This is a genomic window from Pedobacter sp. AC402 (assembly GCF_979252805.1).
Genome location: NZ_CEEDAI010000009.1, coordinates 746,111 through 1,207,483 on the forward strand (window position 1 = coordinate 746,111; position 461,373 = coordinate 1,207,483).

Consider the following 461,373-nt stretch of genomic DNA (forward strand, 5'->3'; position numbering starts at 1 on the left):
TTTGTTTCAATATGGCTTCAAGAAACCGGAAACCCAGCCATTGAGAAATTAACGGAAATGAACCTTGAACTGGCTGCTAAAACATTGGAGCTTTTAACTGAAAAAGGTTTATCGGAGCATGATCTTGCTGCCTTGCTTGATATCAATCCTGATGAAATTAAAAGATGGTTGATTGGCAAACATCCTTTTAGCGCAAAGGTTTTAAATGAAATTTCTGCTGCTTTAAATACTGTTCCAAAGGCGCAATTTTCATAAAAGCGGTTTAAGGTTTGCTTAAATTTTGATTGTAAAGAGCATCAAACACGCCTGATTAAAAAATATTTTCGGCTGAGATCATACTGTTCTGCCCGCAGCAATGCGAAGCCACAAAATACTATAAAACAATAATTTAAGCGTATACCAATCCATTATAAGGTTTCATTTTTCTCCTCTTAAATCCTCAATTGATGGCAATAAATGAAAACCATCCGTGCATAAACTTGTTGTAAAAACAGGCACAATAATTAATTGGCCTTTTAAAAAAAGCAACTTATGGATTCAGGAACTATTGTATACAGCAATTTAGAAGAGCTCTCAAAAAGTGTTTATCAGTTAACAGATGGCGAGGCGGATATTAAAGACTGGCCAGTGAGAAATGAAGCTGGTAACCAGGTAGGAAAAGTGCGTGACCTGTTATTTGATCCGGAGCAGAATACGGTGAGGTATGTTATTGTAGAACTTGCCGATATGGGTGAAGATCTTGATGAAAAGGCGGTATTGATCCCTATCGGGCTTGCAAACTTAGGCGAAGATAAAAAAGAAGTTATCCTGCCAGATATTCACCACGATCAGTTTAGGGCTATGCCTAGATATATTATCAATGAGGTTACGCCACAGATGGAAGATGAGATCAGGGCTGTTATCGGAAGTCCGGCAGCATTGCGGATTGAAGATGAAATTGTTGAAATTTACAGGGCAAATTTTAACCGCCATCAAATATAATCCAAAACAATTATGGTTTATTTAATCGTGATCTTCTGATCATTAATAACTCATAACCATTTATCGTAAATTACAATTTTAAGAAAACGGGAAATAGCCATTGGTTATTTCCCGTTTCTTTTTAATGTTTAAAAGTTCAGCAAAACTTAAGCTGATGAGTTAGTTAAATATTTGTCCTTCGCGATAGTCGTGATCCATGCTTTCAAGTTTACCTGCCTTAAAATGCAGGGTTACTGTTGAAGAACCGGTAACGCTTGCGCTCACAAATTCTGAAAAGCCAAACTGCCATTCATCGTGGTTGGCCATATCCGGATCGTAAGGTTTATTTAATGGTTTGGCAGAAAGTATAAATCCGTAAGCCGCATATGCAGGCAACTGGTGAATTTTAATCAGTTTTGCGGCCAGGCCTGAAACTGGATCATCAAACTCTAATTGCAGTATCATCGGGCGCGTTTTCAGGCCATTTGTTTACGCCGGTGGTAAGCCCGGCACCGGTGGCAATCTGCTGTATCTTATCTCCGCTAAAAAGCAATACCACCCGATCTAAAGTTCCGGTATTGTTGTAAATGGTAAGCGCGTAATAATAAGGAAGGAGCTTGCCTAAGTTTTCGGGCGAACTGTAAGGCTTATGCCCAAAAATTGATACGTCGTTAAAGTGTAAGTCTAATCCTGCTTTTTGCAGCTGGCCATATACTTCTGCTTGTGAGCTACCAATGCGGATTCCCCATCTTTCGCCCTTGGTAATGGTTTCGGAATAATTTCCATGTCTATCTTTTTTACAGCTCCCAAAACAGCATAACAGAAGCATTATTGGTAATAGTTTTTTCATTTTTGGTTAGTGTTAATTTAAAGCATAAACGCCAGGCATTAACGCTACCGCTACACCCGGTATTAAAAATAAGCTACAATATTAATTCTATTTAAATCTGCAGCTTTTGCCAAGCCAATATTGAGATGAAAATTAATATCTTGTGGAACTAAATTAACCCTATGGTTCATTTTAACAATGGTTTAATAATCCCTAGCGTAAATGCGGTTTCTTGCTTAGCTGTAAACAGTTGTACCAGCTTTCAATATAAAATAAACGAATAGCCACCTGTTTAAATAACAGCTAATTATTATAAAAAATGATTCTCCAATCCCTTAAATCCACGCCATCTATATTAGACAACGATTTTTATAAGTTTACCATGCAGCAGGCGGTGGTTCGCCTTTTCCCGTCGGCTATGGCCCGTTATAGTTTTATTAACCGCGGGAAACACCGTTTTCCGGCCGGTTTTGGTAATGCATTACAGAAAAGGATAAGTGAAATGGCAAAACTGCGGCTCACCAATGAAGAAAAGAGTTTCCTTAAAATAAACTGCCCTTACCTTGATCCGCTTTACCTCGATTTTCTGGCTGGTTACCGTTACGATCCTAATGAGGTAAGTGTTAAACAGGACGGGGAAGATATTGATATTGAAATTGAGGGGCATTGGTACCGCAGTATCCTTTGGGAAGTGCCGATTATGGCCTTGATTTGCGAACTTTATTACGAAATGACGGACGGAAAGCGGATATCGGATGAGATACTGATTGACCAAACGGCGGTTAAAGCAAAACAGTTTCAATCGCTTGGTGTAAATATTGCAGAGTTTGGTACCCGCCGCCGCCACAGTTACCATGTACAGAAACTGGTAATTGATGCTTTTAACCGCGAAGGGGGAAAAACCTTTGTAGGCACAAGCAATGTGCATTTTGCCATGCTCCACCAAACCAAACCTATAGGCACCCACGCACACGAATGGTTTATGTACCATGCGGCTGTATATGGTTTTCCGCAGGCAAATGCCACTTCGTTACAACACTGGGTAGATGTTTTTCGTGGCGACCTGGGTATAGCACTTTCAGATACTTACACTACGGATGTTTTTTTGACACAGTTTGATAAAATGTTTTCGAAACTTTTTGATGGGGTGCGCCAGGACAGCGGCAAACCTATTGAGTTTGCAGATAAAATAATCGCACACTATAACCAGCTCGGTATTGATCCCTTAACGAAAACCATTATTTTTTCTGATGGACTTGATTACGAAAAGGTTGCCCGAATTACTGAGCATTGCCGCGGCAAAATTGGCTTTTCTTTCGGTATTGGCACCAACCTGAGCAACGATGTAGGACTGGAAGCGATGAATATTGTGATTAAAATGACCCAAACCAGGCAGGAAAACGGCAAATGGACACCCGTGGTTAAACTCTCGGATAGTCCGGATAAAAACACAGGTAATGCTGATATGATTGCCGCATCGAAAACCATACTTAATATTGAACAATAAAAACGTGTGTTTGGTAAAAGTGTATAATTTGTTGTTATAGTAAGCTTATTGAATGTTCTTTGGACGGTAAAACAATAGTTTAGATTGCCCGGTTAAACTGCTTTTACCATCATAATATATTTTATCAAGCATATTCTGAAATGGTTGCAATGGCTTCTTTATCACTAATTCCAAGCCTGATCAGTGCGAAGATCCAGAGGTCGGTATTTAGCAGTTCAGGTATTTATAAAAAACCTATTGCAGATAACCATACAGAAATCTTTTCTCTGGGAAGTCATATCCTGAATTCTAATTCGAAATTGAAGCAGAATCCTGGAAACAATTAGTCATTATGTTAGTTAGTTGGGGTTTCCGGTAAAATGGAAGTACCTTTTTTACCAGCCATTTGTTTAATCACCTCCATTTATTAACTTTAACTATCTAAATATCAACTATGAAACGTATATTAATTCTTTTGTTTGTGGTAATCAGTATATCGGGCTGCAAAAAGGACGCAGATAATACCACTAATGAAACTTTAAACGGAAAATGGGTCACCGGTGGTTATGATCTTCAACTGTACAATTCTTCGGATGTTGAAGTTAGCCATATTATTGCTGATGCAATAAAAACGTACTGGACATTTGACAACAAGCAAGTGAAAATTTCAACTGATGTGAATACAAATGTAATTGTATCGGATTATACCCTTAAACGAAATGTGGATACAAGGATACTCTCATTCAGCAACCCCGATGTTGCCGTTAAACAAGCCGACTGGAGGATAGAGGAACAGACAGAAAAATCCATGCGGATTACCTCAAGAGTGACCAATAAAAATTCGTTGGTTTATGGAGATAACAAAACTGCAGCTTATGGGATTATAAGTATTTATTTGAGTAAAGAGTAAGATTTGGTGTTTTAAGGTTTGGCATAGATTCCATGAGGCAGGGAATTCGTTAATTCGCCATTACAAGAAGGCTTTTCAGGCGATTAAAGAATCTTTGTTAAAGAGTTTTACTACGGCCGTCATTGCCGCGCATGAGGGAACCACGTAGTGCTCAGCGTAGCTAATCTTAATGTTTTCGCTATGTTTTCGCTCCGCTCGGGCTTGCCTCGGTTCACCGCCACCGAGGGGGCTCTTACCTTTTTCTTGATAAAAAGGTAACCAAAAATCAAGGCTTGGAACTGATGTCGGATAAATTCGTTAAAGCTTTTTGGTCGTCAGCACAAGTTCCGCCGAAGGGGGCGGAAAGTGTGTGCTGCCTCAATTCAGTGATGAATGAAAAAGGTAACGATAAAGCTTTAACGTTTTCTCCTTCCATCATTTCCTATGCCGAATAGCAGGGAGGAGATAGCATAATTCAAATAGCGAGGTGCAAATAGCATGATGCAGGGAATGCGTTAAATCCGTCATTGCGAGGCTGGAGAGAGCGAGCCGAAGCAATCTTTCTAATAATGTTTCTAAACGGTCGTCATTCTCGCGCATGCGGGAATCGTAATGCTTTCGCTCCGGAGCTCATGCTTGCCTCGGCTCACCGCCGCCGAGGGGGCTCTTACTTTTGGCTTGGCCCAAAAGTAACGAAAACCCAAGGCTTGGAACTGATGTCGGATAAATTCGTTAAAGCTTTTTGGTCGTCAGCACAAGTTCCGCCGAAGGGGGCGGAAAGTGTGTGCTGCCTCAATGCAGTGATGGAGGGGAAGGTAACGATAAAGCTTTAACGCTTTCTCCTTCCATCATTTCCTATGCCAGATAGCAGGGCGCAAATAGCGAAGTGCAGATACAGGCATATGTAAATTGATTATTCTAAAACTATGAGGGAACGCATAAATTCGTCATCTCGACCGTAGTGGAGAGATCTTTGGATTTACTATCTATATAAATATGTCATTGCGAGGCTGGGAGAGAGCGAGCTGAAGCAATCTTTTTAGTCGTGTTTCTAACACGGTCGTCATTCTCGCGCATGCGGGAATCGTAATGCGGTCGCTATGTTTTACAGATATGTTTGCCATATGCCTAAGGCGATCGTCATGCTGATCCGATAGCTATCGGATTTATTTCAACACATTTCCTTGTGTTTAAAACGTTGAGGGGGCGCGTAAATTCGTCATTGCGAAGCTGGGAGAGAGCGAGCTGAAGCAATCTTTTTAATCGTGTTTCTAACACTGTCGTCATTCCCGCGCATGCGGGAATCGTAATGCGGTTGCTATTTTGGCCACTTTGCTATATTTTCGCTCCTCTCGGGCTTGCCTCGGTTGGCCGCCGAGGGGGCTCTTACCTTTTTCTTGATAAAAAGGTAACCAACCTGAGCACAGCGAAAGCATGACTACCTATAAAAACAACAAACACAAAGGCATAACTGAAAGGCTTGGAACTGATGTCGGATAAATTCGTTAAAGCTTTTGGTCGTCAGCACAAGTTCCGCCGAAGGGGGCGGAAAGTGTGTGCTGCCTCAATGCAACGATGGAAGGAAAGGTATTGATAAAGCTTTAACGTTTTCTCCTTCCATCATTTCCTATGCCGGAAAGCAGGGAGCAGATAACGAAGTGCAAGTAGCGAAGTGCAGATACAGGCATATGTAAATTGATTATTCTAAAACTATGAGGGAAAGCATAAAATCGTCATCTCGACCGTAGTGGAGAGATCTTTGGATTAGCTATCACCAAGTTTCTACAACGGCCGCAGTAGATAGTTCTGAAGTCGCAGTAGATAGTTCTATAGTCGCAGTAGATAGTTCTATAGTCGCAGTTGATAGTTCTGAAGTCGCAGTAGATAGTTCTGAAGTCGCAGTTGATAGTTCTATACTCGCAGTAGATAGTTCTGAAGTCGCAGTAGATAGTTCTGAAGTCGCAGTAGATAGTTCTGAAGTCGCAGTTGATAGTTCTGAAGTCGCAGTAGGTAGTTCTGAAGTCGCAGTAGATAGTTCTGAAGTCGCAGTAGATAGTTCTGAAGTCGCAGTAGATAGTTCTGAAGTCGCAGTAGGTAGTTCTGAAGTCGCAGTAGATAGTTCTATACTCGCAGTAGGTAGTTCTGAAGTCGCAGTAGATAGTTCTGAAGTCGAAGTAGGTGGTTCTATACTCGCAGTAGATAGTTCTATACTCGCAGTTGATAGTTCGTAGAGATAAAAAACAAAAAAACCCAAAACAAAGCAAAAACTCTGTTTTGGGTTTAACCCGATTCAAGGTTCTTTTGATGATCCTACTTTAATCTTGTTGACGGAATGGTATCGGTACGGACATATTCTCCTGTTACACCATTCAAAATTTTAATTAAAGAGGTACCCTCAATATCTTCTATGGTTGATGAGGTGTTTAAATCAATATTCGACTGGCTCCTTGCTTTCATCCACTTTCCTAAAACAGGATTGTATATTCCGCCTAGCTTGTTCCAGAAACCTTGATCGGCAGGTAACTGGTAATTAAAGCTCAGGGTATTTTCTCCGCTTCGGTAATAAGGCTGCGATGCCAGCGTGATCGGATTGATCTTATCATAAAAATCAGTATTGGCAATTTTATAGCCAACTGAAGGGGCATTGTATAAACTTCCGCCACTACCGATAAAAATTACATCAATTGGTGCACTGTTTACATCAATCGTTGTGCCCTCGAAAATGGCAAAACCTGAAGCATTGCCACTATTGGCAAATAAACCTGCTGTGTACAAACCAAAACCATCTCCGTTTCCTGCCGGGGCACCTGCCGGAGTCGCAACGGTATAATCTTTTGATCTGATCCATTTTGATGAGGCTATGGATTTGGATTTTGAACCATTAATCATTTTAGCAGAACCTCCAACATAAAAGAACTCACCTTTGGAAACCTTGCCTGAGGTTAAATTGAATTTGTAAGTTCTGGCTACCAGTCCGGCCGGGGTAATTAATGCATCGGCACCTGTTGCCCAACCTTTGATGGGAAAAACTCCTGTTGGCGTAGAGGCACCCGCATTATTGGTTACCACCACAGAAAATGGGGTTACGGAAAAATCAATATCCCTGGTGGCCATAAACTGCATGTATTCATAGTTTCCATCGCCACCTTCTGCATCGGCCATATAACCGGTAATGATAGCCGAGGCAATATCAGGTACAGAACTTAAAGCTACTGCATCTTTAATGGTACGCATTCTCTGGTGCGGTTTTAACTGTCCATTTGTACCTACCGTGTTAAAGATAATACCGTAATAATTGCCATTAAAGTTAAGCCCTCCGTTGGATGCGAAAGTTGCATTTTTCTCGGTATGCAGGGTAAAATTATCGAAACCATCGTTTATTATTTTATCGCCGCCATAGGTCGCATCTGAACTAAGTGCGGGCTCAAAGCCTGCTTTTACAATGGCTACCAAGGTGCTTTCATAATCATTTGGCTTGGCTAAAATAAAACTGCTCCCTACGCGGTTAGGCGGAATAGCCACTTTAGATGCAAGTTTGGTAACTGCACTCGGCGAAACGCCTGTAATTTGCAAAATCCCATCTACTCTTTTCAACACCGATCCGGCTACTTTTATGCCTACTGAATCTCCCGGCACATATTTGGCGGCTTCTGGTCCGATTGGAATAGAGATACCGCGGATTAAACCCAAACGGCGTCTATCCTGAATGATCAGCAAACCTGCGGGCAGGTTATTACCAGAATGATCTGAAATTACCACTCCGGTTATGCTGCCTGAGCCGAACATATTCTCATCAGTAAGGGTAACATCGGTACCTTTATATAAATTTCTTAAATCATATAAAGGCACATAATCGCCTATTACTCCGCCCGGATAATTCGATTTTTTACACCCGATCCACACCAGGGACATGCAAAGGAAAATTATGCTATAATATATTATCTTTTTCATTTTTATAATTTTAATGGTGATCATTTAGGGTTTTTGCCACCATACGTTTGTATTGATTGCATCTGGTCCCTGTGCTGCCACAGCGAGCTGATAACTTGTTGGGTTTGCAGATTGTACATATACCGGGTAGGTCATACGTGCCGGCATTACGCCACCATTTCTTAAACCGGCACCTTTTGGCAAAACAGGATGACCGGTTCGGCGGTACTCGAACCATTGCTGCATATCGACAAGGAATAACGAAAAATACTTCTGCAGGTGGATTTGTTCCATTTTACCTTCAGTAGATTGTGTATTATCCCAATCTATATCGGCTGCTGTAACATAATTGGTAAAAGCTGCGGCTGTTGTTGTGGTTGAAAATGCGGGAACCCAGTAATTAATGGCATTGGCAATCCCTGCATTGTAATAACTCGCTGCTGATCCATTAATCCAGCCTTTTACCGCAGCTTCGGCCAAAATAAACTGCAATTCTGCATAGTTCATCAAGATACCTGTTTTGGCCGATTGTTGCAGGGATTTGGCTCCGTAAGTACTGCTTCCCAACGCTTGATCGTAAGAATAAAAATAAGCTTGTTTTACCACGCCCGCACCTATTGCATAACCACTTGGCACACCGGAATAACCTTGCGATCCTTGCGCAATGCCTAGCCTGTTTACCCCTCCATCGCCATTGGGCGCATTGGCATCAATTCTGGGATCGGCCCAATCTCTTAAATGTTCGATAAAAAAGCTCCCGATGGCCGGTGCCCTGAAATCCTGCACCCTTACGCCATTTACATAAGGGTTAACAAAAGGATCAGTTCCGGTTAAACCTGTCCACTTTAAAGTAGCCGACTCACTGTTATTTTTCATGGTGGGATAACCGGTAGGATTGGTATCTACAATTTCTTTGATCTTTGCGATAACCTGGGCAGAGATTTCAGATTTGCCCGACACCCTTAACAACAACCTAAGGTATAATGTGTTGCAGAACTTGCGCCATTTGGCGATGTCGCCTTTAAATACCGGATCGCTTGAGGGGGTAATTGCCATGCCGGCACTAAGCAGTGTATTGGCCTCTTCGAGCTGCTTAAACATATCCAGATAAATATCTTTCTGTTTATCAAAATGTGCTTCTAAAATACCCGTGCTGCCCTGGTTGGAATTGAAATAAGGAATATCGCCATAGGTATCGGATAACATGGAATAAACCCACGATTGGCAGACTAAAGAAATGCCCTGGTAAGATTTATTGGCCATAGCTGGCTGGCCTGCAAGTTTATAGATATCTTTAAAATTGGTTAGCTGTACATACCAGGCGTTCCACAGGTAATCAGAAAAGGTACTTCTGTATTCGTATCTAAAAACTGTTCCATCGCCATCACTGATACTGACGGTAACCTGCATCAGTTCGTTGTTAAAGTTGCGGTTACGGGTCATCCCTGCTGTAAGCGTGTTTACCAGGGCGGGTGCCAGTAATTTATCTGGTGTTGTATTGAGAATATTGATCGGATCGATATTGATCTCTTCAAAGTTTTTATCGCATGATGAAAGCGTTGTAACTGACAGCATTAAAATGCCGATAGTTTTATATAGGTTCTTTTTCATTTTTTAAAAGATTATATGCCTATTGATAAATTGAAACCATAGGTTCTGGTTGAAGGAAATTGACCGATTTCAAACCCGGTAACAATATCAGAACCGCTGAGTGTACCAAATTCGGGATCGAACATTGGCCAAGGCGACCAGATAAACAGGTTACGGCCGTAAAGCCCGAAGGTTACTGATGATAGACCTAGTTTTTTAACAAAACGCGGATTGAACTTATAATTTAAAGCGGCTTCTCTGAATTTGATAAAATCGGTACTAAAAGTACTTCCTTCTGCATTATCAGCGCCCATATGTGAACGGTAATACTCATCTATATCATAGGCAACAGTGGTATTTTTCACATAAGATCCATCAGCCAGCTGCACAACGCCTTCGCCAACAATGCCGTTGTACCTGCCTGGCAAGGTACTGGTAAGCTTGCCCTGTTCTACCATTTTGTAGTTCAATAAAGAATGTGCAACCGCGCCAACCTGTGCATCAAAAAGAACGTTCAAACTCAGGTTTTTATAGGCAAAAGTACTGCCGATGCTAAATTTGTATTTTGCCATGGTATTGCCGAGGTAAACCACATCATTGGTAATTTTTGCAAAACCTGTTGTGGCATCGTACACCACATTTCCCTGCGGATCGCGAACATAGCCCCTGCCGTATAAATCGCCCATACTGCCACCAACTTTGGCCACAATCTGGCCACCTGCAACGGGTCCTGTTCTTAAGATGATGGAACTATCCGTTAATGCTTTAATTACGTTTGAGTTGGATGCAAATGTTGCATTAACTGTCCATTTGAAGCCACCTTTGGTAGTAACAGGTGTTCCGTTCAGTGCAATTTCGACACCAGTATTGTTTACTTGCCCTGCATTAATCAGTGCCTGGTTATAACCAGAAGAACGGTCTACTATCCGCGTTAAAATCTGGTTTTTGGTATTTCCGGCATAAACAGCAACATCAAGTCCTAATCTCCCTTTAAACAAGCTAATCTCTGTACCCACCTCATAGGTGGTTGTTTTAAGTGGTTTTAGGTTTTCGTTAGGTAAAATGGTAGGGTTTACCAATGAGCTATCGGGATAGGTACCGTTTGCAGCCAATGAATAAGTATATGCTGTGCGATAAGGAGTTGTACCACCGCTGCCTACCTGAGAAACTGAAGCCCGGAGTTTGGCAAAGCTGATTACTTTTGGAAGTTTAAAAAACTCAGACAATACGAAACTGGAACTGATTGCGGGATAGAAAAAGCCCACGTTGTCTTTTCTGGTCGCTGTTGCCAGTACGCTACTCCAATCTTTACGTCCGGTAAGCTCTACATAGAAATAATTTTTATAGTTGGTAGATAAAACCCCGTAAAAACTGTTGATGCGGTACCTACTTGTATCTGGAATGGAAATTAACGGGTATAAATTATTCTCTAGCTCGTACACATTCGGAATTGCCAAACCATCGGCCCGCAGATCGGATTTATTGTATTTATTCCTTAATTCACTTCCGCCCAATGTGGCATTGATACTGAAATTTTTACTGATCTTTTTATCATACCTTAACAGGAAATCGATATTGGTTTCTTGTGCATTGATGTGCTGTTTACGGACTGAGCCTTGTGGCAAACGGCTTCCTGCATCATATGGGCGTTCCTGCGCGCGGCGTTCTTCTGAATAATCGATGCTTGATCGCAGCAAAAGACTTAATTCTTTATTAAACTGATAGCTGGCCTGGATATTTGCGGTTACATTGTTACGGCCTGTTTTATTGATAAATTCGTTTACCACAGCATAAGGGTTTTCGGGAAAAGAACTGAAGGGGTACTTAATGGATAAGTTTTCTTTTCCAATTGCCCAATAATTTCTGATCATATCCAGACTGGCGTTTGGCTGCCAAAAAATGAACCAATACATTAACGATTGGTTACCATAACCTGCGCCCGGCAGGTTATCGCTATACCTGTTACCGTAATTAACTTTTGTTGTTATTTTAAGCTTTTTTGTAACATCGGTATTGGTTGATAAGGTAATTGTGGTGCGCTCTACGCCTGTTTTAGGGATGATCCAGGTATTGTTCTGATTGGTGATTGAAAAACGGGCGGTGGTATTTTTATACCTGCCATCCAAACTCAAAGAGTTGGTTAAGTTTTCGCCTGTACTGAAGAAATCCCTGATCTCATTTTTGTACGGTACCCATGGTGTTCGGGTTTTACCTGCGGCTTGTGTAACCGGATCGTATTGAAAGAACATTTGTCCATCAAAACGGGGTCCGTAAGCAGAACTGGTTCCGCTGGTACTTGCCCCATCGGCACTTGCGCCGTAAGAATAATAAGATGCACCATCTAACCCCTGCCCATACTCATATTGCAGATCGGGCCAGCGGTTAACCTCTTCGAATGATCCGTTGGAAGTAAACCTTATATTTACTTTTTTATGTTTGGCATTTCCCGATTTAGTGGTTACAATTACAGCTCCGTTTGCGCCTCGCTGCCCATACAATGCCGCTGCACCAGGACCTTTTAACACGGTTACACTTTCAATATCTTCGGGGTTGATATCGTTAATGGTACTGCCGTAATCGGCAGGCATGTTGTCGCTTCCTGTTCCGTACACACCGTCGGATCCATTTGCGGTTCTTCTGCCTCCGCTGTTGTTAATTACTACTCCATCCAGTACAATCAGTGCTTCGTTATCGCCTGTAAGGTTATTTTCGCCGCGCAAAATAATTTTATTGGAACCTGCTGGCCCACTGTTTGATCTTACCAGGTTAAGCCCGGCTACCTTACCCGAAAGTGCATCCGTCCAGTTGGTAGAAACCGCATCTGTTAACTGGTTGCTATCAATCTTTGTTACCGCATAACCAAGGGCTTTTTCCTGCCTTTTAATGCCCAGGGCTGTTACCACTACATCATCGAGCGAATTATCTGCTGCTACGAGTTTAAAATTAACACTTGTTGTAGCGGCATTGCTTACTTTAACCTGTTGGCGTTTTGCAACCTGGTAAGAAATAAACCTGGCTTCAACGGTGTAAGTTCCCTGTACAAGGTTAAAATTATACTCGCCATTGTTATTGGTTTGCCCAACAATGTTCAACTCTACAATTTTAATGGTTGCTGCTGGAATGGGCTGGTTATTTTCATCCAAAACGGTTCCTTTTAGTTTACCTGTTGATGTGCTTTTTGCAATGATGAGGATATTGCCAGTACCATTTGCTTTATAAGTAAATGGCAGTCCTTTTAAAAGCAGATCCAGTATTTCGTTTACGGGCCTGAGTCCGCGGGATACATAAACCTTTCTTTGGTCATCAAGCTGGTTGTTATTATAGGCGATATTGTTCCCGCTGAGCTTTTCTAAAGTTTCGAAAGCCTTTTTGAGGGTTACCCCGTTGGCTTCGAATAAAATTTTCTTTTCACTTTGTGCATTTGCATCTTGCTGGAAAGCGAGCAGGGTTGTTATAATTATGGCCATTAACGCCATAACTTTTAAGGAATACTGATGGATGTTTTTCATCCACCGGTTATTAATTTTCATATCTTTACTAAGTTTTGCTTTGTCAAATGAGTTTAAACAGTTTTTAGGGCTCGGAATGTGTCCAGCATTTCGGGCCATTTTTCGTTTTTAGTAGTTTTACTTCATATCTATCTTATCGTTTATTGTTCATAAATGATTACTTTGTTTTCATAGATTTTGTATTTTGAGCCGGTCAGTTTAGCTATGGTTTCCATAATCTGTTTTGCCGAGCATTTATCAAATTTTGCAGTGAGCTTAATTTCTTTTAAGGCTTCTGTCTTGATTGAAATATCAAGGTCGTACTCGCGGCCAATTACCTCCGCAATTTCACTCAGGGGTTTGTCGTAAAAAAAGAGTTTATATTCTCTCCAACTGTCGAAGTCGATGGCGTTAACATTTTGTTTTGATGCCATTCCGGTAAATTTATTCACGGTAAGCTGCTCATTCGGTAAAAGAAACTGAGCCGGTGCTGTTGTATTTTTACGCTTTACTACTACGCCTACCTTACCACTATGCACGGTGATAGTGATATTTTTTAATGATTGATAGGCATTAATGTTGAAGGATGTGCCCAAAACCGTGGTGCTTACTTTTCCGGTGTATACAATAAAAGACTGCTTGCTGCGATGCTGAACATCGAAAAAAGCTTCTCCTTCGAGGTAAACAATTCTTTTGCCGGTATTAAAATTTTGAGCATAGCGGATTTTACTGTCGCCGTTAAGGTAAATATTCGACCCATCGGGCATGGTTACCAGCCTTTTCTGACCGCTTGGATTATAGATTTCATTATAGGTAACGGCGCTTTTTGCAGGATGGAAATTATTGAAATATACGATCGGCAATAGGGCTACGATAATTATAGCGGCTGCTATTTTAAGGTAATAGAGCAGTTTGTTTTTTTTGGCAAGGGGTAAATTAACCTCTTTTGTTTTTTCGATATGCTGCTGAATGGCCGACCAGCTTTTTTGCTGGTTTACAGGTTTATTTAAGTAGTAATCGGCGGTTTCGAATGCCTGTAGGGTATCTCTAAAAATTTGCTGATTTTGCAAACTGCTGTCAACCCATATTAGTAAATCCGTTAAATCTTCACTACGGATGGTTTTTTTGCTGTAATCTTCTATTAATTTATAGTAACGTTCGTTCATTTAATCGCTGTTCTACCGGTAAGACAGCATAAACGGATATTATACGTAGCGAAAAACATTAAGTTACCATTAACAAAATGTTAAGTGGGGGGATATACCTTTAGTATGGAATAGAGCGATTAAATGGTGGGCCGGTTGGTGGTATATGAACGGAAATTTCTCAGTGCCTGGTATAGTAAGGTTTCTACCGTTCGTACTGAAATGCCTAAAAGATCGGCAATGGTATCTTTTCCAAGCAGATCTATCCGGCTCATTAAAAGTACTTCACGCTGCCTAGATGGTAAAAGATCTATCAGGGCTATAATTTCGGTATAGGATTCTCTACTGGTTAATAATTCTTGCGGATTTAAATGGCTATCGGGATACTCAAGTGTATTTTGATGATCGTTTAAGCTCAGTAACGTTAGCTTTGCCCGCTGAATTGCATTAAAAGACAGGTTTTTGGCAGATGTAAACAGATAATTTTTAACCGATTTTACCTCGAGATGGTTCCGTTTATCCCATAAGCGCATAAAAAGATCGGCGATTAATTCTTCTGCCTTATTGTAATCTTTAACATAAATGGAACTAAACTTACATAAAGGGGCGTAGTAGCGGTGAAAAAGTATTTCGAGTGCAAGGCGGTCTTCATTCATTAATAAAGACATTAAATCTTCATCACTTTTGCTTAAATATACATCCCTCATCTTACAGGCAAAATTAGTCTGCCTTCGTTAGCTTAATATTAACGCAGTTTTGCCTTTAAGTTAGCTATGTATTAATTTGATTATATAAGGGTGCAGTTTGAGCGTATTGAATGCTACTCCGTAAAAACCGTCATTGGGTCTATTTCTTTAAACAGGTAGGGTTTGTGTTTGCGCATTGTGCCATAACTCAATTCAGAGGGCATATTTTCTTTCATCGTATTGATATCTTCAGTAGTTATCTTCCTGTTTAGTATATCATATTCTACTCTTGTTTGTTGGCCGGCACCTACATTGTAGGTTTCCATATAGGTAAATACCAACTCATTATCAATAAAGCGGTACCTGGTTTCGCGGTTGCCTACGGGGCCACTACCAAAGGTTGAAATGATTAAATTTCTTTGTTCATCTATTTTGATGTCTTCACTATCATATTGCTGATAATCGCCATTGATGTACGCGGCACCAATGGCCTGCCAGGAAGCAGCATATAAACGGTAACCGCCCGCGGGCTGCTTAAACAAAACCAGGGTAGGCCGCAAATCGGTACTGTCTGTTTTGTTTTGAAGCACCAAAACCACATCTTCAAGGTTATCGTTATCGAGTAGCCCTTTCGCATCCATCGTAATTTGGTACGGTTCGGTTACAAAATCTTCAACAGTGTTTCCCTGCTGTGGAAATTCGACAGCTGCTATTGGTTTTGCATCGCTATTTTTTGCCTGAAGAATTACTTTTTGAGTATCGACAACAGCCTGTACGGCACTATCGGGATTAGTGGTTGCTGCTGCCTGCTGTGGTTTCATGCCCGCACCAAACCAATGTAATTTATAAACAAACACCACTACAAGTAAAAATATAACGGCTATAATGGCAACGATAATTTTTGTCTGTTTTTTCATGAGCGATCTTCTAATTTTGAATGGCAATAAGGTTGTAAACCACCAAAGGCGATAAATGTTGATTAAAATTAAACGATTTCTGTTCAAATGAACATTAGTTTGTTAAATACTTTATCAATTATTCAATTCGTTGTTATAGCCAGGGGCATTATCTATAAAATCAATTCAAATCGTTATTTTTGACCCTACATTCCTGCAAAAAAAGATATTCAATACTTTTAAAACCCAATGATAACAAGAAATTCTTTCTCCATAGCTATCCGAAACTTTTTGCCTATACTTTTCATCTTATTTTTTACGGGCGAAACATTTGCACAAAAAGGTAAACCTGTAGATAAGAGCCAGGATGTATCTCTCCTTTCAGATTCTGCTACCCTTACCAAAGGCGATTACCTTGCCCATTTGGAGAAAGTTTTCGAGGTGGTAAATAAAGTACCTGTAACGGTTTCTTCCTTTAAAAAATTAAGACCAATAGAAGCGCATTTAACGCAGGATGAAGCTGCACTTGCCTTGCTTAAAAGTAGACTGACGCAAAGCGACCGCACAATGAACCTGCAGAATTTGCAGATGGACGAAACCTTGCTAAAAGAGCTGAGAAGCAATAATAAAGATTGCTTGGCAGACCTTGATGAATATGAAAAGGAACTGCGGGCGCTTAAAACTGAAATTCTTAACCTGCGAAAGGATACTGTACTGATTAAGGTATTTACGCAACCTGCCATGCGCATCATGTTTAAAGATCAGTTTGCGGAGCTAAAGAAGAAACATGTTGTGATGGATAGTTTACTTAAAACCACCACCTTAACAATAAATAATTTACAGGCCAGAACCTCTTCGAACCTGATTAACATTAAGGAGTTGATGTACCTTACCGATAACCAGCTTGATGCTGTGAGTATAAAAGCTTTTGGCAAAGAGCGACGTTACCTTTGGGAATCGGTAAACCGACCGGCCAATAGAAGCATGGGTTTCCGGAGGTTTATTAAGGGTGAACAGGAAATTTCGGGTTATTATTTTGTATACACCAGGAGCAGTAGAGCGTTGCTGCTCTTTACCTGCGCGGTATTTTTCTTTTGGGTATTTTTTAATTTCAGAAGCGTAAAACAGCGCGGCCGTTTAGAAACCCTTGATGGTTTTTCGTTAATCAGTCCGCAGCCCTACCTCATTACCTTTATTATGCTTTTTGCACTGGCCCCCATTTTCGATCTGCGGGCCCCTGCGCTTTACATAGAAGCGGTACAGGTGATATTGGCCATATTGCTCACGGTATTTTTCCGTAAAAAATTAGACGCAAAGCTATTTTATTATTGGTGCATATTTGTGGTATTGCTCCTTGCCCCGGTTTTTCTGCGCTTACTGGGTATGCCACCAAGATACCAACGCTGGTTATTGCTTTTTTTAACCATTAGTTCGGTTATTTATGGCTTAAACGTGTGGAAAATGCTTGATGAGAAAACCAAAAGGTATAAAATGATTCTGACCACAGGCTTTATCTATACCGCTTTTGCCATAATCGCTATCTTTTGTAACCTTTTCGGCCGTTTTACACTTACACAAATTTTCTATTCTACCGGTGTAAGCTCGCTGTTGAATGCCATTTCACTTACCATACTGGCGAAAGTATTGGTGGAGGCTTTCTTGCTGCAAATGAAGAGCAGCAGGATTAGAAAGGGGTTTCCGGAACACTTCGACTGGCAGCCTGTAATTAACGGGCTTAAAAGACTAACAGGAATTGGTGCCACCATTATCTGGTTTGTAATTTTTACCACCAACCTTAATATTTTTAACGGACTTTACGAGTCGGTAATGGAAATCCTGACGGAGAAAAGAGTCATCGGAAGTTTCTCTTTTACCTTCGGCGGCATTGTACTTTTTCTGGGCATTATCTGGATTGCCAACTTCTTGCAAAAATATATTGCCTACTTTTTCGGCGATACCGGAGATGATAGTTTTGATGACAATAAAGGCGAACGTTCAAAATTATTGGTTACGCGTTTGGTATTGCTGATTGGCGGATTTATGATTGCCGTTGCTGCATCGGGTTTACCGATTGATAAAATAACGGTTATTCTTGGTGCACTGGGTGTGGGAATTGGATTAGGCCTGCAAAACATTGTGAGCAATTTCGTTTCGGGCATTATCCTCATTTTTGATAAGACGATACGTATAGGCGATATTGTTGAATTGAGCAATAAAAAAGGCAGGGTAAAAGAAATCGGTGTACGCGCAAGTACACTCCTGAGCGATGAAGGTGCAGAAATTATTATCCCCAACGGCTCTATATTATCGAATAACATCATCAACTGGACGCTGAGCAACAACCAGATGCGTGTAGATATTTCACTTTTAATTGCTAAACCTTTTAACTCTACAGAAGTTGTTGGCTTAATTAGGGAGATCATTACTGCAAACAATAATGTATTTATAAGCAAAGAACCAATTATTATGATCAGTCCGGTAAGTAAGCTGAACAGCACCATTAATATTTATTTTTGGTGTAAGGATATTTCGAAGGCTGATTTAACCCGAAGTATGGTAAATGAACAGATTTTTGAAGCGTTTGAACAGAAGGGTATAGAAATTTTGTAAAGCCGTTAGTCGGCACTACTATTTGAGCGTAACGTTCTAAACGATTTACGATTAAACGCCCGTTTGAAACGAGCGTTAGCATGAAAGATAGATTGATTACCATTGGATTTTTCGGCTACGGTGCACGCTGCCCGAAATAACGAAGCATATGGTCTTGTTTCTTAAATGGGCACATAAATAGCTTAACGATTGTATCGTTGTACAAAAAATTACGCTTAAACTTTTTTTAAAAATGTTAGCACAAACATTTGACAGATAATTCGGCATGTGTTTTTTATATTTAAAGCATGAATCATTTTGTGCTTTCCGAAATCAACATTTATCCCATTAAATCACTGGGAGGCATAAGCCTAAAAAAAGCACAGCTGGAAGACAAAGGCCTGCAATACGACAGAAGGTGGATGCTGGTTGATGAAGAAGGCATGTTTATTACCCAACGCAAGCATTTTGAACTGGCTCTGCTAAAAGTAAACATCACTGATGACAGGTTGATTGTATCGCATAAAACTTTAAATGAAAAAGAAATTTCTTTTGCCTTGGATGAAGATACGGGTGAACAGATTTCGGTGGTTATCTGGGATGATGCCTCAACAGGGCTCGAAGTAAGCAAGGCTGTAAGCAAATGGTTTTCTGATTTCTTGAAATTCAAAGTGAAGCTGGTCAAAATGCCCCAGGGAGCAAAGCGACTGGTAGACCCGAAATATGCTTCCGATAACCAGGTAGTAAGCTTTGCAGATGGGTATCCATGCCTGCTTATCGGGCAATCATCGCTCGATGGCTTGAATGAAAAACTTGATGATCCTATTCGTATGGACCGTTTCCGTCCAAATTTGGTATTTACCGGTGGAAGCCCTCACATTGAAGATACTTTTAAAACATTTTATATTGGAGATACTTTATTTTCTGCCGTAAAACCATGCGCAAGGTGCGTACTTATAACTATCGATCAGCAAACAGGCGAGAAAGGACAGGAACCACTTAGAACATTGGCTGGTTACCGCACCATAAATAAAAAGATAATGTTCGGGCAGAACCTGTTGCACCAAAACCCGGGTATTATCTCCGTTGGAGATGAATTAAAGGTAATCGATTGGAAAGATTAACTTCCATTTGCTGAATATAAGAGGAAGTTAAACCATTTCAATAAAAAAAGCTGGATGGTTTGCACCAGTCCAGCTTTTTTTAAAATTTGATGAGAAATTATTTTTTCACAGGTACGCTGATCTGATACAGTTTATCGTGCAAAGCTTTCATTTGTGTTTCTGAAAATTTGATGTCTTTCCTGTCATAAGTCATCAAGCCATTTGTTTCTACTTCCACATCAGTAGTTTGAGTATAAACACCTGCCGAAAGTCCCAATGGAATTAATTGTTCCAAACGTTTGGTAAACTCCGCATATTTATTAAAAAGATCGGTTTTGTTTTTAAAGCTCTGGTAACCCCAGTTGTTTTTTTGTTGCCACACATGGCCATCAATTGGTAGGCCCAAGCCTCCAAATTCACCCAGTACAAGTGCATAATCTTTTCCGAAATAATCTGGACTAGGCATTGCCGGATGTGGATAGTTATGTAAATCGATAATATCGCCTACCGGATGGAAGTTACCTCCACTGGCTGTATTTACCAACCTCGAAGGATCTTTCTCTTTTGTCCATTTTGCAATTTCTACCGTTTTGAACTGACCCCATGCTTCGTTAAAAGGAGTCCAAACTACAATAGAGGGTACATTGTAAAGGGCATCAATAATGGCATTCCATTCTTTTTTATAATACCCCTCAGAGGCTGCGCTTCTATTCTGGTCCGATCCGTGGTCTAAAACACCAGGGCGGTTTTCCCAACCGTTACCCAGGTCGCCACTCGGCATATCCTGCCAAACCAGCATCCCTGCTTTATCGCAATAGTAATACCAACGTGCAGGCTCTACCTTAATGTGCTTTCTGATCATGTTGAAACCCATTTCTTTGGTTTTATCCACATCAAATTTTAATGCAGCATCTGTTGGTGCGGTATAAAGCCCATCGGGCCACCATCCCTGATCCAAAGGGCCGTATTGAAAAACAAATTCATTGTTTAACAATATCCGCTGAATGCCTTTTTCATCTTTACCCATCGAGGTTTTGCGCATGGCGAAGTAACTTTTAACTTCATCCACTTTTTTATTCTTCGCAATCAACTCAACCTTAAGGTCGTATAAGAATGGGTTTTTCGGGTTCCAAAGTTTAGGATTGGCAATTTTTAAACTTATTGCATCTGTTCCGTTACCGGTTTGTTCTGCAACTTTTGTAGTCCCATCCCATGCAGAAACTTTAACCTGATCACCTGTAACTGCGCCACTTAAAACAGGGGTTACAGCTACCGACTGCTGATCAATATCGGGTGTAATTTTTATGTGATCGATGTGCGCTTTATTTACGGCCTCAATCCACACGGTTTGCCAGATACCCGTAACAGGCGTGTACCAGATCCCTTCGGGCTTTTTAACCTGTTTACCTCTTGGCTGAGGGCCATCATCTGTAGGGTCCCAAACTTCGACAGTAAGCGTTTGATTGCCACTTTTATTTAAAAACGGCGTAATATTGAAACTAAAAGGATCAAAACCACCTTCGTGCTTACCCACTTCTTTACCGTTTATGGTTACCGTACTTCTCCAGTCTACCGCGCCAAAATGAAGCAAAATTTCTTTGCCTTTCATGTTAGATGGTACTGTAAAGCTGGTTTTATACCAAAGCAAACTGTCTTTACCTACTGTTTTACCAACACCAGAGAGTGAAGATTCTACGGCAAAGGGAACCAAAATTTTGCCTTGGTTGATGGCTGGTTTCTGTGATTTTTCAGAAATGGCATAATCCCAGAGTCCGTTTAGGTTTTTCCAGTTGCCAGTGCGCTCGAACTGAGGGCGTGGATAATCGGGAAGAACATTTTTCGGATTTACATCCTGTGCCCATGGTGAAGAGATTTTGCCTTTTACCATAGACCATGATTTATCTTGTTGCTGAGCGGAAAGTGTAAGCGAAAGCCCTAGCAGCGAGAAAAGGATGGATACTTTTTTATTCATTGGTTTAAATTTGTGTGTAAAGGCCGGCTTACGCCGACCTGGAATCGGGTTTATTTGTTGTTGAGTTTTTTAATCAGGTTAACTTCATCCTGGCGGTATGGTGTTCCATCTGGCTGGAAGATTTCATGAAACCATTCAATTGGCTCAGAACCATCGGCCAATGGGGTATCCCAAGCATATTTAGTATTGGTTTTACCGGCAGCAAAGCCCCAGTTAATGGCTCCAACATTTTCATTTTTAAGCATTGGCAAAATGTTGGCAAAGCGGCTATTGCGTGAGCGCGCCATGTATTCGGTGCAGATTAATGGCCTTCCACTGGCTTTTAACAAATCTATCGTACGCTGGTGCCAATCTGGTGCTTCATAGTTGTGGTAGGTAACAATATCAGAGTTGGCCAACTGTATTTCATTAAGCTTTTCGAAACCCCAGCTCCACAAGCCGATAGTAATTGGCTGATCGGGATTTACGGAACGTGCCCAGCTGATGGTTTTAGTTAACAAAGGAATGGTTGCATCGAGTTTGCCATTATTACCCGGCTCATTGTACAAATCCCAAAGCAGGATTCTTTTATCATGTGCAAAATGGCCAAGCACATCTTTTACATATTTTTCGAGTTCAGGAAAGTTGGCTTCTTCTTTAAAAGCAGGGTCGCCCGGATCTTGCAACCAACCCGAATTGTGGATACCTGTTTTGGGCTCTGGCTGTTTGCCGATAGCCGAAGTTTTGTTCCAGCAATCATCAAAGAAAACAAACATTGGTTTAATGCCGTGTTTTTGGGTAATGGTTAAAAACTGGTCCATTCGTTTTTTAAAACCTTCAGGGTCCTGGCTCCAGGCTTTACTGAACAAAAATACACGCAGCGTATTAAAACCAATCCCTTCTGCCCATCCGAGCTCTTTATCTATTAAATCGGGAGAGAAGGTATCGGCCTGCCACATTTCCAACTGATTAATGGCATTAGATGGGATATAGTTTGCTCCGGTTAGCCATTTATTTTCCTTATACCAGGCATTGGCTTTTTCTACCGGCCATACTTTTGCGGGCTCTGTGTTTTTTTTGGCTTTTTGTGCAAATCCTGTACTTACGCTCAAACTCAGTGCAGCCAGGAGAACATAATTTTTTAAACTCATATCGGTTTTATCTGGTTTAGTTTTTATTTTGTTTTTGATGGTGAGGCTAAGCGTTCACCAGGTTTTAGGGGTGTACCAAAATTGGGTGTTCCATCGGCATTCCAGCTAAATTTTTGTGCCCTTGGCGAACGGAAGCCACCGCAGCCTTGCCCTGGTTTATCATTGGCATGGTATAAAATCCAATCTTCTTTGCCATCGGGTGATTTAAAAAATGAATTATGACCCGGAGCGTAAACTCCATCCTTTGGCGATTGTTGAAAAACAGGCTTTTCGGATTTTGTCCATGATTTTGGATCAAGCAAATTACTTTTTACCGATGCTGATAGCATGCCCAGCGCATAAAAATCCGTCCAGCAGCCACTGGCAGAATAAATGATGAATATTTTGTCGCCATGTACCAGAAACTGAGGCCCTTCATTTACATCTACGTGTGCACCACCACCTAAATCACCAATCTTTTCCCAATCGAATTTTGGTGTCGAGATTTTAACGCGTTGGCCATCTACCGTCCATGGGTTTTTAAGTTTAGCGATATAGATTTCCTGTTTTCCGTTCCGGTCTCCTTCCCAACCCGACCAAATCATGTACAACTGACCTTTAAAATCGATTACATCTCCATCAATGGCCCATTTATCTGTAGGGTCGGCTATTTTTCCTTTAAATACCCATTCTCCCTTCATAGGATCCGCAGCTGCATTTTCTAAAACATACATGCGGTGGTTATCATTATTGCCATCATCGGCAGCGAAATAAGCATACCACTTGCCTCTTAAAAACATTACTTCCGGTGCCCAGATTTCTTTGCTGTATGCTGTACCGGCCGGGGCTTTCCAAATGGTTTTACGTTCGGCGGTTTTCAATCCTTCCAAACTTTTAGCCTTCCAAAGGTCTACCCTGTTGCCCAATGAATTTGTATAGTAATAATAGCCATCTTTATAATAACTATAAGGATCGGCACCTGATGGAAGCAACGGATTTGTGAAGGTTTGCGCGATTGATCTGCCTACAAAAAACAGGCTCAGCATTACAAAAAGGCATTTAAGGTTTAGTTTTTTCATTGATTGTATTTTACTGCCATTTTTTACCGGGTTTTGTATTTTCTGTAATCTTTAAAATAAGCGATTTCTTTTCGTAAACCGATTTAGTTTTGTTTCAATATTTCTACAAATGCATTCAATTTAACATTAAGGAGAACCATTTAAGCTTTCTTTTAAAAACCGGAAACTTTTTTGATCGATCTGCATTTGATAGATCCCTTTTTTATCTTTTACAAAGGCAGCCTTTACAATAGCTGTGGCCCTTGGCGATACTTTCTGATTTGCATAATGCGTGTGAAATACATATTGTAACCGGCCGTTTTTATCGTTAAAGAAATCGCCATGACCCGTTCCATTAATATTAACCCATTTTTTACTGATGATTGGATTTCCATCATACTTTAACCATGGCCCGGTTGGCGATTTTGATGTTGCATAACCCACGGCATAATCCGGGTTTCTGAAATCATTTGCAGCATAAAAAAGGTAATACACATTGTCTTTCTTCAAAACCGTTGGTCCTTCGGTTACCGGCCAATCTGTTTTAGCGGTATTTTCCCAGGTTTCAGTTCCCGATAAACAGGGCTTGGTGGTTTCCTGGATCACATCTGATAAATCACTCTTCAGTTCGGTTACAAATATCCTGTTGCCATGATCTAGCTTAACATGGTAAAGGTAGTTTTTGCCATTGCTATCGGTAAATATAAATGGATCAATCTGTTTCCCTATGCCAGAAAGGGCTTTTACTTTTTCTTGTATAAATGGGCCTAGGGGGCTTTGGCTATGGGCAATGGCAATCTGCATCATCGGCGGTGTAAGCCATAAAATAAGTATTGCCCCTTTTAAAAACCTGCGGTGCCCAAAAACCTTTACTGCCAAAAGCATCACCTTTTGTTAAGGCGAAACCATTGTTTTTGCCGGCAGGCTTGCCCCAGTTTTTAAGATCTGTAGAGCGATAAACCAAAAAACCTTTATCGCTGCTGGTGCCGTAGAGGTAATAAACGCCCTTATCTACAAAAATTGTTGGGTCTGCAAGGTGAATGGTATCGCTTACCAGGTACCCGGCGGGATGAGCACTTACTGAACGACTTATTGAAAATATCGATAAGTATACTAAAATACCAATAAAAGTTTTCATCCGATAATAATGGTTAGCAAACCTTAAGATATGATAATTTAAGTGATGTAGACGTTAAATCATACAACACGTCGTCCTGAGCCTGCCGAAAGATTTGCTTATCATTATTATTAAAGCGTTTCGGCAGGCTCAACGTGACAATCTTTTTTAGAAACTTATTTTCGCCACAGGGGTAAAAATCATATCTTCCACTCCTGCTATTTTAACACCAATCCGTGCAAAAACATAATTTTGCGTGGGCGTCATTGATGGAATCGTAACCGATAAATTCAGATTGTTTAAATCGGCAATTGCTGCCCGGAAATGTTCTGCACAGCACCATCACCAAGGTTATTTCCGCCATCTACAAACTGTGTTTTATTGATGTACAGCGATACCCTTTCGATATCTTTTGCATTTGCATCGGTAATAATTTTTTCCAGTCTGCAAAAACCATTTACTTTACCCGCAGTTGCAGTAAGTGTTGCGCCGCGGATCATGTAATAAGGCATCACTTCGATATCGAGTGTTTTGCTTCCGTTGATGTTTACGGCAATGCTATCTTGCTTTCCGGCTGCATTCTTTTTCCAAAGAAACGGCCCTTGGTTGGGTGAGAAAACAAGTTTATAATTACCATCGAACAATTTAGCTGAATAGTTACCATCCTGATTTACATTAACATTTAAAGCGGAATAGTTACCAAAGCCTGATTGCCAGAGTTCGAAATTTACCTGACCGTACTCTACATTAATGGCTTCCCCTTTATATACAATTCTGCCTGTAAAATCAGCTTCGGGTGCATCGTAATTATCTTTTTTACATGATGAAAAAAGTACCGCAATTGCGGCTATGATGTAATAAAATCTATTTTTCATGTTAATTTACTGATTAGGGTTTCTAACAATTTTCGGATTTCCGTTTAACACATCCTGCCCGATTGATGAATAGTAATTGCCGATACGGAAACGGTGTGCAGCGGTTACTCTGCTTGGTTTAACCACTTTAAATAGGTATTTCAAGTGGTTTGGATTACCCGGATTATAGTACTTGTATGGCCATATACCAAACACTTGTGTGCTGGTGCGTGTGGCACTACCGATATTGGTTGCATTGATAAAATCTGCAGCAGACATGTTGCTGCCGTTCCATACTTTATCCGCAAGTCTCCAACGTTTCATATCCCAAAGCTCGTGCCCTTCAAAAGCGAACTCTACTTTACGCTCATGTACAATCCTGTCGAAAGTAATTTCAGCAGGGGTTAAGGCGGTGGTTAGGCCTGCACGGTCTCTTACGGGTTTAATGTAATTGGCTGCTGTAGCGGCATCACCCAGTTCGAAAGCTGCTTCTGCGGCATTTAATAATACTTCGGCATAGCGGTAACGCACCCACCAAACATCGCTACGGGTACCTATTTGCCCCGAGCCCGTTGCTGGATCTAAATATTTACGTACATAAAAACCTGATTGCGCACTGAATTCTAATCCATCTACAGGACCATCGCCACCCACTACCTGCACCGTACCGGGGTTGCCTGGCAATACATTTGTTTTGCTTTGTGCAAAATTATCTCCGGTTACAATTGTACCATTGGCCAATTGATAACCTGCCCAAATATCTACAGTTTTGCCTTTAAACTGTGTTCCGGGAAGGATAACAGTACCGGCCAAACGCGCGTCGCGGCCTGCAAAAATATCGGTAACATTGGTATAATAAACCGGGTTTCCGCCTGCATCTACCGAGGCAAGGGAAGCATAGGTATTGTCTAACTTTTCGAACGACTGCACCAGGTTCAATGATGGGTTTAAGCGCCCTCCCTGTGCCTCTTCGGCCGAAGAACGGGGCTGGTTATCGATGGTAAAGCCATGTACCTTATTGGTTTTCAATTTAAAATCTTTGGCAAAAATTACTTCCGGGTTACTGCCTTTATCGGTAAAAAGTGCTGCAAAGTTTTCGGATAGATTTGGATTCTTTTTATAAAGGGAATACTTACCGCCATTGATAATTTCTTTGGCGGCATTTAGTGCTTTGGTATAATAACCATTTGCCAAAGCGGATGAAATGCCAACTTCGCCACCTGGCAGCGTCAACTGCGAATTGCTGTATTTGGCGATAGCACCGGCATACAAGGCTGCTCTGGACTCCATAGCCAAAGCTGCTGCTTTTGTAGCCCTGCTTTGGACGGTTGCATTATCGGGCAAAATATTTTTTACGGCTTCGAGCTCAGCAATTACAAAATCGTAAACTTCTGCTTCTTTTGCCCTTGGGTATTGCAGGTAGGTTGGATCGCCACTGTAATCGTATACCAAGGGGATGGTAATTAACGGCACACCGCCCATTCTTTTTACCATTTCGAAGTAAACGCCGGCCCTGATAAATCTTGCTTCGGCCAGGAAACGGTCGCGGTCTTCAGCTTTCAATTGTGTAGATTCCTGCCCGCGTTTTATAAACAGGTTTAGGTTATTAACCAGTTTATAAACATCCATATCCCAGTACCGCCATGCGTCGTAGCCGTATTCCAAATTCTGGTGGCGGAAATAATCGCCTCCGGCTGAAGCAAAGCCTTCATCAAAATCGGCATATAACCACCATGATTCGATGCGTTGAAAATCTGGATAACTATCGTATAAATCGCCAAGAACAGTTAATACCAGGTTCGGATCTTTCCATACCGCATCGATAGGTAAGGTACTGGTGGGTTTCTTATCTAGAAATTCAGAATCTTTTTTACACGACTGCGCAAAACTTAAACATGCAATGGCAGCAAATGCGTATATTATTTTTTTCATTTGATTAGTCTTTTTCATGTTACAGTGTTAGTTTAAGACCGATATTAAAGAACTTATTTTGTGGGTACTGTAATCCATTGTCATCGGCAATTTCAGGGTCAACGCCATAATCTTTTAAGTTATCAATAGAGAATAAGTTGTATCCGTTTACATATACCCTGGCATTCTGGATCTTGATTTTTTCAGCCCAGCTTTTAGGGATGGTATAACCAATTTCGAGTGTACGGGCACGCAGATAACGTACATTATGCATCCAGAAGGTAGAATTTTTGTTGTAATCGCTATGTGTTGCATCATTAAACCTAAGCGCAGGGTATTTACCTGCCACCCAAGGGCTGTTCAGGTTAAAAGGATCGGTACGGTGCCAGCTGTCATCAGCAAAATTCTGTAATAAAGCACCTGTATTTTGGAATGCCCAGCGTTGTTCCCAGTTTTGGTTCCATGAGTACAATGCACCGCCTGAGAAATCTGCTGTAAAATCGAAGTTTTTGTAAGAACCGCCTATAGTAAAACCGAAACCGATATTGGGCTGACCTTGCGTGGTATAACCGATAGGTCTTTCATCAAATCCGTCAATCCTGCCATCACCATTCTGATCTTTGTAAATTAAATCACCAGGTAGTAAAGAGCGGTTACCTTTACCATCAATGTTCACTTTGTAATTGTTAATTTCATCAATGCTCTGAAACTGGCCGGTTACTTCATAACCCCAGAAGATATCGGTGTATCTATTGGTGCTATTGTTCCTGTAATTTTCCCATGAGTTACCAAAGCGTGGTTTATAAACATCGATCATCTTTTTTCTGCTGATGGAAAAATTTCCGCCAACGTTGTAGTTAAATTCGCCGATTTTATCTCTGTAGTTTAAGGCAAACTCACCTCCAAACTGCGCATCGCTGTTCAGGTTTTCAGGGTTTTGAGGATACCCCAGTTCTACAGGTACCTGAACATCATTTTTAATGGCAAATAACCCTGTACGTTTTCTATAAAAATAATCTGCCGTACCGGAAAGCTTGCTTCCGAACATCGAAAAGTCTAATCCGATATCGGTTATTTTGCTTTTAAACCAGCTCAGGTTATTTATAATCGGGCCTAAATCACGTGAGGTGGTAATGTTTTTGCCATCCAGAATAACTGTTCCCTGGTTGTACCTGTAACCTGGAATATAGGCAAACGGATCAATAGGAAGATCATCATCACCCAATACACCGTAAGATGCACGGAGTTTTAAATCGTTTAAGATGTTGCTTTCACCCAAAAGTGATTTGATAAATTTCTCCTGCGTAATTCTCCATCCGATGGAAGCAGATGGAAAATAGCCAACCCGTCTGTCAGGTGCAAATTTCCATGAGGCATCTCTACGGCCTGAAAGTTCCAGGTAATATTTGTTATCATAGTTATAGTTTAACCTGGCTACATAACCTATTCGGGCCTGCTCTTCCTGTACATCTGCAAAATCCTGTCCATCCATATCGGCAAACTGCAATACCGGTAAAATATTGGTCTGCGGTACGGCATGCTGAAAAGTGTATGTTCTAAAACGATCTAAACGCTCGGCTACCAAAACCCCACCTACGGTATGTTTGCCAAATGTGCGGTTATAGTTGGCCTGTATCTGATAGGTGTTGGTATATATTTTCTCGTTTCTACGCTCACGGTACGGATTGGAGCTGCCCACTTTTTCTTCGTAAACACCTGTTTCGGGATGGTAGGTATATACATTATAGGTATACTCATGCCCGTTAATTACGTTATCGGCTATGTAATAAGAATACAATCCTTTAATTTCCAACCCTTTTATTGGTGTATCGTAACTTGCTGATAAATTGGTTTGGAGTACCCGCCAATCTGATCTCCAGTATCCGGTAAGTGCTTTACTCTGCACGGCAAACTGTTCGGTATTGTGGCCGATATCGTTAGGGTAATTTGGGTTGCCATTGGCATAAGCCTGCTCTGTTGGTCTGTTTCTTAATAAAGCGAAACGGGCGGCGAAATAATCATCTCCACCTGGTACACCTGGCTGGTCGCGACTTTCGATACGGCCGTTAATGAGCATACCAACTTTAAAACGGTCGGTTATTTTAGCTTCGATATTACTCTGAATATTGGTTCTGTTAAAATCGAATTCGCGTGCGGTTCCATAAACACCTTTTTGATCTAATCGGGTGGCAGAAAAATAATAATTTACTTTATCGGTACCTCCTGATGCACTTAAATTAACGGAGCTTTGTGGTGCATTTGGTGCAATAATAATATCTTTCCAGTTTTGACTCTGGTAGCCGTATTCCGTACCGGCTTTCCATTTATCCAGTTCTGCCTGGGTAATGTCAGTTTTGCCATTGGCATTTAATTCGGCGGTGGCTTTGCCTAACATCCAGGTATAAGCATCGGTGGTTTCAGGAAAACGTACCCAATTTTGCCATCCTGTGTAAGCATCTACACTAAAGGTATTACGCGTACTGTTTTTACCCCTCTTGGTGGTTACCAATATTACGCCATTTGCTGCCCTGCTACCATAAATAGCTGCCGAGGCATCTTTAAGCACGCTAATGGTTTCAATATCGTTTGGTGATATGTTATTAAACTGGCCTGCATCCTGCTGTATTCCATCAATAACATATAACGGGTTGCCCATGTTACGGATCTGGATATTGGCACTTGATCCTGGCCTGCCATCGGGCATTCTGAAAGAAACCCCAGGCAATTTGCCGGCGAGGCCTGTACTTACTGTAGAGCCTCCATGCACTTTTTCGAGATCTTTACTGCTAATGGAAGAAATGGCCCCCGTAATGGCTTCCTTTTTCTGCGTGTTGTAACCTACAACAACAACTTCCGAAAGGTCGTTATCAGAAGGTTTAAGTTTAACGTTGATTTGCGTGCGACCAGCAATTGCAACTTCCTGATTGGCGTAGCCGACGTAAATAAAAATCAGTGTGGCGTTTTTATCGCTTACCTGGATTTTAAATTTTCCATCTCCATCTGTAGTAGCACCCGTGCTTGTACCTTTAATTTTAATACTGGCACCAACAACGGTCTCCCCTTTTTCATCGGTAACTGTTCCGGTAACGGTAGTTTGCGCTTGTGCACTGAGCTGAAATGAAAGCAAGATTAAGGTAATTGAAGTAAAAATAGCAGTGAGGACCTTGTGTTTCAAAAATATTTTTTGAAGCAGGTACCTATCCAGGCGTACAAAGCCGCCGTAAGAGAATAAACTTCTTTTCATATGGGTTAGATATTTGGTTAGTTACTAGAAGTAAATGGTTTTAGTTCGATTTAATTCTTGTCAAAGATTCGGTTTTTCGCTGTAGCACGGGATACGCATTTGTATCAATATTTCTTCATTTTGTCTCGTTTTGCTGTTGGAGGAAGCACGGTATTTCTTTAGTTTTTTACCACAGATGGGTAGAGATAAACACAGATAATGTTTTGTGTAGTGTCATATTGCGCGGAGTTGAAGGAGGTTTTTCTTTGTTTTTTTACCACAGATGGGTAGGGATAAACACGGATAATGTTTTGTGTTGTGTAATATTGCGTGGAGTTGAAGGAGGTTTTCTTTGGTTTTTACCACAGATGGGGATAGATAAACACGCATAATGTTTGTGTCATATTACGCGGAGTTGAAGAGGGTTTTTTTGGTTTTTTACCACAGATGGGGATAGATAGACACAGATAATATTTTGTGTTGTGTTATAGTGTGCGAAATGCAACGTAGCGGAGAAATCTAAGCGAATCTCAACTAAGGGCAAAAATAGCGAGTGCATTACGATTCCCGCATACGCGGGAATGACGACAGTATTAGAGACATTACTAGAAAGATTGCTTCGGCTCGCTCAATCCCAGCCTCGCAATGACGAATTTATATAGATAGTAAATCCAAAGATCTCTCCACTACGGTCGAGATGACGGATGAATGCGCCCCCTCAAAGTTGACGAATAATCCATTTACGGATGCCAGAATCTGCGCTTCGCTATTTGTGCCCTGCTATATGCTCCATGCTATCCGGCATAGGAAATGATGGAAGGAGAAAACGTTAAAGCTTTATCAATAGCTTTTCCTCTATCGCTGCATTGAGGCAGCACACACTTTCCGCCCCCTTCGGCGGAACTTGTGCTGACGACCAAAAAGCTTTAACGAATTTATCCGACATCAGTTCCAAGCCTTTCAGTTATGCCTGGGTGTTTGTTGTTTTTATAGGTAGTCATGCTTTCGCTGCGCTCAGGTTTGTTACTTTTGGGCCAAGCCAAAAGTAAGAGCCCCCTCGGCGGCTGACCTGTACCGATTTTACATCGGTAACCGAGGCAAGCCGGAGCGGAGCGAAAGCATAGCAACCGCATTACGATTCCCGCATGCGCGGGAATGACGACAGTATTAAAAACATTACTAAAAGGATTGCTTCGGCTCGCTCAAACCCAGCATCACAGTAATGACGGATTTATATAGATAGCAAATCCAAAGATCTCTCCACTACGGTCGAGATGACGGATGAATGCGTCCCCTCATAGTTTAAGAATAATCAATTTACAAACGCCTGTATCTGCACCTCGCTATTTGCTTCATGCTATATACACCTTGCAATCCGGCATAGGAAATGATGGATGGAGAAAACGTTAAAGCTTTATCAATAGCTTTTCCTCCATCACTAAATTAAGGCAGCACACACTTTCCGCCCCCTTCGGCGGAACTTGTGCTGACGACCAAAAAGCTTTAACGAATTTATCCGACATCAGTTCCAAGCCTTTCAGTTATGCCTTGGTGGTTGTTGTTTTTATAGGTAGTCATGCTTTCGCTGCGCTCAGGTTTGTTACTTTTGGGCCAAGCCAAAAGTAAGAGCCCTTCGGTGGCTGACCTGTACCGATTTTACATCGGTAACCGAGGCAAGACTGAGCGTAGCGAAAGCATAGCAACCGCATTACGATTCCCGCATGCGCGGGAATGACGACAGTATTAGAGACATTTCTAAAAAGATTGCTTCGGCTCGCTCTCCCCAGCCTCGCAATGACGAATTTTATGCATTTTACTTTGAAACCCTCCTGCCGTTGGCAGCGACCAATCAAAGTTACTTTGAAACCTTCCTGCCGTGGGCAGCGACAAATCAAAGTTACTTTGAAACTCTCCTGCCGTGGGCAGCGGCAAAGCAAAGTTACTTTGAAACCTTCCTGCCGTTGGCAGCAGCAAATCAAAGTAGTAATCTTCAAAAAAACTCATTTTGCAGATACCTCTTGGGTAGGAAGGTAATATTTAAGGCTGGCTCAGGTAAAAATCAAAAGGTTTATCCCGGTCGCATACCAGCGTTCCATCTTTAAACTCCAGTTCTGCAACGTGGATAGATGTGCGTTTATTTGAATATGAAAAGGTGTAATCCTGATCTAAACTGCCTTCGAAATGGGTTTTGCGTCCGGGATGGGTAAAGTAAAAAATATAGGCTTTACCCCCAACCACCTGTACATCGGCATGGGCACCAGTTGGGGTATCTTCAGGCCGGTGCCCGGGCACATCCAAAACCATCCCCTGCTTCTCCCAGCTTTTGCCATCTTTTGAGCGGTAAATCCGTTGGCCGTGCCATTCATCGGTAATCATCCAATAAAAGTTGTTAAAGAAAAAAGCTTTTGCACCCTCGTGCGGGGCACCACCTATGGCCGGCTTTGCCTGCGCTACCCAATGTTGAAGATCCTTGCTTTCGGCTGTCATGGTTATGCTCCCTTTAGAACTGTCTTTATACCACATGTGCCATTTCCCGTCGGGCATTTTTAATAAGGTTGGATCAATCACATGGTCTGAATTTAAGGTAATGAAACCTTTATATTTCCATTTAAATAAATCCTTGCTAGTGTAATGCGCAATTTTTGCCGTGCCTCCCCAATGGTTGCGTACGCCTTTAATATAGGCGAGGTACATATGGTAAATGCCTTTTTCGTAAATTACATCGGGTGCCCAAAAGGTATTTACACCGGGTTCAAAATTTAAATCGAGTGCACCTTTATACACAAAACTTTGCCCGTTATCCGTAGTAGTGGCCACACCGATGTTGGTACCATAGCAGTAGGCTACATCATTGGTTTTTGCATTTGCCCTGCGCTGCGTGTAAAGCATCCACCAACTTTTTTCGGCATGGTTGTATACCATAACAGGGTCTGCAGCGCCATCATAGATCGGATCGCGGTATAGGGGCGATGGTGCAAGCCGCAGTTGTTGTGCAAAAGCGTTGACAGTTAACAATAGCAGAATTGATAAAATTATTAGCCTAAGATTTTTCACGATTGGTTTATACGGGTTAGTAAGGTACAAATAATAGAATTTGCTTTGCAGCACAAAATTCATCTGTCTCAATCTTTCCACTTATCCTCTCAAATTCAATTTGAGTTAAAAGCAAAGCATTTCTTTAATATATTTGAAGCTGCTGACCAATATAAATTGAAAAAACTCCTCATCCTTTTATGTTTAACTTTCTCAGCCCACTTGCTGCTGGCTCAGCCTTATTATTTCAGGCATTACCAGGTAGAAAACGGACTTTCTAACAATACTGCATTTTGCAGTGTACAGGATGGAGATGGTTTTATGTGGTTCGGTACGAAGGATGGCCTTAACCGCTTTGATGGTTACGCTTTTAAAACTTACCGCCACGATCCGGATAAAGCAGGCAGTTTGGGCAACGATCTGATTTATGCCCTGCATTACGACCAGCATAAAACGCTGTGGGTTGGCACAAACAATGGTGTATACAGGTATAATCCATCCAAAGAGAGTTTCAGCATAATTAAAGGCACCGAAGGGATGCGTATTATCGATTTGAACAGCGATATGAAGGGAAATTTATGGATTTTATCTTCATTTAAAATCTACCTGTATCAAAAAAGCACTAAAAAAATGCAGGTTTTTGGCAACAATGCCCGTTTTGATGCTTCGCTGGTTACTGTGTTAAAAAATGGCAGTGTGTGGATCAGTACCGGGAAGGGAACGGTAGAAAAATACAATCCTGAAGAAAATAATTTCCAGAGTTTCAATATTAATGGGTTAAACAAAAAGCCGGAATATGGTTGGGTATCACGACTTGCCGAAACCGGGAACGGCAAACTGCTAATCGGCACCACCAACCAGGGCGTAAAACTATTTGACCCTGTTACACGGCAATCAAAAAACATTTTAAAACTGAACGACGACCAGACGCCGATCTTTGTGAGGGATATTAAAAAAACAGGTTTAAATGAATTCTGGATTGCAACAGAATCAGGGATTTACATTTATAACGATTCGACCGAAAAAATTACACACATCCAGAAACAATATAACAATGATTACTCCTTAAGCGACAATGCCATTTATTCGATCTGCCAGGATCGTGAGGGGGGCGTTTGGACGGGTACTTATTTTGGTGGCGTAAATTATTACTCGAGCCATACCTCGTTGTTTACCAAATACTTTCCGCAAAAAGGTACGAATTCCATTAGCGGAAGTGATGTAAGGGAAATTACCAGAGACCTGGCTGGCAATTTCTGGATCGGGACTGAAGATGCAGGCCTGAACAAACTCGATATTAAAACCGGGCAGTTTAAACACTTCCTGCCAGATGGCAGGCCCGGAAGCATTGCCTATTCGAACATCCATGGTTTACTGGTTGATGGGGATAGGCTTTGGATCGGTACTTTCGAACATGGGCTGGATGTGTTAGATCTGAAAACTGAAAAAGTAATTAAACATTACCAGGCGGGGGTGGGAAATGCTTTACGCACCAACTTTATTGTAACCTTTTGCAAAACACGTTCGGGAGAGATTTTAATAGGTACCATAAATGGAATTTACCGCTATAACCGTAAACGCGATGATTTTGATCCTATAGCTGGTCTTCCTTTTATTTTTTACGATTCGGTTATTGAAGATAGCCAGGGCAATATTTGGGCAGGAAGCTTTAACGATGGGGTTTTCCGCTTTAATTTATCCAAACCTGGATATGTAAACTTCCGGAATAGCAGGGATGATGCAAAAAGTTTAAGTCACAATACGATAAACAGCATTTTTGAAGATAAGCAACATCAAATCTGGATAACTACAGATGGTGGCGGACTGAGCAGGTTCGACAAAAAAACGCAGCAGTTTAAAAGGTATGGTGTTAAAAATGGCTTCCCCAGCAATTACCTTTTCAGGATTGAACAAGATGCATCAAATAAGTTCTGGATCAGCAGTACCCGCGGGCTAATCCACTTTGATCCTGCATCGGGGCTAAGCAAAACATACTCCAAAGCCAACGGATTGCTAACCGATCAGTTTAATTACAACTCGGCCTACCAGGGTAAAGATGGCCGCATTTATTTTGGAAGTGTAAAAGGTTTGATCAGTTTTAATCCGGCTGACCTCACTGCTACCACTTATGAAACCGCTGTTTTTTTAACCGGTTTTCAGGTGAACAGCACCGAAATTGGCTTAAATGGGGCAAATGCCATATCGGATAAATCAATCGTTTATGCAGACACTATTGAACTTAACTATAACCAGTCATCTTTCAGTATCGATTTTGCCGCCCTGAGCTACCGTTCTCCGGAAATGACTGAATACGCTTACAAAATGAGCGGACTTTATAAAGATTGGGAATACCTAAAAACCAACAGAAAGGTTTACTTTACCAAACTTGCGCCGGGCAAATATACTTTTGAGGTAAAGGCACTGGTAGAAGGGAGCAATACCTGGAGCAACAAAAACGTAAAATTACTGATCAGGATCAGTCCGCCCTTTTATTTAAGTCCGTTTGCCTATTTTATTTATTTCATCAGTGCAGGTGCAATTATTTTCTTTTTGGTATCCCGTTACCATCAAAAAATTGCGTTGAAAAACAGCAGGCGCATGGAGGTTTTTGAACATGAGAAGCAGAAGGAAGTTTACCAGGCGAAGATTGAGTTTTTTACCAATGTTGCGCACGAAATCAGAACGCCGTTAACGTTGATTATCGGCCCGATGGAAAAATTGATTAAACAGGCAGATGCCATTCCTGCGATTGAAAAAAACCTCCGCATTATGGGGCGTAACACCGACAGGTTATTAAAGCTGACCAATCAGTTATTGGATTTCAGGAAAACAGAAACCAGCGATTTCTCTTTGAATTTTGTTAAGGCGGACATTACTGAGATTTTGAAGGATGTATATTTACAGTTTCAACCAGCTGCCGAACAGCGCACAATCAATTACCTGATAAACTTACCTGAAAAAGCATTTTCAGCCTATATTGATGTGGAAGCTTTTTATAAAATTATCAGCAATTTGATTGATAATGCCATTAAATATGGCAAAACAACTGTAGAAATTAAGCTTGAACAAGCCGCCGAGGAAGATAAATTCAGGGTGACTGTTATGAACGATGGCCATAAGATTCCAAAAGAAAATACAGAACAAAATTTTCGAACCGTTTTTCAGGGCCAAGGAAACTGAAATCACCAGGGGTACTGGTATCGGATTATCGATTTCAAAATCACTCGCGCAGCTCCACAGTGGTGAACTTTACCTGGATTTTAATCACAACGATTTTAATATATTTGTATTGGAACTGCCCATCCATCAACTTATTGAATTTAATCTGAACGGAAAATGGAAGAAATTGTAGGTATGCACGCGATAAAATATCCTCAGGAAGCAGATAAAGCTGTAGTGCTTTTAGTAGATGACAATGAGGACATTCTTGATTTTATATCGGATGACCTGGAAGAAAAATACCATGTATTGCAGGCCCGAAACGGCGTGGAAGCTTTGAAAGTTTTGGAGCACGAGATTGTTCAGCTTATTATCAGCGATGTAATGATGCCGGAGATGGATGGTTTTGAGTTCTGCGCAAAAATTAAATCGACGTTAGAATTTAGCCATATCCCTGTGATTTTACTTACGGCAAAAAACTCATTGCAATCAAAAATTGAGGGTTTGGAACTGGGTGCTGATGCTTATGTTGAGAAACCTTTTTCACCAGCATTTCTGCAGGTTCAGATTTCCAGTCTGATTAAAAACAGGAACAAGATTAAAGAATATTTCTCGAGTTCTCCGCTATTGCACATCAAAAGTATTGCTTACTCCAAGGCTGATGAGGTATTTTTGGAGAAGCTTCAGGATACGATCAATAAGAACATCAGCAACCAGAGTTTGGATGTTGAGCACCTGGCCGAAAAGATGAACATGAGCCGCCCTACGTTGTACCGTAAAATTAAATCCATCTCCAACTTAAGTCCTAACGAACTGATTAACCTTGCCCGTTTAAAAAAAGCCGCAGCATATTTAAATGAGGGATTATTGAAAATATATGAGATCTCGGAAATAGTTGGTTATAGCTCTCAATCACATTTCGGCAGAAACTTTGCCAAACAGTTTGGAATGTCGCCTACTGATTATTTACACAGCAAAACGGCAGAGAAAAAAAAGCCTTAAAAATCAAATAGTTAACCATTGTTATTCTATTAATTTTTATGTAAATTGTCATAACCAAAATATAGAAGTTATGAACATGCTTAAGAAAATCCAAATCTGGGGTGATCAGCATCACCCAAAATGGTTAGACTATTTTAGAATCTTACTAGGCCTTATATTAATGTGGAAGGGTATTGATTTTTACATCAATATGCAAGCTTTCAGCAATTTAATGAGGGGAGCCTTTTTAGGTACCGCTGTGAGCATTAGTTTACTGGCGCACCTCATTATTGTGCTGCATATTATAGGTGGCCTTGCCATTACTTTAGGTACACATACCCGCACATTCTGTTTGGTTAATTTACCGATACTCATTGGCGCAGTTTTCTTTATCAATATTTCTGGTGGTATTTTTAAGCCTTATTCAGAATTCTGGTTTTCGGTTTCGGTATTGGTGGGTTTAGTTTGTTTCGTTATAGAAGGAAACGGCATATTATCTGTAGATCGCGATAAAATTTACCCAAATCAGGCGCTTTAACATAATTTCACACGCATTAAAAAGCAGATAATTGGCATATTTAAGCTATTTATCTGCTTTTTTTTATTTTCTTTCATGCGCTAACTTAATGATAAACAACATTTAGCATATCTTTTAAAATATTTCTTTGGAAATCATTTGCAGATTTGCTTCAAGTTTGTACTTTTGCGGCGGAGAGTTGGCAGAGTGGTCGATTGCGGCAGTCTTGAAAACTGTTGACTTGTCAAAGGGTCTGTGGGTTCGAATCCCCCACTCTCCGCTGAGGTATCAAAACCTAGATCAAGCCTGGAATCGCAAGATTTCAGGCTTTTTTTTGTTTCAGGGGATAGCATTATTAACCAGATATTTTAAACCGCCTGGTTTTGTTATGTAACTTACATTTTGCTCTTAGCGAAATGCTAAGACTAGTAAAAGTGGTTTACTTTATATTATACTTTTTCCTCCATTCCACTAAAAAAATTAATCGAGATAAAATATCTTCGCAAGCCTCATCTTCATTATCAAATTTCTTCAAGTCATGCATACTCCCTCGTTCATCATATTCAAATGTTACCCATTGATTTTTTGAAAAGAAAGAATTGTCCTCATGGGCAATAAAGTACCATCTAGTGAATAATCTTTAGGATTTATATTCAAGGCGTCCAATTTCGCTTTTAAAATTTTTCTATCCATAGCAATTTATAAACACAAAGAAACTAAGGTATAATTATTTCTAGTAATGGCTCAATATATCCTCCAGTCGAGGTTACTTAAACTTGAGTTACTACAGAAATAACAAAGCCCGGCAGTTTTTAAACTGCTGGACTATCTATTTTTATTTAGCGATAGAATCGTTTTTCTAATTCATCCTCGTTAAAAACGAGGACGATGGGGGGCTATTCATCTTTATTTGAGATTATTTAATAGTTAATCTTTACTACCGACTTGGCTACACCAACCATAAGCTAGTAAGCATCATCCTTTTTAACTTTCACTTCCTTAATTACCGCACCATAAGTGATTTCACCACCTAGCGACTTAGCAAAATCTTCCATCGCTGTGAATGCCTTTTTGAATATGCTGCCACTCATCCCTTTGTTGACGATTTTCATTGCATCATCTTTGGCAGCAATCCCCAAGCCCCAATTCATTTCAATTCCAGTAGTGAATTTACCAGTGATTGCAATCGATTTTTCCTTGCAAAAAATAATATATTGATAGTTTGCGCCAGATTTAGCTGGGATATTTCCTGTTACAATTTGAAAAATATCTTTATCCTGAGAAGCAATAGCAATCGAATTTTCAGCTAATTGTTGTTTTACAGCTAAAAAATTATCCGATGCTGATTTGGAATTGTTAACTATAATCTTATCTGTTCCTTTTGGTGCTTGTGCATATATGACCAGAGAAAATATTGATAACGTTAGAGTAAGCGCAAACTTTTTCATTTTTCTATAAAATTATAGTTTTTTAAGACATTTAATTTGCTCCTGCCTTTACTTCTTAATCTCGTTCCTTACGGATCTGATTAGGAGCAGCTGGCAACCGGCACCAGGTTAATGTTCGTTTTTTGAGGCTGGTATTCTATACCTTCTTTCCGAAATTATATCAACTCCTTTTAATATCATTAACGGAATCGCTATCATCATAAAGTGTCCAAGCTTTAGGGGTCACTGATTCAATCTGATCTCTAGTCATGTCTAATTTTCCATTCATAGCATAGTAAAAAAGACAAACGCCATAAAAATTAACTGTTGTCGCTCCAAAGTTTCCATTATTCAAAATAACCAGCCCTGATGATAATAACATTGAGCTATAGGGTTTTTGTAAAAGGTGAGCTTCTTTAAAAGACTCATCAGAAGCTGCAAGTTCGCTCAGCATATTAAAGACTTTTAGCTGCGAATTTTCCAGAATTAAAGACATTTCGATAAATTCATCATAACTTATGTGACTTCTGATATGAGCTCCAAGTAAGTTTGCGAAGTAAATAGACTTCCGATCCTCTATGAAACGATCATTCAATATCATTATGTGATTAGTAACTTTTTTTCTATAATCACTGTCCTCATCAAATTTTTTTGAAAATAATATAAGATCGGAATCCAATACTGTGCCGGAGTGTAGTTGCTTAAAAAAAATTAATATCTTTTTGATAAAATGTGATTCTCTTATGCCAAGGCTTCCTTTGTAAAACGCAACTAACGATTTTATTATTGGAAGTTCCTTTACTACTCCTTCCATAAAGGTGTCAATTGTAATTTCTAATATGTCCACAGCCAAATCTGAATTTGTTTTAATTCCTTCTTGAACAATATTTTCTAATTCCGAATAGCTATGATCCATCGTTTTGTGAGATTACTTAAACTTATAAAATTTTAACGGATCATATTCTTCCCTTTCCGACCACACTTTTTACATACTGTTTCATGATTTCTATTATTTCCCCAAGAATGGTTACATAATTCTCTTCGAATCCAAATAACAACTCTTAATAATATGAGCCCACCAATTATATATAATACTATTTCCATATTTTTTTCATAGTCAATCGTTTTTTGAGATTAATTATCCTGTTATGTAATATTGTTTACCACTATTTCGCTCATGAACAAGAATTGAAATTTTACCCTGTTTATTTACCTCCACATAAAATGCAGATCCGCTAGGTAGAGTATCTAAAATATGATTGCTAATTATTAGTGCGACTTGATTGCTGATGCTATCTATATACTCTGGATATGTATCTACATTGATAGTAAAGACCTTAATTCCATGTGATAAGGTATAGACATAACTTACCTGTTCATCAATATCTCTTTTATTTTTAAAGTATTTGTAGATTAGTTCAATAGCTTTTAAAGCCATACCATCTATTACAGCATCTCTTAGATGACCAACAAGGCTATAATCTGAAAAAATAATCTTAATTATTTCATCAATTTCAGCTTTATTTAAAGTTTTATCAACCGTTAGCCCTAAAGGAGCCAATTCATTGTTCAAATCGATTAGCTCACTCTTGGATACAGGGCCTTGCAGTAAAATTGTATTCATGTTTAAATATCGTTTTACGAGATTAATTAATAATAGTGCTACTTGAATTAATATCAAGTTCTTGAATATTTTCCGCAGGAATACAAACTCTTGTTGTTCCATCCTGATGTACTTCAAGATAAGGGTAATTTAGCGGTTTTAGATAATTCTTTGGGAAAGGATATTGAGGCAAGGCCTTTTGAAGTTGGTAGAATATTTCAGCTCCTTGAAACAAACCCATACGTGATTTATGGAAGATATTCATGATCAATTTTCTGAAAGCCTTACCTTCAATTTGAGAATTTGATGTTGACCGAAAATAAATCAAATCAGTTTGCCCATATAGTTCTGATTCCTCCTCCAAAGGTGCCTTATAATCAGTCTCAATTGCATATTCCAAAGAATGAAGCCAAGCTAAAGATTTAAAAATATTATGTAATGGTGGTTGGAAATTATTAAGGTTAGTATTTTTGTAATATACTATAACAACATTAACTCTAAATTTTTTCATAGTATCGCTTATTATTTTTTCTGTAGTTTTTTTATTTCATCATTTGTGTGCGTGTCGAGAATTTTGGCATACCGATCGTTTTTTGAGAATTTGACTTGATTTTATAAAATTATAAAACTTAATATTTAGAGAATTTATTCCCAAGGCATTTTTTGAAAATACCCTTCTTCGATACCTTCTCCAATTGTTAAATCTCTAGTAGCTCTTAAGCTCATAAAAGTTTTTAATCCTGGATAGGGATATATTATTCTTTCATCTCCTCGATATTCGACCCGATATGTCTTATAACCCAAAAAATCACCTCTACTTATTAATATTGCCCCCTCTTCCAGTCTGAACCCTTCGAAGATAAATTCCCTGATCTGATCGCATATATAATTAGCCGCCTGAGTTAGTTCAATAATCAAATCCTCTAAGAGCGCTAGATGATATTGATATCTCTCCAGTGCCTTTTCTTCTTCTTCCCAACTGTAATCTTTATCGTCAGGAAAATTTTCACGATAATAATTTTTGTAGAATTTTTCTACCATGTAGCCATTTGCACCTTCTTTTGGATAAACATAATAAACTTTCATTAAGTCGTTAACTATGTTTTTAAAATTTAAAAGGGAAGATTCGAGTAAATCATATCTCTTAGGCCATATACGGGAGATAATATAATTTGGAATCTCCTTTAGAGAGTCAAATTGTTCTTTAGGGAAAGCTTCGGTTGCACCAAGCATCCATAAAGTCCAATTGTGCCAATTATTTAGATCAGTTAAATGAATAAATTTCTCTATATATGTTGCATAAATTTCATCATCTTTAATTTTTCTATTATCAAGGATAAGATTTTCTGTCACCCAGCCTTCATGCTTTTTTTTGAATTCATGTAGTTTTTCGACTGTATATTCATGCTCCTGATCATCAATATTTTTATGATGAATGCTGCACAGTAAAATTAGATTATCATATTTATCTCGCTGTTCAATGGATAAAGAGCTATTCCCTCGCGGACCGTCTTCTTTTTGTGCTACGATATGAGCTTCCTCACCTATAACAGATGGATCATCAGTTGCTGTTTCATCAATCACGAGTACTTTTTTACAACCAGGGAAAGAACACATATTGCCTGAACGACCCCAAATCATTTTGTGAGTTTTAAGACTTATACCCATTTAGTTTTTTGTTTATTAAATAATATTTCGGTTAGAATTAATCAATTATTTAGATTTTATTTATTTCCGCCTATTTTATTCCCTGATATCTAAGATATCTGTATAATGTTCGTTTTGTGAGACACTTAACTAAAGATAATATGCATTAGCTTTAATAATCTAAAAACGTTAGATGAATACCTTAATAATCAAGATCTAATTGTTGTAGATTTTGTATTCTATCAATTCTAAAACTTCTTTTGTCATGCCGTAGCATACAGTAACCAACTAAATAAGTGATGTCTAACGGTCCTTCTTTCACATTAATTACATCATATGCTTTAATTGTTCGGTGTGATATCTTTTCATTGCGGTTTTTGTATTTGATTCTGATAAACGATTTGGCAGCTTTAGATAGATTAAGAAGCGTTATAATTTCTTCCTCAATAAATTTTGTCGTTGCTGCTACAGGATTACTGGCAATGTCAAATTTCGGAGGCAGTAGCTAGGATTGGTTTTTTGATGGACTTTATCAAGATTTTTTCATCTAGGCTAAATTCCTCGATTTTATTGGAAAGCAGGTCATAACCGCGCAAAAAATAATGCCCAGATCGATAGGCTAAATTTCTAGGTTTTAAGATAGTTTTTTTATCGGTGTGGCTGATGATTAGGTGTCTGCCAATTTTTATGGCCACTTCAAGCAATTTAAGCTGTTTTTCGTCAAATGCTGGGAGTAACTCCAATAGTTCTAAGGGTAATGTGGCATCTTGGAACTTTTCTTCGCTTGGGTCATAAAACCCTAACTTAACGTCTACAGCTACAACTTTACGGATCTCCAAATGAGATTTATCGGTTAGTTTATGTTTGGTTTGGTGGGGATTGTAGTCGATAATTTGAAGTACTGGTGGTAAAAAAGTTAACAGGCTATTAATAGTTGAACTGCCTGAATTCTCAGCATGTGAGGTATCATCATAACTCAAAGAAGATTTTTTTTTGCCAAGTTCCAGTCCCATCGTTTTAAAGGCAATCTTTTGTCCACGAACCAGTTGATTTTTATTGATCGTTGCTGTAAAGCTCTTAACTAGTTTTAAATCTGATTCTTCAAATTCCTTCCGAATAAATTTGTATGTCTTTGTCGAAAACCAAGTGCATTGATATTTATAAGTATTTACTTTTTTGCCATTATAAGTATAAGATGACTTGTGAACCTCACTAATTACCAATAAAGGTGAAAGCATTAGATGATCTGCACTAAGAATAACAGTTGTACCTGAAGCGAAATAAGGATGTGATTGTAAGGCGACAATATCACCAATGTTGAAGAGCTTGGATTCCATATGTAAAACTAATAAGAATATTGTTATATTTGTATAAAGCCCTTACGGTGTGAGGATAATAGACGCTTAGTCGGGTCTTAAAATTTTTCAGGACGGTGTTACTTTCTCGCCCTAATGGAAGATTCACTGCTACATGAAGAGGGTAGCAGGTAGAGTATTGTCATGTAATGTATCTATTTGACCAGATAGAGCCGTCACGCATTCCACGCATAAGTGAGAATCGCTGTCAGACGAAGCATCTATACAGTTAATAGTACTGTTACAACAGACTAACAATATACTAATAAATAATTGGATTAGGAAATTCTTCATTGATTTAATTGCTGTTAAGTATATAATATTGGACTTTTAGTGTGACTCAGTTATTGGGTACTGACCCTAACTTTTTAGTAAGTATGTTTATTGAATATTTCCGATACACCACACCGTAGGCTTTTTTATGATTCCACCATTTGACCAGAGACCTAGTTGGGTAAAGAGCCGAGGCTATCTCCACATTACTCCAAAAATTGATGTTTATAAACGATATAATGAAATATTCACCAAGGTAACAGATGACAACTTTATTGCTCGACATGCTTTTTTTCCTCTAATACATTCTGTCATTAAGGAACGGAAATATAAAAAGATCCCAGATGAAAATCGCCGTGCGCACTCTTTTATAAAAGACTATAAGCCAAAAAAAACTGAAAAATTACGCCCATTGCATTATGCTACTCACATTGATGCACTAATCTACGGGAGGTATGCGGAAAAGCTACTGGCGTTATACGAGGATAAGCTCAAAGAATACGAAAGTTTGGGTGATTGTATCATTGCCTACAGGAAGATTCCGGAAGATTCGGAAATCGTTTCTGAGCCCATTATAGAAAAACTTCCCGGTAAGAGTACCATACATTTTGCGCATGAGGCATTTCAAGAGATTAAAGCTCGATCGAAGGAAGGGTGTACGGTGTTGATGTTTGACATCAAGAGTTTTTTCAGTGAATTGGATCACCAAAGAATCAAACAAATTTGGTGCGATCTTCTCGGGTTGGACAGCTTGCCTGAGGCAGATTTTAATGTATATAATTCTGCAACTGACTTTCGATATATCTTAAAGGATGAACTTCGGGTTCGAAAGGTACTTAAAGGTAAACGAGCAGGTTTTGACGAAAAAAAACTGGCCCTAATCCGCAAAACACATGGAATAGAGGCTTTTTTTGAATCAACTGACGATTTTAAGATTGCCATGAAGGAGAAAAAAGTTAAAGTTTATAAACATCCTTTCATGAAGAATGGCCGTCCCGTGGGAATCCCTCAAGGTCTACCGATTAGCGCGGTTATTGCAAATTTGTACCTTTTGGAATTTGATATTTCTCTTCTTGAAAATCTGGTTGATGCGCGTGGTGGTTTTTACAGAAGATACTCGGATGATATCATGATTATTTGTAAGCCCAATGAAGCTAAAGATGTTGAAGAGTTTGTTTTGGAAGAAATCAAAAAAAGCAAACTGGTCATCAGCGATGAGAAGACAGAAACGTTCTTTTTTAAAACAACAGCAGTAAGTCCTAAAATTAATAGAGTCACAGCACATTCGGTTAAGGATGGCCAAATGACCATAGGAAAACCCCTAACTTATCTAGGTTTCGAATTTTATGGATACCGTACACTAATAAAGTCTTCAAATCTTTCAAAGTATTACCGCAGGATGATTACTTCCGTTAAAAGAAAATCTCATCGTTCGGCTAATGAATCGAATAAGATTTTGTTTCCCCGTCAGTTGAAAAGGGTTTATGAACAGTCTAATCTAGACAAACAGAAAATATTTAGAAAGCGTAAATGGTTGGTTAAAAATGCTGACGGATTTTATTCGTTCAGGTTTAAGGAAAAACCAGTTGTTTCCAAAGGATCATATTTATCGTATGCGAGACGAGCTAGTATCGCTATGGGAGATGAACGGATCTTGAAGCAGGTTAGAAAAAATAAGGCTATTTTCAGGCAAGCAATGGCCCGAAGTCTGAAAAAACGATAATAGAAAATTGACCATTTTTTTGATAAGCATAAACCTGTTAATGCTCACAAAAACATTTAACTCAAATGGATTCACAATTTTAAAAGCAACTTTATTTGAAGTTCACAAATTTATTTCCTACATTGGGGTATACAAGGAAATGCGTTTTTGTTTGGTTTTACTGGTGCCCCAAACAGGTGCCCTATAAGCGAAAAAGATAAAATATAAAGCGTGGATAGTGTTAAAGTGGATTTATTCGAATCCCCACGCTCCGCCGAGGTATCAAAACCTAAAAAAGCCTGGAATCGCAAGATTTCAGGCTTTTTTTTATTGGTAAGAGCTTTTATACTGCAAATAATTTACTGTTACAGTACACCTGTTATTCGATATACTTTGGTAAACCGAAACTTGCCATCAACCGAAACCGGTATCATTAATTTATCCTTATCTTGTGTAAAATCCGTTTTCTTATCGCTTCCCAAAGCCTGTACAGTAATTACCCTGTGCTCATCAGCGTTAGCTTTTAAGCCCAATGAAGGAATTTCTATCTTGCCATTTACTGGGTTTAACACAAAAACATACAAGTTTTTGCCTTTGGTTGTAAAGCGGACCTCATTATGTGTATAAGGCTGACTGGCGATGGTACGCTCATTAAAATCATCGCTTTCCTGCTTTTTATTGGCTTCTAAATCTGCATTGGTTATATTTTTTTCTTGTTTACCACCATGCAGGTTATCGCCATACATTTTCCACGGTTTGCTTGCATAAATGGCTTCTTGGTTTATGTTAATCCATTTGCCAATGGTGTCCAATATCAATTTATGATCAGCCGGGATACGCCCATCGGGAAGCAATTCTACATTGAGGAGTAAATTGCCATTTTTACTAATAATATCACTTAAAGATTCGATTACCGTACGGGCATTGTGCCTTATCGGCTCATCGCTTTTGTAAAACCAACTGCCAAAAGTAATGGTTCCCTGCCACGGGTAAGGCAAAATTTCTTTCGCGCCCCCCCGCTCAATATCTTTTACGGTAGAGGGTTCATTGGTAAATTTACCGGCAACAATGGAGGTTACTTTACCATGCTCGCGCAAACTTTGGTTAAAATAATAAGTACACACCTCTTTACCATAATCGCCATACGGAAAGCCATAGCCATCAAACCAAAGGAAATCGGGCTTATACTTGGTAACCAGTTCTTCGGTACGTTTTACATAAGTTTCTTTAGCGTTTTTAATCCATTCAGGTGTACGTTTTTCTGGCGGCAATCCATATAAATCTGCCGGATCAAGCCCTTCCCACCATTTACCTTTTCCATCAGCCTTAGTCATCCAGCCATCGTATTTTACACCTTTTTTTGCGCCTGAGGTATCGGCACCAAAAGCAGTTTTCCACCAATCCAGGTACCTGTCATCGTGAGAACTTACGCCAAATGGAATACCGTACTTTACTGCCGATTTTTGAAACATACCAATCAGGTCTTTTTTAGGACCAACGTTAACCGAATTCCATGGCTGATAGGTTGAAGCAAAATTATCAAAATGATCATGGTGATTGGCCAATGCCACAAAGAACCTGGCACCAATACCTTTAAAGTATTTAAGCAGCTCATCGGTATTTAATTTATCGGCTTTCCATTCGTGAATTACATCTTTAAAGCCTTTTTCTGTTGGATGTCCGTAGGTTTTAACCTGGTAAGCATACGCTTTTTTCCCCCAGGTCTCTTTACCTACATTTTGCATGTACATGTGCCTGGCATACCAGCCTCCGCCTTCGGCCGGTTGAGTTTGAGCGCCCCAGTGCACCCAAATACCAAAGCGTGCCTCCTTGTACCATTGCGGAAACTCGTAATCTTTACGAAGCTCCTCCCAGGTTAGGTTTTTCTGTTGCGCAAATGCAATGGTTTGCATTAATAACAGGCAAAAAAGTAAATAAAATTTAGTTTTTGGTTTCATTTGTGGTTTGGTTATAGTTAATGTGCATTTAATATGCTTTTGCTTTAAAGTTCTGCCATGTATTTTTGGGCGTGCCCCCAAGCTGCGCAAGGGGTCGGGCTATGCGCTGCAAGTCCTCGTTCGTGCCTCACTGTGGGCTTTATGCTGCTATCCCTCACGCTTAAAAAGCATTAGCATTAAATATTTATGGACAGAAAAATGTTTACTTCTCAGTGAGCAGCTTCTTAACCAATGGATATAAAGCATTAGCCCAGGCATTGTATCCATCAAGTAGTAAATGAATGCCATCCGGTCGGTATTTTAAAGGATCTAAATCGCCATTGGGCAACATAAAAGGAGCAGAAATCGACTGGTAGGTATAGTGTTTGCGGGGCAGTTTGGCAAGTAACCGATGAACTTCCTCATATCTCCTTCTCCGTTCATCGTCTTTTTTTAAGCCTACAGGTAAAGGCCCCAACAAAAGCACTTTAGTTGAAGGCATATTTTTGCTTGTCCATTCTGTAACTTTTTTTATTCCTTCTACGATCTCCACAGGGCTATCGCCTGCCGAAATATTGTTTACACCAAGCATCACCACCATTACCTTTGGTTTGGCTTTGGCATAGTTGCCATTTTGTAACCGCCAAAGAATATTCTGTGTTTTATCGCCAGAAATGCCGGCACTTTCCCATTTTAAGTTCACAAAAACACTATCAAAAACTTTAAAGCCAGGTTTATAGGTTACCGAAGTTCTATGTCCGCCGGTACCCTGCGTAATCGAGTTGCCTAAAAAAAGAATATCAAGATCTTTTTCTACCTCAAGCAAACTGTCTATATTCTGAAATTGAGCCCACCAGTCTTTGCCCGGAATCCATCCCGCACCCGATCTATATTCTGCCCCAGGTGCAGCAATGGCCGCAAAATTTACCTTTTGGCCTGTTGCTTTTAATATAAAATTGGTAATCGGCGTTGGGTTTTGCAAACTATGCGGATGATGGTTAACACCCGGTTTATGGATCACTACAATATCGCCGCCATTTGCTTTTATTTCCTGTTCAAACGGCGTGGTATTTTCGGCAATTGGCACTACATCATCAGCATCACCAACAACATGCAGCATCGGAAAGCCAAGCCTGGCAATTTCTGCGGCATGATCTAAGGGGCTGTTTTTAAAATTGTTCGCCTGCTCTTCGGTAAGGTTATAATCTTTCTTAAAATCTTCCCAAGGTTCACGTGCGCCTGCATTTCTTTTTTTGCCGGGCCAGCTTTTCAAATCAAGCACTGGTGCATCGGCATATATACAGGCCACTTTATCTGGGTTGGCCAATGCCCAGTTGTATACATACACACCGCCACGGCTCATCCCTTCTAAAGCTACTTTTTTAGCAAGGCCGTAACTTTGCATGCGGCTGTAAAATTTATCCCATAAACTTACTGCTGCTGTATTTCCAAAAAGTTCTGCCACATCGCAGTAAGCAATATGGAAACCGCGTTCCAGTAAAGAAATATCGGCCTGAGGCTCATGCCCCCAAAAACGTGCACGCCACACCCACGGATGGCCTTTGGCCACTACCCTTGGCTTAACTACTTTACATTTCCTACCGTTTAAAGTAAAATCGGAGCATTCGTACCCATAAAAATTACTGAGGCTGGTTACCTCTTTTATTTTGGCTGATATGTCGAACTTTTGATCAGCATTGAATTTAACGGTTTCGTAAAGCCTTGAAGCAATTACTGTTGCCCCTAACGATGTTGGATGTATTTTATCGGATAAAAGATCGGGCCGCTCAATAAACAGTGGAAACAGATTAACCACTTCCAATTTTTCTTCAAAGGCCACATGCTGAATCATCGGGATGATATTCTTTTGCAGTACCGCATTGTAAATGTGGTTGGTATCTGCCAAAAAGCAGGGTAGCGGCAACAACAGGATAATACGGGGTTTTGTAGGTAAATTTCTAAAACTGCTGATCAGTTCTTTATAGGTACTTTCAAATTCGCTGTAACGGCCCCTGTGTGCGGCTTTACTATCATTTGTACCCAATTTAATCAGCACTATATCCGGTTTGCTTACCAGCGCATCTGCATACTCTTTTGTTTTCCAATATGGGTTAACGGTGTTTTTTAACAGGGTTGCACCGCTATGCCCAAAGTTATTTACTTCGTAACCATTGCCCAGCATATATTGAAGCTGCGCGGGATATGAATTTTTTTCGCGGTTTACGATATCCATTCCATAGGTAATACTATTGCCTACACAGGCAATTCTGATTTTCTTCTGGGCAGCCAGGTTAAGGCTGAACGTAAATAAGAGGATTACGGTAAAGATGTTTTTTTTCTTCATTTTCAAATTCATATTCTAGTTGGCTTTTGGCCATGCTACAGGTTTATTATTGGTTTTATATATAGGCATTGGGGCTTTCCATATTCTTAACTGGTTGCCCAGCGCATTTATTAATTCATTGGTTTTTATGGGGTTATTAACCGATAAATCCCTGGTTTCACCAATGTCATCAGCCAGGTTATACAGTTCTGCTTTACTGTTGCGCAGGTTATAAACCAGTTTCCAGTTGCCCTGGCGTATGGCGCTAAAATAGTTTATACCGATTTCGGATAGCTTTTGCCATTTGTTGGGATAATGCCAGATGAGGTTTCGGGTATTATCAGTGAGGCCTGGGTTGTTTAACAAATGCACAAAACTCTTACCATCTACCTGTTGTACCGTTTTATATGTTTTTATGCCGGCCAGCTCCAACAGGGTTGGAAAAAAATCTTCAATAATCACATATTGATTACATACCGAACCAGGTTTAACAACCATTGGGTATTTTACAATCATCGGCTCGCGTATGCCGCCTTCGTAAACAGAACCTTTGCCGGCTTTTAAAGGCAGGTTCTGAATGTGGCTGTCGTTCCCGCCCCTTTCCCCTTTATCGGCAATGCTTAAGCCACCGTTATCGCTCATAAATACAATAACTGTATTTTTTTCGACACCGCGTTTTTTCAGGTAATCCATAATATCGCCCAGGCTTTTGTCCATTCCTTCAACTAAACTGGCGTATTTGGCTTCCACACTATCTATTCCTTTATCCAAATATTTTTGTAAAAATCTTTTATCACCCTGTATGGGTACATGTACTGCATAATGTGCCATGTTTAAGAAAAAAGGTTGTTTATTTTTAATGGGCGCATCGAGTGTTTTTAACGCTTCCAATGTGAGTGCTTCTGTTAAAAAGGTATCACTGCCAAAATATTCCTCCATATCGGGTACTGCTCTTGCAGTGGTTTTGCCGGGAATGTTGCCATAATTCTCCTGAGGCAAATAACTTTGCGGATTACCCGCCGCATGGCCTGCTACGTTTACCATAAAGCCCAAATTATATGGATTAGCACCTGGCGTACCTGCAGCAGCCCAATGTGCCTTACCTACATGAATGGTAAAATATCCGGCATTTTTTAGCAATTGTGGAAACGGCGTGGCATGCAAAGTATGGGCTATCCCTGCAACAGGACTTAAGCCGTTAAAATTCCATTTTGCAGGTAAAAACTGGTCATCAGTGGGATCGGTGTTTTTATCCCGCTCGGTGTTGGTCCAATTGGTAATGCCTGCATGGGCCGGATTTATTCCGGTGAGCATGGCTACCCTACTAGGCGTACAAACAGGTGCGGCATAAGCATTGGTAAACTTCATTCCTTCTTTAGCCAAACGTTCCATATTGGGTGTATGGTAAAGTTTATTTAAGGGTGTTGTTTTATTCCAAAATGGCAGCGAGGTATCCTGCCAGCCCATATCATCAACCAAAAACACAATAATATTGGGACGTTGTGTTTGAGCGCGGACACCCGCTATGCATACGATAAAAATTAATAGGGTTAAAATTGGTTTCATTTTATGCTTATTATATAGGGTACTAATGATGATGGTATTTTTCTTGAAATTAATCTTATTTATTCAATAACCTGTATGGCAACCATTTACAGTGCAACTGATTATTTATAATTCTTGTTGACTTGCTACATATCCGTTTGGCCTTACTACTGTAATTATTGCTTTCCCATCATAATCTTTTTCGAGTTTCATCTTGATTTCTTGTCCAGGGTATAACGTTGGCAAGTTTTGGGGTTTTTGGTCGCTCCAATTATCGGTTCGGCTCGATACATATATTTTATAGCCTTTTACAATGTGTTGCGGCAAACCAATGCTGCCAAAAACAATTACGGGTATAGGTGCTTTTTTATCTGTATTTAATACATTGTTTACCTGTACTTCAACCGGAGATGACAATTCTCTTAAAACTTTCATAGATGGTTTGGCTTTGCCATACATATCATACACACCGTGGATTCGTCTTTTAAATTTGGTAGTATCGCTGGTACCGGGGTAATGGGTTCGATAATCGGTTAAGTCGAAATAAATTGCCCCGTTTACATAGGGTTTACTTTCAAAAACGGCCATATGGTAAATCAAATCTTTAATCCTGCGTTCATCGCCACCTTTAAAATTAGGTTCGCATAAACCAAACTCTGAAATAATAAGGGATTTATCAGGATAACTCATGTGAATGCTATCGAGGTAATTACCAATTTTGGCCACAGGCACCGCCCACCAACTGCCTCCATATTCATTCATCATCAGGTAATCTCCCTGACTGGCACCATCAGGCACGAAATTTTTATGGTTAATAAAACTACTGGTTAGGGTATTGCTTACATAAGCTTTCATTCTTGTTTTATCCAAGTGAGCAGCTTGTTTCATCAACCCGTCAATCATTTCTTTAACATCTGCATCTCTACCTCTTAATTCGTTACCAACCGCCCATGAAAATATACTGGTGTGGTTATAAAAATTATCTACCATATGTTCGAGTTGTTTTAGTGCTATTGCACTAACATCTTTACTGGCAGGAGTTTCAGGGCCCCACAACGGTATTTCCTGCTGTATCAGGATGCCATTCCTATCGCAGAAATCGTAAAACAATTCATCCTGCTGAAAGTGCATGCGTGTAAAAATGGTATTTACGGCTTTTAGCATTTTGCAATGTTTTAAAATTATAGAATCGGGTTCTGCGAAGCCATAATTAGGATCTGAACCTGCCGTCCATTCTGTACCCATTAATTTTATTGCTTCACCGTTTAAAAGTATTTGCCCTTCTTTTATCTGTAAATCTTTAAAGCCAATGCTTGTGCTAAGCTCATCTACCACTTTATTAGCCTGCATCACTTTTACCTGTACTTTGTAGAGGTTTGGAAAATCAAAATGCCAGGGGTTCACTTTTGCGAGATCTACTTCGGCTATAGCCTCATTGTTTTGCCAGGTTGGTTTTAAAACTTTACTAAAAACCGTATTATTGGTATTTTGATTATCCTCGGTAATTTTTAATTCGTACCGTAAATTATCATTTGGTTTATCAAAACCGAGTTTTATTTTTAAGTGTGCACTGCTATCAGTTGTATTAAATTGAGGTTCGGCATGAATGTAATTCGTACTTGGTTTTCCGCTTACAATAAGGGCCACTTTTCTAATGATACCACCATCATTTGGCCAATCGAAAGAGCTTGTGAATGGCACTTTTTTTTCACTATAAGCATTATTTACAGCTACCGTAATTACATTAGGCTTGCCATAAATAATTTTACCGCCCAGGTTTACCTTGATCTGGTTAAAACCATCACCAATGTTTTCGGCAATCTGTTTGCCATTGATGTAAATTTTCGATGTATGGTTAATGGCACCAAACTGCAACATTACATTTTTATTTTTCCAACTGTTTGGTACATCCAAAGTATAACTATACCAGCCCCAGCCATAATGGTTTTGCGTGGCCACATCTACATTCCAGGTGTGCGGTAGGTTAACCGCAATGGCCTGGGGTAAAACTTTGGTGTTCCAGTTTTGTGCAAGGCCAACACCTTTTAAATCTACAGCGAATTTCCAATTGGCATTAATGGGAATGGTATCCCGTTGTGCAAAAAGTTTAAGGCTAAAAAAAATAGCGATAAAAAGTAAACTAAATTTTATTTTCATATGTGTTTAAATATCCGTTTTGCATCAGCAATAATAATTTCAGAATAGCGCAATTAAGGATTTTTGAATCGGCAAACTCCTGTTTATAAATAATTGAAAAGAATATGAATTTCAATATTTTAAAAGTTGAATAATTTATAGTTTCAACAGCTCGCAGGGTTAGGTAGCCAACTTTCTGAAGGCTACCTCCTGCTGAGAGCGTCTGGCTAATTGCCAAACTGTTTCTTGTTATTAAACGGGTTGATTTTTGATTTTTTACAACAGCCGCTTTAAACGAAATAAGATGTAAGGCCACTGCTACAATAACTAAATGGACTTTAATTGAATAAAATGCGCTTGTTTTCATACTAGTGAAATTTTGCCTGCAAGCCGAACCTTAAGGTATTGGCCAGTGGATTTTTGCTCTGATTACCAATTAAATAGCCAAAATCAAGTGAAAGTGAACTGAATTTGATACCTGTACCAAGTGTGAAGTAAGAATTATTGCCCTTTTCAGGATCCTGATAGTTGTAACCGGCCCTAAAAGCAATTTTTTCTTTAAAGGAAAACTCAAGCCCGGTCGAAATACCAATTTCTTTTAATTCCTCATTAAAACCACCCGGTGCATCAGTAAATGAGCCAAAAATGCCCGAAGGAACAGACCTGTTTGGATCTCGCCCGGCAACGATCTCACCGTTTGCACCATATACAGGCTGTGTTGGAGCCAACATTTTGTAAGTGTCAAAAGCGAAAGTCAGCTTTTTTTCAGTTCCTCCGATACTAAGGGCTGTACCAACCTTAAAATTGGCAGGTAAAAAGTAAGGCTTACTATCTGTACTGTACGAAATTTTTGTACCTATGTTGGTTATAGCTGTTCCAAATGACAGAACAGCAGGATTATCAAACAAATAGATTTCTTTTTTATAAAGCCCGGATACATCCACTGCAATTGCCTTTCCTGCTTCCCTATCTGCAACCCCTTGCCCAAAAAGATTGCTGTTAATAAACCTGATATTGCTACCGAGTGAAAATTCATTACCAAAACTTCTTGCGTAACCCAAATCAACAGCAAACTCATTCGGGTTGGAAATCCCGGAGTTCTGCATATTATTGTCGCTAAACTGTACCTCACCAATCGCGAAATAACGCAAAGAAGCAGTTATGGTGTTCCGTTCATTTATTCTGTAATATCCGCTTAAGTAGGACAGTGAAATGCCCGAGGCAATACTTTTTAACCACGGACTGTAAGAGAGGGCTACTCCCAATTGCCGATCGGGGAGAAATGCTATGGCAGCTGTATTGATTGAAGGTGAATTTGCATCGCCATCCATGGCTACACCTGAATTTCCCATACCACCAGATCGGGTTTGAGGGGTAATTAAAAGAAACGGCACCGCAACAACTACATTGTTTTGCCGGCTTCCATCGGGTTGAACACTGTTAATGGCTTGCGCACATAAATTATGATGAACAAACATCAGCACCACAATGAATACAGCAAAGTTGAGGTTATTCTTTGCGGTGTATAAAAACTTTGCAAATAAGCCACGAAAGCACCTTACATTCTGATTTTTCATTTATATAAAATTTAATCAATCACCTATCGAATAAACAGTTAAATAGCGGTTCCATCTATTAAGAGGAACCGCTAGGTATGGCTTTTATTTTTTTATAATCTTCAATTGCTTTTCACCATTCGCATCCTTTACGCGGAGGATGTAGAGTCCAGGAGTTTGATTGGCAAAATCTATGGCAACTTCATTTGCTCCCTTTGCCAACTGTTTCTTAGTTTGATAGATTTTTTGGCCTTCACTGTTGAAAACTAAAATGGTACTGCTGCTCTCCGCGTTTTTGTAGATGTAAACATTCAATTGGCCATCAACAGGATTAGGATAGGCAGTAATTTTTTCTGTTCCTTCACTAATTTCGCTTAATTCTGAAATTTGCTTTTTATCAACGCTCATCAACGCTGTGGTACAGCCGCTTAAATTATTTGCTTGTCCATCGGTAACAAAAGCCCCACTGGTTACTGTACCGGCATATGTAGTACCTAAACCTGCACTGGCTACTAAAGCAGGGTTATTATCGCTCATTGCCCAATAGAGCTGCAAATTGGCAAAATCAGGATGGCAGCTGCCAAGAACTTTATCTTTCCAGGCCACAATTGTAGCAGCACTAAGGGTGCTATTCCACACGCGAACCTCATCTGCAATACCATCCAGTGCTGAGCCAACAATAAAAGGCGCACTGTTTGAGTTGGTAACCGCAGGGATGGTAGCCCCAAATGTTAATGAAGTTTGTACACCATTAATGTACAGTTTTAAGCGATTGGCATTTCCGGTTTGCGTGCCATCATATGTCATTGCAAAATGATACCATTGGTTAGCTACGATTGTACTGTTAGGTGTAAAGCCATAACTATTTCCTCCGTTTGATACGTTGGCATAAATCTCATTGTTTGGCCCAGCTTGTAAAACAATTCGGTTGTTCACATCCAGCATCTTAAGAAAGATATTACTCCATTTATTTACAGAACCAAATTTTACCCAGGTTTCTACACTAAATTTATTTACGGTATTTAATTGGGTTAAATTGCCAGTAGAAACATTTCCATTCGAAAGCTGTAAACCCTTACCAGCGGCCAGCGTTGGCAATCCTTGGTTTTTCCAGTAAAAAAGATCAGCTACGCCTCCGTCTAAAGTATCTAACAGGGTGTATTTTGACCCCGACACTGGCGTTAGTTTTATCATTTCTGCAATACCGGTGTTCTTACTTACCCGATATAAAGTATCCTTTGGATTGGATCCAAAATCGATACTTAAAGCAATTTCTTGTCTTACTAAATTTGCTTTACCTTGCACCGTATCTACGCTGTTGTTACCAGGGCCGTTTGGCTTAGAAAGGCCATTTAAAATCATAAAATACTTTGTATTCTTATTCAGTACAGGGGCCATGGTAATGCCTGGTGTGTTGGCTATGCCAGCTACAGGTTTAAAATAACCGATTAAAACATCACCTTTTAAACCATTGTTAAACGTACCAAGATTGGTTGCAGTGATGCCAGTTACATATGGATCTGCAGTGGCCGACCATGCTGCAATATTATTTGGTTTAACATTTGTACCAGAGGTATTTTGCCCCTGAATAAACCGCACATCGCTAGTGCGTAAACGAGATAAGTGTGGCGAAAGTTTACTCAACTGTTTACCTAACTTCGCAAATTGATAATAAATTGGAGTTGGACTAGAAGTTGCGCTGTTCCAAAACAGGGGGTGATAAATCCATACATTTACCCATTTTGCACCTAAAGTTAAGTATGCAAATGTATTGAGGTTAACCTCTGACTCCGATGGTCTGTAGGCTGCAAAAGTACCTTGCGTATCGCCTGAAAAAGCTTGCACATAGCCTCCAAAAGGTATCGGTGCATTTCCTGTACCATCATAACCACCCAATGCCCAGGAACGGTACATTGCCATATCTTGAAAAAGACGCGTATAAGTGTTACCAGCTTTGGGTGCCGGACCAAAAAGATAATGAAAGTAGTACATGTCAAAGGTAAGCATATCAGGTTGGGCCGTTTGCATGTAAGTTTTCGTCTGGTCATATGTCCATTGGAAGAAAGACTGGTTGGTATGAAAAAGCACATTAGGGTATTTTGCCCTGATAACATCAAACCAGCCTTTTGCATATCCAGTATTTGTAGTACTATAAGGCTCTTCATCTCCAATGCAAAAGCTATATGCCTTATCAATATTTGCGGTTTGCAAAGTATTTAAAAAGCCATTGCTTTGCTCAAAGGCCGATGGGCCTCTATCAACTACCTTTGCAGGATAAGGTGGTTTAGCGCCTTTAGCCATCCCCCACCACAGGTTTGGATCCTGTTTATGAACTTCATAATTATAAGTGGGAACTTCGAAATAGGTGGGTGTAATATATGCATTGCTCAATTCTGTAGCAGAGGGAATATGTGTTGGCCCTGTTGTTGGCTGCACGTAATGTGATACTCCGGCTTGTGCCATAGCACTTGCCAGCGTGGTACCGGCAAATGCCGCATCCGTAACAAAGAGGTAGTAGCCTTTCATTCTAGAGCCACAGCAATCGGTTCGATTCCAGATTACTATAGAATCTATCGCCACCGTAGCATTTAAATCTACCTGCCACCAAGGTTCCATTTGTGCATAACCCTCTATAGTTTGAGTTACAGAGTTGGCGGCAAAATTTCCATTCGTATTGCCATCAACTGCCAATCCACTCAAACCTCCCGCTGCCCCGTTAGAAGATTGTTGCGTTACTTTACCAAGTGCAACGTTTACACCGCCACTAAAAACCTGTAATTCGGCAAGAGATAAAACCTGGGTGTTCGACAATTGAATGCGCACATATTGCCCTGTTCTGCCAATATTTATTTTCTGCCTGACAGGTACTTGTATGCCTTCACTGGCATGGTCATTTCGAACCCAGCTGGGATATTGTATCCCCTTTTGGATAAAGAGTTTTTCTTGCCTGGACATGGTTTGTGCATTAGCAAAAACCGATAACATACACAGGTACACTGAAATGCATATTGCAATTGTGCCTGACTGGTTACTTTTAAATTTCTTTTTCATTGTTAAAGGATTGAAAAGCATTATAATAGCTTCACCTTTTTCACATTTCTTTTTAACTATTAATACACTTAAAATTTAAATTTATTGATTTGGTTAGTTGAACGATTAGCAATAAAAGCGGCCAAAGCACGCTAAAAAAAACTGGCAGAAATAAAATTAAGTTCAACAGCCAGGCTGTATAATACAACCCGACTGTTATGAACTTATTGAGGCATCGTAATTAAACCTGATAATTTTGCAAATTATAAACAACTAAAATAATAGCATCTTACCAAGTCAACTATCCTACCTTTATGTATACTTAGAAATTTGGTCCTCCTTTATCCCACCACACCCGGGTTCCGCCGTTATCAGGGCCACCAAGTAATGCCAAACCGCTTTTAACACCATCAGGATTACCCAATAGTTCTGATTGTGCATAAGGCAATCGCCTGATCTGAATTTGTGTATCAATGGTTCCATTACTAAAATTGCGGGCAACAGGGAAAATTTTTGGATAACCTGTACGGCGATAATCAGCCCAGGCTTCATATCCGTCAGGGAAAACGGCCAGCCATTTTTGAACAATGATGCGCTCTAATTTTTCTTCCTGGCTGGCGGCATCATCCCATTTTATGGTAATTGCCGACATTGCAGGGATGTTGTTAGCAGTATTAATCGGATCTACATAATCCTCCTGTTTAGCAGTTGCATCATTTAAATACCCACCGATAGCTACTCCCCATTGCTCCATTGAAATTTGAATCCCATTTTCATAATTGGTTTTGGCATCACCTGCACCAGTCCAACCCCTTAAGGCTGCTTCTGCTTTGAGGAACCACATTTCTGCGGCATTCATTTCCATGTGCGGAGCATACTGGGTATAGGTATCGATGTAATTATATGCGGTAAAAGTTCTATAATCACCTTTACTAACATCTGCCCCTAAACGGATACCCGTATACTTACCAGCAATAGCGGCCTGTGTAGCAGGTAATACCATTTTGGGTGCTCTTGGATCGTTATAACCACTTAAATAGGTACCAAATGAGGCATTTAGCATATTATCGCGGTTATAAGCAAAGGTAACCAGCCAATAATCGTTCTGTTTTCCGCTTGTTAAAACTGCATTATCAGTATTTGCAGCTATAATACCTTCTGGTGCACTTAAGGCAATTTCTCCCTGCGTTTTTGCTAAAGCCGGATCTATTTTGGCCAATCGCATGGCTAAACGAAAACGTAAAGAATTACCGAATTTTATCCATTTAGCCAAATCGCCACGGTAAATAAAATCGTTATTGCCTATTCTGTTTTTAACCGGGGCGTTACTCGTCAGGTAGGTACGCATGTTATTCAAAGCAGTATCAATTTGCTTAAAAAATGCACCATAAACCGTTTTTTGGTCATCGTATGGAATTGTTTTGAATGAGGTACCCGTTTTTGTGTAAGGAATTGGCCCAAATTTATCGGTTACCCTTTGCATAGCCTGTACCTGCATTAGCAAAGCCACTCCCCAAACATCAGGTAAAGTTGTACGCGCCCCTGCATCGGCTATCTTTTTTATTGGTGCCATTACCTGCACGTACTGTTCGGTAAAAGGCCTGTCGTTCCAACCGCTTACCAGCGAATAGTTTAAATTATTGAAACCACCGGCGAAGTTTGTTGGCGACATCATGTAACCCGCATAAGCATCGGCACTTAAATTTTGGGTAACCTGAAAACTAGATAGTAAGCCAACCTGTATAGGCCCAATTGCACTTGGCACCAAGCGTAATGATTGTTCATCACTTAGTGTCAATGGAGGTGTGTTAAAATCTTCGAATTTTTTGGTACAGCTAAACAGCATGCAGAGCAGTACAATACTGCATAAGATGTATTTTATTGAATTATTTTTCATCTTCTTATTCTTAAAAAGTTACATTTAAATTAAAACCAAGGTCGCGGGTGGCTGGCATGTTAAAAGCATCAACACCAGATAAACCATTACCGGTAGACATGGTTAACTCCGGATCATACGGTGCCTTTTTATAGAAATAGAAAAGATTTCTGCCCGTTAACGATAACCTTACACTTTTGAAAGCACTATTTTTAATGGGAAGGTTATAGCCTAAAGCAGCTTCGCGCATGCGCACAACGGTAGCACTGTACATATAAGCGCCAGACATGGCACCTCTGGCACCAATGGTAGAATAATACGTTTTTGGATCTAAAGTGGTAATGGCCTGCCCGGCACTGTTTACCGCATTTACCGTAACGCCGCCATTATCTCGCGCTTTACCACTTTCTTCAGATACGCCCAATAAATCCATATAAGATTGTGTGATAGACATTACCTGCCCACCGAATTTTCCATCAACCAATACGCTTAAACTGAAATTTTTATAATTAAAGGTATTGTTCCAGCCAGCCTGAAATTTTGGATTTGGATTACCAACGTATACTGTTTGTGGAGATTTTAAAGGCCGATAAGGTTCTGTAGTGCCATTGCCTGATAACTTTATCCGGCCTTGTTCGTCGTAAACAAAGGTTTGGGCATAAATATCGCCATATGAGCCACCTTTTCTAACTACTGAGCTATAACCATAAGTATCGCCGGTTAAAGCAAACTTAGTGTCATCGTCAGGACCATTAACTTCCAGGATTTTATTTTTATTAGCTGATCCGTTGATGGAAGTCGTCCAGCTAAAATCTGGTGTTAGCGAAGCATTATAACCTAAGATAAACTGATAACCAGCATTTTGGATTTTCCCTGCATTGTAATAAGCGGTACCATAAAGTGTTGGTCCTACTGGTTTATAGGCAAAATATTGATTAACGGTATTGGTTTTATAATACGTAAAACTGACACTCAACTTATCTTTAAAAAACCGTAATTCGGCACCGGTTTCAAAAGTTTTGGTACGCTCAGGTTTTAAGGTAAACTCTGCGCTGTTGGTATTAAATTTAAGTGCCCCTTGTGCGTTAATGGTGTTTAAGAAACGGGTAAGGTAGGATGGTAAAGTATTACCCACCTCAGTATAAGACCCTCTAACTTTTGCAAAAGAAATAAAATCAGGCATTTTAGTCATCTGTGATGGCACAAGAGACAAGCCTATAGAAGGATAATTATAATATTTATTGGCGGTAAAAGCCAGCGTAGAAGACCAATCCTGCCTAAAAGTTGCCGTTAAAAAGGCCCAGTCTTTATAGGCTAAATCTAAATTGGCAAATGCAGCCTGTAATTGTGTGTGGCTTAAAGATGTAGTACCAGGATTAAGTACCGGTAATGTGCTCGTTGCACCTGGAGCAATATTTTGCGATGGCTGCGCTACAATGTTGCTGGCTATAAAATAATCAGGAATAAGCAAATTTCCGCCCATAGACATTCCTGTACTCGCATTGTCGGTGATACTGGTACCAATTAATCCACCGATCTTAAAATCCTGTAAGTTTAGCGGGATTTTAAAATTAGCAATCGCATCGGCATATTTTTGAATCTGTGTGCTGTTACTAATCGAGTAACTTCCGTTACCTAAGGTATTGAGGCCTAAATCACTACCCTGGTATTTTTTACTTTCAGCATCATCAGTAGTACGGTCTATATTCCCTCTTACCTGCAGGTTTAACCAATTGGTAAAAGTATATTTTACACTACCGGTAAGTAAATATCGGTTCCGCTTTACTACATTAGGCTCATTATTGAGAACCCACCAAGGGTTTCCTGGTGAAAATCGCCACCTTTAGTTAGCCAATATTGTCTGTTTATTCCCTGTAGCGCAGTATTATAGTAATTTTCCCGGTATGGCGTAATGTCTATATTCCGTGGAAATAAATAGAGCGCCAATAACGGGCTTGGGTATACCCCGATTGGCGGCTTGTTATTAATAATCTGATTGATGTAATTTAAACTGGCATCAACTGTTAACTTACCATCAAAAAAATTTGCTGTTTCGCGCAGATTTAAATTGTGGCGGCTCAGTTTATTGGTTGGTGTAATGCCGTTTGCAGTAGTATTTGCATACGAAATATAGGTTTGTGCTAAATTATTACCCGCAGAAAAATTTAGCGCATTGTTAAAATTATTTCCAGTCTGAAAATACTGATCCACGTGGTCGTAACTGGTAGTTGTAGCCGCCCCCCAACTGGTAATATCGCCACTTGTTTGCGTGGTTAGCGCACCATAATTATTTTGAAATTTTGGTCTGTAAGCTGTTTGGCTCAACTGATAAGAGGAATTAAAGTTAATTTCGGCCTTACCAACTTTTCCCTTTTTAGTTGTAATTAAAATTACGCCGTTTTGTGCCTGGCTACCATAAAGTGCCGAAGCAGATGCACCCTCCAGGATAGAAATACTGGCTATATCTTCAGGATTAAGGTTTGAAATACCATCGCCACCATCGCTTACACCGCCGCCATAAAGATCAACCGGTTGGCCGCCACTGGCATTTAACAATGGTACACCATCAATTACATATAAAGGCTGGTTATTGCCATTTACAGAGCGATTACCCCGCAAAGAAACCTTTGCAGAACCACCTACTCCTGATGTACTCGAAGAAATGGTAACACCCGCAGCCTTACCACTTAATGAATTGATAAAATTATTTTGCTTAACGGTGGTTAAGTCTTCTGCTTTTAAGGTTTGTACATTATAAGAAAGCGACTTGGATGCGCGCTCCACCCCTAAGGCGGTAACCACTACATCATCCAGCTTTTGTGCTGATGGTACCAATGCAATTGCAGTAGAGCCAACATCGCCAGCTGCTATTTCTTTAGTTTGATAACCAATATAGCTAAAAACTAAAACCGCAGCATTATCTTTAACCTTAATGTTAAAATCGCCGTTGGCTGTAGTTGATGTTATATTTTTTGTGCCTTTTTCGGCTATGGTTACCCCTGGAATGGTTTGGCCTTTCTCGTCAACCACTTTCCCTTTAACTGGAATGTCAAACATTTCACCAGCCAATTTATTAACGGTCACATTTTCCTTTACTTTTAAAAGAACGGCGCGGTCTTCTACCTTATAGGTAATGGGCTGATTAACAAAACAGATTGCAAGAACATCTTCTATGCTCGCATTTTTCACATTAATGGTTACAGGATGTGCACCCTTTAAAACTTTATTATTGTATAAAAAATCATAACCACTTTGTGCGCTAATTGCAGCCATAATTTGGCGTAGCGAAGCTTGATTTTTGTTTAAGGTAATTTTTTGCGCAAAGGTAGATGCACTAACCTGCATTATTAAGGTGATGAGCAAAAAAGCAGTTAATTTCATAACCAGCAAAAATTTTTGATGGAAAAGGCGATAACATCCATGCCTAGATTGTAAGTTTAAATTCATAAATTTGAATTGTTGGGTTTAGTTAATAAATGGTTCAAGTCATTTTATTCCGGTTTTCCGGAAAGGGTAAACCCTCCATCCGGTTGAAGGTGTTAGCGCACTTTCAACCATTTTTTGGCTTACCGCGAAATATTATTTGGTCACAGTAATCCTCCTTCCTTCTACTTTAAAGTGTACATCTCCATTATATTCCAGCATTTTTAAAATCGCAGATAAATTGCGCAACCTGGAAATTTTACCAGAAAAAGTAAGATCATTGGCGGGTTTGGTCTGGTAGAGCACTTCAACATCATACCACCTCGCAATTTTGCTCATTATGTCTTCAAGGTTTTCGTTAAACTGAAAATCTCCATTTTTCCACGCCACTACTTCATCTACATCTACATGATCTGACAATGTGATTCCTGTTGTACCCACCTGGGCCTGCTGTCCAGGCTTTAAAAGTTCAGAATGCCCTTTATTAAAAACCTTAACCGAACCTTTTAGCAAAGTCGTTTTGATCAGCGCATCATCGGCATAGGCCATAATATTGAAATGGGTTCCCAATACTTCTACAACCTGTACACCACTTTCTACCCTGAAAGGCCGTTTTTGATCATGCGAAACTTCAAAATATGCCTCGCCAGTTATATTAACCCTTCTATCATTGCGGGCAAATTTGGTTGGGTAGGTTATGCTCGATTGGGCATTTAACCAAACTTTAGTTTGATCGGGCAAAATAACCTGCCACTGGCCACCCGACGGAACCTGGATGGTATTGTAACCAATATGATTGCTTTGCGTATCGGCATCAGACAGGTCATAAACGAGTTGGCCATCAGCCTTTTTTACTATTTTAACACCAGCTTCGGAAGCCAGCTGACCGTTTAAAGCCTGATTGAGATTAATTTTTGTGCCATTGGCCAGGGTAAGCGTAGCTTTATTACCGCCGGGCGAAATATCTTTAGTAACCACTTTAACTGAAGTTTTGCTATCGTTGCGGTGACTATTTACATAAAACAACGCTGCGCCTACAATGAAAACCAGCGAAGCCGCAACGGCATATTTTGTAATGCGATTAAACCAGGCAAACCTTACAACATCACCTTTGACTGAAATGCGATTCTCCAATTTAACAAACTGTATTTCAGCTTCTTGTGCCGATAAAGTATTACCCAATAGCAGTACCATTGTTTTCAGCTCATTTACATCATCCTGAAGCTCCGGATGGGATTGTAACCATTGTTCCCAATATCGAATATCTTCAGGATTTCTCTTAAAGCAATAGTTTAAAAAACCTTCATCTTCCAGTAGTTCTCTAATATTGTGGTGTTGCATTATACTTGGTTTTATGCAATAGAGCAACCTACACTAGATTTTCACTACTGTTTTATAAAAAAAAAGTAAAAAAAAGCAGAAATGATTATTAGTGCGAGTGAAAGTGCCTTTCCCTGGTCTTCACCTATTAAAACTTTGAGTTTATCAACCGCATTATAAATGGTATTGTAAACGGTATTTACGGAGATATGATTTGAGAGGGCAATTTCTTTATAACTCAAGCCAAGATAAAATTTCTGGTAAATCAATGATTTTTGTCGCTGAGGCAACTTTTCTAAAAAGCCGTTTAAAATCCTGCTCAAATCCTGTTGTGAGCCCCTGGCAATATAATCAGCTTCTACAGAGCTGGTTACCCATAAATCAGAAATATCATCATTTAGCAGGTAATCCTCATCAGATTTTGTCTTTTTATAAAGTTTTCGCAGAAATGCCGTAACCAAATAATTGTGGTGATCGATTATGTGCGTCAGTTTATCTTGATTTTCCCACACGTAAAGAAAAAGTTCGTTAAAAACATCTTTAGTTTTACTTGTAGAGAAACCTTTTTTTAAAGAAATAAAAGTTAAATAATGGTAATAGTGCAGATATATTTTTTTAAAAGCCACATTGTCTCCATTGGAAATAAACAGACACCAGTATGGTTTTAATTTACTGCCATGCACAATATGTGGTTGCTCATCCATTTGGTTGACTTAACATTTTTAATGCTTTATTTGAAAAACACAGGTATTACTTTCTCAAAACCCACACAGGCCATAACAAACCAATACGGTATAACATTAGTCGATGATTTTTCAGCATACGTGTTTAATCCGGCTATCAGATTGGCATCCCAAAAAGTATAGTGAAGCTTCATAAAAATTAGTTGTTTGGCACTGCAATTCACGATCGGTTAGAAATCGATTTTATAAATATAGCTAAATGTTTAATAATACTAAACAAATGTTTATAAAAATAATTGGCCGCACGCAGCAATTGAATAGGCTGCATCAAAGAAAAGTTGTTATTATAGGAACTTTAGAAAAACTAAATTAATCTCTTGAAAAGCTTAGTTTAATAATTTGAAGGGAAAAATAGAATGCTGAGCTTATTCTCCAGGTATTTTATAAAACTTCTTGTTTATACCTGATTGGATAACACAATGAGCGTTTGGCTTCGTTAACTACAAACGTACTGTTAAGCGCACCTACATTTTCCAGTTTGGAAAGTTTTTCCATAATAAAGCGGTTATACTTAGGCATATCGCCCACCACGATTTTGATTAGAAAATCAAATTCTCCGGTGGTATGGTAACATTCCAGTACTTCGGGATATTTAATTACCTGGTTTTGAAAGTTGGATAAGGCCTCTGCACTATGAACAGTAAGTTTAATGTGCGAAAACGCAATCCAAAGATCGGTAAATTTATTGCGGATCATTACCGTTACCGTTTCTCCTATAAATTCTTCACGCCTCAACCTGGCTCACCCTTTCGAAAATTGTACTGCCTGACCGTTTAAGTTTAGCAGCAATTTCCTTATTGGTCAGCCGTCCATCAGATTGAATGATCCGTAAAATGTCCAGATCAAGCTGATCCAGTGTGCTGTTGTGCATGCGTACTTGCTGTTTTATAGTAATTGCACCGGATAAAAATACAGAAAACCGTTAATCGCTTATTTATATCGGGTAAATTGAAGCAAACTTAATGAGTTTCTTTGAAATGCACCAAATTACATCCAATAATATTTGGATTTTAACTAAAATGATGGCTAACAAGCAAAATTTAATTCCGCCATTTTGTTTCCATTAGAATAATTTCCGGATTTGGACAACACCTGAGGAATTATGATTTCCAGCACCGAATTTCGTGGCTATAAAATCACTTTTTAACCAGTTAAAAAGGAGAAACAGACGTAAAAGAAATGGATCAGGAAAAAATATTAGTGATTGGTGCCTGTGGGCAAATCGGCAGAGAGCTTACAGCTGCACTGCGTTTTAAAGTTTGGGCAAATGCAAGTGCTGGCATCCGATATTCAGGCGAAGAATAATTTGTCTACAGAGGTTTTTCCCTATCAGCAACTGGATGTAACTGATGCCGATGCATTGGAAAAACTGATTGCAGATGAGCAAATTACACAGATTTACCATTTGGCCGCAATGTTATCAGCCAATGGCGAAAAAAACCCTAAAAAAGCCTGGGACCTGAACATGAACAGTTTGCTCAGCGTGTTGGATCTTTCAGTAAAATATGGCGTAAAAAAAGTATTCTGGCCAAGCAGCATCGCTGTTTTCGGACCAGATTCTGAAAAAATAAATACCCCTCAACAAGGAATAACCGAACCATCAACCGTTTATGGCATCAGCAAGGCAGCAGGAGAATACTGGTGTAAATATTATTTCGAAAAATTCGGACTTGATGTGCGCAGTATCCGTTACCCAGGATTGATCAGCTATACGGGCGCACCTGGCGGCGGTACCACTGATTATGCGGTTGATATTTTTCATCATGCGGTAGAAGCTAAACCTTTTACGTGCTTCCTTAAAAAAGAAACAGTACTTCCGATGATGTATATGAAAGATGCTATAAGGGCCACGCTCCAGTTGATGGATGCGCCGGTGGATAACATAAAAGTACGTACTTCGTACAACCTGAGCGGGCTGAGCTTTAGCCCTGAGGAACTTGCAACAGAAATCGAAAAACTGGTAGCAGGTTTTAAAGTGGATTATATACCCGATTTCAGACAGCAAATTGCTGATAGCTGGCCGGGAAGCATCGATGATAGCGCAGCACAAACAGATTGGAACTGGAAACCAGCTTACAACCTAGAAAATATGGTTAGCGATATGTTGTTAAACCTAAGGGCATTACAAGAAATTTAAGTAGATACTGTGCATCAGTAGAAAAAATATTTAGTTAATGATTGAGCAGGTGGCCGCGATGGTTCCCTGCTTTTTATATTTTGCACATCCCAACTTTTTACATACCTTAATCTATCTTATCACGCCCTGGCAAACTTTGCTGTTCTTAATGAGTAACCATTAACCAAATTTTAATGATGAAGTACATTCTTTTACTGAGCTTATTTTTAAATAATTTAGTTGATTTACAAGCGCAGAACAAAATCCCGCTCCAAAATATAACAATCACCAATAACGCTCAAAAAACCGAGGTTATTGTTGATGATAAAGGTGAGTTGCATTTAAACGTATCTCCTACTCATGCATTAAAGTTTAAAACCGCAAAGTTGGTTCATTATAGCGATTTCGGGGCAAAGGGTGATGGAAAAACGGATGATATAGATGCCATCGCAGCAACCCATGCCTTTGCCAATCAACATGGCCTTATGGTAAAGGCTGATGCAGGCGCTACTTATTACATTGGCGGAAAGGAGCGCACGGCAATTATTCAAACGGATACCGATTTTGGTACGGCCAACTTTATTATTGATGATACGGAAGTAAAAAACCGTAATGCATCTGTTTTCACCGTAAGTTCAGCCCTGAAATCATTTAAACTCAAAAATATTAACTCACTAAAAAAAAATCAGCAAAAAATCGATGTTAGCTTACCAAAACCGTGTTTAATTACAGCAACAAATGCCAGAGTAAAACAATATATCCGATTGGGCCTAAACCAAAACAATGGCTCATCGCAAACTGATATTTTTCTGGTAAATAAAAACGGTAATCTGGACAGGAAAGCACCGATTATCTGGGATTTTGAACAGATTACTGATATTACTGCACTGCCGATTGATGAGCAACCCCTGGAGATTACCGGGGGCCGTTTTACTACAATTGCCAATAAAGAAGAATCTAAATACAACTATTACAGCCGCAATATTTCAATAAAAAGATCGCATGTTATTGTGGATGGGCTGCAACATTTCATAATAGGTGAAGGCGACCATGGCGCACCTTACGGCGGCTTTATCAACATCAGTGATTGTGCCTATGTAACGGTAAAAAACAGCATTTTGACCGGCCACCTTGCCTATAGCACTGTTGGGGCGGCCGGCAAGCCTGTTACCATGGGCACTTACGACCTTTCTGTAAACCGTGCAGTTAATATATCATTTATAAATTGCAGTCAAACAAATAGCATTGATGACAATAAATATTGGGGCATTTTAGGATCAAATTTTTGCAAAAATCTGCTTTATGATGGTTGTACCCTCTCCAGGTTTGATGCTCACCAAGGAGTTGCCAATGCCACCATAAAAAACTCTACCCTAGGCCATATGGGCATTAATGCTATCGGTAGTGGAATCTTGAGCATAGAAAATTCTACCGTACATGCACGGAGCTTTATTAACCTGCGCCCTGATTACGGCAGTACCTGGCAGGGAAGAATTGATGATTAAAAACTGTGTGTTTTTACCAGCCGCAGGTAAACCTATCAGTGCTTCCATTATAAACGGCTCCAATTCTGGTGAGCATGATTTTGGGTATACCTGTTATATGCCGGCAAAGATTACCATCGAAAATTTACGGATTGAGGATGTCAATCATCCAGAAAATTACCAGGGCCCGGCTATTTTCGCTGATTTTAATCCAAAAATGAATGATAGCACCTACAAGGAAAAGTTTCCATATATAAAACCCAATGAGGTTGTTTTAAAGAACGTAACCACAGCCAGTAAGAAAACATTGAGGATCAGCGATAATCTTTTCATGTTCAAAGATGTAAAGGTTAAAACGAACAATTAATTTTATTCCTTATCCGGTAAATCTTATTTCAATACTCCCTCTCTAATTACTTAGTAAAAGATTTTTTCACCTTGCCAGCCTGTTGTGCGTAAAAATTGTTCCCAGCTGAGCGTGCCAGTATTTATTTTACGGCTCCATGAAAGATCTTTATCTTTTTGAAAATAACCAAACTCAACTGCATAGGCTGCCATGCCTAAAACTTCGTTTAATAAGCTTTCATTGGAAGCAAAACCAGGGAAATGACGGAGAAAATCTTCCCTTGTGAAAGCAGAACTGTATACGGCTTCTTTTCCGGTAACCTTAACAAAGGCATCAACCATTTCCTGGGGAGAAATAAATTCGCCAATTACAGGTAGCGATTTGCCTGCATATTCTGTCGGATTGGTAAATATTTCCAAAACAGCTGGCCCTGTAGCGGTAAGCGGATCAACAAATGGTGCACGAAAATCTTTAGGCAGGTAAATCGGAAATACAAATTGACCATCCTTCAAATATGGCGTATAAAATTCCATAAGATTCGTATAAAAAAAGGCCATGTATATAAAGGAACTCACTATTGGTAATGTTCGGATATATTCTTCCACAAGGGCCTTATCAGTAAAATGAGGTGCAAATTTTTCTCCTTTGGTAATCCGGTCTACATTTTCCAGACTGCTAAATAAAATGTGTTTTACTCCTGCTTCAACTGCAGCATCAGCAAGTTCCTTACCCAATTCCATTTCGTGTGTATGTGGAGGAGCAATGCTGGGCGTAACCATAAATACACCGTACGATCCAAGGAACGCCGCTACAAATTGTGCTTTATGTCCCAAATCCAATGGTACATTTATCAATTCGGCACCTTGTTTAATCAATTCAACCGCTTCGGCTGAATTCGCCCGTCGGGTAATGCCGCGTACACGAAACTGCTTGCTTTCTAACAGGGTTCTTGCAACGCTAAGGCCCTGCTTACCCATAATGCCTACAACTGTAATTAGCGGCTTATCGTTCTGATTTGATTTTTCAATAAAATATGATGACATGTTTTAAAAATTAGCAAAATTTTATACTATAATAATTATAGTTGCAAAACTAATTTTAGTGCATTACTTTTGCAATAACTATCCATTTAGATAGGTTTAAATAAATAAATTGTGAAAACTGAATGCATTGGTGAAAACGTAAAACTGAACGGTAAAACTTACCCTTGTACGGTTAGCTTGGCCATGGATCTGATTGGTGGGAAATGGAAAACTGTTATTTTATACCACTTAAAAACAGAACCTAAGCGTTATAGTGAGTTATTAAAAGAAATGCATACCGTAACAGAAATGACCTTGAGTATCCAACTGAAAAAACTGGAACAGGATGGCCTGATCTCCCGAAAAGTATACGGCAAAAAACCTCCGGTTAAGGTGGTTTATAGTTTAACCGATTTTGGAAAAACATTAATCCCTACCCTGGAAGCGATTACTGCATGGGGAAACCAGATTACTGAACAAAGCGCAGAATTTGTAAATTTTACTCCATTGCCAAAAATGTAGCATTGGGTTATCATCTGATAAGGTTGAGCATTTAACTGTAACGTGTCGCAAATACACCGTCAGAAAGTCGCTTTACTCCCTGCTGATTTTGTTTTTTTACGTCCATATTTGTTAAAAGTAATTGTGGAGTAGCAACCACATCAAAAAAACGGGCAGACTAAAAAGCCATAAGATTGTGAGTAAAAAATTAAAAGTTATGTCAGATAATAAGGTTTCATTACACAGAATAATTAAAGCATCACCAGAAAAACTATTCCGAGCCTTTACCAGTAATACTGCAATTGCCGCATGGCTACCTCCTTATGGGTTTCTCTGCACGGTACACGAACGGAATGTGCAGGAGGGCGCAACGTACAAAATGTCGTTCGAGAATTTTACTACAGGAAACAGTCACAGCTGGACTGGAGAGATTTCTGGAAATAAAGCCAAACGAATTTTTAAAATATACCGATAAATTCGACGATCCAAACCTTCCCGGTGCAATGGTTACTTCTGTATGGTTTAACCAAACCATGGTGGGCACTGAATTGAAAGTTTTACAGGAAAATATTCCCTCGGTAATACCTGCCGAAATGTGTTATCTGGGCTGGCAGGAATCGATAGAAAAATTAATAAAATTAGTAGAGCCTCAGATACCGGATGCCTGATTAAGTGCAAATATTGTTTTGGATCATTAATGGCCATGCAAAATGCATGGCCATATTTGTTTAACCGGATTTACTGATATCGTATTAATTTGAAAAAATGTTATTTAAAATCTGGTATTGGAAATATATGGCCACCAAATAAGATGTAAGACCACAGCAGTGTCCAAAAGATGTTAAAAATCTGAGCAGTTACAAAGGTAAATGCTGGCCGCCCACCTTGTAATTTCACTAAAGATGAAAATTTAGCTTCCATACCGATAGAAATAAATGCGATAGCGAACCACACCGTGCGCAGGCCATTTAATGTTGGAGCAACGCTTTTTGCTGTAGCAGGCGATAAAAGGAAAGAAAATACCAATGACGTAGCAACAAAACCCAGTACAAATTTCGGGAAACGCTCCCAAACAATTTTTAAACCAGGGCTTTCCGCTTTAACCAAAACTTCTCCGTTTTCGCCTTTTGGTTTTTTGTAGGCCCACCATATGGCGATAAAAAAGGCTGCAACCCCAATGAATACATTTTGCGAAAATTTAGCAATTACCCCTGCTTTAACCGCTATCGGGCCAACTAAATCGCCGGCAGCAGTAACTGTAGCAGTGGTATCTAAAGTGCCACCCAACCAGGCACCGCCAATTACATCAGGAATATGAAAATACCTTACGGCCCATGGCTGAATAACCATCATCGGGATGGCCATAATCAATACCAAAGTGGTTACATAGGATAATTTACGTTTATCGCCATTAATTGCACCTGCAGCAACAATTGCGGCTGAAACACCACAAATGGATACCGCAGAGGCCAAAATTACACCGAATTCATCATCAACCTTCAATTTACGGCTTAACCATAAAGAGAAAAACCAAACAGCGGTTACCACAATTATGGCCTGAACAATGCCCGGTAAACCAGCTTTAATTAAATCGGCAGATAAAATAGTGGTACCTAAAATTACCAAGCCTGTTTTGATATAAAATTCAGACCTTACCGCCTCCTTTAACCAGTTTGGCAATTTAACCAGGTTACCCAACAGGATCCCGATCAACAGGGCGAATACAACATATTCTAAACCGAAATAGGAAATACTTTTATTACCACCGATTATAAAAGAGACAATTGCCAAAAAATAAATCAGTGTAAAACCCGCTGCAAACCTGGCTACGTTACCTCCCGATAGCGCAATTGCAATGGCTGCCAGCACGAGAAAAACTGCACCAGTTTCTACAATCAGCCACAGATTTTGAGGCGATAATATTTTACCAAACAAATCATCAGTAGTAGCCCATTTAAATGCGGGTAAAGTTATGGTTGTGCCGTTATTGGTTAAGTAAAGCACGGTTGCAATAATGATTGTTCCTAGAATTACAGCCCACCAATCTTCTGTAAGCGATTGTAAAAATGTTTTTTTGTCGGGCGTTATCCCGGCGTCTGTTAAAGCTCCCGTAGTTCCTGAAGCATTGTTCTGTGTTGACATAGTGTTTATTTGTGGTTATCTAATTTGATGTTAAAAATATCTTTCAGTGCTTTTTTTGCGGCATTGTAACCGCACATTCCATGTACACCACCGCCTGGAGGCGTAGATGATGAACAGATGTACAGCCCTTTGGCAGAAGTTTTATAAGGCGACCACCTTAAAGCCGGGCGGGTAAACAGTTGGCCAATATCCAGTATACCCTCCGTTAATATCGCCACCAATGTAGTTTCGGTTGTGTGCTTCCATCTGCTCGGTATTCATGGTGTGTTTGGCCAAGATGCGATCTTTAAATCCAGGGGCAAAACGTTCTACCTGGTTTTCTATAATTGCTGTCAAATCCTGTTTCGATCCATTTGGCACATGGCAATAGGCCCAGGCGGTCTGTTTTCCTTCAGGCGCACGTGATGGATCGAACAAACTCTGTTGTGCAAGTAATACAAATGGTTTTTCGGCCTGCTGCCCTTTGCTGGTTTTTAGTTCCCCATCGGCTATTTCTTCAAATGTATTGCCCAGGTGTATCGTGCCGGCACTCTTACATGCTTCAGCTTTAAAAGGGATAGGTCCGTCCAGTGCCCAATCTACCTTAAATACACCCATACCATAGCGGTAACGTTCGAGCTGCCATTTATAAATATTGGAGAATTTATGTCCTGCTATTTGCAATAATTGTTTTGGCGTAACATCAAAAAGCACTGCATGGGCGGATGGTAGTTGATTTAGTGATGAAATAAAATTTCCCGTTTCAATTTTCCCGCCAAGTGATTTAAAGTAAGCAGCCAATGCCTCTGCAATAAATTTTGATCCGCCTTTGGGTATTGGCCAACCTTTAAGATGCCCGGTAGCCATTAATACCAAACCAATTGCGGTGGTACTTAAATTACTTAAAGGCTGTATGGCATGTGCGGCCATTCCGGCAAAAAGCCCGCGCGCATGTTGTGCTTTGAAGCGGTTAACAAAACCCGTTGCGCTTCTTAATGCTTTCAGGCCAAAACCGGCCATTGCCAATGGGTGTTTGGGAAAACGCAAGGGCCCTAAAGCATCTTCAGCTATCAATGGCCAGGCTGATGTAACATTTTCCATTAAGAAAGTATACGTTTCTGCATCCCTGCCGAGATATCCGGCGGTTTTCTGGATAGAATGATCTAATATAGCAGCGGTTCCGTCATCAAAAGGATGTGCTGCGGCCAAAGGAGGTTGCAGGTATTCCAGGCCAAATTCGGCCAAAGGCAATGTTTTAAAAAATGGCGAAGCCAATGCCATCGGATGGATCGCTGAGCATACATCATGTGTAAAACCGGGCAAAGTAATTTCAGCAGAAGTTAAGCCGCCCCCGATCAAGTTTTTACCTTCTATAATTAAAACGGAAAGTCCCTGTTGCTGCATAAGAATTGCTGCGGCCAATCCATTTGGCCCCGAACCTACAACTACTGCATCATAATCCCGTTTTTCTAATTTCATCTGGTTATTTTATTGTTTCCGGTTTAAATAAAACTCTTCCATCGGCACCAATCTGCCAAGCCGTAATGGGATTCATGTGGTAACCCCCTAAATTTACGCCACGTGCCGCAACCAATTGTGCCAATGTTGGCTGTAAATAGCCTGTTTCATCGGTAACGCGACTCAAAATTTCAGTTGCTTTGCCATCCCATTCCCATAAATGCCTGAAATAAGTATGTGCTTTGCTAAGCACCGGTTCCTGTAAATTGGCCAGTTGCCACGTTTTGCCTGCATCGGTACTTACTTCTACTTTTTCTACCTTACCCCTTCCGCTCCAGGCAATTCCGCGGATCTCCACCCAACCTTTATTTACCTTTTGAGGGTAAGCAGGATAGGTGATGATGGAGCGTGCATCCAACTCAAAGCTAAACATTCTGATTTTATCTTTTACAGGGTAAGTATATTTTGAGGTTTCTTCCCGGGTCATATATGGTTCTTCTGAAAGTTCAATCCGACGGAGCCATTTGATATTCATATTGCCTTCAAAACCTGGCAAAAGTAGCCTCATGGGGTATCCCTGTTCGGGGCGAATGGCCTCTCCATTCTGCGCATAAACAATCATGGCATCATCCCAGGCTTTTGCAATCGGGATGGTACGTGTCATAACAGCAGCATCCGAGCCTTCGGCCAAAAACCATTTCGCTTTATTGCTGATGCCGACTTCTTTAAATATGGTAGAGAGCATAACGCCCGTCCACTCGCTTTGGCTGGTAAGGCCAAGAATATCCTGCGGAGTCATTTCGGTTTTGCCAGTGCGGAAATTACCTGCACATTCAATGAAACATGTGCGCGTTATGGATGGAAACCTTTTGATATCGGCCAGGGTAAACTTCATCGGCTGATCTACCAGGCCATGAATTAGCAGCTTCGTGTTTTGCAGGATCAATTGCTGGAACACCTGCATGATGACGTTCGAAATGAAGATCAGCAGGCGTAATAGTGCTGTGCATATCCTGCAATGGTGTACGCGAAGAGATATCAGAAGGTTTGCGTACAGGCTGTTCAAATAAGGAGCGTTTGCCGAGCGGACTTGGCCCCGGACCAATAATTTTGGTCGGATCATCTACAATATCTGTAAGAACCGGAGTTTCACCTTTTTCTTCACTTGCAAATAACGATTGTACCGGTAAAACTGCAGCAGCAATTACACCACCCAATAAAGTACGTCTGCTCATTTTACCGGCAACTACTTTCCGATTGGTTTTATCTTGCTTCTTCATTACTTTATTTCAGGTCCTCCTTTACGATCGTCCATAATAAATAGCTTTTTAGCAGGCATTTTCACTTTATACAGGTTTTTGGCATCGAGCACTACATCAGCCTTGATAATTTTATTCGCATTGAGCAGATAAGCGGTTATGCTGTACACTTCATTATTACTTAAGGAACCAGGAAGATTATAGGGCATGGCCCGGCGCATATAATCGAACAGAGTTGTGGCATATGGCCAGTAATTACCGATTGTTTTCGGTTTACTATTAGCCGAGGTATCACCAACTAAAGCACTTCCGGGAAGTTTTACACCCGGCTTTTCGGTACCATCCTCACCATGGCACATTGCACATTTTTGCGCATACAACAGTTTCCCTTTTTTAACATCACCCTGGCCTGCTGGTAAGCCTTTACCATCGGGCCGGATATCAATATTCCAAGCTGCAATTTCCTGAGCGTTGGCCGGGCGACCGAAACCAAATTTTGCCGGGCGTTTTAAGCTATCCGTTAATGGCGATTGCGCCTGCATTGGAGTAAACGCTGTTTTTAGCGACATTAAGAACAACATTACAGGAAATGCAAGTATGTATACCGTCTTTCTGTTCATCCTCTTATTCATATTTACCAGCACTTAAAGAACTTTTAGGCAATACATATTGTCGGTTATAACGATCGAGAACGATGTAAATAGAATCTTTATGTTCATCAATACCGGAAAGTATAACCCTCGAACCATCTGTGGTATCGTATTTCAGTACCATACGGTGGCGTTTCACTTCTCTTGGTTTTTCTTCAAACTCACGGTCTCTGCGGGTAGACCAGGCTGCTTTATCTATCATTTTATTTTCATCGCCGATATGTTGCCATGCGGTTTTACTGATCCAGTTATCTCCATTTGGTGCTGTTTCTCTTGTTTTACCTGCAGCTTTACGCCCAGCCCTTAAAGCCATTACATTTTTATCCTGGAGGTACAGTACTTTATCTACGGTATCGGCAAAATAATGAAAGGCCCTTTGGCCTCCTGCAACACCACTGATTTCGAAAGTACGTTGAATATCACGCATCGGGCTGCCCCCTCCATTTGATGGATCGATTAAAACCGGGCGGTTGATTTTAAAAGTGAGGGTAGTCCAGTTTTCGAAGGTAGCTTCCTGCCACCTGGTAGAATCCAATGGATTAAATGGAATAACCTCCCCATTCAATTTAAACTCGCTCACATGGTAATTTCCCCTTAACTTTTTAACACCTGCAGTTGCGGGTTGTTTATAAGGATCGTATTTAAAATTGATGATTTCAGTATAAGTGAGTACACCGAAAAAGATGACAAAAGTGAGCACTTTCAGGGTAATGCGGGTGTATTTTAACCAAGGTTTATTAAAATCGGGGTAAATCCTAAAAGGTATGGTATAACGCTCTAAAATGAGCAGGTTGTATAATTTAGGAAAATCATCTGCGGTAATAAATAGCGCGAGCAGCACAAAATAAAACGCATATACATGTACACCGCCATCGTAAGCATAATTTACAAAAGTAATATCGCCCAGTGCCGCAGCCAGTAAAATGGCACCAAAAGTGGTTGTTTTACGAAAAAAAAGCATTACTCCGGCGGCTATTTCCACCACACCACCAAAAACCTGGTACCAGGGCACTACACCAACGGAAAGCCAGTATATTTTTTGCGCGGTAAAATCGCCAAAATTGCTATTTAAAAGACCTAACGATGGATAGGGCATTTGTGTAGGGAGAAGTTTGGTAAAACCGAAACCGATAATCCCAATCCCGGCACGATAACGGACAACAACCCTGATCCAGTAATGAAGGATATGATAGGATTTACGCTTACGATCGAAGGCCGACCAGATTAAAGCACCAACAAGGGCTAAGAGTAATGCTATGCCCCAATCTACATAATCAGCCAGAAAACTTCTTTTTGGAGGCAAAGCAGCATTACTTTCGTTTTTTTGTTCGGTTTGCTTAAGGCTACTTTTTTCCAATTTCTTTTTCCTGTTGCCATCCTTTTTAGCCGATTCATCTGCAGATGGCGAATCGGTAATATCACGTGATCGCTGCCCGCCAAAAAGTGACAAAAAGCTGGGTTGAAACCTGGCGATATCGTAGAGATCGCGGTAATGCGGTCGCGACCAATCCAGGGTGAAAACATTTTTATACCAATTGGCAGAAAATGGAATACACATGGCCAGAAAGAAAATAAACAGCACGCGGAAGCCAAATTTCTTTTGCCACGACCATGGCTTTTTAGCTGGTATTTGCTGATCTGTTAAATTTTTATCTATCTCCTGTTGTTTTATTTCAGACATAACATTAAGCTTTTATAGTTTAAGTGCTTTGCGGCGGCTAAGCTTTAATGGATATTTTTTATCGATTTTATTCAATACGACGTAAATGGAATCACGTTGTTGATTGATCCCTGAAAGAATGATGCTTACGCTATCCGGACGCGAATAATTTAACCTTAAACTTTCGCCTTTGTAGTGTGGATTTTTATTAGCCAACAGCAGAACACGGTTTACCGAATCGATTGTGTAACTGTAATAATGCCTTCCTGCGGTACCGGCTAGTTCATAATCGCGGTCTTTATCGTTTTTAAATACCTGTTCGTAATTTGAAGAATCAACAATTACTTTTCGATCGGAACGCACGCTGATGGTGGCCCATTTCTCGAACACCACATCTTTCCAACGGGTAGAATCTGTAGCAGCATAAGGCAATACCCGACCGTTGATTTTAAACTCACTAACATTATAAATTCCTGCAGCCCTGGCCAAGCCCTTCTTGCGTGGAAACTGGTAAGGATCATCGTGAAAACCTGAATACGTTTTAAATCCGTAAAGAAAAACAAAAAAGAAAATAACCAGTGTTTTAAATGCTAAACGCAAGGATTTAATTCTCCCCACAAAAATTGGCTTAAAGCTGTTTGGTGCTGTTGGCCGCTCGAGCGATATGAGATTATAAATCCGCGTTGCATCGAACCACAACACAAATAATGCAAAAGTGATTAAGTAGGTGGCATATACAAATTCGCCGCCCTCGTAAGCCAGGTTTGAAATGAATACGTTCCCTGTAAATACGAGAATAATTGCTGCGCCAATGGTTGCGGTTTTCCGGAAGAACAATAACAAACCTGCGAGGATTTCTATCGCGCCTAAAAATGTTTCGTAAGAAGGCACAATGCCTAAACTCATCGAAAATATTTTCCAGTCGGTAAAATCGCCATAACTGGTGTTTAAATTACTAATGGAAGGAAAAGGTGCCTGCAATGGGAAAAACTTGATGAACCCATAACCGATAATACCAATAGCCAAACGGTAGCGGACCACAACCCTTAACCAATAATAAAATTGATTGTAATCGACTTCCTTGTATTTGGTTTTGCCCCATACCACTGCGCCGATAACCGAAATTCCTGCAATAATGATCCAGTTGATAAAACTATCGGCACCGGAAAGAAATTTTGCAGATAAACGTGTAAGGTTAAAAATATCGCCATAACTGATATGAAGCCAGTTAAAACCAAAAACAATTTTAAAGAAATCGACGCTTAAAGGAATAGCCTGCAGCATGAAAAACAAGAAGAAGAACCTGAATATCAGCTTTTCCCTATCCGTCCATACAAGCGGTGATGGTATATTTGTGTTACTCATTGCTTTATAAATAAGATTATTGATCGTCATCAGCCTTTGCGGGCTTGCGTGGCGCTGCAATTACCTTTCTTTTGGCAAGATCATATTTTTGCCCTGCGCTTAAAAAGAAAAAAGGTCCGTTTGAAGCAGTGAAATCTTCACGATTGTTGACCACATGTTTTTCGCCACTGTTTACGATGGTGTTGTAATCGTAAATTGCCACGAAAGAATGTCCAAGCACTTGAAGTGTATCCCGCTGTACCAGGACTGCTGTGGCCTCATTTAAACCAATGCCGATAAAATCTGGTGCATTACGGATAAAGTTGACCAGATCGAACTGGCGGTTCCGTACCAATAAATGCTGATCGATAGCGGAATTTTTAAGAAAACCCAATCCCTGTGTATGATCGCCAACTAAAATTTGTGCGCCTTTCGTATCACCCCTCCATAAAAAAGAACCAATAATACTTGCTCCGGCCGAGCTGCCTGCAATAACGCCTCCCCTATTCAAAACATCAATAAAAGCCTGGTGGGTAAGGGTATTGAGGTAAGAATCGGCAATTCGCCATTGGCGGCCACCTTCGAAATAAACAGCTGTTGCATTTTTTAAAGGGGCAATAAATTTTTCACTATTGGCTTCCTTCAAATCGCTCGTATGGAAAAGGGTTACATTTTTGATCCCTGTTTGCTTTTTTACCTCTTCTACTCCTTTTTTATCATACGCGGCAGAATCGCCCGAGGCAGTGGTAACCACAACCAATACGGCTTTATCCTTACCTCCTGCCAATTCGGTAAATTTCTCCCAGATATCGCGCTGCGGGCCTACATTGCCACCGATGATTAGCAAACTGCCTTTTTCAGGTCCATGTTTGGTATCAGATTTTTTAACTGTTATTGGCGATGGCTGAGCAAAGGCCGGGTAAGCAAATGCAATTAGGGCCAAAAACAGCACACTTAATTTTTTCATAATTAATATTTTTAATAACCTGGATTACGGTTAGCACCCGCCAATTGCGGATCTACCAATGTTTCGTTATATGGAATTGGAAAAAGATAAAGGTGTTTATCAGGCAGGCCCAGCACAGTTTGGGCACGGTCGGTTCTTACCAGGTTAAACCAGCGGTCGGCTTCGAAAGGGAACTCCACCTGGCGTTCTTTTTCCAAGGCCAGCAAAATATCACTTAATGTTGCAGCAGTGGTGGCTCCAAGTCCTGCACGGCTCCTTACCAGGTTTAAATCGCTTTGTGCACTGTTTGCACCAACTAAATTACCCTGTTGTGCCCTGGCTTCTGAACGGATAAAATACAACTCAGCCATGCGGATTATATAAGCCGGATCGGTACCCAATGGATTACGGTAATATAATTTGCCATACCATAAATTACCCGGAGGCGCGGTTTTAGCAATCAAAGTGCTGCGGTTGCCGCCAATGGTTGGGTTATTTAACAAAGCAACCAGGGCATCATTCGGCGACCACTCCCTACGGCCGCCCAAAACCGGTGGCAACCACCAGTTGCTATGGCCATTGGTATTGGATGTGGTATAAGCCAGCTCAAGCACCGACTCGGGAGTAGCCGCAGCATTATTGGCGAAAAAAGCACTATATGGGGCCACCAGGAAATAATTTTCATTATCGTTAATTACCGAAGTAGCAAATTGCTCGGCCAATGCCCAGTTTTTTTGATACAGGTAAAATCTCGCTTTAAGGGCTTGTACCGTGCGCAAGCTTACCCGGTTTCTGCTTACTGATGCGGGCACCAACGTTTCAGCAGCATTTAAATCTTTTAACACCTGTGCGTATGTATCAGCCAAGGTACTGCGTGGGATATCGCTGTTATCTGAAGGAATATTGGTAGGTTTTAAAACCAATTGCACACCGCCCCAACCTCGTGCAAGATCGAAATAGGCCAAAGCACGCACAAAGTAAGCTTCACCAAGGTATTGGTTTTTTAGCGTTGTGGTAAGCAGTGGATCATTAACTGCCGGAACCCTATCAAGTATAAGATTAGCCTGCAAAATGGTTTTATAAATGGCCGTCCATGCAGATTGAACATAACCGTTTGTAGCCGAAGTAAGGTGTTTGGTAATTTCGTTAGGATCTGACTGTGAACCCGACCATTGAATGTCGCCGGCAGATAAGTAAGAAAGTGCCGGGAAATTTGAACCATAATAACTGTTTGCAGCCAACAGATTAAATAAACCGTTTGCCGCTGTTGCTGCACTGCCGGCATTGATGATCGCCTGATCCTGATCTACCTGCGACTGGGGCTGTACCTCCAGAAACTTCTTGCAGGAAGTAAACAAGGATAAAATGGCGAATATGTAGATAACTTTTTTCATGATTGATTATTCGGTTTAAAAAGTAATGTTTGCACCTATCTGGAAAGTACGTGGTACGGGTGGCGTACCTAAATCGTAACCGAGCACGGTAGCCGATGAAGAAACGTTGATCTCCGGATCCGGGCCTTTATATTTCGTCCACAACCAAAGGTTTGAGCTACTGGCGTATATCCTAGCAGAATTCATCCTGGCTTTTTTAATAAATTCTTTCGGCAGGTTATAACCAAGGGTAACATTACTGAGGCGTAAGAAAGATCCATCTTCGATATTGCGGCTGGTTGGACTTAAAGTGTAATTCTGCCCATAAGCGGTTAACCTTGGCATATTTGTTATATCGCCCGGTTTCTGCCAGCGATCTAACTGGTAAACATCCATCGCCCTGTTGGCATCGCGGGTACCGCCACCTTCAAGAAAAAAATTGTTATTGTTATACACCTTATTGCCGTATACAAAATTGAAAAACACCGATAAATCGAAGCCTTTATAACTGAGGTTATTGGTTAAACCGCCATTAAATTTCGGCAGTGCATTCCCTACCGGAACAATATCATTGGCGTTGATTACGCCATTATGATCGGCATCTTCATAAACTGCATTGCCTGTTTGCGGATCAACATAAAGCTGGTTATACACATAAAAAGTATACATCGATAAACCCTGAACCATCCGTTCGGCGGCATAAGCGGCAACAACAGGTGTAGGTAATTTTTCTATTTTATTGATATTGCGCGAAATATTGAAATTGGTACTCCATTTAAATGCACCATCCAGATTAACACTGCTGATGTTCAGCTCCAAACCCTTATTGCTCATTTCACCGGCATTGGTGAGGATGGAAGAAAAACCTTTACTTGATGCCAATGGCAGGTTAAGCAACAGGTTACTGGTATATTTATCGTAAACGTCTCCGCTTAAAGTCAACCTATCTTTAAAGAAACTTAAATCAAAACCGATATTGGCCTGGCGGGTGCTTTCCCATTTCAGATCAGGGTTGGCAAGCTGTGAAGGTGTAGTACCTGGATTATTTAGATAGTTGGCACCAGCACCCCATAAACCACGCGAGGCAAAATCGTTGATCCCGTTCTGGTTTCCGGTTACACCAATACTTCCACGAAGTTTTAAGTCGGATATTACCGCAACATCCTTTAAGAAATTTTCTTGTTTAACGCGCCATGCCAAACCTGCTGAAGGGAAATATCCCCACTGGTGGTTTGCACCAAAACGCGAAGATCCATCGGCCCTTACACTGAAAACCGCATAATATTTCCCACCATAGTTATAGTTTATACGGGCAAAGAATGATGAAAGTGTATATTTTGATTCAGAAGCAGATGAAGTGGTGGTAGCAGCCGAAATAATCTGCTGGAATGAATCGTTTGGAAAATTGGTACCCTGGGCCAGAGTTTGGTTAGAAACCGATCCCTGCAATGAATTACCGATTAATGCCCCAAAAGTATGCTTACCGGTAACATGGTTATAATTTAAGGTCTGTTCATTTGTCCAGATGGTGTTATTGCTTATACTTGAAGTACCGAGGTTTTTATTTGCCAAACCCAGGTTGGTTAAACTGTTCCAGTACTGATATTCATTGTATTGATTATAATCAACACTCCAGCTCGTTTTAAATGTTAAATCTTTGGTAATGTTTACCTCTGCATACAAATTACTAATTAACCTGTTACTTGTGCTGTTCATGTTTGTGTTGTTCAGCAGCACATCCAGGTTATCAAAACCTGCCCATTTACCAGGTGTTCCATCGGCATTAAATTCAGGCAGATAGGTTGGGGTGTGCAGGGCCGATTGTAAGATACCTCCTTGCGGCCCATCGCCTACACGTGCATTGGTACGGTAAGTTTGTGTGAGGATGTTGCTGGTTCCTATTTTAACATAATCATTAATTTTCTGATCGAGGTTGAGCTTAAAACTTCCCCTTCTGAAATCGTTCGTTTTAAGGGTAGCTTCCTGTTTGTTTAGTCCGCCACCGATGTAATAGGTCGTTTTATCGTTTCCTCCTGAAACTGAAAGATCATAATTCTGCAACAGTCCGGTACGAAAAGCTTTGTTCAAACGATCGTAAGTATTTTGATCCTTTGGTAAACCACGTGGCGCCGGGGAGGCTGCAGGATTATCGGTTAATGCCCTGAAAGGCTGGACAACATAGGTTGTAGCAGGCGTAGTTCCATTTGCAGCAGCAGTTGCAATGGCATCTGCATTTGAATTGCGGTAAAATTCGTTAACCAGTTCTGCATGCTGTGGCCCCGTTACCAGATCCCACAGTTTAGGTGCTTTTGCCACACCAACATAAGCACTTAAACTTACTTTTGGTGCAGTATTGTATTTACCGCGTTTGGTGGTGATCAAAATTACCCCATTGGCTGCACGTGCACCGTAAATGGCAGTAGCATCAGCATCTTTTAGAACGGTTACGCTTTCAATATCATCAGGACTAATATCCGATAAAGGATTATTTGCCTGCCCTTGTGTGGTAATTTTTTGTAAAGATCCGCTGTTTACATACACACCATCAATTACATATAAAGGATCATTACTGGCATTAATTGAGGTGGTACCCCGGATCCGGATAAACATTCCATCTCCCGGAACCCCTGTAGATGTACTCACTTGCAAACCCGGAGCCTTGCCTTGTAACTGCCTAGGCAAATGTAGCGGTCGGCTTTGCCCTTACCTCATCAACCGCGATGGTAGAAACAGAACCGGTTAACGATTTTCTCGTCTGTGTGCCATAACCCACAACCACTACGTCATTTAACTGACTGTTAAGTTCTTTCAGTTTAATGGTTACCGGACTTGTACCCACTACAATTTCTTTGGTTTCATAACCTACGGAAGAAAGTATCAACGTATATGGCAATTTTTGACCGGTTACAAAAACAAATTTTCCATCTCCATCGGTAGAAACTACGTGTGTAACGCCTTTAATGCGTACAACAACGCCTGGCAGTGCTTGCTTGGTAAGGGAATCGATCACCGTTCCGGCCAATTTGGAATTGATTAGCGGCGGCGGCTCTACCTGTGCAAAAATTTTAAATGGGATGGCCAGCACTGTAAGGAGCAAAAAAAGGCTGACCAATAAGAATGGTTTTTTCTTATGGAGAAATATTTCCATATTTAACGGGTTTTATGTTAATGATTAAATTCATTGGATAAGACTGGAAATGGATATCAGTGCGTGATTGGCGTTACAGAACTGATATTCCATGAAAACCGGCGAGGCTTCCTTGCCGGTTTTTTTATATAAGGTTTTCAACACATATTTAAGGGATTGGGGGTCAGTTTAATGGAAAATAAGCATCAGACTATGGTTTTCAAGAGAAATCAAAAATCAACAACACCATATTTTGCCATAGATATAAATGTTTAAAACAACATCTTTATAAACTATATCAGGGATAGAAGACACTTTAGGGCTTATTGTTGCATTCATGATCAGCGCAAACATATTGATAAATATTTAATCTACAAAATCGGTAGACTAACTATTAATAATGTTACATGATCGCTTTTTCCTCTGGTGAAGCCTAATCTGTAACAACCGTTAGAAATACATTTACGTAATTTTTAAATTACAAATTTGTATTCTTTGTTTTAAAACACTAACTTAATTTATATGTCCACCGTTGCAGTGGATTAATTTTTAAACCAGTTACTAAAACGTTTTAAATAAACATACTAGTAGCTTTTTAGTGTAACGGCAGAAAAGATGAAACGGGAGATGGCCGGATATTATTTGAGCAATCAACTCAACCTAAATATAAAAAACCATTATGAAAAACAGATTAATCCTCATCCCGGGCATGCTGATCTTTCTTGCCTTCGCTTGTAAAAAGAAAGCATTGGAAGATGTTCAGCAGCTTTCTAAAAGCCCAGTTTCACTAAAAAATAATGCTTTACTGGCAGAACCACCCCTTACCTGGCAGGAACATTGGTTCGATCATGTACAAGTTTTACAGCGTTTCTATCACGATACGAGTATTGTGGTATACCATGATAATGAGGTGAGCAATACGGTTACCTGGCCTAATACTTACCTGGCGCAGGTTTGGAACTACACCAAAAACAAATATGGTTCTTTTGGTTCCGACTCACGTTTATGGGCAATATTCCATACCGGGAAATATAGTGGTGGGCATCCCAGCACCTATATGGATGCAAGCCACGATTATAGAAACGTAATTGACGTAGGCTCATCAAGTACAAGTGCATGGCTATCGGGCACAGGCAACGATCTAGACCTTACTACACATGAAGTTGGGCATATTGTTGAAGGCGCATCACGAAATGTGCTGAATTCGCCTGCATTTGGCATCTGGCACGATAGCAAATGGATGGAAATATACATTTATGATGTTTATAAAGGCCTCAACCGCCCCGCTGATGTTCAGCGTTGGTATAATCTTGTAGCCAATGGTGCCGAAAACTATCCACGCGCACAAACTTACTGGTTTAAAGATTGGTTCTTCCCAATTTACAGTCAGCAGGGCGATGCAAGTTCTTTAAACAAGTATTTTAGCTTATTGGCACAATACTTCCCAAAAGAAACTGTAAATAATGGCCAGTCCAATATTATGCGTTTCTCCAGATCAATGAATTATGGTGAATTTATCCATTTTTGGAGTGGTGCAACTGGTATTGACCTTAAGCCGCTTGCTTTAAGTGCTTTCGGCAGCCTGGATGAACAAGGCAATGATTGGACGGCTCAACTGAGCACAGCAAAAACTGCTTTCCCAAATGTAAGCTACCTTAAAGATATTACCAGCCAGGCTACCTTGAGCGTAAGTAACGAAAATTCGGGTGGCACATCAGCTGCAGAGGGCTCATCAAAACTTGCGGATAGTTATTATAATACCAAATTCTTTTTGGGCAGTTACCCAACATCTTTTTGGGCACAGTTTAGCTTCCCATCAAGTCAGGTTGTTAAAGGATACACCATTACCGCAGGCAATGATGCCCCTGATCGCGATCCGAAGGCTTGGAAACTGATGGGCTCCAATGATAATGTAAACTTTACGCAACTGGATATCCGCAGCAACCAAACTTTTGATCTTAGAAAACAGACTAAAAAAATAGTGATCATCAACACAACGGCCTATAAATATTATAAGCTTTTTATTACGTCTAACAATGGCAGTGTAGATCTTCAGTTTAGCGAATGGAGGTTATTGCAGTAAAATATTGATGATCGGAAATTTAAGAGTTGAGCAATTTCCGGTCATTGTTTCAATCGTCCTCTTCGAAGCTTTGTAGTTTGCTATAAATCAGCTTAATATACTAAAACCAGGCATTTTTTTCCAAAAATTTGATCCAGTTGCATGCATCAAATTTCTACATCTATTTTGCTGTAGCCACGTTTTTAAAATAGAAGGAGAATTTTGTTCAAATCGACAAGCAAGCGCTCTAAGTTATGGTTAAGGCATGCAGTATATTAAGATGCAAATAGGAATTATTTTCCGTCCTGTTTCAGAAAGATTTTATGTGTAAAGTATTTCGTCTATAAAATTATTCAGCTGTACACTACAATTATAATGTAGCGGTACAGTACTGATTATAAAAAGTTAAAAATCAATATTAAATGGGCAGATTGTAAAAATTATTGATCGAGACGTTCCAATCGGCATCTTTTTTGTTACATCCACCGCATGAAAACGAAAGATATAATCAGTGCGCTCTTAGGTATATTGATTATGGCCATAACGTATTGGCTGCTGTTTTACCAGCTCTCCCCTAAAGAGCACAAAGAGGTTAAAACATTTTCATCATTGCCAAAATCCAAAAGTTTAGAATAGTTATTTCAGTTATTTCTTCTGGATGTAATTGGCTTGATTCACTTCGGATAGCAGTGCTATTTTGCCCAAAAATTAGCATCAATCGCCAGAAAATTTTATACAAACTGGTTTAACACCAATACCCCAACAAGGCCCAAAATGGAAACCAGGCTTTCCATAACCGTCCATGTGGTAAAAGTTTCTTTAAGACTGATATTAAAATATTCTTTAAACATCCAGAAACCGGTATCATTTACGTGTGAAAACATCAAACTTCCGGCACCAACGGATAATACCATCAATTCTGGTGGTGCTCCGGGTCCGATTAACGGGAGTACCATACCCGATGCGGTTAATGCTGCAACCGTTGCCGAACCTAAAGTTACCCGTAACGAAGCAGTAATTAACCAGGCGAGCAGCAGTGGCGATAAATTTAAACCTCCTGTAAGTTGTTTAACGGTTTCGCCCATTCCACTATCAATTAAAATTTGCTTAAAAGCTCCACCCGCAGCAATAATCAGAATAATCATGGCAATGCTCTTAACGCCTTCCGCACAAGATTCCATAGCCTTGGCGATGCTGGTTTTTTGAACGGCCAAAGCAATGATAACCGAAATTAATAGTGCCGCGGTAGGATCTGCCAGAAATACAAACAGTGGTTTACCAATATAAGCGAACTTGATACTGCTTCCTATAGTTCCGGCAATGATTAGAAATACTGGTAATAAGGCTGTAACAAAACTTCTTGCGGCAGAAGGGAGATTTTCTTCTTCACTGATGTTAAAATCTTGAATATTGGCGGTTTGATCACGTTTAATAATCATTCTTGGAAAGTAAATTCCGGCAATAATTGCTATTGGTACACTTAATATTAACCCATAAATTAATGTTTTACCAATATCTGCATGAAAAATTCCTGCCAAAGCAACCGGTCCCGGATGAGGGGGTAAAAAGCCGTGAGTTACCGAAAGTGCGGTGGCCATTGGAATGCCAATATATAATTTAGAAAGACCAGTAGCAGCAGAAATCGCAAATACCAAAGGGATGAGCACTACAAAACCTGCATTGTAAAATAGTGGAATCCCAACTAAAAGGCCTGTTAACAATACGGCCCATTGGATGTTCTTTTTACCAAAAGCTCCAATGAGAATGAAAACAATCTTCTTCGCCGAGCCGCTATCCTCAATCAATTTACCCATCATGGCGCCGAGTGCCAATACCATAACCATACTCCCAAGTGTACTACCTATACCATTACTGATGGCACTCATTACCTTTGTGGCTGGCATACCCAATAACAAACCGGTAATAATGGCCACTGCAATTAATGCAATCATCGGGTTGATCTTTTTAAGAATCAGCACGAAAAGCAACAAAATTCCGAAGAGTAATATGAATAATGACATTTGGTTAGGGTTTAGGCAATGTACTTTGCCACAGGTGCACTTGATGGAACAGGTTATTTCATACCTGTACTTTTCTAATTAACTGTGGCTAATTTCTCATTCAATTTAGGTTTAATTTATTTCTTAATAATAATGGTTCTGCCCGTAACGAGATTAAACTCGTAAATCCGATACAAACCATCATCGCTGATTTCTATGGTTTCTACCAAACCTGTTTTGCTAAAGGTATCGGTTACCATATCGCCGATTTTTACATCTTGAAGAATATCGCTGGGTGTATCGCTATTTAATCTGATCATAAAAGTAAAAGTATCGATTATTAATAAAATCTCCACCAATTGTGTTGAGCAATGTTTTAAATTTAAAAGCAATCAGATTTTAATTTGCTTTGAAATCTCTTGGCTGGTTAAAATCATAAAAGGGTCTAACTTCGCACATGCGGCCAGAAAAACACATTATCCAGCATTAAATAACTGTTAGCCGGACTGTATGCACACCTAACTCTCCGTCCTTAAAATTTTTAAAGGCGGCTGATTAAGGATACTTCTTGTGCTCAGCACTCCTGTAATAACCACCAGTAATACAATCGAGCCAAATAACAATACAGTTGGCAGCAGTGGTGGTATAAATGCCGCATCGAAGGCAAATTTAGCCAAAGCCCAACTACCCCCAATGGCTAAAATTAATCCTGTAGCTGCAGCAAAAGCACCTAAAAATAAATATTCGATGGCATTTATGGCTAAAATCTGCTTTCTACTCGCTCCCATCGTACGCAATAAAATACTTTCTTTTATCCTTTGGTTTTTACTGGTAAGTACCGACGATATTAAAACAATCCATCCGGTAACCATGCTAAAACCGGCCATAAATTGAATTACAAAACCAATTTTACTTAACAACTCATCAAGCAGCTTTAAAACCAGATCTAAATCGATTACCGATACATTAGGAAATTTTTGCACCACTTCTCCCTGGAATCGGGCAGAAACTTCACCTGATGGTACCCTTGTCATCAATACATGAAACTGTGGTGCTTCTTCTAACACCCCGGCCGGAAAAACCACCCTAAAATTGGTTTGCATCCTGCTCCAGTTTACCTCACGCAAACTTCCTACAACCGTCGGAATCATCATGCCCTGCACATTAAAAAGTATTTTGTCGTTCAGTTCAACATTAATCGATTGTGCATAACGCTGATCCAGTGATATATAAACGGTTTCATTGGGTTTAATTTTTCCAATCCATTTACCTGAAGTGATTTTCTCAGCTGCCGTTAAAGTATCCTGATAAGTAGCCCTGATCTCGTTGCGATAAGCCCTCCTGTTATTGGTGTCGGCATTGGCTTTTTTTCCATTAATTTCTTCAATGCGCATCGTTATCACCGGAACCTGGTTCATCAATGGCAATTTAAAAGCTTTCGTTAAACTATCTAATCCTTCTTTTTGCGTATTCTGAATATCGAACATCACCATATTTGGCTGATTGGCACCCGATGAAAGTGTTACCCGGCTCATTAATATACCTTGCACGAAGAATAATGTACAGATAAATGCGGTTGATAAACCTATGGAAACGGTTAACATTAATGTTTGGTTATTGGGCCTGTAAAGATTGGCAAAGCCCTGTCGCCATAAGTAGCTCGATGAATTTGGCAACAGTTTGCGCACCATATACATCAATAATTTAGATAGTATGATCAATAGCAGAAAAGCAATGGCTATACTTAAGGTAAATGCCAGGGTTTGCACCCATGTTTTCATTTGCAAATGCGTAAAACCTGTAATAAAGGCGGCCATAAGCAGGTATACCAGCCAGGTTAAAGGGTCTCTTTTCCCCCCGTTTTTTCGAAAGATAACCTGATGGCGTTTAAAGGTGAGATACGCCTCACAGACAATAATGATGGAAGGGCAAAAAGAATTGAAATGATGAGGCCAAGCAAAATTCCTTGCGCAACAGCAAACCACGACACTTGCATGGTAATTTCTACTGGCAAAAAATCTTTTAAAACCAATGGAAGCAGAAACTGGATACCCGTACCTAAAATTGCGCCTAAAACCGAAGCAATTAAACCTATAAAAAAAACCTGAATGAGATAAATTATAAAAGCATGCCGTGATTTTAAGCCCAAACACCTTAAAGTAGCAATGGCACTCAATTTTTCCTGAATGTATACATGTATGGCACTGCCTACACCCACACAACCTAATAATAGAGCAATAAATCCAGATAGGGCCAGAAAACGGTTTACATCTTTAAAAGATCTTCCGGTTTGTTCCTTTCTCGATTCTACCGTGTCGGCATCAAAACCTTCTTTTTCCAGTTTTGCATCTTGTTTTTTAACCCATTCATCAATACCAGACGGATCGTTATATTTAAAGTAAAATTTATTGTTGATCCGGCTTCCGGTTTTGATCAGATTTGTTTTATCAAGCGTTTGCAGCGGAATGTAAACCGTTGGCGCAATACTCGAACCAATTCCTGTTTGGCCTGGAGCCTTTGTTAAGGTACCAAGTATATTAAAGTTTAAATCGCCGATTTTTACCGAATCGCCAACCTTGGCCTTAAACTGCAACATCAGTGTTTGATCTACCAGTGCATTTCTTCCCGATTGAAAGTTTTTTGCAGCAGCAAGCGGGATGGTTTCTATTATACCGTAATAGGGATAATTACCTTCAAGTGCTTTCATTTGTACCAAGCGGCTGCCCCCACCCTTCTGAAAGTAAATCATCGAGGCAAATGTTTTCTCCTGCGACCTTTCATCGCCAAGCGTATCGAGCATTTTTTGCATCGCTTTGCTTACACCTTTACGACTATCCAAAACCAGATCGGCACCGGTAAGCTCTTTTGCCTGCCCATCAATATCTTTTTGCAGGTTATCTTTAAATGAGTATACAGCCACAAGCGCCGCAATACCCAACACAATTGATGATATAAAAAGAAGTAAACGCGCACGGTTTTTCCGGCTATCGCGCCAGGCCATTTTAAACAGCCACGAAAGTTTAACGCTTTGCTTTGGAAGGGTATTAGGCATAAGTAGGATTTTCGTCTGAAATGATTACGCCACCTTTAATTTTAATGCTTCTTGCTGTTTTTGCTGCCAGTTCTAAATCGTGTGTTACAATTACCAATGTGGTTCCGGCATCTTTATTCAGGTCGAAAAGCAGTTTAATTACTTTCTCACTTGTTTCTGCATCTAAGTTCCCGGTAGGTTCATCAGCAAAAAGAATGGCAGGCTGATTGGAAAATGCACGGGCCAATGAAACCCTTTGTTGTTCTCCGCCAGATAATTGAACCGGATAATGGTGCGCCCGGTTAGCCAGCCCCACTTTATCAAGCAGATCTAAAGCATGCGCCCGGATATTTTTTGCGCCCCTTAATTCTAAAGGAACCATTACATTTTCGAGTGCAGTTAAGGTAGGCAAAAGCTGAAAATTTTGAAAGATGAAGCCTACATACTGGTTTCTAACCGCAGCACGCTCATCTTCATTTAATTTCTCCAACGCAATACCATTCAATTCAACGGTTCCATTGCTCGCACGGTCTAAACCTGCGCATAAACCCAGTAGAGTTGTTTTTCCGCTTCCGGAAGGTCCGGTAATGGCCACTGTTGAACCAGCAGCGATAGAAAAATTAATGTTATCCAGAACGGTAAGTTCTCGTCCGGCGCTTTGGTAAATTTTGCTTACATTTCGGATATTCAATATGCTTTCCAATAGCTGATATTTTTAGGGTTTGTGTATCTACATTTACCAAACATAACGGCTTGATGCCTGTTAAGATATTGGTTTAAACGAAAATTAGATTTAGATTTATTAGATATGTTACGAAAACGATTAATAGGCCTATTTGTTTTGTGTTTTGCGCTGCTAAGCTGTGGAAATCAACAAAGTAAAAGCAATACCAATAAAACTTTAGATTCGGCTGACCAAAAAGCAGCAACTGTAGCGCAGAAAAAGAAAAACATTCTTTTTTTTGGCACCAGTTTAACTGCAGGATACGGACTCGACCCTACGGAAGCTTACCCGGCATTGATTCAAAATAGAATCGACTCCTTAAAAATGCCCTATAAGGTAATTAATGGTGGTTTAAGTGGCGAAACATCTGCCGGTGGCAAAGGCAGAATCGATTGGTTGCTTAAACAACGCGTGGATATTTTTGTGCTCGAACTAGGAGCAAATGATGGCTTGCGGGGTTTACCGGTTGCGCAAACCATAAAAAACCTACAGGCAATTATTGATCGGGTTAAAGCTAAATATCCGGATGCTAAAATGGTGTTGGCTGGTATGCAGGTACCACCAAATATGGGCGCAAAATATGCATCCGACTTTAAAAACATCTTTCCTGATTTAGCCAAGAAGAATCAAATGGCTTTAATTCCATTTTTATTAGATAAGGTTGGCGGTATTCCTAAATTAAACCAGGCTGATGGTATTCACCCTACCGCTGAAGGAGATAAAATTCTTGCAGAAAATGTTTGGGTAGTGCTAAAGGATTTATTGTAAAACCCATCAATTTCAAATAAAAAGATTGCCGATAATAAATACAAACAGAAAGAATATTAAAAATCAGTTAACACAACTCCTAAATATAATCATGTACTAGTGAGCACCCAAAATGTAAACAATATTGTTTACATTTGTATTATGTTCAAAAAGCTATCAATATTAAAAGGACTCCATCCAGGCTTTTTTCTGGAGCATGAGCTTAAGAAAAAAAAGCTTTCTAAACGGAGTTTCGCTCTTTCCTTAGCAGAGCATCCACAAACCATTGGGGCAATTACCAAAGGAAACAGAGATATGAACACCAATCTTTCATTGCGGATTGAAAATGCACTTGATTTGGAAGAAGGTTTTTTAATGACACTTCAGGCCTTTTATGATATCAAAAAAGAAAAGGAAAAGCAAAAATTAACACCTAATCTCTCTGTTTTTAGCCCAACGTTGTTTTGGGATACCAAAATTGAAAATATTGATTGGAATCTTCATAAAAAATCTATTGTAAGCCGAATATTTGAATATGGCAATGAAAATGAAAAACAAGAGATTTTGAGTTTTTATGGAAAAGATACGGTGGAAAAATTACTTTCTACACCATCAAATAGTCGTCCGAAAAGCTTAAATGGAATTAACATAATTTAGTTTAATGATTCATTGGCATACTGTAAATAATCGATTAAAGGATTGCCTGCAACTTCTAATGCATGAGCCATTATTTAATCGGTTCAGATTAGTTGGCGGCACAGCATTGAGTTTACAATTGGGTAACCGCATTTCAATAGACATCGATTTATTTACAGATGCAACTTACGGATCAGTAAACTTTAAAGAAATTGATTCTTTTCTAACTAATCACTTTGATTTTATTTTTGGTGTATCTAATATGCCAGTAGCAATGGGAAAATCATACAGGGTAGGAAAAGATGAAAGTACGCTTGTTAAACTCGACTTTTACTATACTGATAACTTTATATTTGAGCCGCTTATTGTTGATGGTATTCGAATGGCCACAATAGCGGAAATTTTGGCTATGAAAGTAGATGTGATTCAGAGGGGCGGTAGGAAAAAAGATTTTTGGGATATTCATGAACTAATGGAATCTTTCTCATTACAACAAATGTTGACACTTCATCAAAAACGATACCCTTACAACCACGATCCTTTACTTATTACAAGAAACATGATCGATTTTGGGCCTGCCGATCATGAACCCGATCCAATCTGCCTGAGGGGAAAACACTGGGAACTGATCAAGTATGATTTGATAACTCTTTTAGAGAATTAGAATAATAAATCATATTATTTAATTGAAATAGGGTGAAATTGCTCATATTTTTCCTCATAAACTTTTTTATGTTCCATCATTGTTAACTGAGTTAACTGAACATCATTCGAACTCTGCCACGCTTACAATTGAGGTAAACCGAAGTCAAATAAGCTTCGCATCCTGAAAATAAACCCTAATTCTTTACCCTATTTTTCTCTGCATCTGCACTAGAAGATTCATGCTTGGCTGGCAACGAAAATGCCTTTCCAAAACGGTAACTGTAACTCAGCACCACCGCACGAGAATCTTGTTTGTTTACCCAATTGGCCTCTGTGGCTGCAAGGTTATTAATTACGCCTCTGTAAATACGGTTTCTAAATATATCGCTTGCTGTTAACTTGAGTGTGCTTTTTGGGGAAAGCTTTTTCTGCACAGCCGCTCCAAATTCATGCACAGAACCCAGGAAAAACTGAACATTAGAAAATTTACTTTGATAACGCATGCTCATCTCAGCATTCCATGTGTTACTTATTTTAAACTGCAACGTAGGATTTGCCCTGAAATAACTTCCATTGGTAACCAAAAACCCCGTATAGAAATCGGTTTTAGAAACCATTTTCGCAACCTCCAGGTAAGCATTCAGCTTAACCCACTTGGCCAGGTCTATTTCAGCATCAACCGAAACATTAGCCACTGTTGTTTTGCCCACATTTGCAGGTCGGCTGTAATACGTACCCTCCACTATTTCGATGGTTTCATTTACTTCATCCCTAACCCAACTGTACCCAAATGTGGTGGTAATTTTGTTTTTAAAAGTATGCGAAAGTTCGATGCTTTGTGTAAATGATGGCTTTAGGAAAGGATTTCCTACATAGTAGGTAAATTTATCCAGCGGAGAGAAAAATGGATTCAAATCCTGGTAATAAGGACGATCGATCCGCCTGCCGTAATTTAAACCTAGTTGGTTGTTGCCGGCAGTATCTAATTTGTAAGAAAAATAAAGTGTTGGAAACAAACTGTTGTAAGTTCGCTTAAAACTCGAATCAGGTTTAATCAGATTGCCAAGCTGATGACCATTTGACACTGTATTTTCATAGCGCAATCCTGCCTGTAAGGAAAAACGCTTTCCTTCACGACTCATATTTAAATAAACCGCATTAATATTTTCTTCATATAAAAAGTGGTTGCTCTTTTCGTAATCGGCATTGGTTTTATTATTGGCAGTATTAAAATAGTCGGCAATATTATCTGTTTTGGTGTAAGCAGTTTTAACACCTGCATCAATCTTCCATTTGTTTTCGAGTGGATGGGAATAATCCATTTTAGCCGTATAAATATCAATATCAGCAGGCAAATTACCTGTTAAAATATCCTGATACTTTAAAGTTCCAGCAGGCAGATAACTGAAATTATAATAGGTTTGATCAGTTTGATTACGGTACAAAAGGTAATCGGCATCAAAAGTAATCTCCCGGCCAGCCTGGTTAAATTTATGCCGGTAATTTAAATTTACCCCTGCATTTTTGTATTTAATCTGATCGATATTTTCAGCCCTTATAACAGAATCCAACTGAACAGAAGCATTGGATAAATTACTGGTATTGTTATTAACCTGCTTAGAAATCCGGTTCATTCCGGTAAGCACAATACCCCAGGTGGTTTTATCAGATGCATAATAATCTAAACCGGTTTTTAAATTAAATGTGTTGCCATGCCTACGGAAATATGAATTTTGATTGAAGTAGGATTTGGCACTACCATCATCATTTTTGTATTTCCTGTTAAGGTCAAGATCTGTAAAACTATTGTTCAGGTTGTAACTTAGGTTTCCGAAAACATTAATTTTATCCTTTCGGTAATTAAAATTAAAACTATTGTTCGATCGGCTTAATTCTCCCTGGTTCAAACTCAGATTAATCCCTCCATTAAAACCAGCGGTTTTGGTTTTTTTAGTTTTTATATTAATAACCCCTCCATTTCCTGCAGCATCATACTTGGCAGGCGGGTTGGTCATCAGTTCAATCTGATCAAGTGAAGAAGACGGCAACGAACGCAGGTAATTTTCGAGGTCGCCCCCCGATAAATAGGTCGGTTTATCATCAATAAATACAGCTACACCACCTTTTCCCTTGAGCGAGATTGCACCATTTTGATCTACATTTACTCCGGGCGATTTACTTAATACATCCAGTGCAGTTGTACCAGCATTGGAAATTAAAGCATCAACATTAACCACTGTACGGTCTATTTTACGCTCTACAAATGCTTTCTGGCCCGAAACGTTGATTTCCTTTAAATTAGTTGCTCCCGTTTTGATCTTAATTTCGGTTAAATTAATAACGGTATGATCAGGTGTTAAAACCAAAGTATCGGTTTGATAAATGGGCGAACCCACAACCGATACTTTGATGATGTACTTGCCATAAGCGAGCTTATCAAAACTAAACAGGCCGTCCTTTTCTGTAAAAGTAGTTTTTAGCAGCAGCGAATCTTTAATCAGGGCAATAGTGGCAAATTCTATTTTTTTTTCATCGGCATCCAATACACGACCATAAATTCGGCTTTGTTGGGGTTGAGCTTGGGCAAAAGTAAGGGCAATATTTATCCATGAGGCTAAAAAAGCCACGAGCTTAAATTTCATGATGTGTTATTGGATTAGCGCTTTTAGAAAATTAGTTCTTGTTGTTTTCGATCAGAAAATTATACATCAGCGAATGGTTATCGTTTTTTAAAAACTTTTGCTTGTACTTTTTCTGAACGTCGGCACTTTGTTTTTCGCCATTTACAATCAGTTCATCCTTATTAAGCTTGTACGATAATTTATTGGTACTGCTGATGATTCCGTCTTTCATCAATTGTTGATTGATTTGGTTGGTATAATCATGTCCGTCACCATTGGTAACGCTTTTGGAAGTAACCGTGCGCTGAGTACCCGTTTTGGTAACCGTTTTACCATTATTTAATGGCGGCGTAGGCGGAGTTGGTGGATTTACCTGATTTGGTGGCAATGCAGGAGCTGCTGGCACGGCAGGCATTGCAGGAACGGCGATAGACGATCTCGGCGTTCGTGGTGCTCTCTGGCGGGCGCGGCGGGCGGGGTGCCCTTGGTGAACGAGGACCATCACCAAGCTTATCATCCTGAGCCCATTTAGCATCTTCTTTTGCCCACTTAGCATCTTCTTTAGCCCATTTGGCATCTTCTTTAGCCCATTTTTCGTCAACTTTTCTTAACATCTCGTCTTCAATTCTTGCCTTAGCGTCCTCTATTCTTGCTCTGGCATCCTCCTTAGCATGATCTGCATCTTGCTGCCTTGCTTTTAAATCTTCAGCTCTGGCTTTTACATCTTCATCTGTTTCGGCTTTTTTACGCTTTTCATCCAACTGTTTAAGTTGTCGTTCCATTTTCACATTGATTTCCTTCTCCAGTTGATCAGTCGGTTTGCTTTGTGTCGATTTAGTTTTTCTGGTGCTATCCTGTTTAATCTGCATTAAACTGGACACTTCTTTTTTGGTAGTTGTTTTTGCATTGCCTACACTTTTAAAAGCGGCAGTACAAACCACTACCGATACCAGGGCGATGGTTAATATTGTTTTTTCCATTTTGTTTAAAGTTGAATTGGTGTTAAATAACATCCTGCTGGCTCTATGCAGCAGGCTACCGTTCTTACCTGTAATCGCCATGGCATAAGCAGGTGCACGCTGCTTAAATTCCTGACAGACTATAAGGGCTTGAACATAGTTTTTGCGATCATCCACGCATGCGATGGCCAAATCATCACAGCAATTTTCGCGTTCTGTTTTTATTAATTGTGATACCCAAAGTACCGCTGGGTTAAAGAAGAAAACAATTTCAATAAAGCTTTGCAACAGGTTAACCAAATAATCTTTACGCTTGATATGCGCAAGTTCATGCGCAAGAATAGCCTCAACTTCGGCATTGGAAAGCCCATTTAGCAAACCTAGCGGAATCAGTATGAGCGGTTTTAAGTGCCCTACCACCATGGGTGCATGCGCAATGCCCGATTGCATTATCTTAACAGGTTGGGTTAAACCCATCTTTGCGGTAAGTTCAGTTAATTTTTCATCCCATTTTATTCCCGCAGCATAAGTTTTATGCCTGCGTAAATGATATACACCATTTAAACCTACCATTAACTGGATACTTTTGCCACAAATAATTAAAAACCAAATCAATACAATCTGATAAGAATAGGCATTCCAGGCCGAAAGGATTCTGTTTATTCCGGAATACATGTTATGTTGTAATGCCGCTACTGTTTGTTGATCTGCCAGCGCAGTTGGCACATTAATTCCGCTTTGATGAATAATTTGGTTCTCGTAAGCACTGGGTTTTTGAAGCTCGTTAAAAAAGGTAATGCCGATGGACAAAACAAAAAGCCCCAAACAAATGGTTAGCAGGTTGTACCTCAGGGTAGCACTTGCTTTGCGGGTTGTAAACATCACCAGGCCTGCAATAAGAGACAGGATTACACCAAGCCATAATGAGTGGAACAAGGTAGTCCCTAAGGCATGCAGCCAATTTTCGGGTAAAAGCTTAATTAATTTAAAATCCATGATTGTGGTTCTTTTAGATTCTGTTAATCCATGCTATCCAATAGCCGCTTTATCTCTTCAATTTCTTGTTTAGATGTTTTTTCATTACCCAATAACTGCATCATCAACTGCGAAGCTGAACCTTTGTACAAAGTATTAACGAAACGATCTAACAGTTGAACTTTTGTTTTTCTTCTGCCTCAACCGGAATATAAATGTGTTTCATTTGGCTTTCATCACGTTTTAAGATCCCTTTTTCGGTCAGAATTTGCATCTGCTTTAAAGTTGAAGTATAGTTTACCTCTTTTTGAATGTTCAATTTATCGTTTACAAACCGAACTGTAGATGGTCCGAACTCCCACAATACCTGAAGAATTTCCAATTCGGCTTTAGTAGGTTCGGGCAGATTATTTCCAGCTTGATTACTTTTCATAATTTAAAGGTACGATAAATATCGTACGTTACAAATATTAGGTTAATTATTTTATTTTTTTCAAATAATTGGCCTTATACGCTATATAAACAGGCATTACTGAAAATAAAAAATCGAATTTTAATTTTATAGGTGTTTAAAAATCAACTTTACGAAGGAAGATGTAAATAAATTTTACTTAAAACAGGTTGATTTACCAGATTGGTTAAGCGGAAGGAAACTATAAGATGCTGTTTATCAAGTTTCCCCTTAGGATAAACCAGATAAACAGCATAGAAGAACAAAATTTACTATAAAGCGTCTGCCCCGGCAGTAGCCACGGCATGATCATCATCAACAGTGCTGCCCGAAACACCAATTGCACCAATAATCTCACCTGCCTCATTTTTAATTACCACACCACCCGGAAAGGTAATTAACCCACCGTTTGAGTGCTCAATATTAAATAATGGTTCTCCGGGTTGAACAAGTGGTGTTAAGGCTTTTGTATCCATCAAAAACCAATTGGCTGTTTTGGCTTTCTTTTGTGCAATATCAGCCGAGCCTAGCCAGGCACCATCCATACGCGCAAAAGCAAGCAGGTTACTGCCTGTATCTACTACTGCAACATTCATTTTAGTATTAATTTCAATGGCTTTAGCCTTAGCCGCAGCAATTACCTGTTCAGCCTGTTCTAATGTGATGTTCATATTTATTTTGAGTTAGAAGGAAATAACATATGCTAACAGGTAAAGTTTTAAAAATCAATAAATAAGCACACTCCAATAAATAAAAATATTGAACCGTCAGCGAAAAATGAAAATATGAAGACACAAAACATCTGATGTTTAAAATAAACATCGTATGTTTGTATTATTAATTGAAAATTATGAAACAGGAAATCAGACTATTTGAGCAGGTATCCGCTAAAATCCGGAGTGATATTAAAGACGGAAAATTTAAAGTTGGTGAAAAAATCCCATCAGAGCCTGCATTAATGGAAATTTATAATGTAGGTCGTTCTACAGTTAGAGAGGCAATTAAATCGCTTACCCTATCTGGAATCCTCACCGTTCAGCAAGGTTTTGGAACAAAAGTTAATGCCGTGCCTACCGAACCGATTGAACAACGCCTGCGGAGTTCGAATTTCGAAGAGATTAATCAGGTAAGGGCCCTTCTCGAACAGGAAATTGTACGTTTAGCTACCCAAAACCGCACAGATTCAGATCTTCAAATAATTCATGATGCACTTGAAAATAGAAAAAAAGCAATTGAGCATGAATTAAGAGCTGAATGTACCAATGCCGATATCGAATTTCACCTCGCCATTGCCCGCGCCTCAGGGAACCGCGTTCTGGCCGACCTTTATGAAAGCTTCACAATCATTATCCGCGATTTCTTTGCCAAAAGAGCTCCTTCAGGGATTAGCCATTTTGCAATGAGCCATCACTTGCACCAGGCGCTTTTTAACGCAATACAGCAAAGCGATACCGAAACCGCAAGTGCGACAATTACAACAATTTTGAACAATAATCATTAATATCATGTCAATTTTAACTTTTACCCTGATCCTCATCCTCGGTGCTTATCTCACAGGGCTCGTTGGATCATTAACCGGTCTTGGCGGAGGCGTAGTTGTAATCCCCTTACTTACCCTTGTTTTTCACGTCGATATCCGCTACGCAATCGGTGCCGCTTTACTGGCTTCCATCGCCAATTCATCAGGTGCTGCAAGCGCGTACATTAAAGAGGGAATTACCAATATCCGTTTGGGTATGTTTTTAGAAATCGCCACAACAGTTGGTGCAGTAATTGGTGCTTTAATTGCAGTTTATACTCCAACAAATACCATTGCGATTCTTTTCGGGAGTGTATTGCTTTTTTCGGCAGCAATGACTTTAAGGAAAAAAAACCAGGTGGCCTTAACTGAGGGCAGTAAACTTTCTGCAATACTCAAGCTTAACAGCAGCTATCCTACCCCAACAGGAACGGTAGATTATAAATTAAAAAACGTTGGTGCAGGTTTTTCCATCATGACGGTAGCCGGTCTAATGTCGGGCTTATTGGGTATCGGCTCTGGTGCACTAAAAGTACTGGCAATGGATACAGCAATGAAAATTCCTTTTAAAGTGAGTACTACCACCAGTAATTTTATGATTGGTGTTACCGCAGCAGCCAGTGCTGTAGTTTATTTGCAACGTGGATACATGGATCCTGGAATTGCATTTCCGGTTGTACTTGGTGTATTGGGCGGAGCTTTTACCGGAGCAAAATTATTAACAAGCATCAATCCATCAACATTGAGAATTATCTTTTGTATCGCCATTACATTTGTTGCCTTCGAAATGATCTACAATGGCTATCAACATAAATTTTAATAAAAGATTATGAAAAATATCTCCACACATCTTATACAAGATCGCGACGTAGAAAAAATTGTTGGAAAATTATTACGGTTTGGTGTAATTACAGCCAGTATAGTGGTGTTAGCAGGCGGCATACTCTTTCTCATCCAATATGGAACAGCGGCCAGGCCGGATTATCATGTCTTTAAAGGCGAAGAAAACAGTTATATTACCTTTAGAGGGATTTTTATGGGAATTTTCACATTAAAACCCATGGCCATTATCCAGTTTGGAGTGTTACTCTTAATCATTACGCCCATAATGCGAATTGTATTTTCGCTATTTGCCTTCGTAATTGAGAAGGATAAAATGTATGTTATAATTACATTAATTGTCCTCGCAATTATTTTAGGCAGTACTTTTGGCGGACTAAAAATCTAACTTTCTTAAACGTTTTTTATACGATATACATGAAACTTTTTATGATTTACTTATAAGTTTACGATATACATGAAACTTTTATTAATTACGTAAGGTTCAGCGCTCTGAAGTGGGTGGGCTAAAAATATTCGAAATAGGAGAAAAATATTATTTTGAGGATTTAGGCCTTAGAAACGCAATTATAGGTTTTAACCAAGTTGCTGATCTACATAAATTAATGGAAAACGCAGTTTATCTACATTTAAAACAGCAAAATTTTAACGTTTTTGTTGGTAAACTGGGCGAAAATGAAATTGATTTTGTAGCCGATAAAAATGGCAATAAAACGTATATACAAGTTTGCCTAACTATACAGAGCGAAATCACTGCTAACCGTGAATTTGGAAACCTTTTAAAAATAGAGGATAACTATCCAAAATATGTTATTACATTAAATGATATAATGATAGGACAAAATAAAGAAGGCATTATACAAAAAAATCTGCTCGAATTTTTATCCGAACAGACTGATAATTAACAATTAACAAATTATTACAATTATGCTTTAAGCTGCTTAATTACTGCAATCAAATCTTCTTCTCCATAATTTGCAGCTGCAGCCTCAAAGGTATTCCGTGCTGTTTTCGCTAAAGGCAAATCAAGGCCGATGGCTTTAGCTAGATTTAAATCCTTTACAATGTGTTTAAGTGCAAAAGCGGGCTTATAGTTATCAGCAACAATTACATCGCCTTTAATTTTGGTGAATACATTAGCAATAGCCCCGTTGTTGATCAAATTAAGTAAATCTTCGGTTTTAATGCCTTGTTGATTGGCAAACACAACAGTTTCTGCCAAACCCTGGGTATATAACGCCAATAATGAATTTATGGCGAGTTTTGCCACATTGCCAACACCTGCTTCGCCGAGGCGCACTGCCATTTTACCCATTTTTTCGAGAATTGGTTTTACCTCGTTGAAAGCAGTTTCATCGCCTCCTACCATAATTACCAACTGACCTGTTTCTGCCTGTTTTACACTTCCAGAAACTGGCGCATCTAAATATATACTTCCTTTATCTTGGCATAACGCAGCCATTTCTTTTGAAATTGAAGGAGAAACTGTACTCATATTAATGATGATTTTGCCAGCATTTTCTGCGCTAAAAAGTCCATCATCTCCTTTAAAAATCTGTTCTATTGCCACATCATCGGTAACCATAACAATTACCACATCGCTAGCTGCAATCAAATCTTTTGGCGTTTCAGCAATTGAAGCACCCATTTCTTTCAAAACAGCTTCTTTATCCTTGCTCCTGTTATAAACCGTAACGGCGTAATCAGCTTTTATTAATTGTTCTGCCATTGGGATCCCCATATTACCTAGCCCAATCCAACCTATTTTTTGTGTATTCATTTCTTCGTTTTTATGATAAACAAATGTGCCAAAGAAAAAGCTTAAATTATTTACTAAGCGTAAAAATTACATCATTAATAATTTTTTGTTTATGATATAAAATATTTCCAGTCTACAACATATTTTGATGATTATCAATGGTGCAGGAAAGGAAATTTCTCATTTTGGATTAGCTACTTAGTTTCAATGTAAGTTCATCGAGTAAAGCAATCTGTTTTTCATTAATGTGTTTAACGGCATCGTTATAATTAAACCACCCAGCCTTATCCACTTCAGCAAAATTTTGCTTTTTCCCTGATCGTGGAGGCCATTCGATTTCAAAAGTATTGCTCACAATGCTAGAAGGATCCAATTCCCCTTCAATGGCCCAGCATAAAACCTTTTTACCTCCTTTTTGCACAATTGCACTTAACGCTATAAAATCACCTGATAATGTTTTGCCTGTTTCTTCGGCAAACTCTCTGATGGCGGCATTTAATGGCTCTTCATTTGCATTTAATTCCCCTTTGGGTATTGTCCAAAATCCTAAATCTTTCTTAACAAAGAAAGGACCGCCGGGATGTACAAGAAAAAATTCGAGATGCTGATCTTTCTTTCGGAAGAGTAAAATACCTGCGCTTTGTTTCATAGCAACAAGATAGGGCTTTATGATCCAAGAAGTCAAGTTTTAAAAACTTGACTTCTTTTTTGATTAACCACCAGTAAAGTTAATTGTTTGGTAGATTTGACTTCATCGGTATATTTTTATAAATTCAATTATGCCTATTAATGAAAAATTTATTGAAGATTTTACCGAGGATGAATTTATGCATATCATCTGCAAATCTATTAGTGGCTCAATATTATTTAAAGACGAAGAAAATAAATCATACTTTCTTAAAAAATTCGCGCAATATTCTGCCGGTTATTTAAATACCTATTCTTATATCCTGTTGGATAATCACTCACATTTCTTGGTAAAATGCACAAATCGAATTTACCTTAAATCTCATTTAAAATCTTTAAATAAGGATTCATTGAAAACACATCAGAAGAAATACATTGCAGATGAAATTAATTATAGTCAAGCTATTGAATTTCAAATGAAGGATTTTTTTATAGCCTATGCAATGGCTTTTAATAAGAAAAACGACAGATCAGGATCCTTATTTGTAAATCCTTTCAGAAGAGTGAGAATCAGTGATGAAGTACACTTGCAACAGGTAATTATTTATATTCATGCGAATGCATTAAAACATAACATCTGTTCTCAATTTCAAAATTATAAATGGTCATCTTATCTGTCTATACTCTCTGATAAAAAAACTGTATTAAAAAAAGAGAGGAAATCTTAGACTTTTTCGGTGGAAAAGACAATTTTATACACCAACATCAAACTCAAAGCAAATACTTTTATAATTGTGGTTTCCAAATTGAATAAGCTTATAATTAAAGAAGTCAAGTTTTAAAAACTTGACTTCTTTGTACAAACAAAAAAGCAGTTAAGTTTTATACTTAACTGCTTTATATAATCTGGTATGATGAGATTTTATTGGAGGCGTTTACAACAACCCGTACAAACCGTGGGCGTAGTTCCTTAATGAAGATGATACTGTTTTCATCTTATCCGGAGATGGGCCTTTTACTTTATAGGCTTCTGGATGAAGTTCTAAAGGTTGATCGTCAATTTGTTCTAATGTGTTCTTGTTGCTTAATGTAGCATGCTGTTCTTCGCTTAATTTTAAAGGTGCCATGATCTTGAAATTTATACTAGAACAACAGGAATTATTGAAATAAGTTTGCGGGGTAAGTTATTTTTTTTAAATTATTTTTCGAGGCTGGAAATCCAGTTTTCTGTATCCGAAATCTTTACCGGAACCGCCGAAGCTACAATTTTAAGTACCCCTCCAGCATTAATTTCATCTTGGGTGATGTAATTCCTTTTAAAGGGCTTCCCGTTTAGAAAAACAGCTTTGATGTATTTATTTTTGAGGTTAAAATTTTCTGTTTCGATGGTAAAAGTTTTCCCTTTCGGTAGGTTATAGCTAAGTGATGGAAACAAAGGCACATTTAAGTAGTATACCGGCCAACCTACACAGGCAGGAGAAAAGCCACTTGCTGCAAATATATACCATGCACTCATTGCCCCTGCATCATCATCCATGGTACGGAGATAAGCATGTGGTTGATTTCGGTAGATTTTGCCGATATAACTGCCAATTCCCCTACTGTTATCGTTAAAATAATTCTGAATTACTGTATCAGCAGCCAATTGGTGCATCCAATATTGCGATTTATAGCCCAATTTGGTGGCATTATACATCAATGGTACCTGAAGATCAGGCTCGTTGGCATGATTATATAAATCGCGGGCAAAAAACTCGTCAAGCTTAGCAAGGTAAGATTCTTCTCCACCATCAAGCGCTATCAATCCTTTGAAATCGTATGGAACAAACCACCGGTATTGCCAGATCGTGCCCTGGTACAATCCTCTGGCCTGCATCCTGTCTACATCATTTTTGCTCATATCTTTAAAATCCCTGTTCCAATATTTTTTATAATCCAGTGCCTTATTGAGGTAAAAAGTTGATTTTTCCTGGTTATTTAAAATCTTGAAAATTTCAGATAATGCCCAATTATCATAACTCGATTCAAGTGCTTTATCTGGCGATTTATAATCTAAACCATCAACTTCTTTCACCAATGAATCGGCAATTTTATTAAAATCTACGGGATAACCTTTTCGGTAAGCATCGAGCAATACCACAATGGCATGTTCAGAACGGACCGTATTTGATGGCTCATTTTGCCCTGCATAATCTTTTTTTCCTGAGTTATATAAATCAGCAATAGAATTCACCATTCCTGAATAGCGGTTTTGTGCTATTAAAGAAAGTAAAGGTAACTGGGTGCGGTAGTTGTCCCATATGGCCCAGCCATTGTAACGGATTTCTTTATCCTTTTGAATTTCACCTTTTGTATTGCGGTAGGTGCCATCAGTTTCAGAAATTACATAAGGCGATTGCATGGTACGGTATAATAGTGAATAGAACAGTTTTGCGCTTTCCAGATCGCCGTTTACTGCAATTTTGGAAAGATTCGTATTCCATTCAGCCTTGCTTTGTTCTTTAACTTTGTTAAAAGGGTTTTTATTGATAGCGGCTTTTGCATATTCCACACTTACCGATGAAAGTGCGATATTGATACCTGATGAAGTTACATCTTCTTTTAAAGTGGCAATCATTTTATGATCATCAATTATTTTCCATGAAACATTATTTCCGATTTCCATGTAATAGAACAGCTTGTATTTACCTACCCCACAAGTGGTTTTAGCAGTAATCCATCCACTTACACTGTTGCCGTTTATAACGTGAGATTCTGCCACAAAAGCGCCGTTAAAGGCGTAACTTAAATCAATATAAAAACCTTTTGCCCCTTTCGGAAATTGATAAGCATGTTTCCCTGCTTTACCAAACACCGTAAAACTTGCTTTAATTTTATTTTCAAAGCCCACTTCGTAATACCCAGGATTTGCTTTTTCTGAAACTTTAATCAGCTCAGTTTGCGCCGGATCGGTGCCTAAAAAGGGTTTAATGAAAATATCCCCACCAGAACCCTGGCAACCTACCCCCTCAAAACGATTATGGGTAAAACCCTCAAATTTTTTGGCCAGGAATTCGTAACCTGTATGTGTTTTAGGATACGTTTGCGGACCGATGCTTAACATACTAAACGGTGCAGATGCGGCTGGCGACATTTGTCCGTGATCTGCAGAGGAGCCCAGGAAAACATTTACCTGATCTACAGGTTTTGCAGTTTCGACTGTGAATAGCTGAGACTTGTGTTGTGCTAAAACGTTTAATGAAATGAGCGGCAAAAAGGCCAGGAGTTTAATATAAAACTTCATTATGTAGTACTGTTTTTAAATCGGCCTAAAATAACATTTTAACATGAAGTAGATATTATGTTTTAGCTTCTTTACAGAAGTTCTTGGTCTTGCTATTAGAAGCCCTAATTACGGGCGAACGTAATCTCACCACAGATAAAAAGGATGCACACAGATAGGAAAATCCGTGTTTATCTATGCCATCTGTGGTTAAAATGCTTAATTAACGGTTTGGGATGATTATTCTTGGCGGCTTTATGATCAAGTCCTTTAATATATATCTAACTACAGATAAAAAGGATGCACACACATACTAAAATCCGTGTTTATCTGTGCTCATCTGTGGTTAAAATGCTTAATTAACGGTATTGGGATGATTATTCTTGGCTGATTGGTTATCCAGGCTGATAGTGGTAACAAGAGATAACATCACAAGATCAGGATGATAATAAAACAAAAAAAGCCGTCTAAATATAAAATCAAGACGGCTTTAAATAAGATTATTGTTATTATTTGATGGTAACCGGGACTGAAATTTTATCCCAATCCAAAGAGAAACCACTTTTAGTAATTTTATATACCAAACGCTCTTGTGTAGCTTTTAATGCTTTTGTTTTAACATCAACGCGTAAAGCATCTTTAGCTTCTTCGTATTTGTAAGCACCCCATTGTTTTGGCTCCTTGTTAAAAATTGCTGTCCAGGTTCCACTTTCTTTAGGTATTAAAAAGAAGCTATATTTCCCTGCGGCCAAAGCTTTACCTTCTACCATGATATCTTTATCGGTTTCAAAAGTAGTTGCCTCATTAGCACCCGCACGCCATACTTTATCAAAAGCCTCAAGGCCTCCCCAAATTTTACGTCCTTTAACTGCCGGACTGCTGTAGTTAATGGTAATGGTTGCACCCTTTACTTTTCCTGTTGCAGTAGCCGCAGGACTTGGCTTAGGCTGAGCATCTTGTGCCATTGCACTTACAGAAATGGTAATTGCCGTAAATAGCAAAGCGATTGATTTAATCATCGTTTTCATAGTATTATATTTATCTGTTTTTGTTGTTTTTAATTTTACGAATTTATGGCTTTCAGTTGATAAAAACTATAATCCCAGTGTCTTAAAACGAAGAAACGTTTTTATTATTTCATTAGTAATTTTCTACCTTTTTCGTCTTACCCAATGTACTATGCTTTAGCTGTATTATTGGCTTTAACATGCGGGTTATAAAATATCATCCCAAGTAATGAGAATATAATTACCGCAGCAGCACCAATTACGTTAAGCCATAGGAATGAAACAATATCAAACTCATAAACAGCAATAACTGCGATTTCGGAAAGGATTGCAGCAAAAAACACCAACGGACCGTTTATCTTTTTAAAATAAAATGCCACGAGGAAAATACCAAGTATGGGCCCATAAAATAAGGAACCCAATACATTAACCGCTTCAATTAACGAACCCATTTGTGTGGCAAACATGGCAACCGCTATCGAAAAAATGCCCCAGGCCAATGTATGCAGCCTGCTGTATCTTAGCTCTGTTTCATCGTTTACTGCACTTTTTTTAAAAATGAGGTGCACATCTTTTAACGAACAGGCGGCCAATGAATTTAATGCCGCAGATATTGATCCCCAACTGGCTAAAAATATGACGGCGAAAAGCAAACCGATCATTCCCACCGGAAGTGTATTTTTAACAAAATATAAAAATATATAATTGGTATCTGTTTTTTCTGCATTGTAATTCGCTTTGTTGATTGCTTCCTCTACCCTACCATGAAGTTCTTTCACTCGTTTTTGGGTTGACTTAAAATTTTCAATAGCAACATTTAACAATGGTGATTGCTGTTCCTTTTCTACAAGTATGGTTTTTGATTGCTCATTAAATTTCTGCGCCAAGGCATTGTGTTCTTTTTCGAAAACAGCAGCCTGCTGTGGCTGCGTTTCTTTTAAATATTGATAGGAACGCTCATTGAAATAGATCGGTGCAGGTTTTAAGGAGAAAAACGCGAAAAGTAAAGCACCGATTAATAAGATTGCAAACTGCATTGGTATTTTCACCAATCCGTTTAAGAGCAGTCCCATTTTTGCATTGGTATTGTCTTTTGCGGTGATGTACCTTCCAACCTGACTCTGATCAGTGCCAAAATAAGAAAGTGCGAGAAAGAAACCACCAATTAAACCACTCCAGATATTGTATTTATCCTTCCAATCAAATTCTGTGGTTATTACATTTAATTTTCCGGATTTACCGGCAAGATACAGCGCATCTTTAAAACCGATGCCATTGGGCATATTTTGCACCAAAAGATATCCGGCAAAGGCCATTGTTCCTAAAATTATCAGAAATTGCAGCTTCTGTGTATGCGCAATGGCCTTTGCACCGCCAACGTATGTATAAATCAGTAGTATTCCACCGGTTAAAATATTTGTTAAATAGATGTTCCAGTTTAAAACACTAGAAAGGATAATACTTGGGGCGTAAATACTGATCCCTGTCGACAATCCACGGGAAAACAGGAACAAAAGTGAGGTTAAAACTCTTGTTTTTTTATCAAAACGGTTTTCAAGATACTCGTAAGCAGTATAAACATTTAATTTTTGAAAAATCGGGATGAATGTGATGCATATAACGATCATTGCCAGCGGCAAGCCGAAATAATATTGAACGAAACGCATACCATCTGTATAGGCCTGTCCTGGTGCCGATAAAAAAGTAATGGCACTGGCCTGGGTAGCCATAATCCCCAGTAACACAATGTACCAGGGCATTTTATTATCTGCCTTTAAGTATGAAGCATTGCTTTTTTGTCCACGGCCGATAAAAACGCCATACGTTACCACCGCAAGCAATGTAAATATCAATACTGCCCAATCGATATTACTCATGCCCAGAATTTAGTAAACAAATAGTAAAATACAATCTGAAATACCAGTGCCAAAGCGAGTAGCACGTACCAGGTATTCCAGTTTTTGAATTGATTTTTCATCATTTACCGGCAGACAAAAAGTTGAAGAAAAGCCTTGCTGCGCCCACATTGCCAGCTGGCAATTGCCTAAAAAAGGCTAAGGGAGTATAAATAAAGTTTCCTTTTCCGTATTTAGCATATAATGTTGATCCCTGAAGCGGTTCTTCGCCGGTATCGTGCATTTCAAAAAGCGGCTCATATTTAGCATCCCATTGATCGGGGAAATAAGCTCCGCGCTCCTGCACCCAACCTTTAAAATCATCTGAAGTAATTTTATTAGGAGAGTTAAGGAGTTTGTGATTGGGATTTAAGAATTTAACCTCAGCGTTTTCTTCAGTTACCCTCTTACCACTGATGGAGAATGGATAAATGCCGAAATCTTGCAATGCCATATCCTGAGTGGTATTGTATTGCATTACGATAGTGCCACCGTTTTCTACATAGCTACGCAGTGCAGTTTGCCAGTTTTTAATTCGTTTTTCGGTATTGATAACCCTCACACCTGTTACCACAGCATCATAACTTGCCAGTTTTGTGGTATTTAGAATATCTGCTTCGGTTAAAACATCAACCTGTAAACCTGCCTGCCTTAAAAACTCAGGAATCAGATCTCCCGCACCTTCAATGTAACCTATTTTTTTGGCCAGCACTTTTACGTCGCCTTTAATTAACCATGTTGTAGCCGGAACAAAATACTGTAATGTTGGCAAATGTGGATATTGAATAAGTACCTGCCCCCTTGAATATTCGTTTGCTTCTGATGAAAAAACAGCTTCGAGCTTATTTTGACTGGTTTTAATTTTGGCCAAATCTTCAACCGGGATTAAGAAATCTTTGTTGGTAATGGTGTTTTCGGCTAGATTAATGCCTTGAAATGTCTTCACTATCTGGTTTCCAATCTTGAAACTTACCTTACCATAATTGATGTTCTTATTGGCTTTTAAGCGGAGATTAACGTTTAACGCTTCTTTTTCTTTAGCAAAGTAAACAGGTTCGCTAAAACTTAAATCCAGCAGAGGTATAATGCGCAACGGCTCTACTACATCACCTTTAACAGGATCCAGCTTTTTATAAGATAAAGGCAATCTGATGTCAAATTTCTCATTTTCTATTTTTAAAGATACCAATACATTCAGTGGCGACTGCATTTCGGGCAATCCGATCAGCGTATCGTTTGCTACACTGAAAGTTGCTGCATTTTTAGCTGGTTTGGACAGCCAATACGGCTCTGTGGGCGAAGCATCTGCAGGAATCTGTATTTTTCGTTCAATGGTAATCAACGAGTCGTTATCAAGTTTTCGGTTCAAATTATCTGTTTGATTCAACCAGTTTACATTTTCTACAGTAATCGGAGTAGCTGATCTCGAAATTAAATTTAAACGGAAATTATAGCCATTACCAGCAATGGCTTCAGGTTGGTTGGTTACAACTTCACCCATAAAACCTACACAACTTAAAATAATATTGTCAATAGCTGCCAGCTTATCTTTTCTAAGGGCTACATCCTGTAATTCGGCAATCTTCTTTTTCAACATCAATAAACCGTGCAAACTCTTATCTGGTTGGTTGTAATTAAAAGATAGCAGGATAATATCAATCAGTTCGTCAATATCGCCAATTCCTTTGTCAGACCAGTTAAGACTTAAACCATCAAAAAGAGTTCTTTTTGCAGGCTCGCCCAAAACATTTGTAAAATATTCAGCACGTACACCGGCAACTGATTGTGTACCTGCCCCCTGACTTTTGTGCAAACTCCTGCTTAAACCTGCCAATTCACCATAACCCATCCCTAACTGTGCATCGTACTGGCCAACTGTGGCTTTTAATTGATTTTCGGAAGTAGTATTTACAGAACCAAACCTAAAAGTATTCCATAACAATCTTTTTGGCTGCCAAACGGAAACATACTTGAGCTGATTTGGAAACATATCTTTATCGGCCGCAGCTTTAAAAGCTTTTTCGGCTACAACAGCCGATGCTGCATGTTGACCATGACCTGCAGCAGCTGTAGGTGGAAAACGGCAAATAATTACATCCGGTCTGAATTTTCTAATTACCCATACCACATCTGCCGTAATGCTATCGGCATCCCACTGTTTAAAAGTGTCGTTTGTATTTTTAGAAAAACCGAAATCAATCGCCCTGGTAAAAAATTGCTGTGCACCATCCAATCTCCGAGCTTCTAAAAGTTCATGCGTTCTGATCAGGCCTAAGGCCGCACCTTGTTCGGTACCCAAAAGGTTTTGTCCGCCATCACCCCTGGTAAGTGATAAATAACCGGTTTCTACATTTTGCTCGTTAATTAACCACGATAGTAAACCTGTATTTTCATCATCCGGATGGGCCGCCAGATATAAAACCTTTGGCAAGTGCTTTAAAGTTTTGATTTCTCTATAAATTTCCGAAGATTTTGCCGGGCGCACCTGTTGGGCAGCACAAAAAATTACCGGAAAGCAAAGTATAATTATTGCGATTAGTTTCTTAAACATAGAATTTGTTTTGCAAAAATCAAATATGCTTAAAAAGCTTTTACTTTAAGGCCTCGGAAACGAAAAAGGTACAATTTAGTTTGGAATAGGGAGTTTTAGGTCGTGAGTTTAGTGTTTAAGCTCGTGTAAACATGTATTTGTCAGTATAAGCTTATTTAGTTTTTAGAACTCTTTAAATATAAACCCATGGTCAGTGGCTACACAGACCGCTTTATTTTAATATCAAACTAAAATATTCCTGTTTCGGTCTGCGGGGACACAGACCGAGGAATGAAATCTTATATGCAAACACAGACCGAGGAAAAATCATTTAATCTTTCGGTATTTTTATACTTAATATTGCAGCATAAATTTTACCTATGAATGGCATGGTGCATCATCATTGATGATGAAAAAAAAATCTGCAGTTTACTTTCCAGGATTATAGAACTCGAAGGCTTTAAAACCTTGCAAGCAAATACAGGAAAAGATGGACTTAAACTACTAAAAAACAACGATGTAAGCATTGTAATCAGCGATGTAAAACTGCCTGATGTTAACGGCGTTGCTATGGTTAAAGATATTAAAGCCATTAAGCCATATGTAGAAATCATTAACCTTACGGCTTATGGTACTATAGCCGATGGCGTTTTAGCAATAAAAAACGGAGCTTTCGATTACCTTGTAAAAGGCGACGATAATGATAAAATTATACCACTTTTGTACAGGGCGATGGATAAATCAAATTTACAGCGAAGGGTTTCTGACCTGGAAAATAAAATTGCAAAAAAACATAGCTTCGAAACGATTATTGGTCAGTCAAAAGCATTAAAAGAAGCCATTGACCTGGCAAAAAAAGTTAGTGCCACCGATACCACTGTTTTACTATTGGGCGAAACCGGAACAGGTAAAGAAGTTTTTGCACAATCCATTCATTACGAAAGTCCGCGGGCAGCAAAACCCTTTGTTGCATTAAACTGCAGTGGTTTTAGTCCTGATTTACTGGAAAGCGAACTGTTTGGTTATAAGGCAGGAGCTTTTACAGGGGCGAATAAAGATAAAAAAGGCTTACTTGAAGAAGCCAACGGCGGAACATTATTGTTGGATGAAATCGGTGAAATGAACCTTGATCTCCAGGCCAAATTATTACGTGTGCTGGAAAGCCAGACTTTTATTAAAGTAGGCGACACGCAAACACAACAGGCAAACGTACGGATTTTAGCAGCAACAAATAAAGATTTAAAGGCTGATGCCGCTTCTGGGAAATTCCGCTCAGATCTTTATTACCGGCTTTCAGTTTTCACCATCATTTTACCTCCACTGCGTGAGCGAAAATCAGATATACCTGCATTGGCGAAACACTACTTAAAGGAATTTGCTGATAAGGTTAACCGTGCTACCCCAAAAATGGATGATAAAATACTTTCCATTTTAAGTGATCATAGCTGGAAAGGAAATATCCGTGAGCTTAAAAACGTTATTGAGCGTTTAGTCATTTTATCAGATGGAGATCAACTAAGTGCCACTGCGCTTCCTCCAGAATTTTTTGAATTTGCACCGGTAGCAAACGATTATAACCTACAACAGGTAGAAAAACAGCATATCCAAAAAGTGCTCGTTCATACCAAGGGCAATAAAACAGAAACATCACGTTTACTGGGGATAGGCTTAACCACCCTTTACCGTAAAATTGAAGAATACCAGATTAAGGAAATTTAGGTGAATTGTACTTGTGCTGCCAGAGCTACTATCTAGCAGAAACATTTTTAAAGGTGATAAATTAACTTGCCATTGAAGCAAACAATTTTAAGCACCAAACCTAATCCATTTATCACCTTCGTGGCCGAAAATGAAAGAACCAGGATGCAGCATTTCTGCAATATCTTCTACAAGTGCTACCGCATTTTCGGCAGTTTTTTCGCGGTTTACATCATCATTTAATAAAATGATGCGGTTGTTTTGTACGGCTTGCCAATCTGTATTTAGTGCCGCAGGAACTTCTCTCATTAAATCGGTCAGGGTTTTGCCCGGTTGGTAATAAATGATAAAAACAGCACTTAAAATATCAGTTTCTACCATTCCGCCTGCTACTGAAATTTCTTCTGACAGGAAATAAACCGGATTATTATCTGTATCGAGACAGGCAACAGGCGTTTTATCCATAAATTTAATCTTGTGTTCCACTAAATCTAAACGTTCCTGTAATTCTTCTTGTTGAGCCGCATCAAGGCCAATAAATAAATCGTTTAAAAAAGACATCTGCATTAAATTTATTAATTTGTGCAAAAATAACATTCCTTACCGCATGCGAGGCTCAATTAAGTATATATTTTGGATTTTTTGTTTAACTATCATCTTTTCCTGCAAGGAAAACACAGCACATAACGACAAAAAAATCTTTAATATTAATCTCGATCAGGGTTTAACTTCTATAGATCCTGCTTTTGCGCGTAACCAGAACGCCATCTGGATGACGAACCAGATATTTAACGGTTTAGTGCAGATTGATTCTTCATTACAAACCGTTCCATGTATCGCAAAAAGCTGGCAGATTTCTGAAGACGCACTCACCTACACTTTTAATCTGCGTAATGATGTTTACTTTCATAACGACCCTATATTTAAGAATGGTAAGGGAAGAAAAGTTATTGCCAGCGACTTTGTATATAGTTTTTATCGCTTAATCGATCCTAAAGTGGCCTCATCTGGTGGATGGATTTTTAGCGATAAGGTAAAAGATGAACATAATTTTATTGCTTTAAATGATTCTACATTTCAAATTAAACTGGTGCGCCCTTTCCCACCGTTTATGAGTTTGCTTACTACACAATATTGTTCTGTAGTACCGAAAGAAATTGTGGAACATTATGGCAAAGATTTTAGAAGTCACCCGGTGGGCACGGGCCCTTTCAGGTTTAAATATTGGAAAGAAGGTGAGATTTTGGTCTTACTCAAAAATGACCATTATTTTGAGAAAGACGCCAACGGAAAGCCTTTGCCTTATCTTGATGCCGTAAAAGCCAGCTTTATTACCGATAAACAAAGTGGATTTATGAGTTTTTTAAAAAAAGACCTGGATTTCTATTACAACGTAGACGGGAGTTATCGAGATGACATTTTAACGAAAAGCGGAAAAATGACTTCAAAATACAAGGGAAAATTTACGCTCACTAAAAGCCCGTACTTATGCACAGAATATGTAGGAATACTGGTTGATACCAACCTTTCTATTGTTAAAAATTCACCACTGCGCTTAAAAAAAATCCGACAGGCGATAAACTATTCAATTGATCGCGATCGACTGATTAAATACCTAAGAAACGGAATCGGTGTTGCAGCAACATCTGGTTTTATCCCTAAAGGAATGCCTGGTTTCGATAGTGCGGCTGTTCATGGTTATGCTTACAACCCAAAACTTGCCGCTAAACTTTTAGAGGAAGCTGGTTATCCTGAGGGTAAAGGCCTTGCTGAAGTAAAACTGAATACCACCACTACTTATAAAGATCTCATCGAATTTATTCAGGGCGAACTTACTGCGATTGGCATTAAAACTAAAATTGATGTAAGTCCGAGTGCCAGCCTGAGAGATTTAATGTCGAAAAATAATGTGAACTTTTTCCGAGGCTCGTGGCTGGCTGATTATGGCGATGGCGAAAATTTCCTTTCCATGTTTTACTCAAAAAACAAAGTGCCTAACGGACCAAACTACACCGCTTTTTACAACAAGGAATTCGATCAGCTCTTTGAAAAAAGCTATTATGAAACTGATAACGAAAAAAGATTTGAACTCTATCGTAAAATGGATCAGATGGTAATGGATTATTCACCGGTGGTACCATTATTTTACGACCAATCTGTGGTGATGCTACAAAATAACATATCTGGTTACTCATTTAACCCTTTAAGTTTGATGATTTTAAAACGGATTAAAAAGAAATAGAAACTAGGCACCTTAAACGCTAAAGCATTCACAATTGATACTGGAAGGAGAGAAATCTTCGGTTAAAACATGTGTCTTGAAAAAGCATTTAAGCAAAACGCCCATAAATGCACGTACCATAGGTGTTATTCACACCGTAAATTTAAATCACGTCAAAACCTCTGGCTAAAAAAAACTGCTCAGCCATGCGGATGCTCTTGATTGTTTATGTCAGTAAGCAGATTTACTTCTTATCCATTAATTTCCTTTTCAAAAAATCGGCCGTAGCCTCACTCACCTTTAAGCCATTCGAAAATTTCATCCAGTGGTGGGTATCATCGGGAATGACCAAAAACTCAAAATCGAATTTTTTATCTTCAAACCGTTTCGCAAGATCCACACTTTGATTAAATGCCACATTGCGGTCATCATCTGCATGTATAATCAGTGTAGGAGAAGTCCACGTTGCAATATAACTTACCGGCGATGATTCTTCGGCTACCTTTGCGGCGAGTTGCGCATCGGGAGCTGGCTTTTTACCTTCCGCATCCTGATTGGAAAATCTATTGTTTACACCATGAATATCCACACCTGCGGCAAATAATTCCGAATCTTTTCCCAATGCAAGTGCAGTTAAGTACCCACCGTAAGAACCACCATAAATTCCGATTTTGTTTTTATCAACATACGCTTGCTGAGCCAGCCATTCGCCTGCTGCTTTAATGTCTTGATATTCTGATGCACCTTGCGCGCCTGCATTTAAAGGTTTGTGAAATTCGTAGCCGTAACCTATGCCCAAACGATAATTTACTGAAAGCACTGTAAAACCAATGTTAACCAGATATTGGTTTAAAGCATAATCAATTGAATAATAATCCATCGGATTCCAGCCTAAAAACATCTGCCTTTGCGGTCCGCCATGTACATAAACAATTGCAGGATGGTTTTTAATCACCTTTTTTGGTGTAAACAATTGCCCGTAAACTGTTTTTCCATCGGGAGCTTTAAAACTAACATGTTTCGGTGCAACCATTTCTTTAAGCGGAAAATCAGTTGGCAAAAGCGATTCGCCAATCAGATTTAAGCGCTGTTTATCCCCGATAATTGCAGGCAACAATGGTCGTTCGGCAGTAGAACTTAAGCAGAAAACTGTTTTGTTATCCCCGCCAATTACCGGGTAAGCCTCTATGCCTTTTCCGGGTGTTAAAATTTGCATATCGGGCTTATCAACCGAAACTTTATAAATATGCCTCCTATCAAGATCATCAGCATTGCTTCCCTTATTGGCCGCAAAAACCAAAGTTTTTTTATCGGCACTTAATTTCACGTTTTCTACAGTAAATTCTCCTGGGGTAAGCAATAAACGGTTGGTTCCATCGGCATTTATAGCATAAAGGTGTGGCCAGCCATCTTCATAGGAAGTAAAAATGATCTTCCCCTCAGCCCACAATAAATTTGCTCCACCATCAACTGAAGGGAAAGAGCCTCTTAATGTTTCTGGTGCTTTCCAGATTTGTTTTCCAGCTCCGGTAATTACATTAACTGTAAAGATGGCCCAGGGCTGATGCTTTTTTGTTAAAATCGAATCTGTTTCACCACCTGTACCTGGTGTTCTGATAAAGGCAATATCATTTCCGTCAGGCGACCATACCGGCGCACTGTCTTTGGAAAAAGAAGGCAACAACCATTGAACCGGACTTTGCTGATCGGTATAAATACCCAGGAAAGCATGATCAGTGCGGTTGGAAATGAACGCTATTTTCTTCCCATCAGGCGACCATTTATAAGCCCCATTAATGCCTTTTGCATAAAATAAACTTTTCGATGCAGACGTACCATCCAATGTACTAATCATTACCTGACCGGCTTTGGAAAAAAGCACTTGCTCGCTATTGGGTGAAATTACAGGGTTATCGCCTTCGCCAATGGTAATTAATTTGCCTCCACCGAAAGGAATAGCAAACACCTGTACTTTGGGTGCTATCGGAGATGAGTTTGCGTTAACCGGGCTCGCATCGCGACCACCGTGATCTCCACCGCGCACAAATACAATCCATTTTCCATCGGGAGAGATAGATAAACTGCTAATTTCCTGCCCGTCATCATCATTGTAACCGGTAATTTTTATTGCTTTATAATCGGGTGCCTCTGCTGTATAAATGTTTCTTTTTCCTTGCTCATTTGCAGCCCAGGCAATTTTAGCACCTACAGGAGCTGCCACCAATTGTGTTGGAAAAGGATAAGATAAAACAGATTTTAAGCTAAAAGACTGTGCAAATATTTTTGAGGCTGATAGTAATAGAAAAATTATAAACAGTGATTTTTTCATTGTCGGTGATTTTGAGATAAATTATAAAAAAAAGCCCTAACCATTAGATGATTAGGGCTTGAAAAACTATTTTTTATAAGATTGTTACTGATCCCACCACAGTTTGGTTGTTCTTAACACATCTACCGGAACGTTTGCTCCGTTTTTGCTTCTTTCTCCTTGCGGATAATCCAATCGGCGGATGTAGGTGGTAAGCGAATTATTAACTGGCGGAGTAAAATCCTTGTATTTGTAATCGAAACGGCGGGCATCATTCCACGCTTCAGGATTTAAGTAGGTTGCAATGTATTTTTCTTTAAAAATGAGGTCTTTTGTTAAAGCATTAGCACCCACATTAACTGCAGGATCGGCTAAATAAGCATCTCTTGCCGCGGTAGATACTGTAAATTTATCCATATTGGCACTAATACCAGCTAAATAAGCTGCGTAAGCTTTGGTTTTATCAGTATCGAAATACGCTTCTGCTTCGATAAATTTAAGTTCTGCATAAGTTACAATAAGTATTGGTGCGGTGTTGCTTGTCCACGGTGAATTGGCCGAAATGTAACATTCATCTTTAGTTGTGTTGGCACCTGGGAGCCTGTTGCCTGCGCCATTAATGGTACCGATGTAGGTATTGTTTATCGTTTTATCTGTAATCTTTTCTATACGCGGGTCAAAAACGCCAAAAGTTTTACCATTTAAAGCATCAATCAACTGCTCAGAAAGCCATCCACCTAATGATTGTTGTGTATTTAACAAAGCCACATTAGCCCATGGGTTTCGCTCTTTAAAAGTGGCCATACCAGCATCATCCGCATTAGCGGTAAACGAATTGCTTAATGCTGCAATAACCGCTGCCGGGTTATACGAACTGGTTTTACTTACTTTAATTAATAACCTTGCTTTTAGTGCATAAGCCATTTTTAACCAGTTTGCCCGCTCAGCAGTAGATTTTCCGTAAATTAAATCGCTGGTGGGTGCCAGCTTTATTGTTGCATTGGTTTTGGAAAGTTCAACAATGGCTTCGTCTAAAAGCGCAAGGGCTTGTGTATAAACTTCCTGTTGTTTATCATATTTAGGTTTAAGGTTGTTGATGTCGAATGCCTGCGAAAATGGTGCATCTCCCCATAAATCATTAACCAAACTAAGGTTGTAAGCAATAATTACATCCGCCACACCTTTATATTCACTTGATCCCTGTGCTATGGCAAGTTTTTTAAGCTCATTGGCATCGGCCATGGCAAAATAGAGTGCATCCCAGGTACCTGTAAAATCAATTGATTGGTAGGTATCTGCTGCACCATTTGCTGACGGACTGGCAATATACTGCACGTAAGGGGCCACAACACTTCCAATAAAATAATTGTTATTTCCAATTTTATACGTTGATGTAGCCAACAAGGTACTCAATGTAGCTGTAGGTACCTGATTCGGATTATCAGACAACTTATCGAAATAACTGTCTTTACAGCTTTGCAAACCTAGTGTTGCAATTAAAGCTGCGCACAATGTATATTTTATATTTTTTTGCATCGTAATTCTTTTTAAAAACCAACATTAAGGGTGAACATGATTGTACGGGCCGATGGATAAGTAAATCCGGCAGAACCATCATTATTGCTACCCGAATCGTAAGAGCTTGATTCTGGATCTACACCGTAATATTTTGTCCACAACCATAAATTATTTCCGGTAACGGATAATGAAGCATTTTTGATTGATTTTGCCGGCAACCAGTTTTCAGGTAAGTTATAGGTTAAACTTGCCGAACGTAAACGTACCCATGAGGCATCGCTTACAAAAGGCTCAGAAACATTACGGTAATAAATGCGGTAATATCCTTCACCATAATCAACCATGTCAGGCCCAATTCTCTGCCCCATATATACTGGTTTAGTATTCGGTTGCCCATTGGCCAAAACGCCATCAAACACTTTTACCGTTCTTCTGTCTGTAGTGTAATCAGGTAAACCGAAAGCGGTATAAAAATCTTCTAACCAGTTGTATTTTTCAAATCCTAAACGGGCATCAAACAATACATTTAAGCTGAAATTTTTGTATTTGAAGGTATTGCCCATACCAATAATATAGTTCGGTTGCGAATTACCCAACAGTTTTTGCTTTCCGCCAGAAATACTCGGAAATCCGTTTGCACCAATTAACAAGGGCAAATTTTTATCAAGAACGATCGGATCTTCGGGCGTAGTTCCATAATAACGGTTAAAATAACTTCCGTAAATATTGCCATATGGTTGTCCTTGGATCAGTTTCATGGATACCCCGGCATTTCCATATCCTCTTGCGGCACCATACACAATTTCTGATATCCCGTTAGGCATAGTCAGCACCCTGTTCCTGTTTGCCGAAAAGTTTACATTTACATCCCACCTGAAATCTTTTGATACGATTGGTTTACCGTTCAGCACCAGCTCAACTCCCCTGTTTCTTATATCGCCTGCATTGATTGATTTGGTTACATAACCCACGGCCGACGAGATCTGCGTTTGAATAATCTGATCTTTACTTAAGGAGTAATAATAAGTGAAATCAAAGCCTAAGCGGTTTTTAAGAAACGACATTTCTAACCCAGCCTCATAAGTATTGGTAAACTCTGGCCGAAGATCGGGATTACCCAGATTTGGTGCTATTGTTAAGCCGCCTGTTCCTGTTGGTAGCTGAATATAGGGCGAATACCCGGTAAAGGTAGAATATTCTGAAGCGTCCTTTCCGATTCTTGCATAAGATAAACGCAACTTGGCCTGACTGATTACCGCAGGCAATTTAAACTGATCAGAAAACACATAACTTAAACTTGCTGAGGGATAGAAAAATGACCTGCTTGCTTTTGGCAGCGTTGAAGTGATATCATTCCGGCCTGTTAAGGTTAAGAAAAGGTAATTTTTGTAATCAAAAGTAGCTTCTCCAAAATAACCGATCAATCTTTTTTGTTTCAGGGTTTGCGATGGTGTAAGTACACCTGCATTGGCTAAATTAAAGAAATTGTAAACACCTAGGATACTGCCCAAAGTACCAATTTCCTTGGATTTACGATCGTAAAGTTCTTGTCCGAGTCTTAACGTACCGGTAATATCATCGGTTAATTTCGAGGTTAACGTAGCAACAAAAGTACTGTTGATCGTTCTAAACTTGGTATTGTACTCGCCATAAAAACCCTGTAAATTATCGTACATGGCTTCGGTGGCATACATTGGGCCACGGGCGGTGCGCACACGGTTATCGGTATAAGTATCAATCCCTAAACGGTAAGAAAAATTAAGCCACTTTGTTGGTTCATAACTCAGACTGGTACCACCGATAAACCGGTTTACATCACCTTTAAGCCTGTTATTTGCTGTTCCCCATATTGGATTGTTTGTACCAATATATTTTTGCGAACCATCTGGATTCTGATAATCTGCTACATCGTAACGTGGTGACCAATAGGCCAAAGTTTCACCAAAACGGTCAGCACTGTAGGTATAGCCACCAGAATTGGTAAAATTCATATTTACGGAGGCCTTAAATTTAGGACTAATGGTAAAATCTGTATTTAAGCGGCCCGAAAAGTTTTTGTTATCGGTATTTGGCATCATCCCTTTTTGGTACAGCTGCGAAATTGAAGAGAAAAATTTAATGGCATCACTTCCTCCGGTAACCGAAATTGAGTTTTTAACCTGCTGTCCTGTACCAAATGCACGGTCGTAATTGTTAAATAACTGATCTGGGTGTGTGGGGTCAATCAGTTTAGCTTCGGCAATGGTTGGGCCCCATGCCGGGCCAATACCTCCTGGTGGGTTTGTGTATACGCCTAAAACGCCCTGGGTATATTCTGTTTGTACATCTGGCGATTTCAAGACTTCATCAAAACCATAACTGCTGTTAAAATTAACGCTGACGCCATTCTGCTTGCCTCTTTTGGTAGTAATTACCACCACGCCATTTGCACCCCGCAAACCATAAAGGGCAGTTGCGGCGCCTCCCTTTAATATATTAATGGTTTCTATATCTTCAGGATTTACATCTGAAGCCCTGTTGGTTACGCCCCTTGATCCATAAGCGGTTCCATCAGGATTTGCACCAACTGTAGAGGTAGAATTGTCAATCTGTACCCCATCAATAACATACAAAGGATCGCCAGAAATATTAGGATCAATGGAGTTTACTCCCCTGATCCGGATACTGGCTCCCTGGCCCGGGCCACCGCCTGTACTCGATATGGTTGCCCCTGCAATTTTACCTTGCAATGCATTTACCAAGTTGGACTGATGGTTGTAATTAAGATCTTCGGATTTTACAGACTGCGCGGCATAACCAAGTGATTTGGCCTGACGTGTAATGCCTAGAGCGGTTGAAATGGTAACTTCTTGTAGATCCTGAGCATCTGAAGCCAAAACTGCGTTAATTGTTGTTTTACTGCCAACAGTAATTTCTTGCGTTTTATATCCCAAAAGGCTAATTACAAGTACTGCATTTGGAGCCGGCACCTGAATGGTAAAACCACCGTTACCATCGGTTGAGGTACCTGTGGAGGTTCCCTTGATTTTAATACTTGCACCAGGTAACGGACCCCGGTCATCAGCGGAAGTTATTTTCCCTGTTACTGTTTTTACCTGTGCCAGTGCGGAAAGACCAGTAAGTAGTATGCACAGAAAAAAAAGTGAGGTAAAGATTTTTCTCATATCTAGATTATTTAGGTTAAGGATGTGTTAGCAATTGCAATATAAGATTTTTAGAAACAAGAACACGCAACAAAACGCGAGCAATAAAGCTATTTTTAGTACAATTTTTGATACAAAAAAGCAATCTCCCGCAAAAACGCGCATAAATTAACGGTTAATGACGCAAATAACCATTTGAATTTAATTCTTGTAGTAAAAATTAGGAAGATATTTAATTGCTTATTTAATTTATTATCGTTTAAGTGAAATAACCACCTCATGTTAAACAAAAAAGTCTTCCCAGGTTACCGGAAAGACTTATAATATATATGTTGATTGGGTTTTTACTGTTGAACACCGCCCATACCACCACCTTGCTGCTGTTGATCTTGCTTCACATCGTCGTTTTTAATCTTTTTCTTCTCTGTAAACTTAAGTTTACCGAATGAATAACTAAAGTTAACACCGAATGAACGTAGAGGATAATAAATATTAGCACTTTGGTAAATCTTACCTGTTGCATTTATCGCATTGTTTACTGTTTTTATATGTAAATCTTTTGTGAACGGATTTAGCACGTTAAGACCAATACTTCCCTTTTTCTTCAAAATATCTTTCTTGATAGATCCCCCATAGATATAGAATGGATCTGTTGAACCTTGATAGGTACGTCTTTTCGAGGTGATCACATTAAAAAGCTCAAAATTGTAGCCTTTGCCAAAACCATAAGCAGAGCGTATAAACCAGTTGAAATTAAAATATGTACCGGTATTGATATTGGTTTGGGTATTAGTTACTGAATAAGTATTTCCAGCAAAATTAGTCATCAGGGTCCATTTCGGTTTAATGTTGTACGATGCGAAAAGATTGAAGCCATAGGTTTCTGCTGTACCAACATTGATATATGAGGTTAAGGTTTTGTCAACCAATTGATTTGTTGTCGGATTTAACTCTTGAATTGGAGAGATAGAACTTTCGATAACTCCACCTGTACGGCGATAAAAAACTGATGCGTTGATAACAGAACCCTTGATAAATGTTGAATATCCAAGCTCTAGATTATCACTCAACTCTGGGCTTAACTGCGGATTTCCCTGTTGAACATTAAACAAATCACTCGTATTTCTGAATGGGTTTAAATAAGATTGAGTAGGCCTCTGTACCCTGCGGTTATAGCTCAATTTAAGGGTTGTACTACCTTTTAGGGTTCTAGATACAATTACACTGGGAAACAGATTGAAGTAATCATTTTTTTGAATTCCACTGCTTTGGGTATTGAAATCTATTTGAGTGTATTCGGCTCTTAAACCACCCTTAACTTGTAGTTTCTTGGTTAAATTGAAGCTGATTACACCATAACCTGCTCCAACATTTTGGTTATATTCGAAATCTTGTGCAGAAACATCAAACTGGCTTTTAATATCTCTGAAAATACCTTTAGCCCCAACCTCTAAAACTACAGCCTTACTAAATGGATAAGTGTAATCGGTTTGAGCTGTGTATTCATTATTCTTACCTGTATTATTACTAGTCAGCGTTTGCCCGGTTATGGCACCCTCAGGAATGAATGTATTACTAAAACTTGTTGGGGTACGGCCTGTTGAAAGCTGTGCAGAAATTGAAAACTCCTCTCCTTCCTTTTTGCTGGTTTTACGATAATCTACGTTCCAATCCATATTACTAAACGTCATATCCATGTCGCTAATATTGGTTGCTTTCAAATTATTGATAGTATATTCAGATGAACCTGGACCACCATTAGAAAAGTTATTTAATTTAACTGTTGTACTAATGTTATTGTAAGCGTTAAAGTCATAATCTAAACCTAAACTTCCATTGTAACCATTGCGACTCCATTTAGAAACACCATTCTGTACTCGATTGTCGGTAGTTCCATCCTTGAATATAGTATTGGTTACAAACGATGTTCTTGAATCCTGGGCGTAAGCCAAGTTTGTACCTAAACTGGTATTTACACTCAAACGACCTGTTTTTGCGGTTAGGTTAAATGCTCCGTTATTTTGACGTGTTCCTGCCGCAGCACTTACACTTCCTGAAACGCCTTGAGCACTAGATTTTTTAGTGATAATATTAATAATACCGCCAGAACCTTCCGCATCGTATTTAGCAGATGGGCTTGTAATTACCTCTACGCTTTTAATTTGTTCAGCAGGAATCATCTTTAATGCATCAGCTACACTACTTGCCATCGTACCAGATGGTTTACCATTAATTAAAACCCTTACTGCTGCACCACGAAGTTGAATGTTTCCAGTAGGATCTACTGAAAGCATGGGCACTTTACGCATTACATCTGTAGCATCGCCACCTGCATTTGTACCATCAGCTTCTGCATTGTAAACCATTCTATCGATTTTATTTTCAATAACCGCTTTTGTTCCTTCAATCTGAACATCGGCCAAAGTATTTTCCGATCCTGAAATATAAATTGTACCAATGTTGTTATCAGGTTTTGCCGGAGTTGTGGTAACCAGAACAGATTTTGTTTTGTAACCCATAAAACCGATCATTAGTTTATAAGAATCCGGCGATACGTTTTGCAAGCTTAGTTTACCTTTTTCATCGGTTACACCACCATTTACAGATTTATTATCTTTTGCAGTAACCAAAGAAACTGTGGCATAGTCAATTGGTTTTTTGGTTAATGAATCAAGTATGGTGGCAGTAATACGTCCGGTAACTGTAGATTTTTTTGGTCCTCCACCAAAGCCGCCCGGAAATTGGGCCTGCGCAGTGAAAAATAGTCCAAGGATAAAGGTTAATAGTAGAAGTCTTTTCATGTTAAAAGTTAGTCTTTTGTAATTAGTCTACGCAAATTGCATTTTGTTACAATTATACGCTATACTTTTTACACCAACCCTATCAATTAGTCGGCAAACAATGCCGATTAGTCGGTAAATGAAATTTTTCCATTTAATCCTTAACAATCTAGGAGCATGAAGATACAATTTATTGTGATTCAAACCTCGCAGGTTTTCGAAACCTGCGAGGTTTATGTGCTTAAACGACAGACATTAATCCTTAACTCAATTACGGAATATGAATAGTAATTACTATAAATTAAGATTTTAAACTAAAAACATCCTGCTAAGCACTTCAAATTTTCTTACCTGGCAATATTGTTCGGGCGGGAATAAACCATTTGCATTACATTAATATTCCTCATGGCAAATGCTGCTTCACAATAGTTAAGGTAATAATTCCATTTGCGGATAAAAGTATCATCAAAACCTAAGGCCTTTACTTTATCAATGTTTTTATTGAATTCAAGAAACCACAAATGTAATGTACGGGCATAATCCAAACCCATATCTTTTAAATCAACAAGGGTTAAGTCGCCTGTTTCATTAATGGCTTTATTCATGGCTGCAACAGAAGGTAAAAGTGAGCCAGGGAAAATATGTTTTTGAATCCAGTCTACACCGTTCCGCAACTTATCGTATCTGCAATCGGGCGAAGTGATTACCTGAAAAGCAAATATCCCATCGGGCTTTAAAAGATCCTGACATTTTTCGAAATAGGTTTCCAAATATTGGTGACCAACAGCCTCAAGCATTTCTATGGAAACAATTTTATCAAATGTGCCTTCAATTTTACGGTAATCCTGAATAATAATGGAAACTTTATCGGCCAGGCCTTCGGCATTTACACGTGCTATGGCCAATTTTTGTTGCTCTTTAGAGATGGTTACCGAAGTAACTTTACAACCATAATTTTTAGCTAAAAAAATTGCATTTCCACCCCAACCGCTTCCTATTTCCAAAACATGATCAGTAGCTTTAATTTTGAGCTGTTTTGCCAAACGGTCATATTTGGCATATTGAGATTCTTCTAAACTTAAATCTTCAGGATTAAAATAACCACTGGAGTAAGTCATGGTTTTATCCAGGAAAGTGGCAAAAAAATCATTGTTCAGGTCGTAATGCTCTGAAATATTTTTTTGCGATCCGGCCAGGGTATTTGCCCGGCGTACATGGTAAATTTTATTAACCCATTTAAAAAGATTCAGCGCAACCGATTTTACTTTACTTCCGGTAATGGAAGGTGCGTTTTCGATGTTCAGGATTACCCATTTAATCACATTGGTAATGTTTGTGGTATCCCATAAACCAGCGGTATACCCTTCGCCAAAACCGATGTCGCCGTAAAGTGCGATAGATTTAAAAAAATCAGCATGATTAACCTGAATATGTGCTTCAATTTTATGTTCGCCGTTTCCAAAAACCAAAGTTTCGCCGCCTGGCATCGAAAGTTCTAATTTCCCCAATGTCATTTTAGAAAGTGCATTGAGCACAACTCTTTCAAAAAAGCCTGTTGATGTTCTGGTAGCGGTAAGCGTATTCATAATCTTCGATCTATTTAATTTGAGGTTTATAGGGTTTATATACGTTGCGTTGCAGCTCAGGGTTTTCGGCTTTTGGATGAAATGGTATTTTTTTTAACCAGAGTTTGAAAGCCTGCCAATGAATCATACCCATAATCTGCAGCGGAATAAAGGGTATGGAGAAAAAATACCGCAACATATTGGCGTTGGTTAATGCTTTCTTTTCTCCCTTTAAGGTACTGATAAAAAATAGATTGCCGTTCTTATCCAGATCATCAATTTTAATATCGAGGGTATTGGATGGTACTTTTAGTTTAAAATCGAAAGCATCATCATGATCTATAAAGGGCGAAACATAAAAATATTTTGTTGTAATTTTTTTAAAAGTATTTTCATTCAATTCATCTTTTCCAAAGAAAAAAAGTTTCATTTCGCGGTAAGTATTGCTTATTTCGGCTACGCAACAAACCGGATTTTCTTCCTTATCAAAACAATAATAGAAAGAAACAGGATTAAAATTATAACCTAGAACATTAAGATTGGTTAATAATTTAATGTTAAGCCGGGTACCATCTACACCGTTTTCTTTTAAATAATCTTCCAGGTGCTGGCGGGTGTTTTTGCTCCGGTCGGGATTTTCTTTTGGCAACTGGAGATGTTCGGCATCCCTGAAAGAAAACAAGTTAAATCTGTTCCTGCTGAACCAGCGCAATTTTTGGCTAAGCAAATCCAATTCATCCAAATCAATGTAAAACATATATACACTATACCAAAAAGAATGTTTTTTGGGTGCCAGGCGATGGTGCATTACCTTTGCGGTGTAGATGTTTGAGTTGATTTGCATTAATATTACAATTTACATTTTTTTTTGGTTGTTATTCTATAGATTCATCATCTTGACTGCAACGCAGCAGAATGGAGAGATCGATCTTAACAGATTTATAGACTACATTGCGCTGAGCTAAAAAATAACTGCGACGTTAAAAGAGATCTGCAATTAAAGCCCCATACATAAATCAACTGCGCTTTTATAGGCATCCTCGTGGAAACCGTACTTAAAATAACTGCCGCAATAATATACAGGCCCTGTTTCGTTCAGCTTTTGTAATTGCTCCTGCGCCTGCATGGCCGCAACATCAAATAAGGGATGGTGGTAATCGATTTCCTTAATAATTTTCTCAGCATTTAATGTTGATGTAGGATTGATAGAGACAAAATAATTCTGTTTTTTAGATACACCCTGTAAACTGTTCATCCAATAAATAGTACTTGGCAACAGCTTTTCTCCCTGTTTTTCTACGCGATAATTCCAGCTGCTCCAGGCCAGCCTGGCTGCGGGCATTTGCTTTTCATCGGTATGCACTACAGCTTTGTTCATCTGGTATTTAAATTTAGAAAGCAGTTCTGTTTCTAAAGCTGTTTTATCTTTTACCATTTCAAACGTTTCATCGGCATGGCTTGCCATAATTACCTTATCAAATTCGAACCGCTCGCCATCATTATTTATTACTTCAACTTTCCCATTATCCAAACGTTTTACAGAAACGATTTTATTATTGATTTTGATTCTATCCCGAAAAGGGGCAATCAGTTTTTCGCGGTAGGCCTGACTTCCATTTTGGAGCGTATACCATTGATGCTGCGTATCTAAGCCTAAAAAGCCATGATTTTTAAAAAAGCGAATCAGCGTAATTGCAGGGAAATCAAGAATCTGTTCCATCGGGGCACTCCAAACCGCAGCACTCATCGGAATGAGGTATTGCCAGAGCATATCATCACTATAGCCAAATTCTTTAAAAAATCTGCCTATAGAATAATCCTGATATTCGGGTTTATCCAATATTTCTACACTTTGTTTATTGAAACGGTTAATCTGCATCAGCATTTTCAGGTAGGAAATATTAAAAATATTCTTCCGCTGGGCAAAAAGATGGTTTAAACTTGAGCCACTATATTCTAACTTTTTTGGCAGGAACTGCACACTGAACGACATATTTGTTTTTATAACAGGGGCACCGATCTCTGCAAACATTTCGGTTAAATTTGGATAGGTTTGATAGTTAAAAACCATAAAACCGCTATCCAGGTAAATGGGCTTACCATCTTCTTCAAGTGTGATGGTATTGGTATGCCCTCCAATATAATCGGCTTCTTCGAAAAGGGTAATATCGTATTTATGTTGCAGCTTATGGGCACAACCCATGCCAGCTATCCCTGAGCCTATAATGGCAAGTTTTTGCATTTTGATGAAATTGGATTAATCGTCATGCTGAATTTAGTTCAGCATCTGTTATAAAGCCCCTGCATTAAGTTCAGGGGCGACGCAGCTCGTTAAACTTTATTGAATAAATAATGGCACACCATCCATTCGTTACCTTTATTGTAATTAAACAATTCGGCGCACGACATATAAAATAACCTCCAGTACACCCACCACCTCACGGCCTGATCTTTGCCATAAGTATCTTCTAATATGGGCATAATTTCTTTTTTATGTTTGTCCATATTGCTTAACCAGGCTTCAGAAGTTTTGCCGTAATTGGTTCCATTTACCACCCAATGTTTATCTATTTTTAAATCATCATTGAAGTAAAAAAACAAATGGTTAGATGGCATAATCCCACCCGTAAAAAAGTATTTACTCATCCAGTCGGTTTCATCAATTACCTCAAATTTATAGGCCAAAGTTTTGTGCGTAAAAATGTGCACGAACAATTTCCCATCTGGTTTTAGAAATGAAGCCACTTTGTTGAGCAAAAATTTATAATTGCGCATATGTTCAAACATCTCTACTGAAACTATCCTGTCAAATGTATCAGCAATGGTAAAGGTGTTCATATCGGCCGTCAAAACCGTTAGGTTCTGAATGCCACGCTGCTTTGCCGTTTCATCGATAAAAATCTTTTGCGTAGCTGAATTTGATACCACGGTAAACGTGCTTTCGGGAAATTTTGCCGACATATAAAGGGAGAGTGATCCCCAGCCACAGCCTAGTTCCAAAACGTTTTGCCCATGCTGTAAATCGGCTCTTTTGCAGGTTAAAGCCAACATGTCGTCTTCTGAGGTATCAATATCTTTTACCCCAGGTTTCCAATAACCACTGCTGTATTTTAGGTTTTTGCCCAAACAATACTGAAAAAATTTGGTAGGCAATTCATAGTGCTGCTCATTTGCATCGGCTGTGTTTACTGCAATTGGCGATTGTTTTAGCTCTGCAACCAGATCCATAAATTTTTCCTGTTGCAATTCTTCATCACCCAGGGTTTCATCATCCAAGCGCTGTTTACATAATTTTCTAATGCCGATACGCAATGCTGTATCCGGAAGTTTGTCGTTTTCTAAAAGTTTGTCGTACCACATAATAAGGTAGAGGGTTGTAAGGTAAAGGGTTTTGAGTCGTCAGTCCGAAAGCCGGATTACGATGCTATTGGTTATACGCAATTTGCTCGTGAGCAGATTGGTTGTTATTTTACTTTAATGACGTCGGAAGATTAATTAGCTTTACAACTTAGGTTTTTCCACTTCTAACTATTCCTTTTTAAACCAAGGAAAAAAAGCACTTGTTGTTTGTTGGTATTTTTTATAAGCTATAGGTTTGCTCCGCAAATTTTGTTCTTCGTTATTGGGAACACCGGTAACTTTGGTTAATAAATATAAAATAATTGCCGGACTGATGATGGCCAAGATGCCCCAAGGGGAAACCATTGCAAAAATAAAATAGGCCATCCAGGTTAACCATTCAAAGAAATAGTTGGGATGGCGGCTATAATACCAGAGCCCTGTATCGCAAACTTTGCCTTTATTGCCCGGATCTTTTTTGAAGGCAGCAAGTTGCCTGTCGGCGATCATTTCACCAAAGAAACCAACAGCCCAAACTACTGCGCCAGCAAATTCTAAGACGGAAATTCCTTGCGATGTATTTGCGGTAATGATAAAGAAGGGAATAGCCAGAATAACATTTGAAATGGCCTGAAACTGGAAAAACACAAAGAAATTCCGGTCTGCTTTATCGCCCCATTCTTTACGGAGTTGCTCGTATCGGCCTTCCTCTTCATCCAAATGGCCGATAACACGTTGCCAAAGGTGAATGCCAAGTCTGAGTTCTGCAAGTAAAAACATTCCGCAGATTAAAATTTTGCGTGGATCAAATCCGTCTGACATGAAAAAAGTAATCAACGTAATTAAAGGGAAATTCAACGCCCAAAACACATCCACTACTCCGGCATTTTTGATCTTCTTCGCCCATAACCAAACCATGGCCATAATAAAACAGCAGGCAATTAAAGAAATGAGCGCGATGAAAAGTAGATGTTTGTAATCCATAAAAAGGTTTAGGGTTTAGGGCATAAGGTTTAAGGAAATGGATGCTGCTTTAGATTTTACCTTCAGCCATACACCTTTGCCTTCTACCTTTTTACCAGCAATTCTTTAACACCTTCGCCATCCTTTAATTTAAACAAATAAACTAAAACATAAGCTAAAGTTGCAATACTGCCTAAACATACGAACAAAATTGTGATAGAGATTTTAAGAATAATGCTTTTTTCTTTGTAAAACATCCAAAGGGTGATAATGAAGATGTTGGCATAAAAATCCCATAAGGTGGCGCGCATCCATGGAATACTGCCTAAAAAATCCCATTGATCAAAAAGGTTGCTTTCTAACGAAGTGCTAATCACCTTATAACACATAAAAACAAACAGTGCCGAGAAAATAATTTTAAGAAAGTTGATCATAAAGGGGACTTTAATTTTATATATAATTTGGCATATATACGGTAAGGTAGTTAAAAAAGATTTATTTTAATTTGCTAAAAGCTGTCTGCAGGGTGCGAGAGGGAAAGGCGGATAACAGTAAGGTGAAGTTCAGATGTTGATGGTTCAAGAGTTGTCAACTTTAATAACACGTTTGCTAGAAAGTTGACAACTCTGAAATGAATAATTGTTTCTGGTGGTAAAAATAAGTGGCGTTTAATAATAAAAAATAAATGGTCTGTGGGGACACAGACCATGGAGATTTTACTATTTATTTCTTGGTGGTAAAAAATATGTGGCGCTAAGAGTTGTCAACTTTAATGACACGGTTGCTAGAAAGTTGACAACTCTGAAAGAAAATAACTATAGATATATTTTGTAAAGGATTTGGGCATGCCCCAAGCTGCGCAAGGGTCGGGCTATACGTTGCAATCTTTTTTGATGAAGAATCAAAAAAGGATTTCCACTGCTATCCCTCATGCGAAAAAAGGAAACCTTTGTTCCTTTATTTCTTGGTGGTAAAAAATATGTGGCGCTAAGAGTTGTCAACTTTAATAACACGGTTGCTAGAAAGTTGACAACTCTGAAATGAATAATTGTTTCTGGTGGTAAAAATAAGTGGCGTTTAATAATAAAAAACAAATGGTCTGTGGGGACACAGACCATGGAGATTTTTACTATTTATTTCTTGGTGGTAAAAAATATGTGGCACTAGGAGTTGTCAACTTTAATGACACGGTTGCTAGAAAGTTGACAACTCAGAAAGAAAATAATTATAGATATATTTTGTAAAGGATTTGGCATGCCCAAGCTGCGCAAGGTCGGGCTATACGTTGCAATCTTTTTGATTAAGGATCAAAAAAGGATTTCCACTGCTATCCCTCATGCGGGAAAAAGGAAACCTGTGCCTTTGTTTCTTGGTGGTAAAAAACAAATGGTCTGTGGAGACACAGACCATGGAGATTTACTAAAAGAGTTGACAAAGGAATGTTTTTTTGCTGAGATTTTTCTTTAGCTTTTGCATTAAACTTTTCTAATCTTAATGATCCTCATCCAATGCAATACTTTCATAACTGGATAGGTTGGGTCGAACTCCCACCATTTTGTAGCGAAATTAGGGCTATTTGGTTTTTTGTGGTGATTATTTTGAAAAAGCTCACCCATTAATAAGAAATCCCATGGCAATGAGTTTTTACTATGGTCGTCGTTATCGTGGTTAGAATAGCCGTATTTATGCCCACACCAGTTTACAATCGCACCATGTAACGGCCCCATTAAAAAGTGAACCGGCAATAAGATATACATCCACCAATAATTGGCAAAAGCAACATAAAAACCGATATAAAACAAGCCACAAGCAATTCTCCAGGCCCATGAGTTCCCGATTCTATCAACAACCGGCCATTCTGGATAATTGCCCTGAAAAGCTGGCTCCGGTTGTATTTTAAATTGCAAATAATTCATATACATGTTCTTCGTTGCGATCATCATCCCGAAAACATCCTTAAAAAAATGTGGTGAATGCGGATCTTTTTCAGTGTCGCTATACGCATGGTGCATTCTATGCAGAATGGCATATGCGCGTGGGTTTAAAAATGAAGAACCTTGCGAAATCAGTAATATCAGGTAGAAAAACCGCTCCCAGAAAAAGCTCCATCTTAAACATCTTATGAGATGAGTAACGGTGAAGAAAAAAGGTTTGGCTAAATAAGGATAAAAACCAATGGCAAAGAAAAAATATGAGGATAATCATGTATAATGTGTATGCTGTATAAACGGAATTTGAGGGCGTTTAGTTTCTGAATGTGGAGAAAACCACTTTAAGTTGAGCATTTAGATAAAAAGAAGAGGCCATATTATAACATAGTTTTATTATGTTGAGCTGTGGAAAAACCTGTTTTAATACGCTTTAACGCATTTAGACAATCTGTTCCGAGTTATCTTATCAAACAATGTGAAGCAATTGGTTTAAAATTGCCTTTTATGCTACAACCTCTTCTTTTTTTAATTATTTATTATCTACCGAAATCATCTTGAACGCGAACAATATCACTTTCATCTGATGGGTTGGAAGCATCTGTATGTTGCCAAATTTCTGCTACTACTCCCCAATCTTCCAAACCAATTAAACGGTGGCGTTCGCCTTGTTGTAATTTAATCTGATCTTTTGGCGCATATTTTTTTACTTCGCCTTCTTCATCAGTTTGGCTGGTTTTAATGCCAACAGTACCGGTTACTACCTGCCATATTTCGGCTCTACGGTGGTGATATTGCCACGAAAGGCGTGTATTTGGCGCAACAATTAAAATTTTCGGACTTAATTTACCACCAATTTTAAGGTCTTCTACATTTAATCCATCAAAATAAGTATCGGCAAATTGTTGTGCCTGAGCTTCGTCTATTACAAAGAAACCACCCCAAGGACGGGTTTCATCGCGGTTTACTACATTGAAACCTTCAATTTTTAAACGTTGTGCAACGCTTTCGAATATTTCTTTTTTGTCGTTTGTCATTGATAAAATATTTGTTTTCTAATGATTGTCGAGGTGCATAGGCATTATTAAATGGCCTATGTGGTTCTATAATTGCCGCAAAAATAAGCCTAATAAATTAAAAAAGCCCCTTCGGGCTCTTTATTTTTTTGATCAGAAATTTTAAGCTGCATATTACTCATCGTACAAAGCATAAGGATCTGTACTTAACTGCAAACTGAACCTATAAATGTGTTATAGCTAAACTATCAAATCAATTGATTATTCTACCGATGAAGTAAATGTCATTGTTGCAAATTGTCCCGTTAAGGTGATGCGTTTGTTCTTAGGCACATTTACTTCAATATATTTTTCAGTACTACCATATCTGATCCGTAAGCCAACGGGAACATGTGTTCTTATGATGTAGAAACTGATAGGTCCGTTTTGACTATACCTGATTGCTGATCCAAAATCATTTTCCATTGGATTATAGGCCGTTTGGGTATCAATCTTATATGCCGTGTAATCATTTTGCAGGTCGACAAGGTAATTGGGCAAATCGGTTACCACAACATTTAACAAGCCTACAATTCTTTCCATTATCATTTCCATGGTCTGGTTATTATTTATAGTAACCCCCACCTTTTTCGCAAAAAAGGTATCTGATGTTTTATAGAATTTATCCAAAAAGAATTGGGTTGGCTGCCAATATTGAAAATTAGCATCAGCATAGTGCAAATAAACAGGCTTATCCTTATCTGCATCATAAAATTGGTTGATACCAAACTCGCTATTGGATCCTATTGCCACAAAATTATAAGTTCCGTTAGGCAAATCAAGAGTAATTTGCCCAAAGGTTGGGCTCGAAGAAAGTTGCGTTTGTCTGGTTATTTCAGCTCCATCTTCAGTGTTATAGGCAATAATTGTTAATTGTACAATAAAATTTTTAATCGGCTCTGTCGGAAATCCAACATTTGGATCGCCGACATTGTGGTTTAACCCGCCAATTTTAAACGCTATTTTACTTTTTTTCACAGATTCCACATGCCCGCCAAAATCTTTTATACATGCCGACAGCATCACCGCTACCGCACATATTGTTAACATACTCTTTTTCATAAGGCTTTTTTATAATAAATTTAACCTAATCAAAATCCAATATGAATCTACTTTTAAATCTGTATCAAAAATTGTTACCAGTGATAGCAAAAATGCACACCTTTTAGAGTAATCATGTAAAAATTAAAATACAAGCATAATAAATAACAGCAATACGTTTAATATAACTTATTATGCTCTGGTGCTTTTACTATGTTTGATTAACAAAAAATCCCTTTCATGATCCAAAAACTAAGTATCTGCATCTTATTCTCGCTAATTTTTATTCAAAATATAACGGCAAAAGTTTACCACATCAGTACTGAGCAAGAATTTAAAGCCATTGAATCTGTTTTGCTTGCGGGGGATGAAGTGATCATCAAAAGCGGAAATTATACTAACTGGGCCTTAACAATAAGTGCTAAAGGAACTTCAGCCAAGCCAATTTTAATTTCTGCTGAGAAGCTTGGAATGGTTGTTTTTTCAGGAGATGTAGCAAAACCAATATTTGAGATTTCAGGAGAATACATATTCATTAGAGGCATTAGCTTTAAAAACTGCATATTGAGCAAAAATGCTACGCTGATTGAACTCAAGGCAACCAAGTATTGCAAAGTATCTGGCTGCAGTTTTTCTGGCAATAAAGTGAGCGCACAGTTTACGCCTTTGGTTGTTATCTCTGGTAAGGGCAGCGGCAATAGCATTAACCATTCAAGCTTTATTTCCAACATCGATAATCAGGATGTACAAGTGAAAATCACCAAAGATGCTTACCCTAAATTTACACTTATAGAAAACAACCTTTTCAAAGATAAAAACAAAGTGAGCTGGCCAAACGGCAACGGGGGCGAATGCATTCAGGTTGGTCAGGATCCTGTGTTATTGGGAAACCAACGTCCGGAAACACTGGTACAAAAAAACAGATTTATCCATTGCAACGCAGAAAATGAGGTAATTAGCAATAAAAGTAGCGGCAATAAATACCTTAATAATTATTTTGAAGATAACGATGGCGAACTGGTAATGCGTGGGGGACATGATTGTACCATTGCCCATAACACATTTAAAGGTGGTACAGGTGGCATCCGGGTTAATGGTACCGGCCATCAGATTATCAATAATAAATTGGATGGCATTCAAACGGCTATTAGACTAATGTATGGCATGGCAAAAGGCAAGGATGAAATTGGTTTTTACATCGCGGCGAGTGATTGTAAGATTAAGGGCAATATGATAACTAATGCGACAACCGGAATATTAATTGGCGATAGCAAGGGTACAGACTGGACAGGTAAATTTGATACGAAAAGGTATCCTTCTCCTGTGATGCAAAATATTGCTCCTTTTGATAATGATATAAGGGCAAATGACTTTAAAAATGTAAAGAATAAGGTGGTGAAAATGTAAAGTTTAGCACCGTTACAGTGAATTTATTTCATTGCTAGGATAGCAGGAAAAGATGCAAAAATAAAGGAGTTAATCTATACAATCTGCAAAAAACTATCATCTCAAGTGAAGTGCAACGTAGCCGGAAAATCTAAAAGATAGAACTCAGCATTCCGCTATGCTTCAATCGAGATGACAGCCATACATCAAGATTCTGTAGCTTTTAATGCGGTATCACTACTGAATCTTATTTACCACTAAATCATCAAAGTAAATGTAGCTGGTTTGGCTTGAACCCCATACCGCAACATCTTTTCCTCCTCTAAAGTTATGAAAGGATAACCTGTTGATCAGTCGCTGAGCATCGTTTGTGGTCCAACGGATAGCCTGATCCAATACAGTTGTTCCATTGATGATTACCTGTACCTGACCATTTTTATTGGATCCGGTGTTGCTTTTTACATAAAGGTGAACGGTGTAGGTATCGCCTTTAACCAAACTGCCTGAAGATGGGTAAGATTTGCCAAAGGTATCGCCGCAAGGGCCCGCCATATCTCTATGGTAAACATATGGTTGAAAAAACACACGGCTACCGGTATTGTACCACATTAAACGCAAACTGCCGCCGTTACCATCGCTGGCAATATCGCATCCTGTATTTCCCTCTCCAATGAGGAAACCGAAGCCAACTTTCCCTCCCCTGCTCCAATCGAACTGGCTATGGAAACGTACTTTAAATGTTGCTTCGTAGGCCGAACCATCTGATATATCTGCACCAGCGATTAAACCGTTAGAAACTGAATTAGGAGCAAGAGTAGCCCTGGCCCAGTTACCTGAAATATAAGCGCGGCTCTCGTTCCAGCCTGTTAAGCTTGCACCACCAAAATCGGCACTGGCCTCGCCGTAGGTATAAGCACCATCGGCATGGGTAAAACTCGTATTAATGTTGCTTGGGTAAGCCGCAGCAGCTACTAATGTATTGTTGGCTGCACTTATTTTTTCAGGCGAGATAATACTTTCTGAAGTGGCTTTAGCAGATTCATCTTTTTGGCAACTGTAAATGGTTAGCGAAAATATAAGCAATACAGACGCAATAAAATGCGTATAATTCATTTTTTGACTCATGTTAGTTTTAGTTAAGATTTAAATTTGGTTAGATTTTTTGCGAGCGCAACTTACTATCCTTGATAGCATGTTACAGGTTTGATAGTAATTCTTTTTTATTTTTTTGGTTAGCTATTATCTGATACACTAACTTAGTCAAAAAGGTATTTTCAAACAGACTTGCCTTATCTTAAAAACGGTAAAACCTATTTCTCTACTTGTTACAACGATTGAAATAATGCTGGTTAGGTGCTATTTTTTACACATTTACTGTGTTACTCAACTGCGTGAATTTTAAGGTTACAATTCACAATTACCTTTTTGTAATCGTTCACTTCAATTTCTCCATTAATGAGTTTAACCAATAAAGTAACAGCCTGCTCGCCAAGTGATTCAGGATTTTCTTCTATAGATGCAATTGGAGGAGAACTGAGGTAAGCAATTATGGGATCGTTGCCAAAGCCGATACATTCGAGTTTTTTGTAATGAGGATGCGCTATTGAACGCAGAAATTTAATGGTATCAAACAGCAGCTTTTCTTTAAAAGCAACTAATGCAGTTGGTCCGTTTTCTAAATTACTAAAAAGGTTTTTAATGGCCAAAAGGGTGTTTTCATCATCAAAATCAGTATATGCTACATGCTCAGCATTAAAAGGAATGGAATTATCTTTAAGTGCATTGATGTATCCGGAAAAACGATCGTGACTGAAATTAACCATCTTCGGACCACCGAGATAGGCCACTTTTTTATGCCCTCTGTTAATTAAGTATTCGGTAGCCATATAACAGCCTTGATGGGTATTGCCCAATACCTTGTGGCAATTGAGATTAAAACTTGGGTTTTGGGTGTAATAAACAACAGGAATACCAATTTTCTCAAATTGATCAAGATGTGAAAAATCTGAGGTTTGTTTAGAAATGGCAACGATTAATCCATCTACCCTTGAGCCTAAAAGCGTTGCCGCAGCCCTTACTTCCATCTCAAAATTATCATGCGATTGGCTGATGATAATGTTATATCCATTGGCGGTGGCCAGCTGCTCCATGCCATAAATGCTCCGGGTAAAAAAGTGGTCGGACAGATTGGGCAATATGATGCCGATAATACGCGATTTCCTATCTCTTAGTCTTAGAGCAGAAATATCAGGAGTAAAATTTAATCTTGCTGCCAGTTCTTTTACACGCAGTTTGGTACTCTCCTTAATCCTCGGATAATCTTTTAACGATTTAGAAACGGTAGAGATGGATAACTTTAATTCTTTTGCAATTAATTTTAATGTAACAGGTTTATTTTCCATAGGTGAGGGAGCTTAAGCGTTACAAGGTATTGAGCGGTTAGCGTTAAATGAAGCGATTAATGGCCGGAGCAGCGAGCAACTGCCCCGGTACATCAATTAAACAACACTAAGCGGATATCATAACATGAAATTGCTGTTATATAATTCATAAAATAAATCACGTTTCATGATGACATTTTATTTATTTAATTTTTTACACTATTGGATTTTATCTAAAGCGGGCACGTTATTTTCATAACCAGTGTAACCTTTATTTTGATTAATCCGGCCTCCGGTATTAAAGCGTTGTGCCGCCGCCGGTACAGGCCAAAGTACATGGTAAGGAGATATTTTAAAGTTTACCCCCAATACGGTTGGCACTTTGTTGCGGTAAAAATCATTTTTCTCCATAATTCTGTCGTAAAAGAAATTATTATCCGAAAATGCTGCCATAGTATACGTTTTACCATTGTATGCCGCTTTTCCTGTTTGCGCAAAAATATAGGCAATGCGTGTTAACTCGGTTTTACGGGGTTCTTCATAGTATAATTCCCGCGCGCGTTCATCGAGTATTGTCCCGATGTTAATCGCCGAAGCATCGGTTAATAACGCGGCATTGGCCCTTGATCTTACCTGGTTTATATCAGCCATAGCCAAAGCCAAATTACCCTTCCAATAGTAAGCCTCGGCCCTCAACAGATAGGTTTCGGCCAAACGGAAAATATACCAGTCTGTATTGGTACCACGCGGTGGGGTCCAGTATTTATCAACGGCAAGTGCATTTGTAGAGTTGATAAAGGTTTTATAATGCGGCCAGCCAAAAAAGTGGCGGATGGTATCTAAACCTTTGTTTAAAAACATGTTGTTTACATTTGCAGGCGTTACATCAACCAGTGGTTTACCGTATAATGCCTTTTCGGATGGATTATTTGATGATTTAAGTGCGGGATTGTTGTAAACTAGATCGGTCATGTTCATCCACATGCCTGGTGCATGGCGATAATCAGTATTGTCTGTCCAGATATTTTTAGTGCTGTAAGCGGTGCCACGGTAACGGCCAATTCCTCTACCATACATTAAGGTAAGTGGTATTTCTACATTAACTCCATCAACAATGGCTTGTGTAATGCCAGATGGTGTTTTTAAATTGGCAAAATGCCATGCGGGTACACAGTTACGCATTACCTGCGATCCAAGATCGGTAGCACCGGCAAGGGTTTCTCTATCAATGGTTAAAAAAAGTGCTTCCCGATTTGCAGGTATGGCTTTGTTATCCATGCGGTGCAAATCCCAAACAACATTTTTAGTGGCATCGTTAGCGGTGCTTCCGAAACGGTTACGCATTAAACTGTAGGTACCGCTATTGATTACGTTATTGGCAGAAGTAATGGCAGCATCAAAATCGCCCAGTGCAAGGTTTACCTTGGTTAATAAATGGCTACAGGCACCTTTGGTTACGTCTCCTCTATCTACGTTGTCTTTTAACCACTTTTCGGCAAACAACAGGTCTTCCTGCATTTTTTTAAGGATTACTTCGCGTTTGGTTGAATAATAATCAAGCTTTGCTGCTGTAATATCTTTCAAGTTCAGGGGCACATCGCCAAACTGGTGTACCAAGCGGTAATAATAATAGGCCCGGTAAAAATAGGCCGCACTGAGAATGGCATTTCTTTCGGCCTCATCTTTATAGGTTACATTATCGATATAGGTAATTACTGTATTTGCCATGCGTACGCCTCTAAAACCCTCTGTCCAGTAAAATCCAATTCGGTTAAAATCCGGATTATCGAGATTGGCATCCGGCGTAATGCGGGTATCCATATCCTGGGCTTGAGTAGTTTTATCAGTTGTTCCATCTACGGCCACTTCTGAGAAAATTGATTCGGTAACAATTGGCGCCATATCTCCAGTAAACTCTCGCCTTACATTGGCTCCTATGCCTGCTATAGCAGCTTTCATGGCCGCCACACTGGTTAGGGCAGTTTGAGGTTCCAGTTGTGATAATAACTCTGAATCAAGTCTTGATTTTTTACATCCATTTGCCGATAACAGAATGGCCAGGGCAACAAATGGAATTATTTTTTTATATGTGATTTTCATCTTCGTCGTTTTTAAAGGGTAACATTCAATCCGAAAGTATAAACTCTGGGTGTTGGAACAGGATTTCCATTACCATCTGCAGTTTGCGGGTCCCACTGGTTCCAGTTTGGTGCATATACACCTGCATTGCTTACATTGGCATATATTTTTGCGCTTTGGATTTTGAGTTTACCAAGGAAATCTTTTGGCAGGCTATAGGCAAGGGCAATGGTATTTAACCTGATGAATGAGCTTTTACGGTAAGCATTAAAACTCACGCCACTTAAACCAGAATTTAAGCGTGCATAATCGTTAATCGGGTTGCTTGGTGTCCAATAAGGTACCACATAAGAACTCGACCGGCCAAAACCCACACTTCCGGGCTGGTTTTTAGTTTGGTTATCGGCTCTCAGCTGACCCCAGCTTGAGATGAGCTGAAAAGAAAAATCGAAGTTTTTATAAATATTAAAATCATTACGGAACGACCAGTTGAACCTTGGGCTTTTGTAACCTATAAACTGTTTATCCAGATCGTTATATACATAATTGCCATCTACATCCAATAATTTAAAATCGCCAGGCTTAATGCCTTTATTAAATTTATTTGCTTCGGCCACTTCATTTTCCTGCCAAACGCCTAAAATTTTATACTCCCATATCACGTCGATGTCTTTGCCGATAAACCATCCGTTTCCAGGGTCATCATTGGGTGTGGCCAAAGCCACAATTTTATTGCGGTTAAACGAAAAGTTTGCTGTACTGCTCCAGGTAATGTTCCCGCCGGTAAAATTTTTAGTGGTTAAACTCAGTTCAAAGCCTTTGTTGTTAACGCGGCCCAAATTGGCAATGACGTTTGCGTAACCACTCACTGATGATAGGCTTTGGCCGATTAAAAGATCTGAAGTTTTCTTATCGTAAAGCTCCAATGATCCGCTGATTCTGTTATTTAAAAAACCGAAATCCAAGCCAAGGTTTAAAGATTTTGTTTTCTCCCATTCTAAATTTGGATTGCCCAAACGCGGACTGTTTACTACCGTATTTACCTCACCCGCGGTACCGCTTCCATTAACCGACTGATACTTGCCACCAACCAAAGTTTGGATGGCCACATACGGATCAATTACGTTATTGACATCCCTGATTTCCCTGTTGCCATTTATACCATATGATAAACGTAGTTTTAAAAAGTCGATCCATTTGGCTGATTTCAAAAAGCTTTCTTCACTTACCGTCCATGCTACAGCTGCTGCAGGAAAATTAGCCCGTTTTTTAGCTGCTCCAAATGCAGAATATCCATCTCTACGGATAGAACCCGTAAAAGCATACCTTCCTTTGTACGAATAATTTACCCGGGCCAATAATGCATCGCCGGTGTAAACTTTATCATCACTGCTAACCGTAGGTTTGTTACCGCTTTGTATGTTGTGGTAACCCAATACATCGGTTGGTGCAAAACCCTCGTTGCTGGCAATGGTATACCAGGTAGAATATTTTTCGCCGTTTACCAGTAGGGTTACATCTACATTATGGTCGGTTGCAAAGGTTTTGTTCCATTTTAACAAGTTATCCAATTGCCAATTATACCTTGTTTCCTGCGCCCTTGAGGCTGAACCTCCGGGTACCACAACATTGGGGTTTTTGGAAGAAAGGTGGTTAAATGTACGGTACTGATCTAAACCCGGACTAAAATTAGCTTGATAAGTAATACCAAAAGGCAATTGCACTTTTGCATAAATGCTTCCAAATAATGTGCTTTGTTTTTGCAACCTCGAATTATAATTTTGATCGAGAAATGGATTACGGGCATTGAGACCATTATCATCGGTAGGAATCCTCCGCAAAGAACCATCGGCATTGTAAAAATCGCCGTAAGGAGATAAATCAGGCAATTGTGAAAACTGTGCTTCTATTGCACCTTCATCGCGGTCGGCAAATTGCAGGTTCATCCCCAGGGTTAAAAATTTTGCTGCCTTACCTTCGAGATTTAAACGGGTACGGAAGGTGCTGAACCCACCGCCAGCAATAATACTTTCGTTTTTAAGGTAACCTAAAGACATGTAATAGGAAACTTCTTCTTTTTTTCCGCTAAGGCTTAAAGTGTGATCCTGACGCTGGCCGGTTACAAAAAGCATATCATACCAATCGGTTGTTTTGTCAGCAAGATAATTGGCTTTTTCATTGGCCAACAAACCTAAACGGCTTAACCAAAGATCAGTAGGATTTGCAGTTGTTTGTCCGTTTAACCATTGCGCAAGTGTTACCCCTGCTGGTAAATTATTCGGATCGTTATAAATATATGGTGGGTTTACGCCACCACTGCGCTGTACATCGGCCCGCCAGTTTAGAAAACCAGGCCCATCATATACAGGTTGATTTTCGGCCAATGTAGCCATCCCGAAGTTTGTATTTACGGTGATGGTTGGTGCACCACTTTTTCCTTTTTTTGTGGTAATGGCCACCACTCCTGTTGCGGCTTTTGCACCATAAACAGCAAGTGAGCTGGCATCTTTTAAAACATCAACTGATTCGATATCATTTGGATTGATATCGGATAGCTGCCCGATAAAAATCACCCCATCCAGTACAATAAGTGGTGTGGTGGTACCAGTAAGCGTGGTTTTGCCACGCACCAGAAGATCTCCACCACCTTTTGCACTATTGTTAAAACCTACGCTCAAACCCGGTATATTACCACGAAGAATATCGGTAACACTATTGGGATTTTCGTTTTCCAACTGGGTAGCCTTAATGCTGGAAACCGCACCGGTAACATCTTTTTTCTGCGCGGTACCATATCCGATTACCACAACATCATTAAGGCCTTGCGAGCCATCTTCCATTGTAATGTTAACGGTTGTACGGCCATTTACAGCAGTTTCTTGTGTGGTAAAACCAACAAAGGTAAAAATCAGCGTTTGATTGGCTTCGGTAGTTTTGATGCTGTATTTACCGGAAGCATCTGTTAAAGTTCCAATCTGCGTATTTTTTACCCTAACGCTTACTCCCGGAAGTGTAATTCCTTTATTATCTTTAATTGTACCCACAACAGTGGTTTGGGCATAAGCGCTAAAACTCCATATGATGGCCAGGAATGAAAAGGCGAAAATTTTAGCCTTCTCTATGCAGGTGCGCTTGAGGAATGGAAATATCCCTCTTTGTTTGTAAATTTTAGTCATAATTGTAGTTTAAGTAGTGATTATATGTTCCTTATCAAGAAATGGAATATCAGCCAGAGAAAAAATGAATAATACCTGTATAGGGGTACATTTGTGAACTCTTGAACATAGGTGATTTGGTTAGACTTATTTTATCTAATATAAAAATCAGCTGTGTGAGTTGTAAAAACTATAATTGGAATAAGGCTAAAATATGCCTCAGATTGAATTTACAACGATGTAATTAATTTTATTGGTTAGTCTGCGCTGGCTACGTTGAGATAAAAATTATTTATCTGGGAATGCTCGAGCTAGAGTTTTACGTCCTGCTGAACTGTTTCAGCATCTATTGTGGTATAGAATCCTTTAATAAACATAGGATAACAATTGTTAATTAAGAGACTAAACAGCTAAATCTATTAAAGTCTGTGAGGACACAGACCTTGGGTGTTTTTTTACCGCGATTTACATCATGCTGAACTTGGTTCAGCATCTATCATGGTATAGAATCCTTCGATAGACATAGGATAACAATTGTTAAATAAGAGACTAAACAGCTAAAATCTATTAAAGGTCTGTGAGGACACAGACCTTGGGTGTTTTTTTACCGCGATTTACATCATGCTGAACTTGGTTCAGCATATATATTGTTATCGATCCTTCAATAAACTTAGGATAACAATTGTTAAATAAGAGATTAAACAGCTAAAATTTATTAAAGGTCTGTGAGGACACAGACCTTGGATTATTTTTTAAACACGATTTACGTCCAGCTGAACTTGGTTCAGCATCTATTATACTTTAGATCCTTTGATATATCCATGATGACAATTATAGTTATCTGATTTTTAAATCTGTCACGTTGAGCCTGTCGAAACGCTTAAACCGTAATTCAAACAGGTGCTTCGACAGGCTCACAATGACAATATTATTTTGATAATTTAACCCTTAACAGGCGGTATTAATAACCAGGATTTTGTGTTAAATTAGGATTGTTCTTGATTTCTGGTGTAGGTATCGGAAACAGCAAATGTTTGGTTTTGCAAAGGTTGGTTAACGCTTTTATTGATGTGGCCAACAAAATTATCAAAACTATTCGTGCTTTCATTGTAAACCTTGCGCAAACGCAACATATCAAACCAGGTAACGCCTTCGTAACATAGCTCGTGCCAACGTTCTCTCCAAACTGCCTCTTCGAACTGGGTTTGACCCAAGCCTGCCAAATCTGCTAATTGTGCCCTCTTTCTTACTGCATTTACCGCAGCATATGCTGCCGCATTCGGACTACCATCGGCCCTGTTTTGTGCTTCAGCATAAATCAACAAGGTTTCAGCATACCTAATCTGCGGAATATTTAAATCGCTCCTACTGGTTCCTTCTACCCCTAAAGTTCCATTGGCAATTACATCGAAATGTTTAAAAATATAGGGTTTGCCACGGTTAATCAAAGGAAGTTTAAAACCATCAGTATAATAATCGGTAAAGAAATAACCTTCTCTATTTTTTGCCCTTAAATCTCCCGCTTCGTATGATGCGTAAAAACTTGCTGTAGGAATAGAAGTTCCAATTCCATCAATTTTAGAAACCAGGGGCTGGTGCAAGGGCAGATAAGACGATTGCAGCGGGTTTCCGGTTCCGGCGGCATCATTATACTGAATTTCAAACAAATGCTCTGTTTTATTGTCATTTTTAGCATCGTGTAAAGCAGCATAAGTTGGAAACAGGCCAAGCGCCGTTGGATTTGATGTAGCATAATCAATCACTTCTTTTGCCTTATCGGCAGCAAGTTTGTAATAAGCTGCACCTTTATTTAAGGGCTGCCCGGCCATGGTTAAATAAACTTTTGCCAATTCGGTTTTAATGGCAGCAGTAGAAACACGTCCACTTGCATCCATATAAGGTAAACCCGCAGCTTCTGCCAAAACGAGGTCATCCACAATCTGTTTATAAACCTGCTCCTGAGGGGCACGCGAAGGCGAAAAATTAGGATCGTTAGGGCTGGCAATAGGTTTGGTAATCAATGGCACATCACCCCATAAACGCACCAAGTAGAAATAGGCCCAAGCCCTGATAAATGACGCCTCGCCCAAAATCCTTTTTTTCTGTGCAGCATCCATTGGGTTAATACCCGGAACTTTATCCAACACCAGGTTGGTTTGGGCAATCACTTTGTAAAAACCATTCCAATTTTGATTAACATGAAGATTTGTTCCATCATAAATAAGTGAATACAAATTATTTAAATCAGAATTTTGTGCCGTTTCAGTAGATTGTATTCCCGTTGGTGCATCAAGCATCTGCCAGTTGTTAGAGAAAATTCCGGCACCGTTTCCAATAAACCTGATCTCCGAATAAACAGCGGCAATACCTGCTTCGGCATGCTCTGGCAAAGTGTAAAAACTGTTTGGCGAAAGATTGGTGGGATCGGTTTCATCCAAAAATTTCTTACATCCCGAATTTCCGATGATAGCACCACCCAGCAACAACAGGGCAGCGATATTTTTTATATTTATTTTCATTTTGATATCCTTTCTTTAATTAATGTTTACAATCCAATATTTAAGCCTACCATAAATGTTGTTGGCTTTGGATAATCGAAAAACGTTTGGCCTTGTGCAAATACGTTACCGTAAGTGGTTACTTCCGGATCGTTACCAGTGTATTTGGTGGCCAAGAAGAAATTCTGAACAGATGCGTAAACACGGAGCTTGTTTAAGCGCAGTTTTTCTACAAGCGATTTATTAAAGGTATAACCCAGCAAAAGGTTTTTCCCACGGATGAACGAGCCATCTTCTAACCAGTGCGTATCAACATTGGTAACATAGCCGGCAGATTGATCTCTGATTGCTGCAATCGGTGTGTTCTGATTTTGAGGTGTCCAGGCATCCAATACGCTGGCGAAACTGTTGGCCTGTACCTGTCTGTCTTCACCAGAATGATGCGTCATATTTAACACATCGTTGCCATAAGAATACTGAAGTTCTACAATCAGATCTAAATTTTTATAGCGGAAAGAGTTTGAAAATGATCCCCAGCCTTTTGGCGATCCGTTACCGATAATCTGGCGGTCGGCATCTGTAATGGCATGGTCGCCGTTTACATCCAAGTACTTAATATCGCCCGGCAGCAAAGTTTTACCACCTCGGTAGCTTACATATTTAGCGGCTTCAGCCCTTTCTGCCTCGCTCCAGGTACCTAAACGCACAAGCCCCCAAAACGAGCCTACAGGTTCACCAACCCTGATAATACCCGTTTGATTGGTGAAATTAGGATTGCCTACACCAAAAATATCATCAGGCGTGGCCAAAGAAAGTACTTTGTTGCGGTTAAGGGAAATGTTAAAACTGGTTTTCCAGGTAAAATCTTCACTTTGTATATTAACGGTATTAATACCTAAGTCCAATCCTTTATTTTGCATCGAACCTACATTTTTTCTGATAACCGAATAACCAGAGGTGCGTGGCACAGGGGCATCCAATAACATATCAGTTGTTTTTCTGTAATACAGATCGGCCTCTAAATTAATCCTGTTGTTAAACAAACCCAGTTCCAAACCGGCATCAACTTGTGCTGTTTTTTCCCAAACAAGATCGGGATTGGCCAGCCTTCCGATACCGATACCGGTTACTTTACTATCGTTAATAATGGCTGAATTGTTTACAAGGGTGGCTAATGATTGATAAGCAGGAAGCTCGGAATTACCGCTTAAACCATAACTGGTTCTTAATTTTAAGTTAGAGATTGTTTTGTTTCCTTTAAGAAACTCTTCATCGGAAGCTTTCCATGCCAAGGCCGCAGAAGGGAAAAAGGCGAATTTATGGTTATCTCCGAATTTCGACGATCCATCTACCCTGCCCGTAAAGGTTACCAGGTATTTGTCCTTAAATGCATAATTTAACCTTCCAAAATAGGAGTTGAAAGCAGATCTGTTCCGGTTAGAACCAACAGTGATGGATTTACTGCCAGAACCCATGTTGTTGTTACCATAAAAATCGGTTACAAAATTTTCTGCATGACTGGTGTTGCTAAAGAAATTGGTGGCTTGCCACGAAATACCCAATAACGCATTAATGGCATGCGAGTCGGCGAAACGTTTGTTGTAGGTTAAATAATTTTCCAACGACCAGAATGTTTCCCTATCGTTGGTTACGTTTGCCGTACCATTCTGCCCATCAGATATACCATAGAGCTGTTTTGCATTGTATTCATTAATGTTGCGGCTAACTACATTGGCGCCAAGTTGGGTGCGGAATTCGAGGTCTTTACTGAAACTGATTGTAGAATAAATGCTTCCTAAGGCAGTTTGTGTAATCATGCCATATCTTTGATCGGTTAAAATGTGTACCGGATTAGAACCACCTTCTGCCCATGGAATTAACTTATTATCGCCCCATTTGCCATCTGCCAGCTTAATCGGGAAGAAAAGGAAATGCTTCGGTAATCATACGTACAGAGTTTAAACCGCCTGTTCCCTGATCTACAATGTTTTCATCCTGGTTATTATAACTCAAATTACCACCAACTTTTAACCAGGGCTTAATTTTACTATCGAAGTTAAATCTTCCCGAATAACGTTTTAAATAGGAGTTTTTTAATAGTCCTTCATCATCGCGGTAACCTGCAAAAACACCGTAAGTACTGTTTTCATTCCCTCCGGTAAAACCTAGCTGGTGATTTTGTGAGAGTTTGTTCTGTGTAGATTCTTTTAACCAATCAGTATTGTACAATGGGTTACCATTGCTATCAAAAAACTGTGGTAGGGCAATTCTTGCAGCTTTCGGAACTGGTGTGGAAGCATAGTTTCCTGCCGCCCAACCCACCGGATCGTAAACTTTGATATTATCGTAAGCCAGATCCTGAACCTTTACATATTCGTAAGCATCGAGCATTTTAACATGGTGTGCAGCCAGGGTATTAATTCCAAAATCGGCATCGTAGGTAATCCGTTGCGCATTTGCCGTTCCTTTTTTAGTGGTAATTAAAATTACTCCATTTGCTCCCCTTGCACCATATATAGCTGTGGATGAAGCATCTTTTAATACTTCTACTGATGCAATATCGCTAGGGTTGATGTAATCTATAGCATTACTGTTCTGAGTTTGAGAGCCCACAGGTAAAGCCACACCATCTACCACATAAAGTGGATTATTACTGGTATTGATGGAACTGAAACCACGGATTTTGATATTGGTTTGCCCACCTGGCCTACCCCAGTTGGTATTGACCTGAACACCAGAAATACGCCCGGCTAAGGCCTGGTTTAGGGATGCTGCTGGTCGTTCTTGCAGTTCACTGGCCTTTACCACACCAACTGAGTTCCCGTTAGATCTGTCTTTTTCACACTACCATAACCAATTACCACAACTTCATCAAGTTTATTGGCTTCGGCAGGTGATAGTTTAATGTTCAGGTTTGCGTCGTTACCTACCGTAACATCTTTATTCTGATAGCCAACGTAGGAGAAACGGATTACTTCGCCGGCATTGGCATCGATGCTAAACTTACCGGCCTCGTTAGTTACCGCAGTTTTACCCGAAGTGATGTTTTTAATGCCAACCCCCGGTATGGGCATGTTCTTTTCATCCAATACGGTTCCGGTAATAACTTTTCGATTCTGGATTGTGCGCGGTAAGCACATGAAGGCCAGAAAATCCCCTGGATTTTTCGGCACCGGATTCATGGAAAAAGCAGGACTATTGAGCAAAAAAAGCACAGAAAGCCCTGAAATCTTGAGTAGATTCATTTTCATTAGTTTAGGTTTAGTAAATGGTTAGTTAATAATATTTAATTCAACTGCTGGCAGCTAAAACGTTTTATCGATTATTCATCACAAATAACTGACTTGCAAATAATTATTTTAATCGGAAAGGCTTTTGATGTAAACAGAACAGTAATGCGATAAATTACCGGGATTGGCTAAATATACACCAGCGTAAATCACAAAGATATACACTGCACAATACAGGAAGGACTCCTAAGCTCATCATCATATTTGGTTGTGGATAAAACGATTTATCTACCCAATATTAAATATTTTACTACAAAATCAAGAATATAATTTTGACAAGGAATGTCAGTTTTACCACAGCAGGTAGATTACAGTATGATTACTTTTACAGGGATTATTTTTTTTGAATAAGTCGCTTAAATCTGAACTAAAACGTTTATCTCCTAAACTTTATTCCTGAGCTGTTTGTAAAAGCATATTTTCTTATTATCGTTAAGAAATCTATTTAAATTACTGAATTAAGATTTTTTTTTGCGGATTTAGTATTGTGCAGCTTAAAATAACAGCGGCTTTTGTTGCAACCAGTTGCCAATAATAGGGTGAACATGAGTTGGAATAGCATTGGAAGAGCCGTAGTAAAGCTTTCTATATAAAAAGGGCTGTACCATCAATTAAATTGATCATACAGCCCCTTGCACTTATTATTTTAAAGTTATTTCAAATCAAAACGATCTAAATTCATCACTTTGTTCCAGGTGGCCGACAAAGTCTTTTATAAATTTACCCTGTGCATCCGAACTTGCATACACTTCGGCAATTGCCCTCAGTTCGGCATTAGATCCAAATACAAGATCGGCACGGGTTGCTGTCCATTTAGGCTGACCAGTTGAACGGCTGCTCCCGATATAAAGTTCTTTGTCTTCGGCAATGGCTTTCCATGCGGTTTCCATATCCAATAGGTTTACAAAGAAATCGTTTGTCAATTTACCTGGTGTAGTGGTTAAAACACCATTTTTGGAACCATCAAAATTGGTATCCAAGGCGCGCAAACCACCCACCAATACGGTTAACTCGGGTGCAGTTAAAGTTAATAACTGGGCTTTATCAATCAAAAATTCTTCTGTTGGAACTGGTGATTTTGAGTTGCGGTAATTGCGGAAACCATCAACAACGGGCTCTAAATAACTGAAAGATTCTATATCGGTTTGTGCTTGGGAGGCATCCATCCGACCTGGAGTAAATGGCACTGAAATTGAATATCCGGCAGCTTTTTCTACCGCAGCAGCACCCGCCAATACGATTAAATCGGCTAATGAAACTTTTTTACCATCAACTTGTACATCATTAAATTCTTTTTGAATACCCTCCAATACATTTAACACCTTTTGCAATTGAACCGGATTATTTACTTTCCAATCTTTTTTGAGGCAATAAACGGAGACGCGCGCCATTGGCTCCACCACGTTTATCAGAACCACGGAAGGTTGAAGCCGAAGCCCTCGTGGCCGGAACCAGCTCAAGCTGTACTCAAGCCAGCATCCAGCACCTTTGTTTTTAAAACTCGCGAATATCACTGTCATTGATCAACGCGTGGTTAACTGCCGGAATGGGATCTTGCCAAAGCAATTCTTCCTGCGGCACATCCGGACTCAAGATAACGGGCTATCGGCCCCATATCGCGGTGTGTTAATTTAAACCAGGCCCTTGCAAAAGCATCAGCAAACTGATCGGGATTTTCTAAAAACCGTCTGGACTATCTTCTCATACGCCGGATCGATTCTTAACGCAAGATCGGTGGTAAGCATAGTCGGTAAATGTTTCTTTGTACCGTCAAATGCATCAGGGATAATGGCTTCTGCATTTTTAGCCACCCATTGGTGAGCACCAGCAGGGCTTTTTGTTAATTCCCATTCAAATTCAAAAAGGTTTTCGAAGAAATTATTGCTCCATTGCGTAGGTGTGGTGGTCCAGGTTACTTCAAGTCCGCTGGTAATCGTATCACTACCTTTACCAGATGCATAGCTGTTGTGCCAGCCAAAGCCCTGGCTTTCTATACCTGCAGCCTCAGCGTTCTTTACCTACATGATCTGCTGAGGCAGCACCATGTGTTTTACCAAAAGTATGGCCTCCTGCAATAAGTGCAACTGTTTCTTCATCATCCATAGCCATGCGGCCAAAGGTATCGCGGATATCTTTAGCGGCAAGCACTCGATCAGGATTTCCATCAGGTCCTTCAGGGTTTACATAAATTAATCCCATCTGCACCGCAGCAAGTGGTTTTTCTAAATTGCGTGAGTGGATATCGCCATCGGCATCATCATCTGTTACCACTACACCATGTGCTTTACCTGCACCATCTGAACCATGGGCATAACGAAGATCGCCACCTAACCAGGTGGTTTCTGATCCCCAATAAACTGATTCATCTGCTTCCCAAACATCCTCACGTCCACCGGCAAAACCAAAGGTTTTAAAACCCATTGATTCCAAGGCAATATTACCGGTTAAAATCATCAGATCGGCCCATGAAATTTTGTTTCCATATTTCTGTTTAATTGGCCAAAGTAACCTGCGTGCTTTATCAAGACTCACATTATCGGGCCAACTGTTCAAAGGTGCAAAACGTTGTAATCCGGCACCTGCCCCTCCGCGGCCATCACCTACACGGTACGTGCCGGCGCTATGCCAGGCCATCCGGATAAACAAACCTCCATAGTGCCCAAAATCTGCCGGCCACCAATCTTGTGAATCGGTCATAAGTGCATGAAGATCTGCTTTTAAGGCATCCAAATCAAGGCTTTTAAAGGCTTCGGCATAGTTAAAACTTCCCATAGGATTGGATAAATTAGAATGTTGGCGTAAAATGCTCAATTTTAACTGTTTTGGCCACCAGTCGTTATTCCTGGTGCCGCCACCACCTACATTGCTTTTCATGCTGCCGTTGTGAAAAGGGCACTTACTGATATCGTTTGCTTCGTTTTCCATTTATATAATTTGTTTAGTGAAATATTGAACCCATAAAAGAATTATTCGGGATTATATAAATTTAGATAATTGGAATAACTAATCACAATCATTTAATTCTATAACGGAATAGCTAGAATCTATTAGGGTTAAATATCAGGCATTTAAGCTGCTTCAACAATCCATATCAACGAAAATTATACTTCACATTAAACTTTGGAAATAAAAAATTCACAGATTACTCCACCTTTAAGAATGTTTATCATAGGTTACCCTAATCGATATGTAAAATTAATGCAGCCCCCAGTAGCATACCTATTAAAAAGGTTATCAACAACATTAAGGGGATTGAAATATAATAAATGCTATTTTTCTTTTTCAATTTAATAAACAATAGTGATTGGGATGGATTTATAGGTGCTCATATTATAAGTGGTATTTTTATAAAGAATAACCAGGTTATACTGGCCGGATTCCCATGCTTTTTCGCCGATTATGGGATTTGCATTAGGTTCATTGCCATCTTTTTCTGCACCGATAATTATACTTTCGCCACCATAAATGCCATTAATCTGTTTTAATGTTGACACTTTTGAAGCACTTGGCAAGCCATTATGTACAACTTTAGCAATCACAATCGCTTTATTTAAATCGAGCTTATCAATTGATTCGGGAAAATAGCTGGCTTTTCTCTTAATTAATACGGTATACAATATTCCATCACCTTTTATACCGCTTACCTGTGCATGGGCTGTAAATTCGTCTCCTTTTTTTAAAATGAGTTCTTGCTCAACGAAGGTATCCATGTAATAAATGATGGCGCCATTCCTAGAAAAAATGTCGCGGCCAATTTTTGGATCAACTTCAATACTGGTGGCATCTATAATGGTAAAATCTTCTTTTATTTCCAGCTTGGTCCCATTTTCATCGTACACAGTAAAATAGAAATCATACTTACCTTCAGGTGCCTCGGCGGGGATAGTAAAATGTTTGTGCACATTGGTGTTTTTTACGCCATTGTACTGCTCCCACGCCAGTTCAAACTTCCAGTTTGCGGTATATTTTTGTCCTGCTTTTTGAAGTATTTTAATTTCTACGCCTTTAATTTTATCACCAGCAATTACATCTGCATTTAAATGGAAATCTCTTCCCCTTATGGCTTGCCTATTATTGGCCGTACCTATTTCAATGTTGGTAGCGGTTGGTGCAGTTATTTCAGGGATTTTATCTTTTTTACAACTTGTTGCAAAAACCACCAACAAGATGAGTAAAGTGGTTAGTTTATGGATTGGATTTTTCATTTGAAATGGGTTAAAAAGGCTGTATCATATTTATTGGCTGAGAAAGCTTTTTCAGCTTGCAGCGGGTTCTAAATTTGTGGAAGACAATTTTATAACAATTGCGACCACGTACGCTTTAAGATGGCTTCTTGCCTCAGCAATGGCGACCGCTCTACGAAACTCAACCCACGACCGCATAATCGATTTGCTTGAAAATTCAACGTTAAAAATCAAGACGGGTTTATAAATATGATACAGCTTTATATGAAAATATTAATGTTCTGCGCTACTTTCGAAACCAAGCAGGGTTAACCTTACCGGGCGTGCAGTAACCTTATGTTTTTTAACTTTTGTAAAATCGGTCAGATCGATTTGGTGAACCTCGCCACTAGCCGGCATAGCTACATAAGCAAATCTTGCTGTAGCTTCTAATACAGGTTTATACGTTTCAGCAGCTGCAACAGAGGTAATCACTGTACCCTCTTTTTTCAAACCGCCTGTTTGCAAATCATAAATTCTTAATTTACCATCGAGTGTTAACACCAATAAGTTTTTACCTGCATAATCTACCTTACATTGAAAAGCATCGGCACCTGCATAAATTGGAGTGATCTTGTTTGTTGTTAAATCAATTAAATAAGCACCTTTTGCAGCAACATAGCCAATGAATTTTTTGGCACTTTCAGCATATAGAATAGTAGCCAACCGAAATGTACCAAAACCATCAGGATTCGTAATTATACGTTGCGTACCATTTTGTGCCACAACCAAAACACCTCCTGCAGTTGCTGCCGATGTGGTATAAGCACCGAATACAGCATTTTGGCCATCGCTCGCATTACCATGTATTGCACCCACTTCTAAAGTAGACGGATGTATCAACGTACCATTTTTATCGGTTATAATTACCCTTGTAGGCGATACACCCGAAGTTGCGGTTGAAGTAATGGCATAGTTGCCATTGCTAAACTGTGCCATTGCACCATGATGAGGCAGTAAACCAGCATTTACCGTTTTAAACTTTGCGTTTGCCGTATTAAAATCTGCATCATTAGCAACGCTTAAAGTTCCATCGCCATCGTTAAAAATTAAAGATTCGTTGTTTTTGCTTTTAAAGTGGGTTGGCTTGGTTCCATTTGCAGTGATGGCTGCCCATTTGGCGATTCCGTCTACATCGATATGGTCATCGTGCGATTGCAAGCCACTGTCAAATACCTCTACCAAATTCTGCGCTCCGTAAAGTACTGCTGCATATCTTCCAGATGCTGTTCCATAAATATTGGCTAAAGGATATTTACCAGTAAAAGCAGTTATTTTAGCCGTAGAGGGTTCTATTTGCGTAAGTACAGGAGAGGTTTCATCAGCCACTAAAACCCTTAAAAATTTATGCTCCTTTAAAAGGGATTCGGGTACCGGTTCTGTAGTATTGTTATCTTTTTTACAAGCGGCAAAACCTGTTGCCAACAGTGCAAATAATAATGCAGTTTTAAGTTTGTTCTGAATTTTCATTTTTTGTATTTTAAATAATTGGATTTTTTATTAATTGATTTTGATGCTTATGCCTTTAAGCGTTTGCCATCCGGTTTTATCGGTTAGCCGAATTAAGAAGTGGTAATCTCCGGCATCTATATTTGCAGGCACAATTATTTCCTGGGCAATATCATAGGTTTTCAAGCCTGATGGAACAGGAAAATCCTTAATAAGCAGAAATGGGTTTACGGGTTGTTTTACAGCGCCCAAATTGCAATCATTTACTTCGGTACTATGACTATGGTGATCGAAATTGTGATGCACATCTACACTCACCGAACCCAATTCAACATTATCATTCAGCCTGGCTTTAAAAATAAATTTTTCTCCTTTTTTAATAATGGCGCATTGTTGCGGAAAAGCTGATCCTGTTAAATCAATTGATGGATATTCGGTATCGATTTCTTCGGTTTCTTTTTTACAGGCAGAAAATACTGTTGCTACAGTGAGCAGTGCGATAAGCAATTGTTTTGTTTTCATTGATTTTTTATTGATGATTAAAATTGAAAGGCAGTTTAACAGAAAGCACCAGGTTACGGCCTTGTTCCGGCAAGACGATTAAGCGATAAAAGCTGGTATGGTTAAGGTATTTTGTATTGAATACATTTTGCAATTGTGCACTGATGTGAAGCGGACGATTGCTGATCTGAATTTTCGTTCCTGCCTGAAAATTGAACAAACTGTAACCTGCTGTTTTTCGCTCTGGCGGAACAATGTTGAGCTGTTCGGCGGTGATTCGATAATCCAAGGAAAAGTATGTAGCTGATGAGCCAACTAGTTTTTGCGGCGCATAAGTCAAATTAAATAAAGCAGACGCTGGCGGAGAAAAGGGCAGTGTATAGTCTTTTTTATCTCCGGATAATTGCTGTGCATATAAATATTCTGCCAAAACTTCGGCACTCCATTGATTTGCAAACTGATACTTAACCTGTATTTCGCCACCATAACGCAACACTTTGCTCTGCGCATACTCGAAAACCTGATTGCCTGCGCCGTAGAAATAATCGTGGGCTGAAGTTGGATTCAGATAAATATAGTTGGGAAAATAATTAAAGAAAGGGCTTAACTTAACTATCCACTTCTCAGTATTTAAACCAATAGCGAAATCTGCTTGATAAGACTGCTCCGGATTGAGATTCGGATTTCCCTTTTCGTAGCTGAAATAATGGTAATTTACACCATTTGCGCCAAGTTCTTTTGCTATCGGAATGCGGAAGCTTTTTCCAATATTCGCCTTAAATTCAAACTGATCAACATTGTAATTAATCCCTGCTGACCATACGAAACTATTAAAGTTCCGGATTAAATTATTGGCCCTAACCAGTTTTTCCTTCGAACCGTTTGCCGTTTCAGAAAAGAACCAATCGGTGTACCTCAACAAATTTATTTGTGCCACATCATACCTAATGGCAGCGTGGAGCAACACTTTGTCATTTAGCTTCAACTTATCGTAAGCATAGGCACCTAACGCTTTTTGCTTAAACGCAGGTACTAAAAAAACTCCAGCCGTTTATCACATTATTTTGTAACTCACCGTTTATTCCGATTTGCAATTGATGCTTGCCTAAAGTGATCTGATCTTTTGCATTTAAAGCATAAACCTTTTTATTAAATTCTCTTTCCAAATCAATTGGAATATTCATCGCATTCGGATAAACAGGCGGCATATAGCCATGATTTACATAATGATTGTATTCCTGGCGGAAATTATGTTGATAACCCAACTCCAGTTCAATGTTGTGGCGGTTAACAATCCAGCTGTTTTTATTAATCAGTTTAAAATGATTCACCTGTTGATATGGCATCAAAATATCGCGTGAGCTGGCGTCGTGAACTTCCGCATTAACCCTTCTTGGTTCCAGGCCATGTGCATTGGCAAAAAAACCACTTTTGCTATAGGTATTGCTCAAATAAAATAGGGTTTTGAATTTCGAGGTAATATATCCGGTATTGAAATGAATTCCCGTTTCTCTACCAGCAGTATTCCTTAAATGGTTTTTGTGCAAGCCCACCGCAAAATCGTATACATAAAGGCTATCTGTAGGCACACGGTAATCACCATAATTTTGATAAGTAAAGCGACCATCGAAAAACAGCCTTTCTTTCCTTTTGAATAACCGTACTGAAGTGCCGTATAAAGCATTATTTGTTTTACCGATTAAATTTAACTCACCACCAAAACTGTTTGGGGCAGGCAAAACCGGTGCTTTAATATTAATGGCACCGCCAATGGCATCAGAACCGTAAACAAATGACGCAGCACCTTTAATCAGTTCCACTTCCTCTGCCGCAAACTGGTCAATTTCCAATCCATGATCGGCACCCCATTGCTGCCCTTCGTGTTTTATGCCCTTATCAACCACCACCACACGGTTAAAGCCCAAACCCCGTATTAGAGGTTTAGACTGGCCCGAGCCAATTCCGATTGTTTTAATACCTGGCAACCTTTGGAGCGTATTCATTAAACTGCCCCCTAAATGTTGCTGAATAAAATCAGTCCTAACCACTTCAACATTTAACGATTCTTGCCGTCTGCGTTCATCAATGGTTTTACTTTTTACAGTAACCTCGTTCAACAACTGTGAATGGATTGCTAATTTTAAAACCAGATAAACAGCCTTTCCATCAATAACAATGTTTCTTTTAACGGATTGAAAACCTATGGCATTTACCAGTAATTCATATTTTCCGTTCGGAAGCTGAAAATTAAACTTACCCGAAGAATCGCTTACTGCAAAAAAACCAGTATTGATTAATTTAACATTCAGGCCCGCAAGCGGATGCTGAAAATCATCTGTAATTACACCGTTTAGAGGGTGGGTTTGAGCCATTAAACCGCAGCAAAAAAATGTGCTAACCAATAGCAGCATAATTTTCTTCATAGGAAAAATATACGCTTACGCGAATTTTTTTAGGCAAACCGAATACATTCGGCTAACCGGTAATAAAATTGGAATGTGTGATTAAATTGCCCTGAAAGGGCTTAGGACCTGGTATGAAACCAGGTTTTAAGAATTGATACTTGGTGGCCCTTTGTTGGTAAAGCCTTGTAAAGTAAATTTATAAAAACCAATATAATACCTACCTGCAAATTCAGCGGTAGATTTTAACGGGGGTACTAACTCGAAATGATGTGCATTTAAAATGGGTACAGCGTGATGATGTACCAGGTAATCGCAAACTTGGCAACTTTTAACCCATTTTTGTATGGATGTTTGGCTGTATTGTTTATGATTTGCAAGATGTTCGTGGTGGTGATAAATCTGAAATAATGAGGTGCCAACAAAAAGCATTATTAACCAGATGGCCAAAATGTTTTTTATTTGTTGCTGATATGTAGCTTCCCTTTTCAAATCGCAACAAAATTGCATTAAATAATTCAAGTAACCAAAATAAGGTTAAATTTGAATATAAAAAAACACGCAAGCAACTGATAATCAGCCAAAAATTCTACTGTTTTATTACAGCATTAAAGATTGTCTTTAGCGATTATGCTCCAATCGTTTCCACCATAACCATTAGCAATCCACCTATCCATTTCCGAAATAACGGCTGGTAACACATTTAGTTTTACACCTTCTTCATTTGCTGCCTGCAACATTAAACCAGCATCTTTACGTGCCATATCCAGCTCCCAGGATGGCTTAGTAAAATCGCCCGTAAGTATTTTATTAAACCTGGCCGGTACACCTGCTTCCGGATTCCATGATTCAAATAGCGATGCGATATCAGTAGCAGGTATTGCAAGTGCTTTAGCAAGGGCGAGCACATCAGCCAGGCCTGCGTTTAGTGAAATAAGAAAAAGATTACCCACCAATTTTATGGCTGCTGCTTTTCCCTCTTCTGGTCCGAAATTGATTACTTTGCCGGTCATTTTTGATAATTCGGGCAACCATTTTTCAATTACTTCCTGATTGCCCGATACCAGCATATTACCTGTACTTTCGAGCGCATTTGGTGGCCCCATAAAAACAGGCGCATGCAGGTAAGTAAATCCTTTTGCCTTCCAGGATGCTGTTCTTTCAATAGCACCTTTGGCAGAGGTAGTGGTATGATCAATAATTGTTACACCTGGTTTAAAGCCGGAGCTTGCAGCTTCCAGAACTTCATCAACCGTACTGTCATCCTTTAACGTAAGGTGAATTACATCTGCATTTTTCACGGCATCAACACTATTGCCGAAAGCTTTCGCCCCGTCATTTTCAAGTGCTTTAGCCTTTGATGAAGTCCTGTTCCATACTTGTACCTGATCTCCTTTTTGGAGCATGGCTTTTACAAAATTCGCGCCCAATAGGCCCGTCCCTAAAAATGCTTTCATATACAGGTTTTTTGATAAAGATAATCAATTACAAGTTTTTAAATTAAATTGATGGAAAAATCAATAATTGGAATAATGGACTTAGATGATCTTGATTGAGTATTAAGCCCCCCTTTAAACACCAAACAGCTGCCAGAAATATTTCCAGACAGCTGTTTGCCTCATATTTTAGCCAGGCTTTCTGGCCTAAAACTACATTAGGTTTTGATTACAATCCCCAACCATAACGGATTCGGGAAACTCCTGATGCGTTTGTTGTGGTTAAGGTAATATTCGTTCCGCTTCCACCTCGCCTTTGAATACTGTAGGTATCATTATCTCTAAGTCCTGGCCAGTATACGCTTGCAACGCGATCATTTCTGAAAACATTGGTTGCACCAACGATGTATGCAATCTCATTATCATTGCCAGCAGCACCTGTATAATTTTTACCGGTAGTCATGGTTGCACCAAATTCGGTAACTACGGTTCGGCTTGCAAAATTACCATAGCGGCTTCTCCAATCTGCCTCCCAACCCGATTGAGTTCTGTTGGCCCAATAAGCATAGTTGTGCAAGGCCAGTAAACAGCTTGAAAAACGGCTATCAGAACCAATCGCAGTAACATTTTCAGAGTATCCTGTGCCGCCCAAAATAATTCTTCCTTTGGTTACATTGGGATACCGAGAAAGCCATTCGGCATAAATACTGGTTAGTTGGGCAAGTGTATATCCATGAGGCTCATTCATGGGTTCGAAATATACATTTCCGTTGCTTCCGTATTTGTTAACAACTGTTTGCCACATGCTCCAAAATTGATTTACATCATCTATGATACCATTACGTGATGAGGCACTTTCCCAATAAGATAAAATTACTTTCATGTTTTTACCCAACGCCTTATCAATCGCACCTGTATACGCAGCCCACCATGATTCGGATACCGAAGGCGGATTAATTGGAAGCCTTAAGGTATTAACACCAGGCATATTGTTTTGGAAACCGGTTAATATGGCATTCGCCTTAGCAGATACTGTTGAATAATTATCTCCAGCCTCAAGACCTGATGGGATTACCCATCCATCAACAAAATTGTCGCGGCCATCTGCCCAGTTCACTCCAGAAATGCCTGCAGCTCCAACAGATTCTACTTCTGCTTTTTGATTTACAGCTGTTTTATCTGCACTTGCAGATAAAACAGTAGTTTGTTCATCTTTTTTACAGCCGATTAAGCATGCGCTTAACATAACGGCCATCACGATTGACGTTTTAATTGTCATAGTTAAATTTTATTAATATTTGGTTAGGTGAGGCGTTAACCAGATGAAAAAGATTTTACATTAATTTTTTAATTCATTCAGAATAGGTTTAGGTAGTGTAGTTAATGTATTTTGTTTAGGATTAAGCAGTTCCAATACTACAATTTCATTTTTCCCTTTTTTAAGCCATTCAGCAGGAAGGTAAAGTGTTTGTTGAGGACCAATACTCCAGTATTTACCTAAATTATGGCCATTTACCCATACCAATCCTTTACCCCATTTGCGCATATCCAAATAGGTATCTGCCACTTTTGTTAAATTAAATGATGCTGATTTAAGCGCAGGAGCCGATTGACTAGTCACTTTTGCCGGTATTTTCTGAACATCTACCTGGTCAAACGGAAGCGGGTACATTTTCCACGATTTTATTTCAGCACCATTAAAAGTTACATTATTGGTTATTCCTTTAGTGTTTTTAAGCAGATAAGGCCCGAAATTAATTCTTCCCATGTTTTCTACTAAAATGTCGAGTTGTACATTACCTGCCGGAAGATCAACAGCTAAACTGTCTTGATTTAGCCTTCTATCCAAAACTCCTACCCTTTTTTTATTAATAAATACAATTCCATAATCACGCAACTCATTAATTTTGATTATTCCTTTACGTCCACCTTTTAGTGTACTGCTATAGCGTACGAAACCATAAGGCTGATTAAGGGCTTCAAAGGTTAAAGGCTTATCGCTTGTGCGTGGTTTTCCGATCAGGTTAAAAAGATCTGTTGCTTTTGTAAATGTAATTACCGGAAGTACAACAGTAGGCTTAGCGGCGGGTACAGCAGGAAGCAATTGATTTTTTGGTAAATTCTTTTGTATAGCCTCACGGAAAAGCATAAATTTTGCGGTAGCATTACCAGCTTCATCCAAAGGGGCATCATAATCGTAACTGCTAATTTGTGGTTCGTAAGCAGTAGAATCGTTGTAGTTTGCACCATTCATAAAACCTCGGGTTGTACCTCCGTGGAACATATACATATTAATGGAAATTCCACCTTTTAAAACGGTATCAAGTTTATTAGCATAAGTTTTTGGATCAACCTGATGGTGTTTTGTTCCCCACCAATCAAACCAGGCTGGATACCATTCCGGCACAAAATAAGGCCCGGTACCGTTGTTGTATTTTTTAATCAGCATTCTGATCTGAGCAGGATTGTCGATTCCATTTACACCCGGAAGCAAACCTGCCAAATGACCGCCCTCTAATGCCGCCACAGGATCGCAGGTAGAAAGTACACCATCAAAACCAGCATCTTTAAAAAACTGGGTATTCATTTTCAGGTATTCTTTATCGTTTCCATACGAACCGTACTCGTTTTCTACCTGCACCATTAAAATATTGCCGCCGTGGTTAATCTGTAACGGAGCCAAACGTTTCCCAATTTCGATCAGATACTCTTTATATTCTTTAATATATTGGGCTTCTTTACTCCTAACCTGTAAACCCTTTATATTCTGCAACCAAAACGGATAACCACCAAATTCCCATTCGGCGCAAACGTATGGACTTGGGCGTAGTATTACCCATAACCCTTCTTCTTTAGCAATACGAACAAATTCAGCGATATCGTTATTGCCCGAAAAATCGAAACGATCTTTTTGGGGTTCATGTACATTCCAGAATACGTAGGTACCAATGGTATTTAAGCCCATCGCTTTGGCCATTTTCATCCTGTCGCGCCATGCCTCACGCGGAATGCGGGGATAATGCATTTCTCCTGAAATAATTTGAAAAGGCTTATCATCAAGTAGAAAAACGGAATCGGCAAGTTTAAAAGTATGCTGCTTTTGTGCAAATGCACCAAAGCTGGCGAAACAGGTAATTAAAATTACGGTAGTGATAAAACGTTTTAAGGTGGTTCTCATTTTAAGTGTTTAAGTAAAAAATCAAAAGCATAGTTTTCCCTTATCGATTTATAAATGCTTTTCAGCTCAAACCAAATGGGGAGTTAAAAATTGAGAGCGTTATTAATGATTGTTAAGCCTAATTACTAAGTATTGTGGTGATAGATTTAGCAGGTATACGAACACTTTTAGTATTTTTATATTTTTTAAAAGGTGTTAAATTGTATTCAGTTGAAGTAACATAGGTTTGCACAACACTTTGTTTTTTCCCTTTTACATTGATATCAAGATCGAGATCATTTTCTGTTAAGTTAACCGCAACCGTTACCAGTTTTTTTTCGTTTTGATAAGAAGATACAAAAACCTGGTTTGCTTCGCCTTTTACCAAAAGCCGTTTACTGCCTTCGCCAATAAAGCGACTGTAATTACCCAAAGCCCATAACATTTTACTATCGTAAACTTGTCCGTCGTTTTTGTTTTTGTCGATGTAAACCAACCCATCCTTATAATCGCCTGATGATATTGCCAACCACCATTGCCAGGAAGTAGCATTTGACAGTACAAGATCGTGATGAATCAATTTTGCAATAAAAAGTGCCGGGGCAATGCCAAGATCACGCTTTTCGCCCTTCATCAAACTATCTCCCAAAATACAGTATTCAGACATCCAGTACCTCAAACCTTTGATTTGGGCCACTGCTTCGGCAGTTTTTTTCCGGGTGTTGATGAATTTTTGCTCAGGACTTGTGGTAAAATAACTGTGGCCTGAAATCGATTGATCTAAATGTGAAAGGTTCCCTACATAATTTGGGGATGAAGCGTTGAAAAATTGGTCAACCTGATTTCCTTTTTCACTATTGCCGTTATTGTATAAATAATCAAGCTGTCCTGCCTCACCGATCTGTATTTTTGTTTTGATCTGATTTGCCGCGAATGCTTTATTTACACCTTTGTAAAGCTGTGCCAATTCTGAATTGGTATACGGACAGCCTTCCTGGTTGTGTTCATTCCATTTCCACTGGGGTTCGTTTGCTGGACTTAAATAGGCCAACTCTATTCCTGTTGTGGTTTTTAATCCTTTAATTGTTTCTACCATATCGGTCGAAAATGCATCAAGCTTATCAAAATTGAGGTTGCATTTGCCATCCGTTGAGTAGGCTTTGCCATTTTTAGTAAAGTTTACATGCGGACTATTTACAAAGCCAATAAATTGCTTTACTCCACGTATTTTTGCTGCTTTCAAAAACCAGGTTTGGCCTGGCATTGCATTCCAGTTGTATTGCCCATCTGGCTGTAGAAAGGATAATTGGCGACGCCATTCGTCGCCAATATCACTTTCCTTATGTTGTGCTGCGCTACCTGCACCGATGCTAAAACGCCACATATTTAAACCAATACCAACCGGTTGGCCGGTATCAGTCATTTTTGAACTAAACAGCAAGTCGGCCATTTTATTCTTTTTTTCGTCAGGCCATAATCCTGCAAACTGACAAGACCATGCATCAGAAGCACCAAAACCTTCAATCATCTGAAATTGAATTGATGGATCAATTTCGATTTTTACAATTTTATTTTGCGCAATGGCAAATGCACTGTAAAAAAACAAGACAAGAAAAATAAAAAAAGGATTGGTATGCTTTTGTAATCTCATCATTTAAAAAATTAATATCCAGGATTTTGCTGCAATTTACCACCCGAAGCTAGAATTTCTGCTCTTGGAATTGGTAACCAATAGTGTTTAGTTTCAAATTTACGTCCATCCAAAGCAATTTTAGGGCTGTATGTAAATCCGGTTTCTGTTTTGGTAACGATAATACCTGTTGCAGGTTTATTTTCGGTAACATCTGCAATTTTCCATCTCCTTACATCATAAAAACGATGTTCTTCAAATGCAAGTTCAACCCGGCGTTCGTAACGTACTGCATCGCGTACTTGAGATTGTGTTAATCCAAGTAAGGCAGGCATATTTACTCCGGCTCTGGCCCTTACCATATTTATAGCTTGAATAGCAGACATTGTTGATCCGGCTGGAACAGCATTTGGTCCGTAAGCTTCATTTGCAGCTTCAGCATAATTAAGCAAAATTTCTGCGTATCTAAAATAGATCCACGGTTGAAAACCTGCATTGCCCCAAGGATTTTGTAAAGGATAAGCTTTATTCATAAATTTTTTAAGGTAATACCCGGTCTTTGTTGTATTCCAGTTATCAATTCCATCTTTACTATCTTTTCCTCCCGGAACAAAGGTTTCTACATTTCGCTCGCGGTATGCTGCACCGTTGTATAAAATAGTAGCGGCAAAGCGAGGGTCACGATTGATATAAGGATTATTTGCATCATAGCCAGAAGTAGGGTCAGTAATCGGTTTTCCGTTGGCCATTTCATAATCATCAACCAAATTCTGCATCGGAAGGTTTCCTCCCCAGCCACCGTACCCATTTGGTCCATTTGCAATCTCAAGGTGTGTATGATTGGCATTTTTAGTAAATAATCTGGCAAAGATGATTTCATTATTATCATCATTCAAAAACAGGTTTTCATAGCCACCGCTATAGATACCATATTTATTTAAACTGATAACAGCTTGTGCTGCTGCCGCTGCTGCCTCCCAGCTACCTGCATTATACAATGGACTGGCCGCATATAAAAGCAAGCGAGATTTAAGCGCCAATGCTGCACCTTTGGTAGCTCTGCCAGGCAACCATCCATTATCGTTATTTAGTGGTAAATCAGCTGCTGCTTCATCAAGCTGTTTTACTACATAATCAATACTTTGTTTTATAGTTACGCGCTCAAATAACGCTGGATCCTGTAAGTTATCGGTTAGGTTGGTAACCTTATCGCCCATCAAAACTACTCCACCGTAATTACGGATTAAATCATGGTAGCGGAAAGCCCTCACAAATTTAAGTTCGGCAACCAATTGTTTTTTATGGGCCGCACTCATTTCAATTTTAGCAAGTAATCCAAGTCCATAATTACATTCCCTAATGCTTTTATAGCTTCTACCCCAATAAACACCAGCACTACCTAAATTTTCAGGAGCCAACTGCCCTCTTTGAATCAACCAGGTAAAATCGTCGTTATTGTAAACAGATTCATCAGTATAAGAACTCCACATGCTGTATTCGAAACCCCTGCCAAATGATGGCGCAGAGCCATCGCCTTCTTTATCCTGCAAGCGGGTACCAATGTACCTGTTGGTTATATAAGCTTCTAAAACTGAGGTATCACTTTCTATGGTGGTTGTAGAAATCCGGTCTGTTGGCTCTACATTTAAAAATTCTTTTTTACAGCCTGTTATACTCAATGCTATGAATGATAGGCCGAATAATATTTTATATGTTGATTTTGTGTTCATGGTGGTTAGAATTTAATGTTAGCGCCCAGATTAATAATGCGTTGCTGTGGATAAAATTGACCACTGCCACTGTTTCCTTCAGGATCATAATCTTTAACCTTTGAAAAAGTTAAGAGGTTAAAGGCACTGGCGTACAACCTTAAGCCTGAAACATTTATTTTCTGTAAAAACGAAGCTTTCAGGTTATAAGCAAGTTCTACGTTTTTAAGCCTTAAAAATGAAGCATCATTTAACCAGAAATTATTGGTGTACTGCCCGCCACTGATGGCATTAGATGCACGATCAGTAACCCTTGGATAAGTTCCGTTAGGGTTTGCAGCACTAAACCTGTTATCGGCCCAACTGCTGTAAAAATTACCTACACTACCCGCCTCAGGCAAAACATATTGACTCACTTTTCCCTGACCTGATAATACGAATGACAGATCGAAATTTTTGTAAGATGCACTGAAGTTCAAGCCATAAGTAATTTGAGGAATATTGCTATACTCAGATCTGGTTTGATCATCTGCAGTGATTTTACCATCATTGTTATAATCCAGGTATTTAAGATCTCCAACTTTAGCTCCGCTAACATGAGGATAAGCATCAAGCTCTTGCTGTGTTCTAAAAATACCAATGCTATTATACAACAGGTAAGAATTTAATGGCCTGCCGGTTTGGCGCTGATAATCTAAAGTACCACTGGCCTCATCAATGAAGACAACTTTGTTTTTAGCATAAGTGACGTTACCAGATAGATTCCATCTAAAATTCTCGCCATTGTGGTTGTACCCTAAAGTAGCTTCAAAACCATTGCTGTTTACTTTACCAATATTTTCTGACGGAACTAAAGGTGTATAATTCACACTCTTATCATCATATGGATTAACAATACCTGATGAACCTGGTAGTGAAGCATTACGGGTGGTTAAAATATCAGATCTTTTTTGCTGGAAGTAAATTGCTTCAATACTGAAGTTCTTAAATACCGTGGCATTAATACCAATATCTAATTTTTTAGCCACCTCCCAGGTAATATTTGGGTTCGCCAGTTTTACCAGGTTTACTCCAGGCTGTATCGTTAGTGCATTACTTGCATCTTTGGCTACAAACCCATTACCTACCAACACATAGTTATCAAAATATTGGAAACCGTTTACATTATCGTTACCTAACGCACCGTAAGATGCCCTTATTTTTAAATTATTAACAAAGCTAACACTTTCATTAAACCATTTTTCTTTAGAAATTACCCAACCAGCAGAGGCTGAAGGGAAAACCCCATACTGTTTACCCTGTGGAAAAATCGAAGATCCATCTACACGCAATTGCCCTTCAAACAAATACTTATCATCGTAAGTATAGGCCAAACGACTGATGATGCTTCGGCGGTTATAATTAGAGCTGTAACCTGAATTAAGGAAATCAGTAGCTGCTGTACCTCCCTGCGAAAGTTCAGGCAGTGAACTTGAAAGGAAGTTAAAACGTTGTGCATCGAAATACTCTAAATGGTTTTCGCTTTGCTCATAGCCTACAAATGCATTAATATCGTGCAAATCGAACTTACGTACATAATTTAACTTAACGTTTGCAGTTAATAACGATTCATTTCTATGGCTTTCGGTTAAAGTAGCTTTTTGATTATTGCCACCAACGATTACGCTTTTATAAATGTTTGTACTTGGATCAAATTGATACAACAGGTATGGTTTGCTAAAACTTTTGCTGAACACATTTGATTTATCTGCTGAAAAGAAGCCATCAACAGAAAGACCTTGTACGCCTGGAATAATAACGCTGGCCCTCAAAATACCATTAAGTACCTGTGTAGGATTTTTATTGGTTCCACCGATATCGGTAACCTGTACTGCCGGGTTGGAATTTTCGATACCCGTTGTTGGCAAACCGTTCGGGTAAAATGCTGCAGCAATCGGCTTTGCCCTGTAAATAGACCTGAATACATCGCCAGCTCCTGTTTGTGGGAATAAGCGGTTTTCCTGTCTGCCCGATACTGATAATCCAACTTTGATATATTTGGAAACATTAGCATCTATATTACTCCTGAAATTATATTGATTGTACTTGGTTGTTCCATTTTTGTACAAACCATCCTGCGCGATAGTACCCAGGGATAAATAATATTTTACATCTTCGCTTCCTCCGTTAACAGACAAGCTATGCTGACTCTGGAGTGCAGTTTTTTTAAGGGTTTGGTCGATCCAGTCGGTATTTGGAAATAAAAGTGGATCAGATCCATTGCGAAACTTTTCAATCTGCTCCGCGGTGTAAGACTGGTTTAAGCCACCTGCTGGATTTGAATCGAAATTAATTTCGTTCATAATTTGCGCATAGGTTGCAGCATCAGCCATTTTAGGCAAACGTGTTGGAGAACCAAAACCCTGGTTAAAGCTATAATTTACGGTTGGCTTACCTGTTTTACCTTTTTTAGTGGTTACTAAAATTACCCCGTTTGCAGCGCGGTTACCATAAATTGCAGCCGATGCATCCTTTAAAACAGATACGCTTTCGATATCGTTTGGATCTAATCTTTCGAGGCCACCAATTTGGCCCGGAATACCATCAACTACAACCAAAACATTGTTACTTCCTGTGGTGGCAATCCCCCTTACAGTAATGCTGGATCCATCTACCCCAGGTTCACCACTCCGGTTATTTACAATTACTCCGGAAAAACGACCAGCCAAAGAGTTCGATAAGTTAGGTTGTGGACTTCTTACAAGGTCGCTTCCTTTAACCTGTGAAATTGATCCGGTTACAGTAGCGGCTTTTTGCGTTCCGTAACCCACAACGATCACCTGATCGAGAGCTTTAGAAGCTTCTAAAAGCTTAACATTAATGCTTGTACGAGTGCCAACTGTTTCTTCCTGGCTAACGTATCCAACGTAAGAAAAAACAAGTACATCTGTTGAGGCAGGAACACTAATACTGTAATTACCTTTAATATCTGTTTGTACTGCTTTTTCGGTTCCTTTAATTTTAACGGCCACACCCGGAAAGGTAGCGCCGGTTTCATTTGTTACAGTACCTGTTACCACAATTTCGCGAATGGCTTTCTGTTTATCTGCACGTGCAGAAACTGAGGCAGCAATTACAGGAAAACTAATGGACAGGATAAATAGAAATGCCAATGTTTGAACGGTAAAGAATTTCGGCAAAAACCCTTTCATAACTTTTTTTCTCATTTTAGGTTGCAAGTTTAATATATGGTTAGCAACTCAGGCCAATATTTTTGCTGACAATAGTTTGCTATCAGGTTATAAAATATCGAACTGTTTTGTGGGTTCTAAATTACTTCCAACAACCAATATCAAAGGGGTATAAACAATCCAAATTAGAGGGGTAAACAAACCGAAAACGGCCTAAAAAGTTAAATAAGGACTATTTTTAACAAAAGAGGATGAAAATAATATTTTTTATTTAGGGTTGTTAACCTTTTTCACTGCAACATTTAATTGAATATTGTTGGAGAATGGTTTCCTGAATTTTTTGATGTATTGGGAAGGGTTCATATTAAAAAGCTTGTAAAACTGCTCCCTAAAATATTTAGGATCATTAATGGCTACCATATAAGATGTTTCCTGTATGGTTTTATCTGTATTGATAAAAATTTCGGCCGCTTTCCTTAACCTGATAAACCGGATAAAGCCGTTAGCGGATTGTCCGGAAATGGATTTTATTCTTCGGTAGAGGTTAGATCTCGACATGCCAATAGCAGCGGATAGAGCGTCAATATTAAAATCAGGATCAGTCAGATTTTCCTCTACTATCTGGATGCAATTATCTAAAAACTCCTTGTATTCGGCAGAGATTTTTGTATTGTTGGAGTTGAGGGTAATTTCATTATAAAAGTATTTCTGCAATGCGTTTTTACTTTTTATTATGCTCGCCACCCTTGCTTTTAAAAAATCTTTATCGAAGGGCTTACTGATGTAATCATCAGCACCGCCTTCTATCCCCTGTAGCTTAACCTCGGGCGCAGAAATTGCCGTAAGGAGGATAACAGGTACATGAGAAATAGCGACATCTTCCTTTATTTTACTGCAAAGCTCTATCCCGGTTATGCCATCCATCATCACATCACAAATTACAATATCAGGCAACAGTTCTTTTACCATTTCATAGCCTTCTTCGCCGCTACTGGCTTCATAAAGGTGGTAATCCAATCTAAAAATCTGCTTTAAATACTCTCTGATCTCAATATTATCATCAATAATCAGAAGCGTTTTTAATTCTAAAGCCAATTGATTATCTACAACCGGCTCTTCAGCGGCCTCTACTATTTTATTTGCACTTATCTCATCTTCTATCAATTCTTTAAATAAAGAAGAATCCGTATCAACCAAGGCTTCTTCTAAAATTACGGCATCTATAAAATGAGTTTTCCCCCTTAACAGATTAATATTAAATGCTGTTCCTATATTTTCTGTACTTAAATAGTTGATGTTACCACCATGCATTTCCACAAAATTTTTAACCAGGTATAAACCAATACCAAAACCTCCCTTTGCCGATTTACTGCCTGCATCCTGATAAAATTTTTCGTAAAGTTTTTCTCCGGCAGCTTTAGTGATGCCGCAACCGGTATCTTCAATGCTGATTTGAATATTATCCTTTTTATGCTCAATGATCAGTTTTACAGAACCTTTTTCAGGTGTGAATTTAATCGCATTGGAGAGCAGGTTAAAAAACACAATCTCCATTTTTTCACGGTCGGCATAAAAAGGAATCACTTCTTCAGCACAAATAAATTCGAGTGCAATATTTTTTGATCTCGCCTGATGTACAAAGCAAAGAAATACCTCTTTACACAAGGCAACAAGATTTAATGGAGCTACTTTTAATTTACCTCCGTAGGTATCTGCTTTTCTGAACAGCAACAATTGATCAACCAAACTCAAAAGCCGTTTTGCATTACGGTAAACTATATTCAGGTCTGTGGTATCAACATTTTTGTCGTTTTTGTAAAGCAGCTCTTTTACAGGGTTAATAATTAGGGTAAGCGGCGTACGGAACTCGTGTGATACATTGGTAAAAAAAGAAAGTTTCTTTTCACTAAGTTCTTTTTCTTTTTCACTTTCAACCTGGGCAAGTTTGACCTTAAATTCAAGGTTAGAACGATGCTCGCGGTACTTAAGATAAGCATATACAAGGCCGGAGAAAGCCAGCGCATAGAAACAATATGCCCACCAGGTGCTATACCAGGGAGGGGTAATGATAATCTGAAGCGAGTTACCTTTTAAATTCCATACACCATCATTGTTGGATGCCCTTATTTTTAAGGTGTATTTTCCAGGATTTAAGTTGGTATAGGTAACCTTGTGCTCGTTACCGCTATAGTTCCATTTTTGATCGAAACCTTCGAGAAAATAAGCATATTGATTTTTTTCTGAAAGTGTATAATTAAGGGCTACAAAACCGAAAGAAAGCACACTCTGATCATACGGCAAGGTGATGGTTTTGGTCATGTAAACCGGTTGTTTCAATGGTGAACCATTACCAGGAACGATGAGTTTATTGAAAACAGAAAAATCAGAAAAATAAACTGCGGGTGCTACTTTATTGTAATTTAATTGCTGTGGATTAAAGTAAACAATCCCTTTATTGCCAGCCAGGTAAATTTCTCCTTTTTCATTTTTACAAATGGCCGCATTGGCATATACGCCGTCTTTTTCATCGTAATTTTTAACATTTTTCGTTTTAGGATCAAAAAGTGAAATCCCACGCTCCGTGGTTACCCATAGGTTGCCATTGTTATCTTCTGTGATATCGGTAAAAACGTTGCTAGTAAAGCCATTCTGCCTTGAATAAATTTCGAATGTATTTGTTTTGGCGATATATTTATTCAAACCATCGCGGGTACAGATCCAAACATTTTGATGCGAATCGAGGTAAAGGCTATTTACAATATTGCTACTGATTCCTCCTTTTGTGGAGTTGTTAATCATGTAGCTATTAAATTTTTTAGTTTTAGGATTAAAACGGTTAAGACCACTGCCATATGTGCCGATCCAGATATTGCCCTGGGCATCTTTTAAAAGACAATACAAGTGGTTATTATTCAGTGAGTTTTGATTTTTTGGATCATTAAAATAATGCGTATAGGATTTAGTTTTATCGTTATAAATTTTCAAACCGGCATCAGTAGCCAGGTAATACTCGCCATCATTTACCTCAATTAAATCTCTAAAAACATCTTCATTAAAAAAACTACCCAGTATGGAATGATGGCGGTGATGTATAAATTTCTGTTCACGGTTATCGTACCGGTCGAAACCATTTTCGCTCATTACCCATAGTTGTTTTTTATGGTCTTCAGCAAGATTTATTATCTGACTACTGGATAAACTGCCTGCATTATCACTATGTAGAAATTTATCAACGGTACGGCTTTGAGGGTTATATTTATAAAGGCCCTGGTTTGAACCTATCCAAAAAGCACCGTCATAATAAATAATTGATTTAATTTCTGCCTGCCCAAAAGGAAGTGGAATAAAGTTAAATTTATACTGGTTAAAATCGATTTTACTCAGGCCATTTTTTCCACAGATCCATATCATCCCTGTTTTATCCCTGTAAAGATCACCATTGGCAAAAAAATCAAGCCCGGTCAGTTTTTCCCATTTATTCTGTTTGGTATTTACCCAAAATAATCCGGCACTGCCACCCACCAACAATTTATCTTGCCCTAAATTTAAAACACTAAATATAGATGTGTTTCCCGTTCCATTACCTTGGAAAGCAGTAAATGCTTCTGTTTTCGGATCAAACCTGAAAAGATCGCCTTTCCAATAACATCCAATCCATATTATTCCATTGTCATCCAGGCAAAGCGTCCAAAGATCATTCGGATTTTTTTGCCCGGTAATTTCTTTCTGTGCGTAATTTGTAAACCGTTTAGTTTTTTGATCGAATTTATTTAACCCCTTGCTCCAATTGCCCAGCCACAAGTTGCCCACTTTATCTTCAGCAATAGCGTTAACTGACTTACCTTTAATGGAATACGGATTTTTACTATCCGGCTGATAGGTGGTAAACGTTTTTGATTTCCTGTTATAAAGGTTAAAGCCATCATCAGTTCCTACCCAAAGCTTATTTGTTTTATCGATCAGTAAGGACCAGATTTTGTTATTACTTAAAGAAAGTTTATCATTTTCTTTGTGGTAATAGCGTTCAAATTTTTCGGTTACAGGATCAAACCGGTTTAAACCATTCATTGTACCTACCCAAAAAATGCCCTGACTATCTTCTACCAATGCATTAATGTAATTACTGGTTAAAGAAGTACTATCGCCAGCAGCGTTTACATAGGTTTTGAAAGCATAACCATCGAATTTACAGAGTCCGTTTTCAGTGCCTACCCAAATAAATCCTCTTTTATCTTTTATTGCTGCCGTTGTATTTTTTGAGGGTAAACCATCATTGATGCCATAGGTTTTAATCACATAATTTTTATGACTGATATTTTGGGGCGATTGCTCTATCACCTGCCCTTTAATACTACAGACCAGCAACAAAAATTGAATGGTTAAAAAAATGAATCTCATAAAAAGACGGAAAGATTAGCTAATATACTAGAAATTGAAGATAATAGATTTTGCCAGGCGAAATTACAGCTTTCTTTGATTCGAAATACAGGGTTTATTAAATGCGTTAAAATGAACCATTTAGCCACTTTAATTTAGTATTGAATCGTAGTTTAGAAAGATGGATTTGTAGAATGAATTATCACTCATAAACCCTATCTCGTTAGAATTCTATGTTTTCCCATCACAATTAAGCAATTGTAATACAAAAACTTACCCAAATAACTATATTTTACTATTCCGTTTATTTTGAAAACAATTCCTTTAAGAATACATTTCAAATATATCAACTGATAACTTATAGATAGGCTTAATCTATTTTAGTAGCCAGTTCGATAAGGTTACAAACACCCAATTTATCAAATATCCTGCTTTTATAAGTACTAACGGTACCCATTTTTAAGTTTAATCGTTTCGAGATATCCACGATGCCAAATCCATTTCTGAGTAAATCTGCTACTTCAAGTTCTCTTTGAGACAATAACCTAAAAGGTTTTTCTAAAGATGAAGGTAAAATGCTTTTTATATATTTTTCTCTAACACTGCTATTCACATATTTAGTTCCTGCTAAAACCGCCGAAATTGCAGTTACTATTTCAGCTTCTTTAGCGCGTTTTGGCAAAAAACCATCTATTCCAACTTTAAAAAATGGCATGGCATATTGATCCTCATTAGAATGGCTAAATACAAGCACCTTTACCATGCTATAGATACTTTTAATTTCATTTACAATATTTTTTGCGTTACTATTTAATTTAATATCTGTAATAACCAGGTTTGGCAATTTTTTACTAAACAATAAAATAGAACTAACCGAACGGCCACAAATCACATCGGCATCAGGCCAAAATGTTAAGATTAAATCCTTGAGTCCGCGTTGGATTATTTCTTGTTCATCAGCAATGAAAATGGCAAGAGATTTTACAGTATTTCTTTTATACATTTTTTAGTGAATAAATAGTTACATAATAATAAGTTTGATTGCGTTTAGTAATAGTAAACATCTGTAACAAAAGTTACATAGTCAAGCCTGGTAGCCGTCCACTATTTGTCCATTTATTGTCCAAAGTATATTTCAGCTTAAAAAATCACAGTTAAACAATTGAATGCTAAATACTTATAACAAATAGAATGATTCTAATTATCAGCGGATAATAGTACCTGTAAACGTTTGTTTGCACCTTAATTGATAGGAATTGTTAAATTTTTATATAAACATTTTGATTATTTTATTCCTGAAATGCGTATTTAAGAATACAAATACTTAACAATTGCTTAATATGGGAAAGGAATTTTCGCAGAATGAATGCTGATCAGCTCTAAAAAAGATGTGTTTTATTTTCTTATTCAACCTAAAAGCCATTCTGAACACATGTATTGCTAAAGTTAAACTCAAACAAAACCTTCATTAAGAATAAAACTATCAGCAGGATTATGCAGGCAGCATTAAAAATGTTTCAGTCATAAAACTTTAAAATTTAAAGAAATCTATTCATCGCACAAACAAATAGTATATTAATAAACTTTTATATTATAACTTAGTATAAAAATACACCATATAAATATGCCAGACCTTAATCGAGCAGATTACGAAATTGAACCGGAATATTACGAAACGCCTTTAAAAGCAAACGCATTTGATATTGATGACGAAACCAAAATCGCCCTCATTTCGGAACATTTTACCAGCATACTTAATATCCTTGGGCTGGATTTAAGAGATGATAGTTTAAAAGGAACACCGGGCAGGATTGCCAAAATGTATGTAAAAGAAATATTTAGCGGACTAAACCCGGCAAACAAGCCTGCGGCCACCCTTTTTGAAAACCGTTACCGTTACAGTGAGATGTTGGTAGAAAAAAACATATCTGTGTTTAGTAACTGTGAGCATCATTTTGTGCCCATTACAGGGAAAGCACATGTTGCCTATATCAGCAATGGAAAAGTGATCGGCTTATCAAAACTCAACCGAATTGTACAGTACTATTCGAGGCGGCCACAGGTACAGGAAAGACTTACCGTGCAAATTGCCCAGGAAATTAAACGGGTAATGGATACTGATGATGTAGCAGTTATGATTGATGCCAATCACCACTGTGTATCATCACGAGGAATTCAGGACAGTGGCAGTTCAACAGTGACTACATCCTTTAGTGGAAAATTTAAGGATATGGATACGAGAAATGAATTTTTAAGATATATAGCGCAATGAGATTTAAAGACAAAAACATTCTTATCATCGGGGAAGTTCAGGGATAGGCCTCGATCTGGTAAAATTATTAGATAGAGAGGGTGCAAATATATATGCGGCATCCAGAAACAGTTCAGAAAGCTGGCCAGCATCAGTACACTACCAAGCGATTGATGTAATGGACAATATCGATGCACTTTCTTCCTTTCTTCCTTATGAGCTACACGGAGTGGTATATAGTGTAGGAAGTATTAACCTCAAACCCTTTGCGCGGGTAAGCGAAAAAGACCTGATAGATGATTTCAGGCTAAATGTTGTGGGCGCTGCACTCGTTGTACAGCTCGCATTAAAATCACTAAAAAATGTTCCTTCAGCGTCAATCGTGTTCATCAGTTCTGTAGCGGCCAGAACAGGAATGGGATTTCACTCAAGCACTGCAGCCTCAAAAGCTGCATTGGAAGGGCTTGCTATATCACTCGCTGCAGAGCTAAGCTCAAACGGAATCAGGGTAAATGTGGTATCGCCCTCGCTAACCAATACTCCACTTGCCTCCAAATTCCTCAATACACCCGATAAAATGGAGGCTTCGGCTAAAAGACATCCGATGGGAAAATACGGTGAGCCTGAAGACATTAGTGCGGCCATTGCATTTCTTCTTTCGCAAGAAAGCAGCTGGATTACAGGGCAAGTGATTCCAGTAGATGGTGGTATGGGCAGTTTAAGGACTAATTTGTAACCGATTAACAGAAAGTTTAAAACTAGGAGTGCTATTGGGCAGGATTATTAAAACAGCATGCAGTTATCTTTTATTCGAAAGAACCGCATCGCTATTTCCAGTTTTTAGCTAAGCCAAAACTATCCCTTTATTGGGCATAAAATTGTTAACAGTTATGAAAAACGAAAAATTCGATGTGGTTATTGTTGGTGGAGGGATAGCAGGTCTTTCTGCGGCCAAGCTCCTAAAACAGGCTGGCAGGAAAATTCTGGTTACTGAGGCGTCTGACGGATTAGGGGGCAGGGCAAGAAGCGACCATAAAGACGGTTTTATCTTAGATCGGGGCTTTCAGGTTTTGCTCACTGCTTACCCTGAAGCGAAAAAACTTCTCGATTATAAAAAACTTAACCTAAAGGCTTTTCTTCCTGGGGCAGAAATTCTTGATGAAAACGGAAGCCATAAAATCGGAGATCCAATCAGGGAGCCATTCATGCTGCTTAAAACCTTGTTTTCTCCTGTTGGTAGCCTTAGCGACAAGTTACGGCTGCTAAAATTAAAGGCCAGGCTAACATTCACGAGCGTTGAAGAAATATTTCAAAAAAAAGAGACTGAAACACTATCTTATCTTAATGATTTGGGTTTCAGCGAGAAATTTATAGCAAAATTTTTTAAGCCATTCTTTTCAGGGATTTTTCTCGAAAACAAGCTAGATACATCCAGCAGGATGTTCGAATTTGTTTTTAAAATGCTTAGTGAAGGTGCCGCCGCTGTTCCTGCTCTTTGGCATGGGCGAAATCAGTAAACAGCTTGCCGAATGTTTAAATCCGGATGAACTGGTACTGAAAGAGAAAATCATAGAAATAAAAAATGGCGTAGTATTCGGCAGTTCAGGGAGGAAATATGAGGCCGAATACATCATTATTGCTACAGGCACAAATAATATTTCCCAATCAGACCAAAACATGGATCTTCACCTCAAAAAAGATGCATTTACCTTATATTTTTCTAGCGATGAAAAAACATCCTCTTCAAAAAGAATCGCCTTGAACGCCATAAGTGGGCAATTGATTAATAATATTGCTTTTATGGAACATGTTGCGCCATCATATGCACCTAAAGGGCAGTCGCTTATTTCGGTATCGATCAGAACCGCAAATTTACCAGGAGCTGCAGATATTGAACTCCAAGTAAGGAAGGAACTAATACAATGGTATCCACAGGCGGCAAAATGGAAACTACTGGCCACTTATGCAATTCCTCACGCCCTACCGGATAATAAACATGCCGGGCATAAAATTGATCCTAAATTAACACAGATATCGCCAAAGTGCTACCTCTGCGGTGATTATTTGCTAAATGGATCGATAAACGGTGCCATGAAAAGTGCCTGCACCGTTGTTGATGAGATACTGAAAACAGGGCAAACTACCTGAAAATAACCGAACAGCCAGTTAAAAATACAAACCACAGCATCATGATGTACAATCTTTTAAGTGAACTGATAACACTCGTTAAAACTTACGAAAGCAGCAATGAAAACCCAAGCGAAGCGCTGGCTCCATTCCTTAGCTGGGTGAACAGTCGCGCTGAAAAGCCAAGGGCTGATGTGGATCATACCGATTGGGACGGAAAAGAAAAAGGGCGCTCGGCAGACAGTGTGATCAATACTTCGCTGGTACACCTGTACCGGTATGCCAAGTTGCATGCAAAAGCGGCCATTGCAGGTTCTGCCTTTTCTACACCTGATGAATTTATTTACCTGATTACTCTCGCCTCGGCGGGAAGCATGAGCAAAGCTGCACTGATTAGAGCAAATATTCATGAAAAAGCAACAGGTACGTTAATTATTAACAGACTACTAAAAAAGGGCCTTGCGCTGCAGCAATCTACCGATAAAGATAAGAGAAGCAGGATTATTCATATTACACCAGAGGGCAGCCGGCACTTAAAAGAAAGTATTGCAGACATTAAACTTGCTTCGGCAAATGTAACCCGTCCGCTTTCCGATTCAGAAAAAATGGACCTGATCCGGCTGCTGCTGAAACTAGAAGATTTTCATTATGAAAACCCGGCTGTAAAACTGTAATCGTCATATTAAAGGACTAACAAGCCAAATTAAATCAATCCGGTCCACAATTGTGGTCCTCCACCAGTATCAACAACAATGAAAGAAACCTTTGATAAAGTATCTGCCCAATGCAGCAGAAACGTTACCAGAACATACAGTACCAGTTTTTCTCTTGGCATCAATTTTCTAAATAAGGAGATCAGGGGACCAATTTATGCCATTTACGGATTTGTAAGGCTTGCCGACGAAATCGTTGACAGTTTCCATGGATATGACAAGGCATCACTTTTATTCAGGTTTAAAAGGGACTGTTTGGAAGCAGTGCGGGATTCGATAAGTTTAAATCCGGTATTAAACTCTTTTCAGGAAGTAGTTAATAAGTATGGCATAGATTTAAAACTAATCCATCTTTTTCTTAACAGCATGGAAATGGATCTTAACAGGGAAGTTTACACACAAGAAAAATATGAGCGTTATATTCTTGGTTCGGCACAAGTGGTAGGCCTGATGTGTTTATACGTTTTTTCCGACGGAAACATGGAAAGATACGAGCGGATGAAAGAGCCTGCAATGAAATTGGGTTCTGCTTTCCAAAAAATCAATTTTCTAAGGGATGTAAATGCAGACTTTTATCTGCTTGGCCGCACCTATTTCCCAGGCGTTGACCTTTCTGATTTTTCGGATGAAAAGAAAAGGGCGATTGAAGAGGATATTGCAGGTGAGTTTGATGCTGCATTGGAAGGCATACGCCAATTGCCAGTATCTTCTAGAGGTGGTGTATACCTGGCTTACATTTATTATAGAAAGCTTTTTGATAAGATTAGAAAGAAAACTGCTGCTCAGCTAATGGCAGGAAGAATCAGAATTTCGAATGCCTATAAATTCAGGCTTATGTTCAGCTCTGTTCTACGCCAACGTACAGGTAGAATATAAGCTAAAAGATTAGGGTAGTTTATAAAGATGAAAACAGTAAAAAAAGAAAACTTTCCGTCAAAAATTTGCGCCACTTGCGGAAGGCCTTTTTTATGGAGAAAAAAATGGGCAAAGGTATGGGAAGAAGTGAAATATTGCAGTGATAAGTGCCGTGGAGAAAATTCTTTTAAAATTTCCTCTTGAAAATGTTTTGATACTCAAAAATTATATACTGGTTTTGGTTTCCAGAAAGGAAATCAGTTCAGGATAAAAATCTTCAATGCTTTTGTAGCGGCTGGTGTAATTATCCATAAAAAGATACAAATCATTAGCCCATTTAAAATGCTTTGCCTGGTTTGATATTTCTGCTTCACCGCTTTCTTTCCCAAATTTTTGTGCCAGTATTTTTGCTACGCAAGTTCTTACCAATAGTTCGTCTACTTCATTTTTCCATTGCTCATCAGGCAGTTTTTTTCCTTTAGCGGTAGTCAGGAAATTATCTTTGATCTTAAATAATCGATCGTGATAATTGTTCACAAAATTTTTTAGATAAATATGACTACATTCATGGGCAACCACATTTAATGCAGGTTCAAAATTAACGGAACTATCATTTGTTAGTTTCTTGGTTTTATATTCAATATAACCAGCTTTAGCCATTATTTTTCCGGCATACTCTTTTTCATTTGATGATATTGCATTACTCCCATGGTTACATAATATATCGGTGTAAATTACGTATTCACCGTTTCGCTTCGTTCTGTAAAAAGAATCCACGTTATTAAGTATCTTACTTTTTTGGATATACAATTCTCCTTTTTTATTGATGCGGTTGTATTCTAAGCGATGTTTTTTTATAAAATTTGATACCTGGCAATCCTCATAAAAAGTGTTGAAGCGAAATAAAAAAGTATCCAAAGGAGCGTTTCTAACATAATTAACTTCTGGCTTGCTCACTAGTTTAAATGGATGCTCCTCTGATAAAAAAAGACCCAACGAAGCCATATCAGGACCGTCCCAGTTTTTAAGTTTTCTATACCAATTTAAAGACGGATGGTTGTTATACTTTTTGAAATATGCTTTTACATCACGATAATAAGTTGATGGTGTAGGTTTAGTGTCAAGTGTATCGGCAGTGGCAAGTGTGTAGAATATACTTAATGCCTCAACTCTCGGGTCGGTTTTTATGGAAAATATTTTTTGCCCGTATGATCCATTTGCCTGAATTGTGATGATTAAAACTAAAATACATTTTAGAAGCGATTTTATCGTCATACTTACAAATGTATAAAGAGAGTTGGAAAATCATAATTTAATAACTAAAAATGGTTTTAAAAACTGAGCACCCGCCTTTTTACCATACTTTCTGCAAAGAATCGTAAAGATTTTCATTTCCCAATCGATCTATGTTACATTTTGATAAAAAAGTAGTGAGAATAGTAAGGTTTAAACATAATACAACTAATAAAAGTACATTGAAGTGTTTAAATATTTTATATCAAAATATTTAAACACTGTGTAATATAAACTGTGTTTTTGTTTGAGCCCAAATGATTATTTATCTTGAAAAAAAATGATATATACCAAATGCATAGATATTGATGCAAATGATTTAGAGAATTTCATATTATAGTCAATCATATAAAAATGATATATATTTTAAAATGGTTCGGATGATAATCAATACTTTATTAAGCTTATATTAAAATATAAAACATAATTAGATTATAATACTATTTTATTTTTAAATATGTCAAGTCTTTTTTTAATAGTTTTTGAATGATCCCTGATTGTGTTTTATTATTTAATTTATCCTGTATGTCACGATTGATATTATCCATACTTTGGGCAGAAAGTACCCAATTCATGGGGGCTTTTTTTTCTTGTGCAGTTAAAGGGGCATCAATTACGAATCCACTCCCGTTTTTGTCTAAAAATTGCATAATTTTAAATCTACTAACCTTGCTATTTCCTGCCCGTATATGAGTTACAACATTCAACACCTCTAAAAGCTCATTACCAAAATTAATGTTTGGGCTAGTTTTACTTTCTTCACTAAATAGCAAAGTAATTACAATTGGGGTTATCTGATTAAAATATGGTGATTTACTTTTTAGCAATTCTAGCACCTCTAACATAGAAGCACTTCCTGTATTTTCTACGTATCCCCCATCTAAATAGTGTAAGCGTGGCTTTAAATCTTCACCGCCAATTTTTGCTGCGGGAGAAAATAAGGGAAAACGTGTACTAAAATTTATTGCTGTACTATAACTTAAATTATTTAATCTATGTGTTAGCAAATCTCTCTGATTTTTAAACAATAAACTATCAGGCACGAGGTTACTTACCCAGCATTGTACTCCTGTTTCAACCTCTGTTGTATTAATTATAAATAACGGCTGACCTGGCTTAGTTTTTCTTGCAACGAAACTTCTTGAAAATATATTTTCCTCTTTTTCATCAATCAATGATTGATAGGATTTTTCCCAAGATTTTTCAAGCGCAATAGAACGGTCAAAGAGATCAAAATGCCAAGGCAGAAATAGATTGAGAAAATCACCGAATAACATTTTACCTAATATGGGTGATAAAGAATCGCGCAGAAAAAACTTTTTAGACATTTCAACCGATTCTTCAGATGATATGTCTTTGTTGCTTTCGAAAATTAGTGCATTGTATAAACCCAAGCCAACAGCGCCTCCTGAAACTCCCGACATTGCAAAAACTGATTTTTTAAAATTAACATGATGTTCCTTTTCCAATTTATCCCCTAAACCCGTTAAAAACAAACTGGTGTAAGCTCCAGTTCGTAGGGCACCACCTTCTGCACAAATAAAAACAACCGGGTACTTATTAGGTTGTTTATTTTTTGAAATTTGGTTATCAATGCCTCCTTTATATTTTACAAACCAAATATTAAACTGATTTACAATAGTTTCGCGATCGTGGGATTTATGTTTTTCCATACGGACCGGATGGTCTTGATTATAAATAGAGCAAAATAATAAAATAATAATTAACAGAAAGCGTAGGGAAATTTTCCATTTTTTAAGTTGCGACTTATCCAGATATAGAAGTCCCATATAAATACCAGTATAACAAGCAAATGCAAAACAAATTAAAGCAGGTGCTCCTAACCAGGAAAAAACTGGCCACCACCCAGGTATAAAGCAAATTAAAATAAACAATAAGAAAGAAATTCCGGCAAATAGTTTAATTTGTTTGTGCAAGCCTTTATAAAATATTGATGGGATCTCGTAAGTCCATTTATATACTTCTCCTCTGCTTTTTAGTATTTTTTCTTGATCAATTAATTTAAATGCGGCAGGAACAATCCGTGTTTCAATCAGCACTTTAGGATTTTGCGGAAATCCCTCTGTAAAATCATTTGTGGACTTTGTAAAATACTTTGAGAATGCTAACAGGTCTTCTTTATACGGCCCTTGAAAATTAGAAGGTTTTGGTAATGCAAAAAAATAAAGTCTTCATATATTCCATATAATTTTCTCAGATATTTCTGTTCCTGATCGGGCAAAGATCGTTCTCCAAGCATTGTTTTCAAATAAATACCAGCACTAGCCTTACCCGATTTACGAAAATATTTATTGGACAAAAAAGACATCAACCAATAAAGGAAAATAAAACATATACCAAAACACAAAAATCTTGGGATTTGATCCATGTAAGTGGCTGTAAACATACTCCAAATCATTCCAATAAAAACAATAAACGATGGCCATAATAAAAAAACTGCAGCAAGCAATTTTTGAACTGTTTTTCGCCAGATCACCCTATCATCACTTAGATTTTTGCCCGAATTATCGGAAATGTAAATTGCATAACGAACACTGAGTTCTGAAACCATACTCCATGCAGTAATTCCAAGCATCAAAAATATGAGGGGCCAAAAATTCCAAGTAGATAAATTCTCAACAACAAGTAAGAGTGTATCTCTTCCCTGCGGTAGTAATAAAAAAATAAACCCTACTAAAAAAGCTGGTAAGATAACAAAACCAATACATGATGCTACCGCAATAAAATCATGAACCAATACCCTTAGCGTTAAACGTTTAAAACTGAAGCGAATTTCGAATATTCCTTTTTCGAAAGCAGGAACAAAGCTTTGGAAAACTAGTTTTATAAAATCATTCAAGGTATAAAAATTTAGATTAATCTAATATCATTTCATCATTTCCAGAATATCCGTTAACATACAAAGTATAACCAGAACTAGTAGCAGGAGTGAAAGAAATATTATTAATAGAAATAATATCATCTGGACTACCAACGATATTTGAAGAATTGACGGAAGTAGCACCAGCGCTTAATGAAATGTAACGACTATCAGAAAGCTCCTCAAAACCTGAATTATTTGATATAGTAAACTCTACCAGTACATTAAGGTCACTTGTTATTGCTCCATTATCTGCATTTAATGTCAGTCTTCTAGCGGTTTGAGAAATCCTGAAGTTTTTAGAAAAAGAACATGTTCCTTTTTCTATGACAACCCCATTGGGACTAATCCTGACCCATATTTTTTGTCCAAACTCATTATAACTGATGTATGAATAGTCTATATTAATTATATGGTAAAAATCAGAGTAATAAACATATAATGTATCACCAATATTAACCGAGCCGGAAATATTAGTAGTAAATAGCCCAAAATATTCTTCACCATTTGGTGTTAGCGTGCAAGCTTCGATTGAGGAAGAATAATTTGCAAAAGCGTTTGGATCCAGGAGATAATAATTTGGTTCGACACCTAATATAATTTCTATAAAACCATCATCCATCCATCTACAAACTCTGTTGCCGGCAAGGATAAATATAGGTTTACGAGGATAACCGCTACTATCTAATGAAGGATATTTTTGAGTAGACATTCCTTTGATATCGGACATCCATGATGGTATACTTAATGCTTTTTCAACATTCCCAGTTCCGTTATTTATATGGACTCTAAGATATCCTCCAAAAACAGAAATTAACTTTTTAATACCGGTTCCTACATTGAACGGCACCCATATAAAAGCAAATGGCACATAAGGTTCAGATCGAGCATTTTGGGTATGGAAAGTATCAATCTGTCCATTATCGAGCCTATAGGATCTGTAAAAATAATTAAAATTACCACTTTCAGCAGTTACATAATTAGCTCTTAAAGTTCCTATGTCAGTATATTGTATAAACATATCGTCATATCCAGACAAGTCATAACTATTATTGGGATAATTATTACTGAAGTTTAAACTTCCATTAGTTAAGTTGGCAGTTCCGATAGTTACTGGTCTAGAACTACCTGAAGAAATCAATCTACATGACACTAATGATTGAATACCGGTAGCAGCTGAAAATACTTGACCAGAAACATGTACAGGTATATCGAAACCTGTTGCATTTGCGCTGCTCAAGCAATTAATTATAGTTGTTAATAAATTATTTCCTGGCGTACCAACCGCACTACAATATACAACCCTTTTATTACCAGAATCCGCTATCATCAAATAGTCATTTACTATATCTACTCCAAGCGGACTATTAAGCTGATAACTACCGGCTCCTGATTCTCCATTACCTGCGATTACAACTCCTTTTCCTCCAGCTATAGGATACCTTATAACGCGGTGTTTGTCTTTTTCGGATATAAACATATACTGTTCATTATTACAAATCATAAAAGCACTGCTATCCGGCACACCTATATTGGTATATAGAGGTTTAGATACAAGTTCATTCTTTAAAACCAATTTTTGATCTGATGGAATCTCATATATTTCAATTAACGAAGATATTTCTGCTCTAGTAAGACATTTATCATTGTTAGGTATATTTTGATTTTGTTTTAGCGTAAATACTTGTGCATTAACAGCCTCTTGCAAATTATTGCCAGAAACAGCTTGGTTTCCTGTTAAGCTACTCCAACTCATATGCCTTGTTTTAAATAATTAATTTCTTTTTGTAATCGTTTAACATCATCTTCTAAATTAGCCACCTTTGCAACCAAAACCTGGGTATAATTTAATGAAAGGATACCATTACTGTCACTTTTAACAGTATGTGGCATTGAGTTCTGTACTTCTTGTGCAAAATAACCAGTTTCTAATTGATCATGTTTAAAATAAGTGTGAGATTTTATATTTCTGGCATCAAATAGCTGATCGGTTTCTGTTTTTAGCCGCTGATCTGAAGTATCATAAAAGCCTCCGGATGCACTTACCATCCCATTAATAGTTGTTTTATTGTTTGTAATCTGCAATGTATCCTGGCCATTACCTGTTTTGAATACAAAGCCTCGGTTGCTGTTCGTCATCCTGAAGTACATATTAAAATCATTACCACCATCAGCTGAAAGATTACCGCCATAAATTGTGGTTTCTCCCATCCAGATTGAGTATGCACCAGCAAAGCCACTTTCCCAAAAACCTATGCCATTCCCATTACCAGCGGTAACGTTAATGCCACTCTCATTTATTTTAGTACTTCCCACCCTAAATTCAGCGTCCGTTCTCCAGCCCCCATCATTTTCGCAATAAGAGCCCCAAGCTCCTCCTACTGTTAGAAATCCTATCCTGTTGCTATTGGTATGTAAAATCCTAGTCGCATCATCAATATCATGCATTACTATTGACGATGATCCTTTACCATTGCCTACGTGTACTTCTCCATCTGTTCTAACAAAAAGCAGAGGATTGTTTCTGTCACCAAAGTGGAAGCCAACAGCATCTAAATTACTAGCAGCACCCCCAATTCTGATAGTATGCTATACCATATTCAGGATCTGAATGTAATCTCCAGATATTATTATGCCCTTGGGTATAGGCTGTGTTCTCAAAACCTCCATTACTGCCTGTACCCGCAATCACTTTCCCGTCAAAATAACCATTACCATTTTCTAAATTAATGGCTGAGGTTACATTTCCATTTACCCTAAATACAACACTATGAGCATTCCCATATTTTGTACTATATTGATAACCAATTCCATACATATTCTGTATAGTTGCCCAATTATCACCAATGGTCCAAATAATTTTATCAGAATTGCCATTTTGATCATAATCACCTGCCATCCCCCTAAAACTCGTAGATTTAAATGAGTCATTATTAACGACCATTCTACTTGCATTTACTTCATTGTTAACTAGAAAGGATTTTCCATTGTAGACCTTTACCCAAGTACTATCCTCCATGTAAATGCCGCCTTGATGAGTTTCATTTATCCATCCAGAATTTCCGTTACTTCTAAACCAATTTGAAGCACTAACAGCACCTGCAATACCGCTATCATAACCAGTCCAAATTCTTCCCCCTGAAGTAAATATCTGGCCATAGGTATAATTAGCTGAAACATCGTTAGCTCCATAAACGTTATTGGCAATAAAATTTTGATAACCTGTTCCTGGATTGTCTTTGATGGCTATCCTACCATCATTTTCAATAGTTATCTGGCTGGCTGTTACTCCTCCCCAATGAAAGGCCAGCCTTGGTGCTAAAAAGCCCGTGTTTGCACCATGTTGACTTTCTCTTAATTGAAGTGCGGCATCCGAATATAATGTACTAATATTTGTTTCACTCCACAATTCTGCTCCTCCGTAATTACGGATATATTGTAACTGCAACTGGCTGGTGTTGGCTTTCGAATTTGGGTCAAAATTATTTGTTCGCCAAACATCCTGCATATTGTACAACGCCTGATTGTTTGACCACCATTGAACATTGCCATCAGCAGTCCAATGCAAACCTGTGTCGCTATCACCGATCGCCAAAGTAACCGTCGGCTCTGAGCCTAATGCATCGGATGCACCTAGAAAGGTATAACCATATGCTTTAAATCGTCCTTTAGACTGTAATTTACCGTCAACAACGAATTCTGCAAAATAATTATTTGCTCCGCTGCCGTATTGAAAAGGGTTTCGGGCAGAATTTACATTAGCACTTTCCAGATATAGAACATTAGTACCAGTTGGGTCTAACCTAAACTGTGGCCCACCAGAACCACATCTATGGAAGGCTAATGTTGGTGAAGCATCTGTTATCTCAGATGAACTATTTACAATTTCGATACTATTGGTTGTCAAAGCCGCTCCAACCCATGAATAATTACCACTATTTGACCCATAATTAAGCCAGAGCCTTTCAAAATTAACATTGTTATTAGTAGATAGTCTCTGGTTTTCTTTCTCTTGGGTCCAAACATTAAAATTACCTGAGTGTAAAATGGAATACACAATACCTACTCTATAACGATAGGTTAATGTTTGATTTGTTGCATCACCATCCCAAAGTCTATGCTTTTCTCCTAATGTATCCTGCCATACCAGATCGCCGATATCATTACCCCCGTTTGAACCCAATATTAAATCGGCACCACCGTTAATAGTAAGTCCGGCAAAATTGGCTTGGTTATTTGTACTTAACCGCTGGTTTTCTAAAGGCTGATATGCTCCGTCGAATGAATCTTTAAATGCCAACTCTTTCCAGCTTGCAGTAATAGGATTTGATCCACTACCATAACCGCTACGGATAAAATGTCTGTTCGAACTATCACTAACCAATTGAGTGGTAACATTAGTTGTGTGAAATACTGCCAGGCTACCATAGATACTACCGTTAGGTACATTTGCCCATCCGCCTGGATTATCAGCTGAATAAATATCATAAAATCCCTGAGTTACCTGATTATTCAGATTTTTACTTTCAAAACCTCTTTCCCATCCTTTAAAATATCCAGAACCATCAGAACCTAATCCCAAAAACACCTTAACAGCAGAAGAACTATATAGCCTGTGGTAGCCATCATTATCATAATCTCCATAAAGGCCTCTTATCTGTAAAGTACCACTACCATCAATATTGGAAGATGCTCCTGTCGTATTGATGTATTCTGAAAATAAAAATCCATTGCCATCTCGGTAAGCTAAACTATTACCTATTGAGGAAGAATTCGCATTTAAAAAGGCGCCACTTGCTAACCCTAAAAAACCTTTAACAGATTCTGGTGTGAAAGCCCAAATAAATTCATCACTCCCTTTAGCACCATATATTACAGATGGAATTTCATTTTGCGCATAATCTTTCGATGATGTTCTGATAAAGCCAGATGAATTATATTTAACTAATTGATTTCCCTGAAGAGGATCGTTTCCTCCACTTGCATTTAAATATGCCGCATTTCCTAAGCCTAAAAATTCCCGCACCTGTGGAGCGTAACCCAATTTAAACTTACCATCCCCCAAATCACGTACTGCAATAGCATTTATTGGATTTCCAGTATCCGAAATATCTGTGTTAAAGTTTGCTAACCATCCACCCCATCGCTCTGCATCTGCTGCATAATCCGCACGATAAACATTAACACCAGCGCCATGGTTAGAATGTAACTGCCAGAAAGTACCATCCCAATTATTCTCTAACCAAAACGTTCCTTGATGTGTTGTTGACTGTAATTTTGTAGCATCCTGACCAAAAGACAATATTCTATCCCAATTACCAAATGATCCTCCTGATTTAGACCTCGTCCATAATTGGCCATCGGCGGAATAGATTAATTGGTTAACATACAATGGGTTATTATTTGTAGAAAACTGTATTCCCTGCCCCCAACTATTTACATTCGGCTGGTTTAAAGTGTTTGAACTTAATGATTCTAGCAACTTAAAGCCAGTAACATCGTCAAAGTTGCTTACCCCATATGTTTTCCAATTATTTGAAAAATCGGCTAAAGTTGCATACGCAACATTAAAATTAGCAGGATTGTAAACATACATATCACTTGGGGCATTACCTCCCCATAACCAATTGGGTTGTCCATCTTGGCCTGCCCAATGAAAACGCATGTATGAACTATCATTATCGATTTTTTCAGCAAACTGTGAGGTCGTTGCAGTTGTAGCATTACCAGTTATAGAGGAGGACAATACATCACCATTATTTAAATAGGCAAGTGAGCCTAATCCTAAGTTATTATTAAAATCGCTTAAATTGGTTGGCCGGTCGGTAATGTTTGCCCATATATGGGAATGTTCTATATTGCTTTTGCTTGCTGGATTAAAATTCCCTGCATTCCAAACCACCCAGTCAGCGACAAAAACTCCGTTTGGATTGCTAATTCCAGCAGGGTTTAACGCTCTAAAAGATATTCTGTCGAGAGGGGCGTCATTACCAATTTCTATTCGAAGTTCCTGATTTTCGCTGGATAGTTCATCATTAACCCTCGCAATATATATTCTTGCTTGATCTCCGCCACCACCAAAAAGATCATTCCCAAAAAGCAGGCCATCAGGAGTATTGATCTTAAATGATGGTGCCTCTATTTGACCAGTAAATACATCCCCTGTTAATTTAGCAAACCATTCTTCAGCTTGGGGTTTGGTTATCCAGTTCCCATAATTACCTAGGTCATTTATAAAGTGTGTTAGGTTTGTCGGCTTTCCTGTCACCCCACTCCAGTTTACTGTTGCTGCATTGCCGCTAATATCGATCGCCCAAACGCCAGCTGCATTCGAGCCATTACCGTTCGCCTTGCCATCCAATGCAGCCTGTTGAGCAGCAGAAACAGGCTTGGCTGCATCACTCGTGTTATCTACGCTCCCTAAACCGATATCTCCCTTGCCCAGCATTACAGATCCCTGCTTCCCGTTTATGCTGGTAACCTTATTGTTATTGTCTACACGTTCCCAAACATTACCGTTGGAGATGATCCAGTCGCCTATATTCAGTTCCAGTCCCTGCTGGCTGCCCGCAGCAGCTACCACATAATATTTGCCCTTGTTCCCAGCAGCAGCCGGAAGCAATGGGTTGTTACCTGCAGCATCATAGTTGCCCTGATAGTTCACACTACCGAGAAGTGCTTCGCTCAACTGCGCCAGAGGAATCTTGCCATTGCCATCAAGTGTGGCAATGCCGTTGCCCTGCCCTTTTTCTGATTGGCCAACCTTACCGTCAAGTTCGGAACGGAGTCCCGTAACCGTTTCTACGCCCTGAACTCCGGTATGGTGTTCACGTGCCAACAGGGAGCTATCACTCTGGTTGGAAGTTGCACCGTCCTGGATACCAGCAAGCTTGTCTTTTTCTGCGCTTGAGAAATCTTCGGTGGAAAGTTGTTTGCCAGCAACCTTGTCAACCTTGGTTCAAAGAAGCTCGTTTACATCCAACATATCCGCCTTCAATGCCAGTGCAGCCTGTGCAAAAGTGCTCAGCGGCTTGTCCAGATCAGACGTATTGTCTACATGCCCGAGCCCTACATCGTTCTTATCAAGCACAACATCCCCCGATAAAGGCTTGCCGTTTACCTTTGTGGTATTTAAAACAACCTGGTCAATATTGGCCTTTTGCGAAAGTGCTGCCTGGTTATTGGCATAATGATCGGAGATCTCGCCTTCCAGACGGTCGCGCATAAGCTTTACCAGTGCACGCAGTTCGATACCCTGGGTTTTGTTCAGGTTGGGCTTTAAAGGGCCTGATGATTTAATGACATCATCAATATAGCCATCTTCAATTGGTGGTATGTTCGACATAGTTTTTCTCTATCGGGTTAACGGCACACCACAGCTCCGAGAAGCCATGGCACTTTACTTGTATTATAGCCTATGGGCTAATATCTTAGTCTCTTTAAAATGCTAATCGTTTGCCTTAAACACCTCTAACAGCCTGCCTTTGGCAAAAACGGTAAGCTGCTTGTGGTTTTTGATAAAGCCCTTTAACAATTCGGCATCTGTATTGTCAAGCTCAACCTCGCCATCATTGAAGATCTTGATCGCCCAATCGAAGAATTTGATCGGCTCGCTCACACCCTCGTTTGCCTGTGCCAAAATATTGCTTAAAAGTTTGTTCAGGGTTTCCCCTGATTCCGATCCATCTAGATTTAATAGCGGCCTGTTAAAATTTACTTTCATGTTTTTATTCTTAATTATTTTCATTGATTAAAAACTTAGTTAGACCTGCTTTTCAAAAACTTTATCTCGTTTTCTAACATGTTGATTTTCGCAATAAGTACCTCAGTATAATTAACGGAAAGCGTACCATCTGCCTGCTCTTTTACGGCATCAGGCATAGCTTTTTTAACTTCCTGAGCTGAATAGCCATAATGTACCTTATCATCTCCATTTTTCCATTTAAAAGCTATCGATTCGATTTCAGAAACATCAAACTTAGAATCGACAACTGTTTTCAGGTTAATATCAGAAGTATCGAAAAATCCACCGGTTGCACTTACCGATCCATTGAACTTTGCACTTCCGCCAGTTGTAAACCGGATTGTTTCTTGAAAACTACCTCCGGCAGTTGATCCAAAAGAAAAATAATCATTTTCCGCGATATCATCAGAAACAGAGAACTCCATCCTTCCATTATTCCCCCCATTAGGTGCTTCGAAATGACGGATAAAAGCTGGATCATTTCCATTTGACGACATACCAAAAGTTAATGTTCCATACGGGCCTGATTTATCTATCGTTATATTATCCAAAAATCTAGCTCCATTATCAGCCCAAAACGCTTTATTTCCATGAACACGTACCCACGTTGGATCAGACATAAAAACACCGCCACCAAAAGTTTCGTTGTACCAGCCTGATGCACCATTACTTCTAAACCAGTTAGAAGCACTCACCGAGCCCGCGATACCACTATCAAAACCGGCAAATACGCGTCCTCCACCAATATAATTGTCAGCGATCCAGCCGCCATCGTTATTACAATACGCACCCCAGCCACCACCAGCATTTAGGAACCCAATTCTATTTGAGTTACAGTGGATATCTCTTTGCTGTTCGTCAATATCTCCCATGGTAATCCTGGATGCTCCTTGGTTATAACCTATTTTAATATCTCCATGGAAATAAGTATAGCCCTTAACGTAAATATCACCATTAGACTCAATCGACAGCCTTTCAATCCCCCGGTTAGTACCAGTATCCATACCTGAATAGAATCTGATATTGCCTCCGGCTTGTGCAGCAATGATAGATAGCTGAGCACCAGTACCATTATAATCATTTGTAATGCCATAGTGTTCAGCAGTACCGTTCCAAAATGTCCAATACTTGGCAGAAAGATTATATCCTATCCCTATATCCGCAAAGTCGATCTTAGCGACACCGCCATCAGAACGGGTATTAATTGAACGTAATTCATATGTACCTATCGAACTTGCTCTAAATTTTTCGTAACCAGTACCTGGATTGTTGAATACAGAAACGGCGCCATCAGACTCTAGCATTAGCTGACTAGCCACTACTCCAGCCCAATGAAATGATAATCTTGGTTTAACCTGTGGTGCTCCGCCCATGTTGCCCTCTCTAATTACCAAACCGGCACTATTGAATCCAGTATCTGTAGTACTACTAGAGGCTATATTTAAAGAACCAATTAAACTATTACCTCTATTATAGGCCAACTGCAATGTGGTTGCTTCGTAAGCAGATACACCAAGGCCCAAATCATTTCTCACTTTGCCAATATCAGCACTTGTGTACACATCGTAGAAACCGTTCCAACTAGTATCAATACCTTTTCTAATGCGGAGCATTGGTACCCCTTCGGCGTTAGGGCCGGTTGAACCAAATATTAGCTGATATGACGCATCGCCCGTACTGGCTGTAGTACCGGACCAAGGAGAATAGGTCATAACCCCAGCATAATTACCTCCTACACCTACATTTGCCGCATTGGCGAAATCAAATCTTACCCGATTGGGATTATTCTGTGGAAAAATATCATTGGGTTGACGTGATCCATCTGGAGAATTCACATAATTGCTGGCATCAGCTGTGCCAGCAGTATTTGCTCTACCTACATTAACAGCCGCACCATGATTGGAATGCAATTGCCAATAAGTACCATCCCAATTATTTTCGAGCCAAAAGGTGCCATAATGTGATGTAGATTGAAGTTTACTATCTTCAATCATATGTCCGTTAACCCTATATCCCCCTTTAACATCCCACGAACCACTTCTAAAATCGTAATACCCTTTAATGTTACCTAAATGATCGGACATTCCCATTCCCCACCATCCTCTAAACCTAAAATTATAAGAATCATAGCTTGCCTGATCTCCATTACCTAATTCGAATCCATTAAACTCACCTACACCTCCAATTTGAGTATTTCCACTTATCTGAAGTCCACCATCGATAACCAATTTATTGAAATAGTTATTGTTTCCTCCACCATAAGTAGCACCGCTACGGGCCGAATTTGCATTAGCACTTTCAAGATATAATACATTTGTACCTATAGGATCTAACCTAAACTGTGGCCCCCCTGATCCGTACCGATGAAAAGCCAATGTTGGTGCCCTGTCAGTATAAACATTACCACCACTTGTTACAATTTCTATACTTGTTGTTGTAATTGCAGCATCCGTCCAAGAATAATTATTAACGCTAGCTTCACCATAAGAGCTCCATATCCTATTTAAATGCGTTTCGTTAGCAGTTAAATTTCTAAATGATGGGTCCTGGTTTGCATTCAGGTTTAAAAAACTCTTAATTGAAGCCGGATCATTTAAATTGTATAAAAGATTACTATTGGAATAATAGCCTGTTATACCATCTCCTCCTCTTTGGAAACCTGTATCATTATCACCAATGGCCAATGATATTGTTGGTGCTATTTGGCCATCGTACATATTTACGCCAATGGCCTGTGTTGTTATGGCACCACCATTAGTTATCAACTGAAAACTTAACTGATCATGCGTAGCAACTTCTTTCCATGCTTTCCACTCACCGGTGATATCAAATTTGCTCCGTAAATAAAAATGATCAACAGAACCATAATGAGAGGCCAATTGTAAACCTCTCGGACTTCCGGATGGCGTTTTAAAATTAACTATTAAATTATATTGCTGCCCAAATGGAACATTGGTAGAGCCGCCATAAGATTCCTGAACAATAAAATCAGATAATGTATTTAAGTCTATATCGCCTGCTGCTGTACTCCATTGATTATCTGTATTGAGCCCCAGCCATGATTTGATTGTATTTCTATCTGCCGATCCAGAATTATCGCCCTGACCGTTTAATATGTGCAAGTAGGCTATTTCGCTACTGTTTACAATGCCGGCCGTCCTGCTTAATCCAGCCCATTTATCAGTATTTGAAGAATGGTCGGCAAGCCTGGAACTGTCAACACGGACCCCATATGTATTAATGCCATTCCATCCCATTAAGACAGGGTTAACACCTCCATCAGCAAGTACCTGAGGGTTGTTTCTATCAATTGATGCTCCTGTCGGTGAAGTTCCCGCAGAGGCATCAAAAATAACGTGACCGCTACCGTGCTGTTTCCACCTCATGTATTTCGATACCTGGATATCTGCATTTACATTGGAAACATCAGAATAAATTTGACTTCCGTTATAATCTAAAAAGGCTTTAACAGCATCGTTATTAAAAGCCCAAACAAAGTCATCTTCTCCTTTGGCCCCATATAAAGTTTTTAGCCCTCCTGATTGAAGGTGATCTTTAGCGGCAGTTCTAATAAATCCCGATGAATTATATTTTACTACATGACCAAATTGAATTGCCTCGTCACCACCGCTTCCATTTAAATAAGCGGCAGAGCCTAAGCCTAAAAATGTTCTTATTCCGTTTGCATTAACTTTCCTTAAGTAACCATCAGAACCATTATATGCATACAATGCACTGGGAATAAAACTTTCAATGGTATTATCACTTGCATTGAAAAAAGTTGAAAAAATGTGTCCAGCTTCGTTGCGCTGAACAACGGTATGGTTACTTGGCAACATATCAACGTTTAGATGTGCCGCACTACCAAGTTCGCTTGATTTAACCAAACGTTCCCATGCGCTGAAATTATAATTAATCCCATCGTATGTAGTCCTGCTCCTAACATGAACATCGGTAGTTCCATATGTTGTCATCATTTGAAAATTCCTACCTGGACTACCGATACTGATGTAGGAAAAATTATTGCTTTGTGTATCGCCAACAGGCGTATTGGACAAAATGCCTCCAGCAGACTCAATTTCGTATAAACCAGAAGGAAGATATTCATTCATATCTCTTGCTCCAGCCAAGTATTGGGTATTGGCCTTCCCATCTAAAAGGGCAGATACGTAAGCATTTTTAACCCCTATGAATACATCCTGAGCTCCCATCGCAGCATTTCCATCACGAGTTACGACCTGATTTACAGCTGTATGACCAGAATTTGCATTTAAGTATGCGGCACTACCTAAACCTAATATGTTATTTTTAAAGAAATTATTACTTGCCCAATAGGCATCACCAGTTCCTAGTTTCCCAACCAATACCTTATCGATATCAGCCACGTCTTGAGGTGTTGCACTTAATGATAATGTACCGGTTAGCGTTCTGCCTGTGTTCTGTATCGCTGCACTCACCAATAATGCCATATCAACCTGTCCGTCTCTGGCATGAATAACAACCGTTGGTGTATCATTATTTATAATATTTAGAAACCTTACGTCTGATGAAGGCCTAACATCAATAAATTCTCCGTTACCTTGAATGAAAGAGGCATTTGCAACCCCACGTAAATCAATTTTAGGAGTTGAGACATATTCATTTAAAAATACAGACTGGAACTGTACCGCATTTGAATTAGATAGCCTTTGATTTTCTAAGGGTTGGAAAAGACTAGCTAAATTGTTAATACCTAATTGTTGCTTTACATGATCGAATGTATATCGCCTGATATAATTATCGCCATTACCACCATACATATATCCCAAGGTACCATAGTTGGTTTGGTTATTCGATTCGGTAATTGCGAAAACATGCACCGCATTTGCAAACATATCACCACTGGAATCTCGCTTAACCACTGTATCTCCAACGGATGAAACAGAAGCATTTAAATAGGCTGCATTGCCTAGTTGTGATGCTGAGATAATTCTATCCCAACTGGTATATTCAGCTCCTTGCTTAGTTCTTGTCCATAAATTTCCATTTACAGTAAAAACTAACTGATTAGCAAATGTTGGATTATTATTTGTTGAAAACTGGATTCCCTGTCCCCATTTTCCTCCGATAGGTTGATTAATGGTTGTCTCGCCTCCTGCTTCCAAAAGCTGAAAGCCGACTGGCATATCAAAATCATTAACAATACTTCTGTTCCAATTTGCAGCATTATCGGCATTAATAGCATGAGCCACATTAAAATTTGCAGGATTGTAAACATACATATCGCCAGGTGCATTACTACCCCATAACCAATTGGGTTGTCCATCTTGGCCCTGCCAGTGAAAAGCCATATCAGCCGCACCATTACCAAGCCTGTCGCTATAAGCTGAACGGCCGAATATATTTACATTGAGCGTATTGGAACCTAGATTGGAGCCGTTTATAGCTGTAAATATCTGGTTGCTGTTTAATATACTTACCGTATTGGCATTGCCGTTGATATCTATGCCCCAAAGCCCTGAAACATTTGATCCATTGTTATTGGCCTTACCATCCAATGCAGCCTGTTGAGCAGCAGAAATAGGTTTGGCTGCATCACTCGTATTATCTACACTGCCCAGTCCGATATCTACTTTGCCAAGCATTACAGATCCCTGCTTCCCGTTTATGCTGGTAACCTTATTGTTATTGTCTACACGTTCCCAAACATTACCGTTGGAGATGATCCAGTCGCCTATATTTAATTCCAGTCCCTGCTGGCTGCCCGCAGCAGCTACCACATAATATTTGCCCTTGTTCCCAGCAGCAGCCGGAAGCAATGGGTTGTTACCTGCAGCATCATAGTTGCCCTGATAGTTCACACTACCGAGAAGTGCTTCGCTCAACTGCGCCAGAGGAATCTTGCCATTGCCATCAAGTGTGGCAATGCCGTTGCCCTGCCCTTTTTCTGATTGGCCGACCTTACCGTCAAGTTCGGAACGGAGTCCCGTAACCGTTTCTATGCCCTGCACTCCGGTATGATGTTCACGTGCCAACAGGGAGCTATCACTCTGGTTGGAAGTTGCACCGTCCTGGATACCAGCAAGCTTGTTTTTTTCTGCGCTTGAGAAATCTTCGGTGGAAAGCTGTTTGCCCGCAACCTTGTCAACCTTGGTCGAAAGACGCTCGTTTACATCCAACATATCCGCCTTCAATCCCAGTGCAGCCTGTGCAAAAGTGCTCAGAGGCTTGTCCAGATCAGACGTATTGTCTACATGCCCGAGCCCTACATCGTTCTTATCAAGCACGACATCCCCCGATAAAGGCTTGCCGTTTACCTTTGTGGTATTTAAAACAACCTGGTCAATATTGGCCTTTTGCGAAAGTGCTGCCTGGTTATTGGCATAATGATCGGAGATCTCGCCTTCCAGACGGTCGCGCATAAGCTTTACCAGTGCACGCAGTTCGATACCCTGGGTTTTGTTCAGGTTGGGCTTTAAAGGGCCTGATGATTTAATGACATCATCAATATAGCCATCTTCAATTGGTGGTATGTTCGACATAGTTTTTCTCTATCGGGTTAACGGCACACCACAGCTCCGAGAAGCCATGGCACTTTACTTGTATTATAGCCTATGGGCTAATATCTTAGTCTCTTTAAAATGCTAATCGTTTGCCTTAAACACCTCTAACAGCCTGCCTTTGGCAAAAACGGTAAGCTGCTTGTGGTTTTTGATAAAGCCCCTTAACAATTCGGCATCTGTATTGTCAAGCTCAACCTCGCCATCATTGAAGATCTTGATCGCCCAATCGAAGAATTTGATCGGCTCGGTCACCCCCTCGTTTGCCTGTGCCAAAATATTGCTTAAAAGTTTGTTCAGGGTTTCTCCTGATTCTGATCCATCTAAATTTAATAGCGGCTTGTTAAAATTTACTTTCATGTTTTATTGTTTATATATTTATTGTTAATACTTCTGGTTTTTCAATCGTTTTTTTAACTGATGTTCTTTATCAATCATTTGTTTGGCTTATTTACTCATCATAATCTTTTATAACAATATTCTAAGCTTTGAAGATATTATTTTACCAAGTTGACTCTACTGCCGACCTCACCCAAGTATCAACTGCAATACATTCATAACGATAGCCATCAGTAATAATCACTTGACCCTTTATCCCTTGGCTTGTCGGCATTGGGGCCGAACCTGTTATTAAACTAGTATACATTGTAGTTGCTTTTTCTTCGGTTAATAAAACACCACTATTATCAGGAAAATATACATTTCTACCTCCCGTAAGTGTAGGCAACAAAATATTAAGTTGGTTAGTACCATCATAAAATATTATACCTGTTGTTCTATAACTTGTAAATCCACCAGTATTTTTATATAAATGCAATCCTAATTTACCGGATCCGTCATGCCCATTAAGAAAAGCCGTTCCAACTTCTCCATTAGGTTGATGCATTAATATCTTTTGTGTATTAATTTCCTTTACATTTATCGTACCCTCTTGTTCATTAGGAGAATTAAGAAATACTGCATTTTCTAACACCCAATTTTGAGTAGCCAAAGTTCTTTCACCGCCTTCATTAGGCAAAATCAGTAAACTATTTTCAGAAAGATTATTCTGTTGAGTAAATGATAATGTTTGGCTAAAACCATTAAGGTTAAATCTGATTTGCCTTGAGAGATCATTAGTAATCCATTCGCGAGTTGCAACTTTACCTCCAACATTATCAAACTCAAAGGAAACATTTTCTTTCAATTGAGCTTGGCTTGGCCTAAAATATGTCGTAAAATGTGTATTCGAAATTTTATCCCTAAAAAACCATTTATCAGAATCAAAACCAGCAAAGACATTTGGATTACCTGAATCTTGAAACAATAAGGATCCACTACCAAAGTAGCTTGCTAATGTTCCCTGATTAATATATAATCCTTCTCCATCAACCCCTAGCATATAGGTATTTGTACTTCCTCCTTTACTTTTGATACCATTGCTCCTCACAATTCCATCGATATGGATATTACCAGTTTCTGGAGTATATTGGTTAGGATGTAAGCTTGGGGCTTCGCTTGTTTTTAAAAACTTACCTCCACCTTCTTGCCATAAACTAATATTACCATCATCGCTAAAACTAAATACCGTAGAATTAACATTTAACCAAAACAACCCACCATTGCCGGGGCTATGCAAGCTTATATCTAAATTATCTGCGCTTTTAAATTTTAAAGCATTTCCATAAGCAATATTTATCGCGCTATTAAACTGTACAGGATTTTGAAGATTAAAGCTCACTGCCTGACCAATAAAATGCTTGGTTCCGTTTATATCTTGTTCAAGATTTTCTGTAGTTACAAACCCGCTTAAATCTCCAAGCCTAACAATGTCATCTGCAGCAACCGGCGGATTAGCTATTTTACCGTAAAGTCCACCAAAACTCTGTGCAGAAAAGGTTTCTGATCGCAAGAAGCCGGTAATCCACAATGAACCATTACTTTGTTCATTTACCCCTCTTAACATATAAATCTCAGCCCCTTGGTTATACTCTAAAACAATAGTGTCTTCCAAATTAGGGTTGTAAAAAGATAATCCATTAGAAACTGTTGCAGTAGCGGCATGTCCTGATATATCAGTAATATTGACCGCACCAGTCATCCCATTAACACTCACTACTTCTGAGCTATTTTCTACCTTTTGCCAAATATCGCCATTGGATATGATCCAGTCACCGGGATTAAGTTCCAACCCTTGCTGATTACCAGCTACTTTTACAATATAATATTTACCCTTGTTTCCGTTAGCTGCTGGAAGTGGTGGATTATCGGCTCCGGCATCGTAATTGCCCTGATAATTTACACTGCCTATAATGGCTTCGCCTAATTGACTAACCGGGATTTTACCATTCACATCCAGCGTGGCAACACCATTAGCCTGCGCCTTTTCGGTAAAGGAAATTTTGTTTTCCAATCCGGTCTGAAATTCTGACTGGCTAACCTTTTGCGAAAGTGCTGCCTGGTTGCTGGCATAATGATCGGAGATCTCGCCCTCCAAACGGTCGCGCAGAAGCTTTACCAGCGCCCGCAGTTCGATACCCTGGGTTTTGTTCAGGTTGGGCTTTAAAGGGCCTGATGACTTAATGACATCATCAATATAGTCATCTTCAATTGGTGGTATGTTCGACATCGTTTTTCTTTATCCGGTTAATGGTACACTACAGCTTTGAGGGCCATGATGCCTTACTTATATTATAGCTTATAAGCTAATATCTTAATATCTATGAAGGTTAATCATTTACCTTAAACCTCTAACAGCCTGCCTTGGCAAAAACGGCAAGCTGCTTGTGGTTCTTGATAAAACCCTTTAATAATTCAGCATCTGTATTATCAAGCTCAACCTCACCATTCTTGAAGATCTTGATCGCCCCATCAAAAAATTGATCGGCTCGGTTACACCCTCGTTCGCCTAAGCTAAAATATTGCTTAAAAGCTTGTTTAACGTTTCTCCTGATTCTGATCAATCTAAATTTAATATCGGCCTGTTAAAATTTATTTTCATGTTTTTTATTCTTAATTGATATGGTTTATTAATTCTTCTAATCTTTTATTCTCTTTTTTAAATTTATGTTCTCTTTTTATCAGCTGATTATCTTTGTTGCATTCATTATAATCTTTTTGGTAGGTTAAGAAAGGAATTACTATTGCTGTGCGCGGAATAAAACGGCTTATGGTATCAATGTAATCATCTTTGATAGAGAGAATAAACTGGAATGAACTTTTGTAGTATACTACACACTGTGCTCCGTAATAATGCGTACATTCTAAAACACCTTCAATTTCTGTCGTCTGTATTTTGCCAACATGGAATGCTCCGGTACAAACCATAGAAAACTCCCCTTTCAAACGCCTAACCAATTCCTCAGGAGAAAACCTCTTATTTACCCTTACATCGTCTTCATAGACAATAATACCCTCTTCTTCAAAATTCTCTCTTATCAACTTTTTTACCGTCTCTAAAACGTTCACATAGGGTACATTGCCCTGCTCACATTCTACAATTGTTGGTACTATTCCGTTTTTTTTCAAATGTGCCATCGTATCTTCTTTTCTCCCGTTTGGAGAATGTACAATCAAAAATTGTTTCATAATAAGGGCTCTAAATAACACTTCAATTCTACTGGTGTTGACAATGTAGATAAAGCGCCTGTTTCAATTTCGAGTATTGAATACTGGCGAATATCCCAATGATAGTCTACACTCACTTTAATATTGTTATTTCCTAAAATGGTTAACACTTCTGATATTATAGCATAGTTTGCTTCCCCCCCGTAAGGCGGATAATTATTGTAGGTAAAGCTAAAATTTAAAACTTTGTTCCAGGTAGGAGGAGTGCTAGGCATCCAATAAAGCTTTGTTAACTTAGAGTCTTTGACTAATATATTGGGTAATGTTCCAGCTCCTAAATTTTCTTCATCTCGAATATAAAAAAAGTCAATTTCACTATTGAAAGCGTCCAATTTCAGGTCTGAGTAAGATGCTGGACAAGACTTTTCTATAAGACTAGCATAATTGTCACTTAAACCAATTGTTATTTTAGAGTTTCTCAAAGTGCGAAAAGGAATAATTGTGGGAACAGGAGAATAAATAAAATCCAAACTCTTTTGAATTATTGATACATTGTCACTTAATTGAGATTCTACATAGATATGATAACCACCATTGTCAACCCAAAATCCTTTATAGTCAAAGTTGATATCATGTTTCTTATTTACATCAATTCTTCTAAAGATAAGACCTTTTATTGGAAGAATTCCTTTGTAAAAATAGGTCCAATAACTATCTTCTGGATCATAAGGTGTCTCAATATTGTTGTAATCTAATTTACCTAAAGAATAATAAATTATGTCCTGGGGATATAAAGTTGATTTTGCAATAGAAGAAAGTTTATTATTTGCAACTGCTGATAAAATTAATGGCTCTATACCATCTGATTCTCTTATATCAGCAATTCCTTTATATGGTTTCCAATATAGTTTATAATCTGTTAGCAAATATTGCGCTCCTGGCTCTAACGAACTAGATACAATTAAATTAACCAATTGCAAATAGGTAACAGATGTAAGAAGGCTTCCCCCTCCTCCATTGGGTTGCTCTAACTTATCACGCATCAATTTAATCAATTCCCTTAATTTTACACCCTGAGTCTTATTCAAAGTAGGATTATAGGCATCAGGTGCTTTTATGACCTCATCAATATAAGCATCGGTAATTGGCGGTAGCTGTGACATAAATTAATTTTCTTTAGTAATGTTTATTAAACAGTTAATTCTTTATCGGTAAGGTTAAAGAGTCCCGAAGCATTTTGTACCTGTACCTTAAAGCGGTAATAAAGTATATCACCATCTTCATCTACCCGTATCAACGGGGCAGGCAAAGCATATTCCATTTCAACCGATGGAGTTGATAGCTCAACACTATATACTTTTTCCCAGTTACCACGGTTATTTTGCTTAAATACGTAATAGTTGGCGCGATTGGCTGTTGCAGACCAGGTTAGTTTATTTCCAACCTCATCATAAGATAATTCGGGTGCCTCGGGATTTAAATAATCAGGCAAGGTGATGGTAATTACATCAGTGCCTAATGATAATACTTCTTCTTCCTCTTCTTTTTCATTGATAATGACCCGGATACCGGCCAGACGGTAATAAATAGTATCGCCAAGTGGTGCAAGCGTTAAATCACTAAAATTGTCGGTAATTTCGTAACCAGCAACCTGATCGGATACAATCTCTTGTTCAAAATAGCTATCCATTGTTTGAAGCGTAATGGTATTTTCTTCATGTTTTGACCGATAAACCCTGATTTTAGCTATATGATCTTCAGGAGAAATTGGCGCAATATTAAAAACAATAGCGGCTCCGCTATCATAAGAAAACGAATCTAAATTGATGGCAAACCTGGTTACCAATGGAGGTGCCGATGGTAAGGTATGCAGAATGGTTACAGGGCCTGCAAAAGGGCTTAATAACCCAGGCGCTAACTGATTGGTTACTTCAACGCCAGCAAAGAAATACAGTTTTCTGGAGGCTCCACTTAAAAAGTAATCAGTAAAGCGGATATAGGTGGTATTGGGTTGCGATGGTTTATTATACTGCCTAATCATTGGAAAAGGATTAAAGGCTATATCTGTTGCATCGAGCAAATTGCCATCCAGATCGCGGATCACAGGCAATGCATTTTCAGTCTGTAGGCCTTGTTTAATAAAAGCCAATATCGGGGTCTGCTCCGTTAAGGGCAATAACGTTTCCTGTATGGCGGCAAAATATTTTAATTTTTTAACCTCCAAACTGTCATGTGCATCATTAACAAGCCCCAGCTTATCTGGAACTGGAAAACCATAAGAATTTGGCGTCGCAGGAAATTGTTTAAATGAACCCACAGTAGGCGAATCAAAAGTTAAATTAACCAACTCTAAATACCTTTGACTGTAAAACGGGTCCTCGTCAAGATCTGCAAGTGCTTCTAAAATCTGCGTTACGGTGCTTGGTTTGTATAAAGCTTCCAATACATCTTCATTGGTTGTTCTGTAGAACATAAAACCAAATGGAGCACGTTTTATGCCATTTACCGTTGGTGCAATTTTAACATCAAAAGTAAAAGAGGCTTTTCTGGTGGCATCGGGGCGTACTTTTAAACCAAATGTACTTGGTGCTTCAAACTGTACAGGTTCTTCAATTTTACGGGCAAGCAGTATGGCAGGCACTGAAACATCAGAAACACTATTGTTGCTTTCAGGTCTGCTATCTATTGTTTGTAGGCCAAGCTGCGTGCGTTTGTCATTATCATTTCCAACGGGAAGGATATTTGTGCCGTTAAACGTATGATTGGAACCTGGCTCTGGGAAAAAGTAAACCCGGTACCCCGGATGAAAATTTACCGGAACGGTTAACGCCGTAGGCACCGAAACCTGGATAGGGTCGTCTTGGTAACCTGGATCGTAAACGTACAACTCTACCGGATGCGTTTCTTCTATCCTGATTACCTCCAATAGCTTTGGTTCGGGGTCTTCATTTAGGGTTGGTACCCTTATTAATCCTTTATACCACTCTACATGCGCTTGCCTTAACTGATCGGGAGAGTTTTTATTGGGATCGCTCGCATCAAAAGGCAGATTAATTTGTGGGTGGTCATTCAAATTGCCTGTATTGTCGAAGCTAACCTTATAATAGCCCAATAAGCCATCTGGATATTCACTTCCAAACAATGGGGTAACAGTTGCCTGGTTATGGATACCCCCTACCCAATAAATGGTTTCTTTGCCTTCGGAATCAGAAATACGTTCTATATATGGGCTATCTGCATCGGCAAAACTTTTTAACTGAACTGACTCAACAACCGGCTCCCAATTGGCAGGATTACTTAAGTTTTCGGCAACAGAAAACCTGCTTCCAATTTCGGGGAAAGTTGCAAATTTTTGCGTAGAATAAGCGCCGGGTTCATTTTCATCATCAACTATCTTACTCTCATTAATACTTTCAACGACAATCTCTGTCCCGGTGCTTCCATTTACCATATTTTCTACACGGTATTTACCGTTGGGTGTGGATAATAAACTGTTGGTAAATCTAAAAAAATCGCCGGATGCTACAGTCGGGGTTACTACCGTACCATCAATCTGTTTATAGCTACCGATCATTAACCGGACCAGCTTTTCATCAGGTTCATGGATAATATCCTTTATCTGCCCTGTAATGGTTAAGGGTAATTCTGGGTTAAAATAAGCTTTAACGTGGTCTGCTTTGATCAGTGTATTAAGCTGTGCGGCCGACTGATCGACCAACCTGGTGGCATCCAATATATCCAACCAGTTAAAAGTTACGCGTGTAAAACCAATGTCTTGTCCGGCAAAAGCCTGTTTACGTCCATCCAGCCAGTTCTGTTCAGCAGTGGTGGTAAACAATAAAGGGTCTTCTTTTTGAACATATTGTACTGCAACATCACTTGGCGGCAATAAGGTGTTAACCGCTTCGAACTCGGTTACATCGGTATCTACCTCATCGCTTAGTACCGACACTCTCGAGAACCAGTTTATGCCATAAATAGCATAAAAATGTTTACCTGGTTGCTTTTCGAAATGGGTAAATAAACTCAGTACATCATCTCTTAAGGGCTCAGGCTCTAATACCCCTTGAGTATTGGTATTATCGTAGGCGTAATAATGATATTCATCAGGAAAATTGCCACTGGTGATTTCGGGTTTCACATAGGCCAACTGGTTTTCTGCACGGTATTCCAGTCCATAAAAAACAGGCTTGGGATTTTCGAAAACATTCAGGTTTTCAACAACATTCAGGTCCGAAAAGAAATCATGGTCAACCAGTTCGTCAGGGAAAGGTATCCTACCTATATTCACAACACGTGCATAATCGAATTTCGCATAACCTTTGTCATCAAGCATACTGTTCATACTGTCGCTGTTATCTCCCAAAAACTGGTAAGCAACCGGCCTCATTTTAGGCTTATCGGGCAGTAGGTAATCGGTTTTGGTAACGGGTAAACTGGTATACAAATAAGTAGCAGTATCAGATGAGTTTAAACTGCTTTTATTGGTATATAGGACCTGATATATAAAGCCATCATTGTCTACCGCTGTATCGATATGTCCCAGTCCCAACATCCGCGCAAAATGATAATCAAGCGCCTGCAGATTGATAATATCCAGGTAACTAATTGAAAAACCTTCGTTCTGTTGTTCCGGATTTACATTGGAAATTACTTCCTCTGCCCTTGGATCTGTATCGCTTAATTGAAGATAAGTATTTAGTGCTGCTTTTACCGAAGGATTATTGTTTCTGGAGGTTAACCATTTATCCTGATAATTGGCCACTTTTACGGTAGTACCATCGTTAAAATGTGGCCAAAGGTGATCAATAGGATAGGTTTGATTCTCTAAGCGATCGAAAACAACAGCATCATCTAAAGAAATACCAAAACCATTTCCTACTTCCATCCAGTCTGTTTCTTGACGGGTAGTTAAAAAATCATGGTAGGTTGAGAAATAAAAGTTCTTAATGACAGCATTTGCTGATTTTTTAATCGTTATTTTTGCAATATTATCTGCTTTTACGAATTCAAACCTGTCCCCAGGGGTATCCAGCGTCATTGTTTTATGTACTTCAGTAGTGTTATCAGGGTCACTAACAATCTGCGAAAGCATTTTCACCTTAAGTACTGCCTTTTCGTTGCTGGTATTACTAAAATTAAACCCCACTGAATAGCTGGTTTTACCATCTATTTCTAAAGTGATGGTTTCATTGTATGAGGATAAAAACCGATTATAATCCAATAAAGGATCAATTGTTCTGGCCAGCTGCTTATAGGCATTGGCATTATCAAATTTGAGTTTTACACGGTTGGTGATTTTTTTCTCATTAACCGTATTATTAATGGTGTAAATCCATTGCCTGGTTATAAAATTTATTACCGGACGATTAAATTCTAAATCAATAGATATAGTTGGCGCATCTATATATTGCGAACGGAATACCTTGACATAATCATCCTTGCGGTTAAAGCCTGACACCTGGCTGTTTTGGGCATTATAATAGTTTCCTTTGGGCAAATGGTTATCTCCTAACACACCAGTAAGGCTCCACCTTAAATGAATCCCTTCTGCAATGCCATTGCTGCCATCAGAACCGGATGCCTGAAGGTAAATACCACCTGTATTGTTTAAATAAGTATCATCATCCAGGCCACAAGGGTTTAGTCCTAGTTTTGCCAACAAATCTTTTATCGCTTGAAAGGCAGCCAATAATGCTTCCAATGCTTCGTTTAAAGCATATCGATCTTCCTCACTAAAAGTATCTTCACTATAATTGTTAATCTCATCAAACATGTTTAAAATGCTCTTAAAAATGGCGCTGTAGCCTGTACCGCTGCTATCCAGGTAGCCTACATAAAAATCATCAAACAGAAAATCTTCCCCATCAAAATCACCATAAAAATAATCCCAATTGCTTGGTGGATTGATCACCGGAGCACCTACATTAAAATCTTTTTCAGAAAAATTCTTTTCGCTAAAATCACCCCCGATATAAACGGTATTATCAGGGCTGGTAACTACTTTTAATACCCTAATGGTTATTACATATAATTTTTTTAATGCATCCTGCTTCAAGTAGAAGCAACAACCGCAGCAATTCTACCTGGTTATTTAAGGCTCCACTTGCTTCTAAAGCTTGTATAGCAAAAAGACAATCTGTTATACGGGTATAATCGGAAGAATAAGCATTGAAGTTGTTCGCAGATGCCATTTTGAAAGTATTTTATTAATTATTGTTCATGTTTTAATTCAACAGACTGTTAAAGTGTTATTGGGATTGTTGGCCCGTTATAACTTTCGAAATCTGTTTCATAATCGTTACCATTAAATATTTTGTATTTAAAGTGCAACTGAGTATTACCAACCGGCATATTTAGTCCTGCATTGCTGATAAATACTGCCGAGGTATCCTGTGCATGGATATAAATAAACGTTTCTGGTGGAAGCACTGCCTGTCCAGAAGGGATAAGTGATAAACCAACCGTATTATTTAAAGATCCAAGAGGCAGTTTTGGATTGTTAAAAGGTTCAGGGTTCCTAACCAATATCCCCACTAAACGTCTGCTTGAATCAACAGGATCGATATTGATTATCGGATGGATCACCGTGGTTTCAATTGGCTCGAGGTTCTTAATTGCCAAACCACCATACACCAAACGATCGTACTTGGCGGCATACCTGATTACTTCCGGATCATCGTTTTCAGGATTATCGTCAATCAGGTTTTTAATGACCCCATCAATTTCGGTCTGTGTAAAGCTTACCTTCAGTGGATAAACCGCATATTTTTCTGACCCAGGGGTACTATCCAGCACAAAACTTCCAGCCTGCTCTTCAAATGTGCTGAAACGAGATGTTTTAAAATTAAAACGGTGGATCTCCGCCCTTTGTTCAGCCTCGCCCAGCGGTTGATATACTGCGGTAAATAAAGCGGTATACAAACGGTTCGGCTCAAGGTTAGAAAAATGGTATGCACCCTGCTTTTTACGCTTTTTAATGCTTACCGGGTTTACGTTGCACGAATCTTCGAGCGCCGCACGGTTCATAAAATACAGTATCTGCTGATCTGGAGGTAGTTTCATGAAATTGGAATTGGTAATCTCCTCATCAGGCAATTGTTCCCAGATTAATTCGGGGCTTAAAATTGCACCATAAGGATCCAACAACTGCATCTGCAAAGTACTCTTAACAGTTGGCAGACCTAAATAGCCATCCCAATCAGAGAACATGGCATTGAGGTAAGGTTTAACAAACAACAGGCTTACTTTCGGATCGTGGCAAAATACAGGTTTACTTAAATCGTAACGGCTTTGTGCATCAGGGAAAGAACGTTCGTAATCAATGTAGTGCTTTAAATCGGCCAGTTTAAATGCAGCCGCTTTATCCTGCCCTTCCAGTGCTTTATAAATGGCATTTTTCTTTTGAAAGTGCCCAATCGGTCCAACGGTTTTAAAACCATAAATATGGTTCTTTTGTACGGCTGCCCCTACGTTTCCTTCAACCACATCACGGGCTTTAACCACAATGGCATAAGTAGTATCAGGGCGCCAAACCGGCTGGATGGTTTTATTTAAGTTATTGCTCAATAACTCTGCCTCATCAATAAAACCTGTGCGGGTAATGTTATTTTCTTCCAATCTACGTTGCAACACTTCTGTTAAATAACTCAACTGATTTAGGTTGGTTATTTTAACACCAGGAGCAACAAAACCCAGTTCAGAAAGGATAGCTTCACTTGCTTTCAGCCTTTTATCAATAAAAATATCAATAGTTCCGGTGCTACGGTTTACCGAGATCAGGATCTGTTTATATTGTTTTTCTGTTAGTTTACCAGTATCACAGTTTAATGTATATTTTTCTGAAGCAACTATCCCCGAATGATCAAGATCCTGATAAGCGGTAAACCATACTTTGAATGACGGAACAGCTTGCTCAGTACCATAAACAGCATCGGCATTGCCAGGTGTATCCTGATACAGATGCAGGGCATAACCTTTTTTCTTACCTGTTACGGGATCTTGGGTAACCCTTGTCAGAAGCGTACTTACACCAGTTTCGAAAGGATTAAAAACAGCCGTTACCTCAATGGAAAAATTTCCTTCTTCTACTTTTAATTCAGGTTCAAAAGGAATTAAAAGCGCGTCGCTATTTGCAGTATAAGAATAAGCCTGGTGTAACTGCCATTCGTTACTGGCAGTTTTCTCATAAAAACCGTTTATCATTTCGGGGTTTCCGGTTACAATAGCATTCTGATTACCCACTACAGGCACACGGTTATCCATTGGCCACTGGCCCACGGCTCCTACTGAGCTATCGTATGTTTTATTTAACAATTCTGCAGCAGTAAAGGCCTTATTGTAAACGGTTGCGTAAATTAGTGCTTTATCTGCATCAAATTCATGTCCGTTGGGGAAAGCAACAGCAGAAATATAGGTTGCGGGTAAGCTTAAATAACCACCCAATATAATATCGCCCTCAAAATTTAAGAGGTAGATGCTTTCGAAATGAATCACCACTTCGTTAATAGGCAAGCTTAAATCGTTATAATTTAAACTGGTATTGCTTTCGGTATCATCAAGATATTGTGTTAACACTTGTACATTGTACTTAACCGTTTTTGGCACTAACACCCTGCCCCTTGTAAACGCACCATATTGTAAAAGTGTTTGTACGTAGCCAATTCTATATTGATGCTGTATATAATCCACACGTAGCGTATTGTCATTGGCTCCAAAATCGAGCGAAAGCGTAGTCACGGGTTCGGGTAAGATCAGACTTAAAGAACCGCCACTTTGGGCCACCTGCAATACGGCATTACCAAAGCCAGCATCTTGCTGCACGCGTCCTTCAATGTCGGTAAACTTAAATGCAACGTTTTTAATGTAAAAGGTTTCGGCTTGAGGATACACTTTATCCAATGGCTGACCAATCCAGTTCACAATATTCTGCTTTGAAACATTTTCGTAACAGAAAAGGTCTTTCCGCTGAAAGTTTAAAGCATCAAGATCGGCTGCCGAATTGCTCATACCATTACTATAGCTAAACATATTCTGCGATAATACCCTGATCTTATTATACCGGTTAGGTTCGTTAAACTGCCAGTAGGCATTATTCAATTTACTGAGGTCGATGGCTCCTACGCCTGTATTATCGGCACGGATAACGGTTACAGCTTCATAAATATGATAAGGCTGCCAGCTGCCATTTTTGTTCCAGGCATAAATTTCCAGACCAAGCAACTGTAATTCGTGCCGTACCTGACTGCTGATTCCTTTTTGTGGTGGCAGCATTTCTATATAACCATCGGGCAATTGATTACCTGCCCCGCCAATAAGTCCTGCCACTGGTTTTACCGGTTTTAACAAGTCGATATCGATAAAACTATCCAATGGTATGGTTACATGCGTTAGCGCATTTTCGTCATTAAAGTTATACTGCCAACCGCCTGCCCCTGGTGCCGGAATATTTACCGAGCTCCCTGTAATTTCGTAATTTACATAGTTGATCGGGAATGTTTCGCTTGAAAGCATGTTGGTTGCTGCAACAGGCATATAGCCGGTTGCCGGATCGGGCAGGCTTAATATCTGTATCGGAGCAAGCAGTGGTCCTTTATTGTTATTAAAGTTCCAGCTTAGCGTTATTTTGATACGACCGAGTTTTCTTACTGGCCATGGCAAGCCTAAATCGAGCTCCAATGAACCATAAATGGTAAATGGATTCGGCGCCTCAAAACCTAAGGTTACGGTAATGGAAATATTAAACCTGAACCTTAGGATCCGGATATAGGCATAACCGCCCATTCTGATGTAACCGCCAATCTGTATCGGTTTAAAGCTGATGGAACCACCGAGATCAACAAAGGCACCAAAACCAAATTCTACAATAGCGAAATTGGCCTTAAAATCGAATCTGGCCCCTGCCCCTGCTTTAATACCGCGTGAGGAGATCATGAGGTATGCATACCCCTGGAAGAGTGTAAGTATCCTTGCCCTGATCCTTTCACTTTCCGGTTGGTCTTTTCCTACATTAAGATACCAGCCCGATGCATTGTTAAAAAAGAAAGCCAGTTCGAGCTTACCACTTAGGCTAAATATTGCCCCATCAAAAGAACCACCTTCAGGCAAACGGTAGTTTACACCCAAACTAGAGATAAAGGACTTGTCATCTATGGCAATTAAAGCACTAAATGGAGGGTCTACATCTTTGTTTAAACCGATGCGTGAACGCAGCACACCTGCCTGTCCTTGTAGCAAGAAAAGATTAGGTAAACCCAAGTATAAAAAAAGCTTGGTCGAAAAGGTAAAACCTTTATCAAAAGAGGTTGCTATAGATACCCCTGCCCCCACAGAATAACCCGCTTTATCGGCAAATTTATCCAGTTCTATTCCCTCTCTGTGGGTAATGTTACTTTTGGCTTTATAGTATTCCCACCAACTGGCCGAATCTGGCAGCGGTGGTGTAGTTGCTGATTTGGACGCAATATAATGCCTGCCGACGATTCCCCTGAAACCATATATGCCCAAACCGGTAGCCCCGAGCGGAATCGGCCCTGGCAGCTCCATCCCAATATCAACAATAAAGGATGGTACACTCGGTTTTAAACGCATGGCAGCAGAGCCGCTTAAGCGGAGTTTTGGCATGGAGAAAGTAACAGACCCTGTATATTCTGATCCGGCGTTAGATCCTACAATGGCAGGATCAGGGTTACTCATACTCAGGTAACCGTTTAGTATGAATGCAGCTTTGTCTTTATCCACATTGCCCGGAATGGTTAAATCAATACCAATTCCATCTATACTCGTAAAACTATCGAACGGTTTGTCGGTATCATTATCGTCAACCGTAAAGTAATATTTTATACCATTACCCGTGGCATTTACACCTGCGTTACCGGTATTGATCATCCCATCAAAACCAAAGAAACGGTATTTCCGTTCTATACCATTTAACTGTTTGGTATAGGCACCAAAAGCAATCTGGCTTACCTCAAGTGTAACAGGGCCAACTTTAAGTTTAAAGGCTTTAGGCACAACGAAGCTACCACCCTCAAATTCGATATCCCCATTATCCCAAACCCTTAATTTCTGGATCTCAATATTTTTGGGCAATACCTCACCTAGTCCTGGTATATTGGCTATAAAATCTAATTTACCCGAAATCTGGATATAAAAGCCACGCGCTTCCTTACCTAAACTAAAACTCCTTACCTGTAAGGTAAATACATTTGGCAGTGTAAGCGGAAACAATCCACTTTGGGGTTTTGCCGTGATATCAAAGTCGCCATTTTCTTTAATATGGGCATTAATATCAATAATAGCAGGGTTTCCTCCCCTTGTTAGGCGGCCAATCCTTAATTTACCTGCAATATCCGACTCAACAATTGCACCTTTGTTAAAAGTTATGGAAAAGGTATTCAGTTCAGCTGCAAAACTTCCAAAATCACGATATAATACACCGTTAGATTCTAATGTAATCTTTCCCGAAACCCCTCCTGTCCCGATCAATAGGTTTTCGCCGATTAAGGCTGCACTGGTTTTGCCTGCTGTTTCTTTACCAAAACGGCTGAAACCAATGGTAGCGCGCTGCACATACAAACCCCTAAAATCGGGGCCATAACCTGCAGCATCTGCTTCAGGGATGTTTTTATTGCGGCTCAGATCGAGTTTTGCATTGGTAAAGCCAATAATCAAACCTGTATTTCCAATTTCAGATAGTTCGGGGATTAAAGAACCTGCAAATTCAATTTCAGTGCCGATTCCCGATTCTGTATCCGCATAAAACGTGGCCTCAACAAATTTAAAAAGTGTTTTCCGGCCTACAATTGGCGTTCCATCGGCATTAACGGGTTTTAAGATATTGTTTGGAAACTCTATACCAGCTGATAATTTTAAAGTAGCCCTAAGTTTTGGCGTAATCAGCTTTTTAATGTAATCTTCAATCCCATTGGGCACCAAACGGTTGTAAAACTGTTGCAGCAGTTCTTTGGTTTTATCCAGATCGTTATTTAAAATAAATACAGCAAACATTACTGCAGAAACATTTTTGGGGATAGTTACTTCACTTTTAATCAAGCTTACTACCATATCAACAGTAGGCTCCTGATCGGGAGGTAAACTTAAGTGCGTGTTAAATTTTAAATTAATCGCATCGAGCAAAATATCAAATTTGCTATCGGTAACCAGATCCTCATCAATAAAATAGTTAAGGATGTGTGCAATTACCTCATCTTCGCTGATTTTAAAAATCTGAAGGCCGAGTTCGTAAAAGGCTTCGGGCGTAAAAGCAAAGTTCTGAACTTTAAAAGAACGTAAAAAGGCCAGCATCTCCCATTGGTACTGTATGGAAATGGGGAAAGAGGAGATATTCGAATCGCCCTCCTGGTCGGGATTAAGAACAAGACGTAAACCAAAAGGCAGATCGAGACCAATGTTGCTGGTTACAATATCTAAGCTATAAAAAGCCGAATCGCCACGCTGGCTCTTAGAATATTGCAGGTTTTTATAATGAATCTTATCCAGCAGCAGATTTAGCCCATTTTCTGCAAAGTGTAAAAACTCTGGCAAATCATCTACCGTAATCACTTCCGATAGGGCGGGGTAGTATCTTCTGGTTACAACTTTAGTGGCTGGCATGTAATCAATTTTATGCTTCGGTTCTTAAAAATGGGCATGCCCTTGTAATTTAGTCTATTCCAAAATGGATTACCAAGACCCGCTATTAACAAAAGCAACAACTAAAAATACAGCGAATACTACCCAAAAGAAAGGCTGCAAAGCATCGTTTAAGTATTCGCAAGCAACCGTTAAGTATTGGCATATTTTGACCCATTATTTAGAGCTTAGACCAGAGTCTTAAGTCCGAAGTAAAGAGTCATTTAACCAAACACTAATGATAATAAACTAGTGAACAAATTAACGTTAAAATAGCCCTGAGTCGGCAGTCTGAAATCCAAAGCCGAATAATCGTGTATACAATTAACCGATAATCAATCATCAATAAACTAATGACCAATTCACTAATAAACTAATGACCAATAAACCACTGTCTAATGACTAATGAACCCTACCTATTTGTACCAATGCCAAACAACACCGTTAATGCAGCTACAAGGTTTCCGTTTTTAGTTACTGTTCCATCGAAATTGCGATCGAAAGAGAAGATGATTTTTTGATTGTATGTTAAGGCATAATCGGCATTAACCACCACCCGCCATGAAGGTTTTACAGTATCTGATGATAAAATGCTCCGGTAAAGTGCCTCTGCGCCTCCACCAAATTTATTCTTTGTAAAAATAAATCGCAGACCGGTATCGAAGGTAGAAATGTTACCGATATTATTTTTTAGATTATCCAATGCAAATATTTCATCCAGGTTATAAAGGTAACGGGCCAGCCCCAAAACCGAGCTGCCATTAGCCTAGTTGTAAGCAAAGGTTGTCCATACGCCGGAGTTGAATATTTTAGAATTATCAAATCTTTTCTCCCTAAATTCTGTGCTTAAACCACCGGCAATTTCAACCGATAAACCTTCGCGATTACCAGTAAAAGTTTTAGCTTCTTCCTGCAGACCGGCTTCCAGTTTCGACTGCTTAGCCGATCTCAGCCTGGATTTCTTTTTTAAAGCCTTTATTTAACTCGCTTTTTTCAGTCTCATTTTTGGCGAACTCACTGCTGGCATCTTCCATCATGGCGAGTTCGTGCGTTTTCTTTTCGTCTTCCGTTAAATAGGGCAGGTGTGCTATCGAGTCGAGCAGATAAATATTTCTGATACCCAGTAATTCGTAACATGCCGATTTTCTTTTTTCTTCCAAACCAATTTTATAGATCATCAGCAGGGCGCGTTGTTTCTCGTAGATAGAATTTAATTTCTGTTTGGTTTCTGCATTATATTGCGGCCTGATAATGAAGAATTTTAAGCCCAATGCACCATAAGTACTGCTTGGCTTAAAGCTATTAAAGGCCAAATCTGGATTGCGCAAGGCTAGCGACACCACAAAACTCTGCCTGAAATAATCTTTGAATTTAGTTGATTGTAAGCTGTTTTTAACTGTGGTACTAAAATCGGCCCCTTTATTCCTGAACAGGTAAAAGGGTGCATTATCTATCGCATAACTGGAAGGAAGTTTGGTATATGATGAAGTAGCTGATTGAACGGAAAGCATAAAATCGCTTAAGTCGGTCGGTTTTTCGATATCCGATACGGCGAAGCCCAATAATGCCGAAGCAGGCGAACTGGGTGCTTTAAGCAGGTCGAGTTTAACCTGTTTAATGTCTTTTTCGTCGTTTTTAGCCGCTTGTTGTGCAAAAGCTGTAGTACCGGATATCGCGAGGGCAATTAATATAAGATATTTCATAAGCCCTAAAATTGATAAAAAGTGATTTCTGCGGTATACACTGTAGAGGCTCCAGGCTGTACTTCTTCTTCCATTTTATAACCCTTGGTTACAAAACCTCCTTCTAAAAGCACATATAAATCGGTGTGGTTATGGTTTGGTGAGGTATCAGTAACCACGGTAATAATATTCAGCTTTTTAAGGTGCAGGTTATCATTCTTACCAATTACCTTTTGATGCAGGTCTCCCTGATGATCTTTCAAAACCTTGTCTTCATTCAGGGTAATCAAACTTGTACCGATCTGCTCAATACCCCAATGATAATAATTTAATTTCTTCTGAACTTCTGTTCAGGATGTAGGTTTTTACAATATCGGTACTCATGATAAGGGCTTATTTAGATTTAATGATCAGGCATTTAGCTTACTGCAAATTAATAAACCTAAGTTACGTTATTGTTAACGTTGGTGAAATACCTAGTAATGGGGATTTTATTAAAATTGGGAGCTTGCAATTGGCCCCACATAGACCATTACATACTCGATAATCACCCTAAACAATGAGCGTTAGTGTTAAAAGTAATTTCAGTACCAATAGGTTACAGATGCTTCGTACCTCAGCATGACAGTAGGGTTTTGTCATTCTGAACGCAGTGAAGAATCTTTTAGTCCCAGGTTTAGCGTCGATAATGCGGGTTTAACAAATAAGCTGGTAAAGACCCTTCGACTATACTATCAATGACAGATACTAAAAATCGGCGTCATCTTGCCCGGAGCAACGCGGAGTGTTCCAAAGGAATTTCTTAGGAGGAGAGATCTTTGGACTATATTTAAAAGATCTCTCCACTGCGGTCGAGATGACGATTTATCTTAACCTGTAATCCAACTCCTGTGGCACGCGTGCGCTATCAAGGGAAATACCTGGTAATGGGGATTTTATTAAAATTGGGAGTTTGTAGTTGGCCCCACATAGACCAATATATACTTCGATAATCACCTTAAAAAATGAGCATTAGTATTTAAAGTAATTTCAGTACTAATAGGTTACAGATGCTTCGTACCTCAGCATGACAGTAGAGTTTTTTATCTATCGGTTGATGTTTCACCTATCGAAATTAAATGATATAACTGCTATCAACCACCCCGCCTTTTTTACTGTGTACACACATTTTAAGAATAGTTTAGGCTTTTTGCTAACCGACTAATAAAGCACGGATTCTAACTAAGGACGCTGTCAATCCCAAGAGCCCGGAAAATCAAAAAACAGGTGCGGTTCAGGTAAACTGGCACTAACAAACCTGAAACGCAGTGGTTTTGTGTTCATAACGATGATTTAATTTTAAAAAAAATATTGAACACAAAACGAAGTGCCACTGTTTTTTGATGAGTATGGGATTGTGCAAAAGGCTCATTGCCAGATTGACGAAGCGCTTTGGGTACTTTGGCGCTCCAAAGTACCATGCCACCGCGGCATAGAGCGGCAAAAAAATTTATCTATCGGTTGGTGTTTCACCTATCGAAATTAAATCATATAACCGCTAGCAACCACCCCGCCCTTTGGGCACCCCTCCTAAATTAGGAGGGAAGTTTTCCCTCATAGCTGTATAGGGTAAATGGCCAATTAAAATTTGAACGTTTATGGTGTAGCTGCTAAACCGATAGTTTCATTACATTCATCACACTCAACAGCATTACACCAGGCATCGCAATCTGACAGCCAATCATAAATCATTTTATATGCAGCAGTAATTTCGGCAGAAAATTTTAAGGTTGCGCCTTCAAAATCATCCTCCTGAAAGATGTAGGCATTTAATCCAACATATAAAAGTTCTGAAAGATGCTCCACATCAAATTGGCCAACAGCTTGTGGGTGATAACCCAGGTTTATGGCATAACGCTGAAAGGTTTCTTCATTGGCCAAAAGTTTTGTTTTGGTAAGCAGGTTGATGATGTTGTTTACATCATAAAGGGCGTTGGCAATGGTAATGGGTTTGTGTTTGCCAGAGCGCGGATCGGGCCCGATAGCTGCGCTAAGCATTTCAGTAAGGAATTGATTCACATCCGATAAACCAATCATATCGAAATAGGCTTCAATCAGTTTCCGGAATTCTGTTACAGCTACTACCTGATTTGGGAGCTGTGTGTCTGGGTTTTTACAATTGTTGTTCTGCATAACATTTGAAAAAAAAGTTCCTGAGTGCTGCAGAACAACAATTAACTCTTTTCAGAGATATTGAAAGATGCGGGTCTAAGCCGCTCACTCAGGAATATTGTGAAATTTTTAATTTATTTTATGTCTCTCCGATTAAGTTAAAAGATATTGTTAATTACTGTTCTGCACTACTAAGATAAACACAATTAAATAATTCACGAAATCTTTTTGCTCAAATAATGCATAAATGAGGGCCGGTCTATACTTGCAGCTCATAGTTCAGACCTTGCGGTTGATAGTTCAGAGGTTGCAGTTGATAGTTCAGGCTTTGCAGTCGGTAGTTCAGAGGTTGCAGTCGATAGTTCAGAGGTTGCAGTCGATAGTTCAGAGGTTGCAGTCGATAGTTCAGGCTTTGCAGTCGATAGTTCAGACTTTGCAGTCGATAGTTCAGACGTTGCAGTTGATAGTTCAGACTTTGCAGTTGACAGTTCAGGTGCTGCAGTTGACCCTTCCTAAAAAAGCTTGACAGTTTTGGTGATTAATTACCAAGGCTTTTTACACCAATTTACTTGATTTACTAATGCAATATAACTTTTAATTTTTATTAGTTCTAAGGGTTATTTTGTTTGGGGTTATTCCTGGTTTATATCCTGCCGTTTTCCTTATTCCTTGGGTGTCTTTTCCTCTTATCCCAATTACGGAACAACAACGGGTTTGCTTTCCTTATTACTGGTTTTGTAATTCTTTTTCCTCCAGTATTTCTTAAGTGTTCCATTTCTTTCGTGCGCCATTATAAGGGTGAGCCTGCCACAGCTGTCATGTATCCTGATGCTGTTATATTTGGTTACGGCATCATCTACGGCTGATTTTGCCTTTTCAAAAGAGGGAAAGGTTTCTTTAAGCCCATGTTCATACTTCAGTATCCCATTAATCCTTTTTGCAATGGCATTTTCATATGGATTCCCACTTTCGGTCATTGATAGCTGTATATGTAAATAGTCTATAACCCGGACATATTCATTGCAGCAGTACTGTATGCCCCTGTCGCTGTGATGGATAAGCGCTGAAGTTCTTTTCAGGTCCTTGGCTGCCATCAACAGTGCATCAATAGCTCCTTCACTATGCAGGGTCGGGTGAAGTTTGTAGCCTATGATCTTTCGGCTATAGGCATCGGTAACAATACTTAGGTAGCTGAAACCGGAAGCCTGCCGGATATAGGTGATATCGCTTACCCATAATACCCCTGGGTTATTGATCACCTTTTCACGGATCAGGTTTGGGTATTTCCTGTAATGATGATTGGACATGGTGCAGTAGGGCTTTCTCCTACGGTGCCTAATGAGCATCCCATAACTGCCCATAAGCCTATAAAGGCCATCCCTTCCCAGTTTTATTCCATGGGCTGTAAAATCTTCCTTCAGCATGTGGTAGAGTTTGTCGACCCCGCAGTATGGAAGCTGTTCCCTGATCTCTGTAACCAATCTGACGACCAGTGCATCGCGCATATGCATTGCCGGCTGTGCTTTTTGTTCATACCAGGCCTGACGGCTCTTGCTAAACAGTTTGCAGTAGTAGCTTATGCTAAAGCTACCGTAAAGCTGCATCAATAGTGTTACTGTTTGGCACCAGGCTTTTTTCTGATATTGATCTTGAGTTTTTCCTCAGCTACATCTATTAGTGTATTGAGGGCAATATTGTGCATCCTGGCATCCTCAAGCTGCTTTTCCATCGCTTTTATCTGCTTCTGCAATGCAATCAGATCCTGTCTTTCCTGTTCGGTCATTTCTATGGGTTCTGGAATAATATCGTCCGAATACTTCTTGCGCCAGGTTCTTATCAGTTCTGGTCCACTTGAGGGATTGATGTTAAACTTCCTGATCGCTTCGCTAACTGTCATTTCCCTTGCTTCCAACTGAGATACCAGCCATCGCCTGAAGGAAACTTCATAGGCATTGTGGTCATCCGTACGGTCGAAAGAATCGGAAACTAAAATACTAAATCCATTACTTTTTTTCTCTTGATTCATTTTGAGTTTTTTTAAGCCAAAATGTGTCAAGTTTTTTTAGGAGGGGACAGTCGATAGTTCAGGCGTTGCAATCAAGTTAACAACATTATACTTGCAGTTGGTAGGTTTATGCTTCCAGTTTGACCCCTCCTAAAATAGCGTGAACATCTCCATATCACCTTTACAGTTCATCTGAATCTATCGGTCCTTTGTCTCCGCTGTAATCTATTGCGCTGTAACGTTGCCAAAACCAATCTTTATTTACATACAAAGCCTGCAACAATAAATTATGGTTCAAAACAACATAGAAAAGCATTGGTTTTTAATTAAAAAAAGGTCATAACTAAAAGCCATGACCTGATTAGAACTCTACAACAAGTCTATGTTAGTACTGATAATTAATATCCATGTTATAATTTGTAGAATCCCAAGTTCCTTGTAACATCTTTATAAGTGCATCAAGAATCTTTATCAATTCAGACGTTGGAAATGGCTTTCTACTATATAATAATTTAAAATCCTCATCTTCGGTAGAAATCGATTGAAGCTCTTCTACAGAAATATAAGCTCCTTTGTTTTGTATAATAGTTATTAAATTTTGAAGGATTTGAATCATTTTTTGTTCTTCCGATATCGAATCAATATATTCAAATAATCCAATACTCATATATCCATGCGTGTAACCTTGAATGTCAACATTTAAGTCTTCTAATAATTCTTGTTTATTCGAAATATTATATTGATTCTTCGAAATTTCTTGTACTATGTAGCATAAAGCTAGTTGAATAAAATCTTCATGTATCCAAAATCCTTCACCTTTTTTGTAAGTAACAAAAGTATCCGCCATTTTTTAATAATTTAGTTTAATAATCTGATCACTATATTGTGAAAAATGTGTGGTTAAAATATTATCAATATAATCTTTGAAATAATTAGGATTACTTTCTCCTATTGCTGCCGAGAGATTATCAAAATATTTATAATCAATGGCGACATAATCTAAAGGGGGCCTTCCCACCTTAGGATTGCTAATTTTATTAAAATGAGCATCAATTGAACCTAAAAAACCTTTAGGTTTTATATTTTGTTTATCTCCTAATCTTCCTAACCATTTGCTATAGGTTTGTTTGCCACTTATAAATAATTCATCAATATTACTTTCGACCCCCATTGTATCATAACTTAAATCAGTAGTATCATCTATCAAATCACCCGCCTCATGCCTCTAACGATGCTCTTAATTTTTTACTTTATTTTTAATTCTAATTCAATATCAGTTATCCACTTCATGAATTCTAATTCTGATTCCCTGTGCTTCCGTCTATAAATTTTGGAGGTAACATTTCTGTTCTCCTCACATTAAAATAATCGACATGATGTGTCGCTTCTTGAAATTTCATTAATCGCTCAATATAACCGTCTGGATTAGCACGTATTAACCTAAACCCCTCATCTGAGGTGTTACCATATCGCTTTAAAAAATCGAACAATTTTGTCTGGTTTTCCGTCTTAATCAGCGATTGAAACTTTTTTTCGAAATTAGTTTCAATCCTGTACTTTATAAAAGCTTCAAACGAGCCTGCATTATTTTTAAATTTATTGAAAAGATTAACATCACCAGCAATCTCTTTTATAATTTTCAGTCTTTTTACATCATTTATCCTCTCTAAGGTTGTTCCAAACTCACCATAATAGTTCAAGAACCCATTAACAAAACTCGGGCTTGATATCACTTCGAGGTTTTTAGCCTCGATAATATTGTTATTCTTCAAAAGTAGCCAATTATCTATTTTACTACTGGCACTTTGATTTAGTTTTATCCACCCTTCCTCTGTAAGTTTACCAAAATCTTCAAAAAATAAGTATTTTTCATTATTATCCAACTGGTTAAATTTTGCAATGACATCGTCTATAATACCATTTGCGTTAATGGCATCAAGCCTAGCCTCCAAATTAGCAGCCAGCACAACCTGCTTACCTCGCAAAGTTGTAAGCAAATCGATTATGTTTTGCGGTACCCCGTGTGCCCCTGCGGGGAAATTTTCAATAATCTTTAATATCCTGTCAGCCTCTCTCACAGCTCTGATGCGGGCATAGATGGTAGTACCTATCGAAGTAAACATCAGGCCTATCATCCAATGCTGTATCGCTAAATGATGTGCTCTGGTAGCTTCATCATTGGCCTTTGTAGCTAAATAACCTTGGTAGCTACTAATTGTGCTGGCAGATACTGCGACGACCTGAGAAACCCCTTCCGCAGCTCGCCATATGGTTACCAATTCAGTTGGAGGATGTATACCTCCTCTAATGGCCTGGCCTAGTTTTGTAATATATTTTAAGTATTTCAAATCGTTAAGGATCGAACCACCTCCCGTTGCAAAAAAAAGTGCAATTTCAAGCCCGACGTTGATGGCCAGTGCAATTCCAGCATCAAAATCTACCAATTCATCATACTCTTCAGCATAATGATAAAGAAATGCTGGCACCATACTTTCTTGCGGAAATTCTAGTTCAAAGTTAGTTTGATATCCAGTCAGTGTCATGGGATGATAAATATGAAAATAACCAAGGTCATTACTTTCGGAAAAACTCTGATCATTTAACTTGTTACCATCTAAACTAACCTTTAAACCGGTCATTCTACTGGTTATGTGAACAGCTATATCCTGCATCTCAGTGAAATATTTTCTAGCATCTTTCAATTCTAAAAATTTCCCGCCCTGTATAACTCCTTTTGGAACATAAAATTCTAAAATATTCTGTTCGTTATATAATTGATCATTTATCCTAAAATAAGATTGTGGGTTTATTTCTTCATTACCATGCACTATTCCATTCGGAAAATAATTCCAGTTATATTTGGAAACCTTCCATAACTGGTAAACCGCATATGCATAATACTTACGGTTGGTCTGTTCATCAACAAACCACTCGATAACAGGGTATCTTTCGATGCGGGCATCATCTAATATTTTGTAAATTACTTCAAAATTAATGTTTATCCCGTTGGTGCGTTTTAACAAAAAATCCAGGAAATTATCAGCCCTGAAATTCTCAATTGATAATATCAGCCTTACCATATGCTGCTCATCCTCTTCAGAAACATTGCCATTTACAATATATGTCTGTAAAGAAAGAATTCTCAACTGATAAGGAACGAGTTTCAGTGCGCTTACTGGCAAGATATAGAGTAATTTTTCTAGTTTCTCTCTATCATCCAATGTTTTTAAAACTTCAAGCTCTCTAAAAGAGGTAAGATAGAATTGGCTTAGGCTCTGGAAATAATTATTAAATTCATAAAAAACTGGCTTTAAATAGCTAGCCGATTGAATGGATACCACAGGATCGTGTTTGTAGATATACTTTGGATCGTCTGATGGACTATAAAATTCACCCCAGCTCCACAATAGATTAAACACTAAAATTTCTAACGAATCGAGACTCATTTGGATCTGGATCAGTTGCGGTTCCTGAATTTGCATTACCATATATCCTGGCTAATGAATCTGCTGTTATGATTTTACGTAATATATCCTCGATTATAAAGTAAGTCTTATGAGCTGCGAGTGTAACAATTTTTTTATAAGTCGATTTATCCGTATTGCTGATCTGCCAGTTATCTACGTTATTGCCAAAGTTCCATTGAAAAAAATAACCACTTGGCTGGTTCATCAAATTCTGATCAATAATCTGAGGTGGAATACTTGAAGGGATGTCAATTTTAAATCCCAACAGCGTAGCTCCATCAAAGACTGCACGTTTGTATTTTTTTAAGAAATCCGTACCAGTTTTATTCTCCAGAATAAATGTATATTGATTTTCTTTATAATAGTAATTAAACGGTGTCCCAAAATCGGTTATTTTAACTGTAATTTCATCATTTGCTTTTGCTTCATATTCAGAAAAATTAAAATTCTTTAGTAATCCGGGCTTAAAATTAATTGGTGGTGACTGATACCCCGCATTATACATTGATGCTATATAGAGTTGAAATTCAATCTCTGCATAATATCCCTGCCTATTGGTAACACTTTTATCCTTAATATTAAAATCAATATTCTGAAGATATTTATAAGTAGACTGGTCATAAGTAAAGCCAATTAGAAATCCTTCTGTGTCAAATTTCAATTCAGTGAATTTATCATCTAAACGCACTGCCGTCCCATCAGTTCTTAATATTGTAACTTTTGTCATATCAACTCATTTATGAATGAAAACTGAGAATCTAATAATAGATCTGGCATATAATTACTGTATCTTTTCGAATAATGATATTTCCGGTCAATCGAATATACCATTACATCAGTTGCTGGCAGGTATAACTTCAGTTCTCCTACTGCCGTCTCCCCCACTATACCTGCTTTATATTTTTGATAAGTAATATTTTCGGCAGAGATTAATTCGTTTCCCTCTTCAAAAAGATCGATGAGGAAAAGCCTGGCATTAATTAAGCTGTTTGTGGTGATTAGCGCTTTAAGCAAATCGTTTTCTACCTGGGTAAGCCCCAGGATAATTTTATTGGGCGTACTGCCATCTTTAGCCAATAATTGTAACCCTTTAATAATTTCAGCACTATCGGTAAATGGCTGCAAACTATAATAAAAGGCATCGGGCAATTGGTAGGTTTTATTGCTGCCCACTGCACCCGAAACCGAAGGGTTGGATTTGGTATCGGGCGTAAGTGTTCCGCTTACCGAAAGTGCCGAGTTGAGTACGTCAACGGCTTCGGTAATGTAGGTTACCCGTTTTAACAACGGCGTAAGCGAATCTCCGGTTTCAATTACATCGTTAATATTTAAGGTTTGTACGGCAGAGATACCTATTTGTACCTTATCGTGATAATGGCTGATGAGTTTTACCTTTTGCGAAGAAAGCACAGCATAATCGCTATTTTCTGTTGCTTTTAACAATGGCGTAGCATTGAGCTGATCGAATACATCATCAAAAAAATTGGGTAGCCCCAATACGTTAGTGACAACATCATTGTCATCTGTTTCCTGCCCTAAAATATATGGATAGGTAGATCCCTGGTAAATGAGGATATTAAAACTGGCTATGTTTAGGCTGCCATTATCTCCGGCCACCGCAAGGTTGGCCAGTACAATGGTTTTGGTAAATAAACTCGGTGTACCATCAGTAGCGTTAGAGGCTTTTAAGCCTTCTGCATTAAAAAAGTTTTCTTTGGTACTGTTCACAATGTTGGCTACCTGTCCGTACAGCATGCTATTGGCTCCATTATCGGTAACCAATTGCAAAAACAAGGAGTTGTTTGCGGTAGCAGACGTGTGTGCAGCCTCATCTATGAGTAATGGCCAGCCATTGGTTTGGTAAGCCTGTTCAGTTAAAGTTGTTTCTACCGTACCCAGTTTTAAGCTTTTACTATCGGTACTGTTAATTAAATAGTTGCCATAAAAATTGTACGAACGGCAACGGTCGCTTTGGATATAGAGGTAAAGTTTGTTTTTGGTACTAAACTTACTTACTGCAGCAGTATAGATGGCTTCGCCCTTGGTAGCAGTGCCGTTAATGTTAACCACACCCGCAGCGGTATGGAAGCCATAAAAAGCGGCAATATCTAAAAACTGGAAGATCTGTTCTTTTATCCGTTTCTTTTGAAACTCGTCGGTTATAGTGTTTAAATTAATAATGGCTTCCGCTCCCCGGGCATAATTGAGATTAAAATTAAATTCGGCATTTGGGCCAGGCAACTGGTAATCGCCATAATTGAGTACCACATCTATGCCGCATTCGCCTGTAATAAAACTACCTAATGATGCTCCTTTGGCTATTAAAGGCAGCTCGAAAGCAGTATCATCCTTTTCTACAAACTGCCCGGCATTATCTACATATTCAGAATCTTTAAAGAAAAACTGATCGAGTGGCAAATTTGCCGCCTGGTGTGTAGGATCGAAACCAATGTATTTTGCCAGAAAAGCGGGCACATTTTCATTGTGATAAAAATCAGCAAAACTCTTATTGATTTTTTTTATAAAATCCGATACGTTATCACCGACCGCCAATACGTTATCACCCGAAAAGAAATCGCTCTTTTTTAAGCCACGGTAAATGAAATAACGGATATTTAAACCATTAATGGGCTGCTCGTAAGGACGTAAAATTAAATTGAGCACCTCGCCTCCAGCAGTTTGTGGCTGCACCAATATTACCCCCTTACAAATGGCGAATGCCTTCCCTCCCGTACTGGTAAACTTAGCTGTAAGGTTAAATTCGTTTTCGGAGACAGGCCCAAAGGCTTGCGCCGCCGTTTGGCTGACCGAAGCAGGATCGGTAAAAAAGTGCGATGTCGGAATAAATGGAGTCATGCTTAAAAATATCTTAGCTAAATGAGTTTATTATAAATACCAGTTTTTGGCCAGCCAATCGGCAATGCGTATAAGCGCCATTTCGTTACGGTCTACACCTGGCTGCTGTGATATTGAATATTTGCCCTGCGTAGGGATGTCTATCCGTGTGGTTACCTTATCTTTATAGGTGGTTACTACAAAGTTTTGTGCGTTAATGCCACCTGTAAAGTTTACCCGGGCCACCACAAGCCCCATAGCGGTACTAAATTCGTAGGTATCGTATTCTGGCCGCGTACTAATATCTTTAAACTCTCCGATAAGCGTTAGACCCTGATAAATCTGCTTGCCCTTGATGTATGGTGTACCAAGATGGTTTCTTTCTACCAATTTATACTCCATGGCAATTGGCGGGTTAACGCTTTTTTTAGCTAAAAATTCAGTAAACATTTTTGGATCGATTTGGTTGTTCACAATGATCCCGGACTGGCCGATCAGGGTGGCAAGAGATTTTTCGGTTCCCAGTTTACTCAATCTAAAAATAGCCTGTTGCTGGTTGGTTAGAAACGATAAGCGGTAATAATAAGAACCATTGTTATTACTATTTTCGGCAAAATCGGTGGCAATAGCGGCAATAATCAGTTTTTCACCATTAAGTGCATATATCTCATAAGTGCTGGTCAGACCAAAATTTTCCTTAACCTTATTTTTTACAATTTTGGCTAACTCCTTTCCATCAACCTGTATGGTTCCATCTTTAACGGCTACTTTTTGGGCCATTAAGCCTTGCCAAACCAATAAGCAACCTATTAATATAGTAACGGCTTTATATTTTATTGTTTTTTTCATTGTGAGCTATCGCTAAAGTTTTTCGATTTCTAATTCTAGCAAAGAGAAATTAAAATTGGTGGTATTGGTTTCTTTTGCACCCTGTTGCTGGTTGAAATAAGTACGTAGATTAATCCTTGTTCTAAAATTAGCCTCTTCGTTTGCAAGCATATTAAAATCCATGCTAAAATTTATATCAATAGGCAGGGTCATGCCTTTCGAGATAACATACTGTCCGGGCAAACAATATTCCGCTGCACTGTAACCACCTGCACTATTTTGCCCTGGTGCAATTAAATTAGTTTCAGCACCTCCAGTACGCGTAAACAAGAAGCTGATGGTTTGTTCATGATCGGCATCGCCACCTACCGGATTACAGGTTATATTGCCTACCAAACGGGCCTTTACCCGGTACACTCCTGCAGTAGGCACCTTGAACATTCGGGTATTGGCACCCCATGGCATTAAATTAGTGGTACCCTTCGTATTATCTATTACCACCGACTGATTATTCATGGTAGCATAAAATGCAACCTGTTGTGCACAATTCCCAGAGGTATAACCGGTTGTCATGGTAACAGGATAAGAACCACTGGTGCTCGATTTAAAGTGATAGTTTGGTTCTACTTCGCATAAGCTTCCATGATCATTGGCATATTGCTGTTTGTTATTGTTATAAAAAACTCTTGCCTGTGCATCAGCATCAGCCTGGCTTACCGTTGAAGTGAATGCACCATAAGGAAGAATATACAATACATAAGAACCTACGAAACCAGCTCCGCAATTATTTCTTTGGGTCTGTTCAATAATCGGGTTAGAAAGATAAATGCGTGGCGGAATGGTATAGGTTAGCATATCGGTTGGTACATTGTAATTGAAACGGATGATGGTAAATAAATCTGTTTCCTCATAACTGCCATTCGCACCTGGAACACTATAAGAACTAAATGAATTATACCCTACCGTACCTCCGCCAACTACACTCGGCACATAACTACCAGTACCACCAGACATAATCATTTTAGCTTCTCTGGTTTTTAAGCTGAAAGCTCCGCTTAAGCTTTGATCTGCCGCACCACGGCCTTTAATGTAAAATACAAAATCGGTTGTATTAGGATATTGTGTTATCAGCTTAGCTAAGTTAAACTCAAAGCGCCAGTTGTTGGCTGATCCCGGTATCAGGTCTGATGCCAGCATATAGGCGTTTTCAGCAATTACCGATACTGGTAAAAAGTTATTCCCGGTATAAACAGGCTGGTGGTTAACGGTTACTTCGGGATTATCAATCAAACCAATTACATTCAGGCTGGTATCATTGAATAGATCTACTACCAGAACAGCAGAATTAAACTGAGTAGTATTTTTAACGGTTACCTGTTTAGTGACCGGATTACCTGTAACCGGAGTAGCAGTAATGGTAAGGGTTTCATCGCTGAAACTGCTATCATTTTTAATAGTTGTTAATACATTGCCACTGAAACTAGCTCCTCCGTTAACTGTAAAAGTATATTTACTTGTTAAATCTTCTACAGTGTTATCTGAAAATTGCTGTAAAACGAGGTAAGTACCTGATTCGCCTTCGTTGATAAAATCAGGCCCCTGAATAATGATTGCAAGAGGTGCTTTGCAGGTATAAAAAGAATGGCTTTTAATGCCCGACCAGCCCTCGTTGCTTAATACCCTTACCCCTATTTTATGGCCACCACAATAAACCTTACCTCCAAAACTGGCTCCACGCTCATCGATTACGAGTACATCGTCTAAATACCATTCGTAGGCTAAAATACTTTGTTCATCAGCAGGATTACTAAAAGCAACAGTAAAATTAACAACGGTATCGCTAAAATATAGTTCACCACTCAATGTAAATGGTGGACCATAAAGGCAAAAATGATCAGGCATCGGTTTCTGGATTAACTTTACGTGTTTAAGCTTTTTCGCTTAAAGTAATAGTTAAAAATAGATCGAATTGTACCCAAACCGAAATGCCAGAAGCAACGTTTAAGTATTCTACGCTAACCGTTAAGTATTGATATATTTCTAGCCATTATCCGCATCTGTTAAATTAATTTTCGGATGAATGGAATCGCTGATGAGTTCCATTAAATTTTTAAGGGAAATGGTAAAAGGGACTGTGATCCGATCAAGAAGATAAAGATTCTTCTTTTTCCGGTCGATCTTATTTACAAAAGTTTTGTTAATGAGATAAGTTTGGCTGATCCGGATAAACTGATTGGAAGAAAGCTGCGTGCAAATTTTAGATAACGATTTGGCCAGCGTATGTTTCTGCCCGTTATGAAGGTTGATATGCGTGTAACAACCATCAGACTGGCAAAAAACAATTTCATCAAACTGTACAACATGAATATAGTCACTGTTGGAGATAATAAGCTTTTGAGCTGAGTTCTGTGTAGAGAGCATAGTCTTTAATCAATTATAGGTTTTCATTGTATGTGTCATTTGTGTAAAGGTTAAAAAACTGAGCACAGGCAACGTCATGATTGGATTAAGCCATGATAAACATTACTGTTTAAATGTTGACGACTAAATTATTTTAAAAACCTTTAAGGTTAAAGCATTTGTAAATCAGTAGAAACCAACTCAAAAAGACCAAAACAATAGTATTGGACAATAACAAAAACGCAATTAACCATACAAAATGGTCATAAAACGTATCATATTTGACACAATTAATCAGTCTAACTTCTGAAATTTTAAACTACATTACTATAGTTAGAAACTCTTTTTTAACCCATTTATTATCCGAAGAAATTTTAAACCAACTATTTTTTTCGTCGATGACAAATACTTCCTGGTTTTTGTAGATGGAAGCAACTTTGGGATAGTCGATTCCGGGGCCACTGCGTACATTTAAGGTATTGGCATTTACGGTGTAACGTGTTACATCTTTTGTGTATGAACCATTTACCCAATTACTGGCAGAAGAAGAAATTTTATACCATCCATTTTTGATTTCGTAAACCCTAAGGATAGCACCCAGTATAGCCGCTTCCCTGTCTTTTACTATGTTACTTTGGGAATTGGCTTCTGTTCTGATATTTAAAGTATCCGAAGCAACGTATACATATTTTAGTACGGGAATTTTAGGGGGCATAGCCGTTGTTTTTAAAACATTAGCTACCAGAGGCAGAAAGTACTTTTCGCAATCGGCCACCTTATTCCCCCAAAAGAAGTTCGTACCTGGACAGGTTTTGTTGTTCTTGGTTCCGTTGTTGCGTTCTCCTGTAGAAAGGTTGAACCAATGGTGGTAAACAATTTTATCACTATTAACGGGAATACTAAATTTTTTACACAAAGCGGCAGTGATCCTTACGATGGTTTCTTTATGTTCAGTTGTCATTGTATCCTTACCTAGATCGAAATTTCCCAAATTTTCTATACAGATCGCATTAGCGTTAAAGCCAAAAATACATGCGGAAGCTTGTTCTAAATTCCTCCCTGTTAAAATACTGCCATCAGGGAAGGTAGTAAAATGTTGTCCGATATCCATCCAGCCGTTATTATTCACATGGTAATTTTTCATGGCAAGCTGTAGCTCAAAATGGTTATCTCTTTTAAAAGAGATATAGCTTGGATTCCATGTATGGTGTTCCTGAATGTAAATAATTGTCCTTGCAACTCTTAAGTTTAAGAGCCATTTTTCAAATTCTGAGATGTCAAGTTTTGTAAAGCCTAATTTAGATGTCATAGTCGTGATTTTTGTTCTTTTGAGTAGACTTACTACTGTTTAGACGACGGTTTAAACAGCAATGAATGCGCTAAGAAATTTACAGCTTTTTTTCACAAAAGATAATATTATTTTTCAACGACCGTATAATCTCTATAATTCCATCTCAACTAATCTAAATGGTAAATAAAAAACCAATAATATTTACATTATCAAACTTAATCACCAGTTTGCATATTTATTAACTATCCCCAGCTAAATTCTATGCATTTTGGCCGTTTAATATCAAAAGATGTATTTAAATATAAGCTCCAATAGATCAACTAGCGCCAATTTCCCGTAGAATACGTACCTTAAAGTATATAGAATCACAACACAAAATCTTATTCCGGAGCTTAGATTTCGTCTAATAATGGTTAGATAGCTCAAATTGCTAAAATTTAAGGTTAATTGGAGATGAACGTATCGCCAAATTTTTTAGTTGATAAATGTTGGAACTACTAGAATGTTTAGTTGTTGAATATGCAAATGAGTTTATTGCTATTTGAAGGCAAGATAACTTTTAGAGCTATTGTCAAAGCCTCTTCTGTGCCTGATGATGCGATTTGCTTGAGGTGTGTACCAAACTTCATTTCAAACTGAGTACCCACCTTTTTACCATGCTTTCTGCAAAAAATCGTAATGATTTTCATTTCCCAATCAATTTATATTACATTTTGATAAAAAGGTAGTGAGAATAGTAAGGAATAGCATAGGTTCTACTTAATAATACATGAAATAATTTAAATAATACATTTACAATAACGTTTTCGTGTAAAAAAATATAAAATAATCATTACTTAATAGACTATTTAATACTTCAAATTAAGACTTGTGTAAAATTTAGAGAAAGAACTTTGAGTTGAATATTATGTAACTAAATTTGATTAATCCCTCACCTACGTTAATTAGATTATCCCATTTATTTTATTTGAATACCCGGGTAATTGTTTGCAATCGCGATTTGCAAACAACGAACTAATTTTAAACTACTTATTTAAACCTAAATGAAAAATCAAAAAGAAGCAAAACACCTGGGTGTTATCGTATGTTCATTCTCCCTATTAATTGTGATGGGATTATCATCATGTAAAAAGAATGGAGAGGATAAGTTATCAGACACAAAAGTGCCAACTGAATCAAAACTAACGAAAGCAGAAGAAATTCTTATTATGAAGGCCGGATTTTCGACTAACGATGCGGAGAAAATAGGAAATTCTTTTCTTGTTGAAGGGGATATCATGATGTCTAAAGAAGATCTTATACGCCAAAAGGAGTTGAGAAAAGGGCTGGCAGTAACTAACGGACCTAGTACTGAACAGTATAAATCTGGCTATACATTAGCTGCCAAATATATTAACAACGGTCAAATAAAAATTAAAGTTAACGGAGGCAATTTGCAACAACTTGTAACGGATGCCACTTTAATAGCAATTAAAAGATACAATGATCTAAAACTGAAAACCACTTTTGTACTGGAGACAAACCCAACTGCTACAGCAGACATTACAGTTAGTATGAAAGATCTTGGTGGCAGAGATGCTAATGGAGGCATCACCTTAGGCCAAGCGAGTGGATTCCCAACCGCAGATGGCACGCCTAGCCCTGGTTTTGCGCTTAATAATCAGTATTATACTTCCGCTTTCACCCCCACTCAGATTGCTGCTGTTATTGCTCATGAAGTTGGACATTGTGTTGGATTTAGGCATACAGATTATATCAATAGAAGATCATGCGGTATAGGATCACAAGGAGAACCAACAGTAGATTATCTCACCAATGAAGAAGAAACCGAATATTTATTGGATGCAAATGGCAATAGAATTCCGGATTTAACATTGACCGCCAGCTTAATCCCTGGAACACCAAAAACTGATTCAAGTTCATGGATGCGTGCATGTAATGCTCCCGGAGCGTTTACTACAAACGATAAAACTGCCATTTATTATCTTTTAGGAAGGCAATAACCGTTTCTTTTAACTTAATAACAGCGGATAAAAATCCTATCTAAATTAAAGGAGGCTGTGGAACATTTTTCTCACAGCCTCCTTTAATTGTTTTCAGGTAGATATTAATTAAAAGTATATTGTCTGATTGGCACAATTAAAAAGTTTGATAAGGCTACAGACTTTTATTCTATACAGATTTATGGTTAACCTATATAGTTACTATTTGCCTCGAACCACTTGGTAACCCCTATTAAAGCGGATACATTTCTACTCTAAATTTCTTAGCAATGATTTTGAATTCACCTCCCGTGGATAAAGTCTTAATTGTATAGCAGGATAAATTCTCATTAATTAGTCCATGCCACTTTTCATTAAACTTAATAAAATCAGTATCTTCATCTGAAGACTTAAATGCATCATCAATAGATTCATCTGCTACTATACCAAAATTCATATCGAACCGTGCCCAGTAAACATCTTCGAAAAAAAGTCTTCCAATGCCGCTGTTATACCAATCAATCTCAAAGATAATAGTATCGTGCCTTCCTGGGTTTGTTCTATCTATTTCAACTCTTTTTATTACTGAGTCATGCCAATACAATTCATCAAATTCCATATTGAGTAACGATTAATTATTGCGACTACGGCCATTTTGAAGTATCATAATTATGCTCTTTGCCATTATCTAATGAAATTGACTTTTTATTGGCTTGAGCATTAAGACCTTGTGTGGTCTAAAACCAAAAAGGCCACCTTACAGGTAGCCTTTAATGTGGTGGAGAATATCGGATTCGAACCGATCACCTCTTCACTGCCAGCGAAGCGCTCTAGCCAAATGAGCTAATCCCCCAGGTTATGGAAATTCAAATACTAAATATCTATTGACACAATTTAAGTATTGAAACAAGCTTCCGGCTTGTGGAGCAAAAATAGCAAATACTTTCTCGAATGCAAATGATAATTGATCTTTTTATCCAGGTAATTTCTTAATCCTTAAATTTAAAAGCAAACATGGCCATAAAACAAATGATTGCAATAGCCGACTGCATCGGGTAATTAATAAACAGGAAAAGAACAAATGTGGCAATTAATAACAATACAAAAAACATAAAGGCCTTAAATACAGAATCCATATAAAACATGGATACGATGGCCAGGATGTAAAAAGGAATGATAACGGCAGTGATAAACATCGCCGAAAATAAATTCCTAATATTAACCGAACATTAAATATTTTTTAGGTTTAATTCCTTAAAGATCTAAAACTATACGAGCTGTTTAATTTCTTTCTTGTTTAACAGATCCTGATATAACGTTACAAATTGGCCAACATGGTAACCATCCATTAAAGCATGGTTTACATGTATAGATACCGGCATGATTCTTTTCCCATTTTCATCCCTAACCTTTCCAAAAGAAATTTTCGGACAACTATCCTGATAGGAAAAACTCCGGGCGTGTGATAGGGAAGTGAAGTTTAACCAGGGCAAAGCCGAATAATGGATTACATTTTCTCCTGATGAAGAAGGAATTAAGCCTGTGGTTGATTGTACTTTTTCGATTTCTTGCGCTGCTCCTCTTCTAAAATCTTCGAAATCCTCGTGAAAATCTATATATCCGAAGCCGAATGTGCCGTTTGGTCTGTTAATGGTGGCAGCGGCATTAATGATGTTGTGTTTCCAAACTTCGCCGTCGATTATGCGGTAGCTAAAAGGTTCTACCTGATTTGCTGCAATAAGCGATTTATGCAAATAAAGCAGGAAGAATGAACGTTGAGTTTCTTTTGCTTCATGGTAGGTAGCCGTACAATCTACATCTACTGTAACGCCGAAGAAAGGTTCTTCAAAAGCGCTAAAAAATTTAAAATGATCTTTTCTGATCCAGGTTTCTATATCTATTTTTTCTTTCATTCAATTAATTTTGGTAAAACCTCAGACAGGCTTTCCATCTGATAAAAATTCTCGTGTTCGATGGTATGTTCAATGCTTTCGTGTATCCAGGTGGTATGAAAAGGAATGTGTACCGCGTGGCCACCAATATTCAATACTGGCAACACATCCGATTTTAATGAATTGCCCAGCATTAAAAATTCTTCTGGCTTACAATCAAGATGTTTAAGTAATTTTCGGTAATCACTTTCCTGTTTATCGCTCATAATCTCGATATGGTGAAAATAATGATCAAGACCTGATTTGGTAAGCTTACGTTGCTGATCCAGTAAATCGCCCTTGGTAGCCACCACCAATCGGTATTGCCCATGCAAGGTTTTGAGTACATCTTCTACACCTTCGAGTAAAACAACGGGTTTATTGAGCATTTCTTTCCCCAATTCTATTGCTTTTCCCATAATTATGGGGTCAATTTTCCCCAATGTTATGTTTAAAACGGTTTCCATCATACTCAACACAAAACCTTTAATACCGTAACCATATAGGGGTAAATTGGCAATCTCAGTTTTATAAAGTTCGGCCAGAATGCTGTGCCGTGGCATAAAGTCTTCTAAAAGACCCGCAAATTGCTCTTCCGTTTCGCGGAAATAGGGTTCGTTTACCCAAAGGGTATCATCAGCATCAAAAGCAATTACAGTAATTTGATTTTTCATTGTTATGCTTACTTTAGTGCCGCAAAAGTAACCCAAGAGATCGTGTTAAAAAAGGACATTTGTCTCGACTATATCAATATGCTACGGACCAACCTTACTTTCTTATCTTTTATTGAACGATTCTGTTTGGAAAATAAAGAAGAAAAAATAACACTAAAAAGCTTTAAGGCAGGATATAGATTTATAGAGCAGGGAGAAAAAATAAGCAACATTTACATCATCAAGGAAGGGATAAGCAAATGTTTTATTTCTGAAGAAAATGGTAAAGATTTTATTATCGAATTTTTAGGTAAAGGGGAAGTGGCCGGCGAACTCGAAGCTATTAAAAAGATAGATTGTTTATGCACCGTGGCTGCAATCAGTGATGTTACCGCCTATGTTATCCCTGATTTTCTATTCCTATCCCTCATAAACAGGAGTAGTGAATTTACTACAATCCTGCTTCAGGAATTATCCACCAGAATTATACAAACCAGTACAAGGGCATCTTTTCAACAACTATATACATTGGAATATGCACTATTAAAATTACTTAAACTGCAGGCCGACGAACATATCTCCATCTCCAAAGAAGACATGGCTGCCTACCTCGGCATATCAGTAAGAAGCTTTAACAGAAGCTTAAAGCAAGTAGTGGATAAAGGAGGTTTTGATACGCCTGAATTTGAAAATATACTGCTGTTGCCCAACATGAAAAAGCTGGTGGAAAAACTTAAATAATTGCCTCATTTTATGGTATAATTATTGCAAGGAATATATTTTTAATTTAACTGTAACGTTTTGCTGTTTAAACCCGTTTAGGTTAATAAAAAAATGCGCGGCTTTGCGCAATTGCGACTACACCAACAACCACATATACAAATGAAACAAAACCGCCAATACAGCTTAAAATTTCCCAGTTAATCAGTATTGAGGAACCGATCTATTCAGAATAGATTACTCCGACTTATGATGATATCCTTAACTATCATTTATATAACGCGTAAACAAACCGTTTAACGCAATTTACTGATTATAGCTAATCTAATTAAAATGAGCGCTTACATTAACATTTACACAAACTCTTTAACCGACGACCTCATTCCAACAATTTTAAAACGTTTGAACGAACACGAAAATGTGTTAGACATCAATTCGTCCTTTTCATTTAGAAACCCTAACGGAAATTTACCGATCGTTTTTAAGTGGGATAAACCAAGCCTGGAAATATTTAACGAAAACAGCCTTAAGTTAAATTTCGCTGTATCGCTTAAATCTTTCGACTTAAAAGAATACAAGAAAAAGCTTTTTAAAGAAAAAATCATTAAGCAGAGTCTGGTTCAAAAGATTTTGGGATTATTTAAAAAGAAAAAAAGAAAAGTTGCAAAACCGGTTAAGCTAAGTGCTGAGGTTGAAGCAAAACTTCAAAACTACAACAAAGTATTTTCGCTTAAATACCATTCAGGTGATGTTTTCGAAAATCACTTTGCAACCCTAATCGGTGCAATAATTACCGAACTTACAAATGGTGTTTGTCATTTTACACAAGAGAACATTTGGTACGATTCAAAAAATGCCTTAACAGAATCACTTGTGAACTTGTACACCCTGGAAGAATTGCCAAACCACATTAATAAAAATGCAGTAGCAGTTGCCATCTAGGTTAATATTTTAAGCCAATATTAATTTCCGGTTTCACCGTGAATTGATATTGGCTTTTATTTTATCATCCTTTTTGCCGGATTCCTCCTTCAATACACGGCCAGCCATTAAACATTTCCTGGCTAAACTTGTTAATTAAATTTAACACAAACAAGTATGGCCGATAGCTTAATAATTAACGGAAGCGCCAGGTTGAATGGCAATACGCAAAAATATATCAGCAAACTTACCGAAGAAATTGCTTTTGATCAGATTAACCTGTTAGAGCACCATTTTCTTCCCTACAATTACGAAAACCAATACCCCCCGGAAGATTGTTTCGAAACCTTTGCCAAAGAAATATTGTACCACAAACACTTAATTTTTGCTACTCCTGTTTACTGGTACGCCATGAGCGGAAGAATGAAAAATCTGTTCGACCGCTTAACAAATTGGGTAACCTTAAATAAAGATGTGGGCAGAAACCTGAAAGGTAAAACCATGCAATTAATTGCAGTTGGCACCGATGCTGACTTGCCTGATGGATTTACCACGCCATTTTACATGACAGCGAATTACCTGGAGTTGGATTATAAAGGCCACTTGTATTTTAATTCGGATGATAGGCTTAATGATGATGAATTTGCCGAAATGAGGAAATCTTTCTTTAGTTTTATAGCCATATAATAGCTGTTTGTTATCGCTCAAAAATTTATTTATCCAAAAATTCTATTTAAAGCAAAAGCATGAACGTAGAAGAAGTTTTTAAGAACAATGAAAAATGGATTGCCGATAAACTGGCCATCAATCCTGATTATTTTACAGAATTATCCAAAGGGCAAAGTCCTGAGTTTTTGTATATCGGCTGTTCTGATAGCCGTGTAACCGCCGAAGATTTAATGGGTATCCAACCGGGGCAGGCTTTTGTGCACCGAAATGTTGCCAACCTGGTAAATAACGTGGATTTAAATGTAATGACGGTTTTAAATTATGCCGTGCGCCATTTAAAAGTTAACCATATTGTGGTTTGTGGCCATTACAACTGTGGAGGTGTTAAAGCAGCCATGCAGCCAGCAGATTTGGGCATTTTAAACCCCTGGTTAAGAAATATCCGCGATGTTTACCGCATTCACAAAGATGAACTGAACGCCATTGAAAACGAAGATTCGCGTTATAACCGATTGGTAGAACTTAACGTACAGGAACAATGCGTTAACCTGCTAAAAACCGCAGCCGTGCAGGAAGCTGTTACCGCACGCGGATTAACCGTACAAGGTTGGGTATTCGATATACATACCGGCCGCTTAATCGACCTGAAAATTGATTTCGAGAATATTTTGAAGGATATTAAGGAGATTTATAACCTGTATTAAATGTTTGGGTTTGGCCTGGGGAGCGTTTGGTGTCCAGGGCTGCACAAAAAACAGATATTTGAAATAAAGAAGTCAAGTTTTTTTTAACTTGACTTCTTTGACATATAAATCTTAAATCATCGACTATGAAATGCAGAATAAGGATTTAACCTACCTGCCCATCCAACCGCCATCAACGGTTAAAATTGTTCCATGCACATAATCACTTGCTGCAGAAGCCAGAAATAATGTCGGTCCTTTAAAATCTTCTGGTGTTCCCCATCTTCCGGCAGGAATACGGGATAATATAGAGGTGCTTCTATCCTGATCTTCGCGCAATGCAGAAGTATTATCGGTTGCAATATAACCTGGCGCAATGGCATTTACATTTACGCCTTTTGATGCCCATTCATTAGCAAAAGCTTTGGTTAAAGATGAAATTGCACCTTTACTTGCCGCATATCCAGGAACGGTTATACCACCTTGAAACGACAATAAGGATGCCGTAAAAATCACTTTTCCACTACCCCTGGCAATCATTTCGCGCCCAATTTCGCGGGTTAAAATAAACGGAGCAGTTTGGTTTACTGCAATTACCTCATCCCAATATTCATCCGGATGCTCAGCAATTGGTTTGCGTAAAATAGTACCTGCATTGTTAACCAGAATATCAATAACGGGATGATCGGCCTTTACCTGCGCAGCAAATTCAAGCGTATTTTCACGTTTACCAAAATCGCACTGGTAGGCATAAAACTTTCTGCCTAAGGCTACAATTTCCTTTTCTACAGCACTCCCCTGCAATTCTAAACTTGCAGAAACACCAATAACATCGGCGCCTGCTTCGGCCAGTGCTAAAGCCATTGCTTTCCCGATACCTCTTTTACAACCGGTAACTAATGCAGTTTTACCTGCTAAATCAAATATGTTCGACATGTTTTTTAATCAGATAAATTGCTTCTTATTTCAGTTCGGTAATGGCACAGTGGTCCATATCGCCATAATCAAGGTTTTCACCAGCCATCCCCCAAATAAAGGTATAATTGCTTGTACCAGCACCAGAGTGGATAGACCAGTTTGGCGAAATTACTGCCTGATCGTTCTGCATCCAAATGTGGCGGGTTTCTTGCGGCTGCCCCATAAAATGGCAAACACTTTGCCCTGTTGGAACCTCAAAATAAAAATAAGCTTCCATTCTCCTGTCGTGCGTATGCGCCGGCATGGTATTCCACACGCTACCCGATTTTAACTCGGTCATACCCATCTGCAACTGGCAAGTTGGCAACACGCTGTTTACCAATAACTTATTGATGATCCTGTGGTTCGCTGTTTCGGGTGTACCCAATTCTACAATTTCTGCTTCAGCCTTGCTTACCTTTTTGTTTGGATAAGCGTGGTGTGCCGGGGCAGAATTGATGTATAATTTAGCGGCTTCACCAGGAATTGCAGATTCGAAAAACACCTCTTTAGCACCTTTTCCAATGTAGAGAGCTTCTTTATAGTCCAATTCGTATTTTTCGCCATCAGCAGTAACAATTGCTTTTCCGCCTACATTGATAATACCAAGCTCCCTGCGTTCTAAAAAATAGTTTGCTTTTAAATCATCAGGATTCGGAAGGGCTATTTTCTGATCAACAGGCATAGCACCACCAACAATATACCTATCGAAATGAGATAAGGTTAAATTTACCTGGTTGGCCTCAAATACGTTTTCAATTAAGAAATTATCCCGCAAAGCTGCGGTATCCATTTGTTTAACTTCTTTGGGACTTTGCGCGTAACGGCTTTCAAATTTATTCATTGGTTAAAAAATTGAGTTTTGGGATAAAAATCTGACTCATATTTCAGATCCTATCCGCAAATATATTTATACGATACTTAATTTTGGTATTAATACTCAACTTTATAATCCTTTTTAATGGTTTCTCCGCCCCAGGCTTTCAAACTCGTCCATGGCGCAGGTGCATCCGTCCAGAATTTATTATCAGCGGGCAGGCCCAAAGTTAAAAAACCTAAAGTTGCCATATATAAACTTCCGGTTGAGGTATAGGTATCGGCCACTTCTGGTTGATGACCGTTAAAACCCAACACTAACCAGCCTTTATTGTCGAAATTCTGGTTTCCATCATAAAGTTTATGCATTATAGCAGTTAAACCACCGCGAACCTGTGCTGGTTTTACATATTCGGGCAATTTTTCCATTAAGGCTGTTTGAGCCAATGCCTGAAATGCAGCTGTACGGTAGGTAATCGATCGGCCATAAGCAGGGTAAGTCCCTTCCGGGGAAATAATCCTTTCTAAATATTCCGAATAGCGCACCATTCTTTTCAAGGCGAGGTCGTAATCGGCCTGCGGTGCTTTTTTCTTATCAACCAAAACCTTTAAAAGATCAACAAGCATCGGATGGATCACGTATGAGTTGTAATAATCCATGCTAAATTTTTCACCGTCACTGTACCAGCTATCTCCCACATACCATTCTTTCATTTTGTTGATCGAAAACTGAACACGTGCAGGATCATATTGCTCGCCAATGCTCAGCAAAAAACCTTCAGTTAAGCCAGAAAATAAGAGCCAGTTGTTATAGGCCCCGCTCCTGGTGCGTAAAGATTTAAATTCTTCTATAAATCTTTTTTTAGTCGTTTCATCAAGCGGTTCCCATAATGCTTTTGGGGCACGCAAAAAAGCATGCGCCACATAAGCGGCATCAACAATCGGCTGACTTTCTGATCGGTAACTGATGTAATCCGGACTTTCGGGATTAACCGAATTGGCCAAAGCTTTTAAAAGTTCGGTGCGCATGATTTTTCTGAGTTTTCCTTCAGGGGTTTCATCATCCGGTAAAGCCAGCCAGGGTGCAACCCCAGCAATGGTACGGCCCAAAGCTTCCAGATAGGTAACTTTTGCTACGTTTAGGCCATAGCCTGGCGCTTTTTCTAAAGGCATATTTTTCTTTAAAGTTTCGTTTGCCAGGTTATGAATTACCGGATAAGCGATTCTGTTTAAGGTTTTGACCCAAAAAACACGGTCTTCTGCCCCTGTTACAGGTTTCTTTTGTGCATAAGCAAACTGAGAAAAAATCAGCAGGGCATAAAAAATTAGTTTACATTTCATTTTCATTATAATGTGGGTGATAAAACTCAATTTTAGATTAAATTATTTGGAGAGCGGGTTTCTATGCTACTATTCAGTTTCTTTACGCTTTCCGGATCTAGGCAGCATAGCAGGCCTTACTATTACTAGTTGGATGCTTATCCGACAAACATGAGTTTCTGAAAGTCTTTGCACAAACCCAATGTTCATAAACCCGGTAGTAGCGGCAGCCTCCGATTCTTCATCGGAACTATAGCGAATAACGGGGCTACCGGCTCCGAAGCACTGCTGAACCTAGATTTCCGAATAAAACAAAAATTCATTATCCGGCTAATCCAGAACAGCTATTCCGCTTAAACCTGTATTTAATATCCTATAAGTACCATTTTTTATACCTTGCCAAGGCCTCTAAATAATAATAATCGGCATAAATTAAAGGTACATCAATTTCACTGTTTAAAGGATAGGCACCAGTACTGTGCATCAATAAAAAGCCTCCGTTTTCGCCCAGCTTTGCATGGTATTCGCTGCTTGAAAGAGAATAAATCATGGTTTCGGCTGCCGATTTAAATTCTGTTTTCTCACTTCCGGAGGTATATTGACCCAGCTCCAATAATGCCGAAGCCATTAATGCACCCGCAGAAGCATCCCGCTTTGCAAACGGAATACCCTGTGCATCAAAATCCCAGAATGGAATTTTATCTGCAGGCAGGTTTGGGTGGTTAAGAATAAAATGTGCTATACCTTTTGCCTGTTTTAAATAAACCGGATCTTTAGTAAAACGGTACATCATGGTATAACCATACAGCGCCCAGCCCTGTCCGCGTGCCCATGCAGAGCAATTTGCAGCACCCTGCCATGTCGCTTTTCTAATTACAGCTCCTGTTTCAGGGTTATAATCAACCACGTGGAAAGAGCTGAAATCGGGGCGGAAATGGTTTTTTAAAGCCGTATTTGCATGGATAACCGATATTTCCTTATACTTTTTATTGCCTCCATTATCACTCACCCAGTTCATCATTTCAAGGTTCATCATGTTATCGATAATTACGGGGCATTCCCATAATTTACTCTTATTCCACGATTGGATTGATTTTACTGCCGGGCGGTAGCGTGTAGCCAACGATTCAGCCGAGCGCTCAATTACAGCCTTATATTCTGGCTTACCGGTTAATCGGTAAGCGTTGCCAAAACTACAGTACATCATAAATCCCAAATCGTGGTTGCCAGTATACGTTTGGTTAGGCTCAATTACTTTTAAAGCTTTCTCGGCCTCCTGTTTAACCTCTGCATTTTTAGTCTGTTCGTATATGTACCACAAACTGCCAGAGTAAAAACCGCTGCACCACCACTTAATGTCGTAATTTACAGGTTTCCCTTTCTCAAAAGTTTGTGGTGTTTTTCCTTCGGGAATATTTTTACCCAGCACTTTATATTGATCAAGGGCGAATTTAAATTCATCGTTAATTAACTGGGCCATAGGCTTCTTTGCGGTTTGGGCAAATGAAACCGAACTGCTTAACAACAGCAATGCGACAGCGAGATTGATTTTTTTCATAATTAATAGTGTGTATTATTCTTTAATTTTAAAAGTTGCCGTTGCACCCGAAAGTGGGCCGGCAGGTAGATTACAATTTATATTTTGTGGTTTTAACATGGCCGGTAGTTTTAAAAGCACATTAATGCTTGCATTTTGCTGCGCCGGATCTGCGATGTAAAGCGTAGGGTTTTTACCATTTATATTTTTAATGTAAACCGTACAAGCCTGATCTACACGGAGTGATAAGCCATCTGCAGTCAGCGTTCCAGGTTTATAAAAGACGACTTGCAACATATTTAAACCAATGTGTTTTACCGCCTGTATCTTGTCGGTATTTTTTAATATCTCAATCATCGATCGGTTATACTTTTTTAATCCGGCTACATCTATCCCTGGCACAACAATATATTGGTAACTGCCATTTTGTGGATTTTGACCATGGTTTAACCACATTTTAAAAACATTATGCTTTAACTCGGTTTTACTTTGAAAATGGTTAATGCGGTACCAACTTCCACTTTGGGCTTTAGTGCTGATTTCCAAATTCCCACCATGGGGAAAAATATACCCAATACTATCGTGTATTGCCCAAACTTCGCTTTTGCCATTTTTCTGTATGCCGTTAGAAGTTGATACGTTACCACGCAACCATACCTGATTGATTGTGGTGGTGATATTTTGTATAGCATTGCTGTTAATCCCGGCACCTAAACAAACCACTTCCTGATCAAAAAAGAACCATGCCTTTTTAGCCTGAACGCTGTCATAATTCAAATCATAGCACGAAACGCCATAAACGCCATCACTTACCCCGCCCACAAATTTGGTGCTGCCAGGTATACCCCATTCTTTTAATACTGTTGCGCCACTGTCATCAGCATAATCCCTGCTGGTAGTGCCCGGAATTTTATCCCATTCCCAAACGGGCATTAGGTTTGCATATTCTGACCCGTTACGCTGAATATTTGTTGCCCCATCGGGGAGAAATTTCCCCAATATGTTTTCATTGTTGCCACGTTCCGTTCTTAGCGTTCTGCTCGATGCCGTTTGAACACTGAAAGTATAAGCCTTACGGAGGTGCAGGGTGTAACCACTTTTCCAATATTGGCTATGGGAGGCTGTTATTCCGTAATCAACAGGTTTTTTGCCTGATGTTCTGAGTTGTGCTGCATCCCAATAATCGGCATTTTCGGGGTCGAACAGTTTAATTTTGCCTACCATACCGCCCATGCCGCTACTTAATGAGTCTTTACGACTAATCCCCCGTCCGCGTACATTAAAATCATAAAACGATCCCCTTACCGTTTTGAGGAAGGTATTTTTGAGGTAATTAACCAAAATAGCCAGTTGATCTTTTGGCAGGGCATATTCCGTTCCACGTAAATAAAAAGCAGCATTAACCGAATTTCCGGCGAATACCCTGCCGTAACTCGCAATGGCCTGCTGTTTACCATGCTGGTAGTAACTTCCATCCACCTGAACGCCTTCTTTTCCATCTGCAGTGGCTATCGGTTCGAACAGGTATTTCGCGGCAGAATCCAAGGTTGCCTTATTTTGTGTTAAGCAGGCCCTGTAGAGATAATGCAATGCCTCATCAGAGGTATTGGCACCATCACCGGTTTTTAACTTTCTGATCGTTCTATTAACCAAGGCATTTTCTAGCTCAACAGGGAGTTGCGTTTTCGCATTCCGCATTAAAATTAACGTTTGGCCAATGGCCTGTGGATAAAAAATATCGTTGTACCACCAGTTTTTGTTCTTTGGATTTTTATCCAGCCAGTTCTGCAAAGCTTTCACAATTGCACCATACAACTCTTTATTTTGATACAGCTTATTTGATTGCCTTATATAAGCAGTTGCCATATCTTTTATCCTGTTTAGCGGATCGTATTGCGCATCTGCATAATTAATATCCGCCCAGCTTCCATCTGGAAGTAATGCCGGCAGGTTTTTATTTATCCTTTTTGTTAGCACGCCATCGTTTATGCCTACCTGCAAATCCAGATTGATACGCTCCATAATAATGGTATAGGGTTTTTGCTGTGCGCTTACAAAAAAGCAGCTTAAACAAACAAAAATTACCGATAAACTTATTTTCAACCCGTTATTTTTTATCCTCACCATCATTTTCTACGGTTTAAAGGAGTTTTGTAAACCCTAACATAATCTACCTCATATTTTAATGGTAAAATCGCTTCTTTTAATGGCCCGCCCAGCGTTCCCTGCCTGCCCAAAGCCAGGTTAAGCAGCAGGTAAAATTCTTTCCTAAAAGGATTGTCGACTGCGTTATCTGCTTTTTTAACATCAAATACCATATACTTCAAATTATCAAAATAGAATTCAATTTTATCTTCATCCCAATTAATGGCATACACATGAAAATCTTCCCATGGTTTACCCACCACAGGTTTTTCCCCCTGGTGTTTATAGGTATTGGTAGAATCTGCATAATGTACCGTTCCGTATACCTGTGTAGAATCTTTACCCACAAATTCCAAAATGTCAATTTCGCCGCAATTGGGCCATTTTACCTGACCGCGGTTGGTACCCAGCATCCAAATGGCGGGCCATGCACCAACACCCTTACATACTTTTGCCCTAACCTCTACCCGGCCATACTTAAAATGCTGCTTCCCTAAAGTAATTATACTGGCTGAGGTAAAATGCGCACCTTCAAATTCTTCCTTTTTTGCTTCTATTACCAGTTTTCCATTTTCTACCCTGGCGTTCTCCAACCTGTTTTTTGTATAAAACTGTGGCTCTTTATTGCGTACAAATCCTTGCTCGTAAGTCCACTTTTTAGCATCAGGCAAACCTGTATAGTCAAATTCATCGCTCCAGATCAATTTTCGCTTTATGCCATCGCTTTGCGCAAAACAGTTATAGCCAACCAGACAAAACAGGAAAATTAATAGTTGTTTCTTCATAAAAGTATTTTGTAAATGCGGCTGGCATTAAACTGGTTAAGCAGCCGCATTTGTTGTTAAAGGATAACCTTAATATTAAATTCCTTTGTTGTTGATTTACTTTGGTTGGGATTAACATTATAAGCCACAAAAGTTGCCCTGTATTTACCTACAGCAGCATATTTATAAGCGTATGAGGTGGTAGCAGATGCGGTTATGTTTTTAACCGTGGCGGTTGCAATATCTGGAGAAACGCGACCAACATACAGTGCCTTACTTACAATCCAGCTGGTGTTTGTTGGAAGCGTAGCCGCGCCGCCTACAATGGTGAGCGCTGTAGTAGTGGCTACCCAGCGCGCGCTAGCCGGTGTCCAAACGTTGCCATAACGTGTCCAGTATGCATTATCACTTGCTAACGAACTTAAATTAAAGCTATAATCGGCCAATACATTGTTTACCGTATAATTGGTAATGGTCCAGGTTCGCTGTGTTGAGCCTGTTACGCCCGAATACTTAAAGGCAATAAAAAGTGAATCATTTATACCACTTACCAGATCAGCTAAATTAATATTGCCTGTATTTACTGCGGTGGCACTTGTAGCCAATGGTGTACGGGCCGTAATGTTTGTCCATGCTGCATTTACAACCGTTGCTGAATCTCTTGAGGGCAGCCTGTTGGTAGCCAGAACCTGCAAAGTATTGGTTTGTGTACCAAACTGGGCAGTACTCGTAAAAGATAGCGTTGGTATGCCCTGCGCCATTGCCCTATCTCGGTACTCGTACTTATTGCCCGGGGTACCGCCCCAAAAAGCAATATTATCGGCATAGCCATCAAGCGCAAACTTACAGGTATCGCCCAGTTTAAAAACCAGTGTATCGCCAATAGCGGCACGTGCATTAATAAGGTTAATGCCAGCGGTTGGTGCATCTGTTGTAAGGTCTTTCTTGCATGCGGTAAAAAACAAAAGTGCAAGCAAACCTATATTGAATAGATATTTCATCTTCTTTTTCATTTTTGATTTGGTTAATATCCAGGGTTTTGAGTTAAATCCTTATTTAGGTTTAACTCGTAGGTTGGTTTCGGGAGCAGTACATGCCTTTGGGTGATTCCGGTAATTCCGCTATAACCAACCGCATTGCCTGTTGTTGCTGAAACGCCGTTGGCTACAGCGTAGTTGGCAAAGTTTTGCATATCGCCCACAAAATTGCCCCAACGGATAAGGTCGGCCTTGCGGTAGGCCTCAAAGCATAGCTCGCGCATACGTTCATCTCTAATCGCCAATTGAAAATCGGCTTTGTTCAGTCCTGGTGTTAAAAGGTATTCGCTACCGTTTGTAATGCTTGCAGTAGCTGTTGCAGTAACTCCAGTAGTTGGTGCAGCAATGCTCACCGTTGGTGCACTGGTAAAATACGGACCTGCAGCTGTTAAATTCCCCCTGCTGGTTAACTTAATTCCGGTTACCACGCCTCCTGTTGATACTACCGCTACCCCGGTAGCACCCGAGCCACCGCCACCGCTAATGGTTACCACAGGAGGGTTGGCCGAATTATAACCTGAACCTCCGTTTACCACTATAATATTTTTTACAATATTACCATACATGGTTCCGTAAGCCCTTTTCCGCACTTGATTGATGGCATCGTAAGCGGCAGCCGTTGGACCGTTAAGCTGATTTTCGGCTTCTGCTTTCATCAATAGCACATCCGAATAACGGATTACAGGCCAATTGATATTGTAACTACCCAAATTCCTTGAAGCTTCCGGACAGTATTCGCGGCGGAATTTACCACACATCATTTGCCATGGATTTGGCTTTTCTGTTTTACTCCTCACGCCAGTGGTTGTATTTACCGTCCAGATAAAATCAGCACAGTTCCAATCTCTTCTCGTATCTAACGATGCTTTGTTTACCAATGTGCTTGTTGGCTCTACCTCGTAACTATCAAATAACTTTTTGGTGGTTTGTACCCAGCCAACTGCCGAATAAGATGCGGGATCGAAAGTGCCGTTAACGGTAAGAATAGCCGATTGTATGCCCACAAAGTTTCCGATATCGTTACCTGTTTTATTGGTTACACCCGCAGCAGCCCCTGCCGATCCCCATTCTAAAATATCTTCCTTTACATCATATTTATCTTGGCACAAATTGATAAAAACCTGCTTATAATCCGGATTTAAGCCATGCAAGCCAGAGCTGATTACTTTATCAGCATACAGCACCGCATCGGCATATTTAGTGGCATCATTGGTTGGATAACCCGCCCAATATAGGTAAACGCGTGCCAACATGGCCTGTACAGCCGTTATGGTTACCTGGTCGTTATAACCCAGGCTTGTGGCCGTTCTGCCTTGCATTAAGGTTTCGGCTTCTTTTAAATCGGTAACAATCTGCACATAAACTGCTGACTGCGGTGAAGCCGGAATATTGGTTTCGGCAATACCCGGGCTATGCAGAATTACCGGCACTGCACCAAAATTTGTAGTGAGGATAAAATAATTGTAAGCCCTTAAAAACAAAGCCTGTCCTTTAATGTAACCGCGTTGTTTTTCATCCATTGTTGGCTTGTTAATGTTATCAATCAGCACATTTGCATTGTTAATGCCCAAATACGGCCAGCGCCAAACATCGGCAACATAAGCATGCCCGGCATCGTACGAATAGTATAAACCACGTGCCTCGCCGTTTACCGGCCGGTTCGGCAACATTTCGTCAGTTGCGCTTACAAAATTAAAGTTCAATACCTGCCCGTACATCCGCTCATACATCATATTGCTGTAAATACCGTTAAGTGCCACCTGCAACTGATCTGCTGTTTCGTAATAATTAGATGGGCTGTAGAAATCTGTTGGTTCAGTATCTAAAAATTTTTTGCATGATGATGATAATGCCATCACAAATAAAAAAGCCAGAATATATTTATTTTTCATTGTTTTATTTTTTAATGGTGATTAAAATGTTGCGTTTAAACCAAAGGTGACTGTGAACGACTGTGGGTAAGTGCCATAATCAAAACCCGGGGTAAGGTTGCTCGGTCGCGATGAAGCTTCCGGATCAAGCCCGGTATAACCGGTAAGGGTTAACAGGTTTTGGGCCGATGCATTTAAACGCAGTTTCGATAAACCAATACTTTTAAGCATTTTATTAGGGAAATTATAGCCCAGCTGAACGGTTTTTAATCGCAGGTACGACCCATCCTCTACCACTCTAGATGAGTAATTTGCGGCAGCCATTCCACCCGCCCTAAACAGGTCGTTGTTCTGGTTGCCCGGCGTCCAGCGGTTTTGGAATGAAGCGTACTGGTTAAGGTTTGGATTGGTTACAATACCGCCTTCAAAAACGTAACGGTTGGCATTGATGATGTTATTGCCGTAAGACCATTGCAGGAAAACACCCAGATCCCAGTTTTTATAACTAAAATTATTGCTGAACCCGCCCGTATGGATCGGTAAACCCCTACCTATAATGGTGTAATCGTTATTGTTTACCACCAAATCACCATTTAAATCTTTGTATTTAATATCGCCAGGTTGTATTGATGTTCTGGTTGAGCCATTTGTGGTAACATTTGGTTTTAACAGGAATGTACCATTAGGCATTTTATCAAAATCAGCGTACTGGTAAACGCCATCAAAAATCAGCCCGTACATTTCGCCAACTGAACGGCCCTTAACGGATATATATGGAGATAAACTGGTGTAGGTGGTATTAAAAAATGTACCAGAACCTGCAAGTAATGAGTTTTGCCCCTCGGTTAATTCAAGAATTTTGTTCTTGTTGAAGCTGATGTTGAAATTACTCGTCCAGCGGAAATTCTTGGTCTGAATATTTGTACTGTTCAGGGTAATTTCCAAACCGCGGTTTTCTAAACTACCAATGTTTTTAAATCCCGTTCCGCTTTGTACCCCACTTGCATAAGGCAGCTGCGCATTCAGCAACAAATCGTTGGTTACCCTTTTGTAAACATCGGCGGTTAAGCCAAGGCGGTTTTTAAAAAAGCTCAGGTCCAAACCGATATTGGTTTGTGTATTTGTTTCCCATTGCAAATCGTAATTGCCAGATGCTGTAATTACCGAGCCAATGGCTACAGGTTTACCATTAAATGAGTACCAGTATTGTGTATTGCCCAGGTTTAGTTGAGGCAGGTAAGCAAAATCGCCAACGCGGTTATTGCCAGATTCGCCGTAACCAATCCTCAGTTTACCATCAGATAACCAGGTGGCTTCTTTTAGAAAAGATTCCTGACTGAAACGCCATCCGGCCGATGCCGAAGGAAAATAGCCCCAACGCTTGCCCGGGGCAAACTTCGACGATCCATCTGCCCTGAAACTGGCCGTTAACAAATACTTGCCTTTAAAATCATAATTGAGCCTACCTAAAAAGGATTGCAGGGTCCAAACCGAGCTGCGCGAATTTACCACTGTATTGGCTGCCGGCACTAAATCAAGCGCATCAATACCCAAACTTTCATTGGTAATTTGCGAGGCATAAATAGAGCGATAAGAACTTTTGCTCCGCTGTGCAGAGTAACCCGCTAAAACTGTTAAGTTGTGGTCTTTATTAAAAGTGTTTTTATAAGTTAATGTGTTATCATTTAACCAGTTAAAAGCGGGACTGGTGGCATAGGTGCCGTTTGGTCCTGATGAATTCCATTTACTGCCCGATTGTGTTAAAGCATTATTAAAAATATTGGTTTCGGTATTAGCGTTTGTTATCCCTGCGGCTACCCTTAATTTTAATTTTGGTGTAAAAGCATACTCAGCATAACCATTGGCAACCATGGTGGTGGTTTTATACATGGTTTTCTGATTTTCTAAACTGATTAAAGGATTTACACGGTAGTCTTGGTTATTTGCCAGCTCATTTGTTGGGTCGTAAAACGAATCAAGCAAATCTGTATTCTGATCTCTGCCCGAAATTGCAGCAGCAGGCCTGTAGCCCCAAACTGAATACAACAGTACCGAAGATGCATAAAAATTGGTTGCAGAAATCGGTGTACCGAAAGTTTCGCTATAGGCATAATTTACGTTTACACCTGCTTTTAATTTATCGGTAACTGTTTGATCGAGCACAAAACGGCCTTGGTAACGTTTAAATCCACTATATTTTACAATCCCCTTCTGGTTGTTATAATTACCAGAAATAGAGTAGGTCGTTTTATCATTTCCACCTCTTAAGGCAATATCATGGTTTTGGTTCTGCCCGTTCTGAAAAATATAATCCTGCATATCAAGGCTCGAAACATTCTGGTAATCATTTATGGTAACACCGTTTTTTAAATACACAGAATCCGCAAAAACAGAATTCAGTTCTTTCACGTATTTCACAAACTCAAAGGCATTCATCACCGGAATTTTTTCTGGCGATTTCTGCGTGCCGTAATAGGCATTATAACTAAGTTGTGGTTTGCCTGCCTTGCCCCTTTTGGTGGTAATGAGCACAACCCCGTTAGAGCCACGCGCACCGTAAATGGCGGTTGCCGAAGCATCTTTTAACACATCGATACTTTCAATATCAGAAGGGTTGATGGAGTTTGCATTGGCATCTTCTGAAGGGAAACCATCGATAACGTACAACGGCGAATTATCTTGCGAGATAGATCCGGCACCGCGGATAACAATGTTTGCCGTTGCACCTGGTTGGCCATCACTGGTTGATACCTGTACCCCTGCCACACGGCCGGCCAACGCCTGGTCGAATGATTTAACAGGAGCCTGTTCCAGATCTTTCATGTTTACTGAGCCTACAGCACCTGTTAAGTCGGCCCTTTTGGTTGTTCCATAGCCCACAACCACAACATCGCTTAAACCCGTAACAGAAGATTTTAACACCACATTAACCGTGCTGCGCGTGCCTACCGTTACCGATTGGGCAGCATAACCCACATAGTTAAACACCAACTGATCTGTTGCCAATGCCTGAATTTTAAACCGGCCATCAGCATCTGTTTGTGTGGTGGTTTTACTTCCTTTAACACTTACCGATACACCGGGCACTGTTTGTTTACTTTCATCGGTAACTACACCAATAACGGTTTTGCTTTGGGCAAAAACAGTAACATGGCCAAGCAGCAAGAAAGTGGATAATAATAAAAGCTTAGGGAAAAGATGTGCATACACCGGCGTGCCTGCTCCTCCCGGGATGTAGAGTTTACTCATAATTGTTGGTTAAATTGGTTATTAGGTTTGTTTGTTAGGTTTAGCTTAAAAAAAGCATTCACCGCAGAACAAACTTATAGCATAGCCCATTTTTTGGGGGTATAATTTTCTAAACATTTAGGGGTAAAATTCTAAATATTTGGCAAAAATGCTTTTAAACCATAATTTAGATTGCCAATAACAACTATAACCAATTATCCCATGCCCAAAGCCTTCCTAAAATATTTGTGCTGTGCAGCCCTGTTTTTAGGATTTGTGACACCCGGAAAATGCCAGCAACCCATCCTGTTTGATCACCTTGGTATAGAAAAAGGCCTGTCGCAAACTTCAGTACTGGCCATTTGCCAGGATAAAAAAGGATTTATGTGGTTCGGTACACGGAATGGCTTAAACCGTTACGATGGTTACAACATAAAAGTGTATCAATTTTCGGAGGCCGATCCCCTTTCCATATCGCATAACTATGTTGTAAGCCTACTTTCTGATTCGCATCATAACTTATGGGTAGGTACTGATGCCGGCTTAAATAAGTACAATGAAAAAACGGATAATTTCGAACGCATTGCTGCAGGTCCAAATGGCATTAGCAACAATATGGTTAACTGCATTACCGAAGATAAAAATGGAAATGTTTGGCTTGGCACACTCAACGGATTGAATTTACTTGTAAACGGAAACCTTAAAAAGATTAAGGTTTTTTTTAAGGATAAAATATACCATAACATCAGAACCATAAAGCAGGATAGTGAAGGAAATATCTGGATTGGTACCTCTAACGGCTTATTAAAAATGACCGCTAAAAACGGCACTTATCAAACCGCTGTTTTTAAAAATGAGGGCAAAGCTGGCGATATCAGCGAAAATTACATCACCGGTATTATAGAAGATAGTCAGCACAAACTGTGGTTTAGTACCCAGGATAATGGTTTGAACTTGTACATCCCCACTACCAATACCTTTCAAAATTTTAAACATTCCGATAATCAGCCGCATTCGCTCGTAAACAACACCATCCGCACCATGGCTTTAGATGATGCCGGTAAATTGTGGATAGGTACATTGGATGGGATCAGCGTAATGGACACCCAGAACTTTACCTGTAACAACCTTCAGTACGATCCCGATAACAAAAAAAGCCTTTCGCAAAATTCCGTACACCGGTTATACAAAGATCAGAATGGCTCTATCTGGGTGGGCACTTATTTTGGCGGTGTTAACATCAACTATCCCTATACCACCGCATTCACCATTTACAGCACCAATAAAAATACCTCAAGCGTTAACAACAACGTGGTAAGTGCTTTTGCAGAAGATGAACATCAAAATTTGTGGATTGGAACCGAGGGCGGCGGATTAAATTATTTTAACAAGCTGACAAAAAAATTTACTGCTTTTAAAAACGATGGCCGCAGCAATTCGATCAAATCCAATCTGATTAAAAAAATAATACTCGATAAAACCGGTAAACTCTGGATAGGCACACACTCTGGCGGACTTAATGTTTACAACAGCAGCAACAACAGTTTTAAACGTTTCGATTTTAGTGCGAAACAGGAAGATGTGCCCGATGAGATTACCGCCGTGGCCGAAGATAAAAATGCCCACCTTTATGTAGCCACCCAGCGCAACGGCATTAAAATTTCGAATCCCGAAAAAACCGTTTTTTACAACTTTGGGCTGCCCGCCGTTTTTTCAAACGCAGCAATAGTTAAGGCTCTTACCGTAACCGATCGCGTTTACTTTGGCACCACAAGCGGTTTTAGCATTTACAACATTGAGAAAAAAGAATTTTACACCCTGTGCGATGCAAAAACAAAAAAACCTTTGGATTATTATGTAAACGGTATTGCAGAAACAAAAAATAAAGAAGTTTACATCTGCACCAACAACAGGGGGCTGGTGCAGTACAACCAAAAAACGAACAAAGTAATTTACTACACTGTTAAAAATGGTTTGCCAAACGATAATGTATTAGGCCTTTTAGAAGATGACAATGGCAACCTATGGGTAAGTACCGCCAACGGTTTATGTATGTTTAACCGCGAACATAAAACCTTTAAAAACTATACCGTTGCCGATGGACTGCCGGGAAATGAATTTAATACCAATGCTTTTTTTAAAAGCAGTAACGGCGAAATGTTTTTTGGCGGTTATAATGGCTTCATCAGCTTTTTCCCCAACCGCATACAAACTAACAACAAGGCCGCAACAATGGTCATAACCGGTTTAAAAGTTGATAACAAACCCATAAAAATCAATGCCGAAGATGGCCTGCTTGATGAAAATATAGACTCAAAAGATCAACTCGTTTTTTCCAGCCATCAAAATACTTTTAGTTTAAGTTTTGCCTTATTAAACTTTATAAAACCTGAAAAAAACCGCTTTTCATATAAGCTGGAAGGCTTTGAAAAAAGCTGGAACGATGTAAATGTACCAACTGCAGCTTATACCAATCTGCCACCGGGCAATTACACTTTTATGGTTAGGGGCGTTAACAATGATGGCATTCCGGGGGCCAATATACGCCGGATCAGCATTACCGTAAATCCACCGTTTTACCTTACCTGGTGGGCATACCTGGTTTATTTCTGCATTTTTGCTGCCATATTTTTCATATTTGTACGCTATTTATTAATTAAAGCGGTACTTAAAAAAGAAAAAGAAATAAATGAGCACAAACTCGAGTTTTTCACCAATATCTCACACGAAATCCGCACGCCATTAACGCTTATTGTTGGTCCGCTTGATAAATTGATCGAAAATGCTAAAGATGATCCTGCCCTGAACAGAGATTTACAGCCGATTAAAAATAATGCCGACCGCTTAATGAACCTCGTTACCGAACTGCTCGACTTTAGAAAGGCCGAGAGCGGAAAAATGGCATTGCACGTTAGTCCGGGTGACGTAGTGAAATTCTGTAGAGAAATCTTTCTGGCGTTCCAGAATATGGCGATTGCTAAAAATATAGATTACCAGTTCGAAACCGCAAAGCCTACAATTGAACTCTATTTCGATAAAGTTCAAATGGAAAAAGTATTGTTCAACTTACTTTCAAACGCCTTTAAGTTTACAACTGCAAACGGTAAAATAAGTTTAAAACTTACTGAGGAACACGATTCCGTACACATTCAGATCTGCGATAACGGCAAAGGCATTCCGCTAGAAAACCAGGCAAATTTATTCACTAATTTTTACCAGGCCAACGCCACTACAACCATTGGTACCGGCTTGGGCTTATCGTTTTCTAAAAGTATTGTAGCCTTGCATCACGGTGAAATTACTGTAGAAAGTTACCCGGGGAACGAAAAACCATTTGGCCATACCTGCTTTACTGTAAGCTTAAAAACAGGAAAAGCACATTTTGATCCGTCTGAATTTATAGCCGATTATGTTTATTACGACGATGCCACAAACTATAACCTTGGCACACCCACAGTAGCAACAAAACAAAACATACAGGCAAACACTGCTGTTGATGCCGTTGAAATTAAGAAAAAACACAGCATTTTACTGGTAGAGGATAATGAAGATGTAAGAACATTTATCAAACAATCGTTAAATGAAAACTACAACATATTTGAAGAGGAAAATGGAGCAACCGGGCTTGCATCTGCGTTCGATCTGATTCCCGATCTAATCATCAGCGATGTAATGATGCCTGTAATGGATGGTTTGGAACTGTGCCGGAAACTTAAAACCGACGAAAGAACGAGCCATATCCCTGTGGTATTATTAACAGCGAGGTCGGCCTATGTGCACCAGGTAAACGGGTTCGAAAACGGTGCCGATGCCTATATCATGAAACCATTTAACCTAAAAATCCTGGAACTTAACATTCAGAACCTTTTGAATGCACGGGAAATAATAAAACAGAAGTTTGCACAGGTAATTACGCTCGAGCCGAAAAATATGGTTATTAATACCACCGAGCAAAACTTTTTAAATAAAATTATCCAGGTGATAGAAGATCGCATTGCCGATCCTGATTTTGATGTACCCACGCTTGCTTCCGAAATTGGCATGAGCCAACCTGTACTTTACAAAAAAATAAGGGCTCTAACTGATCTCTCTGTAAACGATTTCATCAAATCACTCCGCATTAAAAGGGCCGCACAATTGTTAAAACAAGGCTCAGGTAACATCGCCGAAGTTGCCTATGCCGTAGGCTTTAGCGATAGGAAATACTTTAGCTCAGAGTTTAAAAAACATTTCGGCAAAACACCAAGCGAATTTATCAGCAACAATTAATCAACAAGCATTTTGGTAACCTGCCTATCGAAATGCTTGTTCATAATACCCTGGTATACATTTTCGGCAATATGGTTTAATAAATCTACCTTTTCGAAAAGGCATATCACATCCTCTTTAACAATTTTATAATTGTTTTCATAGCGCACAGCCAGGTAGGCTTCATCAAGCAAATGCAGTAAATTAAGTGCGTCATCATTCTCATTAAACAGTTGAGTAAGCGCAGGTATATACGGCCCAACATACTGTTGATGCATATAAATGCGATGCGTTTTTTTATCCTTCCCCATTATCAAAACCGCTATGGCCCGGTACATTAAATCGAAAACCTGATGAAGCATAAAAGTGCAGTATTCGAAATTTTGCTGCTTAAAATAGAATTTGGCACCTGATAAAAAATTAAGCGCTTTATTAACTTCTTTACGGTAAATATTTTTAACCAGCGCTGCAACGGGTTGGGCTGTGCCAATGCTTAAAAAACTACCCGATTTACTGAACAAACAATTTTGCGGGGCAGCGGCATAGTAAAAAAACAGACTTCCATCCATTAAAACCTGCTTTACCTCGTGTACATGAAAAAGCCTGTAACTAAACTCCGTTTGTGCATTAAAAACGATATTTAATATGGGGGTAAGTTCGTTCAAAATACGTACCTGCTTAAACGGAACCATAATCAACATTTCGTGCACGGCATTGCCTGCAAAAATATCGGCATGTAAATAAATATATTCTACCGGTGCCGCAGCTATAATACCCTTCAATAAATGAATTACATTATCGTCATTTAGCACAGTATGGCCAAGGTTTAAAGCTTTATAGCGCATAATGCCACCTTTCATCACTTTCAACATCGCCTAGTAAAGGGTTACCAATCATCACAAAAAAAGCTTCCATCACCATCATCATGGCCTCGTACTGCTCAAATAAAAATTCTGTCTCTAACAGTTTAATGCTATTTTTAGTGCTAAAAGCAGCATAAAGCCACTCTGAAAGCCCCAAACGCAACTTTTTTATTTTTTCGGGGATAAAAAAGGCTTCTATAAAAAGATAAGGATTTTCTATATGCACCGCAGCTAAAGTACTTACCTCACATAAACCTTTGTTATAGGCATCGTTGTTTAAAAACCCTTCAGCAGCTGTAAAACTTTTATAATTTAATTTTTTAGCCGCTATTAAATAGCCTGCATTAAGCAGTTTTATAAACTGGTTGTAAAGGAAAAAATAATCGGCCACATCAGCCACACGCTGCTCTTCTGCTAAAGCAGTTTTATACCAGTTTTTTAAATAAGCCTTATGCCCGGCAAGGTTATCCAGTTTAAAAAAAAACTCAATTGCCGTAAAAGGATTATCAAAGAGTTCATTATTAAAAGCCAAGGGCGAGGTACCCTCAAATAAAGCCAGATGCTGATGCCTTTCGATACTTTTAAAACTGTTTTTAGAAACAACCCTTTCGTGGATAAGCCAACAGGCCTCTAACATTTTTTTGGTATTGTGGTAAAACTGCGCCACGTATTGGTCCCAATCCAAATCGAGCTTATTTTCAAGTTTGGCCATTAACCACTCTTTGTAAACTATTTTATAGCTGTTTGATTTGAAAAAGATAAAAATATCAAGAAAGGTAAGTTGTGGATTTTTCATTTCGCTGTTGCTTAATAACTTAGGATAATGATCAAGCAGCACCGTTTCGCGCTCCAAACTGTATTCATCAGCCACAATAGCTTGCATAAATCCGGTGTCGGTTTCATTACCTTTAAAAATTAAATCCGAATACTCAAACAGTAGCACCAACTGCTCATAGAAACCGAGTAAATTTGCCGGGTAATTTTGGGGTTGGTAAGGAAATTCGGGCTGTGGAGGATTTATCCAATTTTTTAAAAACTGCAAATGATAACTGATACCATGAGTAGAAAAAAAGTTTTCGATGGCGTTGATAAAAAACACCGTCTCTTTCTTAAATTGAGAAACACCTTCCATAAGCTTTAGTTTAAATGACTATATTAGCTAACGAATTTAGCAAAATTAAAACAGAATTTCTAACAAAATAAAAGAATTTCTTCTATTAAAATATAAATGACTGAAAACCAGAGATTAAAAAAATTAATGGATTTATTAGAGTTTAAGACTCAAAAAGCTTTCGCTGATGCATTAAACATCAAAGCTGGCTCTTTATCTGACATTCTGAGAGAAAAAGATGGACTAAGAGTTTCTAACGCCATTAAAGATAAACTGGAGATGAAATTCTACGTTAATTTATCATGGTTAGAAGATGGAATTGGCGAACCGTTTTTTAAAAAAAGACCGGCAATTGGCGAAAGCAGAGAGGGCGTTCCGTATTTTGACATGAGCCTATCTGATGCTAAAGATTTAATTTTGGAAGATCACCGTGCAGAATACCTGGTTAATTACCTCCCTTTTAACGATTGTACGGCCTATTTACCTGTTTATGGCGATAGCATGTACCCTAAATATGCTGCCGGTGAAATTATTGCAGTAAAAGAAATTACCAATTACGAAGTTTTACAGTGGGGTGAGGCCTATGTTGTTATGACGGATGAAGATACCAATAGCCTACGCACGATTAAACTTATTTTTGAGCACCGCAACCCTGCTAAATTAATTTTACGCTCTTACAATCCTAACTTTAAAGGCGACACTGTAATTGATAAAAAAAGCATAGAATCGCTTTACATCATTAAAGGGAAAATTACGCGGAATATTATTTAACGAAGCAGATTTTATTAGACGGTTTTAGATAAAAACTAAATCAAAAAATGGCTCTCGAAGATTGGCAGATTTGAGTAAGATCTAAATAATTAAATCGTCATTGCTGAAGTACGAAGCAATGACGATGCGGAGGCTGAACCCTGTATCGGTCGGTGAGGCACCTACCGATAGGTTAAAAATATAGACAGAACTTTTTTTTGGCAAAATGTTAGGTTGCGCGATATCGTCATTCCCAACTCGATTGCGAATCGTAATGCCAGCGTTTTAAGATTCCCGCCTGCGCGCGAATGACGACCGTGCTAAAGACTTCTGTCTATGGTAGCGGAGTCGAATATCTCTCCCTACACCGTAATTGCTGAGGTACGAAGCAATGATGATTCGGAAGCTGAACAATGTATCGCTCGGTGAGGCACCTACCGATAGGTTAAAAATATAGAAAGACATTTTTGGCAAAATGTTAGGTTGCGCGATATCGTCATTCCCAACTCGATTGGGAATCGTAATGCAAGCGTTTTAAGATTCCCGCCTGCGCGGGAATGACGACCGTGCTAAAGACTTCTGTCTATGATAGCGGAGTCGAAGACCTCTCCATACATCGTCATTTCGACTGAAGATCACCGATTTTTCATCGGTAGCGCAATGGAGAAATCTTTAAACTTTGCTCTATTGGTCGGTGTCTCACCAATCATATTGCAATTCCATGGTTTTATATCATTTAATTCGTCGCTTGTCGGCCTGAAGCGGAGTCGAAGACCATGCAAAACCCATTTTAATGCCCCTTAATTATTGAACATAATACCTAACCTGAAAACAGAAACACAAATATCCAAACTAAAAAAGCGGGCCAATCATTGATCGGCCCGCTTTTTTTTCATATTTTAATTTTGTTAATACCCTGGATTCTGGTACATTTTAACAGGATCTAATTTCACCTCATCAAATGGAATAGGAAAATACCTGTCTTTTGCAGTTACATTGGCCAGTTTGGCAATACCGTACGCTGATTGTGGTTTCGCTTTTAAGTAAGTAACCAATTCCGCAGCAGTAAAATTCCTGATTAAATCAAACCATCTCTGGTGTTCAAAAGCAAACTCTACCCTGCGCTCGTGTAAAATGGCAAGTTTCAACGTTGGGTATTTAGCAGCATAATTGGCATCTGTTTTGGCTACCGCATATAATGGCATTCCTGCCCTTGCCCTTACCATATCCAAATACTGAATAGCCGCTGCATCATTGCCCTGCAACATATTTACTTCCGCAAGCATTAAAATCACATCAGCATAACGCATTAAAATCCAGTCGTTACCGCCATAACCCGCATTGGTTGCAAGCTGACTCGCATCACGGAATTTGGTGATAAACCAGTCTTTTACAATCTGATCATTGGCAAATTTAACAGAGAAGTCTTTCCTTAAATCGCTTGTTTCGTATTCATTAATCAGATCAAGTTTTACATTGCCACCAATCCCTGTAGATGGCTTAAGCGAATTGATTGTTTCGCCTTTGGCCTGGTTGTTTGCAGCAATGCTTGAGCTAAAGTTAATATCGCCCTGTTTATTGGAAATCTGAAAAATCAGTTCCTTACAGGTTGTTTTCTTTGCAACATCAAATACATCAGTATACGGAATTTCTGATAGGTTTCCGAAAGCTTTCATGTTGTAAGCTGCCGTTAAGTAAGTATTGGCATTGCTCAGGTTTTCTGTTTTATTTGCCGTAAGCGTAGTAGCCATGGTTAAATAAACCTTTCCTAAATAGGCGTTTATTGCCGCTTTTGAAGTTCTGCCTACGTTTGCTCCTGTTTGGAAATTCGGCAACGTACTGTTTAGGGCATCTTTTAAATCAGTTACAATTTGGTTGTATACATCCGCTTCCGGTACGCGGAAAGTATTTTCCTTAACCTCTTCGGGCGTGCTAAGCTGTTTGGTTACCACAGGCACCGGTCCCCATTTCCTTACCAGTTCGAAATACATAATCGCCCTGATAAACTTGGTCTCAGCTTTATAATTTTCTTTGGTAGCCGCATTAGCAAAAGCTACTTTATCAATAGAGGTAAGCAAAACATTGGTTCTTCCAATGGCTTCATAAAGTGCTAACCAATGGGTCTTTAAATAGGAATTACTAGGTAAAAGTGAAAAATCATTAAACTGGAAAGGTTCACCTGCATTACTCTGGTTATCGTTCCTACCCGCATCATCCGAACGCTCATCAGTAAACAAACCGCTGTTTTCGCCCAGGGTGTTGCTGCTTCTTAAAGATTGATAAACACCATTAACCGCCAGCAATACATCATTTTCTGTTTTATAATAATTTTCTACAGCAATGGCATTGGGGTTTCTTTGGTTTAAAAAATCTTTTTTACAGGCACCCAAACTTAAAACAGTGCTTAGGGCCAATACTTTATAAATATGTTTTTTCATTTCTTTAATGCTAAAAAGTAAGTTTAATACCAAGGTTATAAGTTCTTGCCAATGGGTAGTTTCCATAATCTACACCAGGGGCAAGGTTGTTGCCTGCGCTATAATCCACCTCAGGATTATAACCTTTATAATCGGTAATGGTAAAGGCGTTATCTACACTGGCATAAACGCGGATATTGCTCACCTTAAGCGTATTGGCCAATTGTTTTGGGAAACTATAACCTAAAGTTATATTGGTACACCTAAAGTAAGATCCATCCTGAATATAGAAAGATGATAAACGGGTGCTGTTACTTTGCGTACCTGCACGCGATGCACGATAGTTTAAACCACTGCCGGGATTAGCTTCATTTCTGTAACGATCGGCAACCTCTACATATTGGTTTCCTGAGCCTTCAAAGTTGTACAGGTAATAATCCTGTCCATCTAAAACCTGGTTCCCATACGATCCGTTGAAAGATGCCCTCAAATCGAACGTTTTGTAAGAGGTATTTAAGGCAAAACCATAGGTGAACTTTGCATATGGTGTACCGATTACTGTTTTATCAGCATCATTTACAATACCATTACCATCGGTATCCTGAAAGTACAAATCGCCGATTTTGGCCGGGTTTGTAGAAGAAGCAGATGGCGCAACCTTACCCAAATTATCGGCAGTAATCCTACCCAGCACCTTAAAACCATAAAACATACCAATTGGCTGCCCCTCTTGTGTAACGTGCGTAATGTACGAACGCTCTGCACCTGCTGTAAATATGGTACTGTTACCACCCATATTTAAAACCTTGTTCCGGTTTGCAGCAATGTTTCCACTTAAGCCAAAGGTAAAGTTCTCGTTCTGGATAATTTTGCCATCAACCTGCAAATCGAAACCCTTGTTACGCACCCTGCTGTTACTCAGGTTGGTTAATACCGATGAAGTGCCGGCAATGGCCGAAAGCGGCTGGTTAAACAATAGGTTGAAAGAATAACTCAGGTAATAATTCGCCATGATTGAAACCCGGTTTTTGAACAGACTGATATCGGTACCGAAGTTAAACTGAGAGGTAGATTCCCATCCTAATCCCTTATCCTGAATACTGGCTGGCCAAATGGCGGTAGAAATTGCACTCCCGAAAACTGCACCACCAGGTGCGGTTAGCTCTTGCTGTGTGCGGTAATCCTGTATGCTGTTATTGCCGCTTAAGCCCCAGCTTGCCCTTAGTTTAACTCTTGATTGTTCGCCCAAAAAGTTATTGTAAAAACTTTCGTCAGATAAATTCCAACCCGCAGCAATTGATGGGAACACACCGTATTTATTTAACGGACCAAACCTCGAGGAACCATCACGACGGAAGGAACCGGTTAAAAAGTATTTGCTTGCATAGTTATAGCTGAAACGGCCAAAATAAGAAAGTAAAGTGGTAACTGTTTTGCCTGTTCTGTTACGGTCTAAAGTAAAAAACCCGGCATCAGCTCCTTTATCTGTAATTTCACCTATATAATCATTTTGGAAACCGCTTGCTGCTACCCTGATCTGATCGCTCGATGTATGCTGTGCAGAGTAACCACCTAAAACATCTATACTGTGCTTACCAAAAGTTTTGTTGTAATTTAAAGTAAACTCTGCCAGTTGATCTACCTGACTAAGCGTTTGCGCAATTGCATTTGCCGCCCTTATTGATTCAGGAGAGTAAGGAGCCGTATTGCCACTACTTAAGCTGGTAGGCAAATAATAATCGTATTTCTCGTTGTAGGTTTGTGTACCTAAGTTAGCCTTAAAATTAAGTCCATCTAAAATGGTGTAAGTAGCATTGGCATTATAATTACTCCTGTTGCTCTTTCTGGTGATTTTTAATTGCTCAACAGTTGCCAAAGGATTTTCTGGATTCTGAATACCGTATTGAGAAGCCAGTGCCCCCATTCCAAACTGAACAGGATTTCCGTTTGCATCTCTTGCAGGCAGAAAAGGCAAATAAATTAATGCCGACATCATCGGACTTAAGTTATAACGTCCTTCCTGTACCTCTCTGTTATCGTTTTTTGTGTAAGCAATGTTTGCACCAACACGCAAACGCTCGCTCACTTTACCATCGATATTACCCCTAAAGTTGGTTACCTTTTGGTTGATGTTCGTTACTATACCATCATTGTTCTGGTAACCACCGCTTAAAAAGTATTTTACATCTTTGGTACCGCCAGAAAATGAAAGATTATGGCGTTGAAAAACTGCATTGCGGTAAAGTTCGTCCTGCCAATCGGTATTGTAGGCAGAAGGGATGGCCTGTTGTGTACTAAAATTATAAAGATCAGCCGGAATGCTTACACTACTTCCATTACCTACATTCGTAATACGCGTAGCGTTGTTATCACCAAACATGGAGTCGTTCCAGGTTTTGCCCGCATTTACCCATAAATCTTTATAGGCATTGTTACGTCCATCAATTAACAGCTGGATAAACTGGTTGGCATCCAATAATTTTACTTTTTTAGCCAACTGAGAAATACCCCCCTGAACATCGTACTCAAACTTTCCTTTCCCATCGGCACCTCTTTTGGTAGTAATTAGCACTACCCCACCCGATGCTCTTGAACCATAAATGGCAGCAGAAGCCGCATCCTTTAAAATGTCGATGGTTTCAATATCCTCCGGATTGATGGATACATTGTTTCCTGCCGGATAACCATCAATTACATATAAAGGCTCGGAACTGGCGTTGATTGAACCAACACCCCTTACCCTTATTTTGGTACCCGAGTATGGCGCACCACTGGTTTGCGATACCTGCACCCCGGCAACCTTACCAACCAGTGCCTGGCCAACAGTAGGCGATGTAAGGTTCATTTCGCTGGCTTTAACACTGCTGATGGCTCCGGTTACATCAGCTTTTCTAATTTTCTGGTAACCAATGGCAACAACCTCATTAAGGGTATTGCTGCTTTCTTTTAAAATAACATTGATATTGGAGCGGCCGTTAACCACAACTTCCTGATTATCGTAACCAATATAAGTAAATACCAATATGGCACCATCTTCTACATTAATGGAGTATTTACCATTTGGATCGGTAACAGTTGTTTTTTTCGTTTTCTTTTCAAAAACACTTACACCAGGTAAGGGTTGGTTATTTTGATCGGTAACTGTTCCGCTTACGGTGGCAAATGCCTTATTGTGCAAGCCAGAAACAGCCACATTATGGTTTATTGCTATTGCGCCGGAATTACAGATGGCCAGTAAGCCTAAAGGCAAAAGCAATTTCCTGCAAGCACTTTTAATACTTGCGGTTAAAAAAAATGATGTCATCTTTTTGTTCTTAGTAATGGTTTTGAATTATAATTGGGATTTTGTTTTAAGTAGAGTGTAGATCTTCACATTTACATAGGCTGATCCTTTTAAGGTTAACGAGTAATTTTTTGAGCGTTCTACAGCGGCAAAAGTAGAGGTGTACTTTTAACACTATGTATCGGCTATGTTAACTCTTTGCACTAATAAAAGAGCATACTTTAAATTAATATTAACAGGAGCTAATTCGGTTTATGCTGTCAGGTAGCCATCTTCGGGACAGAATTTTTATAATCACCCAATTTGTCAGTAAGAGCGTAGTCGAAGCCCCCTAAATGCAATCAACCACATAAGGAGTATAATATCATATAAGTTTACCCTCCTGAAACTTGATTCAGGTTCTATAACCTATCGGTTAGTGTCTCACCGACCGAAATAAATAAATTTTATATTCTTAGAAAATGAGGAGACTGTGTTTCTTGGCGGTTTGCTGTCCCGCTATTCACTTATTCCGATGAAGGATCGGAACCGCTGCTATCGGGTTTATAAACTAGGGGTTGTGCACCCTGCAACCTCAAAATATAATACTGCCTTGGCCATTTAGCCCCGGTTGAAGCGTTACCCTGCAGCAACGAGGTACGAGGAAGTGAAGCGTAAAAGCAAAAAACGGGAAGAAACTTAATGTGTCGCAAAAGTCTGCGCTCCAAAATATAAGCCTCACAATAACCCAATTTGTCAGTCTGAGCGGAGTCGAAGACCCATAAAATGCGATTAACCATATAAGGAATATAAGTTTACCCTCGTGCGTCCTCCTGAACTTGTTTCAGGATCTATATCCTATCGGTTGGTGTCTCATCGACCGAAATAAATAAATTGTATATTCTTAGAAAATGAGCAGACTGTGTTTCTTGGAGGTTTGCTGTCCCGCTATTCACTTATTCCGATGAAGGATCGGAACCGCTGCTATCGGGTTTATAAACCAGGGGTTGTGCACCCTGCAACCTCAAAAATGGAAAACTCCCTTAACCTATTAGCCCCGGTTGAAGCGTTACCCTGCAGCAACGAGGTACGAGGAAGCGAAGCGTAAAAGCAAAAAACGGGAAGAAACTTAATGTATTGTACAGCCCCCGCGCTCCAAAATATAAGCCTCACAATAACCCAATTTGTCAGTCTGAGCGAAGTCGAAGCCCCGTAAATGAAATTAACCACATAAGGAATAATATCATATAAGTTTTAACCCTTGTGCGTCCTCCTGAACTTGTTTCAGGATCTATATCTTATCGGTTGGTGTCTCACCGACCGAAATAAATAAATTATATATTCTTCGAAAACGAGCAGACTGTGTTTCTTGGCTGTATGCAGTCCCGCCATTCGCGTATTCCGATGAAGGATCGGAACCGCTGCTGTCGGGTTTATAAACCAGGTTTGTGCACCCTGCAACCTCAAAAATATAATACTGCCTTGGCCATTTAGCCCCGGTTGAAGCGTTACCCTACAGCAACGAGGTACGAGGAAGCGAAGCGTAAAAGCAAAAAACGGGAAGAAACTTAATGTATTGTACAGCCCCCGCGCTCCAAATACTAAAAATCTATTCATTTCACCAGATTTCCCCTTACCGAAACAACTAAACAGCCCCCTTCTTTACTTTCCTTTTACACATCTTCACCGTATCTTTATGTAATTAAAAAAAGGAAAGATATATGAATACTGAAAAAGCCATTCTTGCAGGCGGCTGCTTTTGGGGAGTAGAAGAACTGATCCGTCATTACCCTGGCGTTATCTCAACTGTTGTTGGATACACTGGTGGTGATGTTCCCAATGCCACTTACCGGAATCATGGCACACATGCCGAAGCGATTGAAGTTACCTTTGATCCAACTGTTTTAACTTACCGTAAATTATTAGAATACTTCTTCCAGATCCACGACCCAAGCACCCGCAACAGACAAGGAAACGATGTGGGAGCCTCTTACCGCTCAGCTATTTTTTTCAATAGCGAAGAACAGGAAAAAACCGCAAATGAACTAATCTCAGAATTGGACGCTTCTGGAAAATGGCCAGGCAAAATTGTAACCGAAGTAGTACCTGAAACAGATTTCTGGAACGCAGAAGATGAACACCAGGATTATTTGCAGAAAAATCCTTATGGTTATACTTGTCACTTCGAAAGACCAGACTGGAAATTGTAGACAATAATCCATCATAATAAACAAAATGGTCTGTGATAACACAAACCACGAAATAAAAAATAAAGAGGCAATTTCCTTTAGAAAATTGCCTCTTTATTTAAAGGAAGTTATGACTAACAACTAATCATCATCATCTTTTTTCTTTTTCTCCAATATCACAAAAGCGCTCCGCTTCGGTGCAGGCATTACCGATTGTTCGCCCTTAACCGATTTCCATACAACCTCATTTAAATCTAAATCTGGTGCAGAATCTTCTTTGGCAAAATTGAACATTTCAGAGCGTCTACTACTTTCGTTAACGGCTACGTTTCTCGTATCTAAATCGATAAGCGGTTGTATTACAGTATAAGGTGTAAAATCAGGCTTGGAAGTAAAACATTCGTAAAGCGGCATTGCGGCAGCATCGTACTGGCTCATTGGGGGCAAACCCAAAATAAGTTCCATGGTTCTTAAAAATCCCGAAGTAGAATACATCGTATGTACAGCGGTATTCCTTTTTACATATGGGCCAACCACATATGCCGGCGAACGGTGTGCATCCACATGGTCGGGACCGTTTTGCGCATCATCTTCCAAAATAAATACAACCGACTCTTTCCAGACTTTGCTATGCGATAAATGCTCCAATATACGGCCAACCGCCAAATCATTATCGGCTACCGCAGCCTGTGGTGAGTATTTTCCTTTCTTTTGTCCGCTGGTATGGTCATTGGATATTCTTAACGTATTAAACTGAGGCACTGCGCCGGCTACCAATAATGAATCGAAATCATGCGTCCAGGCATCTACCCTTACCTGATCTTTGATATCCATATCAAAACCTGGTGAAGCGGCACACATATGGCCCTGTAACGATTTAATATTTGCTTTGCCATAGTCGCCAAACTCGCCATAACTGCGGTAGCTTATACCCGCACGCTGGCAATAATCCCATATAAAGCCACCTTTAGGGTAAGTAACCGGTCTGCCACCTTCAAATGTAGTGCTCCCGCCACGTGCCCCATAACTTGTTGGCCAGGTTTTTTCCACCACATCGGTTGCATAAGCGGCCATACTCCAGTTGTGTCCATCTGCGCTTACCTCTGCATCAACATAAAAATTATCAAGCAGCACATAATTATCGGCAAAGGCATGCTGGTTAGGTGTAATTTTTTTACCAAACAATGTTAAGGTAGAATCGCCGTTTCCTTTAGGCATATCGCCAAGTACCTGATCATAAGTTCTGTTTTCTTTAATGATATAAAAAACGTGCTTAATTGGTGATTTTTCTCCCTGCTTGCGCGGAATAGGATTTCCGGCTTCACCATCGGCAGTAATAGTCCTTTTATCAGTAAAAGGAGTATTGGCATATACCTGTTTTGTATATACTTTTAACTGCTCAGGCTTTGGTGCATCGATAAAAGATAAAGTTCCTTTAAACAAACCGGCAATATATTGTAGCCTGCTATTGGCCGTACTGCCCATGTGGTAACCGCTATTGTCTACTTTAGATATCGGTTGTGGCCCTTGAGGATTGGCCATAGAGGTATTGCCCTTACCATTGGTAACCAAAATTTTCGAACCTAAAACCTTAACACTTGTAGGGTACCAACCTACCGGAACAAAGCCTTGGCTCTGGCTTACGCCAGGTTTGCTTACGTCGAAAACGGCTAAACAGTTGTTATCGGCGTTGGCAATATACAAGGTTTTTTCATTGCTGCTTAAAGCCAAACCGTTGGTAGTAGATCCAGTTAACTGGGTGGCATAAAGTGTAGTGGCAATGGTTTCGATTACCTTATTATTGGTAGTATTAATTACTGAAACCGTATTATCATTCGCGTTGGCTACAAAAAGTGTATTCCCCTTTTTATTAAGCAGGAGCTCATTCGGGTGATCGCCCACCGGAATAAGTTTGGTTATACCTTCTGTTGTTAGATCTACAACCGCAACAGATTTTCCTCCCCATAGTGAAACATAGATTTTGCTTTCGTCAATAGATAATACACAGCTATAAGCAATTGCCGGAAGCTGAATTTTTTTCAATATCTGCCGCTCAACAGGGTTGATTACATATAAACTACTGTCTTCTTTTGTTACCGTGTAAAGTTTAGTATTGTTTCTGTTTACTACAATCCCGGCCGGACTGATTTTTCCCTTTGGCCATATTGGACCCAACTTTATTGTATCGCTTTTCCCCAGTTTATTATTCTGGATATTAAAATCCAAAATCCAGTTATCGTTACCGCCTGAAGCATAAAGGTGTTTTTCATCTTTACTGAAAGCAATGCCGTACCACGATTTGCTGAGCACTTTTTCATCAATAATCTGTTCCGTTTTAGCATCAATAAGTTGCAGTGACTGCGTACTTTGCCCGTTATTGGTGATTGCCAGGTATTTGCCCGAAGGACTCAACTGCATATTTAAAGGCAAATCGCCCAATTGCAAAGAATGCCCCGCAGGACTTAATTTCCACCCATTAGGCAGTAAAATCTGCTTGGTGCTTTCGTTTTTACCAGGCCATTGTGCAAATCCTTTTTTTTTGAATAAAAAGGAGCCCGAATAAGATTAATATATATGTTTTTTTCATGTTGCGTATTGAATGTAAATTACTAGCGATGAAGATTGAAATTAACCAGTGCCCTGATGGTATAGCCGTTACCAGAGGCTACCGAACCGATTTCACGGATGGCTTCTGAGGGGATTACCTGGCTACGGGTTGCATAAAAAACTGGCCCGCCAGAAATCGAGAACGAAAGTTTTGAATGGTTTGGCTCAAGGTTAATTGAAGGCCCAATCATTACTTTTGCACCACCTTCAGCTTCATCTTTCTCCCAAAGTCCTTCCAAATCCTGACCTAATGCTTCAAATCCAAGATATAAAACATTCGAAACACGATGCTGATAACCAAAACTTGTAATAAAATCCAGTTTATCCCTGGTTTTGTCAAATGCTTTTTCGAAACGAAAATTACCAGCCATCCGCCAGTTTGTACGATCGAACGAAGCAGTAATGCGGCTAATTGCTGAGCCGGTATTAGACCAATCTCTACTTAATCCTAAACCAGCACCCAGTCTAAAACCTGCAATGCCTTTACCACCTATTACATCTCTAATTACTTCTGCCTGTTCGGCCGAGGTAATGCCACCAGCATTTGCAAAACCGATAGCGGCAGTTGCATATAAGGTAAATCGACTGCCCAAATAGCCCTTAACGCCAAACTGTTGCCCTAAACCATCATATCCGAACTGACCATTTGTCCTTTCGCCATAACTGCCGGAATAATGGATATTCCACCGTTGATTTTCTGCAGTTAAAGTATTTAAGGAAAACAGAAAAGGTTGCGCTGCATCTATTCCAGCCTTAATTTCCTGTCTGGTACCGCCTATTTGCTGTGCTGCACAATTTAATACAGTACCTGCAAAAACGAGCATCAAAAATGTCTTTTTCATTTCTATTAAATATCCGTTAAAATTTGGTTTCATTTAACAATGGCGATCCGCTTGCATTTACCTGGTAAGTCTGAATCTTATCATTTTCATCAACCTCCACAATCCGGTAGCCTTTATAGGCAGTGCCCCAGTTTCCTCCAATATGCGCATCAAAAAAATGCGGCAGTTTATCCGTATAAAAAACAGCATCCAAACTATGGTCGTGCCCATGAAACACCGCTTTCACATTCGGGTAACTGTGCAATAATTTAATTGTATCAGGGCACTCTACAAACGGGCTTTCGGGCACCCATAAATGAGGCGGAATGTGCAACACCACAAAAACAGTTTTCAGGTTTTTAAACTTATCAAGTTCTTGCTTTAAGAAATCATTGTTGGGGCATACATAAGTACCTTTAGTATCAGAAGTATTGGCCAGCACAAAGCCTACTCCATTTTTTTCAAATGAGAAATTATCCTCATAACCGAAAACAGATTTCCAGATTTTTGTATCCGCGTGGTCGTGGTTACCAGGAATGGCATAAAAAGGAACTTTAAGTTTATCGTAATAGTCTTTTTTAACCTCCGGTAACAAATCAGGCCTGTCATGCACCAGATCTCCATTAATAATTACAAAATTCAAAGGGTTTTTATCATGAGATTCGTTTAGCCACTTCACAATATTTTCGTGATGAAGTTTATATTCCGTACCTGGCTGACCATAATGGCCATCAGATGCAATGGCGAAACGCAATTTAGGCGCTTTACCCGATTTTACAGGTGTAGTATGTTCTTCTGCGAATGAAGAAAGAACCGGTGAAATACTGGCTACAACAGCAGCAGCCAAACTATTTTTTAGAAAAAAACGTCTGTTAGACATAAGGATAAAATATGTTTTGTATCAAAGCCCAATATTAGCTTGATCAGGCTTACTAAACATAAATTTAATGTTATGATTAAGTTAACCAAACGCTAATTGTGTATCAATTTTATAACAAAAAGGTTTAATAAAAAATAATGGTCTGTGAGGGCACTGACTTGAATAAGACCTATAAAAATTCAGATTCCTCGGTCTGTGTCCCCACAGACTGAAAACCTTATTTACTATAATTGTTCTAAAAATAATGGCCTATGAGGACACAGACCATGGATAAGACATATTAATCCCTCGGTATGTGTCCCCACAGACCGAAAACCTTATTTACTATAATTGTTCTAAAAATAATGGCCTATGAGGACACAGACCATGGATAAGACATATTAATCCCTCGGTATGTGTCCCCACAGACCGAAAACATTATTTACTATAATTGTTTAAAAAATAAAGGTTTGTGAGAAAACAGACCATGGATAAGACCTATAAACTCCTCGGTCTGTGTCCCCACAGACTGAAAACCTTATTTACTATAATTGTTTAAAAAATAATGGCCTTTGAAAACGCAAACCATTGATAAGACCTATAAACTCCTCGGTATGTGTCCCCACAGACCGAAAACATTATTTACTATAATTGTTTAAAAAATAAGGTCTGTAAGAACACAGACCATGGATAAGAACCTAAACCAGCCTTAATTATTTTAAAGAATAACAATTACCTGTTTAACAATTAAATAAGCAGCAAGTGCATACAAAAATATCGCGATCGATTTATTGATGATTAAGCTACTCAGGGCAAATTTCTCTTGAATATAGGTTGCAAAATGAGCATACACATAAAGTGCTACAGATGAACCCACACCAGAGCCTAAAGCAAATACAATCAGTGAAAGGTAATCTGTTTCAATCCATTGATGCAGGATTACGTAATTTCCGAAGAATAACCAGAAAGGAATTTGAACAGGGTTTAATACACCCAAAATTAATCCATACAAAACACTGCCGCTGCGTTTATCCTCCTTTTTATTACTTGTTTTAGGTACCTTTTTCCGGTTTTTCCAGGTAATCGTACCCATCACCAAAAACATCACAATCATGAAACAATCCACCAGGGTACTTAGGCGTACCTCGCTTACGGCTTCGTTCGGATTGATATCACTCATGGCCCATCTTGCAAAGCGCATCATCCCAAAGGTGAAAAATACTTCCACACAGGAGAAAGAGAGGATAAAATACCAAACCTGGCGCATCCCCTTATTAATAGCGAGCTGTGCTACCGTTAAATTGATATTGCCTGGGGGGATATAGCCCATGGCATTGAGAAGGATGCCGATGAAAAACGTTAGAAAAAGCATTGCCGAAATTATGGATTTAAATTTAAATGCGATGCTAAATATTTTCCGGTGTACGAATTTTCTACCTTAACAAGGTCTTCTGGTGGACCTTCAAAAACCAGCTTACCCCCACCATCACCTCCTTCAGGACCAATATCGATTACCCAATCTGCACATTTAATCATATCCATGTTGTGTTCGATCACCAAAATTGTGTTTCCTTGCTCAATTAATGTGTTAAGTGCTTTTAGCAGCTTTTTAATATCATGAAAGTGCAAACCCGTAGTTGGCTCATCAAATATAAACAACGTTTTATTCGCATTGTTGCCTTTTATTAAGAAGGAAGCCAATTTAATCCGCTGTGCCTCACCACCCGATAAAGTATTTGAAGATTGCCCCAAATGCACATAACCCAAACCAACATCAACCAATGGATTTAATTTATTGAGGATTTTTTGCTCATCCTTAAAAAAGCTTACAGCCTCATCAATTGTCATATCCAGAATTTCGGATACATTTTTCTCTTTATAGGTTACATCTAAAACCTGCTGTTTAAACCGTTTACCATTACAAGCTTCGCAAGGGAGGTAAATATCAGCCATAAACTGCATCTCGATTTTCACCTCACCCTCACCCTGGCAAACATCACACCGGCCTCCTTCTACATTAAAAGAGAAAGCAGCTGGTTTTAAACCCGCAGCTTTGGCTGATGCCAGGCCCGAAAACAATGCACGGATATCATCCCATGCTTTAACATAAGTAACCGGGTTGGAGCGGCTCGAACGACCGATTGGATTCTGATCAACCATCTCAACAGCACTCACCAGGTCATAATTACCAAAAATGCCATCATAAGTTCCTGTTTGTTCGCCAGCATAATTTCCAATTGCTTTTTGTAAAGCCGGATACAGGATTTTTTTAACCAAACTGGTTTTTCCAGATCCCGAAACACCGCTCACAGCAGTGAAAACACCAAGTGGGAATTTTACGTCAATATTCTGAAGATTGTTTTCCCTGGCACCCTTAATTAAAATGTGATCTTTCCATTTACGGCGCTGCTCCGGAATGGCAATTTTTTCTATACCTGCTAAATAACGACCGGTTAAACTGGATTTATCTTTTAAGATTTCCTCATAATTGCCACTAAAAACTAAATTGCCGCCATGAGTACCTGCTTCAGGACCAATATCAATAATATAATCGGCTGCACGCATCATCTCTTCCTCATGCTCTACCACAATAACCGTATTGCCCACATTACGGAGTGACACCAACACTTCTATCAGTTTATTGGTATCGCGCGGATGCAAACCAATACTCGGCTCATCCAACACATAAATAGAACCTACCAAACTGCTTCCTAAGGAAGTGGCAAGGTTAATCCTTTGCGATTCTCCACCAGATAAAGTATTCGATAAACGGTTTAAAGTAAGGTAACCTAGACCGACATTATTAAGGTATAGAAAACGGTTATCAATCTCTGCCAACAAACGTTTTGCAATTTTGGTATCGTTGGCACTTAATTTCAATTCGTTAAAAAATACCAGCGCTTTGGCCAATGGCATCAAAACCACATCAATAATGGATTTTTCTGCAATCTTAACATAAGAAGCATCTTTACGCAAACGCGAGCCCTTACAATCCGGGCAGGTAGTTTTGCCCCTGTAACGCGATAACATTACGCGGTATTGGATTTTATAAGTCTGCTCTTCCAGCTCTTTAAAAAAGGCATCTAAACCAGCAAAATACTTATTTCCCGTCCAAAGTAACTGCTGTTCCTTTTCTGTTAAAGCACTATAAGAACGGTGTATCGGGAAGTCGAATTTTGGTGCAGCTTTGATAAAATTTTGCAACCAAACATTCATTTTTTCACCACGCCAAGGGGCAATCGCATTATCATAAACACTCTTGCTTTTATCTGGGATAACCAAATCCTCATCAATGCCGATCACATTTCCATAGCCTTCACAGCGTTTACAGGCACCGTAAGGATTGTTGAAAGAGAAAAAATTAGGCGTAGGCTCTTCGAATTTAATACCATCTAATTCAAAACGATCGCTAAAATGTTTTGTGGTTCCCTGGGCTTCCACATAACAATCGCCTTTACCTTCAAAAAAAGCAGTCTGCGCCGAATCAGCTAAACGGCTAAGTGTTTCTTCCTCCTGGTTGGTTACAATACGATCAATCAGGATCTGAACAGTTTTATCATCTGTTAATTCTGCATCCTTAAAATCAGCATCATCTAAAACAGATTCAATTTTTTCTATTTTATCATTAATCAGCACACGTAAAAACCCTTTCTGCAATAAAATAGCAAGTTCTTCTTTAATGGTGCGGTTATTATGCGGATACAGTGGACAAAAAATCGTTACCGTTGTATCCTCAGGCATTGCATTTACGTAATCAACCACGGTACTAACCGAATCTTTTTTAACTTCTTTGCCAGAGACCGGAGATATCGTTTTACCAATACGCGAAAACAGCAGTTTCAGGTAGTCATATATTTCGGTTGAAGTACCAACTGTTGACCGTGGATTGGAAGTAATTACTTTTTGCTCAATGGCAATTGCAGGCGCGATACCTTTAATATAATCAACATCAGGTTTATTCATCCGGCCCATAAACTGGCGGGCATATGATGATAAACTTTCTACATACCGGCGTTGCCCTTCAGCATATAAGGTATCAAATGCAAGCGAAGATTTACCCGAGCCCGACATTCCCGTTACCACCACAAGCTTATTTTTTGGAATGGCAACATCGATGTTTTTTAGGTTGTGCACGCGGGCACCTTTTATAATGATATTTTTATGCGGATCTTTTTCGGCCTCTTTTTTGCTCATGTATTGTAACGAATATAAATGTATAACCCCAGAATGTGGTTAGGGTTTTAAGAACATACAAAAATAGGGTACTGAGACGGTTAATTTATTTTTTAACATTTTATTTTTTGCTTTTTGATAAAAAAATAACTTTCTTTGGATATTAACAACCTCAAAACCAAACTAACACATTCAAAAAACATAGGAGAGCAGCTATAGAAATTAAACATCTACAAATTAATTTTTAGCAAATAGTACGGGATTTAGTGTAGGTAAACCTATGAATTTACAATCATATAATGATCAGGACCTGGTAAAGGTATATATTACCGGGAACGAGAATGGATTGCAGGAACTTTTAAGAAGACATAAAAGCAAAATTTATACCTCTATATATTTATTGGTTAAAGACCAATACCTGGCGGAGGATATTTTTCAGGATGCATTTATAAAAGTAATCAATACCCTGCGATTGGGAAGATATAACGAAGAAGGTAAGTTTTTACCATGGGTGATGCGTATTGCGCATAACCTGGTTATTGATTATTTCAGGAAAGAAAAACGGACACCCATCATCACCAGTGCCGATGGTATGGATGTATTCAATATGCTACACTTTTATGATGAGAGCGCAGAAGATAAAATGCTTCGCGATCAAACCCATAAAGATTTAAAAGCAATGATCCATTTATTGCCTGATGAGCAGAAAGAAGTGCTTTTAATGCGCCATTATGCAGATTTAAGCTTTAAAGAAATAGCTGATTTAACCGAAGTAAGCATTAATACAGCACTTGGCCGAATGCGTTACGCCTTAAGTAACCTGCGCAAAATGCTTAAAACTAAAGAGATGACCTACAAAGGGTAGTAAAAATGTTACATAAAATATTTTAGGGGTTGAAATAAAGCATCTGAACTATCGTTAAGTTTATAAAACTTATCACATTCAGTGCTTATGACAAAAACCTCTACATCAAAAACAAATGTAAATTTACCTACACCCAACATGTTTCAGCCTAAAACTGATATTGAATCGGACGCAGAAATCGACTTATTTTACGATCAAATAAAAGGTAAGTTAGATCGACTGGCTAAAAATCCTCAAGATGAAACCATCAACAAGATTTTAGCTTACAGCCGCGCCAAGTAGTAAATTTTACACGAGCCAAAAAGCTTGTTCCACAGGGTGGAGCAAGCTTTTTTTATTTTAAGATTCCAATAGTTCTCTTGCCATTTGTTTATTGATAATTGCAAACGCGGCTACAGTTTCACAAGTGATGGTGCAATATTAGTTATAACCCCTTAAGCTTACATCATAAACTATTTGATTTAACTATTTGATCATATACTATCCACTACCTAACCATTAACCCTATCCTACTTTGCCCCTCTCACATGCCTTCATAAATGGCCTAATTTTTACAATGCCCTAATACAAAAAGCATTACCTTTGCATAGTGTAAATTTAACACTAAGTACGCTATGAACAAGAACTTGCTTCCACTCACATTAGGCGGTTTAGGCATCGGCATAACAGAATTTGTTATGATGGGTCTGCTCCCTGATATCTCAAAGGATTTAGCCGTAACCATTCCACAGGCCGGGCATTTGATTTCGGCTTATGCCTTAGGGGTAGTAATTGGCGCGCCTTTATTGATTATGATCGCAGGTAAATATCCACCAAAAATGATTCTAATTGCTTTGATGGTTATGTTTACCGTATTTAACGCCTTTTCGGCTTTTGCGCCTACTTTTAATACTTTATTTATTGCCAGATTACTTTCTGGCTTACCTCATGGTGCATTTTTCGGCGTAGGATCGGTAGTAGCAAGCAGAATAGCAGGAAAAGGAAAAGCCGCACAGGCGGTATCGCTCATGTTTATGGGCCTAACCATTGCAAATATTGTTGGCGTACCATTGGGTACCTTTATCGGTCATAATTTCTCCTGGCGCATTTCTTTCGCAGTTGTTGTATTTGTCGGACTGGTTACTTTATTAAGCTTAAAATTATGGCTTCCAGCTTTGGAAGCCACTAAAAACCGAGATTTAAAAGCAGAGTTAAGCTTTTTCAAAAAGAGGGAAGCCTGGATCATCATCTTTATGATTTCCATAGGCACCGGTGGTTTATTTACCTGGTACAGCTATATTGCCCCACTTATGACAGATGTTGCAGGTTTTTCGCCAAATGCAGTTACCTATATTTTAATGTTGGCAGGCATAGGCATGCTTTGTGGCAATTACATTGGTGGCATACTTGCTGATAAATTTTCTCCGGCAAAAGCATCTGCAGCATTACTGTTAACCATGGTAATTACACTAACCATTGTGCACTTTGTTTCAGCAAGTCAGCCATTGGCTTTAATCATGACTTTTATTACCGGAGCAGTAGCTTTCGCGTTGGCCGCACCAATCCAGATGCTGATGATCCAGAGTGCCAAAGGTTCAGAAATGTTGGCGGCATCAGCAAGTCAGGCAAGTTTTAATATTGGCAATGCCCTGGGTGCTTTCTTCGGCGGACTTCCATTGGTTTATGGTTTCGATTATACTTCACCTGCATATGTGGGTGCAGCAATGGCACTGGTAGGCGCCCTATTTGCTTTTTGGTTAATTAAAAGCACCAGTTCAAAACCAGTACTCGAAACAGAAAGCAAAGAGAAGTTGGTTGTTATGCACTAATTAACTTTAACCAGCAATTCATCAGCAGCCTTATTCTTTTTTGATAAAAACTTCAAAGACAATACAGCAAATATTTTTTTTTTGGTTTACAAAACAGTTAAGACGATTAACTAATAGACTAATAGAAAATTGGCCAACAAACTATTGGACTATTGACCAATGAACTATCGACTAACAAACTATCGACTAAGGAACCATTGACCAACGAACGGGTGAACCAATAACAATTTATCTCTTATCTTTGGCCATGCTTAAAAAAGAACGTTACAAACTTTTTGTAGAACATTTTTCGGCCAAGCAGCCTGATGCAGAAACCGAATTACATTATAACAATCCTTATCAGCTTTTAGTGGCGGTAATCCTATCTGCACAGTGTACTGATAAAAGGGTAAATATGGTTACTCCAGCCCTCTTTCAACGTTTCCCGAATGCCAGAGCATTGGCAGAAGCCACACCCGATATCGTTTTCGATTATATCAGAAGCATTAGTTATCCTAACAATAAGGCCAAACACCTGGTGGGCATGGCTAATATTTTGCTTAACGAATTTAATGATGTAGTGCCTTCTGGTATTGATGATTTACAGAAAATGCCTGGTGTTGGCCGTAAAACTGCAAATGTTATCGCCTCGGTAATTTACAATGCGCCAGCCATGGCGGTTGATACGCATGTTTTCCGAGTGGCCAACCGTTTAGGTTTAACCAATGGTAAAACCCCGCTTGCTGTAGAAAAAGATCTGGTAAAACATTTGCCAGAGCATGATATCCATATTGCACACCACTGGCTTATTCTGCATGGCCGTTATGTTTGCGTAGCCCGAAGCCCAAAATGTGATGTTTGCGAAATTACCTACATGTGCAGGTACTTCGAACGCTTAACTGCTCAAAACGAAAGAGATAAATTAAGGGCTTAAAAAAAATATTTTACATTTACTATTGACATTAGCTAAAAAACATTTACCTTAGCTAAATATATTAGTATTATAAATATCAACATTTGATCATATTAGCCGAGAATCGATTATATTTACGCAATCAATGAAAAAAGAAATGAGCACTGCAAATCCAGATAAATTAAAAGCCCTACAACTTACTTTAGATAAACTAGAGAAATCATACGGCAAAGGTACCATCATGAAACTTGGCGATACTGCCATTGAGCCGATAGATTTTATTTCTACAGGATCAATTAGCTTGGATATTGCTTTAGGTATTGGAGGTATTCCAAAAGGTCGTGTAATCGAAATTTATGGCCCGGAATCTTCTGGTAAAACAACTTTAGCTACACACATTATCGCTGAAGCACAGAAAAAAGGTGGCATTGCAGCATTTATTGATGCGGAGCATGCTTTTGACCAATTTTATGCAAAGAAACTGGGTGTAGATACCGACAACCTATTAATCTCTCAACCAGATAACGGTGAGCAGGCCTTGGAAATTGCTGATAACCTGATCCGCTCAGGTGCAATTGATGTAATCGTTATTGACTCTGTTGCGGCCTTGGTTCCTAAAAGTGAGATTGAAGGAGAAATGGGCGACAGTAAAATGGGTTTACATGCCCGTTTAATGAGCCAGGCCTTACGTAAATTAACCGGTACAATTTCTAAAACCGGATGTTGCTGTATCTTCATTAACCAGTTGCGTGATAAAATTGGTGTAATGTTTGGTAACCCTGAAACAACAACAGGTGGTAATGCCTTGAAATTTTATGCGTCTGTACGTTTAGATATCCGTCGTATTTCTCAGATCAAAGATTCTGACGAAGTTTCAGGTAACCGTGTTAAAGTAAAAATTGTAAAAAATAAAGTGGCTCCGCCTTTCCGTATTGCAGAATTTGATGTAATGTTTGGAGAAGGTATCTCTAAAAACGGAGAGATTGTTGATTTAGGTGTTGATTTTGGTATCATCAAAAAAGCAGGATCATGGTATTCTTATGGAGATACCAAACTTGGTCAAGGTAGAGATGCTGTGAAACAATTGTTAAGCGATAATCCTGAACTTGCCGAAGAACTAGAAGTTAAAATTAAAGCCGAAGTAACTGGTGATAAATTAGCTGAAAAATAAACAAATAAATCAGCCATTATTAGTTAAAGATAAAAAACCGCCCTGTTAAAGATTATTTAGCAGGGCGGATTGTTTTATAATATATTTCGAAATACCACTCAATTAATTCTTACTGAATGAGGCATAAAATATTTTGATAGCTATTCAATTAGCAAAATTGCCGCGTTAACAAAACGCTCAAATTCCAATAGGGCAGTTTTCGTTATTATATATAAGGAGAACCCTCTACCTAATTCTGACTAAATACGGCACTGAAATCTTTTGTTACGTATACAATTACCAAAAGCGCCGCAATAACCAAAGCACCCAAAATAATTACGCCCCAACTTCCCTTTAGTTTATTCTTATCCTTTCTAATCAACCAGTATAAAACTCCGATTAACGGTATCGCACAAACAATCCAAAATATCAACGATGCTCCAGTCATATATATAAATTCAATTTAATCAATTCTTTTTGCCAGTTTTCAGTTGGCGGCTTACAGTTCAAAGTTACCTATGTTTATCACGGACCCCACGGAAGATGTAACGCATTTAATAAGTTACACCATAAAATTCCTCTAAAATTCCATCCTTGCAAGTGGTGAAACATCCTGACCAACAAAATCCTGCTTCAAATATTTTTGATAACCTGCAATGGCAATCATTCCAGCATTATCAGTACAATATTGAAAAGCTGGTATATAAATTTTCCAACCAAATTCTTCTGCAGTTTGCTGTAAGCCATTTCTCAAACCCGAGTTTGCTGAAACTCCCCCTGCAATCGCAATTTCTTTAATATTATATTGTACTGCAGCTTTTTTTAACTTATTCAGTAATATCTGCACAATACTATGTTGAACTGAGGCGCAAATATCATCTAAATTTTCTGCAATAAAATTAGGGTTATCTTTTTCCTGCTTCCGGATAAAATAAAGGATAGAGGTTTTAAAACCACTAAAGCTAAAATTCAGATCCGCAATCTGCGGTTCAGCAAATTTGAAAGCAAGCGGATTTCCATGCTTCGCATGTTTATCGATTAATGGTCCGCCAGGGTAAGGTAAAGCCAAAAGTTTAGCTGTTTTATCAAAAGCTTCACCTGCAGCATCATCCAGGGTTTCGCCAACAATTTCCATGTCGAAATAATCCTTAACCAAAACAATCTGCGTATGGCCACCAGAAACAGTAAGGCATAAAAACGGAAAGGAAGGTTTTGGATCGTCAATAAAATGCGCTAAAATGTGCGCATGCATATGATTGACAGAAATTAAAGGTATATTTAAGGCTAAAGCAAAAGATTTTGCAAAAGAAACACCAACCAGTAATGAACCTAAAAGACCGGGCCCACGCGTAAAAGCAACGGCATTTATGTCCTGTTTTGTAACATTGGCATCAATTAACGCTTGTTGTACGGCAGGTACAATATTTTGTTGGTGTACCCTTGAAGCCAATTCAGGAATAACACCACCATAATTTTGATGAATTGTTTGGTTTGCAATAACATTGGCAGTAATTTTGCCGTTGTTACAAATAGCAACGGATGTATCATCGCAAGAAGACTCAATAGCAAGTATAACAGACAAATTATTAATATTTAAGCTGCAAAATTATTAAAAAACTATTTAAAATACTCCTTTGGGTAATCGCATCAATAATTTTGCTGCTCGCGCTTGTTATTTTTTCTCTGCAATTTAAGCCTGTTCAAACTTATTTTGCTCAGAGGGCTGCTGCATACTTATCAAAAGAGCTCAAAACTACTATATCAATCAAAAGCCTTTATATCAAACCCTTTAAATCTATCGTTCTTGAAGATTTACTGGTGCTTGATCTTCAAAAAGACACTTTATTGAGCACTCCCCAATTTATGGTCGATATTAATCAATTGTCCATTGATAAAAAGATTATTGATATCAACACCGTTCAAATTAATAACGGACAGTTTTACCTAAAGGATTTCAAAGATAAGTCTTCTAATCTCGATTTTATCATTAACTACTTCGATTCTGGTAAACCTACGGTAAAGAAAAAGAAAAGCAAACCTTTCGACGTGACTTTGCGACGCCTGATTTTGAACAAATTTGCTTTCAGATATATTAACTATAATGCAAAAGATACAACCCAGGGAAAAAGTGTAAACTTCGACAACGTTGATGTGAAACAACTGAGCGGAATTTTTGAAGGATTGGATACCAAAAACCATTTGGTTAAAACCAATATTAAAAATTTAACTTTTAAAGAGCGTAGCGGATTTTACCTGAAAAACCTTACCGCACAAACCACGATAGATAGCAATGCCATTGAGTTAAAAAATCTGTTATTGGAAACCAACCAAAGCCGTTTAACTGATTATTACCAGATGCGGTTTAAAAGTTATAAAGATTTTAACCACTACATCGATAATGTGAGGATGAAGGCAATTTTCAAGGATAGCCATATTACCTCCAGAGATATAGCTTTTTTTGCTCCTGAGCCTGAATACCATGAAACTTGATCTGGATGTAGATGGCCAGATTACCGGTTTAGTGAATAACCTTAAAGCCAAGAAGCTTTCTATACGAACCGGAAAAGCGACTCACATAAAAGGTGATTTTATTTTAAAGGGCTTACCGAAATGGAAGGAAACCTTTATGGACCTGAACATCGAAATGGCAGGAACAAATAAAACCGATCTGGATGAGGTACTCGGAGGCATTACCAACAGCAAAAAGAAAATTGTGCCGGCAATTGTAAATAAATTCGGCAACATTAACTTTAACGGAAGCTTTACAGGCTTTCAGAACGACTTTATTGCTTATGGCGAATTTAAGACAAAACTTGGTCGCCTGGTTTCTGATGTAAACATGAAGCTTGATAAAAAGGATGTTCCTTCTTATACCGGAAGTGTAAAAAGCTACGATTTTAATGTTGGCGAGCTGATTGGCGAAAAAAGCCTCGGCCGCATCACTTCTTCTCTAAATGTAAAAGGACGCGGAACGGAACTTAAAAGTTTGACCGAGAAAATAAATGGCGATGTAACCTATATCGACTTTAACAATTACAGGTATCATAATGTAAAAATTGACGGTACGTTTGATAAAAAGTATTTCGATGGTAAACTGAGTATTAACGACCGGAATGTTAAACTGGTATTTGATGGTGGCGTAAACCTAAATCCTAAACTACCTGTTTTCAACTTTAATGCAACCATTTCCAAAGCGAAATTAAAGGCCCTAAAACTCCTGAAAGACTCTTTGATGGTGGATGCTAAATTTACCACTAATTTTTCAGGGACAAACCTTGATAATATTTCGGGCAAGTTGTTGATTGAAGAGATCAGGTTACAAAATCCTAAGGGTGTATATAGCGTAGATTCGGTGCAACTTATGGCTAATGGTACAGGTGCCAACCGTGTACTTGATATCCGTTCGGATATTTTAGATGCCAGCATTAAAGGTGAGTATGATCTTAACTCAATTGTTTCATACTATAAAGCCATTGCTAAAACTTACATTCCTTCATTAAAAGCTGATATCATTAAGTACAAAAACCAGATATTCCAGTTCAACCTTATGGTGAAAAAATTCGAACCTTTGTCGCAGATTTTTGCGCCAGGTTTAGAGCTCGAAGAAGGTGCCACCTTAACAGGTGATTTCGATTCACGGAACAATACAGCCACCTTAAATGGTTTTGTGCGGAAACTAAAATACAATGGAGTTGTGGTAAACAACATTATTCTTGATGAAAACACTACTCCACAACAGCTTCAGCTGATTGTAACATCTGATCGGGTACAGATTAATGATAGTTTATTTATTAAAGACGTCAACATTTCCAATATTTTACGGAACGATAGTTTGGCCTTCAACGTCAAAATGTCTAACTCAGATGAGGCCAACCAGCTTGATTTGAACGGTTTGGTGGAGTTTACCAAAAACCAGGACACAACAGCAAGGTTGAGCGTATTGCCTTCAATTTTAAAGATAAACAGTGAAGAATGGCGCATACAGGAAAAAGTAAGAATTGTACTGAACAACGGTAAAACTGAAATTAGCAATTTTGACCTAACCAACGGAAAACAACAGTTGATTATTGATGGATTGATTTCTGAAGACCCTAAAGATTTAATCAGCGTTGGTTTTAAAGATTTCAGCCTTAAAACCCTTAATCCTTTTACCAAAGGTTTTGGCGTGAAACTGGGTGGAAACCTAAACGGCACAACCGATTTGTACGGTGTTTTAAAAGCACCAAGGTTAACTGATGATCTAAAAATCGATTCACTGAACTTTAACGACATCTATATTGGCACTTTAACCGATACATCATCGTACAACAATGAAAGTAATAAGGTAAATGTATTTACACGTGTGGTGGCAGATGGTTCGGAAACTTTTAAACTAACGGGAAATCTTGATTTAAAAGAGAAAGAGATTGACCTTGGGGTAAAGATGGACGAGAGTAAACTCACCATTTTAGAGCCATTTGTAAAAGAGCTGGTATCAAACCTCAAAGGAAACATATCTGCTGATTTAACCGTAAAAGGAAAACTGAGTAAACCCGAAATAAATGGAAGTTTATCTTTGGATAAAGGCCGAGCTCATGGTAAATTACCTTAAAACCACTTATGTCATTACAGATAAAGTGGAGGTAAATAACAGCGTAATTAAGCTGGAAGACTTTACGATAAAGGATTTGGAGGGCCACGAGGGAACAGTTAAGGATGGTACGGTAGATTTGAACGACATTAATTACCCAACCTTAAATGTGAAGCTTGAAGCCAATAATTTAATGGCACTGAATACAACGGCAAAAGACAATTCTGTATATTACGGTCGCGCGTATGGAACCGGGGTGTTTAGCTTTACCGGACCTACCAATAAGATGAAGATCGATATTAAAGCCAAAACTGAAAAAGGCACGGTTTTCAATTTACCTTTAAACAGTTCTGAAACCATATCTGATAAAGACTTCATTAATTTCGTTTCGAGGGATTCGACTGCGCTGGTGAAGAAGAAAACCAATTTTGATGGTTTAACCCTTACCTTTAAACTTACGATAGATCAGAATACTACTGCCAATATTTTTACCACGCTGGGCAACCTAAGTGGCAAAGGTAATGCAGATTTAAACCTGAACATCAATAGTTTTGGTGATTTTGAAATGTCAGGAGATTACATTATTGAAACCGGAAGTTTTGATTTTACCGCGCAGGAAGTAATCAATAAAAAATTCGAAATCAGGCAAGGTGGAACCATTCGCTGGACGGGAAATCCGACTGCTGCACAAATCAACTTAAAAGCTGTATATGCGCTGAGAGCAAGTTTGAACGACCTTTACAAAGCTGCCAATCGTGATGCGAGTAGCAATGCCAACCAAAGGGTAAACACGGAAGTGGAAATGGGTTTAACAGGCTTGTTGTTAAAACCAGATATTAAACTGGATATTAATTTCCCGGCACAACCTTCAATTAAAGAAGAATTGCAAACCTATTTCAGCGATCAGAATAACCTGAACTTACAGGCTTTCAGTTTAATTATCAGAAGAAGTTTTGCACCTGGTAACGGTGGTGAATCGATTGGAAACCAGTTGAGTTCTACCGCCACAAGTACGGCAACCGAGTTGGTATTTAACCAGTTTAACAATGTACTTTCTTCGTTAAATTTAAACTTTGTGGATCTGAATGTGCGATCACTAAGCGAGGCGAATGCATCATTTAAATTCTTTAATAACCGACTAATCATTAATGCAGGTATCGTAGATAGGAATAGTTTAAATGATTTCACCATTATTAGCTTTAACAATAACAATGTTGGCAGCGAAGTGGAAGCCCTCTATTTATTAAAAAAAGATGGAAGTTTAACCGTTAAAGCTGCCAATAAGCCACCTACACAACAAAGTATTTTCTTAAACAGCGGGATAAGCGCAACGGCAAATGTAACTTCATTTGGATTGGTGTACACCCAGCAGTTTGATACATTTAAAGAGTTTATTCAGAAAATTTCTGGTGCTTACCGAAGGAATTTAAAACGTAAGCAAGGTGAGAAACCTGTTAAAACCAACAAATCGATTAACAAGGATGCGATTATTAACCAATCAAAAGGCAGCCAGCGGAGGTAATGAGGGTAAATTGTTGGTAGTGATTTGGTGATTAGCGATCCATTGGAAAGAAGATCCTGAAACAAGTTCAGGAGGACGTAAGTGTGGGGATTGATCGCTTTGTATTCATTTGAAAGCAATTCTCCTTAATTATGTTATGCTGAGTTAAATAGTTCTCGTTTGTAACGAGGATTCTTGAGGTTCGCATTTGCAATGCAAAGATAACTCCTTTAAGAGCGATAAAATCGCTTTACTCGTACATCCTCGTTACAAACGAGGACGATGTAGATTAGCGATCCCCATTGCAAAGAAGATCCTGAAACAAGTTCAGGAGGACGTAAGTATGGGGATTGATCGCTTAGTATTCATTTGAAAGCAATTCTCCTTAATTATGTTATGCTGAGTTAAATAATCCTCGTTCGTAACGAGGATTTTTGAGGTATGCATTTGCAATGCGAAAATAATTCTTTTAAGAGCGATGAAATCGCTTTACTCGTACATCCTCGTTATAAACGAGGACGATGTAAATGATCATCTGTGAATTCTCCGTGCGTTCTCTGTTTCCGTGGCAAAACTGATCTCGGTGTAAATCTGTGGTTAAAGTCCTTCAACTACGCTACCATTGACAGGCGACCCATAGTATCAAAAAAAACCAACAATTAAACACCTGTTCAACTGTTGGTTTTATATATGGTTTCAATTTACGTAATCTATACTGTAAACTTCAAGCTGTAAATTTCAAACTGAATTACCCTTTCATAATCGAATGGCCCATTTTATCTCTTTTGGTAGTTAAATAACGTTCATTATGCACATTACTGGCAATTTCGATCGGAATATTTTCTACTACTTCTAAACCATAACCAATTAAGCCAGCTCTTTTGGTTGGGTTGTTGCTCATTAAGCGCATTTTGGTAACACCTTCTGACCTCAGGATTTGTGCTCCTACACCATAATCTCGTTCATCACCTTTAAAACCTAGTTTAATATTGGCTTCAACGGTATCAAAACCGGCGTCCTGTAGGTTGTATGAACGAAGTTTATTAATCAGTCCGATACCTCTACCTTCCTGGTTCATGTACACCACAATTCCTTTACCCTCTTTCTCAATCATCTCCAAAGCTTTGTGCAACTGTGGTCCGCAATCGCAGCGACAAGAGCCAAAAATATCACCTGTTACACATGAGCTGTGCACACGCGCTAAAATAGGCTCATCGGCAGTCCAGGTACCTTTAGAAATGGCCAGGTGAGTGGCATTATTATCCAATTGGGTGTAAGCCGTCATTTTAAAATCGCCCCAAGCTGTGGGTAAATCGATGGTTACCTCCTGTTTAATCAAGCTATCCATGGTTAAACGGTAAGCGATTAAATCTTCAATTGATATAATTTTTAACTGGTGCTGTTCTGCAATTTTAAAAAGATCCGGAAGCCTGGCCATTTCACCATCTTCTTTTAAAATCTCTACCAATAAACCTGCTGGTTTCATTCCGGCTAAACGCGCTAAATCTACACCAGCTTCTGTATGGCCAGCACGGCGGATTACACCACCATCTTTGGCGATCAATGGAAAAATATGTCCGGGTCTGCCCAACTCTTCAGGGTTGGTTTTAGGATCAACTAAGGCTAACATCGTTTTTGAGCGGTCGCTTGCCGAAATCCCTGTGGTACAACCATGGCCAACAAGATCTACCGAAACGGTAAAATTGGTTTCGTAAGCAGCTGTGTTTTTACCTACCATGAGGCTAAGGTTAAGCTCCTTGCAACGTTCTTCTGTTAGGGGTGCGCAGATTAAACCGCGACCATAAGTTGCCATAAAATTGATGATCTCCGGAGTTGCGTTTTCTGCCGCCGTTAAAAAATCACCTTCATTCTCTCTATTCTCGTCATCTACAACAATAATTACTTTACCAGCTTTTATATCTGCGATAGCTTCTTCTATTGTGTTTAATTTTGTTTGCATTTTATTTAGCATTATGGGGCATACTGTGCTTAGGGCGCATTAAATGTAATTTATGCAGTAACAATAAACCCGTACAAATGTACAACCTTATTAAGCATTATCTAATTTAATATATCATCTGTAAGTAAAGGAAACAGGGGCTATTTTGCCTTCTTTTTAAACACTTTAACGATGATCTGCTTGTAGTAGTTTACATCAAAAAGGGCAGAATCTACAGTGGCTTTATAGGTTAAAAAGGCAGCTAAAGGCGATAGCACAATTACGGCAATCCACATTCCGAATATTGGGTTCAGGTTTCCTTCTCGTGCAGATTTTTCGGCTACGGTAGTGATAATATGGTACACCAGGAAGAAACAGATGGCCACTACAACGGGTAAGCCCATCCCTCCTTTTCGGATGATGGCACCCAATGGCGCACCGATAAAAAACAACAGGATACAAGATGCTGCGAGGGTAAATTTACGTTGGTATTCTACTGTGGCAAAAATAATTTCGCCTGTTAAATCGGTTTGGCGTGGGGCCCAGTTGGGTACATGTTGCATTACGTTTGCCACCACATTTGTTGCGTTATCGAGGGCCAGTTTGCGCGATCCGTTCGGTATGCTTTTCAGAATCACATCATCAATTACTTTCGGAACGGCTTTTACCTTGGTGTATCCCTTAGTGGTATTAAACTGTTTAAAGTTACTGGTAAGGTTGGCAATGGTTCTTAATTGAAGAGTATCGAGTTGTTTGGTGAGTGAATCGCGTTTTCTGGCAATCCCTTTCAGGTTAAGCATTGGGGTACTGTTACCAAAAGCATTCGGATCTGTGGTGCTGGGATCAAATGACGACATATCGAAACGTGGCGAGGTTTCCTTGAACCTGTTCCGCGTAAAGATCTGTCTAGGATTGTACATGCCATTTTTAGAAGCCTGCTCTTCATACTGCACACCGTTTTTTAGGTTCAGCACCAGGAATTTACCATCGGTGGTTTTATTCATCTTGCCTTCTTTCGCCAAAATAACTTTAGGAATCCCGCTATTTTCACGGTGATCGTAAATCATGATGTTGTGTAAAGTGCCATCTTCTTCTTTAGAATCGACACGGATGGCGTAACCTGGAATAGCATTATTAAACACTCCTGGTTTAATTAGGAATGACAATTTTTTATTCCGCACATCGTATAAAAGCGAGCCGAATTTTAAGTTGGCTTTGGGCAGCATGTAATTGGCAAAAAAGAAGGAAGCTATGGTTAGCATCAAAATCACCACAAAGAGCGGACGCATGGCTTTTTGAAGGGAAATACCTGCTGATTTAATGGCTACAAGTTCGTAATTTTCGCCAAGGGTACCGAAAGTCATGATAGAGGAAAGCAGCACCGAAAGTGGCAGTGCCATGGATACGTTGGCGGCTGAGGCATAATACATCAGCTCCAGAATGGTGTACCATTCGAAACCTTTTCCTATGAGATCATCAATCCATTTAAAGAGAAAGAACATTAACAGGATAAACATCATCACAAAAAATGTTGCGATGAATGGTTTCACAAATGCCTTTATTAAAAGAAGATGTATTTTTTTCACCTTACAAAGGTAAACAATGCGAAGGTAATTTTATGCACCCAAAACACTAATCAGATAATCGATCTGGTTATCCCAGATTAACTTTTTTTCTGCAAGAAGCTCATCGGTGGTAAAATCGGTAATGGAAAGGGCTACATCATTGGTTAGTTCGTCCTGTACAATTTCCATCTCAAAATAACATTGAGGCTCATCATCCAGCCATTTAAATTTGACTAGCTTATTCTCCTTAATAGAAACCAGCTTAGCTTTTAACTGCTCATCATCCCAGGTAAAGGTGTATACCTGATCGCGGAAATTTACATCATCGGCAAACCACTGAGATAAGCCGTTTGGCTCACTTATAAAACTGTACAATATTCTTGGTGACGATCTAACTTCGTACTCGAGTGTAAATTTTTTCTTTTCTGCCATGTTAGTACACTACCAGAATAATTTCCGGACTATTATTTAATATTATTTTTCTAAAGAAAGGTAATTTATTCTATATCTGCAACACTTATCATTAACACCCGCATTTTTTGTATCATGGCTCATACAATAGGCTCATTTATCGGGTTTTATTTAGGGGGGATGATGAATTGATGAACTGTAGAAACCGGTTAATTGTTGGAGATGCTTGAATCGACGCAGGACTCACTAACAGGCTGCCTTTTTTCGTTGTCATCCTATAGTTATCGGATCATCGTACACTTTACATCTCCCATCTTAACCACAAAGATCACAAAGAGAAGGCGCAAAGCACAGAGCTGGTGAACTATTTCATTGTCCATTTCCCATTTTTAATCACAAAGAGAAGGCGCAAAGCACACAGAGTTGGTTTAATTAGTTCAATATTCATTCGTCATGCGCGACTGCAAACTGCCAATTGCAAACTGTCCTGTTTGGATAATTTTCTACCTTTTCTTTGATACCAGGTAAACCCCATGTTAACCCTTGACTTTACCTATCCTCTCACCTTTTGCTTACTATTGGTTAACTTTTGCTTACCTAAAGGGTAAAGAAAAGGTGAATATAGGGTACAGCAGAAGTAAGCCTAGAGATATGTTGATAACCATAACAAATAATCACCCTTTGAAAATAAAGCCAAGCCAATTTAACATATTAATAATACATCACTATCTAATTAAATTTGGTTTTATAATCCGATTTGGCTACCTTCGTTTAATCATTATTACGGAGAAAGTATAATTATAACATTTAAAACCATCTATATCGAATGATGATAAAACCAATTCTTTTTAAAAACAGCACCATTTTTTTTCTATTTGTTTCGTGCCTATTTTTAGCACAATCTTGCCGTAAGAATAACGATATACCTAATTTACCTGAAAAGACTGATGGTGGAACCAAAAAAGTAACAGCATCATACACTTTTTTACGTAAAGAAATTATAGATTTTAAGGCCTACAGGGGTTCTGACCAGGGAGGTATTGAAGTTTCAAATCAGGAGAAACCTGAATCCTTTTGGAATTCCACAAAATTAGCCGATTACTTTTATAATACATTAACCGTTACAAAAGACAGCATTTCCGAAACACCTTTTGAATATGAGATTAATAATTTCAAATATGAGTTAAGGAAAGATAGCGTTTACCGATGGAACCGATATGCCGATTTCTGGGAATTTTATGGCATAAAAAAAAGCGACACCATAGAACACTATGTGTGCTTTTACAGTTTCCAAAAACATACTCCGCCATCCATGGTTGGAGAAAACGGACACAACTCTGGTGAAGTAAAATACTTCCGCTATTTTAATAACAATCAATATCTCTTTAAAAGCCCCGCAGAGATGAAAAACAGGAATGACGAGATTGCCTGGTATAACATAAAATATATATTCGTTAAAACCAAATAACATTTCGAATTCAGCAAACATTAAAGCTGATTTACAATGGCGTACATTGTTTAAGAAGATAACAGAGATTTAAGAGCTTTTATGAGTAGCCCAAACAAATAAAAGCACTGATATAAAAGCTATTAAAGGATATTTCACATTTAATTTCACTGAAAAGAAATTAAGTCTTATATTTGCAGCTCCAAAAAATAACCATATAAATATTTGTCTTGCATCACAAATATTTTGACCCGGCGGGGTAGCTCAGATGGTTAGAGCGCAGGATTCATAACCCTGAGGTCGGCAGTTCGATCCTGCTCCCGCTACCGAATCGGCAAAAGAGGCATAATCCAGAGATAATTCTGGTATGCCTCTTTTCTTTTTACTGATAAGTTGCTGAAAATAAGCTATATACAAAAACACTAAATTTATTTCAGTGGTTCGAACTTTATCATTTTTCTTATCATAACTCATACCACTAGGGAACAGTAATGTTTGGAGTTGTTGCTTAGTATGGTAATCACCAGAAAGCCAGTTTAAAGGTAGCTGAGTGGCATATTCTATAGCCAACCTAACACATTTTAAAAGGTTCGAACTTTTATTAGACAGGATGAGCAAATTCCGCTCAATTTCTCTTTTTCGTCCGAATATTTCTCATGGTACTTTGTGTAAAGTTCCTGACTTATATCTTCTTCAATATATCTTTCCTCTAATCGCTCCACCTTCTTCTTCACTTCTCTGTGGCTGTTCTCCAACTCTAATAGATCCGCTTGCTTATTTTGAGTCAACTGGTTAAATGTTGCAGCAACCTGCTCAACCAATAGTTCTATATATTCCTTGGCAATGTCAATTTTAAAGAAATCAAGTATGTCTGCAAATCTGGAATTAAGAGAATCAGCATTTTTGTTATTACAGCAAGCTTTGGTTTTGCATTTATAATAATGTATATTCTTTTTGCGTGCGAGGTAGCCACTCAACGGCTTCCCGCATTCGGCACATACCATAAAGCGCTTCAAAGGAATGTGCACATTTTCTTCATTTAGTGAAAAACCATGGGGAATCTTATCTAGCATACCGTTAACCTTTAAGAAAAGTTCCCTGCTAATTAATTTCTCGTGATTGCCCACAACCACTTGTCCCTCCAACATATTGTGCACCATCAAGCCACAATAGAATGGATTTCTAAAGATTTCTGAGATTCGCTGATGAATCAATTTTAGTCCTTTAGCCGCCAACCTATCGCGAATTACCTCATTTGACACATTTTCATAAGCTTTCCATTCAAAGGCCTGACGAATGAGCCTTCCCTTCCCATTTATAACAATCTGCCTTTTGTTCTTCGATCTGTCAATCTCAAATCCTAAAGGGGGATTAGTCGGCCAATCACCACGCAGTAACATCTCTTTTATACCAGCACTACATTTTTGCTTTCTCAATTGATTGTCAAACTCGCCAAACAGGAACAACAACTTTTGTTGCATCTGACCCGAAGCACTCGAGGTATCAATAGGTTGTGTTACGGAAATTATTTCTATACCTAAGCGCCTCAATTCTCCGCTAAGCCAGATTGAGTTGTCATTTCTTGAAAACCTCTCCAGACTATACACTAAGATAGAAGATATTTTTCCTTTGAATTTTTTCACGAAAGAAAGCATGGCGGTAAATTGCTTTCTCTCATCGTTCTCAGCGCTTTCGTAGGTTCCCCCAAACTGAGCGGCAATATTAAACCCAAATTTCTCTGCGTATAGCATACATGCCTTCAATTGGGTTCCCAGGCTTAAATTATCAGCCTGCTCTTTACTACTAACCCTTGTATAGATAACGCATTCCAAGCTTTTGGAAACTTTTTTATTTTGTTTCCCTTTTGCAAATGAGTCGAAAAAAAAGATGTCTGACATAAATAATACTTCTTTGATTACACTATAAGATACTAATAATCAATTATTTTATCAAGTTTTTTGCTCCTTTTTTTCACTTGCATTAAAAATGATTATAGACATTTTTTTGATAGTAAGGATCACATCATTAGCCTGCTCCTCGGTAAAATGTGAAAACATTTGCTTTGAAAGCACCTCTTCTATGGTTAGATCATGCTGGCGCACAATAGTTTCTATATTTAAATCAAACTCCATATCCATGACGTTTATTTTGAGTAACAAATATTTTTAGAAAGGTATTCTGAAGAATAACAGGATTGGATAATCACAATTAATTACGCTCCTGTTAGAAATAGATGCAAATAGGTATAAACTGGGGTACATCTATCATTAATGTACTCACATTTTGAGATGAGCACATGAGTCTCCTGTTAATAATTTATCTTTGCAAATCTGAATGATCTATCGCCAAAGAATCAATTACGTCATCGCGGATCACCTCAAATCCCGCTACACGATCTGTATTGTATATCGCGACTGTTTTTGGTGGCCAAAGTTTCGGGTCGTTTATTTTATCCCAGTCAATCCCAATGCCTGACGGATAATAATCCCAGTTTTCCCAGGCTCTCTCTTTAATTAAAAGTCCGTCGTAACCCAGTACCCTTGTAAGATATTCATTACGGTTACCTTCCCAGTTCATCCCGTAGCAGAGCAGATCAGCAACCTTGTAAAAATCAGAGAGCTGGTCATCGTGCCGGTGATTTAGGTATCGCTCGGAAACTCCTGCGCACAGCAAAATACTCCGGACGCGAGATGCGTCCAGAGCTTTGTCAGCATCCAAAATGCTGGCATCCTTACTGAGTGTTATCTTATAGATTTTGGCATATCCAAGATTATCAAACCCCGCTTCACCGTTCAGTCTTGACTTCTGGAGTACGAGATGGCTAAAAAGGCAGGCGGCGTCCTCACTTATTGAAGTATAAAATGCATTTCCCAAAGTGAGAGCATTCCAGCCAACTCCTTTACCGGACTGGATGTTTATTTTCATACCGTCCAGTCCAAGCGAACCATGATAAAGTGCCAGCAATTCTGGGTTTATTTCCTTTACTTTCAAACTCCAAATTCCGTCTTTAGGTCTATCGGGTAGTTAGCTGTTAGCACCTCCGTCTTGCTTTTCTGCTTTCCTCCTTTTGCATTAACGGAAACCTGTTGCTTTACCGACCATTGATGCCAGCCATGTTCTTTGGCATATTTTTCCAATATTGGAGATGGGTAGGAAGAGAGCAAAAACTTGCCTTTTATTCCGGCCAGTAAAAAAAGAAGGGCTTCAAAATCCCCTTCAGAATAACCGTCATAGTGACCACAGTCAGAGTTGTAGTAGGGCGGATCACAGTAAAAGAAACTATCTGCGGTATCGCGGCTTGCGATGATGTAAAGCGCATCTGCGCATTCTATCTGGCAGTTCTGGAGCCTGATAGCCATTTCTTCAACAAATCCTTCTTTCTTGGAATTTATTTTTTTTGTTGTGGTATTACCTGATTTATCATATCCCCAACTGCTGTCAAGCTGCGAAGAAAAGCTCTGTGATGAAGTCAACCAGACTGCCCATGCCCTTTTTACCTCCGAAAACATATCCGGATTGTTATAGATCACCGAAGCCTTTCTGTGCAGATCCCTGGAATGAAGAGAGATCCTGATCTCCTTTTCTAGTGAAGTAAAATCCTCCTTCGCTACCCTATAAAAATTCATCAGTTCTTTATTGGTATCATTAATTACCTCAACCTTTGATTGTTCTTTAGCAAAGAATACCGCCGCGCCACCAATAAAAGGCTCACAATAAAGCACATGCGGCGGAATTACCGAAACAATGCGCCTGGCTAATTTTTGCTTACCCCCATAATAGCTTATGGGGGTTCTTAATTTTAGTTTGGTCATAAATTCTAATACAAGTCGTCAATGCTTAAATCAACTTTTTCACCCTCAATCATTACCGACACCCTGCACTTGATATCGGGCGTAGCCATACTTTCTACCTGAAAGCGCTTGCCGTTTAAGTTATATAGCAGGTGATCTTCCTTAAGATCAAGGGTAACCCATCCGCTTGCGCGGATGCGGTCTATCTTAGCTAAAAGCTTTCTCATTTTTTCTTTGCTGTTACAAAAGATTATCTTCCTATTTCCTCGCTTTGGGAGGTATCACCATCCCGCTGGTTTTCCCATGGAAACCGCTCTTCTGTATTGCTGGCATCGATTTCGCTTTTTTGGGAAGTTCTTTGCTCAGCGGAGGCCGTGCTTTCTTTTTGCTCTTCTTTTTTAGGAAAGATTTCATCCTGGCGGATAATGGCCATGTTCTTATCATAAACATCAAGTCCCTTAAACTGGGGATTCGCGGTTACCATTACAGCAACGGCTTTCTTACCCACCATCATCTCGGCCGGTGCCAGATGGCCACTTCTCAGCATTTTCATCATACCATCCTTTCCAAGTTCAGTAAGACCCTTGAACGGATATTTGTCTATGGCATCAGATAGCTCAAACTTGAATTCGGGGTAGAATTTTTTCAGGGGATGATTCCCGTAGGCATCCTGAACATCAAGGTTGAGCTTAAACCAAACCTTTTTCTTTTCCGAACCCTCACTGTTTTCCAATTTGGTGTAAACATCCCGTTCAAGTGAGTTCCCAGAGAGTAGTTTATAGGCCTGTAGCACCGTAATCCGGTTGTCCCTTTCCAGATCAAAGATTTGTCTGATAGGCAAGGCACTTCCGGCCTTATTCAGAGTTACCTCATAATCGTTCAGAAAATACATATCGCTCTGCTTGGAGCGGTTGAAATTCAGCATGAACCTGACCTGATCGGAACCAATTGCAGGATTCTTTTTGGCGTTGGCAGATGTGTAGCTTTGCGTAACTCCGAGGGTAAAAGCAGGGAGTTCCCTGGAAATTGCTGATTCAAGAACATCGTTAAGTTTTGTTCCAAAGCCCAGATAATCCAGGCTCTTTTTTAGATAATCCAAATTTTGTTCATTCATAAGAATATATTATTAATTAATCAAAATAGGCTAAGCTGTCGCTCAGGCTGGGGAGGGCTATAGCCATTTTCCCGGGCGAGGTGTTCGCCAAGGGAGATTGCCAGTTCCTCGATGGACGCATATCCGCAATCCTTTAAAAAAGCAGAAAAGAGAAAATGTGACCGGTAGCCGGTACCGGATATAATATTGGAATCTGAGCGAAACTCCAGGTGTACAACGGTTGGCTCTTTTTCATCATTTCTTTTGCTGGGCCAGTTGTACACATAATTGACATTGACATCGAATCCAAATACCCGGATATCGAGACTTATATCCTGTTTGAAAATTTCTGGAATCATGGGAATGGATTTTACCGGATTTGCAAAGGCCTTAGATTAGTCCTAAATCCGGTGATCTTACAAAACCTATTAAGTGAAAAGAGTGATTCCGCACATGAAAATTCGCATGACTTAAAAGTGAAAATCACATGATGGGATAAAACCAGAAAAGTTGCGTCAAATCCTTTCAGCCATAGCGAAATCTTACAGGTTAATACGATTGCAGGCAGATCATCTCCGAATACAGTCACGAATTTCGCATTGGGGAATACCAAGCTGATGCGTATTATACCTTCCGGAAGAGCAAGAAAACCAAACGTTGCCAGCGCGGCATCCCGAAATTTGACTGAGGTAGCATCCGACAGAACTTTTAGACAATCCCTTTTTTCATAAAAAAGATAAACGGTACGGATACATATCTCTGGCAGCCCGTAAGGAATCAGGTATGCGAAACCATCGCACATAACCCATTCTCTGTCCATATTTATCTAGATATGCCATGACTATAGCCGCGGCTATACTCGTTTTTGAACTCATCGAGTTCTCTCTGCTGCAACATCTCGTCTGAAATTGCGCCATCGTTTTTTTTCAATTCCAGGAATGCTGATTCAAAGCCTAGTGAAAAGGGAGTCTGATGAATACTTGAATCCATTATGGGAGCGAGATCTTTTAATAAAAAACCCGCGGCTTTACCGTCTTTCAAAAAAGTTAAGATAAGTGCTGTACGGCTGGCTACGATCCCCTTGGGCTCACTGGCCCTATGTTGAATCATCGTCCCATCGATTAGCTGCACAATGCGTCCTAGGGCAAAATCCTTACTTTTCTTTACATCTAGTTTCTCTCCGTTGATCTGAAATGGAACCTCTACCCCTTTTGGATCATAGGAAATGAACTCCCTGGTTTCACTATCATATTCAAATACGATAGTCCTATTCGTGCCATCAGGAAAATTAATGGGTTTTGCAATATTCTTAACCTCTCCTGCGACCAGCGCATCAGCTTCAACATCCAATAAATCCGGAGACAGTTTCGTCTCCTTGTAAATAGGATGCAATTTTATCTCGTGGAGACTATCTTCATCCAGGTTTAAGGATAGCTTAGCATCCAGGCTATCAATAGCAAAAGCCTCGCTGACCAGATTCTTTAGGTTCAATAAAGAAGTTCTCCTGCCCGAAAGAAGTGCAGCAATGTCTGTGTCGTCCAATAAGTACCTGGTCCCGTCGTATAGCCCTAGCCTGGATAGCTCTGCAACGGGCAGGGCCTCCTCGATAATTATATTTTTCATAAATTCGTTTTATCTGTTTAAATCAAGATGTGATTGGTTCACAGCTTCGCCAATCTGGTTAGTGTGCTTATCATTTTGAAACTCAGCACCCATTTCGCGTTTGAGATATAAAAGCGCTGCGTAGAGTTTATCTTCCCGGCCCAATGTAAATGCATTGCCGTTCAGGCTTTCATGCATCTTCAGCCTTCCCTGTTTTAAATGGCCTAGAACCTCATAGACCGATCCGTTATATGGAATCTTATCTCCCGTGGTGAGATACCCAGAAGCTTTTCCGGGAGCAGGCTGCATCGCATTCAGGGAAACCTTTTCATTGGTAATCTCCTGCTTTCTTTCTATATCCATGATATAGCCAAGAATACGCTCGGCATCCATGGAAGCAGAAAAGATCTCAAAAGGATTGTTCTCCAGAATCGATATCCAGCTTTCCACATAGGCATAATGCTGTCCCGGGTCATGGCCTATACCAAGTTCCTGTCCAATAAGCATCGAAGCGATTTCTGCCCTGAGCTCCTCCCTGGCATAGCTCGCATCCCCAAAGCCTTTACCCATGTCTCGGTTCAACCGGTCTGGATGCCCCGTCCAGTGTCCCAGTTCGTGGAGCAGTGTAGCATAATATTTGTGGCTTTCAGAAAACCAGTCCTTGTAGGGAAGCGTAATAGCATCCCTTTTTGGGTCATAAAAGGCATTTGCGGAATATTGGTGAAAAATTACTGCGCCTGAGGAGGCAATGAGATTCTCTGCCCGCTCAACCGGTGCCCACTTGGTGCCTGGCTTTTCTCTTTCCAGTTTGGGCATGCCCTCGATCTGCGCGGCATTAAACACGTAAGCATTGCGAACAATGGCATGGGGAAGTTTCCTTGTTTCCTTTATGGGCTTTCCGAGCTCATCATGCATAACCTTTCCTGAAGCGTCGCGCCTGGTTCGCTCATCACTTGTTTTAACGAACTGGATGAGCATGGATTTCTCTCCCTTTCTCACCTGCATTCCGCTTTCCTCTGCCTGCCTGTAGGTCATCCATCTTGGATCTTCCCTACCTGCCATCAAAAGTGATAGGGCATTGATTCCCTTATATCTATTGCCGCTCTGAAAATTGTAAGGCATTAGAAGAGGCATGCCCGCTGAATCCCATGGAATCTGCCAGGGTGCGGTTCCGGCGCGGAGTGCCTCAATTACTTTCTCGGCAACCTGAACGTGCAGGGGTTTATGAACATCTTTTTTATCCATCTTGCTCTTCCTCCGTATCCGCAAAACCAATTCCGTAAACCCAGGCCTCGTCCTGATTCAGTTCCACTTCCTCTACCATGGCGAGTAGTTCCAGTTTTTGCCTTAGGGTCAAATAGGCTGAATTTTCCATAAAATTTATTTGATTAATTTTGGCTACTTTATAGTAGCGAAGAATAAAGTTTACAGGATCGATGTAGACTCCCCCGATGCGCAAACTAAAGTGCAGGTGTTCGCCAGTCACCCTACCGGTAGATCCCGTAACCGCTATAACTTCCCCAGAACGGACTTCCTCGCCCTTTCGAACCAGAATAATGGAGAGGTGGCCATATATGCTTTCAAGGCCTGAATGATCAATCCTTATAAATTTTCCCAGAATTGGATTAAAGCCTACGCCGGATACCTTTCCGGTAAGAAAAGAAAATACAGGCTCATTTCTTGCGTGAAGATCAATGCCACGATGGAAATCCGCAAAATGGGTAATAGGATGTATCCTTTTACCAAAAGCGCTATTTACCTTTATTGAATTCAAAGGCAAGGAGATTTGGGAGTAGCAGGATAGAGAAGAGCAAACAAAAATGAGAAGTACGCCTGCCGAAAGCCTAACGCTCAAAAGAAACCGCTTCGCTGACATTTATATTGTGATTTCGTGAAATATAGTCCTCCAGGGAAATCATGCTCCTTTTCATCACCTCTGGATTTTCGACAGCAATCTTCATCGCAGCAGAGATGTGACCATAATCTGAATACTCCTGTTTCATATTAATATCGAGCAAGTCTTTAAAAGTACCGGCATCCATATCCTTTACCCCAGTCATAATATCCTGATAAAGCTCCCTTTTATCCTTTAGCACAAGGAGGGCATCTGAGGAATACCTGCCAAGTGGGCCACCACCAAAGCCGACGCTAATGTTATCTTTTTGAAGATCCGCTATTGCAATTACACCTATCTGACCCTGTCTGGAAACAGGATCTGTTGTCAGCTGGGGATGTACCACCACAAGCCGGCCGGTTAATTCTTCCATAAAAATTGATTTTAAGATTGAAAAAAAATAGTTTGTTTATCTCTTCATTCCGCCTGCCATGGAGGCTTTGGGACTTTCCCCATTTTTTGGGACGGCAGCCTCGGTTCTGAATTTTTTAACCAATACCTGTATTTCATTATTTATGCGCATGAAGTTTTTACGGAGAATCTCATCCTTTTTTCCTGCGAAATCATAATACAACGGCATATCAGGGTAAGCTTTTTCCTCTGTAGCTAATGCCTCCATATCAAGATTCACCCTGCAGTTGATCGCCGAGGTATCAAATTTTCCGGTATATTCTTCTACCGCATCCGCTGCAAGCATACCAACGAGCTCTCCGGCCTTCAATGATGCGATCTTACCTGCAGGAATCAGCGATTCTAGTTTTTCCGAGAGCGACACCGATGTCTTGGTTCTATCAATGGACAAGCTCTCTGACTGTTGCTTAACTTTCCCAAAAAGCCGCTCCAGCCATTCGAGCGTTTCCTTGTTCCTTACCGAGCCAGAAAGTACATTCCCTACTACCGAGGTAATGGTGGTTGCGGTATCCTTTCCATATTGCTGCTGAAACTGTGGAAGCTCCTGGAGTCCCATGAGAACCGCTACCTTATTTGATCTGGCAGTGGCAATTAGATTTTCAATGCGGTGCACAAATAAGGTTGGCAGCTCATCGATAATCAAGGCCGAGGGCCGGTTTCCTTTAGAGTTGATAAGCCTGGTCAGCCTGTTGAGCACCACAGAATAGCAGGCGGAATTGATATTCTGTGTATTGGGGTCATTGGCAAGGACTAATATAGAGGGCTCCGCCCGGGATGAAATCTTTAAGTTGAAATCATCCGCGGAAAAAACCCAGAACGTCTCTTTAGTAGCTAAGCGGGAGATGAATACCTTTAGCGTTCCTATCTGCCCCTCTAGCTGGTTGAAAGCTTTAGCCTGCCATGCAGTGGCAAATGGAGAAAGTAAGCTCCCAAGCTCAGGATTGGAAAATAGCACCGAAAAAATCTGCTCATAACTGCAGTTCAAAAATGAAAGTACGTGCGGAAAAGTAGAATACTTCCCTCCCTGGTACTGAGAAAAGAAATAAATGCAGGAAGAAAGAAAATTTACCGCACTCTGGGTAAAGAACTGATCGCTACCACCGGATTTATCCCCTTTTTTCAAGGCTTCAACCAGGGCTTCCGCTGTTTCGCCAGCATCGGCGAGCGTTACTATGTAATCTGGTCTTAATACATTTATCCTCCTGCTTCGCTCTACCTGGGTTAAGTTGATGACATGAAAATCAAAGCCTGAGAGCCTGCCCTGCTTTTTACCCAGCAGATAATGGTAATAGGCGATCTGACCCAGGTCGGGAAACTTAAAGTCATAACAGCAGATACAGAATTCCTTAAAGATAAGCTGCCGGATAAAGGGCATAACAATGCCAAAACTCTTGCCCGAGCCCGGGGTCCCGATCAAAAGCGTTCCGCGAAAGATGTTCTCTATGTTAATGAAGCCCGAATGTACTTTCTTGCGGTAATAAAAAAGTGAGGGGATGGTAACTGCAAATGGTCCGTTTACAGGCTTTCTTGCCTGCATAAAGGATTCTTCTTCGGTATTCCACTTATCCTTACCTAAAGAAGAGCTGATAATCTTGGAAACATTATCCATCGCTAGGTGCACCAGGATCGTACCTATCAACAATAAAAAGATATACCCGATATCCTGCCAGCTGGTCAGATAAAAAACCGCAGTCCCCTTTTCACCAAAAAAAAAGATACTGGCCGCCATTAAGACTAATCCCAACACGAGCGGATAAATGATCGCTGTTTTAGCATCAAGATCTTTTTCTTTTTTGCTCAGTGTCCCGATTGAAACCAGCGAGATAAGCAACAACGAGAAAAACCGGCTATAGAGCGGGTGCTGGTAAATAATAATCCGTGACATGCGCACTAGAAACCTGGCGAGCCCGATTTTCTCTGAACCTAAATCAGTTAACAGCTTAGTTGCATAGACAAACATGAGCACATCTAGCAAAAGGGCTAGATAAATGGCAAACTGAAGGAAGCGGTGCAGGCTCTGTTGTTCCTTGCTTTCTTCCATAATGAAACATTAAAAGGTGTCGGCGTTTAGGATATCGGAGTAACTTAATGAAGCGCGAAGATTTCTTCCGGAAATCTGCTTTTCCGATAATTCAATACTGAATTCCTTGTCACCGGGAAAGGTGGTTTTTTTAATGAAATAAATATTACGATAGGATTTCGAAAATCTTTCAAAGGGATAAAGCTGAAAAACCGGCTTTAATTCTATGGACTGGACATTGGTGGATTTATTGATCTTTCTGTCCGCTATCTTAAACCTGAGCTCGTCGACATCAAAGGTGAGATTTGTCGAGTTATGGAAGCTAAGGTCAAGAAGGATGCAATCGCCAAGGGTATAAACCCGGTTTACCACCAGTGATATCCCGAAAGCTGATTCTTTTTTAATTCGGGAATCCCCTCTGCGCTTTAGCAGGGAAAGCGCATTGCTCTTCATTTCGTTCTGTGATAATCCTATCCCCGAAATATCAATGGATCTCATATAGGTTGGCAGGATATCGATTTGTGTGGAAACCAGCTCGGGACTAGCAGGCGATAAAAAGGAGAGTCTGTATTGTGCAATAAAGGTTTCTCCGACAATGGTAACCAGGCCAGCATCGCCGCTGGAGAAAAGAGCGGCAACAGAGTCTGGAATCGCCTTGATCCTGAGAATGTTCTTTTCCGGAAGGTCACCAATCAGCGAACTGCTGGATAGGTCTACATAGGAAATTTTCTCTGGCGAGATGAAGTGGATAGAAACTGAACCCGATATTCCGATTACCGGAATATCGGCAACGGTAACTGAGTGTGGCACTTGCGCATAAAGGGCCAGTGAGCTCAGGAAAATTTGAGCTAGGAACAATATTTTTTTCATGAAATTCTAATAAGATTGTTGTTTTCTTTTAAGCTCATTGGGATCAATGAGATAAACCTGGGTATTGTATCTGACCTTGACCTTATTGGACCGGATCAACTTGTTTACCGCTGTTGTTGTAGACTGGAACATCTTGGAAAGCACCCCCATAACGAGTTGATTGTTGTTTTCCGCCATCTGCTGTATGGTAATCCCTTGCGTGCTTGAACTGCTCATGTCCCTGGTAAATTCGCGAAAGGCGGATGATGGAACATAAATACCGGCCATTCCGTCGTTGTCATAAACCTGAAGATTTACCGGCAGAATTTCCCCGCCATGGAATACCGATGAGATCACCAAGGAAACCCTTTGGGCAGAGAAGCCTGAAATAGTTGCATAGAGGTAGGTGCCTTTAGGGATCATAAACTTGCCGGCCATGATATCATCAGTCAGCCTTATACGCAGGCGCGATCCGGAAAAGCCTGTAACATCCTGATCAATGATCGCAGAAATAGGGCGTTCGACATCTCCGGAAAGTATGGTATTGAAGCCAGCCGAAAATCCATGCGATCTTTTGACCGGAATGATCTTCTTGCTTTTGGCTTCTGCTTCGGCCAGTTTCAGAGCCCGTTCTTTTTCAATATTCTCCTTTACAGCGGGATCATTAGCTTTCCCCATACTGTCGACAAGAGCCATCTGTGCCCGAAAAAGCTGCATGGGATCGGATGGGTTTTTAGAGTTATCAACCTCCTTAGTTACCCTGTTCTCCTGCATTTTTATCTTCGACAGTGCCGAGGCGAGTGCGATGTCCTGCTCAGTTCTGGAAGGGTTCCGCGACTTTACAAAGCTCTGTCCTGCCGCAGAATATCCATGGTTTACATTTTCCGGTCTGCCTGGCAGACCATATTTTGCCTTCATTACCTGGTCAATGGAATCTAGCATATGCTTTTCCCTCAAATTGTAGGATGAGCTTATCTCTGCCAGCTGTTGGTTTTCTTCACCAATACTACCAACAGCAGTGTATCCATCGGCCTGCTTGAATTTATTTCTAAAGGCATCCAGCTTTCCCGAAAGCTCCTGGTTCCTCACCTGCTCGGAAACATTTGCCACGTTGGTCTGTAGCGAATCTCTTCCCAGGACTATTTTACCTTCTTTTCCAAAACTGCTTTTATAGACATAAAAGAAGAGAAAAAGAAAAGGCAGACAGATTATGGGAAGAGCGTACCTGGGCTTTTTTAAATCTATTTTTTTCATATAATTTAATTAATTCTTCGTGTGGCCGGCACGCTCAAGCTCGGCTACCATACTGACCATGAGCAGGCTGTCCTGGCTATTTAGCGTTTCCTTGGCCAATAAAACTTTCAGCGCTTCCCTAATTTCCAGAGTTCTTTTAAGCTTACTTACAGTTGTTCCTATTTCGCTAAGCCCACTCTCAACTTTTAGCAGTGCTTTTTTTTCTAAAGGGGCTTTTTTTGAATCCATTCTCAGCAGCGTAAAGCACAAGAGAAAGGAACTGCCTAGTAGCAGCACCATAGATGAGAAGATAACCTTCGGATATTTTTTGAAAAAACCTGATATGGAGGCCAGGAGGCGTTCGATCAGATCAGAGAACTCATTTCTGAGTTCTGAAAACACAGTTGTCTTTTTCATTGGAATGCATTTTTATCTATAGTTGAAATATCCCTGTTCTCTAATGTCTTCCATCTGGTAATTAAGACCGCGTGGGGATTATTGTCAGATCTTGTTTCAAGATCGACCAGGCTTCCCTCCGTGATAAGCGAGCGGGTGACGCTTGAACTTCTCCTGTCTATTTTCTGTGTACCATAATACCGGAAATACATTCTTTTTTCATCTAAAAAAATAGAATCGGTTCGGAGCGTGAGTACAGCAGAGGAGGAGAGAATAGAGGTGAAAAAACCTTTTTCCTTCAGATTATTATACTGAAGGGCACCACTTTCATCAATAAGGTACATGGCCTGTTTCATCTGATATTCTATGAACTTATCATCTGGTACCAGCGAAAAGAAAAGAGAATGGAATTTTGCAATATGTGCGCGATATTCTGCTGCTCTGTTTAGCTGCACATCGGTCTGTTTTGCCAGGATTGGTGTTCCCGAGGGGTCAAGAATATAAATACTTTTACGAGAATCCCTAACATATCCATAGGCAAAAAAAGAAACAACAGCGACTACCGATAGACAGAGCAAAAAACTTCCCAGCGAAAGGAATGTGGCTAGACGGATTTTGGATTCGATACTTTTTATCATCATCTCTCTATCCTCCCATTATCTGTCCAGCAACCCTGGTCATGCTTGATGCACCTCTTCCCATAGAACTTGCGGCAGAAGATACACCCGATGTGGATACTATCCATGTTGAAATGCTCGGCACGGTAAGCATGGTTAGTGCACCGATGATAAAGGTTACGATTACCATTCCAAAGGAGAGAACTCCATTGCTGGCAAACCAGCCGAGCTTTTCAAGGCTTGCCCCGCCAGTCCCAACAAGCTCCTGATAACGGGTAATTTCCGCCTCAAGTGCATAATGCTGGAAAAGGGACGCTACATACATCACCAGATATGCAATCCCTGAATAAAGGTTTACCGAGATGAACCTGGCGACCCATGTCGAAAAGGAATCCCTGAAAGCTGGCAGAATAGAGACGGCTACTGAAAAGGGGCCTAAAATAATCAGTATCGTGGAAAAGATGATCTGAATGATAAAAATAATGTAGGTGCAGACCCTGAGTATCCATATAGCGAGTGTTTCCAAAAGAGAGGTAGCCAAAAGTTGCAGACCAACCTCCAGCCGGTTTCTCATTTCCACTATCGGGTTCCAGACTTCGGAAAACCCTTCCTTTACCGAAGACTTAACAGATTCCCATGCATTTTCATACCAGGTATCCGCTTCTGTTTTTGCTGTCTGCGTCTCGGCCTGAATTTTATAGAGCTGATCAGAAACCTCTACCATGAGCTTCGCCCGCTGTAGCCTGAGATCATTGATCTCTGCCTGGCTGCCATCGAACATTGCTGAGGTCTTCTGTTCTACAACATCGGTTGGATACGCAAGGACCCGGGTAAAGATGCTCCACCATAGAATCACCATGGTCAGACCGAAAGGACGGAGCAGCGGCATAATTTCAAGCTGTTTATCCCCGGAGATCATTTCATAGCTTTTGATAGCAAAAAAGATGAGCATAAAAATTGCCGCCAGTGCCTGCGCATCTGCAATAAAGGCATCATAATGAGTCCAGATCGTACTTTTCATCTCATGCAGAAAATGCATCATCCCCTCTTCATACACGCCGTTGCCCTGAAGAAAATTAAAAGTGTCCTTGAACGAATCGGGCACTGCCTGCACAAAAAAACCGGCTGTGCCGGTTATAACATTTAAAATATCCATTGCTTATAGTTTTGATTTTTTAAGAATATCATTGGCAATCTGGATATCGCTCTTTGGGGATGCTGGTCTTTGAACTTCACCGGCCCGTAACTTCTGGACAGATGAGCGGATAGAGAGATAGGTTTTTGCCCTGGATTTCTTGGTTTCCCAGCTTGCCGAGAGTTTTCTGAATTCAGATAGCATCCTGTGGTAGGCCATTATCCTTGATCCCCGGTCTAAGGTAGTCGACCTCGCGATTTCCAGCCTTTCAAGAAGTGCACTGCTTTCCTCCCTGTACCAGTCAAACAGACCCACAGATATTATGTATTTCTGTTCTGCAAGCGAAAGGCCTGCAAGCATATCGGCATCTGCCTGATTTAATAATCCTTCAAACTCGTTGCGATAGTACATTAGCCAAAGGGGATCGGCAAAAGAAAGTGCCGAAGAATAATTGGAGGCCTCGCTCAGCGCAGTATTGCGAAGGGTATCCGCATGCAGTTTGTAGAGATTATCTGTGTTCTGCATGGCTGCTGCCAACATCAGCCGTTGCGTTTGTGGACCGAGCGGGCCAAGGGGTCTTAGATCCGTTTTGGGATAATTGGGGTGAAGCGCCCAAGTAATCCAGTAATCAGGGTTGAGCCCTAAAAATCCTGGTTTGGGCGTAAACTTATCCGCATCCCATTGCTTGAAGACCATTCGTTCCTGCTGGTAGGTAATGTGTTTGTCGGTAATTTTCTTCTGTGACCAGAGGAGCGTTGAGAGCAAACAGAGGAAAAGAAGCAAAAAAGGTTTTTTCATTGTTTTAAAAGTTTTGATTTGAATAAAATATCACTCCCGAGACGCAGATCCTGATTGATAAAGCCCTGATAGGGATTAAGCGAACGGAAGACTCCATTCATTTTTGTCCAGTACATGGATTTTTTCATGCTGAATACCAGGGCACGGATGACGCGGAGCTCTAGGGCAATTTTCTTAAGCAGCGCATCGCGCTTTTCGAAATCCATGAGGACGTTTTCGCCTTCCTTCAATACAAAAGCAGAGACTTCTGAAAATAGGTTTATCCCCCTATCTTTTACCTGGCGGGAAACGTCTTCTGCAAAAAGCAGCAGATGGGGATCTGATTTGGCGATATCAATCATCCCGGCACTTTCCGATGAAATCTCGGCAACCAGTGAGCCGATCTGTCTGACCGCGATTGCTGTTTTGAGCCCCTGATCAACTTCTCTTAAGGAAGACAGGATTAATGACTGAACCATAACGACCGCGCCCAGATTGAGATTAATATCCGAAAGGCGGTTGTTGATCGTATTTAAATAACTGTTATACGTATTTTCAGCTGCCAGACGTACTGCTCCATTTTCATTTACGATATTAAAATGCCCGCGGTCAAAAACTAGCCTTTGAGCTTTACTACAATAATGACCAATCAGCATTAAAAAAATTAAAATAAGCAATTTCATAACATCAGTTTTTTAGGATATCTTTTTTTCGCAGGATTTCATCTACCAATTTTTTATCGGTATTGATAAATTCTGAGAAAGGGTTTAGCTGATTGAAGACCTTTTTTCTTGAAGAATATTGAAGGGTTACCGCCAGTCCTCTGGATGCCCCGGCTATCAGGCGGAGTTCAGTGAGCACATGGGAAAAAAGCATTTTGCGGTCGCTCTGCTTCATCTGGTTGATGTCCTGCATAGAAAGAGCAAGTCCGTACAAAAAATTCAGCAGTGCATGTGCCCGATCCCCCATATCCAGCTCTGCCTGTATGGCCAGAACGGAAAGTATAGAATCGTCCTTGCATAAATCAAAAATCATCCCCTGGCTTTCGGTAATATCAGCAATCAATGGATAGGCTTCGATTCCGATCTGCACCGCATCAATGGCAAGTCCCAAAGTCTTGAACCGGGACTGGATATCCCTGTATTTATTCTTTAATCTTACCATCAGGGTTTTGTTTGCCTCCTCATTTGCAGTGGATCCCGCCTGCCTGTCCCTCGCATCAGACTGTTTTCCGTGTTCTGTTTTGCTATTACCCACAAGCTGGTGCAAAAGCCCGACATTCAACTGCGCATGAGCAGCTATTGATATGAAAATCATAGCCGTGAAAAATGCTGCGCTTTTCATTGCTTGAGCATCTTGGCATTCCTGATAATATCGTCCGCTATGCGTTTATCAATATTGATATATCCTGCATAAGGGTTTAGGGAATTTAAGATTCCGCGCTGCTTTGCCCAGTACATCGTACGGTACATGCCATAGGCCACTCCGCGGAGGATGGTAAGTTCTGTGACGATCCTATTGAGAAGCTTTGCCCGTTCACCGGAATCCATCAGCGCGTCCCTCCCGTCTTTTAATACAAAAGAGCTAACCTCGGTAGCAAGGTTGATCGAACGGGTTTTGAACTCCCTAGCACCTCCTTCGGCAAACAGCAATAATACCGGGTCACCAGAGGCTAGATTAATCGCCTTATTCACATCAATGACAATATCCTGAGAAATCGCATAAATATCCTTAACAGAAAGCAGAGACCTCATTACTCCTGAAACCTCAGATAAGCCTCTGTAAATAGTGGATTGAAGGTCATTTACAATTCCAAGCTGACCAGTTACCGCGAGCTGTGCCCTTTGCACAAGAGTAAGGTTGTCGCTGGTTCGGGACAGACCGCTGTTCATCACCCCTGCATGGGCAGCCGTGGCCGCAGCGGTTGTTGGGTCAACGTATATTTGTGCGGAGGCCGATTGCACGAAGATTCCAAATAAAAAATAGATGAATATTTTTCGCATAAAAATAGAATTTAACTTGTGATGGATGAATTGACTTTCTTGACAAATTCGGGAAGAGAGATTGCGCTCATTTTCATATCGGCAACGAAATGTTCCAGTCCCAGAGGATAAGAACCGTAACGCTTGACATAAGATTCGACAGCAGTCTTTTCGGGTTTTTCGGTTGTGAAGGTTAAATACTGAAAAAGCGACACTTCAACGCCATAGACCTCCCCTATACTTCCGCGCTTAATGTAAACCTCCTTGAATTTCCCGCGTCCGGCCTTATTTTCAAGCGCATTGATGGTAAATATCTTTCGCTGCTCTACCTCACTGAGCGCCAGGAGCTTTGCTACCTCTGCATAATTCCCCCTGAACTTGGATTGATCGAGCAGGCAGATGGTGTCGGAACTGGCCAGAATGGAATCCTTTATTACAGCATTTCCGATAATATCGCCCAGTTCCTGCGTCACCACAATTGGCTCTCCCCAGAATTTCCTCATCGTTTTATAGAGGTAAAGAATGTAGTTAGCCATTAGCGGAGATGCGATTGCCTTCCACGCTTCTTCCAAAATCATCGCTTTTCGCTGGCCTGTACGGTGCCTCATTTTCTGCAGTACCAAATCCATAATCACCAGCGTCACGATTGGAAAAAGAACCCTATTTTCCTTGATTGAATCAATTTCGTAGACAATAAAACGCTCTGTAAAATCTGAGAGATCAGCGCTTTCGTTGAGCAGCCTACCGTACTCTCCGCCAAGACAGAATTTTTTAAGTACATAACGGTACTCATCAAGATCGAAACTGATCTTCTCATTTTCCTTGATCTCCGAAATCTTAACGATCGAATAATGGTAGAAAGAATCAAAACACAGCGCATAATCAGCCTCTCCTAAAAAGAAGTCTGAATAGTAGGCCGAGAGTACATTTGAGAAAACCGTATCCTCAATCTGCGATACGCTTCCCTCTGCACCCTTTAAAAGAAGTCCGATAAGTGTTTTGAGGAAATCCTTCTTTTCGATGTTATATTCTGCTTCAGAAATAAGAAAGGGATTCATCGTGATCGGATTCTCCTCGGTATAGGTGTAATACTTTCCTCCAAAATAATTGCATAGCCCGGAATAGGAATGTCCTACATCAACGATCACGATGTCGTAATTATAAAGCATATACTGTTCAAGCAGGCTGTTCATAAAAAAGGATTTACCAGTACCAGAGCTGCCCAGAACAAATTTTGAACGGTTGGTAATCCTGCCAGATTCCATAGGAAGATCTGCTGGATCTATGCCTACAGGGATTCCTCTCCTATCGGTAAAGCGCATGAGAAACTTGGAGGGCTCATCCCGCATCAGCCGTTCCTTGTAGAACAGGCAAAGGGCCGCATCCGAAGTGGTGAGGAACCAGTCGTATTTTTTCAGTTCCACTGCATTTCCAGGCAAGGCACTCCTAAAGAGTTCCATCTGGTTATAGGCATTCTTGGAGGGGATAATCCCCTGCTGAAATAGGGAAGCTTCAATAAAGTTACAGCTGGTATCCAGAAGTGGAAGTTCGCAGCAGACCAATAAAGAATAGTGCGCATTGACGAGCAACTGGTTTTCCCTTGCCACATCTATGAGCAACTTATCAATATCCTCCACACACATCTGATTGGCTGGATCAGGAACTCCGGAATGCCGCTTGCGTTTCAGCTGCAGTTTGTTCAGGGTAATGCCCTGGGAAGGAATTTCAATTAATTGGTTATAAACAAGACTTTCAATACCCGGAACTGATGACAGGAAAGAAAGGTTGTCCATCGGAAATTCCTGTAGTCCTTTCCCGTCGTTCGCCATTAAATATGGCCCAATGGATTCAGGCATGTCAATGGAATCGATATTGACCAGGCTCATGCAGCGGATCACCTTTTTCCCAATACCTATTTCAGTATCCCCGGCCCTTAAGTTATTGAGCGAAAAATGGTCTGAGGAGAAATCCATGGCAAGCATCCGCGAAATATAGCGTTCTATCTCACCCTGGGGCAGTACTTTTGGTGATACCGATGCTCCTTTCAATAGTTCACAGACCTTGGCAATATTGGATACAAAATCCAAAAGGGGTTTCCTGTCATAAACGTACATTGCCCTTCGTTTGACCTGACGGGTTATAACCAGATAACTAGAGTGCTCAATATATTCCCTCCCTGAAAAATGCTCATCGTATTTTTGCTGAAGCGGTTCACTTTGCACTTTCCCCTGATAAGTTCTTTTAGAGAACACATCCTGTTTCTGAATGATATACCCTTCACTCAATATCTTGATCACATTGAGAAGCAGAAGATGAAAGGCCTGGTAGCCTGCCGGATCAGCGGAATAAATAAGCACCGGATTTTCGATAGAAAGAATTACTGAAAAATCGCCTGACTCACCATAAAGAACGGAAAGTCCGCCTATCTCTTCTATTCCGGCATATGGCAGTTTAAATTCCTGTTTTCCCATAACCTCGCCTTAAATAAATACGATGAATGAATATCTCCCTGGATCTGGTCTTATCATGAAGACCGGATGCCTGCTTGGAATATGTGTAGAGGAGCCCACCGGCTATTGAAAGAATGGTTAAGAGGCCACCGATATACATATTGAGGAGCGCACCGGCTAGGCCTCCTGTGACCAGCCCAAGACCTAAGGAAGAAATGCCATAAGCAATATACTTCCCCTTGAAACCCCGATAAACAAGGGGCTTTTGAAGCCCCTTGTAAACTGGATACATCCTCATGCTATACGCCAAAGAAAGCCTTGATCACTACCGATACCAGAACCAGAAAAAGGCAGGAACCTCCCCAGCCCATAATTTCTTTGTTGATGTCCTGATCTCCGGAATTCCATTTGATGTAGACACGTACCCCGCCGATAATACCTACCACGGCACCAATCGCAAGGGTGAGTGTAGAAACCGGATCTACATAAGAGGTCAGCGAGGAAGTCGCCGCATTGATTCCTGTTGTTCCTCCCCCAGTCTGGGCGGAAACTGCCTGCACTAAACCCAATAGCGCGGCCAATGACAAAAGTCTTTTGCTTTTTCTTGTCATAAAAAAATTGATTTAAATTGAATAAAATTGTATTTACAGTCCGAAAAGACCGCGGAGGAATACACCGATGAGAGATAAAAAGAGGCATGAAAAGAACCATCCCATAACCTGCGCATCAATGTGGTGCTTGCCCATCTGCCAATTGGCATAAACCCTAAGTCCACCTAGGATTCCTGCGATTGCCCCAATAACCAGTACCAGATCCGAGAGCGAAAAATACCAGCCTTTCACCTCTGCAGAGGCGGAATAAAACTCTGAGATTCCTGGTTGAGCATTAGCGGAAAAAGTAAAGAGCAAAAAAAAAGAAGCTGACGCTGCCCTTAAAAAGAATAAAGAAAACCTCATGGAGTTTAGTAAGGTATTGCCCGCGTATGTTCGATGAGGTTGTCTTTCGCAAGGGAAAAAAGCTGTTTTAGTCCAATGCCTCCACTTGAGCTAATTGGACCTGTTGGCAAATAAGGGGCTGGTTTTTCCTTTTTTTGTGAATCCGTAGCAACAGCCTCCTCTGCTTTCTCTTCCAGGGTAATCAGCTCAGGGGTAAATGTTTGTGCAAAGAAAAGCTCGTCTTCCGGAGTTTCATTCACACCAACTCTTTGAGATAGAAAAAGATCAAAAAATAAGTTCAGTAAATAATAAACCATATATACAATAAAGATTATGGTCAAGAAATTAGTCCAGCTCATGGGTCATATTTTTTAAAGTTTGTGAAATATATTCATTTAGCCAGGGGTGGCTTTTTAAAAACTGGTGGAGGGAAAAAACAATGACCCGCGTCATATCGATATTGGATGCGGCCTTTAATTGCCTCAGCTTGCTCATTGTACGATTATCAATCCGGATAAGGATTTTCTCCTGCCCATCCATATTAAAGTCCCGCAGGGATGAGAGAAAACTAGCTAGACGCTTGGCGTTCACGGCCGTTTCTTTGGATTCAGTTTTTTTTACACCAATCCTTTCAGCGCCATGACTGGCCTGGGATTTTTCCGGCAATCCCTTTTCTTCTTGGATCCTTGATTTCAATTGATCGGCAAGGGACTTGATTTCGCTCATGTCGATATACCTTTCTTCATAAAGCTGCCATAGATAAAGTCCATTGCCGGCATAAAAACTGGAATTAAAGAGGCCGGGACATGGATGGTTCCTACCCGCTGAAAATCGATGCGGTCAGAAATACCGGGAGAAATCTTTCCAAATCTGGATAGTACCTTGTCTACCTCTTCCCTGGTTTCATACTTTACGGTTGTTTTAATCCTATTTGGCACATACACCATGGGTGATAAATTATTGATCTCCCGACATACAAGCGAAAAGAGCACTGTACTGTCTACAGAAAATTCATCATAATTAAACGGGCAGATAATGAGTTCCGCGGAACTGATAATGGGAATCAATAGATCATCGTCCATTTTACCCGGAAGATCAATGAGCACAAACTCATCCCTATTTTGGTTAAGCAGTTCCAGCAGAGCCGGGAAGTACTTAAGATCAGAGGGAATAACCTCGTAGAGGGGATCGTTCTCCAGAATTTTTGCCTTTTCAAACTTGCCTGAAATCGAAGCCTGGTAGTCCATATCCAGAACGGTAACCTTCTTTTTTTTAAGCATTGAGAGGAAATAGGCCAGTAACAGGCAGAGTGTACTTTTACCTGCTCCCCCTTTCTGATTTCCAATTAATATAACCATAAGCATAAAAATTTAACGTGTATTGGTTCTTGCTTTTTTTTGCCTGCGCCTATTCCGTCCGAGGATCTGCTCATCATCAATATCATCAGAGATATCTATATCCAAAGAGAATTCGCCAATGGATATACAATCATGCATTTCAACCTCGTCAGCAGGAAATATTGACTCTGATGGATTTTCAAGGAGCATCTCTTCCTTTGGAGAAAACTGATTTTCATAAATACCCTCCGAAATGGGTATTGACGTTTTTACTTCTTCGGTTTGGCGTAAAGTCTCCATAAATTTAGTTATGGACATAATATCGCCACCTTTAAAAACTTCCTTGGTGGAATGGTCTAAAATGGTATAGCCATATGGCGGCTTGTCACCTTTAAAATGAAATACAAACTGAAGGCCGAATGAAGAAGATAATTTTTCGCTTAACTCAGAGTTATAGAATATTACTTTTCCTTTCTCGCCACCTGGAAGATCTTCCCTGATCGCTTGAATTCTGGAATCGGTAATTGGCCTATACTTTGCAAAAATCTGTTTTAACTGTTCCTTTCTTTTCTGATCAGGTGAAAACCGGGCAATTTTTTGTTCTATTCTGGTTAAGTTTATACTGCCTACTTTTTCACCATACTTTGACAGATCAAGCGTATCCTCCAGAACTTTTAATGCATATCCCTGTCTTTCAAGCAACATCATAAACTGCGCCTTATTGGAGAAGCTGTATTGAAGTGCCCTCGTCAAAGCTTTTTCAGCAGCATGTTTCTCATCATTACCGATAAGTTTATTGAGCACCCTATAAGCCCTGATCTTCTCAAAGCTGTCCGAAATCTTTTTCCCTTCCAGGTCTATTCTTGAAGATACCATATGGATGTGATTATTCTGCGTGTCCTTGTGGAAAATGAGAAGATACGGCTGATTTCCATAACCCATGCCCTCTAGCCAGCCTTCGGCCAGTGTAACTAGTTCCCCCTTGTCCAAGCTTCTGCCCTTTGAAGATATCATTGCATGAAATTGCGGATATACAACCCTGCGGTTTCTGCTCGCTAGGGATGAGAGGTAGTTTATATAATCTCCAGGCCTGATCTCAGATAGCCCTTGCAGCGCCCCAAAACCGGAAACCTTTACCAGTTCTCCCTTATTTTTTTCAACTTTATTGGTATTATACCTAATTGCCCTAAAAGTCTTTGATTTCCAAAGAATTTTTACAATCATAAATTAAGCCTTTAATAACCTGAGTAATTCCCTGGTTGCTCTCTCCATTCCTCTAAATATTGAAATGTAATCAGTAAAAATCGTGTTGAACTGAAGTACAATTTCAGCAGAGAGCATTCCTCGTTTATTTAAAAAGTTCGCATGCCGGGCAAGCTGGTTAATGTTGTTTCCTGACCTACCGATCTCTGCACCGATCTGGTTCAGGTGTTTTAAAACTTCAACAGCATTGATTTTATTTGAAACCGCAGAGGAGATTAAAAGCCTTTGCCGCAAGAAATCACTTTCTTTCAATCCAAGGGAAAGCCAAAGGTTTCGGAGTAAAGCATATTCTTCCTCGGTAAATCTGGCCTTAATGAACCTGGTTCTTTTACCATCTAATTTTAAAGGCCTCCCATTCTTTTTCTTGGTCATATTCAACAATTAAGGGACATCCTCCGAAGAAGAAAAAACTAGTTGCGACGTTTTTTCCATCCCGCTACGCCCCAAGGCGAAAAAAAAGCGGGCAAGTTATAAGGTTTTTGAGCAACAAAAACACAACTTGCAGGCTAAAAAACCAAAATACACCAACTATAACGAAAGGATAAAAACCAAAAAACTTAAGCTTGGTTTATTAGGATTTTGTTAAAAAAGTATTCCGGCAAAACAGAAAGCCTAAAGCTATCTTTGCCAGATGGAGCTGCAGGAATTAGAAGAGTTTTTCAAGAATTGCCGGAGACCGGAAATGCCGGTGTTTTTAAATGAGGCAACAAAAGTAACTGACTTTGATTTATTTCTAGAGAGCCATTTCGGGCCACTTAGAGCTAATCCGGAAAGTAAAATCAATAAGCCACTATTAGTAAGACTAAAAATGATGAAACTTATCATTGAGTTTAACTAGCTAAACATATATCCACATATTTCTATATAAGAATATCCACATATACCGATAGAGACATATTGATATTTAAGCATACAATGATGTAAAGCCGTAAGAGGATTACGTAAAAAGTCAATGTAAACCCTGAACCGGACGAAATAACAATTGTAAAGAATACTTAGTATTAACAGCTCCCAACTGTAAAGACTTTTCCGGACGAGACATATACAGATATAATTATATCTATATAGCTCAATATTTACATAGTTATATATTCATATATCAACGTGTTATACCAAAACCATTCTCTACACTAAAAGGCATAGGCTTAACAATAGATTCTTCAATTTTCCTTAGATCAGCCACAAGCTTTTCATTATAATCCTTAAACCCTGCATATTTGAAAGAACAGTCTATACTTCCATGTACATCTCGGATAAATTCCTGCGCAGCAGATTTTCCTGCTTTATCATGGTCAAAATAAAGTTCAATAGAACCAAACTGGTTTGACCTACCCTTGGCAGCCTGTAGAAAGGAAAGGGAATTCAACACCAATATGGATGCAGGATCCTGCGGATGTTCGACTTTCCAGCTCAGAAAATCAAAGTAACCTTCAAAGACACCTAGCCTGTCAACAGCCCCCTGCAAAAAACTCATTCCCTTGTGCCCCAGGCAACCCTTAAAATATTTGTTGCGTACCTCCCAGCCACCATTCTCATTTGGCCATGCAGAAGCAAAGTAATTCCTGCGCTTATTGCTGCTGTCCATGACCGAATAATAAAGTTCATATAAATAACCACCTGCAACGCTGTGCACTCCCCTGCCTTTAAGATATGAGCTGATGACATCGTTGCCGATTGATTCATTTACGACTTCTACTTCATATCTTGGAACTTTGAAGGATAATGGCCTTCGGGAATTATCAACAGGCACATCCGCGGTTTTCTCAAGGTTTATTTTTGCATACTCTACGATTTTTTTAAGAACCTCAGGAAAGCTTGAGGGATACCAATATGCAAGGCCAAAATCGATTATGCTTCCGCTTTTTATTCCCGACACTCCTGCACCGCCATGGTCAAACCAGACCCCCAGATTATCATTTACACAAAGTGAGGCCGTATATTCTTCACGCAACATACTTAGAAAAAAATACTCTCCCCCCGATACTTTCTGGGGACTGAACCCCAAGTTCTTCAAAAGATCGAGGAGCGACACTTTCTCCTTGATCTCATTAACGTTTAAAAAAGCTGACATACCGATTTAGTTTTAGAATTTTCAGAAACAAAAAAGGGGCTTATCGCCCCTTTAAGATAGAACCCAAAAAGAAGGGCCTCTATATATTGTAACTCGGAACTACTCGCGTCGATTTCTACAAACCGGACATATCGTCTGCCAATGCGCTTTCACCTTTTTGACGTCATCTCAAAGCTTCGCAAAATTCCCTTCAATTTAAAGGGTAATGTTTCATTCCTGAATGTCAAAGACCAACTCTTTTGTTGGCTCAAAATTCAGGAAGTATGTTGCGAGCATTTGACACTTTTCAAAAAGTGGGTACGATTTTTTAATTCTTATACTTAGCTTGATTGCAGTGGTTTTCGGAATAGAAATGTTGTAGCTCACCGATATTACCGTAAAACCCTCACATAGAAGCGTAAATTCTTGACAAAACTTTAGAATTTGCTAAAATCTCTACAAATCCTGGCAATAAGATTTTGACACTTTTTCAAACTTGTGCTATACTTTCACTACCAAACATTTTTAAAAATTTCTTTCCAGACACATAGCTTTACATTGAATTTGTTAGAAAAAATCCCAGAAGAATCATCTTATCTGAAGCGTTGTTTACTGATAATATGATTGTTAATTGCACTTCTCATACCATCTAGATAAACTGTATACCCTTTGCTCTTCCTTCTGGATATATCGATGAATTTTCGGTAGGCCACACCCAGGTCTATATTCAAGCTTCGCTCAAGAATATCCACGACCTGGGAAATGTCAGCTTTTCCATTATTTAAAGAACCCATAAAGTATATGCCATAGGCGAGCTCAACCAGATTAACTTTGTCATCGGTCCATTTCAGCTCCGAATTTTTCGCAAGAAGGTGATAAAGGGAGGAATCGGGATTGTTATAAATCAAACGAATCCTGGTCAGCAAAAATTCGCGTAGCTGCTCGTATGCACGGAACTTTGCAAAGGTATAATCTACATTGGTATCAAATTCGTCGTATTTCAACGCCGGAAAAATCCCCTGCTTGTTTTTTCTGAGAAAATATTCCTGGTCCAGGGCAGTTTGATTGTTAAGGTAATATTGGTAAAGGAATTTATTTTGCTCAAAGTATCTCCTCAGGAAATCTATTTCCAGAACATAATAACTCCTAATTGCCTCGTCCGTATCAATCGGAATATTTGATAGAATATTGAATTGCTCCACAATCAAAATTTTACAGCAATAGAATTTCGGTTTGGTTTCTTTAAAGAATAGTATCTCTTCCATTTCAGAAGAGAAACCCAATTGGTTTACCAACGTGTTCAAACGAGTTATATCCTTTTCGATAATGTCTAGTGAGGATGAAAATCTGGTCAGATCACTGATGGGTTCTTGTTTTACAGCATGCAGTTTTGCGGTCATTTCTAAATAAAGCTGTTCAGAAGTTTGGATTAACATAGAGAAGGATTTAGGTAAAAAGTTGGTTGACTGAACCTGCGATAATCCTACAGGAACTTTCGCAAGTTGTGCCAATTCGCACTCTAAATCAAGTTGACTATCAGTTGCATAATTGATCAACCCCCCTTGAATACATTATTTGCAGATAAATTCTAAAGACAATATTCGTCAAATTTTACTTTTGAGAATATGTTTGTCAGCCTAATCAAACTACTGGTGTAACCACCAAAGGCCTCGGTGTAAAAATCTTTTTGACAGGTAAATTCAGTCATAAATTGTGCTAAAAATCAGCTATGAATTACCAATTTATTTTTTTTGAGGAACATCTCACAAGCCTGCAAACGAAAAAAACTTTTGCAAAAAATTTTGCAATGGAATCAAAAAAAAATCTGGAACGAGAGCATTCCCGACTGACCAGAGCCTTCAGGGATATGGCCGTTGAACTAAATAATCATGAAAAGTCAAAAGCATATTTCAATTTTCACCAACAGAACTTAACCCTTTTAATGGATAAGACTAGCACAGAAAAAAAGCTTAGGGAAAAAGATCCGGACCACAAGATTATAATAAGTACTCTGGAAGCATTGCTGGATATAATGGAAGAATTACTAATCTGGATGAAACAAATCTTTCCGAAGATCTTCGACTATAAAGGCAGGATCCCTATAAAAATGATTGAGTCCGAAATTTCCGAAATCGAGAATGATTTGGATTTAATCGTTGGAGAATTTGAAAAGAAGAAATTTGATCCTAAACTAATGCAGGTCACAAGATCGGTTTTGGATATAAGTCAGATAGTCAGTTTTAAAGATCTTAATTTTTGGAAAGAATCCTGCGATAAAATCCATCAAGGTCTTATGTTGCTTGATTTGATTGATGAGTTTAGCATTATAAAAATTTTCATGGGGCTTGGAATAAATCATCCTGACTTATTTTTTTATGCCAAACGGTATATTTCAAAAGAGATTGAGCATAAGACAACTTTAGGGGAAAAAATTTCTGCAGTCTGTTCCTATCGGAAAGAGATAAGAGTGTTATACAGAGAAACCCAAATGCTCCAGTTTACAAGGAAACCCGATATTCAGCGCACTATAAAAAAATTCCTTCGAGAAGAACTCCTTTTACTCCGGGCTATGGAATTTGTGAATCATGAAGTTGAGGAAGCGGGAATTATGAACGCCAACTATAAAGTTTCCTTTTCCGTTAAACAGCTGGCCTTTTTCGTCCATCTTCAGATGGAGACCGGAATAATAATATGGCAAAGGGCAAAATTCGCGCACCAATATATTGCAAGGCACTTTAGCACGGTGGAACGAGATGCAATATCTGAAAAAAGTGCCAGAAACGCCCACTATAATCATGCTAGTGAAGATATTAAGAAAGTGATCGCAAAGCTCAGTGAAATGCTCGCATTAGCTCAGGAAAGATATTGAAATTGTGAGAATACTGCGAATCTTGCAATTTGATGAGGGGTTGCAAGACCATAAAATTTCTGCAACTTGACAAAGTTTTCAAATAGCCGTTCTTTATCCCTCAAAAGATTATGGACGTAGAAAACTATTCACAGAAACTAAATACATTTCACTCACTCTCGCCTGGACTCAAAGCATACATCTCAACCATAGCCAAAGGAACCGCATACAAGGGTGGCCAGACGGTATTCTTGACTAGAGAAGATTATAATTTTTATCCCCTGATTGAAAGCGGGTCATTACGGCTAATGGCAATCGATAAGGATAATGATGAAGAAATTGTTATCCGAACCTATAATGCTGAGGAATTCCTGTATCATTTTCCAAACGTTATGCCAAGATCAAGATTTGAACTTTACGTAGAGTTTTTAGAGGATTCGTATTTGGTAGCGTTTAGCGAAAAGCATTATTCGAACCTTATGAAATTATTCCCTGATGCGTACCTCTTGAACCTATCATATACAGCATGGCATTTAAACATTCAGTTGGAACTTCTTCTCGGCAATAATAAAATTCCTGATAGGTAATAATGTATATGACGAACCTTAAAGTTTACCCTAAATCATATTCAAATGAAACGACTCATCGAAAAACTACAAAGTCTTCAAAATGCAAGCGAAACTCTTGTAAGCCAACTGGCCGAAATTTCTGTTCAGAAAACTTTCAATAAGGGCTTACTTATTAGCACACCAGATCATTCATACCCTGAACTTTATTTTATCGAAGAGGGTCTTGCAAGAGGGTATTTTATTTTCGAGGGGCAGGAAAATACATCATGGATATTACAGCGTGGGTTTATTTTTCCGACCACTTCATTTTTTTCTTTCAGCCATACAAATGAGTACGTCAATTTTTTAAAGGACAGTTCGGGCTATTCAATAAGTCTATCCCAATGGAGTGAACTTGCCCAAGCAAATCCCAAATTTCTAATAATTCTTCTGGAAATCTACGAGGAACATTACCGTGAAATAATGCAAAGAGAACAAATGCTGAGGATCAGGCATGCGGAAACAAGATTTCTTTATTTTCAAGACCGGTATCCAGAATTAATTAATCTTCCCATTCATCAGATTCTGGCGTCCTTACTCGCAATTGAATCAAAATATCTTTTCAAAATAAAAAGGAAATATCGCAGATGACATTTAAGCAATCGCATTATTAGACAAATAGATGTGCCATTATTTCAGATACCAAGGGGTGCAAAAAGAGTAAAAATTGCCGAATTCGGGTAGTAATTATTATTCCTGTTGTTTCGAACTTTAATCTACACTCAGATGGGTTTTTATTAACAAAAACATGGAAAATATTTATTCACACAAACGGACGCATATAAGCTTTAAAAGCTTGGTATCAAATCTAAATACAATTGGAATATTCCTGCTAACATTGCTATGGTCTTATGCAGTTTTTGCAAAGCTCGCTGATCTAAAACTTTACCAGCTCCAGATGAAGGAGCAACCCTTTCCTTATTCAGTACAGCAACTACTGACATATCTTGTCCCAATTCTTGAGCTAACTGCTGCTACACTGCTGATTCTTAATAAACACAAATGGGGGCTTTGGCTGTCTTTAGCACTGATAATGGGATTTACAATATATATCACATTGATACTGACCCATATTTTTCCCAACGCTCCGTGCAGCTGCGGTGGCTTCATCTCTAAGATGAGTTGGGAAAGCCATCTTTACTTCAACATGCTTTTGTTTTTTATAAATATAGGTTGTCTTATCAGAATCATCAGACAAGAAAGGAGGTTAAACGGCAGAGAGTGAAAATAAATTATCAAGAAATTAACTCAATTAACCAGGGCATAGTGCCCAAAACTTAAACTAACTTTTTCGCTTGTTTTTTGATAGTAAAAAGCATCCTTAAATTATGTATACAACAGTAAAAAAATTAAGCAAAGGCCTAATGGCCGCCGCTTTAGGATTAGTATTGGTTTTCGGTGGATCTGCATTTAAAGCAGAAAACAAAAGAGTACAGTATAAATTCCGGTATAACAACCCGAGTGACTACAGTCAAGGGGCAGTTCAAACCGAAAGTAACTGGATTCATGACGAAAGTGCACCAGAGTGTGACGGGGTATTGGAACAGCCCTGTACAATTCTTGTTGATCAGAATTTTGTCAACACAGGAAGCACTCCAACATTAAAAACTTCACTGAATATTACGGCAAGTGCCACCAGTTCTGGATTTGTGACTGGTAGCAGCGATAATACCATGGTAATTGAAAATCGCACAGCCCAATAGTAATTGAGGAATTACCAATTTTAAAATGGCCACTATCCGTAAAGATAGTGGCCATTTCTTTTTAATTCTGAGGCATGCCCGAGGATTCAATCACGTCCGTTGGCAAGGGGAGTGCATAATATTTTGACTCAGGAAGTAACGTATAGGTTTTACCATCTACTATACGTTTGAGGATAATTCCCTCACCCTCTTTATTGTATCTTTTGATATCCGCAAAACGTAATCCACGGAGCAAAAGTTCCTTTCTTCGCTCATCCCTTATTTTCTTTAAAGCATCGTTTTTATCGACAGCTGAAAATGGTACAAAAGCAACGGTACTCTTCCAACGTGTTTTCATCAGGGTATTGAGATCTTCCATGGCACCAGTGATGTCTCCTACTGCAGCTTTACTTTCGGCGCTTGTAAGGTAAAGCTCGTCTGTTGCAAAACCCGAGAAACAGACGGTTGCACTTGCCGCATAGCTACCTTTGAACTGCTGATAGGGTGCTGCAATTTTGAAAAAAGCTGTTTTCCTTAAATCATTGGTATTGTAGCTTGAATATAATACTGAATCGACTCTTGATCTGGTCAGATTCGTTATGCCAAAACTTGTATAGAGTTCTGCATACCATATCGTTTCCTTATTAAACTTTTTTACTGGCACGTTACTAGTCAGCGCGAGCAGATCGGAATCCCCGTTAAAGTTCATCAATTTGTTATTAAACTTTAGGGCATCTGTAGCATACTTTAATGCTAGATCGTACTTGCGCATATAAAGGTAACATCTTGAAAGGAGCGCTGCGGCGGCGCCTTTGGATGGCCGCAAAGGGTGCTGAGGGTAGTCCGGCAATAAATCCATTGACTGCAGTGCGTCATTGATAACCTGTTGATAACTTTCCTTTACGGTAGCCCTTTTTGATGGCACATTAAAATCAGAAGTTGTTCTAAGTGCAATGCCTAGTTCACTTGCTGAGCTTGCCTCATCATATGCTAAGCCATACTGACTGGTGAGCATCAGAAAATAATATGACCTAAAAAACAGCGCACTTCCCTTTGCATTATCCCAGAGCTGTGCATTAGGACCGATTCTGTCAATGTTGTTCAATAACTCCAGGGACAAGTTGCAATTGTATACCGCAAGGTATCCTGTCTGCCAGTCGTTGCCAAACCTGTAAGGTGTAGGTCTCCAGGTATAGGCTTCCTGCCCTGTGACGCCAATGGCGTTGTATCCAGCAAGGGGTAAAAAGATGTCATCACTTGATGCATCGCCGAAAGATGGGCATGTGCGTAGATTCATCAGGTTAGCATCATCAAGCAACCCCTGCACATCGCTTAATGTTGAGGGAACGACCAATCGAGAATCAGATTTGATCTCAAGATATTTCTTGCACCCAGAGAGGAGCATGCCTAGGCAAATGATCATCATCACTGCCATATGACCTAAAGTTTTCCTTTTCATGTTGTTAAATTATTTTGTGTTAAAATGTACCCCTGATTCCAAAATTTATTTGTCTGGATGGTGGAATCACAGCAAAGTAATCAGGGTCGTAACCAGATTTATTTTCTTTCCATAATATCCCAACGTTCTGAACGCCGGAGAAAACCTCAAGACTCCGGAATGGAAATTTCCATTGAGATGTATTGAAAGAATATCCGAGCCTGATGTAATCCAGTCGGATATGATTTCCGGAAATTATATTTACTTCTGATGCAGAATAGAAAGCATCTCTCAAAGTAGATGCCGGATAAGTGAAAGAGGGAACAGTTGTAAACTCTTCATCTCCAGGCTTCTGCCACCTACTGGTAAAATCTGAGTGGCCGGCTCCATAGGCAATGAGATTAGAATATACAATTGAAGGCTTTCTAACCTTATAACCAAGCTTAAAATTCATGTTAAAGGACAGGCTCAATCCTTTGAAAGAGAATGTATTGATCAATGATCCAAAATAGACCGGACTTGATGGCCCCATATAAACCATGTTATTTCCACTACTTGAAGCCTCGGTAATTATTGCACTATAGTTTGTACTCAACTGCCCGTTAAGATATCCCTGTGGATTGCCATTCGCATCAAGCCCACCCCACTTATAGGCGGCAACAGAATACAGCGGATATCCCTCAAGAGGACTTATCACATTATTACCAGAGAGTAATGCGTATATACTTGAGGAGGCATTTCTGTAATACTTTCTGGTCTTACTCAAATTATAGCTGAAATAAAGATCTGTTCCCCAGCTAAACTTGGTCCCTTTAAAGTTTTTGCTATGCAGATCCAAATCAAAACCCTTTCCATTCATGTCCGCTACATTCATGACGATAACATCCCTGCCTCCCCATGCCGTATAATCAAAGCTTGCTGAACCGTATAGATCGGTTCCGTTTTTAATATACCAGGAAAAGGATCCGGTTAAAGCCTGTTTCCTAAGTTCAAAGTCCAGCTTTACGTTTAGCTGGGAAAGTTGTTCCCATTTCAGGTCGGGGTTATTGATCACATTAATCCTGGTAATAGGAAAGCCTGTAATAGTATTAGTGGCGTAACCTCCGATTGGCAGGGCCGTCTTGGTCAAATCTACGTTGCCACTATAGCCGAATGTTCCTGTCAGTTTCAAGGCCGGCAACCCTTCCAGATTATAAAAGGGTTCTTGCGAGATATTCCATCCCAGGCCAGCGGACCAGAGCGGTTTCCATTTATCATTTGTATTTGCCCCGAAAATATTTGAACCATCTCGTCTTATACTTCCTGAGAAAACATATTTCCCTTTATAGCTATAAGCAAGGTTTGCATAAAGGCTGATAAACCGATATTCAGTCCTTGTCAATGTATTTGCCCCTCCTATCTGACTAGAATTACCAGTTAAATATTCTGGATAATATCCAATTGGGTCTACCAGCGTAGTATAAAGTGGGTCTTCCAGGTAACCCATTCGCCGTGTCGCATTTCCGGAGGTACTTGAGGTGCGCAGTTCAGCACCAGCTATTGCAGTTATACTGTGTACACCATAAATCCTATTATAATTGAGCTGTGTTCTTCCAGTCTGGGAGTTCACGTTAGATTCCTCTGAAGATAGAATCCCACCTAAGGGAACTGGACGGGTAATAATTCCAGTTACCGCATTATACCGGGTAAATGTATTTACCAGGTCCCTGGCAGCAAAACTGTTAACATCGGACAAATGGTCCTGGGTGATTCTCTGGCGCTGGTTTTGGTAGCTAACCGTAAAATTCAGGGCATCAGAAATTTTATATTTCAAGCTTAGGTTTGCGAAAATCTCCTGTGAACTTCTTTTAAAATAGTCGTGTTTATAATCATCAAGTGGATAGTATTTCCAGTCTAGAAGCCTACCTTTCGCTAAAGTATCTGTATACGCCGAACGGTATAAGGTTGCTAAACTCGTTTGGGAACTGAGGTCCAGATAAGTCGGGTAACGTCCCCCTATGGTTAATGAATTATAGCCTGGTCTCCCAGTTTTACTATTGAGGTTTGTAAAATAAATATTTGAACTTAAATCAAGATCTTTCAGCAGTTTGAAATCATTCGACAAGTGAAGGTTAATCTTATCGCTGGTATTGTAGGTCTCTCCTTTTATCCGGTCATATGCTGCTGAAAGGACGTACGTGTTCCTTTCGCTTCCACCTCTAAAACTAAGGTTATATTGCTGGGTGATCGCATGGGTATAGAAATTATCCAGATAGGATTGCTGCGAACTGTTTTTTTGTAGGCTTTGAATCTGGTCGGCGGCATTTGCTTGAGTGATTTGTCCGTTTCGCTGAGCCAGGAACACCTCAACAGCAGGAGTAAGGGCCAGCCATGGAGTTGTAGTGATGCGATCGTTAAAATACCCTAAATCGAAAAGCTGTTTTTCTACAGCAATATAATCATTGTTGTTCATCTCCCGGAGAGATTTGAGATTGGGGATTGACTGGATGATCACCGTGGGATTAATGGAAACCTGCATGGGTTGATTTGGCTTTCCCTTTTTCGTAGTTAAAACAATCACCCCGTTTCCAGCCCTTGAGCCCCATATCGAGGCAGCAGCCGCATCTTTCAAAATTGAAATATTCTCTATGTCGTTGGGATTTATGTTTACAATGTCCCCTTCGTAAATAAAACCATCAAGAATAATTAATGGATCCAGAGGCCCATCAATGGTTCCAAGGCCTCGGATGGTAATGTTGGTACTATTTTGTGGATTGCCGTTATTTTTTCCGGTTTGCAAAAGCAGCCCACTGCTCTGTCCAATGATCCTATCTAGTATATTTGTCCCTGTGCGGGCATTTATTTGCTTTTCATTAATCACTGAAATAGTTCCATTGATTTCATTGGGTTTGGATGTCTGGTAACCAGTCTGAATTACTACTTCGTCCAATTGCTGGATTTCCTCAGTCATTTTTATAGTCATAAAGCCATTTGTTTGCTCATAAATTCTTGTGATACTTTTATAGCCAGTTGAGGTGAATCGAAGGGTATCCCCCAAGTTCAAGTTCTTGATCGAAAAAGTTCCGTCAGCGTTTGCGAGCACAGCGCCTCTTTTTGTCCTAATTGTGACCGTAATGCTTTTACCATCGAGATCGGTGACCTTGCCATGAATTTCTTTAGTTGCTTGTGCCATGGCGGTAAAGGCAGATAGGATAATTAACAATGCTGCCATTGTAAATAGGAAAAAATTCCATCTTGTATGTTCTCTGTCATTATAATTAAATTTCATTTTAATCTTTTTTAGATTGTAGATTTAATGTTAGTCCGGCAATTAAACGTTCAATATTTGGGGCCGTTACCTGATCAGCCCTAGTGATAGCTTTGACCCTTCCATCTGCTCCTATCCAGATATAGTGAGGCATACTTTTTATAGGGAAGATCTCTCTTATTAAGCTATCGCTTTTCACGATCGGCAAAACAAAATTTTTTATGCTAACCCTTTCCTGGATCAAAAAATCCTTCAAGATGTTTTCATCATCTTTAGGGTAAGCATTCATTAAAAAAATCTGAAGGTGTTTGGCATACCTTTTCTGGAATTCGTCCATCTTCGGAAATTCCTTGATGCATGCAGAACAATATGTTGCCCAAAAATCTAAAATGACTGCCTTACCCCTTAACTGAGAGAATTCAATTGCATCAACTTTATAGTTAGAAATTTTAGTGATTGTAATGTCAGGGATCTTATCACCTATCATTGGAGCTTTAGAGATATTCTTTTTCTGGGCAGATAGTGTGAATGGACATAGTAATATTGCGCATACAACACGTAGAATTACCTTTCTTTTAATGAATGCTAAGTTTAATTCCCTCAGCGACAGGGCGGCTAGTGATTTGACCAAATCTGCATGTGATTGAGTGAGCACTATGGTTTCGGAAACTTGGCGATTACCCCTTCTGCTGAACAAAAGATTCGGCAAAACATTTTTCCATAAAAAAATGCATGGCAAAGCCCTAGCGATAAAATTTATCGTTTTTTTCATTGTTGTTAGTTTGGTTAGTTGATCAGGAAATTAAATGAGGATTTCTCAATTATTAGAAAACTAAGGCAGGTCCATTATTAAAAGAACCTATTTTCATCATTAACCATTAAGGTGACCTGCCTTAGCCTGGCATCTTATTCGGGAGAACAGATAACCAGGCTAATTAGGATGATGAATGTCCATCCGAGAGTATAAAAAACAGAGATTTGAGGGCCTAAAAAGTAGGCAAGGAAATAGCACGTGTTGCTGAAATTTAAAGAAATGATGATTTCGAATGCTTTCATGGCTAATCTATGTTAACCGAAAGTTAAACGGAAAAGGGCCGCCTTTACGCTTTATTTGAAGTGAAGGTGTAGGACCACCACCGCCTTTCAGCGGCCGAACTCAAATAAAGCAGGCGACCCAAATCCGTATGCTACACAAAGATAGCATAGGAATTGAGTTTTACCTACCTCTCGTGTTCGAACGTCCTACTTTTCACCACAAGTTCTTTCAGTAATTACTCAATCCAAATTAATGGAAGTTATGTTCTATTGTTTTTCTATATCGTTAATTTTGTTAAAGCTAAGATACAAAAGATTAACCAAATCCACAAGTGGAGTTGACTTAAATCATCAAAATCAGTCACTTGCGGATGTAAATGATATCACCTGAAGATGAGTTAATTTTTATTGAAATCTCGCAGTTAGATTTCCTGTTGATTGAAAGAGTCAGGACTTTAAGAATTGCTAATGGGATGACTCAGCTTCAGCTAACTCAGAAAATGAAATTAGCTGATGGATTTATTTCAAAGGTAGAAACATTTACAGAACGTGCTAAATATAGCATTAGACATATAAACTTGTTAGCGAGCGCTCTCAATTGCACAATACAAGATATCCTCCCCTTAGAGCAGCCAAAGTATGACATGGTCATATTGACTTTAAGCAGGACAAATAAAATTAACAAAGATGGTTCCCTGTCACAAAAGAAAACTACGGATGTGATCAAAATCGAACCGAAAGAGAAAAGTTAATTTTTGGATATGCAGAGTAGTTGAGGGATCATATTTGCGATCACCCTAAACTTTGACATATGGAACAACTTCGTTGCGTCGTTATAGACGATGAAAAACATTCAATCTCAATTCTTTCAGACTACATTGAGACCAACCCAAACCTAGAACTGGTTAAGACCTATCTTGACCCATTAACTGCACTTTCTCAAATCAGTATAAAGGATAAAATAGATTTCATCTTCCTTGATATAGACATGCCCGAAATCACTGGGATTGAGTTGGCGAAAAAGTTGGTAAACAGAGCTCGCTTTATCGTTTTTACAACTGCTTTCACAAAATATGCTATTGAAGCATTCGAGGTAGACGCTTCCCGATATTTGGTAAAACCAATTTCAAAGCCAAAATTCATAAAGACTGTTTGGGATATTTTAGATGGGGAAACCAAAAAGATTGAAAAAGCTAAGCAAGCAGCCAAAAAATATTTTTTCGTCAGTATCGGCGATAGAGGTCAGCGACTGCGAATCAAAATATCTAAGATCTTATTTTTTGAAAGCGAAAAAAACTACATTAAAATCGTAACGGAGGAGACCAAGTACGTGGTATACCTGACCATGAAAGAGGTAGAAAAAGATTTTTGGGGAACACTTTTCTACAGGGTTCATCGATCTTTTTTTGTGAATGCGGAAAAAGTTGAAAAAGTTATTGGAAATACCCTGCGGTTGGGTTCATATGTAGTACCAATGGGAAACAACTATAAGGAAAGCATAAACGAATTTTTAGAAAGAAAAACATTAAGATCCGGCCGGTAGTCTTAAATTTTTTTCAGTTTTTAAAAGGGCATTAACGTGGACTAACTAGGGTCTCATTGGAAATAATGATAATACTTGAATTAGTTGGATCCGTTGACATCTTTTGCATCTTTAGCTGCGATTTAAAAACAAATACTGTTTTTTTAATCAATTTTTTAGGGGTCTGTTTCATCTTTTTTATTTTGAAACTAGGCCCATTTTAAAGCGTAAAAGAAGTTTTTACACCGCGATAAATTGAGGTTACACTAAAAGCAATTATAGCATGACAAAGAAAATTTTTGAATGGGGAAAAACCCAGAAACTGCACCTAATTGGCTGGACTTCATTTATTATTTTAGAAATAGGGTTAGTTGGTTTATCAATTGGTTTTTTTGGTAAGCCCCTCAATTATTTTCTTCACTATACCTTGAACATTATCCTGTTCTACACAAATGCTCACTTGGTGTTAATGGGAAGTTTCAAAAAGAATAATCCTTGGGCAAGAGTATTTTTTTTGATGATCATTCAGATTGGCCTTTATGTCATTGTGAGATCAATACTTAACTATATCCTGGCTGATACGCCAAAAGCCTTTGACCTGGTCACAGTGGTAAATAATTATAAAAGCTTTTTTCAGTCACTTTGGCGTGGCCTTTTCTTCATCGGTCTATCCTGCTTTTACTATCTGTTTTTAGAATATAAAGATGAGCGGGTTCGGCGCGAGCAATCTGAGAAACAAGAATATTTAAACGAACTTAAAACAAAGGAAATCCAGAACGAACTGAATATTGCCAAATATGAATATCTGCGTGCCCAGATCAACCCGCACCTCTTGTTCAATACTCTGAGTTTTTTATATGATAGCATCCGAAAGTTTAACGAAGATGCCGGCGAAGCAGTCCTCAACCTTGCGGAACTTATGCGATTTAGTTTAGACACAAGGGAATCGAGCGAAAACTTTCCAAAGTTAGAGGAAGAGCTTAACCAGATCTATAATTTAATTTCACTGAATAAAATCAGAAAAGACAAGGAACAGTATATCGATCTTTTCTTTCCTGAGGAAGTAAAGAATTTTCACTTTATCCCACTGGTAGTAATTACATTGTTGGAGAATATGCTCAAACATGGAAATTTACAAAAACCAACACAGCCGGGACGGTTAGAGATAAAACTGGGTGAAAAAGAACTTTCGATACATACTACCAATTTAATCAACACAAAAATTCACAATTCCGGATTTAATAAAGGGATGGAAAATATTGAAAAGCGACTTAGCCTTGCATACGGTGATAGATTTTCATTATCATACGGGAAAAGAGATGAAAACTATTTTGATGTCACAATGATTTTAAAAATCAATCCAGCTGTTTAACCTTTTGGATAGAATATATTTTACGGGTTTATTTCAATCCAGACCGGGCAATGATCACTTGTTCCCTGCCAACCGCGAACATGTTTGTCAACACCGCCACCAGTCAGCTTCTCCGACAAAACCGGAGACAGCAGAAAATGATCCAGTCGCAAACCGGCATCTCTTGCGAATGCATTTCGAAGATAATCATAAAAAGTATAGATAATTTCATCAGGATATAGGGTTCTTATTGCATCGGTCCAGCCCAGTGCCAAAAGCTTCTTATATGCTTTTTTAGATTCGGGGAAGAACAGTGCATTATTCCTGAACCTCTCGGGGTTATAGAGGTCGAGATTGCTTGGGATGACATTGTAATCACCAATGAGAACTGTCGGAAGGTTAAACGAAAGCAGTTTTTTAGAATGAGCCGTCAGCCTCTTGAACCATTTTAGTTTATAGTCAAATTTAGGTCCCGGCGCAGGATTACCGTTGGGAAGGTAAATGCAACCTATAATAAGACCATTAATGAAAGCTTCAATGTATCTGCTATGGTCATCATCCGGGTCACCGGGCAGGCCACGCCTTGTTTCTTTGATTTCTGTCCTGGATAGGATTGCCACTCCATTCCAGCTTTTCTGTCCCTGCCATATGGAATGGTAACCAGCATCCATCAATTTTTTAGCAGGAAAATCCTTGTCCTGGCATTTGATTTCCTGTAAACATACAACGTCCGGCGACCGCTCTTTTAACCATTTGAGCAGAATTTCGATTCTGCCATTGACACCGTTAATGTTGTAAGTGCTCAGAATCATTTAAAAATTTCCTGCGATTTAGTGTAATAAGCTTTGCGCCCACCAATTTTTTCAGATAAGATCTCTTCCCCTTTTGCTGTCTTTTTTAATTCAGTACCATGTACCGACATAAAATCACGAAGCTCACCTTTTAGCTCATCACCATTTGCTTTTGCAATTTTTGATATTGCCCCGCTCAAGACAGATTTTATGCTTTTGTACAATCGCTTTGCCGCTTTATTCGGAATGGCCTTGGCGATTGAAAACGGAGAAACTCCGGCATGATAAAGTATCTCATCCGAATAGGAATTGCCTATCCCGCGAACAAGATGCTGATCCATGAGCAAAGTTTTTATCGATGTTCTCTTTTTAGCCAGTAAATCAAAAAAATATTCCTCTTCCATTTCAAGCGCATCAGGGACTTCGATAGGTTCAGGATTCAAGGTGGGCGTTGCCTGCTTTTGAAGATCGATCAATGCAAATGCATCGCCCCCTTCAAAATGAAACCCTAGAATCTGGAAGCGTGGCGGCTCATCCTGATCAATGGAGATAAGTTCTCCCCTGAGCATTAAATGAAGACCGAGAACCTGTGAACCTGAGAAAATAAGTTGAAGCGTTTTTCCGGAACGCTGAACATCCAAAAGTTCTCTTCCTTCCAAAGCTCTTTTTATTTCCTTGGCCGAGACATTAATTTTTTTGGATTCCGTAATTTCCAGCGTTTCCAAAATCTGCCCTTTGAACTTTCGGGTTAGTATCTGAGCAAATACGGTTAAATCTGGTAATTCTGCCATGGCGCTACGCGGATAGATATTTCTTGATTTCGCGAATGGAATTTCCCTGCAATAGCGCTGCGGATTTTAGCTCACCCGTACTAATCTGAAACTGTTCAGCCCAATAGCGGAGTTCCCTAGGATCATCTACATTTAGCTCTCCGTCATTTGTCCCAAACTCCTGTGGTTCCAGGGAATCAAGATCGCTTTCAGTTTCATGTCTGTCGAGGCAATCATCAGAAGTGGCGAATTTTTCTAAATTACTGTCGCTATCGACTCCATTTCCAAACTTTGGCTGACTGTTTTGCTGATTATCCATAACTATATTTAGATTACTGTTTTTTTCTAACCGGGTAAAACTGATCATAAAAGGACTGAACATGATCAGGCGTTGTACTGCTTAGAATTTTTTGAACATAATCCACTACAGGATCCCCGGTGGTACTGTTGCGGAGATGAGCCTTGAGTTTTTCATCCCAGTTGTTTACAGCTTCAGCAACAGAATTACCTCTTCCAAGTATCGATTCATGGATATCCTGAGGGAGCACACAGACAAAACCCGGAGATTCACTAAAGATCTCTGCTCCGAGTTTCCCGGCAAGCCCATCAAGTGAGACATCTACCGACTTACGCCTTGGCATGGGTTTTAATATATTCGGCAATTTTCGCCCTTGAAGAACTTCCCGAAGCTTTAGCCAGTTCCTTATATTGAGCAGAAGTTACTCCGGCCTGTTTTGCTGCATAAGCAACTTCGCTTGCATCGTTCAGATCAACTTTTGAATCTTCTCTGCCGTCCTGTTTATGTTTGTTATCGCTCATAATATTAATTTATGATATAACCCATCTCAACTGAAAATGGTTTTAAAATCTCAGCGATCAGTCCCAAAAAGCGCCTTATGGAAGCATCATCCATATTAAATCGCGTACTCGATGGCGGGCAGGTCTTCATAAATAAAGGGCGTTGATGGCTCAAGTGTCGACAAGAATTCTTTCGCAATCGTGCAGGCATCCATCTGTTTGGCAGGAAACTGACTGGATGCAATTTCGGTAATCCGCTCATCGCTCAGATCCCCGAACATCCATTCATAGGCCAGCTCATCATTTAAAATGGTAGGCATGCGTTTTTTGGAATTATGGACCTGTTCCATAAGCGGATTGGCCGGCGCGGTAGTGACAGCGACCGTCTCAACTATTTCCCCGGTTTCCTGATCGGTCCACTCCTGATAAATTGCCGCCATGTAGAAGTATTCCTCGTCTTTGACAGAAATATAGTAAGGATACTTAACGGCAGTTTTCAAAGGCTCTCCTGTTTTTTTGTTCTTCGGAAACACATGGCGCCACTCATAAAATCCCGTTGAAAGCACCAGGCATCTGCGCTCGCGGGCTGCCTTTGCATAAATCGAAGGACCACCTTTTTCATTTGAAAAAAGATTTTCAGCTTTTGCATTGAGTGTTGTATATCCGATATGCCATTTACCGGCAGCATCTTTATACCCATTGCGGAAATTCTTTGCAGCCTCGCGGTTCTTAAGGTAGGGAGGCAGAAAACCCCATTCCATCTGCACGATATCAAAGTTTGTCTGTTCAGCATCTCTTTTTAATACCGCCACAGGTGAATAGGCAAAGCCATTATGAACAGCCCTGTCGAGAAACTGATAATTCTTTACTGCCTTTTCAAGCTGATGGAGTGATATAAACTCTGCCCTTGAAACGCGTTGACCATTGTAGTAACACATAATTATTTATTTTTCAAATGTTCAGCAATCTTTTTACCAAAAAATTCGGCCTCTACCTGTCTTCCCTGCGGAACAGATGTCCAGAATGGCCTGTAACCATTTGCTTCGGTTACGTTTAGTGGTGGTCTTCCATCGGAGAACTCGATCCTATATATTTCACTGCCTCCGATCAGATGAGAGGTAACGGTCATCTTAATATCGGGAAGGACAATCTCAAATGCCTCTTCTATTTTCATCATCTTAAAAATACAAATCGTTAACCAAAAAGGAAATGATTAGTTGATGCCTATAATTACAAAATACGGATCATCGGCTTTCTTAACCATCAGGTCCAGGTGCTCCTCGAAATCAACCAGGTTTAAGACTTCATCTTTTAAGAACGTAGTGAAGACTTCCATATCTGTTTCCTTTGAAATAATCACCTCAAGGGTTTCACTGCTCTTCCAATGGGTAGACTCAATTTCGGGATAGGCGCCCTTTAATAGTGAGGGATATCCCTTTCTGGAAAAAGCCTCTGAAAGCTTGGACGCAATATCCCAGACGTGAGGCGCTAGTTCTTCATCTAATGTGTCCCATTGAAGACCCAGATTTTCATCACGCCACATACTTCCGAGATATTTGCCATCGAGCGTCACCCCATAGCATTCTCCTGAAGTCTCTACGACAGCCTCTTTTATCCCGCTGTCGGTTGGGATTTCAAAAATATATCTTTCCATATTCAGTCCGGGTTCCAATGGTTTTAACTGCTTAGTCAACTTAAAATGTTTTTTTGAGAAAATCAGATAAGCTGCAGTTAAGGAAAATCCGAAAATACAACCAGTTATCAGTTCACTGCGATGTGCTTTTGCCCAGCTGATGACACTTTTTTCTAATTCACTAATTAGGCTCGTTACTTCTTTTCTGTCCATTTTGTAACAACAATTATTTGAGCAGATAGGTTTTGAAAATCAGGATGATGGGATAAAATCGATTAAGAATTATTATCCATAAATAAGATTTTAAGATCTATTTTATCAACGATGGTCATCACAGTAAGGAATGCAAACTTTCCACCAAAACAGGAATGTTTTCCACAATTCATTTTTTACTAACATTTTTAGCTTTATGTTTGTTGTATAATTTTATAATACTAAATATAATAGTATTTAACTCAGTAAGTCATGAATGCCAAAAAAGAATTACTTCAGAAATTGCAACAGGATATCCTGTTATGGCAGGGGTTTAAACCCCATTGCACAGACAATGCCGAACGCATCGGACTGGGAGAGATTGAAAATTCATTTCCCGGTGGTGTTTTTCCCAAAAAAGCAATTCATGAATTTATCACAATTCAGCCGGAGCATTCGGCGGCCAGTGACGGCTTTATCGCCGGGCTACTTTCCGTCCTTATGGAAAATGGTGCGGCCTGCGTTTGGGTAAGCACAACCCGGCATCTCTTCCCCGCTTCTTTGAGCTTATTTAACGTAGAGCCTGAGCGCATTATTTTTATGGATGTTCAGAGCGAAAAGGATGTGCTATGGATTACAGAGGAGGCCATCAAATGTGCGGGGCTTGCGGCGGTTGTGGCAGAACTGAACAATGTGAGTCTTATAGAATCCCGCAGGCTGCAGCTGGCGGTTGAGACCAGTGGTGTTACGGGATTTATCCTGCGCAAGGACGGAAATAAAAAGGCGAGCACCGTGGCAACAGCAAGATGGAAAGTCAGTCCGCTTCCTTCAGTTACGCATGACGGCTTGCCCGGGATCGGATTCCCGCGCTGGCAGGTTGAGCTGCTAAAAGTCCGTAATGGAAATCCGGGAAGCTTTATACTGGAATGGGCAGGCGAAAAATTTGAAGAAATTAAGAAAACCGGTAATCAACCGATTTGGTCTGATCTGGAGGGCAGACAAATTGGATAGCTATTATGCAAAGGCGTTTTGTTTCGATATGGTTCCGCCAATTACTGGCTGACTGGCAGCTTATCCGCCGCCCTGAACTGGCCGAGGTGCCTTATGTTTTTGCTGCGCCGGACCATGGGCGGATGATGATAACCGCAGTAAATTCATTGGCATTTAGCTTTGGAGTTGAGGTCGGCATGCGTGCAGCGGATGCGAAGGCCATATGTCCGGGGCTCGAGGTTCTGGACGATAAACAAGGCCGCGCAAAAAACCTTCTAAGAGCACTGGGCGAATGGTGCGTGCGCTATTCGCCCATTGTATCCATTGACGAATTTGGAATGGACGGACTGTTACTTGACGTTTCAGGCTGTCCGCATCTTTGGGGTGGAGAGCGAGAATACCTGAAAGAAATTGTCAGCAGGTTGAAAAGTAAGGGCTATACCGTACGCTTAGCGATTGCCGATACACCCGGCGCTGCATGGGCCGTTTCCCGGTTTGGTAAAGTTACGCCATTGATTCCTTCCGGCGAACATGTAGATGCTCTGCTCAGTCTGTCTCCTGAGGCGTTAAGACTGGAAGATACAGTTCTTGCGAAACTTCGTAAACTGGGATTCTATCAGATAAAAAGCTTTATAGGGATGCCCAGATCGGTGCTCCGAAGGCGATTCGGGGAAGATTTTTTATTGCGGCTGGCTCAGGCTATTGGAACTGAAGCAGAAGCGCTTATTCCATTAAAGGTTCCCGTAGCATTTAGCGAAAGGCTAGCCTGCATGGAACCGATCAAAACCAAAACTGCAATTGAGATAGCGATTCAAAAGATGCTTGAAAATCTGTGTAACAGGATGCAATCTGAAGGTAAGGGATTGCGAACAGGAATGTTGACAGGATACCGTATCGATGGAAAAATTGTGCAGGTTTCCATTGGAACCAGTGGCGCTTCGCATAGTGTGAGTCATCTATTCAAACTTTTTCAGTTAAAGATCGATCAGATCCGACCAGCCCTGGGAATTGAACTATTTGTTCTTGATGCGCCAAAGGTGGAGGATGTCGATGTGCCCCAGGAAGAAATGTGGTCATCCAAGCCCGGCCTGAATGATAATAGTGTGATCAGGTTTCTGGACCGTGTTGCCGGAAAGGTTGGTGCGCAAGCAATCCATCGTTTTTTGCCTGCAACGAGATACTGGCCGGAACGTGCAATATCAAAGGCAGCTTCGGTAACAGAAAAGGCCTCAAATCCATGGCGAACGGATAAGCCCCGGCCGACCGAAATGCTTAAGGTTCCCGCCCCTATTGAGGTAATGGCGCTTATTCCGGATCATCCGCCAAAGTTTTTTATTTATAAAGGCGTCCGCCACCTGGTTTCAAAGGCAGACGGTCCCGAGCGGATTGAGCGCGAATGGTGGATGGATAAGGGAGAGCATAGGGATTATTATCAGGTAGAAGATGAAGAAGGATGCCGCTACTGGCTTTTCCGTTCCGGACACTATGGTGGGGAACAAAAACACAAGTGGTTTATTCATGGATTTTTTGCTTAAAGGAGATGGGTTATGGCTTACAGTGAATTACAGATTACCTCAAACTTCAGCTTTTTGCGTGGCGCTTCGCATGCGCACGAACTGGTTGAACAGGCCGAAATCTTCGGTTATAAAAAAATAGCCATAACAGATAGGAATACACTTGCCGGAATCGTACGGGCGCATGCCGCCTGCCGAGAGAAAAACATAAAACTAATTCCCGCCTGCAGGCTGGATCTGCTGGATGGACCGAGCCTGCTCGCCTATCCCACGGATAGGGAAGCTTATGGCAGGTTGTCCGCACTATTGACATTGGGCAATATGAGAGCAGAAAAGGGCAGCTGCCATATTTCCCGTGCCGATGTTTACGCCCATAGCAAAGGGATTCTTTTTGCCCTTGTAATGCCTGGCGCTTTGAACCGTCGCTTTGAATATGAGGCTAGCTTTATCGCCTCAGTTGCAGAATATCGCGACGCTTTGGGAGGTCAGCTTTACCTTGCTGCAACAAGGTCTTATTTGGGAAACGACGATAAGCTGATCTTTCGAACCTCACAACTTTCCAAATTCTATGAAATACCGGTAGTCGCAACAGGCGACATCCATTATCACAATCCTTCACGAAGAGAACTTCAGGATGTACTGACCTGTGTAAGAGAGAAATGCACCATTCAGGAAGCAGGGTTTCGTTTACATCAAAATGCTGAGCGGTACATGAAAGAGGTGGCTGAGATGGACAGACTTTTCAGAAAATATCCAAGCGCAATTCAAAACACGATGGTCATTTCCGAAGCCTGCAATTTTTCTCTTGATGAGCTCAAATATGTCTACCCCGAAGAAATCAATCCAAGCGGACGCAGTCCGATGGAGGAGCTCGAATTTTTGACCTGGAAAGGTGCTCATGAATTTTATGGCGAGAAGATCCCGGAAAAGGTTGTTAACATGATCCATCATGAGATGGCTTTTGTGAGGCAGATGGATTATGCCAATTACTTCCTTTTTGTTGAGGATATTGTTCGTGAGGCCAGATCCCGCGGGATTCTCTGCCAGGGTCGGGGTTCGGCAGCTAATTCTGCAATTTGCTTCGTGCTGGGTATTACCTCTGTTAATCCGATGAAGTTTGATTTGCTATTTGAGCGCTTCATCTCACCCGCCAGAAACGAACCACCGGATATTGATGTCGACTTCGAGCATGAGCGCAGGGAAGAAATCATCCAGTATATCTATACCAAGTATGGACGTGACCGTGCGGCAATCGTTGCAACCGTCACACAGCAACACCAGAAAGGAGCCATCCGGGATGTAGGCAAGGCTATGGGGCTATCTGTTGATACAATCAATCGCCTGTCAACCTCGATCTGGGAGTTTACAGATGAATGGTTCGAGGGCAAGCGCGTTACCGAGCAAGGTCTAAATCCAAATGATCCGCACCTTAAGAAAACACTTGAGCTTACTTCCCAAATGATGGGCTTTCCGCGGCAGCTCGGTCAGCATACAGGAGGATTTGTAGTTACGCAAGGGAAGCTTACAGACCTCTGCCCTATCCTAAATGCCCGGATGGAAGACCGCACCAATATCGAATGGAATAAAGATGATATCGATGCGCTGGGTTTTTTAAAGGTGGATGTGCTGGCGCTAGGGATGCTTACCTGCATCAGAAAGGCTTTTGATCTCTGCCGGGATCATTACGGCGTGCAATATACCTTGGCAAACATACCACAGGATGACCCGCAGGTGTATGATATGATTTGTCTGGCTGATACACTCGGCGTATTCCAGATCGAAAGCCGGGCACAGATGTCCATGCTCCCTAGGCTTAAGCCAAGAGAATTTTATGATCTGGTGATAGAGGTCGCTATCGTTCGCCCAGGACCTATCCAGGGAGACATGGTCCATCCTTATTTGCGCAGACGCAGCGGCGAAGAACCTGTAGTTTACCCCTCGCCAGAACTGGAAAAAATTCTGGGTCGCACCTTAGGCGTTCCGCTGTTTCAGGAACAGGCGATGAAGATAGCTATAGTAGCGGCGGGATTTACCCCTGCTGAAGCCGATGGTCTACGTCGAAGCATGGCAACATTCAAGTTTAAAGGAATGGTGAACCAGTATGAGCAAAAACTTATCGATGGGATGATGAACAAGGGTTATACAGAGGAATTTGCAAAAAGGATATTCAGGCAGCTGGAAGGATTTGGGAGTTATGGATTTCCTGAAAGCCATGCTGCCAGTTTTGCCCTGCTCGTTTATGTCTCTTGTTGGCTTAAACATTATTATCCGGACGTTTTCGCTGCTGCATTGCTGAATAGTATGCCGATGGGCTTTTATCAACCGGCACAAATCGTTATTGATGCGCAGAAGCATACTGTTCAGGTTCGCGAAATTGACGTCAACTATTCCTTTTGGGACAATAAACTTGAAGAAAAATCAGGGAAGCATTTTGCGCTTCGGTTAGGGTTCAGGCAGATCAATGGCATCAGAGGAGATGACATGGATATTTTGGTCAATGGTCGCGGAAGCGGTTATCAAAGTATTACCGCAATCAGGGATTCAGGAATATCGATAGCCACCTTGGAGCGGTTGGCTGATGCAGATGCATTTCGTTCGATGGGGCTGGATAGACGAAAGGCACTTTGGGAAGTCTCTGCCTTAAAAGATATGCCGGAAGAACTGTTCAGGGGGCAGCCTTCTGAAAGTGCATTGGAAACGCAGGTTGAACTGCCGTTAATGGGCAAGGGAGAGCATGTTGTACAGGATTATGCGACTACAGGACTTTCCCTAAAAGCGCATCCTGTGAGTTTTGTGCGGCCGCAGCTTGATATGCTCAACATCAGAACTTGCCATCATATCAACAATGATTCCACAGATGGTCAGCTGGTTAAAGTCGCTGGATTAGTCTTGGTTCGCCAGCGTCCCGGAACAGCAGGAGGTGTATGCTTTATTACTATTGAAGACGAAAGCGGGTATTCTAATTTAGTTGTATTTGAACAGCTGTTTGAAACTTACCGTAAGGAAATCCTGCATTCGAGGCTGCTCATGGTGGAAGGCCGATTGCAACGAGAGGGACAAGTCGTACACGTCATTGTGGGCAAATGTTTTGATTTCACAAAGATGCTCGGAAAATTGGTACAAAGGGAAGTTGATGATTTGCCTGTAATGACCCTAGCTCGAGGTGATGAAATAACGGCACCATATCCATCACAAAACAAACCTACTCAGGTTAGGGAAGACGAACCAAAGAAAGTTTTCCATGGCGGTAGGAATTTCAAATAAATCAAGCTGGAAGATGAGTTATAAGTTCGGAAAGCAATTTTATTCAAAGCTGAAATGAAATAAATATTCTCATTCTTTATCAGGAATTAACCCACTCTTACCAGATTCTATTATAGAATTACCTGATGACCCATTTATTAAGTTCTGATTTTATCTGATGTTCCCAAAAGCATATGACTGTATATCCTATCTCAGCAAGAAATAGATTGACCTCGCTATCCCGTTGCATATTGCACTCAATTTTTGCTATCCAAACTCAGCGTTACTTTTTAAGGGTTTTCTATTTACTGACCTATTGAATCCGTGGCAGAAGTCACCGTCAATAAAAATATTGGGATTACTCATAACTTTATCAGGTGTATTCTAAAGCGGATTTGTTTTGCCAATACAACAAATTTATTTCTAGCATGGAGGGGTTAATTTATTCCGGTTTATCCAATGAAAAAATTGAAAATGAACATTTCTAACATATTTGGCCCAAAGCATTTCGATTATTCGTCACCTTGAAATATCTTTTCTTCTAAATCATCTGCGTACATTTGAAAATCTGACATAAAATTGTCCAAGATGGGATGGTTCCATTCCAAAGTGAGGCGCGAGCCCTTGATTGGTTCGTTGCGCCTCCTGAGAACGACCAAAGGACTTTGCTTCAAGTTTGGAGCTAATATATCATTTGAGGTACCAACATAGCTGGCAATTGCATCCATCAACGCCTCATCAGACCATATACCCTCAGCAAGTTCTCTCTCATTTATCTTATCGTATTCATCTTGCAGCATGTTGTCGAAATCACCGTTGTCAGTACCGTATACCGGGCTCTCTGAAAAATGCACTTCGGTCTGATTTGTGCATAACTTTCCAGTAATTGTTTCAATCTCAGTCTCGGTTGATTCAACATAGTTGAATATAAGGGTTAATGGCGCAAAGCATTTACATACCCCACACTTCGGTATATTCTTTTCTCTTAGCAGCTTGTATTTTTTCTCCTTGATCCTGGCAAACTCTTCAAGAAAAGCAAATGCATTTTTGGAATCTTTAATTATAACAATGTTTTCAATCAAAGAATAGGCATTTTTAGTCCAGTTGTAAGAACCTGTTATTACCGTAAATGAGTCGATCACACAGAATTTACTGTGTATGAAGAACTTGTTCGCTGGATCCATAACAAAAATTTTTGCCCCTAGTTGTTCAAGGCTCTTTAAATCCAGCTTAAAATCAGCCAGCTTTGTTTTTCTCGAAATTTTATTTTTTGCCGCTGGTCGTAGATATCTTTTGCTAGATGATTTTTCGATTATTGCAATCATCTTTTGTTGTTCCTCGTACCTATTCCGTCGTTTGTTACTTTCATCATCTAAAAGTATCAAATCGACCTTAACATTATCGATAAGTCGTTCCCGAAGCGCATCGAAAATTTTTTCATCGGTAAACCAAGCCATAACGATAGCTATGTGTGTTTTCGCTTCAGATATCTCTTTGATGATCTGCGTCGCTATATTGTTGAAGTATGGTTGGATCATTTTTTCATATCGATATTATGGTTTGAAAGACAAACTTCGTCCAGCTAAATTCGAGACATTAAGATAATATAAACTTGGACTATTACAGAGACGACTCCTTTGTCAAATTTCGTTTTTATGCAGGCTCTCCTGAGCCGGTGGTAATTGGCCTAGACGGCGCACCCTTTATACTAAAATCCTGATAGTAGCCCTCAAAATTCAAGATCTTCAATAGTATGCGATTGGACAGAACCTCATAAACCTTGGTCAGAATTAGGTCGTCATGTGCTAAAGATTCGTCCTTATAGCTTCTGTTTCCATGGGTCATTTTGTTCCGGAGATTGATCGCCCTCTTTTCTGGCTCGCTTAATTCAATTCCCAGCTCCGAAAGAAAAAGGTTTATTTTTTCATTTGGGCCTTTACGGAATGCACTTTTTATTTTATTTAAAATAATTTCGACTCCCGGGATCAAACCAAGTTTTTGTTCAATAGATTTAATACCTTCACTTATAAGTATCTCATAATCAGATTTCGGGAGATACTCGAGTTCGTTCTTACCTCTCATTTTTAAGAACTTATCTGCTACAATCTCTACTGCCCCTGCCAATATCGGTAAATTCACCCCGACAGGAATTTCTGCCGCAATCCATCTCCGCTCCACAGCATGGTTTAAAGAAAGTGAGGATTTTAGATGCAGGTATCGTTCTAACAAACTGTTGGACTGCAGATTGATGTTTCCCCATTCATATTCAAAGTTAAAACGGATTGGAGGTAGGGATGGATTCAGGGAGGTGGGTATATTCGGACTGTCAAGTAAAGCCCTTACCGGCTTGCCATCGCTAATAGTGACGTTTCCCATATAGTATAGCTTTGTTCCCAATATGAACGAAAAGAAATGCTTAATATCCTCTAACAAATCTCCTTTAGCTTTCGAGATATTATCGCCTCTAAATTCAAAGCATAACCCGGCTAGCCCATTGGGGACAAAAAACTTCGGGACCTGCGCTACGATAAGGTCTATCTGGGGGATGTTGATTGGGATATAATCTCCGGAACTTGCACTTCCAAACATTCCCGAATTTTTCTCATCAAATTCATCGATCCCAAGCCTTGCCTTGAATATTCCATCTGCTGGCCTTCGGACAGTAGTTCCGTAAAAGTGGGGAACAATATTCTTACATAGAAACCATTCGTAATGAATTTCTGAAGACGACGGAGATTCCAATACGTTATACTCAATTTCAACTTTATCAAAAATAACATCCACAGAAGTTGGCTCGCGAAAATTGCCATCGATTCCGTATTTTACCGAATAACCACCAAAAATGCAACCGGTTAAAGTTATCCCATTTCCATTACCATCACTTCCTTTAATAATTTGCTGCACAGCAATATTTCCCTTTCCGATATAATTTTCGGAAAAATTCGTTTGGACTTTTTTTAAGGTTCCTTTTATGTTTGCCTTAAGTTGAAGGTTATCCTGACGCCAAATTTCTAATTGAGCATCATCCTCCATTTGGAAAGAGGGGTCTTCAATCTTTAGTTTTTTTATTATAATGGGAAAATCGATCGCTTCCCATTCCAGATGGGCTGTGTTAAGGTCATTCATGTAAAAGTTTTTTTTTTCTAAAGATATAGCTAACCCTACAGGCTTAATTCTACGATAGTTATTTATCGATAAGTTGATCGGCAATCTGGTTTACACCCTTACTGCTCAACTGAATATTGGTCAGGTCTATGCCTTGCTTAGTTTTGATCTGGTCAAGAAAAAAAACATATGTTAAAGTATTCTGTTGTTTGCCAAGAATAGCGAGGTGGGACAAGTATTTAAACAGAGCATTGATCCCGATGGTCTTTTGAAGGACAGAATCCGGCATGCTCCATTTCTCTCCGAAGCCTTCCTCGACTGCTTTGAAAAAGTTGAGGATAACTTTAAAAAGAACATTTTCCTCCCGATTTATGTAAAATTCTCTAAGTGGTGCAGGGCGCCTTGTTTTTGTAGGGTAGGGCTCCAACGGCAGTCCATTTAGCACATCAGACTTGTCCTTTTCTGCCTGTTTGATATCCCCGGAAATCAAAAAGATTATATTTTGCGCAATGGTACTCTGTGTGATAACCCCTTTATAAAACTCGTTTGCCTTGCCAAGGATTTTGATCTTGTCTTCCAACGGACTGTTCTCACTTTCGTTAAGCATTTTTAGCAGATCGTTTGCAACCTTATAGGGAGTGGGCTTCTCGCTGATGCCGAAAAGTTCATAGACCAGGCTTGCACTAACCTTTGTCTGTTTGCCGTTGATCACAGCAAATACCTCTGCCTGGCGTTCTAGGGTTTGGTTCATGAAGATGGTTACCGGTAGGTCAAATACCTCCTGATCGCCAAAACTTTGAAAGGCCGAAAGGCGATGTTGACCATCTATGATCTGCGCGACCCCATTCTCTATTGGAAACACTAGGATATGTGAGTCCAGACTTTCATCGTTTGGTAACTTACCTAATATGTCATTGTTATACACAGGGAGGTTGTCTGCCTGCGAAAGACTTACCTTAAAAGGGATCAGATCCAAGAACTCTGAGGGAAAATTTATAATGATGGATGTGGGGAAGGTAGCATAAGGGTTCTCTGTTACATATTCGACCAGTGCCTTCCTGCGCTCTTCAGACACAAAACGCTGGATACCCCGATATTCCTCTGTACCATCCTCATTTTTGGAAACTAGGATCCTAGGTTGACTGATTGCAATTTCATTTAATACGCTCCAAGTCATGCTGCATACAAAAAAATCCCCTATAGGTTGGCTGATTAGCGAGCCAATTGCAATGCCGTATCTTTTGCCTTCAATATTGATGATCTTCATACCTCTATTTTGGTTTTGCTTTTTGGTGATTTGTCTACTGTTGCATCTGCTCTTTCTAATCTGATTTTTTGCTTGAATTCTTCAAACTCAACGTAATTTTCAAAGGTCAGCACCAAGGAGATAATAAATGTTATTATCAGCACCACAAGCGATATGGCTAGAATAAGACAGATATGTCCGACCGATCTTGGTGTCGAGATCTGACAGTCCATAAAAATGGCCAAGAGAATTATATAAATTATGATTGCAACGACATTGAAAAATCTGTGTCGCTGCTTTGCCCCTTCCTTAAAATCATGTGTCTTCCAAAAATAGGTACAAATAATTCCTATGCACAATGAGATCATACTGCCATCTCCAAAAAACCCTATTTGGGCCTCATTGGACATTTGAAGAATTTCTACAGTTAGGATTATGTACGGAAGAGTGGGTAGCACAAATAGAATGATGATGTGCGTAAGAAAGTCCATACGCTTTTCGGACCAGAGATAGGAGAAAAACAATGGAAAATCCCTAATGTTGATATCGAGCATATTAGATAATTTTTTAATCAGTCGCTTGTTAGTTCGTTATACGTTATTTGTCATTTTGCATAAGTTTCCAAAAGGGCATGTCCTCAATTAGCATTGGTGGGGAACCACCAAGATTTACCACACTGTGGTGCTTTTCAAGTTTTTTAATGATCTGGACGAGCTGCTCTTTCTGGTTTTTATCCGAGATGGAAAATAGGGAATCTATATCTTTTACCTTCACATCATTTACTCGGTGAATGATCCAGGTTAAGATATACTGGTCGTATTCATTGTCACCTGTAGAAAAATGATTCAGAAACTGTGTCGAGAGGATAGTACCTACTCCAAATTCGCGTCCTTCTTTTAGAATCTTTCTCAACGCCATGAAATTCTTGCTGAGGAAATTGTCGGCTTCATCTACCAGGATCATTTTGGTAAGCTCACGAAAATTCCCCTTTATCCTACTATGCCCGTTCTTTTGCATCTGTGAGTAGAATGCGTCCAAGGTTATCGCTACAACCAAATTTTGGATATCTGCACTATATCCAGATAGATTGATTACTGTTACACCGTCAATAATATCAAAAAGTGATTTTGTTTTTGACGAGACCGGCTGAAAAATCTCAAAATCGGCTAGTTGGCTCAATGCGGCGTGAAGGCTATCTACAGACCCACTTTCATCGTTCAGGTAAAGTTCGCAAACATCGGAAATTGTTGGCGGCACCTTAGTCCAGGTTTCCTTTCGCTTTTTATCAATACCCTTGTCCTCATAAGCACGCATAATTAAATCCTTCAATAGCGCTTTCTGCTTTGTTCCAAGGCCAAATGCATTAGAAATAGTTTCTTGCAACGTTGAGGCAATATGAAGTGGAAGTAGATCAATTGGATCATCGTTCAGGTCAATTGCCAAGGGGTTGTAGGGCAGATGAAACAACTTATGGACATTTGCTCCTGTCGCATCTATAAAAGCATCATTTATATAGTCGCCCTTGTAGTCAAATATCAGGATGCCGATCGGCTTACCGCCTACATTGCTTTCGCTTATCCGGCTAAGCTGAGTTATTACGGATTTGGTAAATTGAGTTTTCCCAGTTCCCATTGTCCCTATAATACCAGTGTTGGTATGCATTACTTTCGCTGTATTACTAGGTTCCCATAAAACACCTGCTCCTGAATTTATATCATCACCAAAATATATCCCTATATCACCCTGTCCGCTCTGTTCAACAACATCGTTAATCAGTTCTTCCGCATCAATCTCCTCTCCCTCAACAATAATCTCCATATCAGTGGGAGGTTGTTCCTTATCGGGAATCACCTGTGAAGGTTCGGCACCCATTGACTCAACATGCGCCAACCGGTTTTTCAGAAGCATCGAAGTATCGATCGAATGTTTGCTATCAAGAAGCCAGCTTTTGATCTGGTCGACGCTTTTGACCAGAGAATTGTATCCATCCGATTCAAACAAGGTTAGCAACACACCATCATCATCTTGATCAAGTGACCGAGTTATAGTGGAATTGCTAAATGAGATAACTGCATAGTTACCTATCAGAGAGGATAATTGTCTCGATACTTCGAATTCATTATTCATCAGCCGTTCACGGTAATCAGTAAATATCTTTTCCCAGGTTTGCGCATTCCAAATGTTATAGAATTTCATTTTGGCTGCGCTCACAATCACCAGTTTGGCAAAAAAGCTCTTATAGAACTCCTGGCGAAAGCCGAGCTCTGGATTTTGTAAGTACTGATAGAGCAGGTGGAAGGTTTTTTCTGCCTGGTCGATCGCATGTCCAATAACAGCTGAATTATTATTGCCGATCTTGACCTCTACAGGCATAAATTGAAGTTTTAGTACCCCGTTAACCTCGTAAACACCGACCATCAATAAATCATCGCAATGTTCGTTTTTTGATCCTAAGTTCTTTGCAGAGAAAAGTCCTTCGGATCTACTCAGACCTGCACCGCCTGAAACCCGGAGAATTTCTTCTAGCGACAGAGCAACCCAGATTATTTCAGGATGATCGTAAAATGCTAGAAAGGTTCTAACTGCAGAAGGCAGGCTCAATTTTTCCTTTTGCATATTGCTATCTTTCTTTCCAATCAATTTCAGCAACCATTCGCCGTTGATAGCATTGTAGAGGTCGATAAGCTCCCTAGTGTCGGATTTTGCGTTTTCAACATTCTTTTCTTTCAGTATCTGTTCCAACAAAAACTGGTATTGACCTGATTTTCTTGTCACTGTAATGGCGTCGAAACCACTTGCGCTACTATATTGATCACTGTAATGTACTATGATCACATCATCATCATCCTTGAAAAATGAAAGGTCAAAATGGGGATCAACAAAGGTTACCCATTGGGAGTGGTCATATAAATCGTTGAGAGATTTTTTAATACTGGAATCTATATAGGTGCAAATCACCTCGTTACGCTTGAAAGGATCTTTGGTAGAAGATACAAGGGCAAGCTCATTATAGGCCTTAACTATACGGCTTAGGCTATTGGTATTATGGTTATACTCTGAACCATATCCAGTTATATAAACCCCATCTGATAGTTGGGAAGGCACATCACTTAATAAGCCATCTAGGCTTACACCTGAAGGAATCTGTCTGCTATCACGATAGGATACCTTAAAGCTTTCATTTCCGAATTGGTAAAATGTAAGATGGGCATAGTTGGAATTGTTTTGCTTCCCGTCAGCATAGAAGTGCACATTGGTCCTGAATGCATTTAACAGATCATCAAAATCAAACAGTTTAGAATTGGCACTAATGTCAAAGGCTTTTTCCACATCTTCTTTCTCGAAGAGATGGGCCATTTTTTCAAACGTTGTGACGTAATGATCAGATCCATTTATATAGAGATCAATCGGTCTCAAGGTATGTATTGCGACCTTTTTGCTTACCTGATCCTTGTAATAATCAAAAATGCCTTGCAGAACCTGGAGACAGTCACCCATATTAAAGACGTTGATCTTCAGTGGGGCGCGTTTGTCGTGAGAAAACAAAAACGAAAAGTTCTCTATGAACTCAGCGATCTTGTTATTGACCAGGTTTCGGATAAATTCCCTTCCTCCGAATTGCTTAAAATGAAGGTCGTTGCTGAAATATAACCACTCAGGAGAATGATTGTTTTCCTTGCTCGCATAAAGAGATGCATTCGAAGGATCCAATGGATTCTCCCATTTGAGGTAGGGCATCAGATTTAAAGGGGTAAGTTTTTTAAGTATGGCGTCATAAAGCTCAGACTTTTCTACTTGAGAGTTAAGTTCTAGCTGGTATGCCAACATCAATGGATGTAGTGGTGAGAATTTTACGATCCTAGCTCCAGCCGTTTCCTGGACAGTGCCTAGCCGTATGAGATCAGAACCGCTTCCATCCAAAAGAGGCTGAAGTTCGGGTAATTCCTCCACTTCGGTCAAAAATGCATTAACATATTCCTGGACAGCCTCTCTTAATTCTGGAGCCATAAAGGCCAAACTTGGTAACAGGTCAGCACCCGCTAATAACTGAAAATATTTATTATAGGCAGATGTTATCCCTGCACTAAGTTTCAGGGGTAAAGGCGTCACCTGTCCTTCTTCAGACTGGACCCATGCATGTCCGCCTAGCTCGAGGATCTGTCTCTCGAGCAACAGGTTCGTTCGGAAAGAATCTCTTACTGTATATTCAACATTTTTAAAGGATAATTTAAATATTTGACTTTCTTTATCGTATTTATATCTGAAACTGTCTTCATAAAGGCGTTTATTCTGCCAAACTTCCCAACCTTTTATAGGTGTTGGTAGGTTTAATTTTTGTCTCACAAGGACATCGAGCTCAAGGTGCTTGTAATTCAACGCGAAATACAGTTCGTCCTCTTCGTCCTCATTTGTGAAGACAAGAGATGTACTTTCCTCTCCCAATTCTACTTCGTCACCACCTGCAACGGTTACTTCTATTTTTTGAGAACTTCCTACGTTGAAAATTATCGATTCTTGGTCGTCAATGACAAGCATTCCTTTGTCGCTCAAAGAATAATTCGCTGAAAAATGCTCTAGAAAGGAATGGCCGGTGTTAAGTACCCATATTTTAAATTTAAAGCGGTTGGCAGTTGTTCCGCCATCATAATCCAGATTTAAAGTATTACTATTATAATGCTCATCCTTTAACGTCAGTTTTATGAACCGTCCAGATTTTTCTGCGTGAATGCCTGCTTCGTGCTGCTTTTGAACCTTTATATTTCCTTTGAGCCTACTGTCGAAGGCAAAAAAAACATTTATAGGATAGGCGCCAAAGGGATTAAAGACGATAATATTCCTGTTCCTTTTCCCTGCAGTGGATTCATAGAGTGCCTTGTCCCAAATTACTATGCCTTCCGATGATGATCGGATATCTGGACCCAGATATTTTATAGGTGCATCCTTTTCTTTCTTCAGAGCATGTTTCATGATATCCGCATAGTCAAGCAGCTTCCACGATTCGTCTTCGATACGGTCTATGATTAGTTTCACACCAGTTAAGCTAAACTTCTTTTCAAGCTCAACAGCCGGGTCACTAAAGTTTATTATAGATTCAATAAGTTCGAAAAGTAAGCCATTTTCCTCTATTCGAGTGCGTATTGTTTTTGAGTCGGTAATACTTGAAAGTTCCTCTTGCGGAAAAATCCCGAGTGGGGCACAATCCACAGCATTGAGATTTCCCTGTTGTACGACAGTAACGATTGGCGCAAGATCTAAGATTGAGGCATTATCTTCTCTCAGTCCGATAGACATTTTAAATAAACAGCTTTCAAGTATCGCTTTCTCAGAACCACTTAGTTTTGCGGAAGTCAAAATCCTTTCCTTGAGTTTTTTCGAAAAAAAATCAAAGTTGAATGGCATTCCTGCTTTTGTTAGATCTCCGCTACCTCCTATCAGACTGTCAAGCTTGCCACTGAACAGTATGAGGATTGCTTTTGACCTGAATTCGTCACTTTGCGCTGCAACCTGGTTCCTCAAAGTTGTAAGGAAATTTTCTGTAACTTCTACATTTGAGGAAACGATCAAACTGATTCCTCTGAAATCTAACTGACTGGAATGATAGACCTTAGCATCCGTTGTATGCTGATATGAGAAATCAGAGACTATAGCGATATTGGGGCCGCAAAGTTTGCTGTTTAAGGCTATTAAATCCTCTTCCCTTTCTAGGTAAAGAAAATAGCGGTCACCCGCGTGAAGCTGGCCCTCTCGCGCGAAAAATTCCAGAATACTATCTGCTATGTAATTATAAAATTGGTCTAATGTACTGTGCATCTCCGCTATCGCTTTTTTTCTCTATTAAATTGATTTTTTCAAAAATGGCTAGAATAGCCTGTTGGGTTAGATCATCAAAGAAGATTCCTCTTCGATTAAATTCGTTCCATAAATCTTTCAGTCTCATGCGCTGCTGATCCTTAACACAAAGTTTGGTTAGAAACAGGAGCATTTCGTTGCTGAGGTTTAGGGTGTAACCATTGTTCCCTCCCCTATTTTTGAGAAAATTTTCTTTGCAAAAAGAAATAAACCACTTTCCGTAATTGTTTCGCTTTGACTTCCTGTCGGACTTTTCAAACTGGTAATCAACTTTCAGAAAAACCTTATACACAAGGCTTTCCAAATCATTCTTTAAAACCAAAGTTTTTTTACGATTCTCATAATATTCCCCAAATCCTATCCAGTCTATTTTTTCGAAATTATCCGAATAAAAATCCATAAGCTGTTCTAGGTCTGACGCTATACCGGTACTGGATGATTCATCTAGTGCGCTAAAAAATTCCGCCAGTTCTGTATAACTTTTTCCCGTATCGTGTAAATTAATTTTTGGGATACGGTTGACGAGTTCTAGAGCAACTGTATGTGAAAAAAGCTTGTATATTTTGGATTCCAATAGTTTCCAACCTAATTCATTCGTCCTTCTTGACCGGGAAACCGACTCTCCCTCAAGAGTGAAATAAAGTTTGTGTTCTTTATCTTCGAAAAAATCACCCAGCCTGAAAACAGCCTTGGTGAGGTAAGAAAAATAATAGAACTTTAACAGAAGGGCGCTTTCTGCGAGAAACATTTTTTGATCACCGTATAAATATCTAAAATCCTCGCTAAAAGTCTCAATAATACCAGCGTCCAACTTGTGATAGTTTTTCTTTTCACCCGCAGTTAGTTCTTTGTTCGGCCCGTCTACTAACTGGGGAAGACTTTGGTTCATCAACTCATGAAAAGGGTGTTTTTTCGAATCCGTATGCCCAACGATCAGCCTTTCAAGTGCATCATCAAAGAAGATATTGCGGATAAAATAACTGATTTTCTTCAGCCCTATATCTTTGTTTTCCCAAAAGAGATAATACTGGGCACGGCTCCCATATTTTAGCAGGCTATCATCTTTAAAAAACATGGATTCGATGATTGCCCGAAGCTTTGCAGGTTCGGTTTCATCAAAAATAGTTAACGAAACAGCTTTCCTCAAAATTGCAGATTTAAGTTGGGCCTTGAAACCGCCATCCAGATTGTCCTTCTCTAGGTCAACAGGCATGGATTTATCGGAGATCTCACGAAGGCAATAACCTACACATCCATCAAAAGTTCTAAAATCATTTCGCAAACTCTTATCCAAACTATCAGCAAATCCAGTACTAAATGGCATTAAAGCAATCTTTTTGCCGTCAATATTGTAAAACTGGTTTTGCCTTATGAAACCTGTCAGGTGTTCTGCAGGAATAAATTTATTGTCCATGAACATCTATATTTTAGAAAACTCAAAGTCACCGTAATCGCCCAAACGCAGTTGATAGTCCAAACTGCGCCCGAAATTGATCTCGTCAACAAAAATTTGGTCGTCGTTAGAATCTTGTAACATCAACGTTTCAACCATAGCAACAAAATTTATAAAACTGCTTCTGTCAATTTTGTTTGGGCGATAACCTTGTTTGACCTTTTGAAGAAGCATATAAAGCGAGTAATCAACATTGACAAAAGCAACATTTTTTCCAGCATCTGGTCCAAAAAAGCTAACTTTTACCTCTGTAAGAAATTGGTGCAGCTTATCTTTCGCGATTTTCTCTGAAATGGCAGGTAAAATCGGCTTTGGATTTAGCGTCCTAAATAGGCGATAATTGGAATGTTTAGAAATATTGGGAAACATGATCTTATCCTTTTCCAAGGTACTCCCATTCCAAATGAGTACTGCGGCCTTAACCAATTCGTTTATTTCTCTAAGGCCGGGTGCATCTTTAGTATTATAATAATAAAGAGCCTGTGCAAATAGGTCGAAATAATCGTCTTTGTACAAATCTGATCCCGGTGAACTAAAGTAATTGAGTCTGAGATAGGTTTTAAAACGGGATTCGAGGATTGACAATTCCGCACCCAGGTTTCTTTTGAGAAATATCGGTAAATTTTCAAAATCAGCATTAAATAGGTGAAGTGGATCTAGGCTCGTATATATAGTCGTTGCCTTTTCATCCAGCTGCTCATACCTTCTAATCGCCGGATCGAGTTTATTGAGTATTGTAAAAATTCTTGAAAGTTGTGGATTTTCGAAAATATAGTTTATCATATGCTGGTCTAGACGCGCAGCAGCGCTGTTCTGTCCGACAACTTTTTTGTGCTCCTCAATAGATAGTCCAGAGAGGCTGTATGGTATCAAAAGATCATAGATAAAACCAAGTATCTGGCGAAAAGAAATTATAACTTTTTCTTTAAGTATACACTCTACCAGCAACCTCGACAGGGTCTTGATATTACTGAAATCGGCCAAGAACTCGTAATTAGCAACAATAGGGCAATCTACAGTCCACTCCTCTTTTTTTAAACTTTGATACGCTTGGTACAAGGGATTCTTAGCATCATTTGCTACAATTTTCGAGAACAATTTCTCGAAAAGTTCGGGCTTAACACCGGCTTTAGTAAGTTCATAAAAATGATGATTGGTAAAGTTCACTACCTGGAAGTAGCTTCCTGGGATGAAGGCATCCTGGAGCTGAAACTTTTCAGGGTCTATTACACCTTGTTGATCCACAAAATCTCTTAGTTTTTTGAAAGCATTTCCACGTTCTTCTAAAAAATTGCTGAGCGTCCCGAGATTAATAGCCAAAATCCATTTGGCATTAATTTTACCAAGGTTTTCGTCGGAGAAAGGTTCGAGAATATGACCTAGTGTATCGATACACGTTTGATCGGGGCTAAAGCTCTCTGTAGCATCATTATGCATTTGAAACTGTCCGAGACAGCTTGCAATCAGCGGCTCTTGGTGTAATTTGGAAAGCAAATGCGATTTTCCATCTCCAACATTCCCACAAAGAAGTACCAGTGAGGGGCCAGAGGTATTGGCAGACTCTAAAATTATATTTTTAAGATCGAGCTCCACCTGTCGCTCAATATGGAGATACGATTTAAAAGCATCTTCGTTTTTTGAGGAAGCATCTGCTACTGCCTCTTTTGAAGATTCTTTTAATTTGCTTAATTCAAATACTATTGGGTGAACACTGTTCATGAGAGATGCAGTTAAGTTAGCTATTAGGTTATTTTTCTTTCATTAAGCCAAGTAGAAGAACTATAAGGGTACGAGTCCCTTATCGATCTTATTTGCAATAAATTCAAAGCCGGTCGTATTGTGGTTACTTTCGAACTCGATTGAAAGCAACTCCAAACCGTCATCGACATGCAACTTTATATATCTAACAATATCTTTATCAGATGAGTAAATGCCGTAATGCATACAGATAAGAGCAATATAGTAATCGGTGTAGTCTCCAAATAATACTTTTTCGCTGTACTCCTTACCGCCAGCATCGGCAAGATCCTTTATGTCTAACTTTCTATCAAGGGATAAAGAATATGCAATTGCGATTCTTGCGATAACATTCTCGCTTCCTAGAGCAAGTTTATTAGTAAGTAAAGTTACAACCTCCTTATTTGCCTTTGATGTTTTTATATTACTGAACATGCATATTGTTGTTTAAATAAGTATCGAACAGCTGTACAGGATCAACTTGCTCAAAGCCAGAATTATATTTATCATTTTGGCGAATGAGATATGCAGACCCAACTTTCCCAAGCATCCAATTATACTCCTGTACATTGAGTTCCTTTTCCAGCAAAGGGAATAGAACGACCTGAGAGGAAAGATTTGGGTAGAATTCCATCACTATGTTCTTAGAGTGTTCTTTGTCAAACTTTTGCAATGGACTATCTATAAATACCGGAAATTTTATATTTGATTCATCGACCAACGCCTTTAGCAATGCTGTTGCATACAACTGTTGTTCACCCTTTGATAACAGCTCTTTATCTATAAACCTACCCTGATTATCATACAATTCGATATCTATTAAATCTCCTTCAATTACGACGTTCACCCTGGTTACGAAATCCGCCTTATGCATAAGGCTATTTAGCTCAGTAAAGATATTACGTTCCAAAGAGCCTTTTTTCTTGTTTTTTAGCTTTTGAATGAACAAATCCAGTTTAGCGATCAATCTATGGGCAGTCTGGTCTTTTTCTCGATCGTTGTCTTCAATCTCGACTTTCCGGCTCAGCTCAGATACCTGCCTTGATATTGTTTGAGATTCAATTTCCAAGTGTTGCTTCAATGTTTCAATATTAGAGCGCTCAGTCTCAAGCATTTTTATTTCATCATCTAGACGCTCCTTTGACTTTCTAATATCCGCAATCACAGGATCCTTACCTTTAGATTCCGCATCTATTAGTTTACGGTTAACAGTATAGAAAACTGATTGAACTCGTTTTTGATCATTCATTAGTGATCTAAAAGTTTTGCTATATGAATTCTTAAGCTGCTCCACAACCACATAAAAACGTTGTTGCTGATCTGGATTAAAGTTCAACAGCATGTCGACTTGAACGTCTCTATCAGGGATCATATTGGTTTTCACAAGCTCGATGATAGACGCCTTGGATTGCTCATCCAGATTTGTTAGCCCCTTAGCTTCGGCAATCGCTTTCGCCACCATTTCAAACCTGCTCTGCAACAGTGCTGATGCTGTAGGGCTATTGCTATTTTCTAATTCAATTTGCGTTTTTACAGCAAGCATTTTTTCCGAAAGCATTGCAAAAGGTGCCAATTCGAGAAGTTCGTTGAAACGACTCCGTAGCTTAACCATATCGGCAGACAAAAGTATCTTTTCTTCTCTCAGCCTCTTTAATTCCTCCAGCGTAATTGCACTTCCTTCCCGTATGAGTTGTTCTTGATAGCGATCGGCTGTAACTCTTTTAGAGTGAATAGATTCCTCTATTTCTTCAAGACTATCATTCTTATGAAGGATCAATTTCTTATTCTGCTCCAGGTGCTTGGTATGCTTTTCCAAAGTAGCTTTATCACTTTTAACTGCAGATTTTTCTCGGATCCTATAGCGCATCTGTTCCAAACTAGATTTCAGATCGGTATATTTCTTTATTCCGAGAACCTCTGCATAAGCCTGGCTTAAATATCGCTTTTCTTCAACTGTGTTTATTTCGGCAAGTGAGACAATTTTTTCTGCATCAAAAAAGAAAAACTTGGCTATTTCTTTCGGAAGGATAAAATCATTAATAAATATTTCAGGACCGACAGTCTTAGTTAGCTCATTTGGCCTACCATCGATCAAAATTTCCACCGATTCACGGTGATTGAGGACATTGTAAGTACGCTTGATCTCAATTTCCTTACAAGCAACTGAGGGGATCATTAGATTCTCAAGCCGAAGGCTCACACTAAACGAGGTGATCTCATCAATTTCCCGCTGCAATTTCTCTCTCTGTGGCTGGTTTACGCCACTGAAATTATCTTTCAAAGCATTTGTTCTTTCTATTGCTTCAGAAAAGGATAGCCTATTCATGAGTTTTTCACAATACCTCTTGTATCCGCCAGATTCCGCAATATCTTGACGATATCTGTCATCGACATCTACCATTAGTTTCCCATACAATCCCCAAACCAATGACGTAAGAAAGGATGTCTTGCCGAATCCATTGTTACCAGAGATAACTGTAATGTTTTTATCCTGATCAGTTGAAAAATCAAGAATGTTATTTCCTCTATATACCCTGAAGTTCGTTAATTCAATTTGACTAATAAACATTGGCTACTTTTTCAATTTTATGTGTCTCTCGATATGGTTTTCCAGATCATTCTGCAACCCGTATTTGCTTACAAGGATGAATTTTGACTTCTGAACTTCCAACATTTCATTTACAAGATTAAAATCTTCATCATCATTGAAGACCTGCTTCAATATTTCCTTTTCGAAGACGTCCTGAACATCAAAATCCCGATCATCCAAATCCGTACCGTTTACACTGTTGTAAATATCAGCAACGCTAAAACGGAAGAGGGAATCACGATGCCATGTTACCTGTATGCCGACAAGCTCCTGAGCATTGATAAGCACCAATTCTGGTTCGGATTTTTGCACTTCCTTTTGGGCTTCCAACAAAACCTTCAGCATATTAGCTCTTTCTTCCTCAATATATGGACCCCAGGTCTTTTCATCCTCTATATAGCTCCCCCTTCTCTTTGTGTCTCGAAGTTCCCGCTTGTTTCGGTTATCCTGCAACATGTCGCGAAAGTCAGCTAACGGCTCCATCCATTCCTCACCGTTATCGATCAATGCAGCCATTGACTTATCTTTTGCGACAACTGTACATACCCAACACCCAAAACGGCTATTTCCACACGATGGAGTAGTGGTATCAATAACTAAAGGACAGTCTCCACCACTAGCATTCCTATACAGGGTTACCAATGCCCGGTTGGTTCCTCCCCAGCCTGGATCATTTTGAAGAAGATAATGCCAAACTTCTTCGGTTTCAACATCCTTAATTAAAGCAAATACATATGCATTTGGCAAAACATGTTTGCGTAGTCGCTCCCCTTTGACTTCGTGCTTTTTTATACTTTTTGCACGGTTTACACTTTCGGCACTTCTTGTACCAAGTAAAATAATAACCTCACCTATATCCGAAATCTTGCTTTTTATAAACTCAGTAGTCGGATTTATTTTCAGTCTCTCCGTACACCACCTAAAGGTATTATTCGGTGCAGGATAACCCTTACCAATTAAATTTACCCAGAAACTCTCTTCTAACCGAGGGGTTGTTTCATGTACGGTAAGAGGAATTCCCTGTCTTACAGCCTCCGTTTGTATATTGTGCAGGGTTACATGTATGAATTGAGCAATTTTTGGATTTTCAACCAATGTATCATTACATACAACATGTATTGGCCTGCTCCTTAAAATTGGATCTATTTTGCTAACTGTGGACCAAACCAATTGCAAGAGCATCGTTGAGTCCTTTCCACCACTGAAGCCAATGATCCAAGGTCGATTGTTATCGTCCGCTAAGTATTGCTCAAAAACCTCGTTTTGCAGGAACTTAATATCTAAAGCCATATTGTTTCAATTTTTCTGAAAAATGTGCTTTACTTGCACATAAAACCTGTAAAACAGAATATCAGTAAAATAAAGGTATTATTTAATTATAGGTAACAAAAGGGCTATTTATCCACATATAGACATTTCTCAACATACCCTTTGACTGATAGAGATTTATAAATTTGTTGGTCTTTAAATATTACATTCTGATTATCGCACGGCGTTAGATTACTTGGCAATTTAAGTTCGTAAACGTGCAAACGCAACTGCAACAAATAATTTACGCGCTCTCTTCCATTTAAGTCATATTGAAATAGGTCTTTATATACGCTATAAACTCGTAAAAACCAAGGGCTGTTGTCCAAACCGGCTTATTGATATATACTGCACTTTTTTGACTCTCTAGTTTTACGCTTAAATCTCCTTGCTGATCCATACGGCCAAGATTTTCTTCCCAGTTGCGCATGCGTTCCTCAAGATCCTTTCCTATGGTTACCACAAATTTGGAATTTAATATGAAGTCAGCTTTGGTTGTTAGTTGTCCCTGGGGCCTACTGATCACGCAAAGCGCATAACTTCCACTTTCCGAAACTGCTGTTTGTCCCTGCTTTATCGACATATTTACCGTTTCCTTGAATTCAACGGCACTCTTAATTTCAATAGCGTATTCCTTATCCTGAACCCTTAGGATAAAATCCTTTCCGTCATCAGGATTCTCCGGCTTGGGAAATGTTGGACACGCCTCAGATAATGCTTCCAAAAAAGCATCCTCTGCTGCATCCCCTACATCTTTTCTCCAACGGATGGCTTCAGCCTCATCCGCCAATTCTTTGGCCTTCTGAAGTAATGAATTTGCGTTGCCAATTATCTGAACGGCTTCGTCAAGAGCTTTTATCTGCAAAGCAGAAAGATTTATCTTATCAAGAATTTCAAGGTCATCAGCAGATTTTTTCAGATTGAGTAATCTGCTGAAGGTATTTCCCCCAAAGGCCTTAATGTATAGGATTGGTTTTTTTTCATTAAAAAGAGGAAAAAGTCCAGCACCATTATGATTTTCATCTATCCATTTCTTCAATCTTAAAAACAGATCTTTATATGCCCCATTTTCTTTAACCTTTTCTTCAGAAGCTTGATCCCTAAATAAACCATCGATTTCATCTGTCAGCAGCTCAATTTTAGCTATGCGCAAATTTGAATTTGAAATACCTGCGTGAATAAGGACCGTATCAGGATTTCCCTTCCCGCAAAAATCTGTGTAAATAGCCTTTATTTCGTTATCAAAATCAATGTTACCGCCCTCCTTATACAAATCCTCGCTATATATCCGGAAGATCCCGTCCCTGGTTGGAAAGATTGCAAACTTCAGTCCCACATCCTTATTTTCGTCATTTCTAAATACAAAAGAGATAAGTTCATTTAGCCAAAGAAATCCCGTCTCAGTATTTCCATCGAAATATTTAGTAAAAAACTGGTCAACATCAATCGAATTTTCGACGAGCAAACAAACATATTTCAACGCCCATCTTTCTGCGGGTTCCCACGAATAGTCTTCATCGAAATCGATTGAAAATCGTTCCCCGGCTAAGTTGGGAAGCAATTGGCTTATCAAGCTATACCAGATTTCCCTTCTTTCCGCTCGAGAGTTTTTAAAAGTACAACAAATGTCTACTATTGCCTGGATCTGGCCATCTTCAGCATCAGCGGGAGACAAATCGCCAATCTGCTTATTGAGATCGAGAAGAAACTGTTTTGTATTAAATTCTGCGACAAAGTTGGCAATGAAATCCACCGGCAAAAGCTCCTCTTCCAAATTTCTTCCGAACTTTTTTGAAATGCTTTTAAACCTTGGATGTAGATTTCCTTCGTGAGCTACCTGGTTCTGATTTTTTAAACCATTTGCTTGATTTGGATACAGATTGTTTTCAATCGCCAACCGCTCTTTGGTCGACATTTCTAAGTAAAGTATCAATTTCTGTAACCAAGCGATCCTATCGGCAACTATCGGGAATCTCCGGAGCAAAATATCTTCTGACTCCAGTTTTGCGACTAGATCTTCGATTGCAAAAAGTATTCCTGATGGCCAGGCCTCCTTTTGTTGGTTGATAATTTTTATCCATTCGATGTAGCTGTTTTCGTCAGGACATTTATCCGGCAAAAAAGCACTCACTAGATCAAAGAAATCTGAAACAAACGGAGTTTCCTCAAAAAAGAATATGGCTTTATCAATACAAATATTATCACCCTCCATTGTTCGGACAATCGCTTTGGACATCAGCGCTTCGCGAAGTGGATTTTGCACTTCGTTTTGGAACCAGTCACGACCATAATAAAGATCGAGGTTAGGCGGAAAGCCGCTTTCAGCGAGGTGGTGAAGATTATCAACTTTTGCTTTTATAAGTGCATCAAGGTAACCAGGGAAAATGCCGGTAAATTCCCTAAAACAATCCCTATTCTTTTTCGCTTTTGGATCAAGCAACTCATCTGTTGTTTCCTCGGACATCTTAGTCCTAACGCCGTCCCTTGGCTCGGTAGGCTGAAAGTTCTCATGCTGCATAACTACAGGAAGGAAAAATTCTTCTGAGCCGATCAGCGGAAGCTCCTTGAAAAGATGCGCTCGAAACCCAATGGGCCTCAGTGAATACCCCTCTCCGTCGAATGTTACAGGGGATGCAATTTTGAGTTCTCCGAAATCTTTGAAGAGGATACCCGTGCTAAGCTGTTCTTCTCGGTTCTCATCCTTGAGATGAACAAAGGAAATATCTTCGATTGCTTGTTTGTTTTCCTTAATCGATAAAATCTGAATATCACCGTGTTCCAAGAGTACTTTCTTGATTTGGGGATTTACCATCATCGTAAATGGCAGGTTTTCCATGAGCTGTCTTAAACTTGATGCGGCGATATTTTTCGCAGTTGGAGAAAGTCGATAACTAAAACAGTTTTGTCTATTGAAAATTGTTTGGGCATCAATTACATCTATCTCCCGGATACGCTGGAGGCTTATGCGGATCGATTGCATCATCTCCTCCAAACCTTCTGGATTTCGGTCGAGAATAAGCTCGAAACGCCTTTCCCCCTTCAAATTGACATGTACACCCTGAATTGTGACAGTTTTGTTGAGAAGGTGTGAGGTAACAAATCCTGTTCCGAATTTACCTGCATTTCCTTTCGCCCCATCTAATGGCTTTGTCGAAGTTTTCCTTGTTAAAGCCAAAAGGTTGCCGGTACTAAATGGCTCGCCATTGTGCTCGAAAGCAAATAGATCTTCCTTAAGAGAACACAAAATTTCTATTCCACCCCTTCCCTCATCTCGTGCGTTCTGCAACAGTTCCCATATCCAACGGTAAAGATGCTCCCCTTCTAAGGTGTTCAGCCTTTCGACCTCATTTATTAGGCTACGTGCCTCAGATTCTTCTCTTTGTTGATCGAGCTCCCTATCTACATCTGATTTTGGCTCATACTTACTTTCGTACATTTTTGAGATTAATTAATTTAGTTTTTGCCAAAGTACAAATAACTAATTTTAAATTAAATTGAAGCCAAATTTTTCAATACCTCCAACTAGGTAAAATTCTAAAACACAAATGACTGTCTTTGAAAATGGACAGAGCAAAGTCAAAAAACTCGTAGAAAAAATCAATCTGCACATTCTGAAGGGTTGACTATAAAACTGAATGAAGAGCTAAAAAGGGTTCCGTTACAATTAAAGGAAATAGGAACAATCCGGTTAGAAGATTGACCATTCCAGAAAAAACAGAACTATCTTTATCAATTTATTATCAGTTTTTTCGGGTGGTCAGTCTTAAATGAAACGAGCTGACCTTAATTTCCAAAATAAGTTGGTAACTCCTAGCTAAATCTCAACATTAGACGAGCTTTAATACTAGCAAAACCATCTTTGATTAGTAAAACGTTCGGCCGCCAAAAGTACGCCAGAATCAGTTTAGGAGCAAAATTTTCTTAATTTTAGATTCGACACTTTCTTCTCAAGCATTTAATTGCCATATTTTAATCAGCATTTTTAATTTCTTAAATGAGCTTGAGATAACTTCCCAAAAGTCCCCAAGGTTCAATTTTTCGAGAAATAAAAACTGTTTTTTTTATGCTTATCAAATTAGCGCTTAGCGAAAATCAATAGCAATTATCAACATTAGCTAAACCTACTGTAATGTTCCTCATCCTGATTTTCTTCAAACTCTATTTTTTGTTTAAGGTAATTTGCCTGTTTTTGTGCCCAGGCTTTAATATTTTGATTTTTGTTGTTCAAAAGCTGTTCGAACATAACAAGCTCTTGCTTTAATTTGGGAACCACAGAATTCACCCATGAATAAGAACCAAGGCTCACTTCGATGTGCTCAAGAAAGGCTTTGTCATCAGCAAACTCCTCAATAAACCGAAGCGCTATTGGGTGCCAGCCTTTTGAACCAGATTCCTTAGGGGCATGAAGCGGAATGAGTGTCCCTAAAAAGTTAATGTCCTTTCCGCGGTTCTGTTTCGCCCATTCAAAAATAATATCGGTCTTTGCGGGGTCACCTTTAAATAACAAACCTTCAGTCTGGTAACTATAATTAAACCGTGCACCAAGCAAATCCCTAAAATGGTGCCTGGCCATTTCAAATTCAGCTCGGTTCAGGTACATTTTGGAAAGCTGTTCCCAGAAAATCAAAAAATATTCCGCCTGCAACACGTCAATAATCTCATGTAGGTTATTGTCAATCCGGTAAAAACCATCCGGCCGGTTAGCGATACCGATAACAACCCCACTCATCCCTTTGGCAAGCTCCTGATCATCATTACCTTTTAACAGCTTAACAGTGGCCGAAGACCAACCATGTAGTTCTGTCGATCTGTTCAAATGATCAACCATCAGCAGACTGCTGTTTAGTATCAAATCGCGAAAAAACGGAACAAATTCTGCCCAGAGTTCCTGCTCGCTGAAACACCAGGTATAGGCAATGGTAAAAGTTATAGCTTTTCCCTCATCGCTGAGACTTGAAATCTGTTCAAGAATTTTTAAACTTTCCGCAATTGGAAAATGCCTGAATCCCCAGCCATAGTTGAAAGCTAAAAACTCTTCAACAGCTGATTTTCCCCTTGCAACTTCATTAATTAAGTCATAAATATCACTAAGTTCCACCGATAAACTTTGCGCCATGGAAAACTTCAAAGAATTTAAAGAAGCCGCAGCTCTCACCTTTCTGTAAAACCACACAGCAAGAGCATTATCCTCGTGCGCCCTAAAAAAACCAATGACAATACTTGTATTTCTTTTGTTTTCGACAGTAGCCTTTAGCGACTCAAAATATAATTCAAGAAACTGATTTATCTGCTCGCTACTGCTCAAAATACCTGCTACATTCATCCCAAAATTGATCCCTTCGGCAATGTGCCCGCTAGTCATTTCCGGCATTAGCGCAGCCCATTTCTCCGGCTGTTTTGCCCAACTGGCAGCTACCGCATCAACTTTTCCTTTCAGGAACCCTTTATCAGTCTCACCGAATTCATTCTTTTTAAAATAATCGTCACTGGTCGGGCTTTTCACATACATCTGAAAGTCCGCCTCTAAAGAAGATGGGGTTATCTTTTTTAGCAATCGCTTAAGAAAATTTATAGTTTCATCATCAAACGCCCGATCACCTTCAATAATAAAACGGATCGTACTGCGCAGCTTTTGCCAATCCAGGTCCCCTGAATCGTAGAGAGATTCAATCATCGGAAGAATCAACATGCCCATCCACCTTTCACAAAATGTGTAAAGCCTGTTTAATAATCCATCAATGGCCTCAGCTTTCCTGGCTGTATTATTTTTGATCTCTTCAAATAATACAGAAGATGCATTCGACCAATATTCCCCTACTTCCTGATAGCTGGGCAAATAATCATTAGGACTATCCGATCTTTGTTCCTCCGCACCGATCATCCTGGTAAAATGGTCGCCTTTCATCGCCCTAATCGATGCGGTAACAGCCAGATTGTGATAATTTTCATCCAAAGACAGAAATTCCTTAATAACTGCCCATCGCTTTTCCAAACTGACCGATGTGCCCGGAAGATGGATGTGGAAGAGCTGAAGAAACTGGCCTTTTGAGTTATTACTTATATTTTCGTTTTCCGCAACTGCAAAAGATCCCAATATCCTAATTGATTTATCAAATGTATCTTCCCTAAAACAAAGCTGTTCCAAAGCCCACACCAGATTTCTTCTGCCCTGGCTAACTTTTAAAAGGGCTGTTTTATCCATTGAGCCGAATGCTGCCACCAACGCATCAGCGCAGGCAATGGGGTTCACATTAACAAAAGAGCGGAAGAGGCGTGAACCAACTTCTGTATTTAAAACTTCCGCATCGCTAAAAACCCCGCTACACAGGCTACCTACAATTTCTTTCGCATACTGGATATGTGAAAGAAATCTAAACTGCTGACAGAATTTTTCCACCAGGCCAGCATCTTTTAATATGGGTATAATCTTTTCAAATTTTGCAACAGTACATCTTTCCCACCATTGTTCAGCCAATTTCAGTGCCAATGGCGTTGGACGGAATGCATAAGAAAAGCCGATTTTCTCCAGCAACTGTCGGTCACGCATGGTCTGGGTAACCCTTTGAAACTGCCTGATCCGTAATTCCTCATCGGTTTCATTCAGATCACATAGCTCGTTGCACAAAGCGATGTAAACCTCCTGCCCTTTTTGATGATCCAGATAACCGATTGCAGAGAAAATTGAACACGCTAATACCACTTTCTTATTTTCAGGATCAGTGTATAAATCACCAAGGATTTTCTGGAGAATATTCGCTGGCGTTAGGCTTCCAGGTTGGGTTCTGGTCTGTTCTTTACTCCTGGCCATCAATACCGCAAAAAACGGCAGACCATTCGAATAATCGGTGATGAGTATCTTATCATCATCGTTCAAATCAGTAAAATTCTTGTCCAGCAATAAACGAACAATAGGCTTGAACTCCCTTGATAGGAGCTTAATCACATTGGTTTGTCCTGAAAGATCTATCTCCTGCCTGGCCTCATCCGGATCTGGGCTAATGGTAACCAAGTTTAACCTGCTCCCGCTTGCATTAACAACCTTCATGATCTCGGCATGAAAGGAGAGCGGGCAATTATCCAACACGATAATTTTATGCTGTTCGGTGCGAAAAAATTCCTTTATTTTTTCCCTGATTTGATTATGGTCACATTGATTCAAATCGGCATAGACAACCCTATTGGTAACACTGGGTTCTAATCCCCGAAAACCAGGCTTAAAAAAATTGAGCATAAGGTTGGTTTTACCTATGCCCGATAATCCCAAAAGCCTGCAAGATGCTTTAGGTGTTTTAAGGTGCTGATGAAAATCAGCATATATCGCTTCAATATACTCGCTGGTCTCAAACTGAAAATCTTTCAGCGTTAAAGCGTCCCAGCTATTCCATGTTTCAAACGGCGCATTTTCTTTTCTCCTGCGTTCCTGTTCGGTGTCGAAAACAAGCTTGATTGCTATATAAAGACCCTCCGTTAATTTTTCAGCGGCTTCCTTCCTTTGCTCTTCAGTGGCGTCGGGCGATAAATTGTAGATAATCGGATATCGACGTTGCGCAATATCAAATGGCATTCCACCATTCGAAGGATCCCCATAATGCGCATTAAGTACATTTATGATTCTATTCTCGCCGATCTTCCCCTGGGCATAGCCCAGTTCGTGGTTAACATTCGGATTACTGATATTCTTATTGTTCAGCTTACCCAAAAAAGTAAGATCTCCAACAAAAACATCACATTCAGTTATTTTACCTTCAATACTCATCGGAATATTCGGGAATCCCGCAATCTCCTTTGTATCACGGTCGAGATATAAATCAGGGGAATCATCTTTATATCTCTGTTTTATCCTTTTAACTGCCTTTTCCAAGCAGGATTGGATAAAATTTTTATTGACTTTGGAATCAGCGTCAGATTGCCAAGAGTAAAAAATTTTGAAGCTCATGTTAATTTAAATAATAGGTAAAGTTAAAATTTTGAGAGAATATTAAAAGTAAGTGATGTGTTTTACAAAAATCTCTGACAAAGGTTAAATTAGTATGATCTCAGATATAAACCTCGACCAACCTGACATAATTCATCCTACTTTAGCTTGTCATAAATCATAATCGAAAACCGTTTACAACAACTTCTTTTTCCTGTATTGTCATCCGATCTTTTTCTTCAATACTTTCTCAAATTAAGTATCGCTTCGCAATGCTCAAAATGATCGATCTCCCCGGATTGACTATAGACAGCAGGCGGAATTTTTCATGCAAATTTTGTGCAATCCCCTAAATGATTTGAAACAATCTCCGACCCAAAGACAGCGTAAAGCTTATTTCTGATATATATTAATATTTACCCTCTGCCTAAAGGGCATAAGGTATCACAAATTCAGTTTACCAATGGTGGTCGCTCCTGTTTGTTGAACCTCTCTCAAGGCACGAACTATTTTCTCATAGTCTATAATTTTATGCAGAAAGCCAACCGCACCTGCTTTCCTTGCCTCATCTACATAAAAAATTTCTACTTCAGAAGTTAAGATAACGACTTTTGACTTTGGCCATTTTCTCAAAATTTCTTCAGTTAGCTGGAGACCATTCATATTTGGCATGCGTAAATCCGATAAAAATAGGTCAGTGGATAAACCAGAGTGGATTGACCCCCTCTCACCAAAAATAAAATCATAGTAAGGTGTTGCTTGCCTGACTTTTAGCAAATTGGCACGAAGGGGTCAAATCGATTGGTTTGTCCACTACTGAAGCAATAACTTCCTGCACCTGTTTGAATTTGTCCATAACTATTTTTTTTTTAAAGGGCCCGATGACCACGGTATTGTTTTTTATTTAGGAAACCGTATTCCAGCCCTAAAAACTAAACATTTCAACTAAAATTCGAAAAGAACTTTAAAAATTCCGAATCCTGCATCATTGCCTTGCCTTATTACATCTGCTTACAATGGATAGACCGTAGCATCCGCCAACAAAATACCCTATCCGGTGAAGTTCCTGATTTGGAAGCAATAGATGATTTACTGTTTTGGTTTATAATACTGCATTCCGTGCTCATGTTAAAAAAGTAGGTCACTTTGGGAGCCGTGCATTATAATTCCGACACCATTAAAATCAATCTAAAAATAAATTTAGATAAATCTAAATTTATTTTTAGTCTTTTCTATTTTTATTATTAGATTTACAAAAAATCAGATAACATGCAGAAAAGATTACCCATTGTCCTGCTTTCACTTATGAGCCTAGTTGCTATAATGGTGTCCTGTGAGAAGATAATCCCTTCTTCTCCAAAAGAGGATGAAATTCTTGATGGCCCGGTGGAAGGACTCAGCTATGACCAGCTCAGACGTTTCGCTTTGGGAGATGCGGCCTTTAACAATGAGATATTTACTCCTGCGAATGGCCTTGGTCCTGGCTTTGTTGCAACCAGCTGCGGAAGCTGCCATGCTGGAGACGGCAAAGGCCATCCCTTTACTACGCTGGTCCGTTTCGGGCAGACCGATGAGACAGGCAATAAATTTTTGGACCAGGGAGGCCCACAACTGCAGAACAGGGCTATTCCCGGGTACAAACCTGAGCAAATCCCAGCAGGCGCCAGCTTTTCAAAATTTACACCGCCTGCCAATACCGGCCTTGGCTTTCTCGAACTGGTAGCTGATGCAGATATACTAGCTATGGCTGACCCCCAGGATCTGGATAATGACGGCATTTCTGGTGTCCCAAATTACGCAGTGCTTCCGTCATATGTTCAGGCCTTTAACAACGCTATTGCACTGAAGGGAAAATATATCCATCGTTTTGGAAAAAAGGCGGCAGCATATAACCTGCTCCACCAGACTGTTAATGCCTACAACCAGGATATCGGGATAACTTCAAGCTTTGATCCTGTGGATGCCTATACGCGGATGGTGATTGATCCTGAAATTTCCACACTTACAGTGAATAACGTGGTGTTTTATCTACAGACGCTAAAAGCGCCCATACAGCGCGATGCCGGAAATGCCGAAGTTGAAACCGGCAGGAAACTGTTCGAAAAGATCAACTGTTCAGGCTGTCACAAGCCTACCCTAAAAACAGTTTTTTCCCCAGTGGTTGCTCTATCCAACAAAGAATTCCATCCCTATACCGACCTGCTGCTTCACGATATGGGACCTGGGCTGGACGATGGTTATACGGAAGGATCGGCTAAGACCTTCGAATGGAGGACCCCGCCCCTATGGGGACTGGGACTTTCGATGAATTCACAGGGTGGATCTTATCATCTGCTGCATGACGGAAGGGCAAAAAGCATCGAAGAGGCGGTAACCCTTCATGGAGGAGAGGCATCTGCAAGCCGCAACAGGTTCAACCAGCTGTCTGGGGCAGAAAGAAATGCCATGCTGAGATTTTTAGAATCACTATAGAAATGAAAAGAAAAGATTTTATAAAAGGCTGTGGAATGGCCTGCCTTGGAGGCCTTGGGATCACCACGTTGATCAGTGGATGCAGCAGCCTGGTGCCGGCGACGGGCGAGATTGCAGGGGATAACCTGGTCGTAGAAATGAAGGACTTTGAACTCAGACAGGGAAAAAATGTCCAGTTCAAAAGATACATTGTAGTCAGCAATGACCTGCTCCGATATCCCATCTGTATCTACCGGCATGATGAACTGAATTATTCTGCACTATGGATGCAGTGCACCCACCAGGGAACCGAGCTCCAGGCTTTCGGAGACAGGCTTCAATGTCCGGCCCATGGAAGTGAATTTGACAATAAGGGCAGAATGACAAATGGTCCGGCAGAAGCAAACTTAAGAACTTTCCCCATTACCATAGAAAAAACCAGGATCAAAATTTCACTGAAGGCAGTATGAAAAAACTCTTTACGCTTATCATATCTATTGGTATCGGTCAGATGGCTTTTGCCCAGATCGACCCGAAACTTTTAAGGGCCAAACCCAGTGATACAGCAAAAAACTCACTCAACATGGATGCAGTTTATGAACGGCCTTTTATTGCCGTGGGAAAACTTCCGGTATCGGTGGGCGGGTATATGGAAGCCAACTGGCAGTATCAGGGTACAGACGGGATCTCTGGAGGACAGCAGTTCCAGTTCAGAAGGATGACGCTATTTGTAGCCTCAACCATTTCCAAGCGCATCAAGTTCCTTTCCGAGATCGAATTTGAACCTGCTGAAAAAGAAATAGCGGTTGAATTTGCTGCGCTGGATCTGGAACTGCACCCCTTGCTTAATTTAAGGGGTGGAATGATATTAAATCCCATTGGTGCATTCAACCAGAACCATGACGGTCCTAAATGGGAATTCACCGACCGTCCGATCGCCATGACACAGATGCTGCCTGCAACCTGGAGCAGTGCAGGATTCGGGATTTATGGCAAGAACTATAGCGGTGACTGGATGCTGGGCTACGAGTTATATGCCACAAGCAGCTTTGACGATTCCATTATTGCAAACCCTGAAAACAGAACCTCTCTGGCTGCCTCAAAAAGGAATCCGGAAAGGTTTGAAGAAATTGCAAGCGGGCAGCCGCTTCTAACGGGAAAGGTTGCGGTACGCAGGAACAATATAGGCGAACTCGGCGTATCCTATATGGGAGGTGTTTACAATAAATGGCAGTCGGACGGAATTGTTATCGATGACAAACGCAGGTTAAATGTTTTCGCCATAGACTTTAACACTACACTTCCCAAACTTAAGACCTTCATCACCGCTGAGTGGGCATGGATCAGGGTAGATGTTCCCGACACCTATTCCCAGCAGTTCGGGAGCCGTCAGATGGGCGGATATATAGATATTGTTCAACCTGTGATCAAAAAAACGATTCTGGGCTGGCAGCATTCTGTTGTAAGTTTAGCCTGCAGGGTAGAGTATGTGGACTGGAATGTAGGGAAGTTCAGGGAGACCGGCGGGAATATTGGTGATGAGCTTTTCAGCGTAATGCCCGGCATCAGTTTCAGGCCAAGGCAACAAACCGTGCTGAGGTTTTCCTACCGAAAACAGTGGCAGAAGGATATCCTTGGAAACCCGCCTGCCAGAACCGGAGCGGTGCAGTTCGGGGTGTCAACCTATTTTTAATGATACCTGCCAGGATAAAAGCGACAAGAAGCCTAAGAGTATATCCCATTCATTGTCCAAATCCATTTAGGGTGTTTGGCCTGATTTATTTTTTATGCGTTCCCGCACCAAATGGATATTATTTTGCTTTCCCTGCGAGAGCATAGACTTGCAATAAGGCGTAAAAAAACGGTGGGCTGATAGAAATGCAAGTGTTTCTTTATCCCAATGGCTTAGGTCCACATCTGCCCTTTTCTGCATTTCGCGCGCAACCTTTGCATCGGTGATGAGAAATTCCTCATTGCCCAGGTTATAGGTATCCGCATCACAGATAATTTCTTCAAGGATATTGCTAGGGCTATGTGGAATGGAGGTGGAGAGTATGCAGCGGCCGATGGCGGAAATGATATCCGGTGCAATCCCTTTATCTGAAAGAAACTCTTCCATCAGCCGCACGCTTCGATGCTCATGGCCGGCAGGAGGCCCAGTTAGCTGCCCGGTGTCATGAAACCATGCGGCAGAGAAAAGTATGAATTCCTGAAGGTCATCCAGGCGAAAATTGGAAGCGATTTCCTGGGTCCTTTTGACCACAAGTCTGGTATGATCCAGATCGTGGTATGCCAGGTCAGCCTGCCAGTGCTCCTCAAAAAGATAGCTTACATAAGCTTGAACATCTCCAATAAGCATACTGAAGATGTTTCTGCGCCTGCGCTTAAAAAAGTATTTACCTGTTAGCAGGATCACAGACCCCGCTAGCACACAGATCAATAATAACTGATAATAATTCATAATATTCTTATTTTTTTAATCCGCCTGTCCTAAAGAGATAATAGGCACTCTGATAATAAGAAATGGCTTCCCTTCCAAGTGTTTCAGAAGATTTCGCTGAGGTCTGTGTATTGGTTTTAAAATCATAAAGATAACTCTGTGGGGCTTTCCTTGGACTGAGTACCACAAGGGTGTCGCTACGGAGATAACCTAGCTTTTGATAGGTCCCAAGTAATATCCTTGGGCGGTAACCAGCTGAGCGTACATCCATTCCATAGTTATTGCTCTCAAAGTCCCATTTCAACAGGCCGAACAAGGTTGGATAGAGATCTATCTGTGAGCAAAGGCTGGGAATTATCGACGGGGCTGTCCATTGAGGTTGTATATCATCGCCGGGATATGGTAACGGGAGATATCAATCTCGTTCTTTCCCGCGCTTTCCGAGCAGTGATCGGCAACGAATATAAACACGGTATTGCTGAACCATGGCTTTTTCCGGACCTGTCTTAAAAATTCCCCAATGGCATAATCGGTATATTTTACTGCGCCCTCTCTTCCCGTGCCTGGTGGGATATCTATCTTTCCTTTGGGATAGGTAAAGGGCCGATGGTTGGAAGTGGTCATGACAAAATCGTAGAAAGGCTTCTTTAACGAGTGCCTTTTATCCGCATCACGGATTACCGCAGCGAAAAGATCCCCGTCCGAAACGCCCCAGGCATTTTCAAAGCTCACTTCGCTATCGCTCAGGATGGTCCGCTTTCCCAGATAGGCATCGCCCATTGTAAGTTTCCTTCCCCTATCTGTTATGTCATAGCCATTGCTTCCGAAGAACTGGTTCATATTGTCAAAGTAACCGTCCCCGCCATAAAAAAAGCCTGTGGAATACCCACGTTTGGAAAAAATACTGCCTATTGTGCTCAGGTTTGCATTATTGCTCCTCCTTACAATACTATTCCCCGGTGTTGGCGGAACGGCGAGGGAAAGCGCCTCCATCCCTCGTACGGTACGGGTGCCTGTTGCATACATGCGCTCAAATAGGATGCTCTCTTTGGCCAGCGAATCCAGAACAGGTGTCAGTTTTTGTGTATTGCCAAAAGTGCCCATATAATCAGCGCTGAAACTCTCCATGACCACCATAATGACATTGGGTTCCGTCTGTCCATTACCGGCCAGAACCGATCTACGTACCGAAGGCCCTTTGAAAATAAACCTGCTAGAGGGAGAGGAGAGTTCTTTTCTTACCAAATTGAAGGCAAGCTGATTTGCGAGCATGGGATAAAACTGATCGTAGCTAAGCTCATTCGCCTTGAAGGCCGCTACGAAAGAATATATCCCTGCTTTGGAAATTTCTGCAGCATAACGGTTACCGCTTTTATCCCCCCAGGAGTTATCTATCTCTATCGTATAGAATATTGCTGTCAGAATGATCAGGGCTGTATTTACCGATCGACGGGCAAAAGGTGTAGCAGACTCGAAGCTCTTCCTGAACGCCCCCTTCATAAGATAGTTCCATAAAAGGGAGATGATGACAACAGCTGAAATCAAAAGCGGGAGCGGATAGGACTCGTTGATGTTGTGTACAACCTCATAAGTATAGACCAGATAATCTACTGCTATAAAGTTAAAACGGCTCTCAAATTCCCGCCAAAAAGTAAATTCTGCGAAAAAAGAAAATACCGAAATCAATACCATCAGAAAAAGAAGGATATGGGTAAACACCTTATTAAATCCAGTCCGGTTCCATTTTTGGGGAAGGATGAGCAGATAAAAGGCATAAAATACACTGAAATATGTGGTAACCCCAAGATCGAAGACGAATCCTTTAGCAAAGGCGGTGAGGATTTCTCCAAATCCCATCCCCGCCTTTCCGAGCGAAACCGCAGTAAAACTGATCCTCAGCATGGTCGAGACACAGATGAAGAAAAAGATAAAGGAATATAGTACACTATATCGGCTTTTCATAAAAATCTGCTTCATGGTTTATTTTTTAGATCCGGGGGTGTTGATAACAGAATCGTTGTTTTTTCGTTGGTATCCTTGTTCCAATGTGAATTATAGAAATGTTTGGCTTTAAAATAAATGGCGAGTGCCAGCAGCAGCGCCAGTATCCAATAAAATACCATCAGGAAAACCGATTCCTTTGGCCCCTTGGCCTTTTTCTTTTTTGGAGCTGTTCCCCCACCCCTGGCAGCACCAGGCCTGGGCCTGTTGTTTCTTTTGGTCTGCATTTTATTCAATGTTTTAAGATCGGTCAGGAGCCTTGTGGATACCTTTCCGCGGTTTGGATTATATTTTGTGTGATCAGGGGATAATCTTTGCACTGCCGTTATCCCTCCAGGCTGATAAACCATTGCTGGGCCCTGTTGATGGCAACCTCAACAATATTGAGCTCGCTTACCTCTTTGGTAATTCTAAGTTCGTTTGCGATCTCGATCGCTTTTTCCCTTACCCTTGGGTCAAGGTCCTTCATCTCAAGTGGAAAATTTTCTGGTGTCCAGTCCATAGGTCTTTAGTTTTATATTAAATTATTTTTGGATCATGCCCGAGAGCACATTGATTGTCAGGGCAACTATTACTGTATTAAAGGCAAATGAAAGCACACCGTGCATCCAGGCAAGCCTTCGGATCCGTTTGGAGGAGATTTCTACGTCAGATACCTGAAAAGTCATTCCAACCACGAAAGCGAAATAGACAAAATCCATATAATCGGGATCTTCTTCTCCCGGAAAGATCAGTCCTCCGGGCTTTTCTATTTTTCCTTTCTTCTCATGCTCGATGTCACAGTAATAGAAATGTGCATATCGCATGGTAAAGACCGTATGAACCAGCCACCATGAGCTAACCACGCAGAGCAACGGAATAACGATAGTCATAAAAAGGCCCTGATCGGTCTTTTCCGAATTCTCACGCAAAAGGATAATAATGGAAAAAAGACTGGCAAATGCAGCGGCTATGGCAAAAAGAAAAATGAGCGTCCTGCTGGAATCCTGAGCATGGGCATCGTGTTTTATCTGACTGGGATGCGAGGAGCTAATGGTTGTCCATGCAAGCGCTATGCTGGTTGTTGCATAGCTTAGCCATGCAACCATCCACCTGACAGAGGCTTCCAGTTCCATAGCATAGCAAATACCAAGGACGGCAAGAGCAACACCCAGGGAGAGGTAAAGTTTATGGTGCGCATCGAGCTGACTGATTTTAGTGATAATATTCATCGGTTTAGATTAAATAATGAGCCCTAGAACCATAAACAGAAGAAATCCTAAGAAAAAAGCCGCGGTAAAAAATGGAGAATCCTTTTCTTCATGGGCTTCGACAAGAAGTTCCTCGGTAACTAAAAACAGTAAGGCTGCGCTACCAAATGAGAGCACAAGTTCCAGTACTTTTTCTCCTGTAAAATGCAGCATAAAAAAACCTCCCCCTGTTCCCAATAGAAAAACCAGGCCAAATAGCGAGAGCACCCTGATCAGCCTCCTTTTGGAACTTCCAAGCTTGGTCAGCCTGGTACCTACTGCGAGCCCCAGCGAAAGGCATTCCATCGCAAGTGCCAGTGCAAGCAGGGTTCCTTCTTTTGATCCCGCTGCAAATCCTATCCCTAAAAGAAGACCGTCCAAGAGCAGGTCAATGCCGACCGCGATAAGCATTCCCCAAGGCAACAGCTTGCTGTCGTTTGTTCCGCCCATTTTGAGCTCAAGCCTGGCGGTATACCATTTGATCAGAAGCATGGCCGAAATACCCAAGGTAAAACCTATAATTATCGCGGTTGTATCATGGATCCTGATCATATCTGGCAAAAGCTCGACTGCCACGACTGAAAAAACTACACCTGCAGCAAAGTGGAGGATCGTACTCTGCACAGCAGCCGTGGGCTTTTTCCAGGTTACGATCATGCCACCGACTATAAGTAAGACGACCGGAAACGCTGCAAACAGCAGTATGTTTAATGAAATAAGTTGTTTAGCCTGCATAATTCTTTCTTAAATAAAATCTATAGGCACGAAAAGAAAGGTACCCCAAATTGAGGTCGAGGCATGTGCCGATAAGAATCTCCATGGGGGTCAGGAACAGATATTTCTGCACTGAGCCAAGTGTCGAGTAAGGCAGATAGATGATGAAGAATAGAGGTACTCCGGTAAAGAGCACACTAAAAACAATTGCATGAACGGCAGGAAATATGAGATGCTCCACAGCGTTCATATCAGTGATATAGGCACCAATGTTCAGGACGATTGCCGGCACGCTGAATATGATCAACAGGTACAATACCCATTTTGGATAGTGTTTCCTAAGCGTTGTGGTCAGCCTGATACGGTCGCGATCGTGGACTGCAGCCATCAGGGGGATCGTGATGATCACTGTCCAGAGTGCTGCCAGACCATATTTTGCACCGCCCTGTGAATAGGTGGAAATACCTGATGGGTCATCGTCACTCGCACCGGTAACGATGCCCGGCCCAGGGCCTTCAGGAATTTTTTAACCTTTTTGAACATGCCTTATTTTTTCCTCTTTTTTGGTGCTTTTTTATTATGTCCGTTGTCGTAAGCAAGTAAGCGCAGCGCATTGAACACTACGACCAGCGTCGATCCCTCGTGGGCGATTACTGCCGGTCCGATCGAAGCGACACCCAGTATGGTCAGTGGAATAAGTGCGGCGACAACGCCAAGGGAAATCCAGAGGTTCTGTTTAATGATACCCCTGGCTTTACGGCTAAGCCCGATGGCAAAAGGAAGGCTTTCCAGCTTATCGCCCATCAGGGCAATATCTGCTGTTTCCAAAGCAACATCAGATCCCGCAGCGCCCATAGCGATACCTACGGTACTTTTGGCCATGGCCGGGGCATCATTCACGCCGTCTCCCACCATCGCAACCATTTTTTCTGATTTGGCGAGTTTCTGTACTGCCTTGACTTTGTCTTCCGGCATAAGGTTGCCCCATGCCTCGGTTACACCAATCTGTTTGGCTACCGCTTCTGCAACCTGTTGGTTGTCCCCGGTGAGCATAATCATTTTTTTGATCCCCAGCTCTTCTAGTTCTTTAAGCACATGTTTTGCCTCTTCACGGGGAACATCCATAAGGGAAAGAATGCCGATGAAAGCTTTATCGACCCTGACAAGCATTGAAGTATGTCCGCCCTTTTCCAGCTCTTCAACCTGTTTGAGAATATCTTCGGGTATTCCATCCTTTTCAAAAAGGGCCTTGTTTCCAATGAATACTTTTTTACCGTTGACCTCAGCCTGAACACCTCTTCCGGTAATGCCCTTGACGTTATGTGCCTCAGGAACGGATTTTTTCTTCATCTTTTCGAGTGCGCCTTTTACAATTGCTTCGGCCAGCGGGTGGTCGCTGAGTTTTTCAACTGCAACAGCAATACCCATTAGTTCCTCTTCAGATATGTCGTTCAGTGGAATCACGTTTGTGAGCTGGGGCTTGCCTTCGGTAAGTGTTCCGGTCTTGTCGAACGCGATGGCGTTGAGTTCGCCCAGATCTTCCAGTGGCCGCCCTCCCTTTATAAGGACTCCGCCACGTGCAGCCCTTGCAATACCGCTAAGTACTGCGCTTGGGGTAGAAATCGCCAAAGCGCACGGGCTGGCAGCAACCAGTACGGACATCGCGCGGTAAAAACTTTTGCTAAACGGCTCATCAATAACCAGGAATGCAAAACATAGTGCGGTCACCAGAACCAGTACAACCGGAACGAAATACTTTTCGAACCTGTCGGTAAATAGCTGCGTTGGGGATTTTTGTTTTTCCGCCTCATTTACCATTTTGATCAGGCGTGAAATGGTAGAATCCTTGGCTTCCCTGATTACCTTGACCTCCAGAACCGAGGCTCCGTTGATTGTTCCGGCAAATACACGGAACTGGGGCTTGATGGTTTTTTCGGCAGAATAGTCCTTTGATGCGTCCGGTACGGGTGATTTGTCCACTGGCACACTCTCACCCGTAATAGGAGCCTGGTTGACACTGCCCTCGCCCTTTACAACCACTCCGTCTGCCGGAATCTTGCTGTTGGGCTTGATGATAATGACATCTCCAAGCTGAAGATCTTCGATGCGCACCTCAGATTCCTTGCCATCCCGGACAACCAGGGCTGTCGGGGGAGCCAGACTGGTAAGGGCAGCTATAGATTTTCTTGCCTTGCCCATCGCATAGTGTTCCATCGCATGTCCCAGACTGAACAGGAAGAGCAATAATGCGCCTTCGGCCCAGGACCCCAGGATCGCTGCGCCGATTGCGGCGACCAGCATCAGAAAGTCGATCTCAAAGCCACCTTTCAGTATAGTTTCAACTGCTTCCTTGGCCGTAAAGAAACCGCCAAAGAAATAGGCTGTTATGTAGAGTGCAAGGCTTGCCCATTCGGGAACACCGTCTATGAAAGAAATTCCAAATCCTATCCCCAGCGCCGCGCCACAGATAAAGGCGAAGATCATTTCCGTGTTCTTCCCGAAAATCCCGCCATGTTCATGATCATGACCTTCCTCTTCAGCATGGTCAAGATGTGCCTCTTTCTCCTTTTCAGCTTCTTTTCCCTTCCTGGATGGTTTTTCAGAAATAGGCTGTGAAGAAGTTTTGGTTTCTTCCTTTACCGGCTTCGCTTTTGTTTCTTTGGAATCTGAGCCTTCCTTCCGGACTACGGGCTTTTTGGCAGATGATTTGGTGTCGGATTTTTTCTTCTTGTTTTCCATATCGGGGTAAATTGATTTTTGTTGAATATTCAGGGCAACCGCTTTATCTGTATTCTCTGCCCGTGTGGGTTCACTTTTTTTAAAAAGATGCCTCCCTAACGAGGCACCTTTATTCAATGTGTGTACTAAAAATTCTTTGTGGGGACTTTACTCTTCTTCGCTGTTCTTCATTTTTGACAGCAGATCATATGTACCTTTAAGTACAACCTTGCCTGTAAAATCCCGTCCCGAAGGCATGGTTACCTCTATATAACCGCCGTCGGATATACCCGTTGTAACCTCTACCATTTCAAAATGATGGCCGGCCTCAGTGGCGCCCTCTTTGTTTCCGGATTCGTTTTTTGCTGGTTCCTTTGCCTTTTTGTCCGCCGAGTTCTGGACGAAAATGTATTTTTTGCCCTCAAAGTCTACAACCGCTGCAGAAGGCAAAGCCATTACCTGCACGGCACCTGTTTCGATGAAAGCCTTAAGGTAGGTGCCAGGGATAAACCCGGCGCTTCCCTGAGCAATAGCATGAACGGTCACGGTCTTATCGGCATTGATCTCACCGCCTACCAGCTGTACGACTGCAGTCCGTTGGGTAGAATCATTGGTGAGTGAAAAAAGCACCTTTTGTCCTTTTTTTACCTTCTGTGCATCTTTTTCGAAAACGTTGAGCTCAACATGGAGATTCGAACTGTTTACGATTTCGAACATTGCATCATTGGGGGCCACAAATTTGCCCGTATTTACGTTAACCTTGGTTACATAGCCATTGATCGGCGAGTAGATATTTATCTGGCTACGGATATTGCCGGCGTTTAGCGAGGATGGATTGATATTGATCAGTTGAAGACGTTGTTTTAGTGCATTTTCCCTCGCAAGATTTCCCAGATAACCTGCTTTGGCCTGTTGGAGTGTTTTTTGTGCATTAACGTTCTGCTGGGCAAGGGTCTGTTGTCTTTTGTATTCGGAATCCGAAAGTTCAAGCTGGCTTTTGCTCTCCAGGTAATCCTGTTGCATCTGCACATATTCCTGATTCTGGAGTATGGCAATAACCTGACCTTTGCTCACCTTTGTACCCTGTAACAGCGGAGTCGATTTTACGATGCCACCCATCTGGGTGGTAATGCTCACAAGGTTCTGCGGTGGAACATCTATGAAACCGTTTACTTTCAGCATACCACTTAGGGCACGGAGCTCGGGACTTCCCAGCTCTACCCCTACGGACTTGAACTGCGACTGGCTGAGCTCTACTGAGTTGCTTTCCTCCGTGGCCGTGCTGTCTGCAGGGGCTTCTGTTCCAGCGCCATCTTTTTCCTTGCTGCCGCAGGAAGAAAGCACTACTGCCAGTGCCCCTATGTAAGATAATCGGCTGAGGGCTTTAAATATTTTTTTCATTTTTATATTGTTATTGACCTTTTAGGTACTGTAATGTGTATACTGATTGATTATATTGGTTGATGGCCTCCAGATAGCTGAAGCGGATATCAGAGTAGGTACGCAGAGCCTGCAGATATTCTACATAGCCGATCTCTCCTGCCTGAAATGCAATCTGGGACTGCTTTAGGATCAGGTTGGCATTCGGTAGGGCACTGTTCTTGTAATAGGCGATACTTCTGGAATTTTTTTGAAGGTCCTGGAAAGCCTGCTCATACCTTCCTCGAAGATCTGTCTGGGAAAGGATAAAATCGCTTTCGGCTACCTGCTTATCTATCTTTGCGGCTTTTATCCTTGAGGAGAAAGGCTTAAAGAAAAGCGGTATGGAGATCCCTGCGGAAACCCCCTGAAAACGTTTGCCTCCATTAAAATAAAGATCCTGACCGCCAACATTCTGTGCTCCGATAATAGACTGGTTGAAATAGCCGATACTGAAATCGGGGCCAGAGCGTGAGCGCTCGAGCCTTACCGTCTTGTCGGCAATATCTATCTGCTGGGCCTGCAGCGCAAGAATTGGATTTTCTGATGTAACGGTATCAGTCTGGCTAACATTCCAGACTACCTGGCCAAATTCCGCGTTCATGATACTGATCTGTTCTCTGGTATTCAGCAAACGCTTAAGTTCGGCGGTATAGGCGAGGATATCAGCTTCGTTCTTGCTCATCTGGTTGCGAACCTCATTATACTGAGTTTCGGCGGTAGTTTTTTCAAGCAGGTTGGTCTCTCCGGCCTGGTACCTCAATGAGGCGGCCTTCAGAAAGTTACTGTAAACACTGTCCTGGCTTTTGTAAAGCTTTTGAAGGGCAATGAAATAGCCCAACTGGGCGTAAACGCTTTTCACCTGATAGGAAAGTTCTCTCTGTGTTACCTGAAGGCCGATTTCAGCTCCCCTGATCTGCGCATCATACAAGTTGCGCTGACTTTTGAACAGACCCGGATAGGGTATGTTCTGAGAAGCCGAAAAGTTATTGTCGCGTTTGATGGTATTCATCTGTCCGTACTGCACCTCAAAGCTGGTCTTTCCCAGATCTGTTGAAGATCCCCTTAGCGCCTGTTGCCTGCCAATCTGCAGGGTGGACGACTTCACAGCCTGGTTATTACTCAATGCTGTGCTCAAAGCCTGCTCAAGGCTCATACCCTTGGTGGGAACCGTCTGCGCCCGGGCCTGTCCCGATAAAATGAAAAGTCCAAAAAACACCGCTAGGGTAACTACAGTTGTTGGAAGGGCAGTTTTTTTGCTTTTCCAACCTTCAAAATAAGTATATAGCACTGGAAGGACGATTAAGGTTAATATGGTGGAGGTAATGAGTCCCCCGATTACTACGGTTGCTAGTGGTTTCTGCACCTCAGCGCCTGCTGCACTGGATATTGCCATTGGAAGGAACCCAAGAGAGGCAACAGTTGCGGTCATCAGTACAGGTCTTAGACGGATAGCAGTTCCCTTGAGGACAATGTCCCTTATACTATATTTATCCATTTTTTTCAATCTGTTGAATTCGGTAATCAGTACGATTCCGTTGAGCACGGCTACCCCGAATAATGCAATAAATCCAACACCGGCGGAAATGCTGAAAGGCATTCCCCTTAGGATTAATGCAAATATTCCGCCGATTGCGGCCATCGGAATAGCAGAAAAAATCAGTATCGACTGTTTTACAGATCCAAATGAGAAATACAGCAATAGCAATATAAGTAAAAGTGCAACCGGAACGGCAATAGAGAGCCTTTGTGTCGCCTCTTTTAAGTTTTCGAACTGCCCTCCATAGGTAATGTAATATCCTGCGGGCATTTTGATCTGTTCGTTTATTTTCTGCTCGATCTCTGTTACCACACTCTGGATATCACGCCCACGGACATTCAGCCCCACTATGATGCGCCGTTTGGTATCCTCACGTTGAATCTGGTTAGGGCCTATCTTAAACTCTATGTCAGCAAGTTGGTCAAGTGGAACCTGATTGCCGTTCGGGGCAGTCACATAGACATTTTTAACATCGTCAATACCTTGGCGGTTCTGTTGGGAAAGGCGCACAATGATATCGTAACGCTGCTCTCCCTCATATACCAGCCCCGCAGATTGTCCTGCAAAAGCAGTGTTGAGTGCCTGGTTAACCGTCCCTATGCTCAATCCATATTGTGCAATCCGGTCACGGTTGATCTTTACCACAATCTGTGGCAGACCGGTTGCCTGTTCCAGATAGAGATCTTTTGCGCCCTCTACACCCGAAACAATTTTCCCGATCTTTTGGGAGATACTGGTGAGGGATTCTAGGTCATCTCCGAAAATTTTGATCCCAATATCCTGTCTAACTCCCGAGATAAGTTCATTTGAGCGTAATTGGATTGGTTGTGAAAAACCGAAGCTCACGCCGGGAACTTCTTCAAGTGCCTTACTCATCAACTCGGCCAGTTCTTCCCTATCGTGGGTAGTGGTCCAGTCTTTTTTATCTTTGAGTATGATGGTCAGATCGCATGCTTCCATTGGCATGGGATCGGTAGGAATCTCGGCAGCACCAACCTTACCAATTACTTCTTTCACCTCTGGAAACTTTTCTACAAGGATTTTTGAAGCCTGATTTACTTTATCAATGGTCTGGGAAAGGGAACTGCCGGTAAGTAACCTGGTTTCTACCGCAAAATCACCTTCCTCCAACGTGGGAATGAATTCTCCCCCCATCCGGGTAAAGATAAAAATACTGATGGCCAGAAGAACAACCGATGATGCCACAACAATTACTCTTTTATTGAGTGCAGCCTTGATCATTGGAGTGTAACGGCGCTGGAAAAAATCCATCATCCGATCTGAAAAATTCTTTTTGTGCGCAACTTTTTTGCTTAAGAAAAGCGAGGAAACCATAGGAACATAGGTAAGGGACAAAATAAAGGCCCCCAATATGGCAAAGGAAACGGTTTGTGCCATAGGTCCGAACATCTTGCCTTCAATACCTACAAGGGCAAGGATGGGAAGATAAACGATCAGAATAATGATCTGTCCAAATGCCGCAGCGCTCATCATCCGCACGGCAGATTTTTCAACCTGCTCATCCATTTCGGCCTGCGAGTAGGCGCGGCCGAGCTTATTCCCAGAGAGGATGTGCATGGTGGCTTCCACAATAATTACCGCCCCGTCGACGATAAGTCCGAAATCTATCGCGCCAAGACTCATCAGGTTTCCCGATACGCCAAAAAGGTTCATCAGGGAAATCGCAAATAGCATGGCAAGCGGAATCACCGAGGCAACAACCAGCCCGGCCCTAAAATTCCCAAGAAAAAGAACTAGGACAAAAATAACAATCAGGGCGCCCTCGATCAGGTTTTTGGCTACTGTGCCCATGGCACGATCAACAAGCGCACTTCTATCTAAGAACGGCTCAATGGTTACCCCCTTGGGTAGAGTTTTGCTGATTCGGTCTATCTTCGCCTTCACCTGTTTTACCACGTTATTGGCATTTGCGCCTTTCAACATCATTACTATACCGCCAACAGCCTCACCTTCACCATCCTTTGTGGCACGGGTAAGTGCGCCGTAACGTATGGAACTACCGATCTGTACGGTGGCGATATCGTGGATAAGTACCGGGATTCCATTCGCATTGTTTTTGACAACGATCTTATTGATGTCATCAAGATTGCCGACCAGGCCTTCGCTCCTAATAAAATAGGCATTTGGCTTTTTGTCTATATAGGCGCCTCCCGTGTTCTGATTGTTCTGTTCAAGGGCAGCGAAAACATCGCTGATGCTCAGGTTCAGGCTCCGCAGCTTATCGGGATCTAGCGCAATCTCATACTGTTTCAAAAGTCCTCCGAAACTGTTGACCTCTGCAATGCCTGGCGTCCCGAGGAGCTGTCTCCTTACGATCCAGTCCTGGATACTACGCAGCTCTCGTGCGTTGAATTTCTTTTCGAATCCAGGCTTTGCATGGATCACGTATTGGTATATCTCCCCAAGACCTGTTGATATGGGTGATATTTCTGGATTACCAAGTCCTGATGGGATGTTATTCTTGGCCTCGGCAAGCTTTTCGTTTACCTGTTGCCGGGCCCAGTAGATGTCAACATCATCATGGAATACGATAGTTACAACCGATAGTCCGAACCTTGAAATGGAGCGTACCTGCTCTATTTCAGGTATGGTGGACATGGTCTGTTCTACGGGATAGGAAATAAGCCTTTCTACCTCCTGGGTAGCAAGGGATGGGCTAAGGGTTATGACCTGAACCTGATTATTGGTGATATCAGGAACGGCATCAATGGGAAGTTGTCTCAGGGAATATACGCCCCATGCGATCAGCCCCAAGGTGAACAGGGCTATTACAAGCTTATTCGCTATTGAAAACTGAATAATTTTTTTCAGCATTATTTGTTTAATTAAGTAAAAAATAAAAAAACCAGATCAATGCACAGCGTAGCCTCGTATGGATTATACGGGCAAAAACATAGCATCGAAATGAAGATCGATTTTTAACTTAATTTAGGCGGCTGCCAAACAGATAATGGTAAAGAGATAACCTCACCCATGTAAGCTTCATTATATTCTGAGCTTATTGGTTTTGAGATTACCACAAGAGGTGTTGAAGAAATAACTTCAGAAGTGGTATTACAGCAGGAACAAACGCAGAACGGTGAACAGAAATCACTGCGTTCTTTTTCTGTAGAATGGGTTGTTATGCTTTTTTCAGTTAATGGTCCACCATGCAACTTACCCATAGCCAATACGTCAGCGCATGGAATGCAGCTGAGTATTACGATAATGAAGCAGAGAAACAAACTGGATATTTTCACTTTCAAAATTTTACCAAATATATAAACTTATTTAAGAACAATTTTTTTTAGTCCTGGTTTGAAAAAATTTAATACTTTTTTATTAAAATAATCATAGCCTATAGGTTTTCACCCATCATTCAAAAGTTCCACCACTTGAACAACCAAACGGAAACCTTCTTTGCCCAAATCAAAAAACTTCATATAATCTGGGTAAAAAGGGAAGGAAGTTTTCATTTATTGATGAGATAAGTCCAGAGGTAAGCCTGAATCTTCCACTAACAGACCTTATCGGCCAGCATAGACTCTTCTGATGGGAAATGTCTTTTAACCGCACCGAAAGCTTCAATTATTCAGCCAGCCAGGGATTTTTTGGCCATCAAATCCCTGGCCCGGCTAAAATGTGAATCCACTACCCAGAAAAGTCGATTACTACAGGTTTAAAGTTTGAATTTTATCCCTCCGTTTACTACAAACCCATCTACAGGCGCATAGATGTCCCTGAAAACAGGGCTAGTAATGCTACCTGTATAGATCGAATCAAAGCTGGTCTGCCTAGTGTCCGTTAAATTCTCAAAATTCACAAAAATTGAAAACCGTTCCCAAAGCTTTTCTGCCATCAGACCAGCTGTCCAATAGCTTTTACCAGTGGCACCATCGTTTAACTTCTGTTTGCTGAAATAGTATGCTTCGGCACCGATCTTCCATTTATCTTCAAGCTCATACATCAATACATTATTTACCCTGTGCTTTGAAACCAGCGGATAATTTGTGCTGGTGCCTCCTGTATGCTGGTTCACATCCGCTAATGTATAACCGATGAAAAGTTTAAAATCACCGTAGGTTACTTTGGCATTTGTTTCCATTCCCCTGGTATCTAAATTACCTTTAGGCTGAACATAGGTCAGGTTGGCTCCATTAGCAGCAGTCAGCAATATCGGGTTATTGATACGGGTATAAAAAAACATCTGATTGATGCTGAATCCAACCGCTCCGTCAAACAATGAGGTGCGATAGTTAACATCATAGTTGGCGCCATAAGAGCGTTCCGCCTTTGTATTGGCCACATCTAAAGGCGCTACATTTCTGAACTGGATCCGCTCAGCATCTTCGGTAAATACAGTTGGTGCCTTATAACCCAGACCACCGCCTAATCGGGTAGAAAAATGTTCATTGATCTTCCACAATCCGGAAATTCTTGGTAAGAAGAAAAATCCGTATTCATTGTGGTAATCTCCCCTTACTCCTGATTCAAGACTAATTTTTTTAGATATGTTCCAGGTGTTCTGTGCAAATGCCCCAATGGTATTATAATTGTAACTTCTGAGTGCATTGTCACTGTTCTGGTCTTCCTTAAAATTGTCGGTCAAAAAGTTCACCCCCAACACCCAGTCTGCTTTTTCTCCGTTACGGCTATAATTGGCCTCACTGTAGGTTGACACTTGAACGCCTGAAAAAAGGTAATTTGGCAACCCAATACTCCGGTCGTAATAGCTCACCGAATTGCGGATAACAAGCTTTTCCTTTTCGCTCAGTCTATGATCCAACTCAACCTGAGAGCTGTAACGCCCGGTTTTATTCTCCTCAAAATAAGAATGGGCAGCACTGCCATTTCCCTTCACATATTCCAGGTCGCCGCCAATCCGTTTTTCAGTTGTGGCGTTGATTCCGGCCAAAAGCGTAGTCGCATCATTGAAATAAAAATATAGTTTGGGGTTCAGGGTGAAACGGTCAAACTTGGGGATAGCGGTTAAGCCAATATCAGAAGGATCATAGGCAGTCCCTTTGTTGTATGCACCATAAACCGTGATACCTATTTTATCAAATTTCTGTCCATAAAAACCACTGGCATCCAGTCCCAAAGCAGAAGTACCGTTTAAAAGGAAATTAAGCTGACGCGCTTCAGTCGGTTTTTTAGAAACCAGGTTCACCAGTCCAGCAATTGCTCCACCTCCGTAAAGGGTGGACGATGAACCTTTGATCACCTCTACCTGCTGCAAATCCAATGGGGCAATCTGAAGCAGGCCCAATCCACCCGAGAAACCAGAGTATAATGGAAAACCGTCCCTAATGATCTGGGTATATTTTCCGTCCAGTCCCTGTATGCGGATACTGGAATTTCCGCTGGTCGCAGAAGTCTGCTGGGTCTGGATGCCTGTGCTTTCTGCCAGCATCATGCGGATGTCGCCAGGTTTCATATTACCTTTTTCGTCCAGTTCTTCCCCGGCGATGACCTCAACCCGTGTAGGAATATTATCAATGGTACGGCTGCTCCTTGTAGCTGAGATCACTACATCCTCCAAGTCCTCGTCTTCTCCAGCTGCAGTAAGTAAAATAGTCAAAACGTTAGTTTCAGCAAGGGGAAAGGTCAGCGTATCAGTTTTGGTCTGATAGCCTACATAACTAAACTGAATGATCTGTTTACCTGAGGGTATACCATTAATACTTGCATTACCTGCACTATCTGATTTAGCGCCAATGGTCGTTCCAAGAACTTTTAACGTAGCTCCTGGAAGTACTTGGTTTGTCTTTGCGTCTTTGATGACGGCTTTATATCTATTTTGGGCAAAGGCGGTAACTGTAAACAACAGTATAGCCAAAACCACAATCGTTCTTTTCATAATGATCTTTAAATAATGATTTCGATAAATATGTCCGGTTAGGACGAGGGAAAAATAAACTACGAAAGTTTGGGCGGCTGCCAGATAGAAATTGAAATGGCCTGTAGCTGAAGTGGGATGTAAGCCGTATTATGCTGTACAGGTAAAAGCTGGGCCGCAAAAACGATCGTTGTCCGTGTAGTGATGGTAAAGCCGATACAGGTACCACAGACATAAAACGGTGAACAGCCTTTGCAACAATTATCGTTATGTTCACTGCAAGCATGTTTTTCCGCTTTATCGGTTTTCAGTACATGGCTATCTTCTCGCGCTAAAGCGCAGCATGGTACCGCGGTTAGCGTATATACGATGAGAGATAAAACCAGGGCAATGAATTTCACGGTGTAAAAGTATAAAATTTACTAATACTCTGTGTTGTTGTTATGTGATATAATAGATTGCAAGATCTGTAAATGAAGAATAAGAGCCTGGCACCCTCAAATTTGACTGTCCAATTGATTGGGGTTATTTCGCAAGCTTCAAGGCATCAGCAAACTCACCGGACAGGGGGACTGTTTATGATAGCTGTGGGGGATGCTTCCACGTCGTGCTCGACACGCTTGAATTCAATTTCAATACTATTTGCATCGGTTGTAGAACAGCCTGCATTTAAGTGAACATAAGGTAACAACCCCTTGGGTCACCGTCGTTAGGCTTTCCGAGGGATCCCAGGTTGATCACATGTTTGAACTTTCAATATGGGGTTTCCAAATTCTGTGATACGGCTTGTGGAAGTGCACCACAAAAAGCAGATCTGCATCAGCTTCTTTAAGCATTTCCAAAACATAGTCTGCATCTGTGTCTATCAGTATGTATTCATCTATACTACTGGTACTGCCGTGCGCGAAAACAAGATTTAGTTTTTCACCGCTCAGTTTATATTCTAACCTGATATGCGCCGGAAGCGTTTTCAAATATCCCCTGTTATCCTCACGCAACGGCCATCGGTAACAGCATCTGCCTTTTTCCTCTACTAAAAAAATATCAGTCGATTTTGGCATTTCTCAATCTCAGGGAATTCAAAATAACGGAAACCGAGCTAAAACTCATCGCGAGTGCAGCTATCATGGGAGAAAGTAAAACTCCAAAAAACGGATATAAAATACCAGCCGCTATCGGAATCCCCAATACATTGTATCCCAGGGCAAAAAACAGGTTTCCTTTGATATTGCCCATTACTTTATGGCTCAACAACCTTGCTTTTGCGATCCCGTTTAAATCCCCCTTCACCAATGTAATCGAGGCACTCTGGATAGCAACGTCTGTTCCCGTGCCCATGGCAATCCCGATATCAGCCTGGGAAAGTGCAGGGGCATCATTGATGCCGTCACCTGCCATGGCTACCTTTTTGCCTTCGGCCTGTAGTTTTTTTATTTCATTCAGCTTATCTTCAGGCAACATCTGAGCTTTGAACCCATCCAGATTTAAAGTTGCGCTTACTGCCCTCGCTGTATCCTCATTGTCTCCGGTAAACATGATTACCTTGATGCCTTCCTGCTGGAGCTTTAGAATAGCAGCTGTGCTGGAATGCTTGATCTTATCCGAAATCACAACAAACCCCACTGCTTTATTTCCAACGGCCAAATAAGAAACCGTCTTGCCCTGCCTTTGAGCGGCACTAACCTGCTCGGACAGACTAGGATCAATCGCCGCTTTAACATGCTCCATCAGTTTTTGGTTCCCCAAAGCCAGTCTTTCCCCATTCAGACTGCCTGTTACGCCCTTCCCGGTAACGGCCTCAAAGTCGGATATAGCCTTAACGGATATTTCGTTTTCCTCCCCATAACGCAAAGTTGCCTGTGCCAATGGATGTTCGCTGCTGCTGTTCAAAGCCACAATTTTCTCCAGGATCTGTTTTTCGGTAAAGCCCTTATCTACGCTAACCACACTTTCAACCGAGGGCTTTCCCTCTGTAACCGTACCAGTTTTATCGATGACCACTACATCAATAGCATTCATTTTCTCAAGAGATTCCGCATTTTTGATCAGTATACCAGACTGAGCGCCCTTCCCTACTCCCACCATTACCGACATTGGGGTAGCCAGGCCTAGCGCACATGGGCATGCAATAATCAATACCGCGATTGCATTTACAAAAGCATAAACATAGGCCGGATCGGGGCCGTATACTGCCCATACCACGAACGTTACAATAGAAATCAATACCACAACAGGCACGAAATAACCTGAAATTTTATCGGCCATCTTTTGGATGGGCGCTTTTGAGCGGCTGGCGGAATTGACCATTTCGATGATCTGGGAAAGCAGTGTTTCTGAGCCTACCTTTTCGGCAAGCATGACAAAGGTCTTTTTACCATTGATGGTTCCTGAACTGATTTTATCCCCTATCTTTTTCTCAACAGGAAGGGGTTCTCCTGTGATCATGGATTCATCAATTACAGCTTCCCCGTTCTTAATACTACCATCCACCGGAATTTTTTCACCAGGCTTTACCCTCAGCAGATCTCCTTTCTGAATATCATCAATAGATACTGATATTTCCTTATCCCCGACCACTTTTGTTGCTGAATTAGGTGCCAGCTTCAACAGCTCCTTAATGGCGCTGTTGGTTTTGCCATGCGCCCGGGCTTCCAAAAGCTGACCGAGCAGTACCAGCGTAAGAATCACGGTTGCCGCCTCAAAATAAACGAAAACGGTGCCGTGATGTGTTTTAAACTGATCAGGAAAAACTCCGGGGAATAGAAGGGCGACAATACTGAAGCCCCAGGATACCCCGGCACCAATCCCAATCAGTGTAAACATGTTCAGTTTCCAGGTAATGATGGATTGCCATGCACGCTGAAAGAACATCCAGGTTGCATAAAAGACCACCGGAATAGAAAGAAAAAACTGAACCCAGTTCCAGTATTTAAGTTCCATTAGATCAAACAAAGGATTGCTGGGAATCATTTCCGTCATGGCAATAACAAAAATGGGTATGGTAAAACCTGCTGCAATCTTGAACTTTTTGAGCAGGGTTTCATAAGTTTTATCTTCTTCTTCAAGGTTTGTCCCTGTAGGTACCAGGTCCATTCCGCAGAGCGGACATGATCCTGGTTTGTCCCTGATAATCTCGGGATGCATGGGGCAGGTAAATTGAGATGCCTGTTTCTTGGCAGGCTGTTTTACCAGGTCCATCCCGCATACAGGGCAATGACCTGGCTTATCATAAGTCTTCTGACCTTGACAGTGCATAGGACAATAAAACAGGCCTCCCGCTTCATTTTTATCATCATTTTCAACCTTGGGACTTTGCTCATGGGTTGAATGATCATGATTAGGATGTTCTGAAGATTTTAGAACATGTTTTCCCTGAACTGCCATTTCAATACCGTAATGTCCGGCGGCAGAAAGAGCCTCCTGCAGCTTTTCCGTCGGGATATGTTCTTGCATAGTTATGACGGCTTCAGCAGGTTCAAGGGTCACCTGTGCAGAAACGCCATCAATCGCATTCAGCACATTTTCGACTTTGCTCCGGCAGCCCTGACAGCTCATTCCGGTTATTTTATAGGTGTGTTCCATGTTTTTGATTTGTTAATAGCTTAATGTCAATCCGGCGCCATAGCCCATATCACTGTCATAATGTGTTGAAAGCCCAAAATACTTAGTAACGATGTACCTGAATCCGGCCATATATTCCTTATCGGTATTGACCATAAACTGGAAGCGCAGTCTTTTGGAAACGGGGATATCTTCCCTCATCAGCTGAAACCTGACATTCCCCTTGTGATCGAGGGAAGCATCTGCAACGATCAGCAGTGGTAGGGTATATTGAACTCCCAAATGAAATACCTGCCTGAAATTTTTGGTATTTCCCTGCCCGAAAAGATTGTTTCCCGGCGAAAGTGATTGCCCGAAAACATTCTTGTCCAAGGGATCAACCGTTCTTTTTCTAAAATCCCATCCGATATAGGGCAATAGCCATTGGTTTCTCCCGATATATCTTCCAAAATGACTTTCACTTTCATAGCCCATTTCCTTGTCAAACCCAATCCGCCATTCAGTGGTAAAGCGGTAACGGGTATTGGCGAGCATAATCTCTCCGTCGCTGCCATTGGTTTCGATTCCGATGCGTGCCATTGGATGAAATACCCTGTCATCACTGAAAAGTTTTCGCTGTGCCAGCTTGGGGTCCGGGATTTCGGGATTAGGCGGAGAATTCTCATAACTGAATACCCTTCCCATACCGCTCATCATGTGATAGAGAATATGGCAGTGGAAGAACCAGTCGCCTCCTGGCTCTGTTGCTGCAAATTCAAGGGTATCCCGCTCCATGGGCATGATGTCGATAATGTTCTTCATCGGGGCATATTCTCCCTGCCGGTTAATTACCCTGAAGTCATGGCCATGAAGGTGCATAGGATGGCGCATCATACTGTTGTTGTAAAGGATTATCCTAACATTTTCGCCCTTTTTTATCAGTATCTTATCGCTTTCAGAAACGGTTTTGTTATCCAGCGTCCAGACGTAACGGTTCATATTTCCTGTAAGGTCAAACTTAAGTTCCTTCCATGGGCCTTTTGGCAGGGTTGTTTTCTTTGGATCTCGAAGCATATTATAGTTCAGAGTAACGATATCGGCGGTTTCTGCCTCCATATTCATCCCTGCCATGCTCTTGTCACCAGACATCTGCATACCAGGCATCCCCTTCATTTTTTTCTCTGTTTTTGAATTTTCTTCACCGGTTACCTCCGGGTACATCACCGTATTCATATCCATGATCTGGTTCTGCATCTTCATGCCTTCCATCTGTACCATATTGCCGCTCATATCCATCATATCGTTCATCATTTTCATTCCGGCAAAATACTTCAGTTTGGGCATTTTCTCTGCATGGACCTTTTCTCCCTTGCCCAGCCATAGTGATGCTGATCCCGTACGGTCTTCAGGAGTGACCAAAAATTCATAGCTCTTATTTTCCGGAATCGTGACCACTACATCATAGGTTTCGGAAACCGCTATAATCAGCCTGTCGACCTCTACAGGCTCCACATCATTTCCATCGGTAGCGACAACGGTAATCTTGCCCCCTGCATATTTAAGCCAGAAATAATCTGAGGCTCCACCGTTTGCAATACGCAGCCTTACCTTGTCCCCAGCCTTGAACTGCGGCTGTTCGTTCTGATTTTTCCCATTGATGAGAAAGGCTTCATAATAAACATCGCTCACATCCATGGCATTCATGCGCTTCCATTCATTGGCTACCTTTGTTTTAAAATGTCCGGTCCTGATCGCTTCTGCATAACTCTGGGTAGTCCCTTTTTTGATGGCAAACCAGTCGTTGGCATTTTTCAGGCTTCTATGAACCTCCTCGGGCTTCATATCTGTCCATTCGCTAATGACTACTGGAAGGGTTGGAATATCCCACTCCGTACGTTTGTTCATGATAAATGCCCCATACATACCTATCTGTTCCTGAAGGCCGCTGTGGCTGTGGTACCAGTGCGTTCCATGTTGGACGATGGGAAACTTATAGATGTAGGTAGTGTGCGGTTTGATCGGCATTTGGGTCAGAAAAGGAACACCATCCATCTTGTTCGGAAGAAAAAGTCCGTGCCAGTGCAGCGCGGTTTCCTCGTCGAGATTATTGTGCACGTAGATCAGGGCGGTATCGCCCTGCGTAAAGGTCAGTGTGGGCATGGGGATCTGACCGTTTACCGCAATTGCCCGCTTTGATTTTCTCCCATAATTTACCGTTGTATCGGCTATGTAAAGATCATAACGCACGGTACGTGGTGGAAATTTATTCGCAACGGTCTTAATCGGGCCCAAATTGGCCTTTGCAGTTTTGATATTTTCCATGTCAGAACTGTTATCATCCATTGCCATGCCCGCCATATCCCCCATATCCTCACTCTTTTTGGAACTTTCCTTTGTTCCCCCATTCTGTTCAGGCGCTGACCTGGGCTTTTCCCTGATTAGCTTCATCCCGCATTTGGGACAGTTGCCAGGTTTGGAGTCATGGATCTCAGGGTGCATTGGGCAGGTATAGGTTACTGATTCCTCTTTTGGCTTACTTTCCAATTTTTCTGCCAGCATTTTCATGCCTTCCATAGCTCCCTTTTTTGTACCTTGCTTCTTTTTGCCCGGATCAGCTGTCTTTGCCTTATCCACTTTACCTTTCTGCAGGATAAGCTTCATTCCGCACTTTGGACAGTTACCGGGTTTTTCCGATTGTATTTCCGGGTGCATCACACAGGTATAGATTACCCTGGACTGACCAGCACTGCCGTTCTTGTCCGTTTTCATTCCCTTCATATCCTGGGCGGAAACCACAGAATAAATTATCAATAAAAAGACTGTTAATATATTTTTCATTTCTTTGTTAACTTAAAGAGCAGTGAGATTCTTTCTGTTCAAACTATCCCTTGAATTCTGTACCCACTTTATGAGTATCGACTTTTCCCTTGGATCTAATATTGCATTTCTGTGGATCAGGCTATAAGAGGAAAGCGGCATTGTACCATCTTTTAAGCTATTTTCTATGGCCCGCAGTTTGTTCTGACGCCTCCGCAAGGTATAGCCGGCAAATTCATTAAAGTTCAGCTCCTCTTTTCCCGATCGTATGTGACTGTTAAGGTACCAGTGAAGCGGCTGAACATAGGCATACCATGGATATTCCGTGTTGTTGCTGTGACAGTCATAACATGATTTTTTAAGTATCCCCTGCACATCATCAGGCATAGGAACAAGTGTGGATATATCCTGAGGCATAGCCTGCGCGCTTTTATTGCGTGCAGGCTGTAAGATCTGCATAAGCATGAAGATAACTAATAGCCCAAGAAAGGTTTTTTTTATGCCCGTCATTTTTGTGCTATTTCAGTTCTTCTTTGACAGTGCCACAGGTGGGCATCGTTTTTCCAAGGTAAGGGTTTTTGATCTCCTTTATCTCACTCACCCAGATTGCACCCTTGTTATTGTTGTACATGGGACAACGGTCCACATACAGGGGCTTGTCAGTGCCAAGGAGCTTGATCATATCGTACATGTCTTTGCTCAGCATATCGAAATGCTCACGTTGATGGACAATATTGCCTGCATTGGAACCGATATGCTCTGCGTGCTCTTTGGCATCATCCCGAATATCGCTATATGCCCTGGCCTGCTCCGAAGTCAATGATTTTTCATCAAAACTGGCGAACGCTGCAACCATTTCACTGCCTGCGGCGGCAGCTTGTTTATCATCGTCCGTGGTCAGGGCATTTTTCAGTTTCAGATAGCCGGATAAAAGCGCAGCCGTTTGGGATTTTTTTACATTATTGGTTTCCCTAGAAACATTTTTGGTCGTGGAATCCGCAACAGCGGAATCTTGCTTTTCATTTTTGCCATTTGTACAGGCGGCAAGGAAAAATAGTGGGCCCAGAAGGCTATATATTAATGTTTTCATTGTTTTTGATATATCTTGAATAAATTATTTCGAGCTGTATGTAGAATATATGCATATAGCTATATTGAACGGACCAAAACATCACAATGCTAAATGTCCGCTCAATAACAATATGAATTATTTGATAGTCTCCTTTACTGCACCACAGGTCAGCATCTGCTTACCGAAATAAGGGTTTTTGATACCAGCGTTATCAGAAAGCCAATAGCTCTTTTTCATCGGACAATAGGTATAATAAACAGGCGCTTTGGTGAGTTTAACGGCTTTTGCCAGTTTAAAAAGATTGGCAGAAAAAGTTGCGAAATATTCTCTCTGATGGGCAATATCCTTACTCTCCGATATGTGCTTGGCATCAAAGGCAAGCTTATCCTGTAAACCTATAAATATATTCATATCGGCTTCTGGCATTGACTTCATGTCCATGCTGCCCAGCGCTCTGGAAAACTCAGTGGCTTTTGAGGCGGCGACTGTCGCATCTGCATTTATCAATGCATTTTTGATATCGTAATAAGAAGTTAAAAGTGACTGTGTCTGGCTATTTTGCGCAAGGACGCGGCCAGTGAAAACGATTGCCAATAGGGCAACCAGAAAAAATATTTTTTTCATGATTTTAAGATTAAATGTTTACACTCTTTCCGCAGGAGTTTTGGCCGCGCGAAAGCCAGGCACCATGTCAATGTAACACGGGCTCTATTGGTAATTCTTGGTGAAATCTTATATCTGAAAGCTATTGATGGAAATCCGGATGTCCCTGTTGGGTGGCCGCTCCCGCTGTCCGGCGTAAACGCTCTTTTTGAGAGCCAGTTTGACAGAAGGAATTAAAAAGTTGTAATTATAATCTGGAAGCAATAGAACAGGTAGGATAACCTGGTTTTTAACGCTTTGGGGAACAAGCTTCCCCTGAACCACAAGGTCGTTGACCAGAGTCTTGCAACAGGGATCTTCTTTTGAAAGATTCGGTCCATTTGAAGCACTGTGTTTATGCACATGTGCACCTTTATGCTGATGATCATGTTTGTGATTATTCTTTTTAGAGGAAACATGTACATCACTTTCTCCATGATTATCTCTTTCCATTCCAACTGCACAGGCAAGGCCAACAACAGTGTTGAGCAGAAAAATCACTAAAAGAAAGATGGCTTTGGTTTTCATCAGACTACAAATCTATATAAAGATGCAAAATTAAATTTATATAATTTCCCATATCTTTTATATAATTATATTAGAAAATCACCTCAAATTTCTGACATTGAACTTGTTTCAATATTTTTCGGCCCCTCGAAAAGTAATTTCGTTTCGCAGACTCCGACCTGTCAAATGCTGGATTTGCTTTTCACCAAGGTCCAGACAGTATTAGCGCAATCAAGCTACATACTATGCCAAATTTTACTTACCATGGGTATTTATCCATAAGATATGACGCACCAAATCATAACCTTACCCTCCATTTTTGAATATCGATTCACTCTCCAAGAGGTAGGCTCTACTGGTGACCACTATTTCACCTAGTGAAATGCCAGACAATACCTGCACATAGCCCCCGTTCCCTGCTCCCGGTATTGACCTTTCTTCCAGAAAAACTTCCATCACGATTTTTGATCCATACCTTATTGCCTTTACCTCCTGCTAGTATTGAAGATGTGGGCACAGCAACAGCATTCTGTTTTCCATTACCAATGGAAATGTATGCCAACATCCCCGGCCTGATCAGCCCCTGCGTATTTGGAACTGCGATCCGGATGAGCACAACCTTAGATTCATCTGATAGTTCAGGATTTACAAATTCCACCTTGCCTTTAACAACCTGTCCGTTCAGATCTGGAAAAGAGACATTCACCATGTCATTTTCCTTATAGTTTCCGCTTTCGCCGGCATATAACTGCGCCTCTATCCATAGATTGGCTAACCCTTGCGTTTTTAATATAGCCATCCCTTCAGTTACGTAATCACCCTCGTGGATGGCTATGTCGCTTACCGTTCCGTTAACCTTGCTGTATATGGTAACAGTGGCCGAAGTTTTGGACAAAGAAGAAAGATTTATGATCTGGGCGGAGTTCAGGCCCCATAACAATAACTTGTGCTCTACTGTCTTGATCATGGCCTCATAATCGACGTCAGGATTATTTAATACCTTCTGCTGCTGCCTGGCCAAAAGGTATTCTTTTTCGGCTGATAACAGGTCTTCGCTATAAATGGAATACACTGCCTGACCTATTGTTATTTTTTCTCCAACGGACCTAACAAATAAACGCTGTATGCGTCCGGCCACTCTTGCACTGATCTCTTCCGCCTTACTTTCGTCCGTGGCAACTGTTCCGGTCAGAAGTTTTTCGCCCCCTGTATTTTCTTCCCTTACCGTATCAACTGTTATGCCTGCCAACTGAATCTGGCTTGCTGTCAATGTTATTTTTTCCGTGGCAGAATTTCCTGATCCAGTAAGTTCGACCTTGATCAGTTTCATGCCACAGATCGGACAGTTGCCGGGATGGTCTTCATGTATCTGTGGATGCATGGAACAGGTATAGTAAAATTTGCTTTTTGCTTTTGCCGCCGGCTCTGCTTTTTGTTTGCAGCTGTTAAATATACTTACTGAAAGCACAATAATCAGTAAGGCACAGATCCTTTTCAGGTTAATTCTTTTTATGTTATTCATGACCCTTTGTTTTGATGAAACTCTCACTGTCTGTTAAATACCCTGCATCTACTGCCAGGGTATCGGTTGCGGAAAGGCCTCTTGTTATCTGTATTTCGTTCCCTTTGAAAGTCCCAATATTTACACTATGTGCATAGTATAAGCTGCCTTTTTTTAGCCAGATTATTTTTGTCTGCCCAAGATCCTGCAGAGCAGACCTCGGTATCCAAAGCCCTTTGGATTTTCCCGTCTCTATTGAGGCATTGATTAGACTGTTTACCTTCAGCTGATGTTCCATATTGTCCAGATAAACCCTTGCGCTAACCGTTTTGTCACCTTGCTGAAGGGTAGGTTCAATAAAATCTACTTTCCCATATAACGTTTTACCTGGCAGATCCGGCAGGGTAATCTTAACCGGTTGATTTAACTCTAAGCTGGCCAGTGAATTTCTGTCGATCTTGATAATGGCCTGGAACAGGGCAGCCCAGGTGATCAGCTCAGGCATAATCTGGTAAGGGTGCCTTAAAATATGAACCGGCCTATGGTCCGACAGAGAAAGCCTGCGTTTTTTAAGGTAGACGGTAAAAAGAAGAATTGCGCAAAGCAGCAACCCTCCCGGTAAGCTTCCCCTTGGAGAGAGGATGATTTGTCCGGGTTCAGCAGCAAAAGCAGCATAGTTCCCTGCAGCATAAACCAGTTTATACCCGATAAGAAAACCTAAAAATCCATTGGTTATCCATTCCCATAACAAAATCTCCTTCTTAGGCTGTATAATAATCTCAACAGGTGCTATATGTCCTGCAGCCTCCTTTCTTTTAAGCTCAGCAGAAAACAGCAGGTAACCAGAAATAAATGCCAGGGCCACAAAGAAACCGAAAGTCTGAACGGGAAGCGGAATATATATTCTAAATAGGTATTCAATAAGATGGGTCAGGGTTGGGAACATAGGCAGAAACTGAAAAACCGCAACGTAAAAAAATATATTAGCCGCCATCAGGAAATTGCCCCAAGTAGTCCATAAAGTGGGGACCCTTTAAAAAGCAGATCCCCACTGATCCTATTTGGATAACAATAAGTCTTAAGCCAGCAAGCGTTTGAGCCACTTTAATTCAATATATAAAATTAAATGCCCAAAGACTAGTAAGCCACGCCTCAGAAGCTAATTATGACCTCATTGTTACGATTCATAGTTATGGTGGTACCTTTAAAAAGTCGCACTGATCGGGCTATTTCTTTCCGGGTCGATCAAAAAACATAAAGATTAACAAGGGATAAAAAATAAAAAACAATATGTGATTTTTGTCAGCTTTATCCCTGGACGAAGTGTTAGGTTTACTTTGGAAAAAACGCGCTGCATGTTTTAATTAGGGAACCATAGAGAGTTTCTTTGTAAATTTATTATACCCTTTATTCTATATCCAAAAAATGTATTCCAATATTTTAAAGAATTTTGGCGCAGGCCTGCAGTATAGTTATCTTTAAAATCCAAAACAGCTAAAATGAAAGATATGACCATTGCGGAATACATCGAAAGACTTTTTCCCCAGTTTGAACCTGCCCTTAAGACCATCCTTATCGAGAATGCGACGCTTAGGGATTTTCAGGAAGGTGATATGCTCATGCAAACTGGGCAGAATATGCGCTCCACGGTGCTTATCGTAGAAGGCATGGTAAAGCTCTACAGGGAGGGAGAAGATGGACAGGAATTCTTTATGTATTATCTCCAGCCAGGAAATGCGTGTGCACTTTCCATGATATGCGCAACCAAACAGGAAACCAGTCAGGTAATGGCAAAGGCCATTGAACAGACCAAGGTACTCATGATTCCGATTGCCCTGATGGATAAGCTGATGCGGGATTACAGAACATGGTATTACTTTGTCATTGAAACATACCGTATGCGCTTTGAAGAACTCCTCTTTGTCATCGATAATATCGCCTTTAAGGCAATGGATGAGCGGCTGGCCTTTTACCTGAAAAAGCAAGCTGGAGATTTAAACACAAAAGAACTGCACCTTACCCACAGTGAAATTGCATCTGATTTGAACACCTCCCGGGAAGTAATTTCAAGGCTGCTTAAGAAAATGGAGCAGGCAGGAGAAATTAAGATGTACCGTAATTACATCGAATATTTAGCCTAAGCCCATAAAAAGAATAAAGTTATTTTTACTGCGAAAGGCATCACTTCTTGAAAATATAATGAGTGTGACAAAAGTCACCAACATTGGTAGATGATAACTCGATTTTTGTTAAAAAATAACAGAAATGGAAAACATTGCATACGTTGCATCTGCCTTAATTGGAATTTCGCTTGGATTGATCGGCGGTGGCGGTTCTATCCTCACCATGCCGGTACTGGTTTACCTATTTGGGGTTAATCCGCTATTGGCTACTTCTTATTCATTGTTCATCGTTGGCTCTACAAGTTTAGCAGGTACAGTCGGGAATTTTAAGCGTGGGCTGGTGAATATTAAAACAGCTTTGCTGTTTGGTAGTGCATCCATCTCAACTGTATTCTTAACCCGCAAATTCATTATCCCCCTTATACCCAAGATAATAATAAAAATCGGCGATTTTGAGTTAACAGAAAACATGCTCATGATGGTACTCTTTGCAGTTTTGATGGTAGCGGCTGCAACAGCGATGATTAAAGGTGCAAGAGCAGAAAGCAGCACCCGAATAGAAAAACCCCCACTTCACATCGGTAAACTGTTTTTATACGGCATTGCCATCGGCCTCGCTACTGGTTTTTTGGGTGCTGGTGGTGGCTTTCTACTTATTCCTACACTTGTTATTTTAGTGGGCTTACCCATGAAAGAGGCCGTAGGTACTTCACTTTTCATCATAGCGCTTAATTCGCTCATCGGTTTCACCGGCGATCTTGGACATTTCCATATCGACTGGATCTTTCTCGCCAAAATTACTACCGTTGCCATCGCCGGTATCGTGGTAGGTGGAATGATAAACAAAAAAATAGATGGAGGAAAACTGAAGAAAGGTTTCGGGTGGTTTGTACTGGTTATGGGTTGCTACATCATTCTAAAAGAGGTAATATTTAAGTAACCTTCAGAAACAAACTCCTTGTGTGACAAAAGTCACCAACGACCATATCGTTAAGGATTAATTTTGACATACTAATTTAATCATCATGATTATAGAACAAATTTACACCGGATGTCTGGCACAAGGTGCCTATTATATAGAAAGCAACGGAGAGGCGGCCATTATCGATCCGCTTCGAGAGGTTAGTCCGTATATGGAACGTGCACGGAAGAACAACGCAAAAATAAAATACGTGCTCGAAACACATTTCCATGCCGATTTTGTATCCGGACACATTGATCTGGCTAAAGAAAGCGGCGCAGAAATCGTTTACGGGCCGAATGCAAAACCCGACTTTGATTTTTACGGTGCGAAAGACGGAGAAGTGTTGCGACTTGGTGGGGCAAAGATTAAAGTGTTGCACACCCCAGGACATACCATGGAAAGCACCTGTTTCCTGGTTAGCGATGAGCAAGGAAAGGAAATAGCACTGTTCTCCGGCGATACGCTTTTTATAGGCGATGTGGGAAGACCCGATCTGGCACAGAAACCGGTCAGTGAGCTTACAAGTGAGATGCTAGCAGGTTATCTCTTTGATTCTTTACGCAATAAGATCATGCCTTTAAGCGATGATATTATGGTTTATCCTGCACATGGTGCGGGTAGCGCATGCGGAAAAAATATGAGCAAAGAGACCACCGATCTTTTGGGAAATCAAAAGAAGACCAATTATGCGCTAAGGGCAGGCATGTCCAAAGACGAATTCATTAAAGAGGTTACTGATGGTCTTTTACCGCCTCCTGCATATTTTCCTGAAAACGTCATGATGAACATCCATGGATATGATAGTTTTAACAAAGTGATAGAACGAGGCATGCAAGCCCTTAACCCCGATGCTTTTGAGCGGGTTGCAAATGAAACAGGAGCGGTAATTCTCGACACAAGAGCTCCAGAGGATTTTATAAAAGGCTTTCTCCCAAACTCGGTAAATATTGGCATCGATGGAAATTTCGCCCCCTGGGTAGGAACTTTAATCCCGGACATTAAACATCCTATTTTACTTATTACAGATGAGGGTAGAATTGAAGAAGTGCTCACCCGTTTATCAAGAGTAGGATTTGATGGTGCAGTAGGTTACCTAGATGGCGGCGTCGTTGCCTGGAAAAAAGCTGGTCAGGAAACCGACGAGATAAAATCGGTTTGTGTAGCCCGGCTGGCCGAAATCGGCAAAAAAGCGGAGGTAAATATTCTGGACGTCAGAAAAACAAAGGAATACTTAAGCGAGCATGTCGAGGGTGCTGTCAACCTTCCACTGGATTATATCAACGAAAACCTCGGCACCGTCGATAAAACCAAGACCTACTTTGTTCACTGCGCAGGTGGTTACCGTTCTGTTATTTTCAATTCCATCATGCGCTCACGCGGGTACCACAACCTCATCGATGTGGCTGGTGGTTTTAAGGCCATACAGGAAAACGGATGTATTCCGACTACAGCATTTGTATGTCCAAGTACCTTAATATAAAAGGGATATGAAAAATGAGAAAAAATCGCACTGGGAAAAGGTGTATTTAGAAAAAAGTCCTGACCAGGTCAGCTGGACGCAGGTCTACCCCACAGTTTCAATGGAGATGATAACGGGGTTCAATCTGGATAAATCTGCTCCGATAATCGATATTGGCGGGGGAGACAGTCTGCTTGTGGATTTTTTGCTTCAGGAAGGCTACAGCGATATTACCGTAGTGGATATATCTTCCCGGGCATTGGAAAAGGCAAAGGCAAGGCTTGGAGAACTGTCTGGCAGGATACACTGGATCGAGACAGACATCAGGGATTTTGTGCCGCAAAGAAGTTATGCAGTCTGGCATGACCGGGCCACTTTTCATTTCCTTCATTCATCAGAGGAAATCCATAGTTATGCAAACACGGCAGGTCAGTTTACCGGAGAATACTTGGTCATGGCGACTTTTTCGCTCACCGGACCAGAAAAATGCAGTGGCCTGCCCGTTTCAAGATACAGTGAAAGAACGCTGCGCGAGATATTTAGAGAAGGGTTTACCGAAATAGAGTGCAGGCCGCAAGAGCACACTACCCCAATGCAAAGCACGCAGGATTTTCTGTTCTGCAGCTTTAAAAAAAATACAGAGCAATAAGAAACGAATAAATACAATGAATAAACTACTTCAAATGATCAGCAGTTTTTTTTCAAAAGGTGCGTACAACCTCGATGGCTACCACTTCAAAAACGAATTTACAAAAAGCAGTGACGCAGTCCTCTTAGATGTAAGGACAAAGCCTGAATATGCCCCAGGCGCGCTTCCTTCAGCCATATATATCGATTTCCTGGGTTCTGCCTTTTCTTTAGAACTTGCAAAGCTGGATAAGGCCAAGCGGTATTTCCTCTATTGCAGAAGTGGAAAGCGTTCCTCCTCAGCGGTATCGGAGATGAGAAAACTTGGGGTGGAAGCATTCAACCTGGTTGGAGGTATCGGTACCTGGCCAAAATGAAGAAATATATTCAAGAAATATTGATCTATTCAACGCTGCCGGCCGGATTTCTTCGGGATGGCAGTTTGCTAAAATGATTCAGCACTTACTTGCTCAAACCGCCACAGGCATTACCTTTTAACAACAACAAAAACACCCATATTAACATTTCATTTAAAAAAACATGATTGATTTTATTAAACAACCCTGGCCTTGGTATTTCTCGGGCAGCATGATCGTACTCATTATGCTCATCCTACTTTTTTTCGGAAAGTCCTTTGGCTTTTCATCAAACCTGCGAACGATGTGCAGCATAGCCGGAGCAGGCAGGAAAGTAAAATTTTTTGATTTTAAATGGAAAGACCAGACCTGGAACCTCATGTTCCTTATCGGCTCGGTAATAGGTGGATTTGTTGCTACAAATTACCTTAGCAGTCCATCTCCCGTAAAATTATCATCCGCCACAATCTCCGATTTAAATCAATTGGGCATTAAGTTCGATGGTGGGTTAAATCCAACCGGCCTGTTTTCACTGGAAGCAATGAAAGATTTAAAAACGCTGGCTATTTTACTCATCGGTGGTTTATTAGTCGGTTTTGGATCTCGTTATGCAGGCGGTTGTACTTCTGGTCACGCCATATCCGGGCTTTCGAATCTGCAAGTACCATCACTAGTAGCCGTAATCGGTTTCTTTGTTGGTGGCCTGATCATGACTTTCCTCATCATGCCTTTTATCTTTTAAATCTAAAAAAAATGAAATTCATAAAATATATTCTTGCAGGAACACTTTTCGGAATCATCATGACCAAGTCTGAGGCTGTTTCCTGGTACAGGATCCAGGAAATGTTCCGTTTCCAGTCTTACCATATGTATGGAATTATTGGTACGGCCGTTGTACTTGGCGTAATTGCAGTATGGCTGATCAAAAAATTCAAAGCCAAGGATCTGGCCGGAAATCCGATTGTCTTCCACGATAAGGACAAGGCCTATATAAAATACCTACTAGGCGGCACCATTTTCGGCCTGGGCTGGGCACTCACCGGCGCCTGTCCCGGCCCCATGTTCGTCAACCTTGGGAGCGGATATGCCGGTATGGCGGTGGTCATCCTTGGTGCGCTCCTGGGCACCTATCTATACGGAGCGATGAAAAGCAAGCTCCCTCATTAATAAAATAGAATCTGATGAGCAAACTAAGGGCTATAATAGACCATAGATGTCCCAGGTGCCGAAAGGGAAAATTATATACCCATTCCATGTTCCATTGGAAATATGATCAGATGAATAAAAAATTTGCCTGCTGCAACCTGAACTATGAGATAGAGCCGGGCTTCTTTATCGGAGCGATGTATGTGAGCTATGTTTTCATTGTCGCAGAACTTGTCAATGCGGGCATTCTGGCATTCATGATCTTTGGCGAAGAAGAGCAGTGGGCAATCATCGCAACCACTATTTCTCCGGTCATCCTACTGTTCACCTTCAACTACCGCTATGCCAGGACCCTTTTGCTCCATATCCTCTCTCCGATCAAATATGATGAAAGTGCAGGCAGAAACTGCTGAGAAGATTTTGGGGCGCTGTGACAAAAGTTACAGTGCGAAGAACCGCTAAAGGGTAAATTTGATGTAAACCTGGCAAAGGCAGGAATCATACCGTTAAACACATTAATCAAAAATAAAAACACATGAAAATAGAACAATTTGAAGACAAGCACCTCTCCCATTACAGCTATGCGGTACTGAGCGAATGCCGGAATGAAATCATATTGATCGATCCCTCCAGGGATCCGTCTGCATATTACCATTTTGCCGAAAAACACCAGGCCAAAATAGTTGGTGTTATCGAGACGCACCCGCATGCGGATTTTGTGAGTGCTCATCTTGAAATCCATCATAAGACCGGCGCAACAATATATTGCAGCAAACTCAATACGCCGTCCTACCTGTTTTCCCCATTTGATGAAGACCAGACGATAACCCTGGGAAAGATCACCTTAAGGGCAATCAACACCCCGGGGCACTCTCCGGATAGTATCAGTATTTTGCTCGAACACGATGGGAAACAAAAAGCGCTATTTTCCGGAGATACCCTTTTTATCGGTGACTGCGGAAGGCCGGATTTAAGGGAAAGCGGAGGTGATTCAATGGCGGAACGCAATTTCCTTGCCGCCCAAATGTACCATTCATTAAGGGACAAACTGATGAAACTCTCAGATGAAGTGATTCTGTATCCGGCACACGGGGCAGGTACGCTCTGCGGAAAAGCGTTGAGCGAGGCCAATAGCAGTACCATTGGTGCTGAAAAAAGAAGTAACTGGTCACTGCAGGAAATGACTGAGGCCGATTTTGTGAGCGCATTAAATGAAAACCAGCCATTCATTCCATTTTACTTCCCTTTTGATGTGGCCTTGAACAAGAAAGGCGCAGCACCGTTTGAAGATTCGGTAAGTGCGGTTCAGATCATGGAATCCGGTGAAAACTTAAAACCAAATGCCCTAATTATCGATACGCGAAGGGAAGATGTTTTTAAGAAGGGACATATAGAAGGCGCTGTAAATATCATGGATGGAAACAAATTTGAAACCTGGCTGGGCAGCATTGTGAAGCCTGAAGAGCCTTATTATCTTATGGCAGAAAATCTTGCTACATTGCATAGTCTTATCGCGAGGACCGCATCCATCGGGTATGAAACGCAGCTTGCCGGCGGTTTTATAAACGCAGTAGAAACTGTCCCGGATGAGATTATCGATATCCAAAATTTTAAAGAGAACCAAAATGGATATACCATTGTGGATGTGAGGAACAAGACAGAGCGTATGGAAAACAGTATTTTTGAGAACAGCATAAATATTCCACTGGGAAATTTAAGGGAAAGGGTAAACGAAATTCCGCTGGAGCAACCCGTAGCAGTACACTGCGCCGGTGGATACAGAAGTGCGGCTGCAAGCTCACTGATTGCATCCGTTATTGATGGCAAGCAAAAGGTGCTTGATATTGGTGAGGCCATTAAGGATTTTCAGAATTAATATTTTAAAAGTGTGAAAACAGAAAGAAACAACGAGGATAAACTGCAGGTATTTGCCCGGTTTGGAAAATATCTCGTATGGACGTCATTTCTATTCGTTGTGATCATGTTTTCTCTTGTTTTAGCACTCAGCGGATTTCATCTTCCAAAAAGTTTCTATGCGGATAAGCCTAATCCATCCATTCAAAAGAATCAAATAAAACCTTTAGAGCGCCGTGTTGCTAAACCCGAATATTGGAAGGCGCCTGATACGATGCAGCTTCAGGGCAAAGCTGATGCGGATCTGATCAGGTATGGCCGGGATTTGATTGTCCGTACGGCATACTATTTAGGGCCGCAGGGTATCGTAGGAAAGCTGACTAATGGTATGAATTGTCAGAACTGCCACTTGGATGCAGGAACCAGGCCCTTTGCGAATAATTTCTCCATCTTTTATGCAGGTTTTCCAAAAATGAGCGCAAGAAGCGGTAGAAAGGAAGAAGCCTTTGAACGGATTAATGAGTGCTTCGAGCGAAGCATGAACGGCAAAGCTCCGGGAAGAAATTCCAGGGAAATGGTCGCCATGTTGGCCTATTTAAAATGGGTTGGAAAAAAACAGGATGCCGCACATTCCATTGCGGATAATTCGGTAAAAAAAATCCCATATCTGGATGTGCCTGCAGATCCCCTGAAGGGGAAAATGGTATATGCCTCCAAATGCAGCAGCTGTCATGGAGAAACGGGCAAAGGCGTTGCCTCACCTGATGGAAAAGGATATATGTACCCTCCCCTTTGGGGCAGGGACAGCTATAACGATGGTGCAGGAATGTTCAGGCTTGGAAATTTTGCAGGATTTGTCAAAAACAACATGCCTTATGGCGCCACCTACAAAGATCCGAACTTAACGGATGCGGAAGCCTGGGACGTAGCTGCATTTGTGAATGCGCAGCCCAGACCGCACCTGGATTCCAAAAACGACTATAAAAACCTGTACACAAAGCCAATAGATTATCCCTTCGGGCCATATGCAGATCACTTTAGCGAAAAGCAGCATAAATATGGTCCCTTTATTGACATGGCTGAACAGCACGCACCTATAAAACAGAAAAAATAGAAACATGAAAAAATTACTGATCTTACTCCAGCTTGTCATCATGATGGTCATCACCACCAATGTATCTGCACAGGAGACAAAAAAACCGTTTACGGGTGCTGTTGCAAAAAAGAAATCATATAAAGCGCTATATGTACTTAACAGTGCCGAGGAAAAACATATTTCGGGAACACTCAGGAACATCAACAATGCTTTGGAGGATCCAAGATTGAAGGGAAAACTGGAGGTTGAGCTTATCGCCTTCGGGGATGGCGTGGCGGTTTATCGCAAGGATGGAAAGTTCCTTGAGCAGCTTAATTTGCTAAAGTCAAAGGGCGTAATTCTGGCGCAGTGCGAGAATACCGTTCGCGAGCGGAAAATCGATAAGTCAGATCTCTTCGATTTCATCAGCTATGTGCCAAGCGGCAACGGAGAGATCATCATCCGTTCGGCGGAAGGATGGGTAATCGTTCATCCCTAATGTAAAAACCAAAACGGCAGTGAATCTTTAAAAGGTGCAAATTGGTATTTGGATACGATGCAAAGATTAGGATCAGTTGTGCCGGATCCATTTCACCCGGGGCCGCAAACGCCGAAAATTATTGTCATGTTTAAATATCAATGGCTTATGCCGGCAACACTAAAATTCAAAAGGTTCGACAAAATTGTCTATCATCGTATGTGCTGTGCGGAGTAACGCATTTAAAAATGCTAGGGAATTTATCGAAAAGCTACATAATTAAAACAGTACTCGCCCAAACAGCATTGATAAAATTTTGTTAATCAGGCATGCGGTGATCCGTCAACCAATATTATCAATAATGGAAAAAGAAGAACAAGCCATTCCTAAATCAAACACTGGTGACCATCTGGCCAACGAACGGACTTTTCTTGCCTGGATAAGAACTAGCATAGGAATTATGGGCTTTGGTTTTGTGGTGGTAAAGTTTTCACTTTTTATCAAGCAGATCACTCTCGCTCTTGGGGCCAAAGCCGTCGTACACCAAACCGGCAACTCACAGAGGATAGGAATACTTCTTGTCGGGGTAGGCGCACTGACCATCATCCTGGCATTTATGCGCTATCAAAAAACTCATACACTTATTAATCAAGGCAGTTATTACCATTCCTCTACACTCATCAAAGTCCTTACCGTGGTTATTTTCATTTCAAGCATGCTTTTGTTGATATATCTTGTAAGAACGACTTAGCGGATCTCTGACATGGAAACACTGATTGTGAGCACGAATACCAAACTTGAGAGAACCCGTACTTTATCACCGGTCAAATATGTTTCGCTACCAAACGCAGCAGGTCGTGAATATCGAAAGGCTTTTTAATAAAATTCTCTGCAGCGCAGCCCCTTCTGATGTCATAACGGTCCGCATGAGCACTCATCATGATAATCGGAACATTCCGGGTTTTCTCTAAGGACTTCAGGTAACTGCAGACTTCAATGCCGTTTCCATCGGGGAGCATAACATCCAGCAGAAAAAGATCTGCAACATGATCACTTAGCCCTGCCATAAACGAGCTTACCGAAGAAAACGCGGAAACCCCGTACCCCTCACTGTTAAAAAGAAGCTGTAATACTTCGGTTATACCCTCATCATTTTCCAAAAGATATATCATCTTTTCCATTTGTCATGCATATTGTGGGTTGCCCCTGGTTATAATAAATCTGATTTGCCATTCCTACGAATGTTTTTTAAAGGTCTAAAAAGGCCCCTACTTCCTCAATTTTCGCTTCTCATTGAGATGGCCGGTTTCCAGGTTCAACCGCTCCAGCAGGTAACGCAATAAAACCTCTCTATCTTGGTTTGCGGGGTGATATGCGTTATCTCCACCCTTTGCTGAGGATTTATTATGGTCAAAAGTTTCAAATGGTTGTGAAATATTTTTCTCTGTCATAATTTAAATTTTAGGTTAAATATTTTGCCTATTATTTTTTAGTTCCTGAAATTGCCAGAGCCAAACGAAGTCCAAAAAAGGAAACCTGCCCTCCGCTGCTTTTCCAACCCTCATAACGAAGGCCGAGATCTGCACTATAATGCTTCGAAATTGGAATGCTGGCACCCAAAGTCGGTCCGTAGGCAAAAGAGGTATTCAGCCGGTCTCCAAGAGTATTTGCTGCACCAAGCTCAAGGGCAGCGTAATAGATACCTTCAAAGTAATATTTTGCTCCGACTTTAATTGGAACAACACCATTCATGCTTGTTGGCTCTCCTAAATAATCGAGACGTTTTTTTACCTCATCCCTGTAGCGGAAAGTCATATAGCCCGCAGATCCGGTTAGGTTGAGGTGCTCCGAAACCTTGAATTCCACCTTTGTTGATGCCCCATATCCGTTGACATAAGTTTTAGCCGTCTTACCGGTCGGAAAGCCCATGACAAAGCCTACCGATATCTTGGGGACGGCAGTTTGATCTTGCGCCTTTACCTTTACAGTCATTAATAGCAGGAAACAGATCAGAAAAGGTTGAAATGTCCATCCGGCATAGGCACTCATAGGGAGGTCCTGTAAAAAATGTTTAACTCGGCCGCAATGCTTTCCAGGTAAGGGGCAAGCTTAAAATCTCTTGATACAAAGGATATTACCCCTTGTTTTTTACATTCCCAAACCGTCCCAACCAGCTCTCCCTCGATGTAGACCTGGTTGCATCTTTTCTTTGGGACATCTATGCAAATGTGTTTTCCCCCGATTTCAAACTCATGGTTAAATTCTAAATCTTTCATATTTTCCTTTTTTCTTATCTGACTAATAAAAAGATTTGCCGGGCGGCTAATATCCGCCCGGCAATGTTTTATAGCGTCTGACCGCTTTTGATCTCATCGTTCGCGGGCGAAATAATCTCTGTCCCGGCTTTGATGGAACCAAAAATCTCGGTCATCTCTGTTCCCTTCATCCCTTCCTTAATGTCAACGAGCTTGGCTTTACCATTTGCAATTTCCACTACGTACTTCCGTTCTGTAGAACGCACGATAGCAGAATTAGGCACAAGAAGCGAAGTCGCACCGGATTTAAGCGGGATTTCAACCTCGGCATACATGCCGGCCTTCAACCTGTTATCTTTATTGGCCACGTCAACCTCGACGATTTCCTGGCGCATGTTGCCCAGTGAATTTGCAGACCGGCTGATCTTGGCCTGGCGCTGTTCCCCCGGCAGCGCATTGAAGCGGAACTTGACCATCTGGCTTAGGTCCACTTTGTCTACATAATCCTCAGGTATAGAAACTTCAAGCCTCATGTGGGTCAGGTCCTGCAATACCAGCATGGGTAGGTCCGAAGATTTGCCCGCCGACACCAGTGCTCCCGGTGATACATTCCTGTCAACGATCACCCCGTCAAAAGGCGCATATACTTTCAAGTAGTCCTGCATGGTACGTACGGAGGATACATTTGACCGCTCAGCCTCCGCTATGGCCTTATCTCCTTTCATCCTGGAAAGCGCATTATCAAGTTCTAGCGGAGATACCGAACCTTCCTCTTTTGCTGCTTCTTTCAGACGTCTGTATTTCTCACTGCTCGCCGATGCGGTCTCCCGTGCCTGCAGGTAACGGGAATTTGCCGATTGCAATTGTGATTCGAGTTCCGGTGCTTCCAGGGTCATCAGCAGCTGGCCTTTGGTCACCTTAGAACCCAAATCGACCAGTATTGCTTTCACAAAACCATTGGCCTTGGGAAAAATGTTTACCTGGTTGAAAGGCTTGAGCACCCCGGGAATGCGGGTAAAACTGGAAAGGGCCTCTTCTTCGACCTTTGTGGTTTCATATTTGGCTTCCTTGCCGTTTTTTTCGGGACTGATGTTCACGGGCTTCTGTTTTCCGCCACACGCGGCCAGAGTACTTATAATTATTATGATGGGAATGAATCTGGTTTTCATGTTGTTTATCTTTTAAATTCTTGTTTTTCTAGGCATTAGGTTTGGTTCTTTTAAGCTGCTTTTTTTCTGTACCCAGGCGAAAACCTGCGGAAGGATGAAGAGCGCGGCAAGGGTTGAAAAGAATAGCCCGCCAATAACAGCCCTGCCGAGCGGCGCGGTCTGTTCACCGGATTCGCCCAACCCAGAGGCCATCGGGATCATCCCGGCTATCATCGCAAAACTGGTCATCAGGATCGGCCTTAAACGAATCCCGGCACTCACCACTGCCGCCCGGGTAGAATCCTTGTAATCCAGCCTGAGTTTTTCGGCGTTGGTCACGATAAGTATCGCATTGGCCACTGACACCCCGGTGGACATGATCATCCCCATGTAGCTCTGTAGATTGAGGGTCGAGCCTGTAAGCAATAATGCGGTAAGCGACCCAAGGATTACAGCAGGAACGGTCGAAAGAACCGTCAGCGAAAGCTTGAAAGACTGGTAATTGGCCGCAAGCAGCAGGAAGATCACCAATATCGCAAAAGCAAGTCCGCCCTGAAGAGAAGATAGTGTTTCAGTCAACAGGCTCGACATACCTTTCACTTCAGCAGTTAGTCCCTTAGGAGGCGTGCCTACGGACTTTAGTGCCTTTTCTACATCAGCAGTTGCCGTTCCAAGATCCTTTTTATAAATGTTTGCGCTCACGGTCAGAAAGCGTCTTGGCCCGGAGCGGTCATATTCTCCTGGAAGGTAACTGGTATTGAAAGTAGCGATGTCGCCCAGTACCGGACTGCTCTGCCCTTTAACCAAAGGAATTTCTTTGAGCTCATCCATTGTATTCATGACATACTCTGGAACCTGTACCTGTACCTGGTAGGTATAGGCGGTTTTTTCATCGAGCCATTGGTTCTTCTCAGTAAATCGGCTGGATGAGGTACTTGCAGTAACTGACCTTGCGATATCAACCACGTTCAGCCCAAACTGCGCCGCCTTTAATCTATCAAGGGTAATAGAAACCACGGGAATGTGCAGGGGTTGAGCAATCTGGATATCACGGAGGTAATCTATTTTTTTAAGTTTAGAGAGCACCTTATTAGCGTAAGACTCGATCTGGTCCATATCTTTTCCTGCTACTCTGATCTCAATAGGAGTTGCAGCGCCTTGGCTCATAATCTTTTCGGTCATGTCAATCGGCTCAAAGGTGATACGTAGGTCAGGAAGTTTATAAGCGATGTTCTTTCTCAGCGCATCTTTCAGCTCATCCATATTTACCTTATAATCTTCATCAAGGTTCACCTGAAGCACAGCCTCATGGGTACCGGTATTGAAGATATATAAGTTACTTGTTCCGTAACTACTCGGAATAAGCCCAACGTATCCCGAACTAACTGCGATATGGTTATCTACTGTCTGATTGATAATGGAAAGTACCTGCTTAAATTTCTCCTCGGTGCGCTCTAATCTGGTACCGTCCGGCGCTTTGATGCGGATCTGGAACTGTCCGTTATTGAGCTTTGGCATCATATCCTTTCCAATAAAAACAAATCCCAGTCCTGCAAGAGAAATCACCAGAACTAAATAAATCCCGACAATACCTTTTTTCATCGGCATCCACCGCTGGATGATTGCCATAAACCGCACCTTCACCCTTTCAAAGAAATCATTTTTTTCCGGTTCATCCTTTTCATTTTGCAGATGCTTTTCTACCTGCTCTCCTTGCCTCTCGTCCAGGGCCTCTCCTGCATGAGCATGGATCTTACCATGGTCATAGTGCTGGTAACGTTCTTCGTTTATCATCCAGTTGGATAGAATGGGAACTAAGGTCTGGGCCACGATGAAAGAGACAACCATGGTGAAGCCAATCGAAAGGGATAGTGGCAAAAACATCGCCTTTGGTATACCGTTCATCATAAAAGATGGTGCAAATACTGCCAGAATACACAGCAGGATGAGCAGCAGCGGGAATGCGATTTCTTCACAGGCATCGTAAATGGCTTCGCGTTTGGGCTTGCCCATTTCCAGGTGCTGATGGATATTTTCGATCGTCACCGTTGCCTGATCGACCAGGATCCCTATTGCAAGTGCCAGACCGCTCAAGGTCATGATATTTATGGTCTGACCGAACATGCCTAGTAAAAGCACCCCAATTAAAATCGATACCGGAATGGTGATCACCACGATAAGACTGCTTCGCAGATCACGCAGGAATAGCAACACCATTAGGCCCGTTAATAGTGCACCAAGACCACCTTCAGTGATCAGGCTTTTTACCGAGTTGATAACGGCAACAGACTGGTCAAATTCATAAGAGATGTGGACATCGTCCGGCAAGAGGCTCTGCATTTCGGGGATTTTGGCCTTTAAGGACTTTACCACTGACCAAGTCGAGGCGTCTGCTGTTTTGACCACAGGAATATACACAGACCGTTTCCCGTTGATCAATGCATAATCCACGGTAACATCCGCTGCATCGGCAACCCTTGCCACATCCCTTACCAATATTGAAACGCCGTTTTTTGTAGCTATTGGAATGTTGTTGAATTCATCGACCGTTTTAACCAGGGAGTTCATAGAGGTCACCATCATGGTATTGTCCAACCTTAGATTTCCCGAAGGAGACATGACATTGAACTTGGATAAAGCCCCTACCACCTCGTCCGGAGTCAGATTATAACTCCTTAATTTGCTCGGATCTACACTAATGGTAATCGAGCGGGAATTGGCACCGAATGGCGGTGGCGCTGAAAGCCCTGCGACAGAGGAAAACATGGGCCTGATACGCGTTGCCGCCATATCATAGATTTCTTTCAGACTGCGGGATTTGGCCGAGAGTACAAGCTGGCCTACTGGCAGTGAAGAGGCATCAAAGCGGACCACCTGCGGAGGCAAAGCGCCTGGAGGGAAGAACTTCATGGCCCGGTTAACCTGCAAGGCAACCTGGGCAGAAGCCTCTGCCATATTGGTGCTTTCATAAAAACTCAGCTTTAGCATCGTCAAACCCTGAATGTTTTTGCCGGTAATATTCTTAACGCCATTAACATAAAGAAACTGATCCTGTAGACGAGTGGAGAAGAAGCCCTCCATCTGTTGTGGAGACATACCTCCGTAGGATTCAATAACATATATTGTCGGCGAATTAAGCTGGGGGAAAATATCTATTGGGATCTTCAGCGCACTGAGAACTGCAAAGAGCAGTAAACTCGCGGTGATCACCACTGTTGTAATCGGCTTTTTCAGGGCCGAGGTAACCATTGACATATCTTTATTATTTTAATGTGTTTAACAGTGAATCTACTTGGTTGGTGGCGATAGCCTTTTGAAAAAGCGCCCGGATGTACAGATATTTTGCGTTGACAAAATCGGTTTCTGCACGGTAAAGGATGGTCAGGGCTGCATTGAGCTCAATGATGTCGGTCAGCCCGTTCTTATAAAGCGAGAGCTTCTGGCGATACCCTGCGGCCGCTGCCTTTAGCTGGTTTGGTATTTCATCGAGTCTTTTATGCGCGGTACTGATCTCAAGGCCTGCCTGAAGGGCGGCATTTGATAACATTAGCCGCTCCTGCTGTAGTTCCTTTAAGTAAAAATTGCTACTGGCCTTTTGGGTCCTAAGCTTCAACTGACGCCTGCGCAGATCAAATAAGTTATAACTGATCCCTACGCCCACGAGGTAATTTTCCCGTTGCCATTCCAAGCCATTCGAGAGACTGTTGAAATTATCATTGGCATCAATGCTTGATCCCCTTGACCAGGCAGCAGCTTGCAGGCTTACCTTTGGATTATAGGCTTTTTTGACCAGGTTTTCCTTCTCAACGCTGCTTAGATAATTGCTTTTGTAGAAATCAAGCAGCGGATGGCTTGAACTGTCGGTCAACTTTACCGATAGGTTTACCTCAAGCGATTTTAGCCGATCCAGGATCGTACTGTCAGCGACAATACTTTCCGGATTTAGCCCGCTGATTGCTGCAATGTCGAGCTGAACCTGTCTGTAGGTATTGTCCATTTCAATATAGTTCAATCTTGATTTGGAGAGTTCGGCCCCTGCGATACTGGTATCCACACCCGGACGCACACCGCTTCTGGCAAGGGATAAAATCGAACGGTTGATCTGCTCATTGCGACTGATATTGCTTGCTTGAATGGATAGCATGTCCTGAAGCTTTAGTAGACTCAGGTAATCATCAATAGCGATGGCCCTTGTCTGGTATCGGCGCTGGGCAAACTTGGATCGTTCAACGACAAGTTCTGATTTGGCGACTGCATTCTGAGCTTTATAGGCACCAAAATTATAGACCTCCCAATCAAGGGAGACAATACCAAGATTAGTAAGTGTAGCCTTGGTAGTGCTTTCAGTCCTAACACCTCTGGAATTGGAAGGAACAATACCAAAGGCCATGTATGGCCCTGCAACATTATTGTTTGAGCCCAGATCTGCCTGATAATTAAGCTTCAGATTTGGAAGGGCATTCGCCGCGGTCTCTCTTAACTGGGCGGCACGTATATCAACTGTTGCTGAATCAGCGGCCAGTGAAGGTGAAAAAGCGGTCACGTGATCGATCAGATCAACGATCCCGATGGGCTTTGGGGAGGTTTGGGCATGGCTTTCCAGCCCCATATATAAAAGTGGGAACAAACAGAAAATCTGTTTAATACGGATCATGTCTTTAAATTAAAATTTAAGGAAAAAGATTTGACGGACGTCTTGGACAGGAAACACGGTGATTAACCGGCCGTCGTCACTTCATCATTTGAAGGACCTGTCAATAAAAGAAAATTGAGATAAATCTCAGATCCGAAAGACCTGGTTGGAAATATAAATTGGGACTGATCCGGCAATCCTGTATCTGATCTCAAGAAAATACCTGTTTAGGTTAGAGGCTAAAAGCGAAAGCCCCAAAAATAAGATGACGCCGATAAGAAAAGCTTCCAAAACAGGAAGCACGGTTTTCTTGCGTTCATCAAGGATACACTTAAATTGTCTGGTAATTTTTGAATCCTTTCCAAGCGGAGAAAAGCTACCTTTGTACTGCGCAGCTGATTTTATTCCCCGGGCGGACTCTAAAAGGGAGAGGTTGGATAAAAAAAAGATATTGCCCAAAGAGATAATCAGGTACAGCAAGACGACTCCAATTATAGAGCAATTTGGTACCTGCTTAACTTTCAAACCCTTCAAATTTAACAACCTAAATATATAGGCGCTAAAATCTGCATTAATCTAAAAAGATGAGAGGATAAACCGCAACAAAACCGTTACAAAATATCAACAAATATTAGGTTACGATATTTCTCACCCTACTTTCGATTGTCATCGAATAATTTCTTTTTCCTATACTGTCCCTCCATCTTGTTGTTCAAAACTTTATCAAAATTAACCACAGCTTCACAATGCTCAAAAAGGGTCGAACTTCCGCGGGTTGACCCTACTAAGTGGCAATATGAGGCATCTAAAAAGTATGCCTCTTATTTTTTAAACATTAAGAACTTGAAAATAAGTCACTTACAATAGATTAAATTGAATTTTTCGGTTCGAACTTTTTAGAATTTTCCCTAAAATTAAGATATACCGCAACTATTTATAAAACACCAATTGTCTAGACATCAGTGTTGAACTCCATAAACTGCTATCTAATTAGCCAAATAAGCATGTGGATTAGTTTCAATTGCGAACATCGATCAGCTTGAATATTATTCAATTATAGGATAAACGGGGGGAAATCCGTTTGGTCTAAATTTTTTTACAATTATGCGCAAATGCCATGTAGCTTGCATTTAATTTAGAAGGTACATACCCTCGGTTTAACAACGTGATTGATTTAACACCGCCATTGAAATGAAATTTGTATTTTTTGTTTTTTGAAATAATTTGATGAAGCGGGAATTGAAAGTTCATGCATTATTTAATGCATTCCTCAACTCGCATCTAGCCTTCATTTTCATAGAATTCGAATTATCAAGTACTCATCATCAAAAACTGAAATTCTTATTTGAATAATGGAATGAGTTTATGAGAATCATATCCTAAAAAACCCATTTTTTTAAGGCTAGAGAAAGGACATACCAAGAACAACCTCAAACCTTGGTAAATATCAAATAATGAGGGAATAATGAAAATAAAATGAATGGAATAAATTTGCCTATTTATAAAAATGAAAGGGCAACTAGAATGCTGCCCTTAATCAATTAATGCTCACGGTGATTGGCATCTTAAGCAGCTACTCCTGTCATTCTTCTGCATTCTTCCGCACAAGCCTTACAAGCATCTGCACATTCCTGACAATGCTGGGTATGATGATTACTACACTCATCTCCGCATTGCTGGCAAATATCTGCGCAAATACGGCAAATGTCTTGAGCAAAAGAGCTACCCATACTCATCAATTGAGCGGCAGAGTAGCAGATGGCTGCACATTGCATATCAAGCTCAATACACCGCGCCATCATTTTCACGTCTTCTTCCTGAGTGCATGAACTTGCACAATGATTGCAAATTGAAGCACACTTTAAGCATGCATCAATACAGTTTTTCCATTCATGGTATCCCATAACTTTAATTTTTTAGGGTTATAAAAAAAATTCCTATATAGATAACATGGTTATTTCCAGGCGGTTTCATTTTGTTTAAGAAAAGCTTTAATCCCGTGATATGATGCTTGTTTAAACGGTAGAAGAATAAGAAACTGGTTCTCGTATTCAAATAAGGAGGAATAGTGATAAATTAAATTCTCAACACCTACTTTAAGATTTTGCACATCATTTTATTAGTATTATATTTGCAATACGGAAATGGTGTCCTTCCGATTCAACCGCTTTTTTCAAAAGCTGATGGCGCCTACAATAGAAATTCCAGCAGGTAATAAAATCTGCCGGTCAAAGTATTGTAGGTGAAAAAATTAAAAATAAATTCTCAACTCTTATTGCTGGCAGCTATCTTAATTGCGCTTGTCTTACTTTGTCTGTCTGCCAAAGTGAGATCAGTGTTAGCAATGGTCCTGCCGGTTGAAACTGAATGGTTCTTGTGGATAAATCAGCACCATAATGCATTCTGGGATACGATCATGTACTGGGCCAGTGATAAGCGTTTTTGGCTTCCTTTTTATGCCTTCATTATTTATTGCCTCTTCCAGAATTTCTGCAAAAAAATTTGGCAGGTTCTTATTACCATTGCGCTACTAGTTGCTAGTGCAGATCAGATTGCTTCAGGACTGATTAAAAACACCGTTAAGCGTCTACGCCCTTCCCATGAACCGAATCTAACTACGATCATTCATTTAAGTAAAGCAGGTGCGGGTGGGATGTATGGATGGCCATCCGCTCTTTCATCACCTATCTTCAAAAGCATTCTTTCCGCTGGTTCGGCATTTACCGGATCATTGCCGGAGCAACGGTTCTTGTACTCATTTACTTTGGAATTATTCAATAACGGAAAATTAACATAAAACTATGTGGTGGATCTACGCGCTATTATCAGCTTTCTTTGCTTCCCTTACGGCCATCTTTGCAAAAGTCGGCGTAACCAATGTCAATTCTGATTTGGCTACTGCCATACGAACGGTGGTAATACTGATTGTAGCCTGGGGGATCGTAATGGCCAGAGGCGAACTTAAAGGAATTACGGAACTGTCAAAGCATAACCTGCTATTTCTTTTTTTATCTGGCCTTGCCACCGGCTTGTCCTGGATATTCTACTACAAGGCTTTGCAGATCGGGAAAGTGTCCCAGGTCGCCCCTGTTGATAAGTTGAGTGTTGCCCTAACTATTATACTTGCAATGGTGTTCCTGAAAGAAGCTCTTACCCTGAAAGTATTCTTTGGTGCCCTGCTGATCATTGGGGGAACACTGGTTTTGATCTTTTGAGAAACTCAATTATTTGTAAGCAACCGAAATACTAAAAATCAATATAAAACAAAAAACTATGAAATTAACTAAAATTCATGCCCGTGAAATTTTGGATTCCAGGGGCAATCCGACAGTAGAAGTAGAAGTCACTCTTAACGGAACAACAGCAAGGGGTATTTCTCCATCCGGGGCAAGTACGGGTGAAAAAGAAGCCGTAGAGCTTAGAGATGGTGATCCAGAGCGCTATAATGGTAAAGGCGTGGAAAAAGCAGTAAAAGGGATTAACGTCGAAGTCGGCAAATCAGTCACCGGCTTATCCTTTGAGGGTCAGCAGGCCTTCGATGATCATATAATTGGTCTGGATGGAACCGAGAATAAATCAAGGCTCGGCGCAAATGCGATGCTTGCGGCCTCAATCGCCTTCGCCCGGGCTTCGGCCGTTGCAAAAGGGATTCCCTTGTATAGGCAGCTAGTGGAAAGGGAAGGTTACGTAATGCCCGTACCGTGCATGAATGTCATTAATGGGGGAAGGCATTCTGATAACAACATCGATTTTCAGGAATTTATGATTGCCCCTCATAACGCCCCCTCGTTTAAGGAAAGTATCCGTATGGGCGAAGCTGTTTTTCATTCCCTGAGAAGTCTGCTAAAAGCGAAAGGCTATTATACCGGAGTTGGTGACGAAGGTGGGTTTGCGCCAAATCTGAGTTCTAATGAGGAAGCCGTCCAAATCATCATGGAAGCGATACATATTGCCGGTTTTGCTCCAGGCAAGGATATTTCCCTTTGTCTTGACCCAGCGACCAGCGAAATGTGGAATAATGGAAAATATGAATTTTATAAAAGTTCTAAAGAACGGATCACAACAGATGAAATGATTGGCTTTTGGGAAGGATGGTTAAAAGAGTACCCAATTATCCTGTTGGAAGACGGGTTGGGCGAAAACGATTGGGAGGGATGGAAAAAGCTGACCAGCCTTTTGGGAGACAAAGTGGGAATTGGTTGGAGATGATATATTCTGCACCAACCCGAGTATTATCCAGCAGGGAATCGACCAGGGCATTGCAAACAGCGTACTGATTAAATTGAACCAGATCGGTACAGTTTCCGAAACGCTAAAGGCCGTAGAACTAGCCCAAAAAAACGGTTACAATTGCTTTATTTCTCACCGCAGTGGTGAAACTGAAGACACGACAATTGCGGATCTGGTTGTCGCTACCGGTGCGGGGCACATCAAAACAGGAAGTGGCTGCCGCTCTGAAAGGGTATCTAAATTTAACCAGTTGCTTCGGATAGAAGAAGAACTTGGTGATAGGGCATCATTTGCAGGAATCAATACTTTTTATAAAAAATTATAAATCAGCCACTAACCTACAATGAAACATAATAAATTTTTATTTGAACACCTTTCGGTTTTTAAATATGCGGTTCGATGGACGCTGCTTATACTTCCTGTTGCCATTGCAATAGGAAGTATGGTTGCCTTGTTCCTTTGGCTGCTAGGCTGGGCCATTCACTTTCGCTTTCAGCATACCTGTCTCATTTTTCTGCTACCTTTAGCAGGTATTGTGATCCACCTGATTTATCAGTCAGTTGGTAGGTCCTCAGAAAAAGGAAATAACCTGATCATGGATGAAATCCATAGGCCGGGTGGTGGAGTGCCCAGGCAGATGGCGCCAGTAATCTTAATAACTACAGTGATTACCCATTTGTTTGGCGGATCGGCTGGAAGAGAGGGAACCGCGGTACAAATCGGAGGAAGCATCGCAGGAATGTTTAGCCGCTGGTTTAAGCTAAATGAGGTAGACACCAAGATGCTCCTTACCGCGGGAATTGCAGCCGGGTTTGGGGCGGTGTTCGGAACACCGCTCACCGGTGCCATATTTGCAATGGAAGTTCTGGCCATTGGAAGAATAGAGTACAAGGCTTTACTTCCCGCATTAATTGCCAGCGTGCTTGGTGATCTTACTGTCTCTGCCTGGGGCATCCATCATACCGCTTATCACATCGATCTCATAGAGAAAAGTGCCTACTTTCTATCTGAATACCTGCCGGTAAACCTACTCCTGCTTAGTAAGGTTATTCTAGCATCCACATTGTTTGGTCTGGCCAGCTACCTGTTTGCTGTAATGGTGCATGAGATCAAGGCCTTTTTTTCTAAAGTATGTAAGATCCAGTGGCTTATTCCTGTTATCGGTGGTCTGATTATTATAGGCTTGACTTACGCCATCGGGAAACCGGATTACTTAAGTTTGGGCGTGGATAGCGAATACCAAGGAGCCGTTACAATTCCCTCTGCTTTTCAGCCTGGTGGAGCAGATACTTGGAGCTGGTTATGGAAGACCATTTACACAACTTTAACATTAGGAACTGGATTTAAAGGTGGTGAGGTAACGCCTTTGTTTTATATTGGCGCAACATTAGGCAATGCACTTTCGACCTTATTAAATGCTCCAGTTAGTTTGTTTGCTGCCCTTGGATTTATTGCTGTTTTTGCTGGTGCAACGAATACACCCCTTGCCTGTACGATTATGGGTATAGAACTTTTTGGTAGTGAATACACCATGTTTTTTGCGGTAGCCTGTTTTACAGCCTATTTTTTCAGTGGCCATTCAGGTATATATTCTTCACAGCGTATTGCGGTACCCAAAATATTTACGGGAACATAAAATATTGACTTATCCTGTTCCTGTGGATTATCATAAAGAGGTGAAATTTTTATAAGATCCTTGACCAATGCAATCAGCAATTTATATCAAAAAACAACGCTATATCGACCGCTTTCCTTCCTCTCTTTTCTAAAGCATCAAGTACAGATGATTTAACTGCCTATGTTGTTTTAATAAGGTAGAGCAGTAAAAGTATACTAGCTATGAAAACTAAAGCGGTTAAAACTTTAACAAAAAGTGTTGAATGGTAATACACCCCCTGATTCAATTGTTCTTTCGTTGAATTATATCTTAAGTAAGAACAAATGATAGTAATTGCTCCCAGGGCAACTAGAAAAATCCCGATAATGCGGGAATCTCCGGTTTGGTGCAGGGGCACTTTACTCCCCAGTGCGGCACTGATCTGCTTGATAAATAGCGAGAATTTCATCACCACGAAGCCAAATCCCATGATACCAATACTGGTTCTGATCCAGGCCAAAAATGTTCTTTCATTAGCCAAATGGTCTCCTGCATGCTGTTTGGTGTTTTCCTGATCTTGAATTTTCATCTTGTTCTGTATCGGTATATTACAGCAATATATTTGCATGTTATGTCAATATCGATGCCAGTTTGGAGATGATAACCCTGGTATCCCGGATGCAAGTAAGCCTGTTTGATTCAGTGCCGGCAGGATAGCAGGTAACTGCAATTTCTTCGATAAACGATAAGCCTGATAGGTCAATAGATTCTTTAACCTCTTGTTCAATGCTTTTCATTAGGATCATGATTAATCGGGGTTGATATGTTCTGATTTTATGAGCTAATTGCTCTATTCCCCCTGCCTCTGGTTTTTTCTGATTTTAACTGACGATTTATCAATAGGTGTACAAGTTAGATGTTCCAAAAAGCATCCCGTGCCTTTAAAGAACTGCAAAAAATCTTCTACAGATTTAAAATCGCCAAATACCTCACTAAATGCAAGATAAATTGTTCGAAACAGATTAGTATTTCCCAGGTAAAAATGTTTATCGTCACCTCCAGGAGCTTCAGAAACAAAGAGCAGCAGCACTTTAGCTGGCTGATATTGCCTCGAAATTTCGGTAACACTATACATTATAGTTGTAGCTTTTAGCGAAGCGCATAAATAGTTCCGCCAGAGCGTCCTGCTGACCATGAAGCTGAATGAAATGAAACGGCCTTTCGATAACCATATCCTTGATATCTATGATGCGGCATTCATTATTCTTGAGCTCTTTCAATATGGAGTGGATAGATAAAAAAGCCAGGCATTTGCTGTGAATCAAATAGGATTTAATGCTTTCGGTACTACCTAACTGCATTTCTATATTTAAGTCCCCCACCTTTATCTGGTGTGCTTTTAAAGCATATGCAATAACATCTAGTGTACCAGAACCAGGTTCACGAAGTAATAAATCATAATCCTTCAACTCATTCGGTTTGATCATTTCCTTTTTCATGGCATAATTGTGACCAGAACACACCAGCACCAGCTCGTCTTTTAGATATTGTTCGTATTTAATCTGTGGGTTCCGGGAGATGCCTTCAATGATTCCAAAATCTATTTCCTTAGCAATCAAACGCTGCTCTACATCTTCTGTGTTTCCGGTAACCAGTTGAATTTGTATATCCTTAAACTTATTGTGAAACTGTGCCAATACAGGTGGAATGATATATTGTGCCACAGTACTGCTGGCACCAATCCTCAATATTCCTTTATGCTGTTTAGTAAGTAGATTCATATCATATTCCAGTTCCCGGTAAGTTCCAAAAATCTGTTCTGCGTAATGCAACAATAATTCGCCGGCTGGGGTGAGGCTGATTTTTTTGTTTCCACTGCGTTCAAATAATGACATTTTGAACTCCTGCTCTAATTCTTTAATGTGTTTGGTTACAGCAGGCTGACTGATAAATAACTGTGCCGAGGCCTTTGTAAAATTCAGCCTTTTAGCGACAGCATAAAATACTTGCAAACGGAAATCTATCATACACGGTTTTAGTAGATAACCTAAGATACAAACAATTTGTTTCAACGGGTACTGACATCATAACCTTACGTTATCATCAATAACTTTTTATGCTTTTTCTGATGAGTAGAATAAATGCACATTTGTAACAGAAAAATATTGGTTATGAATAAGGAATCAACAGAAAAAGAAATCAGACAAGCACTTATATATACAGCCAGGACAACGGCTATCATTGCGTTTCTATTTGTTGCTTGTGGAACCATTTTCATCTGCACTTTATTTTTTAATGTGCAGCCAGATGTAGTGACAGCAAAAACCAAACAGGATGTGGAAACCGGTATAGCTGCTGTTAACGTCAAAAGCCAGGTTGTACCTGCTGATGCCTGGAAAGCGCCTGATGAAAATACGATTCCGGCGGACACCAAGTACGGCCAGATGATCAGGTATGGCAAAGAATTAATAGCACATACGAGCAAATATTTTGGGCCAAATGGATCCATAGCCCGTATTACAAATGGTATGAATTGTCAGAATTGTCACCTCGAGGGTGGAACCAAACTGTTCGGAAATAATTATGCTGGTTTTATTTCCAGTTTTCCTAAAATGAGTGGCAGATCAGGAAAGGTTGAACCTGCATCGGCACGTATTGCAGAGTGCTTCAATCGAAGTCTTGCAGGCAAAGTACCAGACGAATCTAGTAAAGAGATACAGGCAATGCTGGCTTATATGAAATGGCTTGGAACAGGTGTAAAAAAAGGGGAGAAAGTGTTTGGAACGGGAACCGAAAAATTAAAATTCCTGGATAGGGCAGCGAATGTCAAACATGGAGCGATTTTATATACCAGTAAATGTCAAAGTTGTCATGGTGCAAATGGTGAGGGAATACTTGATGAAGACAAACTAACTTATGTTTATCCGCCATTATGGGGCAAACACAGCTACAATGATGGCGCAGGGATGTATAGACTCAGTAACTTTGCGGGGTTCGTAAAGAACAATATGCCATATGGTGCCAGATATGGAGATGCGCAGTTAAGTGATGAGGAGGCCTGGGATCTCGCTGCTTTTGTGAACTCACAGCCAAGACCACATAAAGATCAGGGAAAAGATTACCCTGATTTGTTAAAAAAACCTTTTGATGCGCCATACGGACCATATGCCGACAAATTTTCTGAAAATCAACATAAGTATGGTCCATTTGCACCAATTGTAACCTCCGAAAAACAAGTAAAACTAACAACTAAATAAATCATCAAAATCTAAAATCATGAAAAAAATAACCTTAATCTGTACATTATTTTTGCTGATCGCAGCAACCTCGGCCACTTTTGCCCAAGCTACACCTGCTAATTTTACAGGGGCAAAAGCCACCCTGAAAAATTATAAGGCACTGTATGTAATCAATAACGGTGATGAGAAAAAGATTGCAGGAACACTTCGAAACCTAAAAAATGCACTCGACGATCCCAGGTTAAAAGGGAAAATCAATGCAGAACTTATTGCCTTTGGAGATGGCGTAGCTGTTTACCAGAAGAACGGATCTTTTGAAAAAACATTGTTAGAACTGCAATCCAGAGGAGTAATTCTTGCACAATGTGAAAATACCGTCAGAGAAAGGAAAATCGAAAAAAATACCTTATTTGATTTTATCAGTTATGTACCCAGCGGCAATGGTGAAATCATCATCCGTCAATATCAGGGATGGGCAGTTGTACATCCTTAAACCAAATAATTAGAAAATCATGAAATATATAAATCACACCTTTTTAGCCACAGTTGCATTTTTATTGCTTTGTGGAAATGTTAAGGCCCAGGATCATCGCTTTGATCCGCCCTGGAATACTCCACCTGAAAGTAAAGTTCAGTTCACAGTACCTGGAGTAGACAATGTGCCTGATCTTTTTGGAGACATTAATGATCCCCAACTGGTGGTTTTCTTTGCCGGTAACCAGTTTATGTGCATTGACGAATTAATTGCAGCCTTTAAAAAGTCATATCCACATTATCAGCGGGTATTTGCCGAAACGCTTCCCCCAGGCATTTTAGCCCAACAAATAAAAACCGGTAGCATTGTGGTGGGCAACATGAGAATTACCTTAAAGCCGGATGTTTATACAGCTGGTAAGAACCGGATAGACATGACCCCTGAATGGTTTAGCAAAACGACTTTATATGCTAGAAACAGGTTGGCAATCATGGTCCAAAAGGGAAATCCGAAGGCATTGAAGTCACTCAAAGATTTAGCAAATAAAGAGCTGAGGATCAGTATGCCCAATCCAGAGAATGAAGGGATCGGTAAACGTATTGAAGAAGCCTATGTGAAAGCTGGAGGGGAAACATTAAAATCTACCATCATGGAAGATAAAGTTAAAGATAAGACTACTTATCTTACCATGATCCATCATCGCCAATCACCAATGAGGATCCTATACAACGAAAGTGACGCCGCTCCAGTATGGTATACTGAGGCCTACTATCAGAAAATGATTGGCCATCCTGTTGAGCTCATTGAAATTCCTGAAAAAGAGAATATCCATGCGCAATATATAGCGGGACAGTTAAAAGATGCGCCACATCCGGCCGCTGCAAAAGATTTTATGGATTTTTTGATCAGTCCGCAGGCTGCTGCCATCTACAAAAAGTTTGGTTTTGATTTACCTTAAACATAAACACAATGAAAAATATATTTTTAACCATATTGTCAGTCGTTGCTGTAGTGACCATTGGGAATGCACAAATCCCAAACGATACTTTATATGTCTATGGTCCCGGTGGGCCGCTCGGACCGATCAATGAATGTGCGAAGGTTTTTGGAAAGCAGCATGATATCGTAATTAAAGTCACTGCCGGGCCAGATAATGAATGGATGCCGGATGCAATGAAACATGCAGATCTGTTCTTTGGAGGAGCAGAATACATGCTTTCAAAATTCATGTCTGACCACCCAAACATGATAGTGGCGAACTCTCGGACAGAGTTATATAAACGTGCGGCAGCGATCCTGGTACGGCCCGGCAATCCTAAAAACATCAAAAATCTGGGCGATCTCTGTAAACCAGGTGTGAAAATTCTTGATGTGAATGGGGCTGGGCAAATGGGGCTTTGGGAAGATTTGGCAGGTCGACAAGATCTGATTGCAAACATACAGCAGCGTATAGCAGGTACATTTGCAAATTCGGCATTGGGTATTGCTGCATGGAAAAATGATCCTCAATATGATGCCTGGATAACATTTGGCTCCTGGCATAACCGTTTACCAGACCTCACCTCAATGGTTAGGATTCCTGTTACACAAACAGTCTATAGAGGTACACCTGTAGTGAGGGGTAGCACTGGTACGCATAAGTCGGAAACTGAGGATTTTATCAAGTTTATGCAATCCGATAAAGGACATCTCATTTTCAAAAAATGGGGTTGGGAATAAATAATGTCTAAAAACTTATCTTCTATAACATGAAGTTATGGAAGATAAGTTTTAATGATTTGATCGGGGTTTATTAGTTATGGATCTTTGAATTAGAAAATAAAGACAATCAAAATTATGACACAAATCAAAGACAATTCAAATTCTTCTAAAATAAAGGCGGGTAACCTGCTAAACTTAAATTTAAACACCCGTAAAATTATCTTCATCCTGGCAGTTTTGCTGTGCCTCTTTCCATTTATGTCGCCTCCTTTAGCCTTATTGCTAGGATTAGTATTGGCGCAACTAATGGAACATCCCTATCTGCATTTAAATCACAAGGCCACAAACCTGCTGCTAAAAATTTCTGTTGTCGGGCTAGGATTTGGAATGAATGTATTCAGTGCAATGAAAGCAGGAAAAGAAGGCGTACTGTTTACCGTAGTTTCTATTTTCGGAGTGCTTATCATTGGTTTTATCCTGGGAAAAGTATTTAAAATAGAACGTAAAACATCTTTTTTGATATCAGCTGGAACGGCGATCTGTGGTGGAAGTGCTATTGCTGCATTGTCGCCTGTAATGAACGCAGAAGAAAAACAGATCTCCGTTGCAATGGGTACTGTTTTTATACTCAACTCGGTGGCCTTATTTCTTTTCCCCGCTATCGGACATGCGCTTAACTTGTCACAGTCACAATTTGGTATGTGGTGTGCCATTGCTATTCACGATACCAGTTCTGTTGTTGGGGCAGCCAGTAAATATGGTGAACAAGCACTACAGATAGCCACAACTGTTAAGTTAGCCAGAGCACTATGGATTGTTCCCGTAGCGTTTGGTACATCTTTCCTGTTCAAAAGCAACAATAGCAAAGTTAGTATACCCTATTTTATAGGGCTATTTATCCTGGCAATGATCGCCAACACCTACTTACCTTTTATTAAGCCTTTTGCGCCCTACTTTGTAGCATTAGCAAAAGCAGGCTTAACTTTAACCTTGTTCCTGATAGGAAGCGGACTCTCATTTACTATCTTGAAAGCAGTGGGGATAATGCCACTGTTACAAGGCGTAATTTTATGGATAGTAATTTCAAGTGCTGCATTATGGGCAGTTATATCTTTGGTTTAAAATACATTAGTTACTGATCATCACCAGCTTTTTTGAAAGATCATCAATAAGAACCACATGTTTATAATCGGCGCCACCTGTTCCTACACTCTTAATTATCCCCGAGGATTGACCGCTAAAAGCTCCTTTTTCATCGGTCTTAAAAGAATTGATTACATAATCTGCGTTAAACGTATCATTTGAGGAGTTGGTTAACGCTAAAGTATACGAAGTATTTGGCTCGAGTTTTTTAAAGTCCTGTTGGACAAGATCAGTCAAGCCTACGCTTCTTACGTTTAGCATGCCTGATGACATTGAATTATCCTTATTCATCAATTTAATCACCTGACTTTTGTCTGCAAGATTAAGCGGGGTTAAATTTTCTTTTGAGGCATTTGCAGGGCTGGCATTAGCGGCGTACAACAATGCTTGCGGACATTGTCCAATAGCAATGGTTTTTACAACGGCCATTTTTACCAGATCAACCACTTGTACCTGGTCATCATTTTCTAATCCGACATATGCAAATTTACCATCTGCCGAAGTCCAGACGCCATGTGGCAATGATCCTGTCGCAACGCTATCAGTAAGCTTGAAATCTTGTGAAACACTAAATACTTTTAAGCTGTTTTCTCCGCCAATGGTTGCCAGCATCACAGGTGAATCATTAACTAAAGTAAAAGTGACATGGTTGGTAATTGGACCTGTATTTAGTACTGTATGTATCGTATTTGTCTCCGTGCTGATGACAGTGATCTTCCCTACATCCTTATGTGTCAATGCAATCCATTTCCCATCAGGACTACAGAATATATTTGGAGAAAATGGACTAACTACTGGAATACGCTTTACAATAGCATAAGAAGTTGCATTCACTACATCCACTTCTGCAGTAAAGCTGGAACAAATATAAGCCCATTTTCCATCTGGAGTAAAAGCAACCATTCCCGGGCCGTCGGCTACTGGAATTTGCTTGATTTCAATCAGTTTATTTGCATCAATTACGCTGATATACGATTCTCCTCTTACCGATATCCATGCCTGTGATCCTGAAGGGTTAAAGGTTGCCTCATGCGGTGAACGTCCGATATAAACAGTTTTTAAAACTTTATTTTTTGCTGTTGAAATAAAGGTTACTGAATTTGATCCAATGGAAACCGCTGCTAGTAATTGCCTTTTAGGGGAATAACCCAGGCCATGAACCAGGGCCTGTCCCTTATATAGAGGACTTAAGATATCAGGTTGGGGTTTACCAAGAACAATATTTCCTAATAGCGTTTGTGTTGAGGGATCTAAGACAGAAACCGTATTAGATATCTGATTGCCTGTATAAACCCTGTCTTGGGCATAGATTGATTGTGCTTTTGATTGTAGGGCAAAACTGAATATTAATAGCGTAAACAAGGATATCTTTTTCATATGTTAATGGGAGTTTGTAAATGTCTTCATTTGTTGGATTTCTATCTGTTCATCTGAGATAATATTCTCGGCCAGTCTTTTTACATTTTTATTTTTTCCATACCGCAACTCAACTTTAGCCATGTCGATGGCAGCCTGATGGTGAGGAAGCATTATCCTTGCAAAGGACAGATCAGTATCAGACAATTGTTTTTCTTCAGGCATTTGTTCCATCATCACTTTCATCATCTTCTGGTTGGCGTTTTGATGTTGGTTGCCTGTAGCGATAAATCCTTCAGGATGGCTGAGCAGGAGTCGCATTTGCTGAATCTGGGTTTGTTGCTCAGCTTTGATACTTTTAGCTAGCTGAATCATTTCTTTATTTTTTCCGGTCTTAATCTCTTCTTCTGCCATATCAATAGCACCCTGGTGATGTGGGATCATCATTTGTATGAAATCTCTGTCTGCAGATGTGGTAGCTGATATTTCATCCATCTTCATCATCATATGAGCCATTTGCCCAAGGAAGACATTTTTTTTAGTTGCCATTTGCATGTGTTCATGTTGTGCTCGTGCAGAGAAACTAGCAAATAGTAGAAGTATAGACGTGAATCTGATCATGGTTTGATGTAGAATATTAATTGTGATAAACTGTTTATGCCAAACAAGCCTTATGCGATAACCGCAAGATCCTGAAATTTGTTCTTATTGAGCTATATTACATCTACATCAATTGGCGAGATAAAATTAACCATGTAAGTTCTTCTGTCTAAATCATGCTCCATGGGTTGCGTTTTGCCATTTTGATCTGTCGCTCTAGCCATTAAACTATATCTTCCAGTCTTAGCAGGAACCACCCATTCAAATTCAAATAGCTGCCAGGCGAAAGGGATAGCAGGACCAATTAATTTTGCTGGTTGCCATGAATTTCCTTTATCCGTGCTTATTTCTACTTTCGATAGGTTACTATCACCTGACCATCCTGCACCCCTTACTTGATAAGGTTTTCCAGCCGGCACCGCTTCAAACAATACCGGCCTTGATATTTCAGACTTAACCAATGTAGTGGTTACGGGCGTCAAGGTAGGTAGTCCTTCAACACGCTTCCAGTAAGCATATTCAATCGTCTGCCAATAGCCATCAAACGGCTTTTCAGATGCAGTAATTTTCATCAGCCATTTCACAGATGCCATACCATACCATCCTGGAATAATTGCCCTTGCCGGGAAACCATGTTCAGCACTCAATGGTTTTCCATTCATTTCATAGGCGATGATGATGTGATCCTGCATTGCTATATTTAACGGAATGCTTCGGGCGAATTTGATTTTTCCTGGTGATTTCGGCTCTTCTGTAATCATCCCCTCATCATTCCCTTCCAAAATAATGTCTACCGTACCCACCTTTATGCCAGCCTTCTTTAACAATACGGATAAAGGTACTCCTGTCCATTCAGCATTGCTGATCCCACCTTGTTCCCATCCTAAACCCTTCACTTTTGGGGCGAGGTTAGCACGTCCGTTTCCGGCACATTCTATAGTAGCCATTACCTTTTTTGCAGGAAGCTTTTTAAGTTCGCTCAGATTGATCTTTATGACATGATTGGTGTTGCCGCCAATCTCTAATTCCCAATTTGTAGCATTAATATTGGGAATATTAAAATGACTCCTGATGAAGAACTGGTTATTTGGAGTAATCCTGTTTTTTAACGTAGGAAATGGAAACTCCATATTTAATGGCTTTTTCTCTCGCGTAATAAGTCCTGGAAAGTCATTGTCTTCTCTGGTTTGTTGAATCTCCTTCGCCGAAGCCCAGGATGGTATTGTTGCGCCAGCTATCACCGGGATAATTCCAGTAACAAAATTACGTCTGTTTAACGTGTAGTTTTGTGATGTTTTGTCGTTTTTCATTTCAATAAATGTAGGTGATTACAATATAGCCAAAAATCTCTCATAGGATAACTTGTATTCTTCCTTTTTCTTGATGGTTGAAAGGAAACAACTGTAGACTTTACTTCATCGCTGGCCTGCTAGAAAAGACACAATAGTTCTATAACTGTTTATCAAATACTCATCTCAATTTCTATCAAAAAACGGTGGAATAGTGATAGGACTAGCAGTCATCTTTCAAAAAACGAGGGAATAATGATAACGGAAATACTGGAGGAGCTATATAAAAAGCTCCATCCAAATTTCTAATTTATACTTAAGATTTGTCAATAGCGACACGATATGTCGGATCTTCATATATATTAACATCAATAACACTTTCAGCGTTTTTAAGTAGTAGCCTACAATCTTCGCTTAAATGTTTTAAATGAAGTTTTTTACCCGCGAGATGGTATCGTTCTGTTAACTTGTTTAATGCTTCAATAGCAGACATATCCGACACTCGACTGTCCTTAAAATCAACAATTACTTCAGATGGGTCTTCATTAACATCGAACTTTTCAGTGAACGCTGTAACTGAACCAAAAAACAATGGCCCATAAATTTCGTAGTGCTTGGTGCCACTTCCATCCACGAATTTTCTTGCACGAATCCTTTTTGCACTCTCCCAGGCAAAAACAAGTGCCGATATAATTACACCAATTAAAACTGCAAGGGCGAGGTTATGAAGCCAAATGGTGATCGCAGCCACCAGTATGCCAATAAATATATCTTGTTTTGGCATTTTATTGATGATCCGTAAACTGATCCACTCAAAGGTTCCTACGGCCACCATGATCATCACGCCTGTAAGGGCAGCCATTGGAACTAAACCAATTATCGGTGCGCCAAACAGAATGATAAGCAAAATAGTGAGTGCTGCCACTATGCCCGACAGGCGGGCTCTCGCCCCTGCTGAAAGATTTACCAAAGTCTGAGCAATCATTGGACATCCTCCCATACCATAGAAAAAGCCATTCAGAATATTGGCAATACCCTGAGCTATTGATTCACGGTTACCATTCCCCCTGGTTGCAGTAATTTCGTCTACTAGGTTAAGTGTTAACAGCCCCTCGGTAAGCCCAACTCCTGCCATGATCGCGGCATAGGGCAATATAATTTGAAAGGTTTCAAATGTCAATGGAATCTGAGGAATGTGAAATGGTGGAAACCCTCCGCTGACAGAGGCAATATCGCTTACTGTTTTAGTATCGATACCGAACCCGAGGACGACAAGAAAAACAACAATAATAGCAACCAGGGATGGTGGTACCGCCTTTGTTATCTTTGGAAAGAATAGTACGATAGCAATGGTAAGCGCAACCAACCCGGCCATGATTAAAAGTGGGCTACCGGTCAACCAGGCCTCTTTTCCATTGATGATGGTTTTGAACTGTTCAATCTGGGCCATGAATATAATAACTGCCAGTCCATTAACAAAGCCATACATTACCGGTTGGGGAACAAGTCTGATAAATTTCCCAAGCTTGAAAAGACCTACCAGGATCTGAAAGGCGCCGGCGAGGGCTACAGCGGCGAATACATATTCAATTCCATGCGCCTGCATCAAAGCAATCAGCACAACTACGACTGCTCCTGCACCGCCTGAGATCAGACCTGGACGACCGCCCAGAACTGAGGTTACAAGCCCCATAATAAAAGCTGCATAAAGACCGACCAAGGGGGGGAAACCCGCAAGGATAGCGAAGGAGAGCGATTCAGGCATCATGGTCATGGCCACAGTGATGCCAGCCAAAATTTCGGTTTTGTAGTTGACTTTTTGAGATAAGTCAAAAAAACGTGTACGTAAGAACATACCAATAAAATTAAAGGTCAAAAATTATAAAATAAGGGGCATTGCCCTAGCAAGGGATTATGCTAAGGGAGAAAAGAGTCACTGAAAGAATTCAGGGCTTTGTCACAGGGTTATATGAAACTTGTTTAACTTTTCTCATTTCGATTGATGCAAAAATAGAAAAATATTTTTAAAATCTGTCATTACCTATGGTTTTGCTCTGGTGTCTGAATTAACAGGAGGCAGATTTAGACCGTAAAAATGAAAATGTTATATTTGAAAAATATGCCAATGTCGATCAACAAAAAGGTTTTTAAAGACTTTTTCAACTCTACAACATCAAGTGGGATTATCTTATTTTCCTGTTTAATTTTGTCTTTAATAATAGCAAACTCGCCACTGGGTGAAGGCTTTGATAACTTTTTAGCGAATCAAATTGGATATGAAACCACCAGTTTACATTTAAAGTATTCTGTTGCGCTATGGATCAATGATGGCCTGATGGCCATTTTCTTTCTTTTGGTGGGACTTGAAATTAAAAGGGAAATTGTGGAAGGTGAACTTTCCTCACCTAAAAAGGCAATACTTCCGATTATATGTGCGATTGGTGGTGCCATTGTGCCGGCAATAATCTATACCATATTTAACCGTGATACGCCAACTGCTAGCGGATGGGGTATACCAATGGCTACAGACATTGCTTTTGCACTAGCCATTCTATCGCTCCTGAGTAAAGGTTCCACTTTCCCTAAAGATCTTTCTAGCTGCCCTGGCTATTGTTGATGATCTGCTTGCAATATTAGTAATCGCGGTATTTTACTCTTCGGATCTCCACTATATGAATATGGTTTATTCCGGGGCTATATTGATACTACTGTTCCTCTTTAATCGCTTCGGGTTAAAGAACCTTGCCTTTTACCTAATTCCAGGTATTTTTATCTGGTACTTTGTTCATCACTCAGGCATTCATGCAACTATTGCAGGAGTTTTGATAGCGCTTACACTACCCACAACAGCAGATCATAAAGAGTCTCCACTGGAAAAACTAGAGCATGCACTTACTAAACCCGTTAATTTTCTGATCATTCCAATATTTGCACTGGCCAACACCAACATCCGTTTTGAAAACGGCATGGTAGAAGGGCTTTTTACAGGTCTGGGAATGGGCATTGTGCTAGGTCTGGTTATTGGTAAACCTTTGGGTATATTATTTATATCATGGCTCAGCGTAAAGCTTAAGCTAAGTGAGCTACCTGAAAATGCAAAATGGGTTCATATCCTTGGTGTTGGCCTACTTGCAGGTATCGGGTTTACCATGTCCATATTTATATCAATCTTATCCTTCGCTGACCCGCTGCTTGTTCAGGAAGCAAAGTTTTCAATTCTTGTCGGCTCCGTAATATCAGGACTATTAGGTTATTTGATTTTAAACCTTAGCAGCAAAAAGAGAGATCAGAAGAATTAAAATTAATATTCTGATAAATTTGTTGTTTCATTAATAAATCGTAATATTGCAATATTATATGGGACTTACAAAAACCGAAATGTTTACCTCCGAGCAGAACCAGCTTGCTCAGCTATTAAAAGCAATGGCTCACCCTGCACGTATTGCTATTCTGCAAAGAATACTAGTTTTCAATACTTGTATTTGTGGAGATCTTGTAGAGGAGCTGGGTCTTGCCCAAGCTACAATCTCCCAGCATTTAAGGGAATTAAAGTCTGTCGGGATTATCCAGGGTACCATCGAAGGGGTTAGCGTTTGCTATTGCATAAACCCTGAAACATGGAAATTACTGGAAGCCCAAATCGGTGCCTTCCTTGGATCATATAAGCTAGAAGCTAGCTGCTGCTAGCTTTTTTTAATCAAATCAATCGTTTAATTGCAATATAAAAATACTTAAATCTTTAATTATGAAACTATCAGAAATAAAAGCCCACTTGGCGCAGGCTGAAAGCGTAAACTTTCAATTAGAAAACGGTACACCAGTTCCTGAACATTTCCATGTGACCGAAGTTGGTGTTGTTACTAAAGATTTTATTGATTGTGGCGGTACGGTACGTCATGAAAAAGTAGCCAACTTCCAACTTTGGGATGCCAACGATTTTGAGCATCGTTTGAAAGCAGGCAAGTTGCTAAACATCATATCTCTTTCTGAAGAAGTATTGGCGATGGAAGATCTGGAAATTGAGGTAGAATACCAGGCTCAAACTATTGGTAAATACGACCTTGGTTACGATGGTAAAAACTTCCTGCTTATTGCTAAGACAACAGCGTGCCTTGCTCCGGAACTATGTGGTGTTCCTGAAGTAAAACAAAAAGTACAATTTCAGAATCTTGCTGCTTCAGGATCAGCGTGTACACCAGGTGGCGGTTGCTGCTAAATAATCAATCATAAACTATGTCTGCAAACAACTGTGCACCTGCTGCCGAAAGAAGAAAATTAAGCTTTTTAGACCGGTACCTTACACTATGGATTTTTCTAGCGATGGGTATCGGTGTAGCTACCGGCTATTTTCTACCATCTTCCTCCGGATTTATAAACTCGTTTTCCAGTGGAACCACAAACATCCCATTAGCTATCGGACTGATCTTAATGATGTATCCGCCACTTGCTAAGGTGAAATATGAAAAGATGGGAGAAGTTTTTAAAGACACTAAAGTCTTAAGCGTATCCCTGGTTCTGAATTGGGTAATTGGTCCACTTCTAATGTTTTTTTTAGCAATCACTTTTTTAAGAGATTATCCGGAATATATGGTTGGGCTGATCCTTATTGGCCTGGCAAGGTGTATTGCTATGGTGGTGGTCTGGAACGAGCTTGCAGAGGGTAACAGGGAATATGCAGCAGGCTTGATTGCACTGAACAGCATTTTTCAGGTATTGCTCTACAGTGTGTTTGCTTATATCTTTATTACCGTTTTGCCACCTTTTTTTGGTCTGGAGAGCCTTGAAGTAAACATCACCATTTCCGAGATTGCTAAAAGCGTAGGAATCTACCTGGGGCTTCCCTTTGCAATGGGTATAATCAGTCGGTACGGCCTTATTAAACTGAAAGGTGAAGACTGGTTTCAAAACAAGTTTATCCCGCTGATTTCCCCAATTACTTTGATAGCGCTACTTTTTACTATCGTAATTATGTTTAGCCTGAAGGGCGAACTGATTGTACAAATTCCAATGGATGTAGTGAGAATTGCTATACCCCTTGTTATTTATTTTTCTATCATGTTTGTGATCAGCTTTTTTGCTGGCCGTTACTTCGGTGCAGACTATTCAAGAAGTACATCAATTGCTTTTACGGCCACAGGAAATAATTTCGAACTGGCCATAGCAGTTGCTATTGGTGTTTTTGGAATCAATTCGGGACAAGCATTTGCGGGCGTTATTGGCCCTTTGGTTGAAGTCCCGGCACTGATTGCCCTGGTCAACCTTGCTTTTTACTTCCGCAAGAAATACTATCCGTCAAAAAAATTAAACACCATACATTAATGAGAATTGCACTTTTTTCAGATATCCATGCTAATCTTCCTGCCCTGGAAGCCTTTTTTAAACACGTTGAAACCAGAAACACTGATGCAATTTATTGCCTTGGAGATTTAGTTGGATATAACATCTGGCCAAACGAAGTAATAGATGAAATTCGCAAACGAGGCATACCAACTATCGCAGGAAATTATGACTGGGGCATTGGCAGGTCTAGTGATGATTGCGGTTGTGCCTATAAAACAGAAGAAGAAAAAGCATTAGGTAAGGTTTCTATCTCCTACACAAACGAAGTGGTAAGGGACGAACAGCGTGCTTATCTAAGAACCCTTCCTGCTCACATTAGACTAGAATACCAGTTGAACCACGATAAACGCAATATTCTGTTTGTACATGGTAGCCCCCGTAAGGTCAATGAATACCTTTTTGAAGACCGTGATGAAAAAAGCATGCTTCGGATCATGGAACAGGCAGATGCAGATATTATGTGTTTTGGCCATACCCACAAGCCTTATCATAGAATTTTAAACTCAGGGAATGAAGGTGCGGATCATTTCAGGCATGCCATTAATATTGGCTCAGTAGGTAAACCAAAAGACAGCGACCCAAGGGGTGGTTATGTTATTTTAACCATCAACCCTGATAGTACAGTAAACAATAAGGACAGTGTTAAAGTCGAATTTATTCGCTTTGAGTATGATATAGAAAAGGCAGCTAAAGCCGTAGAGGATAGTCCTCTTCCGAATGAATATGCAGACATGTTGCGTAGAGGATAAGGTATGAGAATAGCACTATTTTCAGATATTCATGCCAATCTACCTGCATTTAAATCAATGTTAGACGATATGGATGACCAAAAACCCGATGCCGTTTATTGTCTCGGTGATCTGGTGGGATACCACATCTATCCAAACGAAATTATCCAGGAGATCCGTAAGCGTGGAATCGGAACTTTGAAAGGTAATCATGACCAGAAGGTTGAAAAATTAATTACAACCCCGAATAGTCTCCAGGAGCCAGGGAAGAATTATGCGTATCATTTAATCAGCCAGGATAATAGAGATTACCTGAAGACACTGCCTGCGCACATTAAATTGGAATACAAACTACAATCCGAAACACTCAATCTTGTTTTTGCCCACGGCAGCACCAGAAGTATAGATGAATATATTTTAATAGATACGGATGAAAAGTATGTTTTAGATATGATGCAGGAAGCAGGTGCAGACATGCTCTTTGTTGGTCATTCTCACAAGCCTTACCATCGTATTTTAGAGGATAATGATAATAAGTTTAAGCACGTAGTTAACCTCGGGTCGGTAGGAAAGCCTAAAGACGGAGATCCCAGGGCTGCTATGTGATACTTACCATTGCTGCAGACAGCTCCCTATCAGATAAAAACAGCATACAGGTAGAGTTTATAAGGTTTGAATATGACGTAGAAGCCTCAGCAAGAGCTATTGAAAATAGTTTGTTGCAAAGTGAATTTGCAGATGCATTGCGACTAGCCAAATAACACTAACCAAATGGAGGTCAACACCAGAGACTATGCGCCAATAGAAAAGCAGCTTGCAAAGTTCATGCGGGTCTTGGCACACCCAGCCCGGATGGCTATAATGATCCGGCTTGCAAGGAAAGAAAGTTGTACTGAAGGAGTAATAAACGATCTGCCAATTGAAGAATCTTCAGTTGCAAAGCATCTTAAAGCCTTAGAAGTTGCTGGACTTATAAAAGGGAATACCTCAAATTTACGATCACGTTATTGCATTAACTGGTACGCCTTTTGGATTTCTCTGAACAATTTAATTTGCTATTTAACAGTTTTTTAGAGCAAGCACCAATTCAAAGCTGCAAGACCAAGGTTTAAGCTATCTATGATAGTTCAGCTAGGGGTTCTAATACACGGCAGAGCAAGAGAAATATTGCGATCATTATTTCTCTTCTTCCAATTATCAAAAAACGGTCGTTTCTTGATAATACAAAAATGGGCGAAACAATTCATTGAAGAGGCTATTGGAATAGATTTCAAAATGATAAATTCCTTGGTAAAACTTATAGTAATTTCTTTTTACGATACTGCCTTTCCACCTTATTGTTTAACAAATTCTCAAAATCAACTATCGCTTCGCAATGCTCATAAAAGTTCGAACTTCCGCGGATTGACTCTACCAAGACGGCAAAAAGCCTTGAAGTTCGAACCCTTTTCTTTGAAAAGAGCTCAAATTCAAGGCTTTTTCTTTTTATGATGTTTTCTTAAGAAAAGAAAAAAAACATGCATAAATGCTTTGTTAACTGAAAATGAAGCACTTAATGGTTCGATCCTGCTCGGGTTAACCCAAACGGCGAAAATTTTATTAAGAACCTAGTTAACAGACGTTTATGGTTCGAACTAACAAACCGCTATAGTTTTCTTTCTTGATTTTCTTTCTTAAAATGATCTTCGACTATTATCTTTGAAAATCTTTTTAGTGTTCGAACTACCTCTTCAGCTTCACTGTCAGAAAAGTGTTTAAACATAGGTAAAGCCTTAACTTCTTGAATAGTAATATCATTAAAACGACTGAAATTTAAGTCATCTAGATTTTCCATAATTATAGTTAGAATTAAGCCAACTCAAAAATAGCTTAATAAATACGTAATTGAATTGTGCAATCGGAATTATTATCCAATTACTCGGCAACATTTCTTACATTATTATTTGGTTAATTTATATGATCAACGGCATCGCTAATGATATTGCAGAACCAGTTTTATATTCTTGGATTGAATTATATTTGTAATATATTTACAGTTAAAACGCTACTTATTTATGACTGCTATAGTTGGGGTATTAAATTCGCAAGGCATCGCCATCGCTGCCGATAGCGCTGTGACCGTATCTGGAAATAATGTTAAAAAGGTTTATAACAGGAGCAATAAAATCTTCACGCTCTCCAAATTCCATCCCGTAGGAATTGCGATTTATAACCGTGCAGATTTCATGGGAATTCCATTGGAAACATTGATCAAGATGTACAGGAAAAAACTCGGTGATAACTATTTTGATACTATCGAAGAGTACAAGCTCGATTTCCTAGAGTTCATAAAGCAACAGATGAATAAAGTCAGTCCAGAGTTGATCAAGTCTTCTTTTTTTGGATTTTGTTCAGAGTCTCATTGGACAATCATAAATAATACTATTGCCGCACTCAATGATAAGGCAACAGAGTTGAGAGCAATCCGGAGAAGAGGAAAGAACTATAATTTACCATGAGACTCTAACTGAGGTAATTGATAACTATAGCCAGATTCTCAACCAATACGCTCAAGCAAATTATATCGATCTCACTTTTGAACAATATTGTGATCACTATGCAGAGGAGCTGAGTACCATAGAAGACTACATTGCAAGCGAGGTCAAAAGACATTTTCATGACTTTACTCTAAGTGCAGACCACCGCAGTTCAATAAAACTTATGCTTTATGCCTTGATAAACATAGGCTGGATATTTGAGAAACATTGTGGGCTAGTCTTTGTTGGCTTTGGAGAAGAAGAGATATATCCATCTAGTCACCTTGTACTTGCTGGCCAGCCGATAGGTGATGAATTTCGCTTTGCGATTTTAGACCCTGTAAAAATTATTCCGGGATCTTTAGATTCAAACATTCTTCCCTACGCACAGGGCGACGTTACTACTACTGTATTGACCGGTGTGGATCCAAACTATAAAAATGAGGTAAAAGAATCTGTTAAAACAACTTTTCAGTCTGCTGCCGATGAAATCGATGGCATCATCAATGATCCCGATCTCGCCCAGCAAATAAGGACTGCAATGGAAACGATATCCGATTCTTTAATACAAAAAATGGAGGATTATCAATACACAAAAATTACAGGACCTCTACTTGAAATCTTAGCTCACATGGGTAAAGAAGATATGTCCGAACTGGCAGAATCTTTGGTAAATATAACATCCTTAAAACGTAAATTTACCTCGTCAGATTCTGCAGATGAAAGTGTAGGTGGCCCAGTAGATGTTGCAATCATCACAAAGGGGGATGGCTTCATTTGGATGAAACGTAAACATTATTTTAGTATGGAAAACAATCAGGCCTTTCAAGACAAGTACTTTAAACCTTAAATTATGTATAACTTAGAAAACAAGCGACACAACAAATTTGCTTTAAACAATGGACTGGATAAGATCAATAACATTGTTACATACAATCGAGCTATCATTAAAAATACCCTTGGCAGCCAGCCGAATACGCAATCAATCGCTGAGCATATCCGAGGTGTTGTGGGGCAGGAGTTTGCAAAGATTAAAAGATAAGAACAGCTCTTTTCAGATAATCCTCAGTTAGGCGTGCCTTTCGGAATGGATGTCCCGGATAACCCCTGTCCCCACAAGCTTGTTACCTTCTAGGATAGTAAAAGCATCACCTGATTTAAGGTTCTGACGGATGTTGTTAGCGGGTAAAAGTTTCACATTGGCAACAGCAGTCATGCCGGGAAGGACCGTATTCATATCAGGAAAAGATATTTCTCCCGTAAAATGCTGTTTTGAACTGAAAGAAAATGACGGACGGTAATTATCGAAAATAGGCTTTTTTCTTCCACCATTTTCAGTTGGCAACAGCGTAAGTAGTGCCGTAAAATTATATGCGATCTGGTTCATAATACCTCCTGTTCTACAAAGTTAATACAATTATTGAAAGCATCCAAGTGCTCTTCACTGATACTAACCGCTTCGAATCCATCCAGTTCCAATTCATCCGGATTGGCCTCAACTAATCTTCCTTCAAATAAGGTTACGATCAGTAGGTAGAGATAAGGCGGATCATAATCCTGCAGCACTGATCGGGCTACGAAACTCTCGACAGCCTTCCTGGATTTGAAAAATTGTTTGGCCTCCAAGGACTTGGCAGAGGTTTCGAACCGTTCTGCTAAATCATAACTGTCCTTTTCTCCCTGGGATATGGCACGATAGAGTTTCATTAATTAGCTTTTTTTAAAAATAAACAAAATCAGGTGTTCTTCCAAAAGCGTCTTTTCCATCATAGTAGTTGGCCTGGACTTTGAGGCCTTTAAGATCATCAATGGTTTTAAAGTCAGGGAGTAGTCCTTTAGATTTTAGGGCCTGAATAAAAAAACCTTTCTAATTGACCCCTTTCCGCCGAAACATTAACTAAATGACCTATAATAATTTATATTAAAGTTATTTCTGGTGGCAAGAGGTCAATCTATGCTGGTTTATCCAACTTATTATCGAATCTTAAAATTACCGCCAGCTTTCTTGATATCATGATATGTTTGCATTAAGTTTTCCTCTATAAGAAAATTGTGTAATCGGTAGAAGTCAATTACAGCGACAAAATTAATATAGTTTCCATGAAAGATGGGCTTTTTTTGTTAGCTGCGAGTATAATTTCGTTCTTAACGAGATGCTAACAATATATGTGTTAATTAAAAATCTCTTTCCAAAAGATCTTTCTTAAATAATTTAAGTTTTAAACTAATTCTTCCTATTTAACATAAAAAATATTCTTATACTCAAAGTATTCATCTTTAACAGTGTATCTTTCTTTCAGATATAAACATATAGACATTAGGTACAGCAAGAGAAAAAATATCATCCAAAACGATGTTAATTTTCTTTATTAAATAAAGGTAATCCCCGATTATATTAAAATGGATTCATACAAACCAATAATACTACTTTTAGCCGAAGCATTAGCGTTAGCTTTAGTCATCGGTTCATCAATATACTTTTCCCTGAAAGGTGTCTTTGGTGTAAATGCAAAATGGTACCAAGTATTTCTTATGGTATGGGTACTGCTAGCGATTCTTATTGGTGCTTTGAAGCCAAACAAAATTGAACAATATCAAATAAGTACTTCAATCTTTGCTAGTGTTGTTATACTTGGTTTGTTTGGCTTAATCAGGATTTTAATTCGCTGGAATAAAAATAGAAATAAAGCACCCGATACTTTATAGATAAAGTTTTCAATATGACCTTTCCAACAATCCCATTATGAGCGCATTCGAGAATTCAGATGTGAAATTCATATCCGACTATCTTCAATACTATATGTATAAAAATAGTATAGATGAAATGACCGCGGACGAGTGCGCAGACTTTTAGCTCAAGGTAAAGTTTTGCCAAATAAAATTGGGCCTAAACCGGGCTTCAATTTTAGACAAATGTTAAAGGATAAAAGGGATAGCAAAATAGATCTGGCATTAGGTGCACAACAAAATTATCCAAGAGCTAAGTGGACAATAAAAAGAATTAAATCTTAATAAATGATCTTATGAGTATAGAAGAATTTAATATAAAAAGAAAATTAGAACGCGAAGAAATTCTTCTTGGCGGTATAAGGCCAAGTTCGAAAGACTATCAAAAGCAATTTCAATTAGTAAAGGATTTAAAACTACAATTAGAGTTTTTAGATATCCAAAATAAGGCAAAATAAACAAGATCCTGATCATAAACAATCCCAATAAAGGAACCTTAACGCAAACAAAGTCTCATCTTAATGAAAATCCAGAAAATTAGAGGTCAGAAAAGAAGGTCAAAGAATATTGAAGATTGGTTACACGCCAATTTGATTTACAATAAAAGATACTTCTTTAAAAACCACAGTGATTATTGTAAAGTTATCGTGCACCCTTGGTGCGATATCTCCATTATCAACAGCACAATTCCCGAGCCTAGGAGAAAAAACAGAAGAAAAATTATCGGCAGGATTACTCGATATCTATGAATCTTTGGAAGACCGAACTAGATTCCTTAGCTAAAGATTATTACCTGAAAATTTGGTTATTTGAACCTTATATTTCCAAATCACAGGTCGTTTGTGCAATTGATGAGAAGCTGCACATTTATGATGATACTTTCCACCAATCGAATCCTCCGAAGGCATTTAGATTTAAAAGTTATGGTGAATTAGAAGGAAGAATAAAGCAATACCAATGGAAATCTTTTGAACATGAAATGACTTTAGAAGATGATCACTTAGGTGAGCCCGAAGACTATCGTAACCCAAAGGATTACATTGAAACGAAAAAGTGGATTAGTAAAAAACTTAAAAAACCTCACCGTACATTTACGCTAATAGAAAATGGTATTGAAAGAACCTTTAATGCATTTCCACAGGAACAATTTGGATTGGAGGCAGATAAGACTAGTCACAATTTTACGTGTAGTTATTTCACTAAATATTGATATTCATCTCACAAAATGAACAGATAATTTGACAAATCATCTAAGCAATGCATAATAATAAATGTAAATTAATTGTGAAAAATATGACCATTTGATTTAATCTATTTTTTTTTAACTATTTTCGATTATATTTACTGCCTAACTACTCTGGAACAATAAGTCTATTAGATTGTTATAAGAATAGTTGAATACAAAATGAGAAACGCATAATGCCAGAAAACAAATTCCTTGATAGCAAATCCCTTGCTGTGATTTTACTAGGCAATTTCAATCCATCAATCTTTCAGCCATTTTGGTTGTCAAAAAAAGAGTTAATAACAGAAAAAGAGGCTCAAGATGCCAAAATTGACATTATTCATAATGAGCTCGTTGTCTATGACTTAGGTTGGGCAAAAATAGACGTAAGATTAGATAGGTTTGAGATATCTACCCATTCCGAACCTTACTTCAAAATCGTCAAAGATCTCATTACGGGAATTTTCGTTTACCTGAGAGAAACTCCCATAAGAGCTATAGGAATTAATTGTGTATTTAGTCTAAACTTGCAAGATGAGGATAAGTACTATAATTTTGGCAATAAGTTAACTCCTTTATCGAACTGGGACTTTATGAAAACTCCCAGATTAGCAAACATGGAGGTCTTAGAACGGGAAAGAGAAGATGGCCATCGAGGTCATTACAGAATACGTATTGAAGCGGATAAAGCTAATAAATTTGGGGTCTCTGTTTTAATGAATAATCATTTTGATTTGGACGAACAAAAGGGTAAAAATTCTAATGAATTTGTTTCTATTATAGAAAAGCAATGGGATAAATCTTTCAATTTGGCAGAAGCAAACTTAGATCACTTAATAAATAAATTATTATAACTCTCATGGAAGGCACTTTAGATAGAAAATCAATTTTAAGCAATTCCAAACGTACTGCACTGATAATTTTGGAAAGTCGCAAAATCTTCAGGATATTTTTCAGGCTGTAAATTATGAGTTGAAAACGGCAAAAGTACATGACACAAGACAGCTCGTTAATGAATATCAAAATAATTACCAGTTTGAAACGCAAGAGTCGTTGAAATTGAAAGTTGATGACAAGATAAAAGCATTCAATACCTCGAAAGTTTCTGAGAGCAAATTTTATTTCAAAAGAACGCAAAATTGGACAGGGCATATTTTAGAAATCCATGATGATTTCTTTCTTGCTAGATTAGATGATGGCAATTCTTTTGGAACATATGAGGTAGCAGAGTTTGACTTTGATGATGTTTCGGAGGCAGACAAATGCCTAATAAAGTTAGGGGCTATATTTTATTGGAGTGTAGGGCATGCAGTCAGAAGTGGTCAAGCAATGAAAGAATCATTCATACGTTTTCAACGTTTGCCCGCTTGGAACATCGACGAATTAGATATGGTCGTTGATCAAGCATCAGAATTGCGCAAAACCTTGAAATGGGAGTAATATTTGACGCACCCAGTGAGAGAACTTTAGAAGTTACATTAATAGGTACTGGTGGTGGATACGGTGAAAGTAGTGTTGTACATCTTGGCAATGATGAATGGGTTATCATAGATAGCTGTCAGGATCCAACAACTAAGGAATGTTTACCTCTAAAATATCTAAAAGATATTGGACTTGACGTAAAAAGATCTATTAAGCTGGTAATATGCACACATTGGCATGACGACCATATTCTGGGAATGTCGCAATTGTTAGCTGAGTGTAGTCCTGAAACTAAATTTTGCTTTGCACCATGTACAGACAAAGATAAGTTTTTGGCGCTATTGGAAATAGATGCAGGCAAGGCCTTGGATAACCCTTATATATCTTCTACAAAAGAATTTTTTGACTGTATTACTATAATAGCTCGAAATGGAAAAACCCCTCAGAGAGCTGTCATAGATAGACTATTATATCGTTTTGAAGAAAAAAATATAAATGCTGAGGTTTTTACTCTATCTCCATCGGATTATTCATTAGCTAGATTTGACCATGAAATTGGGGATATCATTGAAATTGCTAAGCAAAGAAATAGAAAACTTGTAAATGTTTCACCAAATACACGTTCAATAGTAACATACATAAAAGTTAACAATCATAGAATAATCCTTGGAGCTGACTTGGAAATTTCGAAAGATAGTAGAGAAGGCTGGGAAAATATTCTATCCGCCTCTACAACATTAACTAAAGGGATTAGTTTATTTAAAATTCCCCACCACGGGTCAATAAATGGATACTTTCTTCCAATATGGGAAAGTCACATGCTGGAGGAGAATGTTGCCACATTAACACCATGGAACAGAGGTAGATTGCTACCGCAAATTGAAATGTTAGAGAAATACTCTAAGCATACTAGCCAAATATATTTGACAGCAGACATCAATACTCTTGGAAATAAGGCAAAGCAGCGAGAACCTAGTCTAATGCGACTTATAAAAGAGAGAAATCCAACTTTGAGAGAAGTAAAGTTTAAACATGGGATAATCCGAAGCAGAGCTATGATAGACTCTGAGAATCATGAGTGGGAAACTGATATATTTGGAGAAGCTGTTCATGTAAATTCGAAAATCCTCAAACAAAATTAATCTTAAAGAGCCTATATTGACAGTTACAAATCTATGTGCCACAAGCTTTCATTCAAATCCATGATGTTAAATCATAAATTTTCGAGGTGGATTTAGCTTTAATATATTAAAAATCATCCTTTGACTAGCTAAAGCTCAAAGCAATTATAAATACTTCTTCAATACTCTAATGTCTTTCTACGAACTTTAAAGCGATTTTGAGGAACGTCTAAAAAACGAACCTTATTTAATCTTTAAAATAACTTGAAACTTTTATCAATTCCTGCAAATCAGGCAAGAAAAAGTTCTAAGTCAAAAGCAATTTCAATCCCTGGCGTTTTGTTTCTTTGAACGAACAAAAAAGACAAATAAAACAATCAGGTAGGGAATGCAAAACAGAACGCCTGGCCAAGGCTCATCCCACATTGCAAAAAATAAAAGCAATACAAGCATACAAGGAAGCAGGAAAAAGCTAAGTGCTTGGTATAGGATATTAGTCCTAACCTGCTGTTTCCTATTCAGCAAAATACTAAAGCTTACCAGAAAGAAACAAAGATTGATACCGATAGCGATACCATAAGGTAGATTTTTGAAGTCTGAATCTGCATTCCCAATCAAACCGGTAGATTGCAAAATGAAAACTCCCACCAAGCTAAAAACACAAGATATTATAAAGCAATAAATAATTATTTTAAGAAATTTCATAAATTAAAGATCAATTTTAATTCGACATGAAGCTAGTAAAACATATATACTGCCGAATTATGCGTTCGGCTATTTTACCATAGCACACGTATTATCCAATTTTGCCAAGGCAATGAATATACCATCCTAATTATTTGTGCAAATCAAATATTCAAATTTAAACACATATTACTGATCACATTTCAAACATTAAACCTGATAACAACCGCGCAATTAGAAAGGTTAAGTTTACTGGATAAATATTTTCACGCCTGGGCGCACAAAAACGAAAGCGATTGTGGCAATGTAATAAGCAATTATGAAATAGTATATTCTTGAAAATGGGATTATATAGGGATACCTGGATAAACCATAGTCAACTGACCCCATCTCACCAATAACAAATAACACAACACACTATCTTCAAATCACTTACAAATAATTAAAAGTTGTTGTACTGGTGTCAACTAAATTGGTTTGTTCAGACAAGCTATAGCAGGACGAGACACTTTCAGATTCCCGACGCTAATTATCCCAAAGACTGGCTTAATACTGATAACTTTGCATGTAAAAAACTCGGTGACAAACTATTTCTTGATCATAAATTATTAGGAATCAAAGTCAGGTCAGCAGTCAACCAGTCGGAATTTAATGTTTTATTGGACCCATTGTTTCCTGGATACCACGATTTGATTAAGGTTGCTAGTGTAATTAAAATTCCAGTAAACCAAAGATTAATCTAATTGTGCAGAGATCATCTACCGCCACGGGGGAAAGATTGGTGTAGAAAGCCAGATTGGCCAGGGCAGCAAATTTTGGTTTAGCATTCCCTTATAAAATCATTACATAAGCGAAGTGGACGTTAATGAAAATTAGTTGCTGCATAAAAATTCGCCATCGCTTTGCGCTGTTAATATCGTTCGATATTCCGCAGATTAACGCTACCTGATTAAAACTCCATCAGAAGATGGGCTTTGTTTTGTTTGAGGGTGCATTGTTTGAGTTTAGTAGCGCATTTTAGAGTATTTTGCATAATTCACTAATAAACCCTACTGTTTCATTGCAATGTGGCTACCATATGACCGCCAATTTATTCCTAAGTGAATAACCCTTTAGGCTTTGGCTTTATATTTTGCATAAACAAATCTCCATATTCCCCAACATATACAGTATATTGCCCGGCTTTTAATCCCCATAAAAACCGCTTAATAAATGCGTACCGCAAAGTTTGTCGCTTTCATAAAAGGAACTGTTTCCATTGAACAACATGAGCTTGATCTTGTACTATCGCGTTGCAGGTTTAAATCGATAGCCAAAGGGAAGCTCGTACTGAAAACCGGCCAAATTGCCAACCAATACTTCTTTATTTTAAAGGGAGGTTTACGGTTTTATTATGATTTTAACAACAAGGAAAATACAACCTGGGTATGTTTTCAAAATGAATTCTTCACTGAAATTTCCAGTTTGAATCCGCAAAAACCCACCAGGTTTAACATTCAGGCAATAGAAGAAACGGAACTGCTGATTATCGACAAAAAGGATATGGATTTTCTATATGCGCACATTCCCAGCTGGGAAGAATTCGGGCGGAAAGTATGGGAAGCCACAGCGGCGAGGATGGTAGACCAACTTCTTAACTTTCAAACCATGTCTGCCGAAGAGCGTTATGCCGGATTCTTAGAGATGCCCGAATTGTTGAAGAAAATCCCCGTGAAACACCTGGCGTCCATTCTGGGGATCACCCCCAATGCCTTAAGCAGAATCAGGGCAAAAATCAGATAAAACATTTACTACCAATTGGTAGTTTTACCAACCTGTGGTCATGTTAACTTTGAAATCACAAAAAACATGACAAGATGCAACAAAATTCAATAGCAAATGATATTTCTTATACTGACGAAAAGTTAATTGAAGACTTTCCAGGTTTTACCAACGGCTATGCAAAGGTAAATGGAGTTAAACTTCACTACGTTGAGGGAGGTTCGGGAGAACCCTTAATATGCTTACCCGGCTGGCCACAAACCTGGTATTCTTATCGCCCAATTGCGCTTGAACTTGCTAAAACGCATCGGGTAATTATAGTGGATATCAGAGGAATGGGCACATCAGAGAAACCTGAATCCGGCTTTGATAAAAAGAATATGGCGCCAGGTATCTTGTGGAGCTTAAAAAAATACTCAACCTTGAGCAGGTGAACATTATCGGCCATGATATTGGTGGCATGGTTGCCATGAGTTTGGCCTTCAACTCCCCTCAGTATGTAAAAAAACTGATCGTTGCAGATGGCATGCACCCCAATGAAGGCATGATGCATATGGCACTCCTACCAACCTCTGGTACCTTTGGAAGAAAAAATGGATGCCAATTTACCTTATGCTTGGTGGATGGGTTTTAACCAGGTAAAAGGCCTCCCTGAACTGATTCTAGAAGGTCGATTTAGGCACCTTATAGATTGGCTTTTCCGTTATGTGATGATTGATGAATCGCAGATGAGCGAAAAAGAGCGTGCAATTTATGCTGCTGCCTACAACGATAAAGAAAGTATCCGGGCATCCAATGCATGGTATCAAACTTTTATTACCGATATCGAAGATGCAAAATCATACCAACCCTTAGTAATGCCTGTACTTGGTATTGGAAGTTATGTAAGCTATAACTACATGAAGATGGCTTTGCCCTATGTTTGTAAAAACCTTGAGATGGCCGGAATGACCGAAAGCGGGCACTATTTATTTGAGGAATGCCCCGAAGCTGTTATAGCAACAGTAAACGAATTTTTAAAAAAATAACCTACCTTAAAAAGAAATGAAAAAAACAATTTTAGTTGCAGGAGCAACAGGCAATTTGGGATCGATGATTTGCATGGCCCTAGTTAAACGTGGCGCAGTAGTAAAAGCCCTTGTACGGCCGGAAAGTGATGCTGAAAAAATTGCTCTCCTGGTTAAAAATGGAATTGAGCCAATTACGGCCCAATACAACGATCATACAAGTTTGGCAAATGCGTGCGAGGGAGTAGATTGCGTAGTTTCTGCATTGGCAGGCTTAGAAGAGGTAATTGTTGATCACCAAAGTGCCTTGCTGGATGCCGCCCTTAAATGTGGCGTAAAAAGATTTATTCCATCTGATTTCTGCACCGATTATAATCCATTGGTACAAGGAGAAAATAGAAATTTCGATCTTCGCAGAAAGTTTAGAGCATATTTAGATGGCACAACCATACAGGCAACATCAATTTTTAACGGTGCATTTGCCGATATTCTTAAATACAATACCCCTATGCTTGATTTAAAAAACAAAACAATTGGTTACTGGGGCGAAAAGGCAGATTGGCAACTTGATTTCACTACTATGGAAAATACGGCAGACTTTACTGCTGAAGCTGCTCTTAAAGATGAAACTCCGCGTAACCTCCACATTGCCAGCTTTCAGGTTAGTCCAAATATGTTAGCGCAAATTGTTAACTCTATCAACAACGAACATTTTACTGTCCACAAAATTAGCGACCTTGATCAGTTTGCGAAGTTTATAAAGCAACAGCGGGCAGATAATCCTGCTGGAGAAATGGAATTGTACGCCAAATGGCAACAGGCACAATACATGTATTCGATGTTCACCACTCAACACCAAACCCTGGATAATGAGATTTTTGGGCAAACAGCATGGACAACTGCAGCAGATTACCTAAGCCTTTTTATTAAGAAAGCCAATTAGCGTCATTATAACCACCGCAAATTTTTGTGTGATTTACCGTAATAATAAAGTATAGTTGGATTTTTAAACAGCATTATTGAGCCATATATGCTTGAATCTGTTATGATTTGATTCTGGTTGTAGCAAGAAAAATTAAGTTTAGCATTTTAACCACAGATGGACACAGATAAACACGGATCTTTAAAAAGGTGTGCGTCCTTTTCATCTGTGGTTAAATTATATTTCCTCATGACCAGAGCTTAACTTAATGCCATTGGATACATACGATTTGAACCATAAATTACAAAAAGTACTGGGCATCTTTAGCTTTCCTCCTTACCGCGAACGGTATTATGCAAGTATATTTCTTGTTGTGGAAAAGGGATTTTTATCGCGTTCGCTTTAAACTTTTCGTTAATAGCGGTTACAATATCACTTTTAATTAGGGCTGCCTCCTTAAAATCCCTTACCCAAAAATATATTTTCATATCAATTGAACTTTCGCTAAAAGAATCGTAAAGCACCGCATATGAAGGCTTTTTCAAAATGCGTTGCTCCTCTTCTAAAATTTGACTTACAAGCGTTTTTACAACCGGTAAATCAGAATCATAATCTATGCCTAAAGGAATAAAAACACGTCTTTTGTTTCCGGCCAGCGACCAGTTAATTAAATGCGAACTCAACAGATCCCCATTCGGCATCACCACATCCGCCCCATCCCAGGTGGTTATTACACTGCTTCTAAAACCAACCGATTTCATTGTTCCGGCCTGCCCGCCAATATCTACCACATCGCCAACATTAACGGGCTTTTCAAATGCGATAATTAAACCACTTACCAGGTTGTTAACAATGTTCTGTAACCCAAATCCTATCCCTACGCCTAGTGCTCCAATTACTATTGTAATTCGATCAAGGGGTATCCCCACGGCTGCAATGGCAAGAAAAAGCCCAACGCTTAATATAACTATGCGAATTAAAAGCAACCAGCTCCCTATCCCTTGCATTACGTTCTTTTTTCCCTGTTTATCGTGAACGAGGTGCTTATCCGACGCAAAGAAAGATACCACTTGCGAGGTTACAACGGATACACCCATGATAAAGAAAAATAACAAAAGACCATTGATAGTAAAGGTATATTCACCCAAGGTTCTTTCTATAGCAAAAAAGTCTTGAACTGGGTTTACCACAGATTCAAAACCTGCAAAATTTCGTCCAAGCAGTAATATCCATCCAAAAACAAGGAGAAAATAAAAAGACATTGGTACCTTTTTACCAACCTTATCGAAGTTGAGGTAGAAAAGTTTCTTATCCTGCTCCTTATATACACTAAATGCAAGAAAAAGACCTTCATTAATCAGGCGAACAGTCCACAAAAACAAAATGGCAATAACAACATTTAAAAAACCACCGATAAAAAGCGTTTTGGCAAGATTGTACCTGCCAAATATGTTTGCCAGGGTAGAGCCGAATTCTAACAACACCATTAAACCAATTGCCAAAACGATTAATTTCTCACGGAGTTCCTGCTTCTTTCCAGTAATCATAATCACTGCACCTGCAACCGAACCTACTGTAGAAATGATCAGCACCAACCATCTTTCAGGTCTTGAAGCCTGAAGAATAAGATTATCTAAAGCCGCAACCAAGAAAAACACCACCATCAATAGCCAGGTGCGCATCCAATACCGAGTAATAAATGCACTGAACATCACTGTTAAACATAAACAAGATAGGGTCCAGATAATCACATTTAAAACAAATGGAGGAGAAATGAACATAAATTGCGATACATTTAAAACCAATAATATAGCCGAAAGCAGCGGGTAACGAAGTACCAGCTTACCTTCAAAATTATCAGTTAAAAGATCTTGTTCTTTATAAATTGATTTCAGGGAGCGGATATACAGAAATGAGCATAATATCAGCAATAGAACAACAAATAATTTCCCTACGTTATTTTCAAGGTAAAAAATGAGTGTCAGCATTCCCTTTGCCTCTGCCTGGTGAAGAATTTCTTTAAAAGGCCTGCTGTAAACGGCCGAATCCCAAATATTGGCAAATTCTCTCTTAAAAGAATTCCTAGCCATATCCTGCTGGTAAGCAGATATTTCTTCCTGATTGATTTGCAGGTTAAATACCAATAGGTTTGTTCTGTTTAAAAGAGCTGTTGTGCGCAAAAGATCTTGCTTTAACAGGCTGTCAATAGGATGATATTGGTAAGCCACTACTTTGATCTGTCCGATGTACCTGGTTAGGACTGCAGAATCATTAGAAAATTTGAAAAGTGCAGGAATGCTTAATAATGAGTCTAACTTGTACCTGAAGGTATTAAGCTGCTCTTGATGTACATCCAGAATCAGTTTAATAGCGGCGGCTTTAACCTGTAGCTCGGTTAAGATTTTAGAAGTCGCGGTCAGGTTTCTGAAGGTCTGCGCGCTTCCCGTATTAATGATTACCCCATCAATTGCTGTTTTAAAATCTTTATCAATGCCATCTAACCGCGATTTTGTAACCAAATTATCCGGAGACTTTTTAAGGAACATTTTTGCCTTTTGCAGGTTTCGTTTAACCTCTTCAAAAATTTTGTTTTGCGCCAGCAGGGCCTTATCAGACTCAAATTCTTTTGCGCTCGAACTTGCTGATTGCTTTGCGAATCGCTGCATTTTTTCTACAAATCCAATCCTCGCAGTATCACTATGCACAGTGTCTTTTACCTGAGATTTACTTTGTGCCAGCAAAACAATTGGCAATAAGAGTAATATCAGTTGGATTGAAAAGGGTCGAAAGAATATGCTAATATTCACCATGGAGCTTTAGTAAAACAAAAAATTACCTCAAGTTAGAAAAAAAGGTGGGATTTATTGGCACAATGGCGTAGTTCTGAAATTATAAGCAGAATAAGTACATTCGGGTGAAGCTATTTTGAAACCAATTTGAAAGTTTTATTTTTGAAGCTTCTCCTTAAGCACTTCTATGATGGATAATTTTCAGGCACTGTTCAATCCTTACCGTTTCTTTGCTTTATTAACAACAAAGGCATTTATTATTGCCATTATAATAATGACAAGGATATTTCTTTGCCAGTTAATTTCGGAGGATATAAAGTAATCGATAAGGAAAAGAACTATCCCACCTATAATAGGAGGTAGTATAATTAAGGGTAATCTATTCATATATATTTGAAGAAATACTACTGATAATGGTAGTTGGCGCCATACCAAACTTTTTCTTAAAAGAATGAGAAAAGTGCGACAAGCTTTCGAAACCTAAATCAAGATAAATGGATGAAGGCTTTTGATGTTTGGTTTCAATAAGGTGTTTGGCTTCATTAAGCCGTTTATCCTGCAACCAATGCCTTGGCGGTGCGCCGAATGTTTTCAGGAAATCGCGTTTAAAACCTGCGAGGCTGCGGCCGGTGAGTTGTGCAAATCTTTCAATGGGCACGTTAAAATGATAATTACTCAGCATAAACTTTTCCAGGTCGATTTTATACGGTTCAGAAAAATCGAACAGAAAGTTGCGCAGGGTTGGAAGGGCCAATAACAACAATTTAATACCCTCTTTCACTTTCAGAATCCCCATTTCATCAGTCATGCTGTCGCCCGAACTACGTGCATAAGGCACAATAGATTGAAAATAGCCCTGCAAGAATTCATTTGTAGGAATCAGGATATTGGGCGGACCTATATATTTATGGTCTGCTTCTAACTTTTCTTCAAGCACAATTTTGCGCAAAAGATTTTCTTGCAGGGATATCACAATGGTTTCATAGTTTCCACCGGGCAGCGGCGTTTTAGTAAGCGTACCCAACTGGTTTTTACCAATCAGCCAGCACCTCTCCTCCCCTTATTGAGATATTCTGACCGGAGGTTTCCAAAATCAGCTGACCAGAAACCTGTAACACCAGGGTATGGTGATTCCAGAAGCATACTTTCTCCTTACGCTCTGTAGAGAGGTAGGAATAGAAGATTACGCCGGGGAGGATTTCTGCTGGACTGTTCATTTAGCGTTGTAAATAAGTGCCACCATGTATTGCACCTATTGCAAAAGTAGTATTTAAAGTGTTCATTTCTTCAGGTGTAAATGCAATATCCATGGCTTTAATATTTTCAGGCAATCGCGATCTACGGCTCATGCTCACCAAAGGCATAATGTTATTTCCCTGCTCTTTAACCCAGGCAATGGCCAACTGTGTTGGCGTACAGCCTTTATTATGGGCCAGTTGCTTTAACACTTCTACTTTTTGGAGGTTATGTACCAGGTTATCACCCTGAAAACGAGTGAAGTGGCTATGGTAATCATTTTCGGCAAGTGGAGCTTTCATCTCTCCGGTTAACAAACTTTCGGCAGTATTGGCAAAGGCCACTACGGCAATGCCCAACTCGGCAGCTGCGGGTAAAAGATCGGTTTCTATTTGCCGGTCGGCAAGCGAATAACCAATTTCCAGGGCACTTATTGGGTGGATGCTGTTGGCCTGGCGAAGTTGATCAGCATTAATCTCGGATACACCAATATGGCGCACTTTACCTTCTTTAACCAAATCGGCTACGGTGCCAATTATGTCTTCTACCGGTACGCTTCCATCCATCCGGCTGGGCTGGTAAAGATCAATAGTTTCGATACCTAAACGGGTAAGCGAGTAATTGATAAAGTTTTTAATGGCAATCGGTCTGAGATCCAAGCCCAGCCACTGGCCATTGTGAAAGATGGCACCAAATTTTACACTGATAAAGGCATCGTTCCGCCTGTCTTTAATGGCTTTGCCGATAAGCATTTCGTTGTGGCCGGCACCATAAAAATCTCCGGTGTTGATAAAATTAATGCCACTATCCAAAGCTTCGTGGATGGTAGCAATACTTTCCGTTTCATTAGGTGTTGGCCCGCCCCAGATAGACGACATGCGCATACAACCCAAACCAAGTTTAGATACGAAGGGACCATTTTGGCCCAATTGAATTTTTGTGATGTTGTTCATAATACAAAGATCAACAATCAGCAGAGTGGGAACTTTCTTCTACAGCTCAAATATTTTGCTTGTATGGCTCAATTGTCTAGATTCATTGTAATACCTAGGGGTAAGATAGACAAATTGGTTGTGGTCTGATACGTTCTCTTAATCTCTAAACTTAAATTTAACTTATTATGTATCATTATGAATGCAATACTTACCGAAGCACCGAATCTTCTTTATTTTTTAGAAATTGCAATTTTTTACCACAAATCAGATGATCACTAACCCAAATATTGAGCTGGCCACCAAGCCACATTACCCCATATTAGATGGCCTGCGTGGCATTGCAGCCATTATTGTAGTTACCTTTCACCTCACCGAGCCATTAGGTACCGGGCACCTCGATATATTGGTTAATCATGGTTACCTCGCTGTAGATTTTTTCTTCCTGTTATCGGGTTTTGTGATGGGCTATGCCTACGACGACAGGTGGCAGAAAATGAGTTTAGGCAATTTTTTTAAACGCCGCATAATCCGTTTGCAACCAATGGTAATTTTAGGGATGACACTCGGTGCCATCGGGTTTTACTATACAGATTCTACCATTTGGCCCCTTATTCATACCATCCCATTATGGAAGATGCTGCTCGTGCTGTTAATCGGTTATACCATCCTGCCTGTGCCTTTATCGCTCGATATTCGTGGATGGGAAGAAATGCATCCTTTAAACAGTGTGGGCTGGTCGTTATTTTTCGAATATATTGCCAACATTTTGTATGCGGTGTGGATCAGGAAATTTTCTAAAACGGCATTAACAATATTGGTGGTTATTGCTGGAATAGCATTGGCACAGCTCGCCATTTCTAACGGCGATGTTAGTGGTGGCTGGACGTTGAATGTAGAACAGGTACGTATTGGCTTTACCCGCACCATGTATCCTTTTTTTGCCGGCCTGCTCCTATCGCGCATTGCGAAACCCACCCAAATTAAAAATGCTTTTTTATGGTGCAGCCTTTTAGTGGCCCTTGTACTTTATATGCCACGTATTGGCGGTGCCGATCACCTGTGGATGAACGGGGTTTATGAATCCATTTGCATCATCATCGTTTTCCCGCTTATTGTATACATCGGTGCCAGCGGACTGCTGCAAACACAAAGGGAACGTAAAATATGTAAATTTTTAGGCGATATTTCTTACCCGCTTTACCTGGTACATTATCCATTGGTTTATTTTTACGTGGCCTGGATCAGCAACCATAAAGGCGTTACACTTGCGCAGGCCTGGCCATATGCCCTGCTTATTTTGGTTGGGGGTATTGCCTTAGCTTATGCAGCATTAAAATGGTATGATGAACCTGTTCGCAAATGGCTGCAAAAAAAGCTGGCTTAATTACAGTAATCCATTTATACCCCTGCCTGTAGGGTTTTTATTGAAAAAGGCGTCCATTATGCTCTTTACATATGGCCACCTTTTGTGTTTACTCTAAAAAGCCATCCAAATAAGCCAGTATTGTTTTGGTTTGCATCATCAGGCTTACATGGCCCTGCGCCGGCACAATGGCCAGTTGTGCTTTTGGCATTGCACCCATATCGGCAAATTTATCACCACCCAACAAACGGTAGGTTTTAATTAATTCAATTTTATCAAGGCCATCATTATCACCCGCAATGATGAGTACGGGCGAGGTAATTTTAGCAAGCTTTTCGTCGCCCATATCGAAGGGCACATTGGCATACGCAATCATTTGCGTTAAAAAATTTGTCCATTTCGTTTTGTCGGGTGCTACCGCATCATAAGCAGTTTTCATTGGTGTGTTTGATAACATCTCCGGTTTAAGCCCTTTAAATGCATTGTTTACTTCGGGCAGCCAACCAGTGCTTTTATAGGTAGATGATATGATAACCAGTTTATTTACACGCTTTGCACTTTGTGTAGCAAACTGATAAGCAATGGTTCCGCCCATGCTATAGCCAACAACATCAGCACTATCCACTTTCAAGTAATTCAATACCGCTTCAACATCGCTGGCCAGGGTAACCTGATTTAATTTACGGTCTGAATATGGTGTGTGCCCATGGCCCTGCATTTCTATCGCAATTACTTTCCTGGTTTTGGCTAATTCGGGTATAAGTTCGCCCCAGTTGGTGGCAATCGTCATAAACGCGCCATGCAACAATACCAGCGGTTTACCTGCTCCGTAAACTTCGTAATAAACCTTTAAGCCGTTTGCCGGCGCATAACCGCTTAAGGCGGGTTTTAACTGTTGCCCTTTTGATTGAAGTGTGGTTAACATTACCATGGCCATTAACAATATTAATTTAAATGTATTCCCTGTTTTGAATAAGTTTTTCATAAGGCTATTAAAATTTGGTATGAAATTATTTACAATACAAAGATGGCGCACATTTATTGATCCGGTGAGCGGTATAAACGACAACATTAGATGTGAATTGCGTCATTATTTGAACAGAACAGCCTAAGATTAAGTTGCAGGAGATCAGAATTGCACATATTTAGCCGCCGCAAAGTTGCAGGAGACCAAAATCGCGTAATATTGGGCGTTACATTCTTGCAGGAGATCAAAATCGCGCATAATTAGCAGCTGCAAAGTTGCAGGAGACTAAAATCGCGTAATATTGGGCATTACATTCTTGCAGGAGGCTAAAATCGCGCATTTTTAACAGCCGCAAAGTTGCAGGAGATTAAAATCGCGCATATTTAACAGCCGCAAAGTTGCAGAGAACAAGAATCGCGTAATTGTAAGAACTCGCGAACCAACCAGATCGTTATTTTGCAAAACATCAACTGAACATTCTCCACCTACCCTTAACATTTAGGAAAAAGTATTTCGTCCACGAATTATTTCATTAATGTATTATTATACTTACCATAAAATAATATTAATTTTTACATAACAGTAATAATTATCACACTAATAGCGTTTAAAGTTGAGTTTATCAAATAATTGATATACGCAAACGCCGTCTATTTAAACCATCTATTATGAAAAGCTTACACAAATTACAAGTACAAAGATTGTCGCACCTGGAAATGGGCCAACTCGTAAAACGCAACATTGCAGACCTCGACCTTGCTAAAACAGATTTTAAGGCCGATGCCAATTTAAAAACCTACACCGAAAAATTGCAGGCAGCTGTTGAGGCCTTCGATCTGGCTATTATTCAGATTAAAAAACAGGAAGAAACAGATACACTTATTGCCCTGGATACGGAGCGCGACAAGGCCTTTAACATTTTGAAAAGACAGATTCAGGTTTTCGAACTGTCGGATATTAAAGCCGAATCTGATGCATATCACTCGTTGGAGATTTTGTTACGCAATTACAAAGATTTGCCTCGTCTTAACTATGAAGCTGAAAGCAATGCCATTGTGAAATTGTTAAGTCATTTTAACGAAGCGAAATACGCCGAACACGCCAAAACATTGGATTTGCTTAAATACCTGGAACGCTTAAAAAACGCGAACGAAATATTTAATGCCACTTTTACGCAGAGAAGTTCAACCACTGCGGCAACAGTTGTTTATGATGCAAAAGCAATCCGTAAAACCATTAACGACCACTACAGGGCATTTTGTACTTACGTGCTGGCACTGGCCGATGCCACAGATAGTGCCTATTATA

At 39.9% G+C, this 461,373-nt stretch carries 380 protein-coding genes, 3 tRNA genes, 3 pseudogenes and 1 riboswitch (2 of these 387 only partly in view); of the genes and pseudogenes, 119 read left to right on the forward strand and 267 right to left on the reverse strand.

All coding sequences use genetic code 11. The features are described from left to right. On the forward strand, positions 1-255 hold the 3' portion of the coding sequence (locus tag AC0IWE_RS14190; RefSeq protein ID WP_471793550.1) for a helix-turn-helix domain-containing protein. It extends 15 nt beyond the left edge of the window; the window shows 255 of its 270 coding nt (coding positions 16-270); its start codon lies off the left edge, out of view; the stop codon is at positions 253-255. A 276-nt stretch (positions 256-531) separates the two neighbouring features. Then, positions 532-981, forward strand: a complete 450-nt coding sequence (locus AC0IWE_RS14195) for a PRC-barrel domain-containing protein (RefSeq protein ID WP_471793551.1) — start codon at positions 532-534, stop codon at positions 979-981. A 159-nt stretch (positions 982-1,140) separates the two neighbouring features. On the opposite strand, the gene AC0IWE_RS14200 is transcribed toward AC0IWE_RS14195, so the two are convergent. Both AC0IWE_RS14200 and AC0IWE_RS14205 read right to left on the reverse strand, forming a co-directional pair. After that, positions 1,141-1,425 carry a hypothetical protein gene (locus AC0IWE_RS14200; RefSeq protein WP_471793552.1) on the reverse strand — a complete coding sequence of 95 codons (285 nt, stop codon included), beginning with the start codon at positions 1,423-1,425 and terminating at the stop codon, positions 1,141-1,143. Continuing rightward, positions 1,403-1,810 carry a hypothetical protein gene (locus tag AC0IWE_RS14205; protein WP_471793553.1) on the reverse strand — a complete coding sequence of 136 codons (408 nt, stop codon included), beginning with the start codon at positions 1,808-1,810 and terminating at the stop codon, positions 1,403-1,405. Before AC0IWE_RS14205 ends, AC0IWE_RS14200 begins: the two co-directional genes overlap by 23 nt. A 298-nt stretch (positions 1,811-2,108) precedes the next feature. Here AC0IWE_RS14205 and pncB point away from each other — a divergent pair, with 298 nt between their 5' ends. The 3 genes from pncB (at position 2,109) to AC0IWE_RS14220 (ending at position 4,619) form a co-directional block, all read left to right on the forward strand. Further along, positions 2,109-3,296: a nicotinate phosphoribosyltransferase gene (gene pncB, locus AC0IWE_RS14210; RefSeq protein ID WP_471793554.1), complete on the forward strand. Its 1,188-nt coding sequence runs from the start codon at positions 2,109-2,111 to the stop codon at positions 3,294-3,296. Positions 3,297-3,729: 433 nt separating this feature from the next. Then, entirely contained in the window at positions 3,730-4,185 is a 456-nt protein-coding gene (locus tag AC0IWE_RS14215) for a hypothetical protein (protein WP_471793555.1), read from the forward strand. 281 nt (positions 4,186-4,466) lie between these two features. Then, positions 4,467-4,619 carry a hypothetical protein gene (locus tag AC0IWE_RS14220; RefSeq protein ID WP_471793556.1) on the forward strand — a complete coding sequence of 51 codons (153 nt, stop codon included), beginning with the start codon at positions 4,467-4,469 and terminating at the stop codon, positions 4,617-4,619. A 1,855-nt stretch (positions 4,620-6,474) separates the two neighbouring features. Here AC0IWE_RS14220 and AC0IWE_RS14225 read toward each other — a convergent pair. The 6 genes from AC0IWE_RS14225 to AC0IWE_RS14250 form a co-directional block, all read right to left on the reverse strand. After that, positions 6,475-8,115 (reverse strand): DUF5689 domain-containing protein, encoded by a 1,641-nt coding sequence (locus AC0IWE_RS14225; RefSeq protein ID WP_471793557.1) that lies wholly within the window; start codon positions 8,113-8,115, stop codon positions 6,475-6,477. A gap of 24 nt (positions 8,116-8,139) precedes the next feature. Then, positions 8,140-9,705, reverse strand: a complete 1,566-nt coding sequence (locus AC0IWE_RS14230; RefSeq protein ID WP_471793558.1) for a SusD/RagB family nutrient-binding outer membrane lipoprotein — start codon at positions 9,703-9,705, stop codon at positions 8,140-8,142. 11 nt (positions 9,706-9,716) lie between these two features. Continuing rightward, entirely contained in the window at positions 9,717-13,214 is a 3,498-nt protein-coding gene (locus AC0IWE_RS14235) for a SusC/RagA family TonB-linked outer membrane protein (RefSeq protein WP_471793559.1), read from the reverse strand. Between the two features lie 119 nt (positions 13,215-13,333). Continuing rightward, on the reverse strand, positions 13,334-14,338 hold the full coding sequence (locus tag AC0IWE_RS14240) for a FecR family protein (protein WP_471793560.1): 1,005 nt from the start codon (positions 14,336-14,338) through the stop codon (positions 13,334-13,336). Positions 14,339-14,457: 119 nt separating this feature from the next. After that, positions 14,458-15,024, reverse strand: coding sequence for an RNA polymerase sigma factor (locus AC0IWE_RS14245; protein ID WP_055911177.1), 567 nt, complete (start codon positions 15,022-15,024; stop codon positions 14,458-14,460). Between the two features lie 113 nt (positions 15,025-15,137). Then, on the reverse strand, positions 15,138-15,920 hold the full coding sequence (locus tag AC0IWE_RS14250) for a hypothetical protein (protein WP_471793561.1): 783 nt from the start codon (positions 15,918-15,920) through the stop codon (positions 15,138-15,140). Positions 15,921-16,148: 228 nt separating this feature from the next. Between AC0IWE_RS14250 and AC0IWE_RS14255 the strand changes: the two genes are divergently transcribed. Beyond that, on the forward strand, positions 16,149-18,509 hold the full coding sequence (locus AC0IWE_RS14255) for a mechanosensitive ion channel family protein (RefSeq protein WP_471793562.1): 2,361 nt from the start codon (positions 16,149-16,151) through the stop codon (positions 18,507-18,509). A gap of 287 nt (positions 18,510-18,796) precedes the next feature. Continuing rightward, positions 18,797-19,612: an MOSC domain-containing protein gene (locus tag AC0IWE_RS14260; protein ID WP_471793563.1), complete on the forward strand. Its 816-nt coding sequence runs from the start codon at positions 18,797-18,799 to the stop codon at positions 19,610-19,612. A gap of 97 nt (positions 19,613-19,709) precedes the next feature. On the opposite strand, the gene AC0IWE_RS14265 is transcribed toward AC0IWE_RS14260, so the two are convergent. From AC0IWE_RS14265 to AC0IWE_RS14310, 10 genes and pseudogenes are all read right to left on the reverse strand, one after another. Continuing rightward, the gene (locus tag AC0IWE_RS14265) at positions 19,710-21,563 is read right to left on the reverse strand and encodes a glycoside hydrolase family 2 protein (RefSeq protein WP_471793564.1); all 1,854 of its coding nucleotides are present in this window, start codon (positions 21,561-21,563) and stop codon (positions 19,710-19,712) included. A gap of 50 nt (positions 21,564-21,613) precedes the next feature. Continuing rightward, the gene (locus AC0IWE_RS14270) at positions 21,614-22,693 is read right to left on the reverse strand and encodes a glycoside hydrolase 5 family protein (RefSeq protein ID WP_471793565.1); all 1,080 of its coding nucleotides are present in this window, start codon (positions 22,691-22,693) and stop codon (positions 21,614-21,616) included. Positions 22,694-22,716: 23 nt separating this feature from the next. After that, positions 22,717-23,751 (reverse strand): glycoside hydrolase family 43 protein, encoded by a 1,035-nt coding sequence (locus AC0IWE_RS14275; RefSeq protein ID WP_471793566.1) that lies wholly within the window; start codon positions 23,749-23,751, stop codon positions 22,717-22,719. A 126-nt stretch (positions 23,752-23,877) separates the two neighbouring features. Beyond that, positions 23,878-24,868, reverse strand: a pseudogene (locus tag AC0IWE_RS14280) (glycoside hydrolase family 43 protein). 147 nt (positions 24,869-25,015) lie between these two features. Next, on the reverse strand, positions 25,016-25,114 hold the full coding sequence (locus AC0IWE_RS14285; protein WP_471793567.1) for a DUF3823 domain-containing protein: 99 nt from the start codon (positions 25,112-25,114) through the stop codon (positions 25,016-25,018). A gap of 32 nt (positions 25,115-25,146) precedes the next feature. Continuing rightward, a complete protein-coding gene (locus AC0IWE_RS14290; protein ID WP_471793568.1) occupies positions 25,147-25,722 on the reverse strand; it encodes a DUF3823 domain-containing protein in 576 nt (191 codons plus the stop codon). Between the two features lie 6 nt (positions 25,723-25,728). Continuing rightward, on the reverse strand, positions 25,729-27,633 hold the full coding sequence (locus AC0IWE_RS14295; RefSeq protein WP_471793569.1) for a RagB/SusD family nutrient uptake outer membrane protein: 1,905 nt from the start codon (positions 27,631-27,633) through the stop codon (positions 25,729-25,731). 19 nt (positions 27,634-27,652) lie between these two features. Further along, complete coding sequence (locus AC0IWE_RS14300) at positions 27,653-30,856, reverse strand: SusC/RagA family TonB-linked outer membrane protein (protein ID WP_471793570.1); 3,204 nt, start codon at positions 30,854-30,856, stop codon at positions 27,653-27,655. A gap of 1,734 nt (positions 30,857-32,590) precedes the next feature. Then, positions 32,591-32,839, reverse strand: coding sequence for a hypothetical protein (locus AC0IWE_RS14305; protein ID WP_471793571.1), 249 nt, complete (start codon positions 32,837-32,839; stop codon positions 32,591-32,593). Between the two features lie 33 nt (positions 32,840-32,872). After that, positions 32,873-33,889, reverse strand: a complete 1,017-nt coding sequence (locus tag AC0IWE_RS14310) for a glycosyl hydrolase (protein WP_471793572.1) — start codon at positions 33,887-33,889, stop codon at positions 32,873-32,875. Positions 33,890-34,045: 156 nt separating this feature from the next. On the opposite strand from AC0IWE_RS14310, the gene AC0IWE_RS14315 reads away from it, so the two are divergent. The 5 genes from AC0IWE_RS14315 to AC0IWE_RS14335 all read left to right on the forward strand — a co-directional run bounded on the left by AC0IWE_RS14315 (position 34,046) and on the right by AC0IWE_RS14335 (position 38,805). Beyond that, positions 34,046-37,048 (forward strand): ligand-binding sensor domain-containing protein, encoded by a 3,003-nt coding sequence (locus AC0IWE_RS14315; RefSeq protein ID WP_471793573.1) that lies wholly within the window; start codon positions 34,046-34,048, stop codon positions 37,046-37,048. Continuing rightward, on the forward strand, positions 36,978-37,220 hold the full coding sequence (locus AC0IWE_RS14320) for a sensor histidine kinase (protein ID WP_471793574.1): 243 nt from the start codon (positions 36,978-36,980) through the stop codon (positions 37,218-37,220). Before AC0IWE_RS14315 ends, AC0IWE_RS14320 begins: the two co-directional genes overlap by 71 nt. After that, entirely contained in the window at positions 37,205-38,029 is an 825-nt protein-coding gene (locus tag AC0IWE_RS14325; RefSeq protein WP_471793575.1) for a response regulator transcription factor, read from the forward strand. The genes AC0IWE_RS14320 and AC0IWE_RS14325 overlap by 16 nt, the downstream gene beginning before the upstream one ends. A 70-nt stretch (positions 38,030-38,099) precedes the next feature. Continuing rightward, positions 38,100-38,546 carry a DoxX family protein gene (locus AC0IWE_RS14330; RefSeq protein WP_471793576.1) on the forward strand — a complete coding sequence of 149 codons (447 nt, stop codon included), beginning with the start codon at positions 38,100-38,102 and terminating at the stop codon, positions 38,544-38,546. Between the two features lie 172 nt (positions 38,547-38,718). After that, positions 38,719-38,805: transfer RNA gene (locus AC0IWE_RS14335), tRNA-Ser, on the forward strand. Positions 38,806-39,490: 685 nt separating this feature from the next. Here the strand turns inward: AC0IWE_RS14335 and AC0IWE_RS14340 are convergent. The 7 genes from AC0IWE_RS14340 to AC0IWE_RS14370 all read right to left on the reverse strand — a co-directional run bounded on the left by AC0IWE_RS14340 (position 39,491) and on the right by AC0IWE_RS14370 (position 44,539). Then, on the reverse strand, positions 39,491-39,973 hold the full coding sequence (locus AC0IWE_RS14340) for a hypothetical protein (protein WP_471793577.1): 483 nt from the start codon (positions 39,971-39,973) through the stop codon (positions 39,491-39,493). Positions 39,974-40,133: 160 nt separating this feature from the next. Beyond that, complete coding sequence (locus tag AC0IWE_RS14345; protein ID WP_471793578.1) at positions 40,134-40,868, reverse strand: hypothetical protein; 735 nt, start codon at positions 40,866-40,868, stop codon at positions 40,134-40,136. A 222-nt stretch (positions 40,869-41,090) separates the two neighbouring features. Next, complete coding sequence (locus AC0IWE_RS14350; RefSeq protein WP_471793579.1) at positions 41,091-41,576, reverse strand: hypothetical protein; 486 nt, start codon at positions 41,574-41,576, stop codon at positions 41,091-41,093. A gap of 22 nt (positions 41,577-41,598) precedes the next feature. Further along, on the reverse strand, positions 41,599-42,066 hold the full coding sequence (locus AC0IWE_RS14355) for a hypothetical protein (protein WP_471793580.1): 468 nt from the start codon (positions 42,064-42,066) through the stop codon (positions 41,599-41,601). A 134-nt stretch (positions 42,067-42,200) separates the two neighbouring features. Continuing rightward, positions 42,201-43,223 carry a hypothetical protein gene (locus AC0IWE_RS14360; RefSeq protein ID WP_471793581.1) on the reverse strand — a complete coding sequence of 341 codons (1,023 nt, stop codon included), beginning with the start codon at positions 43,221-43,223 and terminating at the stop codon, positions 42,201-42,203. A 181-nt stretch (positions 43,224-43,404) separates the two neighbouring features. Continuing rightward, a complete protein-coding gene (locus tag AC0IWE_RS14365) occupies positions 43,405-43,704 on the reverse strand; it encodes a WYL domain-containing protein (RefSeq protein WP_471794046.1) in 300 nt (99 codons plus the stop codon). After that, the gene (locus tag AC0IWE_RS14370; protein WP_471793582.1) at positions 43,688-44,539 is read right to left on the reverse strand and encodes a hypothetical protein; all 852 of its coding nucleotides are present in this window, start codon (positions 44,537-44,539) and stop codon (positions 43,688-43,690) included. The genes AC0IWE_RS14365 and AC0IWE_RS14370 overlap by 17 nt, the downstream gene beginning before the upstream one ends. 439 nt (positions 44,540-44,978) lie before the next feature. Here AC0IWE_RS14370 and AC0IWE_RS14375 point away from each other — a divergent pair, with 439 nt between their 5' ends. Continuing rightward, on the forward strand, positions 44,979-46,553 hold the full coding sequence (locus tag AC0IWE_RS14375; RefSeq protein ID WP_471793583.1) for a reverse transcriptase domain-containing protein: 1,575 nt from the start codon (positions 44,979-44,981) through the stop codon (positions 46,551-46,553). 344 nt (positions 46,554-46,897) lie between these two features. Here the strand turns inward: AC0IWE_RS14375 and AC0IWE_RS14380 are convergent, their stop codons facing one another. The 14 genes from AC0IWE_RS14380 to AC0IWE_RS14445 all read right to left on the reverse strand — a co-directional run bounded on the left by AC0IWE_RS14380 (position 46,898) and on the right by AC0IWE_RS14445 (position 67,292). Further along, a complete protein-coding gene (locus tag AC0IWE_RS14380) occupies positions 46,898-48,490 on the reverse strand; it encodes an alpha-L-fucosidase (protein ID WP_471793584.1) in 1,593 nt (530 codons plus the stop codon). Between the two features lie 202 nt (positions 48,491-48,692). Further along, on the reverse strand, positions 48,693-50,813 hold the full coding sequence (locus AC0IWE_RS14385) for a GDSL-type esterase/lipase family protein (RefSeq protein WP_471793585.1): 2,121 nt from the start codon (positions 50,811-50,813) through the stop codon (positions 48,693-48,695). A 15-nt stretch (positions 50,814-50,828) separates the two neighbouring features. Next, the gene (locus tag AC0IWE_RS14390; protein ID WP_471793586.1) at positions 50,829-52,358 is read right to left on the reverse strand and encodes a sulfatase; all 1,530 of its coding nucleotides are present in this window, start codon (positions 52,356-52,358) and stop codon (positions 50,829-50,831) included. Between the two features lie 105 nt (positions 52,359-52,463). Then, entirely contained in the window at positions 52,464-54,494 is a 2,031-nt protein-coding gene (locus AC0IWE_RS14395) for a glycoside hydrolase family 2 protein (RefSeq protein WP_471793587.1), read from the reverse strand. Further along, positions 54,478-54,840 (reverse strand): hypothetical protein, encoded by a 363-nt coding sequence (locus AC0IWE_RS14400; RefSeq protein ID WP_471793588.1) that lies wholly within the window; start codon positions 54,838-54,840, stop codon positions 54,478-54,480. Before AC0IWE_RS14400 ends, AC0IWE_RS14395 begins: the two co-directional genes overlap by 17 nt. A gap of 1 nt (position 54,841) precedes the next feature. Next, complete coding sequence (gene porV / locus AC0IWE_RS14405) at positions 54,842-56,050, reverse strand: type IX secretion system outer membrane channel protein PorV (protein ID WP_471793589.1); 1,209 nt, start codon at positions 56,048-56,050, stop codon at positions 54,842-54,844. An 84-nt stretch (positions 56,051-56,134) separates the two neighbouring features. After that, positions 56,135-59,080 (reverse strand): LamG-like jellyroll fold domain-containing protein, encoded by a 2,946-nt coding sequence (locus tag AC0IWE_RS14410; protein ID WP_471793590.1) that lies wholly within the window; start codon positions 59,078-59,080, stop codon positions 56,135-56,137. Positions 59,081-59,381: 301 nt separating this feature from the next. Next, positions 59,382-60,956, reverse strand: a complete 1,575-nt coding sequence (locus tag AC0IWE_RS14415; RefSeq protein ID WP_471793591.1) for a SusD/RagB family nutrient-binding outer membrane lipoprotein — start codon at positions 60,954-60,956, stop codon at positions 59,382-59,384. 10 nt (positions 60,957-60,966) lie between these two features. After that, on the reverse strand, positions 60,967-62,418 hold the full coding sequence (locus AC0IWE_RS14420) for a SusC/RagA family TonB-linked outer membrane protein (RefSeq protein ID WP_471793592.1): 1,452 nt from the start codon (positions 62,416-62,418) through the stop codon (positions 60,967-60,969). 302 nt (positions 62,419-62,720) lie between these two features. After that, complete coding sequence (locus AC0IWE_RS14425; protein WP_471793593.1) at positions 62,721-64,316, reverse strand: SusC/RagA family TonB-linked outer membrane protein; 1,596 nt, start codon at positions 64,314-64,316, stop codon at positions 62,721-62,723. Between the two features lie 198 nt (positions 64,317-64,514). Next, positions 64,515-65,699 (reverse strand): FecR domain-containing protein, encoded by a 1,185-nt coding sequence (locus tag AC0IWE_RS14430; protein WP_471793594.1) that lies wholly within the window; start codon positions 65,697-65,699, stop codon positions 64,515-64,517. Between the two features lie 44 nt (positions 65,700-65,743). Beyond that, on the reverse strand, positions 65,744-66,382 hold the full coding sequence (locus AC0IWE_RS14435) for an RNA polymerase sigma factor (RefSeq protein WP_471793595.1): 639 nt from the start codon (positions 66,380-66,382) through the stop codon (positions 65,744-65,746). Between the two features lie 420 nt (positions 66,383-66,802). Then, positions 66,803-67,156, reverse strand: coding sequence for an Lrp/AsnC ligand binding domain-containing protein (locus AC0IWE_RS14440; RefSeq protein ID WP_471793596.1), 354 nt, complete (start codon positions 67,154-67,156; stop codon positions 66,803-66,805). After that, on the reverse strand, positions 67,146-67,292 hold the full coding sequence (locus AC0IWE_RS14445) for a winged helix-turn-helix transcriptional regulator (protein WP_471793597.1): 147 nt from the start codon (positions 67,290-67,292) through the stop codon (positions 67,146-67,148). Before AC0IWE_RS14445 ends, AC0IWE_RS14440 begins: the two co-directional genes overlap by 11 nt. A gap of 308 nt (positions 67,293-67,600) precedes the next feature. Here AC0IWE_RS14445 and AC0IWE_RS14450 point away from each other — a divergent pair, with 308 nt between their 5' ends. The 4 genes from AC0IWE_RS14450 to AC0IWE_RS14465 all read left to right on the forward strand — a co-directional run bounded on the left by AC0IWE_RS14450 (position 67,601) and on the right by AC0IWE_RS14465 (position 70,388). Beyond that, positions 67,601-67,726 carry a hypothetical protein gene (locus tag AC0IWE_RS14450; RefSeq protein ID WP_471793598.1) on the forward strand — a complete coding sequence of 42 codons (126 nt, stop codon included), beginning with the start codon at positions 67,601-67,603 and terminating at the stop codon, positions 67,724-67,726. A 1-nt stretch (position 67,727) separates the two neighbouring features. Then, complete coding sequence (locus AC0IWE_RS14455; protein WP_471793599.1) at positions 67,728-68,558, forward strand: NAD-dependent epimerase/dehydratase family protein; 831 nt, start codon at positions 67,728-67,730, stop codon at positions 68,556-68,558. A gap of 173 nt (positions 68,559-68,731) precedes the next feature. Continuing rightward, positions 68,732-70,042, forward strand: a complete 1,311-nt coding sequence (locus AC0IWE_RS14460; RefSeq protein ID WP_471793600.1) for a hypothetical protein — start codon at positions 68,732-68,734, stop codon at positions 70,040-70,042. After that, positions 70,035-70,388: a hypothetical protein gene (locus AC0IWE_RS14465; RefSeq protein ID WP_471793601.1), complete on the forward strand. Its 354-nt coding sequence runs from the start codon at positions 70,035-70,037 to the stop codon at positions 70,386-70,388. The genes AC0IWE_RS14460 and AC0IWE_RS14465 overlap by 8 nt, the downstream gene beginning before the upstream one ends. Before the next feature lie 50 nt (positions 70,389-70,438). Here AC0IWE_RS14465 and AC0IWE_RS14470 read toward each other — a convergent pair whose 3' ends face one another. After that, positions 70,439-71,410 (reverse strand): NmrA/HSCARG family protein, encoded by a 972-nt coding sequence (locus tag AC0IWE_RS14470; protein ID WP_471793602.1) that lies wholly within the window; start codon positions 71,408-71,410, stop codon positions 70,439-70,441. Positions 71,411-71,521: 111 nt separating this feature from the next. Between AC0IWE_RS14470 and AC0IWE_RS14475 the strand changes: the two genes are divergently transcribed. From AC0IWE_RS14475 to AC0IWE_RS14485, 3 genes are all read left to right on the forward strand, one after another. Continuing rightward, a complete protein-coding gene (locus AC0IWE_RS14475; protein ID WP_055911227.1) occupies positions 71,522-71,911 on the forward strand; it encodes a winged helix-turn-helix transcriptional regulator in 390 nt (129 codons plus the stop codon). Between the two features lie 196 nt (positions 71,912-72,107). After that, complete coding sequence (locus AC0IWE_RS14480; protein WP_471793603.1) at positions 72,108-72,365, forward strand: SRPBCC domain-containing protein; 258 nt, start codon at positions 72,108-72,110, stop codon at positions 72,363-72,365. Beyond that, positions 72,331-72,558 (forward strand): SRPBCC domain-containing protein, encoded by a 228-nt coding sequence (locus AC0IWE_RS14485; protein WP_471794047.1) that lies wholly within the window; start codon positions 72,331-72,333, stop codon positions 72,556-72,558. The genes AC0IWE_RS14480 and AC0IWE_RS14485 overlap by 35 nt, the downstream gene beginning before the upstream one ends. A 100-nt stretch (positions 72,559-72,658) precedes the next feature. Here AC0IWE_RS14485 and AC0IWE_RS14490 read toward each other — a convergent pair whose 3' ends face one another. From AC0IWE_RS14490 to AC0IWE_RS14540, 11 genes and pseudogenes are all read right to left on the reverse strand, one after another. Next, the gene (locus AC0IWE_RS14490) at positions 72,659-74,032 is read right to left on the reverse strand and encodes a YeiH family protein (protein WP_471793604.1); all 1,374 of its coding nucleotides are present in this window, start codon (positions 74,030-74,032) and stop codon (positions 72,659-72,661) included. 5 nt (positions 74,033-74,037) lie between these two features. Beyond that, positions 74,038-75,490, reverse strand: a pseudogene (locus AC0IWE_RS14495) (phytoene desaturase family protein). Positions 75,491-75,494: 4 nt separating this feature from the next. Beyond that, positions 75,495-76,364: a molybdopterin-dependent oxidoreductase gene (locus AC0IWE_RS14500; protein WP_471793605.1), complete on the reverse strand. Its 870-nt coding sequence runs from the start codon at positions 76,362-76,364 to the stop codon at positions 75,495-75,497. Continuing rightward, complete coding sequence (locus tag AC0IWE_RS14505; protein ID WP_471793606.1) at positions 76,303-76,749, reverse strand: hypothetical protein; 447 nt, start codon at positions 76,747-76,749, stop codon at positions 76,303-76,305. The genes AC0IWE_RS14500 and AC0IWE_RS14505 overlap by 62 nt, the downstream gene beginning before the upstream one ends. Then, complete coding sequence (locus tag AC0IWE_RS14510; protein WP_471793607.1) at positions 76,749-77,348, reverse strand: c-type cytochrome; 600 nt, start codon at positions 77,346-77,348, stop codon at positions 76,749-76,751. Before AC0IWE_RS14510 ends, AC0IWE_RS14505 begins: the two co-directional genes overlap by 1 nt. A 4-nt stretch (positions 77,349-77,352) precedes the next feature. After that, complete coding sequence (locus tag AC0IWE_RS14515; protein ID WP_471793608.1) at positions 77,353-79,059, reverse strand: hypothetical protein; 1,707 nt, start codon at positions 79,057-79,059, stop codon at positions 77,353-77,355. 12 nt (positions 79,060-79,071) lie between these two features. Next, positions 79,072-80,403, reverse strand: a complete 1,332-nt coding sequence (locus tag AC0IWE_RS14520) for a DoxX family protein (protein ID WP_471793609.1) — start codon at positions 80,401-80,403, stop codon at positions 79,072-79,074. 16 nt (positions 80,404-80,419) lie between these two features. Next, the gene (locus AC0IWE_RS14525; protein ID WP_471793610.1) at positions 80,420-81,349 is read right to left on the reverse strand and encodes a cyanophycinase; all 930 of its coding nucleotides are present in this window, start codon (positions 81,347-81,349) and stop codon (positions 80,420-80,422) included. 11 nt (positions 81,350-81,360) lie between these two features. Further along, positions 81,361-82,722, reverse strand: coding sequence for a RagB/SusD family nutrient uptake outer membrane protein (locus AC0IWE_RS14530; RefSeq protein WP_471793611.1), 1,362 nt, complete (start codon positions 82,720-82,722; stop codon positions 81,361-81,363). 15 nt (positions 82,723-82,737) lie between these two features. Next, positions 82,738-85,383 carry a SusC/RagA family TonB-linked outer membrane protein gene (locus AC0IWE_RS14535; protein WP_471793612.1) on the reverse strand — a complete coding sequence of 882 codons (2,646 nt, stop codon included), beginning with the start codon at positions 85,381-85,383 and terminating at the stop codon, positions 82,738-82,740. Further along, entirely contained in the window at positions 85,376-85,849 is a 474-nt protein-coding gene (locus tag AC0IWE_RS14540) for a carboxypeptidase-like regulatory domain-containing protein (RefSeq protein WP_471793613.1), read from the reverse strand. Before AC0IWE_RS14540 ends, AC0IWE_RS14535 begins: the two co-directional genes overlap by 8 nt. A gap of 658 nt (positions 85,850-86,507) precedes the next feature. Here AC0IWE_RS14540 and AC0IWE_RS14545 point away from each other — a divergent pair. Both AC0IWE_RS14545 and AC0IWE_RS14550 read left to right on the forward strand, forming a co-directional pair. After that, complete coding sequence (locus AC0IWE_RS14545) at positions 86,508-87,911, forward strand: discoidin domain-containing protein (protein ID WP_471793614.1); 1,404 nt, start codon at positions 86,508-86,510, stop codon at positions 87,909-87,911. Positions 87,912-88,379: 468 nt separating this feature from the next. After that, entirely contained in the window at positions 88,380-88,526 is a 147-nt protein-coding gene (locus AC0IWE_RS14550; RefSeq protein ID WP_157255455.1) for a hypothetical protein, read from the forward strand. Positions 88,527-88,621: 95 nt separating this feature from the next. Here AC0IWE_RS14550 and AC0IWE_RS14555 read toward each other — a convergent pair whose 3' ends face one another. The 5 genes from AC0IWE_RS14555 to AC0IWE_RS14575 all read right to left on the reverse strand — a co-directional run bounded on the left by AC0IWE_RS14555 (position 88,622) and on the right by AC0IWE_RS14575 (position 93,624). Beyond that, positions 88,622-89,911 carry a gluconate:H+ symporter gene (locus AC0IWE_RS14555; protein ID WP_471793615.1) on the reverse strand — a complete coding sequence of 430 codons (1,290 nt, stop codon included), beginning with the start codon at positions 89,909-89,911 and terminating at the stop codon, positions 88,622-88,624. Positions 89,912-90,027: 116 nt separating this feature from the next. Continuing rightward, entirely contained in the window at positions 90,028-90,210 is a 183-nt protein-coding gene (locus tag AC0IWE_RS14560) for a hypothetical protein (protein WP_471793616.1), read from the reverse strand. Between the two features lie 198 nt (positions 90,211-90,408). Further along, positions 90,409-91,707 (reverse strand): ABC transporter permease, encoded by a 1,299-nt coding sequence (locus AC0IWE_RS14565; protein WP_471793617.1) that lies wholly within the window; start codon positions 91,705-91,707, stop codon positions 90,409-90,411. A gap of 20 nt (positions 91,708-91,727) precedes the next feature. After that, entirely contained in the window at positions 91,728-92,942 is a 1,215-nt protein-coding gene (locus AC0IWE_RS14570) for an ABC transporter permease (RefSeq protein WP_471793618.1), read from the reverse strand. After that, on the reverse strand, positions 92,935-93,624 hold the full coding sequence (locus AC0IWE_RS14575; protein ID WP_463492783.1) for an ABC transporter ATP-binding protein: 690 nt from the start codon (positions 93,622-93,624) through the stop codon (positions 92,935-92,937). Before AC0IWE_RS14575 ends, AC0IWE_RS14570 begins: the two co-directional genes overlap by 8 nt. 105 nt (positions 93,625-93,729) lie before the next feature. Between AC0IWE_RS14575 and AC0IWE_RS14580 the strand changes: the two genes are divergently transcribed. The 3 genes from AC0IWE_RS14580 to AC0IWE_RS14590 all read left to right on the forward strand — a co-directional run bounded on the left by AC0IWE_RS14580 (position 93,730) and on the right by AC0IWE_RS14590 (position 95,692). Then, the gene (locus AC0IWE_RS14580) at positions 93,730-94,413 is read left to right on the forward strand and encodes an arylesterase (protein ID WP_471793619.1); all 684 of its coding nucleotides are present in this window, start codon (positions 93,730-93,732) and stop codon (positions 94,411-94,413) included. Positions 94,414-94,554: 141 nt separating this feature from the next. Next, positions 94,555-95,049 (forward strand): helix-turn-helix transcriptional regulator, encoded by a 495-nt coding sequence (locus tag AC0IWE_RS14585; protein WP_471793620.1) that lies wholly within the window; start codon positions 94,555-94,557, stop codon positions 95,047-95,049. Between the two features lie 58 nt (positions 95,050-95,107). After that, complete coding sequence (locus AC0IWE_RS14590) at positions 95,108-95,692, forward strand: nucleotidyl transferase AbiEii/AbiGii toxin family protein (RefSeq protein ID WP_471793621.1); 585 nt, start codon at positions 95,108-95,110, stop codon at positions 95,690-95,692. 175 nt (positions 95,693-95,867) lie between these two features. On the opposite strand, the gene AC0IWE_RS14595 is transcribed toward AC0IWE_RS14590, so the two are convergent. The 5 genes from AC0IWE_RS14595 to AC0IWE_RS14615 form a co-directional block, all read right to left on the reverse strand. Next, positions 95,868-98,315, reverse strand: coding sequence for a TonB-dependent receptor (locus tag AC0IWE_RS14595; RefSeq protein ID WP_471793622.1), 2,448 nt, complete (start codon positions 98,313-98,315; stop codon positions 95,868-95,870). A 31-nt stretch (positions 98,316-98,346) separates the two neighbouring features. Continuing rightward, positions 98,347-98,682: a hypothetical protein gene (locus tag AC0IWE_RS14600; protein ID WP_471793623.1), complete on the reverse strand. Its 336-nt coding sequence runs from the start codon at positions 98,680-98,682 to the stop codon at positions 98,347-98,349. Further along, a complete protein-coding gene (locus tag AC0IWE_RS14605) occupies positions 98,630-100,249 on the reverse strand; it encodes a M56 family metallopeptidase (RefSeq protein ID WP_471793624.1) in 1,620 nt (539 codons plus the stop codon). Before AC0IWE_RS14605 ends, AC0IWE_RS14600 begins: the two co-directional genes overlap by 53 nt. Positions 100,250-100,397: 148 nt before the next feature. Beyond that, complete coding sequence (locus tag AC0IWE_RS14610) at positions 100,398-100,661, reverse strand: BlaI/MecI/CopY family transcriptional regulator (RefSeq protein ID WP_471793625.1); 264 nt, start codon at positions 100,659-100,661, stop codon at positions 100,398-100,400. Between the two features lie 290 nt (positions 100,662-100,951). Next, the gene (locus tag AC0IWE_RS14615) at positions 100,952-101,350 is read right to left on the reverse strand and encodes a GlcG/HbpS family heme-binding protein (protein ID WP_471793626.1); all 399 of its coding nucleotides are present in this window, start codon (positions 101,348-101,350) and stop codon (positions 100,952-100,954) included. A gap of 179 nt (positions 101,351-101,529) precedes the next feature. On the opposite strand from AC0IWE_RS14615, the gene AC0IWE_RS14620 reads away from it, so the two are divergent. The 4 genes from AC0IWE_RS14620 to AC0IWE_RS14635 all read left to right on the forward strand — a co-directional run bounded on the left by AC0IWE_RS14620 (position 101,530) and on the right by AC0IWE_RS14635 (position 103,943). After that, positions 101,530-102,180 carry a FadR/GntR family transcriptional regulator gene (locus AC0IWE_RS14620; RefSeq protein WP_471793627.1) on the forward strand — a complete coding sequence of 217 codons (651 nt, stop codon included), beginning with the start codon at positions 101,530-101,532 and terminating at the stop codon, positions 102,178-102,180. A 4-nt stretch (positions 102,181-102,184) separates the two neighbouring features. Continuing rightward, positions 102,185-103,018, forward strand: coding sequence for a sulfite exporter TauE/SafE family protein (locus tag AC0IWE_RS14625; RefSeq protein WP_471793628.1), 834 nt, complete (start codon positions 102,185-102,187; stop codon positions 103,016-103,018). 9 nt (positions 103,019-103,027) lie between these two features. After that, entirely contained in the window at positions 103,028-103,426 is a 399-nt protein-coding gene (locus AC0IWE_RS14630) for a DUF1634 domain-containing protein (protein ID WP_471793629.1), read from the forward strand. A 109-nt stretch (positions 103,427-103,535) separates the two neighbouring features. After that, a complete protein-coding gene (locus tag AC0IWE_RS14635; RefSeq protein WP_471793630.1) occupies positions 103,536-103,943 on the forward strand; it encodes a DUF4143 domain-containing protein in 408 nt (135 codons plus the stop codon). A 20-nt stretch (positions 103,944-103,963) separates the two neighbouring features. Here the strand turns inward: AC0IWE_RS14635 and AC0IWE_RS14640 are convergent, their stop codons facing one another. Further along, on the reverse strand, positions 103,964-104,818 hold the full coding sequence (locus AC0IWE_RS14640) for an NAD(P)-dependent oxidoreductase (protein ID WP_471793631.1): 855 nt from the start codon (positions 104,816-104,818) through the stop codon (positions 103,964-103,966). Positions 104,819-104,987: 169 nt separating this feature from the next. Then, positions 104,988-105,446, reverse strand: a complete 459-nt coding sequence (locus tag AC0IWE_RS14645) for an NUDIX hydrolase (RefSeq protein ID WP_471793632.1) — start codon at positions 105,444-105,446, stop codon at positions 104,988-104,990. 130 nt (positions 105,447-105,576) lie between these two features. Here AC0IWE_RS14645 and AC0IWE_RS14650 point away from each other — a divergent pair, with 130 nt between their 5' ends. Further along, positions 105,577-106,152 carry a transposase gene (locus AC0IWE_RS14650; protein ID WP_471793633.1) on the forward strand — a complete coding sequence of 192 codons (576 nt, stop codon included), beginning with the start codon at positions 105,577-105,579 and terminating at the stop codon, positions 106,150-106,152. A gap of 207 nt (positions 106,153-106,359) precedes the next feature. Here AC0IWE_RS14650 and AC0IWE_RS14655 read toward each other — a convergent pair whose 3' ends face one another. The 5 genes from AC0IWE_RS14655 to AC0IWE_RS14675 all read right to left on the reverse strand — a co-directional run bounded on the left by AC0IWE_RS14655 (position 106,360) and on the right by AC0IWE_RS14675 (position 114,139). Then, entirely contained in the window at positions 106,360-106,551 is a 192-nt protein-coding gene (locus AC0IWE_RS14655; RefSeq protein ID WP_471793634.1) for a hypothetical protein, read from the reverse strand. A gap of 71 nt (positions 106,552-106,622) precedes the next feature. Then, positions 106,623-108,707, reverse strand: coding sequence for a glycoside hydrolase domain-containing protein (locus tag AC0IWE_RS14660; protein WP_471793635.1), 2,085 nt, complete (start codon positions 108,705-108,707; stop codon positions 106,623-106,625). Positions 108,708-109,195: 488 nt separating this feature from the next. After that, positions 109,196-109,714, reverse strand: coding sequence for a DUF2911 domain-containing protein (locus tag AC0IWE_RS14665; RefSeq protein ID WP_463492770.1), 519 nt, complete (start codon positions 109,712-109,714; stop codon positions 109,196-109,198). 149 nt (positions 109,715-109,863) lie between these two features. Beyond that, a complete protein-coding gene (locus AC0IWE_RS14670; RefSeq protein ID WP_471793636.1) occupies positions 109,864-111,570 on the reverse strand; it encodes a sodium:solute symporter family protein in 1,707 nt (568 codons plus the stop codon). A gap of 100 nt (positions 111,571-111,670) precedes the next feature. Further along, on the reverse strand, positions 111,671-114,139 hold the full coding sequence (locus tag AC0IWE_RS14675; protein WP_471793637.1) for a PIG-L family deacetylase: 2,469 nt from the start codon (positions 114,137-114,139) through the stop codon (positions 111,671-111,673). A gap of 363 nt (positions 114,140-114,502) precedes the next feature. On the opposite strand from AC0IWE_RS14675, the gene AC0IWE_RS14680 reads away from it, so the two are divergent. Then, positions 114,503-115,837: a sigma-54-dependent transcriptional regulator gene (locus AC0IWE_RS14680; RefSeq protein ID WP_471793638.1), complete on the forward strand. Its 1,335-nt coding sequence runs from the start codon at positions 114,503-114,505 to the stop codon at positions 115,835-115,837. An 87-nt stretch (positions 115,838-115,924) separates the two neighbouring features. Here AC0IWE_RS14680 and AC0IWE_RS14685 read toward each other — a convergent pair whose 3' ends face one another. Continuing rightward, positions 115,925-116,377, reverse strand: coding sequence for a substrate-binding domain-containing protein (locus AC0IWE_RS14685; protein ID WP_471793639.1), 453 nt, complete (start codon positions 116,375-116,377; stop codon positions 115,925-115,927). Positions 116,378-116,396: 19 nt separating this feature from the next. On the opposite strand from AC0IWE_RS14685, the gene AC0IWE_RS14690 reads away from it, so the two are divergent. Beyond that, entirely contained in the window at positions 116,397-118,058 is a 1,662-nt protein-coding gene (locus AC0IWE_RS14690; RefSeq protein WP_471793640.1) for an ABC transporter substrate-binding protein, read from the forward strand. Positions 118,059-118,281: 223 nt separating this feature from the next. Here AC0IWE_RS14690 and AC0IWE_RS14695 read toward each other — a convergent pair whose 3' ends face one another. The 13 genes from AC0IWE_RS14695 to AC0IWE_RS14755 all read right to left on the reverse strand — a co-directional run bounded on the left by AC0IWE_RS14695 (position 118,282) and on the right by AC0IWE_RS14755 (position 137,698). Then, entirely contained in the window at positions 118,282-120,366 is a 2,085-nt protein-coding gene (locus AC0IWE_RS14695) for a S9 family peptidase (protein WP_471793641.1), read from the reverse strand. Positions 120,367-120,450: 84 nt separating this feature from the next. Beyond that, the gene (locus AC0IWE_RS14700) at positions 120,451-121,881 is read right to left on the reverse strand and encodes a SusD/RagB family nutrient-binding outer membrane lipoprotein (protein ID WP_471793642.1); all 1,431 of its coding nucleotides are present in this window, start codon (positions 121,879-121,881) and stop codon (positions 120,451-120,453) included. A gap of 11 nt (positions 121,882-121,892) precedes the next feature. Continuing rightward, positions 121,893-125,027 carry a SusC/RagA family TonB-linked outer membrane protein gene (locus tag AC0IWE_RS14705; RefSeq protein ID WP_471793643.1) on the reverse strand — a complete coding sequence of 1,045 codons (3,135 nt, stop codon included), beginning with the start codon at positions 125,025-125,027 and terminating at the stop codon, positions 121,893-121,895. A 323-nt stretch (positions 125,028-125,350) separates the two neighbouring features. Beyond that, positions 125,351-127,807 carry a TonB-dependent receptor gene (locus tag AC0IWE_RS14710; RefSeq protein ID WP_471793644.1) on the reverse strand — a complete coding sequence of 819 codons (2,457 nt, stop codon included), beginning with the start codon at positions 127,805-127,807 and terminating at the stop codon, positions 125,351-125,353. A 326-nt stretch (positions 127,808-128,133) separates the two neighbouring features. Then, positions 128,134-129,372: a class I SAM-dependent methyltransferase gene (locus AC0IWE_RS14715; RefSeq protein WP_463492760.1), complete on the reverse strand. Its 1,239-nt coding sequence runs from the start codon at positions 129,370-129,372 to the stop codon at positions 128,134-128,136. Between the two features lie 10 nt (positions 129,373-129,382). Further along, a complete protein-coding gene (locus tag AC0IWE_RS14720; RefSeq protein WP_471793645.1) occupies positions 129,383-130,195 on the reverse strand; it encodes a DUF1365 domain-containing protein in 813 nt (270 codons plus the stop codon). Positions 130,196-130,348: 153 nt separating this feature from the next. Continuing rightward, positions 130,349-131,593: an NAD(P)/FAD-dependent oxidoreductase gene (locus AC0IWE_RS14725; RefSeq protein ID WP_471793646.1), complete on the reverse strand. Its 1,245-nt coding sequence runs from the start codon at positions 131,591-131,593 to the stop codon at positions 130,349-130,351. Between the two features lie 89 nt (positions 131,594-131,682). Next, the gene (locus tag AC0IWE_RS14730) at positions 131,683-132,711 is read right to left on the reverse strand and encodes an SAM-dependent methyltransferase (RefSeq protein ID WP_463492757.1); all 1,029 of its coding nucleotides are present in this window, start codon (positions 132,709-132,711) and stop codon (positions 131,683-131,685) included. 168 nt (positions 132,712-132,879) lie between these two features. Next, complete coding sequence (locus AC0IWE_RS14735) at positions 132,880-133,674, reverse strand: DUF1295 domain-containing protein (protein WP_471793647.1); 795 nt, start codon at positions 133,672-133,674, stop codon at positions 132,880-132,882. Between the two features lie 83 nt (positions 133,675-133,757). After that, entirely contained in the window at positions 133,758-134,087 is a 330-nt protein-coding gene (locus AC0IWE_RS14740) for a DUF1475 family protein (RefSeq protein WP_463492755.1), read from the reverse strand. A gap of 1,041 nt (positions 134,088-135,128) precedes the next feature. Next, a complete protein-coding gene (locus AC0IWE_RS14745) occupies positions 135,129-135,665 on the reverse strand; it encodes a fatty acid desaturase (protein WP_471793648.1) in 537 nt (178 codons plus the stop codon). 455 nt (positions 135,666-136,120) lie between these two features. After that, positions 136,121-136,618 (reverse strand): cupin domain-containing protein, encoded by a 498-nt coding sequence (locus AC0IWE_RS14750; RefSeq protein ID WP_025142534.1) that lies wholly within the window; start codon positions 136,616-136,618, stop codon positions 136,121-136,123. Positions 136,619-136,858: 240 nt separating this feature from the next. Continuing rightward, positions 136,859-137,698, reverse strand: coding sequence for a FimB/Mfa2 family fimbrial subunit (locus AC0IWE_RS14755; RefSeq protein WP_055911317.1), 840 nt, complete (start codon positions 137,696-137,698; stop codon positions 136,859-136,861). Positions 137,699-137,917: 219 nt separating this feature from the next. Between AC0IWE_RS14755 and AC0IWE_RS14760 the strand changes: the two genes are divergently transcribed. Then, positions 137,918-139,084: a chondroitinase-B domain-containing protein gene (locus tag AC0IWE_RS14760; RefSeq protein ID WP_471793649.1), complete on the forward strand. Its 1,167-nt coding sequence runs from the start codon at positions 137,918-137,920 to the stop codon at positions 139,082-139,084. Between the two features lie 216 nt (positions 139,085-139,300). On the opposite strand, the gene AC0IWE_RS14765 is transcribed toward AC0IWE_RS14760, so the two are convergent. The 24 genes from AC0IWE_RS14765 to AC0IWE_RS14880 all read right to left on the reverse strand — a co-directional run bounded on the left by AC0IWE_RS14765 (position 139,301) and on the right by AC0IWE_RS14880 (position 177,523). Continuing rightward, positions 139,301-140,188 (reverse strand): polysaccharide lyase, encoded by an 888-nt coding sequence (locus AC0IWE_RS14765; protein ID WP_471793650.1) that lies wholly within the window; start codon positions 140,186-140,188, stop codon positions 139,301-139,303. 254 nt (positions 140,189-140,442) lie between these two features. Next, a complete protein-coding gene (locus AC0IWE_RS14770; protein WP_471793651.1) occupies positions 140,443-141,465 on the reverse strand; it encodes a LacI family DNA-binding transcriptional regulator in 1,023 nt (340 codons plus the stop codon). A 198-nt stretch (positions 141,466-141,663) separates the two neighbouring features. Beyond that, a complete protein-coding gene (locus tag AC0IWE_RS14775) occupies positions 141,664-143,544 on the reverse strand; it encodes a RagB/SusD family nutrient uptake outer membrane protein (protein ID WP_471793652.1) in 1,881 nt (626 codons plus the stop codon). 11 nt (positions 143,545-143,555) lie between these two features. Beyond that, positions 143,556-146,699 (reverse strand): SusC/RagA family TonB-linked outer membrane protein, encoded by a 3,144-nt coding sequence (locus tag AC0IWE_RS14780; RefSeq protein WP_471793653.1) that lies wholly within the window; start codon positions 146,697-146,699, stop codon positions 143,556-143,558. A gap of 965 nt (positions 146,700-147,664) precedes the next feature. Next, positions 147,665-149,197: a RagB/SusD family nutrient uptake outer membrane protein gene (locus AC0IWE_RS14785; protein ID WP_471793654.1), complete on the reverse strand. Its 1,533-nt coding sequence runs from the start codon at positions 149,195-149,197 to the stop codon at positions 147,665-147,667. 26 nt (positions 149,198-149,223) lie between these two features. Continuing rightward, on the reverse strand, positions 149,224-151,092 hold the full coding sequence (locus AC0IWE_RS14790; RefSeq protein ID WP_471794048.1) for a SusC/RagA family TonB-linked outer membrane protein: 1,869 nt from the start codon (positions 151,090-151,092) through the stop codon (positions 149,224-149,226). Beyond that, positions 151,088-151,984 (reverse strand): TonB-dependent receptor plug domain-containing protein, encoded by an 897-nt coding sequence (locus AC0IWE_RS14795; protein WP_471793655.1) that lies wholly within the window; start codon positions 151,982-151,984, stop codon positions 151,088-151,090. The genes AC0IWE_RS14790 and AC0IWE_RS14795 overlap by 5 nt, the downstream gene beginning before the upstream one ends. Further along, entirely contained in the window at positions 151,978-152,421 is a 444-nt protein-coding gene (locus tag AC0IWE_RS14800) for a carboxypeptidase-like regulatory domain-containing protein (protein WP_471793656.1), read from the reverse strand. The genes AC0IWE_RS14795 and AC0IWE_RS14800 overlap by 7 nt, the downstream gene beginning before the upstream one ends. A 707-nt stretch (positions 152,422-153,128) precedes the next feature. Continuing rightward, positions 153,129-153,857 (reverse strand): peroxidase family protein, encoded by a 729-nt coding sequence (locus AC0IWE_RS14805; RefSeq protein ID WP_471793657.1) that lies wholly within the window; start codon positions 153,855-153,857, stop codon positions 153,129-153,131. 613 nt (positions 153,858-154,470) lie between these two features. After that, positions 154,471-155,391, reverse strand: a complete 921-nt coding sequence (locus AC0IWE_RS14810; protein WP_471793658.1) for a peroxidase family protein — start codon at positions 155,389-155,391, stop codon at positions 154,471-154,473. Positions 155,392-155,753: 362 nt separating this feature from the next. Next, positions 155,754-156,671 carry a DUF4625 domain-containing protein gene (locus AC0IWE_RS14815; protein ID WP_471793659.1) on the reverse strand — a complete coding sequence of 306 codons (918 nt, stop codon included), beginning with the start codon at positions 156,669-156,671 and terminating at the stop codon, positions 155,754-155,756. A 252-nt stretch (positions 156,672-156,923) separates the two neighbouring features. After that, the gene (locus AC0IWE_RS14820) at positions 156,924-158,159 is read right to left on the reverse strand and encodes a YncE family protein (RefSeq protein WP_471793660.1); all 1,236 of its coding nucleotides are present in this window, start codon (positions 158,157-158,159) and stop codon (positions 156,924-156,926) included. 30 nt (positions 158,160-158,189) lie between these two features. Then, positions 158,190-158,660 carry a DUF4625 domain-containing protein gene (locus AC0IWE_RS14825; protein WP_471793661.1) on the reverse strand — a complete coding sequence of 157 codons (471 nt, stop codon included), beginning with the start codon at positions 158,658-158,660 and terminating at the stop codon, positions 158,190-158,192. A 7-nt stretch (positions 158,661-158,667) separates the two neighbouring features. After that, positions 158,668-159,624: a TonB-dependent receptor domain-containing protein gene (locus AC0IWE_RS14830; protein WP_471793662.1), complete on the reverse strand. Its 957-nt coding sequence runs from the start codon at positions 159,622-159,624 to the stop codon at positions 158,668-158,670. Positions 159,625-159,658: 34 nt separating this feature from the next. After that, complete coding sequence (locus tag AC0IWE_RS14835; protein WP_471793663.1) at positions 159,659-161,062, reverse strand: TonB-dependent receptor plug domain-containing protein; 1,404 nt, start codon at positions 161,060-161,062, stop codon at positions 159,659-159,661. Positions 161,063-161,188: 126 nt separating this feature from the next. Then, positions 161,189-161,491: a hypothetical protein gene (locus tag AC0IWE_RS14840; protein WP_157255457.1), complete on the reverse strand. Its 303-nt coding sequence runs from the start codon at positions 161,489-161,491 to the stop codon at positions 161,189-161,191. Between the two features lie 158 nt (positions 161,492-161,649). After that, positions 161,650-162,498 (reverse strand): NAD(P)-dependent oxidoreductase, encoded by an 849-nt coding sequence (locus tag AC0IWE_RS14845; RefSeq protein WP_471793664.1) that lies wholly within the window; start codon positions 162,496-162,498, stop codon positions 161,650-161,652. A gap of 208 nt (positions 162,499-162,706) precedes the next feature. Then, the gene (locus AC0IWE_RS14850; RefSeq protein WP_471793665.1) at positions 162,707-163,756 is read right to left on the reverse strand and encodes a cellulase family glycosylhydrolase; all 1,050 of its coding nucleotides are present in this window, start codon (positions 163,754-163,756) and stop codon (positions 162,707-162,709) included. Positions 163,757-163,816: 60 nt separating this feature from the next. Further along, positions 163,817-165,655, reverse strand: coding sequence for a glycoside hydrolase family 35 protein (locus AC0IWE_RS14855; RefSeq protein WP_471793666.1), 1,839 nt, complete (start codon positions 165,653-165,655; stop codon positions 163,817-163,819). A gap of 118 nt (positions 165,656-165,773) precedes the next feature. Beyond that, positions 165,774-167,288, reverse strand: a complete 1,515-nt coding sequence (locus AC0IWE_RS14860) for a glycoside hydrolase (RefSeq protein ID WP_471793667.1) — start codon at positions 167,286-167,288, stop codon at positions 165,774-165,776. A gap of 8 nt (positions 167,289-167,296) precedes the next feature. Then, a complete protein-coding gene (locus AC0IWE_RS14865) occupies positions 167,297-168,994 on the reverse strand; it encodes a RagB/SusD family nutrient uptake outer membrane protein (RefSeq protein WP_471793668.1) in 1,698 nt (565 codons plus the stop codon). Between the two features lie 5 nt (positions 168,995-168,999). Further along, positions 169,000-172,179, reverse strand: a complete 3,180-nt coding sequence (locus AC0IWE_RS14870) for a SusC/RagA family TonB-linked outer membrane protein (RefSeq protein WP_471793669.1) — start codon at positions 172,177-172,179, stop codon at positions 169,000-169,002. 231 nt (positions 172,180-172,410) lie between these two features. Then, positions 172,411-176,541, reverse strand: a complete 4,131-nt coding sequence (locus AC0IWE_RS14875) for a hybrid sensor histidine kinase/response regulator transcription factor (RefSeq protein ID WP_471793670.1) — start codon at positions 176,539-176,541, stop codon at positions 172,411-172,413. 349 nt (positions 176,542-176,890) lie between these two features. Next, positions 176,891-177,523, reverse strand: coding sequence for a LuxR C-terminal-related transcriptional regulator (locus tag AC0IWE_RS14880; RefSeq protein ID WP_471793671.1), 633 nt, complete (start codon positions 177,521-177,523; stop codon positions 176,891-176,893). Positions 177,524-178,144: 621 nt separating this feature from the next. Here AC0IWE_RS14880 and folE point away from each other — a divergent pair. The 7 genes from folE (at position 178,145) to AC0IWE_RS14915 (ending at position 182,670) form a co-directional block, all read left to right on the forward strand. Continuing rightward, a complete protein-coding gene (gene folE / locus AC0IWE_RS14885) occupies positions 178,145-178,792 on the forward strand; it encodes a GTP cyclohydrolase I FolE (protein WP_471793672.1) in 648 nt (215 codons plus the stop codon). An 88-nt stretch (positions 178,793-178,880) separates the two neighbouring features. Continuing rightward, on the forward strand, positions 178,881-179,507 hold the full coding sequence (locus AC0IWE_RS14890; RefSeq protein WP_471794049.1) for an SDR family NAD(P)-dependent oxidoreductase: 627 nt from the start codon (positions 178,881-178,883) through the stop codon (positions 179,505-179,507). A 154-nt stretch (positions 179,508-179,661) separates the two neighbouring features. After that, the gene (locus AC0IWE_RS14895) at positions 179,662-180,288 is read left to right on the forward strand and encodes an FAD-dependent oxidoreductase (RefSeq protein WP_471793673.1); all 627 of its coding nucleotides are present in this window, start codon (positions 179,662-179,664) and stop codon (positions 180,286-180,288) included. Next, on the forward strand, positions 180,272-180,919 hold the full coding sequence (locus AC0IWE_RS14900) for an FAD-dependent oxidoreductase (protein WP_471793674.1): 648 nt from the start codon (positions 180,272-180,274) through the stop codon (positions 180,917-180,919). The genes AC0IWE_RS14895 and AC0IWE_RS14900 overlap by 17 nt, the downstream gene beginning before the upstream one ends. 41 nt (positions 180,920-180,960) lie before the next feature. Further along, complete coding sequence (locus AC0IWE_RS14905) at positions 180,961-181,572, forward strand: MarR family winged helix-turn-helix transcriptional regulator (protein ID WP_055911361.1); 612 nt, start codon at positions 180,961-180,963, stop codon at positions 181,570-181,572. Positions 181,573-181,650: 78 nt separating this feature from the next. Then, positions 181,651-182,487 (forward strand): phytoene/squalene synthase family protein, encoded by an 837-nt coding sequence (locus AC0IWE_RS14910; RefSeq protein WP_055911363.1) that lies wholly within the window; start codon positions 181,651-181,653, stop codon positions 182,485-182,487. Positions 182,488-182,514: 27 nt separating this feature from the next. Further along, the gene (locus tag AC0IWE_RS14915; protein WP_471793675.1) at positions 182,515-182,670 is read left to right on the forward strand and encodes a DUF2256 domain-containing protein; all 156 of its coding nucleotides are present in this window, start codon (positions 182,515-182,517) and stop codon (positions 182,668-182,670) included. Positions 182,671-182,691: 21 nt separating this feature from the next. Here the strand turns inward: AC0IWE_RS14915 and AC0IWE_RS14920 are convergent, their stop codons facing one another. The 32 genes from AC0IWE_RS14920 to AC0IWE_RS15075 form a co-directional block, all read right to left on the reverse strand. Next, complete coding sequence (locus tag AC0IWE_RS14920) at positions 182,692-183,741, reverse strand: DUF4932 domain-containing protein (protein ID WP_471793676.1); 1,050 nt, start codon at positions 183,739-183,741, stop codon at positions 182,692-182,694. A 458-nt stretch (positions 183,742-184,199) separates the two neighbouring features. Further along, on the reverse strand, positions 184,200-185,819 hold the full coding sequence (locus AC0IWE_RS14925) for a patatin-like phospholipase family protein (RefSeq protein WP_471793677.1): 1,620 nt from the start codon (positions 185,817-185,819) through the stop codon (positions 184,200-184,202). 65 nt (positions 185,820-185,884) lie between these two features. Then, a complete protein-coding gene (locus AC0IWE_RS14930) occupies positions 185,885-186,619 on the reverse strand; it encodes a hypothetical protein (RefSeq protein ID WP_471793678.1) in 735 nt (244 codons plus the stop codon). 16 nt (positions 186,620-186,635) lie between these two features. Further along, the gene (locus AC0IWE_RS14935; RefSeq protein ID WP_471793679.1) at positions 186,636-188,396 is read right to left on the reverse strand and encodes a hypothetical protein; all 1,761 of its coding nucleotides are present in this window, start codon (positions 188,394-188,396) and stop codon (positions 186,636-186,638) included. After that, positions 188,393-189,088 carry a hypothetical protein gene (locus tag AC0IWE_RS14940; RefSeq protein ID WP_471793680.1) on the reverse strand — a complete coding sequence of 232 codons (696 nt, stop codon included), beginning with the start codon at positions 189,086-189,088 and terminating at the stop codon, positions 188,393-188,395. The genes AC0IWE_RS14935 and AC0IWE_RS14940 overlap by 4 nt, the downstream gene beginning before the upstream one ends. 112 nt (positions 189,089-189,200) lie before the next feature. Continuing rightward, positions 189,201-193,478, reverse strand: a complete 4,278-nt coding sequence (locus AC0IWE_RS14945; protein WP_471793681.1) for a pyocin knob domain-containing protein — start codon at positions 193,476-193,478, stop codon at positions 189,201-189,203. A 120-nt stretch (positions 193,479-193,598) separates the two neighbouring features. After that, entirely contained in the window at positions 193,599-193,985 is a 387-nt protein-coding gene (locus AC0IWE_RS14950; protein WP_471793682.1) for a hypothetical protein, read from the reverse strand. A 102-nt stretch (positions 193,986-194,087) separates the two neighbouring features. Next, on the reverse strand, positions 194,088-194,387 hold the full coding sequence (locus AC0IWE_RS14955; protein WP_471793683.1) for a hypothetical protein: 300 nt from the start codon (positions 194,385-194,387) through the stop codon (positions 194,088-194,090). A gap of 11 nt (positions 194,388-194,398) precedes the next feature. Then, positions 194,399-200,905: a tail fiber domain-containing protein gene (locus tag AC0IWE_RS14960; RefSeq protein WP_471793684.1), complete on the reverse strand. Its 6,507-nt coding sequence runs from the start codon at positions 200,903-200,905 to the stop codon at positions 194,399-194,401. A gap of 102 nt (positions 200,906-201,007) precedes the next feature. Beyond that, positions 201,008-201,283, reverse strand: coding sequence for a hypothetical protein (locus tag AC0IWE_RS14965; protein WP_471793685.1), 276 nt, complete (start codon positions 201,281-201,283; stop codon positions 201,008-201,010). 142 nt (positions 201,284-201,425) lie between these two features. Beyond that, the gene (locus AC0IWE_RS14970) at positions 201,426-203,399 is read right to left on the reverse strand and encodes a hypothetical protein (protein WP_471793686.1); all 1,974 of its coding nucleotides are present in this window, start codon (positions 203,397-203,399) and stop codon (positions 201,426-201,428) included. A 515-nt stretch (positions 203,400-203,914) separates the two neighbouring features. After that, on the reverse strand, positions 203,915-204,490 hold the full coding sequence (locus AC0IWE_RS14975; RefSeq protein WP_471793687.1) for a hypothetical protein: 576 nt from the start codon (positions 204,488-204,490) through the stop codon (positions 203,915-203,917). Next, positions 204,487-205,632 (reverse strand): hypothetical protein, encoded by a 1,146-nt coding sequence (locus AC0IWE_RS14980; RefSeq protein WP_471793688.1) that lies wholly within the window; start codon positions 205,630-205,632, stop codon positions 204,487-204,489. The genes AC0IWE_RS14975 and AC0IWE_RS14980 overlap by 4 nt, the downstream gene beginning before the upstream one ends. Before the next feature lie 26 nt (positions 205,633-205,658). Further along, positions 205,659-210,527 carry a hypothetical protein gene (locus AC0IWE_RS14985; RefSeq protein ID WP_471793689.1) on the reverse strand — a complete coding sequence of 1,623 codons (4,869 nt, stop codon included), beginning with the start codon at positions 210,525-210,527 and terminating at the stop codon, positions 205,659-205,661. Between the two features lie 185 nt (positions 210,528-210,712). Then, complete coding sequence (locus AC0IWE_RS14990; RefSeq protein ID WP_471793690.1) at positions 210,713-217,084, reverse strand: hypothetical protein; 6,372 nt, start codon at positions 217,082-217,084, stop codon at positions 210,713-210,715. Positions 217,085-217,514: 430 nt separating this feature from the next. Continuing rightward, entirely contained in the window at positions 217,515-217,850 is a 336-nt protein-coding gene (locus tag AC0IWE_RS14995; RefSeq protein ID WP_471793691.1) for a hypothetical protein, read from the reverse strand. Between the two features lie 190 nt (positions 217,851-218,040). Continuing rightward, a complete protein-coding gene (locus AC0IWE_RS15000) occupies positions 218,041-218,805 on the reverse strand; it encodes a hypothetical protein (RefSeq protein ID WP_471793692.1) in 765 nt (254 codons plus the stop codon). 5 nt (positions 218,806-218,810) lie between these two features. Continuing rightward, complete coding sequence (locus tag AC0IWE_RS15005) at positions 218,811-219,074, reverse strand: hypothetical protein (RefSeq protein ID WP_471793693.1); 264 nt, start codon at positions 219,072-219,074, stop codon at positions 218,811-218,813. 1,345 nt (positions 219,075-220,419) lie between these two features. Further along, positions 220,420-220,956, reverse strand: coding sequence for a hypothetical protein (locus tag AC0IWE_RS15010; RefSeq protein WP_471793694.1), 537 nt, complete (start codon positions 220,954-220,956; stop codon positions 220,420-220,422). Between the two features lie 674 nt (positions 220,957-221,630). Beyond that, positions 221,631-222,539 carry an IS3 family transposase gene (locus tag AC0IWE_RS15015; protein WP_471793695.1) on the reverse strand — a complete coding sequence of 303 codons (909 nt, stop codon included), beginning with the start codon at positions 222,537-222,539 and terminating at the stop codon, positions 221,631-221,633. 8 nt (positions 222,540-222,547) lie between these two features. Beyond that, positions 222,548-222,961, reverse strand: coding sequence for a hypothetical protein (locus AC0IWE_RS15020; protein ID WP_471793696.1), 414 nt, complete (start codon positions 222,959-222,961; stop codon positions 222,548-222,550). 160 nt (positions 222,962-223,121) lie between these two features. Continuing rightward, positions 223,122-223,256 carry a hypothetical protein gene (locus tag AC0IWE_RS15025; RefSeq protein WP_471793697.1) on the reverse strand — a complete coding sequence of 45 codons (135 nt, stop codon included), beginning with the start codon at positions 223,254-223,256 and terminating at the stop codon, positions 223,122-223,124. A gap of 69 nt (positions 223,257-223,325) precedes the next feature. Next, a complete protein-coding gene (locus AC0IWE_RS15030; protein WP_471793698.1) occupies positions 223,326-223,787 on the reverse strand; it encodes a hypothetical protein in 462 nt (153 codons plus the stop codon). A gap of 3 nt (positions 223,788-223,790) precedes the next feature. Next, positions 223,791-224,147 carry a hypothetical protein gene (locus AC0IWE_RS15035; RefSeq protein ID WP_471793699.1) on the reverse strand — a complete coding sequence of 119 codons (357 nt, stop codon included), beginning with the start codon at positions 224,145-224,147 and terminating at the stop codon, positions 223,791-223,793. An 88-nt stretch (positions 224,148-224,235) separates the two neighbouring features. Next, complete coding sequence (locus AC0IWE_RS15040; protein ID WP_471793700.1) at positions 224,236-226,281, reverse strand: hypothetical protein; 2,046 nt, start codon at positions 226,279-226,281, stop codon at positions 224,236-224,238. 70 nt (positions 226,282-226,351) lie between these two features. Further along, entirely contained in the window at positions 226,352-227,134 is a 783-nt protein-coding gene (locus AC0IWE_RS15045) for a hypothetical protein (protein ID WP_471793701.1), read from the reverse strand. Beyond that, positions 227,131-229,263 carry a hypothetical protein gene (locus tag AC0IWE_RS15050; protein WP_471793702.1) on the reverse strand — a complete coding sequence of 711 codons (2,133 nt, stop codon included), beginning with the start codon at positions 229,261-229,263 and terminating at the stop codon, positions 227,131-227,133. The genes AC0IWE_RS15045 and AC0IWE_RS15050 overlap by 4 nt, the downstream gene beginning before the upstream one ends. Positions 229,264-229,293: 30 nt before the next feature. Further along, on the reverse strand, positions 229,294-230,091 hold the full coding sequence (locus AC0IWE_RS15055; RefSeq protein ID WP_471793703.1) for a hypothetical protein: 798 nt from the start codon (positions 230,089-230,091) through the stop codon (positions 229,294-229,296). A 12-nt stretch (positions 230,092-230,103) separates the two neighbouring features. Next, positions 230,104-231,972, reverse strand: a complete 1,869-nt coding sequence (locus AC0IWE_RS15060; RefSeq protein ID WP_471793704.1) for a DUF5977 domain-containing protein — start codon at positions 231,970-231,972, stop codon at positions 230,104-230,106. Positions 231,973-232,110: 138 nt separating this feature from the next. Then, complete coding sequence (locus AC0IWE_RS15065) at positions 232,111-232,491, reverse strand: LytR/AlgR family response regulator transcription factor (RefSeq protein ID WP_057932813.1); 381 nt, start codon at positions 232,489-232,491, stop codon at positions 232,111-232,113. Between the two features lie 298 nt (positions 232,492-232,789). Then, positions 232,790-233,779, reverse strand: coding sequence for an SH3 domain-containing protein (locus tag AC0IWE_RS15070; RefSeq protein WP_471793705.1), 990 nt, complete (start codon positions 233,777-233,779; stop codon positions 232,790-232,792). A gap of 488 nt (positions 233,780-234,267) precedes the next feature. Beyond that, entirely contained in the window at positions 234,268-234,450 is a 183-nt protein-coding gene (locus tag AC0IWE_RS15075; RefSeq protein ID WP_471793706.1) for a hypothetical protein, read from the reverse strand. Positions 234,451-234,804: 354 nt separating this feature from the next. Between AC0IWE_RS15075 and AC0IWE_RS15080 the strand changes: the two genes are divergently transcribed. Further along, positions 234,805-235,764, forward strand: a complete 960-nt coding sequence (locus AC0IWE_RS15080; RefSeq protein WP_471793707.1) for a M57 family metalloprotease — start codon at positions 234,805-234,807, stop codon at positions 235,762-235,764. Positions 235,765-235,996: 232 nt separating this feature from the next. Here the strand turns inward: AC0IWE_RS15080 and AC0IWE_RS15085 are convergent, their stop codons facing one another. The 4 genes from AC0IWE_RS15085 to AC0IWE_RS15100 form a co-directional block, all read right to left on the reverse strand. Next, positions 235,997-236,362 carry a hypothetical protein gene (locus AC0IWE_RS15085; protein WP_471793708.1) on the reverse strand — a complete coding sequence of 122 codons (366 nt, stop codon included), beginning with the start codon at positions 236,360-236,362 and terminating at the stop codon, positions 235,997-235,999. 157 nt (positions 236,363-236,519) lie between these two features. Further along, positions 236,520-236,596, reverse strand: a tRNA-Ala gene (locus AC0IWE_RS15090). A 415-nt stretch (positions 236,597-237,011) separates the two neighbouring features. Beyond that, a complete protein-coding gene (locus AC0IWE_RS15095; RefSeq protein ID WP_471793709.1) occupies positions 237,012-237,656 on the reverse strand; it encodes a CatA-like O-acetyltransferase in 645 nt (214 codons plus the stop codon). After that, entirely contained in the window at positions 237,653-238,348 is a 696-nt protein-coding gene (locus AC0IWE_RS15100; RefSeq protein WP_471793710.1) for an HAD family hydrolase, read from the reverse strand. The genes AC0IWE_RS15095 and AC0IWE_RS15100 overlap by 4 nt, the downstream gene beginning before the upstream one ends. A gap of 78 nt (positions 238,349-238,426) precedes the next feature. On the opposite strand from AC0IWE_RS15100, the gene AC0IWE_RS15105 reads away from it, so the two are divergent. The 4 genes from AC0IWE_RS15105 (at position 238,427) to AC0IWE_RS15120 (ending at position 241,341) form a co-directional block, all read left to right on the forward strand. After that, positions 238,427-239,068, forward strand: coding sequence for a Crp/Fnr family transcriptional regulator (locus AC0IWE_RS15105; protein WP_471793711.1), 642 nt, complete (start codon positions 238,427-238,429; stop codon positions 239,066-239,068). 312 nt (positions 239,069-239,380) lie between these two features. Next, the gene (locus AC0IWE_RS15110) at positions 239,381-239,989 is read left to right on the forward strand and encodes a hypothetical protein (RefSeq protein WP_471793712.1); all 609 of its coding nucleotides are present in this window, start codon (positions 239,381-239,383) and stop codon (positions 239,987-239,989) included. Between the two features lie 156 nt (positions 239,990-240,145). Next, positions 240,146-240,655, forward strand: a complete 510-nt coding sequence (locus AC0IWE_RS15115; RefSeq protein WP_471793713.1) for a flavodoxin family protein — start codon at positions 240,146-240,148, stop codon at positions 240,653-240,655. Positions 240,656-240,714: 59 nt separating this feature from the next. Continuing rightward, positions 240,715-241,341: a carbonic anhydrase gene (locus AC0IWE_RS15120; RefSeq protein WP_055911385.1), complete on the forward strand. Its 627-nt coding sequence runs from the start codon at positions 240,715-240,717 to the stop codon at positions 241,339-241,341. A gap of 150 nt (positions 241,342-241,491) precedes the next feature. Here the strand turns inward: AC0IWE_RS15120 and AC0IWE_RS15125 are convergent, their stop codons facing one another. The 9 genes from AC0IWE_RS15125 to AC0IWE_RS15165 form a co-directional block, all read right to left on the reverse strand. Beyond that, on the reverse strand, positions 241,492-242,256 hold the full coding sequence (locus AC0IWE_RS15125; RefSeq protein ID WP_055911387.1) for an SDR family NAD(P)-dependent oxidoreductase: 765 nt from the start codon (positions 242,254-242,256) through the stop codon (positions 241,492-241,494). Positions 242,257-242,281: 25 nt separating this feature from the next. Continuing rightward, entirely contained in the window at positions 242,282-243,121 is an 840-nt protein-coding gene (kduI, locus tag AC0IWE_RS15130; protein WP_471793714.1) for a 5-dehydro-4-deoxy-D-glucuronate isomerase, read from the reverse strand. Positions 243,122-243,210: 89 nt separating this feature from the next. After that, positions 243,211-244,434, reverse strand: a complete 1,224-nt coding sequence (locus AC0IWE_RS15135; protein ID WP_471793715.1) for a DUF2264 domain-containing protein — start codon at positions 244,432-244,434, stop codon at positions 243,211-243,213. Between the two features lie 352 nt (positions 244,435-244,786). Further along, on the reverse strand, positions 244,787-245,971 hold the full coding sequence (locus AC0IWE_RS15140; protein ID WP_471793716.1) for a glycoside hydrolase family 88 protein: 1,185 nt from the start codon (positions 245,969-245,971) through the stop codon (positions 244,787-244,789). 15 nt (positions 245,972-245,986) lie between these two features. Next, entirely contained in the window at positions 245,987-248,053 is a 2,067-nt protein-coding gene (locus tag AC0IWE_RS15145) for a polysaccharide lyase family 8 super-sandwich domain-containing protein (protein ID WP_471793717.1), read from the reverse strand. Positions 248,054-248,076: 23 nt separating this feature from the next. Next, on the reverse strand, positions 248,077-248,880 hold the full coding sequence (locus AC0IWE_RS15150; protein WP_471793718.1) for a glycoside hydrolase family 16 protein: 804 nt from the start codon (positions 248,878-248,880) through the stop codon (positions 248,077-248,079). A 56-nt stretch (positions 248,881-248,936) separates the two neighbouring features. Next, positions 248,937-249,872, reverse strand: a complete 936-nt coding sequence (locus AC0IWE_RS15155; protein WP_471793719.1) for a DUF5017 domain-containing protein — start codon at positions 249,870-249,872, stop codon at positions 248,937-248,939. An 11-nt stretch (positions 249,873-249,883) separates the two neighbouring features. Continuing rightward, the gene (locus tag AC0IWE_RS15160) at positions 249,884-251,788 is read right to left on the reverse strand and encodes a RagB/SusD family nutrient uptake outer membrane protein (protein WP_471793720.1); all 1,905 of its coding nucleotides are present in this window, start codon (positions 251,786-251,788) and stop codon (positions 249,884-249,886) included. 21 nt (positions 251,789-251,809) lie between these two features. Then, positions 251,810-255,016, reverse strand: coding sequence for a SusC/RagA family TonB-linked outer membrane protein (locus tag AC0IWE_RS15165; RefSeq protein ID WP_471793721.1), 3,207 nt, complete (start codon positions 255,014-255,016; stop codon positions 251,810-251,812). A 201-nt stretch (positions 255,017-255,217) separates the two neighbouring features. Here AC0IWE_RS15165 and AC0IWE_RS15170 point away from each other — a divergent pair, with 201 nt between their 5' ends. After that, positions 255,218-259,264: a hybrid sensor histidine kinase/response regulator gene (locus AC0IWE_RS15170; protein ID WP_471793722.1), complete on the forward strand. Its 4,047-nt coding sequence runs from the start codon at positions 255,218-255,220 to the stop codon at positions 259,262-259,264. Here AC0IWE_RS15170 and AC0IWE_RS15175 read toward each other — a convergent pair. Beyond that, positions 259,261-260,103 carry a HEPN domain-containing protein gene (locus AC0IWE_RS15175; protein WP_471793723.1) on the reverse strand — a complete coding sequence of 281 codons (843 nt, stop codon included), beginning with the start codon at positions 260,101-260,103 and terminating at the stop codon, positions 259,261-259,263. The two genes, AC0IWE_RS15170 and AC0IWE_RS15175, sit on opposite strands and share 4 nt — an antisense overlap. Further along, complete coding sequence (locus tag AC0IWE_RS15180; RefSeq protein WP_471793724.1) at positions 260,078-261,238, reverse strand: hypothetical protein; 1,161 nt, start codon at positions 261,236-261,238, stop codon at positions 260,078-260,080. The genes AC0IWE_RS15175 and AC0IWE_RS15180 overlap by 26 nt, the downstream gene beginning before the upstream one ends. A gap of 126 nt (positions 261,239-261,364) precedes the next feature. On the opposite strand from AC0IWE_RS15180, the gene AC0IWE_RS15185 reads away from it, so the two are divergent. Then, positions 261,365-261,988 carry a S24 family peptidase gene (locus AC0IWE_RS15185; protein ID WP_471793725.1) on the forward strand — a complete coding sequence of 208 codons (624 nt, stop codon included), beginning with the start codon at positions 261,365-261,367 and terminating at the stop codon, positions 261,986-261,988. Positions 261,989-262,875: 887 nt separating this feature from the next. Here the strand turns inward: AC0IWE_RS15185 and AC0IWE_RS15190 are convergent. Continuing rightward, the gene (locus AC0IWE_RS15190; RefSeq protein WP_471793726.1) at positions 262,876-264,405 is read right to left on the reverse strand and encodes a RagB/SusD family nutrient uptake outer membrane protein; all 1,530 of its coding nucleotides are present in this window, start codon (positions 264,403-264,405) and stop codon (positions 262,876-262,878) included. A gap of 10 nt (positions 264,406-264,415) precedes the next feature. Then, positions 264,416-267,688: a SusC/RagA family TonB-linked outer membrane protein gene (locus tag AC0IWE_RS15195; protein WP_471793727.1), complete on the reverse strand. Its 3,273-nt coding sequence runs from the start codon at positions 267,686-267,688 to the stop codon at positions 264,416-264,418. Between the two features lie 1,679 nt (positions 267,689-269,367). On the opposite strand from AC0IWE_RS15195, the gene msrA reads away from it, so the two are divergent. Then, positions 269,368-269,856 (forward strand): peptide-methionine (S)-S-oxide reductase MsrA, encoded by a 489-nt coding sequence (gene msrA / locus AC0IWE_RS15200; RefSeq protein ID WP_471793728.1) that lies wholly within the window; start codon positions 269,368-269,370, stop codon positions 269,854-269,856. 120 nt (positions 269,857-269,976) lie between these two features. Here the strand turns inward: msrA and AC0IWE_RS15205 are convergent, their stop codons facing one another. The 5 genes from AC0IWE_RS15205 to uvrA form a co-directional block, all read right to left on the reverse strand. Continuing rightward, a complete protein-coding gene (locus AC0IWE_RS15205) occupies positions 269,977-272,253 on the reverse strand; it encodes a bifunctional YncE family protein/alkaline phosphatase family protein (RefSeq protein WP_471793729.1) in 2,277 nt (758 codons plus the stop codon). Positions 272,254-272,444: 191 nt separating this feature from the next. Next, positions 272,445-273,284 (reverse strand): hypothetical protein, encoded by an 840-nt coding sequence (locus tag AC0IWE_RS15210; RefSeq protein ID WP_471793730.1) that lies wholly within the window; start codon positions 273,282-273,284, stop codon positions 272,445-272,447. A 16-nt stretch (positions 273,285-273,300) separates the two neighbouring features. Further along, positions 273,301-274,143 (reverse strand): metallophosphoesterase family protein, encoded by an 843-nt coding sequence (locus AC0IWE_RS15215; protein ID WP_471793731.1) that lies wholly within the window; start codon positions 274,141-274,143, stop codon positions 273,301-273,303. Positions 274,144-274,840: 697 nt separating this feature from the next. After that, positions 274,841-275,452 (reverse strand): LysE family transporter, encoded by a 612-nt coding sequence (locus tag AC0IWE_RS15220; protein ID WP_471793732.1) that lies wholly within the window; start codon positions 275,450-275,452, stop codon positions 274,841-274,843. 50 nt (positions 275,453-275,502) lie between these two features. After that, positions 275,503-278,316 carry an excinuclease ABC subunit UvrA gene (uvrA, locus tag AC0IWE_RS15225; RefSeq protein ID WP_471793733.1) on the reverse strand — a complete coding sequence of 938 codons (2,814 nt, stop codon included), beginning with the start codon at positions 278,314-278,316 and terminating at the stop codon, positions 275,503-275,505. A gap of 259 nt (positions 278,317-278,575) precedes the next feature. On the opposite strand from uvrA, the gene AC0IWE_RS15230 reads away from it, so the two are divergent. The 5 genes from AC0IWE_RS15230 (at position 278,576) to recA (ending at position 283,031) form a co-directional block, all read left to right on the forward strand. Next, positions 278,576-279,160, forward strand: a complete 585-nt coding sequence (locus AC0IWE_RS15230) for an RNA polymerase sigma factor (RefSeq protein ID WP_471793734.1) — start codon at positions 278,576-278,578, stop codon at positions 279,158-279,160. Between the two features lie 87 nt (positions 279,161-279,247). Continuing rightward, on the forward strand, positions 279,248-279,442 hold the full coding sequence (locus AC0IWE_RS15235; RefSeq protein ID WP_055911421.1) for a hypothetical protein: 195 nt from the start codon (positions 279,248-279,250) through the stop codon (positions 279,440-279,442). A gap of 332 nt (positions 279,443-279,774) precedes the next feature. After that, positions 279,775-280,968, forward strand: a complete 1,194-nt coding sequence (locus AC0IWE_RS15240; RefSeq protein ID WP_471793735.1) for an MFS transporter — start codon at positions 279,775-279,777, stop codon at positions 280,966-280,968. Between the two features lie 247 nt (positions 280,969-281,215). Further along, a complete protein-coding gene (nth, locus tag AC0IWE_RS15245) occupies positions 281,216-281,881 on the forward strand; it encodes an endonuclease III (RefSeq protein ID WP_471793736.1) in 666 nt (221 codons plus the stop codon). 136 nt (positions 281,882-282,017) lie between these two features. Further along, on the forward strand, positions 282,018-283,031 hold the full coding sequence (recA, locus tag AC0IWE_RS15250; protein ID WP_055912009.1) for a recombinase RecA: 1,014 nt from the start codon (positions 282,018-282,020) through the stop codon (positions 283,029-283,031). A gap of 229 nt (positions 283,032-283,260) precedes the next feature. Here recA and AC0IWE_RS15255 read toward each other — a convergent pair whose 3' ends face one another. Together AC0IWE_RS15255 and tsaD are read right to left on the reverse strand one after the other, a co-directional pair. Continuing rightward, positions 283,261-283,458 carry a hypothetical protein gene (locus tag AC0IWE_RS15255; protein WP_055911432.1) on the reverse strand — a complete coding sequence of 66 codons (198 nt, stop codon included), beginning with the start codon at positions 283,456-283,458 and terminating at the stop codon, positions 283,261-283,263. A gap of 132 nt (positions 283,459-283,590) precedes the next feature. Further along, positions 283,591-284,592, reverse strand: a complete 1,002-nt coding sequence (gene tsaD, locus AC0IWE_RS15260) for a tRNA (adenosine(37)-N6)-threonylcarbamoyltransferase complex transferase subunit TsaD (protein WP_471793737.1) — start codon at positions 284,590-284,592, stop codon at positions 283,591-283,593. 263 nt (positions 284,593-284,855) lie between these two features. Here tsaD and AC0IWE_RS15265 point away from each other — a divergent pair, with 263 nt between their 5' ends. Genes AC0IWE_RS15265 through AC0IWE_RS15275 form a run of 3 tightly spaced genes read left to right on the forward strand, consistent with a single transcriptional unit; the run spans position 284,856 to position 289,102 of the window. After that, positions 284,856-285,500 (forward strand): hypothetical protein, encoded by a 645-nt coding sequence (locus AC0IWE_RS15265; RefSeq protein WP_471793738.1) that lies wholly within the window; start codon positions 284,856-284,858, stop codon positions 285,498-285,500. Beyond that, the gene (locus AC0IWE_RS15270; protein ID WP_471793739.1) at positions 285,490-287,601 is read left to right on the forward strand and encodes a translocation/assembly module TamB domain-containing protein; all 2,112 of its coding nucleotides are present in this window, start codon (positions 285,490-285,492) and stop codon (positions 287,599-287,601) included. The genes AC0IWE_RS15265 and AC0IWE_RS15270 overlap by 11 nt, the downstream gene beginning before the upstream one ends. Further along, positions 287,585-289,102: a translocation/assembly module TamB domain-containing protein gene (locus AC0IWE_RS15275; protein ID WP_471793740.1), complete on the forward strand. Its 1,518-nt coding sequence runs from the start codon at positions 287,585-287,587 to the stop codon at positions 289,100-289,102. Before AC0IWE_RS15270 ends, AC0IWE_RS15275 begins: the two co-directional genes overlap by 17 nt. A gap of 727 nt (positions 289,103-289,829) precedes the next feature. Here the strand turns inward: AC0IWE_RS15275 and AC0IWE_RS15280 are convergent. The 3 genes from AC0IWE_RS15280 to AC0IWE_RS15290 all read right to left on the reverse strand — a co-directional run bounded on the left by AC0IWE_RS15280 (position 289,830) and on the right by AC0IWE_RS15290 (position 293,017). Then, the gene (locus AC0IWE_RS15280; RefSeq protein ID WP_055912011.1) at positions 289,830-291,041 is read right to left on the reverse strand and encodes a bifunctional 3,4-dihydroxy-2-butanone-4-phosphate synthase/GTP cyclohydrolase II; all 1,212 of its coding nucleotides are present in this window, start codon (positions 291,039-291,041) and stop codon (positions 289,830-289,832) included. Positions 291,042-291,181: 140 nt separating this feature from the next. Next, on the reverse strand, positions 291,182-292,606 hold the full coding sequence (locus AC0IWE_RS15285) for an LptF/LptG family permease (RefSeq protein ID WP_471793741.1): 1,425 nt from the start codon (positions 292,604-292,606) through the stop codon (positions 291,182-291,184). A gap of 30 nt (positions 292,607-292,636) precedes the next feature. Beyond that, entirely contained in the window at positions 292,637-293,017 is a 381-nt protein-coding gene (locus tag AC0IWE_RS15290; RefSeq protein WP_055911440.1) for an START-like domain-containing protein, read from the reverse strand. 805 nt (positions 293,018-293,822) lie between these two features. Here AC0IWE_RS15290 and AC0IWE_RS15295 point away from each other — a divergent pair. Then, positions 293,823-294,464 carry a hypothetical protein gene (locus AC0IWE_RS15295; protein ID WP_471793742.1) on the forward strand — a complete coding sequence of 214 codons (642 nt, stop codon included), beginning with the start codon at positions 293,823-293,825 and terminating at the stop codon, positions 294,462-294,464. 232 nt (positions 294,465-294,696) lie between these two features. Beyond that, a tRNA-Met gene (locus tag AC0IWE_RS15300) sits at positions 294,697-294,769 on the forward strand. A 255-nt stretch (positions 294,770-295,024) separates the two neighbouring features. Here the strand turns inward: AC0IWE_RS15300 and AC0IWE_RS15305 are convergent. The 30 genes from AC0IWE_RS15305 to AC0IWE_RS15450 all read right to left on the reverse strand — a co-directional run bounded on the left by AC0IWE_RS15305 (position 295,025) and on the right by AC0IWE_RS15450 (position 318,600). After that, positions 295,025-296,341 carry a recombinase family protein gene (locus AC0IWE_RS15305; protein ID WP_471793743.1) on the reverse strand — a complete coding sequence of 439 codons (1,317 nt, stop codon included), beginning with the start codon at positions 296,339-296,341 and terminating at the stop codon, positions 295,025-295,027. Between the two features lie 51 nt (positions 296,342-296,392). Next, positions 296,393-296,575: a hypothetical protein gene (locus AC0IWE_RS15310; protein WP_265857057.1), complete on the reverse strand. Its 183-nt coding sequence runs from the start codon at positions 296,573-296,575 to the stop codon at positions 296,393-296,395. A 184-nt stretch (positions 296,576-296,759) separates the two neighbouring features. Beyond that, on the reverse strand, positions 296,760-297,434 hold the full coding sequence (locus AC0IWE_RS15315) for a hypothetical protein (RefSeq protein ID WP_471793744.1): 675 nt from the start codon (positions 297,432-297,434) through the stop codon (positions 296,760-296,762). After that, the gene (locus AC0IWE_RS15320) at positions 297,431-298,255 is read right to left on the reverse strand and encodes a DNA adenine methylase (RefSeq protein WP_056095006.1); all 825 of its coding nucleotides are present in this window, start codon (positions 298,253-298,255) and stop codon (positions 297,431-297,433) included. Before AC0IWE_RS15320 ends, AC0IWE_RS15315 begins: the two co-directional genes overlap by 4 nt. Positions 298,256-298,260: 5 nt before the next feature. Beyond that, positions 298,261-298,461, reverse strand: coding sequence for a hypothetical protein (locus AC0IWE_RS15325; RefSeq protein WP_056095008.1), 201 nt, complete (start codon positions 298,459-298,461; stop codon positions 298,261-298,263). A 23-nt stretch (positions 298,462-298,484) separates the two neighbouring features. Further along, positions 298,485-299,348 carry a hypothetical protein gene (locus AC0IWE_RS15330; protein ID WP_056095011.1) on the reverse strand — a complete coding sequence of 288 codons (864 nt, stop codon included), beginning with the start codon at positions 299,346-299,348 and terminating at the stop codon, positions 298,485-298,487. 20 nt (positions 299,349-299,368) lie between these two features. Beyond that, a complete protein-coding gene (locus tag AC0IWE_RS15335; RefSeq protein WP_056095014.1) occupies positions 299,369-299,686 on the reverse strand; it encodes a hypothetical protein in 318 nt (105 codons plus the stop codon). A gap of 463 nt (positions 299,687-300,149) precedes the next feature. After that, on the reverse strand, positions 300,150-300,950 hold the full coding sequence (locus AC0IWE_RS15340; RefSeq protein ID WP_471793745.1) for a DUF4099 domain-containing protein: 801 nt from the start codon (positions 300,948-300,950) through the stop codon (positions 300,150-300,152). 9 nt (positions 300,951-300,959) lie between these two features. After that, on the reverse strand, positions 300,960-302,174 hold the full coding sequence (locus tag AC0IWE_RS15345; RefSeq protein WP_471793746.1) for an ArdC family protein: 1,215 nt from the start codon (positions 302,172-302,174) through the stop codon (positions 300,960-300,962). Next, complete coding sequence (locus AC0IWE_RS15350; RefSeq protein WP_197413307.1) at positions 302,167-302,703, reverse strand: M23 family metallopeptidase; 537 nt, start codon at positions 302,701-302,703, stop codon at positions 302,167-302,169. The genes AC0IWE_RS15345 and AC0IWE_RS15350 overlap by 8 nt, the downstream gene beginning before the upstream one ends. Before the next feature lie 70 nt (positions 302,704-302,773). Further along, positions 302,774-303,196 (reverse strand): hypothetical protein, encoded by a 423-nt coding sequence (locus tag AC0IWE_RS15355; RefSeq protein ID WP_056095029.1) that lies wholly within the window; start codon positions 303,194-303,196, stop codon positions 302,774-302,776. A 36-nt stretch (positions 303,197-303,232) separates the two neighbouring features. Then, complete coding sequence (locus AC0IWE_RS15360; protein ID WP_471793747.1) at positions 303,233-305,275, reverse strand: type IV secretion system DNA-binding domain-containing protein; 2,043 nt, start codon at positions 305,273-305,275, stop codon at positions 303,233-303,235. 9 nt (positions 305,276-305,284) lie between these two features. Then, positions 305,285-306,124, reverse strand: a complete 840-nt coding sequence (locus tag AC0IWE_RS15365; protein WP_056095036.1) for a DUF4138 domain-containing protein — start codon at positions 306,122-306,124, stop codon at positions 305,285-305,287. A gap of 6 nt (positions 306,125-306,130) precedes the next feature. Next, on the reverse strand, positions 306,131-307,357 hold the full coding sequence (gene traM / locus AC0IWE_RS15370) for a conjugative transposon protein TraM (RefSeq protein WP_056095039.1): 1,227 nt from the start codon (positions 307,355-307,357) through the stop codon (positions 306,131-306,133). Between the two features lie 9 nt (positions 307,358-307,366). Then, positions 307,367-307,753 carry a hypothetical protein gene (locus AC0IWE_RS15375; protein WP_056095041.1) on the reverse strand — a complete coding sequence of 129 codons (387 nt, stop codon included), beginning with the start codon at positions 307,751-307,753 and terminating at the stop codon, positions 307,367-307,369. Further along, positions 307,750-308,373, reverse strand: a complete 624-nt coding sequence (gene traK / locus AC0IWE_RS15380) for a conjugative transposon protein TraK (RefSeq protein ID WP_056095045.1) — start codon at positions 308,371-308,373, stop codon at positions 307,750-307,752. Before traK ends, AC0IWE_RS15375 begins: the two co-directional genes overlap by 4 nt. A 4-nt stretch (positions 308,374-308,377) precedes the next feature. Next, positions 308,378-309,505: a TraJ family protein gene (locus AC0IWE_RS15385; protein WP_056095048.1), complete on the reverse strand. Its 1,128-nt coding sequence runs from the start codon at positions 309,503-309,505 to the stop codon at positions 308,378-308,380. A gap of 3 nt (positions 309,506-309,508) precedes the next feature. Continuing rightward, positions 309,509-310,282 (reverse strand): hypothetical protein, encoded by a 774-nt coding sequence (locus tag AC0IWE_RS15390; RefSeq protein ID WP_056095051.1) that lies wholly within the window; start codon positions 310,280-310,282, stop codon positions 309,509-309,511. Then, positions 310,279-310,944, reverse strand: coding sequence for a hypothetical protein (locus AC0IWE_RS15395; RefSeq protein WP_471793748.1), 666 nt, complete (start codon positions 310,942-310,944; stop codon positions 310,279-310,281). The genes AC0IWE_RS15390 and AC0IWE_RS15395 overlap by 4 nt, the downstream gene beginning before the upstream one ends. A 4-nt stretch (positions 310,945-310,948) precedes the next feature. Then, complete coding sequence (locus AC0IWE_RS15400; RefSeq protein WP_056095057.1) at positions 310,949-311,605, reverse strand: hypothetical protein; 657 nt, start codon at positions 311,603-311,605, stop codon at positions 310,949-310,951. After that, positions 311,602-312,264, reverse strand: coding sequence for a hypothetical protein (locus AC0IWE_RS15405; RefSeq protein ID WP_056095060.1), 663 nt, complete (start codon positions 312,262-312,264; stop codon positions 311,602-311,604). Before AC0IWE_RS15405 ends, AC0IWE_RS15400 begins: the two co-directional genes overlap by 4 nt. Before the next feature lie 11 nt (positions 312,265-312,275). Then, positions 312,276-314,714, reverse strand: a complete 2,439-nt coding sequence (locus tag AC0IWE_RS15410; protein ID WP_471793749.1) for a TraG family conjugative transposon ATPase — start codon at positions 314,712-314,714, stop codon at positions 312,276-312,278. After that, positions 314,695-314,985: a DUF4133 domain-containing protein gene (locus AC0IWE_RS15415; protein WP_471793750.1), complete on the reverse strand. Its 291-nt coding sequence runs from the start codon at positions 314,983-314,985 to the stop codon at positions 314,695-314,697. The genes AC0IWE_RS15410 and AC0IWE_RS15415 overlap by 20 nt, the downstream gene beginning before the upstream one ends. A gap of 7 nt (positions 314,986-314,992) precedes the next feature. Next, a complete protein-coding gene (locus AC0IWE_RS15420) occupies positions 314,993-315,304 on the reverse strand; it encodes a DUF4134 domain-containing protein (protein ID WP_056095071.1) in 312 nt (103 codons plus the stop codon). A gap of 33 nt (positions 315,305-315,337) precedes the next feature. Further along, positions 315,338-315,649 (reverse strand): DUF4134 family protein, encoded by a 312-nt coding sequence (locus tag AC0IWE_RS15425; protein ID WP_471793751.1) that lies wholly within the window; start codon positions 315,647-315,649, stop codon positions 315,338-315,340. Positions 315,650-315,654: 5 nt separating this feature from the next. Further along, positions 315,655-315,987, reverse strand: a complete 333-nt coding sequence (locus AC0IWE_RS15430) for a hypothetical protein (RefSeq protein ID WP_471793752.1) — start codon at positions 315,985-315,987, stop codon at positions 315,655-315,657. Next, positions 315,974-316,354 carry a hypothetical protein gene (locus AC0IWE_RS15435; protein ID WP_471793753.1) on the reverse strand — a complete coding sequence of 127 codons (381 nt, stop codon included), beginning with the start codon at positions 316,352-316,354 and terminating at the stop codon, positions 315,974-315,976. The genes AC0IWE_RS15430 and AC0IWE_RS15435 overlap by 14 nt, the downstream gene beginning before the upstream one ends. After that, the gene (locus tag AC0IWE_RS15440) at positions 316,351-316,986 is read right to left on the reverse strand and encodes a ParA family protein (protein WP_131538523.1); all 636 of its coding nucleotides are present in this window, start codon (positions 316,984-316,986) and stop codon (positions 316,351-316,353) included. The genes AC0IWE_RS15435 and AC0IWE_RS15440 overlap by 4 nt, the downstream gene beginning before the upstream one ends. Before the next feature lie 12 nt (positions 316,987-316,998). After that, the gene (locus tag AC0IWE_RS15445; RefSeq protein WP_471793754.1) at positions 316,999-318,189 is read right to left on the reverse strand and encodes a relaxase/mobilization nuclease domain-containing protein; all 1,191 of its coding nucleotides are present in this window, start codon (positions 318,187-318,189) and stop codon (positions 316,999-317,001) included. A gap of 3 nt (positions 318,190-318,192) precedes the next feature. After that, positions 318,193-318,600 carry a plasmid mobilization protein gene (locus tag AC0IWE_RS15450; protein WP_056095082.1) on the reverse strand — a complete coding sequence of 136 codons (408 nt, stop codon included), beginning with the start codon at positions 318,598-318,600 and terminating at the stop codon, positions 318,193-318,195. 259 nt (positions 318,601-318,859) lie between these two features. Here AC0IWE_RS15450 and AC0IWE_RS15455 point away from each other — a divergent pair, with 259 nt between their 5' ends. After that, positions 318,860-319,066 carry a DUF6965 family protein gene (locus tag AC0IWE_RS15455; RefSeq protein ID WP_056095085.1) on the forward strand — a complete coding sequence of 69 codons (207 nt, stop codon included), beginning with the start codon at positions 318,860-318,862 and terminating at the stop codon, positions 319,064-319,066. Positions 319,067-319,327: 261 nt separating this feature from the next. Here the strand turns inward: AC0IWE_RS15455 and AC0IWE_RS15460 are convergent, their stop codons facing one another. Beyond that, a complete protein-coding gene (locus AC0IWE_RS15460) occupies positions 319,328-320,299 on the reverse strand; it encodes a toprim domain-containing protein (RefSeq protein ID WP_471793755.1) in 972 nt (323 codons plus the stop codon). A gap of 572 nt (positions 320,300-320,871) precedes the next feature. After that, positions 320,872-321,789, reverse strand: coding sequence for an RteC domain-containing protein (locus tag AC0IWE_RS15465; RefSeq protein WP_471793756.1), 918 nt, complete (start codon positions 321,787-321,789; stop codon positions 320,872-320,874). Between the two features lie 218 nt (positions 321,790-322,007). Between AC0IWE_RS15465 and AC0IWE_RS15470 the strand changes: the two genes are divergently transcribed. From AC0IWE_RS15470 to AC0IWE_RS15490, 5 genes are all read left to right on the forward strand, one after another. After that, a complete protein-coding gene (locus AC0IWE_RS15470; protein WP_471793757.1) occupies positions 322,008-323,147 on the forward strand; it encodes a hypothetical protein in 1,140 nt (379 codons plus the stop codon). A gap of 110 nt (positions 323,148-323,257) precedes the next feature. Further along, positions 323,258-323,713 carry a cyclic nucleotide-binding domain-containing protein gene (locus tag AC0IWE_RS15475; protein WP_471793758.1) on the forward strand — a complete coding sequence of 152 codons (456 nt, stop codon included), beginning with the start codon at positions 323,258-323,260 and terminating at the stop codon, positions 323,711-323,713. A 45-nt stretch (positions 323,714-323,758) separates the two neighbouring features. Beyond that, the gene (locus AC0IWE_RS15480) at positions 323,759-324,325 is read left to right on the forward strand and encodes a Crp/Fnr family transcriptional regulator (protein ID WP_471793759.1); all 567 of its coding nucleotides are present in this window, start codon (positions 323,759-323,761) and stop codon (positions 324,323-324,325) included. Positions 324,326-324,482: 157 nt separating this feature from the next. Next, positions 324,483-324,959, forward strand: a complete 477-nt coding sequence (locus AC0IWE_RS15485) for a MauE/DoxX family redox-associated membrane protein (protein ID WP_471793760.1) — start codon at positions 324,483-324,485, stop codon at positions 324,957-324,959. Positions 324,960-325,062: 103 nt separating this feature from the next. Beyond that, a complete protein-coding gene (locus AC0IWE_RS15490; RefSeq protein WP_471793761.1) occupies positions 325,063-325,437 on the forward strand; it encodes a hypothetical protein in 375 nt (124 codons plus the stop codon). Between the two features lie 61 nt (positions 325,438-325,498). Here the strand turns inward: AC0IWE_RS15490 and AC0IWE_RS15495 are convergent, their stop codons facing one another. From AC0IWE_RS15495 to AC0IWE_RS15505, 3 genes are read right to left on the reverse strand one after another with little or no spacing between them, the layout of a single operon-like run. After that, positions 325,499-326,875, reverse strand: coding sequence for a RagB/SusD family nutrient uptake outer membrane protein (locus AC0IWE_RS15495; RefSeq protein WP_471793762.1), 1,377 nt, complete (start codon positions 326,873-326,875; stop codon positions 325,499-325,501). Positions 326,876-326,894: 19 nt separating this feature from the next. Next, complete coding sequence (locus AC0IWE_RS15500) at positions 326,895-330,122, reverse strand: SusC/RagA family TonB-linked outer membrane protein (protein WP_471793763.1); 3,228 nt, start codon at positions 330,120-330,122, stop codon at positions 326,895-326,897. A gap of 1 nt (position 330,123) precedes the next feature. After that, positions 330,124-330,873, reverse strand: coding sequence for a TlpA family protein disulfide reductase (locus AC0IWE_RS15505; RefSeq protein ID WP_471793764.1), 750 nt, complete (start codon positions 330,871-330,873; stop codon positions 330,124-330,126). A 640-nt stretch (positions 330,874-331,513) separates the two neighbouring features. On the opposite strand from AC0IWE_RS15505, the gene AC0IWE_RS15510 reads away from it, so the two are divergent. The 3 genes from AC0IWE_RS15510 to AC0IWE_RS15520 all read left to right on the forward strand — a co-directional run bounded on the left by AC0IWE_RS15510 (position 331,514) and on the right by AC0IWE_RS15520 (position 334,030). Further along, positions 331,514-331,888, forward strand: a complete 375-nt coding sequence (locus AC0IWE_RS15510; RefSeq protein ID WP_471793765.1) for a helix-turn-helix domain-containing protein — start codon at positions 331,514-331,516, stop codon at positions 331,886-331,888. Positions 331,889-331,947: 59 nt separating this feature from the next. Continuing rightward, the gene (locus AC0IWE_RS15515; protein WP_316796386.1) at positions 331,948-332,679 is read left to right on the forward strand and encodes a LytR/AlgR family response regulator transcription factor; all 732 of its coding nucleotides are present in this window, start codon (positions 331,948-331,950) and stop codon (positions 332,677-332,679) included. A 262-nt stretch (positions 332,680-332,941) separates the two neighbouring features. Continuing rightward, entirely contained in the window at positions 332,942-334,030 is a 1,089-nt protein-coding gene (locus AC0IWE_RS15520; RefSeq protein WP_471793766.1) for a sensor histidine kinase, read from the forward strand. Between the two features lie 20 nt (positions 334,031-334,050). Here the strand turns inward: AC0IWE_RS15520 and xth are convergent, their stop codons facing one another. From xth to AC0IWE_RS15560, 8 genes are all read right to left on the reverse strand, one after another. After that, positions 334,051-334,821 (reverse strand): exodeoxyribonuclease III, encoded by a 771-nt coding sequence (xth, locus tag AC0IWE_RS15525; protein WP_471793767.1) that lies wholly within the window; start codon positions 334,819-334,821, stop codon positions 334,051-334,053. Further along, positions 334,818-335,591: a DNA-formamidopyrimidine glycosylase family protein gene (locus AC0IWE_RS15530; RefSeq protein ID WP_471793768.1), complete on the reverse strand. Its 774-nt coding sequence runs from the start codon at positions 335,589-335,591 to the stop codon at positions 334,818-334,820. The genes xth and AC0IWE_RS15530 overlap by 4 nt, the downstream gene beginning before the upstream one ends. 4 nt (positions 335,592-335,595) lie before the next feature. Further along, positions 335,596-335,889: a DUF3606 domain-containing protein gene (locus tag AC0IWE_RS15535; protein WP_471793769.1), complete on the reverse strand. Its 294-nt coding sequence runs from the start codon at positions 335,887-335,889 to the stop codon at positions 335,596-335,598. A gap of 13 nt (positions 335,890-335,902) precedes the next feature. Further along, positions 335,903-336,211, reverse strand: coding sequence for a hypothetical protein (locus AC0IWE_RS15540; protein WP_471793770.1), 309 nt, complete (start codon positions 336,209-336,211; stop codon positions 335,903-335,905). Beyond that, a complete protein-coding gene (locus AC0IWE_RS15545) occupies positions 336,198-336,389 on the reverse strand; it encodes a DUF3606 domain-containing protein (protein WP_471793771.1) in 192 nt (63 codons plus the stop codon). The genes AC0IWE_RS15540 and AC0IWE_RS15545 overlap by 14 nt, the downstream gene beginning before the upstream one ends. 95 nt (positions 336,390-336,484) lie before the next feature. Then, the gene (locus AC0IWE_RS15550) at positions 336,485-337,306 is read right to left on the reverse strand and encodes an SOS response-associated peptidase (protein ID WP_471793772.1); all 822 of its coding nucleotides are present in this window, start codon (positions 337,304-337,306) and stop codon (positions 336,485-336,487) included. 2 nt (positions 337,307-337,308) lie between these two features. Continuing rightward, positions 337,309-337,545 carry a hypothetical protein gene (locus tag AC0IWE_RS15555; RefSeq protein ID WP_471793773.1) on the reverse strand — a complete coding sequence of 79 codons (237 nt, stop codon included), beginning with the start codon at positions 337,543-337,545 and terminating at the stop codon, positions 337,309-337,311. Positions 337,546-337,581: 36 nt separating this feature from the next. After that, complete coding sequence (locus AC0IWE_RS15560) at positions 337,582-338,214, reverse strand: hypothetical protein (RefSeq protein ID WP_471793774.1); 633 nt, start codon at positions 338,212-338,214, stop codon at positions 337,582-337,584. Between the two features lie 252 nt (positions 338,215-338,466). Here AC0IWE_RS15560 and AC0IWE_RS15565 point away from each other — a divergent pair, with 252 nt between their 5' ends. Genes AC0IWE_RS15565 through AC0IWE_RS15575 form a run of 3 tightly spaced genes read left to right on the forward strand, consistent with a single transcriptional unit; the run spans position 338,467 to position 343,961 of the window. After that, positions 338,467-339,204 carry an ImuA family protein gene (locus AC0IWE_RS15565; RefSeq protein WP_471793775.1) on the forward strand — a complete coding sequence of 246 codons (738 nt, stop codon included), beginning with the start codon at positions 338,467-338,469 and terminating at the stop codon, positions 339,202-339,204. Between the two features lie 5 nt (positions 339,205-339,209). Beyond that, a complete protein-coding gene (locus AC0IWE_RS15570) occupies positions 339,210-340,718 on the forward strand; it encodes a Y-family DNA polymerase (RefSeq protein ID WP_471793776.1) in 1,509 nt (502 codons plus the stop codon). A 12-nt stretch (positions 340,719-340,730) separates the two neighbouring features. Next, entirely contained in the window at positions 340,731-343,961 is a 3,231-nt protein-coding gene (locus tag AC0IWE_RS15575; protein ID WP_471793777.1) for an error-prone DNA polymerase, read from the forward strand. 491 nt (positions 343,962-344,452) lie between these two features. Here the strand turns inward: AC0IWE_RS15575 and AC0IWE_RS15580 are convergent, their stop codons facing one another. From AC0IWE_RS15580 to AC0IWE_RS15635, 12 genes are all read right to left on the reverse strand, one after another. Continuing rightward, complete coding sequence (locus AC0IWE_RS15580; protein WP_471793778.1) at positions 344,453-345,478, reverse strand: phospholipase D-like domain-containing protein; 1,026 nt, start codon at positions 345,476-345,478, stop codon at positions 344,453-344,455. Positions 345,479-345,593: 115 nt separating this feature from the next. Next, positions 345,594-347,066: a hypothetical protein gene (locus AC0IWE_RS15585; protein ID WP_471793779.1), complete on the reverse strand. Its 1,473-nt coding sequence runs from the start codon at positions 347,064-347,066 to the stop codon at positions 345,594-345,596. 58 nt (positions 347,067-347,124) lie between these two features. Continuing rightward, entirely contained in the window at positions 347,125-348,312 is a 1,188-nt protein-coding gene (locus AC0IWE_RS15590) for a DGQHR domain-containing protein (RefSeq protein WP_471793780.1), read from the reverse strand. A 576-nt stretch (positions 348,313-348,888) separates the two neighbouring features. Continuing rightward, positions 348,889-354,102, reverse strand: coding sequence for a DNA phosphorothioation-dependent restriction protein DptH (dptH, locus tag AC0IWE_RS15595; RefSeq protein ID WP_471793781.1), 5,214 nt, complete (start codon positions 354,100-354,102; stop codon positions 348,889-348,891). After that, entirely contained in the window at positions 354,074-355,555 is a 1,482-nt protein-coding gene (dptG, locus tag AC0IWE_RS15600) for a DNA phosphorothioation-dependent restriction protein DptG (RefSeq protein WP_471793782.1), read from the reverse strand. Before dptG ends, dptH begins: the two co-directional genes overlap by 29 nt. Before the next feature lie 6 nt (positions 355,556-355,561). Then, positions 355,562-357,313 (reverse strand): DNA phosphorothioation-dependent restriction protein DptF, encoded by a 1,752-nt coding sequence (gene dptF, locus AC0IWE_RS15605; RefSeq protein WP_471793783.1) that lies wholly within the window; start codon positions 357,311-357,313, stop codon positions 355,562-355,564. A 60-nt stretch (positions 357,314-357,373) separates the two neighbouring features. Next, positions 357,374-357,766 carry a DndE family protein gene (locus AC0IWE_RS15610; protein ID WP_471793784.1) on the reverse strand — a complete coding sequence of 131 codons (393 nt, stop codon included), beginning with the start codon at positions 357,764-357,766 and terminating at the stop codon, positions 357,374-357,376. Continuing rightward, complete coding sequence (locus AC0IWE_RS15615; protein ID WP_471793785.1) at positions 357,756-359,900, reverse strand: hypothetical protein; 2,145 nt, start codon at positions 359,898-359,900, stop codon at positions 357,756-357,758. Before AC0IWE_RS15615 ends, AC0IWE_RS15610 begins: the two co-directional genes overlap by 11 nt. Positions 359,901-359,903: 3 nt before the next feature. Beyond that, entirely contained in the window at positions 359,904-361,211 is a 1,308-nt protein-coding gene (gene dndC, locus AC0IWE_RS15620; protein ID WP_471793786.1) for a DNA phosphorothioation system sulfurtransferase DndC, read from the reverse strand. 280 nt (positions 361,212-361,491) lie between these two features. Then, positions 361,492-364,665 (reverse strand): sacsin N-terminal ATP-binding-like domain-containing protein, encoded by a 3,174-nt coding sequence (locus AC0IWE_RS15625; protein WP_471793787.1) that lies wholly within the window; start codon positions 364,663-364,665, stop codon positions 361,492-361,494. Between the two features lie 675 nt (positions 364,666-365,340). Next, on the reverse strand, positions 365,341-369,090 hold the full coding sequence (locus AC0IWE_RS15630) for a hypothetical protein (protein ID WP_471793788.1): 3,750 nt from the start codon (positions 369,088-369,090) through the stop codon (positions 365,341-365,343). A gap of 498 nt (positions 369,091-369,588) precedes the next feature. Beyond that, the gene (locus AC0IWE_RS15635; RefSeq protein ID WP_471793789.1) at positions 369,589-369,921 is read right to left on the reverse strand and encodes a response regulator; all 333 of its coding nucleotides are present in this window, start codon (positions 369,919-369,921) and stop codon (positions 369,589-369,591) included. Between the two features lie 492 nt (positions 369,922-370,413). Here AC0IWE_RS15635 and AC0IWE_RS15640 point away from each other — a divergent pair, with 492 nt between their 5' ends. The 3 genes from AC0IWE_RS15640 to AC0IWE_RS15650 are packed head-to-tail and all read left to right on the forward strand — an operon-like array spanning position 370,414 to position 373,288. Then, complete coding sequence (locus AC0IWE_RS15640) at positions 370,414-371,616, forward strand: di-heme oxidoredictase family protein (protein ID WP_090985869.1); 1,203 nt, start codon at positions 370,414-370,416, stop codon at positions 371,614-371,616. 2 nt (positions 371,617-371,618) lie between these two features. Next, positions 371,619-372,065 (forward strand): QcrA and Rieske domain-containing protein, encoded by a 447-nt coding sequence (locus tag AC0IWE_RS15645; protein ID WP_090985871.1) that lies wholly within the window; start codon positions 371,619-371,621, stop codon positions 372,063-372,065. Continuing rightward, entirely contained in the window at positions 372,062-373,288 is a 1,227-nt protein-coding gene (locus AC0IWE_RS15650; RefSeq protein WP_471793790.1) for a hypothetical protein, read from the forward strand. Before AC0IWE_RS15645 ends, AC0IWE_RS15650 begins: the two co-directional genes overlap by 4 nt. A gap of 66 nt (positions 373,289-373,354) precedes the next feature. Here the strand turns inward: AC0IWE_RS15650 and AC0IWE_RS15655 are convergent, their stop codons facing one another. The 22 genes from AC0IWE_RS15655 to AC0IWE_RS15760 all read right to left on the reverse strand — a co-directional run bounded on the left by AC0IWE_RS15655 (position 373,355) and on the right by AC0IWE_RS15760 (position 400,568). Beyond that, positions 373,355-374,056 (reverse strand): HD domain-containing protein, encoded by a 702-nt coding sequence (locus tag AC0IWE_RS15655; protein ID WP_146202961.1) that lies wholly within the window; start codon positions 374,054-374,056, stop codon positions 373,355-373,357. 7 nt (positions 374,057-374,063) lie between these two features. Beyond that, positions 374,064-374,339 (reverse strand): hypothetical protein, encoded by a 276-nt coding sequence (locus AC0IWE_RS15660; protein ID WP_471793791.1) that lies wholly within the window; start codon positions 374,337-374,339, stop codon positions 374,064-374,066. 50 nt (positions 374,340-374,389) lie between these two features. Beyond that, complete coding sequence (locus AC0IWE_RS15665; protein WP_471793792.1) at positions 374,390-376,012, reverse strand: LTA synthase family protein; 1,623 nt, start codon at positions 376,010-376,012, stop codon at positions 374,390-374,392. Continuing rightward, positions 376,009-376,263 carry a hypothetical protein gene (locus AC0IWE_RS15670; RefSeq protein ID WP_471793793.1) on the reverse strand — a complete coding sequence of 85 codons (255 nt, stop codon included), beginning with the start codon at positions 376,261-376,263 and terminating at the stop codon, positions 376,009-376,011. Before AC0IWE_RS15670 ends, AC0IWE_RS15665 begins: the two co-directional genes overlap by 4 nt. 98 nt (positions 376,264-376,361) lie before the next feature. Next, positions 376,362-376,538, reverse strand: a complete 177-nt coding sequence (locus AC0IWE_RS15675; RefSeq protein WP_167398035.1) for a DUF2188 domain-containing protein — start codon at positions 376,536-376,538, stop codon at positions 376,362-376,364. Positions 376,539-376,560: 22 nt separating this feature from the next. Beyond that, positions 376,561-377,247 carry a DUF1345 domain-containing protein gene (locus AC0IWE_RS15680; RefSeq protein WP_244278850.1) on the reverse strand — a complete coding sequence of 229 codons (687 nt, stop codon included), beginning with the start codon at positions 377,245-377,247 and terminating at the stop codon, positions 376,561-376,563. 9 nt (positions 377,248-377,256) lie between these two features. Next, positions 377,257-378,000 (reverse strand): ZIP family metal transporter, encoded by a 744-nt coding sequence (locus AC0IWE_RS15685; protein WP_056095217.1) that lies wholly within the window; start codon positions 377,998-378,000, stop codon positions 377,257-377,259. Next, entirely contained in the window at positions 377,990-378,367 is a 378-nt protein-coding gene (locus AC0IWE_RS15690) for a hypothetical protein (RefSeq protein ID WP_471793794.1), read from the reverse strand. The genes AC0IWE_RS15685 and AC0IWE_RS15690 overlap by 11 nt, the downstream gene beginning before the upstream one ends. Positions 378,368-378,525: 158 nt before the next feature. Continuing rightward, positions 378,526-380,835 carry a heavy metal translocating P-type ATPase gene (locus tag AC0IWE_RS15695; protein ID WP_471793795.1) on the reverse strand — a complete coding sequence of 770 codons (2,310 nt, stop codon included), beginning with the start codon at positions 380,833-380,835 and terminating at the stop codon, positions 378,526-378,528. Positions 380,836-380,865: 30 nt separating this feature from the next. Beyond that, positions 380,866-382,098, reverse strand: a complete 1,233-nt coding sequence (locus AC0IWE_RS15700) for an efflux RND transporter periplasmic adaptor subunit (RefSeq protein ID WP_090985879.1) — start codon at positions 382,096-382,098, stop codon at positions 380,866-380,868. Between the two features lie 10 nt (positions 382,099-382,108). After that, a complete protein-coding gene (locus AC0IWE_RS15705) occupies positions 382,109-386,491 on the reverse strand; it encodes a CusA/CzcA family heavy metal efflux RND transporter (protein ID WP_090985881.1) in 4,383 nt (1,460 codons plus the stop codon). 104 nt (positions 386,492-386,595) lie between these two features. After that, positions 386,596-386,916 (reverse strand): DUF6660 family protein, encoded by a 321-nt coding sequence (locus tag AC0IWE_RS15710; protein ID WP_146202963.1) that lies wholly within the window; start codon positions 386,914-386,916, stop codon positions 386,596-386,598. 419 nt (positions 386,917-387,335) lie between these two features. Continuing rightward, complete coding sequence (locus AC0IWE_RS15715) at positions 387,336-389,516, reverse strand: TonB-dependent receptor (protein ID WP_265856939.1); 2,181 nt, start codon at positions 389,514-389,516, stop codon at positions 387,336-387,338. Between the two features lie 716 nt (positions 389,517-390,232). Next, positions 390,233-390,556 (reverse strand): hypothetical protein, encoded by a 324-nt coding sequence (locus AC0IWE_RS15720; RefSeq protein ID WP_056095240.1) that lies wholly within the window; start codon positions 390,554-390,556, stop codon positions 390,233-390,235. Next, on the reverse strand, positions 390,540-393,077 hold the full coding sequence (locus AC0IWE_RS15725; protein WP_265856937.1) for a heavy metal translocating P-type ATPase: 2,538 nt from the start codon (positions 393,075-393,077) through the stop codon (positions 390,540-390,542). Before AC0IWE_RS15725 ends, AC0IWE_RS15720 begins: the two co-directional genes overlap by 17 nt. Positions 393,078-393,089: 12 nt before the next feature. Then, positions 393,090-395,873, reverse strand: coding sequence for a multicopper oxidase domain-containing protein (locus AC0IWE_RS15730; RefSeq protein WP_265856936.1), 2,784 nt, complete (start codon positions 395,871-395,873; stop codon positions 393,090-393,092). 12 nt (positions 395,874-395,885) lie between these two features. Beyond that, entirely contained in the window at positions 395,886-396,362 is a 477-nt protein-coding gene (locus tag AC0IWE_RS15735) for a heme-binding domain-containing protein (RefSeq protein WP_056095245.1), read from the reverse strand. Positions 396,363-396,369: 7 nt separating this feature from the next. Beyond that, complete coding sequence (locus tag AC0IWE_RS15740) at positions 396,370-396,942, reverse strand: DUF3347 domain-containing protein (RefSeq protein ID WP_265856933.1); 573 nt, start codon at positions 396,940-396,942, stop codon at positions 396,370-396,372. A gap of 117 nt (positions 396,943-397,059) precedes the next feature. Beyond that, positions 397,060-397,548 (reverse strand): DUF3347 domain-containing protein, encoded by a 489-nt coding sequence (locus AC0IWE_RS15745; protein ID WP_265856932.1) that lies wholly within the window; start codon positions 397,546-397,548, stop codon positions 397,060-397,062. A gap of 108 nt (positions 397,549-397,656) precedes the next feature. Then, positions 397,657-398,094 (reverse strand): hypothetical protein, encoded by a 438-nt coding sequence (locus AC0IWE_RS15750; protein WP_056095255.1) that lies wholly within the window; start codon positions 398,092-398,094, stop codon positions 397,657-397,659. Between the two features lie 349 nt (positions 398,095-398,443). After that, positions 398,444-399,595 (reverse strand): efflux RND transporter periplasmic adaptor subunit, encoded by a 1,152-nt coding sequence (locus AC0IWE_RS15755; RefSeq protein WP_471793796.1) that lies wholly within the window; start codon positions 399,593-399,595, stop codon positions 398,444-398,446. Next, positions 399,588-400,568 (reverse strand): efflux RND transporter periplasmic adaptor subunit, encoded by a 981-nt coding sequence (locus AC0IWE_RS15760; RefSeq protein WP_265856928.1) that lies wholly within the window; start codon positions 400,566-400,568, stop codon positions 399,588-399,590. The genes AC0IWE_RS15755 and AC0IWE_RS15760 overlap by 8 nt, the downstream gene beginning before the upstream one ends. Before the next feature lie 505 nt (positions 400,569-401,073). Between AC0IWE_RS15760 and AC0IWE_RS15765 the strand changes: the two genes are divergently transcribed. The 12 genes from AC0IWE_RS15765 to AC0IWE_RS15820 all read left to right on the forward strand — a co-directional run bounded on the left by AC0IWE_RS15765 (position 401,074) and on the right by AC0IWE_RS15820 (position 410,407). After that, positions 401,074-401,715: a Crp/Fnr family transcriptional regulator gene (locus AC0IWE_RS15765; protein WP_471793797.1), complete on the forward strand. Its 642-nt coding sequence runs from the start codon at positions 401,074-401,076 to the stop codon at positions 401,713-401,715. A 124-nt stretch (positions 401,716-401,839) separates the two neighbouring features. Further along, the gene (locus tag AC0IWE_RS15770; RefSeq protein ID WP_090985888.1) at positions 401,840-402,637 is read left to right on the forward strand and encodes a sulfite exporter TauE/SafE family protein; all 798 of its coding nucleotides are present in this window, start codon (positions 401,840-401,842) and stop codon (positions 402,635-402,637) included. Between the two features lie 85 nt (positions 402,638-402,722). Beyond that, the gene (locus tag AC0IWE_RS15775) at positions 402,723-404,141 is read left to right on the forward strand and encodes an MBL fold metallo-hydrolase (protein ID WP_056095268.1); all 1,419 of its coding nucleotides are present in this window, start codon (positions 402,723-402,725) and stop codon (positions 404,139-404,141) included. Positions 404,142-404,148: 7 nt separating this feature from the next. Then, positions 404,149-404,769, forward strand: a complete 621-nt coding sequence (locus tag AC0IWE_RS15780; RefSeq protein ID WP_056095270.1) for a class I SAM-dependent methyltransferase — start codon at positions 404,149-404,151, stop codon at positions 404,767-404,769. Positions 404,770-404,785: 16 nt separating this feature from the next. Next, positions 404,786-405,124, forward strand: a complete 339-nt coding sequence (locus AC0IWE_RS15785; RefSeq protein ID WP_197413310.1) for a rhodanese-like domain-containing protein — start codon at positions 404,786-404,788, stop codon at positions 405,122-405,124. 163 nt (positions 405,125-405,287) lie between these two features. Beyond that, a complete protein-coding gene (locus AC0IWE_RS15790; protein ID WP_056095272.1) occupies positions 405,288-405,845 on the forward strand; it encodes a YeeE/YedE family protein in 558 nt (185 codons plus the stop codon). A gap of 11 nt (positions 405,846-405,856) precedes the next feature. After that, positions 405,857-406,270 carry a DUF6691 family protein gene (locus AC0IWE_RS15795; protein WP_090985890.1) on the forward strand — a complete coding sequence of 138 codons (414 nt, stop codon included), beginning with the start codon at positions 405,857-405,859 and terminating at the stop codon, positions 406,268-406,270. An 86-nt stretch (positions 406,271-406,356) separates the two neighbouring features. Continuing rightward, on the forward strand, positions 406,357-406,662 hold the full coding sequence (locus AC0IWE_RS15800; protein WP_090985892.1) for a hypothetical protein: 306 nt from the start codon (positions 406,357-406,359) through the stop codon (positions 406,660-406,662). A 122-nt stretch (positions 406,663-406,784) separates the two neighbouring features. Further along, entirely contained in the window at positions 406,785-408,125 is a 1,341-nt protein-coding gene (locus tag AC0IWE_RS15805; RefSeq protein WP_056095282.1) for an MBL fold metallo-hydrolase, read from the forward strand. A gap of 12 nt (positions 408,126-408,137) precedes the next feature. Next, the gene (locus tag AC0IWE_RS15810; protein WP_199562757.1) at positions 408,138-409,217 is read left to right on the forward strand and encodes a c-type cytochrome; all 1,080 of its coding nucleotides are present in this window, start codon (positions 408,138-408,140) and stop codon (positions 409,215-409,217) included. Positions 409,218-409,221: 4 nt separating this feature from the next. After that, entirely contained in the window at positions 409,222-409,677 is a 456-nt protein-coding gene (locus tag AC0IWE_RS15815) for a DsrE family protein (protein WP_056095285.1), read from the forward strand. A gap of 340 nt (positions 409,678-410,017) precedes the next feature. After that, a complete protein-coding gene (locus AC0IWE_RS15820) occupies positions 410,018-410,407 on the forward strand; it encodes a YidH family protein (RefSeq protein WP_056095288.1) in 390 nt (129 codons plus the stop codon). A gap of 73 nt (positions 410,408-410,480) precedes the next feature. Here AC0IWE_RS15820 and AC0IWE_RS15825 read toward each other — a convergent pair whose 3' ends face one another. From AC0IWE_RS15825 to AC0IWE_RS15860, 8 genes are all read right to left on the reverse strand, one after another. After that, positions 410,481-410,837, reverse strand: a complete 357-nt coding sequence (locus AC0IWE_RS15825; RefSeq protein WP_056095291.1) for a response regulator — start codon at positions 410,835-410,837, stop codon at positions 410,481-410,483. An 87-nt stretch (positions 410,838-410,924) separates the two neighbouring features. Next, positions 410,925-411,107, reverse strand: a complete 183-nt coding sequence (locus AC0IWE_RS15830) for a hypothetical protein (protein WP_056095295.1) — start codon at positions 411,105-411,107, stop codon at positions 410,925-410,927. A 31-nt stretch (positions 411,108-411,138) separates the two neighbouring features. Beyond that, on the reverse strand, positions 411,139-411,705 hold the full coding sequence (locus tag AC0IWE_RS15835) for a hypothetical protein (protein ID WP_056095298.1): 567 nt from the start codon (positions 411,703-411,705) through the stop codon (positions 411,139-411,141). Next, positions 411,702-411,932: a hypothetical protein gene (locus AC0IWE_RS15840; RefSeq protein ID WP_056095301.1), complete on the reverse strand. Its 231-nt coding sequence runs from the start codon at positions 411,930-411,932 to the stop codon at positions 411,702-411,704. The genes AC0IWE_RS15835 and AC0IWE_RS15840 overlap by 4 nt, the downstream gene beginning before the upstream one ends. A gap of 68 nt (positions 411,933-412,000) precedes the next feature. Next, a complete protein-coding gene (locus AC0IWE_RS15845; RefSeq protein WP_090985894.1) occupies positions 412,001-413,080 on the reverse strand; it encodes an efflux RND transporter periplasmic adaptor subunit in 1,080 nt (359 codons plus the stop codon). A 12-nt stretch (positions 413,081-413,092) separates the two neighbouring features. After that, positions 413,093-416,314, reverse strand: a complete 3,222-nt coding sequence (locus AC0IWE_RS15850) for an efflux RND transporter permease subunit (RefSeq protein ID WP_471793798.1) — start codon at positions 416,312-416,314, stop codon at positions 413,093-413,095. Positions 416,315-416,321: 7 nt separating this feature from the next. Next, positions 416,322-417,713: a TolC family protein gene (locus AC0IWE_RS15855; protein WP_056095310.1), complete on the reverse strand. Its 1,392-nt coding sequence runs from the start codon at positions 417,711-417,713 to the stop codon at positions 416,322-416,324. A gap of 1,544 nt (positions 417,714-419,257) precedes the next feature. Then, positions 419,258-419,596, reverse strand: coding sequence for a four-helix bundle copper-binding protein (locus AC0IWE_RS15860; protein WP_008245450.1), 339 nt, complete (start codon positions 419,594-419,596; stop codon positions 419,258-419,260). A gap of 227 nt (positions 419,597-419,823) precedes the next feature. Beyond that, a riboswitch (Fluoride riboswitch) is annotated at positions 419,824-419,892 on the forward strand. Positions 419,893-419,934: 42 nt separating this feature from the next. Between AC0IWE_RS15860 and AC0IWE_RS15865 the strand changes: the two genes are divergently transcribed. From AC0IWE_RS15865 to AC0IWE_RS15885, 5 genes are read left to right on the forward strand one after another with little or no spacing between them, the layout of a single operon-like run. Further along, positions 419,935-420,489, forward strand: a complete 555-nt coding sequence (locus AC0IWE_RS15865; RefSeq protein ID WP_124910972.1) for a phosphatase PAP2 family protein — start codon at positions 419,935-419,937, stop codon at positions 420,487-420,489. 4 nt (positions 420,490-420,493) lie between these two features. Continuing rightward, on the forward strand, positions 420,494-420,907 hold the full coding sequence (locus AC0IWE_RS15870; protein WP_008245453.1) for an EamA family transporter: 414 nt from the start codon (positions 420,494-420,496) through the stop codon (positions 420,905-420,907). A 58-nt stretch (positions 420,908-420,965) separates the two neighbouring features. Continuing rightward, positions 420,966-421,901: a phosphopyruvate hydratase gene (gene eno / locus AC0IWE_RS15875; protein ID WP_471793799.1), complete on the forward strand. Its 936-nt coding sequence runs from the start codon at positions 420,966-420,968 to the stop codon at positions 421,899-421,901. Next, positions 421,888-422,247 carry a hypothetical protein gene (locus AC0IWE_RS15880; RefSeq protein WP_471793800.1) on the forward strand — a complete coding sequence of 120 codons (360 nt, stop codon included), beginning with the start codon at positions 421,888-421,890 and terminating at the stop codon, positions 422,245-422,247. The genes eno and AC0IWE_RS15880 overlap by 14 nt, the downstream gene beginning before the upstream one ends. A gap of 18 nt (positions 422,248-422,265) precedes the next feature. After that, positions 422,266-423,558 carry a voltage-gated chloride channel family protein gene (locus AC0IWE_RS15885; protein ID WP_008245455.1) on the forward strand — a complete coding sequence of 431 codons (1,293 nt, stop codon included), beginning with the start codon at positions 422,266-422,268 and terminating at the stop codon, positions 423,556-423,558. 160 nt (positions 423,559-423,718) lie between these two features. Here the strand turns inward: AC0IWE_RS15885 and AC0IWE_RS15890 are convergent, their stop codons facing one another. The 4 genes from AC0IWE_RS15890 to AC0IWE_RS15905 are packed head-to-tail and all read right to left on the reverse strand — an operon-like array spanning position 423,719 to position 425,591. Continuing rightward, positions 423,719-424,108, reverse strand: a complete 390-nt coding sequence (locus tag AC0IWE_RS15890; RefSeq protein WP_008245456.1) for a YidH family protein — start codon at positions 424,106-424,108, stop codon at positions 423,719-423,721. 40 nt (positions 424,109-424,148) lie between these two features. Next, positions 424,149-424,316 carry a hypothetical protein gene (locus AC0IWE_RS15895; RefSeq protein ID WP_246101505.1) on the reverse strand — a complete coding sequence of 56 codons (168 nt, stop codon included), beginning with the start codon at positions 424,314-424,316 and terminating at the stop codon, positions 424,149-424,151. A gap of 53 nt (positions 424,317-424,369) precedes the next feature. Further along, positions 424,370-424,654 carry a hypothetical protein gene (locus tag AC0IWE_RS15900; RefSeq protein ID WP_431292698.1) on the reverse strand — a complete coding sequence of 95 codons (285 nt, stop codon included), beginning with the start codon at positions 424,652-424,654 and terminating at the stop codon, positions 424,370-424,372. Further along, positions 424,647-425,591 (reverse strand): LysR substrate-binding domain-containing protein, encoded by a 945-nt coding sequence (locus AC0IWE_RS15905; RefSeq protein WP_471793801.1) that lies wholly within the window; start codon positions 425,589-425,591, stop codon positions 424,647-424,649. Before AC0IWE_RS15905 ends, AC0IWE_RS15900 begins: the two co-directional genes overlap by 8 nt. 99 nt (positions 425,592-425,690) lie before the next feature. Between AC0IWE_RS15905 and AC0IWE_RS15910 the strand changes: the two genes are divergently transcribed. From AC0IWE_RS15910 to AC0IWE_RS15930, 5 genes are all read left to right on the forward strand, one after another. Continuing rightward, positions 425,691-426,776: a c-type cytochrome gene (locus tag AC0IWE_RS15910; RefSeq protein WP_471793802.1), complete on the forward strand. Its 1,086-nt coding sequence runs from the start codon at positions 425,691-425,693 to the stop codon at positions 426,774-426,776. Between the two features lie 19 nt (positions 426,777-426,795). Further along, the gene (locus tag AC0IWE_RS15915) at positions 426,796-427,251 is read left to right on the forward strand and encodes a DsrE family protein (RefSeq protein ID WP_008245470.1); all 456 of its coding nucleotides are present in this window, start codon (positions 426,796-426,798) and stop codon (positions 427,249-427,251) included. A 19-nt stretch (positions 427,252-427,270) separates the two neighbouring features. Beyond that, complete coding sequence (locus AC0IWE_RS15920) at positions 427,271-428,191, forward strand: molybdate ABC transporter substrate-binding protein (protein WP_056870676.1); 921 nt, start codon at positions 427,271-427,273, stop codon at positions 428,189-428,191. Between the two features lie 11 nt (positions 428,192-428,202). Beyond that, positions 428,203-428,952, forward strand: a complete 750-nt coding sequence (locus tag AC0IWE_RS15925) for a substrate-binding domain-containing protein (protein ID WP_008245473.1) — start codon at positions 428,203-428,205, stop codon at positions 428,950-428,952. Positions 428,953-429,069: 117 nt separating this feature from the next. Continuing rightward, complete coding sequence (locus AC0IWE_RS15930; protein ID WP_008245480.1) at positions 429,070-430,056, forward strand: YeiH family protein; 987 nt, start codon at positions 429,070-429,072, stop codon at positions 430,054-430,056. 6 nt (positions 430,057-430,062) lie between these two features. On the opposite strand, the gene AC0IWE_RS15935 is transcribed toward AC0IWE_RS15930, so the two are convergent. From AC0IWE_RS15935 to AC0IWE_RS15950, 4 genes are all read right to left on the reverse strand, one after another. Continuing rightward, positions 430,063-431,454 carry a beta-propeller fold lactonase family protein gene (locus AC0IWE_RS15935; protein WP_056095402.1) on the reverse strand — a complete coding sequence of 464 codons (1,392 nt, stop codon included), beginning with the start codon at positions 431,452-431,454 and terminating at the stop codon, positions 430,063-430,065. Between the two features lie 3 nt (positions 431,455-431,457). After that, positions 431,458-432,054 carry a DUF305 domain-containing protein gene (locus AC0IWE_RS15940; RefSeq protein WP_082489588.1) on the reverse strand — a complete coding sequence of 199 codons (597 nt, stop codon included), beginning with the start codon at positions 432,052-432,054 and terminating at the stop codon, positions 431,458-431,460. A 92-nt stretch (positions 432,055-432,146) separates the two neighbouring features. Continuing rightward, positions 432,147-433,343: a sulfite oxidase gene (locus AC0IWE_RS15945; RefSeq protein WP_471793803.1), complete on the reverse strand. Its 1,197-nt coding sequence runs from the start codon at positions 433,341-433,343 to the stop codon at positions 432,147-432,149. Between the two features lie 295 nt (positions 433,344-433,638). After that, entirely contained in the window at positions 433,639-435,177 is a 1,539-nt protein-coding gene (locus AC0IWE_RS15950; RefSeq protein ID WP_088300340.1) for a SulP family inorganic anion transporter, read from the reverse strand. A 270-nt stretch (positions 435,178-435,447) separates the two neighbouring features. Between AC0IWE_RS15950 and nhaA the strand changes: the two are divergent. From nhaA to AC0IWE_RS15990, 8 genes and pseudogenes are all read left to right on the forward strand, one after another. After that, positions 435,448-436,621: pseudogene (gene nhaA / locus AC0IWE_RS15955) on the forward strand (Na+/H+ antiporter NhaA). Positions 436,622-436,679: 58 nt separating this feature from the next. Next, entirely contained in the window at positions 436,680-437,009 is a 330-nt protein-coding gene (locus AC0IWE_RS15960) for an ArsR/SmtB family transcription factor (protein ID WP_088300341.1), read from the forward strand. Between the two features lie 58 nt (positions 437,010-437,067). Beyond that, a complete protein-coding gene (locus AC0IWE_RS15965) occupies positions 437,068-437,538 on the forward strand; it encodes a DUF6428 family protein (protein ID WP_088300342.1) in 471 nt (156 codons plus the stop codon). Between the two features lie 17 nt (positions 437,539-437,555). Then, complete coding sequence (gene arsB / locus AC0IWE_RS15970; RefSeq protein ID WP_088300343.1) at positions 437,556-438,641, forward strand: ACR3 family arsenite efflux transporter; 1,086 nt, start codon at positions 437,556-437,558, stop codon at positions 438,639-438,641. After that, positions 438,641-439,411, forward strand: coding sequence for a metallophosphoesterase family protein (locus tag AC0IWE_RS15975; protein WP_088300344.1), 771 nt, complete (start codon positions 438,641-438,643; stop codon positions 439,409-439,411). Before arsB ends, AC0IWE_RS15975 begins: the two co-directional genes overlap by 1 nt. Before the next feature lie 3 nt (positions 439,412-439,414). Beyond that, complete coding sequence (locus AC0IWE_RS15980; RefSeq protein WP_471793804.1) at positions 439,415-439,996, forward strand: metallophosphoesterase family protein; 582 nt, start codon at positions 439,415-439,417, stop codon at positions 439,994-439,996. Beyond that, complete coding sequence (locus AC0IWE_RS15985) at positions 439,993-440,151, forward strand: hypothetical protein (protein WP_471793805.1); 159 nt, start codon at positions 439,993-439,995, stop codon at positions 440,149-440,151. Before AC0IWE_RS15980 ends, AC0IWE_RS15985 begins: the two co-directional genes overlap by 4 nt. 10 nt (positions 440,152-440,161) lie before the next feature. Further along, positions 440,162-440,464, forward strand: coding sequence for an ArsR/SmtB family transcription factor (locus AC0IWE_RS15990; RefSeq protein WP_088300346.1), 303 nt, complete (start codon positions 440,162-440,164; stop codon positions 440,462-440,464). A 571-nt stretch (positions 440,465-441,035) separates the two neighbouring features. Here the strand turns inward: AC0IWE_RS15990 and AC0IWE_RS15995 are convergent. Continuing rightward, positions 441,036-441,224, reverse strand: coding sequence for a hypothetical protein (locus tag AC0IWE_RS15995; RefSeq protein WP_471793806.1), 189 nt, complete (start codon positions 441,222-441,224; stop codon positions 441,036-441,038). Between the two features lie 220 nt (positions 441,225-441,444). Between AC0IWE_RS15995 and AC0IWE_RS16000 the strand changes: the two genes are divergently transcribed. The 3 genes from AC0IWE_RS16000 to AC0IWE_RS16010 all read left to right on the forward strand — a co-directional run bounded on the left by AC0IWE_RS16000 (position 441,445) and on the right by AC0IWE_RS16010 (position 442,948). Continuing rightward, the gene (locus tag AC0IWE_RS16000) at positions 441,445-441,888 is read left to right on the forward strand and encodes a hypothetical protein (protein ID WP_471793807.1); all 444 of its coding nucleotides are present in this window, start codon (positions 441,445-441,447) and stop codon (positions 441,886-441,888) included. 202 nt (positions 441,889-442,090) lie between these two features. Further along, positions 442,091-442,756: a hypothetical protein gene (locus AC0IWE_RS16005; RefSeq protein ID WP_471793808.1), complete on the forward strand. Its 666-nt coding sequence runs from the start codon at positions 442,091-442,093 to the stop codon at positions 442,754-442,756. A gap of 3 nt (positions 442,757-442,759) precedes the next feature. Continuing rightward, positions 442,760-442,948, forward strand: coding sequence for a hypothetical protein (locus AC0IWE_RS16010; protein WP_471793809.1), 189 nt, complete (start codon positions 442,760-442,762; stop codon positions 442,946-442,948). Between the two features lie 27 nt (positions 442,949-442,975). On the opposite strand, the gene AC0IWE_RS16015 is transcribed toward AC0IWE_RS16010, so the two are convergent. Together AC0IWE_RS16015 and AC0IWE_RS16020 are read right to left on the reverse strand one after the other, a co-directional pair. Further along, entirely contained in the window at positions 442,976-443,293 is a 318-nt protein-coding gene (locus tag AC0IWE_RS16015) for an EF-Tu C-terminal domain-related protein (RefSeq protein ID WP_471793810.1), read from the reverse strand. After that, a complete protein-coding gene (locus AC0IWE_RS16020) occupies positions 443,290-443,613 on the reverse strand; it encodes a hypothetical protein (RefSeq protein WP_471793811.1) in 324 nt (107 codons plus the stop codon). Before AC0IWE_RS16020 ends, AC0IWE_RS16015 begins: the two co-directional genes overlap by 4 nt. A gap of 693 nt (positions 443,614-444,306) precedes the next feature. Between AC0IWE_RS16020 and AC0IWE_RS16025 the strand changes: the two genes are divergently transcribed. The 6 genes from AC0IWE_RS16025 to AC0IWE_RS16050 all read left to right on the forward strand — a co-directional run bounded on the left by AC0IWE_RS16025 (position 444,307) and on the right by AC0IWE_RS16050 (position 448,422). After that, complete coding sequence (locus tag AC0IWE_RS16025) at positions 444,307-444,612, forward strand: hypothetical protein (RefSeq protein WP_471793812.1); 306 nt, start codon at positions 444,307-444,309, stop codon at positions 444,610-444,612. A gap of 317 nt (positions 444,613-444,929) precedes the next feature. Then, a complete protein-coding gene (locus tag AC0IWE_RS16030; RefSeq protein WP_471793813.1) occupies positions 444,930-445,091 on the forward strand; it encodes a hypothetical protein in 162 nt (53 codons plus the stop codon). Between the two features lie 287 nt (positions 445,092-445,378). Beyond that, a complete protein-coding gene (locus AC0IWE_RS16035) occupies positions 445,379-445,843 on the forward strand; it encodes a hypothetical protein (protein WP_471793814.1) in 465 nt (154 codons plus the stop codon). A gap of 209 nt (positions 445,844-446,052) precedes the next feature. Beyond that, a complete protein-coding gene (locus AC0IWE_RS16040) occupies positions 446,053-446,712 on the forward strand; it encodes a hypothetical protein (protein ID WP_471793815.1) in 660 nt (219 codons plus the stop codon). 118 nt (positions 446,713-446,830) lie between these two features. Beyond that, positions 446,831-447,298, forward strand: coding sequence for a hypothetical protein (locus AC0IWE_RS16045; RefSeq protein WP_471793816.1), 468 nt, complete (start codon positions 446,831-446,833; stop codon positions 447,296-447,298). Beyond that, a complete protein-coding gene (locus tag AC0IWE_RS16050; protein ID WP_471793817.1) occupies positions 447,289-448,422 on the forward strand; it encodes an MBL fold metallo-hydrolase in 1,134 nt (377 codons plus the stop codon). Before AC0IWE_RS16045 ends, AC0IWE_RS16050 begins: the two co-directional genes overlap by 10 nt. A gap of 303 nt (positions 448,423-448,725) precedes the next feature. Here AC0IWE_RS16050 and AC0IWE_RS16055 read toward each other — a convergent pair whose 3' ends face one another. Continuing rightward, positions 448,726-449,106: a hypothetical protein gene (locus AC0IWE_RS16055; protein WP_471793818.1), complete on the reverse strand. Its 381-nt coding sequence runs from the start codon at positions 449,104-449,106 to the stop codon at positions 448,726-448,728. A 1,191-nt stretch (positions 449,107-450,297) separates the two neighbouring features. Between AC0IWE_RS16055 and AC0IWE_RS16060 the strand changes: the two genes are divergently transcribed. The 5 genes from AC0IWE_RS16060 (at position 450,298) to AC0IWE_RS16080 (ending at position 452,796) form a co-directional block, all read left to right on the forward strand. Next, positions 450,298-450,867, forward strand: a complete 570-nt coding sequence (locus tag AC0IWE_RS16060; RefSeq protein WP_471793819.1) for a Crp/Fnr family transcriptional regulator — start codon at positions 450,298-450,300, stop codon at positions 450,865-450,867. Positions 450,868-450,941: 74 nt separating this feature from the next. Then, on the forward strand, positions 450,942-451,280 hold the full coding sequence (locus tag AC0IWE_RS16065; RefSeq protein WP_471793820.1) for an alpha/beta fold hydrolase: 339 nt from the start codon (positions 450,942-450,944) through the stop codon (positions 451,278-451,280). Continuing rightward, positions 451,277-451,480, forward strand: a complete 204-nt coding sequence (locus AC0IWE_RS16070; protein ID WP_471793821.1) for an alpha/beta fold hydrolase — start codon at positions 451,277-451,279, stop codon at positions 451,478-451,480. The genes AC0IWE_RS16065 and AC0IWE_RS16070 overlap by 4 nt, the downstream gene beginning before the upstream one ends. Then, entirely contained in the window at positions 451,440-451,874 is a 435-nt protein-coding gene (locus AC0IWE_RS16075; protein WP_471793822.1) for a hypothetical protein, read from the forward strand. Before AC0IWE_RS16070 ends, AC0IWE_RS16075 begins: the two co-directional genes overlap by 41 nt. A 16-nt stretch (positions 451,875-451,890) precedes the next feature. Further along, positions 451,891-452,796 (forward strand): NmrA family NAD(P)-binding protein, encoded by a 906-nt coding sequence (locus AC0IWE_RS16080; protein ID WP_471793823.1) that lies wholly within the window; start codon positions 451,891-451,893, stop codon positions 452,794-452,796. 302 nt (positions 452,797-453,098) lie between these two features. On the opposite strand, the gene AC0IWE_RS16085 is transcribed toward AC0IWE_RS16080, so the two are convergent. The 4 genes from AC0IWE_RS16085 to AC0IWE_RS16100 all read right to left on the reverse strand — a co-directional run bounded on the left by AC0IWE_RS16085 (position 453,099) and on the right by AC0IWE_RS16100 (position 457,753). Continuing rightward, positions 453,099-455,441 carry a mechanosensitive ion channel family protein gene (locus AC0IWE_RS16085; RefSeq protein ID WP_471793824.1) on the reverse strand — a complete coding sequence of 781 codons (2,343 nt, stop codon included), beginning with the start codon at positions 455,439-455,441 and terminating at the stop codon, positions 453,099-453,101. A gap of 502 nt (positions 455,442-455,943) precedes the next feature. Continuing rightward, entirely contained in the window at positions 455,944-456,588 is a 645-nt protein-coding gene (locus tag AC0IWE_RS16090) for a helix-turn-helix domain-containing protein (RefSeq protein WP_471793825.1), read from the reverse strand. A gap of 7 nt (positions 456,589-456,595) precedes the next feature. Further along, positions 456,596-456,781, reverse strand: a complete 186-nt coding sequence (locus AC0IWE_RS16095) for a hypothetical protein (RefSeq protein ID WP_471793826.1) — start codon at positions 456,779-456,781, stop codon at positions 456,596-456,598. Then, entirely contained in the window at positions 456,782-457,753 is a 972-nt protein-coding gene (locus AC0IWE_RS16100; RefSeq protein WP_471793827.1) for an aldo/keto reductase, read from the reverse strand. A 250-nt stretch (positions 457,754-458,003) separates the two neighbouring features. On the opposite strand from AC0IWE_RS16100, the gene AC0IWE_RS16105 reads away from it, so the two are divergent. Next, the gene (locus AC0IWE_RS16105; RefSeq protein WP_471793828.1) at positions 458,004-459,119 is read left to right on the forward strand and encodes an acyltransferase family protein; all 1,116 of its coding nucleotides are present in this window, start codon (positions 458,004-458,006) and stop codon (positions 459,117-459,119) included. A gap of 88 nt (positions 459,120-459,207) precedes the next feature. Here AC0IWE_RS16105 and AC0IWE_RS16110 read toward each other — a convergent pair whose 3' ends face one another. Continuing rightward, a complete protein-coding gene (locus AC0IWE_RS16110) occupies positions 459,208-460,083 on the reverse strand; it encodes an alpha/beta fold hydrolase (protein WP_471793829.1) in 876 nt (291 codons plus the stop codon). Positions 460,084-460,733: 650 nt separating this feature from the next. Here AC0IWE_RS16110 and AC0IWE_RS16115 point away from each other — a divergent pair. Next, on the forward strand, positions 460,734-461,373 hold the 5' portion of the coding sequence (locus AC0IWE_RS16115) for a DUF6261 family protein (protein WP_471793830.1). Its footprint extends 92 nt past the window's final position; only the first 640 of its 732 coding nucleotides appear in the window; it begins with the start codon at positions 460,734-460,736; its stop codon lies off the right edge, out of view.

Bases quoted from the DNA above. Each gene is read 5' to 3' on its own strand.
- AC0IWE_RS15015 (WP_471793695.1), bottom strand. From the start codon at position 222,539: ATGCAGCTTTACGGTAGCTTTAGCATAAGCTACTACTGCAAACTGTTT.
- AC0IWE_RS14580 (WP_471793619.1), top strand. From the start codon at position 93,730: ATGTTACGAAAACGATTAATAGGCCTATTTGTTTTGTGTTTTGCGCTG.
- AC0IWE_RS14625 (WP_471793628.1), top strand. From the start codon at position 102,185: ATGTCAATTTTAACTTTTACCCTGATCCTCATCCTCGGTGCTTATCTC.
- AC0IWE_RS14745 (WP_471793648.1), bottom strand. From the start codon at position 135,665: ATGCACCATGCGTATAGCGACACTGAAAAAGATCCGCATTCACCACAT.
- AC0IWE_RS16100 (WP_471793827.1), bottom strand. From the start codon at position 457,753: ATGAACAACATCACAAAAATTCAATTGGGCCAAAATGGTCCCTTCGTA.
- AC0IWE_RS16035 (WP_471793814.1), top strand. From the start codon at position 445,379: ATGAATCTTTGGAAGACCGAACTAGATTCCTTAGCTAAAGATTATTAC.
- AC0IWE_RS15085 (WP_471793708.1), bottom strand. From the start codon at position 236,362: ATGGAATTTGATGAATTGTATTGGCATGACTCAGTAATAAAAAGAGTT.
- AC0IWE_RS14505 (WP_471793606.1), bottom strand. From the start codon at position 76,749: ATGAAGAAGCAAGATAAAACCAATCGGAAAGTAGTTGCCGGTAAAATG.
- AC0IWE_RS15980 (WP_471793804.1), top strand. From the start codon at position 439,415: ATGAGAATAGCACTATTTTCAGATATTCATGCCAATCTACCTGCATTT.
- AC0IWE_RS15765 (WP_471793797.1), top strand. From the start codon at position 401,074: ATGAAAGATATGACCATTGCGGAATACATCGAAAGACTTTTTCCCCAG.
- AC0IWE_RS15855 (WP_056095310.1), bottom strand. From the start codon at position 417,713: ATGATCCGTATTAAACAGATTTTCTGTTTGTTCCCACTTTTATATATG.
- AC0IWE_RS14775 (WP_471793652.1), bottom strand. From the start codon at position 143,544: ATGAAAATCACATATAAAAAAATAATTCCATTTGTTGCCCTGGCCATT.
- AC0IWE_RS16020 (WP_471793811.1), bottom strand. From the start codon at position 443,613: ATGAAACTCTATCGTGCCATATCCCAGGGAGAAAAGGACAGTTATGAT.
- AC0IWE_RS14565 (WP_471793617.1), bottom strand. From the start codon at position 91,707: ATGGCCGCCTTTATTACAGGTTTTACGCATTTGCAAATGAAAACATGG.
- AC0IWE_RS15140 (WP_471793716.1), bottom strand. From the start codon at position 245,971: ATGAAAAAAATCAATCTCGCTGTCGCATTGCTGTTGTTAAGCAGTTCG.
- AC0IWE_RS15095 (WP_471793709.1), bottom strand. From the start codon at position 237,656: ATGAAAGAAAAAATAGATATAGAAACCTGGATCAGAAAAGATCATTTT.
- AC0IWE_RS16055 (WP_471793818.1), bottom strand. From the start codon at position 449,106: ATGAAATTTCTTAAAATAATTATTTATTGCTTTATAATATCTTGTGTT.
- AC0IWE_RS15545 (WP_471793771.1), bottom strand. From the start codon at position 336,389: ATGAGCGATAACAAACATAAACAGGACGGCAGAGAAGATTCAAAAGTT.
- AC0IWE_RS15475 (WP_471793758.1), top strand. From the start codon at position 323,258: ATGGACGTAGAAAACTATTCACAGAAACTAAATACATTTCACTCACTC.
- AC0IWE_RS14765 (WP_471793650.1), bottom strand. From the start codon at position 140,188: ATGAGTCAAAAAATGAATTATACGCATTTTATTGCGTCTGTATTGCTT.
- AC0IWE_RS15820 (WP_056095288.1), top strand. From the start codon at position 410,018: ATGGAAAAAGAAGAACAAGCCATTCCTAAATCAAACACTGGTGACCAT.
- AC0IWE_RS14975 (WP_471793687.1), bottom strand. From the start codon at position 204,490: ATGAAACAATTTTTGATTGTACATTCTCCAAACGGGAGAAAAGAAGAT.
- AC0IWE_RS15460 (WP_471793755.1), bottom strand. From the start codon at position 320,299: ATGTCAGCTTTTTTAAACGTTAATGAGATCAAGGAGAAAGTGTCGCTC.
- AC0IWE_RS15625 (WP_471793787.1), bottom strand. From the start codon at position 364,665: ATGTACGAAAGTAAGTATGAGCCAAAATCAGATGTAGATAGGGAGCTC.
- AC0IWE_RS14240 (WP_471793560.1), bottom strand. From the start codon at position 14,338: ATGAACGAACGTTACTATAAATTAATAGAAGATTACAGCAAAAAAACC.
- AC0IWE_RS14680 (WP_471793638.1), top strand. From the start codon at position 114,503: ATGGCATGGTGCATCATCATTGATGATGAAAAAAAAATCTGCAGTTTA.
- AC0IWE_RS14760 (WP_471793649.1), top strand. From the start codon at position 137,918: ATGATCCAAAAACTAAGTATCTGCATCTTATTCTCGCTAATTTTTATT.
- AC0IWE_RS15850 (WP_471793798.1), bottom strand. From the start codon at position 416,314: ATGTCAATGGTTACCTCGGCCCTGAAAAAGCCGATTACAACAGTGGTG.
- AC0IWE_RS16015 (WP_471793810.1), bottom strand. From the start codon at position 443,293: ATGAACCAGATCGCATATAATTTTACGGCACTACTTACGCTGTTGCCA.
- AC0IWE_RS14430 (WP_471793594.1), bottom strand. From the start codon at position 65,699: ATGCAACACCACAATATTAGAGAACTACTGGAAGATGAAGGTTTTTTA.
- AC0IWE_RS14950 (WP_471793682.1), bottom strand. From the start codon at position 193,985: ATGTCGAACATACCACCAATTGAAGATGGCTATATTGATGATGTCATT.
- AC0IWE_RS15280 (WP_055912011.1), bottom strand. From the start codon at position 291,041: ATGCAAACAAAATTAAACACAATAGAAGAAGCTATCGCAGATATAAAA.
- AC0IWE_RS14225 (WP_471793557.1), bottom strand. From the start codon at position 8,115: ATGAAAAAGATAATATATTATAGCATAATTTTCCTTTGCATGTCCCTG.
- AC0IWE_RS15270 (WP_471793739.1), top strand. From the start codon at position 285,490: ATGAAACTTGATCTGGATGTAGATGGCCAGATTACCGGTTTAGTGAAT.
- AC0IWE_RS14560 (WP_471793616.1), bottom strand. From the start codon at position 90,210: ATGATCAGATTAAATAGCGATACACCCAGCGATATTCTTCAAGATGTA.
- dptH (WP_471793781.1), bottom strand. From the start codon at position 354,102: ATGCACAGTACATTAGACCAATTTTATAATTACATAGCAGATAGTATT.
- AC0IWE_RS14785 (WP_471793654.1), bottom strand. From the start codon at position 149,197: ATGAAAATAAATATAAAAAATATCGCTGCCCTGTTGTTGCTGGGTGGT.
- AC0IWE_RS15655 (WP_146202961.1), bottom strand. From the start codon at position 374,056: ATGAATTATTATCAGTTATTATTGATCTGTGTGCTAGCGGGGTCTGTG.
- AC0IWE_RS14500 (WP_471793605.1), bottom strand. From the start codon at position 76,364: ATGAAGTTTACCCTGGCCGATATCAAAAGGTTTCCATCCATAACGCGC.
- AC0IWE_RS15485 (WP_471793760.1), top strand. From the start codon at position 324,483: ATGGAAAATATTTATTCACACAAACGGACGCATATAAGCTTTAAAAGC.
- AC0IWE_RS15920 (WP_056870676.1), top strand. From the start codon at position 427,271: ATGAAATATATAAATCACACCTTTTTAGCCACAGTTGCATTTTTATTG.
- AC0IWE_RS14270 (WP_471793565.1), bottom strand. From the start codon at position 22,693: ATGAGTTTAAAAAATTATGTTCTCCTGGCTGCACTGAGTTTGAGCGTA.
- AC0IWE_RS15165 (WP_471793721.1), bottom strand. From the start codon at position 255,016: ATGAGTAAACTCTACATCCCGGGAGGAGCAGGCACGCCGGTGTATGCA.
- AC0IWE_RS14895 (WP_471793673.1), top strand. From the start codon at position 179,662: ATGAAAAACGAAAAATTCGATGTGGTTATTGTTGGTGGAGGGATAGCA.
- AC0IWE_RS16065 (WP_471793820.1), top strand. From the start codon at position 450,942: ATGCAACAAAATTCAATAGCAAATGATATTTCTTATACTGACGAAAAG.
- AC0IWE_RS14285 (WP_471793567.1), bottom strand. From the start codon at position 25,114: ATGACGCCCACGCAAAATTATGTTTTTGCACGGATTGGTGTTAAAATA.
- AC0IWE_RS15240 (WP_471793735.1), top strand. From the start codon at position 279,775: ATGAACAAGAACTTGCTTCCACTCACATTAGGCGGTTTAGGCATCGGC.
- AC0IWE_RS15735 (WP_056095245.1), bottom strand. From the start codon at position 396,362: ATGACGGGCATAAAAAAAACCTTTCTTGGGCTATTAGTTATCTTCATG.
- AC0IWE_RS15685 (WP_056095217.1), bottom strand. From the start codon at position 378,000: ATGCAGGCTAAACAACTTATTTCATTAAACATACTGCTGTTTGCAGCG.
- AC0IWE_RS14490 (WP_471793604.1), bottom strand. From the start codon at position 74,032: ATGTCAACACAGAACAATGCTTCAGGAACTACGGGAGCTTTAACAGAC.
- AC0IWE_RS14260 (WP_471793563.1), top strand. From the start codon at position 18,797: ATGAATCATTTTGTGCTTTCCGAAATCAACATTTATCCCATTAAATCA.
- AC0IWE_RS16040 (WP_471793815.1), top strand. From the start codon at position 446,053: ATGCCAGAAAACAAATTCCTTGATAGCAAATCCCTTGCTGTGATTTTA.
- AC0IWE_RS15650 (WP_471793790.1), top strand. From the start codon at position 372,062: ATGAAAAAACTCTTTACGCTTATCATATCTATTGGTATCGGTCAGATG.
- AC0IWE_RS15775 (WP_056095268.1), top strand. From the start codon at position 402,723: ATGATTATAGAACAAATTTACACCGGATGTCTGGCACAAGGTGCCTAT.
- AC0IWE_RS15360 (WP_471793747.1), bottom strand. From the start codon at position 305,275: ATGGAAGAAAGCAAGGAACAACAGAGCCTGCACCGCTTCCTTCAGTTT.
- pncB (WP_471793554.1), top strand. From the start codon at position 2,109: ATGATTCTCCAATCCCTTAAATCCACGCCATCTATATTAGACAACGAT.
- AC0IWE_RS14290 (WP_471793568.1), bottom strand. From the start codon at position 25,722: ATGAAAAATAGATTTTATTACATCATAGCCGCAATTGCGGTACTTTTT.
- AC0IWE_RS15255 (WP_055911432.1), bottom strand. From the start codon at position 283,458: ATGACTGGAGCATCGTTGATATTTTGGATTGTTTGTGCGATACCGTTA.
- AC0IWE_RS14665 (WP_463492770.1), bottom strand. From the start codon at position 109,714: ATGAAAACGATGATTAAATCAATCGCTTTGCTATTTACGGCAATTACC.
- AC0IWE_RS15155 (WP_471793719.1), bottom strand. From the start codon at position 249,872: ATGAAAAAGAAGATGAAATATCTATTCAATATAGGTTTGCTTGCACTT.
- AC0IWE_RS14355 (WP_471793580.1), bottom strand. From the start codon at position 42,066: ATGAAAAAATTTAGAGTTAATGTTGTTATAGTATATTACAAAAATACT.
- AC0IWE_RS16080 (WP_471793823.1), top strand. From the start codon at position 451,891: ATGAAAAAAACAATTTTAGTTGCAGGAGCAACAGGCAATTTGGGATCG.
- AC0IWE_RS14800 (WP_471793656.1), bottom strand. From the start codon at position 152,421: ATGAATCTACTCAAGATTTCAGGGCTTTCTGTGCTTTTTTTGCTCAAT.
- AC0IWE_RS15680 (WP_244278850.1), bottom strand. From the start codon at position 377,247: ATGAATATTATCACTAAAATCAGTCAGCTCGATGCGCACCATAAACTT.
- AC0IWE_RS14870 (WP_471793669.1), bottom strand. From the start codon at position 172,179: ATGAGAAAAAAAGTTATGAAAGGGTTTTTGCCGAAATTCTTTACCGTT.
- AC0IWE_RS14255 (WP_471793562.1), top strand. From the start codon at position 16,149: ATGATAACAAGAAATTCTTTCTCCATAGCTATCCGAAACTTTTTGCCT.
- AC0IWE_RS14685 (WP_471793639.1), bottom strand. From the start codon at position 116,377: ATGTCTTTTTTAAACGATTTATTTATTGGCCTTGATGCGGCTCAACAA.
- AC0IWE_RS15135 (WP_471793715.1), bottom strand. From the start codon at position 244,434: ATGAAATGTAAACTAATTTTTTATGCCCTGCTGATTTTTTCTCAGTTT.
- dptG (WP_471793782.1), bottom strand. From the start codon at position 355,555: ATGGACAATAAATTTATTCCTGCAGAACACCTGACAGGTTTCATAAGG.
- AC0IWE_RS14585 (WP_471793620.1), top strand. From the start codon at position 94,555: ATGTTCAAAAAGCTATCAATATTAAAAGGACTCCATCCAGGCTTTTTT.
- AC0IWE_RS14195 (WP_471793551.1), top strand. From the start codon at position 532: ATGGATTCAGGAACTATTGTATACAGCAATTTAGAAGAGCTCTCAAAA.
- AC0IWE_RS14445 (WP_471793597.1), bottom strand. From the start codon at position 67,292: ATGCACAACAGCACACTGGATCAGCTTGATCTGGACATTTTACGGATC.
- AC0IWE_RS14730 (WP_463492757.1), bottom strand. From the start codon at position 132,711: ATGTGGTACGACAAACTTTTAGAAAACGACAAACTTCCGGATACAGCA.
- AC0IWE_RS15335 (WP_056095014.1), bottom strand. From the start codon at position 299,686: ATGATTCCAGAAATTTTCAAACAGGATATAAGTCTCGATATCCGGGTA.
- AC0IWE_RS15000 (WP_471793692.1), bottom strand. From the start codon at position 218,805: ATGAAATATCTTATATTAATTGCCCTCGCGATATCCGGTACTACAGCT.
- AC0IWE_RS14295 (WP_471793569.1), bottom strand. From the start codon at position 27,633: ATGAAAAAAATAATATACGCATTTGCTGCCATTGCATGTTTAAGTTTT.
- AC0IWE_RS15400 (WP_056095057.1), bottom strand. From the start codon at position 311,605: ATGAAAAGCGCAGCATTTTTCACGGCTATGATTTTCATATCAATAGCT.
- AC0IWE_RS15670 (WP_471793793.1), bottom strand. From the start codon at position 376,263: ATGCAGACCAAAAGAAACAACAGGCCCAGGCCTGGTGCTGCCAGGGGT.
- AC0IWE_RS15870 (WP_008245453.1), top strand. From the start codon at position 420,494: ATGTGGTGGATCTACGCGCTATTATCAGCTTTCTTTGCTTCCCTTACG.
- AC0IWE_RS15070 (WP_471793705.1), bottom strand. From the start codon at position 233,779: ATGACATCTAAATTAGGCTTTACAAAACTTGACATCTCAGAATTTGAA.
- AC0IWE_RS15780 (WP_056095270.1), top strand. From the start codon at position 404,149: ATGAAAAATGAGAAAAAATCGCACTGGGAAAAGGTGTATTTAGAAAAA.
- AC0IWE_RS14410 (WP_471793590.1), bottom strand. From the start codon at position 59,080: ATGAAAAAGAAATTTAAAAGTAACCAGTCAGGCACAATTGCAATATGC.
- AC0IWE_RS15045 (WP_471793701.1), bottom strand. From the start codon at position 227,134: ATGACAAAAGTTACAATATTAAGAACTGATGGGACGGCAGTGCGTTTA.
- AC0IWE_RS14720 (WP_471793645.1), bottom strand. From the start codon at position 130,195: ATGCAAATCAACTCAAACATCTACACCGCAAAGGTAATGCACCATCGC.
- dndC (WP_471793786.1), bottom strand. From the start codon at position 361,211: ATGGCTTTAGATATTAAGTTCCTGCAAAACGAGGTTTTTGAGCAATAC.
- AC0IWE_RS14530 (WP_471793611.1), bottom strand. From the start codon at position 82,722: ATGAAAAAAGTTATCTACATATTCGCCATTTTATCCTTGTTTACTTCC.
- AC0IWE_RS15310 (WP_265857057.1), bottom strand. From the start codon at position 296,575: ATGGAGTTTGATTTAAATATAGAAACTATTGTGCGCCAGCATGATCTA.
- AC0IWE_RS14620 (WP_471793627.1), top strand. From the start codon at position 101,530: ATGAAACAGGAAATCAGACTATTTGAGCAGGTATCCGCTAAAATCCGG.
- AC0IWE_RS14660 (WP_471793635.1), bottom strand. From the start codon at position 108,707: ATGAAGTTTTATATTAAACTCCTGGCCTTTTTGCCGCTCATTTCATTA.
- AC0IWE_RS15760 (WP_265856928.1), bottom strand. From the start codon at position 400,568: ATGGCGGCTAATATATTTTTTTACGTTGCGGTTTTTCAGTTTCTGCCT.
- AC0IWE_RS15425 (WP_471793751.1), bottom strand. From the start codon at position 315,649: ATGAGGTTTTCTTTATTCTTTTTAAGGGCAGCGTCAGCTTCTTTTTTT.
- AC0IWE_RS15940 (WP_082489588.1), bottom strand. From the start codon at position 432,054: ATGATCAGATTCACGTCTATACTTCTACTATTTGCTAGTTTCTCTGCA.
- AC0IWE_RS15840 (WP_056095301.1), bottom strand. From the start codon at position 411,932: ATGAAAGATTTAGAATTTAACCATGAGTTTGAAATCGGGGGAAAACAC.
- AC0IWE_RS14780 (WP_471793653.1), bottom strand. From the start codon at position 146,699: ATGACTAAAATTTACAAACAAAGAGGGATATTTCCATTCCTCAAGCGC.
- AC0IWE_RS15220 (WP_471793732.1), bottom strand. From the start codon at position 275,452: ATGGGCTATATCCCCCCAGGCAATATCAATTTAACGGTAGCACAGCTC.
- AC0IWE_RS14330 (WP_471793576.1), top strand. From the start codon at position 38,100: ATGAACATGCTTAAGAAAATCCAAATCTGGGGTGATCAGCATCACCCA.
- AC0IWE_RS15805 (WP_056095282.1), top strand. From the start codon at position 406,785: ATGAAAATAGAACAATTTGAAGACAAGCACCTCTCCCATTACAGCTAT.
- AC0IWE_RS14695 (WP_471793641.1), bottom strand. From the start codon at position 120,366: ATGAAAAAATCACTGTTTATAATTTTTCTATTACTATCAGCCTCAAAA.
- AC0IWE_RS14905 (WP_055911361.1), top strand. From the start codon at position 180,961: ATGATGTACAATCTTTTAAGTGAACTGATAACACTCGTTAAAACTTAC.
- AC0IWE_RS15055 (WP_471793703.1), bottom strand. From the start codon at position 230,091: ATGAAAAAAACAATAAAATATAAAGCCGTTACTATATTAATAGGTTGC.
- AC0IWE_RS16060 (WP_471793819.1), top strand. From the start codon at position 450,298: ATGCGTACCGCAAAGTTTGTCGCTTTCATAAAAGGAACTGTTTCCATT.
- AC0IWE_RS15700 (WP_090985879.1), bottom strand. From the start codon at position 382,098: ATGAAAAAAATATTTAAAGCCCTCAGCCGATTATCTTACATAGGGGCA.
- AC0IWE_RS16010 (WP_471793809.1), top strand. From the start codon at position 442,760: ATGTATAACTTAGAAAACAAGCGACACAACAAATTTGCTTTAAACAAT.
- AC0IWE_RS15500 (WP_471793763.1), bottom strand. From the start codon at position 330,122: ATGAAATTTAATTATAATGACAGAGAACATACAAGATGGAATTTTTTC.
- AC0IWE_RS15390 (WP_056095051.1), bottom strand. From the start codon at position 310,282: ATGAAAAAACCTTTTTTGCTTCTTTTCCTCTGTTTGCTCTCAACGCTC.
- AC0IWE_RS14940 (WP_471793680.1), bottom strand. From the start codon at position 189,088: ATGCATGATATTGATGATGCGACTAGGATTTTACATACCAATAGCAAC.
- AC0IWE_RS15540 (WP_471793770.1), bottom strand. From the start codon at position 336,211: ATGCCAAGGCGTAAGTCGGTAGATGTCTCACTTGATGGGCTTGCCGGG.
- AC0IWE_RS14555 (WP_471793615.1), bottom strand. From the start codon at position 89,911: ATGTCATTATTCATATTACTCTTCGGAATTTTGTTGCTTTTCGTGCTG.
- xth (WP_471793767.1), bottom strand. From the start codon at position 334,821: ATGATTCTGAGCACTTACAACATTAACGGTGTCAATGGCAGAATCGAA.
- AC0IWE_RS14570 (WP_471793618.1), bottom strand. From the start codon at position 92,942: ATGCCTAATACCCTTCCAAAGCAAAGCGTTAAACTTTCGTGGCTGTTT.
- AC0IWE_RS15885 (WP_008245455.1), top strand. From the start codon at position 422,266: ATGAAACATAATAAATTTTTATTTGAACACCTTTCGGTTTTTAAATAT.
- AC0IWE_RS15175 (WP_471793723.1), bottom strand. From the start codon at position 260,103: ATGAAAGGTGGCATTATGCGCTATAAAGCTTTAAACCTTGGCCATACT.
- AC0IWE_RS15950 (WP_088300340.1), bottom strand. From the start codon at position 435,177: ATGTTCTTACGTACACGTTTTTTTGACTTATCTCAAAAAGTCAACTAC.
- AC0IWE_RS14460 (WP_471793600.1), top strand. From the start codon at position 68,732: ATGATGAAGTACATTCTTTTACTGAGCTTATTTTTAAATAATTTAGTT.
- AC0IWE_RS14300 (WP_471793570.1), bottom strand. From the start codon at position 30,856: ATGAAAAGAAGTTTATTCTCTTACGGCGGCTTTGTACGCCTGGATAGG.
- AC0IWE_RS15665 (WP_471793792.1), bottom strand. From the start codon at position 376,012: ATGAAGCAGATTTTTATGAAAAGCCGATATAGTGTACTATATTCCTTT.
- AC0IWE_RS15115 (WP_471793713.1), top strand. From the start codon at position 240,146: ATGGCCGATAGCTTAATAATTAACGGAAGCGCCAGGTTGAATGGCAAT.
- AC0IWE_RS15900 (WP_431292698.1), bottom strand. From the start codon at position 424,654: ATGTATAGTGTTACCGAAATTTCGAGGCAATATCAGCCAGCTAAAGTG.
- AC0IWE_RS14835 (WP_471793663.1), bottom strand. From the start codon at position 161,062: ATGAAGAAAATTATGCTGCTATTGGTTAGCACATTTTTTTGCTGCGGT.
- AC0IWE_RS15415 (WP_471793750.1), bottom strand. From the start codon at position 314,985: ATGTATCCAGTTTACAAGGGGCTTCAAAAGCCCCTTGTTTATCGGGGT.
- AC0IWE_RS16000 (WP_471793807.1), top strand. From the start codon at position 441,445: ATGACTGCTATAGTTGGGGTATTAAATTCGCAAGGCATCGCCATCGCT.
- AC0IWE_RS14425 (WP_471793593.1), bottom strand. From the start codon at position 64,316: ATGAAATTAACTGCTTTTTTGCTCATCACCTTAATAATGCAGGTTAGT.
- AC0IWE_RS16105 (WP_471793828.1), top strand. From the start codon at position 458,004: ATGATCACTAACCCAAATATTGAGCTGGCCACCAAGCCACATTACCCC.
- AC0IWE_RS14655 (WP_471793634.1), bottom strand. From the start codon at position 106,551: ATGGCACCTTTAAAATTAAGCGAAGAACAGCATGCTACATTAAGCAAC.
- AC0IWE_RS14810 (WP_471793658.1), bottom strand. From the start codon at position 155,391: ATGGAAAACGAAGCAAACGATATCAGTAAGTGCCCTTTTCACAACGGC.
- AC0IWE_RS15745 (WP_265856932.1), bottom strand. From the start codon at position 397,548: ATGAAAAAAATATTTTTTCTGGTTGCCCTATTGGCAATCGTTTTCACT.
- AC0IWE_RS15340 (WP_471793745.1), bottom strand. From the start codon at position 300,950: ATGAAAAATATAATTATCGAGGAGGCCCTGCCCGTTGCAGAGCTATCC.
- AC0IWE_RS14370 (WP_471793582.1), bottom strand. From the start codon at position 44,539: ATGGAATCCAAGCTCTTCAACATTGGTGATATTGTCGCCTTACAATCA.
- AC0IWE_RS15925 (WP_008245473.1), top strand. From the start codon at position 428,203: ATGAAAAATATATTTTTAACCATATTGTCAGTCGTTGCTGTAGTGACC.
- AC0IWE_RS16075 (WP_471793822.1), top strand. From the start codon at position 451,440: ATGGATGCCAATTTACCTTATGCTTGGTGGATGGGTTTTAACCAGGTA.
- AC0IWE_RS14380 (WP_471793584.1), bottom strand. From the start codon at position 48,490: ATGAAACCAAAAACTAAATTTTATTTACTTTTTTGCCTGTTATTAATG.
- AC0IWE_RS15345 (WP_471793746.1), bottom strand. From the start codon at position 302,174: ATGGATAAAAAAGATGTTCATAAACCCCTGCACGTTCAGGTTGCCGAG.
- AC0IWE_RS15405 (WP_056095060.1), bottom strand. From the start codon at position 312,264: ATGCGAAAAATATTCATCTATTTTTTATTTGGAATCTTCGTGCAATCG.
- AC0IWE_RS14350 (WP_471793579.1), bottom strand. From the start codon at position 41,576: ATGAATACAATTTTACTGCAAGGCCCTGTATCCAAGAGTGAGCTAATC.
- AC0IWE_RS15510 (WP_471793765.1), top strand. From the start codon at position 331,514: ATGATATCACCTGAAGATGAGTTAATTTTTATTGAAATCTCGCAGTTA.
- AC0IWE_RS14715 (WP_463492760.1), bottom strand. From the start codon at position 129,372: ATGAATACGCTTACCGCTACCAGAACATCAACAGGCTTTTTTGAAAGA.
- AC0IWE_RS15450 (WP_056095082.1), bottom strand. From the start codon at position 318,600: ATGACCAAGAAAAAGAATGGGAGGCCTTTAAAATTAGATGGTAAAAGA.
- AC0IWE_RS14920 (WP_471793676.1), bottom strand. From the start codon at position 183,741: ATGACGATAAAATCGCTTCTAAAATGTATTTTAGTTTTAATCATCACA.
- AC0IWE_RS15845 (WP_090985894.1), bottom strand. From the start codon at position 413,080: ATGAAAACCAGATTCATTCCCATCATAATAATTATAAGTACTCTGGCC.
- AC0IWE_RS15800 (WP_090985892.1), top strand. From the start codon at position 406,357: ATGTTCCATTGGAAATATGATCAGATGAATAAAAAATTTGCCTGCTGC.
- AC0IWE_RS14900 (WP_471793674.1), top strand. From the start codon at position 180,272: ATGGGCGAAATCAGTAAACAGCTTGCCGAATGTTTAAATCCGGATGAA.
- AC0IWE_RS15010 (WP_471793694.1), bottom strand. From the start codon at position 220,956: ATGCAGAACAACAATTGTAAAAACCCAGACACACAGCTCCCAAATCAG.
- AC0IWE_RS15795 (WP_090985890.1), top strand. From the start codon at position 405,857: ATGAAATTCATAAAATATATTCTTGCAGGAACACTTTTCGGAATCATC.
- AC0IWE_RS15505 (WP_471793764.1), bottom strand. From the start codon at position 330,873: ATGAAAAAAACGATAAATTTTATCGCTAGGGCTTTGCCATGCATTTTT.
- AC0IWE_RS14510 (WP_471793607.1), bottom strand. From the start codon at position 77,348: ATGAACAGAAAGACGGTATACATACTTGCATTTCCTGTAATGTTGTTC.
- AC0IWE_RS14390 (WP_471793586.1), bottom strand. From the start codon at position 52,358: ATGAAACCAATTTTAACCCTATTAATTTTTATCGTATGCATAGCGGGT.
- AC0IWE_RS14740 (WP_463492755.1), bottom strand. From the start codon at position 134,087: ATGATCAACTTTCTTAAAATTATTTTCTCGGCACTGTTTGTTTTTATG.
- AC0IWE_RS15470 (WP_471793757.1), top strand. From the start codon at position 322,008: ATGAATTACCAATTTATTTTTTTTGAGGAACATCTCACAAGCCTGCAA.
- AC0IWE_RS14250 (WP_471793561.1), bottom strand. From the start codon at position 15,920: ATGAAAAAACAGACAAAAATTATCGTTGCCATTATAGCCGTTATATTT.
- traM (WP_056095039.1), bottom strand. From the start codon at position 307,357: ATGAAAAAAATAGATTTAAAAAAGCCCAGGTACGCTCTTCCCATAATC.
- AC0IWE_RS15675 (WP_167398035.1), bottom strand. From the start codon at position 376,538: ATGGACTGGACACCAGAAAATTTTCCACTTGAGATGAAGGACCTTGAC.
- AC0IWE_RS15570 (WP_471793776.1), top strand. From the start codon at position 339,210: ATGCAAAGGCGTTTTGTTTCGATATGGTTCCGCCAATTACTGGCTGAC.
- AC0IWE_RS15945 (WP_471793803.1), bottom strand. From the start codon at position 433,343: ATGAAAAACGACAAAACATCACAAAACTACACGTTAAACAGACGTAAT.
- AC0IWE_RS15105 (WP_471793711.1), top strand. From the start codon at position 238,427: ATGCTACGGACCAACCTTACTTTCTTATCTTTTATTGAACGATTCTGT.
- AC0IWE_RS15060 (WP_471793704.1), bottom strand. From the start codon at position 231,972: ATGCCTGATCATTTTTGCCTTTATGGTCCACCATTTACATTGAGTGGT.
- AC0IWE_RS15230 (WP_471793734.1), top strand. From the start codon at position 278,576: ATGAATTTACAATCATATAATGATCAGGACCTGGTAAAGGTATATATT.
- AC0IWE_RS16005 (WP_471793808.1), top strand. From the start codon at position 442,091: ATGCTTTATGCCTTGATAAACATAGGCTGGATATTTGAGAAACATTGT.
- AC0IWE_RS15275 (WP_471793740.1), top strand. From the start codon at position 287,585: ATGGTAAATTACCTTAAAACCACTTATGTCATTACAGATAAAGTGGAG.
- AC0IWE_RS15770 (WP_090985888.1), top strand. From the start codon at position 401,840: ATGGAAAACATTGCATACGTTGCATCTGCCTTAATTGGAATTTCGCTT.
- AC0IWE_RS15965 (WP_088300342.1), top strand. From the start codon at position 437,068: ATGAAACTATCAGAAATAAAAGCCCACTTGGCGCAGGCTGAAAGCGTA.
- AC0IWE_RS15305 (WP_471793743.1), bottom strand. From the start codon at position 296,341: ATGTCAGACATCTTTTTTTTCGACTCATTTGCAAAAGGGAAACAAAAT.
- AC0IWE_RS15580 (WP_471793778.1), bottom strand. From the start codon at position 345,478: ATGATCCAACCATACTTCAACAATATAGCGACGCAGATCATCAAAGAG.
- AC0IWE_RS14820 (WP_471793660.1), bottom strand. From the start codon at position 158,159: ATGAAAATTCAGAACAAACTTAAAACTGCATTATTATTTGCACTGTTG.
- AC0IWE_RS15080 (WP_471793707.1), top strand. From the start codon at position 234,805: ATGAAAAATCAAAAAGAAGCAAAACACCTGGGTGTTATCGTATGTTCA.
- AC0IWE_RS16030 (WP_471793813.1), top strand. From the start codon at position 444,930: ATGAGTATAGAAGAATTTAATATAAAAAGAAAATTAGAACGCGAAGAA.
- AC0IWE_RS14360 (WP_471793581.1), bottom strand. From the start codon at position 43,223: ATGGGTATAAGTCTTAAAACTCACAAAATGATTTGGGGTCGTTCAGGC.
- AC0IWE_RS14520 (WP_471793609.1), bottom strand. From the start codon at position 80,403: ATGAGTAACACAAATATACCATCACCGCTTGTATGGACGGATAGGGAA.
- AC0IWE_RS14545 (WP_471793614.1), top strand. From the start codon at position 86,508: ATGAAAAACAGATTAATCCTCATCCCGGGCATGCTGATCTTTCTTGCC.
- AC0IWE_RS14670 (WP_471793636.1), bottom strand. From the start codon at position 111,570: ATGAGTAATATCGATTGGGCAGTATTGATATTTACATTGCTTGCGGTG.
- AC0IWE_RS15645 (WP_090985871.1), top strand. From the start codon at position 371,619: ATGAAAAGAAAAGATTTTATAAAAGGCTGTGGAATGGCCTGCCTTGGA.
- AC0IWE_RS15025 (WP_471793697.1), bottom strand. From the start codon at position 223,256: ATGCTTTTCTATGTTGTTTTGAACCATAATTTATTGTTGCAGGCTTTG.
- AC0IWE_RS15720 (WP_056095240.1), bottom strand. From the start codon at position 390,556: ATGCCAAAATCGACTGATATTTTTTTAGTAGAGGAAAAAGGCAGATGC.
- recA (WP_055912009.1), top strand. From the start codon at position 282,018: ATGAGCACTGCAAATCCAGATAAATTAAAAGCCCTACAACTTACTTTA.
- AC0IWE_RS14990 (WP_471793690.1), bottom strand. From the start codon at position 217,084: ATGCCAGCCACTAAAGTTGTAACCAGAAGATACTACCCCGCCCTATCG.
- AC0IWE_RS14605 (WP_471793624.1), bottom strand. From the start codon at position 100,249: ATGGATTTTAAATTAATTAAGCTTTTACCCGAAAATTGGCTGCATGCC.
- AC0IWE_RS14220 (WP_471793556.1), top strand. From the start codon at position 4,467: ATGTCGGATAAATTCGTTAAAGCTTTTTGGTCGTCAGCACAAGTTCCG.
- AC0IWE_RS14915 (WP_471793675.1), top strand. From the start codon at position 182,515: ATGAAAACAGTAAAAAAAGAAAACTTTCCGTCAAAAATTTGCGCCACT.
- AC0IWE_RS15835 (WP_056095298.1), bottom strand. From the start codon at position 411,705: ATGAGTGCCTATGCCGGATGGACATTTCAACCTTTTCTGATCTGTTTC.
- AC0IWE_RS14770 (WP_471793651.1), bottom strand. From the start codon at position 141,465: ATGGAAAATAAACCTGTTACATTAAAATTAATTGCAAAAGAATTAAAG.
- AC0IWE_RS14640 (WP_471793631.1), bottom strand. From the start codon at position 104,818: ATGAATACACAAAAAATAGGTTGGATTGGGCTAGGTAATATGGGGATC.
- AC0IWE_RS14470 (WP_471793602.1), bottom strand. From the start codon at position 71,410: ATGTCATCATATTTTATTGAAAAATCAAATCAGAACGATAAGCCGCTA.
- AC0IWE_RS15170 (WP_471793722.1), top strand. From the start codon at position 255,218: ATGCCCAAAGCCTTCCTAAAATATTTGTGCTGTGCAGCCCTGTTTTTA.
- AC0IWE_RS14755 (WP_055911317.1), bottom strand. From the start codon at position 137,698: ATGAAAAAGAGTATGTTAACAATATGTGCGGTAGCGGTGATGCTGTCG.
- AC0IWE_RS15290 (WP_055911440.1), bottom strand. From the start codon at position 293,017: ATGGCAGAAAAGAAAAAATTTACACTCGAGTACGAAGTTAGATCGTCA.
- AC0IWE_RS14420 (WP_471793592.1), bottom strand. From the start codon at position 62,418: ATGGGCGGAAATTTGCTTATTCCTGATTATTTTATAGCCAGCAACATT.
- AC0IWE_RS14215 (WP_471793555.1), top strand. From the start codon at position 3,730: ATGAAACGTATATTAATTCTTTTGTTTGTGGTAATCAGTATATCGGGC.
- AC0IWE_RS15535 (WP_471793769.1), bottom strand. From the start codon at position 335,889: ATGGATAATCAGCAAAACAGTCAGCCAAAGTTTGGAAATGGAGTCGAT.
- AC0IWE_RS15435 (WP_471793753.1), bottom strand. From the start codon at position 316,354: ATGAGCGAAATCAAGTCCCTTGCCGATCAATTGAAATCAAGGATCCAA.
- AC0IWE_RS14850 (WP_471793665.1), bottom strand. From the start codon at position 163,756: ATGACAATTAAAACGTCAATCGTGATGGCCGTTATGTTAAGCGCATGC.
- AC0IWE_RS14205 (WP_471793553.1), bottom strand. From the start codon at position 1,810: ATGAAAAAACTATTACCAATAATGCTTCTGTTATGCTGTTTTGGGAGC.
- AC0IWE_RS14275 (WP_471793566.1), bottom strand. From the start codon at position 23,751: ATGAAAAAACTAAACCTTAAATGCCTTTTTGTAATGCTGAGCCTGTTT.
- AC0IWE_RS14400 (WP_471793588.1), bottom strand. From the start codon at position 54,840: ATGAAAACAAGCGCATTTTATTCAATTAAAGTCCATTTAGTTATTGTA.
- AC0IWE_RS15860 (WP_008245450.1), bottom strand. From the start codon at position 419,596: ATGGGATACCATGAATGGAAAAACTGTATTGATGCATGCTTAAAGTGT.
- AC0IWE_RS15935 (WP_056095402.1), bottom strand. From the start codon at position 431,454: ATGAAAAAGATATCCTTGTTTACGCTATTAATATTCAGTTTTGCCCTA.
- AC0IWE_RS15515 (WP_316796386.1), top strand. From the start codon at position 331,948: ATGGAACAACTTCGTTGCGTCGTTATAGACGATGAAAAACATTCAATC.
- AC0IWE_RS14935 (WP_471793679.1), bottom strand. From the start codon at position 188,396: ATGAGTTGGAGTAGCTTAACAGGAAACCAAGCTGTTTCTGGCAATAAT.
- arsB (WP_088300343.1), top strand. From the start codon at position 437,556: ATGTCTGCAAACAACTGTGCACCTGCTGCCGAAAGAAGAAAATTAAGC.
- AC0IWE_RS15990 (WP_088300346.1), top strand. From the start codon at position 440,162: ATGGAGGTCAACACCAGAGACTATGCGCCAATAGAAAAGCAGCTTGCA.
- AC0IWE_RS16110 (WP_471793829.1), bottom strand. From the start codon at position 460,083: ATGAAAAACTTATTCAAAACAGGGAATACATTTAAATTAATATTGTTA.
- AC0IWE_RS15355 (WP_056095029.1), bottom strand. From the start codon at position 303,196: ATGGAAGAATTAACCGGCCGGCTTGTGGTGGTACATCCCCAGCTGACA.
- AC0IWE_RS15725 (WP_265856937.1), bottom strand. From the start codon at position 393,077: ATGGAACACACCTATAAAATAACCGGAATGAGCTGTCAGGGCTGCCGG.
- AC0IWE_RS14610 (WP_471793625.1), bottom strand. From the start codon at position 100,661: ATGAAAAGTAATCAAGCTGGAAATAATCTGCCCGAACCTACTAAAGCC.
- AC0IWE_RS14450 (WP_471793598.1), top strand. From the start codon at position 67,601: ATGGATCAGGAAAAAATATTAGTGATTGGTGCCTGTGGGCAAATCGGC.
- AC0IWE_RS14875 (WP_471793670.1), bottom strand. From the start codon at position 176,541: ATGAGATTCATTTTTTTAACCATTCAATTTTTGTTGCTGGTCTGTAGT.
- AC0IWE_RS14590 (WP_471793621.1), top strand. From the start codon at position 95,108: ATGCATGAGCCATTATTTAATCGGTTCAGATTAGTTGGCGGCACAGCA.
- AC0IWE_RS15395 (WP_471793748.1), bottom strand. From the start codon at position 310,944: ATGAAATTGCTTATTTTAATTTTTTTAATGCTGATTGGTCATTATTGT.
- AC0IWE_RS15295 (WP_471793742.1), top strand. From the start codon at position 293,823: ATGATGATAAAACCAATTCTTTTTAAAAACAGCACCATTTTTTTTCTA.
- AC0IWE_RS14435 (WP_471793595.1), bottom strand. From the start codon at position 66,382: ATGGATGAGCAACCACATATTGTGCATGGCAGTAAATTAAAACCATAC.
- AC0IWE_RS15755 (WP_471793796.1), bottom strand. From the start codon at position 399,595: ATGAATAACATAAAAAGAATTAACCTGAAAAGGATCTGTGCCTTACTG.
- AC0IWE_RS15325 (WP_056095008.1), bottom strand. From the start codon at position 298,461: ATGAGAAAGCTTTTAGCTAAGATAGACCGCATCCGCGCAAGCGGATGG.
- traK (WP_056095045.1), bottom strand. From the start codon at position 308,373: ATGATGATAAAAAGTATCGAATCCAAAATCCGTCTAGCCACATTCCTT.
- AC0IWE_RS14750 (WP_025142534.1), bottom strand. From the start codon at position 136,618: ATGACAAACGACAAAAAAGAAATATTCGAAAGCGTTGCACAACGTTTA.
- uvrA (WP_471793733.1), bottom strand. From the start codon at position 278,316: ATGAGCAAAAAAGAGGCCGAAAAAGATCCGCATAAAAATATCATTATA.
- AC0IWE_RS15490 (WP_471793761.1), top strand. From the start codon at position 325,063: ATGTATACAACAGTAAAAAAATTAAGCAAAGGCCTAATGGCCGCCGCT.
- AC0IWE_RS14385 (WP_471793585.1), bottom strand. From the start codon at position 50,813: ATGAAGAAAAAAAACATCTTTACCGTAATCCTCTTATTTACGTTCAGC.
- AC0IWE_RS15610 (WP_471793784.1), bottom strand. From the start codon at position 357,766: ATGTTCAGTAATATAAAAACATCAAAGGCAAATAAGGAGGTTGTAACT.
- AC0IWE_RS15550 (WP_471793772.1), bottom strand. From the start codon at position 337,306: ATGTGTTACTACAATGGTCAACGCGTTTCAAGGGCAGAGTTTATATCA.
- AC0IWE_RS14345 (WP_471793578.1), bottom strand. From the start codon at position 40,868: ATGGATCATAGCTATTCGGAATTAGAAAATATTGTTCAAGAAGGAATT.
- AC0IWE_RS14550 (WP_157255455.1), top strand. From the start codon at position 88,380: ATGAAAACGAAAGATATAATCAGTGCGCTCTTAGGTATATTGATTATG.
- AC0IWE_RS14325 (WP_471793575.1), top strand. From the start codon at position 37,205: ATGGAAGAAATTGTAGGTATGCACGCGATAAAATATCCTCAGGAAGCA.
- AC0IWE_RS14710 (WP_471793644.1), bottom strand. From the start codon at position 127,807: ATGAAAAGACTTCTACTATTAACCTTTATCCTTGGACTATTTTTCACT.
- AC0IWE_RS15585 (WP_471793779.1), bottom strand. From the start codon at position 347,066: ATGAATGACCTTAACACAGCCCATCTGGAATGGGAAGCGATCGATTTT.
- AC0IWE_RS16050 (WP_471793817.1), top strand. From the start codon at position 447,289: ATGGGAGTAATATTTGACGCACCCAGTGAGAGAACTTTAGAAGTTACA.
- AC0IWE_RS15480 (WP_471793759.1), top strand. From the start codon at position 323,759: ATGAAACGACTCATCGAAAAACTACAAAGTCTTCAAAATGCAAGCGAA.
- AC0IWE_RS14805 (WP_471793657.1), bottom strand. From the start codon at position 153,857: ATGGCGCGCGTCTCCGTTTATTGCCTCAAAAAAGATTGGAAAGTAAAT.
- AC0IWE_RS15150 (WP_471793718.1), bottom strand. From the start codon at position 248,880: ATGAAGAAACAACTATTAATTTTCCTGTTTTGTCTGGTTGGCTATAAC.
- AC0IWE_RS14525 (WP_471793610.1), bottom strand. From the start codon at position 81,349: ATGAAAAAATTAAGTGTGCTGTTTTTGGCCCTAATTGCATTTGCTTAC.
- AC0IWE_RS15100 (WP_471793710.1), bottom strand. From the start codon at position 238,348: ATGAAAAATCAAATTACTGTAATTGCTTTTGATGCTGATGATACCCTT.
- AC0IWE_RS15065 (WP_057932813.1), bottom strand. From the start codon at position 232,491: ATGCTCTCTACACAGAACTCAGCTCAAAAGCTTATTATCTCCAACAGT.
- AC0IWE_RS14965 (WP_471793685.1), bottom strand. From the start codon at position 201,283: ATGAAAGTAAATTTTAACAAGCCGCTATTAAATTTAGATGGATCAGAA.
- AC0IWE_RS15785 (WP_197413310.1), top strand. From the start codon at position 404,786: ATGAATAAACTACTTCAAATGATCAGCAGTTTTTTTTCAAAAGGTGCG.
- AC0IWE_RS15375 (WP_056095041.1), bottom strand. From the start codon at position 307,753: ATGAAAAAGACAACTGTGTTTTCAGAACTCAGAAATGAGTTCTCTGAT.
- AC0IWE_RS14515 (WP_471793608.1), bottom strand. From the start codon at position 79,059: ATGTCTGAAATAAAACAACAGGAGATAGATAAAAATTTAACAGATCAG.
- AC0IWE_RS14650 (WP_471793633.1), top strand. From the start codon at position 105,577: ATGCCTATTAATGAAAAATTTATTGAAGATTTTACCGAGGATGAATTT.
- AC0IWE_RS15030 (WP_471793698.1), bottom strand. From the start codon at position 223,787: ATGGCGGATACTTTTGTTACTTACAAAAAAGGTGAAGGATTTTGGATA.
- AC0IWE_RS15690 (WP_471793794.1), bottom strand. From the start codon at position 378,367: ATGGCTGCAGTCCACGATCGCGACCGTATCAGGCTGACCACAACGCTT.
- AC0IWE_RS15740 (WP_265856933.1), bottom strand. From the start codon at position 396,942: ATGAAAACATTAATATATAGCCTTCTGGGCCCACTATTTTTCCTTGCC.
- AC0IWE_RS14200 (WP_471793552.1), bottom strand. From the start codon at position 1,425: ATGATACTGCAATTAGAGTTTGATGATCCAGTTTCAGGCCTGGCCGCA.
- AC0IWE_RS15825 (WP_056095291.1), bottom strand. From the start codon at position 410,837: ATGGAAAAGATGATATATCTTTTGGAAAATGATGAGGGTATAACCGAA.
- AC0IWE_RS15910 (WP_471793802.1), top strand. From the start codon at position 425,691: ATGAATAAGGAATCAACAGAAAAAGAAATCAGACAAGCACTTATATAT.
- AC0IWE_RS14230 (WP_471793558.1), bottom strand. From the start codon at position 9,705: ATGAAAAAGAACCTATATAAAACTATCGGCATTTTAATGCTGTCAGTT.
- AC0IWE_RS14630 (WP_471793629.1), top strand. From the start codon at position 103,028: ATGAAAAATATCTCCACACATCTTATACAAGATCGCGACGTAGAAAAA.
- AC0IWE_RS15110 (WP_471793712.1), top strand. From the start codon at position 239,381: ATGAGCGCTTACATTAACATTTACACAAACTCTTTAACCGACGACCTC.
- AC0IWE_RS15410 (WP_471793749.1), bottom strand. From the start codon at position 314,714: ATGGGAAAACAGGAATTTAAACTGCCATATGCCGGAATAGAAGAGATA.
- AC0IWE_RS15445 (WP_471793754.1), bottom strand. From the start codon at position 318,189: ATGATTGTAAAAATTCTTTGGAAATCAAAGACTTTTAGGGCAATTAGG.
- AC0IWE_RS14675 (WP_471793637.1), bottom strand. From the start codon at position 114,139: ATGTTTAAGAAACTAATCGCAATAATTATACTTTGCTTTCCGGTAATT.
- AC0IWE_RS14955 (WP_471793683.1), bottom strand. From the start codon at position 194,387: ATGAAAATAATTAAGAATAAAAACATGAAAGTAAATTTTAACAGGCCG.
- AC0IWE_RS15195 (WP_471793727.1), bottom strand. From the start codon at position 267,688: ATGACATCATTTTTTTTAACCGCAAGTATTAAAAGTGCTTGCAGGAAA.
- porV (WP_471793589.1), bottom strand. From the start codon at position 56,050: ATGAAAAATCAGAATGTAAGGTGCTTTCGTGGCTTATTTGCAAAGTTT.
- AC0IWE_RS15555 (WP_471793773.1), bottom strand. From the start codon at position 337,545: ATGATGAAAATAGAAGAGGCATTTGAGATTGTCCTTCCCGATATTAAG.
- AC0IWE_RS14615 (WP_471793626.1), bottom strand. From the start codon at position 101,350: ATGAACATCACATTAGAACAGGCTGAACAGGTAATTGCTGCGGCTAAG.
- AC0IWE_RS15565 (WP_471793775.1), top strand. From the start codon at position 338,467: ATGAATGCCAAAAAAGAATTACTTCAGAAATTGCAACAGGATATCCTG.
- folE (WP_471793672.1), top strand. From the start codon at position 178,145: ATGCCAGACCTTAATCGAGCAGATTACGAAATTGAACCGGAATATTAC.
- AC0IWE_RS15185 (WP_471793725.1), top strand. From the start codon at position 261,365: ATGGATTTATTAGAGTTTAAGACTCAAAAAGCTTTCGCTGATGCATTA.
- AC0IWE_RS15640 (WP_090985869.1), top strand. From the start codon at position 370,414: ATGCAGAAAAGATTACCCATTGTCCTGCTTTCACTTATGAGCCTAGTT.
- AC0IWE_RS14725 (WP_471793646.1), bottom strand. From the start codon at position 131,593: ATGCAAAAACTTGCCATTATAGGCTCAGGGATAGCTGGCATGGGTTGT.
- AC0IWE_RS14235 (WP_471793559.1), bottom strand. From the start codon at position 13,214: ATGAAAATTAATAACCGGTGGATGAAAAACATCCATCAGTATTCCTTA.
- kduI (WP_471793714.1), bottom strand. From the start codon at position 243,121: ATGAATAAATTTGAAAGCCGTTACGCGCAAAGTCCCAAAGAAGTTAAA.
- AC0IWE_RS15120 (WP_055911385.1), top strand. From the start codon at position 240,715: ATGAACGTAGAAGAAGTTTTTAAGAACAATGAAAAATGGATTGCCGAT.
- AC0IWE_RS14465 (WP_471793601.1), top strand. From the start codon at position 70,035: ATGATTAAAAACTGTGTGTTTTTACCAGCCGCAGGTAAACCTATCAGT.
- AC0IWE_RS14855 (WP_471793666.1), bottom strand. From the start codon at position 165,655: ATGAGAACCACCTTAAAACGTTTTATCACTACCGTAATTTTAATTACC.
- AC0IWE_RS15210 (WP_471793730.1), bottom strand. From the start codon at position 273,284: ATGAAAAAGACATTTTTGATGCTCGTTTTTGCAGGTACTGTATTAAAT.
- AC0IWE_RS15455 (WP_056095085.1), top strand. From the start codon at position 318,860: ATGGAGCTGCAGGAATTAGAAGAGTTTTTCAAGAATTGCCGGAGACCG.
- AC0IWE_RS15705 (WP_090985881.1), bottom strand. From the start codon at position 386,491: ATGCTGAAAAAAATTATTCAGTTTTCAATAGCGAATAAGCTTGTAATA.
- AC0IWE_RS15215 (WP_471793731.1), bottom strand. From the start codon at position 274,143: ATGTCTAACAGACGTTTTTTTCTAAAAAATAGTTTGGCTGCTGCTGTT.
- AC0IWE_RS14540 (WP_471793613.1), bottom strand. From the start codon at position 85,849: ATGGAAATATTTCTCCATAAGAAAAAACCATTCTTATTGGTCAGCCTT.
- AC0IWE_RS15960 (WP_088300341.1), top strand. From the start codon at position 436,680: ATGGGACTTACAAAAACCGAAATGTTTACCTCCGAGCAGAACCAGCTT.
- AC0IWE_RS15190 (WP_471793726.1), bottom strand. From the start codon at position 264,405: ATGAAAAAACATATTTATAAAGTATTGGCCCTAAGCACTGTTTTAAGT.
- AC0IWE_RS15495 (WP_471793762.1), bottom strand. From the start codon at position 326,875: ATGAAAAGGAAAACTTTAGGTCATATGGCAGTGATGATGATCATTTGC.
- AC0IWE_RS15890 (WP_008245456.1), bottom strand. From the start codon at position 424,108: ATGAAAATTCAAGATCAGGAAAACACCAAACAGCATGCAGGAGACCAT.
- AC0IWE_RS15180 (WP_471793724.1), bottom strand. From the start codon at position 261,238: ATGGAAGGTGTTTCTCAATTTAAGAAAGAGACGGTGTTTTTTATCAAC.
- AC0IWE_RS15420 (WP_056095071.1), bottom strand. From the start codon at position 315,304: ATGACAAGAAAAAGCAAAAGACTTTTGTCATTGGCCGCGCTATTGGGT.
- AC0IWE_RS14265 (WP_471793564.1), bottom strand. From the start codon at position 21,563: ATGAATAAAAAAGTATCCATCCTTTTCTCGCTGCTAGGGCTTTCGCTT.
- AC0IWE_RS15235 (WP_055911421.1), top strand. From the start codon at position 279,248: ATGACAAAAACCTCTACATCAAAAACAAATGTAAATTTACCTACACCC.
- AC0IWE_RS14480 (WP_471793603.1), top strand. From the start codon at position 72,108: ATGTCAGATAATAAGGTTTCATTACACAGAATAATTAAAGCATCACCA.
- AC0IWE_RS15205 (WP_471793729.1), bottom strand. From the start codon at position 272,253: ATGCAGTTGAGTCCTTCGGGCAAATACCTGGCAATCACCAATAACGGG.
- AC0IWE_RS14910 (WP_055911363.1), top strand. From the start codon at position 181,651: ATGAAAGAAACCTTTGATAAAGTATCTGCCCAATGCAGCAGAAACGTT.
- AC0IWE_RS14595 (WP_471793622.1), bottom strand. From the start codon at position 98,315: ATGAAATTTAAGCTCGTGGCTTTTTTAGCCTCATGGATAAATATTGCC.
- AC0IWE_RS15530 (WP_471793768.1), bottom strand. From the start codon at position 335,591: ATGGCAGAATTACCAGATTTAACCGTATTTGCTCAGATACTAACCCGA.
- AC0IWE_RS14735 (WP_471793647.1), bottom strand. From the start codon at position 133,674: ATGGATTACAAACATCTACTTTTCATCGCGCTCATTTCTTTAATTGCC.
- dptF (WP_471793783.1), bottom strand. From the start codon at position 357,313: ATGAACAGTGTTCACCCAATAGTATTTGAATTAAGCAAATTAAAAGAA.
- AC0IWE_RS15440 (WP_131538523.1), bottom strand. From the start codon at position 316,986: ATGGTTATATTAATTGGAAATCAGAAAGGGGGAGCAGGTAAAAGTACA.
- AC0IWE_RS15895 (WP_246101505.1), bottom strand. From the start codon at position 424,316: ATGAAAAGCATTGAACAAGAGGTTAAAGAATCTATTGACCTATCAGGC.
- AC0IWE_RS15330 (WP_056095011.1), bottom strand. From the start codon at position 299,348: ATGAATGAACAAAATTTGGATTATCTAAAAAAGAGCCTGGATTATCTG.
- AC0IWE_RS14815 (WP_471793659.1), bottom strand. From the start codon at position 156,671: ATGAAAAATCCAATCCATAAACTAACCACTTTACTCATCTTGTTGGTG.
- AC0IWE_RS15575 (WP_471793777.1), top strand. From the start codon at position 340,731: ATGGCTTACAGTGAATTACAGATTACCTCAAACTTCAGCTTTTTGCGT.
- AC0IWE_RS15160 (WP_471793720.1), bottom strand. From the start codon at position 251,788: ATGAAAAATAAATATATTCTGGCTTTTTTATTTGTGATGGCATTATCA.
- AC0IWE_RS15430 (WP_471793752.1), bottom strand. From the start codon at position 315,987: ATGAGCTGGACTAATTTCTTGACCATAATCTTTATTGTATATATGGTT.
- AC0IWE_RS15560 (WP_471793774.1), bottom strand. From the start codon at position 338,214: ATGGACAGAAAAGAAGTAACGAGCCTAATTAGTGAATTAGAAAAAAGT.
- AC0IWE_RS16095 (WP_471793826.1), bottom strand. From the start codon at position 456,781: ATGAACAGTCCAGCAGAAATCCTCCCCGGCGTAATCTTCTATTCCTAC.
- AC0IWE_RS14320 (WP_471793574.1), top strand. From the start codon at position 36,978: ATGGCCATAAGATTCCAAAAGAAAATACAGAACAAAATTTTCGAACCG.
- AC0IWE_RS15815 (WP_056095285.1), top strand. From the start codon at position 409,222: ATGAAAAAATTACTGATCTTACTCCAGCTTGTCATCATGATGGTCATC.
- AC0IWE_RS15995 (WP_471793806.1), bottom strand. From the start codon at position 441,224: ATGGAAAATCTAGATGACTTAAATTTCAGTCGTTTTAATGATATTACT.
- AC0IWE_RS16085 (WP_471793824.1), bottom strand. From the start codon at position 455,441: ATGCAGCGATTCGCAAAGCAATCAGCAAGTTCGAGCGCAAAAGAATTT.
- AC0IWE_RS15915 (WP_008245470.1), top strand. From the start codon at position 426,796: ATGAAAAAAATAACCTTAATCTGTACATTATTTTTGCTGATCGCAGCA.
- nth (WP_471793736.1), top strand. From the start codon at position 281,216: ATGCTTAAAAAAGAACGTTACAAACTTTTTGTAGAACATTTTTCGGCC.
- AC0IWE_RS14305 (WP_471793571.1), bottom strand. From the start codon at position 32,839: ATGAGTTTTTTTGAAGATTACTACTTTGATTTGCTGCTGCCAACGGCA.
- AC0IWE_RS14880 (WP_471793671.1), bottom strand. From the start codon at position 177,523: ATGTATAAAAGAAATACTGTAAAATCTCTTGCCATTTTCATTGCTGAT.
- AC0IWE_RS14845 (WP_471793664.1), bottom strand. From the start codon at position 162,498: ATGAAAGCATTTTTAGGGACGGGCCTATTGGGCGCGAATTTTGTAAAA.
- AC0IWE_RS14395 (WP_471793587.1), bottom strand. From the start codon at position 54,494: ATGAAAATAAAATTTAGTTTACTTTTTATCGCTATTTTTTTTAGCCTT.
- AC0IWE_RS14375 (WP_471793583.1), top strand. From the start codon at position 44,979: ATGATTCCACCATTTGACCAGAGACCTAGTTGGGTAAAGAGCCGAGGC.
- AC0IWE_RS15730 (WP_265856936.1), bottom strand. From the start codon at position 395,873: ATGAAAAATATATTAACAGTCTTTTTATTGATAATTTATTCTGTGGTT.
- AC0IWE_RS14700 (WP_471793642.1), bottom strand. From the start codon at position 121,881: ATGCAAAAAAATATAAAATATACATTGTGCGCAGCTTTAATTGCAACA.
- AC0IWE_RS14245 (WP_055911177.1), bottom strand. From the start codon at position 15,024: ATGAGGGATGTATATTTAAGCAAAAGTGATGAAGATTTAATGTCTTTA.
- AC0IWE_RS15615 (WP_471793785.1), bottom strand. From the start codon at position 359,900: ATGTTTATTAGTCAAATTGAATTAACGAACTTCAGGGTATATAGAGGA.
- AC0IWE_RS15365 (WP_056095036.1), bottom strand. From the start codon at position 306,124: ATGAAAAAAATATTGTTCCTAGCTCAAATTTTCCTGAGCTCACTGGCC.
- AC0IWE_RS15715 (WP_265856939.1), bottom strand. From the start codon at position 389,516: ATGAAAAGAACGATTGTGGTTTTGGCTATACTGTTGTTTACAGTTACC.
- AC0IWE_RS15075 (WP_471793706.1), bottom strand. From the start codon at position 234,450: ATGAAAATCATTACGATTTTTTGCAGAAAGCATGGTAAAAAGGTGGGT.
- AC0IWE_RS15125 (WP_055911387.1), bottom strand. From the start codon at position 242,256: ATGTCGAACATATTTGATTTAGCAGGTAAAACTGCATTAGTTACCGGT.
- msrA (WP_471793728.1), top strand. From the start codon at position 269,368: ATGAATACTGAAAAAGCCATTCTTGCAGGCGGCTGCTTTTGGGGAGTA.
- AC0IWE_RS14705 (WP_471793643.1), bottom strand. From the start codon at position 125,027: ATGAGAAAAATCTTTACCTCACTTTTTTTTCTGTGCATACTACTTACT.
- AC0IWE_RS15790 (WP_056095272.1), top strand. From the start codon at position 405,288: ATGATTGATTTTATTAAACAACCCTGGCCTTGGTATTTCTCGGGCAGC.
- AC0IWE_RS15320 (WP_056095006.1), bottom strand. From the start codon at position 298,255: ATGACCAAACTAAAATTAAGAACCCCCATAAGCTATTATGGGGGTAAG.
- AC0IWE_RS15050 (WP_471793702.1), bottom strand. From the start codon at position 229,263: ATGACTCCATTTATTCCGACATCGCACTTTTTTACCGATCCTGCTTCG.
- AC0IWE_RS15975 (WP_088300344.1), top strand. From the start codon at position 438,641: ATGAGAATTGCACTTTTTTCAGATATCCATGCTAATCTTCCTGCCCTG.
- AC0IWE_RS14980 (WP_471793688.1), bottom strand. From the start codon at position 205,632: ATGTCACAGCTACCGCCAATTACCGATGCTTATATTGATGAGGTCATA.
- AC0IWE_RS16025 (WP_471793812.1), top strand. From the start codon at position 444,307: ATGGATTCATACAAACCAATAATACTACTTTTAGCCGAAGCATTAGCG.
- AC0IWE_RS14865 (WP_471793668.1), bottom strand. From the start codon at position 168,994: ATGAACACAAAATCAACATATAAAATATTATTCGGCCTATCATTCATA.
- AC0IWE_RS15520 (WP_471793766.1), top strand. From the start codon at position 332,942: ATGACAAAGAAAATTTTTGAATGGGGAAAAACCCAGAAACTGCACCTA.
- AC0IWE_RS15750 (WP_056095255.1), bottom strand. From the start codon at position 398,094: ATGAAAACCAAAGCCATCTTTCTTTTAGTGATTTTTCTGCTCAACACT.
- AC0IWE_RS15385 (WP_056095048.1), bottom strand. From the start codon at position 309,505: ATGGATATTTTAAATGTTATAACCGGCACAGCCGGTTTTTTTGTGCAG.
- AC0IWE_RS15930 (WP_008245480.1), top strand. From the start codon at position 429,070: ATGACACAAATCAAAGACAATTCAAATTCTTCTAAAATAAAGGCGGGT.
- AC0IWE_RS15020 (WP_471793696.1), bottom strand. From the start codon at position 222,961: ATGAATCAAGAGAAAAAAAGTAATGGATTTAGTATTTTAGTTTCCGAT.
- AC0IWE_RS14645 (WP_471793632.1), bottom strand. From the start codon at position 105,446: ATGAAACAAAGCGCAGGTATTTTACTCTTCCGAAAGAAAGATCAGCAT.
- AC0IWE_RS14825 (WP_471793661.1), bottom strand. From the start codon at position 158,660: ATGAAAACAAAACAATTGCTTATCGCACTGCTCACTGTAGCAACAGTA.
- AC0IWE_RS15830 (WP_056095295.1), bottom strand. From the start codon at position 411,107: ATGACAGAGAAAAATATTTCACAACCATTTGAAACTTTTGACCATAAT.
- AC0IWE_RS14860 (WP_471793667.1), bottom strand. From the start codon at position 167,288: ATGATGAGATTACAAAAGCATACCAATCCTTTTTTTATTTTTCTTGTC.
- AC0IWE_RS15590 (WP_471793780.1), bottom strand. From the start codon at position 348,312: ATGAAGATCATCAATATTGAAGGCAAAAGATACGGCATTGCAATTGGC.
- eno (WP_471793799.1), top strand. From the start codon at position 420,966: ATGAAATTAACTAAAATTCATGCCCGTGAAATTTTGGATTCCAGGGGC.
- AC0IWE_RS14415 (WP_471793591.1), bottom strand. From the start codon at position 60,956: ATGAAAAATAATTCAATAAAATACATCTTATGCAGTATTGTACTGCTC.
- AC0IWE_RS14960 (WP_471793684.1), bottom strand. From the start codon at position 200,905: ATGTCGAACATACCACCAATTGAAGATGGCTATATTGATGATGTCATT.
- AC0IWE_RS14340 (WP_471793577.1), bottom strand. From the start codon at position 39,973: ATGAAAAAGTTTGCGCTTACTCTAACGTTATCAATATTTTCTCTGGTC.